The following is a 455,683-nucleotide window of genomic DNA, read 5'->3' as shown; positions in this document are numbered from 1 at the left end:
AGCAAGACTGCACTGTCTACACAGGCCCGCCCGGGTGGGGAAGCGGTATTTCGCCTCAGCGCTACCGTGCCACCGGTGGATGCGAGCGGGCGCTTGCACCAGTATGTGCTCATCGACGAACTTGAGCCCCGGCTAGAGTTTGCGGGCGTGCGCCGGGCAGTTGTGCGCACCGTGGACGGGGAGAAGGCCTTGGAGCCAGCTCACTACACCGCCACCGTACGCAACGGAAACACCGTGGAGTTCTCCCTGACCGCGGCGGGGTTGGACAAACTCGCTGGCCTGCGACAAGGTCACCCGGAGACCACCGTGTCCATAGAGTTGCTCACGCGCGTGCGTGCCGATTCCGCCACGGACACCCCCTTGCGCAACACCGCCCACTTTGCCCCGGATGGCTACTGTCTTTCCCCGGAACAGGCAGGCTGTAGCGCGCCCGAGGCCTCCGGTGCGGTGACGGTGACGTGGGAACAAGGTAACCTGGCGCGCACTGGCGCTGGGGTGCGCGAGATTGTGCTGCTAGCTGTAGTCCTGCTGGGGCTGGGGCTGGTGCTGCGCAGGTCTAAGGAGGACCGCTAATGTCAGTTCGCGTAAGGCTATATCGGCTGCTGGTGTGGCTGATGGCACTCCTGCTCGTTATGGTGGCAGTGCCGGTGGCGCAAGCCCGTGACACCCAGGACCTGGAGGGTTGTGCCTACCGGCAGTCCACGGGGGCATCGGCAAGCTTAGCTAAAGAGCTGTGCTGGCTGGACTTTAGTGGTGCAACCTTTACTGGGGAGAAATGGTCCAAAAAGCTGGGGCGCTATACGCTGAGTTTTAACCTGCACCAGGTCCGTGGCCGGGATGACCAGGTCACCGTAGGCAACCGCGCCTGGGACCAGGCGGCATTCGGCCATGTACGCGATGGGGTCAGCACCTTTATTCCCTACCCGGGGGATAACACCCAACCGTTGATTAAGACTGACCAACAAGACAAATTGGGCAACCGCGAGGTCGCCGTCTTGTTGAGCGACATCACGCTGACGCAAGAAGACGGCACCGCCGTGAAGGACTTTTCGCTCTATGTCGCTGATGCTGAGGCCACCACGCACGATGACATTTTGAATATCTATCGCGAGTACCTCTACGTCCACGACGCCGGTGAGACCTCTGCGCTAAGCGCACAGCGTATTACCCCGGCCGGCTATGAATCGGCGTGTACCAGTGGATTTGGGCCCGGGTCCATTCGCCAGGCACCTGCCTACGGCATAGCCGGCGGTACTTATGGTTTTGTGTGTAACTCTGGAAGGTTGGACCGTGGCCAGCGCGTGGGCTCTTTCCTGGTCAAGGTCGACAGACCTGAGCAGCTGACCATTGGCACTATTTCGCCTTTCCACCAGGCCTTTGCTGTGGCCATTGCCCTGGGGCGTGCGGGCGGTGAGGTTGCCCAACAGCCTGCCGATGCCGCCTTCGAGTCCGCCTTGGCAGGTACCCCGACCTCCTTTGATTTCCACCTTTACACGCGCTTCAACGGCCGCGAGACCGAAATACCTACTACCGTGGGCCAGTACAGCAGCTACCTGCGCCAGGGGGACCTGGTTTTTCGCTCGACTGGGGATACAGCAGACTCGTCTACGGTGCTGCGGCGCTACCGTCCGGAGTGGACGTGTACCACAGAGACCCAGACCTTGACCATTACAGAGGGCTCGGTTCCGAGCGGCTATACCCTGCGCAATGACCCCAGCCAGGGCAGATCTGATTTGATCACCGCCAACGCGAACAATGATCCGCTCTACTGCCAGGTGCGCTGGATACCGCGCTTCCAACCAGCTAAGGTGCAGCTGAGCAAAAACGTTAAGGGCAATGCCCAGGATTTCCAAGAAGTCGCGCTGCGCACCTTTACCTTCAGCTATATCTGCCAACCGCCGCGCGGTTTTGCCCGCGCCTATCCGGGCCAGCAGCTGCGGGGGAGCGTGGTGCTGGCCAAGGGCGCGCAGGAAGAAATCGCCGGCTTGCCCGCGGGCTCGCAGTGCATTTTTGAAGAGGTTGACCCCAACTCTCAGCCCGGTGGGCAGGACCTGGAGTTGGACTGGAGCGTGGGCCGCAAGGGGAGCGGCAAGCTGCCGGCTACCTCAGTGACGTTGGTGGCAGGCGATAACCCGGTGCAAGCTACCAATACCTACAACTACCGCACGGGTACGGTGGCGCTGAGCAAGCACCTCGACGGTGAGGCTGCCGGTGACCTGAGTTACCCGCGCACCTACACCTTTTCGCTGACCTGCGATGGCACCCGGATTAGCCGCCGCGACATTGAATTGACAATTACCGGACCCGGCCAGACTGGGCGCACCGAAATCAGTGGGGTGCCGGTGGAACGCGATTGCTACCTGCGCCCGTTGACGGGGCTCACCCGTGAGGAAAGCCAGCGCTACAAGTTCACCGGGCGTACCGTGACTGTTGATGGCGCTGGGGTGGAGACCACCCAGGAAGGCCCATATAGTGGCAGCTATAAGCTGCGCGTACCAGATGGGGCTAACCCCACTCGCACCGTGGTGGACATTAGTGCAGCCTATGCCTACCACGTGCGAGATCTGAAGCTGGTGAAGGAATTGGCAGGCCCGGCTGCAGCGGCCCCGGAGGTGCGCAACCATGCCTTTACGGTGGCCGGTAAGTGTAGCTGGGGTAGTGGCGCAAAGGAGTTTAGGCAAGAGATTTTCAGCGAGGCACGCACTCCGCAGCCCGTGGTGATACCCGATGTTCCGGTGGGTGCGCAGTGCCTGGTGTGGGAGGAGGACGCAGATGTAGCCGGTGTGCGGCTGCTTTCTACCACCGTGCGGGGCTCCGATGCCAACGATCAAGCCCGCACGTTGAGCAACCAGCAGGCGCGTACCCAGCCGGTGATCACCATTAGCCCGGCGGTGGACTCTACCCAAAACCGCGTGGTGCTGCGCAATACCTATGACTACCAGCTGGGTACGGTCTCTGTGCGCAAGCTGGTGGTTAACAATGTCACCGGGGTGGAGGTTCCAGACACCTTTACCTTCAACTATCATTGCGGCCAGCGCGCGGTGCTTAACCCCAACGGCAATGTCGAAGCCGTGGAGCTGCGCGGCACCGTGGAGGTGCCCGCGGGCCAAGCCCGCACGCTAGATGTCCAGGTGCCCTACGGCAATACCTGTACGTTTACGGAAAATGCCCCGAGCCTGCATGGCTCCGGCGTGGCCTGGAGCAGCGATGTGGCTAGTGCGGAAGTGACCGTGGGTGCACCCACCCAAGAAGTGCGGGTGACTAATACCTTTGACCCAGTGGGCCAGGGGCTGACGGTCATCCACCAGGTGCGCAGCCACCCGGAGCTGGCGCGCCCGGTGGAGTACTCCCTGGAGTGCACCACGGAGCAAGGCCGCCCCATCGATTTGGGCCAGCACGCCAGGTTTAGCTTGGACGCCACCACAGCTGTGCATAAGGTGCCGGCACAGCTGTTGCCTGCGGGCAGCCAGTGCTCCCTGGCAGAAGCTAGCCCCGAGCCGGGGCAGCGAAATGGTGATGGTGGGGAGTTTCCCATATCCCGTGCCTCACGGTTGCAGGTTGGCGAGGACGACCGCGAGTTTGCGGCTGCCAACCGGGTGGTAGTCGGTGAGGCCACCGTGGCTACCGTGTCCCACAGCTATGACTACGTCTATGCCGGGGTGTCAGGCACCAAGGAGGTCGCCTTTGACCCGGCCACCGCGCAATATATTCCCCAGGTGCGGCAGCAGGAAAAACGCGAGCGCGAGTTTAACGTCAGCCTGCGCTGTACCTTCCCGCTGGGCGGGGCGCCCACCCAGGTTGGGACCACTATTACTGATGGTGGAACCGTGGACTTTGGGCGTTTCCCCATTGGCTCGCAGTGCGAGGCCGCAGAGGCCACCAGTAGTACGGCCGCGGGCATTGAGCTAGACCGCCAAGTCCGGGTCAATGGCCGCAGTGAGCCGGTGCGCCAACAGTTGCGCCTGGGGGCGGATACTCGGGTGGAGTTCCTCAACACCTATTCGCGCCAGTTGGCCCCAGTGACGGTGAATAAGGTGGCGCGGATCCCGGGCGATATTACCGGCCATTATGCGCGCGCTGGCAAGCAGATTGGCTTCCACACCCATACCTTTACCTTGGAGTGCTGGGACCCCGTGCAAGATTTGCTTGCCGATGCCCCCTTATTACGCCGCACCGGTACCATCACCGGCCCAGGCACGCACACCTTCTCTGAGGTGCCCGTGGGTCTAGAGTGCCACCTGCGTGGGGATAATTTTGGAGATCTCTTCCTGGAACTGCCGGAAGAAAACCTCCAGGCCACTTTACGGCCCAGTTCCGTGGACTGGGTGGTGGATAAAAACGATGGCACCGCCCAGGAAGACACAGACCTGGATAATGATGTCACCGACTCGCAGTTCTTTGCCATTACCGCCGATGGTGAAGTCGTGGACCTCATTAATAACTATGAGTACGTCACCACGCGGCTGCGCATGAGCAAGGAAGTAGTGGCCGCCCCGGCTGACTTTGCGCTGTTGCGCCGGGAGCAGGAGTTTGCCTTCACCCAGCAGTGCAAGGGTGTGGGCTATGAGCACTCCACCATTGGCGTGGGCAATCGCACCCTGCCCGCAACACTGCGCCTGGCGGATTTCCGCAAGACCGGTAGCCGCGACGGCAAGGACGTCTACACCTATACCTCCCCGGAGGTCGAAGTCCCGTTGGGCGCCTGGTGTACCTTTAGTGAGTCCACCCCGGCTGGCTTGCCAGCACAACTGCAGTGGCAGGCCCCGCCAGCGGTGGAACAACGCGCGGATGGCACCGCCAGCTGGGACTTTAGCAATGTCTTTACCCGCCGCCTTGCCCCAGTACGTTTTGTACACACCCACACCGGCTACCTCACGGGCGCTGATGAGGCCGGCTATACCGGCACCGTGCGCTGTGGCGATGCCACCTGGACTATTCGCCGCAGTCTGCAAGAGGCCACCGCCGCTAACGCGGAGGTCCTTGAACTGCCAGTAGACGTGGAGTGCCAGTGGGATATTTCTGCTAGCCCAGCTCTGCGGCCTAACCCCAACCTGGAAGTCACCGCGGGCGCGCGCACGCCGCTGATATCCTTCGGCCAGCCCGCGCAGACCCTGCCGCGCCCGCAGGAGGTCACCGCGGCGATGAAGCAGACCACCTTCGACTTCCACGTTCCGGTCGCCGATTCCGCATTGACGCTGAGCGCCGAGGCCATTTTCTTGCGCGACCGCATGAACGTGGTCCTAGAAAAGCAAGAAGTAGGCGGCCAAGGCCAGGACTATGATTTCCACACCACCTGCGGCACTGTGGATGGCCGCCAGGACTTCCGCATGCGCGCCGGGCAGCGGGTCGTCATCGAAGATATTGTGGTCAACCAGGACTGCCAGCTCTATGAGCGCAGCGGCGCCATCTTACAATTAGGCGAGTTAGCCCCGGATACCCGCTTGGCTAATGCTCGTGCGGAGAAGGATTTCTTGGCCTACCGCGTCTTGCCGGTTGCCGATGCCGCCGATACCACCACTGGTTCCGATTCCGCCGCCGCTGCCCGGTGGACTCTGGTGGCGCGCAATGTCTTCCCCCGCTTGAGTCTGGACAAGAACATCGCGGGGCCCACGGTGGGTGGGGTGACCATCTTGCCCAATGGTGCCACCACCATGGAAGTGACCTATACCGTGACTAATACCGGTGGCACTGGGGTGCGCGACCTGGTGCTTAGTGACCCGCAGGTAGGCGAAGTTGGCAGGATTGAGCACCTCGAAGTCGGCCAAAGCCGCCAGTTCACAGTGACGGTGGATATTTCTGCCACCCCTCGGGGCAGGATTGAATCCACCGCGACGGTTAGCGGGGTGCCAGATCTCGGCGGGGAAGTCAACGCGAGTGCTACCGCCGCGGCACTGCGGCTGAGTAGCGTATTACCAGAAACCGGCCAACGCGCCCTGGTGCTGGTGCTTTTGCTGGGCCTAGCCGCAGCACTCTATGGCTTGTACCAGCGGAGAAACCGTGACTAAGCGCCGTTCCTGGGTGTGGATCCTGCTGGGGATAGTGCTGTTGGCCTATCCCATCGTGGCCACGCTGTGGAATGACGCGCAACTAGAAAAGAGTGCGCGCGCCTACCGCGAAGAGGTTGAGACCATTGAGCCACCGGCGGAACTTGAGCGGCTGTGGCGCCAGGCCCAGGACTATAACGCGAGCCTGGAACACCACGCGCTGCCACCGGAGGAGACCTCCCCGGGCTTTGCCGAATACCTCGATACGCTCAATGCCCCGGAGACCGGCGGCAAGATGGCCCGCATTAGCATCGAGGCCATCGGAGTGGATCTGCCGGTCTACCACACCACCCGCCCGCAGGTGCTCTACCACGGGGCCGGGCACATGTTTGGCTCAGACCTCCCCGTGGGCGGGGAGGGCACCAACACGGTGATTACCGCGCACACCGGAATGGTCAATGCCTCCATGTTTGACCATTTGCCGCTGCTCAAAGAAGGTGACTTGGTCACACTAGAGGTCCTCAACCACACTTTGTACTACGCCGTGACTGGCCGTACGGTGGTAGCCCCGGACCGCTGGGAGGCGGTGACCTATGAGAGGGGCATCGACAAGCTGACGCTGATTACCTGCACACCCTATGGCATCAACAGTGACCGGCTGCTGGTGGAGGCCCACCGGGTGCCGGGGCCACAGGAACAAACCCGCCGGGCATGGCGGCTGAGTTGGTGGATGGTGGCAGACCTGGTGGCCATCGCCGTGGTGCTGGTGCTGTGGATCTTCCTGGAGCGGCGCAAGCGCTAGACTAGTGGCTTGATTGTTTGGGAAGTGATGGAGAGGATTCATGGCACGTTTTATTGACCGCGTGGTGTTGCACCTGCAGGCCGGCGATGGCGGGCACGGCTGTGCATCCGTTCATCGCGAAAAATTCAAGCCGTTGGGCGGGCCTGATGGCGGCAATGGCGGCCATGGCGGCGACATCATCTTGGAGGTCTCTCCGCAGATCCATACGCTGATGGACTTCCACTACCGCCCCCACATCAAAGCTGGCCGCGGTGGCAACGGTGCCGGGGATTGGCGCAATGGCGCGCGCGGGGAGGACCTGATTTTGGAGATCCCCGCCGGTACGGTGGTCTACTCCGAAGCTGGGGAGATGCTCGCGGATCTCACGGTGCCGGGGACGCGTTTTATTGCTGCCGAGGGCGGCTTTGGTGGCTTGGGCAACGCGGCGCTGGCTTCAGCGCAGCGCAAGGCCCCCGGCTTTGCGCTCCAGGGCGAGCCTGGTCAGGCCCATGACCTGGTGCTCGAGCTAAAGTCTATGGCGGATGTGGGGTTGGTGGGCTTCCCTTCAGCCGGCAAGTCCTCGCTGATCTCCGTACTTTCTGCCGCTAAGCCCAAGATTGGGGATTACCCCTTCACCACCCTCCAGCCCAACTTGGGCGTGGTGGACATGGGCTATGAGTCCTTCACGGTGGCGGACGTGCCGGGGTTGATTCCGGGGGCATCGGAAGGCAAGGGGTTAGGCCTGGACTTCCTGCGCCACATTGAGCGCACTGCGGTGCTGGCACACGTGGTAGACGTGGCCACCCTGGAGCCGGGCCGGGACCCCCTGTCTGACATTGAGGCCCTGGAAAAGGAGCTGGCCAACTACCAGGAGCTGCTGGAACAAGACACGGGCCTGGGGGACTTGCGCCAGCGCCCGCGCATCATTGTGCTGAATAAGGCAGACATCCCGGAAGCTGAAGAGCTCGCGGAATTTGTCAAAGGCGACCTGGAAGAAAAGTACGGCTGGCCGGTCTTTATTATCTCCGCGGTGGCCCGTAAGGGCCTCGAGCCGCTGAAGTATAAGCTGTTGGAGCTGGTGCAGGCCCACCGCAAGGCGCAGCCGAAGGTGAAGGCGGATAAGGAGCACACGGTCATCCGCCCGCAGGGCAAGCACAAGGGCTCCTTCGCACAGTTCACCGTTACCCCGGACCCGCAGGTTCCTGGCGGCTTTGTGGTCGAGGGTGAGAAAATTGAGCGCTGGATTATCCAAACCGACTTCGAAAACGATGAGGCCATCGGCTACCTCGCGGACCGCCTGGCCAAGGCCGGGGTGGAAGATGAGCTGCGCAAACTCGGCGCGGTAGAAGGCTGCCCGGTAACCATCGGCGATATTACCTTTGAGTGGGAGCCGATGACCGGCGGGGAGGCCACCCACGCTGGCCGCGGCCAAGACGGCCGCCTGCTGGGTGGCAACCGGGTCTCTGCCGCGGAGCGCAAGCGTGCCTCCCAGGCCCGCCGTGGTCTAGTGGACGAGTACGACTTTGGCGATGAAGCCGAGCTGACCCGCGAGCAAGCCAACCGGGACCGCTGGCAGGGATAATGCGCGAACAGTTATCTGCGGCCCGGCGCATTGTGGTCAAAATTGGTTCTTCTTCCTTGACGGGTGCGGACTTGCGTACTGATAAAGCGAAGATCGACAGGATTGTGGATGCCGTCTGTGCCCGGGCGCAGCGCTCTGATGTGATTGTGGTCTCCTCCGGGGCCATTGCTGCTGCTCTGGGGCCGCTGGGGCTTAACCAACGGCCTGCTGATCTGGCTACCCGCCAGGCGGCTGCCGCGGTGGGGCAGGTGAGTCTGGCGTATGAGTGGGGCGTGTCCTTCGCCCGCCACCAGCGGGCGGTGGGGCAGGTGCTGCTCACGGCATCAGACGTGGGGCGCCGGGACCGGGCCCGCAACGCGCAGCGGACCCTGGAGCGCCTGCGACAGCTGGGCGTGGTGCCGATTGTTAATGAAAATGACACGGTGGCTACCTCTGAGGTGCACTTTGGGGACAATGATCGCCTCTCTGCTTTGGTTGCCAACCTGGTGGGTGCGGATGCGCTCTACCTGTTCTCGGATGTCGACGGGCTCTATGACAAAAACCCGGCGGCGGGCGATGCCCGCTTTATTCCGGAGGTGCGCTCCAGCGCGGATCTGGCGGGGGTGGTGGCCGGTGATGGCGGGCGCGTGGGCACCGGCGGCATGGCCACCAAGGTTTCTGCCGCGGGACTGGCTACCCGGGGCGGCATTCCCGTCCTGCTGGCCAGTGCCGCCGACATTGATGCCGCCTTGGCCGATGCCTCCGTGGGCACCGTCTTCCACCCCCAGCCAGGCAAGCCGTTGTCTGCCTGGAAGTTCTGGGCGCTCTACTGCGCCGATAGCGGTGGGGCGTTGCGCCTGGATGCTGGTGCAGTCGCAGCCGTGACCGCGGGCGGTGCTTCGCTGCTGGCGGTGGGAATCACGGAGGTCATCGGCGAGTTTCATGCCGGGGAAATCGTGGACATCCTAGGACCGGACGGCGAGATCGTTGGCCGCGGGGAAGTAGGCTACGACGCCCAGGAGCTGCGGCCCCTGCTAGGCCAGCGCTCGCAGCGCCCCGTCATCCACGCCGATTACCTGTCCAATTACGCCTCCCGCGCCTAGGCTGGGTCCATGAAGTTTTACATGGGGCCGCGCCAGTGGCCGGAAACAATCGCAGATATTCAGTCCGCAGGCCACGAATTAGTCCAGGACATCCACCAAGCCGAAGTCCTAGTCAACACCACTCCCAACCCGGCCAAGATATCGGTGCCGGACAACATCAAGTGGGTGCAGCACTGCTATACCGGGGTCAACCAGCTCATAGACGCCGGGGTCATCCACGACGTCCCGTGGTGTAATACCGCCGGGGCTTTTGCCACGCCGGTGGCTGAATCCGCCCTGGGCCTGCTGCTGTCGGTAGCACACCACCACAAGGCTTTCGCCCTGGCGGCAAGCTGGTCTGTGGCCCGCGAGCTGGACCAATCCCAGGCGTGGGTCTACCCCCAGGCGGCGCCGAAGCGCCTGGCGGTGTTTGGGGCAGGGGGCATCGGCAAGGAATTTATCCGCATGGTCGCACCCTTTGGCCTGCACATCACCGCCGTTAATCGCAGCGGCACGCAAGTCCCGGGGGCTGACGTCACCCTAGCCATGGCCGACGCCGCACACGTGTGGGGCGAGGCTGACTTCATCGTGTGCATCCTGCCCCTTACCCCTGACACCGCAGGGCTTGTCGATGCCGCCATCTTCCGCGCCATGAAGCCTAGCGCCCTGTTTATCAACGTCGGCCGCGGCGGCACGGTTGTCACAGAGGACCTGGTAGACGCGCTGCGCAGCGGGGAGATCGCCGGGGCGGGCCTGGAGGTGGTGGACCCGGAACCCCTGCCGGACGGCCACCCCCTCTATACCTTGCCTAATTGCACTATGACGCCGCACATGGCGGCATCGGCAGACGTGGCCAAGTACCACATCGGCGCAGTGTTTAATGCCAATGCCGCAGCGTGGGAGGCAGGCGAGGAGATGCCCACCCGCGTTGATGTCGAGCGCGGATACTAGGGTGGTGGGTTATGAGCAACACGGTTCTTTCCCTAGCCCGCGCGGCCAAGGCGGTGGCCCCAGCCACGGCCCGGCTATCTACCGCGCACAAAAATGCCATCTTGCAGGCCGCAGCAGATAACCTGGAAGCCCATGCTGAGCAGATTGTGCAGGCCAATCGCCGTGACCTAGCCGCGGGGCAGGCCCGCGGCATGAGCCAGGCCATGCTGGACCGCTTGGCGTTGGACGCCGGGCGCATCGGCGGCATCGCCCAAGGCTTGCGGAAAGTAGCAGATTTAGCAGACCCGGTGGGGCAGGTGCTGCGGGGGCACACACTGGACAATGGGATGACCATGCGGCAGGTGCGGGTGCCGTTGGGGGTAATGGGCATGGTCTATGAGGCGCGCCCGAATGTCACCGTGGATGCCTTTGGCCTGGCGTTAAAATCCGGCAATGTGGCGCTGCTGCGTGGTTCGCAGTCGGCGCAGCATTCCAATGCCGCCCTGGTGGAACTGTTGCAGCAGACGCTGGCTGACCATGGCCTGCCGCGCGAGGTGGTTCAGCTGCTGCCGTGTGATAGTCGCGATTCGGTGCGTGAGCTTATTACCGCCCGGGGCTTGGTGGATGTGGTGATTCCACGCGGGGGAGCGGGGCTGATTAATGCCGTGGTCACTGAGGCTACCGTGCCAACCATCGAGACTGGCACGGGCAATTGCCATTTTTATGTCGATGCCAGCGCCGATATTGATAAGGCCATTGCCATGGTGTGCAATGGCAAGACCCGTCGGCCTTCCGTGTGTAACGCCACGGAGACTGTGCTTGTCGATGCCGCCTTGGCCCCCGCCCAGCGCCTGCGCATTGTGGCAGCCCTGCAAGAACTCGGGGTTACTATCCACGGTGATGTAGCGCAGCTGGAGTCCTGGGGCGTGCGTGGTGCCGTTGAGGCCACGGATGAGGAATGGGCCAGCGAGTTTTTGTCCCTGGATATTTGTGTGGCCGTGGTAGACGGGGTGGGCGGGGCAATTGAGCACATTGCGCGCTTTAGCACCGGGCACACCGAGGGCATTGCTGCTCAGGATGCTGACGTGCTGGCGCGCTTTGCGCTAGAAGTCGATGCTGCGGCGGTGATGCTCAATGCTTCGACTGCGTTTACTGATGGCGAGGTCTATGGCATGGGCGCAGAAATTGGGATTTCTACCCAGAAGCTGCACGCGCGCGGGCCGATGGCGCTGCCGGAGTTAACCTCAACGAAGTGGATTGTGCAAGGAAGCGGTCATACCCGTCCTTAGGGGATATACTGCCAGCCATGAGCGCACGCACTGAGCCCGCCCGCATTGGCATCATGGGCGGGACCTTTGATCCCATCCACCACGGCCACCTGGTGGCGGCCAGCGAAGTGGCCCACCGCTTTGGTTTGGACCAGGTGGTTTTCGTGCCCACCGGGCAGCCGTGGCAGAAGGCCGATAAGAAGGTCACTGCCGCAGAGCACCGCTACATCATGACCACCATCGCCACTGCGTCCAACCCCCGGTTTCGAGTCTCCCGGGTGGATATTGACCGTGGCGGGCAGACCTATACTATTGACACGCTGCGCGATATTGCGCAGCTTTTCCCGGGGGCGCAGCTCTACTTCATTACCGGGGCGGATGCCCTGGCGAATATCCAAAGCTGGCGGGATTGGGACGTGATGCTGACCATGGCCACCTTTGTGGGAGTTACTCGCCCGGGCTATGAACTGACTAAGGACATGCTGCCGCCGCAGGCCCAAGAGCAGATCCATTTGGTGGAGATCCCAGCAATGGCTATTTCTTCAACGGACTGCCGGGCGCGCGCCCAGGAGGGGGCGCCGGTGTGGTACCTGGTGCCTGACGGGGTAGTGCAGTACATGGCGAAGAATAATCTGTACCAGCCGAATGAAAACCGAGTGCTGGATTTGAACTGAGTGAGTAGGTAATATGCCCCTGCTCGTGCGAAACTAGAGGGCACTGTTATACGAAGGTTTCTGTTACACGAAATTTGAAGGAATGTGCATTGTCTGTAACTGACGTTGCTCGCCGCATGGGTGAGCTGGCCGCCAAAGCAGCGGATGAGAAGTTGGCCTCCAATATCGCGGTCATCGATGTCTCTGACGTGCTGGCGATAACGGAGGTCTTTGTCATTGCCTCAGCAGAGACTGAACGCCAAGTGGCTGCCATCGTCGAAGAAGTCGAGGATGAGCTGACCAAGGAAGGTTTTGAGCCCAAGCGCCGCGAGGGCAACCGCGAAAACCGCTGGGTGCTGCTGGACTATGGCCACATTGTGGTCCACGTGCAGCGCGAAGGGGAGCGTGACTACTACGGCTTGGACCGTCTCTACCGCGATTGCCCGTTGCTGGAGGTTGATGGCATTGCGCTGCCGGAACGTCCGGGCGAATGGTCCAATGAGGTCAACCTGCGTGAGGTTGAAGATATCGCGGAGATCCCGCTGGCTGGCCCCGCCCCGGAAGAAGACGAGGAGTACTAGACCTCATGAGCCGCCGCCTGATTCTGATCCGCCACGGTCAGACCACCTATAACGCCACCGGTCGTATGCAAGGCCACCTGGACACTGAGCTGTCCCAGGTCGGCTTGGAGCAGGCGCGGGCGGCGGCGGCATTGCTGGGGGACCAGGGCATCGTCAAGATTGTGTCCTCTGACCTGGTGCGGGCGCACCGTACGGCGGAAATCATTGGTGCGCAGCTGGGGCTAGACGTTTCCGTGGACGCCCGTTTGCGGGAGACGCACCTGGGGCAATGGCAGGGCCGCACCTCTGCGGAGGTGGACAGAGAATATCCCGGCGTGCGCGCTTTGTGGCGCCATGACCCCACGTGGGCCCCGCCGGAGGGGGAGTCCCGCGTGGACGTGGCCCGGCGGGCGCGGCCTGTGGTGGATGAGCTCATGCGTACTTTTTCCCACTGGGATGGCGCGGCGGTGCTCCTGGTGGCCCACGGCGGGGCAATCTCTGCGCTGACCTGTGCCTTATTGGGGCTTGACGTCCAGCAATACGGGCTGCTGTCGGGGTTGAAGAATACCCACTGGTCCCAACTGACCGCCCGCCCGGTCTTTGATCCCAGCCAACCGGATAGTCCCGCAGACTTTGGTGGGGACGGCACCCAGGCCCAATGGTACTTTGATGGCTGGAACATGGGCGCCCGGGTTGTGGGCGGGGAGGGGGCAGACGTCTAATGCCGGTGCGCGTAGTCACCGACTCTTCTGCGGGTTTGCCTGCCGATGTCATTGCGCAGCTCGACATCACGGTGCTGGATCTGCACGTGATGGATGCCGAGGGCAAAGATGGTGCCGTGGAGCACTCCACCTCGGGGCTGTCGGCCCTGGAATTGGCGGCCGCGTTGGGGCGCCAAATGGAGCGCTCTGGGGATGATGGCGTGCTGGCTTTGCACTTGTCCCGGGAGTTTTCCTCTACGTGGTCAGCCGCGGTCACTGCCTCCGGGGTGTTCCCGGATACTGTGCGCGTGATTGATTCCGGGACTGCCGGCATGGTGCTGGGAGCGGCGGCGATGGCTGCCGCCAAGCTTGCCCAAGATGGGGCGGATTTGCAGGAGTGCTACGATGCCGCGCTGGACACCCTGTCGCGCGGGCGCACCTGGGTCTACGTGCACTCCATGGAGGAGCTGCGCAAGTCAGGGCGGATGTCCACGGCCACGGCCTTGCTGTCTACCGCGTTGCTTGCCACCAAGCCGATCATGGCTATCGAGGACGGCAAGCTGGAGCTGGTGGGCAAAACCCGCACCCAAACCAAGGCGTTTACCAAGGTGGTGGAGTTGGTGCAGGAGCGGGCCCAGTCTCAGCCGTGCTTTGTGGCCATCCAGCACTCTGGGCCTGCCGATGCCGCCGAGGAGCTGCGCTACCTCTTCGAGCAGGTCCTGGCGGAAGGCTCAACGTTTATGGTCCTGCCGCTAACGGAGGTGGTGGCCGTACACACCGGTGCTGGGGCCCTGGGGATTTCCGTGGTCTTTTCTACTCCGCCAAATGAGGCCGTAAAAAAGCGCAACAAGCTGGCCTTTTAGCCCTTTTCTGTGGATAAATTACGGGTTATCCACAACGGCAAGTTTTTCCCTAGCGCAGGCGGGTGGTGGAGGCTTAGCGTAAAGCGTATGGGCAACAAAGAACCACGCAGCAGGCTGGGGGAGCTTTTGGCCCCCACTGGAGAAGAACAACTCCTCAACGTCGCTTACCCGCGGCCGCGGCTGCGGGTGCCGGTGGCATCGGCGGCAGTATTGGCTACGGTGCTGGTGGCCGTCACGGTGGTGTGGCTGGGAGTGCAGCGCAGCCCTGCCGCTCCACCAGCGCCCAGCGAGGTCTCTATGGCGGTAGAAAGCGCCACCCCAATTGTGGTGGCTGTGGTTGGTGAGGTTGCCCACCCCGGCCTGGTCACCCTGGACCCGGGTGCGCGAATTGCCGATGCCCTGGAGCTCGCCCAGCCCCTGCCCGGCGTCGACCTGACGTCGCTCAACCTGGCGCAAAAGCTCCAGGATGGCCAACAAATTGTGGTGGGTGGCCCGCCTGCACCCACGGACTCGGGCGGGATCTCCCTCAATTCGGCCACAGCGGAGCAACTCCAGACCCTGAGCGGGGTGGGTGCGGTCACGGCCCAGGCGATCATCGCTTACCGGGAGGCACACGGTGGCTTTAGTGAGATTGCGCAATTGCAGGAAGTCCAGGGCATTGGCCCCGCCAAGTTTGCCCAAATCTCCGAACAGGTCACGCTGTGAGTGAGCTGCGCTTAACCCCGGCGGCGCTCTTAGTGTGGGTGGTGCTGTTGAGCGTGGCTGTCGAAGTCCCCTTGATAGGCGTGCTCTGCATCTGCTTTGCCGCTGCCTGTGCCCAGGGGCTGCGGCATCCCGGTCAGGCGTTGTTGCTGTTTGCTCTGGGCTCGTGCGCCTTGGTGTTGGGGAGCGTGCGCGCGGACCAAGACCCGGGTCTCAGCTATACGGGCACCGTTATTGCTGAACCCACCGCAACGAAATCCGGCGGCTGGTATGTGCAGGTCTCCGTGCCTGGGGTCAGTGCCCCGCAGGCCGTCTTTCCCCGGGAATTGGAGCAGGTGGTACGCGGCAGCACGGTGCGCGTGGACGGCAATACAGTCGAGTCCATGGCGCCACCGCGAGGGTTCTCCCACACCATCGCTGCACACTTTCGCCGCAACGTCGAAGCGCGTACGGGGCCAGAAAGTCACGGGCTGCTGCCGGCGATGGTGCTGGGGGACACCGCGGGACAAAGTGAAGAGGAGCGCCGCGTCTACATAGCCACGGGGCTAAGCCACCTGAGCGTAGTCAGCGGCGCCAACATCTCTCTGGTCACCAGCACCGCGTTTATGCTGTTGCGCTGGGCAGGATGTTCGCCGCGCTGGCAAGTAGCCGGGGCAGTGGCGGTCTTGCTGGGCTTTGTGGCCCTGGTGGGGCTGGGGCCATCGGTACTGCGCGCCGGGATGACCGGGCTGGTATCCCTGGCGGCGGTGGCAGGATCGACGCGCATGCAACCCGCCCACGCTCTCAGCCTGGGGGTCATTGCGTTGCTGCTGTGGCGCAGTGACTTGGCGGCGCAATTCGGTTTTGCGCTCTCCGTGGCGGCTACCGCCGGGATTGTGGGCTGCTATCCCTTCATCTACTCTGCGCTGGCGCGACTGGGGTGGCCAGATGTGCTCACTCGCGCCGTTGCGGTAGCCATTGCCGCAGACGTGATGACCATGCCGATTGTGGCGTTGATGACCGGGGAGGTCTCGCTAATCTCTGTGCTGGCCAACGTCTTGGTAGAACCGGCCACTGCCCCCATCCGCGTGCTGGGGGTGGCCGCGATTGCCATCCCACAACTGCTTTATGTGCTGGAGCCGTGCGCCTGGTGGATATACCACGTGGCCTATGGGGCGGCGGCGCTACCAGTGACCACCGTGCGCGCGAGCCCCCAGGCGGTACTGGTGGGCTATGGGTGGGTGATGGTGGCTTTGTACTACCTGCGGACTAGGGTGTAGCCCATGACTGCAGCACCGGTGCACCTGATTGTGGGCGATGATGAATTCCTGGCCGAGCGCGCCCGGCTGGCCATCCAACGCGCGCAAGGCACAGAAACGCTGACCTTGCGGGCCAGCGAAGTCACCCAGGGCGAACTCATAGAGGCCACCAGCCCTTCACTGTTTGGTGAGGACCGCGTCATTGTCATCACCGACGCAGAGAAGGTGGGTGCGGAGCTTGGCAAGGTCATCATCGCTGCGTGCGCCGACCCGGCTCCCGGAATGACCTTGGTGGTGATGTATTCGGTAACCGCGAAGACCATGAAGTCCAAAAAGAAGCCGCCGGAGCTGGTGGCAAAGTTGTCCTCCCTGGGGCAGGTCCACGAGGTCTACGCGCTGGGTCCCCGGGAGCTCAACCCGTGGCTTACCCACGAGTTCCAGCAGCTAGGGGTGCGGCCTACCCCGGATGTCATTCAGCTCATCATCGACAGCGTGGGCTCCGACTTGCGTGAGCTGGCTTCTGCGGCCTCCCAACTGGTAGCGGATACCGACGGCAATGTCACCCGCGACGCCGTGCGGGACTATTACTCCGGCATTGCGGAGGTGGCCAATTGGGACATTGCCGATGCCGCCGTGGCCGGCCGCACCGGCGCCGCCGTGGCAACGTGCCGCCGCGCCCTGCAGCTAGGGGCTTCCCCGGTGGCTATCGCTTTTGCCCTGGCCAATAAGGTCTCTACCATCGCGCGGCTTTATGATGCCCGCGGGGACCACTTCACCTTGGCCAAAAATCTGGGAATGAACCCTTATGCCGTCAAAGCCAGCCTGCCCGTTGCCCGCCGCTGGTCCGGGGACAACGTCACCGCGGCAACCATCCTGGTGGATAACCTTGGTGCTGCGGTGGTGGGCCAGGGCGGCGATGAAGCCTATGCAGTCGAAGAAGCCGTGCGTCAGATAGCCCAACTAGCGGGGTAAGCTAACGCCCGTGACTGAGAATCTAGACCCGGAGACTGTAGACCCTGAGGTTGCGGAGTTCGCCACCAAACTGTTTAATCTGGCTCGCAGCGGCGACATGCGCCTGCTGGACTACGTGGAGCAGGGCGTGAGCGTCGATTTGGCCAACCACGAAGGCCACTCCTTGCTCATGCTGGCCTCCTACAACGGCCACGTGGAGCTTAGCCGCGGACTCATAGCGGCAGGTGCCAACGTGAACCAGCTCAATGATCGCGGCCAGTCTCCACTTGCCGGCGTGGTTTTTAAGAAAGAAGACGCGCTGATCGAGCTTCTGCTGGCCGCTGGTGCTGACCCCCTGGCTGGCCAGCCGTCGGCCCTAGACACTGCCCGTATGTTTGGCCGGGAACTCCAGTGACCCTGAGCGCCTACCTGACCATCATCTTTGCCAACCTCATTGGCGCACTCTCACCTGGTCCGGACATCATTTTGCTCATGCGGCTAGCTACCCGCTCGCGCCGGCACGCGCTCACTGCCGCCCTGGGCATCCAAGTCGGCGTGCTGATGTGGTGCACGCTTACCGTCTGTGGCGCGGCGGCTTTGCTGACCGCCTTTCCGGCCATCCTCGACGGCGTCCAAGTTGTGGGCGGTGCCTGGCTAATGTGGATGGGCACCGGCATGGTGCGCGCTGGCATGCGTCCGGCACCTGCGAACCTTGCCGATGCCGCGGCACAGCTAGGCTCCCTGCGCTCCACCTTCTTGCTGGGGCTAAGCACCAACCTGTCCAACCCGAAGATTGTGCTCTTCCTGGCCGCCCTGGTAGCCCCCATGCTGCCCGCCAACCCGTCGGTATTTACTGCCGTGGCGCTTATCCTTGGCCTATCTTTGTCCAGCCTGCTGCTCTTCGCGGTGCTCAGCTTCGCTATTTCTACCCCGCGGATTCAACGGCACATGTTGAAGGCCGGGCCGTGGATTGACTTAGGCGCGGGCATCCTCTTCCTCATTATTGGGCTAGGCCTTATAGTTAGCGGAGCCACTGGGTTTGTTGGAGCACCCACTGCGCCCACTGGCTCACCGTAGAGGCCCGCCGCCGTAGGGTGGATTCACTCAAGCCCAAGTTCGCCGCAGCCATGAAGCCCGCCACCGGCGGCACCCGCCCGGTGCGCAAGGTGTGCACCAAGACCTCTCGAAACACCGGCCGGGCGCCCATTGCACGGACCAGAGCCAGGCTGCGCTCGGTTTGAGCGAAGATCCGCCCGCCTTCTGCGCTGAGTTCATAGCAGCCGTCCCGCAGATCGAATAAACCCAGGTAGCGCCCAGCCTCGGCGTAGTAGGCCGCCTGACGGGGGTCGAAATCGTAGCGTTGGGTAATTTCTGCCTTGCTCAACGGCTCCCGCAACAACAGCTCGCCCAAGTTAATCAACCGCTCAAAGCTATTGGCCTGCGGGAAAGGCAGGTCCGTGGGGTAAACCGGCCCGCTGAGCACTGCCAGGGCGGAGTCAACGTCGAGTGGGGCACGGCCGACGGTATAACAGGCGGCATCGGCAAGCTCTATGCTCTCCGGGCGCAACGGATCTGCAAAGCGGAACCGATAGACCCGGAATAAGCCATTGGAATAGACCATAAAGACCGGAATCACGGGCTTGGCCAGGGCTTGGCTAAAGCGCCGGTAGGGGAAATAGAGCTGGCGCACATTAAAATCAGAGGTCAGATGGTTCTTGGCCTCTACCAACACCACATGGCGGGCAGACTCGAACCCGGCATCGATCTCCATCTGGGCGCGGTCAATAGTCAGCGGCGCCACCCCACTAAAGTGCACCGTGAACGTGTGGGTAGACATCCGGCCCGCCACCGTGGGCACCAGGCCCGGCGAATCTAGAAAATCCTCAAAAATACCTGCGGCGGCAGCCACATTCAGCGCCTGCGCTTCAGAGCTAATGGCAGCAACGTTGATGGACTCCAGTCCCGCCGGAATGGACAGATGCCGGATGGGCCCAGCAATCTCCGGAAAGGGCTGGAAGAGCTGGAAGGGCCCCACCGCATAGTTGCTGCGGGATATGGGCAGAACATTCCAGCCGCGCTGGCGCAACCCTGCCGGTACCGCCGCGGAGAAATCATGCTTAGCCAGCAGACGAGGTTGACGCTGGCCCAGGTGCTCGAGCTCGCGGGCACTAATCTCAAAAGGCTGGCAATAATGCGCCAGCACCTTGTCCCACGCAACGTCATTAGCCCCCATAATTACGCACCAAAACCTCTTCCACCTTGCCGCGTTTAGAGGCCACGGAGTTCACCGCGCGGGTTGCCTCCACGATCTCCACGCGGTAGCCGCTGTAGAGCTGCTGAATAAAGTCCGTGGCGGAGTTGGACAGCAGAAACCGCACCCCGCGGGCGTCTAAGTCATCGCAGGCCTCTTTGAGGCGGATCTGGTCTGCTTTGCCAAAGCCCCCCGATTGATATCCGGTGAAATTGCTGGTGGGATTGACCGGATCATAGGGAGGATCCAGGTAGACGAAGTCGCCCGGACCCGCAGCCGCGAGCACCACCGCGTAATCGCCATTGTGGAACTGGACGTCCTGCTCGCGCAGGTATGCAGAAACCGCACGCAGGGTGGGCTCGTCACAAATAGCCGGGTTAGCATAGCGCCCAAAGGGGGCATTGAACTGCCCGGCATTATTCACGCGGTAGAGGCCATTAAAACAAGTCTTGTTGAGGTAGATGGTTCGGGCAGCGCGTTCCACGGCCGTCATGTGCGCAAAACTTGGCTCCCGGTCCAGCTGGCGCATGTCGTAGAAGAATTTTTCCTCATTGGGGTAGGTAGACAGCAGCCCGATTAGCTCATCCACATGGTCCCGTACTGTGAGGTAGACATTAATCAGCTCCGTGTTAAGGTCTCCAACCGTGGCGCGCGCGGGCAGCAGTGAAAACAACACCGCGCCGCCGCCAAGGAAAGGCTCCACGTAATGGCTAAAGCCCTCCGCGGGCAGGGCGGCGTGAATGTCCGGCAGGAGCTGGCGCTTTCCGCCCACCCACTTCAACAGCGGCTTGATATTGTCCCTAGCGATGTTCATAACGGCTCCACATCTTAGCGCGCGGGGTGGACATGAAAAAGGACCTCCGCAGAGGTCCTTTCGAGTTCTAGCCGGATTAGGCCATCTTGTTGAAGGCGGCAGCGATGCCGGACTTCTTGTTGGCGGCGGTGTTGCGGTGCAGCACACCCTTGGACACGGACTTGTCCAAAGCGCGGGAAGCAACGCGCAGCTGCTTCTCGGCACCAGCCTTGTCGCCAGCCTCTACCAAGGCGCGGAACTTGCGGATCTCGGTGCGCACGGCGGAACGCACAGCCTTGTTGCGCTGGCGAGCCTTCTCATTGGTAAGAATGCGCTTCTTCTTGGACTTGATGTTTGCCATGGTGTTGTACCTCTTGGAATCGACGATGGATCATTGTAAACCTCCACGTCACGGACCTGATCCTGGCGCAACAGCGCCGCGGCGAAAGCGTTCGAAGGGCGAACCCAAGGTCCTGTCCGTCCCGGCTTTCGCGCCACAGTGCGTGGTGGCAACCGGATAAGGATACCAAGGCCGCAGACTTCACCCAAATTTCCGCACTATCCCCAGTGGTAGGCTGCCCGCAGCCGATTGGCAATGCGCGCAAAACGCCGTTCCGGGAAGAGGGTGCCCTGGCGGCGCACTTGTTCTTCGGAGAGTTCAAGGACCCGGTCCATGCGGATCCAGCATTGGCGGCCGCGCTCATCCCATTCGCCGGAGCCGATGGGCAGCCAGCAGTCCTCATCTGCATGGTCGGGGTTGGGGGAGATAAGCAGCCCCAGCACCGTGGTGCGCGTGCGACCCACGACTAAGATGGCGCGCTCTTGGGGTGGGGAGCCCACCCATGCCCACACGACCTCCCCAGAGTCGGCTTGGCCGTCCATGTCTGGGGTAAAGAAAATGGAGCGCGGGCGGGCTTCGGTGTGTTCAACACCGATGACGGCTGCCCGGCGGGGCTCGCGGCTGGCACGGGAGCCGCGGAAGCCTAGGCGGTCATTTATTCGCGCCAAGCCGGTGTCGAGCGGTTGGGAGTCGTGGATTCCTAGCAGCCGCTTGAGTCGCGACCGGCCAGATGGTTTAGCGCTCGTCATGGTCGTCTATTGTAGACGCATGTCTGAAAATTTTGCGGCCACTACGTTTACGAATCCGGAGCAGATTCGTAACTTCTGCATTATCGCACACATCGACCACGGCAAGTCGACGCTGGCAGACCGCATTCTGCAATTCTCGCAGGTGGTAGACGCCCGCGATATGCGGGACCAGTACCTGGATAATATGGACATCGAGCGCGAGCGTGGCATTACTATTAAGGCGCAAAACGTGCGCCTGCCGTGGGTCCCGCGCACTGGTGAATATGCTGGCCAGCAGATTGTCTTTCAAATGATTGATACTCCCGGCCACGTTGACTTTACCTATGAGGTCTCCCGTGCCCTTGAGGCCTGCGAGGGTGCCATTTTGCTTGTCGATGCCGCCCAGGGCATCGAAGCCCAAACCCTGGCCAACCTGTACCTGGCCATGGAAAATGACCTGGAAATTATTCCGGTGCTCAATAAGATTGACCTGCCTGCGGCGGATCCGGAGAAATATTCCCTAGAGATTGCCAACATCATTGGCTGTGAGCCGGAAGAAGTTCTGCGGGTCTCTGGAAAAACTGGTGAGGGCGTGGAGGCGCTGCTGGACAAGGTTGCCGAATTGGTGCCGCCGCCTACCTCTGAGTTTGGGCCTGATGCTCCGGCGCGCGCCATGATTTTTGACTCCATCTATGACACCTACCGTGGTGTGGTGACGTATATCCGTATGGTCGATGGCACGTTGCGCCCCCGCCAGAAGGTCAGCATGATGTCTACGGGTGCCAACCATGAGCTGCTGGAGATCGGCATTGTTTCGCCCACCATGCACAAGTGTGAGGGCTTAGGCCCCGGCGAGGTCGGATACCTTATTACTGGCGTTAAGGACGTGCGTGAGACCAAGGTGGGAGACACCGTGACCTGGGCTTCTGGCGGGGCTGAGGTGGCCTTGAAGGGCTACCAGGAGCCTAAGCCCATGGTGTATTCCGGTTTGTTCCCTATTTCCCAGGCTGACTTCCCGGACTTGCGCGATGCTTTGGAGAAGTTGCAGCTTAACGATGCCTCCCTTACCTTCGAGCCCGAGACCTCCGTCGCCCTTGGCTTTGGGTTCCGGTGTGGCTTCCTGGGGCTGTTGCACATGGAGATCACGCGCGACAGGTTGGAGCGCGAGTTTGATTTGGACCTTATTTCTACTGCGCCCTCGGTGACGTACCGCGTGGTGGCTGAGGATGGCTCTGAGCAGATTATCCACAATCCTTCTGATTGGCCTGCTGGAAAGCTGCGCGAGGTCTATGAACCGGTGGTCAAGACCACCATTATCGTGCCGTCGGAATTTGTGGGCACCACCATGGAGCTGTGTCAATCCAAGCGTGGGCAGATGGGCGGAATGGACTACTTGTCTGAGGATCGCGTGGAGCTGCGCTATACCATGCCTTTGGGCGAGATTATCTTCGACTTCTTTGACTCTTTGAAGTCGCGCACCAAGGGCTATGCATCCCTGAATTACGAGGATGCCGGGGAACAGTTGGCTGACTTGGTCAAGGTGGATGTGCTGCTCAATGGTGACGCCGTGGATGCGTTTTCGGCTATTGTGCACCGCGATTCTGCCCAGTGGTATGGCAATAAGATGACTAAGAAGCTCAAGGAGCTAATCCCGCGCCAGCAGTTTGAGGTTCCGGTGCAGGCTGCTATCGGCACGAAGGTCATTGCGCGTGAGAACATTCGGGCGATGCGTAAAGACGTGTTGGCTAAGTGCTATGGCGGCGACATCTCGCGTAAGCGCAAGTTGCTGGAGAAGCAGAAAGAGGGCAAGAAGCGTATGAAGTCCTTGGGCTCGGTCTCCGTTCCCCAGGAGGCCTTCGTGGCCGCGCTGTCTACGGACGAAAACTGACCCAAACGCGGTTTCGAAAAACTTCCCCAAAATCCTTGACGGGTGTCTGGAGTGCGGAGTACTCTAGGGGTATCAATCGAACAAGGATACTCATTAGGAAATTTGGGGTGGTGATTCACTTGAAAGGGTGGTTTGCACCGTGTCACCCCGGCAATGATGTGGCCGGGGTGTACAGCACAATTAACCGGCTGCACTGGGAAGCCTGGCAGAAGGTACAGCCGGACCTTGGGGACTGGGCTGACTTGAGCTTTGCTTATATAGGGCGGATGTTCGGTATTTCTGGTCGCCGGGCGGAGGCTATTTACCGGGGATTTTTCGCACTGTCCTTCTTGCCGGGCCTGAGCTACCGGCAGCGTCAAGACTGGGTCTTGGACTTCGAGCGTATCGCTGTTATTGGGCGGGAATTGCTGGGCGTTGATGCCGAAGTCATGCCCTTTGTGGATACCGCTTTGGAGGAGCTGTTCACGCCGACACGTCCGCAGCAACAATTGCCCACCACGGCCCGCATTCGCCAGGTCATCCGCGATGTACTAAGTATGTTCTATCTTCCGGAGCCCGGGGAGGGAACCGAAGAGTGTTATGAGCGCGAAGGGGACACAGGTTTTCGGGTTCGGCTGGATGAGTCCACGGCGGAAGCCATCGACCGCGCAGTGCGGGCCAAGGCAGCTAAGGAGGGAGTCTCTTTTGCTCGGGCACTGGCCATGTTGGTGTTAGAAGACGGCGCGAAGGTCATCATTAACGCTTATCAGCCGGCGGGCTCTTCGGTGGCCTTTATACCGGGGCGCGGACTGGTCAATGTGGAAGACATTGAGCTGGAGACTTTCGTGCGCGATATTCAGCCGTCGTCCAGCTCCGGGTATGTCCCCGCAGCTGCTGTGCGCGCCTTTGTCGAAGGGCGTGATGGCACCTGCCGCTGGCCCGGCTGCACGGTTCCGGCATATCGCACGCAACTGGACCACCGGGTGGAATACGACCGGCAGGGCCCCACGGATACAGACAACCTGGTGTGTCTGTGCAGCCACCACCACAACATCAAAACTGCTAAGCGGGTGTTCTACGTGATGGACCCATGCACAGGCGATATCTTTTGGCTGTTCCCGGACGGCACGTGGGAGGTTACGGTTCCCAACGGTGTGGTGGTTCCGGAGACCGCGAACTTCATGCAGACGGTCGCGCAGCGGATGGAATGGGTGTGGCAGCGCTACAGCCGGGATACAATTGCAGACCATGAGACAACATGGACAACAGCTGCCGGTTCCTTCAGTGACGTGGAAGGGGATTCCAGCCGCTGAGGTCTTGAGGGTGCAGGCCCAGGAGCTCACACCCGAGTTGCAGGCATTACGCCGTGAGTTGCACCAGAACCCTGAAATTGGCAACCACCTCCCTGAGACCCAGCGGCGCGTGCTGGAAGCACTAGAAGGACTTCCGTTAGAGATCACCCGGGGCGTGGGGCTGACGTCGGTAGTCGCAGTGCTGCGCGGGAAGCCAGGGGCTTCCGTGTTGTTGCGGGCGGATATGGACGCGCTCGAAGTCACCGAGCGCACTGGCTCGCCGTTTGCTGCGCGAAATGGTTATATGCACGCCTGTGGACATGACCTGCACACCGCCGCTCTGGTGGGTGCAGCCAAGCTGCTCAGCGCGCACCAGGAGGAGCTGCCCGGGGACGTGATTTTCATGTTCCAACCGGGGGAGGAAGGGCCCGGAGGCGCAGCGCTGATGATCGAGGAAGGGGTTCTAGACGCTGCTGGGCGTCGGCCCGTGGCGGCCTATGGCATACACGTGGGCCCACAGGACTATGGCACATTCCACCATGCGCCGGGGGCGATTATGGCCTCGAGCTCGAATTTGCGCCTAACAGTCATGGGCAAGGGCGGACACGGGTCGCGTCCGCATGATGCCATTGACCCGGTCGCCGCGCTGGCAGAAATCCAAGTCTCGCTACAAACGGCAATCACGCGGCGTTTTGATGCGCTCAATCCGGTGGTCATCACGGTAACCAACCTGTGGGCGGGCGATGGCGCCATCAACGCCATCCCGGACCGAGCGGGCTGTGCGGCAACGGTGCGGGTTTTGGATGATTCCGCGATTGACCGGGTGCGCCAGGTAATTACGGAGGTGGCTAGCAATGTCGCGGCGGCGCATCGGTGCGCCGTGGACATTGAGTTTGAGCTGTTGTACCCGACCACTAAGACCAACCCTCGGGAGGACGCCTTTGCCGCCGGAGTGTGGGCGCGCCAATTTGGCGCACAGCGTGTGCTGCCGATGAGCCCGATGATGGCCAGCGAGGACTTCGGGGTGGTGCTCCAACAAGTCCCGGGTACTTTTGTGTGGCTGGGTACTGCAGATCCTGCAGTCCAGGACCGGGAGTGGAACCACTCGCCACACGTGCGCTTCGATGACACTATCTTGGGCGACCAAGCTGCAGCGCTGGCGGCACTGGCTGTGGAGCGCTTGGCAGCCAGCACTTAGTCCTTGTATCCGTCGGCCCATTCGCCGGTGTCAAAGTTGTAGTCGACCTTTTCACCGTCTTCGTCTGTGCGCTGGTACCAGTCGGTATAGCGCTGCGCAGCGGAGTCGAAGTCAGAGCCGGCACCGCGGCCTTCTTCGGCGCGCTCGACGGAAAGCTCAAAGTCGTCGCCATGTTCCTCGATACCGCGGACCACGGCGTTTTCCACGGCGGCGCGGGCGTAGGCGCGGCGGATGAACATCGGATCGGAGCGCAGGTCTTGGATGAAGGCGACCATCATCGCCAGCAGCACCGCGCTAAAGGGCAAGGCGGCGAGGATGGTGAGGTTTTGTAGGCCGGAGAGGACCTGTTCGCCGCCGGTAAGCAGCATGACTACGGCAATGCCCATCATGGCTAGACCCCAGAACACCACGATGGCTTTGTTCGGGGCGGGGTTGCCCTTGGAGGACATGGTGCCCATGATGACGGAGGCGCTATCGGCGGAGGTGACGAAGAAGACCGCCAGGACAATAATCAGCAGGTAGGCAGTGATTCCGCCCAGGGGCAGGTTCTGGAACATGGAGAACAGGACTTGTTCGCCGGAGGCGGAGCCGTCGAAGCCGGGGAGGGACTCGCGGCTAAAGGTGATGGCGGTGCCGCCGAAGATGGTAAATGCCAGGATGAGGATGGCGGTGGGGGCTAGCACGGAGACCGCGATGAATTCGCGCAGGGTCCGACCGCGCGAGATGCGGGCGATGAACATGCCCACGAATGGCGTCCAGGCAATCCACCAGGCCCAGTAGAAGGCGGTCCAGTAGGACTGGAACTCGATGGTTTCATCGCCAAATGACAGGCCTTTGGCCATCATGGGCAGTAGTTGGTCGATGTAGGTGACTATGCCGGAGGGGATGAGGTTGAGCAGCAATAGCGTGGGGCCGGTGAGGAACACGAAGGCGATAAGCCCCAGGGTTAGCGTGATGTTCACATTGGACAAGTAGCGCACCCCGCGGGAGACACCGGAGACCGCTGAGAGCACGAAACAGCAGCCTAGGATGCCGATGATAACCAGCAGCACCGTGTTGGTGACGGGACCGGCTCCCCGGACGATGGAAATGCCCTCGCTGATTTGGATGGCGGAGACACCCAGGGTGGCTGCGGTGCCAAAGAGGGTGGCAATGAGGGCCATGATGTCGATGAGTTTGCCCACGGGCCCGTCGGTATCGCGCGTACCAAAGAGCGGCTTGAAAATGGACGACACCAGTGGAACCCGCCCGCGGCGGTAGGAGGAATAGGCGATAGCCCCGCCAACCAAGGCGTAGGCCGCCCAGGGGGACAAGCCCCAGTGGTAGTGGGACTGCGCCATGGCCTGGTGGAGGGCTTCGACGGTACTACCCTCGTCGACGGTATGCGGCGGCGGGGAGAGGTAATAGGCTAGCGGCTCGGAGGGGCCGTAGAAGAAAATACCTACGCCGATGCCCGCCCCAAACATCATGGCCACCCAGCTAAAGCGGCTGAACTCTGGTTCCTCATCGTCGCGCCCGAGCTTGATGCGGCCCAGGCGTGAGCAGCCGATGTATGCCATGGTCACGATGGTCATCATCATGGTGAGGTTGAGCAACCAGCCGGTGTTCGTGATGGCCCACCCGAAGGCGGTCGACGCGGCTGTAGACACAGACTCCGGGCTGCTCACACCCCAGATGATGAAGGCCACCACTAGGACGGCGGTGCTAAAAAACAGCGGGGCGTCGAGGCCGAAGCGATTGCGTTGGTCGTCGACGGAAATTCCCGGGACTAGGCCCGGATGCATGTCGTGGGGGTATTTATCCACGCGTTTCCTTTCCGATGAGCTGACGAGTATAAGGGTGGCGGGGGTTGGCCCAGATTTCTTCGGTGTCGCCGTGTTCGACGATCTCGCCGTTGGAAATTACGGCCACGCGGTCACAGACCTGGCGCAGAACCTCCAAGTCGTGGGTGACAAAGACGAGGGTGAGCCCATGGTCATCGACTAGGCGGTTGAGTACCCGTAGCACCTGGGTGCGTACGCTGACGTCGAGGGCGGAGACGGCTTCATCGGCAAGCAGGATGTCCGGGTTGCTAATCACGGCGCGCGCCAGGGAGATGCGTTGGCGTTGCCCGCCGGAGAATTGGTGCGGGTAGCGGCCCCCGGCTTGCGGGTCGATGCCCACTTCCTGCAGCATGGCGTCCACGGCCGCGCGGTCCGGGTAGGCCTCTGCAACGGATTTCCAGATGGGCAGGCGCGGGTTGAGCGAGCCTTGTGGGTCTTGGAAGACCATGTGCACCCGGCCGTGGACGTCCACGGCCCCGCTGGTGGGGGAGTCGAGCCCGGCAATGAGCTTGAGCAGCGTGGACTTTCCGGACCCGGACCCTCCGACTATTCCCAGGCGTTCTCCCCGGGCGATGTGCAGGCTGACGTCGGTTAGCGCCGTGTGGGCGCGAAAGGATTTACTTACCCCGCGCAGCTCGATGGCGGTGCCTTCGGTAGGCCGCGGCGGGGCCGGCGGTCCGGGCTGGGAGGCCGCTACCAATTCTTCCAGGCTGGAGCCTAGGGAGAGCACGTCTGTGCACAGTCGTTGCACTACCCGCAGATCATGAGAAATAAACAGTAGTGCAGTGCCGTGGGTGTCCACCACGGATTCCAACAGGGCGAGGATTTCCGTTTGGGTAGCGGCGTCAAGGGCGGTGGTGGGCTCATCGCAGATGAGCAATTGCGGCTGCCCAGCCATCGCCATGGCGATGAGCACGCGCTGCCGTTGCCCGCCGGAAAGCTGATGTGGGTAGCGGGTGGCCAGGCAGGGGTCGAGGCCGACTTCGGCGAGGGCATCGGCAGACACGTGCTTGCCTATGCGCATGAGCGGATCCAGCGCACTCATGGGCTCCTGGAACACCATGGCCATGGTCTTTCCCCGCAGGTGGCGCAGGGGTTTTCCCACTAGTTCTTCCCCATTGAGCTGGATGGATCCGGTGACGGTGAGGTGCGGGTCGAGCAGCCCCATGATTGCCAGGGCAGTTAGCGACTTTCCGGAGCCGGACTCTCCAATTAGTCCCAGACGGCCGCCAGCCTCCAGGTCAAAGCTCAAGTTTTCTACCAGGGGTTTGTCGCCGCTAATGGTCAGATTGCGGACGCGAAGCAGGCTCATCGGGTGGCTCCTCGGGGGTCGAGTACATCGCGCAGCCCGTCGCCTAGAAGGTTGAACCCCAGCACGGTGCCGGCAATGGCCAGCCCGGGCCACAGCGCCAGGAGGGGTTGGGTGCCGAGCAGGGTCTGGGCATCGTGAAGCATACGCCCCCAGCTGGCGTGCGGCGGGGCAGTGCCCAGCCCCAGGTAGGACAGGCCGGCCTCCGCTAGAATGGCCAGCGCGAAATAGACGGAGGCCTGGACAATGACCATGCCGCCAATGTTGGGCAGCACGTGGCGCCACGCGATCACCAGCGGGTGCACCTTGCTAATCCGCGCGGCGGCAATGTAGTCCTGGCTCATGACTTGCAGGGTGCCGGCGCGGGCAACCCGGGCAAAGGAGGCAATCCCGCCGATGCCGATTGCCACCATCGCCGTCCAGGTCGATGCCCCCCACACCGCGCCGGCGATGATGGCCAGCAGCAGGCCGGGGAAGGCCAGGAGGAGGTCGGCGCCGCGCATGACGAGGGCATCGGCCCAGCCGCGCCGCATGCCTGCCAGGATGCCTAGGGGCACTCCGAACGATGCCGCCAGGGCCACAGCAATGATGCCCACACTCAAGGTGATCTGGGCTCCGGCCATCAGCCGGGAGGCGACGTCGCGCCCAAAGCGGTCGGTGCCCAGCAGGTGCTGCGCCGACGGACCGGCCAGGCGGTTGTGGGGGTAGGCACTGAGAGGATCATGGGGGGTCCAGACCAGAGCCAGCAGGGCGCACGCGACGGTCAGGCTCACTAGCACCAGGCCCACCCAACCGGTGGCGGGCAGCTTCTTTAGCGTGGTCATGCGGCCTCCCTCAGGCGCGGGTCGATGAGGCGGTAAGCAATGTCGGTGAGCAGATTGATAGCCAGGGTGAAGGCAACCAGCAACATGACTAGGGTTTGGACGGTGGTCAGGTCGCGGACTGCGACGGCATCGAGCAGCATGGTGCCTAGGCCGGGGATGACGAAGACGGACTCAATGACTACCGCGCCAATGATCAGGGTGGTCAGCTGCATGCCGGCGACGGTGAGCACCGGTAGGGCCGCGTTGCGCAGCCCGTGGCGGTAGATGGCTCCGGCGCGCGAGGCTCCTAGGGAGCGCGCGGTGCGAATGTAGTCCTGGCCGGCCTCGTTGAGCACGGCGGAGCGCACGTAGCGGGTAAGGATAGCGCCTTGGACCAGCGCCAGGGCCACCACAGGCATGATCAGGTGGCGGATAAAGCCGGGGCGCTCTGGCGGGACCCAACCGTTGGCGGGCAGCCAGCCCAGCTGCACGGAAAACAGCGCGACGAGGAGGATGCCTACCAGGAAGCTGGGGACGGCAATGCCCACCTGGGTTGCCGCGGTGACCACCGTTGCGGCCGGGGTGCCTTGGCGTTGTGCAAGCCACGTGCCGATGGGAATGGCGCCGACGAGGGCCAGCAACATGGCCAAGCTGACCAGGATGAGCGAGACCTGGGCACGGTCGATGACCAGCGGGGTGATGTCTTGGGAAGACAAGCTAGTGCCGAAGTTCCCGCGGAGCAGCCCGGACATCCATTCCCAGTATTGCACTGGCAGCGGGCGGTCGAGGCCAAGCTGGCTAGTGAGCTCCGCGACGGCCTCTTCCGTGGCGTTGACGCCCAGGGCCACGCGGGCGGGGTTGCCGGGCACCGCGCGCATGAGTGCAAAAATGATCACCGAGGCCGCGAACAGGGTGAGCGCAAAGCGGCCTAGTACTCCAGTCAGCATGCGGATCATTGGGCCTCCTTGAGGTCGCGGAGGATGAGGCCATCGCTGACCATGTCCGGGTGCACACCTTCCACCCCGGGGGCGGTGAGCACGATATTGGGCATATTGGCTATAGTCAGCGAGCCGGCGTTGTCCATGATGCGCTCCACGGCCTGCTGCATGAGCTGCGCGTTTTCTTCGCGGGTGGGGGCGCGGTCTGCGGCGGCAAAAAGCTCGCGAGTTTCCGGGTCATCGTAGCCCACGTAATAGTCGGGGTTGCCAAAGATGGTGGTGATGTCGCGCGGCTCTACGTGCGCGATCATGGACATTTGATAGTCCTTGGCGCCCATGACTTGCCCCAGCCACAGGGCGGGGAATTCTGCGGACTCCAGCTCGACTGCAAATCCCAGGTCGCGCAGCTGCGAATAGAGGGCCTCGGCCAGGGTTTGGGTATAGGGAAGAGTGGGCACGGTCAGACGCAAAGGCGTGCCCACGGCACCTGCTTCCTCCATGAGGGCGCGGGCGGCCTGCGGGTCATAGGGGGCGTAGTCTTTTTCGCTAAACCATGGGTCACTTGGGGCTATGGGTGCGCCACCGGTGTCAGTGGCCAGGCCATCGAAGAGCACCTGGTTGAGCCCCTCGCGGTCCACGCCCAGGGCTACGGCCCGGCGCACGCGGGGATCGTTAAAGGGAGCGGCGCGGTTATTCATGGAGACTAAAATTTCGCCGTGCGTGGAGCCCACTTCCACGCCGATGTCGTCGGGCAGGTTGCCTAGAAGTTCCGGGTTTTGTACGGCCCAGACCACGTCCACGGAGCCGGATTGGAGGGCATTGACGGAAGACAGCGTGTCTGGGAAGTAGCGGATGGTCACGTCCGATGCCGCCGGTGTGCCCCAGTAGTCCGGCCTGGCAGCTAGTTCCACGAACTCGCTGGGGGAGAACCTGGCTACCCGGAACGGCCCGGTGCCAATCGGCTGGTGTGCGAGATTGCCGATGCCCCCTGGGTGCATCATGGCCCCCACCGCCGTGGCCATGGACCACAGCCAACGCTGGGAGGGTTGGGCCAGGCGTACCTGCAGGGTGTGGGGTGCGATGGCGGTGGCGGATTCTACGGCGTCCATTTGGGAGGATATGCCGTTAGTCCAGTGGTTGCGCACGTAGTCGATGGAAAAAGCGGCGGTGTCTGCGTTGAAGGCGGCGCCATCACTAAAGGTAATTCCTTCCCGGAGGTGGAAGGTGTAGGTGCGGGCGTCGGGGGAGACCTCCCACCGGTGGGCCAGGCCGGGGACAATCTCCCCGGAGTCCACCTGCACCAGGGTTTCGAAGACATTTCCCATGAGCGCGCTGGTGATGGCGGCGCCGCCGGTGGAGGTGAAGTCTAGAGAGGTGGCCGCGCTGGTGGTGGCCAGCACCACCGCGGGGGAGTCGGTATCAGCCACGGTGGCTGTGTGCCCGGCGGAACAGGCCGTAAGACTGAGGCTGGCTAGCACGCCGGCCGCTAGTCCGCGAGGGGTGCGGGAAAACATAGGCAGTAATCTTAGCCTATAACCGTGCCAGGGTTATATATATTTCTGGTTATATATTGCTTTCTTGATTGACTTCTATGAACTGACTGTTTCAGCTAGCGAAATTTGCAATGGAGAGCGCGTGCCGCGAACACTCGACATCGAAATACTCATGCGATCTGCGCGGAATTTGAAGATGGAAAACTCCACCGGTTTGCTGCTGTGACTATGGATGCGCTGTTCCGAGTGCCAGAGCGGGAAGCCCTCTGTGACGTCGAGGGCCCTGGCGTCTTCGGGCTCTGCAAATTCGATGTTGACCAGCCGGTAAACGTTATCAAAGTGAACACCGCGGCTGGTGAGCATGCGGTGCAGTGACCCGGTGGTCTCATCGTATTCCAGGAGGCAACGCCCAATCTCATAGGGAAAGAAGTGGTGCTGGATTACACGGTTGATTCCATTGATTAGACGCTGGCGGTGCAGGTAGATAACGGGGGTGTCGATCTCGCAGTGCAATGCTGCGGCCACAGTGGCATCGGCAGGCTGACGGGAGACCTGGAGGATCTTTTGCTGGACCTCGATTCCGGCTTCCTGGAAGCGCGAGTACACGGAGTAGGTGGACTCGAAACGTTCCGCGCGGAAGTCTCCCAACACCACGGAGCGCCGGCCCCGGCCGGAAGAAATCCGCCCTTCGCCGCGCAGAGTAGCAATGGCTTGGCGCACCGGCCCGCGGGAGGTGGAGAAAAGCTCGCACAGCTCAGATTCACTGGGCAGAGGCTTGCCTACGGCCAAGCGGCCAGAAAGGATCTCTTCACGTAAGAAATCGGCAATCTTTAGATAGCGTTGAGGCTCTCGACGAGTGGTCACTTTGCACCTTCGCTCACAGGAAAAGGGGACGCCTACACTATACAGCCCAAGCGTTAGCTATACAGCCCAAGCCTCAGTAAGTAGTTGCAGGCTATCAAGTACACCCGCGTGGTGGGTGGCCTGCAGGGAAATCATCAGCTCGTCTGCGCCGGAGAGCTTTTCGATGCCGTCGAGGTATTCTGCTACCTGCGCGCCCGTACCCACGGCGGAGTATTGCAGCATATCTAGGATCTGCTGGCCTTGGTAGGACGCCATGATCTGGGTTACCTGGGAGTCGGTTAGGTAGCGGTCGCGGCCCACAAAGCCCTTGACCCAGTTGAAGCGAACGCGTTCCCACTCGGCGGCGGCACTCTCAGCGCTGTGGCTAGCGAGCACATTGACCCCCGCGATGATATAGGGGGCATCGAGGTACTCCGAGGGCTCGAAGTGCTCGCGGTAATACGCCGTGGCGGCCTCCAGGTGGGTGGGGGCAAAGTGCGAGGCGAAAGCGTAGGGCAGGCCGTACTTAGCAGCCAGGGAAGCGCCAAAGAGCGAAGAACCCAACACATACAGCGGGACATTGGTGCCCCGCCCCGGAATGGCCTGCACACCCGGGATCAGCGAGCGGCCGGAGAAATAACCCTGGAGCTCGCGGATGTCTTCGGGAAAACGCTCGGCGGCTTGGCCGTCACGGCGCAGCGCCCGGCCCAAGGTGTTCTGGTCAGTGCCCGGCGCACGGCCCAGGCCTAGGTCAATGCGGCCCGGGTGTAGTTCAGCCAGAGTGCCAAATTGCTCCGCAATCACATAAGGGGCGTGGTTGGGCAGCATGATGCCCCCGGCGCCTAAGCGAATGCTGGTGGTGTGTGCCGCGATGTGGGCGATGAGCACCGCCGGGGAAGAACTGGTGATATTCGGCATGTTGTGGTGCTCTGTGTACCACACCCGGTGGACCCCTTGGGCCTCTGCCTGCTGGGCTAGTTCTACGGAATTGGCCATGGACTCCCCGGGAGTTTGGCCTTCGTAGATGCGGCAGAAATCGAGGATGGACAGGCGGGCGCGCGGGGTCATGAGGGTCTCCTAGTTTTTAGTCTTTGTGCTTGTGGCATCTATCACCGCGCCGATAATGAAAGCCAGCGCCGTGGGGGCCACCCACCCCAGTCCAACGTCTTGGCCGGGGGAGTATTCCAGCCAGGCGCCTAGCTCCAGCACACTGGCCGCAGACCACGCCACGGACACCCACAGGCTCAGGCGGTAGGCCCAGTAGAAGCGGAGGAAGCGCGCCACCAACGGTTGGAGCAGCGTGGAGAAGATCAGCGTGATGGCCGGCGGGTAGAGGAAGAGGATGAAGGGCACGGCGATACTCAACACCGTCTCTAGGCCTTGGAAGGCAAAGGCGATGGATAACGCGGTAAAGAGGACGGCCCAGAAGTGGTAGCTGGTGCGCGGCACCAAGGACTCGAAGAATTCCGACGTCGCGGTGATAAGCCCCACGGCGGTAGTCATGCAGGCCAGTATGACGATGGTGGAAAAGACCACCTGCCCGGCGGTGCCCATGGTGGCAGAGGCGGTATCGGCAAGCAAGAGTGCCCCGGAGTCATAGGACTGCTGGTTGGGCACGGTTTGGGCGATGTAGCCCAACCCCAGGTAGATTCCCGCCAGCAGCACGCCGGCAATGCTGGCTGCGGTGATGGTGGCCTTGATCACCGGGGCGCCAGGGCCAAAACCTTTGGTGCGCAGGGAGGAGACAATGACGATGGAAAAAGCCAAGCCTGCAATGGCGTCCATGGTGTTATAGCCTTCAAAAAGGCCGGTGACCATAGGGTTGGAGGCGTATTCAGCAGAGGGGGCTCCCGGGTTGCGGGTGCCGCGCAGGCTGGCCAGCGCGATGAGCAGCACCAGCAGGCCCACTAGCGCCGGGGTAAGGAAGCGGCCGAGGGTATCAATAATGGAATTCGGTTTCCAGGACAACGCCAGGGCCACTAGGAAGAACCCCAGGTTAAACAGGCCGCCAGATTCCCACCCCAGCAGCGGGGTAATGGCGGTTTCCATGGCTACCGCGCCCGTGCGTGGCAGGGCGTAGAAGGCACCGATGGCCAGATAAGCCATCGCGGAGAAGACGATGCCAAAAAGCCACCCGCCGTGATTGCCAATATCGCGCACGGAGCGCCCGGAGATGGCTACCGCCACCACGGCGAGCACCGGTAGGGCCACGCCTGCGGTGAGGAAGCCCAGGATGGCCGGCCAGAAGTTGGTGCCGGAGAGCACGCCCACCATGGGTGGAAAGATGAGGTTGCCGGCCCCGAAGAACATCGAAAACAGCATCAGGGCGGCGATAATGACGGTGGAGGCCGAAGAGGCTCGCGCCATGGAAAGTCCTTTTCTGACGGAATTATTTACCTGTCAGAGGTTAGCAAAGCCGCCGCCATGTGATCGACGGCCTCCGTGAGGATCTCGGTGCTGGTGGCAAAATTCAGCCGTGCGTGCCCTGGTGCGGCAAAGGTGGTGCCCTCGTTGAGCGCGACCCGGGCGTGCTCCAACAGCCATGCCGCGGGTTTGTCCAGGCCAGTACCCCTAAAATCCAGCCACAGCAAGTAGGTGGCCTGGGGGTTGGTCACCTCGACCCCGGGCAGGCGCTCGCGCAGGAGGGGAACCAGCCAGTCGCGGGTCTGGCGCAAGTAGTCCACCTGAGCGTCAAGGAAGGGGCCGCCGTCGCGATAGGCGGCTTCTGCGGCCAGCACGCCCAGGGTGCCGGTGCCATCCTTGGCCACGCCGCTAAGCCCCTGGAAGGTGCGCCGGTCTGCGTCATTGCTGAAGATGATTTGGGCGCACTTGAGCCCGGCAACATTAAAGGCCTTGGAGGTGGCCGTCACCGTCAGCGCGACATCGGGGCCCAGGGAGGCAATGGGAATGTGGGTGCCCTCGAAGACGATGCCTGCGTGAATTTCATCCGAGAGGATGCGCGCATTGTAGCGCCGCGCCATATCCACTAGCGCTTGGAGGAAGTCGCGGTCAAAGACCCGGCCCAGCGGGTTAAAGGGGTTAGCCAGCAAGATGGAGCCAGCGCCTGCGGCAAAAGCGGCTTCGATCTCGTCTAGGTCCAAGCTGGTTTCAATCTTCTCCCGTCCGGCAGTGGCGGGGATTTCCAGCAGCGGCGGATAGGAAGGCACCGGGACAATGACCGCGCTATCCGGGCGGGTGAAGTACTGCACACCCAGGAGCATGCCGCGCACGACATCTCCAATCCAGAAGATGTTCTTTTCTTCCGGGCGCCAGCCAAAGCGTTGCGCATAGAACTGCGCTAGTGCGGCATTAAGGCCGCTGGCGTGCGGGGCGGGGGTATAGCCCAGGGTTTCTTGTGCTACGGCCTCGCGCACCGCTTGGAGCACGGGAGCGGGAGTGGGGAAGTCGGACTCTGCGATCCACAGGGGGAGAACGTCCGAGTCATAGGCGGTCCACTTGCGGGTACCGCGGGCACGCAACTGTTGGGGAGTGGGAAAATCAATCATGGCCCCCAAGCCTAGCGCCCCTAATGCCAAAGCGCTTGAGCAGCTCCCGGTCGGCTGCGGTGCCGGATTGGGTCAGCGCTAGCAGTTGCGAGTAAATACCGCCGGTGGTGGCCAGCTGGGCAGGCGAGCCCACCTCTGCTATCCGCCCTTGATCCAAGGTGATGATGGTATCTACCGAGGCAATGGTGGACAGCCGATGAGCGATAATCAGCGTGGTGCGGTTCTTCATCAATTCTTCCAACCCGGCCTGCACCACCCGCTCCGATTTGGTGTCGAGCGCCGAGGTGGCCTCATCCAAGACCAGGATGGGCGCGTCTTTGAGCATGGCGCGCGCGACCGCCACGCGTTGTTTCTGCCCGCCAGAAAGCCGCAGGCCGCGCTCGCCAATGATGGTGTCGTAGCCGTCGGGGAAGGCACAGATGAACTCATGCGCCCCGGCGCGCCGGGCAACGTTGTGGATCTGCGCGCGGGTGGCGGTGGGGTTGGCATAGGCGATGTTTTCGGCGATGGTCCCAGAAAACAGGTAGGGCTCCTGGAACACCACGCCCACGGAGGCGCGCACTTGCGCGGCGGTGAGCTTGCCGATGTCGTGGCCGAGGACCTCCAGCGTTCCTGCCGCTGGCCGGTAGAGCCCCAATAGCAGGTTAACCAGGGTGGACTTGCCGCCCCCGGACTCTCCGACCAAGGCAATGGTTTGACCTTCTGTGGCAGCAAACGTGATGTCTTCTACCACCGACTCGCCTTCTTCGTAGGCAAAGCTGACGTCCCGGAAGGCAAAGACCGGCCCGGAAGCGGGTACGGGCAGGGCGGGCAGGGCATCGGTACGCAAGGCGGGCTTGTCCGATGCCCCCGTTGCAGCCACCACCTCTGGGTTGGCGGTGGGTTCCGGGGCCTGGTCCATCACGCGGTAGTAGTCCCGGGAGCCGGCGATGGCGCGCTGGGCGGAGTCCACTATCCAGCTGAGCATGGACACTGGTTGCTTGGCCATGGCCACTAGTTGCATGAGCATGACCATTTCTCCAATGCTGAAGTGGCCTTCTAGCGTGCGCCAGAAGATGACGCAGTGGATGCCGAAGAAGGCCGCGGCCATGGCCAGCTGGCGCCACACATCCATGGTGTGCCACCAGCGGGATTGGGGCTTGGTCACGTCCACGACGTCCCGGTAGTGGGTGGCAAAGGAATCCAGCTCGCGGGCCTCGGCCACAAAGGACTTGGTCACCTTGACTTGGCCAATGACTTCTGCGAAGCGGCCATTGGCGATGTCGATGTGCTCATTCTTCGTCTTCTCAAAGGCCTGCCAGCGCCCGGAGGTGGCGGTGGTGAGCCAGAAGTACAGCGGAAAGAGCACCACTAGCAGCACCGTGAGTGGCCAGTAATAGTAGGTGGTAATCACCAGCACGGCGATGATCTGGAGAATCATCGAGAAGAAGTTATTGGCCAAAGACTGCAAGAAGTTGGAGATGTTCATGATGGAACGGTCCAACCGGGCGATGATGGTGCCGGTGACTTGCGAGTCGAAGTAGCGCTGCGGCAGCGCCAGCAGTTGTGCGTAGTAGCGGGTGGAGAGCACCTGGCGCAGGCGGGCGACCATGACATCGCCGTAGTAGCCGCCCACGTTTTGGAGCAGGCCCCGGAGGGCATCGGCAGCAAAAAGCGCGACGGCCAGCCATAGCACCGCCGGGAGGTGGTCGGAGCCATTGCCGCGGAGGGCATCGATAATTAGGTCGGTGGCCTCGCGCACCAAGAAGGGCGAGACCAAGGCCAACGCGGCCACGGCAGTGGCGCAGGCAAAAACGGCAAGGTAGTACGGCCACAGCGCACGCGCGCTGCGCATAATGGAAATCAGTGGTTTCATCTCACCCTGTTACTATGCCAGGCCGCCTGCGATGGGTTAGAGTTGGCATATTTCCAGCGATTTCTAAAGGCAAGCGATTTCTAAGGGTAAGACTGTGAGCAAAAAGATCTACGTTGCGGCTGCAGCGTGCAGCGCACTGGTGGCTACCGGCTGTTCAATTCTCCAACCGGAGGAGCAAGGGCTCAACCCCGGTGAGGAGATTGCGGTGACTACCTCGCAGACCCCGGAATACCAGCCGAAGGACACTCCGAATCAGGAGGTCACCTCCAACCTGCGCGCCCCGGTTAGCGATAAGGGCCTGGGCGTGGAGTGGCGCCTGCAGGGGGTTTATGCGGACAGCTACCAGGGCAGTGTGCTTACCATCTTGGTCAAAAACACCAACGAGCTGCCGCTGCCGGTGGACGCCATCGGGGATCCAGTAGTCGAGGTCGCCGACGGCAATGGTGGGTGGACCGCGGTGCCGCTGTTGGGCTACGACCCGGCGGTTAACACCGACGTCATGCCGCCAGGGTTGGACGAGCCTTTGGGCAGCGGGGCATCGACAAACTTGCAGTACCGCATTGGGGCGGCACCAGGCGGGCTGTGGAATGCCCGACTGAGCATAGGCAATGTCACCTGGATAGGGGATTTGAACCTGTGACGGAGCTGGTGGTCCTGGCTGGTCCCGACGGCCAGCCTGTGGGCACCGCGCCGAAGGCCCAGGTGCACACGCATGACACCCCACTGCATTTCGCTTTTTCCTGCTGGGTGCTGCGCGGAGAGCAGGTGCTGCTTACCCGCCGGGCGGTGAGCAAACAGACGTGGCCGGGCGTGTGGACGAATGCCTTTTGTGGCCACCCCGGCCCTGGTGAGGATCCGGTGGCGGCCTTGCTGCGCCGCGCGGACTTTGAGCTGGGCTTGGACGATGCCGCCCTGAGCTCACCCGAGCTGGTGGTTGCTGATTTTTCCTACCGCGCGGTGGATTCAAGCGGCATAGTAGAACACGAAATCTGCCCGGTCTATGTTGCCCAACTGCTCCCGGACGCGCAGCTGCGGCCGAACCCGGCAGAGGTGGACTCTTATGCGTGGGCCCCCATTTCGGCGCTCGTCCGCGCGGTAGAGGCCACCCCCTTTGCCTTTAGCCCGTGGCTGGTGGAGGAATTGGCCCTGCCGCAGTTGCGGGGGCGCCTGGGACTTTAGTCTTCGCTAAACGCCTGTTCCACGTAGTCCAAGGCGCCGTGGGTGAGGGTGGCGGTGGCGGTATCCAGGTCCCAGCGCAGCACCGCATGCTCAGGGCCAAACGGGGTAAATCCTGGCTGGCCGGTGCGGGCGAATTCTTGGAGCCAGTCATTGAGCGGACCCGGTGCAAATAGGGGGTCCAGTTCCTGGCAGTGCAGCGCGGGCTGACCCTGGCGGACAAACTCGAGCATCCAGGTGGGCCCGGGGGCGCCTACTGCGACCTGTTGGACCCAGCGGCGAATGCAGGAGTCGCTAATGAGCTGGCCCACCACCCCGGGTTGCGCGAAGTTGGCCCAGGTGCGCACCGCCTGGCGTCGCATGCCAAAACGCGGGGCCAGGAGGTAGGCCAGCGGGTAGCGGGCAGGGCTGGCGTCATAGCGTGCGCCGAGGTTGGCAAACTCCTGGCGGGTCGAGGTCACCACGATGGGAATGTTCGCGAAATCCTCCGGGTTTAGCGGGTAGGGGCCAAGGGCTATATCAAAACGGTATTTCTTGCGCAGTGCGGCATATCCGCGCGCTAGGCGCTGTGGGGGTAGCGCGCGCAGGCTCTCGCGGGTCAGTGGAATCCCCAGGGCTGCGCGCAGGGTGGCTGCGCGGGCCTCAAAAGGATCCCGGGGAAAACAGGGGGACAGCGCCAGTACCCGGCGAAAGGCGCCACGGTAGTGGTCCCGGCGGCACAACCATAGCGCGATGGTGGCACCGGCGGACTGGCCGATGACGGTGACATTGGTGGGGTCCCCACCAAAGGACTCGATGTTGCGCTGGACCCACTCGAGGCCTTGGGCAACATCATCAATGGCGCGGTAGCGGAAGTAGTTGTCCTCTGGGGCGCTGGAAGAAAAGCGCAGCAGACCGGGCAGTCCCACCCGGTACCCAATTTTAACCAGCACGTAGTCCCCGGCCAGCTGAGGTAGATCCGCGTGGGTGCCGGTTTCAAAACGCCCACCGTGAATGTAGACCATAACCGGCAGCTCCTGGCGCAGCGGATAGGGCGTGCGGATGCTCAAAGCGACATCATCGGGACGCGGGGTGGTGGCGTCTACCTCACCGGAATAATCCAGCGGGGCCGGCGCGGTGAAGGGATCCGGGATGTGGCTATAGCGCAGGGAATGAAAGGTCGCCGTGGCTTGGTTAACTGAGTCTTGGTTAACTGAGTCTTGGTTAACTGTGCCATGAAAAGTGCCGCCGGGGGCGGTTACGGTCACTGGCTGTGTGGGGCAATCCATGCCTTAAAAATATACGGCCAGTTAGAATGGCCGGCATGGAATGGTTGGTGCAAGCCCCCGCGGTGGTGCAAATGGCGGTCGTGCTGCTCACCCTGGTGCCGGTGCTCATCGCGCTGGCCTGGGTGTTGATGTGGGCCGTCGATAAGGTCGCTGCCCACCGGCGTAAGATGGACCACCATGCACAGTGATCCCCGTGAAGGGCTGTGGGACCCGCAGCGCCCCGCGCAGCCCCGCAAGCGCGCCCTGCCTAAATCCCGAGTATCGCTGACCCTGTGGGCGATGTTTGCACTGATCCTCATCGCCGCCCTGGTGGGGCTTATCGCCTAGAGGCCTGGGCCACCTTCTGCCACAGGCGCAACCCCGGCAGATCCTCGAGGAGCACCGGCTGGCCGGCGGCATCGGTCAGCGGCACGCACCAATTGGGGTAGAGCTCATGGGTAGTACCCGGCATATTCTGCGCGCGGCGATCCCCCACCAGGTCCACCAGATTGGTGCACGTGAGCGCACACGGCGTGCCGGCAATGAAGCGGTGGATCTCCACCAACTGCTCCTCCGGCTCCGTGGCGCCTGCGGCTGCCAGCGCGAGCACCCGGTCCATCCACTGGCGCTCGGCGGCAAGTTCTTCTTGCGCCGGGCGGGCCAGCAGGCCGAGCGCGGCACGCAGGGTAATGTGCTCCCCGGCCAGATAGGCTAGCGTGGGGGGCAGATCGTGTGTGCCCGCAGATCCCAGGGCGAGGGCACGGTAATCTTGCTGCGCTAGGGGCTGGGAGTGGTCAGCGGCGTGCTCAAACCACAACACCGCAGTGCCCAGCACCCCACGGGAGGCCAAAGCATCAAGTACCCACGGCTCCAGGGTGCCCAGGTCCTCACCCACCAGCACGGCGCCGGCGCGCTCAGCCTCCAGTGTGAGCACTCCTAGCAGCGCCTCCCAGTCATAGGAGACATATGCGCCCGCAGCGGGGGTACGGCCCCGTGGGATCCAAAACAGGCGGAACAGCCCCAAGATGTGGTCCACGCGCACCCCGCCCGCGTTGCGCAGCACGGTGGCGATGAGCTCCCGCCACGGCTGGTAGCCGGCTTCTGCCAGGCGGCGCGGGTGCCACGGTGGTTGCGACCAGTCTTGGCCTAGTTGGTTGTACTCATCCGGTGGGGCGCCTACCGATGCCGCCGGGGCCAGGTAATCAGCCAGGCTCACCGACTCTGCCCCGCCCGGGTGGATCCCTACCGCGAGGTCCGTCATGAGTCCAATGGACATGCCAGCCTCTTTCGCCTGCGACTGCGCGGCGGCCAATTGCTCGTCGCAGAGGAACTGCAACCACTGGTAGAAGCTGGTGAGGTAATCGAGGGCATCGGCAGACTGGGCCCCTGCGGCCTCGGCACACCACCGCGCAAAGTCATGCAAGGCCTGGCCCTCCCGGGCACAATACTGGCCAAAAGCCTGCGCCCGCTCCGGGCTAAAGTCCACCGCGAAGAGTAGATGCAGGGCCTGGAGCTTTGCTGCGTAAATCTCCGCCCGGTCAATGTGGTCCGCGCTGCGATTGCGCCGGCGCATGGAGGCCGCCAGGGAGGTGACGGTGGCCCGGTCTGTAGCGCTCAGCTGCGCGAGCTCCGGGATGTCCTCAATGCACAAGTAGATCGGGTTGATGTAGCGCCGCGAGGTAGGCAGGTAGGGCGAGTCTTCCACCGGCGGGACTGCCTGCGCAGCGTGGAGCGGGTTAATTAGCAGGAAGTCCGCGCCTGCCTGCGCGGTGGTGGCGGCAAGCTCGCCCAGATCGTGGAAGTCTCCCATGCCCCAAGACTGCCGCGAGCGCACTGAATACAGCTGCGCCATCACTCCGGAGCGCGGGTGCTCCAGCAGGCTGGCAGTAGTACTCAGGCGCTGAGGCGTGATAATCAGCGGGCAGGACTGCGTGCCGGTGCCAGGGGAATCTAGATGCAGGGTGTGGTAACCCAGCGGCAGGTCGGTAGGCAGGGCGAAGGTTGCCTCCCCCCACAGCGTGCCTGCGACATCGGCCGGAGGGGCATCGTTAGTCCCCTGCACTGGAAAGGCCTCCCCGCCGCCTTCGAGCGCAATACGCAGCCGGGCAGGATCCCCGTGGTGGACATGGACGGCGAACTCCTTGGCCACGCCTTCTTGGGCCACCACGCACGCAGGCAGTGGAGTAGAGGAGCGCTCTAGGTACTCCGCGTAGAGCAGCCCGGTCAGCTCCTCATCACTGGGCTGGGAACTGACCGGCACTCCCAGGGCGTTGAGGGTAAACAGGAGCGAGGACATGGGGGTGGTCATGTACTCGCCGCCGGCGGAAGTATAGCCGGTGGCCACGCCGTAACGGGAGGCGAGCTGGGAGATCAAATCAACATTGGTCACCCCTCGTATTGTGCCACGGTATTGTGCCACGGCAGCCAACTTGTCCGGTGAATTGCCGTTCGGGGGGCGCAGGCGTCCTTGCTAAGGTGTGTAGAAAAGCTATGCCTGAACAAGTCATACCTGAAGCTGTGAAAGGACGGTTCCCATGAGCTTGCAGGAATCCCATACCCCCGCGCCATTTGACATTGAGCCAGGAGAAACCTGCCTCACCGCCATGATGGATACCGCCAAAGCCCGCCCGCACGGGGTGATGTTTACCCGCCCGGCTAACTATGAATGGGTCAATGTCACCGCCAAAGAATTTGTGGCAGAAGTATTCGACGTGGCCAAGGGCATTATTTCCGCTGGCGTGGGCAAGGGCGACCGCGTGGCGCTGCTGGCTGCCACGCGCTATGAGTGGACGCTGTTCGACTACGCCATCTGGGCCGCCGGGGCGGTGTCGGTGCCCATTTATCCCTCTTCTTCGCTGTCGCAAATCCAGTGGATTATCGAAGATTCCGGCACGGTGCTGGCGATCACGGAAACCCGGGATCACTCTGAACTCATGCGCCACCTGGTGGTGGGCGAAGACGGCGAGCCCGGCATTAAAGGGTCGCCGTCGAAGTTGCGCCGGATCCTAGAGATTAATTCCTCCGCCGTGGACACCCTGAAGTTCGAGGGGCGCGAGGTTAGCGATGAGCAGGTGTGGGAGCGGATTGACTCCACCACCACCGAAGACCTGGCCTCCCTGGTCTATACCTCCGGTACCACCGGCCGACCCAAGGGCTGCATGATTACCCACCGCAACTGGCTGGCCCAGGTGCGTGGCCTGCTAACCAACCCCATTGGTGCCATTGCCGTTCCGGGGGCGCATGTGCTGACATTCCTGCCCCTGGCCCACGTCCTGGCGCGGGCGGTGTCCCTGGCGGTTACCGTGGGCGGGGCCTCCCAGAACCACTGGTCAGACTTTTCTACCATTTCCATCGAGTTCGCCCGCTCGCGGCCGAACCTGATTTTGGGCGTGCCGCGCGTGTTTGAAAAGGTCCGCAACTCTGCGGCCGCTAAGGCAGCCGATGGCGGGGCCATCAAGCGCGGCATGTTTGCTGCTGCCGAAGCCACTGCAATTGAGTACTCCAAGGCCCTGGATACCCCGGATGGCCCCTCGAAGACGCTTGTGGCCCGCCACAAGGTCTTTGACCGCCTGGTCTACTCCAAGATTCGCGCCGGGGTGGGCGGTTCGGTGAAGTATTGCATCACCGGCGGATCGGCCATGAGCAAGGACCTGCTGCACTGGTTCCGCGGCATCGGGGTGCCCATCTATGAAGGCTATGGGCTCACTGAGGTTGCGGCAGCAGCCTGTGTGGACTTCGTTGATCAGAGCATTGGCACTGTGGGCCCGCCGCTGGAGGGAGTGACCATCCGCATTAATGAAGACGGCGAGATTCTGATCAAAGGCGATATTGTCTTCGATGGCTACTGGAATAACCCAGAGGCCACTGCGGAGGCCATGGAAGATGGCTGGTATAACACCGGAGACTTAGGCGAGCTAGATGATGACGGCAAGCTGATTATTACCGGGCGCAAGAAGGACTTGATTGTCACCGCCGGTGGCAAGAATGTCTCTCCTGGCCCCATGGAGGACATTTTGCGCGGGCACCCCCTGATTTCTCAGGCCATGGTGGTCGGTGACGGCAAGCCATTTATCGGGCTGCTGGTGACTTTGGATGAGGAAGCGCTCAGGCGCTGGCGTTTGGACCACAACATTCCGGAGTCGCGTTCGCTCAAAGAGCTGGCCACGGATGCCGCCCTGCGGGCAGAAATCCAAGACGCCGTCAACCAGGTCAATGCCACCGTGTCGCAGGCGGAGGGCATTAAGAAGTTCTACATTCTAGAAACCGACTTGACGGAGGAGGAAAACGAGCTCACCCCCACCATGAAGGTCAAGCGCAACGTGGTGGCGCAACGCTACGCCAGCGCCATCAATCACCTCTACAAGCGGGGCTAGCTCCTGCTGCTGCGGTGGGGTGCGCAACATTCCTGTGAAAAGCTTCGGAGTGTCATCCGGGGCACGGGCTCAACGTGGCATAGAGTTGCATTCCGTTACACAAAGTCTCAACCTGAAGTTCAGGTTGGGGCTAGTTGCTGATCTCTTTCAGGAAGGAGCCCACGGGGTGCACAAACTAGCCGCCGAGCTACGCCACCGCGAGCTCACCCAAGAGATCTACAACATCGGCGATGAAGTAGTTGAATACATCGAGCACCTCATCGAAGCCATTGAGGACTGGGATGCCGAGCTAGCGATTGACTGCCTGGCGGAACTGGGGGAGATTGTCGATGACGCCCGCCGGGATTCCGGCCGCGTGGTGGGCGAGCTCATTGGCTTGCGCCAAGCCCTGGTGTCCGGGGTCCGCGCCGGCACCATTTCAGCCGCGGTGACAGGGGAGTTCGATATTGAGCCCCCGCGCGATGTCACCGCCCGCACCCTGGAGCTGAAGTTCCCCTTGGAAGGCCCGCAGGTGATTTCGGAGCTGGCCTACGCGCTGCGCGGGCGCACAGACACCGTGCTGACGTATCTGCGCGAAATGGTGGACTACGTGCTTGAGCAGACCGATGCCGTGGCCCGCAACCTGGACATGATCTCCTTGCCCCAGCTCTACCGCCGCTCCGGGCAGTCCGTGGTGGTTGCCGTGGAGGGGTGGCTGCACACTGTGGCACGCTCCAACCCGGCGTATGTGCGCACCATGCGCGGGCATAACCCGCCGCCGTTCCTGGAGGAGCGTGCCCGTATCAATGCCATCGTGGCCAAGGTGGCAGCCAAGCGTGCCGCCGCCCGCAAGAAGGGCCAGACGGCCTAGATTCTTCCTAGCTGCCCGCCTGATCGAGCTGCTGCGTAATTTGCGGCCACAACTGGCCCATGATGTCATCCCACGTCAAAATCCACACGGCATTATCCTTCTCTGCGCGGCCAACGACCACCAGTTGCTCGCCGCGAGCGCGCATGTGGTCGAGGGTATGGGCCACCGTGGTGGAGCCAGCCACCGACAGGGCTGGGCGGCTAAAATCCAGGGCGCGCGCATTTGGCGGCGCCAGCAGCGTATCGCGTACATGCACCGTGCGCGGAATGCGCGAACCCTTGGCAAAAATCAGCACTCGCATGATGTGCTTGCGGCGCACCAGGTCCTGGAGGTCGGCCACAGTGGCATCGGAAGGCAAGGGCACAATCTCAGAGCCATGCTCGCGGGCCAAGGCCCCGGCCGTGGAGTTCTCTAAATTAATCACGCCGGTGATCTGGTTGGCGGAATCATCATCCATAGCCCCGGTTAGGCGCGAGTGCTCCACCAGGGACCGCAGAGTATTGACGTCATAGCCGCCAGCCCCCGCCCGGTCTACCGGTTCCTCGCCCGCACGGCGCACCATGCGATTGGCCACGGTGTTGATCCACACCAGCAAGGGGCGGAAGAGCCAGATAAAGCCGCGAGCGGGCACCGCAATGACTTGCAGGGCGGTCTCTGGGTGGGCAATGGCCCAGGACTTAGGCGCCATCTCTCCGATAACCAGGTGCAAGAAGGTGACAATGAAGAGCGCCAGGATGAAGGAGGCCACATCGGCGATAGCCACCGGCAACCCAATGGCTTCTAGTGGGCCCATGAGTAAGTGGTGTACCCACGGCTTGGTTACCGCGCCCAACAGGAATGTAGCCGCGGTAATGCCCAACTGGGCACCGGCAAGCATGATGGTCAACTCGTTGAGGGAGCGCAGGCCGGCACGGGAAGCCCGGGAGGTTTCCGCGGTTTCTTCCAGCCGGTTGCGTTTTGCACCCATCAGGGAAAACTCGATGACCACAAAGAACGCGGAGGCAATAATGATGAGGATGGTAAGCAGCAGATTAGTCATGGTTGGCCTCCTCGTCGCGGTCTACTTCTACCAGCTCTAGTGCCAGGGAGGAGGGCACATGCCGGTCTATTTCTTCCACGCGCACGCGCAGCTTGCGCAAGGGGGCCTCATCGCCTTCCACCCAATCCTCCGGCTCCGCCTCCAGGTCGATGACGTGCTCCTCGCCTTCTTCCGGTAGGGAAGAGGAGTGGGCGATGAGTAGGCCCGCCACGGTCTCGTAGTCTCCCGCAGGCAGGTCGTGGCCAATGGCACGCTCTATCTCATCGATGGGCGTATCGCCATCGACTATCCAGTGCGACTCGTCTTGCTCGGTGATCTCCTCAGATTCTTCCAAGTCATGTTCGTCTGTGACATCGCCCAGGATCTCCTCGGCCAAGTCCTCCATGGTGACAATGCCCACGAAGCCGCCGTATTCATCAATCACGCACGCTAGCTTCGAGCCGGATTCGCGCAGCTGACGCACCGTATCTGGTAGGGACATCAGCTCGGGGACCACCACTGGTTCTTGCATCAGCTCAGTTACCGGACGGCTGGGTTCTAACTCAGTTTCGAGCACGTCATAGAGGTGCACCACACCAATGGGATTGTGCTCTCCATCAATAACGGGATAGCGAGTGTGGCTAGTGGCCATGAGCTGGCGTACCTGCTCAATGGTGGTCTCAGGGTCTACCACATCGACCCGGGAGCGCGGGATCATCGCGTGGCCGGTGTCATGGTCCGGAAAATCCAGTAGGCGGTCGAGCACCATGTAGGTTTCCTCATCCAAGTCACCCGTTTCATGGGAGGCGTCCACGATGGACTCCAAGTCATCTGTGGTCGCGGAAGAATCTACGTCCTCTACTGGTTCAATGCCCACCAGCCGCAGCAGCGCGTTGGAGGAGTACTCAAAGAAGTGGATCAGCGGACCAAAAATTTTCAGGTACCACTGTGTGGAGCCGGCGAGGAAGAGCGCTGACTTTGTGGGGGCGGCGATGGTGTAGTTCTTCGGAAAGAGTTCCGCAAAGATCATGGTGGCCACTGTGGAAAACGCCAGGGCCAATACGGTGCCCACGGTAACCGAAATGGTGGCGGGAACTCCCACCCCGCCCAGCAGGGTGCCCAGTCCCTGACCCACCAGTGGCTCGGCCACGTAGCCAATCAACAGGCCGGTGACCGTGATGCCCAGTTGTGCCCCGGAGAGCATGAAGGACGTTCGCTTGGTGATGCCCAGGGCGCGCTGGGCTTGCTTGTCCCCTTGGGCTGCCATGGTGCGCAAGGTGGCACGGTCCACGGACATGAAGGCAAATTCTTGGGCCACGAAGTAGGCGTTGGCCACGATGATGAGCGCGATCACGGCGACGCCCGCCGCAATCATGAGTACTGCAGACCACATAAGTTATTCCCCGTTTCGCGCCAAAAGCGGGTGCGTGTGGGCGGAGAAACGGGGACTTCGACTCGGAGGTTCCACCGGGGCAGTGCCTTTCATTCAGATAACGTATGGGGAAGTAGAAGGTGAGAAACGATAAAAGATGAGAAACACAGTACACGCACGCTAGGGTGTTTTGCTATGACCGCTGACTTTGGGCTGTATATCCACGTCCCTTTCTGCGCCACGCGCTGCGGATATTGCGACTTTAACACTTATACCCCGGGGGAACTCGGTGGCCAGGACTTAGTTTCTGGCTACCTCGACGCTCTGGATAGGGAACTCGAATTGGCAGCTGCGCAGGTGGACGGGCGCCAAGCCCAGACAGTGTTCATAGGCGGTGGCACTCCGTCACTGCTGGGTGCGCAAGGTCTGGCACGCATACTGTCCACCGCCCGCCGCACCATTGGCCTGGCCCCAGACGCGGAAGTCACCACCGAATCCAACCCGGAATCAACCTCCCCAGAGTTTTTTGCAGGCCTGCGGGAAGCCGGATTCACCCGCATCTCCCTGGGCATGCAGTCTGCCGCTAGCCATGTCCTTGCCGTGTTAGAGCGCGCCCATACCCCGGGGCGCGCCTTTGCGGCTGTGCGCCAGGCGCGGGAAGCGGGCTTTGACCACGTGAACTTGGACATGATCTACGGCACCCCAGGTGAAAGTGATGCCGATGTCCACCACACCCTAGACCTGGTCTTAGACTCCGGGGTAGACCACGTTTCTGCCTACTCGCTCATTGTCGAAGACGGCACCCGCATGGCCCGCAAAGTGCATAAGGGACTGCTACCCGCCCCGGATGAAGACGTGCTGGCCCGGCGTTATGAGCTCATAGCCCAGCGCCTGGAGGGCCACGGCTACCAGTGGTATGAGGTCTCCAATTGGGCCCTCGAGGGCGGGCGCTGTGAACACAACCGCATCTACTGGCAAGATGGCGACTGGTGGGGCGCTGGACCCGGCGCCCACTCCCACCTGGGCCAACGGCGTTTCTTTAACCTTAAGCACCCGCGTCGCTACATCGAGACCCTGGCCGCGGGGCAGCTGCCCATCGCGGAGGAAGAAACCCTCACCGCTACCGACCGCCATACGGAAAAAATCATGCTGGGCCTCCGCCTGCGCGAAGGGATTCCGCAGGGGTGGCTGGATGGGGCATCGGCAGACACGCAACGTCACTACATTGCCCGCGGCCTGCTGGAGCTGGAGCAAGGCCACCTGCGGCTGACCAAGCCGGGCAGGCTGCTGGCGGACGGCATCATCACAGACCTGCTCCTGGCGGAAGAATCTCCGCACGCAACGCCAACTGCGTAGAGTAGAGGCCATGTCTAGCACTACCGAAGCCCGCCGTAAGGAAGTCCTGCGCGCCATTGTCTCGGACTTTATCGCTAGCCAGGCCCCGGTGGGGTCCAAGGCGTTGCTGGAGCGCCACCAACTGGGTGTTTCCAGCGCGACCATTCGCAATGACATGGCGGTCTTGGAGGAAGCAGGCCTCATTGCCCAGCCGCACTCGTCTTCTGGCCGCGTCCCCACGCAGGCCGGCTACCGGCAGTTCGTGGATAATATCGAAGACGTCAAGCCGCTAAGCCGCGCCGAGCGCGCTGCCATTATCTCCTTTTTGGAAGAAGGCGTTGACCTCGAAGATATTCTGCGCCGCTCCGTGCGCTTGTTGGCACAGCTGACCAAGCAGGCCGCAGTGGTGGCCCTGCCCAATTTGGAGGTCTCCCGGGTGCGCCACTGCGAGGTGGTGGCGCTATCTCCCGTGCGCCTGCTGCTGGTGCTGATTACGGACAATGGCCGGGTAGACCAGCGCAACGTGGAACTAGACGCCCTCATTGATGTCGAGCAGGTCCACCACCTGCGCGAGGTGCTCAATAACGCCTTGGTGGGAAAGACCATGGTGCAGGCCTCCGTGGAGTTGACCTCCCTGATGGAACAAGCACCCCCGGACATCGCCCGCCACGTGCTCAAATGTGCCACTACCCTCATGCACACCTTGGTGGAGCAGCCCTCAGACAGGCTGATTATCGCCGGAGCTTCCAACCTGACCCGGGTAACCCAGGATTTCTTGCAGGGCCTGCCCGGCATCATCGAGGCCATGGAGGAGCAGGTAGTGGTGCTTAAGCTGCTGAGCAACTTGCCGGAGTTGGGTAATGTCTCCGTGGTTATCGGCGAGGAACACGAAGAGGACCGGCTGCGTAGTTCCTCCGTGGTGGCCACTGCGTATGGCAGCGCTAGGCCTTTGGGCGGCATGGCGGTGGTGGGGCCGACATTTATGGACTACCCGGGAACAATTTCTAAGGTCAGTGCTGTTGCACGGTACGTGGGCGATATTGTGGCCGGTGAATAATCTAGCCCCGCCGGCGAGTAGACTGCTTTAAGCTTTAATTCCTCACTAGTTCTCAACACTAGAATTCACCACTAGATTTTCGAGCAAAAGGACTGATTTTTCACAGTGGCACGTGATTACTATGGCATCCTGGGCGTAGAAAAGGACGCCACGGAGCAGCAGATTAAGAAGGCCTACCGCAAGCTGGCCCGCAAATACCACCCCGACGTCAACCCGGGAGATGAGGAGGCGGCAGAGAAGTTCCGGGAGATTTCCGTGGCGCAGGAGGTGCTGCTGGACCCGGATAAGCGCGCAATTGTGGACCAGGGTGGGGATCCGCTAGACCAGCAGGGCGCGGGCGGTTTCTCCGGCTTTGGTTCCGGGGGGTTGGGTGATATTTTTGCGGAGTTCTTCGGCGGTGGCGGGGCGGGCACTCGGGGTCCGCGGTCGCGGGTGCAGCCGGGCAGCGACGCGCTGTTGCGTACCGCGGTGACTCTGGAGGAGGCGTTTAGTGGTGTGAAGCGCTCTGTCACCGTGGACACGGCGGTGCTGTGCGATAACTGCCATGGGGCGGGCTCGGCTGATGGTTCCAAGCCGGTGACGTGTTCCGGTTGCGGGGGCGCCGGCCAGGTGCAGTCTGTGCAACGCTCCTTCCTGGGCAATGTGATGACCACCCATGATTGCCCGCAGTGCCAGGGTTTTGGGGAGACCATCCCTAATCCTTGCCCCCAGTGCGGTGGGGATGGCCGGGTGAAGAAGCGCCGTGATCTGACCATTAATATCCCGGCCGGTATCCGCGATGGCATGCGCATCCGCATGGCCTCCCAGGGTGAGGTTGGCCACGGCGGCGGGCCTGCCGGCGATCTGTATGTGGAGGTCCATACCCAGCGCCACCGCGTCTTTGAGCGCGATGGGGATGATCTGCATGTGACCATCCGTGTGCCCATGGTGGATGCCGCCCTGGGCACCAGCTTGACCCTGCAGCATTTGGACGGCGAGGAGCTGACCATCGAGATCGCTCCAGGCACCCAGCCAGGCCAGGCCATTGAGCTTGCCGATGCCGGCTTTACCCGCGTGCGTTCCCAAGGCCGGGGTACCCTTTATGCCCACGTTGATGTGCAGGTGCCCACGGAGCTTGACGCCACCACCCGCGAGTTGTTGGAGCAGGTGCGCAAGGTCTCCCAGCATGGTGCGGCGGTGCATACGGAAGACGAAGAAGAGTCCTTCTTCGACCGGATTCGCGCGAAGTTCCGCCGATGAGCCTGCCGGTGTTCCGCCACCCGGATTTACGTGGCGCGCAGCCTGGCCAGCCGGTGGGCATTGATGGGGCAGAGGGCCGCCACGCGGTAACCGTCAAGCGCATTGCTCCGGGCGAGCAGGTGCAGTTTGCCGATTCCGCCGGGCGCACCGCCACTGTTAGCGTCACCGAGGTCCGGGGCAAGGATGTGCTGGTGGGCACCGTGGAGGAGGTAGCCCACGAGGAGCTGCCACGGCCGCAGGTGGTGGTGGTCCAGGCAATACCGAAGTCAGAGCGTGCCGAGCTGGCCGTGGATCTGGCCACGCAGGCCGGGGCGGATGAGATTATTGCCTGGCAGGCGCAGCGTTGCGTGGCCAAGTGGGATGCCAAGAAGGCTCCGAAGGCCCTAGCCAAGTGGCAGGCTGCGGCCCAGGCTGCTGCTAAGCAGGCGCGACGGGCGCGGGTGCCGGAGGTATCCGGGCCGTTGACTACCGCGCAGTTGGCTCAGGAGTTGCAGTGCCGCTGTGATGAGGGCGCGGTGGTCTATGTGCTTCATGAGGAAGCCACTCAAGGCATCAAGGACGTGGACCTGGATGCGGACGTGGTGGTACTGGTGGTGGGCCCGGAAGGGGGCATCGGCAGTGATGAGCTTGCGGCCTTGCCGGGGCAGGCGGTGAAGTTGGGCCCGCAGGTGGTGCGCACCGCAGCGGCGGCCATGGTGGCCCTGGCGGCGATTGGGGTGCGGACAACCCGCTGGTAGATTGGTAGCCGTGCCAATTATTAGCAGAAATGTTGAGCTCAACCCCGCCCACGTGGCCACCGTGCTGGGCACGGCGGATGAGAACCTCCGAGTACTAAACAATGTGCTAGATGCCGATCTTTTTGCCCGCGGGACCACTGTGTCCATCACGGGCCCTGATTTTGAGGTCGCCCGGGCGGTGCGCGCGGTAGAAGAGCTGGAGTCCCTGGCCCGCCGCGGGCACGCGGTCTCTGCGCAGGCGGTTAAACACACGGTGGAGCTGGTCAGCGTGGAGGCTCCGGAATCTGTTTCCGCGCGCCTGGCGGCGGACATTGTGACCCGCCGCGGCAAGGCGGTGCGTCCGAAGACGCTGGGCCAGGCGCAGTATGTGCAGGCGATTGATGAGCACACGGTGGTTTTCGGGGTGGGCCCAGCCGGTACGGGCAAGACGTACCTGGCGGTAGCCAAGGCGGTGCAGGCTTTGCAGGCCAAGCAGGTCAGCCGCATTATTCTGACCCGTCCGGCGGTTGAGGCTGGGGAGAAGCTGGGCTTTTTGCCCGGTACTTTGGGCGATAAGATCGACCCCTATTTGCGCCCGCTGTATGATGCCCTGCGGGACATGCTGGATCCGGAGATGATCCCGAAGCTGATGGAATCCGGGATCATTGAGGTCGCCCCGCTGGCGTATATGCGCGGGCGCACGCTCAATGATGCCTTTGTGATCTTGGATGAGGCCCAAAACACCACCGCCGCGCAGATGAAGATGTTCCTCACCCGTCTGGGTTTTGGCACCACGATGGTGGTAACCGGGGATGTCTCTCAGGTGGATTTGCCGCGCGGTCAAGTCTCTGGGCTCAAAGCAGTGCGCCGGATTTTAGAGGGGATACCGGATATACATTTTGCGGACTTGGGCTCTGCGGACGTGGTGCGCCACGGATTGGTCAGCCGGATTGTCAGCGCGTATGACGCGGCCGAGCAGGCCCGGGCAGTTGAGGAAGCTGGGAAGGACTAGACGATGAGCATTGAGTTTCTTAACGAGTGCGGTTTTGGGGGCGTCAATGAGGAGATGCTGATTGATGTCGCCTCCTTTGCTTTTGGGCGCATGGACGTCCACCCGGATGCTGAGTGCACCATTACCGCGGTGGACGTGGAGACCATGGCGGATCTGCACGTGCGGTGGATGGACTTGGAAGGCCCCACGGACGTGATGAGTTTCCCCATGGATGAGCTCACCCCGGGCATGTCTGGGGCGGGGCGTCCCGATACCCCCGAGCCCGGCCCTGCCATGTTGGGCGATATTGTGCTGTGCCCCGAGTTTGCCCTGCGCCAGGCAGAGGCCGCCGGGCATTCCTTGGGCCATGAGCTGGCGCTGCTGACGGTGCATGGTTGTCTGCATCTTTTGGGCTATGACCATGTCACCCCGGCGGAGGAGAAGGAGATGTTCGGCCTGCAGAATGAGCTGCTGGCGGATTGGTATGATGACCTCGCGGCGCGGGGGGTAAGTTACCAGCCTAAGCCCAGCGGGCCAAAGGCTTTCCCTGATGCCGCCGAGCGTGCCGAGTTAGACAAGCAGGTCCCCGGCGGGGGGATCCCCGCGTTGGGGGAGAGCTTGCAGCAACCAGGGCAGGCGTAGGAAGATAAGCGCCATGAATATCCTTTCCATCCAGTCGCACGTGACTTTTGGCCACGTGGGCAACTCGGCCGCCGTCTTTCCGCTGCAACGAGCAGGCCATGAGGTGTGGCCCATCCACACCGTCAATTTTTCTAATCACACCGGTTACGGCGACTGGGGCGGGCCGCTGACCCCGGCCAGTGAGGTCACGGCGATTGTCGATGGCCTTGAGCGCCGCGGGGCGCTGGAGCAGGTGGACGCGGTGCTGTCTGGCTACCAGGGTGGTGCGGATATTGCTGGGGCGATTGTGGAGACCGTGCGTCGCGTCAAGGAGGCTAATCCGAATGCTCTCTATGCTTGCGATCCGGTGATGGGCAACGCCAAGTCTGGCTGTTTTGTTTCAGATGAAATCCCGCCGCTGCTGCGCGATAAGGTGGTGCCGGTTGCAGACATCATCACCCCCAACCAGTTTGAGCTGGGTTTCTTGACGGGCCAGGAGACCACCACCCTGGAGCAAACCTTAGAGGCCGTCCGCGCGGCCCAGGAGATTGGCCCGCGCACGGTGTTGGTGACCTCGGTGCTGCGCCCGCAGACCCCGGAGGATTCCATTGAGATGCTGGCGGTAGATGGCCAGCGTGCCTACCTGGTGGCCACCCCGCGCCTGCCGTTTAAGCGCAATGGCTCCGGGGATGTGACCGCTGCGTTGTTTACCGGCCACTACACCGCCACCCGCGACGCTCAGCTGGCGCTGGCGCGCACTGCCTCCTCCATCTTTGACCTGCTGCAGCTGACCTATGAGGCAGAGGCCACTGAGCTGGCTCTGATTGAGTCGCAAGAGTACTTTGCCTCCCCGCGCCTGCAGTTTGAGGTCCAAGAGCTGGGGTAAGCTAAGGCCTAATGAATTCGCATAGTTTCCTTGATACCCCGGAGGGCTTCCGCTCCGGTTTCGTTTCCTTTGTCGGACGCCCCAACACCGGCAAGTCCACTCTGACTAATGCGCTGGTGGGGCAAAAGATTGCCATTACAGCGGACCAGCCGGAGACCACCCGCCACACTATCCGTGGCCTGGTGCACCGGGATGACTGCCAGATCGTGGTGGTGGATACCCCGGGCCTGCACCGCCCGCGCACTTTGCTGGGCGAGCGCCTTAACGCCGTGGTCAAGGAAACCTACGCGGATGTTGACGTCATTGGGTTGACCATTCCCGCGGATGAAAAGATTGGGCCCGGTGACCGGTGGATTTTAGAAAACGTGCGCCAGGTCGCGCCCAAGACCAAAATTATTGGGATTGTGACCAAGTTGGATAAGGGCACCCGGGACCAGGTGGGTGCCCAGCTGCTGGAGCTGCACCAGCTGCTTAGCTCTCACGATGAAGACGCGGTGGTCATCCCGGTCTCCGCCGTGGAGCAGGTGCAGTTAGAAGAGCTGGTGGGCGTTATCCGCGACGCCCTGCCGGAGGGGCCTAAGTTCTACCCAGATGATCACGTCACGGATGAGGACGTAGAAAAGCGTATTGCAGAGCTTATCCGTGAAGCAGCTTTGGCGGGGTTGAAGGACGAGCTGCCGCACTCGGTGGCGGTGGATATTGATGAGATGCTCCCGGATGAGGACCGCCCGGGAGTGCTTAATATCCACGCGATCATGTACTTGGAGCGCCCCGGCCAGCAGCGCATTATTGAGGGCAAGGACGGCCGCCGTTTCCGGCGCATAGTGGGCAATGCTCGCAAGGAGATCATGGCCCTGCTGGGGCAAAACGTGTACTTGGACCTGCGCATCAAGGTGTTAAAGAACTGGCAGTCGGACCCGAAGTTCTTAGGCCGCCTGGGGTTCTAGAAGCCGGTGGCCAGGGATAGTTTCCGCGACCGGGCCGTGGTCATTCGCAGCTATGACTTTGGCGAGGCCGATCGCGTGATCGTCTTGCTCACCCGCGCCCACGGTGTGGTGCGTGCGGTGGCCAAGGGTGTGCGCCGGGCCAAGTCACGTTTTGGCTCCCGGCTGCAGTACTTTGTGGAGCTGGACGTCCAGTTCTACCAGGGCCGTAACTTGCACACGATTACCCAGGCGGACACGCTGGCCTACTTTGGGGCGGGCATTATTGAAGACTATGACCGCTACGCCTGCGCTTGCGCGGCCCTGGAGATTGCAGAAAAGCTCAGCGGGATGGAGGCTGATGAGGATCCCTATCTTTACGATGCCCTCGTGGCCGCCCTTGCTGCCTTCCAGCGCCAGGATCCCACCCAGGTCCTGGATCGCTTCCTTTTACAGTCCATGCGCCATGCCGGCTGGGCGCCGCAGCTCTTTGAGTGTGCGGCTTGCCAGGCCCCGGGTCCGCACCACGCCTTCCACCCGGCTGTCGGTGGGGCCGCGTGCGTGCAGTGTCGGCCCCCAGGGGCAGCGGAGGTGGACCCGGAGACTCTCCACCACCTGTGGCTGCTGTTGCAGGGCTACCACTCGCAGGCGACGCCAGAGCAGGTGACGCAGGGACACAGGCTAGCTAGGGCGCATCTGCAGTGGCACATTGAGTCTAAGGTGGCTGCGCTGAGTGTGTTGGAGCATGAAGGCAGTAAGATGGGCAGGCGTGACTACGCCTGATCCCAATCGTGTTCTTCATCCGCCGCAGATCCCGGTGGAGTTTTTGCCCCGCCACGTGGCCCTAGTGATGGACGGCAATGGCCGTTGGGCCCAGGAGCGCGGCATGGAGCGAACGGAGGGGCACAAGCGGGGAGAGGCCGTGCTGCTCGACGTGGTGGATGCTTGCCTGGCGCTGGGTATCCCGTACCTGTCGGCCTATGCCTTCTCCACGGAGAACTGGCGGCGTAGCCCCCAGGAGGTGCGCTTTTTGATGGGCTTTAACCGCGACGTGCTGCGCCGCCAACGTCAGTGGCTGCACGAGCGCGGGGTGCGCGTGGTGTGGGCGGGCCACCGGCCGCGCCTGTGGCGTTCCGTTATTAAGGAGCTAGAAGCCGCAGAGGAGCTGACCAAGGATAACACCGCCATGACCTTGGTCATGTGCGTCAACTACGGCGGGCGCGCGGAATTGGTGGACGGCGTGCGCGAAATTGCCGCCAAGGTGGCTGCCGGCCAGCTGTCGCCCGCAGCGATTGATGAGGAGCTGATTGGACAGCACCTCTATGACCCGGATATGCCGGACGTGGACCTGTTTCTCCGCCCGTCCGGGGAGAAGCGGACCTCGAATTTCTTGCTGTGGCAATCTGCGTACGCGGAGATGATTTACCAGGACAAGCTCTTCCCGGACTTCAGCCCGGAGGACCTCTTCGCTGCGGTGGAGGAGTACGCCCGCCGGGATCGCCGCTTCGGTAAGGCTTAGATTTAAGCCTTAACCCCGACAGTCGGGGCACACGCCGAAGACTTCGGCGTCATGGCCTGTGAGCTCGAAGCCGTGCTGGCTGGCTATCTGCTTGGCCCAGGACTCGATGGGCCCGCCATCAATTTCTTTGGTCTTGCCGCATTGGGTGCACACCAGGTGGTGGTGGTGCTTTTCGCTGTCGCAGTGGCGGTAGAGGGTTTCCCCGCCGGGCATGTGCAGGGCATCAACAGCATCAATTTCTGCCAGCGATTGCAGGGTGCGATAAACGGTGGTCAGGCCCACTTTCTCCTTGCGCTGCTGGAGTTCGCCGAAGATCTCCTTGACGGAGGCAAACTTGTCCATGTCCCGCAAGACCTCCACCACAGCGGTGCGCTGTTTGGTGTTGCGGGCCCCTAATTTGGGAATGGTGGAATTGAGGGTCATACCGGACATCTTACCCGACTTGGCTCATTTTAGTGCGGAAGTCAGGCTTGGGTGATGGCGTTGAGGAGTTGTTGGACGTCAGGGGGCAGTGGTGTGGCGGCGTGGATGGTGGTGCCGTTGAGTTTGAGTTCGAAGGTTCGGTATTTTTTCAGGGTTCGTACCAGGCGTTTGATGCTTTTGCCTGTGGCCGTTTCCATCATCTGACTGATTGCTAGAGCGGCCATGACGATGTTGAGGTGGGCGTTTATAGAGTCTTCGGTTCGCGCGTAGATCGGGCGGGCTTTGAGATCGGACTTTGACATTCGGAACGATTTTTCAATGTTGAGCAGATGTCTGTAGGCGCGGAGCACCTCGGGTGCGGGCATCGATGTGAGCGTCGTTTCGTAGCCTTTAATCCCAGCTAAGGCCCTATGTTTGGTGGCCAGTTCGTAGTTGACCTTTTTATTTGGGGCTTTGAGATCGATGTATCGATTACGTTTGATCGCTACTTTGCCTTCTACTGCTCGGGCAGCCTTGGCTAGCTGCTCGTCGATGCCGCGCACTGTTCGTCGAGCCCGATCGTAGGAGTAGTGAAAGTGAGTAACAGAATCCGGCTTGCCTGTTGTGGCATGGCGTCGATCTGTGTAGGAAGGCTGGGACCATATTTGCCCGTGAGTGTAGTCCTGGCCAGGATGTTCCTGTTTCCACTGGGTGATCACCTCAGGCAGGGAGGGGACTTTGGTAGAAAGGATGTAATCTAGCCCCGCCTCAACGATAGCTGTCTTGTTCTCGGCTGAAAACATGCCCGCATCAGCAACAATCGTGACGCGGTCGAGATTGTACGCAGACTGAAAAGCCCGGATCATCGGTAACAACGTGTGCGTTTCGGCTTTGTTGCCTTCATAGGCCCCGATATGTAGTGGGAAGCCCGTGGCATCGGTTAGCAGGCCTACCAGGATTTGAGGTTCGACTCGGCGTTCTTTCGAAAAGCCGGATTTACGCAGGTCATCTGGAGTATCAGTTTCGAAATACAGCGTGGTCACGTCGTATAAGACGAAGCTTCCTGCACCGATACCAGCATGGCGAGCTAAGGCTTGAGACAAAATCTCACGAAATGACTCTGTAGCGTAGCTGGCTAAATGCCGTTTGATTGTGGCATAAGTGGCACTTACCACGCCAACTTCGGCCAAAGTCTCAATCGAATCCAGCTTGGAACCTGGCTGAATAATCCGCGCGCGAACTAGATTGGCAAAAACCTGGTCGCCACCAGTGGCAACATCAAATCCAAGCCGCTGGTAGCACGAGTCAATGCACTCTAAAAGGACACCAGCCTTTTGGGAACTCACCGGTAACGGATTGTCTTTCGACCCACTACCTGCAGGCGCATTCCTATCGTCAAGCCCTAAATCGAGGCAGAGTTGATCCCCATCAATCACGCGTTGAGCTTCAGCTTTCAACAACGCTAGCTCATAGTCATCGTGGGCAGAGCCGATATGCTTCATCGCCTTTTTACCTGCACGTTCTTCTAACACCACCTGCACAGCAGTAGCACCTGAGGCGGTGGTAACGGTACGAATATACGGGCTCACAAAAATCACATTACAACCAACCCCGCCCCCTACCCCCTTAGTGCGGAAAAACCCGACCCCGCAAGACCAAAACTGCAGGCCTACGTGTCAAGGGTTAATTTAATCACACCCTGATGAGCCAAGTCAGGAATTTCTGCCAGCGATTGCAGGGTGCGATAAACGGTGGTCAGGCCCACTTTCTCCTTGCGCTGCTGGAGTTCGCCGAAGATCTCCTTGACGGAGGCAAACTTGTCCATGTCCCGCAAGACCTCCACCACAGCGGTGCGCTGTTTGGTGTTGCGGGCCCCTAATTTGGGAATGGTGGAATTGAGGGTCATACCGGACATCTTAGCAACCGCTTAAATATCTAGACTTTTGTTAAACCCCGAGGCTAATAAAGTGGTGTGTGTAGCTACGCGGGCGGGTGGGTGGCCTTATGTAACGCGGCGGCGGCGGTGATGAGTTTTAGGGCCTTAGGGGAGGCCATTGTGTAGATAACTTCGCGGCCAGAGCGCTCAGATTGTACTAGGCCGGCGTTTTTGAGTACCCGTAAGTGCTGGCTAATCAGCGGCTGGGATTTACCCAGCTTGTCTACTAGCTCGTGGACGTAATGCCCGCGCTCGGACAGGAGGACGGCGAGACGCAATCTTAAGGGGCTATCGAGCGCGGAAAAGACTTCCTCAGCGGCTTCTAGCTCAACAGCGGTAGGGTAAGAGGATGGCACGGGAAAGCTCCTGATAACTCCTAGTACGGCAATTTATCGAAGCAAGTATAGCAATAGACCATTTAATGCGTCATATCCCAGATGCAGGGGGCTTGGCCAAACCAATAGGCCGGGTGCCTCCGCTGGTGTGCCGTGCAGGCTAGACTGTAGCCTGTCCATTTTTCACAGACTGTCCCCTACCAGAGGAGTCCGAACTGCCCATGGCAAACAAAATTGATACCGTCGTTAGCTTGTGTAAGCGTCGTGGCCTGGTTTACCAGGCCGGGGAGATTTACGGAGGTTCACGCTCGGCCTGGGATTACGGTCCGCTGGGCGTGGAGCTGAAGGAAAACATCAAGCGCCAGTGGTGGCGTCACATGGTGCAATCCCGCGAGGATGTAGTGGGTGTGGATACGTCCGTGATCCAGCCGCGCCAGGTGTGGGTGTCCTCCGGGCACGTGGAAGTCTTTACGGATCCGCTGGTGGAGTCGCTCTACACTCACAAGCGCTACCGCGCAGACCACCTGCTGGAGGCCTACGAGGAAAAGCACGGCCACCCGCCGGCAAATGGCCTGGCGGACATCAATGACCCGGAAACCGGCCAGCCGGGTAACTGGACGGAGCCTAAGGCTTTCTCCGGTCTGCTGAAGACCTTCCTGGGCCCGGTGGATGATGAAGAAGGCCTGCACTACCTGCGCCCGGAGACCGCCCAGGGCATCTTTGTCAACTTCAAGAATGTGATGACCTCGGCGCGTATGAAGCCACCGTTTGGCATTGCCAACATTGGTAAGTCCTTCCGCAATGAGATCACCCCGGGTAATTTCATTTTCCGTACCCGCGAGTTCGAGCAGATGGAGATGGAGTTCTTCGTCGAGCCCGGCACGGACGAGCAGTGGCACCAGTACTGGATCGAAGACCGCTACAACTGGTATGTGGACCTTGGCATCAAGGAAGAAAACCTGCGCCTGTATGAGCACCCGCAAGAAAAGCTCTCGCACTACTCTAAGCGCACTGTGGACGTGGAGTACGCTTTCGGCTTTACTGGCTCCAAGTGGGGGGAGCTTGAGGGCGTGGCCAACCGTACGGATTACGATTTGCGAGTGCACGCGGAGGGCTCGGGCGAGGACCTGTCCTACTTCGACCAGACCACGGAGTCCCGCTGGATCCCGTACGTCATCGAGCCAGCCGCTGGGTTGGGCCGTTCTATGATGGCTTTCCTGGTGGACGCCTATGACGAAGAGGAGGTCCCTAACGCCAAGGGCGGGACGGATAAGCGCGTGGTGTTGCGCCTGGACCGCCGTCTGGCGCCGGTGAAGGTGGCGGTTTTGCCGCTGTCTAAGAAGGAGGAGCTGTCTACCCCGGCCCGTGAACTGGCAGCTAAGCTGCGCGCCCACTGGAACGTGGACTTCGACGTCTCTGGTGCGATTGGCCGCCGCTACCGCCGCCAGGATGAAATTGGTACCCCATTCTGCATCACCTATGACTTTGACTCCTTGGAAGACGACTCGGTGACTGTGCGTGAGCGTGACTCCATGCAGCAGGAGCGCGTCAAAATCGCTGAGCTGGAGTCCTACTTGGCTGCCCGGCTGATTGGCTGCTAATCATGCACTACACCAGCTGGGATCGCAGCAACCGGGAAGAGCCGGTGCTGCTGCATGAGGCCGGCCCCCAGGTCTTGGGGACTTTTGGCGCCGCACAGGCCGTGGTGGGCGAGCAGGCCTGGGACCTCGAGGTCAGTGCCCAGGGGGCGCAGGCACAGCTTGCCGATTCCCGCCGTTTCACCCTCACCGGCAACCCCGGCCGTTCCAAGCGGCTGCAGGCTTCGCTAGATGGGCGCGACTTTGCCTTTGTGCTAGAGGAGTCCGGCAACTGGATTGTGGAGGACGCCGCAGGCAAAAAGGTGGCGCAGTTTACCACTAAGAACCGGGGAGTGCGCCAGGCCATCGTGGAATTTGAGGGCCAGGCAACCGAAGTCGGTTTGAGCGTGGAAGAAGCCGCCGGCCTGAGCTGGTTTGCGCGGCTTATTATGGATGGGCGCACGCGCGCTGCGTCCTCGGCGTCCATCCTGACCCTGGTGCTAGCCAGCCTGGTGGCGCTGGTAGCAATCTTCGTGGGTTAGCCCATGTCCGCTGCGTGGATGTGGGAGGGCCAGTGGTTGTGCGATTCCGCCGGGCGCCAGGTGGCGCAGTATCACGAGCAGGTGCTGCACTTTGGCGGTGGCCACGTATTGGTGGAGCGGGATACGGATGAGGGCTCCTTGACCATCCGCGGTACCACCTCCCTAGGGGAGGTCTTTACCCTGCGCCAGGCGGGGTTTAGCGTGCATCACCTGCACGCGCAGTGCGGCCTGCGCGCCTACCGGCTGCCGCGCACCCGCCGTTTCGGGCGGGAGCGGGTGATTCTTGATGCCCACGGCACCGAGCTAGCCCGCACCCGTCCGCGCGGGGCGGGCCTAGAGCTTTCCGGCACAGGCCCGCTGACGCTGGACCTGGTGTTTTTGAGCTGGTGCGCCTGGCAGGTGGATAACCCGCAGCGCATCCAGCGCATGTAGCCCGAGTTGGGGCTAGAAGGCCCCGGAGCGTCCGGAGCCGCCAGCGCCGCCGCTGAAGCCCCCGCCAAAGCCGCCCCCGTAGCCGCCACGGTGACTGGAGCCCCCGCCCAGCATTTGGCCAATGACCATGCCGGTGAGGATGTCCCCGGCGCTGCTGCTTTGCTGGCGCCGCTGGTAGGAGTTGATATCTTTGTCCGCGCGGCGGCGGGCCTCGTCGGCTGCCGCCGCGGCCTGGCGGGCTAGTTCCAGGGCAGCACGTGTGTCGTGGTCGCGGGTGTTGAGGGCCTGGGCGTGGAGGCGTTTGGCATCGGCAAGCGCGGTGCGGGCGTCGGCCTTGATCACCCGGCCGCGGGCAGAAATCAAGTCCTCAGCGGCTTGGATGCCGGAGGCGGCGACATCAAGCTGCTGGGCCAGCAACTGTAGCTGCCGCGCGTGGGTGGCGGTGTTTTCGCGTACCTCGTCCAAAATGGTGTCGAGCTCCCCATCAATTCCCGTCAAGGCCGTGTAGTGGCGCAGCGGATCCGTCTGCGCCCCGGATTGTGCGGCGGCCACCGCCTGGCGGGCGCGAGCGCAGACGTCTTCTAAGGTCTGCCAGTTCGCCTTCGTGCCCTGGGCTTGTCCGCGCGCGGTCAGCTCGGCGGCCTCCGCCAATTCCCCTTCGACTTCTGTGATAAGCCCAGGCAGGTTCTCCTGGGCTGCGGCAATAGCGGTGCGGGCATTCTCGATGGCCGCCAACAGGCGGTCTGCAATATGGAGGGCGTGCTCGGAGTCGCGAATAGCGGCCACCACGCCGCCTTGTTGCCCGGCGGGCAACCCCGCCAACTCCCGGCCGCGGCTTAGAGTCTTGTCGGCTTCCTCCAGGGAGACCTGGGCCATGTCCACATTGTCGGTGATGGAAGAGAGCATGTCAGCGGCAAAGTCTGTCCGCAGCGCCTCTAGGGTGGCGCGCGCTTGGGGCACCCGCGCGCGGGCGTCCACCAGCTGCTGGGTCAGCTGGTCCAGCTTGGTTCCGGCATTGAGCAGCAGATCGCGCATCTGCGCAAATTCGGCGGCTTGGGCATCGAGGGCATCATCTGCTTGGCCGCACTTGGAGACAATATCTACCAGCAGGCCCCGGCGCTGTTGGGCGGCCATCGACTGGCCCGCAGAGTCAATCTGTTGCTTCTGGGCAAAGGCATGCTGCAGCGTCCGGGTGGAGTGGTTCATGGCGGCGGTAAATGGGCGGGCACGCTCCGGGCCAAACTCCGCGACCGCTAAGTCTAGTTCCTGCTTGCCGCGGCGGATGGACTCATCGGTAGACACCAGCTCTTCTTGCGCTAAGTCCTCGAGGATGTCCAGCGGCAGCGCCTGCAGGGAGCTGGTGTCCTTCGGATCAATGCCCCGGGCCTGCTCCAGCGTGGCGGCGGTGTCCTTCTTGCGGCGGCGTGTGGATGCCGCCCACAATCCGCCGCCGGCACCCACGGCGGCTAAGCCCGCAGCACCCAGCCAGAGTGCCCCGGCGTCGTCGCCGTCGCCCCCAGAAGCCCCAGCGGGACCCCCGGCGCCCAAATTCAGGGCGGTAGCGGCCACGGCGCTGGCGGCACCGGGGAAGTCATCACCAACCAACTGCCCGTAGGCGGCCTCATAGAGGGCATCGGTAGCCCCACTGGGCCACTCCCGCCCGGCCCAGACCCCCAGCTGCCGGTTGACGGGGTCGATGACCACCGCGGCGGTATTGCCGCCCCGGGATTCCACCACAGAATTGGCGTAGCTTTCCGTATTCGTGCCCACCTCGCCGTCGTAGATGATGTAGAGCAGCAGCTGGCGCTCGCGCTGCAGGGTGGCAATCTGTTCTTCGACTGCGGCCTTGGTGGACTCATCCAACGTGCCAGTGGTATCCGTGACCTTTGCCGTAATAGATGCTGGGGCGGGCTGGGCTAGAGCCGCCGGTGGGGCACCCAGCGGCGACCCCGCCAGGGCTGCGCCAAAAATGCACGCGCCCGCAATACCCGCCGCCACGCCCAGCCGGGAAGTAGTCTGCCGCAAAGAAGTCTGGGGAAAACTCATGCCCACCACCATACTCGCCGGGGTTGCCCGTATGCTGGTCCAGCATGTACCAGTATTCCCGCCACGACATGCAGCGCCTTGCAGAAGAGACCCCTAAAGGCTCACAGCTGAGCGAGTCTGCCGATGGCCGCGCGGTCTTCGCCCGGGACCGCGCCCGCGTGCTGCACTCCGCAGCCCTGCGCAGGCTGGCGGATAAGACACAGGTGGTGGGCCCGCGCGATGGTGATACCCCGCGCACCCGGCTGACTCATTCGCTGGAGGTGGGCCAGATTGCCCGTGGTATCGGCAGTGGGGTAGGCCTGGACCCGGACCTATGCGATATGGCGGGGCTGACCCATGACATCGGGCACCCGCCCTATGGGCACAATGGGGAAACCGCGCTCAATGAGGTCAGCCTGGGCGGCTTCGAGGGCAATGCGCAGACCCTGCGTATCCTCACCCGCCTTGAGCCGAAGGTGGTGCGCGAAGACGGTGGCCAGCTGCGCTCCTATGGGCTCAACCTCACCCGCGCCAGCCTCGATGCCGCTTGTAAGTACCCTGTGCTGCCCACCAACCCAGATGGCAGCACCAACCGTAAGTACGGCGCCTATGCGGAAGACGCCGCCGTGCTGCAGTGGCTGCGCCAGGGGCACACAGATAACCGCCCACCCCTAGAAGCCCAAGTGATGGACTGGGCGGACGATATCGCTTATTCGGTCCACGATGTTGAAGATGGCATCATCTCCCAGCGTATTTCCCTGGGCGTGCTCTGGGATTTGGTGGAGCTGGCCACCCTGGCTAACAAGGGAGCCAAGGCCTTCGGCGGGGATGCCAACGAGCTGCTAGAGGCCGCCGATAGCCTGCGCCGCCTAGACATTATCAACGCCATCGGCACCTTCGATTACTCCCTGCGCTCCTATACCACGCTCAAGCGCATGACCTCGGAGCTGGTGGGGCGCTACGTAGGCGCCACAGTCGCCGCAACGCGCGCCGCCAATGCGGGACTCTTTGCCACTGGCACCCTGGGCCGCGTACACGGCGAGCTGGCCGTGCCGGAGCTCGCCCGCGCGGAGGTCAAGCTACTGAAAACCATCGCCGTGCTCTACGTCATGGATGAGCCCGCCCACCTCGCCCGCCAGGACCGCCAGCGCGAGCGCATCTTCCGCGTCTACGACTACCTCAGCGCCGGCGCGCCGGGAACCCTGGACGCCATGTTCCACGGCTGGTGGCTCCAAGCAGACACCGACCTGGAACGCGACCGCGTCATCATAGACCAAATCGCGTCCATGACGGAGTCGCGCCTAGAGCGCCTGGCCCGCAAAACCGCCGGGCTCTCCGGCTTCCTGGACTAGCGCAGCAACGCCACCCCGACATCGTCGAGCACGCGCTTGAGCGTCGCATAGTCTGCCAGCTCCATGGCCAGGTCCGCAGCAATGATGGTGCGGATGCGGTGCTCCCGCAAGAAATCAGCCAAGCCATCCAAATTGCTCGGCGCCACACACTCCCCGCAACAGTGCACAGCGCCAAGTGCCCGGTACAGGTCCTGGCGGGTGCGCACGGGTTCTGTAATCAGTACTCGCGTCATAGTTATCGCTCCGTAACGTGGCTCGGAATCTGGCAAAAGCTGTGGTAGTGGTCTGCGGTGTAATACCACACTTGCGGAGCGGTGGGTGCCGGCCCGCCGGTGACTATCCGCCGCGCACCCCGGTGGCGCAGCCCCGGGGTGTCCACCGTGTATTCCCGGTAGTAGTTGCGTGCTTGTTCCGGCAGCACGCCCTCATAGTTTCCAAAGCGTGCATTGTCATTGTCCGGGTACGCAAACGGCCCTCCGGCCAGGATGTCGGCCACCGTGTCCTCTACCTCCGGCGGCAGCTCCTCGCAAGGTGGCACCGCCCCAGAGCTTGCCGATGCCCCCTCAAAGGAACCGCTGGCCGGGGTGGCGCTGGGGGCAGTGGAGGCAGTGGGGGCATCGGCAAACTCGCAACCACCTAAAGGCACAGCCAGCAGCAAGCCTGCAACGAGTGCTGAGCCGACGGCGGGTTTTAGGGTAGGGAAGTGGCGGGGCGCTTTGGGCATAGCCCACATCATGGCAAACGGGTACCCCCGTTGCGAAATCGTGCCGGGCGCGCCGGGTAGGGTAGCTGCTATGGCTCGAGGCAGAATCCCGGATAGCGACATCCAAGCGATCCGCGAACGCGCGCCCATTGAAGAAATTGTGGGCGAGTACGTCTCCCTGAAACCCGCAGGCTATGACTCTATGAAGGGCTTGAGTCCTTTCAAGGATGAGAAGACGCCCTCGTTCCACGTGCGCCCGCAACGTGGCTATTATCACTGCTTTTCTACCGGCAAGGGCGGCGATGTCTTCAACTTCCTCATGGAAATGGAACAGCTGTCCTTCCCGGAGGCAGTCGAGGCCGTGGCCCAAAAGATTGGCTACCAGATTAACTACCAGGGCTCCGGGGCGCGCGACGATAAGCCAGGCCTGCGCCAGCGCCTGATCCAGGCCAACAAAGCCGCCCATGAGTTCTACCGCGGCCAGCTAGAAACCCCGCAGGCCCAGCCCGCCCGGGACTTCTTGCTTGAGCGCGGCTTTAGCCAGGAGCTCATCTATGAGTTTGGCTGCGGCTATGCCCCGGAAGGCTGGGACACACTGACCAAGCACCTGCTGCGCATGGGCTTTGACTATGAAGAGCTAGAAGCCGCCGGGCTGGCCAAGATGGGCAAGCGTGGGCCCATAGACATGTTCCACCGTCGCCTGCTGTGGCCCATTAAGGACTTAAGCGGCAACGTCATTGGCTTTGGGGCACGCAAGCTTTTTGAGGATGACACCATGGGTAAGTACATGAACACCCGGGAGACCATGCTCTATAAGAAGCAAAAGGTGCTCTTCGGCCTGGACCTGGCAAAGAAGAACATTGCCCAACAGCACCAGGCCGTGGTGGTGGAGGGCTACACCGACGTGATGGCCATGTACGCCGCGGGGGTGCGCACTGCGGTGGCCTCCTGCGGCACCGCCTTCGGCGAGGAACACCTGCAGGTCATTCGCCGCCTGATGTTGGATGATTCCTACTTTAACGGCGAGCTGATCTATACCTTTGACGGCGACGAGGCCGGCCAGAAGGCCGCTATGCGCGCCTTTGCCGGGGAACAAAAGTTCAGCGGGCAATCCTTTGTGGCCGTAGCCCCAGACGGCATGGACCCGTGCGACTTGCGGCTCAAGCGGGGCGATGCCGCCGTGCGCGACCTGGTTGCCGACCGCATCCCGATGTTCGAGTTTGTTATCCAGACCATCATCGGCAGCTACCGCACCGATACCGCAGAAGGCCGCCTGCAGGCACTGCGCCGGGCAGTGCCCGTGGTGGCTGATATTCGCGACAAGCCCCTGCGGGACGAGTATGCCCGCCGCCTGGCGGACTGGGTGGGCTGGCCCGACCCCATGGAGGTTCTCCACCAAGTCGATAACGCCGCCCGGGCCCCCAAGAAACAGCAGCGAGGCTTGCGCCGCTTTGAAGACATGGCCCCCGTGCGCCAAGACGCCGCCTTCTTTCACATCCCGGACGCCAAGAACCCCGTCTTGTGGCCCCAGCGTGAGGCTCTCAAACTGGCGCTGCAATACCCCCAGGAGGCTGGGGCCTACTTCGATGGCATTACTGCCGATGCCTACACCAATCCGGCCTACCGCACCGTCCGGGAGGCCATCACCGCCGCCGGCGGCACGACCCGCGCCCAGGAGCTTAGCCCCGCCGAGTGGGTGGCCCAAGTCAGCGACCACCTTCCGGATCTAAACGCCCGCAGTTTCGTTGCAGAACTCACCGTGGAGGCCATCTTGCCGGTGGACATCTCCGTGGAGGCCTATGCAGACTCGGTGCTCTCCCGCCTCCAAGAAACCCGGGTGGGCGACCAGATTGCCCACCTCAAGGCCCAGCTGGGGCGTATGCGCCCTGCCGATGACCCTGCCATCTACAACGCTGTCTTCGCCGACCTAGTAGCCCTGGAGCAGGCGCGCCGGGAGCTCAATGATCGCGCCTTCCGCGGCGATGTTACCCGCTAGTCAGTATCCGGCTCGTAGAGGCGGTCTTCTACCTGCTTGCTGCGGGAGCGCTTCCCGCGAAGGTCCTTGACTTCGCGCATCCGCGGCTCCGGGTCCAGCCGGTTGGCCACCGCGCGGCGCGCAGAAGTCACCGCGGACTTGGTCACGGGGGAGTTGATCGCCTTTTCGTACGCGCCCTTCAACTGGTGGTAGCGCTTGCGCCCGGCCTTGGTGCCGAAGACGTAGCCTGCCGCCGCTCCGACGACGAACTGAATCATATCTCTCCCTAGTCACACTCGATTGCAAGGTTCTGGGTAACCAGACTACCTGGACTGCGGGGCGAAGTCGCCAGATAGCAAGAAACCGCCTGTTATCAGGCGGTTTCTGTCTGCTCCTCCAGCTGGGCTCGAACCAGCGACCCTTCGATTAACAGTCGAATGCTCTGCCAACTGAGCTATGGAGGAAGGCTCATTGCTGCTCCGCTTTGCTTGCGCTCTGCTCGCTGCAACGGTTAGTAACTATATAGCCGCCCCTGCGACTGTGCAAACTGCAAGCTAGCGGGTGGTTTTCTTGCATTTCGGGCACCGTTAGAGTTACGGCGGGGCGAATCTGTCGGGTATAGTTAGCCCTCGGGTAACAAGCTGCCTGGAGATTTTACGTGAGGAGGAGCGCTTGAGAATTCTCCTGTTCTCGCAATACTGGCACCCCGAAAATGGTGTTCCGCAGCGACGCTGGCAATGGCTAACTAAGGCCCTAGTAGACGCCGGACACGAAGTGGTGGTCATAGCGCCGCAGCCACACTACGCACGCGACACCCAACTAAAGACGTGGCTTAAGGAAGCGGGCAGAGTCCGTGGACATCACGAGCTTATAGAGCACGGACCGGTTGGCGAGAGAGTGATCCGTACCCGGTTTTTACCTTTCGGCAATTCGGTAGTGGGTAAAGCTTCGAATCAGTTTTTCGTCGCGGCTGCGTCGCTTTACTTCGCACTTCGACGTGGAGGACCTCTGCGCAATTGGCGTCCTGACCTAGTAATCGGTACCGTTCCTGGCTTGCCCACGGCAGTGGTAACGCAATTTGCGGCAAAAGCGTACGGCATTCCATATCTGATCGATCTCCGGGATGCCTGGCCGGAACTACTTTTCGAATCTCAGCGATGGGATGATGCCCTGGACAAAGGCCGATTCAACATCAGCACTCTCGCTACGAAGTCGGCGGTGAAGGCAGGATCGCGCATAGTTGCGCGATTTTTGGAGCGGTCATTGCGCAGCGCTAGCGCTATCACCACTACTTCGGAGTGGCTCTCTGACTCCTTGTGTGCGCAAGATTTAGCCAGTGGCTCGGTGGTGACCGTACGGAATCTATTCCCTCCCGCAATCTCTCCTGACGATTTATCGCCACATGCGAAAGTGGCGGGAGAGCTCAACGTCTTATACGCCGGTACCATTGGGCGAGCTCAAAACCTTCAAAATGCCGTCTATGCTGCCCAAATAGCTCAAGATAGCGGTGTTGCTATCAATATGAAGTTCGTTGGAGGGGGTGCGGCGTATGATGCCTTGTCCAGAGCTATTCATAGTAGTGGGCTGGCTCAGTGTGAGCTCATTGAAAGAGTCGATGCTGCGGAATTGGTCGAATACTATTCCTGGGCCGACACTGCACTGGTTCATCTGACGGACTGGAAAGCCTTGGAGCGTGCAGTCCCATCAAAGACCTACGAGCTCGCCTCCCTGGGCCTTTTTCTGACGGTGGTAGCTGAGGGAGAGGTCCGCAGCCTGGTTGAAGGGCAAGGTGTTGGCGTTGTTGTCCCGCCAGCCGATCCTGAGCAACTCGCTAAGGAGTGGATTGCGTTGGCACGTCAGAGCTCGCTTGACGTGAAGAAGGAGTTCGCTGCCGCATTGGAAGTAGAGCGGGTAAGGGCAGTAGATACGCTCCTTCGGACTGTCGCTCAGTTTGGCCAGAGTAATACCGGAGGTACCGATGCCAGGGTTGAGTAATGGCGAACCCGTGTGCGTGGTGTTGGAGCCTGGGGTGTCTGTTCAGTGCGTTCCCGCGCTGCCTTCTGGATCACTGTTCCTAGAGGGGGCGAACCGCGCGGGGGTCGAAGTGCGCGGAGATTTTGGGACGTTACTGTACTTTCCGCATGGTGTAACGGATTTTGACTCGCTCTTCAGCTCCAGCCCGTTTAGCAGGTTACTTATCGGGTTGGACTTGTCCGATGCCGCCTTACTTGACTCTTTCGTGGAGTGGCTCCACCATGGAGGGAAAGTCTGCAAGCAATGCACTAGCGCCTACGCTTGGGTCGTCGAACCTGGCGTGGGTGGGGAAGCCGGGCAGGCCGTTTCGTTGGCTTATGAGCTGGGCAGGGCCTCAGTATATATCGCGGCGGAAGGTAGGTCGCTGGCTGCAGCACGCTCAATGCAGTTACAGGGCGCGCGGCCTCCACAGGGGATAAAAGGCAGTGGTGTAGTTCGCCAGGTAGAGCCATTGCTGCGGAAGGCCTATGTGCGATTCGGAAACCTGCTCCCATCGTGGTTTCTCCGCTACTCACTTAAGGTTTGGAGAAAACTCACATGACAGCCGGTATTGACGTAATTGTTCCCACTCTTGGAGACCGCTCGAGGCTGCGGAGGCTACTGATTTCCCTAGAACGCCAGAGTCTGGCAAAGCAGCGCTTTACAGTCATTGTGGTCCTCAACGGGCAAGCGGTTAAGGAGCGAGAATCTATCGCGAATCTTTTAGAAGAGTTCCCGTCACTCTCACTGAGCTTCTTTGCTTCGCAGCGTCCTAGCGCTTCGCGGGCGCGCAACATTGGTATCGCCATGGGAAAACGCCAGTTTATTACCTTCGTCGACGATGACGATGAACTAGAGCCGAAATTCCTAGAGACCTTGTTGGACGTTGTAGAAGAAGATGTCATCGGCGTCGCACACATGATTGATATTGATCGTGGAAGGGAGACCAGAAGCACGTTGTCTACGCGACTGCTAGGCGTGCGTGGTCAGGATAGTCCCGCGACGGCCCTTCCTTGGCTGTTCGGCTTTAATGCTTGCAAGGCGGTTTCTCGAACGGTGCTCGGGGGCCACTTGTTTGACGAGTGCCTAAAGTCTGGAGAGGACGTTGCCTTCTGGGGAAGAATCCTAGCGAAACCAGGACTAAGCGTTCGGGTCGCAAACCAGGTGAAGGACTCGCGCTATCAGCGGCATCTCACGCCTGATTCCGTGTCCCGTAGAGCGGGTGGATACGAATTCAACGTTGTGGAACGGCTCGATTGCATTGCGAGCCTTGAGCATGTGCTCCATGACACCGGTGCAGAGCCCGCAGCTCAAGCGGTTGCTAGTTTGATTCGTGCGCAAGCTGGATTTGTTGCCCGTTATGTGGAAAACCACCAGGAAGAACGTCAATCGATCGCTGTTGAGGTGGCGCGCCGGAAGCTGGAGACATTCCCTTGGAGCGATGTGCCGTCCCCTCCTGTGCAAAGACTGACCGTATCCTATTGTTTTCCTCCGGCAGCAGACGCAGCTGCTGCTGTGCTGGCAAAGCGCATGTGGCGTAGCCAAACGGTGACAGACGTCATCTGCAATGATATGTCGGAGGTGCGCAGTAGCGATGCATCACTAAACTGGCTCGTTGAACCGTGGCTGGGCAACGTTGAAGTCTTGAAGGCGCCGAACTATTTTTCCGACTGGGCCGCTATCGCGCAGTTCGCCGCTGAAGCACTGAAGATTGCGGCGCGGGATCACCGGACTCGGCACTATCGGGAATTGCATACGCGGGCTTTGTGGTCGGCTTCGCATGTAGCGGGGTGTCTGATTAAGCGAAAACTGCCGCATGTCGAATGGACAGCGGAGTTTTCGGACCCGTTGTCCACGGATTCGCAAGGGGAACTGCGGACAGGTACGCGCGCTACGGGGCGAGTTTCGCGCGAGCTGAAGCGGGCTATCCGCGATTCCTTCCTCAATGACCACATCGGTGGCTTGGACGGGCTCACGCACTTTGAGCTCACCGAGCTAGCGACTTATGCATTAGCCGACCAGCTGGTTTTTACCAACAAGAATCAGATGGAGGTGATGCTGTCGCGGGTGCCCCAACAATGCCGGGAGCAGCTGAATCGCAAGTCGACCATTGCGCAGCAACCTGTACTCGAAAGGCAATGGTATGAACTAGCCGGTCCTGGAATTGAGCCCGGGCAACAACTCCCTCCAGGGCGTTCACGGCCAGTCAGGCTGGGGTATTTTGGGAGCTTCTACGCCAACCGCGGGATAGGTGACATTGTCGCTGCCATGAGTGAGGCTTTGGGGGAGGTGACAGCGAACTTCCAATTGCACGTCTACTCAGCTCAGCGGCTCCCCGACGATCTTCCGGACTTCGTGGTGCCCCATAGCCCATTAGCATTCTTGGACTATCTGCAGGAGCTTGACCAGTGTGATGTCTTGTTGGTGCTTGACACCAACTCTTCGGGTGCATACCCGCAAAATCCCTTCTTGCCATCGAAGTTCTCCGATTACCGGGGCTCGCGTGCACGGATTTGGGCAATAGTCGAGAAGGGATCCCCCTTAGATGCTGCCAACGTGCACTACAAGTCCGACATTTCCTCGCGGCAGTCAGTCTCTGCGGAGCTAAAGCGAGTGCTGAGTGACCTCGGCCGGTAAGATGCGCGGTATGCTCGATGGGCTAACGCCGTAGTTGATGAGGAGGACCGCGTGGAGCCAACGGACACCGAAAAGTCGGATCAGTTGTTGTTGGTGGTTGACGGCAGGAGGCTAAAGAAGCTCGACGTCAGGCCCACTTTTGCGCAGTACCTGTCAACACTATGGGCGCGCAGGCACTTCATTGCTACCGATGCCCGGTTTCGAGCATTTCGGACTACCAGAGATTATCGCTTGTGGAAATTCTGGGTTGTTGCTCAGCCGCTACTCGATGCCCTCATGTACGGGCTGTGCTTCGGGCTCTTGCTGCAAACCTCCCGGGGCATTGACAACTATATTGGGTTTTTGCTCATCGGAATCACTTTCTTCAACTTTATGTCAAAGATTGTGATGTCCGGTGCTGGCCTCATTCGAAGCTCACGCAATTTGCTGCGGGCCTTTGATTTCCCGCGAGCTGCCTTGGTGTGGTCAGTGTCAATCCGCTACCTATATGACGCCCTGCCTGCGTTGCTGGTGTCCGTCACAGCGAGTATCGTGATGCAATTAGATAACCTTCCCGGAATCTCTTTGCTGGCTGTACTTCCAATAACCGTACTGATGTTCTTCTTTGCCACAGGCTTGATGCTGTTTGTTGTACGGATCACGGCTTTCGTACCGGATGCGAAGGCGATTCTGGAGATACTCAACAAAGCCTGGTTCTTTGCTACGGGAATTTTTTATTCAATTGACCGTTTTGCAACACACCCCACAGTTCATGCAGTGATGAGCGCCAATCCGGGCCACATCTACATCGATGCATTGCGTACCGCCGTTCTTGATGGGCAGGCTCCTGATTTAAAGCAATGGGGCCTAATGCTCGCTTGGGCAATTGGCGCGCTACTGGCGGGTATGCTGTTCTTTTGGCGAGCAGAGGAGAAGTATGCACGAGTCGCGTAACAATTCCGGTATGGCAAAGGAATCCTCGGATCTTGATGAATTTCGGAACTATACGGGAGAGATTGAATACATCGAGCAGCCGGTCGTTGTAGCTCGGAACCTGCGAAAGAATTATAAGGTCCGCGACGTGAGCGAAGACGAAGAAGGGGGGCGTCGTCGGAAGAAAACGGTCACGGTTAAGGCACTCAGGGGTATCAACTTTGCCGTGAACAAAGGTGAGTCGGTGGGGCTGCTGGGGAGGAATGGGTCTGGCAAGTCCACATTGCTCCGCTTGATTTCCGGAGGTGAAGCGCCCTCCTCCGGCGAGGTGTTGGTAAAGTCGCAGCCCACCCTGCTAGGGGTAACTCCGGCACTCCAAACCTACTTGACGGGGAGGCAGAATATCTATTTAGGCTGCCTCGCGATTGGTATGAGTAAGGAGCGGGCTAGTGAGGCTTTGCCCGCAATCGCTGAGTGGACGGACATTGGTCCCGCACTGGAACGGCCTATGAACACTTATTCCTCCGGAATGAGCGCACGGCTAAGCTTTGCAATTTCAACTGCGATTCAACCGGAGATTCTGTTGGTCGATGAGGCGCTATCCACGGGCGACGCGGCCTTTGCGGAGAAAGCGAACCAGCGTATGCAGGAGCTCCTTAAAAATGCAGGTAACCTTTTTCTCGTTTCCCATGCGCCCGAAGTCATCGAGCGAAACTGCACTCGCGCCATCTGGCTACATGGCGGTGAAGTCATAGCAGACGGCGCCACCTCTGAGGTTGCGCCAGTCTACAAAGAGTGGACGTCTCTTGAGGGCAGCGGCAAGAGCACTGAGGCCGCGCGCTTTATTCAGCGCCAGCGCGCTAGCTATGTCGCGCCGCGGATTTTGCTCGACAGCCATACCTGAGTGCCCCAAAATGGGGTAGACATTTTCGCAATATGGAGCTTCGAAAGGTGCTAGAGTCTGTAGGTCATTACAGTGCTAATTGGCTTTAACGGAGGATTTGATGGAAAAGACAGACGTGTGTTTTGTGGGACTCGGATACATTGGGCTTCCTACTGCCGTGGTGATGGCTAACGCTGGGGTGAACGTGGTTGGCTTCGACATCAACGCCTCTGCGGTGGAACAGATTAATCGGGGGAAAGTCACGATCGTGGAACCCGGCCTGGAAGAAGCCCTTGGAACAGCCTTGCGCGGAGGGCGATTCAGGGCGTCCACAGAACCAGTTCCTGCCAAAACCTATGTCATTGCCGTCCCAACTCCATTCACGAATGGCTATGAGTGCGACATGCGCTTTATCTATTCAGCAGCTGAGACTATTGCTCCGTTTCTGACAGGTGATGAGCTAATTATCTTGGAGTCGACTTCCCCTCCGCTGACAACAGCGAAGCTCGCTGCCAGGATTGCCGAGCTGCGGGAGGACCTAGATACTACAGGTAAAGCGCAGGGCGATACGCACCAATCGAAGCGGGTACTATTTGCCCACTGCCCTGAACGTATCCTCCCAGGCCGGGCGCTGGAGGAACTGGTCACCAATGACCGCATTATCGGGGGAATGACTCCAGAGGCAACCCAGCGAGCCAAGGAGCTATACCAGACTTTCTGCCAGGGTCAGCTCTTGGAGACCAATGACCGCACAGCTGAATTGAGCAAACTTGCAGAGAATGCTTACCGCGACGTTAATATCGCCTTCGCCAATGAGCTATCGCTGATTGCGGATGGGTTGGACATTGATGTCTGGGAGCTTATCGGGCTGGCAAACCATCATCCGCGCGTCAATATCCTTCAGCCCGGCCCCGGCGTTGGAGGACACTGCATTGCAGTTGATCCCTGGTTTATCGTCTCTTCTGACCCGGAGAATTCACGTCTGATTCGTACAGCCCGCGAAGTAAACGATGGGAAACCCGAGTGGGTAATCAACGCTATTAAGGAACGTGTGAGTGTCCACAAGGCAACAGAAGTCGCATTACTGGGGCTGGCATTCAAGGCCGATATCGACGACCTTAGGGAATCACCCGCACTGGCTATCGCCCAGCGCCTGCTCAAGGAACTTCCGGAGGTCAACTTCACCGTCATAGAGCCCAACATCAGTGCACTTCCGGATGTGCTTCGGGGTCATCCGAACGTGAAGCTAGGAACGTTCCCCAGCGATTTGAGGGAAGATGCCATCACGGTCTTATTGGTCGATCACAAGGAATTCGGTACGCAGCGGCCAGCCCGTCTTTCTGCTCAGAAAGTCGTTGATACTCGTGGAATCTGGCGCCAGCGAGCCGAAGAAGTGTCGGAGTAATACGATGAGGTTCAATACGGTAGCGTACGCGAACGGTCCTTTGGACTGGCTCGATATAAGCTTCCTAGAGACTGATGTCCGTTTGATTTCGGACTTGACTTCACTCCGAGAGGGAGCTACGCAGCGCCTAGTGCTTCTCACCGAAGACCTAGATGTACTCCAAGAGGCGATTAGCATTGCCCGGGAATGCGAGATTGCCCAGGTGAGCTTCTTCTACAACATCTACGCCCGCGATGGTCGCTTGCCAGCCTCGCTTAGCGCGCTGGATGGAGCGAGCTACAGCCGTCTGGTTTATCACCCTGGCGGACTTGTGGAAATCCAGATTAATCCTCTACTCGAAGCTTCCTATGATTACGGAATGGAGCCCTGGAGGGACTCTGCTATTCATCTAGAACGGCTAGGTACTGGTAGCCTTCCGATGCCGCGCACAGCCGTCCACGATGTTGTCTCCTCTCTTGAGAGGCTGAGGCCATTTCTTGTCGACTTACGGGAAGAGGCCGAGACGCAACCGATAGCTGATGATAGTGGGGGAGGGGAGCCAACTGAGTCGCAGAACGCCGCCCCTGAGCCAGCCATGGATGCGCGATTTGCCGAGCTCATTGAAGAGAACCAGCGCCTCACCCACAAACTCGAAATCACCGAGAAGAATTACGACAGCCTTTCACATTCGACACTTGGCGCCTTGACGTTGAAGTACTGGAAGCTGAGGAGGAAAGATGCCTAATAAAGATAGGTCGGGCGTAGTGATTGAGATTGATTCAATACTTCAGCAGATCGACAGCGCCATCGACAATCTGTCCAAAGCCACGGCTAGGCCTGTGGCAACGCGGAAGACACGTAAGCCGGGTATTTCCGTAATCATTCCGTCATACCGCGCGGTAGATACGATCCGTGACACCGTTGCATCGCTTGTGCAGCAATCACTCGACCCGGAATTTTTCGAGGTTATCATTGTTCTTAACGGCCCAGATGATGGCACGCACCAGGTGATAGTCGATGAGGTCGGTAACGTAGAACGCCTCAACATCAGGGTGTTTGAGAGCGATGTTGCTAGCGCAGGTCATGCGAGGAATTTTGGATTACGGCTGGCACGCCACGAATACATTACGTTCGTTGACGCTGATGACTTTGTTGGTCCGCAGTTTCTCGCTGAAGCATTCGCTAACGCTTCCCCCTCGGTGGTCGCATTAAGCCCTATCTTCAATGTCGACAACGGTGAAATTGACCGCCATACAACGCTGGCGGAGAGGATTTCTGCGCTCGGCACGGATGCCGTACCAGTTGGGGAGCTGCCCTGGGCCTTGGGGTTCAATGCGTGCAAGCTAGTTCACCATTCGTTAATTGAGGGTCGATACTACGATGAAGACCTGCGCAGTGGTGAAGACTTGGTCTACTTCGCAGGGTTATTAGCCCACGCTCACGTAAAAGTCCAGGCCACGGAGATTTGCGATGAAACCGCCTATTTCCGGCGGCTGACAGAGGCGTCGGTGTCACGCCAACCAGAGTCATTCTCCTTTAATGTCCTTGAGCGCATGGCTTGCATGCAGGCGTTGGAGCACCTTTCTGTAGCACCGAATAATAAGACCGCCCAAGGACAGTTGATCTCAGCGCAATGCGGTTTCATTTCCCGCTATCTGGAGAATCACCCTGAGGCTACGGATCGGTTGGAAGAAGAAGTCGCCCGACGCCACTATTTCGATTTCCCCTGGAACCAAATAAATAGGAACAAGGCCACAGGTCTTGCAATTTCTTATTGTTTCGCACCTTTCGCAGACACCTCTGCGACGGTTGCGGGTAAGGCGATTGCAGAACGGCAGATTGTCGTAGACCTCATTTCCAACGACATTTCAAAGGTTCGCAGCATGGACCCCTCCTTGAAGGTCTTGTCATCGCGGTGGATCGACCGCCACAGGATGGTCACAGCACCTCCGTCTTTTTCCGGTTGGAAGCCAATTTGTGATTTCGCCCAGCAGGCTCTCCTCGAAGCTGAGCGCAACATGTCTGAAGGCCGTGACTACACGACGCTCTACACCCGGGCAGTGTGGATTGGCAGCCACGTGGCTGGTGTCCTCTACAAGGACCGTAACCGCAGCGTTACGTGGTCAGCAGAGTTTTCTGACCCGCTCCGCTTCGGCGTTGACGGCAAGCCGCGTCCGGGGGAGTTGGAAAGCAATGACATCGCGAACATTCTGCGGCGGATTGTTCGCACCTCCCCATTCGGCGAAATGAAGGTGACGACTCTATTCGACCTAACTGAGTATGCTACATTCGCTCTGGCCGACGAGCTGATTTTTACGAACGAGAATCAGCGTGAGTTTATGCTTCAGGACTATCCGGAGCATCTACGGGAAATCGTGACGGCGAAGAGCCGCGTACGCCCGCACCCTTCGCCAAGCGCTGCAGCGTATCAGGCAGTCGAGAGTAGATTCCAGCCTGTCGAGGGAAAGGTGAACCTGGCATACTTTGGCTCGTTCTACGAAAACCGCGGCTTGCAGGAAATCTTTGCCGCAGCCACCAATTTGGGGCACCGTTATCGATCGCGGCTCATCTTCCACGTCTTCTGCAATAAGGTTGACGATGCTCGTACTGAGGTCGCGCGCATGGGACTAAGTGATGTGGTCTCCGTCCGCCCCTACCTTCCCTATATGGAGTTCCTCAATGCATCGACGCTCCTGGATGTCCTGGTAGTTAATGACATCCAGCGCGCAGAGGACTTTGCGATAAACCCGTTCCTACCGTCCAAGCTGTCTGACTACCGTGGCTCGGGCGCTAAAATTTGGGGACTCGTCGATGAAGGCAGCCCCTTGTCTATGCAGGAGCTGGACTACCGAAGCCCGGTCGGAAATCAGGCAGCGGCACTAAAAATTCTGGAGCAAGCGGTAGTCGATCGCTTCGGGGACGCTCCCAGTGAGGCTGGAGGAGTTTCATTCTGATGGCGACATAGGGGGAGGTCGTTGGTTGAGAAAACTGACGACCCTTTATGCCCCGGTTAACGCCTCATGTCCAGGGAGAAGTGGTGTTGGGTGCCTTTGCAGTGGGGAATTGGGCGTTTATGAGAGAACGAGGCGCATAATCGAGGGTTGATGCAGCGCCACTGGAATTTCGAGACAAGTCGCAGCACTCAGTGTATTGAGTTCTGGGGAGATCCATCCCCGTATTGGGGAAGTCTCCTTCGCGGTTGTCGCGGTGACGGCCTCCAAGAGGGTACTGTCGGAGAGGAAAATCTGCAGCGTGACATCATCAATCGCAATGCTAACGAGACCATGGCTGATGGAAACACTGCAACCAGCGGGTAGAATGAGCCGACGTAAGAGATTTCCGTACGCATCAAGACTTCCCGTTGAACTATCCACAATGTCGACACGTTTGCCTGATTGCACTTTCACTTCTCGGCGCAGGCAAGCTACGCCATCAATTTCCACCACTCCCTCTACGTGGAATTCACTGGGGTGGAGCCGTTTCAACTGTGCTTTAATTCGCTCCTTCCCCGGCCAGTACAACTTTCCGGGGTGAAGATCATCCAGACCCGTCAGGAAAAGGCCTGAATGTGCGGACTGTGACTTGGTGAAGATTGTTCGTTCGTCGTTCCAGTCGTGTGAATAGTATCCCGAGTCGAGGATAATATTCTTACCGCCGTGGGAGAGGGTAATCGAGGTATCATCGCAGTGCTTGTGCGCATAATTTGTGGAACCCGCATTGAACGTGAAAACTGTTCCCTGGCCTCTGTAAACGGCAAAGCCCATTTCCTCTGAGATGAGGATCGCTTCATCTGGTCCAGGAGCGCTTAGTTTCCGCGGACGCGAGTCGCCAATGGGGATCAGGCGGCCTTCGAGGTCGGTGAACATTAACAGCGCCTGCTCAATGTTGTGTAGGAGATGCTCGATATCGAGGGCTTCGAAGAATCTCTGAAGCTCTTCGGCTAGTGCTGGGAAGCTTTCAAATAAACCCTGAAGAGGCCTGAGTAAGGTCAGCCAGTATCGTTGATATTCTGGACTATTCTCAGCGGCAATGCCATGGTGATCAAAGATCTCGTTGATGATCCGTTCTAAGTTTGCAGCGCCCACTGTTGGGACTGGAGGCTCAGTTAGTTTGCTGAGTTCGGCCATGCTCCGGGGGAATACCGCACAGCAGTGTATAAGTGCTATAGCAGCCATAGCACCATGATTATTGATGGGGAAGTAGCTATTCCCACCCTTCACCAAAGTGTGTACGTCATTAACCAGCAAGGAGTACAGACTTGTGGGTACTGGAAAGCTCTGTTGGCTGTATTGCATGAACAGAGTGCACAGGGCTCTTAGCCTTACTGCAAGACAATGATCAAGGGAGGTCATCCACTTGGCGCGTTCCTCCCATTCCGCCGTTTGCGTATAAGCCCACAAACTGTCAAGAACTGCGGTGACGAGATCGGGGGAAGAAGAAGCTTCCAGTAGGGTAGGGAGAAAGCCAACGGAGTATTTCCACAGGGCGTTGCCCTGAGCTTCGGATTCCTGCAGTTGCTCCCAATCAATGCTTAAAGAAGTGGGTTCCTTGGCAATTGCGAGTGAGATCGGAAGAATCGCGACGAGAGTCCATTCTTCGTCAGTCTCCTCAAATTTGCACAACCCTGTCTGCGAGCCGATGACGGGGTCGCGCTGGAATTGGAGATAGTGGGAGATTTGCTCGTCTGTCGGTACCGGATCGGACAGATAGAGTCCGTCGGCGCTTTCGCCAATCCGGATGTATTCAAGGTTCTTCGGCACCGCAGCTCCCTCATTTGACTACATTGAATGTGGGTTTGTGACGTGTATCGGATTATATCCCGCTCGCTAATTCGGGTGACGATTTCCCCTAGATTTTAGCCTGGAAGTCCTCCAGCCGGGATCCGCGGCCAAAGAGCTCTGCTATGGCAGCCACGCTGCGCTCAGCGGCGCGTCCGTCTCCGTAGGGATTGACGGCGTTGGCCATGGCTGAGTATGCGGCGGCATCATCAAGCAACAGCTTAGACTCTGCCACAATGCGGGCCCGGTCGGTGCCCACAAGCTTGACCGTGCCCGCAATGACAGCCTCCGGACGTTCGGTATTCTCCCGCATGACCAACACCGGCTTGCCCAGCGCCGGAGCCTCCTCCTGGACTCCGCCAGAATCAGTCAGCACAATGGTTGCGAGCTTGAGCAGCTGCGTGAACTGGTCATAAGGCTGCGGGTCCGTGATAATCACGTTAGGCAAGTGCTCAATCTCCGGCAACACGGCCTGGCGCACCAGCGGGTTCAAGTGCAGCGGCAGCACAAACACGATGCCTGGGTATTCAGTGGCCAAGTCATGGACCGCCCCGCCAATCTCGCGCATGGCGTGCAAGTTCTCCCGGCGATGAGTGGTAACCAGGACCACGGGGGCATCGGCAGACACAAGCTTCTGCAGGCGTGCATCGGCAAACGTGGTGTCCCAAGAGGCGGCCTCCAGCAGCGCATCAATGACCGTATTGCCCGTGACCACAATGTCCTTGGAACGGAAATCCTCCTTGCGCAGGTTCTCCATTGCGCCCTGCGTAGGGGCTAGATGCAGCTGTGCGACCTGGCCAATAATCTTGCGGTTGGCCTCCTCCGGGAAAGGCGAGTAGATATCGCCCGTGCGCAAGCCAGCCTCCAGGTGGATAATCTTCACCCCACGGTGAAAGCCAGCCAGAGCCGCTGCCATAGCCGTCGAGGTATCCCCCTGGGCAATAATCGCGTCCGGGGCTTCCTGCTCGATGACGGCATCCAGGCCCGCGAGCGCCCGCGAAACCAGCTCGTTGAGGCCCTGGCCCTGCTTCATCAGCTGCAAGTCATGGCGTGGCTTGATACCGAACATGGCGTTGACCTGGTCCAGCATTTCCTTATGTTGGCCCGTGGACACCGCCACGGACTCAAAGCGCTCATCAGCCTCCAAGGCCTTGATAACCGGCGCGACCTTAATGGCCTCCGGGCGCGTGCCGTAGACGGTCATGATCTTGGGCTTGTTGCCGTGCTGAGACAATTTGAGCTTCCTTTGAGAGACGGGAGATAGTTCCCATCTATTGAACCATGATTTCGGTAGCGGTGCAGGGTGGGGGTGTTGACTTGATGGAGGTTTAGAGACGGCGGGGTCGGGGGTAACCATTTTTTCGATTTTTTCGAATTGCACTATTGTGGGGCGCATGCAGGGACTGAAAGAGAGCAACAGCACTACATTGCCGCCAGAAGATCTGGACAAGATGCTGGATGTGGCGAAGTTTTTGAACGGTATGGATGGTCCTGCGGTGATCGTGGGACCGGAGGGGCAAAGCGTCGATTTGCCTGAAGAGGCATTCCGTGTGCTCAAGAGCGTTGTAGAAGCGATGCGGTTTGGTAAGGCGATTACGGTAGCCCCGGTAGACCAAAAGCTGACCACCCAGCAAGCGGCTGACTTCCTGGGGATTAGCCGGCCAACACTTGTGAAGAAGTTGGACGCGCAGGAAATTCCGTACGAGCTTCCTGCAGGCCGACGGCATCGCAGGATCCGGTTGGTGGATGTTCTTGAGTATCAAGAGCGCCAAAGAATTGAGCGGCGGAAGGCACTGGATGAATTAACTTTTAGTGCTGAGCAGGACGGACTCTACGACATGGATGCGAACGTCTACAAGGAAGCACTCCGTGAGGCCCGGCGGACTTTGCCGAAAGACTGACTGCTGTGAGTAGATTTACTGCATTGCTTGACGCCTGTACCTTGGTCCCAATCGCACAGGCCGATACATTACTAAGTCTGGCAGAGGCAGGCTTATATCGTCCGTTGTGGAGCCAGAGAATCCTGGATGAAGTGAGGCTGGCTATAGAGAGAGTTCATCCAAGACTTAAAGAATCTGGTGGAGCACTGGGTCGAGTGGAGACTATGAACCGGTTCTTTGATGATGCCTGCATTGAAGGTTGGGAGGGGCTTACAGAGGGGATCACGCTACCGGATCCTAATGATGTGCATGTCGTAGCCGCCGCGTTAAGAGGGCGCGCTGATGTTATTGTGACGTCGAATTTAAAGGATTTTCCACTTCAGACCTTAGATGGGTTGGGGCTGGACGTGCAGTCACCCGATGAGTTCTTGATTAATCAATTGGACCTTGATCCTGAAGAAGTCATGGGCTGCTTGGAGTGTCAACGCCTGGCTCTGAAGAACCCTCAAGTAACGATGAATGAATTGTTGTCTCGCCTTGAACGGTGCGGTGCCGTTGACTTTGTGGGCGCGGCGCGTAAACAAGTGTGGCGCATCCGCTAGAGGCCTGGGTTGGCGGTGCGAGAAGCAATTGCTTAATTCGGGAGTTGGTCAACCGCATGGAAGATTGCGGGGCTGAATCCTTCCTTTTTGAGCGTTGATTGTCGCTTGCGGAATGCCGCGGCGAGGGCTGGAACGTCCTTGTCCAAGAAATCGTGGACGGTGGCGGCTGAGGAGCATTCGCCCGTGGCATCACGGGTGATGCGACCAACCTGTTGGATGATGTTGCCGTGGAATGCCACGGGTGCGGCCAGGACGAGAGTATCCAGGCTGGGGAGATCTAAGCCTTCTCCTGCAATTTGGGACATCGCAAGCAAGATGAAGCTCGAGGACGCTGTGAGCTTATCTAGGGTCGCGGAGCGCTCTTTGGCTGACAGACCGCCGTGGAGCTTGAAAATAGGAACCTTCGGCTCAGACTTTTCAATGAACTTTTGTAGGTGGGCAAGGTGTTCGCGGCGTTTCACCAGGACGACGACGTTGTGGTCGGCACCTGCGACAGCGACGGTGACGGAGGCGATGAGCTGGTTGCGGGCGGCATCGGCAGCCAAAGCAGTATCCAAGTCCGGCCAGAAGAGATAGGGGGCATCGTAAGCAAAGGAAGTCTCATGGACGTGGTAATGCTTAGGGCCAGGACGGTTGAGTTCCATGGTGTGACGGATGGGCCCACAGATCATGGGGAGGAGCTTGTCCAGGCCGTCCGAGCGGAACGGAGTAGCAGTCAGCCCCAAGAAGAAGCGCACATTGAGGCCCGCCAGAGTGTGGGTCAGACCGGCGGCGCCGACGCGGTGGCACTCATCAACGATGATGTGACCATAGTCAGCAAGGAAGTCAGTGCGCGAATCCACCCGGCTGATCGATTGCGCAGTGATGAGATCAACTACGCCGCTAAGCTTCTTTTTCTTTCCCGAGTACTGGCCCACCGGGGTGCCGGGGAGGAATTCTTCAAAGCTGCGGCGCCATTGGTTTAGTAGCTCCGCATTTGGCACGATGATGGCCGTCGGTACGCACCGCTGAGCAATGATGTAACACGCCATGACAGTCTTGCCTGCGCCCGGTGGGGCGATAAGCATCCCGGTTTTGTGGGCGGTGACGTCCTTGATCGCCTTCTTTTGCTGTGGGTATAGTTCGCCGACGAACGCCATGTCCACCTTGCGTGGCTTCGGGGTGTGCCCACGGCGGGTGACGGTGTAGCCGGCGGTGGTGAGGATAGATAAGACGCTGTCAAGTGTGCCCCTATCAAGCGTGAGCTGGTTGTCCTTTTCTGTGAAGCGGACAATGAGCCGGGGCGTGCCGAACGTGGAAAACCGCTGGGCTTGCTTGATGTAGAACTGCGGGTTTGGGATAGCGCCGAGGTGGCGCAAGGCGGTGGCTGTGGTGGAGTCGATGCCGCTGAGATCGATGTGGACGTGGGAGTCGTGGGTGACCTTGACCGTCCCTGATTTTCTTAGCGCCTTGAGCTGCGCTGTTGTGGGAGCGACTGGAAGATCTGTTTCTGGGTCAGGCTGGAGTTGCGCGTAGACCTGCTTGAGCTGACTGGGGGTGGCCTTTGTAGCGTTGCTAAGAGCGGCAAACTGATCCGCAAAGGGCTCGAAGGCGTCGTTGACGAAGACCGTGGTGTTGTTTGCACGGTGGTGACCAGCGAGAGGCAAGGCAATGAGGTTGCCGAAGGACTTAGACTTTGTGGGCAAAGTGTCCTGGGAGGGGAAGAAGCGGTCAAAGCTGGTGAACACCGCGGTGGGACTGGCCTTCGTGAGAAGCGATAAGCCAACTGAACGTGCCAGGCGTGCGGGGACAGGCTCGGTGAAGAAGAGCCAAACGTGGGCACCGGAGCCCGAACGCGAGACCTCGATGAGAGGACTCAGACCATGCTCCCGGCAGGTCTTGGCGTAGCGTACGGCGGCGTGGGCGAAGTCGGCATCATCGAAATCGCAGGCCAATAGCCTGCAGGTATCATCCGGCAACATTGGATACAGCCCCACATGAGCGTTATTGTCCCGGCGCAGGTGCTGCTCGATGTCACGCTGAGTCAGCGGGATGAGCGTGCGGTCGTTATAGCTGACTGTGGCGGGATACCAGGACTTCTTGGTGGTCGATGCCCTAGCAAACACATCCGTACGGCCCACAAAATACTCCATGAACAGGGCGATTTTTTCCGTTGGGGACAGCTCTGATTGCTGGGGAAGGGATTCGGGGTCAGCCGGTGGCGGGGCGGACGAGAGGCTCTGCTGGTTGAGAGTCGCCAAAAGCTGCGCGACGTGCTCCTCGAGGGCGCTAATGCGCTGCTCGAGGTAGTGGATGCGGGCGTCGTCAGTCATTGGCACCAATTATAGGGCCAGTGGAGGGGTGATTTATGGCCCGAGCGTGATGAAGGCGGGATTATTTGGCCCGTGTGGTGCGATTACTCTCCGCGGCGCACCGGGCTACTGAGCCGAGTCAAGCCGAGACAGTGCCAGTGAAGCTTGCGAGTAATCCACGCGGGTTAGATTGTCTGCAGGGGAGTAGCCAAGGTTGCTTCCCGTACCACCGCGGGGGAGAGGTGGAGCAAATCCGCCAGTTGTCGGCGGGTGATTGGATTTGGTCGCTGCGAGTCAAAAACCTGCTCAAAAATCCGGGAGTGCTCGTACTGCTGGATTCCTTCCGGTTCTCCACTTCGGTAGCCGCGGGAGTTCAGCACGGCGCAGCGGCGTTTGTAAGAGGCATCGGTGAGCATCCCCGCCCGGTGCAGTGAGACAGTGACTGCCATAGCAGAGACATGGTAGACAGACTTGAACTCCAAAATGTGTTCTAGGCTCGGGAGCTTGGGCAAGTACTGTCGCATAGCGGAACGGGGGATTAAGAACGCGGAGGCAAATTGGTCGGCCTCCTTTTCTTGGACCGCTTTGGCGTCACAGCAGCCTCCATGGTGGAGGACCAGGTGCCCGAGTTCGTGGGCTATATCAAACCGTGAGCGCTCAGGAGTTTTGCGTCGGGAGATGAATATGAGCGGTAGGCTGTTGTGCCAAGCAGAGAAGGCGTCTACGTCTTCGGCAACAGTTGACAATCCATAGACACCAATTCCCTTTGATTCACAGAGCTGGACCATGTTCTGAGCTGGTTTGGTTCCCATGCCCCAGGCTTCCCGGAGAATCTCTGCCGCCAGTGTCGGGTCTTCACCTTGCAAATCGGGGAGATTGAGCTTAGGGATCCGAAAGTTCTCCTTGAGCCAGTCGTCCAAGCCCAGGAGTATGCGACCATTGGCGATCGCTGCTCGGCGATGAACCGCCTGGGCTTTACGTCCGGCCCGGAAATTTACGGTGGAGATGTCTAGGCCCGCGGGTTCCGGCGCTGTTAAAAACTCAATCGGCACTGCAAACGCGTGTGCTGCGTCCGCTGCACGAGTAGCGGGAAAACCCCGCAAGAGGTATCGGGAATACATGCGCGGTGTAACTTTTAGTAGCGCTGCGGCTTCCGCCTTGGTTTTCCCAGCTAATTCACGTGCCAATTCGAGGTTGTGGGAGTCAAATAATGGAGAAATTGAGGTCATCGTCGTTCAATGAATCAGGGAGCTCAGGATGGTCAACATTCGGGAAATCGGTTATGGGGGGCAAGAGAACACGAACCCACCAGCTGTCAACAAATCCATTGTTATCGATGCGTGCAGGAATAGATACCTCACAGTTGATTGTCCCCTCCCGGTATCGGTAAAGCACAATCCATGTACCCGCCGGGTGAGAGCTGGGGCCTGAAGACTCTTCTGCAGTAATAAGATTAGCCAGGCTGATGAGGGCGAATTGGTCTGGGTCGAGAAAGCGGTTAGCGGCGCTAATCGTAGCCGGGCCAGCTTTGCGTGCGAAGTTCGGCTCGGCATCAGGGTTGCCGGTAGCTGCGTCGCCGCGGGCGAAAGCGAGCTCATACCTCTTTCCTTCCCGCAACATGACGGGGCGGTTGTCAGGGTTATCAACTTCCCAGTGCTCACTCTTATCTAGCCGACTACGGACCCCGTGAACAAGTTGGGCCCAAAACTCGTAGCCCTGGGATGTGTTTGGCCAGTACTTGGAATCACGGTTGTTGGCCGCGTCGAAAGCATCAAGAAGAGAGTCTCTTAAGTCCTCTACTGAAATATCCAGAGCGGCAAGATAGCTGGCGGCGTCATTGTCTGTGATGATGTGGGAGGAACTTGGCGGTAGCGGTTCGCGTTGAGCTGACATGACTTGAAATCTAGCAGGTGTTGCAGGGGTGAGACAATCTCGCTAGAAATCAGACAAACCCGAGGATATGCGTTGATTTGAATCTGCCTCCAGTAGCTCCAACACGTATCCAAAGGCGATGCGTCCTGCTACGTGGTCAGGGCCTTGGCGAGTAGGGAGTCGGAGACATGCCGCAAGGTGACTCGTACCCGGGGTGCGGAAATGTGGACTTTGCCCCCAACCCCTGCGATAGTGCATGATAGTAAGGCGCGTTTGGCGCGTGGGGCTATAGCTCAGTCGGTTAGAGCCGCGGACTCATAATCCGCTGGTCCCGGGTTCGAGCCCCGGTGGCCCCACAAAACACCAGGTCAGGCCCCCTTTTTGGGGGTTTGGCCTGTGGTCGTTTTTCGTGTCTGCCCTGCTTAGGGCAATTTCGATACTACATGATTACCGGGGCGTGTACCCCGCCCGCGTATGCGCGCCGGGGGAGATGTTGCACGTTTATGGCACGAAATTCGTGGGGTTCAACCCGCCGCCTTCCTAGTGGAAGATGGCAAGCCGGATACCTTGCACCGGATAACCGGCGCTACACGGCACCAACCACGTTCAGAGACAAGCTAGACGCGCTAGCGTGGCTTGCAGGAGTGCGTAGAGAGATAGACCTAGGTACGTGGCAACCTCCGGCGGTTAGGACCGCTGAGGTTAAAGTTCCCACCGTAGGGCAAGCAGTAGAACATTGGCTAGCGATGACCAAACCTCAGGAGCGCTTTGCTACCGACAAGCAGCGCCTCCTGCTTGCCGCGGAGAGCCCTGAATGTGCGTGGTTGGATTGTCATGTGCCGTTTGATAAGTGCCAGATCCACCACATCACGTCGTGGGCTGATGGTGGGGAAACCAACATAAAGAATCTCACGGTGTTATGCCCGCACCATAATGGTGCCAATGAAGACCACCCGCCGGGAGGAATACCCATCCACCGCGGCCGGATGGTAAGGGTTGGTGGGCAGGTGGCGTGGCAGTCACCTGGTGGTGGTGTCCCGGTGCCTACTAGCCCCACCAACTAACCCCCGCGCCCGCAGCGGCGGCAGCACGGCAAGCGCGACACGGCAGGCTGCGCAACACCCCAGCCCCACGGCAGCCGAAAACAGGCCGCCGGAGGGGCTACAGGTGCGGGCTCAGTGCAATAGTCGGCGTAGCGCTCCAAGCTAGCGGCGCAACCCAACGTAACTCAGCGCAAGAATCCAGCCCCACGGCAGCCGAAAACCGGCAGCCGGAGGGGCTAGACGTGCGGGCTAAGCGGCCTACTGGATTGAGCCGCGAGAATTGCCAGGCAAACCCCAGCGCGCTGACACCGCAGCTGCCTATGCTGAAGGACTATGAATCTTCTGCGGCACTACCTCTTTGAGCTCTGGCAGTTAGTGGTGGACCACGGGCTGCCGCTGTTGGCGTTACTATTGCTGGCTATGCTGGTCCCGCGGGTGGGCCGGCTGGTGGTGCGCATTATTGAACAGCGCTTGCCGGAGGAAGAAGAAGCCACCAAGGCGCGGCTGGCGCTGGTAGGCGCATTGGTTTATGTGGTCCAGGTGGTGGCGTACTTCTTGCTGGCCATCGCCGCGCTGACTAACTTGGGTGTGCCCCCGCTAGGTGCGGCGATTCCCGCGACGGTCATCTCAGCCGCAGTGGGCTTTGGCGCACAGGCGATTATCGGCGATTTCTTGGCGGGTTTCTTCATCCTGTCGGAAAAGCAATTCGGTGTCGGTGATTACGTCAGCTTCGACGGCCCTAGCGGGGTGGAGGGCACGGTGGTGGCCCTGACGCTACGCACCACCAAGGTGCGCACCCCGAAGGGGGAGGTGGTGATCATCCCCAACGGTTCGGCTGGCGTGGTGACTAACTATTCGCAGGATTGGGCCCGTGCCGTCGTGGATTTGGAGGTGCCGGTGCAGGCGGGGGAGACCCTCAGCGACATCGCCCGCCGGGTCGAAAGTGTCTCCCGTAAAGCGATTGCGGATGAAGCCATTGCCTCCGATGTCGTCGGCGAACTCGACGTTCTTCCGGCCACCGGCTTGCAGGCCCCCACAGCCGCGGGCCAACCGTGGCAGGTGCGCTTCCGCATCCTGGTGGTGGTCAATCCGGCGCGCCAGTGGGCGGTCGAGCGCTGCATTCGCTCCGCATTGGTCGCGGCTTTTTGGGACCACTACAACCTGGGCCTGGAGGTCCCCGGCCACCCAGAGACCACCGCCGACGCTCAGGTGGAGGAAACCCCGGCAGATCCCACTCAGGTCATGCCAGCCACAGCCCCGGATGAAGCTGCGGTAGAGGTCAAGGATGATGGTCCGGGGGCATCGGCAGACTCTGCGCAGCCAGAACCTGAGGAGCCCGCGACGCGCTTCCAGCGCCTGTGGACCTGGGGCGGGCGCGTGCGCAGCTCGACAACCTCGCTGCTGGTGGCGCTGCTGGTGGTGGGGATGTTGCTGGTGGCATCGTCGGACCCGGAGGACGCCAATGCCGGCTGGCTGGCGCCCAGCTACTGGCGCGACAGGACCGAGTCTGCCGATACCCCCTCTGAACCCACCCCTGCCCCCTCCGCCACTGCCGACGCCCCAGTGCCTGCCGATGCCCCCGCCACCACCACCCCAGCCGATGCACCAGGCAGCGAGGCAGACACCGCCGTGACGGAGCAGCACACCACCGGCGAACAAGCCCCAGCGACCACCACCCGGCGCCAGAGCACCGAAGAAGACACTGTGGCGCCCACGCCCACCACGCCCACCACGCCTACCGCGGACGCAACACCCACGGAGAACGCTCCAGTGGAGGAAGCCTCGGAGACAGCGACGCCATAGCTGCCAGGCCCCGCCAGTACGCGAGTTGCTGACGGAGCCTGGCTTAGTATTGTCCGCATGACAGTTATGGACGTGGACCCACTCATTGAGACGCTGTACCGGTGGTCCGATGTCAGTGGTGTGCTGCTGATGGGGATTATCGGCGGGACGATTGCGCGCCAGCGCGGCTATGACATCATCGGGTTTTTCTTTATCGCGATGTTTTCCGCGCTAGGTGGGGGTATGATCCGCGACGTGCTGATCAACCGCGGCACGGTGGCGGCAATGTCGGAGCCGGAGTACCTGTATTTGGCGTTTACGGGGGCGCTGATTGCGCGCTTTGTGTACTTCAAGGGGCGCACGTGGGAGCTGTTCCATACTCATGGTGATGCAGTGGTCTCGGGCCTGTGGGCGGCTACCGGCGCGGTGAAAGCGCTGACGTATGGGCTGCCGCCGGTGCCGTGCATCATGATGGGAGTGTTTACCGCGACGGGTGGGTCAATGATCCGGGATGTGTCCATGGGGCGTGAGCCAGCCGTGTTTGGTGATAACCTGCCCACCGTCATCCCGGCGATTGCCTGCAGCGTGACGGTCCTGGTCTCGCAGCATTTTGGTGCCCTGGCCTGGGGCATGCTCATTGGCCCGGTGATTAGCATTGTGATAACCCTTACCGCTTACTGGACCGGCTGGCGTGTGCGTACCGATGCCGACTGGGCGCCCATCAACGACACCGCCGTGCAGATGGCCGTTATGGCTCGCCGCGCCGAGCAGCGGGGGCGTGCGGTAGGCCGCAGGCTGGAGCCGACGAAGGTGCGGTCCTGGCGGCATCGGCAGATGGAAAAGGCACTGCAGAGGCGCATTGAAAAGGAAGTGCGGGCCGGCAAGCGCCGTGCGCAGGCAGTGGCGGATGCCAGCCAGTTTATGGACTCGTTCCGCAGTGAGATGTCGCAGATGGACCAACATGTCACCGGCCAATTCCCGGCGGTGAAGCCGAACGGACAGCAGGCGCCGTCTGCCACGGATTCCGAATGGGGCTTTGGCGTGGACGTGCGCGGCGACTCCTACGAGGACTACGCGCCGCAGGAGGGCCACAGTGAAGGCCCCGACCACAATGACGTGCTGGATATGATCCTTTCCGACGAGTCCTTGGCCGACGAGTTCGTAGATGAGCTGAGCAAGAAGTTTGAACAACGCGATGACTAAGGGTGCGGGCTAGTAAGGGGGCGCGCCGGTAGGATGTGGGAGCATGAGCGCTTTTGACACTGCTGCTGACTATATTGCCCAGGTGCTGCCGGAGTTTCCTGCCGATGCCGTGGCCGGCGCCCTGATCAGCCACGACCAGGTGCGGGCCGTGGGGGATACAGCCGCGCAGTTTGCGGTGGCCTCCGTGACTAAACCCGTGGTGGCCTACGGGGTGATGATGGCCGTGGAGGAAGGCGCGGTGGAGCTGGACCAACCGGCCGGTCCAGAGGGGGCGAGCCTGCGGCATCTCCTGGCGCACGCCTCAGGTGTGGGGTTTGATAGCCGCGAGCCGGAACGGCCGGTGGAGCAGCGGCGGATTTATTCCTCAGCGGGCTATGAGTGGGCTGCGGAGGTGGTCGAAGAGGCCACGGGCATGTCGTTTGCGAGTTATCTGGCGGAGGGCGTGTTTGCGCCGTTGGGGATGGAGAACACGGCCCTGCGGGGGCCCGCAGGCCACGGCCTAGAAACCACCGTGGATGATCTGGTGCGCTTTTCCCAAGAGGTGATGCAACCGCGGCTGTTGGATCCCAGCACGCTGGCGGAGATGGTCCGAGTGCAGTTCGCGGGCCTGCGGGGGATTGTTCCCGGCTATGGGCCTTTTGGGGACAATACTTGGGGCTTGGGCTTCGAGGTCCATGGGTCCAAGGGCCGCGATGGCGGCCGGGAGCACTGGATGTCTAAGTTGCCTGCCGATGCCGTGGGCCACTTTGGCATGTCCGGGACCTATCTGTGGATGGTGCCCGAGGCCCAAGCCGCGATGGTTATGTTGTCTAACCGCGACTTTGGGGACTGGGCTAAGCCGCTGTGGGCGGAGGTCAACGCGCGGGTGGCGCGCGAGCTCGGCCTCGCTTAGCAGGCGGGCGCGCTAGCGGGTGCGCAAGAAGTTCCACACTTCCTGTGTGGCGGCGGGGTTGGAGGCGAACCAGGTGTGTGTGCCGCCGTTGACGCGGTAGAGGACCGTATCAGCCAGGCAGTTGGAGTAGGCGAAGGATTCGTAGCCGTTGCCTTGGCTCACGCGCAGGTTGTTGGTGGTGTTGCACAGGTTGCGTTCGCCGATGCGGCGCCATGCCTCGCGGGTGGAGTAGTAGGGCCCGCCTTGGCCGATGCCGTCGTTGGCGTAGCGCGCAATGTCGTCATTGGTGCCGTGGATAAGCAGCGTGGGTACTTGGCCGCGGCAGCCGTCGAAGATGGGGGTGTAAGAAGCGGTCGCTACTCCGGCGACGGCGGCAAAGGTCTCGGGCGCTTGGCAAGCGAGATTGAGTGCCATGCCGCCGCCGTTAGACAAGCCGGTGGCGTAGATGCGGGAGCGGTCAATGGCGTAGTCGCGGTTGAGCTGGTCCACGATGGCGCGGGCGAAGTCGACGTCTTCGCCGCGACGGGTGGGGGCGTAGGAGGGCCCTTCCCAGCCGAGCGTGCCGGAGGCGTTAGCGCGCGGCTGCGGGTAAACCACGATGGCCTCGTTGCCAGCAGCGCGCTCAAGGTTCATGTAGCCGGCGCCTTGCTCAGCGCTGTGGGTCCAGCCGGAGAAGCCGAAGAGCACTGGGGTGGGGGAGATGCCGTTGTGGCCTGCCGGTAGGCTCAGCAGGTAGGAGCGCTGGCCCTGGCCGGGCACGTTGATGGTGCGGGTGGTGCGATGGGTACTGCCTGCATTGCCGATGCCGCCTGCGAGACCGTTCAGCGCATCTGCGATGTCCTTGAAGGCCGCAGAGCTGCCAGCTGGATTGGAGCTGAGTTGGGGTACGGAAGACTGCGCATTTGCCGCGGGGGCGAGCGCAGTGATGGCCAAAGTGAGGCTGGCCGTGATGGCGGCGAGTTTCGTTGCGGTCATGAGGAGAAAGATTACGGGATGTTACGCCTGTTGCCAAGAGTTACTGGTGTGATTTTTGGGACTGTGGCCACTGTGCTGTGCTGAGGGTTCATTGCCTGCGAGTTTTGCTGCGCGGACGCTCGCTGGCCAGGCGCCTGCAGATCGGTCGGGGGCCGAGTTTCCTGGCGGCCTGTGTGTTGCGCGAGTCGCTGGTTCTTCGGCTGCGAGGTGGGGAGTGGGGCTGAACCTCAAGTGTAACTTGAGTAAACGGGGGTTGAAGCGGTGGTTGAGAGTTGCCGATGTGGCGAATGGGGAACAAAATAGGTGACGTTACGCACGTTAATTACATCCGATGTAATTCGTAGGAGAAGCCCGCTGGCCCGCGCGCCGGGAGGCTTTGTCGCACAGATTAGTTCGTTGGGGAAGACGAGGCTCGTCTTGTGTGAACACGAAAGGTATTCGGCCATGGATACATGCGTAAATGATACTGCGGTCGAATCTTCTGGTTCCGGCGCAGTTATCCACGGCGTGCTGGAAATTGACGGCATGCCCGCTGCCTTGCGGCCCACTGTGGAAGACCTCATGGTGGACTGCCTGCGCAGCGAATCCATCTGGGAAGTCCCCGGGGAGGACCCACTGTTCGCACAGTGGTGTACTCGCTGGTACAAGGACTGGCCCAGTACGGACCTCGCCGCCTTTGCGGCGGGGGACCTGCCGGTGCCCGCGGGCATTGGCTGCCACCAGGTGCTCACCGGCACCCCGGAGGAATTCCGGGACCTGGCGCACCGGTTGGCCAAGCTCAGTGAGGCCTACTGCTTTACCGCCCGGGTCTCAATATAGTCCGCCACGTCGCCCACGGTTACCCAACCGCGGGCGGCTTCGGCGTCTATGCGCACCCCGAAGGTCTGCTCACAACGCACCACCAGTTCGATGAGGTCGAGGGAGTCCACGGGGGCATCGGCAAGCTGGGTATCCCGCTCAACATCGGCGCCGCAGATTCGGGCAATCAGTAACGCCAGCTGACCGTAGACATCCTGGGGGACATCGGCAGTGGGGGTATCGGCAGGAGAGCCCAACGCAGCGCGCAGCTGCGCGGCCAGGTCGGAGGAGCGGGAATCATTAGCCATGGGGCCCATCCTAGGTAGGATGGTTGCGTTATGAAAAGACGACGTCGCGTGTCCTCCGTCCTGCGCAACTGGACCAGCCATGTGCAGATGGACCTGCTGCACGACCCGGAGCACCCGCCGGGGCTGACGCAGCTGAGCGCCACCGGGGACCATGAGCGGCTGCGGTGGTACGAAGTCGGCCCCACGGATGCCGCCCTCACCGTGGTCTTAATCCACGGCTACGGGCTGTCTGCGGAGAGCTTTTATGACCAGGTTGAGTACCTGCGCGAGCATTATCCACACGTGCGTAGTTTGCTGATGGACCTGCGCGGGCACGGCCAATCCCAGCAGGTGCCAGCCAGTGACTGCACTATTGATGACGCCGGTGATGATGTGCTGAGCATCATTGCTGAGCGCGCGCCCAGTGGCCAGCTAATCATCGTCGGGCACTCGCTAGGCGGCATGGTGGCGCAGAACGTCATTCGCCGCGCGCCGAGCCTGGTTTATCAGCGTATCGAGTCCGCTTTGCTGATTTCGACGTCCATGCGGCCGTTTGCGGAAACCGGCGCGGCTGCGCTGCTGCAGTCCTCGCTGGCAGAGGGGCTATACAACGCCGCGCAGCACTTGCCCGCCCGCGTGAACCGTGCCCGCCGTGGGTTCGCCCGCGTGGCCGCGCCCATTTTTGCCGCGCTGGTGACGGGTTTCCCGCAAATGGAGCGCCTACAATTTCACGTGGAGATGCTGCTGGACACCCCACTGGATTCCTTCGTGGGGTTCTTCGATGACCTCATTGACCACGCCGAATATGGTGCTGCCGCGCGGCTGGCGGATGTGCCAGGCATAGTCATGGTGGGTGGGCTAGACATTGTTACACCCAAGTCCCAGTCGGAGATGCTGTGTAAGCAGTGGCCCGGCGCCGAGCTCATTGTGGTTCCCGGCGCCGGGCACATGGTCATCCTCGAGGAGCCTGCCGATGTCGCTGCCGCCCTCTCGCAGCTTGTCGATGCCGCCCAGTAGCCCTCACGTGGCAGCCACCTGGCTAGTTAGATGGAAATCCAGCCCACTCGCGGCTGCTGGATACTCGTAGTGGAGAATCCAGCAGCCGAGGCGGGCTGAACGGTTTGTGAGGTGAGGACTAGTCTTCGTCCTCGGTGGAGCCGGTGGTCTTGGTTGGGTCATCCAAGTGCAGCTCGGCGGCGGCCTTCTCTACCACGGAGCGCTCAATCTTGCCATCGGTGGCCAGGGCGGAGAGCACGGCTACGGCGATGGACTCGGCATCGGAGTTGAAGAAGCGGCGGGCAGCGGCGCGGGTGTCGGAGAAGCCGAAGCCGTCGGTACCCAAGGCAATGTAGGTGCCCGGGACGTAGGGACGGATTTGCTCCTGCAGGTCCGTGGTGAAGTCGGACACGCCCACGAAGGGGCCCTCGAAGCCCTTGAGCTGTGAGGTGGCAAAGGCCTCTTCCGGCTCCTGACCTTTTTGCAGAGCCGCCTTGTTCTTGGCTGCACCGTCGCGAGCCAGCTCCACCCAGGAGGTCACGGAGAAGATGGAGGCCTTGACGTCGTACTTCTCCGCCAGCAGCTCTTGGGCGCGTAGGGCCTCATGGACGCCCACGCCGGAGGCGAGGATGTTGGCTGGGATGCTGCCGGACTCGGCGGTGTTGTAGTGGTAAATGCCGCGGTGCAGGCCTTCGACGTCCAGGTTTTCCGGCTCAGCGGGCTGGTGGACGGGCTCGTTGTAGACGGTCATGTAGTACATGATCGCCTCATCGTTGTCGCCGTACATGCGGTCAATACCGCGGTGGACCAGGTGGGCGATCTCATAGGAGAAGGCCGGGTCGTAGGAGACTACCGCCGGGTTGGTGGAGGCCAGGATCTGGGAGTGGCCGTCCATGTGCTGCAGGCCCTCGCCGGTTAGCGTGGTGCGCCCGGCGGTGGCGCCGATGATGAAGCCGCGCCCCATCTGGTCGGCCGCTGCCCAGAAGGCGTCGCCGGTGCGCTGGAAGCCGAACATGGAGTAGAAGATGTACAGCGGGATCATCGCCACGCCCTGGGTCGCATACGACGTCGATGCCGCCGTAAACGACGCTGTGGCGCCGGCTTCCGTGAGGCCCTCGGCCATGATTTGACCATCGGTCGCCTCACGGTAGGACAGCATCAGGTCGTGGTCCACCGGGACGTAGTTCTGACCGGAGGGGTTCCAGATCTTGAGGGTGGGGAACCAGGAGTCCAGGCCGAAGGTGCGGGCCTCGTCCGGGATCATGGGCACAATGCGCTTGCCAATTTCCTTGTCGCGCATGATCTCTTTAAAGGTACGCACCAAGGCCATGGTGGTGGCCACCTTCTGCTTGCCCGAGCCCTTGCGCACAGACCGGAGCTTGTCGATGTCTTGCACGTGCAGCCGTTCAAAGTCCGCACGGCGCTCCGGCAGGAAGCCGCCGAGTTCTTTGCGGCGCTCCAGCATGTACTTGATTTCCGGGGCGTTGTTGCCCGGGTGGTAGTAGGGCGGGTTGTACGGGTCCGCCTCAAGGACCTCGTCGGAGATGGGGATGCCCTGCTTGTCGCGGAAGAGCTTCAAGTCTTCTAGCGTGAGCTTCTTCATCTGGTGGGTAGCATTGCGGCCCTCGAAGTTGTGGCCCAGGCCGTAGCCCTTGATGGTGTGGGCCAGGATCAGGGTGGGCTTGCCCGTGCCACGGTTTTCTAGCGCCTTGGCGTAGGCGGCGTAGATCTTGCGGTAGTCGTGGCCGCCGCGGCGTAGCGCCCAGATTTCATCGTCGGAGAGGTCCTCGACCAGCTTGAGGGTGCGCTCATCGCGGCCGAAGAAGTGCTCGCGCACATAGGCGCCATCGTTGGCCTTAAAGGTCTGGTAGTCCCCGTCCGGGGTGGTGTTCATGATGTGGACTAGGGCGCCTTCCTTGTCTGCTTCGATCAGGCGGTCCCACTCGCGGCCCCAGATGATCTTGATCACGTCCCAGCCTGCGCCGAGGAAGAAGGACTCCAGCTCCTGGATGATCTGGGTGTTACCGCGTACCGGACCGTCCAGGCGCTGCAGGTTGCAGTTGACCACGAAAGTCAGATTGTCCAGGCCGTAGAGCGGCGCCATCTGAATGAGGCCGCGGGACTCGGGCTCATCCATTTCGCCGTCGCCCAAGAAGGCCCAGACATGCTGGCCGGAGGTGTCCTTGATGCCACGTTGCTCCAAGTACTTGTTAAAGCGGGCCTGGTAGATAGCGTTAATTGGTCCCAAGCCCATGGACACGGTGGGGAATTCCCAGAACCAGGGCAGGCCGCGCGGGTGCGGGTAGGACGGCAGGCCTTCGCCCTCACCGCGGGAGTGCTCCTGGCGGAACCCGTCTAGGTCCTCTTCGCTCAGGCGACCTTCCATAAAGGCGCGGGCATAGATGCCGGGGGAGGCGTGGCCTTGGAAGAAGACTTGGTCGCCGCCAGAGGGGTGGTCCTTGCCCTTGAAGAAGTGGTTGAAGCCCACCTCGTAGAGCGGAGCGGCGCCTGCGTAGGTGGAGATGTGGCCGCCCACGCCAATTCCGGGGCGCTGGGCGCGGTGGACCATGATGGCGGCGTTCCAGCGGATCCACCGGCGGTAGCGTTTCTCGAGTTCCTCATCACCCGGGAATTCTGGCTCCAAGTCGGTGGGGATGGTGTTGACAAAGTCTGTGGAGGTCAGCGCCGGCATGGGCACTCGCTTTGCCGATGCCCTCTCTAGCAGCCTCAGCATGAGGTACCGGGCCCGCTCCGGGGAAGTGTCCTCCAACAGACCGTCCAAGGAGTCCATCCACTCTTGGGTTTCCTCTGGGTCCGTGTCGTAGAGATAGGATGCGACGCCGTCGCGGATGAGCGGGAAGTTAGAGTCGCCAGCTAGCGATTCCAGGTCTGCCATGGGATGTTCCTCCAGAAATAGGCATCAGAATTGTTTCTGTACAGAATACGCCCTTATGGTTGTGAAGCGCTGCAAAGCCCTCTGTCCTGCATTAAGTGGCCGCTGTGCCCTGAGGGTTTCCTGGAAGCAGGGAATCTTGCAAAGGTGGAGTGCCGCGGCGGGGCGGGGGAAGAGGGGGCATCGGCAAGCTATAAGAAGAAAAATGAGCTTAGGGCAGGTAAAATCCGGGGCTATGACCACTCATTTGGAGGATTATGCACGTAAGCTGGGCATCCAACCGGGGCAGGTGGCTCTGGAGCTTGGCTGGGACGAGGATAGCGATCCGGAGATCTCCGAGGCCATTGAGGAAGTGCTGGGGGAGGACTTTCTGGATGAGGAAACTGATGATCTGTGTGATGCCGTAGTGCTGTGGTGGCGCGAGGAGGACGGGGACTTGGTTGATGGCCTGGTGGATGCCGTGCGCCCCCTGGGGGATAATGGCCGCGTGTGGCTGCTAACCCCCGGCACTGGCCAACCGGGGACCGTAGCCCCGGGCGAGATTTCAGAGTCCGCACAGTTGGCCGGGCTGGTGCAGACCAAGGCGGAGCGTCTGGGCCAGTGGCAGGGAAGCTGCTTGGTCCCGCGCGGAAACACCAAAAAGTAGCGCATACCTGGAAGTTTGGTAGGTTCGCTGGCGCTCGGCTATAGTTTTCTGAGTGCTTTAGAGCACCGCGCGGCTTTAGCTCAGCTGGGAGAGCAATTGGTTTACACCCAATAGGTCGGGGGTTCGAGCCCCTCAGGCCGCACGAAACAGAATCCTCCTTCGGATAACGGGGAGGATTCTTTGGCATATGCGGAGGAAGACCATGGGTTTTGGTGGTGCGCTGTATCGGACCGCCGCCCAGGGCAGTAGGGCTAGACTGCTAGACCCGTGTTGAGGGAGCGGAGCTGCCTGTTGTGGGGCGGTTGTGGAGGATCCAGGTGAAGCCCTCGATGATGCCGCGGCGCCAATTGAGGTAGTCATGCCCACCGCGAAAGACCCGGTGGTTCACTGTATAACCCACCCCGGAGTCAGCGGCGCGGGCTAGTTTATCTGCTAGGAGGGCCTAATGGTCAAAATGTGTTGTTTTTCGGCGTGTCGTCTTAATGGTCAGAATGTGTTGGTGGGGGTTAGTGGATGGTGCCTTTCCTGATTCCCATACTGTGGTTGTAGTCAGCGTCGATGGCGTTGTCGAGGAGTGCGGGCCGCCCGTCGTCGTGACCGTTGGCGGTTTGGCGCTCGTGGTGGGCAAGGATCGTGGCTTTGGCGGTTGCGTCCTTGCCCCAATTTTGTTCTCTGGCGATGTCTACGGGGTCGCGTGGGTGTTGTGTGTGGGTGTAGAGCCACCAGTCGCAGGCGATGCGTTGATGTTCATCTCTGAGGCCTCTGTGGGCGTGCAGGAGGCTTTTTATCGGGGAGTTGATGCCACCTTCTAGGCTGTTGGTGGTGCTTTTATAGGCGATGGTGCCCTGCTTTTCGGTCAGGTAGGTAAACAAGTGACCGGCCTTGGAAAGTCGCACCAGCTGCATGTAGGCGGCTCGGTGGGTGTAGTGGGTGTACCACCATCTTTTGTTGTGTCGCTTCGATTTCGGGATCTGCTCAAGCGGGGTGTCTTTGACGTAGCTTTTCTCATTGAGCTGCGTGTTGAAGGTTTGGCCGAACTTCTGCAGCTTTATCGTCCAGTCGGCGGGTCGAGATCGTCTATGTGCAGTAGCTCTAGGGATAGTCGGCGTAGTGCCTTGCCCATTGCTGATGTGGGATGAAGACCTGTAGCGGTTTGGATATTTCGTTTGACGTGGACGAGGCAGCGTTGGATTTTGGTCTCAGGCCAGGTGTTTCGGATGGCTTTTGCTGAGCCTTTATGGCCATCTGTCGTTGCAATCAGTGGCGGGGCAATAGTGTCGAGTAATCGGCCGTAGGCCCAGGAATCTTCGGTGTATCCCCAGAACCATGAGATGACATGGTCGCAGTCGGCTAGGACAAGCAGGCATTTTGTGTTGAAGTATGTCCCATCGATAAAGACCTGGTCATAGACCCGGTGGGGGTCTGCTGGCATTGGTGGTTGCACGTACCAGAAGGTGGCGAAGCGGCGTTGGAGTGTCGATACGCTCACGTTGTGTATCTTGGCCAGCGTGTTTAGTGAAATTCCGCTGGTGAGCCAGTCAACGAAGACTCTAAACCACATCGCTTGGCCGGCGTCGTCGTGGCAACGGGTAAAGGTGTGCCCGCACTCCTTGCAGCGCCAACGCTGGCGGCTACTCGTAGTCGTTCCATGCTTGATACTTCGCCCGGCGCACACCGGGCATGGGGGATGTTTAGTACTCATCCCCTCATCGTCTACGCCCCCATATCACACTTGGTCGGTGGCCTGTGGGATTTCAGTGCATTGACCGCTCATTTACCCCAGAACAGTAAATCATTCCTAATACCACCAGCACGGAGCACAGAAACAGACAAATTCACCAACACATTTTGACCATTAGCCCGCTAGGAGCTTGTTTTCCACGTAGAGGTGGATGTCGAACTCGCCGACCTCGTGGAAGATGGTTCGCGGGGAGTCGGTGGCCTGGGGCAGCGGCTGGTCGAGTAGGGCGTAAGGCTGGTTGGAGGGCCCGGGCCACCATAACGATACCGATTGGGTAATGGCGTTGCGGGCAATATCTGGGAAGTGCAGAACCATGGAGGTGGCGGCATATCCGCCCAGAGAGCCGCCGGCGATGGTTACCCGCTGCGCGTCGGTATCTAGATGGTGGCCCTGGGCGCGTGCAGTGTTCCGGGCCCAGGTTAAGGCGGCGCGGGCGGTGTGTGCCAGTAGTTCAGGATTTCCCAGCAAATCCATGCGTCGCTCTGGGACGGTGGGGGCGAGGAAGATGGTGGCGGAAGGGGCATCGGCAAGCTGTGTCAAAGCTGGTAGGAGGGGGACGTGGCGGACGTAGATGTCGCCATCGGTAACCAAGAGGATCTCGCGGGAAGTTGAACCGGCAGACAGGTGCAGCCACACCTGGCAGGGGACGCCGGCGTCGATGGTGGTGGAGTGCGCGGGAGTGATCCCGGCGGGGAACTCTGCCAGCGGGGCCATGTCCACCAAGGCGTTAAAGCGGCCTTGACCACTGCCGATGATCTCTCCTTTGGCCCAGGCGGGTTGGCCGGTATCGCGCAGGGCAATCCAGGCTTGGCGGTCGTCGGGGTGGAGGCAGAAGTCGGTGGCGGGATTGGCGCGGAGGATGCCCACGGCGGTGTTCAAGCCTTGGGGAAGCTCAAAGCTGCCTGCATGCCAGCGGTGAGCGGCCGGGCCTGCGGGGATATATGGCTGCAAGGCGAAGTGGGACAGGTGCTCGCGCTGGATGTGGGTATGGCTGTCGAGGTAGAGCACCGGAGTGTAGCCGGCGGGACAATCGGCTACGGCGACGCTTAGCGTGAGGTGATCCGGGGTAGCGGCGGGCTGTATGTGGGGAGTGCGGGTCAAAGCCAGGAGGTCCTGCTCAGTCAGGCCGGCGGGGAGTGGACTGTGCTGCGGCAGGGCCGGGATGGGCAGCATGGGGTAGCGCAGGTGTGCGGGCGGCACGAATGGTCTCCTTGGAGGCTCAGGATTGGGGCGAAAACCCTGATTTAGGTTAGGGTTTTCTGGCTAAGGCTAGCTTTACTATACTTTTGCGACTATGGGTAAGACCAAATCCACCACCACGGAGTACCCCGCAGCGGCGTCGCACGCCCACCTGCGGGCGTCTTCGCACGCCCGACAAAGGGTGTTCTTGCAGGCAGGCGCGCCTGCAGTGGTCTCGCGCGGCATGATCGTGCTGATCGCGCTTGTGGTGCTCGTGGCCACCTGCGTGGCCTCAATGGTCTGGGGCTCCTCCCACATCCCGCTGGCGGATGTGTGGCACTACCTGCGTTACCCGGATGACTCGGTGGATAGCTACAACATCAACGGGCTGCGCGGCACGCGCACCATCATTGGGCTGGCAGTGGGTGTAGCCCTGGCGGTAGCCGGAGCTATCATGCAAGCGATTACCCGCAACCCGCTGGCGGATCCGGGGCTGCTGGGAGTGAACTCTGGGGCATCGCTGGCCATCGTGCTAGCGACTGCCTACCTGGGACTGACTTCTGCGCGGGGGCAATTCTTTGCCGCCGTGGTGGGCGCACTGTTGGCTACGGTGTTTGTCTACGCCGTGGGCGCGGCCGGCGGTGGCGGGGCCTCGCCCGTGCGCCTGATCCTGGCTGGGGTGGCTTTCTCCGCAGCCGCGGGCGGGATTATTGGAGCCGTGCAGTTGGCTAAGCCGCAGGTTTTTGATTCTTTCCGCTTTTGGGAAGTCGGCGCGCTGACCCGCATGGATGTCCCCCTGGCTATGTTGTGGGGGCCAATTGCCGTCGGCGTAGTTCTGGCCGTGGCGCTGCTGCGTAGCTTATCCAACATTGCTTTGGGTGATGATGTGGCTGCGGCCTTGGGGACCAACGTGGTGCTCACCCGTGGCGTGGCGCTGGTGGCCATTACCGTATTGTGCGCGGCTGCCACTGCGGCCGCGGGACCGCTGAGCTATGTGGGTTTGGTGGTGCCGATTGTGGCGCAGTGGCTAATGGGACCACACCGCGGCTGGATCCTGGCCTTGTGTGTAGTCCTGGGGCCCTGCCTGGTGCTGGCCGCCGATATTGCAGGCCGGTTGTTGGCGCGGCCTTCGGAGATGGGGGTGGGTCTGCTCACCGCATTTGTGGGAGCGCCCATGCTGTTGCTGATGGTCCACCGCATGCGGGGTGATGGCCGATGAACCCACAGCCCTTAGCCCCCGCCCCGGCGGGCCAGTTGCTCCTGCGCGCCCGCGGATATTCGCTGTTGCTCAACCGGCGCAGCCTCGTGGTGACCCTAGCGTTGATGGCAGTGTGCCTGGTGCTGATGTTTGCAGCTATCGGTGTCGGCGGGTCCTCCTTGAGCTACGCGGATGCCTGGGCCGTGCTCACTGGCCACGGCACTGCTAGCCAACGGCTGGTCATCGTGGAGTGGCGCCTGCCGCGCATACTCCTGGCGGTGATCATCGGTGCCGCGCTGGCAGTGGCCGGAGCTATCTTCCAGACCATTACCCGAAACCCCTTGGGCAGCCCGGACATTATTGGCTTTACCATGGGCGCCCAGGCTGGCGTTTTGGTGGCCATTGTGCTGTTGGGCAGTTCATTGGCGGTGGTGTCCTTTGCAGCGTTGCTAGGAGGCATTGCCTGTGGTGCGGTGATTTTTGTGGTCTCTTTCAAGGGCGGCTTTGGCGGGCTGCGCCTGATTTTGGCCGGCATTGCCATCTCCGCCATGGTGGGCTCTTTTAACCGCTGGCTGATAGTCAAAGCGGATTCCGATACCGCTTATGCCGCGCTCAAAGCAGTCACTGGCACCCTGGCGGCTGCGGAATGGCAGGTGACCAGCTTCGCGCTGGTGGCCACGCTGGTGGTGTTGGGATTGATTACGGCCTGTGCCCGGGATCTGCGCAACCTGGAATTGGGCCAGGACCTCGCCGCCGGCCTGGGGACCCACACGCAGCGCGCCCAAGCAGCGTTAGTCCTTTTGGGCACCGCGTTGGTGGCGATTGCCACCACAGCCGCCGGGCCCATTGGGTTTATTGCCCTGGTGGCTCCGCACTTGGCGCGCATGATGTCCCAGTCCTCCCGCGCCCCACTGGTGGCCTCCGGCTTATCTGGGGCGGTGCTGCTCCTGGCCGCTGATATTGCCAGCCAGGCCCTGTTGGAGTCCATGCCCGTGGGTGTCGTCACCGCCGCGGTGGGCGGGGTCTACTTCATGGGATTACTAGTTGTGGAATCGAGAAAGAGCGTATGAGCAACAACCAACCGCGCATTGCTGTGCGCAACCTCACCACCAGCTATGACACTCGCGTGATCTCTTCCGATCTGAGTGTGGAGATCCCCGAGGGCGGGTTTAGTGTCATCATCGGCCCCAACGCCTGCGGTAAATCCACCCTGCTGCGGGCTATTGCCAAAATTCACAAGCAAGCCCAAGGTTCCATTGTGCTTGATGGTAAGGACACCAACTCCATCAAGCCCAAGGAGTTGGCACAGCAGTTGGGTCTTTTGCCGCAGTCTGCCATCGCCCCGGAGAAGATGCGGGTGCGCGATCTAGTTGCCCGCGGCCGCTCTCCGCACCAGGGATTGTTCCGCCAGTGGAGCACGCAGGACCACCAGGCAGTGGAGCAGGCCATGGAGCTGACCAACATTGCCCACATTGCGGACCGCAGCGTGGATGAGCTTTCCGGTGGCCAACGCCAGCGCGTGTGGCTGGCATTGGTGCTGGCCCAGGACACGCCGACGGTGCTATTAGACGAGCCCACTACCTACCTGGACTTGGCGCACCAAATTGACATCCTGGAGCTGTGCCAGCGCATGTACCAGAAGCAGCGCCGCACCGTGGTCGCGGTGCTCCACGACCTGAACTTGGCTACCCGCTACGCCACCCATCTGGTGGTGATGAAGGATGGCGCCATTGTCGCCCATGGCCACCCTAACGAGGTCATGACCGAATCCCTGATGGACCAGGTCTTCAACTTGCCATCCCTGGTGATTGAGGACCCAGTGACCAAGACCCCCTTGGTTATTCCCCGTCGGCCGGACAAGTAGCTTGCCTGGCCGACATCTCCCATCCATTCCATATATATAGAAAGGACTTCCATGTCTCACAAGACCGCCCGCACGACCGCTTTTGCTGCCCTGCTCACTGGCACCATGGCGGTGGGCCTGGTGGCCTGCTCCTCCGAGGATGCCTCCACCTCCGCAGCCTCTTCCGCAACGTCCGCAGCTATGTCTGCCGATGCCTCTGGCGCCATGTCCGCCGAGGCTTCTGCCGATGCCGAGGCCGGCCAGTGGCCGCGTACCATTTCCACCGACGATGGAGAGCTGACCCTTGAAGCGCAGCCCAAGCGCATTGTCTCCACCTCCACCACCCTGACCGGCGCGCTGCTGGCAGTTGGCGCTCCCGTGGTGGCCACCGGCACCTCCGCGCCCAACGTTCCGGGCCTGTCTGACGATCAAGGCTTCTTCAACCAATGGTCCGAGCAGGCCAAGGCCGCCGGTGTGGAGAAGCTGTGGCAAAACGGCTCCCCGGACATTGAGAAGGCCACGGAGTATGATGCCGATCTCATCATCGTGTCCAAGAACTCCGGCGACTCCGTCTTTGACCAGGTAGAAAAGCTGCGCAAGATTGCCCCGGTTTTGGTGGTGGACTACTCGGATTCCTCCTGGCAGGATGTGACCACCAAGATTGGCGAGGCCACCGGCTATGAGGCCAAGGCCAAGGAAATCATCGCCGAGTTCGACTCCCGGGTGGACGCGGCCAAGAAGAACCTCGCAATTCCGGAAGGCACCACCTCCCCGTTCATCATTTTCCCGGATGGCTCCGGCGCCGCAGCCCTGACCAAGGAGGCTCCGCAGTCGCAGATCCTGGCCCGGCTGGGCTTTAACCTGGCCGAGATCCCGGAAGAGGTGAAGGGCGATACCTCCATGGGTAAGGACCGTGGGGACATCGTCAAACTGTCCATGGAAAACATTCAGAAGGGCCTGCCCGGCGATAACTGGGTAGTCATCGCCTCCGACGATAAGTCCAAGGCCGCCATCGCTAACGAACCGGCCTTCAATACCTCCCCGGCAGTAAAGAATGGCAAGGTCTTCCACACCCCGGCTGATACCTTCCGCCTGGATTACTTCTCTGCCAACGTATTGCTGGATTCCCTAATCGAGCAGTTCAGTAAGTAGTCTGACCGGGCGGCCCCGGCGGTGCGGGGCCGCCCGGGGGCATAGACCCCCCTGCGGGGAACCCTTGCTCGGGGGGCGGGCAGGGCGGTCCGGGCGGGGGCATCGGCAGACTAGCTCGTGAACACCAGAGCAAAGGGGAAGGCTAGCACCAAGCTCAGCACCACGCGCAGGAACCAAATCACCACCATGTGCCAGATCTTTAGCGGAATCTCGGTGGCCAGAACGGCTGGGACCATGGAGGAGAAGAAGAACACCTGGGAGACAGAGACCACCGCGATGAGGAAGCGGAGCATCTCTGAGCCAGAATCGGCCACCAGGGTCGCGGGCAGGAACAACTCCGACAGGCCGATGGCGAGGGCTTCTTGCGCCAACTGCGGCTCCGGCAGACCCAGCAGGTGGGTGACAGGCCAAAAGACGAAGCCCAGGATCTTAAACAGCGGAGTGTAGTAGGCCAGGACTAGGCCTAAAAAGCCCACGGACATGATGCCGGGAAGGATCTGCATGGTCATCTGGAAGCCATCGCGCAGGTTCTCCCACAGCACACGCCACAGCGGCGGGCAGGAATTGAGGGTCTTGGTGGCTTCGCGCCACGCGGCTTGGATGCGGTTGCTGCTCACGACCTCTTCGGCTTGAAGTTCCACGCCGGGGTAAGGATCGTCAGGAATGCGTGAGAGCGGGGGAATGCGCACGATGATGGCTGAGACTAAGAAGCACACGATGAGCGTGGTAAAGAAGTACGGCCCCCAAATAGGCATCAAGTCCAGGGTGCGTGCGATGACCACCATGAACGTCGCGGAGGCCGTGGAGAAGCCCGCGGCAATAATGGCAGCTTCCCGCGCGGTGTAGCCGCCAGACTTGTAGGTGCGGTCAGTGACCAGCAGGCCCAGCGAGTAGCTGCCTACGAAGGAGGCGACGGCGTCAATGGCGGAACGGCCAGGGGTGTGGAAGACCGGGCGCATGAACTTTTGCACCAGCACGCCCACGAATTCCATGAGGCCGAAGCTAACCAAAAAGGCCAGGAAGATCGCGCCTACTGGCACCAGGAGGCCGACGGGGATCACCAGCTTGTTATACAGGAAGGGGCCAATGCGGTCCTCAAAGACCAGCGCCGGACCGAAGTTGAACATGAGCATGGTGGCCACCACCAGGCCCGCCACGCCCAGGAGTGCGAAGGCCAGGCGGGCCGGGGATTTGCGGAAGCGCCCGGTAACAAACGGATACACCGTGCCGGCTACCAGAATCGCGTAGACCACCCACGGGGTAGCACTGCCCAGCAGGGCGCTAATCCACTTGACCAGGTGATCCAGCAGAATGGAGTTGGTTTCCCCGACGGTAAACGGGACAAAGAAAGCAAAAATACCAATGGCGCTGTAGACAAAGAAGCGCCAGGAACCAGTGGCCGGTTGCGTGCCCGGCGCAGCCGCAGCGCTGTGGACTGCGGGGGAGTTGTTGGTAGTCATCGGAATCTGTCCTTTGATGAGCAGGAATGGAGGTTTTATTCTTTGGGCGGCTGTGCCAACAGCTTGCCGATGCCCCCGTTGTGCTGCCCCAGCTGTGGCGCCGGGGTGGGCGGGCGCATCCCATGGATCTTGAGCGGAGAGGCCAAGGTGACAAACCCGTCTGCCTCAGTAGCCAACACGCTGCGCTCCTGGCCTAGGGGGCCGTGGAGGGCCTCGTCCACGCTGGCCACGTGTGCGCAGGGGACTCCTGCTTGTTGCAGTTTGGCGGTCAGACTGGCGACGGTTTCGTTGGCTATGGCTTGCTCGATTAGCTGGCGGACTTCCTCACGCCGGGCCACGCGGGCCTCGTTGGTGGCGTAGCGGGAGTCTTCTAGCATGTATTCAATGCCAATGGCGGGTGCCAGGCGCTCGAAGAGCTTGGCGTTGGATACCGCGATGACCACGTCGCCGTCGGAGACGCGGTAGGTGCTAAAAGGCACTGTCATCGCGTGGTCATTGCCCACGGCCGTGATGTCTTCATCAGTATGCAGCGAGCGCATAGCTACCGACTCCAAGATGGAGACCAGGGAGTCGTACATGGCAATGTCGATGTGCTGGCCGCGGCCCGTGGCCTCGCGCTGGCGCAAGGCAGCCAGGGTGGCGATGGTGGCATACAGCCCCGGGACCAGATCGCCTAGGCTCACGCCAGTGCGAGTCGCGGGCCCACCCACCGGACCGGTAACTGACATCAGGCCACTGAGTGCCTGGGCCACCAGGTCGTAGGCAGGTAGTTCGCGGAAGCTGCCCTGTTGGCCAAAGCCGCTAATGCTGGTGATAATCAGCGAGGGGTTAGCTTTGAGCAATTCCTGCGGGCCGATACCTAGCCTGTCCATCACCCCGGGGCGGAAGTTTTCTACCACCACGTCGGCGCGCCGGGCTAGCTCGGTGAAGGTCTCCACGTCTGTGGGGTTCTTCAGATCGAGGGTGATTCCCTGCTTCGAGCGGTTAAACAGCCGGTAGTAGGCGGAGTCGCCGTTCCAGAAGGGGCCAAACTCGCGGGAGTCATCGCCCCAGGGCGTTTCAATCTTGATTACTTCCGCGCCCAGGTCTGCCAACATCATGGCGCAAAAAGGTCCGGCGAGGATTCTGGAGAGGTCCAGCACCCGCACGCCCTCTAGTGGGGCGGGGGTTGAGTGTTCTTCATGCATGGTGTCTCCTTGAGAACGTACATCTGCAGTCGAAGGGGCCTGCAGTCGAAGGGGGTATGCGGTTGAAAGATACGTGCGCCCTAGACAAACGCGGATTGGCCGGTCAGGGAGCGTCCGACCAGGAGTTGGTTGATGTCAAAGGTGCCTTCGTAGGTGTAGAGGGCCTCAGCGTCGCAGAAAATCTTGCCCATGTGCCGGTGGCTGAGCGTGCCGTTGCCGCCCATCATTTCGCGGCCCAGCGCCACGGTCTGGCGGGTGAGACGCGTGACGTGGGCTTTGGCCATGGCCGAGTGCTCCGTTTGGAGAGTACCGCGGTCTTGCAGCTGGGCAATACGCACCATAGTGGCCTGAGAGAGGGACAGGTTGCCCTGGATAGTGGCCAACTTGTCTTGGATGAGCTGGAAGCTCATCAGCGGCTGGCCGAATTGCTCCCGTTCGCTGACATAGGCCAACACCGTATCGAGGGTGGCCATTTGCAGGCCCACAGCCTGCCAACCCACGACTGCGCGCGCCGAGCGGAAGACCTGGTTTAAATCACGGAAGGCATTGGCTCCGGCTAGCTTGTTCTCATCTGGGACAAAGACGTTGTCCAAGGTAATTTCGGCGTTTTGTACCGCACGGATGGCGGTGCGCCCCGTCATCAGCTCTGCGCGGTAGCCCTCCGTCGAGGTATCCACGATGAAGCCCTTGCATTCACCGTCGGCGACATCGCGGGCGTAGACGGCAACATAGTCGGAGAACGTTGCGTTGCCAATCCAGATCTTGGAGCCGTTAATGCGCCAGCCACCATCGACTTTCTGCGCTGTGGTGCTCATCCCGCGGGCCACGTCTGAACCGGCAGTGGGCTCGGTGATAGCCAGCACGCCGGTCTTGTCCAGAGAATACAGGTCTGGCAAAAGGCGTTCTTTTTGCTCTGGGGAGCCGAGCAGCTCGATGCTTCCGGTAAACAGCCCGTCCTGACCGGAAAAGAAGGTGCCCACGGAGGCATCGGCACGGTGGATTTCTGCAGCGACCAACCCTGCCAGCAGGTGCGAGCGCTGCTGACCGCGGGCCAGGCTGATGATGCCCAGCTGTGCGATCTCTGGAATCAAATGGTGCGGAAACTCAGCGCGGTCCCAGAACTCTGCCGCACGCGGCTTGACGGAAGTTTGCGCCCAACGACGCACCTTGAGCAAGATGTCGAGTTCTTCCTGCGGAAGGTCGGCCTCGTAGCCGAGGAAATCGCCTTCGGGGTATTTGCCCTGAATCATAGTCGGATCCTTTCTGCGTGGCGTACTAGGAAACGTGGCAGTCGCTCTCGATGTAGCGCCCATCACGGTGTATGTCCTAGATAACTAGCTTTTGGTGCTGTGTGCTAGTGCACAAAAAGGCCAAGTGTCTGGTATGCCAGATTCTTGTTCCGGACCGTGGCACGAAGGTTGCGCAAGCTGGGGGTGTGGCGTGCCGGGGGAGTGGGCCAGACTGGGAAAAGCAAAAACTCCCAACCTTCATCTTGGCGCGGAGCCAAGGTAAAGGTTGGGAGTTTTCGCTGTCTGTTATACCGAGTGCCAGCGCTGGGCTGACGGCGTTCGCCTAGGCGAACTTGCGGCGGGTGAACACGCCGGCAGCACCCAGGACGCTCATAACCAAAAGAGCGAACATGGCGCGAGCCACGGTGTTGTCGCCGGTCTCTGCCGATACTCCACGCTCGGATTCGGCAGAAGTTTGCTGGATAGCCTGCTCGCGAACGGAGCCGGCATTGGAAGAGAGTAGGGCGCTAGAGGTGGCCTTCTCCTCGCGGGTCGGGGTCTCGTGGACGCGGTCCTGGCTGGACATGTACGTCTGGCCATCCTGGTTCAGGTACCAGGTCAGGCCGCCCAGGATCAGGATGCCCGGCAAGATGATTCCGGCAAGCTCCGGGCTCACGGAGGATCCGCCATTAAGGTTGCCGCCACCGTTGCCACCAGTATTGCCGCCGGTCGCAGAGGTGTTGCCGGTTAGGCTGGAGCCACCATTGCCGTTGCCGGTACCCGAGTTCGGGACGTTGGGGGTGTTTACGGAAGACAGGCCGTTGAGGGCAGTGGCGGCAGAAGCTGCCTGCGAGGCTGCGTCATTGACCATGGAGCTGGTTCCGGTGGCGTTTCCGCCAGTGTTTCCGGCGTTATTGCCGCCGGTATTTCCGTCGGTGTTGCCGTCAATGTTGATGTCGACCCCACCGTTTGCCCCTCCCGTAGTTTCGCGGGTGGCGTTGCCTTCCACGGACAAGCTGGCATTGCCGCCCGCGCTGGCATCGGTGGTAGCTCGCGCAGCAGTGTCAGCCCCGGTGATGTTTTGGGAAGAGCTACCTGCAGCGCCGCGGGCGCGCTGGTCATTCTCGATCATCTTGCGGATGCGGTCAGACTGCTCTAGCTCCGCATTGTTTAGCGGGGCCGGGTTGGTGGCGCGGGAGGAGGACTCTACCCAGCCGCCGGAGGTGTGCTGGTAGTAGATGTCTCCAGTGGAAAAGGCGTAGGAAGACTGAGCCTGTGCTACCGGGGCTACTGCGAAAGCAAGCGCGCCGGACACGGCGACTGCGGTCAGGGTCTTTCGAAGACGCATCATGTTTTTCTCCTCGGGGGATATCGGTTTGGTGGGGCCGACATCCTCGATGACGGCAACATGGATAACTTAAACCCCATTAGTCACAGAAATAACTTGCGACACGCGCGAAATGTGCGTTTGGCAGAAATTCTTCTGGAGCGCACTGTAGGACGCGGGGCAGGGTTCCGGGCGTGCGGGGTGCGGGCGGGTACGCCTCAAGAGGCCCCGCGTCCGCCGCCAGAGGTAGACATTTACCTGGTGGCGCGCTCGTGACGCGGGGCAAAAGATGAAGAAAAGCTTAAATATCGCTGTATGTGCGGGCGGCGCTGCTGGCGCCGAGTGGGCGGGGGTATTTAGCGGGGGTGGCCTGGCGTGTCGGGCCCCTGCGACCTGCGCGGACGCCGTTGTGGCGTGCGGACGGTAGTGCGCTGCGGCTCGCGGTCCGTGTTGTGCAGCCCCGCGCGGCTGGCGCGACTGCCGGACAAGGCCACGTAAAGACCCAGGATGTTGAGCAGCATGCCTGCATAGAGAGCAATAAACGCGCTGGAATACGCAGTGGAACTCACTGCGGAATAGCTGCCGAAAATAACCAGGCACATGCCCCAACCCACTGCGTGGACCGCACCCGCGCCCAGCGATACCAAACGCAGAGTGCGCGTGGCGGCTTGTTCCGGCGCAAAGATGCGCCGCAGCCCATCGAGCAGCATCAGCGCCACCACCGCCACAGCGATGGCGCCCGCCGCCCACACTGGCAGCAGCGAGCTAAACACGAACAACCCCGCCAGCAACAACAAGAGTGCGTGCGCAAGCACCGCGCGGCCAGCATAGGTTTGCGTCATGGGCGCGCCCCGCCTGAGCTTGCCGATGCCCCGCTAATGCCCACCAACTGCCACCCCACCACCGCGTTACGCACGGCAGAGGCCAGGGGATTCGACGGCTGGATACAGCTAATGGTCAACAAACGCCCCGGCGTGGCGTGCGTGCCCCACACCTCCGAGTTCTGGGCCAGGGAAGACTTTTCAGGAGCATGCAAGTCTGTGGCCATGTAGACCAACCAGGCATTACCGGTGGCTTCCGTGCGCACATAGAGCTTGTCACCAGCTGAGACTTGGTGTTCATCGCGCGCGCCATCATAGAGGGCATTGAATACCCCGGGTACGCCGGCGCCAGTGTGCCCGGCGATAACCACCACGTCTGTGGCGGAGGTTCCCGGCAAGGAATAGGGGCGGTCTGGCGCGGTATAAGTGCAGGCCTTATTCATGGTCACTGGGTCGATAGCCCCGCCGTTGGTGTGGCAGGGTTTGGACTCAAACTCCGCGCGGACATTGATGGAAGGGATATACATTTCGACCGCGGGCGAAGGTGGAAACGACAGCGCACCCTGCGGAGTTTCTCCTGTACCATCGTTGGGCAGCGCCGGGGCAGCCGTCGGGTTTGGCTCTGCCGGGTTTGGCTCTGTTGCGTTTGGCTCTGTCGGGTCTGGCTGGGTGTCCGGGACACCGGGAGCTGACGGCGCTGCGGAAGGGGCGAAGGAGTCGGGGGTGGGGGCATGGGCAGACTCAGAGTTAGGCTCAGAGTCAGCCTCGGGTGCCGCAGTGTCCTCGGCAGGAGCGGCGGCAACCAGCGGCTGGGGAGTTGCGGCGATGAAGTCCTCCTCCACGCCCGGAGGGGCCGCCACGGAGGTATCAATGGCCAGGCCCAGCGCCACGGTAGCGGCCACACCACAAGCCACCCGCAATCCACCACGGCGCATCCACGTGGCACGGAGACCAGAGCGCGGGGAGGGTGTGGGCATGGTGTGGACTCGCTTCCTTGACTGACTCAGGGACTCAGGCGGCCAGCACGCAGCCGCAAGTGAACCCAGCATAACCCCGCATTGGGTCCAAACCCGGGCTAAAAACGCTCGCGTCCCCTACTGGTGAACTTCTGATAATGGTCCGGCTTGGCGTCACCATAGCGCGAACGGCTGCGTCGAGCAGGGTTGGGCGCAGGCTGAGCGGGGGCAGACTCGGTGGGGGTGGGGGCATCGGCAAGCTCAGAGCCTTGGGTGGCCAGCTGGGCCTGCTCCTCGCGCAGACGGCGGCGCTCGCGGACCTCAGCAAAAACAAAGTATGCCAACCCCAACGGGGCCATGATGCCAAAAGCAATCCACTGGAAACCATAGGACAGGTGGGAGCCGCGTTCGAGCTGTGGCAACGGAATGGGAGCCAACACCCCAGGCTCGCCTTCATGAGAAATTTGGGCGTAGTCCGTGGCTAACTCTAGCCCAATGAGCGGGCCAATCTGGGACGGAGTGATGGTATAGACCTGCTGGTAGCCCTCCTGCTCAATGGGGGCAGTGTCGCGCTGGCCCTCCGCCCGACGCAACATAGCCACCACGGTGGAATGGCCGGAAGGCGCCGGGGAAAACTCCGGGACTGTATTGGCCTCCCCGGCCACCATCCAGCCGCGGTTGACCAAAATAGTCAGCCCGGTATCGGTGCGAAACGGCACCAAAGACTGGTACGTGGGGCCGGACTCCACCGGACGCAGACGCAACAGCACTTCTTTATCCGGAAGATAGTGGCCGTGCAGCTCCACGCGGGTCCACTCCTTGTCCGCGATGACACCATGGGCATCCACGGCATCCTGCAGCGGCACCGGATCCGCCTCAAAAGCGGCGTGGATGTGTTCATTACGCTCTACGATGTCGTGGTCCTTGCCCAACTGCCACGGCGCCAGAAGGGTAAAAGCAAAATATGAGAAGGCCACCACGAAAATGGTCAGCAGGACCCACTGAGGTTTCAAGAACGCTTTCCACACAAAAGCCCAGTGTAGGTGCAGTTAGGCGTTGGCGCGAATCCACTCCAGCACGCCCGGAACGGCAGCCTCAATAACTTCCCGGGTGTGGGTGAAACCAGACTCGTCACCGTAATAAGGATCTGCCACATCCTGGGAATCCGCTTGCGGATCAAAAGAGCGCAACAGACGCACGCGGTCTGGGGCAATGCCCAGTTCAAGGAGTTCCTCCTGGTGGCCGGAATCCATAGCGATAAATAAATCAGCATCCATGTGCTCCGGGCCCAACTGGGCTGCTCGATGAGCGGCACCGTCATGGCCTGCGCGGCGAAGCTCTGCGATAGCGCGCTCATCTGCGCCCTGGCCAACATGCCAGCCGCCCAGCCCGCATGACGACGTCCGCGCCACCAGGTCCAGCATCCCGTTTTCCATTGCATCGTGGACAATAACTTCCGCCATGGGAGAGCGGCAGATATTGCCCGTGCATACAAAGACGACGTGGAGGCGGGAGTCTGCCTCCGCGGATGGCTGTTGGTCCGCATGCTCCTCAGGGTTCAACATGGCGTCTAGGATAGTGTGAGCTAGTCCAAAAGTTGAAAGCGAGAGCATGGCTACCGTCAATGATGTCCGGGAAGTAATTGAACGCGCCTACCCGCCGCACCTGGCTGAAGACTGGGATGCGGTGGGACTCATCTGCGGGGACCCCGCCGTGAGCGTATCCAAAGTGGCGTTTGCCCTTGACTGCACCCAAGCCGTGGCGCAACGCGCCGTGGACATTGGGGCGCAGATGCTGGTGGTGCACCACCCACTGCTTATGCGCGGGGTGACCTCCGTGGCCGCGGATACCCCCAAGGGCAAGGTGATCCACACGCTCATCCGCGGTGGCGTGGCGCTCATGGCCGCACACACCAACGCAGATAAGGCCCGCCCGGGGGTCAATGATGTGCTCGCGGAGCTGGTGGGGATTGCCCCGGGCAGGCCCCTGGTGCCCGCAGATCCAGCCCTGGCACAGGATACGCCGGCTAAGGATGCCGCGGGGGACGCCTGTGCGCAGGACGCTCCAGCCCTGGCGAAGGCCCCCGGGTTGGGCAGGCTGGGGCAGCTGCCAGAGGCTATAACGCTGCGGGAGTTTACCCAGCGGGTGGCAAACGCGCTGCCGGAAACCGAATGGGGCGTGCGCGCAGCAGGCGACCCAGACCAGCTGGTGCGCACCGTGGCAGTGAGCTCCGGATCTGGGGATAGCTTCCTGGAGACCGCTGCAGCACTGGGCGCCGATGTGTACCTGACCAGCGACCTGCGCCACCACCCGGTGGATGAGCACCTGCGCGCCGGCGGGCCTGCGGTGATAGATACGGCACACTGGGCGTCGGAATTTCCGTGGACGCGCCAGGTGCGCGATATTGTGAGTGCACAAACCGGCCTGGAGACAGAGATTATAGAGCTGCGCACGGACCCCTGGACGGTGCACGCCAAGAAGGAGAACTAAAAGAGATGAAGCTGGACCCGCACCTACACCCGGTATTGCTGGAGTTGGCCACCCTGGAGCGTTCCCAGGGTGTAGAGGTAGCAGCCGAATTGCCGGAGACCATCGCGGCGCGCGAGGCCGAAGCCAAGGTGCTGCGTTTGCGCAACGCCGCTGGATCTGCCCAGATGGCTGTCGACGACATGGAAAACGAGATCTTGCGCATTCAGGCAGATGAGCGCAAGCTGCGCCAGCGGGAACGCGATGATAAAGCCCAACTGGGTGCCGAAGTGGACCCGGAGCGCCGCAAGGACCTCGAGCATGACTTGTACGCGGCCAAGTCCCGCATTGCAGACCTGATGAGCGAGCTGCAAGAGGCGCACAATGAAATCCATGCCCTGCGCAATAACGTTGAGGTCCACGGCGCGCAGTTGTCTGAGGCCCAGCGCCAGGCCGAGGTTGCTCGCCGCGCTGCCGATGCCGCCGAAGAAGCCCACGCCAACCGCCCGGAGACCACCGTGCGCGTGGCGCAGCTGCGTGAACTTTTGCCCACCGATGTGCTGGAAGAATACGACCGCATCCGCCTAGAAAACGGCGTGGGCGCGGCATCCTTTAACAATCGCGTCTGTGGAAGCTGCCATATTCAGCTGCCCCCGGCGGCAGTCAACGCCATTCGTGGGGCGGCGCCGGCGCAGCTGCCTGAGTGCACCGATTGCGGCGCGCTGCTGGTGCGCTAAACCTACGCGGACTGACACAAACAAGGGGAGCACAGGACAATGAAGGTCATCATCTTTGCCGACGGTGGATCCCGGGGTAACCCCGGCGTGGCCGGTTCCGGCACCGTGGTCTACGCCGCCGATGGCACCACGGTGTTGCGCGAGATTGTCTACGTGGTGGGTACCTCTGCGACTAATAATGTGGCGGAATATCACGGATTGCTGCGCGGCGTGGAGGCCGCCGCCCAGTTGGGGGCCACCGAGGTCGAAGTCCACATGGATTCTAAGCTGGTGGTCGAGCAGATGAGCGGACGCTGGAAAATCAAGCACCCGGACATGCAGAAGCTGGCTGTGCAGGCGCGCGGGGTCATTGCTAATTTTGAGACCTTTAGCATTTCTTGGGTTCCGCGAGCGCGAAACAAGGTTGCCGACGCCTTATCCAATGACGCCATGGATGCGTGCGCCAGTGGGCACCCCGTGGGCATTGTCGGTGCTGTCGAGGCAGCTCCGGCCGAGTCTGCCGATGCCGCACCGCCGGCCGAGTCTGCCGATGCCGGGGCATCGGCAAGCAAGGCAGCAGCCAACCCGGGCTGGCTGGGGGAGCGCGGTGCCGTCCTGCGGCTAATCCTGTTGCGCCACGGCCAAACCGAGCCGAATACCCGCCAGGCCTATTCCGGGCGCACGGATGTCGAGCTGACTGAGCTGGGCCACCGGCAAGCCCAGGCAGCGGGAAGGGAACTGGCGGCAGGGCGGTGGGGGAGCATCGACAAGATAGTGACCTCCCCACTGCAGCGCTGCCAGGACACTGCCCAGGCGGTGCGTGACGCTCTGGTGGCCGCGGGAAGTGCCCCAGACGTGGTGACCGAGCCTGACCTGATTGAGCTCGATTTTGGCGCCTGGGAAGGGTTGACCTTAGCCCAGGCCCAGCAGCGCGACCCGCAAGCGCACGCGCAGTGGATGGAGGATGCTGCCGCAGCCCCACCGGAGGGGGAGTCCCTGCAGCAGCTCCACCGGCGGGTGCGCGCCCTGCGCCGACGCCTAGAGGCCGACCATCCCGGCCAAACCCTGCTGTTGGTTAGCCACGTCAACCCCATCAAGTCCTTGGTACGCCAAGCGCTCGACGCCGGACCGGTGTGCACGCGGCGCATGCACCTGGATTCTGCCTCCATATCCGTGGTGGAGTTTTGGGATGGCGGAGCCCTAGTGCGCGGAGTTAACGATACGTCGCATCTGCGCTAGACTAAGTGGCGCGAATGAGCCAGCTGGGTAAACGCGAGGGCACCGAACTGCCCTGCTTAACGCAGGGAAAGCGGTCCTTCGAGGAAAGTCCGGACTCCATAGAGCACGGTGGTTGCTAACAGCAACCCGGGGCAACCCGCGGGAAAGTGCAACAGAAAGCAGACCGCCCAGCGCGCTGGGTAAGGGTGAAACGGTGCGTTAAGAGCGCACCAGCACCGTCAGTGATGGCGGTGGCTGGGTAAACCCCACCGGGAGCAAGGCAAAAGGGTCCGCCACGGCGCGGACCGGATCAGGCGCTAGTAGGCTGCTCGTCGAAGCCTGGAGGTAGCTGCTGGAACCCACCGGCGACGGTGGGTCTAGATGGATGTTTACCGGCCCGCGCACTGTGTGCGGGTGTCACAGAATCCGGCTTATAGGCTGACTCATTCGCCGCTTTTCGCCCTATGGCTTTAGTACAGCCGCAGTTCAGCGCCAGCCGTAGTTCAGCGGTCGCGTGCCATAGTGCAGTTGTAATTCAGCCGTGGTAGTGCCCGAGCCTGGCCTTAGTTTGAGGCCTCCGCGATGGTGCCGGGGCGCAGGGGGATGACATCGAGGCCATCGGCGGCGGTATCGGCGGCAAAAGACTCAGCCTGAGCAGCCGGTACGTAGGCGATGACTGCGTGCGCCGTACCCGCGGCCGCCGCCCGCACGCCGGCAACGCCACGCAAGCGGGCCAACTCTGCCAACTGGGCCGCCGCATCCATGCCATAGACCAATTCCACGTCCCGCTGCGACTCCTGAAGCGCCTGGAACAACGCGGCGCCGCGCCGCGACCGCAAAACCCGTGCCATGGTGGCCGCCCGCTGGGTCTCTTCTTCGTAAAAACGCAGCCAATCGGAGGCCTCGCCGATAGTGGGGCGGCCTTCCGGGCCGTGGACGTCATGCACCGCAGACAACCAGTCCAGAACGCGCTGGGACGCATCCGGCAACGCACGCAATGATTCCGTACCAAAAGCGTGACAGGCATCCTGAACAAAGCGCTGCCGCTGCACAATGCTGGCCACAGCCGAAGAGATATCGGCTTCCCCAGGCACCGCAAGGGCAAAGCCCACCATGTCGCGGCCAAATGGGTGCGGGGCCTGGGTGACAGAATTATCTGAATAGTCGATAATCGCCACGGCATCGTCGCTACCGCGCAAGGCCGCAGTGTGCCGTGCTCGCAGTGGGGGAACGAGCGAAAACACTGTCACGGCTTGACTGCAGACCTCGGCCAAACGCGCCCGCATGGGAGCGTCTTCAGCCTGGCCCACCAGCGCTAGCGCCACCGCAACGTCGATGGCACTGTGGGCGCCCAGGCCAGCATGGGCCGGAATGTCGGAGACCACCGCGATATTCATTCCCGCTGTTTCGCGTGAGAGCAGCTGGCGGTTGATCAACATCCACACCATGCCTGCCACACGGATGCGTATATCCCCATCCGGTGCCGGTGGGATCACCGGCTGGCCTTCCTCGTCCACCGTGGGTTGCTGGGCAGCTGCCCGCTGGGCGAGTTCGTCGAGCGAAACTTGGGCAATGGCGGTGCCGTGTGGCTCCACAATGTGAACCGCCACCACTCCATCCGTGCGGGGGGAGATAGCCGCTGCGGCTTCCAAGTCCGCTAGCCCTGCTATGACGATGCCGCCGAAGTGATCAATGTGTTCCCCAATTACCATCCAGGTAGCCGGTGCAGTGGCCACGCACTGGTCCGGGACCCCGAAGGCTTGTTGGTGGACCTCCTGCACGCGCTGCGTCAAAGGGGTGGTCGGTGACGTCCACAAGGCCATGAGTTCTCCCGATTCCTGATTGCAAGTGGCAGAGACCCCAGCGGCGTATCGGCGGCGCACAGCTACCGGCGCAGTGCGCCCGATGCAGTGCTTCCGGCCTCACACCACCGGTGGGGCCGCGGCCGTACTGTTAAAAGCCGACCGCAAAGAATAACGTGAAATAGTCTAGCGCGCCCCCGCCTCCCACTTCGCGGTAGCCTGGAATCCATTGGCTAGACCCGAGAGTAGAAAGGACGCTTAACCGTGGCTCAAGAGGACAAAGACTGGTATTTCAATCCCACTACCGGGGAGGTGACCCAGGGGCCAGAATCAAGCTGGGCGAACCGAATGGGTCCTTATGCCACCCGGGAAGAAGCCCAAAATGCCCTGGCCACTGCTGCAGAACGCAACGCGGCTGCTGATGAAGAAGATGAGGACGACTGGGGCCAGCCTGCTTCTTGGGACAAGTAGGCCGTCTCGGTTTGTGTGAAGACCCTAGCGGTGAGCCGATGGATGATCCGAACCCAGCGCGGTTACCAGCTTTGACGGGGAATCTGCCGGTGTGGCCCCTGCGGCGCGTAGTCGTGCGGCACATTCCTGCATGATCGCGTCGGTGTCTGCGTGTCGCTTCTCCACCCCGGCTGCCAGCTCAAGTTCCCACTCGCGCCACTGGCGCGTGTTGTTCTCGCTGAGCAGAGACCGCGCGCAGACATGGTCATCACACAGAAACACAGTGGGCGCCCCGGAGGAGTCCCCGTAGGTGATCTCGGTGCGCTCATTGTCTACTTGGGCAATGGGAATGAGCCGCTGAGAGCCAACTAGGTGCCTAACGTGCTGCAACAATTCAGTGGGCACCTCGGTAGCGCTGCCTGCCGTGCCGGGGGAAGGCACAGCGGGCTGGTTGTTGTGCTGGTTGTGGTCTTCTAAAGGCGCATGGATCTCCTGACGTCCGGTAGTGGCCGGTAATTTGATGTGCCAACCAGCGTCCCCGCCGCCGGTGCGTCGGCGCAGAGTGACCTTTGCTCGGGTAAGACGCAGATCCGGGGTGTCAAAGTAGAGGGCACGCAGACTATGGTGCTGCTCGCCCAACACCGCGGACAGCGCTGGGGTTACGCCGCATAGCGAGGGCACGTCTGCGGTGGAACCAACAGAGAACTTCATTTCGATTTCCAGAGAGCTGGTGGTCATGTCGAAAGCCTGTCATGGCTGGCGCGGTCGCGCAAGATGGCCTATGCGGTAGCTGTCCGGCATCCTCTGCGGACACTGCAATGCGGGAAGCGACGTCATCCTGTGCAGGAAGCGACGGCATCCTGCGCGGGAACTACTATGCAGTAAGCGCCCGCCGGCCGGTTTCCACGCCAGCGGAATCACCGCGCAGGTGGGAACGCTCAGCAGCCTTGGCGCCGTCGGCGTACCCGTGTGCGTCTGTGCTACTCATTTGCATATTGCGCCGACCCGGGAAAATCTGGTCCGTGACTAGCTCTGCCGCTTCCGCCCGGCGATTGAGTAGTTCCACGGCGGAAGACGGTGAGTTTATCGCGGCTCCGGTGGCAGGTTGTGCGGTGGAGACGGCAGCAGAATCGCTAGCAGCTGCAGTGCCGCCTACAGTGTCGTCCTCGGCGGCGGTGGTATTGGCTTCTTGGAGCAGCTGCGCAATCCGTTGTGCGAAGGATAACCGGAAACTGCGCCGATACGGCGCGGTGCGGCGCTGTTGCTTGGCCTGGCGCGCGCCAGGAGAGTATTCCAAGAAGTATTCGCACTGCCGCGAAAGGCTGGCAAATAGATCCGCCACATGCGCGGTGTCCTCCGGAGTGCCAATGAGCACCACGATGCCGCGGGGGTCCATCAGCAGAGCGCAGACACCATTGGCGTTAGCGATGGCGCTGAGAAGGACGCACTTGTGGTTAATGTATGGCCCGTGCACGTAAGCCCGTTGGGAGATAATGCGCTTGCCCAGCTCTTCCGCGCTCAGGTGAGCCTCGCTACCCGCCACGTGTAGGCGGTGGGCTTGTTGGAGGGCCTGCGCACGGGCAACCAAAGCCTGGGCTTCTTCCTCATATTCTGTGGACTCCGCCTTGCGCAGCAAGGCTTCGACCTTCCGGCGAATTTTATCCTGCGGGTCACTGTCGCGTCCGCTGCCCCGGTGTCCCGATGCCCCCGTTGCGGCGGAGACATCAGCAGGTGAGACTATCGGGGCATCGGCAAAGCGTCCGCAACGGCCCAACTGGTCCAACCAACTCGTCAGCTCCTCCCGCGGCAACGATGGATCGGCAGGCGGCGATACCTGTAACCATGCGGTGCGCACTGGCCCGGGTGGAAGGGAAGAGGGAATGAGCGAGGCGGCGCGGTGGAGCAGGGCCTCACAGCGCGGGCCCAAGATATGCCGAATGTCATCGGGCAGCCAGCCCGCGATAGCAGCAGCTCCTACCAGATGGGCTAAATGGTTCCAGGTGACAGTTGAAGTGTCGACAAAGTCAGACATGCGGCGGCGTGAGTGGGACATGGGATAAATCCTTCCTTAAGCATCCAGAGGGTTCGAAAATTTGTGTCCCCAGCATGGCACAGGCTTGGGGCAGCCGTTCAAGCCCTTGCCCCCGTCACTTACCCCCGCGATCCCGATCCATCCTGCGCAAACGCCCGCGGCTTGGCTGTCTACTGTAGTGCGCAAAATGAGGGCTTCTGATCTGTGTCCTTGACCTGGAGTACAGTATGGAGGCATGAATAGCCAACACGAATTCGTCCTGCGCACGGTTGAAGAGCGCGACATCCATTTCATCCGACTGTGGTTCACGGACATTTTAGGTGCTCTGAAATCGGTGGTTATCAGCCCTTCGGAGCTGGAATCCGCGTTCGAAGAGGGGGTGGGGTTTGACGGTTCCTCGGTTGAGGGGCTCACCCGTATCTCCGAGTCCGACACCATCGCTTTGCCGGACCCGTCTACTTTCCAGATTTTGCCCTTTGACAAGGATGATCCGCAGCTACAGTCTGCCCGCATGTTTTGCGACATCGTCCAGCCGGACGGGCAAGCCTCCCTGGTGGACCCCCGTCAGATTCTGCGCCGCCAGGTGGCAGAGGCTGCGGCGGATGGGTTTACGGTAAAGGCCTCACCTGAAATTGAGTTCTTCCTGGTCAAAGAAATTAAGGATTCTGGAAAGCTCAAGCCAACGGATAACGGCGGCTACTTCGACCAGGCCTCGCAAAACACCGCTCCGCGCTTCCGCTCCTACGCGATGTTGGCACTGGAGGAGATGGGCATTGCTACAGAGATGAGTCACCATGAAACAGCCCCGGGGCAACAGGAAATTGACCTGCGGCACGCGGACTTGTTAACCATGGCGGACCACATTATGACCTTCCGCTTTGTAATTAAGCGGGTAGCCACAGAGCAGGGCATCCGGGCCACGTTTATGCCGAAGCCCTTCCAGGAATACTCCGGGAATGGTATGCATACGCATCTGTCCCTGTTTGAGGGGGAGGTTAATGCTTTCCACGATCCGGATGATGAGTTCGCGCTTTCGGCTACCGCCAAGCAGTTTATCGCCGGAATTTTGGAGCACTCACATGAGATGTCTGCCGTGGTCAACCAGTGGACCAACTCTTATAAGCGCCTAATTTTTGGCAATGAGGCCCCGGGCTCGGCCACGTGGGGAGTTTCCAACCGTTCCGCTCTGGTCCGCGTGCCTACCTATCGGTTGAGCAAGCCAGAGTCGCGTCGGGTGGAGATTCGTTCTGTCGATGCGCTGATGAACCCGTACCTGGGGTATTCGGCGATTTTGGCCGCGGGTCTTAAAGGTATCCGCGAAGGCTATGAGTTAGGTGATCCAGCCGAGGATGATGTTCAGCAGTTGACTCGCCGGGAGCGCCGTGCGATGGGTTATCGAGATTTGCCGTCCTCATTAGACCAGGCGTTGCGGATTTTTGAGCGCTCCGAGTTCATGGCAGAGGTCCTGGGCGAGCATGTCTTCGAGTTTTTCTTGCGCTCAAAGTGGGATGAGTGGCACCAGTACCAAGAGCAGATTACGGCAGTAGAACTGCGCAATAACCTGGACTTTTAAAGGTGGTTCCCGTGCGTGTATCCGTTCCCTCCCCGGCGACATTGGGGCTTAGCCGTCCCACCGCAGCTGCTGATTTGGACGCGTTGGGGTGGAATACCCCGGAAGCCTCCGCGCAGCTGTGGACCTTGGCCGCTGTAGGCGATAGCGACGCGGCATTGAATACGTTGATGCGCATTCACGCTACTGCCCCAGAGCTGGTGGCGGCGATGGACCAGGATGAGGACCTGCGGGTGCGCACTCTGGCGCTGTTGGGTGGTTCCTCGGCGCTGGGAGATCACTTGGCAGCCAACCCTCAATTGTGGAAGGAGCTGGCTAAGCCGTTGCCGCAGCCGGAGGAGCTTTACCGGGAGTTGTTGACGGCGGTGGGCGCGGAGCCTGCGGAGTATGCCCAGGATCCAGAGAGGGCGGACACGGCATCGGTAAGTTTGGAAGGACCGGGCACCTATGTGGCGGTGCCGGAGGAGCGCCCGGGCCAGCACCAGGCGGCGTTGAAGAAGACGTACCGCACGTTGATGATGCGGCTGGCTGCCTATGACTTGGCGGGTACGTTCGTCTCCCGCAAGGGGCAGACTGCTCCGCAGCCGCACCTGGGTTTTCGCAGCGTGACCCGGCTGACTACCGCGCTTGCCGATGCCGCCCTCACCGCAGCCTTAGCCGCTGCCGCACGTGCCACCTTCGGGGGACGGCCGCTAGATGGCCAGTTGGCTGTCATAGCCATGGGCAAGTGCGGGGCGCAAGAGCTCAACTACATCAGTGATGTGGACGTAGTCTTCGTAGGCTCACACGCGCAGGCAAGTCTGACGCGCCTGGCGGCGGAGTTCAATCGCATGGGTTCAGCGTGCTTTTTTGAGGTGGATGCAAACTTGCGCCCGGAGGGGAAGTCAGGGGCGTTAGTGCGTACGCTGGACTCACACGTTAGCTATTACAGCCGTTGGGCAGAAACCTGGGAGTTCCAAGCTCAGCTTAAAGCCCGACCGTTGACGGGGTATATGCCGTTGGGGCAGGACTATGTGAATGCGATTAATCCGCTGGTGTGGGAGGCTTCGCAGCGAGAATCATTTGTGGATGATGTGCAGGCCATGCGGCGCCGGGTGTTGGATAATGTGGCGCCGGAGTTAAAGCATCGCGAGCTGAAGCTGGGCGTGGGGGGATTGCGTGACGTGGAGTTTGCGGTCCAGTTGTTGCAGATGGTGCATGGGCGTTCGGATGAGTCGCTGCGGGTGCTCAACACGGTGGAGGCCTTGGAGGCGTTGATTGGGGCAGGGTACGTAGGCCGCGAAGATGGCCAGCAGCTGATAGAGGCTTATGAGTTTTTGCGGCTTTTGGAGCACCGGCTGCAGCTGGAGCGTTTTCGGCGCACGCACGTGCTTCCGGCGCAGGATGATGAACGAGCCTGGAAGTGGTTGGCGCGCACGGCGGGGTTCTTCTCCGACGGGAAATACTCGGCGGCGCAAATGCTGGAGCGTCGGCTCAAAACCCAGCGGGTCATGGTCCAGGACCTGCATTCGCGCTTGTTCTACCGGCCTCTGCTGCACTCTGTGGTCAACCTGGATTCGGATACACTGAAGCTGTCTGCCGACGCCGCCAAGCTCCAGCTGGCAGCCCTTGGCTATCGTTTCCCGGACCGGGCCTATGAGCATCTGACCTCTTTGGCTAGCGGCTCCACGCGCAAGGCACGGATCCAATCCATTTTGTTGCCGACCTTGATGGGGTGGCTGGCTTCGACTGCGGACCCGGATGCCGGGCTGTTGAATTATCGCCGCCTGTCGGAGGCTGCGTTTTCTGCCACGTGGTTTCTGCGGATGTTGCGCGACGAAGGCGTGGTGGGCCAGCGGCTCATGCGGATTCTGGGTACTTCTCCCTATACGGCAGAGCTTATAATTTCGGCACCCGAAGTGGTCAAGTTGCTTTCCGACGGTGCCACCGGGCCGAAGCTGCTAGAAACCACCGCGGAGCAGGTCTCTAGTGCGCTGATTCGCTCCACGCAACGCCATGCGGATCCGGATAAGGCGGTGGCGGTGGCACGCTCTCTACGGCGGGTGGAGTTGGCTCGGATTGCCGCAGCGGATCTTCTGGGCCTGATGCCGGTGGAAGAAGTCTGTTTCCAGCTATCCACCGTGTGGAATACAGTGCTGGAGGCGGCTTTGCGAGCGGAGGTGCGCGGGTGGCAAACGCGACGCCGCGATGCTGAGCTTGCCGACGCCGCCGTGCGTGCCGGTGCTGAGCCCGCCAGTGGCGCCGGTCCCATCAACGGTTCTGCCGCGGAGTTCCCGCAACCACTGGCGCGCATCGCCGTGATCGGGATGGGCAGACTCGGAGGCATGGAACTGGGTTTTGGATCGGATGCCGATGTGATGGTAGTCGCCGAGCCAGCGTTGGGTATCGAAACGTCCGAGGCCATCAAGTGGGCTATCGAGATTACTGATGGAATGCGTCGGCGTTTGTCCAAGCCTTCCGGTGATCCGCCACTGGAAGTGGACTTGGGCTTACGGCCGGAGGGACGATCGGGGCCGGTGGTGCGCACCGTGGCATCATATGAACACTACTACCGGCAATGGGGCGAGTCCTGGGAAAAGCAAGCCCTGCTGCGAGCAGACTTTGTCGCAGGCGATGTCGAGGTGGGGCAAGAATTTCTCGATATGATCGAGGAATTTCGCTACCCGGCCGGTGGAGCCAGCCAGGCCACGCTTCGCGATATTCGACGGATGAAGGCGCGAGTTGATAACGAGCGTCTTCCCCGCGGAGCAGACCGCAATACCCACACCAAACTCGGTCGCGGAGCGCTCAGTGACATTGAGTGGACCGTGCAGCTGCTCACGATGATGCACGCCCATACCTGCGAGGACCTCCATGAATCCTCAACTCTGCGCACCCTGGAGGCTTTAGAGCAACACCAATTGCTGTCGGCTACAGATGTTGAGGCGCTGCGTCAGGCCTGGTGCTTCGCCACCGATGCCCGCAATGCGTTGGTATTGGTGCGCGGCAAGCGCGTAGACCAGCTACCCACGCCGGGCCCGCAATTGGCCCAAGTTGCTGGGGCGGCGGGTTGGGCGCCGGAGGACAATCAAGAGTTCCTGGAGGCCTACCTTAAAGTCACCCGGCATGCCCGCCGGGTGGTTGACGAGGTCTTCTGGGGAGAAGCTGAATCCTTCGAACACCCCTAGCCAGTAGCGTAGCCGTGGCCTGGAGCGTATGCCTGCGGCGAAGCGTCGAGCCGGAACGCGGTTATCTCCGCGCTGCTAGACTGGCGCCAGACCCAGGCACCCGCGTGCTACGACATCGACAACTGCCCTTGCTGCACAAGCGCCCTTGCTGCACAAGCGCCCTTGCTGCACAAGCGCCCTTGCTGCACAACGTTTTGCTGCACAATGTTTTACCGTATCCACCAGAGGAGACCCCATGACTTTGTCCCTACGCCTTGACCTGAACAACGCCACGGTGGCAGACCTGGAAGCGCTACTGGCGGCGGCGCGGGCAGGGGGTATCGGCAAGCACAGCGCGGTGACCCTGCACGATAACCACCTAGAAATTACCGCCACCAACCCCACCGCAACACCAACGCAAACGCAGCCGGAACAGCCCCCGGCCAGCCACAACCAACCGCAGCTGGGCCCGGTAGGGGAGAGCGCGCTGCGCACTGTCGTTGACCTGCTAGCAAAGGGAAACCACCGTGAATAAACTGCGGGCCAAGTTCATCTCAGTGATAGCCGGAGTGGCCGCGCTGGCGGTGTTATCCACGGTGGCCATGTGGCTGACGGCAGACCGGCATCAACCAGTCAACGCGCGCACCGTTGGTCAAGCTGTGGCGGAAATGGCCCACACCACTGAAGAAGACCCCCTGGAATACCTCCACGGCAACGCTAATGTGGGACGCATCTTGGAAGCCCTAGGGCTCAACGCAGACCACCTATCCCTGGAATACATCCCAAAGGGCACGCCAGAAAGTGACATCGAGCCGCCGGAAGTCACCGTCCTCAAAGAGGCCATCGCGCAAGGACTACTGACTCAAGAAGATGCTGCAGCCATTTATCGCGCCTACCAGCTGGGGCTCGTAGACATCAACGCGCAGCCAAACTTATTGCCGTAGACGAATCCGGGGCACTAAGGTGTGTGGGGTGGAATATATCTCAACGCGCACCCCAAACGCCACCCCCGCGACCTTTACGGACATTCTTCTAGGCGGGCTCGCCCCCGATGGCGGGCTCTACCTGCCGCAACACTACCCCCAGGTAGATGGGGCCACGTTGAGCCGCTGGCGCACCATCTTGGACCAAGACGGCTACGCTGCACTGGCGGGGGAAGTGCTGGCGCTTTTTGTTGATGACATCCCCGCCCAGGACCTGCGTGACATCGCTGCCCGCGCTTATAACACCCAGAACTTTGCCTCCCCAGAGATTGTGCCGGTAACCGAACTGGGCGATGGCCTCTACGTGGGGCACCTCTCTGAAGGTCCCACCGCCGCCTTTAAGGACATGGCTATGCAGCTGCTGGGTGAGCTGTTTGAATATGAACTCGCCCGCCGCGGCGAAACTCTCAACATTTTGGGCGCAACGTCCGGAGATACCGGCTCTTCTGCGGAATACGCCATGCGCGGGCGCGCTGGGGTGCGGGTGTTTATGCTCACCCCCGCGGGGCGGATGACCCCCTTCCAACAGGCGCAAATGTTTGGTCTAGACGATCCGAACATCTTCAACATCGCCCTGGATGGTGTGTTTGATGATTGCCAGGACGTGGTCAAGGCAGTGTCTGCCGATGCCGCCTTTAAGTCCCGCTACCGCATCGGCGCCGTTAATTCCATCAACTGGGCGCGCCTGATGGCCCAGGTGATCTATTACGTCAATTGCTGGCTCAAGGTGACCACGTCCAATGAACAGCAGGTTTCTTTCTCTGTGCCCACGGGCAACTTCGGCGACATCTGCGCTGGCCACATTGCCCGGCAGATGGGCGTGCCGATCGACCGACTCATCGTGGCAACCAATGAGAATGACGTCCTGGATGAGTTCTTCCGCACCGGCAACTACCGCCCGCGCCCCGCGGAGCAGACCCTGGCGACGTCCTCGCCGTCCATGGACATCTCGCGCGCTTCCAACTTCGAGCGCTTCATCTTCGACCTGGTAGGCCGCGACGCCGAGCGTACCGCGGATCTCTTTGGCGCGAAGGTCAAGGAAGGTGGTTTTGTGATTGAGGCAGCTGACCTGGCCCGCGCGCGTGAAGAATTTGGCTTCACCTCGGCGCGCTCCACGCACGCCGACCGCTTGGAGACCATTCGGGATGTCCAGCAACGCTACGGCTACCTGGTGGATCCGCACACCGCCGATGGTATCAAGGCCGCACGTGACGCCCAGGCTGCCGATGGTGTCCGCACCCCAATCGTGTGCCTGGAAACGGCCCTGCCAGTGAAGTTCGCAGACACCATCGCAGAAGCCCTAGGCGAAGCCCCGGCTATTCCAGAACGCTTTGCGGGAATCATGGACGCCCCGCGCCACGTTACCGACCTGCCCAATGACGTAGCGGCAGTCAAGGACTTCATCACTCGTTCCATCGACACCACGGAGGTCTAGCACATGGCTCAGGAGCAATTCGCCGGCCCAGAGTACTTCACCGAATTTGACCCGGAGAAGTTTTTCCAGGATTTGCAGCGCAAGCGGGACACGGACGCGGCGGCAGAGGTGGCATCGGAAGGTGCGGCATCGGAAGATTCTGGCCAACAGGACTAGCCATGGCCACCCCCGACTACATCCTGGCGCTGCGTGAGCACATTGGCCACGCGCAGCTGTTCCTGCCCGGCGCCACCGCCATTATTGTCCGCGACGTCCCCGCTGGCGCGTCTATTTTTGAGGTCCCCACGGTGCTGCTGGCCCGCCGCGCGGATACGGGTGCGTGGGCGCCAATTTGCGGGATTTGCGAGCCGGGGGAAGAGCCCAGCCACACCGCCGTTCGAGAGGTACGCGAGGAGGTGGGGCTGGAAGCCCGCGTGGAGGCGCTGCTGGGCGTCGGGCAGATGGGGCCGGTGGAGTACCCCAACGGGGACCAGTGCATTTTTATGGACACCGCGTTGCGGTGCTCGGTGCCTGCCGACGCCACCCCGACCCTGGGCGACTCTGAGAACACGGAAGTTGCGTGGTTCTCCGTGGCACAGCTGCCGCAGTCGGTGGGCGCGGCGCATCGGCTGATGATTGCAGATGCCGTCGCGCAGCTCAAACACCCCGCCGGATTTCAACCACGGGTGGGGTTTGCTAAGCGCAGGCGTTAGTATGTGCGTATGAAAATTGTGATTTTGGGCGCAGGCGCCGTGGGCGGTTACTACGGCGGGGCGCTGCAATCAGCGGGACATCAGGTCGGTTTCGTCGCCCGTGGCGCCACCCTGGAGGCCCTGCATACCAGGGGGCTACAGCTTGCCGATGCCACCGGCACCCGCACCGTTGCCGCCCTCGCCACCACCTCCTCTCCCGCGTTGGTGGACCTTTTAGGTGGGGTGGACGTGGCGATTGTGGCGACCAAAGCGCTTCCCGGACATCCACCCTTTGGCGATGTGGACTTGTTGCCCTCCACTACCCCGGTGGTCATCACACACAATTCAGTGGAGACACATTATGCGGCGGCCGAGCTTCTAGGCGCGCAGCGCGTGCTGGCTGGCGTGATTCGGGCCTACCTTACCCGACTGGGCCCGGCCGAGATTCGCCTTAATCCGGGGCCGTTGTCGTTTAACTTCGGCCCGTTGCCTGGGACTGAGCCTAGCCCTCACACGCTGGCGGCAGCTGAGCAGTTGGCGCAGGCCCTACGCGCTGGTGGCGTAGAGTGCGACAATTACGGCAGTGAGCGCGACATCATGGTTGATGTGTGGTCAAAGGCCATGTTCGTGGCTGTGGCTGGTGCCCTGGGGGCGCTGGCGAACCAGCCGATGGGCTATCTGCGCACGCAGCTGCGATTCGCGCTGCGCACGATGATGACAGAGGTAGAGGCTGCTGCTCACAGTCGCGGTGTGGCGCTGCCCGCAAACGTGGTCGACGCGACGCTGGAGTTTTGTGACACCCAATATGCCGAGGCCACCAGCTCCATGCACCGCGACATCGCCGCGGGCCTCCCCAACGAGCTTGATGCCCAGCTTGGGGCTATCCGCCGCATGTCTGCCGTGGGCACCCCCACTTTGGACCTGGTCCACGCGTTGCTGCGCGCCCGCGGCGCTTAGCACTCACACAGCCCTTGCGCACCCGCCACACCGTTCCGGGCTTCGCACAACTACGCCTTTTCTGCAGAGGCCGGGCCTTTCCGCGAGACTTAGCTCTGTCGCGCTCCACATGGCCACGCCGGATGAACCCCGGAAGCAACTAAGCCCGCATAGAGGCGAAAACCCGGGCCGGAGCCCGGGTTTCCGCATGGCGGACCAGAATAATTGGTGCTTTAGCAGTCGTAGTACATCTCGAACTCCTGCGGGGTGGGCCGCATGCGGTTCGGGGTGATTTCCTTGTCGTACTTGTACTGGATGTAGGTGTCGATGAGGTCCTCGGTGAACACGTCGCCTTCGGTGAGGAAGTCGGTGTCGCCACGCAGGGCTTCCAGGGAGGCCTCGAGGGTGGTGGGGGCCTGCGGGATAGACGCGGCTTCTGCCGGGGGCAGTTCGTAGAGGTCCTTGTCCACCGGGGCATGCGGCTCAATGCGGTTCTTGATGCCGTCTAGGCCGGCCATCATCATGGCTGCGAAGCCGAAGTAGGGGTTGCCGGAGGGGTCCGGGGCGCGGAACTCGATGCGCTTTGCCTTCGCGTTGGCACCTGTGATCGGGATGCGGATGGCCGCGGAGCGGTTGCGCTGGGAGTAAACCAGGTTGATGGGCGCTTCAAAGCCCGGGACTAGGCGGTGGTAGGAGTTCAGTGTGGGGTTGGTAAAGGCCAGTACAGCACCCGCGTGGTGCAAGATGCCGCCAATGTAGTAGCGGGCGATGTCGGACAGCCCGCCGTAGCCGGCTTCGTCGTAGAACAAGGGGGCGCCGTCTTTCCACAGGGACATGTGGGCGTGCATGCCGGAGCCGTTGTCGCCGGCTAGCGGCTTGGGCATGAAGGTGGCGGACTTCCCAAACTGCAGGGCGGTGTTCTTGATGATGTACTTGAAGGTCTGAATATCATCGGCCGCGTGCAGCATGGAGTTGAAGCGGTAGTTGATTTCGTTTTGTGCGCCGCCGACTTCGTGGTGGAAGCGCTCAACCTGGAAGCCGACCTTCTGCAGGTTGGCTACCATGGCGTCGCGGACTTCGCCGTGCTTGTCCACAGGTGCGGTGGGGAAGTAGCCGCCCTTGATGCGGGTTTTGAACCCGGTGTTGGGGGAGCCATCGAAGTTGCTATCTTGTCCGCGGTTCCACCAGCCTTCGTCGCTGTCTACTTCGTAAAAGGCGTGCTCCACGTCGGTGGAATAACGTACGGAGTCGAAGAGGTAGAACTCGGCTTCGGCGCCAAAGTTGCAAGTGTCTGCGATGCCGGTGGATGCCAGGTATTCTTCGGCTTTGCGGGCGATGTTGCGCGGGTCGCGGGTAAAGGGCTCGTGGGTAAACGGGTCGTGGACGAAGAACTTGATGTTGAGTGTCTTCGCGGACCGGAAGGGATCGATGTGCGCGGTGGCGGGGTCCGGCAGCAGCGTCATGTCAGACTCGTCGATGGTGGTAAAGCCACGGATGGAGGATCCGTCGAAGGCTAGACCTTCGGCGGCGGTCTCTTCTGTGAACTCGCTGGCCGGGATGCTGAAGTGGTGTTCAGCGCCGGGGACATCGGTAAACCGGATGTCGACGAATTTTACGTCTTCTTTCTCGATAAACGCCACGATGTCCGTGATGGATTGGAAGGCCATGTATGTCTCCTCACATTGTTCCGGGCTTGTGGGCCCGGCGCCTTAACTGCGCTCGGTTAGGCGGACTAGGGATTCCTAACGGGCTATAGTCTAGTGCAGCCTTCCAGTATGGGCGCAACGAGGGGTGTGAATCACCCGCGTATCTATTTCTCTTCGCTGCCTGTGCCACGTAGATTAGTGCCCATGGCTAATAAGAAGACCTGGCTGGATGGACCTACTATTCCGGGGGAAAATGACTTTGATGCTCCTGGCCGTTGGCCTGGGGAAAAGCTGGGGCTGCCGGAGCGGGGGCCGGGGGCTTTGGCGCCGGTGTCGCGCCGGGCGGGTGCTGTGGCTATTGACTGGCTGCTCGCTTATGCCATTGCAATCTTGATTACCCAGGTCACGCACGTCTTCGGTGGCCCTGCCTTGGTGATGTATGTGGTGTGGGCGCTTATTGGCATTATCGGCGGGTGGCTGTTTGCGCGGACTCCCGGCATGGCGCTGCGCGGTATTGGGGTGGCCCGTCTGGATGTCCCGGGTGAGCGTGTGGGGCTGTGGCGGGCTGTGGCGCGCACACTGCTGACGGCGTTTATCTTCCCGGCTGCGATGGTGGATATGGATGGCCGCGGTATGCATGATCGCGGCACCGGCACTGTGGTTATTTATTCTTAGCTTGCCGATGCCCCCTCTCCTCACCCTGAGCATTTACTCACCCACGGCCTTTGCACCCACGGACCGTTTCATCTACGGCCTTTTCCACCTGCGGCATCTTTTACCTAGGGCATTTCTCGCACTTCTGCGACCATAGTCCGCCAATGCCCCGCAGCCCCAATTGCCACCACGCGGTATAGCCCGCTGCCGCACGGCATCCGCCACCGCCCACAGCACCATTGCAACGCCCCGCAGCCCCAAATACCACCCCGCGATGGCACCGCGATAGCGCTGCTGCGCCGCCAACGCAGTGACAGTGAAGGACCGCAGTATCGGGGAAATAGCGTTGATGGGGACGTTATGTCACGAATTTTGCTCTATATTTATTGGGCTTGCTGCGCGAGAGTTATCCACAGGTCCGTGACGAAATGCCTACTCTAGTGTGCAACCAGGCTAAGTTATCCACAGGCAGGAAAAACTCTCCTTGCGGGCCTTGACACCACGCGTTTAGCGTAAGCGGCATGAACCTCGATACTTTCCTTGCCGCACACGGCACCGCGATAGACCACCTCGCGCTAGCCGCAGGGTGCAGCGCTGCGGACCTTGCTGCCCGCGGCGCCTCCCCGCAGGCAGCAAGCCACATCGAGCACCTCTACGGCGTCTACTACACCGGCACCAGTTTTACCGGACGACGCAGGCGCTCGATTACCGCAGCCCGCACCCAAGGCCACGGCCTGTTCGAGCTGATGCTGATCGAAGACTACGTTGCTAAAGTCGGCACCACCAAGCGCGAACAGCGCAGCTGGCTGCTACGCGAAGAACTCTGCGCAACCCCTTCGGCCAAGATTGACAAGGTAGCCAAGAAACGCTTAGCCACCTGGCGTAAACCACGCGCCCAACCGCAGCCTAAAGCCACCTTGACCCGGCACGCCAACGGCAACGCCACACTGACTATCACTGGTAGGGACGTGGAGTTTACAGAGGTTTTTAACAGTATCGACCAAAACAGCCCCGACCAGAGCTTCCTCGACCTAACCCGCGGCAAAGGCGGGCTGTCCCAGACCCACTACCACGCCCAGGTCGTAGTCCAACTCGATGACTTCGCCGCCTTGCACGGGCGCGCCCAGGCCGCAGCCTGCACCGCCGCCAACGAAGGCGCTGGCGCCACCAGCGAAAGCACCGGCGCTCTTGGCGCTGTTAGAAGCGTCCATGCAAACGCCACAGATGCGGCCGGTGTTGACGCCTTCCCCGGCGCTGATGTCGGCTCTGATACTGGCACGGGTGGTTATGTGGCGGAGGGTAATCCTTCGGATGCTGATGTTATCGTGCGCGCGACCAACGGGGTGCGCATGAGTGGCGCAGAGCTGCTTCAGCGGGTCTTTCTCGACCGTGGGATGATAGCCCTTGTCAGCCGCGAGCATGGTCCGTTGGACTTGTACCGCTTTGAGCGCTTTGCTTCTGATAAGCAGCGTGCCTTGTTAGCCGCTGAGGGTCCGGGGTGTAATTGGCTGCACTGTAATGTCGCGTTTGATAAGTGCCAGATTCACCACCTGACCCCGTGGGTTGCTGGTGGGCAGACGAACATCAGGAATTTGGCGGTGTTGTGCGAGTACCACAATGGAGTCAATGAGGACAGTCCTCCCGGTGGGATCCCGCAAAGTCGCGGGCGGATGGTGCGCGTTAAAGGCCGGGTGGCTTGGCAAGGCCCCGGTGGCGGGCCACCGGTACCCACCAGCCCCACCAACTAACCCGCCCCCGCACACAGCGAGCAGCCACACGCGCCGCTGCTCAACCGCGCCCAGGAAGCGCAACAGCCCCACGGCAACCAGAAATGGACCGCCGGAGGGGCTACAAGCGCGGCCGCGGCCGCTGACGCGCAAGAAGCACAAGAAAACCGCAGTCCCAAAAGTGGGGAACTGCGGGTGGGGTGGGAGCGGTGCCGCCACGGTAGCCTGAGCCCGCCAAGAGCCAGAAACCCACATAACCCCGGCGGTCTTAAGGAGCGAGCGGTTTCAAGGGGTGACCGCCTTAAACAGACTAGCGGCCCTTGCGTTCAGCGGCACGGCGCATGCGGCGGTTCATGCCGGCCATGTTTTGCGCCTGGTGCGGCACGGGACCTTTGGGCATGCCGGGCATGATGCCAGGCATGGAGTCCATGGCCTCAATCTTGCGGATGTTCGCGTAGGTCTCCTCTTTGTTGAAGTTGCGCGGCAGCTTCATCACGTGGGTGCGCAGCTTTGCCACGGGCACTTCGTCTTCGCCGTCGCCAACGTAGACCTCGTAGACGGGCACACCGGCGGCCAATTTATCGATGCGCTTCTTCAACTGCCCAATCGTCGGCGCCAAGCGCTTGCGGTTGCCTTCAGCCACGAGTACGACGCCGGCATTGCCAATTACGCGGTGGACCAGGTCCTGTTGGCGGGTGGCGGCGATGCCTGGCTTGACAGACCACACTATGCCCATTGTGTTGCGCAGCTGCTGTTCGAGCGCCCAGCCTGCCACGCCTGGTTGGTCTTCGACCTTTTTGTACATGTCTCGTTCGACGCGGCGGGTAAAGAGCCACATCGCCAGCACAAAGCCGAAGCCAAGGCCGACAATGAGCATGAACCACTGGCCGTTAAACAGCAAACCAAGAAGGAAGAAGGCAAGGCCAACGCCAAGGATGGCCAACAGCATGATTGGCACCAGTGCTTTGTCCTGCTTGCGCTGCATCTGGAAGACTTGCCACATCTGCGAGCGAGTCTGTTTGCGCTGTGCGCGCTTTGCCGCGCGTTCTTGCTTTTTCGCAGCTTTGAGGGCTGCTTTATCGTCAGCTTGTGCCATGGCTCCTACTTTAAAGGCAAAGGTGGGAAAACGAAAAAGGGGGTCTCGCGTGCGCGCGAGACCCCGGTTTAGCGAGCTCGGTCCGTGCTAGAGAGCCCGGGTGCTCGCTAGCGGATAGTGGAGCCCACCGCGGCGGGTGCTTTGACCATGCGCGTGGTGACGGGCGTTTCTTCGGACGGACCGTACTTTTGCAGCAGCGTGGAGGCTTCCTGGGCAGTGGCGCCCTCGGAGGTCTCTGCCAGGTGTTTGAGGTTTTCTGGCAGGTCGAAGCCGCGAGCTTCCATCGCCTGGACGTAGAGGCGGCCAGCACGGTATGAAGAGCGCACGAGCGGGCCAGACATAACTCCGCCGAAGCCGAGTTCCTTGGCTAGGTTGGAGTGTTCGACAAACTCTTCTGGGCGTACCCACCGCTCGATGGGGTGGAACCGCGGCCCAGGGCGCAGGTACTGGGTGATGGTGATGATGTCGCATCCGGCGGAGCGCAGGTCGCGCAGCGCCTCTTCGATTTCTTCCTTTGTCTCGCCCATGCCCAGGATTAGGTTGGACTTGGTAATCAGGCCGAAGTCGTGGGCCTGGCGAATGACGTCCAGGGAACGCTCGTAGCGAAACGCAGGGCGGATGCGCTTGAAAATGCGCGGTACCGTCTCCAGGTTGTGGGCAAAGACCTCCGGCCGGGCTTCGAAGACCTCTTGCAGCAAGTCGGGCTTGCCGGAGAAGTCTGGGGTGAGGTTTTCTACGCCGGTGGTGGGGTTGAGTTCGTGAATCTTGCGCACAACTTCGGCGTAGAGCCAAGCGCCTTCATCGGGAAGGTCATCGCGGGTGACACCAGTGATAGTGGAGTAGTTTAGCTCCATGCTGCGGACTTCTTCGGCCACGCGTTGTGGTTCCCCGCGGTCGAGGGCGCCGGGCTTGCCCGTTTTGATGTCGCAGAAGTCGCAGCGGCGGGTGCATTGGTCGCCGCCGATGAGGAAGGTGGCTTCGCGTGATTCCCAGCATTCGTGGATGTTGGGGCAGCCGGCTTCCTGGCACACGGTGTGCAGCGAGGCGCCTTGTACCTTCTTCTTGATGTCTTCGTAGCCGGGGCCGGTGCGCACCTGGTTGCGGATCCACCGGGGCTTTTGCTCGATGGGCACCTCGGAGTTTTTGGCCTCGATCCGAAGCAGCCTGCGTCCTTCATGCTTATCAGTCACGTCGTCTACCCTACGTTGTTGGTGGTGGTTGTTTAAACTCTGTTGCCTACAACCGTGGCTGTGCTTCGGCTATTCCCTTAGCTTGCCGATGCCGCCGCTCCTCGCCCTCACCCTTGCCCTTGTGCCCGTGCTTGTCGGCGTTTCTGATTGGTGAGCTTGGTGGGGTCGGGTGCGGAGCCGAAAGTATGGTCTGCAACGGTCATGCGCCCCGATAGGGTTTCCTCCAGGGCTGCCAGTAGTGGGGCGGTGGCCTCTTCGATGCTAATGGGCCGGCCGAGTTCGAGGCTTAACGTGGTGACGTCGGCATCATCAATTCCGCAGGCCACAATGTGGTCGTAATACTCTAGGGTGTTGGTGCAGTTCAGCGCCAGGCCGTGCATGGTGACCCCGCGGGTGATGCGGATTCCTAGTGCGGCGATCTTGCGGTCACGGGTGGGAGCGCTGGGGTCTGCTGCGGTGGTGGTGGAGGGCACCCACACCCCGGAGCGTCCGTCTATGCGCCCGGCAGTGCTTACGCCCAGTTGGCGCACGGTATGGATGGTTGCCTCTTCGAGGCGGCGGACGTAGTCGACGACATCAACGGGCTCTGCGAGGCGGATGATGGGGTAGACCACCAGTTGGCCTTCGCCGTGCCAGGTGATTCGCCCTCCGCGGTCCACTGTGATGACGGGAAGCCCATTGGTCGGCATGTCTTCTGGCTGGGTGCGTTTGCCGGCGGTGTAGATGTTGGGGTGCTCGACTACCAAGATGGTATCGCCAATGTCGCCTGCTGCACGGGCAGCGGCGAGTTCGGCCTGGAGGTCCCAAGCGGCTTGGTAGTCCATGCGGCCCAGGTTGCGTATGTCGAGGGTTGTGGTGGAGTCGGCACGGATGGAGCGGTCTGCGGGAAAGAAGGGGTCGCGGGGTGCGGTCATAGTTGTTAGTTCTACCCCACTCCGGCGCAAAGCCAAAGGCACGCAGCTCCCGTTGGGGGAGCCGCGTGCCAGGTGCGGCTCCGTTGGGGGTGCCGCGTGCCAGGTGCGGCTCCGTTGGGGGTGCCGCGTGCCAGGTGCGGCTCCGTTGGGGTGCCGCGTGCCTTGTGCAGGGCCTGTGAGCTTAGACGCCGTTGGCGGAAGCGTATTCCTCGGCGGTCATCAGCTCACCGGCTTCGGTGACCTCGACCTCGAAGAGCCAGCCTTCGCCGAAGGGGTCATTATTGACCACGGCGTAGTCATCATGGACCGCTTCGTTGACAGCGGTGACGGTGCCGGTGACCGGGGAGTACAGGTCGGAGACGGACTTGGTGGACTCGATCTCGCCGCAGGTTTCACCAGCGGTGACGGTGTCACCAACGGCGGGCAGCTCGGCGAAGACGACCTCGCCCAGGCGGTCAGCAGCCACGGAAGTGATGCCCACGCGAAGGGTCTGGCCAGCTACCTCTGCAGCCGGGGCAGCGATCCACTCGTGGTCCTCGGAGTAGGAGAAGTTGGAAGGCAGGGTGGTCATGGGGGTCCTTTCAGATTGAGAGTTCTGTGGGAAAGTCCTGCGGGTAAATCCCGCGGGACAATCTTGCGCGGAAAGTCCTGCGCAGAATTTTAGCGTGCCCGCTTGTAGAACGGGAGGGCAGCTACCTCAAAGGGGTAGCGCTTGCCGCGAATGTCCACCTCGACGGCGTCACCTGGCTGGAGGTTGGCTGAGGTGTCAATCAAGGCAATAGCCACCGGGTGGCCCAGGGTGGGGGAGGGCTGACCGGAGGTCACGGTGCCCACCTTGGTCTCGCCCACGTAGACCTCAGAACCGGCGCGGGCAGCGCGGCGCTGGGAAGAGGTCAGGCCGGTGATTTGGATTTGCGGGCCGGCAGCTGCGCGCTCACGCATGACCTCGGCGCCCACAAAGTCGGCTTCCTTCTTGGCGAAGGCGCGAGCCATGCCGGCCTCCACAGGGGTGATGTCCCGGGTGAGCTCGTTGCCGTAGAGCGGCATGCCAGCCTCCAGGCGCAAAGAGTCACGCGCAGCCAGGCCACAGGGCTTGATGCCGTACTCCTCGCCTGCCTTGAGCAGCTCGTTCCACAGCTCCGGGGCGTCGGAGTTGTAGACGATGAGCTCGAAGCCATCCTCCCCGGTGTAGCCGGTGCGGCAAATGAAGGCGTACTTGCGCGCCACTTTGCCCGTGGTTGCCGCGTAGTAGTCCAGGCCAAACACGGCTTCTTGCTTGCTGTCTTCTACCAGCGGCACCAGTACTTCGGCGGCCTTGGGGCCCTGGACGGCAATCATGGCTACATCGCGCGACTCGTTGTTGAGGTCAACGTCAAAGCCCTCTGCGCGCTTATTCAGCTCCTCCCACACCGTGTCTGCATTACCGGCGTTGGGTACCACCAGGAACTTGGTTTCCCCCAGGCGATAGGTGATCAGGTCATCGATAATGCCGCCATCTTCAGCGGTGATCATCGAGTACTTAGCCTTGCCAATGGCCACATTGGTGATGTCAGAGATGAAGCTGTAGGACAAAAACGCCGCAGCGTCAGCGCCATTGACCCAGATCTCACCCATGTGAGACAGGTCAAAAAGGCCCACGGATTCGCGCACTGCGCGGTGCTCTTCGAGTTCGTTGGCGTACTTCAGCGGCATGTTCCACGGCCCGAAGGCGGTGAAGCTAGCGCCGAGTTTCTCATGCTCCGCGTGCAGCGGGGAGTTGAGTAGTTCAGTCATGTGATTCTCCTCGTCAATGTTGGTGCTCCCGGAGGGCTGGGAGCCCCGGGGCTGTTGAGCCCTCGGGTGGCTTAGTTAGTGGTGTCGAATGCTTCCGGCGGCGGGCAGGAGCAGACCAAGTTACGGTCACCATAGGCCTCATCCAGACGGCGCACTGGCGGGAAGTACTTGGCCCGACGCAGGGAGTCCACAGGGTAGGCGGCCTGCTGACGGGTGAACTCATAGTCCCAATCGTCGCTGGTGACCGCAGCGGCGGTAAACGGTGCGTGGTGGATAACCGACTTGTCGTAGTCCACCTTGCCATCGATGATCTCCTGGATTTCTGCCCGGATGGAGAGCATGGCCTCCACAAAGCGATCCAGCTCTGCCAAGTCCTCGGACTCGGTGGGCTCCACCATCAAGGTGCCCGCAACGGGGAAAGCCAAGGTGGGGGCGTGGAAGCCATAGTCGATGAGGCGCTTGGCCACATCGGTGGCCGTGACGCCGGAGGCATCAGTAAGCTCACGCAAATCTAGGATGCACTCGTGCGCGACCAGGCCGGCATTGCCGGTGTAGAGGATGGAGAAGGCCTCGCCCAGGCGCGATGCCAGGTAGTTGGCGCCCAAGATGGCGTGTGCGGTGGCCGCAGCCAGACCATCGGCGCCCACCATGGCCAGGTAAGCCCAGGAAATTGGCAGAACGCCAGCAGAGCCGTACTCGGTGGCGGTAATCGGCACTCCGGTGCTGATGGCGGTGGCTACGGCCGGGTCCAGGTCTGGGTCATTGGCATTGGTGGGCAAGAACGGCACCAAGTGCTCGGCCACGGCTACCGGGCCAACGCCGGGTCCGCCGCCACCATGTGGAATGGTGAAGGTCTTGTGCAAGTTCAGGTGGCTGACATCGCCGCCGAACTCGCCGGGCTGAGCCCACCCGGACAAGGCGTTCATGTTGGCGCCGTCGATGTAGACCTGCCCGCCCGCAGCGTGCACCTTCTCGCAGACCTCGCGCACCTCCGGGTCAAACACGCCGTGAGTAGACGGGTAGGTGATCATGATGCCCGCCAGGTGTGCTGCGTGCTGCTCAATCTTGGCATCCAGGTCGCTCAAGTCGATGGAACCGTCCGTAGCGGTCTTGACTACCACTACCCGCAGGTTGGCTAGCGTGGCCGATGCCGCGTTGGTGCCATGCGCCGATGCCGGAATCAGCACCACATCGCGCCCATGATCACCGTTGGCCAGGTGGTAGCGGCGGATGGCCAGCAGGCCGGCCAGCTCGCCCTGGGAACCCGCGTTGGGCTGGATGGAGACCTTGGCGTAGCCGGTGATCTGGGCCAGCCACTCTTCCAGCTCCTCAATCAACTCCCGCCAACCCGCAGTGGTTTCCTGCGGGGCGTAGGGGTGGATTCCGGCAAACTCCGGCCAGGAGATAGGCTCCATGGCTGCAGTTGGGTTGAGCTTCATGGTGCACGAACCCAGGGGGATCATCGTGCGGTCTAGAGCCAGATCCTTGTCAGAGAGCTCGCGCAGGTAGCGCAGCATCTGAGTCTCAGAGTGGATGGAATTGAAGATGTGGTGGCTCAGCGCCGGGGTGGTGCGCAGCAGGGCCTGCGGCAGGCGGGTATCGGCAGACTGGCCATCGGCGGCATCGGCGGAGTCGGCGTCAGCGGACGGGACATCGGCAGGCTGGGCGCCAAAGGCGGCGGCAAGGACTGCTACATCCTGTGCCGTAGCGGACTCACCGAAGGACACCGAAATCTGATCGGTGCCAATGGCGCGCACCAGGTAGCCGCGGGATTGCAGTTCGGCCTTGATCGCGGCAGCGTCTACCCCGGAGACAGTGACGGTGTCAAAGAACTCTGCAGACACGACGGTGTTGCCAGCGGCCTGCACGGCCTCGGCGAAAGCCACCGCGTGGGCATGGATGCGCTGCGCAATACGCTTCAGGCCCGCCGGACCGTGGTAGACCGCGTACATGGAGGCAACATTTGCCAGCAGCGCCTGGGCGGTACAAATGTTAGACGTCGCGCGCTCGCGGCGAATATGCTGCTCGCGGGTCTGCAGGGCCAGGCGGTAGGCGGGGGCACCGGTGGCATCAACAGACACGCCCACCAAACGGCCAGGCATCTGGCGCTTGAGCTTATCCGCCACCGCCATGTAGGCCGCGTGCGGGCCACCGAAGAACAGCGGCACGCCAAAGCGCTGGGTGGAACCAACCACAATATCGGCCCCCAGGTGGCCCGGGCCCTCCAACAGGAGTAAGGACAGCGGGTCCGCCGCAACCGTTACCAAGGCGCCACGGGTGTGGACCTCCTCGATTAGGGTACGGGGATCCAGAATATCGCCAGTGGTACCGGTGTAGGCGGCAACCACGCCCACGATGTCCTCGCCTACGAGGCCATCGCGCAAATCTGCAATATCAACCTCCAGCTCGATGGCGCGGGCGCGCTCTGCAGCCACCGTCAGCACCTGCGGGTGCAGTCGGGAGTCCAGGACTACCCGGCGCCCCTTCTTCACCGCACGCGACATCAGACCCACGGCCTCAGCCACAGCAGAGGCCTCGTCCAACAGGGACGCGTTGGCAATAGGCAGGCCAGTGAGCTCTTCGATCAAGGTCTGGAAGTTCAGCAAAGCCTCCAGGCGACCCTGGGAAATCTCTGGCTGGTAGGGGGTGTAGGCGGTGTACCAGCCAGCGTCTTCTAGCAGTCCACGACGGATTACTGGCGGGGTAATGGTGTCCGAGTAGCCCTGACCGTAGAAGGACTTGAGCACAGTGTTTTTCGAGGCGAGTTCCCGCAGCCGCTCCTGCGCTTCCGTTTCGCTGCGCGCCGGCGGCAACTGCGGTGTTGTTGTGGCGCGGATTGAGGAAGGGATGGCGGCGTCTACCAGGGCTTCGACGCTGTCATAGCCAACCTGGGCAAGCATAGTGGCTTGCTCAGGAGCATCTGGCCCGAGGTGACGGGAGATGAATTCCATGAACGTAAACTCCTTTGGGGGATGTATGTGGCCTTAACCGCCTTTGATTATATGGCGATAGATCCAATTCTTAGGCCCCGTTACCCCTTTGAGAATATGCAGCGAAAAGCATTGTCAACAGCGCCGCTACGATACCCACGACAAAGGTGGTGGAATACCCAACAATCGGGCCGGCCGCACTGAGAATAAAAGGGGCAAAGAAGCCCAAATAAGTCAGCGTGTAGAACACCCCCGTTGCCGCCCCCAGCTCATGTGGCGGCGCTAATGCCTGAGTTTGCGCCAAGCCAATGACCATGTTGGTTCCGTAGCACACGCCAAGCACAATTGCGCTCAGCGGCAGCAGGTAGATAGACCACGCGTGTTCCCGGTTGAGGACAATGATCAGCCCTATGCCCATGCCTACCGCCCCGGCCACCATGCCGAACGCTGCAGACCAGTTCAGCGCCCAGCGCTGCACCACGGCGCCCGTGCCCATGGTGAGCAGTGCTATGCAGCCGGCTACCGCAATGGGGGCTGAGGTGTGTTGCCGCACCATACCCGGCAAAAAGGCGAAAGAGGTTGAGGCTGCGCCAAATACCCAGGGGGCGTAACAGGCCACGGGTAGAAAGCGGGCGGTGAGCAGGCTGCGCGGGAACCACGCACGTTGGCCACCCTGTGGCGGGCGTGCCGGAGCGTTCCATGTCAGGGGAATAATAACCAGCGCCAGTGCCAGGTGCGCCGCATACGGGGCGAGCGTGGGACCCGGTAAGAACTGCGCCATCAGGCCAGAAAACAGCGGCGCGGTGGCAAAGCCGAGGGTCAGTGCCAGCGAGGAGCGCCGCGCGCCGATGCCCACGGTGGGGCTAAGCTCCTTCATCCAGGCCGCGCCCGCAGACATCGCCAGCCCCACGGCCACGCCAATGGTCAGCCGCCCAATTAACAGCGCGGCGAGGTTACCCGCGTATCCGGCCAACAAGATGACAGAGCCTGCCGCCGTGCACAACAACGCTGGCCGGATGATGGCGCGTCTCCCGCGCGCGTCGGATGCCGGCCCGCCAATGAACAATGCGACGATGAGTCCCACCGCATAGACTCCGAAGAGGAACGTTGTGGACAGTTCACCCAACCCCGCATGAATCTGGTACGTCAGGACCATCGGGGCAAAGAGGTTCGCGCCAAAAGCCACCAAGTACATTCCCAACGCGACTTTGAACCATTCCTGTGTCAGCATGCACAACAGTCTAGTGTTGGCAGTCACAAATCGTGGCAAAATGGTGCTGCAAGTTTCACAATTCTTTGCAATCTTGCCGATGCCTCCTGCCGTGGCCGTGCAGCATCAGGTACAGCAAAGCGCCCCGTCCGGGTGGGGACGGGGCGCAATCTAGCGGCTCAGGCTAGTTCTGTGCAGCTAGGCGGACTTAGATGTCCAGGTCTGCGGCGAAGTCCGCAGTCTCCAGGCGGTCCTTGATGGTGGTGATGAAGCGGCCGGCGTCGGCGCCATCGACCACCTGGTGGTCGTAGGTAAACGGCAGGTAGCACATCTGGCGGATGGCAATGGCGTCCTGGCCGTCTTCGGTGACCACAACCGCGCGCTTGGTAATAGCAGCGGTGCCCAGAATGCCAGCCTGTGGCGGTACCAGAATCGGGGTATCCAGCAGCGCGCCCTCGGAGCCGATGTTGGTGACAGTGAAGGTGGCACCGGTGAGGTCATTCGGCTTGAGCTTGTTATTGCGGGCCTTGTCTGCGAGCTCCGCAATCTGTTGAGCAATTTCTGGCAGGCTCAGATCCTGGGCCTTGTGGATGACCGGGGTCAGCAGTCCGCGCGGGGTGTCCACCGCAATAGCGATGTTGACGTCCGCGTGGTAGGTCATCTCCTTCGTCTCTGGGTTGTAGGAGGCGTTAACGTTCGGGTGGGAGACCAGGGCCTCAGCCGTTGCCTTCACGATAAACGGCAGGAAGGACAGGTTGGCACCGTACTTGTCGATGAACGCCTGCTTGGACTGCTTGCGCAGATCCCAGATAGCGGTCATATCGACTTCCTGGACGTGGGTGAGTTGTGCAGAAATCTGCAGAGCCTCCACCATCTTGGTAGCCGTGATCTCGCGGATGCGGTTGACCTTCTGGGTGGTGCCGATGAGCTCCTGCTTTTCCGGGTCCACGGACTTGGTGGACCAGCGCGCACGCGGGTCTTCCTTGCTGGAAGCAGCTGCAGCGGGAGCCTCGCCCTCACCAGCGGCGGCGAGAACATCCTGCTTACGGATACGCCCACCAACACCGGTACCGGAGACGGCGTTGAGGTCCACGCCGTGCTTCTCTGCCAGCTTGCGCACCAGCGGGGTCACGTAGGGAACATTGTCGCCGTTGTTGACCTTAGTCGAGCCAGTGGAAGCGGGGGAGTCAGTGGCGGCAGAGGATTCCTGCGTCTTTGCCTTCTGCTCGGTCTTTTCTGCTGGCTTCTCCTCTTCCTTGGAGTCGTCCTTGCTCTCAGACGCTGCGGAATCCGCAGAATCTTCCTCGTTCTTCTCTTCCTTGGATGCGGAGGAGTCGTCGTTGTTGTTGGAGGAGGAGCTGGCGGCGGAAGCGTCGCCGATAATTGCGATGACTGCTCCGACGTCGATGGTCTCGTCTTCTTCGGCCTTGATTTCTAGGATGGTGCCTGCCACCGGGGAGGGGATTTCGGTATCAACCTTGTCGGTGGAGACTTCCAGCAGAGGTTCGTCGACCTCGACGGTGTCGCCTACGGACTTTAGCCACTGGGTGATGGTGCCTTCGGTGACGGACTCGCCGAGCTCCGGCATAGCGACTTCGGTGCCGGACCCGGAACCGGCGGAATCCGGTGCAGACTTCTCCTCTTCGTTCTTGGATGCAGAGGAGTCGTCCTTGCTGTGCTTGGCGTCTTCGGATTCCTTGGCTTCTGCGGAGTCCTTCTTCTCGTTCTTCTCTGCCTTGGATGCGGAGGAGTCGTCGATGTTGTTGGAGGAGGAGCTGGCGGCGGAAGCGTCGCCGATAATTGCGATGACTGCGCCGACGTCGATGGTCTCGTCTTCTTCGGCCTTGATTTCTAGGATGGTGCCTGCCACCGGGGAGGGGATTTCGGTATCAACCTTGTCGGTGGAGACTTCCAGCAGAGGTTCGTCGACCTCGACGGTGTCGCCTACGGACTTTAGCCACTGGGTGATGGTGCCTTCGGTGACGGACTCGCCGAGCTCCGGCATAGCGACTTCGGTGCCGGACCCGGAACCGGCGGAAGCCGGTGCAGATTTCTCCTCTTCCTCCTTGGATGCAGAGGAGTCGTCCTTGCTCCCCTCAGACTCTGCGGACTCCGCAGAGTCTTCCTCGTCCGTGGACTCAGACTTAGCCTCGGACTCGGAGCTGGAATCTGCTGACTCGTCAGCATCCCCAATGATGGCGATGACCGCGCCGACATCAATGGTGTCGTCCTCATCAGCCTTGATCTCTAGGATGGTGCCTGCCACCGGGGAGGGGATTTCCGTATCCACCTTATCCGTGGAGACCTCCAGCAAGGGTTCGTCGACCTCGACGGTATCTCCCACGGACTTCAGCCACTGGGTGATAGTGCCTTCGGTTACGGATTCGCCCAGTTCGGGCATCACAACGGATTGCGCCATGAGTTTTAGACTCCTCGAAAAATCGACGTTGGTAAATTCTTCGCCCAATCCTACCGCCTGAGCCCCCCGCGCGTGCACAATTGGGCCAAATTAGTACCCCAATTCGGGAGAACCGTGCCCAGACTGCGGCGTTCTCCCTGCCCTGCCGCAGTGAAGAAGCCCTATATATACTGTGTGCCTATGTTCAATATCTTCCGCCGCAACGCCTCCAAGTCGCAGCTGCGCCCACCCCGGGCGCCCGGGGATACCATTCGCCAGGCAGATGCTGCCGCCCTGCGCGACTGGGCACAGGGGCGTGAGTTTGTGGAGGCCTACATTGAACCCGAGACGGTAGTCAATGAAATGTCCGTGGTAGTGGTAGATGAGCAAGGCGACTATATACGTCGTCGTATCGGTGGACCCAAAGGCATCGATGCCGTAGCCAAACTCTTAGGCTGCCCAGTCTTTGACGCCGAAGAAACTGGATACCCGCAGCGCATGCGCGAGCGTATGGAACGCGAGCGGGTGCTGCGCCGCAGGGAAGAACAGCGCCAGCGCCGCGAGCGCTTTAGCCAGGGCCGCAACCCCGAAACCGGGGAAGCCGTCTAGCTAAGCGCTCTGGCAGGACAGACTTAGCTAGCGGCAATGTCCGCCAGGGTAGCGATAATGGTGCGAACCGGGGCACCAGTTGCGCGCTTGGGGGTGTAGCCGAAAGGGCCGCCGCCATTCCAGGACGGGCCAGCGACATCGATATGGGCCCACTCGACACCATCGGCAACGAACTTGCTCAGGTAGGTTCCGGCAAACTCCATACCGCCTTCACGCTTGCCATCGATATTGCGGATGTCTGCAACGGGAGACTTGATGGACTCCTCGTGCTCCTCCAAAAGGGGCATTGCCCAAGCGTTCTCACCTACGCTGCGACCCACGGCAGCCACGCGGTCACGGAACTCCTCCGAGCCCATCACACCCGCGGTCCGGGTACCCAAAGCCACTAGCTGGGCTCCGGTCAGGGTAGCTGTTTCAATCAGGTAATCTGGCTGGTCCTCGCAGGCGCGTGCGATGGCATCGGCAAGCACCAGACGGCCCTCGGCGTCGGTGTTGAGAACCTCGGAGGTAATGCCACCGTAGTGGGTAATCACATCGCCTGGGCGGGTAGCAGTGCCGCTGGGCATGTTCTCAGCTAGCGGGATGGTGGCGGTGACATTGACCTTGAGCTCCAACTTTGCGGCGGCAACGATGGAAGCCGCTACCGCAGCCGAGCCACCCATATCAGAGATCATGTCCCACATGCCAGCACCGGGCTTTAAGGAAATACCACCGGTATCAAAGGTGATGCCTTTGCCCACCAACGCCACCCGGTGGGTGGCTTCCGGGTGGGTGTAGCTCATGCGCACCAGGCGTGGCGGACGGGCCGAACCCTGGCCCACCGACAAGATGCCGCCAAATCCTTGCTCCGCTAGAGCTGCTTCATCCACAACCTCTACCTCCAGGCCGACCTCGGCACCAAGTGCACTCAAGTAGTCAGCGTAGGACTGCGGGAAGAGCAGGTTGGAGGGGGTATTGACCAGGTCGCGGGCAGTGACGGTGGCCTCTGCGGTGATGCGGGCATGGGCGAAGGCCTCCTGCGCAGCGGCGGCAGACTCTGCGTCATCGTTATAAACGAAGATGAAGCTGGCGGGGGCATCGGCAGACTCTGCTCGCAGGCCGCGGTGCGTATAGCCACCGAGGATGACGCCTTCAACAGCAGCCCCCAACTCCTGATCAGGAGAGGAAACCACCACGGTGCCCACCCCAGCCAGACTGCGCGCGGCTGCACCAAAGGAGCGGCGGATGGTCTCTGCAGTAACGTCTTCTGCAGCGCCCAGGCCTACAACCACAATGCTGGCTGCCGGACTAGCATCCGGGGCGGGCACCCGGGTTACCTCCCCAGCCTTGCCCGTAGCGCCGACAGCATCCAAAGATTTCGCGACGTCGTCTGCGATTTCGTGGGTAAGCAGTGAGCTATCCAAACTCGGCTTGCCCTCAGAGCATACGGCGGTGATAAGCATTGCATCCATGTCGCGCACCTTCGGTACCGGGAGCAATTCAACGGTCGGGGCAGTGCCAGCTAGGGGTCCTGGCTGTACGGTATTAGGATTCTGGGCGTTGTCAGCCACGAAATACCTCCTCAATTGGGGTGAAATTGGGCAACGTGCACGGTGCCAAGTGGTGTCTTGACCGCACGCCTGGCTACCCACTCTAGCCCCGCAGCTATCCAGGACGGTTGACTGGGCGGCAGACTGGGACAGGCCCACGTGACGGCGCGGCTGAGTTGGGGGTAGTTGCCTGCCAAGCGATAGTTAAGGAGTAAGGTGGCCGCATGGCTACTGAGACGCTCACTGTTCAGGAAAACCCGCAGCGCACCTCCCCGGAGGAGATTGAAAAGATCCTCGCTGAACCCGGGTTTGGCAAGTACTTTACCGACCACATGGTCACCATCGACTGGACCGCAGAAAAAGGCTGGCACAGCCCCCAAGTGGTGCCCTACGCACCGCTGAGTATGGACCCGGCCAGCACCGTATTCCACTATGGGCAGGCCATCTTTGAAGGAATAAAGGCCTACCGTCAGGCAGACGACTCCGTGGTGACTTTCCGGCCGGAAGCCAACGCCCAGCGCCTGCAGGCCTCCGCCCGCCGCCTGGCCATGCCGGAGCTACCGGAAGAGCTCTTTGTGGAGTCCCTGCGCCAGCTGGTGGCTGTGGACAAAGACTGGGTTCCAGCTGCCGGTGGAGAAGCGGCGCTGTACCTGCGCCCGTTTATGATCTCCACCGAAGTCTCTCTAGGAGTGCACCCCGCAGGTGCCTATCGCTACCTGGTCATCGCTTCTCCGGCGGGGGCGTATTTCAGTGGCGGCATCAAGCCGGTTTCCGTGTGGCTATCGACCGAGTATGTGCGCGCGGCACCGGGTGGCACGGGCGCAGCCAAGTTCGCCGGCAATTACGCGGCCTCGCTGATGGCACAAGCCCAAGCTGCGGAGAAGGGGTGCGATCAGGTGGTGTGGCTCGACGCCATCGAGCGCCGCTACATTGAGGAAATGGGCGGAATGAACCTGGCCTTTATCTACCAAGATGGCGACAAGAAGAAGCTGGTGACCCCGGCACTGTCAGGTTCACTGCTTCCGGGCATTACGCGTGATTCGTTGCTGCAGGTAGCCCAGGATATGGGCCTGGAAGTTGAGGAAGCGCGCATCACCTACCAGCAGTGGCGTGATGACGTTGCCAGTGGCGCGATGGTGGAAGCCTTTGCCTGCGGTACTGCCGCCGTGATTACCCCGGTTGGCCACGTGATGGGCGAAGGGGTGGACTTCTATGTCAACAACAACGAGGCCGGTGCCACCACACTCGAGCTTCGTGAGCGGCTTACCGGCATTCAGCGCGGTTCTGTGGAAGACACCCACGGCTGGCTGTACAAGCTGGTTTAACACTGCCTGGTTTAAGACTGTCGGGTTTTAAGACTGCGGTGCTGGTTGCAGTGCCGCGTATTCCTCCGCCACCAGGTCAATGCTGGTGAACACCAAGGGCAGGGTGCTTAGAGAACCAACGCCTTGGCCCATGGTGGTTACCGTGTCTACTAGCGGATTGAGCTCTAGTGCTGCCAATGCCAGGGAGTGCGCGGGCTCGCGCGTGGTAGTGGTAGCAAGCAGCCAGTGTTTGACACCGGGGGCCAAACGCTGCGCCACGAATGCCGCTACCGCTGTGAGCGGGGAATCTATGAGCACCGGCGTGCGCCGGGCAGCGGCGCGAGCAATGTAGCCGACCAATGCTGCCACATCTGCCCCGCCAGCCCGGCGAATGATCTCCAGAGGATCCTCAATGCCGCGCGTGCGGAACATGGCATCGCGGACCACCGCCACCTTGGTTTTCCACATCGCGGCAGTAATTCCTGACCCCGGGCCCACAATGGCCACCGGTTCCGTAAACGTCAATCGGCCCATCACGGCAGCGGCTACCGTGGTGTTCCCAGTGCCCACATCGCCGGCGATGAGCAGATCTGCCCCCGCGTCGATGTCGCGGTCAGCCTGCGCTGTGCCCAGCTCAAGGGCTTGTTCCAAGGCGGCGGAAGAGAGGGCATCGGCAAGCTCAATGCTCTCAGAGGGGGCACATTCCTGCACAGAAATGGTTACCTCACAACCAGTGGCAGCCAGCAGCCGGGCGGCAGTGTGCGCGGGGGAGGAATGTGTGCGCAGCTGCTCCGCCTGCTGGGCGGTGGCCTCCGGGGCAAAAGCTGACAAACCGGTGCCCTGAAGCTGAGCATGGGCCACACCATGCTGGCCCACAAACACGCACGCGCGGACGTGGCGCACCTGCTGCGCCGGTGCTTGGCCCTGGCAGGCCGCCAACCACAGCGCTGGCGCCGCGAGGCCCTGCAAGGCAACGCCGCGCGGATGGGAGGCCAACTGTTGCTCAACAGTGCTGCGCGCAGCGGTATCGGGAAGCGGAACCGGCAAGAACTCAACCATGACGCCCCGCAGACCCTAGCTAACCTTCGCGCCGCGGGATACCTGCGGCTTAGGAGTACGCCACTTACGAGGCTGGGAAGCGCGCGAATACGCATAAAACCCCAGGCCGAAACCGGCTTCAGTGGTGCCGGGGAACTTCAAACGGACCGCATTGTTGGCCTTGCGGCCCAACCACACGCCCTCGATAGCAAAAATGACAATGACAGCCATGGCGACGATGGAGGAGACCTGCGCAAATGAGGGTGAGTACATGCCCACAAACAGCGTGACCAGCATGACGATGGCTGCAGGCATGACCAACTCATTGACAAAGCGGCGGGAGTCCACCCAGTCGCGGACAAAGCGACGAACCTCACCCTTGTCGCGCGGAAGCAGATAGCGCTCGTCACCCGCAGACATCCGTGCCTGGATTTCCTGGTTGCGCTTACGGGACTCCGCGCGTTCCTCCCGCTTGTATTCCTTCCATTCCTGCTTGGACATGGACTTCTTCAGCTCCTTGCGGTGCTGATAGCGCTGGGCATCCGACATACCGCGGGGGTCGCGGCGCACACCACGGGCAATTTCTTGCTCAGCGCGGGTAGGGGTGGGCCGACCCTTCGGCGGGGTATAACCCTTGCGCGGAGCCTGTGCTTGCTTGTCTTCGCTCGATGTAGTCACGTGTACAGGGTACAAGGGCGCGCCGGTGGGGCGCAGCATGAGGGCGCCCGGAAGGAGGCGGGGAATAAGCAACGGGAGCGAGACGTTACGAGGTGCAGTGGACCTCCATGTGCCGCGCAACCCCCGCAGCGTCTTCGCGTATTGTGGGAATGGTTACGGGTACGCCCGCCGGGTTCTGACAGGTTTTGCCGCGTGCAACCTGGCTGTCCCACTTCCAGATGGAAAAGACTTCAAGGAGAACAAGATGACCGCTCCAGCATCCGCAACTGGCGTAATTTTGACCGAGGCCGCAGCCGCCAAGGCTAAGGCCCTGCTTGAGCAGGAAGGCCGCACCGACCTAAGCCTGCGTATTGCTGTCCAGCCTGGTGGCTGCGCCGGATTGCGCTACCAGCTGTACTTCGACGACCGCACCCTGGATGGGGACAAGGTGGACAACATTGATGGCGTTAACCTGGTGGTAGACAAGATGTCCATTCCTTATTTGACCGGCGCCAAAATTGACTTCGCAGACACCATTGAGTCCCAGGGCTTTACCATTGATAATCCGAATGCCGGAGGCTCGTGCGCTTGTGGGGATTCCTTCAACTAAGGCGCATAGCTAGAGGGTGTAACTAAAACGTGTGGCCATTCCCGGGGCACCGCAGTCCCGTGGGTGCCCCGTGGAGCCGGGTGGTGCGATAACCGCGGGGGCCGGGGGTGCGATAACAAAGCCACAAGCAACACCAAGAAACCGCAAGCCCGGTCCGTCTGCTTCCCAGTGATAGAGGAAGAGACAGACCGGGCTGTGGTGATTATGTGGTGATTAAAGGGTAGCGATCATCGGGGCAGTGGGCCGGGACAAAGATTGCCTGGGGCTGTTGGCCAAACAGGATGCGAGCCCGGAAGGCGAGCTCGGGGACGTAAGTCCGGAAGGCAAGCTCGGGGAGGCAACCTCAGGCCCGCAAACTGCTAAACGCCGCTAGAGTTTCACGGGGTAGTCCCGCTGCTCAATCTGGGGGTCGATGCGGCCTTCGACAAAGATCCCGTGCCAGACCATGAACGCCAGCACGGTCCATAGGCGCCGGGAGTGGTCGGAGATTCCGTCACGGTGTTCCTTGAGCATCTCTAGGACCTCGGGTTTGTTAAAAATATCTTCGGTCTGGGAGTCGTTGATAGTGTCTTGGGCCCAGCTGAAGAGCTCATCGCCTGCAAGCCAGTGGCGCATGGGCACGGGGAATCCCAACTTCTTGCGGTGCAAGACGTGTGGGGGAACGATTTGCTCCATCGCCTTACGCAGCGCGTACTTGGTGGTGCCGTGGGAGATTTTTAGATCATGCGGGATAGTCTCCGCTACCTTGAATACCTCCTTGTCCAGGAAAGGTACGCGAAGTTCCAGGGAGTTGGCCATGTTCATCTTGTCCGCCTTGACCAAGATGTCGCCGCGCATCCAGGTAAACAAGTCCAGGTGCTGCATGCGCGCTACTGGGTCAAAGTCCCGGGATTCGGCATAAATTGGGGCGGTGACTTCTCGGTGGTCCCAGTCGCGCGTGGCCCACGGCAGGACGCGCTGGAGCTGCTCAAAGTTGAAGGAGCGGGCGTTGCCGTAGTAGCGCTCTTCCATGGTCATGGAGCCGCGTTCGAGTAGGGACTTGCCTTTCATTCCGTCCGGAAGAACCTGGGAGAGTTTGCCCAGGCCGCGGCGCAGCGGGTCCGGCACCTTGTCAAAGGGAGCTAGCGACAGCGGTTCCTTATAGATCGTATAGCCGCCGAAGAGCTCGTCGGCTCCCTCGCCAGATAGCACCACCTTGACGTGCTTGCGGGCCTCCTGCGCCACAAAGTACAGCGGCACCAGTGATGGGTCTGCGACTGGGTTGTCCAGGTACCACATTATCCGCGGGATCGCCGCGGCGTATTCCTCCGGGGAGACGATTTTGACAATGTGCTCCACGCCGATTGCCGCAGCGGACTCAGCAGCAACATCAACTTCGGAGTAGCCTTCCCGTTCAAACCCGGTGGTAAATGTCAAGAGGTTAGGGTTGTGGCGCTTAGCCAAAGCGGCGATAGCTGTGGAATCAATGCCGCCGGAAAGGAAGGAGCCCACAGTAACGTCGGCGCGCATGTGCTTTTCTACCGAATCCTCCAGTGCGCGAGCGATGCGGTCGAACAATTGCTGTTCCTGGCCGGTCGGCACGTGTTGGACGGGGAAGCGCGGCGTGAAATAACGTTGCGAACTGACCTGCTCGCCTGGGCGCAACGTGACGGTGGATCCGGATTCCACACGCCGGATATTGGCGTGCAGGGACTCCGGTTCGGGTACGTACTGCAGGTCCACGTAATGCTCAATGGCGCGCTTATCAAGGCTCAGGTCTAGACCAATTGCGTCGGCCATCTCCAGGATGCACTTCATCTCCGATGCAAAGACGGTACCGGCGGCCGTGGTGGCGTAGTACAGCGGCTTAATACCGAATTGGTCGCGCGCGGCGAACATGGTGCGGGTTTCGCTGTCCCAGATGACAAATCCGAACATCCCGCGCAGGTGGTTGACTACGTCTTCGCCCCAGTGGTGGTAACCCACCACAATTGGCTCGCCGTCGCCTTCGGTATTAAAGGTATATCCGGCGGCTTGCAATTCTTCGCGCAGTTCTACGTAGTTATAGATTTCCCCGTTGAAGGTCAGGGCATAGCGTTGCGGGTTGTCTGCAGGGCCCCAGCGAAGCGGCTGGTCGGAATGTTCAATATCGATGATTGCCAGGCGATTGAAACCGAATGCGGCGTCATCATCATGCCAGGTTCCGGCCGCGTCGGGCCCGCGGTGGCGCATGCAGGGTAGGGCAGCTTCGAGGGCTGGCACGTAGTCCTCGGCGTTGCCGGAGGTGGTCAGCATGCTAAGAAGTCCGCACATCTAGTAAATCTCCTTGACTGTGGCGTTGCGGTGCTTTTGTCTGCCCTCCCACCTTACGGCGCTTGGCTGGCAATGTGTAACGTCGGCGCGGGGCAAGTTTGGGCTGAGCTTGCCGATGCCCTCCCCAGCAGGCCGTCTATCTCCTTGCGGGGTTCCTGGTGGCCGGGTGGGGCACAAGTGCCACTGTAGACCCCTAGCGGGGTTCAAACTTTCGGATGGTATTGACAGTTTTCCGTGTGAATTGAGACACGCGTACCAGCGGTGATGTTAATGGCTTGGAGGCCGCAAATGGGTAAATTCCAAGGTTGAACTGTAATATCCCCTACGGACTACAGCCCATCGTGCTAGTTGGCCCGATTCTGCCTCTGGGGGCGGGGTGGGGCCACTTGCTGGATGGACTATCCTGAATGGATAGGAATGCTCTGAGAGTATTCGAGAAGTTTGTGTGGACAGAAAGGCAGAACACACGTGGGACAGCGAAAGCAACGCAACTTTGCCCGCAAGGCGGGCCTAGCTGGCGTTATTGCTCTAGGTGCAACCGCCCTAGCCGCCTGTGATGTGCAGGCACCCGAGGCTGTGGAAAACATCCTCGGTTTCGGCTGGCCTAAGGGTATTACCCCTGAGGCGGAGTCGATGTATAACTTCTGGATTTGGACCTGGGTTGTTGCCTGGTTCATCGGTTTCGTGATGTGGGGCCTGTTCCTCACTGCTATCTTCCGCTGGAGCGCAAAGCGTGCCAAGAAGGAAGGTAAGGGTGAATTCCCCAAGCAGCTGCAGTACAACGTGCCGCTCGAAATTTGCCTGACCGTTGTTCCGGTCATCATCATCATGGGCTTGTTCTTCTTTACGGTGCAGGCGCAGCAGAAGGTAGTGGCCCTGGATAAGGACCCGAAGGTCACTGTCGATGTCACCGCTTACCAGTGGAACTGGAAGTTCGGCTACGCCAACGTAGCGGGCGAGCTGTCCCCGACTGGTGCTGACTACGATGGTCGCGACGAGGAGCGTCACGCTCTGGCTGAGAAGTCTGCCATTGACCCGGAGGATATGAAGTACCCGAACCCGATTCACGGTAAGTCCATGGGTGACCTTTCCTACTTGAACTACAACAAGATTGAGACCGTGGGCTCCACGGAGGAAATCCCTGTGATGGTGCTGCCTTCGCAGACCGCGATCGAGTTCCGTCTCGCTTCCGGCGACGTCTCCCACGCCTTCTGGGTGCCGGAGTTCCTGTTTAAGCGCGACGTCTACGCTCACCCGGAGAACAACCAGCAGGAGCGCCGCTTCCAGATCGAGAAGATTGAGCAGGAAGGTGCCTTTGTCGGCCGTTGTGCGGAAATGTGCGGTACCTACCACTCGATGATGAACTTCGAGATTCGTGTCGTCTCCCCGGAGAAGTTCACTGACTACATGCAGTTCCGTTTGGCTAACCCGGACGCCCCGAACTCTGAGGCGCTGGCTGCCATTGGTGAGGATCCGTACGCAGTCACCACTCAGCCGTTCAACTCCCTGCGCGATACTCGCGACGGCCAGAACTTCGTTGAAGAAGAAGCCGCATAAAGGGACCTCAAGGATTCAAGGAGAATAATTATGCGTGCTGGTGCAAACGTCTTTTACGGAATCGCCATCTATCTTCTGGTCTCCGAGCTGGTCTACATCTTCGGTGTAAACCTGGTTCGTGACGACGGCTACCTTTACGGCCCGGAATGGGTTGGCATTGTCGGTATGGGCTTGGCCATTCTGCTCTGTGTGATGCTGGGCGTCTACCTTCACTTCACCGACAGCCGGACTGACCTGGCTCCGGAGGATTGGGAAGAGGCTGAGACTGAGGACGGCGCAGGTATCCTGGGCTTCTTCTCCCCAGGCTCCATTTGGCCGTTCGCGATGACTATGTCTGTGGCCGTCCTTGGCCTGGGTGTCATCTTCCTGTACTACTGGTTGATCGTCCTCGGCGCTGCCATGCTGGTGTGGTCCACCACTAAGCTGTCCCTGCAGTACGGTGTGCCTAAGGAAAAGCACTAAACTTTCAGCCTTCGGGAAGAGAGCCTTTGGGCTCTCTGTCCGCCTGGCCCACACACCAAACCCCGGCACCTTGCGGTGGCCGGGGTTTGGTGTCTCTAAAGTAGGCAGCGAAGAGCTATGGTGCCCGTGTCGGATGGGTGACGCGAATAGTTCCCGCAGTTCCAAAAAATTTTTAGCGGCGGGGGAGGGCCGTGGCGGTGGGGGTCCTGGCGTAGAGCGCCTATAGCAGCCCGTACACAACTCGGGTTCCCCGAGGTGCAGGCAAAAGTCCAGGTAAAAGGGCTGGTGCACCAAATTGCCCGGGGGAGTAGCGGTGGCAAGAGCGGTTGATATACGGGGGTCATCCGAAAGTTTGAACCGGCCGAGAATGGGACGCGTAGGGTGGTGATATATCTCTCATATGATTTTCGCGCGGTATATTGCGGGAAGAGGTCGACCCGTGGTCTCTTGTTGGGGGTGGAGAGAGTGTAGGCATTGCTGACTGGCGAAAACAATCGCCCACCTGCGCATATAAGTAGTCGGATTTAACCGGGAAAAGTTCCCGTCAGGCGCTGAGGAATATTTGTGTGGCCGTCAGTGGTGTTTCGAACACATTGGTCTTGTAAAAACCTGGGCACCGCCTGCAAAAAGCGGGGGGACTGAGATGACTTAGGGCTGCTAACGGGCCATACTAATAGGCGTGACGAGCACAGTTTCAAATCAAGGTATGGCAGCACCACGTGTTGCCGCGCTGAACCGACCCAACATGGTCAGCGTCGGCACCATTGTGTTCCTGTCTCAGGAATTAATGTTCTTCGCCGGACTGTTCGCGATGTGGTTCACCTCGCGTGCTAATGGTCAAGAAGGTGACTGGGCGCACCAAACCGCGCACATCAACGTCCCCATGGGCTTCATCATCACCGCAGTCCTGGTGTCGTCTTCTGTGACCTCCCAGTTCGGCGTCTTCGCCGCTGAAAGGGGTGACGTATATAAGCTGCGTTTCTGGTATTCGATAACTCTGGTCCTGGGCCTGGTCTTCCTTGGCATCATGGCCTTCGAGTGGTTCGAGTTGGTGCACCACGGGGTAACCCCGCAGGCTAGCGTCTTTGGCTCGGTGTTCTACATTCTCACCGGCTTCCACGCGGCCCACGTTACTGCAGGCTTGCTGAGCTTCATGGTTATCTTGCTGCGTATCTCCAAGTCCAAGTTCACGCCGGCACAAGCTACCGCTGCGATGGCAGTGTCCTATTACTGGCACTTCGTGGATGTTGTCTGGATCGGCGTCTTCGTCGTCATCTACCTCGTCCAATAGGCCGTAGGACCTCCGAGAGCTTCTCGGTCCACAGCCATGTATTTCCGAATAACAGTAACTTCAAAGGAAAATGATGGATACCAATCCGAACAACGCTGTAAACCCCGTGGAGTCCATCTCCACGGCTGAGGCAGCCAAGAAGACCCGTCGCCGCCGCAAGGCGAAGCGCACGTTGGCGGGCGCTTTTGCCTTGAGCATTGGCTTGACCGGTGCTGGCGTGTTGGCGTCCGCCCTGAGCCCGGACGCTCAGGTGGCAACGGCCCAGAAGGATGACCAAGCTCTGATCCAAGAGGGCAAGGACATCTATGATGTCGCCTGCATCACCTGCCACGGCGCTAACCTGCAGGGAATCGAGGACCGCGGTCCTTCCTTGGTGGGTATTGGTGCCGGTTCCGTGTACTTCCAGGTGCACTCCGGCCGTATGCCGATGATGTCCAACGACGCTCAGGCTGAGCGCAAGACCCCGCGCTACACCGAGCAGCAGACCCTGGCTTTGGCAGCTTACGTAGCTGCCAATGGCGGTGGCCCAGACATCGTGTATAACGAGGACGGCACTATCGCGCAGGAGTCCTTGCGTGGTGCCAACTACAACGGTCAGATCCAGGCTGCTGACGTGGCCAAGGGTTCTGAGCTCTTCCGCATGAACTGCGCTTCCTGCCACAACTTCACCGGCAAGGGTGGTGCATTGTCCTCCGGTAAGTACGCCCCGCCGCTGGCTCCGGCCAACGAGCAGGAGATTTACCAGGCAATGCTCACCGGCCCGCAGAACATGCCTAAGTTCTCTGACCGTCAGCTAACCGCTGATGAGAAGAAGGACATTATTGCTTTCATCAAGTCTGCAGGCGAGACTCCTTCTCCGGCAGGCTGGGACCTCGGCGGTCTCGGCCCCGTCGCTGAAGGCCTCGCAATGTGGATCATCGGCATCACTGCTTTGTGTGCTGCCGCTATGTGGATTGGATCGCGTCAGTAATGAGCAACGTACATAAGAATTACACTGAAGCTGAGCTCAACAAGATGACCGATGCTGAGCTCACCGCCCTGGGCGCAGAGCTTGACGATGTCACTGTTGCCTTCCGCAAGGAGCGTTTCCCCGTAGCAGGGGACCCGGCGGAGAAGCGAGCCGCCACCAACGTTGGCGTGTGGGCAACAATTGCCATTGTTTCCGGCATCGCATTCTTGGGCGTCTACCTGTTCTGGCCGTGGGAGTTCAAGACGCACGGCGATGAGGGCCTGGCATGGCACCTCTTCTACACCCCGCTGCTGGGCCTGTTCTCTGGTTTGTCGATCCTTTCCTTCGGCATCGCCATTGTGCAGTACGTCAAGCGAATCCTGCCGGAAGAGATTTCTGTACAGCGCCGTCATGACGGTGGTTCCAACGAATTGGATCGCCGCACGCTGACTGCCCTTCTGAACGACTCTTGGCGCACGTCCACCCTGGGCCGTCGCAAGGCGCTGCAGGGCTTGCTTGGTGGTGCGGCAGTCGTCTTCGGTCTTACTGTGGTTGCCCCGTTGGGTGGCGCCATTAAGAATCCGTGGAAGGTTCGCCACGAGCTCAACTACATGGGTGATGGCACCCTGTGGACCTCCGGGTGGACTCTGGTGGAAAAGGGCGTCAAGCTCTATCTTGCCCGTGACACCGGTACTATCGCTGAGAAGCACGCCGGTGAGTCCGGTACGCACTACACCACCCAGGGTGTCACCCGTTTGGTGCGCGTGCGTCCTGAGGATCTGGCTGCCGGCGGTATGGAGACCGTATTCCCGTTGGCCGAGTCTGACGTCAACGATGGTGATCTCTACGATCCGCAGAAGGACGTGTATGAGAATCACATGCACTCCATCCACGGCAACCGTAACGCTGTCATGCTGATCCGCCTGCGTAACTCTGATGCCAAGAAGGTTATCGAGCGCGAGGGTCAGGAAGACTTCCACTACGGCGACTACTACGCGTACTCCAAGATTTGTACGCACATTGGTTGCCCGACCTCCCTCTATGAGGCACAGACCAACCGTATTCTGTGCCCGTGCCACCAGTCGCAGTTCGATGCTCTGCAGTACGGTAAGCCTGTATTCGGCCCGGCTGCCCGCGCGCTTCCGCAGCTGCCGGTCACGGTGGATGAAGAGGGCTACCTCATCGCCAAGGGCAACTTCATTGAGCCTGTTGGTCCTGCATTCTGGGAGCGTGAATCCTAATGAGCACTAAACTCGCAAAGATCGGCAATAATGTCGACAGCCGTTTCAGCGCCGCTGGTGCTCTGCGCCCGCAGCTGAACAAGGTATTTCCGACTCACTGGTCCTTCATGCTGGGTGAGATGGCGCTGTACAGCTTCATCATCCTGCTGCTGACCGGTATCTACCTGGCACTCTTCTTCGACCCGTCTATCACTAAGGTGATCTACGACGGTGCCTACACCCCGCTCAACGGCGTGGAGATGTCCTCCGCCTACGCATCGGCATTGGACTTGTCCTTCGAGGTTCGCGGTGGTCTGTTCGTTCGCCAGATGCACCACTGGGCTGCCCTGCTGTTCATGATGTCCATGGTGGCGCACATGCTGCGCATCTTCTTCACCGGCGCTTTCCGTCGTCCGCGTGAGGCAAACTGGATCATCGGCTGCACCCTCATCCTGCTGGGTATGATTGAAGGCTTCCTGGGTTACTCCCTGCCGGACGACCTGCTCTCCGGCGTGGGTCTGCGCATTATGTCCGCCATCATCCTCGGTCTGCCGCTGATCGGTACCTGGTTGCACTGGGCCATTTTCGACGGCGACTTCCCGTCTGACCTGATGCTGGACCGTTTCTACATCCTGCACGTGTTGGTTATCCCGGGCATCATCCTGGCCCTGATTGCTGCTCACGTTCTCATCGTGTGGTTCCAGAAGCACACTCAGTTCCCCGGCCCCGGTCGTGCAGAGAACAACGTTGTAGGCGTTCGCATTATGCCGGTGTTCGCCACCAAGGCCATTGGTATGGGCTTGATGACGGCCGGTGTTCTGGCTCTGATGTCTGGTCTGCTGACTATCAACGCCATCTGGCTGCTTGGTCCCTACAACCCGTCCCAGGTCTCCGCTGGTTCTCAACCGGATATCTACATGCTGTGGACGGACGGCCTGGCACGTGTCATGCCCGCATGGGAGCTCTACATCTTCGGCTACACCATCCCGGGTGCTTTCTGGGTGATGTTGGTTGCAGGCGCCATGGTGGTCCTGTTGATGGCCTACCCCTTCATCGAGAAGAAGGTCACCGGCGACGACGCCCACCACAACTTGCTGCAGCGTCCGCGCGATGTTCCGGTTCGCTCCGGTATCGGCGCAATGGCCATCTCGTTCTTCGTGCTGGTTACCATTTCCGGTGGTAACGACCACGTGGCCCACTTCTTCCAGATCTCGCTGAACGCCATGACCTGGGTTGGCCGTATCGGTCTGATTGTTGTGCCGCCGATCGCTTACTTCCTGACCTACAAGATCTGCGTTGGCCTGCAGCGCTCCGACCGCGAGGTGCTGGAGCACGGTATCGAGACCGGTGTGATTAAGCAGCTGCCGAATGGTGCCTTCATTGAAATCCACCAGCCGCTGGGTCCTGTGGACGAGCACGGTCACCCTGTGCCGCTGCCTTACGCCGGTGCTGTGGTTCCGAAGCAGCTCAACCATCTTGGTCTGGCTGACTCTGAGACTCAGGGCATCTTCTCCCCGGACGATGAAGCTCTGATGCATAAGGTGCACGAGATTCACGCTGAGAACCAGGCCGAAGAGGCCGAGATGTTCCGCCGTCTCAATGAGGCTAACTGGCGTGACGACCAGGACAACGGACGCGTCTAAGTAGTCCACCCTTTACTGAAACTGTCACCGCACCGCCGCCGCCCCACAGTGGGGCGGCGGCGGTGTCGTCTTTTGCCGCGCGCCTCAGATTGACTTGTGATCACCGTGCCGCCAACGTCAACGAGGAAGGGGCATAGTGCTGTTATCACCAGTTTGGTATGGGGTTATCGGTCTGCTCGAAGGTGTGTCAAGGGGGGGCGATAAGACAACGTCTTCTTAATGCTCAGTAGGCGGGAGCGGGTGACTCAGTGCCGGGAAGGCGAGGGCGACAGTACGTGGGGAAGCACTCACAATGCGCGCCGCCCTGCGCCATCGGAATATGCTCTACTTGTATATATCGCCCGATTGTTTCATATACAGGTGGCCCGCAGGCGCTTGCGTTTCCCTGGTCGCACAGAGCGCTCGTGGCTACTTGTATATATCGAGGGACAGTTTTATATACAGGTATTGCGCGGGAGATTGGGGACTGACTCCCAGGACGGCTCAGCTGCTCGTTTAGTTTGCTACGCATGCTAGAACCAGCATCTGCACTATGTTGGTCCAACTTGGAACCAACGGGTTCCATCAGCTGCCGGGGCTATTGGTAGTAGGCCAGGTGCCGGACTAAAAGGCGCCAACTCGGGCTGACAATGTTGAAGGCGCCAACTCGGGCTGACAATGTTGAAGGCGCCCGCCAGTCGTCCGAAGGTTCCCGCCTGCTGGTCGGCTGAAGGTTCTTGCCCGGCGGTTGGCCGCAGGTTCCCGCCCGCCGGGCAACCGAAGGCAGGAGGTCCGGCCTGGGGGCTGCAACGTGCCCCATACGAGAGGCTGCGAGGTGGTTCCTGGGGCTGGTGTGATTATCCCGGCGGAGACGTTACAGTAATGTGTTGAAGCTCACAAGCTGAGAACTTCAGGCGACATTAAGGTCCGGCGGTGGCCTGGTTGGCCCGCTCGGGTATTCCATATTGGCAGCTTAGTCGCGGTTTTCCGGGTGTCGCGTAAAGAAGCTTCAGACTGACATCCTGAGAATCTCTGAATTATCACGGGATGATAACGGCCAGATAACGAACTGGATCAGGTCGCTGAGTGGACAGGCTTCGTGATGATTTCGTAACCTGTTTGAGACATTGCAGCGCTGACCATGAGCGCTCAATCGAAAAATGAACATTAGCGCCTAACTGCAATCCTCGCCCGCGTGGGTGAGCTTCGGTGGAGACGGCCCTTCAGAAAGGGCGGTCGAAGAACACTGGAAGTTGTTGGATTGTGGTTCCGGCCCCCGCAAGGCACTCGTCCACGGACGGGCCATCAGTGGGAGCCGCCAACTCGTTGCGAACCTCGTTTCGTGTCGTTTCTTGTCTGGTCTGCAAGACGGAATCGAGGAAAGTTGTGAGACAGGGCGCGAAGGAAGATTTGGAGATTTATTCGTGGCTAAGCACCGTCGTCAGGCAACCAGCAATACCCGCCGTGTTGCCACCACCGCAGCACTGGCTGCAACCGCAGCAGTAACCGTCCCGGCAACTGCCCAAGGCGCTGAGGTGGTCATCCCCAACACCAATTTCTCTATGCACATTCAGGGTGTAGAGAACGTCCCGGGTATCCGTAATCTGCCGGGCATCGAGGCTTATGTTCCTTCCCTGGCTGGCCAGGGTGCTGCCCAGACCAACTACACCGCGAACGTTACTGTTCCGGCTCCGGCACCTGCTGTGGGCTCCTCCGCGGGTGAGCGCGTGGTCGCCGCCGCTCGTTCCGCTATCGGTGCGCCTTACGGCTGGGGTGCAGCTGGCCCTAGCTCTTTTGACTGCTCTGGCCTGACCTCCTGGGCTTATGCCCAGGTGGGTAAGTCCATCCCGCGTACGTCTCAGGCGCAGGCCGCTGCTGGCCAGCGCGTGCCTCTGGATCAGATTCAGCCTGGTGACATCGTGGCCTATTACGGTGGTGCCTCCCACGTTGGCATCTACGCCGGCAATGGCGTTATCATCGACGCCCTCAATAGCGGTTCTACCGTGGGTGAGCGTCCGCTGCACTACATGCCCATCCACTCCGTAGTTCGCTTCTAGTTCGCCCCGCGAACTAGCGCCCGGTTCTTCTCCTGCTGAAGGCCGGGCTTTTGGCGTTTTTGCCACCCTAGGCACCGGCAAACGGGAGACTCAGTAGAGTGGTGGATATGCCGCGCGTATTGCTAGTGACTAATGACTTCCCGCCCACCATTGGCGGCATCCAGTCTTATTTGCGGGACTTCGTGGACACCTTGGACCCGTCGCAGGTGGTGGTGCTGTGCTCAACGCAAGACGCGCAAGCTGCACAGCTTTACGATGCCTCCGTGCCCTATACCGTCATCCGCCTTCCGCAGCGGGTGTTGTTGCCCACTCCAGGTACCCGGCGGGCAATGTGCGAGGCAATTACGCGCCATAACATCGATGTGGTGTGGTTCGGGGCTGCGGCGCCTTTGGCCTTATTAGCCCCCGCCGCACGTAAGGCAGGGGCGCGCAAGATTGTCGCGTCTACGCATGGACATGAGGTCGGGTGGGCCATGCTGCCGGGTGCGCGGCAGGTGCTAAGGGGTATCGGCAAGCATGTGGATGTCCTGACCTATATCTCGTACTACACCCTGGGCCGTCTACGCGGCGCCTTTGGGTCTGGACCGCGCTGGGCGCACCTGCCTAGCGGGGTGAGCCTAGAGCAGTTTCGGCCGGGCGGGGATGTGGCCGCGGCACGGGAGTATTTTGGGCTGGACCCCGCGCGTCCGGTGGTGGTGTGCATTTCCCGTTTTGTCCCTCGCAAGGGCCAAGACCAGCTGTTGCGTGTCATGCCGGAGCTTACTCAGCGCCACCCTGGAGTACAGCTGCTACTAGTGGGCCGCGGGAGGTACCGGACCACCCTGGAGCAATTGGCGCAAAGGTATTTCCCGGGCACCGTGTTCTACGAGGCGGCTGGCTCTGCCGAACTCCACAGGGCTCTGACCGCAGCGGACGTCTTCGCCATGCCCGCGCGCACCCGCGGCGGGGGTTTGGATGTGGAAGGCTTGGGCATCGTCTACCTAGAAGCGCAGGCGGCCGGCGTTGCGGTGGTGGCAGGCGATTCAGGAGGTGCGCCGGAGACGGTGACCCCGGAGACCGGAGTGGTAGTTAGCGGAACCGACGAGCGTCAGCTCTTGGCAGCACTGGATATGCTCCTGCGTGACCCGCAGCTACGCCAACGCATGGGTGCGGCCGGGCGCGCGCATGTGGAGCAGCAGTGGACGTGGGGGATTATGGGGCAGCGTCTGCGTGATATTTTGGCGTAAACACGGCAGGCCCACCGCAGCGCACGAGCGTTGATGGCGCAAGATGTGCGAGTGAAATCTACGGCGTATATCCTTATACCTCATGCACAGTTTCTCCGCCCGCCCGGTGCGTTCAGTTGGCTTTGACATTGGGGGCACCAATCTGCGGGCTGGGGTAGTCACGCAGGAGGGGGAGATTATAGACTCGCTGGCGGTGCCCACCCCGGCTACCGCTGCGGAGTTGGAAGATGCCATTGTGGGAATGGTCCAGCAGCTGCGGCAACGTCATGAGATTTCCGCTGTGGGCCTAGCGGTAGCGGGATTTTTGGACCCGGAGTGCACCACTGTGCGCTTTGCGCCGCACTTGCCTTGGCGTGATGCTCCTGTGCAGGCCATCTTGTCTGAGCGCCTGGGCCTGGACGTGACGTTGGAACACGACGCGAATGCGGCGGCGTGGGGTGAGTGGCGTTTCGGGGCCGGCCGTGGCACCCAGGACTGGGTGTTTTTTGCGGTGGGCACCGGTATTGGCGCCACCATTTTTGCCCATGGGGAGATCTACCGGGGTGCGTTTGGTACAGCTCCGGAGTTTGGCCACCTGGTGGTGGTCCCGCAGGGGCGGGCCTGTTCGTGCGGAAAGCGCGGCTGCCTGGAGCGTTACGCTTCTGGCACGGCGTTGGAAGACACCTGCCGTCAGCTACGCGGCCAATATCCGAGTGCTTTGCCTGCCGATGCCGCCGGCGAGGCCATCACCCAGGCTGCGCGCAGCGGTGACCCTTTGGCCCTGGCCGTCATGGCGGACTTCGCGCAGTGGCTGGGCCAGGGTCTCTCCATGGTGGCGGATATTATTGACCCGGAGCTGATTGTGCTGGGTGGCGGCGTGGCTGCGGATGCCGACTTATTCCTCGATGGCGCCCGCGAGGTCTTAGAAAGCAACGTGGTGGGCGCCGGACACCGCCCGGTGGCGCGTGTGGCTTGCGCGGAGCTGGGCTCTGCGGCGGGTATGATCGGCGTGGCGCACCTGGCGCTACATTAAGCAGCCTGCCGCACCTGGCGGGGAGTTCACCGTGAGGAGATGGCAACGTCATGCGAAACAAATGGTACTGGGCTTTTAAGTACATCTTCTTCGGTCCACTACTGCGGGTGTGGAACCGCCCATGGTCAGAGGGGATGGACAACATCCCGGAGCAGGGCGCGGCTATCGTGGCCTCTAATCACCAGGCAGTGATGGATTCTTTCTTCCTGCCACTGCTGTGCCCGCGCCAAATCACCTTCTTGGCTAAGGAGGAGTATTTTGTCACTCCCGGCCCGGTGGGCCGCGCCCAGGCGTGGTTTTTTACTGCGGTAGGCCAAAAGCCGGTGGCGCGCACGTCTGAGTCCGCAGCGGCCGATATGTTGGCCACCGCCCAGCGTATTTTGGATGAGGGCAATCTTTTTGGCATCTACCCCGAGGGCACGCGTTCGCCCGACGGTCGCGTGTATAAGGGCCGGGTGGGTATGGCGCGGGTGGCTATGGCTACGGGCCACCCGGTGATTCCGGTGGCGATGGTGGGTACCCGGGAGGCCAACCCGATTGGTTCCTGGATTCTGCGCCCACGGCGGGTGGGGATGCGCATTGCTAAGCCCATTGACCCGCATGAGTGGGCTCGCCAGCGCGGCTTGGACCCACAGGACCACGCTACGGCCCGCGAGTTTACTGATGCCCTCATGCGCACCCTGGCCACCCTGGCTCGCCGTGACTACGTTGATGTCTACGCCTCTGATGTCAAGGCATCCTTGGCGGCAGGACAGGGCTACCCGCAGGGTGCACAACCCCGGGCTTAGGCATGGGTGAGTAGGAAGGGGCATCGGCAAGCTAAGTAAGCTAGGAAACCGTGCGCTACTTTTATGACACCGAATTTATTGAAGATGGGGAGACCATAGAGTTAGTCTCCATCGGCGTCGTGGCGGAAGACGGCCGTGAGTTTTATGCGGTGTCCACGGACTTTGATAGCTCCCGGGCTGGTGCGTGGGTGCGGGAGAATGTCTTAAACCAACTTCCCAGCCCGGGGGACCCGGCCTGGCGCTCGCGCGAAAGCATCCGCAAGGAGTTGTGGGAGTTCCTCCGGCAGGATTCTGGTCCCATTGAGTTGTGGGCGTGGGTAGGGGCCTACGACCACGTGGTGGTAGCGCAGCTGTGGGGAGACATGCCCCAATTGCCGCGGGAGATGCCGCGCTATACCCGGGAGCTGAAACAGTATTGGGAGTTCGCTGGCCGACCCGTCTTGCCCCCAGTGCCACCGGGAAACCACGACGCCCTGGTGGATGCACGCCACAACCTGGCCAAGTTTCGTGCCTGTGAGCAGGCATTACCCCTGGGAAGCCGCAATGAAATACTTATCTAGTTCCCAATAGGTATAGGGCGCATTTGGGTATGTCATAATGGCAGGGTGAGTTGGACAGTAGATATTCCTAAGGACGCCCTGCCGGACCTGCCGCCCTTGCCAGAGGGAATCGAAGAGCACTTCCAGGACGTCATCGCGCGTGATGCGAAGCAACAGCCCAGCTGGGACCAGGACGTGGCGGATAACGTCCGCAAGATTTTGGAGTCCGTACCGCCAATTGTCGTGGCCCCGGAAGTAGAAAAGCTTAAAAAGCAACTAGCTGATGTCGCTTTGGGTAAGGCCTTCTTGCTGCAGGGCGGCGATTGTGCGGAGTCTTTTGAATCCAACACGGAACCGCACATTCGGGGCAACATCAAAACGCTGCTGCAAATGGCAGTCGTGCTGACCTATGGGGCATCGACCCCCGTGGTTAAGCTGGGCCGTATTGCGGGCCAGTATGCGAAGCCGCGTTCCTCGGATTACGACGGACAAGGCCTGCTGAGCTACCGCGGGGACATTGTCAACGGCGTCGAGCCTAATGAGGAAGCCCGCAAGCATGACCCGGCCCGCATGATTCGCGCCTATGCAAACTCCTCTGCGGCCATGAACCTGATCCGTGCACTGACCTCTTCCGGCACGGCGGACTTGTACCGCCTACACGAGTGGAACCGTGAGTTCGTGGCAAACTCGTCTGCGGGTGCCCGCTATGAGCAGCTGGCAGAGGAAATTGAGTCCGGCCTGCACTTTATGAACGCCTGCGGCGTTGATGATCACACGCTGCGCTCTGCGGAAATTTACTGCTCCCATGAGGCCTTGCTGCGTGACTACGAGCGCTCCATGCTGCGCTTGGGTAAGGATGCCAATGGGGCAACCAAGCTCTATGACCTTTCGGCTCACCAGCTGTGGATCGGGGAGCGCACCCGTGGCCTGGAAGACTTCCATGTCAACTTTGCTGCGCTGATTGGCAACCCGGTAGGCATCAAGCTGGGCCCGGGTGTCACCCCGGAGCAGGCCGTGGAGTATGCAGAAAAGCTCGACCCAGATCGGGAGCCGGGCCGGTTGACCATGATCGTGCGCATGGGCCACGACAAGATCCGCACGGTACTGCCGCCGGTTGTCAAGGCAGTCGAAGACTCCGGACACAAGGTGGTCTGGCAGTCTGACCCGATGCACGGCAATACTTTTACTGCCTCTAATGGCTACAAGACCCGCCACTTTGACAAGATCATTGATGAGGTCCAGGGCTTCTTCGAGGTGCACCGTGAATTGGGTACCCACCCTGGTGGCATTCACCTGGAGTTCACTGGTGAGGACGTTACTGAGTGCCTGGGTGGCGCTGAGGACATCTCCGAGCTGGACCTGCCTGGCCGCTACGAGTCCGCAGTGGATCCGCGCCTGAACACGCAGCAGTCCCTGGAGTTGGCCTTCCTGGTTGCAGAGATGCTGCGCAACCAGAAGCGCTAGGCGGATGCTGCGCAACGAGAAGCGCTAGGCGCTAACGCCACAGCTGCGGCAACATCTCATAATTGCCGGAGCCAAACCACCAGCCGCCGACCGCCAATGCCGTGCACAGCGCTGTGACCGCGAGGATCCACGCGATGAGCAGTAGTGGCGAGCGGTTGCTTAGCACCTTCGGCAGCGGCTCTTCCTGCGCGGAATGTGCCGCTACCGGATTTGATGCCGGGCGGAGTTCGGGGATGTGCTCTGGACTGTGCGGTGGGTTGAGCGACGGACTGGGCCCCGCTGCTGGGCTATAGCCCGCCTGCGCTGGGGAGTACTCACGGGGGGACTGTGCGGGCGCTATAGGCGTCTCTACGGCAGGCTCATAGGGCGGCAATAGCGCAGTCTCTGGTCTTGGCTCAGGTGGGCGTGGCTCAGTCGGGCGCGTTTCAGCCGGGGGAGAAACCAGCGTTTGTGCCGACGAGTCGGTGCTGAGCACCGACGTCGCAGCGAAGTCATCAGCCCGGAGGCCGCTGAAGTCCGTGGGCTGCGCTGCGGTGCGCCCAGCGGCAGAATCGCGGGGGACGGGCACCAGGAACTCGGGCAAGTCCAGCTCAGCGGCGACGTCGGCAACGGCGGCGTGGAACTCGGCGGCATCGGCAAACCGAGCCTGCGGGTCCCGGGCACAAGCATTGGCCACGAGCTCATCGAACAGCGGCGGCACACCGGCAATACGCGACGACGGCGCCGGAACATCCTCGCTGAGCCGCGCCAGAGCATGATTGAGCGGGGTATCGCCCCGGAAGGGGACCGTTCCGGTGAGCAGCTCAAAGGCGACCACGCCGAGGGAGTAGACATCCGTTGCCGGGGTGAGCTCCTCCCCGGTGACTTGCTCCGGAGCCAGGTAGGACACGGTGCCCACGATGGTATTGCTGGTGGTGGTGTCTCCGCTGGCGGTAGCGCGCACCAGACCAAAATCGCCGAGCTTGATGGAGTGGTCCCCATCGATAAGGATATTGTCCGGCTTGATGTCGCGGTGGATAAGCCCGCGGGCGTGGACGGCCTCCAATCCAGTGAGGACCTGCCGCAAAACTGCGGCGGTGGCGTGCGGGGGCATGGGGCCGCGTTCTGCCAGCAACTCGCGCAAGGTGCCGCCGGTGATGAGGTCCATGATGAGGAACATTGGCTGCGCATCCGCGCTAAAATCCTGGATGCCCACCAGGTGGGGGTGGCTTAGCTGGGCCATCGCGCGGGCCTCGCGGCGGAAGCGTTGCACAAAGACCGGGTCAGCGCTTAAGTGATCATGGAGGACCTTGGCGGCCACGGCGCGCCCCAGGCGCAAGTCCACGCAGCGGTACACCGTTGACATGCCGCCGCGCGCCACTGGTCTATCAATGCGGTAGCGGTTATCGATAATATCGCCCACGGCCAAAGAAGTCATGGCATCTAGTATGGCTGATGCACCCGCAGCTAGCCACACCGTCTATGGTGGTGTCTGTGACGAACCAAGCTCCATACACTCCTGATGTGAATGAACTCCTGGCCAACGAGGAGATGCTGACCCTGCCGGACGTGGCAGCCAAGCTGGGCATTGCTGTAACCCGCGTGCATGACTTGTTGCATGCCCGTAAGATTCTGGCCTGGCGTAATGCTGCGGGCATCCGCCAGGTGCCGGCGGCGTTTTTTAACGACAAGGACGCCGTGTCCAAGTACGTCTCCGGGTGCATCACGGTGCTTTCCGACGGCGGCTACAGCGACGCCGAGATCTTCGCCTACCTGTTTAGCGAAGACGACTCCCTGCCTGGCCGCCCCATCGACGCCCTCCACGGCCACCTCGCCCGTGAAGTTATTCGCCGCGCCCAGGCGGCGGCTTTCTAAATTCTGATTTGGGTAGCCTCCGTGGACTCGGTACCCGACTTGGCTCATTTTAGTGCGGAAGTCAGGCTTGGGTGATGGCGTTGAGGAGTTGTTGGACGTCAGGGGGCAGTGGTGTGGCGGCGTGGATGGTGGTGCCGTTGAGTTTGAGTTCGAAGGTTCGGTATTTTTTCAGGGTTCGTACCAGGCGTTTGATGCTTTTGCCTGTGGCCGTTTCCATCATCTGACTGATTGCTAGAGCGGCCATGACGATGTTGAGGTGGGCGTTTATAGAGTCTTCGGTTCGCGCGTAGATCGGGCGGGCTTTGAGATCGGACTTTGACATTCGGAACGATTTTTCAATGTTGAGCAGATGTCTGTAGGCGCGGAGCACCTCGGGTGCGGGCATCGATGTGAGCGTCGTTTCGTAGCCTTTAATCCCAGCTAAGGCCCTATGTTTGGTGGCCAGTTCGTAGTTGACCTTTTTATTTGGGGCTTTGAGATCTATGTATCGATTACGTTTGATCGCTACTTTGCCTTCTACTGCTCGGGCAGCCTTGGCTAGCTGCTCGTCGATGCCGCGCACTGTTCGTCGAGCCCGATCGTAGGAGTAGTGAAAGTGAGTAACAGAATCCGGCTTGCCTGTTGTGGCATGGCGTCGATCTGTGTAGGAAGGCTGGGACCATATTTGCCCGTGAGTGTAGTCCTGGCCAGGATGTTCCTGTTTCCACTGGGTGATCACCTCAGGCAGGGAGGGGACTTTGGTAGAAAGGATGTAATCTAGCCCCGCCTCAACGATAGCTGTCTTGTTCTCGGCTGAAAACATGCCCGCATCAGCAACAATCGTGACGCGGTCGAGATTGTACGCAGACTGAAAAGCCCGGATCATCGGTAACAACGTGTGCGTTTCGGCTTTGTTGCCTTCATAGGCCCCGATATGTAGTGGGAAGCCCGTGGCATCGGTTAGCAGGCCTACCAGGATTTGAGGTTCGACTCGGCGTTCTTTCGAAAAGCCGGATTTACGCAGGTCATCTGGAGTATCAGTTTCGAAATACAGCGTGGTCACGTCGTATAAGACGAAGCTTCCTGCACCGATACCAGCATGGCGAGCTAAGGCTTGAGACAAAATCTCACGAAATGACTCTGTAGCGTAGCTGGCTAAATGCCGTTTGATTGTGGCATAAGTGGCACTTACCACGCCAACTTCGGCCAAAGTCTCAATCGAATCCAGCTTGGAACCTGGCTGAATAATCCGCGCGCGAACTAGATTGGCAAAAACCTGGTCGCCACCAGTGGCAACATCAAATCCAAGCCGCTGGTAGCACGAGTCAATGCACTCTAAAAGGACACCAGCCTTTTGGGAACTCACCGGTAACGGATTGTCTTTCGACCCACTACCTGCAGGCGCATTCCTATCGTCAAGCCCTAAATCGAGGCAGAGTTGATCCCCATCAATCACGCGTTGAGCTTCAGCTTTCAACAACGCTAGCTCATAGTCATCGTGGGCAGAGCCGATATGCTTCATCGCCTTTTTACCTGCACGTTCTTCTAACACCACCTGCACAGCAGTAGCACCTGAGGCGGTGGTAACGGTACGAATATACGGGCTCACAAAAATCACATTACAACCAACCCCGCCCCCTACCCCCTTAGTGCGGAAAAACCCGACCCCGCAAGACCAAAACTGCAGGCCTACGTGTCAAGGGTTAATTTAATCACACCCTGATGAGCCAAGTCAGGTTTAACGACAAGGACGCCGTGTCCAAGTACGTCTCCGGGTGCATCACGGTGCTTTCCGACGGCGGCTACAGCGACGCCGAGATCTTCGCCTACCTGTTTAGCGAAGACGACTCCCTGCCTGGCCGCCCCATCGACGCCCTCCACGGCCACCTCGCCCGTGAAGTTATTCGCCGCGCCCAGGCGGCGGCTTTCTAAATTCTGATTTGGGTAGCCTCCGTGGACTCGGTAGCCTCAGCATAAGTCCACTGGGTAGCCCACCAGGCCACGGCCACGGCGGTGAGTATCCACCACCAGGTGTAGAACTGATGGTTGCCGTCGCCGGAAAAGCCTGTTGCAACCACGATGGACGCTCCGGTGGCAATCTTGAGCACCCACAGCGGTGGCTGGGCCGCGCCTACCAGGGAAAGCACGGAGGCGTAGTACCACGGCAAGGTCACCGAGTTAAACACAAATGCCACCTGGTAGGCCCCCGCAGCCCCGTAGAGCGCGGTCCGGATGGAGCGGAAGGATACGCACCACACCGCTACCAGTCCCAGCAGCATGATGGCCATGGACACGGTGCGGGTAACGGAGAGCACCGCGTTATAGGTGATGTCGGTGCTAAAGAGCTGCAGCAGGGGAGTGAGTACGTCGCTGAGCAGCGTGGGCCCGGCCAGGGGGTTGATGACCTTGGAGTTGCCGGTAATCTCAGATAGCCAGCCCCAAGACGACCCGGAGGCCCAGGTCACCGCCGCGATAACGGCAATGGTTTCCGCGAGGATTAGCAGCCCACCACCTAGGAAAACACCACTGCGTCGCACCCAGGAAGATTGCGGGCGCGGACTGTAGTGATGGCAGATAATCCACAACACAAACGGCATGGCCAAAAACGCTGTGACCTTTAGCGATGTCGCCAGAGCAATCAGGCCGATGCCCAGCACCGCCTGTCGTCGCAGCACCAAAGCTAGGCCCAGAGACACCAGCCCCACCATGACGGACTCGTTATGCATTCCGCCCACCATGTGGATGATCATGACCGGGTTAGCCACGCCCAGCCATAGGGCGAAGGTCGGTGAGGTTCCCAACGAGCGCGCAATGAGCACCACGCCGTAGGCAATCGCGGCAAAGCCTAGGACTGAGACCATCTTGTATGCGAGAATTCCCAGCGCCACATTATCGCCGACCAGTCTGGTAATCAGCTCCCCAGTCCACAGATGCAGTGGACCATAAGGGGTGGTGGTGTTGCGCCAATCATGGGAAACTTCTAGCAAAAACGGCCCGGGATTCGCGGCTGCGCCCTGGGTGTAGGGGTCGAAGCCATCGCGCAGCATGGCGCCTTGCATCAGGTAGGAGTAGACGTCCCGGGAGGCCAGGGGAGCTGCCCCCAGCAGCGGGACAAGCCACCACACCAAGGCCCTTCGCATCTGCGCAAAGGCGTGTGCAGAGCTTGCCGATGCCCCCGTTTGCTCACTGTTTGCCGTGCGGGCCTTTGCGCGCCATGCAGGTAGGGCAAGCGTGCGTCCCGCCAGTACCCAGGCCCACACCAGGCCAAAGATTCCCACCCAATACAGCCACATGGACACATTGCGGCCGTGGCCAAAGGAAATAAAGGACAATCCCAAGGCTTCCAGCGTGCCGCCGCGGTTGCGGGTGGCCCCGCCACCAAAAGACGCGCAGAAAAGCACCACGGAGGCAAGCGTGCCAACGATCAGGGGGTTAAAGAACCAGGAAGGCAGCTTGGATGCTGCGCTGTGGGCTGTGGAGCGGGCTGTGGAGCGGGTGGAAGTGATACTCATGGCCAAACGGGGTTAAGCCTTGCGGGCGGTAGAGGTCAGGGCTAGCGACTCGAGCATGTCAAGGACTTCTGCGGAAACCTGCGCTGAGCGCAAGTGCTGTAGCCCGGAATTACGGAGGGCCTCGATGCGCGCTTCGAGGTCTTCACGGGCACCCGAGTCGGCGATGATGGTAGCCATGCGGGCGATGTCCGCCGGGTCATCGGTGGCTCCCACTAGTCGGCGAAGGGTGGCGGCGGCGGCGGGGTCTTGGGCATCGGCACGCTGGAGCGCTAGCGACAACAGCACGGTGCGCTTGCCCTCACGCAGATCATCGCCGGCGGGCTTCCCAGTAACGGACGGGTCACCAAAAACTCCCAGCTCGTCATCGCGCAGCTGGTAGGCAATGCCGATGTCGCGGCCGTAGCCGCGGAAAGCCGCAATGAGCTTATTGGTCGCACCGGCAATAGCGGCGCCAATATGCAGCGGGCGCTCAATGGTATAGGCAGCAGTCTTGAAACGATTGACACTATCAGCCAACTCGACCGACTCGCAGGCAGTAGCCTCCAGATTGATGTCGAGCAATTGGCCACCAATGACCTCTGTGCGCATCCCGCGCCACGGTGCACGCGCCCGGGCATGGGCAGCGGCACTCAAACCTGAATCCTGGAACATGTCCTCTGCCCACACCAACGCCAAGTCGCCAACCAGAACCGCAGCGGACTGGCCATAATGCGCGGCATCCCCAGACCACTGCTGCTCCCGATGCTGTGACTCCAGCGCCCGGTGCACCGTGGGAAAACCCCGGCGGGTATCCGAGGCATCCGCAATATCGTCATGGATGAGCGCACACGCCTGGATAAACTCCAGCGAACTGGCCGCACGCAACATCGCGGCGGGGTCTTCCTCACCCCGCTCGAGGCCCCCGCCGCCTAGAAACCCAGCCCAGGCATACAGCGGGCGAATCCGCTTGCCTCCTCCCAGCACGAATGACTCCAGGTAGCCGACCGCGTCGCTAACCGGGGCGCCAATCGCAGCGATGTCCGCGCGCCGGGCCTGCATGAATAGCTCTAACTGGGAACGCACGGCGCTGGGAAGTTGGGCGAAGGTGGGGAGGGCATCGGCAAGCTCGGGTGCCTTCTGGGCTGCAGCGGCAGACGGCGCGGAGGGCGTGGTGGGGAAAGAGGCCTCAGAGTTCTTCACAAGGATTAAGAATACAGCCCTGCCTGGACATAATCGCCTAGGCCTCTGTGGGGAGCAGTCGGACAGACGGTCAGGCGGGAGGGCGCAAAGGCAGCTGCGCGGCCAGGACCGCAAACCGGCGCTCATCGCCGGGGTAGGCGAAGTTACGCAGCACGTCAGAGAAACCATGCGCGCGGTAGAGCCGGAAAGCGCCATTATCTTCGTCTGGGACCTCCGGGGTGGAGAGCAGGGCAAAGCGTGCCGGCGCCAGATGGACCAGCTCCCGCAGCAAAAGCGTGCCGATACCCCGGCCTTGGCACCGTGGGTGCACATGGATTTCGGCGATTTCAAAATAGTTGCGTACCAGCTCTAGATCCTCAGGTTTTAGCTCCCCAACCGCCTGGCCGGGCTGTCGATTGCGTTGGCGAATGCCCCGACGAAGCTGTTGGTCCCACCACGTGTGCGAGCCGCCGAGAAAACCATAAGCAATACCGTGGACGCCGTACTCATCTTCTGCTGCGACGGCGTGAAAGCCGACCTCCGTGCTGTCGCGGCGCCAGGTGCGTACCCGTTGCGGGCTCACTGTCGGGTCGTAGCCCATGGCGTCTATGTAGATCTCGACCAATGTGGGGGCCCAAGTGCTGAACTCGGCGGGATGCAGGTGGCGCAGGTGCATGGGCCTGAGTTTAGCGGACGGCCCCGCGGTATTCATCGCGGGTTTATGTGGGGTGGACTGTGTGCGGTGCTGGGGCGTGTGTTCTGCGGGAACCATTGCGAAAATAGAACACATAGACTAAACTGGACTTTAGTGTCCATGGTGGGCAGTAGAGTTCACATCACTAGTAAAGAACAACGTTATTTCTGGAGCATCCAGGGCAGAAAGGAGCCAGATTATGGCACAGGTAATTTCCGCAAATGCACAGTTTATGGGTCGTGGTCAGGTTGTTAAGCGGCAGCGCTTCCTCTCGCAAGCCCATGGTTTGTTGTTTCAGGCGCGGCGGGAGGCTGCGGCAGGCGATTGGCCGCAGGCTCTAGAGTTTGCCTACCAGGCAGGGCTGCGAACCGCGGGTGCCTGGGTGGCTGATAGCCCCGTGGCTAAACGCAAGCGTCTGCCTAGCTCTGCGTGGGACCGTCTGGCGTTAGTGGGTGCCGAAGCGAAGGGCTGGGCGCAACGTTTCCGGGCTTATGGCACTACGCGCTCCCGAGTGATGAGTGGCTTGGATGACTGCGTAGAAGCCCAGCTTGTACTGGAGCTTATCGCTTTGGCCGGAGATTTCCTGGCACGCGTTGATGGTACAGATACTCTTGAATTTGCCGGGGCGGCCTAAATGCTCGTCCGCTGCGGGGGTGTTGTGTCCAACAGTGTTGCCTTAATATAGGCTCAGTCGGGAACTAAAAGACTACAGTGGGCGTTATTAGAATTAGAACAATGTCTACAGTTCCCCTGATTGTCTCGGTGGGGAGCATTAACCGCTGGAGGTTGCCCCGTGTCACTGTCAGAGCAAGAAATGCGCGCTCTTCGAGAGATTGAGCAGTCCCTGCTGGCTGAGGATCCGCAATTTGGCTCGGCCGTGGCTCAGGGGCATGGCTCCGGCACCGGCCCGGGTGCCGCGCAAGTGAACTTGCGCGGCGTGGCCTTGGTGGTGGTCGGTATTCTTCTTCTCCTTGGCGGTGTGGCCTTGGCACAGCAGTCGCTGTGGTTTGTCACGCTATCGATTGCGGGCTTCTTGCTGATGTTCGGTGCCGGGGTATGGATGCTGCGTGGTGGTGGGGCAGTGTCCGCCACCGGCTCGGCACCGAAGCGCCAGCGGGCGCCGCGGTCAGAGTCCAAGGCGAATTCCAACTTGGAAGATAGTTTCCGGCGTCGCTTTGAGGGTAACTAAGTCTCAATTGTCGTTAAGGGGCTTTGGCCTTACCAGGGTGGGTCGGCTCAGGCAGCGACGGTTGGTGCCCAGTAAAGGTTGTTTAGTTAATGGTCATCCGCAGTGCGGGTGGCCATTACTTGTTTTCGGGTCCGGGCGGCGGAATGGCCCTGGGGTGTTGAGGTGGCGACCCGGGTAGTTCTGGGGTGGCGGGGTGCGGGAGACGGGTCCCACTTTGCCCCACCCGGGACCCGATTCCCCACTTTGCCCCACTGTGGGGCCAAAAGGGTGTCGCAGTGGAGGTGATTGGGGCGCGGTGGCGTGGTGCGGGCTGTATGGGACGTGCTGGTGGGTCTTAGAGGGATTGAAGGGGTTGGTGTTAACGGTGTCATGGTGGGGGTAAATGGAGTGTGAATGGGAGGGTCTCCCACGAAAAAATATGACCATGACCTTGGGTTTCTGGGTCTGGTGAGAAAAATTTCGGGCGCGTGACTGTATTTAGTGGGTGGAAGTGGGGTAGAGTGGGGCGCAGTGGAGAGATAGGGGAGTATGTGCCCCTCTGTTTCTCGGCTGACAAGAGACCGGCGAACTCAAGCTGTCAGGAAGGTGGGCCCGGGATGTTTCTGGGAACCTACACTCCCAAGCTTGATGACAAAGGACGTTTGACTCTTCCAGCCAAGTTCCGTGAGGAACTAGCTGGCGGGTTGATGGTGACTAAGGGCCAGGACCACTCTTTGGCGGTATATCCGCGGGAGGAGTTCGCGGCGCGAGCCCGCAAGGCTGCGGCAGTATCACGCACCAACCCGGAGGCACGTGCGTTTATCCGTAACCTCGCAGCGAGTGCGGACGAGCAGCGGCCCGATAGTCATGGGCGCATCACCTTGTCTGCAGGGCACCGCGAATATGCGGGTCTGAGCAAGGAGTGTGTTGTCATCGGTTCGGTGGACTTCTTGGAAATCTGGGACGCAGCCCGGTGGGCTGAGTACCAGGCTGAGACTGAAGACGCGTACTCGGCTGGCAATGCTGATGATGTATTGGCTGGCCTGCTGTAAGTGGCTTTAAAACTCTATAGCGCGAGTGCGTGTATGGACTCTGCCCGAGGTGGATGCTCTGGTGTACTTCCCCGATATCAGAAACCTGCCTCGGACAGGGCCCTATACGCACTTTATTTGTCCCAGACTTGGGCTTAGCTGAGCTAAGGGCTGGTATGGGAGGTCAGAATCCGCAGAGCTCTACCCAAAAGGGGGTGCACATGACACACGAGGACACCGCGTTTGATGTAGCGGCGAATCACGGTCACGTGCCGGTTATGCGTGAGCGCATGGCCCAGCTGCTAGCCCCTGCTGTGGAGGCTGCGGGAGAGAATGCTGTCATTGTCGATGGCACCCTGGGTGCGGGTGGGCACACGGAGTACTTCCTGCGCACCTTCCCAAAGGCCAAGGTTATTGGTGTGGACCGGGACTCGCGCTCCTTGGAGCAGGCGAGCCAGCGGTTGACCCCTTGGGCGCCGCGCTTTGTGGCCGTGGGGCGCCGCTTTGACGAGGTTGGCGCGGCTATCGCGACCGGCGAGGGCGACATCTTCGAGCTTGCGCGCACGCACGGCGTGGCCGGGGCTCTGTTTGACCTGGGTGTGTCTTCTATGCAGTTGGACCAGCTTGAGCGCGGCTTTGCCTACCGGACAGATGCTCCCCTGGACATGCGAATGGATCCCAGTCAGACGCTGACGGCAGCAGACATCCTTAACACCTACTCGCATGGGGAACTGGCGCGCATCCTGAAGCAATACGGAGATGAGCGTTTTGCTGGCAAGATTGCCTCGGCAATTCTCAAAGCCAGGGAAGTGGAACCGTTTGAGTCCTCTGCCCGTTTGGTGGAGCTGCTCTATGCCACGATCCCAGCAGCAACACGTCGCAGCGGGGGACACCCTGCTAAGCGGACGTTCCAGGCATTGCGCGTGGAGGTCAACCGGGAGCTAGAGGCTATAGAGCAGGTGCTACCGGTGATAACGGACGCCCTAGCACCCGGGGGTCGGGCGGTGTTTATGAGCTATCAGTCCCTTGAGGACCGCATAGTCAAGGCTGCTTTCAAGCAGCTGTCGACATCGACCACTCCGGCTGGTTTGCCCATGGACCTCCCCGGCACGGCGGCCGCATTTAAGGTGATCACCCGCGGGGCAGAGAAGGCTAGCGCGGAGGAGGTAGCAGACAATCCCCGGGCGGCATCGGTAAGGGTGCGTGCGGTGGAGCGCTTGCACGGGCAAGTAGAGTTTCACGCCCCACGGGAGGCAGCGCGATGAGCTCCCCTGGTGGTGGGCGCGGTGGCGCCCGGTGGCAACAGGCAGGACGAACAGGACGAAAGGAACAGAGCATGGGTGCAAGCAGGGACTACACCTCTGGCAACGAGTTTGGCGACGGCCACTCGCTGACCACCGCCCTAGCTGAGCGGCCGCGCGCTGTGTCCTTTGCGGGTGCGCGCCCAGCGGAGCATATGCGCTCGGCGACACCGCGACCCGCGACCATCTCCCGTACCGGGAGCTATGCCGCAAGCAAGGTCGACGTCTTGCGGGAGCGCGGCTACGAAGAGCCCTCGGCGCCGGGCCGAGGACTGCCGCCACGGCGAACTTCCCACACGGGCACTCCGCAGCGCGGCCAGCGGGCACAACGCCTGGGTTCGCGCCAGGTAGTCAGCGAGCGCGGCCGTCGCGTCAGCAGTGCGCGGCAGGTATCGCAGCGCTTTAGGCTGGCCTCCTATGGCGTGGGCCTGCTCATAGCTGGAGTGTGTGGTTCCATGTGGTTCTCCGGCCAGGCTACCCAACAGGCTTTTCACATCCAGGAGCTGTCGGTGCAGGAAACAATGCTGACTAATCAGTTAGAGACCCTTCACCGCGACTTGGAAAACGTCCGCTCTTCTGCCGATGTCGCACGCCGCGCCGCCGAGGCCTCCATGGGGGTGCCGGTGCAGGCGGGCATTGTAGAAGTTCAAGAAAATGGCGACATTGCCGAGCGCCGCCCGGCAACCGCAGAAACTGAATCTATTATCGATGTCAATGGTGCCCCGGTTCGTCCTGGCCAAGCCTCTAGCGATCCGAAGGAGGTCGCGGATGTTTCCGGCAACCTCAACGCGGTGCCACAGGGTGAACAAGGCATTGCCCGGCCCGATCCCGCAAGACGCGGTCAGATGCCCTACGCTGCGCGCACCGACCGGTAACCAACTAGGTGTGAACCAGCAGAGGTGCCAACCAACTGGGCATCAACCAGCTGGGCATCGGCTCGCGGCACCGAGCTGGAGCCATGTGTAGCCTCAGGGCCAAGAGATACAAGGACAGGTGACTTAGGCAGGTGACTCCGCACAACTCCGCCGGCGGCACTGGCGCGCACGGGCGTCGGGGACGCAGCGCGCACACTCCTGCGCAGTCGCGGGCACAGCGGCAGCCCCGTGGTCGGCAGCATGCCCAACCCCGTCGCCGGGAACAAGCCCAGCCGCGCCCCCACGAACACGCCCAGCCGCACCTGCAGCACCAGGGCCGCCAACCTGCTGCGCGTCCGCCCGTAGGTGGGGACGCGAAATTCTCCCCGGAGTTCTCTTCGGATTTCTCCCAGCGCCGCCGTCAGGGCTCTCCGGTGCAGCAGCAGGCCGCGCTGATGCAAGATCGTCTGTTTAAGCTGCTGGCCGTGGTGTTAGCGGTAGTTATGGTGATGTGCGCGCGTTTGGCGTGGGTGCAGATTGTGTGGGGCCCGGATTTGGCCCAGCAGGCTAGCGCGCAGCGCACCCGGGTGTACGTGGATCCTGCACGTCGTGGGGCTATCGTGGACCGCGAAGGTCAGATTCTGGCGTATACCATGCATGCCCGGTCCCTCACCGTGTCCCCGCTGCGTCTGCGCGATGAGCTCCGCGAGCAAGAAAAGCGCAAGCTCGACGCCGAGGACACGCCATCTGATTGGGGCGAGGCCGACTTTAACCGGGAGCTGGACGCCCGGGTAGAAGGCCGCTTGAAGGAAATGGCCCGCGGGATTCCGGAGAAGATTAAGGCTGCCGGGCGCGAGACCAACGGCGTGGACTCCAAGGAAATTTTGGCCAAGCTGCAGGCAGATACGCAGTATGAGATTCTGGTGCGCAACGTGGACCCCGATGTCGCGGAAGAAATCGCGGACACTTACCATGGTGTGGCTCCGGACCGCCAGTCCATCCGGCAGTATCCCAACGGCGCTATTGCGGAGAATGTGGTGGGTAAGGTCTCCATGGACGGCACAGGTCAGTTTGGATTGGAAGCGGCTGCCGATGCCCTCTTGTCCGGCCTCGATGGCCGCTCCACCGGCGATGTCTCCGTCAACGGCCAGCACATCCCGGGCACTCTGCGAGATGAGCGCGATGCCATCGACGGCCACCGCATTGAGTTGACCCTGGACTTGGACCTGCAAACCTTTGTACAGCAGAAGCTGGAGAAGGCCGTGGCTAATTCGCGGGCCAAGTCTGGCGAGGCCGTGGTGCTTGACGCCGCCACTGGGGAGGTGCTGGCCATGGCAAATAGTGGGACAATCGACCCCAATGGAGACATTGACAAGCAGCTCAAGCAAGGTAAGGATTTCGAAAACCGTTCCATTTCCCACCCCTTCGAGCCGGGGTCTGTGGCCAAGATTGTTACCGCAGCTGCCACGCTGGAAGAGGGCATCACGCACCCGGAGGAAGTCCACCAGGTCCCCGGCAGTATCGACATGGCGGGCGTGACCGTCTCTGATGCCTGGTCCCACGGCGTGGAGCCCTACACCACTACCGGTGTTTTTGGTAAGTCCTCCAACGTGGGAACCCTCATGTTGGCAGAAAAGCTGGGCCAGGATAAGTACGCCGAGTACCTCAACGCCTTTGGTCTAGGCCGGGTGACGGGAGTGGAGCTGCCCAATGAATCCGCAGGCATTGTTCCCGATAAGTCCCAGTGGTCTGGCGGCACCTTCGCTAACCTGCCTATCGGCCAGGGTATGTCCTGGACTGCGCTGCAGATGGCCAGTGTTTACCAGACCTTGGCCAATGGCGGTGAGCGTATTGAACCGCGCATCATCACCTCGGTCACCGACGCTGCGGGCCAAAAGCTGGATATTGATCCTCCGGCACGCACCCGGGTGGTCTCCCCGGAGACTGCCGCCCAGGTGGTTAATATGTTCCGGGCCGTCTTCCAGGCGGATCCTGCGGGCATCAATAACGGTACGGCTGGCGGCAATAGCATTGAGGGCTATCAGCTTTCGGGCAAGACTGGTACCGCGCAGCAGGTGGATAAAAACACCGGCGCGTACTCCAATTCCAACTATTGGATTACCTTTGCAGGTATTGCCCCGGCTGATGACCCGCGCTTTGTCGTGGCGATTATGCTGGACAACCCGCAGTCAGGGGTCAATGATGACGGCAGCGGCGGCCAGTCCGCGGCGCCTGTGTTCCGCGACATTGCCCAGTGGCTCATCGATCGCGATAATATCCCCACCTCGCCACCTGCAGACCATTTGGTGCTGCGGGCAGAATAGGAAGTGAGCTCCACTATGACGTCGTCTTCGTTTGTGTCCCTGGGCCGGTTGGCGCAACTGGCGGGAGCGCAGCTCTCCGGCGCTGTTGATTCCTCCTCCATTCAGATAAGCTCCATCTCCCTGGATTCTGCTGCGGTGGCCCCGGGTGGGTTGTTCGCTGCGCTGCCAGGCACGCGGGTGCATGGCGCCCAGTTTGCCGCCCAGACTCCTGCCGCTGCCATACTTTCCGATGCCGCCGGGGCCCAGCTGCTCAGCTCCGCAGGGGAGACCCGCCCCGTGCTCATCGTCGATGATGTGCGCGCTGTGTTGGGGCATCTAGCCGCAGAGATCTATGGGCACCCCACCGCGGATATGACCGTGATTGGCATTACGGGAACATCCGGGAAGACCACCACGAGTTACTTGGTGGAGGAGGGCTTGCTGCACGCGGGCTATTCCGTGGGCCTGATCGGTACCACGGGCACCCGGATTAACCGGGAACCGGTAGCTACCAAGCTGACTACCCCGGAAGCCCCGCGGCTGCAAGAGCTCTTTGCCACCATGCGCGCCCAAGGGGTTACCCATGTGGTCATGGAGGTCTCCTCCCACGCGCTGGCCCTAGGCCGGGTACAAGGCGTGCGTTTTGCCGCCGGGGCCTTTACCAACCTGAGCCAGGACCATCTGGATTTCCATTCCTCCATGGAGGAGTATTTTGACGCCAAGGCCACGCTGTTTAGCGGTCCCGATTCCGCGCAGCACGCCGTTGTGTGCGTCGACGAATCCTGGGGGCAACGCATGGCTGAGCGAGTGGATGGGGCGTTGACCACGGTGGCATCGGCAAGCACAGATGCAGACCTGTGCGCTACCCAGCTGGACGTGGAGGCCACCGGCGCCCAACGGGTGGTGCTGCGCGGGGTAACTTCGGGCACAGATCTGGAGTTCCGCTTGCCCCTGCCCGGGCGCTTCAACATTGCTAATGCCGCCGTCGCCGTCGGCCTAGCCAGCGCGGTGGGAGTGGACCTCGACGCCTTCGTGCACGGGATAGAGCAGGTACGTGTGCCAGGACGCATGGAGCGCATTGAGCTGGGGCAGGACTTTTTGGCAGTGGTGGACTACGCGCACAAGCCGGCAGCGGTGAGTGCGGTGCTAGAGACCCTGCGCGGCCAGGTAGGAAAGCAGGCCCGCATTGCCGTGGTGGTGGGCGCCGGCGGAGATCGGGACGCGGCCAAGCGCCCGCTCATGGGCGCCGGTGCTGCCCGTGGGGCGGACTTGGTGATAGTCACCGATGATAACCCCCGCAGCGAGGACCCCGCCGCCATCCGTGCTGCAGTGGTTGCCGGTGCGGTAGACGCGGGCACAGCCGCCGAGATCCGGGAGATTGGCTCGCGCGCCCAGGCCATTGACACGGCGGTGGCGTGGGCGCAGCCCGGCGATGCCGTCATCGTGGTGGGTAAAGGCCACGAGGTAGGCCAAATTGTGGGAGAGCAAACCATTCATTTTGATGACCGCGAGGAACTGGCTCGCGCCGTACGCGCCCGGACTGGTGCGGCGAAACAATAGGGAAGAGTTGCGATGATTGAGTTGAGCGTGAAAGACATAGCCCAGATTACCGGTGGGTATCTGGACTGCGTGGCCGACCCTTCAGCCACCGTGACAGCTAGCGTGGAGTTTGATTCGCGCGAGGTGCGCCCCGGCGGGCTGTTTGTAGCCTTCCCCGGTGCCCGCGTGGACGGCCACGATTTTGCTGCCCAGGCAGTAGCTGCCGGGGCCGTGGCGGTGTTGGCGGCGCGCCCAGTGGGGATACCAGCCATTGTGGTGGAGCCAACGGGCCGGCCCACCGGCGCGGAGGCCAACGCGGACATCTATGCCCACGACGTCGATGGTTCGGCTGCGGCGGTGGTGCGGGCACTGTCCGCCCTGGCGCAGGCAGTGGTGGAGCGCTTGCCGCAGCTCAATGTGGTGGGCGTGACTGGTTCTGCAGGCAAGACCTCTACCAAGGACTTGATTGCCACGGCGCTGCGGGCCGATGGCCCCACGGTGGCTCCGCCGGGGTCTTTTAACAATGAGATTGGTCATCCCTACACCGCGCTGCGCTGCACCCAGGACACGCGCCACTTGGTGGCGGAACTGTCTGCGCGCGGCGTCGGCCACATTGCACACCTGGCCCGGATTGCCCCGCCGCGGGTGGGTGTGGTGCTCAACGTGGGTTCTGCCCATCTGGGGGAGTTTGGTTCCCGGGCCAATATCGCCCAGGCGAAGGGCGAGCTGGTGGAGGCTCTGCCCGCCAATGGCACCGCAGTGCTCAATGCCGACGATGCCCTAGTAGCCGCCATGGCCGCCCGGACCCCCGCCCAGGTGGTCACCTTTGGCGTTGACAATCAAGAGGCAGACTACCGGGCCACGGACATTGAGCTTGATGATGTCGCCCGGCCCACCTTCGTTCTCCATGCCCCAGGTTTAGCGCCCACACGGGTGCGGCTGCGGGTCTTTGGCCGCCACCAGGTCTCCAATGCGCTAGCCGCAGTGGCGGCTGCTCGGGCATCCGGCATGGAGCTGGCAGACATTGTTGCCGCGTTGGAGGGGCATACTAACGCCTCTGCGCACCGGATGGACGTACGCACCCGCGCTGACGGGGTGACGATTATCGACGACGCCTATAACGCCAACCCCGACTCCATGGCCGCGGCGATTGCGGCTTTGGGCTACACCACCGCCTCGCGCCCCGACGCGCGATCCATTGCCGTGCTGGGAGAGATGGGTGAGCTGGGCGAAGACGCCCCCGCCGCCCACGCAGCATTGGCCCATGAGCTGTCCAAGTTCGATGTGGACCATCTGGTGGTGGTGGGAGAGAGCCCCAATTGTGTGGCGCTGGCTAACGCGGCACGCACCCAGGGCGTGGCTACAATAGTTGCCGGTGATTCGGCGGCAGCCACCGAGCATGTGCGGGAGTTGTTGCGCCAGGCGCCCGCAGGCGTTGCCGACTGGGCCAGCCGCGAAGCCAAGGATGTGGTCTTGACTAAGGCCTCCAACGTCCAACAATTGTGGCGAGTAGCCGAGGCCTTAGTCGCGGACGGCCCTGCCAGGGGTTAGCCGCCGCCCACCTATCCGCTTAGATGCCAAAAGGATTTGAGACAGACGTGACCCAGATAATTATCGCGGGAGCAGTCAGCTTCCTCGTCGCCATCTTCTTGACGCCGGTGTTGATTCGCTACTTCGCCAACGCCGGTAAGGGACAAGAGATTCGCGAGGACGGCCCGCAGTCGCATTTGCGCAAGCGCGGCACTCCCACCATGGGCGGCATAGCGATATTGGCCGGGATCACTCTGGGCTATGTGGTGGCGGGCGCGTATGGCCTGACCACGGGCCATGATGGCTTTACCGCCTCCGGTCTCCTGGTGCTGTTTTTGACCCTGGGCCTGGGCGCGGTCGGGTTTGCGGATGACTTTATTAAACTGTTCAAGTCGCGCAACTTGGGGTTGAATAAGACCGCGAAGCTGGTAAGCCAACTAGCAGTAGCCATCATCTTTGGTCTATTGGTGTTGCAATTTCCAGACGACAACGGCTTAACGCCGGGTTCGACCCACCTGTCTTTCGTGCGCGACATCGACACCATCGACTTCCAGGTGGGCCCCGCTGTGGTGGGCACCGTGCTGTTTTTGGTGTTCATGTTCATCCTGATTGCAGCGTGGTCTAACGCGGTCAATCTCACCGATGGCCTCGACGGCCTGGCCGCGGGCACAACCGCATTTGTCATGGGCGGCTACGCAATCATTACCTTCTGGCAATTCCGCAACTCCTGCACTGGCACCTATTCCGCCGGGTGCTACGAAGTTCGTGACCCGCTGGACTTGGCCATTTTGGCCGCCGCCGGCGTGGGCGGCTGCTTGGGCTTTTTATGGTGGAACGCTGCTCCCGCGAAGATCTTCATGGGCGATACCGGCTCCCTGGCCCTGGGCGGCCTCGTGGCCGGGCTTTCGGTGACCACGCGTACGGAGCTGCTGATGATCATCGTCGGCGCGCTGTTCGTTATTGAGGTCGCCTCCGTAGCAATCCAAATCGTGGTCTTCCGCACCACCGGCAAGCGTTTCTTCCGCATGGCCCCCATCCACCACCACTTCGAAAACGGCGGCTGGCCGGAAACCTCCGTGGTGGTGCGCTTCTGGCTGTTGGCCGGTATGGCCGCCATTGCAGGCGTGGCACTATTTTACGGTGAATGGCTGCTGGCCAGCGGGATGGGCAGGTAAAACATGCTTCCCACAGAGTTTTCTGGACACATCCTCATCGCCGGCGCCGGGGTGTCCGGACGTGGTTGCGCCGCAGTGCTCCAGCGCCTAGGTGCGCGGCTAACAGTAACGGATGGCAACCCGGCGGCGGCAGAGGGCATCGGCACGCAAGTTGTGCCAGTAGAAACCGCCCTGGCCAACCTGGCGGACTACAACCTGGTAGTCACCTCCCCGGGCTGGCCTCCGCACTCGGAGCTGCTGACTGCGGCGGCGGACGCTGGCATTGAGGTGCTAGGGGACTGCGAGTTGGCGTACCGGCTTGACCGGGCAGGTGTTTTTGGCCCGCCGCGGCGCTGGTTGGTAGTCACCGGCACCAATGGCAAGACCACTACCACCGGCATGTTGGCCGCGATAATGGACCAGGATGCCGCGCGCACCGGACTGCGCGCCGTGGCAGTGGGCAACATCGGAGCCTCCGTGTTTGATGCGCTGGGGGCCCAGGTCCGCGCAGACATCCTGGTGGTGGAGATGTCTTCTTTCCAACTGCACTGGACCTCGCAGCTGCGCCCCGATGTGGGCGTGGTACTCAATATCGCTGAAGACCACCTGGACTGGCACGGATCTTTTGCCCATTACGCCGCGGCGAAGGCGAAAGCTTTGGATGGGACCCATGCGGTTATTGGGTGTGATGATCCCCAGCTAGCCGCGTATGCGCCAGCTAAATGCTACGGCTTCACCAGCAGCGCGCCGGCTGGGGGCCAAGTGGGAGTCGCCGAAGGCCACCTAGTCTCCAACCTGGAGGGCACGCCGGTGCGGCTGTGCGCCGTGGAGGGTATTGAACCCGCCGGTCCGGCCGGCATTGCCGATGCCGCCGCAGCCGCCGCCGTTGCCCTCCTCGCCGGTGCGCACCCGGACTCAGTGGCTGCGGGCTTGGCAGGCTATCGCGTCTCCGGGCACCGCGGTGCAGTGGTGCACCGCGCGGACGGGGTGACGTACGTGGATAACTCTAAGGCCACCAACCCGCACGCGGCTGACGCCTCCTTGCGCGGGCTAGAGCGCGTGGTGTGGATCGCTGGCGGCCAACTCAAGGGGGCCGATGTGGAGCCCCTGGTCCGCGAGCACGCCCACCGCATCAAGGCCGCAGTTCTGCTGGGGGTCGACCGGCAGTTGCTTGCCAAAGCGCTCGCCCTTCACGCCCCGCACACCCCGGTGCACCAGGTCGAATCCACCGATGGCGCCGCGGCCATGCGCGAAGCGGTAGCTTGGGCACAGCAACACGCCGAGGCCGGGGATACCGTGCTTTTGGCACCGGCTGCGGCATCGTTGGACATGTACACCGGCATGGGGCAGCGCGGCGACTTCTTCGCTGCTGCCTGTGCTAGCTAATGCAAGGCAAAGGAGCGCCCCAGTGAAGTACAGATTCCGCCGATGGATGCTCTCGAACGACTCCCCGCCAGGGCTGGACTACGTGGTGCTGCGTATTGTTATTTTCAGTCTGATTGGCATTGGCGTGCTGATGGCTTTTTCGGCCTCCATGGCGACGTCTCAAGCAGAAAGTGGCACGTTTTGGGGTGAGGCCATCCGCCAGGTCGTCATGGTGGCTTTCGGTTTGGTGATGTTCTGGCTAGCCTTGCGGACCCCGCCGCGCGTGATCCGCAAGTACTCCGGCGCGTTTTTGCTGCTGTCAATCGTGTTGCTGATCGTGGTGCTTACTCCGTTGGGTACGGGACGTGACTCCGTGGGCTCGCAGTCCTGGATTGACCTTGGTCCGGTGAGCATTCAGCCTTCAGAGATTGCCCGCATTGCCATTGCGCTGTATGGGGCGGCGGTGCTGGCCGGCCAAAGGTTTGGCATGCACGGCTTCCAGACATTCCAGCGTTGTTGGCGGGATGCGTTTGTGCGCTACAGCGCGGTGGCGACACTGATGTTGGTCCTCATCGTGGCCCAAGGGGACATGGGTATGGCCGCGTCCTTTGCGATTGTCGCGGGCTTTACTCTGTTTTTTGCTGGCATCAACTCGAAAGTGTTTCTGATCCTGGTGCCGTTTGTGCTGGCTGGCGTGATTTGGGTTTTTAGCAGTGGTGGCTTCCGCTCCGCGCGTTTCCACACCTTCTTTGATGCCCTGACCGGGCATATTGCCGATACCCAAGAAGACGGCTACCAGACCTACCAAGGTTTCCTCTCGCTTGCCGATGGTGGCGTGGCCGGCGTTGGCCTTGGCCAGTCCCGCGCTAAGTGGTCCTACCTGCCCGAGGCGCGCAATGACTTCGTCTTTGCCATCGTGGGCGAGGAGCTGGGTCTGTGGGGCGGGCTCTTGGTCATCGTGCTTTTTGCCGCGTTACTGCTGTTTGGCATTCGCACAGCCATGCGCGCCCAAACCCAGTTCCAGGCGTTGGCCGCTGCCACGCTGACAACTGCGGTGGTCTCGCAGGCTTTCTTTAACATCAGCTACGTGATTGGCTTGCTGCCGGTCACCGGCATCCAGCTGCCGATGATTTCTGCCGGTGGCTCAGCTGCCGTGGTAACCATCGGTGCGATGGGTATCTTGTGCAACATTGCCCGCCATGAGCCGGAGCAGGTCTCTGCTATGCAGAATTATGGCCGCCCGCTGTTCGACCGCTTGCTGTGGATTCCGGAGCCTGAGCCCATCGAGGACGCCCCGCGTCCCAAGGGCGGGCGCCGCCGCGCCGATGGCACCGGCCGCCCGCGCTCCAGCCGACCCCAACCGGAATTTGGCCCTGCCGTGACGCAACGCCGCAGCGGCCACCCACACTCGGTTCCCACCCCGCGCCGCTAGCCCCTCTATCAGCCATTTCCAGCCACCGTGGGTGCTGGGGTGCTGCGCTAGTTTGCGTGGGGTTGCACTGCGAGTTGCCAGGCGGTTCGTGCTGCTCGCCCCCAATTGGACTCTGTGGCCGCGCTTCTAGCCCCTCCGGCTGCTTGTTTTTGGCTGCCGTGGGGCTGGGGGTGTTGCGCGGCGCCGGACTTGAGCACTGCGCTGCTTGCCGCGCTACTCGTTGCGCAACCTGTCTTGCCGCGCTTGCCGTGCTGCCGGCGCTGCGGGCGCGGGGGTTAGTTGGTGGGGCTAGTCGGCACCGGGACACCACCACCGGGTGACTGCCAGGCAACCTGCCCACCAATCCTTACCATTCGGCCGCGGTGGATGGGTATTCCTCCCGGCGGGTGGTCTTCATTGGCACCATTATGGTGCGGGCATAGCACCGTGAGGTTCTTTATGTTGGTTTCCCCACCATCAGCCCACGACCTGATGTGGTGGACTTGGCACTTATCAAACGGCACGTGACAATCCAACCACGCACACTCAGGGCTCTCCGCGGCCAACAGCAAACGCTGCTTGTCGGTGGCAAAGCGCTCCATACGGTAGACATCCACCGGACCATGCACCCGACTTAGGATCGCGACAAACCCATGCTTGAACAAAATGCGCTCAGCTAGTTCTTTCCCAGTCATCCGCGCCCCATTATTCGCCCGAACAATAATGTCGCCCGCAGACCCCACACCGCCTGCGTTAGCACCGCTAGTGTTGGCATTGCCTTCGTTGGCGCTGCTTGCGCTGGCACTGGTGCGGGTGTTGCCCGTGGGGTCGGCGCCGCCTGCGGTGGTACCGGTGTGGTTGCAGTCGGAGACGGCGAGCAGTTTGGCGAAGGTATCCAGCTGCAGGGTGATCATGGGGATGTAGTTCAACCGCCCGGCTCCACCTTCACCACGCACCAGGTTAAAGAAGCTTTCTGCCGGGGCGGATTGGTCGATGGCATCGTAGACATCGGTAAGGTCGACATCGCGTGCAGTAATGGACATAGTGGCTGTGCCGTTGGCGTAGCGGCGTATAGAGACTTTTTCTACTGGGGTGTCATCCTTTGGGTTCCATTCCCGGCGTAGTTTACGCGCCACAGTCGTGAACTGGCCTGCGGGTGTGGCGCATTCGCCATTGTTGGGTGGTTTTGGTTTTGGTGACTTCGCGTTCTATTTCTTGCATGGCGATAAGCCCGTGTCCGTGGCGGCGGGCGCCTTTAACAGCACTCCTTTGCCTACGGCTAGGCTGGCCGGGCCCGCAGTACAGGCGGTAGAGGCGCACCAGGAACTCTGCGGTATCTGGTGCAACGCCTAGGCCCTCCAGGTCTGTGGTGGTGGCGTGCTCTAGCTGTGGCAGTGCGTCGATGACGCTGCCTAGCAGGGCGGCTATGTTGATCTCGTTCATGGTTTTGACGCTAAGGCGATTGTGCAACCGTGTGCAAGGGGAATTTTGGAAAAACTCGAAATCTGTGGATAACTTGTCCACACTGGTGGCGGGAATGGGGAGTTATCCACAGGCTGGCTGTATCTGTGGTTGCCGCCGCGTGAGATGCCAGAGTATTATGGCGCGCGCACGCGGGAGGGGCGCGAACTGCGTTGCGTGGAAAGCACGGGCGGACTGCGGCGCGCGCGAGAAACATGGGAGCAACGGGCTCCGTCTGGACCGGCGGTAGGCAGTAGCGGGTGCGGGAAAGGGGGCATCGGCAGGTTAGGGCATCGGCAAGCTAAGAGGGGAGAAGACGGTGGACCCAGCTAGATTTAGCGACTTGGGTGGTGGGGCTAGGCCGTGCTTCAGGGGTCTACTGCTAGCCTAGAGGGCATGGATTCGCAGCCAATTTCCGTAGTTATCGCTGGTGGAGGAACCGCTGGGCACATTGAGCCAGCGTTGGCAGTCGGGGAGGTGTTGGCTCGCGATTATGGTGCGCGCATCACCGCACTGGGGACGCTTAAGGGCCTGGAGTCTGACATTATTCCTGCGCGCGGCGTGGACCTGGAGCTTATTCAGCCGGTACCCATTCCCCGCAAGCCCAGCGTAGAACTGCTGAAGCTGCCGTTCCGCTTGGTCACTGCGGTGAAACAAACACGCGCTGTGCTGAAGAAAGTGGGCGCGGACGCGGTCTTTGGTACCGGTGGCTACGTGGCGGCACCTGCCTATCTGGCGGCGAAGACGCTGGGGATTCCCTTCTTCGTGCTGGAGACCAATGCGCTGGCAGGCCTGGCAAATAAGCTAGGGGTGCGTCTAGGGGGAATCGGCATGAATGCTCATTCAGATTCCGGCATGCCGGGTGAGGTAGTGGGCATACCCGTGCGCGAGCTCAAGGTAGCAGACGAGGCAGCGGCGCGGCAGCGCTGGGGACTTGAGCCTGACCGGCCAGTCATTTTGGTGACCGGCGGCTCGCAGGGGGCTGCGAGTATTAATGCTGCGGTCGAGGAGGCTATCGAGGAGCTGACCACGCGCTACCAGGTGCTGCACGCTTATGGCAAGAAGAATCAGGCCCCCAAGGCCCGGCCAGGATACGTGCCGGTGCCGTATATTGAGGACATGGCCGGGGCGCTGGCAATAGCGGATTTGGCTGTGTGCCGTTCCGGGGCGATGACCGTAGCCGAAGTCTCAGCCGCTGGATTGCCAGCGATCTATGTGCCACTGCCACATGGCAACGGCGAACAGGCTTTGAACTCATCCCAGCTGGTGGCCGATGGCGCAGCGGTGCAGGTGCGTGACGAGGACTTCTGCGGGCCGGTGCTGGTCCAACAGGTGGAAGCAACCCTGGGAACGCCGATTAACTATGACGCCATGCGAACCGCGCTCGCCGCTAGCGCACAGGGAAGTGCCGCAGAAAACATTGCGCGGCGCATTGTCACCCGCGCCCGCCCAGGCAAGTAGAGGCTTCGTCCGCATGCCTGCATTCAACGTCAACAGAAAGTAACTACAGTGCACACTCATTCCGCTAGCTCGCACACTCCGGGCTCCTATGACTTAAGCCGCGTTCACATGGTGGGCATTGGCGGGGCAGGCATGTCTGGCCTGGCGCGCATCCTCCTGGCGCGAGGACATGCAGTTTCTGGCTCCGATGTGAAAGATTCCACCCCGGTGGAGGTTCTGCGGGCCATGGGCGCGGCTATTGCTGTTGGCCACCATGCGGACAATCTGCAGCAGCTGGGGCAGGAACCAACCGTGGTGGTGACCTCCTTTGCTGCCATTCCGCAGGATAATCCGGAGCTGGTGGCTGCCCGTAAAGCGGGTATTCCGCTGATTCGCCGGTCGGATTTGCTGGCAGAGCTGATGGAAGGCCAGCAGCAGGTGCTCTTGGCCGGCACACACGGCAAGACGTCGACGACCTCGATGACGGTCGCCGCGATGCAGACCGCGGGCATGGATCCCTCCTTTGCTATTGGTGGGCAGCTCAACCGCGCAGGCACCAACGCGCACCACGGCACCGGCAGTGCTTTTGTGGCAGAGGCTGACGAGTCCGATGCCTCGCTGCTGCGCTACAGCCCCACGGTGGCGGTGGTGACCAACATTGAGCCGGATCATCTGGACTACTTTGGCAGCGCTGCTGCTTACTACCAGGTCTTTGATGATTTTGCGGACCGCGTGGGCCCGGGTGGGCACTTGGTGGTGTGTCTCGATGATGACCAGGCTGCGCGTACAGGGGTGCGGGCGGTACAGCGCGGCATCGGCGTGCTAGGTTACGGCACCGCAGAGGCTGCAGCCCGCTACCCAGAGATTGCCCATGCTGCGCGGGTAGATACGACGCAATTGCAGGGGGAATACACCGTGGTCCATGCGACCTTGGCGTTGCCTGAGCACGCTGCGGTAAAGGTGCGCTATATTTTGCAGATTCCGGGGCAACACATGGTGCTCAACTCCCTGGCAGCACTGCTTTCCGGCGCGCTGCTGGGCGGTGAGGTGGACAAGCTAGCGGAAGGGCTGAGCGAATTTACCGGTGTGCGTCGACGCTTCGAATACCGGGGCGAGGTGGATGGCATCCGCGTCTACGATGATTACGCCCACCATCCCACCGAAGTGCGCGCCGTTTTGCGTGCTGCCCGGGAAAAGATTGCGGCGGAGGGAAGCGGCGCGCGGATTATCGCCTGTTTCCAGCCTCACTTATACTCGCGCACCATTGAGTTCCAGGAGGAGTTTGCCCAGGCTTTGGCGTTGGCAGATGTGGCCGTGGTGTTGGATATCTACGGTGCGCGTGAACAGCCGGTTGAAGGGGTGACCTCCCGGATTATCACGGAGAAGATGCCGCAAGGCAAGGCTGTCTACGAGCCGGACTTTTCCGCAGCCCCCCGCACGGTTCGTGATTGTGCGCGCGCGGGCGACCTGGTGTTGACCATGGGCGCAGGGTCTGTGACCATGCTGGCCGCCGAGATTTTGGCAACGGATGCTGACTCGGCGGAGCCTGCCGATGCCGCGAGCTCTGCCGGTCCTGCCTGTGCTGGCTGTGCTGGCGCTGAGGACAGCACGCGATGAGCCGGGGAGCCATTGCTGCGACCATTGCCTGTGTGCTGGCGGTGTGCGCTGTGGCCGTGGGGGCAGTCTACGCATTTCCGCTGCTCAAGGTCGAGGAGTTCACGTACGAGGGCTTAGACCACGTGACTGAGGAGGAGGCGCAGCAAGCGGCCGGCATAGTTGTAGGGGACAACCTCATGCGGATTGATGCCCAGCAGGCTGCTGCCCAGGTGGCGCAACTGCCGTGGGTGCACAGCGCGACAGTAGCCCGCGTGCTTCCCCGTGAGGTTCATATTCGGGTCGAAGAGCGCCAGGCGGTTGCCTATGTGGAATCCGCGGAGGGTCCGCGTCTGGTAGATGACCGCGGCTATGAGTTCATCATCGACGTGCCACCGGCAGAGGCGGTGGAGCTTGTCGGCGGGGATGATTTCGCCGATGCCGTGGAGGTGCTTGCAGCTCTGCCAGAGGAGTTACGGGCGCAAGCGAGGAGTGTGGACGTGGCGGACCGCTTCAACCTAGTTTTCTACTTAGATGACGACCGCGTGGTGGAGTGGGGCGCTAACGAAGACAACGCTGATAAGGCGCGCGCTTTTGCCACCGTGTTGAAGATGGAAGGCCAACGGTGGAATATCTCTAATCCGGAGTTGGTGGTGTCCCGTTAAACCCGCTGGCCAGGGCGGTTGCTATCCTTAAACCTGAGGTTGAGGGTATCGACACGCCAAGAAATGAACACGAAAAAGCACGCCCCCTCCATGAAAATGGGGGCTACATCGCTGCGGTATTGAGTGCACCCGCACCCCGTTGCAGTGAGCTTCCTCGTTTAGACATTATCCAGAACATGACGTGCGTCTGGTGCCCAGCCGGGTGCTAGACACACAGGTGAAAGGCGAAATCCCCTCTCATGACCACCCCGAGCAATAACAACCTCGCAGACATCAAGGTCGTCGGTGTCGGCGGCGGCGGCGTCAACGCCGTCAACCGCATGATCGAAGAAGGCCTCAAGGGCGTCGAATTTGTCGCGATCAACACCGACGCGCAGGCGCTGCTGCTGTGTGATGCCGATTCCAAGCTAGATATCGGCCGGGAGGCTACCCGCGGCCTGGGCGCCGGTGCCAACCCAGAGGTGGGCCGCCAGGCGGCCGAGGACTCCAAGTCCGAGCTGGAAGAGTACCTGCGTGGCGCCGACATGGTCTTCGTTACCGCCGGTGAGGGCGGTGGCACCGGTACGGGTGCCGCCCCGGTGGTGGCTTCCATTGCGAAGAAGCAGGGTTCGCTCACCGTTGGTGTGGTGACCAAGCCCTTCAAGTTCGAGGGCCAGCGCCGCACCCGCCAGGCTGAAGAGGGTATCGCCGCCTTGGCTGAGGTCTGTGACACCCTGATCGTGATTCCGAACGAGCGCCTGCTGCAGCTTTCTTCTGAGGAGCTGCCGATTGTCGAGGCTTTCCGCCTGGCCGACGAGGTGCTGCACAACGGTGTGCAGGGCATCACGGATCTGATTACCACCCCGGGCATGATCAACGTTGACTTTGCGGACGTGCGCTCCGTGATGGCTGATGCCGGCTCGGCCCTGATGGGCATTGGTAACGCCCGTGGTGAAAACCGCGCCCTGGTCGCTACTGAGCAGGCTATTAATTCTCCGCTGCTGGAGTCCACTATGCACGGCGCCAAGGGCGTGCTGCTGTCTGTGGCTGGCGGCTCCGACCTGGGTCTTCACGAGATTAACCAGGCCGCTACCTTGGTCAATGAGCACGCTGACCCGGACGCCAACATTATCTTCGGCAACATCATTGATGATTCGCTGGGTGACGAGATCCGCGTGACCATCATCGCCACGGGTTTCGACGCGGAGAAGAACCGCCACGATGACGGCCGCTCCGGGATTATCTCCCATGAAAACCCCTCCCCGGTGCACCACCAGGAGCCCGCAGCTCCGGCCGCCACTCCGGCCCCACAGGCCGAGCGTGGCTCCCTCTTCGAAGACCGCTCCTTCGAGGATCGCTCCGCCGCAGCAGGGGAGCGCCAGAGCTACCAACCGCGCCACGAGTACCGCGTGGGCGAGCCGGACCGCGGCGCAACCCATGACGCCGGCCGCGACCGTGGTCCCCGCAACGAGGAAGCCGGGCTGTTTACCTCCCGGCAGCGAGCAGACGAGCGCCCGGCCAGCGATAGCGACGACGATCTCGACGTGCCGGACTTTCTGCGCTAGGACTCTCCGCTGAAGCGCTAATCTGGAGTGCATGCCAATAAACGAGGAAGCACAATCCGGCGCACCTGATGTGCGCCACCGCCCCGTCCGCATGGTGTTTACCACCCGTGCCGGCGGGGCTTCGGCGTCCCCCTACGACTCCTTCAACCTGGGGGATCACGTGGGCGATGACCCAGCTGCGGTTGCGGCCAATCGCCAGCGCCTGCAGCGGATACTCGGTGTGGAGACGGTGGTGTATATGGAGCAGCTCCACACCAATACCGTCACCGTCGTTGACGGCTCAAGCACCCGCATTGAGGCTACCGATGCCCTGGTAACCACGCGCCCTGGCGTCGCCCTGGCCGTCCTGGTGGCTGATTGCGTCCCGGTATTGCTGGCGGACCATCGCGCAGGAGTGGCCGCGGCCGTACACGCGGGCCGTCTGGGGGCGCGTAACGGCATCGTGGCGGCAACGGTGGCCCAGATGGAGCGCCTGGGGGCACGCCCCGGTGCCATAACGGCGGTGTTGGGCCCGGCGGCATCGGGAAGAAACTATGAGGTGCCGGCTGAGATGGCGGCCGATGTGGAAGCCAAGTTACCGGGCAGTCGCACCACCACGGCGAAGGGGACAGTGGGCCTGGACTTGCGGGCGGGGATCGTCAGACAGCTGCTGAGCCTGGGGGTGACCGCTATTGAGGCGGACCCGCGCTGCACTATCGAAGACAAGGACTTCTTTTCCTATCGCCGCGAGGGCACCACGGGCCGCCAGGCCGGGGTGGTGTGGCTCAATCCCGCAGCAAACAGCCCTGCAACCCTCAAGGAGCAACAGTCATGAGTCGTAAGGATGAACTAGCCCACCGCCTGCAGACAACGCGCGAGCAGGTGGCCCAGTTGGCCGCGGCTGCTGGCAGGCCTGCGCCGGAGATTTTGCCGGTGACTAAGTTTCACCCGGCGGCGGACGTGGCCTTGCTCGCGGAGTTGGGAGTGACGGATGTCGCCGAAAACCGGGAACAGGAGGCTCGCGCCAAGGCCGAGGAGCTGCCGCAACTGCGCTTTCACATGATTGGCCAGGTGCAGACTAAGAAGGCTAACCATGTGGCGCGGTGGGCGGCCAGCGTGCATTCGGTGGATTCGCTCAAGCTGGCCCGCGCCCTCGACCGTGGTGTTGCCTTGGCCGTCGAGCGCGGGGAGCGGCGGGAGTCTGGCGATGCCCCCGCTATCCTGCCCGTCTTTATCCAACTGTCTGCAGATGGTGATGCCGCCCGCGGCGGGGTGCCCATGGCTCAGCCGCAGGCCGTGGCCGAGCTGGTGGAAGCGGTTGAAGATTCCGTACATTTGCGCCTGGCGGGCTTCATGGTGGTACCGCCGATCGATGCCGACCCGGCGGCGGTTTTTGGCGCAGCGCGTGCCCTGACCGACGAGTGGGCGGGGCGGTTGGGACGGGAGTTGAAACTCTCCGCAGGCATGAGCGCGGATCTGCGCGCTGCGATTGAATCTGGCACGGATATTGTGCGTGTCGGAACCGGCATCATGGGACCGCGGCCGATACTTTAGGAACAACGCAAATGCGCACCTCAACGCATAGATCTGAAGTCTCAATGAAGACTTTAGGCTTGAGTTGCGGGTGCAAGATATCACCGAGAAAACACATCCCATTGTGGGGAACAGAGGGAGACGACGCATGTCCTTTATCGACCGCACCAAGGAGTTCTTCGGCCTGGCGCCGATGGACATGGATTCTGAGGACGCCTACTACGCACAAGAGTCCCGCTACGACTCTGGCCACGACGCCGACCGTGACGCGAAGTACGCAACCCGCTACGAGTCCAAGGGCTCTGCCGCCTATGCGCCGCGTACCGCCCCCGCGCCGAGCTACGAGTCTGCCCGCCCAGCGTATGAGCCCACCATTGTGCCGCTGTCCCTGCGTGATTACCGTGAGGCTCCGAAAATCGGCGACTCTTTCCGTGATGGCGATGTGGTGATCCTCGAGGTTACGGATGCAGAGCCCGGACACGCCAAGCGACTTGTGGACTTCACCGCTGGCTTGGCCTACGCGGTGGACGGGTCCAAGATGCGTAATTTGACGCGCGAGATGGACACCTCCCGCAAGGTTTTTGCGCTGCTGCCCGCCGGTGTGGATATTGATGACCCTGAGCTGCAGCGCATGGCCCACCTGCGCTAGAGCCCTTCTTGCTGTGAGCTTGCCGATGCCCCTTCCGGCCACCCGTCTGCCCCGCCTGCAGGGGAGCAACGGGGCGGGGAGGGGGCATCGGCAAGCAGTGCTTGGGGCCTGGCGCAAACACAGGCTTGGGCGGGAAAGGGAATTTTAGGATAGGCTCGATGGGCGTGAATGACATTGGCATAGCGCTTTATGTATTAATCCAGTTGTACACGTTGTTGGTCATTATCCGCGTTGTTGTGGAGATGATTGCTTCATTTTCGCGCAGTTTCAGCCCGCCGCGGTGGTTCAGCATGATTGCGGAGCCCATCTTCAAAGTGACTGACCCACCCATTCACCTTCTGCGACGCGCGATTCCGCCGCTGCAGCTAGGAGGGGTGGCGCTGGACGTGTCCGTGCTGGTGCTCTTTGTGCTGCTCAACCTGTTGGCCGCGCTGGTAGGGGTCATTTTTATCTGACCGTTGTGGGGGCGTTGCGCTGGTGCGACGCGACCTCCTGTGGAGCCAATGCGCGGGCAATGAACCTCAAGTAAATGTTCATTATCCGAGAATTTTGGCTACAATGAGACCAGCCGTACTAATTACTCAACCTGCACGGTGGTAATTTAATAGTTAGACCTTAGACCCGGAACCGCGCGGAAGGGACCTTCTGCGCAGGCCACTAACGTAATGTCCTGGGCTGTGACCTGGGTGCACCGACTCGAAGGGGAAGACAAGTCAATGCCGCTGACACCCGCTGATGTACATAACGTCGCTTTCAGCAAGCCGCCGATTGGTAAGCGCGGCTACAACGAGGATGAGGTAGATACTTTCCTTGACCTGGTTGAAGACGCTCTTGCCCAGCTGCAGGACGAAAACGATGACCTCAACGCCCAGGTAGAACAGCTGCGTGCGGAGGCCAAGTCTGGCTCTGGTTCCTCGGTTAGCCCGGCTGGCAAAGCCACCGACTCTGTAGATGAGGCGGCGCTGCGCAAGGACATTGAGTCCAAGTTGCGTGCGGAGTACGACTCCAAGCTCAACGCCGCGAACCAGGAGGCCGCTGGCGCTAAGGCGGAGGCCGCTAAGGCCAAGGACGCTGCCGCACAGGCTCAGGAGGCCGCCAAGCAGGCCCAGGCCCGTGCTGCCGAGGCCGCCAAGGCACCTGCCGCCGCACCCGCCGCGGGTGCTGAGCTCAAGGCCGCGCAGGAGGATGCTTCCCGTGCCAAGGCTGAGCTGGAGGCTGTAAAGAAGGAGCTCGACGCCGCCAAGAAGGACAACGAGGCCCTGAAGAAGGCCGCAGCTGCTGCGCCCAAGACCGCTGCCGCTGCCCCGGTGGGGGACGCGCAAGGAATGGCCACCGCAGATACGCACATGCAGGCCGCTAAGGTGCTGGGCCTGGCTCAGGAGATGGCAGACCGCTTGACCAGCGAGGCCAAGGACGAGTCCGCCTCCATGCTGGCGGAGGCCCGTACGGCAGCTGAGAAGCAGCTCGCGGATGCCGACTCGCGGTCTAAGACTCAGTTGGCACAGGCCCAGAAGGAGGCCGACGCACAGCTGGCTGAGGCCCAGTCGCGCTCCCAGAAGCTGGTGGCCGACGCGGAGTCGAAGGCACAGCAGACTGAGTCTGATGCCAAGTCTCGTGCGGAGGCACAGGTTCGCCAGGCAGAGGAGAAGGCTGCCGCGCTGCAGGCCGATGCGGAAAAGAAGCACACCGAGGTGATGAACACCGTGAAGCAGCAGCAGGCCGCGCTGGAGACCCGGATTGCAGAACTGCGCACCTTCGAGCGCGAGTACCGCACCCGCTTGAAGACCCTGCTGGAGTCTCAGCTGGAGGAGCTGGAGTCCCGTGGCTCCGCTGCCCCAAATAGCGACGCGACTAAGGCAAATAGCTAGCCTGCACCGTAACTAACTGGGAAGAAGTTTCCACCGTGGCGCCCCGCGTGAACACCGCACGCGGGGCGCTGTGCTGTGTTACTCCTCTGTGTTACTCCGCTGTGTTACTCCACAATCGTGAGAATGTGAAAGGAAGCCCGATGTTGATTGCTGCGCTATTGTGCGCCCTGGTTGCCTTCGTGGCGTTGGTGGCTTTCGTGGCCACTGGCGCGACATGGGCCAGCTGGCTGGTCTTCGTGGCGGCGGGGGTGGGTCTGGTGCTCTTTGGCGCTGATTGGTTGGCGAAACACCGGCGCGATAAACCGCGACGGTAGCTGACGCGTTAGGCCGGGGGCAGCGGCAAGGCACGGCACGGCATGGCACGGCGCAGGAGCTGGTGGTCTAGCGGGGGCTTTCCTTTGGGGAGGCGGGCGTATTATACTGGCCGGGTATGCAGTGATCCGGCCATCACCGGGGAGCATTTTGGAAGAACGCTGCGGTAGCGGTCAGTAGAACCAAACGGGTGGGACCGATATCTCCTTCACTCAATGAAGCGGGGCCGCAGTGGCCCAAGCAGGGTGGTACCGCGAGCCAGGTAGGCGCGTCCCTGCAACAGATGAACGCTTAGTGAAGGAAGAAGGCACGCGCATGAGCGAAACCCCACAGGTGGGAAGCGTCTATCCCAAGGTAGATATGACGGGAGGCTCCAGTCGGTTCCCGGATATGGAGCAGGTGGTCCAGCAGTACTGGAAGGATGATGACACTTTCCAGGCGTCTTTGGAACAGACTCGGCAGTGCCCGGAGTACATTTTTTATGATGGCCCGCCTTTTGCTAATGGTCTGCCGCACTATGGCCACTTGTTGACGGGCTATGTCAAGGACATTGTTCCGCGCTATCGCACGATGGCGGGCAACTATGTGCCGCGCGTATTCGGTTGGGACACCCACGGCTTGCCAGCGGAGCTGGAGGCAGAAAAGCAGCTGGGAATCACGGACAAGGGCCAGATCGAGGAGATGGGCCTAGAGAAGTTCAATGATTATTGCGCAAAGTCGGTGATGGAGTACGCCCACGAGTGGGAGGCCTACGTTAACCGCCAGGCCCGCTGGGTGGACTTTGACAACGGCTACAAGACGATGGACATCAACTTCATGGAGTCTGTCATGTGGGCCTTCAAGGAACTCTATGACAAGGGTCTTATCTACCAAGGTTTCCGGGTGTTGCCTTACTCCTGGGCGGAGCACACGTCGCTGTCCAATCAGGAAACCCGCCTGGATGACTCGTATAAGATGCGCCAGGATCCGACCCTGACAGTGACCTTCCCGGTCACTGGCGCCCTGCCAGGCACCAACGCAGAATCCACGCTGGCCCAGCACCCGGAGCTGGCCCAGGCGGCTTTCCTGGCCTGGACCACCACGCCCTGGACCCTGCCGTCTAACTCTGCGCTAGCCGTGCACCCAGAGGTGGACTATGCGCTCATCCGCGCCACCGCGGGCGACTTTGAGGGGCGCACGTTCATCATGGCCCAGGCCCTGGTGGGCACGTTAGCCAAGGAGTTAGGGGAGGTCGAAGTACTCCAAACCTTCACCGGCTCCCAGCTAGCCGGCTTTAGCTACCAGCCAATCTTTGACTTCTTCCCGCAGCTGCGCAATGGCTTCCAGGTCATTGAGGCGGACTATGTCACCACGGAAGACGGTACCGGTGTGGTCCACCAGGCCCCGGCCTTTGGTGAAGACGATATGAACTCCTGCAATGCCTATGACATTGAGCTGGTTATCCCGGTCGATGAAAACGGCGAGTTCACCGCGCAGGTTCCGCCATACCAGGGGCAGCTGGTCTTTGATGCCAACAAGAACATCATCAAAGACCTCAAGGAGGCCGGCCGCGTGGTGCGCCACGTGACCATCGAGCACTCTTACCCGCACTCCTGGCGCTCCGGCGAGCCGCTGATCTACATGGCGCTGCCGGCGTGGTTTGTCAAGGTCTCTGCTTTCCGCGACCGGATGGTCCAGCTTAACCGTGAGGAGATCGAGTGGTTGCCGGCGCATATCCGCGATGGCCAATTTGGCAAGTGGCTTGAAGGCGCGCGCGACTGGAACATCTCCCGCACCCGCTATTGGGGTGCGCCCATCCCGGCTTGGGTGTCCGATAACCCGGAGTACCCCCGTGTGGACGTCTACGGGTCCCTGGATGAACTCGAGCGCGACTTCGGCGTGCGGCCCACCAGCTTGCACCGCCCGTACATCGACGAGCTCACCCGCCCGAACCCCGATGATCCGACGGGCAAGTCGAAGATGGTGCGCGTGCCAGACGTGTTGGACTGCTGGTTCGAGTCCGGCTCTATGCCTTTTGCACAGAAGCACTACCCCTTTGAGAACAAGGAGTGGTTTGAGACCCACTCGCCGTCGGACTTCATTGTGGAGTATTCCGGCCAGACCCGCGGCTGGTTCTACGTCATGCACGTGCTCTCTACGGCGCTTTTTGACCGCCCGGCGTACAAGAAGGTGGTCGCCCACGGCATCGTGCTGGGCAATGATGGCCAGAAGATGTCGAAGTCCAAGGGCAATTACCCCAACGTCAATGAGGTCTTTGATCGCGATGGCTCTGATGCCATGCGCTGGTTCTTGATGTCTTCGCCGATCCTGCGCGGTGGCAACCTCATTGTCACCGAGCAGGGGATCCGCGAGGGCGTGCGTCAGGCCATCTTGCCTATCTGGAATGCCTACACCTTCTTGCAGCTCTACGCTGGGCGCGAGGCCTCCTTTGATGTCAGCTCTACTAATGTGCTGGATCGCTATATCTTGGCTAAGACCCATGACTTGGTGGCGGCGGTGGATGCCGCGCTGGCAGATACGGATATTGCCACGGCCACGGAGGAGGTGCGCCTGTTCGCAGACGCCCTGACTAACTGGTATGTGCGCCGTTCTCGCGAGCGTTTCTGGGCGGGCGAGGATGCGCACCCGGAGGCCTTCAACACGCTCTACACGGTGCTGGAGACCGTTGCCCGCGTGGTGGCTCCGCTGCTGCCGCACGTGGCGGAGGTTATCTACCGGGGCCTGACCGGTAAGCGTTCCGTTCACCTGGCTCGCTTCCCGCAGGCGGCAGACTATCCTGCCGATGCCGCCCTGGTGGAGGCCATGGATGCCACCCGCGCGGTGGCCTCGGCGGCATCGTCAGTACGCAAGGCCAATAAGCTGCGTAACCGCCTGCCGCTGCCCAAGCTGACTGTGGCCTTGGCTGACTCGCAGCGCCTGGCGGAGTTTGCAGATATCATCCGCGATGAGGTCAACGTCAAGGAGGTGCTGTTGACCGATGATGTGGATTCGGTGGGTACCTTCGAGGTGGTGTGCAACGCTAAGGTGGCCGGGCCGCGTCTGGGCAAGGATGTGCAGCGCGCGATTAAGAACCTCAAGGCAGGCAATTACCAGCGACGCGGCGATCAGGTGGTAGTCGATGGCGACATCACGCTTAGCCCTGAGGAGTACACGGAGCGTCTGCAGGCGGCCAATCCTGCCTCGACTGCCCGGGTGGACTTGGGCAATACGGTGGCGGGCCTGGTGGTGTTGGATACCCAGGTCACCGAGGAGCTGGAGGCCGAAGGCTGGGCTGCGGATGTGATCCGCGGTCTGCAAGATGCCCGTAAGGCATCTGGTTTCGAGGTTTCCGATCGCATCCGTGTCGAGCTGTCCGTGCCGCAAGCGCGCCAGGAGTGGGCGCAGCGCCACGCCAGCCACATCGCTGCGGAGGTCCTGGCCACAGACTTCCGCGTCACTGCCGATGCCCTCTCTGGCCCCACGCATGCAGTGCTCAAGGATGTCACTGCCACCGTGGAGAAGGTCGGGGAGAAGGCCTAGCGCTGGGCTGAAAGCTGGGCCTGCGAATCTGCCAGGTGTTGGTGGATTTCGCGGGCGTAGGCGGCGGTATCGCCGGCCCGTAGCGTGAGGACTATACGACGGTGCCCCTCTACAAAATGGTAGGCCGTATCCAGATTTCGGCCGATGGCCGTGGAGGTGCACCGTTGTTGTTTCTCCCTTAAGGACTGCCCCACAGCGGCCAGTACACTGTTGCCTCCGTGGTCCATGATGACCTGGTGGAACGCCGCATCCAAGCGGGTGTATTCTTGCAGGTCGCCGTCACGCAGGCAGGCTAGTTGCGCGCCGATGAGTTCTTCGAGCTCCCCGCAGACCTGCCCGCGAAAGTCCTGGTCCTGGGCGCAGATGTGCCGGGCGCTGTGGGATTCGATGAGCTCGCGGGCCTCATAGACTTCCCGTATGCCCTCCGGGGGAATGGGCACCACCAGGGCTCCGCGTTTGGGGTAGAGTTTGAGGAATCCCTCGACCTCTAAGCGGAGAAAGGCTTCGCGCACCGGGGTGCGGCTGAGCCCCAGCTCTGTGGCCACGTCGCCTTCGGAGAGCAACGTGGTATCGGCATAAACGCCGTGGAGGATCCGCAGTTTGACCAAGTCATAAGCGCGGGTGGCGGCGGGGGTTTTCGCGGGCATGCAATAGATTGTGGCGGCCGTGGCGCATGGTCGCAAACCGGCCGTGGGCTAAGGTTTCTTTTATGCCAGCTTCCTTGTCCCACCTTGCTACCCAATGGCGCGCCCCCGGCGTCATGGTCTTTTCTGGGCTGTCGCTCTATGCGGGCGCGGCGGTGGCGGTGGGCTTGTTTGAGCAGTTTCCGCCGCTGGTGGTGGCCTGGTTCCGGGTGTCCGCAGCCGGGGTGTTGTTGGCGCTAATCGCCCGGCCGCGCCTCCGGCATTTCCGCGGGCGGGCGGGGGCTCAGGCTGCTGTGTATGGGCTGGCCACGATGGGCATGAATATGGCCTTCTACCAGGCGATCAACAGCGTGGCTTTGGGCACTGCCGTCGCGGTAGAGTTCTTGGGCCCGGTGCTGGTGGCGGCGTGGGGTTCGCGTTATCTGCGTGACTGGTTGGCCTTGGCGTTGGCGGCCGCGGGCGTGGTGGTAATTTCCGGGGCCACCTGGCACGATAGCAGCGATGGCATTGGCTGGGCTCTGCTTGCCGGTGGCTTGTGGGCGGTCTACATTATGGCAGGTTCCCGGGTAGCTATTGCACAAGATGGCGCCAGCCCGCGCACCACCATGGCTGTGGGATTTATCTACGCGGGCCTTGCCGGGCTGCCATGTGTGGCCTTCGCCTGGCCGCAGGAGGTGGGAATGGGCCCGGGCCACCTCATTGCCCTCGCTGTGGCCTTGGGGCTGTTGTCTGCGGCCATTCCCTATTCGCTGGACCAGGTGGTGCTGCGTATGGCCGGACCTAGCTATTTCGCGGTGGTCCAGGCTGTTTTGCCCTTGGTGGCGGCCTTAGTGGGAGCGGTGGCGCTGCGCCAGTGGCTTAGCGGGGGTGAAGTCGTGGGCATCGTGTTGGTTATCGCGGCGCTAGCACTGCGCAAGCCCTAGACGCTGCACGCGCTGCTGCGCAAGAGTGAGGGCGGCGGAGGATTTAGGATGGTAGGCATGCAACGCTGGGTCCTACACATAGACATGGATGCTTTCTTTGCTTCTGTGGAGCAGCTGACACGGCCTACCCTGCGCGGGCGCCCGGTCTTGGTGGGTGGAATGAGCGGGCGCGGGGTGGTGGCGGGCGCTTCCTATGAAGCCCGGGAGCGCGGTGCGCGTTCTGCTATGCCCATGTTTCGCGCCCAGCAGTTGGTGGGGATGCGCGGGGTGGTGGTGCGCCCGCGCTCTACGGTGTACGTCGCTGCCTCCCAGCGCGTGTTCGGAATCCTGGAGCAGGCTGTGGATGTCGTCGAAAAGGTTAGCATCGATGAGGCCTTCCTTGAACCGCCAGAGCTCTATGGGGCGCAGCCCGCGGCAGTGGAGCAGTGGTGCGCCCAGCTGCGCGCAGACATCCGCCAGCACACGGGCTTGGCGGCGTCCATTGGTGCGGGTTCGGGCAAGCAATTTGCCAAAATCGGTTCCGGGCTGGCGAAGCCGGATGGCATGTGCATCATTCCTGCCGCCACCCAGCTGGAGATCCTGCACCCCTTGCCGGTGGATAAGCTTTGGGGTGTGGGCCCAGTGACGGCGGCAAAGCTGCGCGCGGTGGGCATAGACAGCATTGGGGATCTGGCAGCTATGTCCCGCAAGGAAGTCGAGATCACTTTGGGCTCGACGGTGGGGGTGGCGCTGTGGCACATGGCCCAGGGGATTGATGAACGCCCGGTGGCCCCGCGCGCGGTGGCCAAGCAGATCTCCCAGGAGCACACCTATGCTCAGGATCTGCACACGCGGGAGTCTGTCGATGCCGCCATTGACCGCGCCGCCCGGGGCGCCCACCGCCGCCTGTTGCGCGATGGCCGCGGGGCGCGCACCGTGACCCTGAAGCTGCGCATGGCAGATTTCCACATAGAGTCCCGCTCGCAGACCTTGGCCTATGCTACCGATTCCCTCGATACCCTCCTGGCCACTGCCCTTAACCTCGCCCGCTACCCGGATGAACTCGGGCCCATCCGCCTGGTGGGGGTGAGCTACTCCGGGCTGGAGACGGCGCAGCAGGACGTGCTGTTTCCGGAACTCGACGCCGTGGTGCGCACCCCGGACCGTACGGCAGATTCCTGGGAGTACGAGCCCGGCGTGGCCGCCGTGCCAGGAACCCGATCTGGCGCTGGAGCAGCCAACACCGGGCAGGGCGTTGAACCGGTAAGTGGGCAGCGAGTGTGGGAACCCACCCAAGACATTGTGCATAGCGAGTTTGGCCACGGCTGGGTGCAGGGCACCGGGCACGGGGTAGTCAGCGTGCGTTTTGAGACCCGTAGCACTGGCCCTGGGCCCACGCGCTCCTTTGCAGTCGATGACCCCGACCTGCGCCACGGGGATCCCCTCGATAGTTTGGACTGGCCAGATTGGATAGCTAGCGAATTTATCCCGCCACAGCGCTAGCCCACCAGTCCCAGCGCTAGCCCAATAACGCCGCCGGATCAGTGCCCGTGGCCAGCGCTGCTGCCAGGAGCACCCGGCACTGGCCAGCGCGCAGGGTGCCGGAGCCCAGGGCCCCGGCATCGGCAAGCGTGGCGCCACCGCCTTGGCCACCATAGACCAAGGAGACCTCCCCCTCGGGCACGCGGGTGGTAATAATCACGCGTACCCCCTGCTCCAAGGCGGCCGCAACCCCGGCTCCCATGTCGGGGCCCATGTTTCCAGAGCCCAAGGCCTCGATGACCAGGCCCTGGTAGCCGGCGGCGCAGGCGGCATCGACAAGCTCTCGCGTTGCGCCCGGGTAGGCGGAAATGACCGCAACCTTAGTGGAGGCTAAGGCAGCCACCGGCAGGGGCACCACGGCGGTGGGTGCGGGGGTATCGGCAGCGGCAAAAGCATCCAAGGCGCTGGTGTGCAGCTTGCGCGCACCCCAGGCAGGCACCGTGCGCCCACCAAAGCGAATCCACACCCCCGGGGTGGTGATGTCCAGGCAATCAGCGAGGTTGCCAGGGCCATCGGGGGCGGCGGCATCCGCGCTGCGCTGTGCGCCGGTGAGAATGACCGGGACCTCACCGGTGTGGAAGAGTGCCAAGGCCAAGGCAGTCTCCTCTAGCGAATCCGTGCCGTGGGTGATGATGATGCGCGCCGGGCCAGCAGCTGCCTCCTGCGCCACCAGGGCGATAAGCCCATCGATATCCGCAAAGGTGATGGCGCTGGAGTCCAGGCGGCGATAATCGATGGCGCGAATATCGGCCTGCGGGAGGTAGGCCGCCAGATCAGCTGCAGTGAGCGTGGGCACCAACGCCCCAGAGGCGTCCTGGGTACACGCGATGGTCCCGCCGGTGCTAATGAGGACCGTGGGTGCAGGAGCGGAAGTAGTCATGGTGTCCTAGGGTAGCGCCAGTGTCTGGACTGGGGGAAGTGTGTGAATTGCCTGACAACCCTGTTTCAAACTTGAGGTTGGAATTTTGTCCCCGGTAGGCTCGGGAAGGTATGCGCGGGGGCTGAAGCTAAACAGTATATTGACCACCGTCACACCTGACTATAAGGAGAATTAGTGAACTTCCCGAAGATGGCACTGGCCGCGATGGCTCTGACCGCTGCCACGACCCTGACCGCGTGTTCTGGCGGGGACGGTAAGACTGAGTCCGCGACCTCCAGCGCGCCTACTTCTGCCCAGGCAGGCGGGGACACCACCGCCCCGGAGTCCTTGCCCACGGCGGCTGAGCTCAACGCGATCCTGGCTAAGGCCACTGACCCTGAGGCGTCGCTGGAAGAAAAGACGCAGACCGTCCAGGGTGGGGAGATTGCCCCGGAGCTCTTTGACACCATGGCTGCGTCCAAGGCGGAATCTGGCGCTACTTTCGAGGTCGTGGACCCGGTGGTGCCGGGCTTTACCCCGGACTCTTTGCTAACGACGGTGCAGTTTAGCCTGCCGGAGCGCCCCGAGCCGCAGATCGCAGAGAATGTGGAGTTTGTCTACGAAGACGGCCAGTGGAAGCTGTCGCAATCCTGGGCGTGCACCCTGATCTCCAACACCGTGAGCCCGGAGGAGATCCCGGCCATGTGTAACGCGCAGCCCACTGCCGCCCAGGCTCCCGGCGGGGACTCGGCAGAAGATGCACCTGCCGATGCCCCCGCTAACTAGCGTCCGCAAAATCTAAGGCCAGCTGCGTGGTCTGCAACACCCTGGCTTGAGTGTCCTCCTGGCCGTAGACCACCCGGGTGGTTGTCTCCACCTGGCCGGTAGGCAGGGGAGAGGTGAAGCTCACCCGTAGGCTGCCGGTGCTACGGGTGGTGGACTCGAGGACATTCAGGGTGCCAGAGGGGGCGTCGGCAGACTGGGCAGAACCTGCAGAGCCAGAGCCTTCGGCGCCAGACGCGTCAGGACCGACGCCCACAGGACCCAGGCCTTCTAGGGACAACGCGCCCAGGGAGGGCCTTTCTTCAATGCGCACCGCCAGGTCCACCCCGGAGTCATCCAGAGAGGTGATGGTGTAGGTAGTGGTGCGCAGCATGGTGCTTTGCCCCGCCACGCGGGACTCGACGGTCCACTGGGCACCGGCACCGACCTCCTCGGCGGGAAAGACCACCGGGGCAGCCAGCACAGCCATGATTGCCTGCTCGGTCAGGGCACGTGCTTTATCACCGGCGGCCTGCGGGGCCGCCAGGCGCACGGAGCTTACCTGTCCGCTATCGGCTGCGCGCCAGCCAAATTGAAACCCAGCGGCAGAGCTGAGGTCCTCCGGGCCGCTAAAACCGGGCTCGCCCACAGTCAAGAAGACGTTTCTAGTGGCCGGGGCCTGGCCTTCGGCTGGCTCCGAGGCCTCATCCACACTGAATTCCAGGGGTAGCGTGGTGTTAAACGTTTCCGGGGAGGCTGTAAAGCCTGCCACTTTCTCCTGGGCCACAATGTCCTGGGCAAAGCCCTCGCTGACCTCCACGGTGGCAGAATGCTCAGTGCCAATGTCCTGATAATTCAACACTCGCTTGGCGCCGGTGCCGGGGTTAAGGAGGGTGACCCTGGGGGCATCGACCCCGATGGCCACAGCCTGCTCCACCGGCGGACCGGGAGGGGAGTAAGAACACGCAGCCAAGGAGCCTGCGCCCAAAAGAGCGACGGCGGCCAGGGGAGCTAGGGCGGCGCGGGGAGAAGCAACACGTTTCACGCATACCAAAATACCGGAGGGCACTCTCTACAATGGAACGAGTGAGTCACAAGCCTAAGTCGAAACCCGCGTCCGGCAGTCCTGCCGGGGCAACCTCCCGGCGCAATCTGGGGGCCCTGGCGGCGGTAGGGGGCGCGGTGGCCGTGATAGACCAGGCCACAAAGGCGCTGATGTTGTCCATCCTGGAGCCCGGGGTGCCCCTGCCAGTCCTGGGGGATTGGTTCCGCTTCTATTTGCTTTTTAACCCTGGCGCGGCGTTTTCGATGGGTGGGGAGTCCTCCACGTGGTTGTTTACCACCATCCAGTTGCTCTTTGTGCTGGGCGCTGCGGTGGCGGTGCCGCACCTGCGTGATCGCGGGCAGGTGGTGGGCCTGGCGCTCATTGCCGGTGGGGCCCTGGGCAATCTGATTGATAGGTTGTTCCGGGAGCCGGGCTTTTGGTTCGGTCACGTGGTGGATTTCATTTCCGTGGGCAGCTTTGCCGTGTTTAACGTGGCGGATGCCGCCATTACCTGCGGAGTGGTGGTCTTTATCGTCTTCATGTTCCTGGAAGAAAGGAGGGGGCGTGGTCAGGGAGAGTCGTAGGCTGCCGGTTCCAGAGGGTTTGGAAGGCATGCGGGCCGATGCCGCCTTGGCCAAGCTACTGGGCATCTCCCGCGCCAAGGCCGCCAGGGCCTGCGACGACGGCGATGTGGAGGTCGACGGTGTTGCGGTGGGAAAGGCGGAGCGGCTTAGCGCAGGTGGGTGGATCGATGTGGTCATGCCTGCGCCGGAAGAGCCCCTGGTTCCCAAGGAAGAATTGGTAGAGGGCATGGATGTCCTGCACGCTGATGAGGACATCATCTGCGTGCACAAGCCCGTGGGCGTGGCGGCCCACCCCACCTTAGGGTGGGAGGGGGCCACCGTTATTGGGGGTCTGCGCGCGGCGGGCTATCAGCTTGCCGATGCCGGGCCTACCGAACGCAAAGGCATTGTGCACCGTTTGGACGTGGGCACCTCCGGGGTCATGGTGGTTGCTGCCAGCGAGCGCGCCTACTCCCAGCTCAAGCACGCTTTTAAAGAGCGGCGCGTGTCCAAGACCTATCACGCGGTGGTCCAGGGGTTACCGGATCCGATTGTGGGCACCATTGATGCCCCTATTGGGCGCCACCCTTCTTCTGGGTGGAAGTTCGCCGTGGTTGATGGCGGTAAGCACGCCGTTACCCATTACACCTTGCTGGAGGCGTTCCGCGAGGCCAGTTTGCTTGAAGTCCACCTAGAAACCGGGCGTACACACCAGATTCGGGTGCATATGTCGGCCACGGGGCACCCGTGCGTGGGGGATCCGATGTATGGGTGTGACCCTAAACTGGCCAAGCGGCTGGGGCTTAACCGTCAGTGGCTCCACGCGGTGAACCTGGGGTTTATCCACCCCGGGACGGGAAAGCCATTTGAGATAACGGCGCCTTATCCGCAGGATTTGGAGCATGCGTTGGGCGTGTTGCGCGGATGAGTTTCCCGCGGCCGGAGTTGAAATACCGCGTCCGGCGGGGGGTGGCGCTGGTGGGAGCGGGCGTGGTGGTGTTGGCCATTGCGGGTTGGCTGGGCCCGGTGCCTACGGTGCCCGTCCAGGGCGATGTGCTGGGCCCGGATGGGCGCACCCGGGCAGAGTATGTGGACTTTGCTGCCGGGCAGTTGGAGCAGTTGCGCCAAGACAGCACGGGACCCCGTGACAGCACAGAGCAGCGTGATCCGCAGTCGCGATTTGCCTTGGTTACTTTTGCCCATCCGCTAGACGCGCAGCAGGCTAGTGCAGCGCTGCGCCCGCTGCAGCGGGTCAATGCTGTGGTGGTGGGCGGCGCAGGCCCAGTGCCCGTGCCGGAGCCGGTAGCCGGGCGCGAGCGCGCGGAGGTCTTTGACACCGCACTGGGGAGGCTGACTGCGGCGATGGGCGGTGCTGGAACGCCGGGGATTAGCTCCGTGGTGGTCTATGCCCCGCCCGCCCAGTTGGAGCAGGTGGCTAAGCATGCCTTGGTGGCAGCGGTGGAGCCTGGGCTTGCCGATGCCGTCTGGGGCAACTTCGCCGTGCGCCCCCAGGTCGGCTGATCCCGTGGGGCCTGCTCGGCCGACTCCACCGCTGGGTCAGCGCGATCTGTATTCTGGGCCGCATGAGTTCTGCAGCTAAGGCTTTGAAAGTTCCGTGGTCCCAGTGGGCGCCGAACTACAAGTTCGGCTACATTGCTTCCTGGATCGCCCTGGTGTTGTGCGCGGTGGGACTGGTGGTGCGCCTGATCGAGGCACGCATGGGAATGGACGTGGTGTTTTTTGCCGTGGTGGTGGCTAATGCGTCGCTGGTGTTGTTTATGGCCCCGCGCTGGGCGCTGGACCATGAAAAGGAGCAGCAGGCGCGCGAGCGGGCGCGGCAGGCCCGGGCACAGCTGCGCTCGCGCCCACACTAAAGCCCTGCGCAAAAAGCCCTGAGTAAAAAAGCCTGAGCGCGGGTGTCGTGGGTGGTAGAGCCGTTACGGGCCTGCGTGGTGCTGGGCGCGGCGTCGGCGAGCTCCGGCGCGCGCTAAGTCAGCCAGGTAGATGGTCACAGCAACAAAGATGATGCCAAAGCCTATCCAGCGGTGAGTAGAGAAGTGCTCGTGGGTAATGAAGACGGACCACAGCAACAACATGCATGGCGTGATGTATTGCAACATGCCCACCGTGGCCAGCGGTAGCTCGCGCGCACCCCGGGCAAAGAGCAACAAGGGGGTGGCGGTGACAATGCCAGAGGCAATCAGCAGCAGGGAGTGGCTAGCACCCAGGTGGTAGAACGTTGATTCTCCGCGCAGTTCTAGCCAGGTGAGATAGATCAAGGCGAAGGGGAGCATCACCAGAGTTTCTGCCGCCACAGAGCCAGCCGCAGAAATGGAGATTTTCTTCTTCAGCAGCCCGTAGATGCCAAAGCTCATCGCAATTGCTAGCGACAAGTAGGGCGCCTGGCCGGTAAAGAAGGTCAGGTAGGCAACGGCCGCAGTGGCAATAAGCACGGCGGCTAGCTGCCAGGGGCGCAGGCGCTCTTTGAGGAAGATCATTCCCAGGGCTACGGAGAGCAAGGGGTTGATGTAGTAGCCCAAAGAGGCATCGGCAACATGGCCTGAGTTAACGGTGAGCACATAGGTGCCCCAATTGATGGTCACAAAGAACCCTGCTGCTGCCAGCCAACCCCAGGAGCGTCGATCCAGGGCGGCCAGCTCGCGCCAGCTACCAGAAAAGACCAGGTAGCCGGTGACAAACACGGCGGTCCACAGCACGCGGTGGGCCACGATTTCTAGGGGGCTGGCGGCATCGAGCAGCGGAAAGAAAGCCGGGAACAGGCCCCACAGCACATAAGCAGCAACGGTAAAGAACATAATGTATTTAATGTACTCCTCAAGCGGGAAGGCCTGGGCCCGTTTGACGGAATGGATAAGATAGCCGCATGGCGAAAAACTCTTCCTTTGTTCACCTGCATAATCACACCGAGTTTTCCATGCTAGACGGCATGGCCAAGGTGGACCTTTTGGCGGAAGAAGTCACGCGCCAGGGCATGCCGGCGGTGGGAATGACGGACCACGGCAACATGTTTGGCTCCAACGCGTTTTATAACCGCATGGTCAAGGCCGGGGTCAAGCCAATTATCGGCATTGAGACCTACATGGCGCCGGAGTCGCGCTTTAACAAAAAGCGCATCCACTGGGGCAACCCGGACCAAAAGCGGGACGACGTCGCCGGCGGTGGCTCCTACCTGCACCAAACCATGCTGGCAGAAAACGCCACCGGCCTAAAGAACCTGTTTAAGCTGTCCTCCCTGGCCTCCTATGAGGGCCAGTTGGGTAAGTACCCGCGCATGGATGCGGAGCTGATTGCAGAGCACGCCGATGGCATTATTGCCACCACCGGCTGCCCGTCCGGGGACGTCCAAACTCGCTTGCGCCTGGGGCAATTCGACGAGGCCCTAGAGGCTGCCGCCATGTGGCAGGACATCTACGGCAAGGACAATTACTTCCTGGAGCTGATGGACCATGGGCTAGATATTGAGACCCGGGTGCGCAGCGAACTATTAGAGATTGGCCGGAAGCTGGACTTGCCGCCGCTGGTAACTAATGACTGTCACTACGTGTTGGAGTCCCAGGCGCAGGCGCATGAGGCCATGCTGTGCGTGCAGACCGGCAAGACGCTGATGGACCAGGACCGTTTCAAGTTCGATGGCACCGGCTACTACATCAAGTCCGCGCAGCAGATGCGCGAGCTGTGGGATGACATGGTCCCAGATGGCTGCGATAACACCTTATGGATTGCCGAGCGTGTCCAAGACTACGGGGAGATATGGGAAGAACATACCCATGACCGCATGCCCATTGCGGATGTGCCGGAGGGGCACACGCCCACCACGTGGCTGACCCATCAGGTGATGGAGGGGCTGCAGGACCGCTTCCAGGGCAAGGAGGTGCCGCAGGAGTATATCGACCGCGCCAAGTATGAAATTGACGTTATTGATATGAAGGGCTACCCCTCCTACTTCCTGATTGTGGCGGAGCTGATTAAGCACGCCCGCTCGATTGGGATTTGGGTGGGCCCGGGTCGTGGCTCGGCAGCTGGTGCCCTGGTGGCCTATGCGCTGACCATCACCAACATTGATCCCATTGAGCATGGCCTGCTGTTTGAGCGCTTCCTTAATCCGGAGCGTCCCTCCGCGCCCGATATTGATATCGACTTCGATGATCGCCGCCGCGGGGAGATGATTACCTATGCCGCCCAGCGCTGGGGCGAAGACAAAGTAGCGCAGGTGATCACCTTCGGTACGGTCAAGACCAAGCAGGCCATTAAGGACTCCGCGAAGGTGAACTATGGCCAGCCGGGTTTCCAGATGGCAGACCGTATTAATGGCGCCTTGCCGCCGGCGATTATGGCTAAGGACATTCCCCTGTCCGGGATCACCGACCCGGAGCATCCGCGATACTCGGAGGCCACGGAGGTGCGCCAACTGATTGAGACGGACCCGGATGTTAAGCGGATTTATGAGACCGCCCGTGGTTTGGAGGGCGTGGTGCGCCAGGCTGGCGTGCATGCGTGCGCGGTGATTATGGCCTCTGTGCCGTTGATGGAGCACATCCCCATGTGGAAGAGGCCTGCCGATGGCGCCTACATCACCGGCTGGGACTACCCGGCCTGCGAGGCCATTGGCTTGCTGAAGATGGACTTTTTGGGCCTGCGCAACCTGACGGTGATCGGCGACGCCCTGGCCAATATCAAGCGCAACCGGGGCGAGGACCTCAACCTAGAGGAATTGCACGCCGATGACCCGCAGGTGTCCAAGGTCTATGAGTTGCTCTCGCGCGGGGATACCCTGGGCGTGTTCCAGCTGGACTCCGGTGGTATGCAGGAGCTGCTCAAGCGCATGAAGCCCACGGGCTTTAAGGACATCGTGGCCTCCCTGGCGCTCTACCGCCCCGGGCCGATGGGTGTGAATGCCCACTGGGACTATGCGGACCGCAAGAATGGCCGCAAGCCCATTGTGCCTATCCACCCTGAGCTTGAGGAGCCGCTCAAAGAGATCCTGGAGGAGACGTATGGTCTGATTGTCTACCAGGAGCAGATCATGGAGATCTCGCGCAAGGTGGCCAACTACACCGCCGGTGAGGCCGATGGCTTCCGCAAAGCCATGGGTAAGAAGAAGCCGGAAGTGCTGGCGCAGCAGTATGAGAAATTCTGGTCCGGTATGCAGGCCAATGGCTATTCCAAGGCGGCCATGGACGCGTTGTGGGGAACCATTGAGCCCTTTGCGTCCTACGCATTTAACAAGTCCCACGCTGCCGGCTACGGCCTGGTGTCTTTCTGGACTGCCTTCCTCAAGGCCTACTATGCGCCGGAATACATGGCCGCCTTGCTGACCTCTGTGGGCGATAAGAAGGACAAGTCTGCGATCTATCTGGCGGACTGCCGCCACCTGGGCATCCGGGTGCTGCCGCCGTCTGTCAATGAGTCCCAGCTGGACTTCCAGGCCGTTGGTGAGGACATTCGCTTCGGCTTGGGCGCCATCCGCAACGTGGGTTCGGAAGTGGTGGAATCCATTGTCAAGACCCGCCAGGACAAGGGAGAGTTCGCGTCCTTTTCTGATTACCTGGACAAGATTGACCTGGTGGCTTGCAGCAAGCGCGTGACGGAGTCGTTGATCAAGGCCGGGGCTTTTGATGATTTGGGTCACCCGCGCAAGGGCTTGATGCTCATTCACGAAGATGCCGTAGATTCCGTACAGTCCACCAAGAAGGCTGCGGATAAGGGCCAGTTCGACCTCTTTGCTGGCTTAGGTGCTGAGGAGGGTGGCGCGGCGAGTGCCTTTGCCATCGAAGTCCCGGACCAGGCGTGGGAGCGCAAGCATGAGTTGGCCCTGGAGCGTGAAATGCTGGGGTTGTATGTCTCCGGCCACCCCTTGGACGGCTTCGAGGAGGCCTTGGAGTCCCAGACCAACACCCCGCTGCCAAAGATTTTGGCCAACGAGGTCCACAACGGCCAGGAGCTAGAAATTGGTGGGATTATCTCCGGCGTGGACCGGCGCTATTCCAAGAAAGACGGCTCGCCTTGGGCCATTGTCACTATGGAAGACCACAATGGTGCCCAGGTGGACCTCCTGGTTTTTAACCAGGTCTATTCCCTGGTGGCGCCGCAGATTGTGGAAGATAACATCATCATTGCCAAGGTAACGGTGAAGGTCCGCGATGAGCGCATGTCGCTGTTTTGCTCCGATATTCGCGTCCCTGATTTAGGCCCTGGCGGCGGTGCCGGGCTGCCGCTGCGTCTGTTCATGCGTACGGAGCAGTGCACGCCAGAAAGCATTGCCAAGCTCAAGGGAGTTTTGGCCCGCAATCACGGCGAGTCAGACGTCTACCTCACCCTGCAGGCAGGGCAGGAGTCGACGCTGATGGTCCTGGGCGAGCATCTGCGGGTGGAGCGTTCCGGCAACCTTATGGGGGATCTGAAGGCCACCATGGGCCCAGGAATCCTGGGCTAGGTCTGGTTGCGCCCCCGGGCCCGGCCTGGTTCGCTGGGCCCGAGCCCAGAGCTTGCCGATGCCCCCGCCTCTGACCCGCCGCCGTGAGCAGGCAGGTCAGAGGGTGCAGGCGCCGCTGTTAGGAGCTGCGGCGCTGGGAGTAGATGGAGTAGCCACGGCCCACGAGCAGGGCTATGCCACCGGCGAGGATGAGGGCGAGGATGCCCTTGCCGCCGGTTAGCGGCAGTTTGCCACCGGCGTTGCGCTCGACGTCGGTGAAGACCACTTCGGTTAGTCCAATGGTTTCTTCCTGGTTGCCTTTGAGCACCTGGAAGCGCACGGGCTGGGCGTTGAGCTCATAGTTGTCCGGGGCCTTGGTCTCTACCAGGCAGTAGAAGGAGTTCGAGGCATCCTTGGGTGCATTGTTTTCCCAGTCGTTGACGCGCAGTTGCTGGATCTCCACGCCGTCTTCGGTGGGGATAATTTCGGACCACAGGTACTTCTCGGGGTTGTAGTTGCCTTTGGCGTCGCAATCGAAGAGGGCAAATTCTGCACCGTCGAGGGGGGTGCCGCTGGTGTTTACTTTGCGGATGTTGACCTGGCCGAACCAGGATACCGGCCATTGTGGATCGACATCGGCAGGCGGCTCTACGGGATCACCGGCAGGTTCCACGGGGGTGGGGAAAGTGGGTTGCCGGGGCATAAACCTTGGGGGCTCCGGCAGGGTTTCGGGCTGGTCCGGCGGGGTGGGGTTGGCCGGCGGGGTGTCTTCAAAAACTTCCTTGTAGTTGTACCGGTTGATCACGGGCCCGGTGAGGTCCACTCCCTTTACTGCCAAGTTGACATTGATGGTCAGCTTGGCATCTGGCTGGCGGGATTCGATGTCTAGTTTGCGCAGGCCAACTTCGGTAAAGACGATCTTCAGGCTGCCCTTGCCATCGTCGACAACGTTGTAGTGGTAGTTGCGCATATAGCCCAGCACGTGCACGTCGCTGGCACCATTGCGCTGATTGAAGTACTTACCCTGCTCGACGCGATCGGCGGGGTAGAGATCTTCGATGTGGTAGTACTTACGAGCCGGGGCAGTGCGGGCGCGCTGTTCTAGCGGCTGGACGATGGTGTAACGCAAGAGGTTGTGAGTGACGCGGGTTCCTGAGTCATTGATCGTCTTAGTGCCAAACTCAGACTGCTTCTGGTTCTTGGGGTAGACGTGGACCTCGCGCAACCAGCCAGAACCATCCGTGTTGGTCATGGGCAGTGCAACGTAGAACGGTGCGGTGGTGGCCCGGTGGCCCTCGGGTGCCTTGGTCTCGGTGACCTTGTACAAGCCCACCTTCTTGCCGGTGAATTGCGCAATGCCTTTGTCGTTGGTGGTGACTTGTTCAGCCTCCACCAGGGTTGGGGTAATGGCGCCTTCTTTGCCCTTGGCCAGCTTTTCGGCCTCAATCCAGCCGGCTTGGGTGCGCAGGTTGATGTTGTCCACGCGCTCGATGGTGAAAGTGGCGCCTGGTAGCGGCTTGCCCAGGTCAGCTACCGAGTCCAGCTCGGTGCCATCGCCGGCAGGACCAGGGGTGCCGTTGTTGGAGAATTTGTGGACGGTCAGGGAGACGTCGCCGTCTTGCGGCAAGTCAGCTAGGGAACCAATGGAGGTGGCTGCCGCTACCGGCGGGGTGCCCGCGTTGGCTGTGGCGGCCGGGTTTTCCGTATTAGCTGGGTTAGCTGGGGGGGTGTTGGTGTCCTGAGCATAGGCCGGGCTAAAAGCACCTGCGCCGACCACTACCACGCTGCTGGCAAGGGCAGCGGTCAGGCTCTTGGTGAAGATGTTCACGAGTACCTCACTGGGTGAACGAATGGACTGTACTGACATACTCCGCTGGGCCATTTCCCTTAGGAGTTCTAACCAGACTCTCAGGCGCATGCCAGATTTCCAGTTATCGAGCTCAGCCTAGCAAGAAATTCTTATAAAATACTCCTCAGATTTTCAGAAAACGGGCTAATCGAGACCCATATCACGTAAAGTTGGTGTTATGTAAGTGGTGGGGTGGGGGTCAAGGCCGGGTGGACCAGGTAGACCAGGCAGGTAGACCAGGTGGACCAGGCGGGTAGGTCACTTGTGTAGTCAATTTCTCCGTCTAGACCGCATGGTCTAGACTGTGCAGTCTAGAAAGTGTAGTCCAGGCGGGATAGCCTGCGGCTCGAGTTTGAGACAGAAAGGGTCCCATGGCTAATAAGATTCGTACCACCCACGTTGGCTCCCTGCCACGCACCAAGGAGCTGCTGGAGGCTAACCAGCAGCGTCTGGCTGGCGAGATTGACACTGAGCGCTTCCACGAGGTCCTGCAAGACTCCGTGAACAAGGTGGTCCAACGCCAGGTGGACCTGGGCATTGACATCGTCAATGAAGGCGAGTACGGCCACGCGATGCTGGACTCCATCGACTTCGGCTCCTGGTGGACCTACTCCTTTAGTCGCCTGGGTGGGCTGCGCCCCACCGACCCTCAAGAGCCGGACGCAGCCGGCAAAATTGTCCGCTACACCCCGGGTAACGTGGAGCTGACTGCCTTCTTTGACCGCCGTGACCAGCACGCGTTTGCAGAGGCCTACGCGGACCCCACCTCTGGTGTGTGGGTAGGAAAAAAGCCGCTGCTGTTGCCCACCATTGAATCCGAGCTGTCCTACATCGGTGAAGCAGCCCTGGCAGCAGACCTGCAGCACCTGCGCACTGGTCTCAACGCCGCTGGCACACAGGCTGAGGGCTTCGTCGCTGCGGTATCGCCGGGTTCTGCGGCGCGCATCCGCAACTTGTATTATCCCAACTACGATGAGCTGCTGGCTGCCACCGCCCAGGTGATGTCCCATGAGTACAAGGCCATTGCCGATGCCGGCTTTACCGTGCAGCTTGACGCCCCGGACCTGGCAGAAGCATTCGACCAGATCAACCCGGAGCCGTCCTACGAGGACTTCCGCAGCTATGTGCGCAAGAATGTGGAAGCCATCAACGCCTCCATCGAGGGGATCGATCCTTCTCAGGTGCGCCTACATATCTGCTGGGGCTCCTGGCATGGCCCGCACTCCACCGATGTCCCCTTCGAGGAGATTGTCGATGAAATTTTGCAGGCCAAGGTCGGCGGCTTTACCTTCGAGGCCGCCAACGTTCGCCACGCTGCGGAGTGGCGCGTGTGGAAGGACCGCAAGCTGCCGGAGGGGACTGTGATCATCCCTGGTGTGGTCTCACACTCTACCAACCTCATCGAGGACCCGCGTCTGGTCGCAGACCGAATTATCCAGTTCGCTGAGCTGGTGGGCCCGGACAACGTGATTGCCTCCACGGACTGCGGTCTGGGCGGGCGCATCCATGAGCAGCTGGCCTGGGCCAAGCTGGAGTCCCTGGTCAAGGGTGCAGAGATCGCTTCTGCAGAGCTGTACTAAGCGCTCACCTGCGGCCTCGGGCCTCGCTCCCTGCCAGGCTCTTAACAGCAGCACAAAGCCCCGGCGTGTATATGCACGCCGGGGCTTTCTGGTTTCCACTGGCAGTGTTTAGCCGAGCTCTTAGCGGACCAGGTACGCGCTCTTAGCGGGCCAGGCCCTTGAGCTGGTGGCGGATCATATTGGCAACGTCCGGGTTGAACTTAGCGATGACGGTCACCAGCTGAATCATGCCCGCGATGCCAGACATGATGGCGCCGATCCAGGTGAAAGCCTCAATAACCGAATCAGGAACGTTCAAAATCTGGAACTCGGGCTTCTTGTAAGGATCATCATCCTTCTTGTCACCAGGCTTCTGGGCGCACTCCGGCAGCTTTGGCATGCCGGAGGAGCCATAGCCATTGATCACGCCCTGGGCGAACTCACCCGGGCCTACGAAGGAAGATCCGCCCTTTTCACGGTGGGCCTTCTTAGCGGCCTCCACCTGCGCCTTGCACTCTTCGGCGCTGATGGCGTTGGCATCTGCAGGGGTTTCGCCAGCGGAGGGTTCGGTGGAGGGTGCGGTAGCGGGGGTATCGGCAGGCTGGGTGCCCGGGGTGGCAGAAGCGGAGGCAGCAGGCTGGGAGGAGCCAGGCTTGCTGGACTCCGCCTGGGCGACGGCGGGGCTCAGCAAGGCAAGGCTGGTGCTAACGGCAGCGACGAGGGCCACGGACACACGGTGTTGGCGCATAGAGTTCTCCTCAGAAGGGGTTGGGATGTTGATCTGACGGTAGCGCGTGCGCTGGGTAGTCGAACAAAAATGTAGCACTTTCTTCCCGTTGTGGCTAGCCGCTTGGGGGCACCGGTCGATCACTAGGTAATGCTAGGCGGGAAGCTGGCGGCGGCTAAACTAGGTCGCCATGACTACATCTGCGGTATTCGAGCCCATTCACGCTTTTGACATCCAGCAAGCTCAGGCACGAATTTCCTCCGAGATTGCTCCCACACCCTTGCAGTATTGTCCCCGCTTGTCCCAAGACACCGGCTGGGAGGTCTACCTCAAGCGCGAGGACCTGCAAGACGTCCGCTCCTACAAGATTCGCGGCGCCCTGTTTGGGATTTCCAACTTAAGCGATGCCGAGCGAGCCAAGGGGATTGTCACCGCCTCCGCAGGCAACCACGCCCAGGGCGTGGCTTATGCGTGCCGCACCATGGGTATCCGGGGCAAGATTTATGTACCGGAGCCGACGCCGAAGCAAAAGCGCGACCGCATCCTGGTCCACGGTGGCGAGCAGGTGGAGCTGGTGGTCACGGGTGCAAACTTTGACGAGGCCGCTGCCGCCGCCCATGCCGAAGCCGAGGCAACGGGCGCCAACTTCATTGAACCTTTCGATGCCCGCGATACCATCACCGGCCAAGGAACCGTGGCAGCTGAGGTGGTCTCCCAGCTTTCCGCCCTGGGCAAGTCACTAGATACCATTGTGGTCCCTGTGGGGGGTGGTGGGCTGATTTCCGGCATCACCTCCTACCTGGCAGATATGGCCCCGCGCACGGCGATTGTGGGCATTGAACCTGCAGGTGCAGCGTCGCTCACCGCTGCTTTTGCCGCAGGTGAGCCCGTGACCCTGCCCGCCGTGGACCCCTTCGTGGATGGCGCTGCGGTCAAACGCATTGGCTCCCTGCCTTTCCAAATCCTGGAAGCCAACCAAGGCCGGCTGCACTGGGATACAGTCTCCGAGGGCGCTGTGTGCACCGAGCAGCTGGGCCTGTACCAAAACGAGGGCATCATCGCTGAGCCCGCCGGTGCGCTATCCGTGGCGGGCCTGCGCGAGCTCAAGCTGCAGGAAGGCTCCGTGGTGGTGTGCGTAATTTCTGGCGGCAATAATGACGTGCTGCGCTACAACGAGATTATGGAGCGTTCCCTGGTCCACCGCGGCCTGAAGCATTACTTCCTGGTTAACTTTCCCCAAGAGCCGGGCCAGCTGCGCCACTTCCTCACGGAGATTCTGGGGCCAAATGACGACATCACGCTCTTTGAATACCTCAAGCGCAACAACCGCGAAACCGGTGCGGCCTTGGTGGGTTTGGAGCTTAGCCGTGCTGCGGACTTTAGTGGCCTGCTAGAGCGCATGGCTAACTCCAAGATTTCCTGCCAGCACCTGGAGCCAGGCACGCCGGAATATGACTACCTGGTGGCCTCCCAATAGGCGCGGGAGCTTATGAGCATGGATTCTTATATCCGCCCCACCACGGACGTGGTAGAAGATGAGGTGGAAATTAAACGCTCCCGGTTTATCACGCTGATTACCCGGGTGTGTGATGAGGCGCAGGCGCGCGGGTTTATTGATGCCGCCAAGGCGCGTTTCCCCGATGCGCGCCACCACTGCAGTGCCTATATCTACCACGTCGATGGCGCCAATCCCGTGGAGCGTTCCTCCGATGACGGCGAGCCTTCCGGCACCGCAGGAAAACCCATGCTGGATGTGCTCAAGGGCTCCGGAATGTTGGACGTGTGTGCTGTGGTGGTGCGCTATTTTGGGGGAATCAAACTGGGGGCCGGAGGGCTCGTCCACGCCTATGGCGGTGCGGTAAGCGCTGCCATGGACCAGGTCACCCGGGTATGCCGAGCCAGCCGGGAGCTCTATGCCGTGAGCTTTTCTCATGCAGAGGCCGGGCGCATGGAAGCAGAGTTGCGTGGGCGCGGATACTCGGTGGTGGACACCGACTACGGGGCTCAGGTCACCTATACGCTTGCTATCGCGCCAGGCGGGCGTGATGAGTTGAATGCAGAATTAGCGGCCCTGACACAGGGGCAGGTGGTTGCCAAAGCAGCCGGAGCCAAGTGGGTAGAATTGCCGCTATGACTCTACAACCGCGCCCCAATAATCCCATTGAACAGCGTAAGCAAGCCGTGCGGAAGCACTCGCGCAATGTGGTGGTCTCCGTGGCCGTCGGTGCCGGCGTGGGCTTGGTGGGGGCGTGGATGTTTGCCAATGAGGCGGCGTGGCTTATCCTCGGGCTGATCATCGCGGTGGTGGGCGGCGTCTACAACTGGGCCAAGATCAACAAGATCATTAACCACAAGGATCAGTACTAGGTGACTTCCCCAGATGGCCTCCCGGTGCGCATTGATGCCTGGGTGTGGGCGGTGCGCATGTTTAAGACGCGCAGCGAGGCTGCCGATGCCGTCAAAGCCGGCCACGTCAAGCTCAACGGCAAGGCAACCAAGCCCGCCCAGCAGGTGGTGCCGGGTGACAGGGTGCGTGTGTGGCGCAACCACCACGAGCATGACTTAGAAGTGCTGGCCACAGTACGCAAAAGGGTAGGTGCCTCGCTAGCGCGTAGCTGTTACATCGACCATGCCCCACCGCCGCCACCAGCGGCGTTTATTCCTGCGGTGCCCGTGCGAGACCGGGGTGCGGGCCGGCCGACCAAGCGGGAGCGCCGCGAGATGGAGAAATTCCGCGGCATGGACCGCCGCGGCCGCGCCTAGCTGCGTTTGGAGGGGTATCTAGTTTGAGAGGCAGCCCTGCCGGGTTTAGGGGCGCAGCTGTTTGAGGCGGCGCTGCAGCCGTTCGGTGCGGCCTTTGTGATCGCCCAGCTCTCCGGTGGCCGTGATGTGGGCTGTCCCAAAGCGGTAGAGCAGCAGATCATCGACCAGGCGCACCTGCCCGGGCCGGAAGCTGTAGCGCATGGCGCTGCGCACCGCTGCAATGTTGGATTCATTGAGTAAATCCTTCAGCTTGGCCAAGGTGTCAATGCCGTGGGCCTCTAGCACTACCGCCAGGAAGCGGATGTGCTCTAAACGGGAGGGGGAGTACTTATCCCCGAGGAGTATGGCCAGCACTCCGGGCAGGTTCTCCGGGGTTATTTCTACGGAATCCTGCGGGGCGGGGCCTACCTCCATGAGCGCGGCAATATCATCAAACTGTTGGTCCGCCAGCTCTATCAGACCTGCGGCAAGGGTAAACAGCCGGTCCACTTGCGGGGAGGGTGGCTTTGAGCCTTGCTTATAGCGCAAGTCGTGTTCAAACTCTGCCCAGGCGTGCTGCAAGACGGTGCGAATTTGCACCTCGAAGATCAAGCCGACGTAAGCCTGTAGGTCTTCATTGTGCTCCGGCACGCGCAGTACCAAGTGGTGCGAGCCGTACCCAAAGCCACCAGAAATCCGGGTCTGTTGGGCTTTGTCCACGCTACGCACTACCTCGAAGGCTTTGCCCAGGATGTCAATGGCCTGGGGGATGACGGTGGAGTGAAACACTGTCACCCGCACGCCCACCGTGTCATGAATGTCTTCCCACGGAACGGGGTAGACCGGGCTGCCATCTGCCCGGCGTTTCTTGGCCTTGGCTTTGAGTGAGGGCCAGCCTTTGACCCGGGTGATGACGCGGTCGTAGACCACCCCGGCATCATCAAGCAGCTGCTCAATGTCCGCAGAGAACTCCTGCGCTGCCTCCGGGTGTTGGCGCACCCACTCGTGATAGCGGTTGCCCAGCTGGGATATCACGTTCTCTGGCACGTCAGGGGACCTCTCTTCAACGTTGATTGCAATGGGCAAGGGCGCGGCTTTCCGGAGCACTGCCTTCTCCACCTGGGCCTACACCTGCAGGGCACGGGGGAATCCGTTGGCCCATGCTAGTGGCGCGGTCGCGGTTGTGGGGGTAGACACCCCGGCCATGCGGTCAGTGAAGGCCTGCAGGCTGCGTAGCTGCGAAGGCGAGGCGTGGGCAAACACACAGAGCACCTGTGCGGTGGGCGCACAGTAGACCAGCTGCGTACTCCCTAACAGACCGGAAAGGTGCTGGTGGAGCACGCTAAATGTCATGGGGTGCGCCAACCAGGCCGTCACTGGCAGGGTATCAGTGTAGACCTGCACTCCTGGGGGAAGCTGCCGGGTGGAGCGCCGTCCGCTATTGGGCTGGCAGGGCCGGGTAAGAAAACGGTAGCCGCGCTCCGTGGCCGCGGCCGCCAAGACGTTGCGAGCCGCCAATTGCCACGCGTGGTGCACGCTAAGCCCCAAAGTGGCCAAGCCGCGATGGCTGACATCCACGCTGGCGTGGCTGCCCGGGGTTAGACACTTCAGGCGCATGTCATGGCCCTGGCACAGGTTTACGCTGACTATGGAATCAAAAAAGCCATCATCGCTAAGCCGCACCGGCTTAGCCAGGGTGTGCGGGCACATCGCCGGATAAAGATTGGTGGGCAACAGCGGGGAAGCAACCGGACGGGTAGCCGCTGGGCTAAGCGTTAACGTCATGAGGAAACCTTTCTATGTGCAGTGCATATACCTCATTGGACTGCCTCCACACTTGAAAGGTTCCCGCCGGCGCGAATTTTATTCTCTAAAACGGCGGCTGAATATCTAGGCCCAGCGCCTCAAGCAGTTGCTCCTGCGGCCACAGTGCAATGTCTTGGCCTTTAGCAATAAGCTCATGGGCGCGCTTTTCCTTTGAGGTCTGCGTGGCCCAGCTTCCCAGCACCAATACGGTGGTCTTCTTGGTCACCGACTTGCCTACCTGCGCCCCGGCTGCCGCCAGGCGTTCCCACAGCATGCCCTTGTCATAAGGGGAAAACTCGCCAGTTAGGGTCACGTGCTGGCCAAAGAGCGGATTATCCGGGTCAGCGGAAGAATCTGGTTCCGGAACGGCATCCGGCGTGGATACCGCAGCCCACGGGGCAGGCGAGCGCCGACCACTGCGCCCGTTCTCACCCCGCCCAGCATTGCGGGTGCTATCCCGGAAATCCGTGCCCGCGCCCAGATCCTCCGGGGCAGTTGGCGCGGTGGCGGCGCGCAGCACGGGCATCACCTCGCCGGTGCGCAGCGTGCCCAAGGTGAACTCCCGGGCAGCGCACAATTGGGCTATCTTGCCGATGCCCCCTTCGCCCGCAGCCTTCCCAGCATCCTGCTTCTCCGCCCAGAGCTGTGCCACCGCAGAATCTTGTTGGCGTGCCCAGACCTGTGCCAGGCCGGTGATAATGAACCCAGCGGCGCGGGCATCCGCCGTGGCGTCATGGTGGGTAAATTCTGGCCCACCCAGCGCGGCGTGCACCGTTGGCAGGCGATGGTTGTCCACGCTCAATACTCCCGCCCGGGAGGCATCGCGCGCCAGTGCTAGCGAGCAGGCCAGGGAAATCTCTGGCAGCTCCACCTCGCACGCCTGCGCCGCGCGCTGCAGTGCGGTGGCATCAAATTGGACGTTGTGGGCCACCAGTACATCCTCGCCCAGGAACCCCAGCAACTCCTGCAGGGCTTGGGCGCAGGAGGGGGCATCGGCAAGCTGCTGCGACGTGATGCCATGAATGGACACATTGACTGCTGCAAACTCCTCCATGCCTGGCGGGGGAGTGCATAACCAGCTGCGGGAGGCAACCTCCTGGCCATCGCGGTAGCGCACAGCGCCGATGGCGCAGATGGAGCCCCAATCATCATTAGCGGTCTCCACATCCACGGCGGTGAAATCCAAGCCGGCTAAGGCCTCTGCCGTGGTAGCGGCCTCATCTCCGTTTGCCGGTTTTGCGATCTCCCCAGCCATTCCTGCCTCCAGCAGGCGTTGGGCCGTTTGCGCCGCAGTGCCTGGCGCAAAACGCAAGCGACGGCGGCCACTGGCGGTGTGGAGATGGACTACATCGAAGCACGCGGCCGGCGTGGACTCGAGTTCTACCTGGTCAATTTCCGACCAGGGCACGGTTTCCTCGCGCGGCTGGCCCAGGCTTTGCGCCAGGAAAGAATGCTGGATCAGCAAAGCTTCGGCGCAAAAGCCCAGCTGGGCTCCGTGGGCGCTGACAGTGGTGGGTGGGACGGGCACAGGGGGAGTCCTTCCTGGTGAGAGTGCGGCGGCGGAATGGTCAGCGACTAGGAATCCTCGAACTGCGGCGGCTCCACCTGCCTGAGCACCATAGTCGTGCGATCCTTACAGGTGATTGTGCCGCCAGCAGAGATAAAGGTCTCTTGTTCCGGGTAGCCGCCGGAGTCTGCGGTATCGACGATGAGTTTCCACTTCGCGCCCAACTCGCGGCCCGGCAAAGTGAACTCCAGCTCGCCATGGTGGGCGTTAAAAATCAAGATGAAGGAGTCGTCTTTGATCGGGCGGCCGTAGGCGTCGGATTCCGTAATCGCGGAGCCATTGAGGTAGACCATCAGGGCCCGGCCAAAGTCGTGGTCCCAGTCGTCCTGCGTCATGAGCTTGCCCGAAGGCACCATCCACGCCACGTCACGGTCGCGCACATCAGATCCTAACGGCCCGCCAGCCAGGAAGCGTTGGCGGCGGAACACCGGGTGGTTGTGGCGAATGCGCAGCACGCGTTTAACAAAGCCGAAGAATGCCGCGTTCTTGGGCAAATCCAGCATGGACCAATCCATCCACGCCAGCTCATTGTCCTGACAGTAAACATTGTTATTGCCGTTTTGGGTCCGGCCAAACTCATCGCCATGGGCCAACATGGGGGTGCCCTGGCTCAGCAACAAGGTGGTGATGAAGTTGCGCTGTTGCCGGCGGCGGAGCTTGCGGATGTCCTCGTCTTCAGTAGGGCCTTCCACGCCGCAATTCCAGGAGCGATTGTGGGACTCCCCGTCGCGGTTGTCCTCCCCGTTGGCGGCATTGTGCTTCTCATTGAAGCTGACCAAATCCCGCAGGGTAAAGCCATCATGGGCGGTGATGAAGTTAATCGACGCCGTGGGGCGGCGGCCATTGTTGGCGTACAAGTCCGAAGAGCCAGTAATACGGGAGGCAAACTCGCCCAGCGTGGCTGGCTCCCCGCGCCAAAAATCACGCACCGTGTCGCGGTACTTGCCGTTCCATTCGCTCCAAATGGGCGGAAAATTACCCACCTGGTAGCCGTTATGGCCCACATCCCAGGGCTCGGCGATGAGCTTGACCTGGCTGACCACGGGATCTTGTTGGATGAGGTCGAAGAAGGTGGCCTTCTTATCCACATCATCTAACTCACGCGCCAGGGTGGAGGCCAGGTCAAAGCGGAAGCCATCCACATGCATATCCGTCACCCAGTAGCGCAGGGAGTCCATGATGAGCTGCAGGGAATGTGGGTGGCTGACATTTAAGGAATTACCGGTGCCGGTGTAGTCCATATAGTGCGCGGCGTCGCCTTCTACCACCCGGTAATAGGCTCGATTGTCGATGCCCCTAAAGGCAATGGTGGGCCCCAGATGATTGCCCTCCGCAGTGTGGTTATAGACCACGTCCAAGATGACCTCGATGCCCACCGAGTGGAAGGCGCGCACCATGGATTTAAACTCCGCTACCACCTCATCCGGGCGCTGGGACTGGGCATAGTCAGCGTGCGGGGCAAAAAAGCCGAACGTGTTATAGCCCCAATAATTGCGTAGGCCCAGCTCCCGCAGACGATCATCTTGCAAGAACTGGTGGACCGGCATGAGCTCGACCGCAGTGACACCCAGCTCCTGGAAATAGTTCAACATCACCGGGTGTGCCATCCCGGCATAGGTGCCGCGCAGGTGCTCCGGAATATCCGGGTGCGTCATGGTCATTCCCTTGACGTGGGCCTCGTAAATCACCGTTTCTTCCACCGGAGTATTCGGGCGCTTATCACCTTGCCAATCGAAGAAAGGATTAATCACCACCGAGGTCATCGTGTGACCCAGTGAGTCCTCTTCATTGCGGCCCGTGCCCGGATCCTGTGCGTAAATGTCATAGGAATAGAGGCTGGCGTGGCCATCAAAGTCGCCATCAAACACGCGGGCATAGGGGTCTACCAACAATTTCGAGGGATCGCAGCGCAGGCCAGAGTCCGGGTCATAAGCGCCGTGCACGCGGTAACCATAGCGCTGGCCCGGGCCCACCTCTGGCAGATAACCGTGCCAGACGTGGGCGTGAACCTCCGTTAATTCCACCCGTTCTTCCTGGCCATCTTCATCAATAAGACACAGCTCCACTTTCTGTGCCGCCGAGGAAAACAGGGCAAAGTTGGTGCCTGAACCATCAAAAGTTGAACCGAGGGGATACGGCTTACCGGGCCAGATCTCACTATTTTCGCGCATAATCTTCCACAGTAGTGGACTGAAGTCCACGGATGATAAAGGCCACCGCCCGCTCCAGTTCGGACGTGGCAGGCTCAGCGGCATCGGCAAGCGCGGCATCGGCAGGCTCAGCGGGCTCTGCAGGCGGGGCGGCTGCGGCGAAGGCAGCCAACTGGCCGCGGGACTGCTCGAAGGTGGTGGCACCCACCGTCAGATGAATCAGGGCGGTCGCAGCCGCACGCAGGCTCTCCGGGACGGCCGCGCACTCAACGCTGGCGGCCAAGGACTGCTCGACGTGCTCGACCAACCGCCACCACGTGGGGTTATCCACCTGGGACAGGCCTGCGCTGACCACCTCAGCTCCATCGCGGAAGGCTAGCAGGCGTTGGCGCAGCCGGCGGCTTAGCTCCGTAGCGTCCGTGGCAGGCGCGTCGAGCACCGGCCCCACGATGTAATCCGCGATGGCTGCGATGAGGGCTTGCTTGTTGTTGATGTGCCAATACAGCGCGCCGGGGGCAACCGACAACGTGGTGGCCACGCGGCGCATGGTGGTATCTGCCAGGCCGTATTCATTGAGCAAAGCCACTGCGGTGGAGACAATTAAGTCGCGATGAAGGTGCACAAGGAGCCAGTCTATCCTGGTGGTAGCGCCCGTGCGGGCGCGGTGGTGTGTTAGCTTTCACAGGTTCTTTTAAGGGATTGTCAACTTGGCATTTACGTTGTCCCTGTTAGACTTGGGTCCCACATTGCAGCGCATGACCCGCGCTTTTCTTGGAGGTGGACTTCGCCGCCAAGAAAGTAATCAATTTATGTTTGGAGTTATTTTGTCCCTGCGCACCCCTGCACGTCCTGTCATCGCCGCACTGGCGCTCGCCCTACCTTTAGGTCTGGCGGCCTGCGGCAGCGGCGATGAAGAGAATTCTGCAGCGTCTTCGACTGTGAAGACTACTTCCGCAAAGGCCTCCACCTCGGCGGCGCCCACGTCTTCGGAGAAGCCTTCTGAGGACAAGCCGGAGGAACAAGAGGAGAAGAAGGAAGAAGACAAGAAGGAAGAAACAAAGGAGCCGGAGCAGCCGCAACAGGCTCCGCAAACCTTGGTCAACCCCTTCGAAGGCCAGCCGCAGGCGCCGGCAGAAGGCTTTGCCCCCATCGAGGGCGGCCAAGACGACCCGGCCGTCAAGGAGGCAATCACCGGCCTGGTCAACGGCCTCTACGCACAGCAGACCATTGGTGACTTCGGCCGCTACATGCTGGACTCCACGTGCCAACGCGTGCTGGCCCAGCAGCCTCCGGTACCGATGACTGAGCTGGACCAGTTTAACAACGTTCCGATTACCCAGATGACCCCGGAATGGGGCAAGTTTGGCTTGGAGAGTGTGAGCGATGTCAGCGCTAATGGCGACGAGGCCTCCGCAACCGTGACCACCCGCAACCCCAATGGTATCGAGTCGGCCACCATGATCTTCGCCAATGAAGGTGGTCGGTGGAAGATGTGCTCGCCGGTGCAGCCTTAAACGGTTAAGTAGTGCCACGCGTGTCCGTATACGCCGCTGCGTGGCGTGCGCCTGTGGCAGGGCCTCGAGATGTTGATCTTGGGGCCCTACTTTTGTGTGCAGATGTGGCGAAGAAGAAGCAGTAGAGAAGAAGCGGTGAAGAAGTCTCTGGGAAAGGGGCAAGCATGTGGGCAATGAAGTCTGACACGCGGCGCAGCCTGGGTGCCGGGGCTGGAGTGTTGGCCTGCGCGCTCATAGCCTATAGTGCGGCCGGGGCGCTGTGGGGGTTGTGGCGCCCCGCCGTCAGCGGCCAGGCGGTGGGCGACGGCCACGTCAGCGTAGACACCGTGGCGGATGTCCAGTTTGCCTCCCTGGGAAGCTTTGCGCTGATAACGACTTTATTGGGCCTGGTGCTGGGAAGCCTGGCGTATGTGCGCGCGGGGGACCAGCGGGGCATCGGCATGCTGTTGTGGGTGGGCGTTGTAGCGCTGGCGGGGGCGGCGGCATTCTTTGTCTGTGGCGGTGCTACGGCCACTAGTGTTGCGCCAGATTCCGTCCAGCCTGGCCAAACTGTTAGTTGGGTGCCCGCGATGTCCCCGGGAGTGGCGTGGGTGTGCAGTTCTTTTGGCGCGATGTTGGCGTATTGGTCCGCCGCCTTTGTTAGTGCTGATAGCGACTGGGAAGCCCAGGGGCAAGGCCCCAGTACGCGGCAGGAAACCCTATCCGTATAGTATGAATGTGATTGTAAAGAATTAGCCGCGTGGGGTGGGCCCGCGCAGTTGAAGGAGTATTGCCGTGTCCGCACAGAATCCCTCTGCCGATACCGCCGCAACCCCGGACAGCCCTGCTGCTGCCGCGGGGCTGATGTCGCTGATCGACCTGCGCGGCCAGCATCTGACACCGGCCGCCATTCGCCGTGCCGTGCCGCGCGGGGGCACAGATGTCGCTGCGGTGCTGGCTACGGTGGCGCCGCTAGTGGACAAGGTCAAAGCCGGTGGGGCGCAGGCCGCCGTGGAGCTAGGGGAGCAGTTTGATGGGGTGCGTCCGGCCACGTTGCGGGTCCCAGCCCAGGAGCTTGCCCGGGCGGCCCAGGAGCTGGACCCGCAGGTGCGTGCAGCCATGGACGCCGCGATTGCCCGGGTGCGGGCGGTGCACACGGAGCAAAAGCCGTCCTCCCACACCACCACCTTGGCCCCGGGGGCCAGCGTCACGGAGGTCTTCTTGCCGGTAGAGCGCGTGGGACTCTACGTGCCGGGAGGCAAGGCGGTGTATCCGTCCTCGGTGATTATGAACGCGGTTCCCGCGCAGGCTGCCGGAGCGCGCTCCCTGGTGGTGGCCAGCCCGCCGCAGCGGGAGTTCGGCGGCCTGCCGCACCCGACCATCTTGGCGGCGTGCCACATCCTGGGCATCGAGGAGGTGTGGGCCGTGGGCGGTGCGCAAGCGATTGCCCTGCTGGCCTATGGCGATGACGCCGCCACGGAGCTGACTGGCGGCCAGCCGGTGGAGCCGGTGGATATGATCACGGGCCCGGGCAATATCTTTGTCACCGCCGCTAAGCGCCTGGTGCGCGGGGTGGTGGGAACGGACGCAGAGGCCGGCCCCACGGAGATTGCTATTGTGGCCGATGACTCCGCCAACCCAGAGTTTGTGGCTTATGATCTGATTTCCCAGGCCGAGCATGACCCCATGGCGGCCTCCGTACTCATTACGGATTCCGCAGAGCTTGCCGATGCCACCCGGGCCCAGGTCAGCCGTTTGTATCCGGTGACTGCCAATGCCGAGCGCGCCGCCGAGGCCCTGGGTGGACGTCAGTCGGGCATCATTGTGGTCGATGACTTGGATGCCGCTATCCGCGTGGCGGATGCCTATGCTGCTGAGCACTTAGAGATTCACACCCGCAATGCCCGAGAGATCGCCCAGCGCATTCGCCATGCGGGCGCCATTTTTGTGGGGGAGTACTCCCCGGTGCCGCTGGGCGATTATGCGGCCGGTTCCAACCATGTGCTTCCCACGTCTGGCACCGCGCGCTTTAGCGCCGGCCTGTCTACGCACACCTTTCTGCGCCCGGTCAACCTGATTGAGTATGACCGGCAGGCTCTAGCAGACATTGCCCCACATATCATCGCTTTTGCTAATGCCGAGTCGCTGCCCGCGCATGGCGAAGCCATTCGGGCACGTTGCCAGAACCCCAACGTTACTGACTCCCAATCTCACTAGTTAAGGAGTGCTACATGGCTGAACTTGAAAGCTTGCCCCTGCGCCCGGAGTTGCGCGGCAAAAGTGCCTATGGCGCACCCCAACTGCAGGTGGCGAATCAGCTGAATACGAATGAGAACCCCTACCCGCCGTCGCCGGAGCTGATAGCGGACTTGGTGCGCGAGGTTGAGCGGGTGGCCAGCTCACTTAACCGCTACCCGGAGCGCGATGCCATGGAGCTGCGCCAGGAGCTGGCGCGCTATGTCAGCCGCCAGACCGGCGTGGAGGTTGGCGTGGAGAACCTGTGGGCTGCCAACGGTTCCAATGAGGTACTGCAGCAGTTGTTGCAAGCCTTCGGCGGGCCGGGGCGCAGCGCGCTGGGCTTTAGCCCGTCGTATTCCATGCACCCAATTCTGGCGGCTGGAACGCAGACGCAGTTCATCGATTGCCCCCGTGGTGCGGATTTTCGCATTGACATGAACGCCGCACTAGACGCGATTGCCCGCCACCGCCCGGACGTGGTCTTTATTACCACGCCCAATAATCCCACTGGGGACGTCACCAGTCTGGAAGACATCGAGGCCCTGGTAGAGGCCAGCCCCGGGATAGTGATAGTGGATGAAGCTTACGGAGAGTTTTCCCCGTCTGCCTCCGCGGTAAGCCTGGTGGCCAAGTACCCCACCAAGGTCGTGGTCTCGCGCACTATGTCTAAGGCCTTCGACTTCGCCGGCGGGCGGTTGGGCTATTTTGTGGCCGACCCCGCCTTCGTGGAGGCTGTCATGTTGGTGCGCCTGCCGTATCACCTGTCCGCGTTATCCCAGGCAGCGGCGTTGGTGGCGCTACGCCATAGCGAGGAGACCCTCCGGACCGTAGCGGCGCTGGCCACAGAGCGCGACCGTGTGGTAGCGAGCCTGCAGCAGCTGGGCTTCGAGGTAGTACCCAGCGAGTCCAACTTCGTTTTCTTCGGTCGCTTCGCTGACCAGCACGCGGTATGGCAGCGCTTCTTGGACCAAGAGGTGCTCATCCGGGACGTTTCCGTTCCCGGATACCTGCGCGTAACCATCGGCTTAGTGGCAGAGAACGATGCCTTCTTGGCAGCCGCGAGCCGGTGCACCGATAGCATCATGGGCCAGGACCAGTAAACCCAGGACCAGGGTATCCGGGCCCGGCGAGACCAGGCCCGGCGATACCAGGAACAGTAGAGGAGAACGCGGTTGAGCACACAACAACACCCAGGCGAGCGGGAGGCGACGGGGGCATCGGCAAGAATAGGCTCCCACCAGCGCCGAACCTCGGAGTCGAACATTGAAGTAGAGATCAATCTGGACGGCACCGGGAAATCTGACATTCGTACCCTTTTGCCTTTCTTTGACCACATGCTCACCGCCTTTGCCACCCACGGCTGCTTTGACCTGCGGGTGCGTGCCGATGGCGACATCGACGTCGACGCCCACCACACCGTCGAAGACACCGCGATCGTCCTGGGCAAGGCCTTCGCCCAAGCACTGGGCACCAAGGCGGGAATCACCCGCTTTGGCTCCCAACTGCTTCCCATGGATGAGGCGCTGGTGGAAGCCGTCGTAGACATCTCCGGCCGACCTTACTTCGTGATGAATGGCGAGCCGGAAAACCTGGAGTGGCAAATCATCGGCGGGCACTACGCCACCGTGATTAACCGCCACTTCTTCGAGACTTTCGCCGCCCATAGCGGGGTTACTCTCCACGTCAATGTGCGCTATGGTCGCGACCCCCACCACATTACGGAGGCCGAATACAAGGCCGTGGCGCGCGCCCTGCGCCATGCCGTTGCGCCCGACGGCCGGGTAGTTGGCATTCCTTCGACAAAGGGTGCACTCTAGTAGCTGTGCATTTTATGGTTATGATTCTGTTCCTGCTCGCCGGCCTGCTTGTCGGCGGGGCGTGGGCAGCGTATCAAAATGGCGCGAAGTACTGGACCTTAATCGCGGGCATCCTGGCCACGGTCACCCTCGGGGCGGCAGTGGCGTGGATGGTCAGCGCATCCGGTTTGGTCTAGAACCAGCGCCTAGAACCTGGCTCCCAGGCCTGGAGCTGCGGCTAGGGATTGACCTTTAAGACTGGTCGTGGCCCCTATGCTGGGCTTGGAAGCAGCGACGTTAGGCCGGTGTTGAGCAAGAATACGGAGGAAAGTGGTGGCGCAAGAGTTTCGGCTGTGGTCAATTAACGGTTACACGGAAACAATGGTGGCCATGACCGCTGCCTTTGGCGCCTGGTCGTTGCTCCTGCCGTTGCTGCCGCTGGCCGTTCTTGACCATGGGGGCTCTGCCGGGCTAGCCGGCGCCACCACCGGAATTTTTATGGCCGCTACGGTGGTCACTCAGATTCTGACCCCCTGGCTGCTGCGACGCTGGGGTTACCGGCCGGTCATGGCGGTCTCTGCCGCCATGCTTGGCGTGCCGGCTCTGGGACACCTGCTGGGCATGGAACCTGGCCTGGTGCTGCTGTTCTGCGCGCTGCGGGGGGTGGGTTTCGGCGCTCTTACTGTGGCGCAATCCGCCATGATCGCAGAACTTGTCCCGCTGCGCTACTTGGGTAAAGCCACTGGCACTATGGGCGTGTTCGTGGGGTTGTCGCAGATGCTCTTCCTCCCAGCCGGGCTGTGGATCCAGGGCCAGTGGAGCTACGACGCCGCCTACATTACGGCTGCGTGCATGGGCGCGCTAGGAATGGTGATGTGCGTGCGCTTGCCCTCCATCAAGCCCGCCCCGGCGCAGGGGCGGAGCAAGACCGCGGCGGTAGAAGACCGCGCCACCCCGGCGGAGGATCCCGCGCCACCCCGGCGGGCGGCGACGTGGAAGCTGGTGCTGGTGCCAGCACTGTCGGTGACCACGCTGTCGATGAGTTACGGGCTCATCGCCTCCTTCTTGCCGGCCTCGGTGCGCGAGATTGATCCGGTGACTGGCGCTGTGCTGGGTGGCATCATGTTGTCTGTCGTTGGCGGGGCGGCGATGGTCTTTCGCTATTTTGCCGGTATGGTTGCGGACCGCACCGGCAAACCTGGGTTGTTGTCCATCCCCTCGCAGCTGGTGGCGTTTTCCGGTCTGGCGCTGATGGCGGGCACCATGGCCTACCACTGGCACGTAGGCTGGCTGGTTGTGGCCGCGGTCCTTTTTGGTGGCGCGTTCGGCATCATTCAAAATGAGGCCCTGCTATCAATGTTTTCGCGCCTGCCGCGGGAGAATGTCTCCGAGGCCTCCGCTGTGTGGAACATTTTCTACGACGCCGGGACAGGGCTGGGCTCTGTCCTCCTGGCGGGGTTGGTCACTGCGGCTGGCTACGCCACGGCCTACGGTGCAGGCGCGCTTATCATCCTGGCTGGCGTGGTGATGACGGGCCTGGACTTCTACCTGGGGGCGCACCGCATTGCGGAGCATGACAATATCAAGACACGTCTACAGCGAATGCGTAAGGTATAAACCATGATTTCACACGTTGCCCTTTTGGATTATGGGGCAGGCAACCTCCGTTCGGCTCAGCGCGCGCTGGAACGGGTAGGGGCGCAGGTTACCATTACTGCGGATCCTCTCATTGCTGCGGAGGCCGATGGCTTGCTGGTTCCCGGGGTGGGCGCTTTCGCGGCGTGCATGCAGGGATTGGAATCTGTGGGCGGCCCGGACATAATCGCGCAGCGGGTGGCAACACAGCGCCCGGTGCTGGGCATTTGCGTGGGTATGCAGGTGCTTTTTGAATCCGGCACTGAGCACGGCACGCAGGCGGCCGGTTGCGGCCAGTGGCCGGGTGTGGTTGAGCGCCTTCAGGCCCCTGTGCTGCCGCACATGGGGTGGAACACGGTAGACATCGCTCCAGGCAGCCTTATGTTTGCTGGCCTGCCTGCAGATGAGCGCTTCTACTTTGTGCATTCCTACGGGGTGCGCCAGTTCCAGCTTGAGTCTGCCGATACCCCCGTCCCCGCCGTCTCCTGGACCAGTTACGGTGGGGACCGCTGTGTTGCAGCTGTGGAGCACGCGGCGCTGTGGGCTACCCAGTTCCATCCAGAAAAATCTGGCGATGCCGGTGCAGCCTTGCTGCGCAACTGGTTGCAGGCCTTCTAACTGCGGGCAGCGCGCCGCCCGCCCCTTTTGGACCGAATAAGGATTTAAGCCAATGACTTTTGAACTCATTCCCGCCGTTGACGTGGTAGACGGCCATGCCGTGCGTCTGGACCAAGGCCTAGCCGGGACAGAAAAATCTTATGGGGACCCCTTGGCTGCTGCGCTGAAGTGGCAAGAGCAAGGGGCAACCTGGCTGCACTTTGTGGATTTGGATGCGGCCTTTAATCGCGGTTCCAACCACGAGCTGATGGCAGACATCGCCCGGCAGGTGGACTTGCATGTGGAGCTAACCGGGGGTATTCGTGATGATGCCTCGCTGCGTCGTGCCCTGGATACCGGCGCCCGCCGGGTCAACATCGGCACCGCTGCATTGGAGAATCCCGAATGGATCGCGCAGGTGCTGGCGCAGTACCCGGAGGCAGTGGCCGTGGACTTGGCCGTGCGCCTCGAAGACGGGCACTGGCGCACCAAGGGCAATGGCTGGGTCTCCGATGGTGGGGACCTCTGGGAGGTCCTAGAACGCCTAGACGCTGCAGGCTGTCAGCGTTTTGTGGTCACCGACGTGACCAAAGACGGTACGCTCACGGGCCCGAATGTGGACCTGCTGCGCGAGGTCGCAGCGGCCACCGAGGCTAAAATCACCGCCTCCGGCGGCATTTCCTCCATCGCGGATCTATGCGAGCTAGCCCGTTATGCCAACGAAGGCATCGACTCCGCGATCATTGGCAAAGCCCTCTATGAACAACGTTTTACCTTGCCGGACGCTCTGGCCGCCGTGGCAGCAGTTGAGCCCCTGCCGGTCGAAGAGGCGTTGTAGATGCACACGCCAGGTGCGCTCCTCGCTGTCGCCGAGGCGGCAGTAGACGAGGTTGAGCCCCTCTTTATCCAGGGGCTAGGGGCCCCACCGGCCCAGCAAAAAAGTGGCGGTGGGTTTGTCACCCAGGTGGATTGGGCCATCGAGCAGCGTCTGCGCACCGCGCTGACCCAATTCACCGGAATTGCCGTCTACGGTGAGGAATTCGGCGGCAACCTGTGCCAGGACACCGTGTGGGTAGTTGACCCGATCGACGGCACTGCCAACTATTCCGCCGGAAACCCCCTCTGCGGGATTCTGGTTTCACTGCTCCACCGCGGGCAGCCGGTGGTGGCGGTGGCCAGTTTTCCGCTGCTTGGCCGCCGCGTCGCTGCAGCCGAAGGAGGGGTGTTGCGCAGCCACGGCGCAGTTGCTCCCGCCAGCGCCACCACCCAGGGCGGTGTTGCTCCCGCGGGCGCCACCACCCAGGGCGGTGTTGCCGCCGCCAGCGCCATCAGGCACGTCGGCTGCTCTACCCACCTGAGCCCACAAAATTATGCCAACTTGCTGTCTACCGGCCTGCGCCCCCGCATGACCGGATCCGTGGGGGTAGACACCGCCTTCGTTGCCCAAGGTGTGTTTGCCGGGGCGGTCAACTATTCTGCCCACCCTTGGGACAATGCCGCCGGTGCCCTGCTGGTGCGTGCGGCCGGGGGCACGGCGACGGACCCGGAGGGAAGGCAGTGGACGGCGGCATCGGCAGGCTTAGTAGTGGGCACCCCTGAGGTACATGCCACCTTGCTGGCGGCCTTGCAGGAACAATCGGAAGAAGAGGACTAACCATGGCACTAGCAGTGCGCGTAATCCCTTGCCTGGACGTAGACCACGGCCGGGTGGTCAAGGGAGTCAATTTTGAGAACTTGCGCGATGCCGGCGACCCGGTGGAACTGGCGCAGCGCTACGACCAGCTTGGCGCAGACGAGCTGACCTTCCTGGATGTTAGCGCCTCCAAGGACAACAGGGGGACCATGCTCGACGTGGTGCGCCGGACTGCTGACCAGGTGTTTATTCCCCTGACCGTAGGCGGCGGGGTGCGCAGCGCGGAGGATGTCCGCGCACTGCTGCGCGCCGGGGCAGACAAGGTCTCGGTCAACTCGGCGGCCATAGCGCGCCCGGAACTGCTGCGCGAGCTTGCAGATGTCTTCGGCTCCCAATGCATCGTGCTCTCAGTTGACGCGCGCCGCAACACGGAGCAACCCTCCGGGTTTGAGGTGACCACCCATGGTGGCACCCGCTCGGCGGGCATGGATGCCATCGAGTGGGCGCGGCGCGGCCAGGAGCTGGGCGTGGGCGAAATCCTGCTCAATTCCATGGATGGCGATGGCACCAAGCAAGGCTTTGACCTGGAACTCATCGCCGCAGTGCGCGCGGCAGTGGACGTACCGGTCATCGCCTCCGGCGGGGCAGGTGCTCCCGAGCATTTCCCGCCGGCTATCGCAGCTGGCGCGGATGCCGTGCTGGCGGCGTCCATTTTCCACTTCGGCGAAGTAGAGCTGGCCGATGTCAAAGACGCCCTCGCCGCCGCCGGTCACGAGGTGCGCCAATGAGTCCCTCCATACCCGGACAGCCGGACACCTTCGAGCTAGACGCCGCTATAGCCGGCCGCCTCAAACTCAACGACGCCGGACTGCTGCCCGCGGTGGTGCAGTCCACCGAGGGCGAAGTCCTGATGCTGGCGTGGATGGACACTCACGCTCTGGCGCACACGCTGGCCACGCGTCAGGCCACGTATTTCTCGCGCTCCCGCAACGAATACTGGATCAAGGGCGCAACCTCCGGCCACACCCAACGGGTAGAGTCTGTAGCCCTGGACTGCGATGGCGACACTATCTTGCTGGTAGTCACCCAGACCGGCGGGGCGTGCCACACCGGGGACCGCACCTGTTTTGACGCCGATATTCTGCTAGCCGCCGAGACACCGCAGGGGAGCAACCACCATGGGTAGAAAGTACGGGCCCGCGTGCATGACCTTGGCGGCCCTGGGGTTGTGGGCGGCCTCGCGCATGACTTGGGTGCACGCCACCGTTGACGATGACAAATCCGGCACCGCTACCTATGACCTCACCGGGAGCACCTGGGCGCTGGAGTCCACCGCAGTTGCACTGCTGTTGCTTGCCGGCGCATTGGCGGGGTTAGCGTTGCGCCGCGGGGCCCGGCGGGGCATTGGCGTCGCCGTGGCCCTGGCGGCAGCCGGCGTGGCCTGGCGCCCCGTGGCCCTGCTGACCTACGGCGCTGACCTTGACCGCACGCAGCAGCTGCTGCATTCCGCCGGGGATAACACCACCGCGGTGGGCGCAGAGTCCATTTCTAGCTGGGCGCAAGTCACTGCCGCCGATGCCACCGTGACAGGACCGGCACTGGCCATCGCAGCAGCTGCCGTGGCGTTATTCGGTGCCATGTTGCTGGCGATGCGCCCCGGCCAAGACTCTGCGCGTTCAACGCGCTATGAGACCAAAGCTGTGCGCGCCGATAAACTACAGCAGGAGCTGCGTGAAAGCCCCAACTCCGGCCGCGTGCTCTGGGACGCCCTCGACGAGGACATCGACCCCACCGACCCCCGCGCCTAGCCTGCCGATACCCCGTCCCTCACCGTCTGCCGCCCGCTCACTCTTGCTTCGTGTAGCCCGAGTTACGACATTGGGGTGTGATTAAGTTAACCCTTGACACGTTGGCCTGGGGGTTTGCTTTTTGTGGGCCGGAATTTTCCGCACTAAGGGGGTAGGTGGCGGGGTTGGCTGTAGTGTGATCTTTTATGAGTCCCTACATCCGTACTGTCACCACTGCTTCTGGGGCCGTGGCTGTCCAGGTGGTCTTGAGTGAACGTGGGGGCAAAAAGTCGATGAAGCATATCGGCTCTGCTCACGATGACAATGAACTGGCACTGCTTAAAGCGCAAGCTCAGCGCGTTATTGATGGCGATCAGCTCGCCTTGGATTTAGGCCTTGATCAACGTGCTAGGCCTTCGGCAACCGGCTCAAAGGACAACCCGTTGCCGGTGAGCTCCCAGAAAGCTGGGGTTCTCCTTGACTGCATTGATGCCTGCTATCAGCAGCTGGGCTTAGATGTTGCTACCGGTGACAATCGTGTCTTTTTGGATTTGGTACGCGCTCGTATCATTTCACCGGGCTCGAAGCTGGACTCGATAGAAACCCTGGCTGACGTCGGTGTTCAAAGCGTTAACTATCGCACTATCCAGCGACATCTTCCGCACTTTGCTACTGAATCCTTCCGCGAAATCCTCACTCAGGCGCTAGCGTCTCAAGCCAGCATCGGTACAGGTAGCTTCATCTTGTACGACGTGACCACACTCTACTTTGAAACTGATACACCAGATGACCTGCGTAAATCAGGATTTTCTAAAGAACGCCGGGTTGAACCGCAGATCTTAGTAGGCCTGCTTACCGATGCTGCAGGCTTTCCTTTACACATTGGGGCTTACGAAGGCAACCAAGCCGAAACACAGACAATGCTGCCAATGATCCGGGCCTTTCAGGCCGCCTATAATATCGACCAGGTAACTGTCGTTGCTGACGCGGGCATGTTTTCTGCCGACAATAAGACCGCCCTTGTCGAAGCCGGGCTTGACTACATCCTGTCAACAAAAGTCCCCCGTATTCCCGAAGTCATTGCACAGTGGAGAATCGATCACCCCGACGAAGACTATGCACACGGGCAAATATGGTCCCAGCCTTCCTACACGCATGGGCGTAGCTCGAAGTTGAAAAAGCCAGACTCCGTGACGCATTTCCATTACTCGCACGACCGGGCCCGGCGTAGCCTACGAGGAATCGACGAGCAGTTAGCCAAGGCTGCCCGGGCCGTAGAAGGCAAAGTCGCCATCAAACGTAATCGCTACGTTGATCTGAAAGCTCCGAACAAGAAGGTCAACTACGAATTAGCAGCCAAACATAGGTCCCTAGCTGGGATTAAAGGCTACGAGACGACCCTGACATCACTGTGAGGCGTCCTGGGGGTGTGAGAGTGCACGAGCTAAATAGGAGATAATGGGGCCCATGGGCACTATGAGGTTTGATCAAGAGACCAAGGACCGTGCGCTGCGCTTGTACTACGAGGCGGTTGCCGAGGAGGGCGCGACGAAGATTGGGGCGCGCCGCAAGATCGGTGGGATGCTGGATATCAACCCGGCGACACTGAATAACTGGATCCTGAAAGCCGAGAAGGAAGCAGCGGCTTCCTCGCTTGCTGCCGAGCAGGACAAGGACGCCGAGATTGCCCGGTTGCGCAAGGAAGTCAAGCAGCTGACAGAGGCCAACGAGATCTTGAGGTTGGCCTCGGCTTTTTTCGCCCAGGCGGAGCTCGACCGCAAACAAAAATAGTCGTGGAGTTTCTCCATGCTCACCGGCACCTTTATTCCATCGAGCGGATGTGCCAGGTCCTCAACGAGCATCAGTACCAGATTTCTCCTGCTACCTATTACCGGTATCAGGCACGAAATTTCGGTCCTACCGATGCCGAGCTTGACGAAGCATACGAGGCAAACCGGCTCTACGACCTGTGGGTTGCTAATCGGCGGGTCTACGGGCGTCGCAAGCTGTGGAAGGCAGCCAAGCGGGCTGGATGGGACATTGGTCGGGAGAAAGTCAATCGCTTGATGACCCTGTTGGGCATTAGTGGTGTGCTGCGGCGTAAATCCACGCGCACGACAGTGGCCAACCCGAACAATCCCCGGTTTGCCGATCACTGCAAACGAGCCTGGGAAAGCGTAGAACGCCCGGATCAGTGGTGGGTGGCAGATTTTACCTATGTCTACACCAAGCAGGGCTTTTGCTACGTTGCGTTTGTCACCGACGTGTATTCGCGCAGGATACTGGGCTATAGCGTTGCCGAGTCAAAGACCACTGAGTTTATCCTCAGCGCGCTGCGCCAAGCTATTAGCCTTCGCAGCCGCGAAGACCCAAACTTTAGCCCGGTAGGAGTCATCCATCATTCGGATGCAGGCTCGCAGTACACCAGTGCCGAGCTGCGCGGGCTCATAGCCCGGGAAGGAATGACTGGTTCTATCGGAACTGTCGGCGATGCCTACGACAACGGGCTTATGGAGTCCACCATTGGCCTGTATAAGAGTGAGGAGATTGATTTCGAAGGCCGTAAGTGGAGCAACTGGCAGGAAGTCGAAGCAGCCACCGCGAGCTGGGTGAGTTGGTACAACACCGACCGACTACACGGATCCATTGACTACATTCCACCAAAGGAACACGAAATGTGGTACCGTCTCACCAATCCCAACAGGGAGCAATCAGAAGCCCAAGCGGCTTAAACACCCACTCTCACAATCCCGGGGCGAGTCACTGCCACCACAACAGGTGCTGGCGACATACAGACACCTGCTCAACATTGAAAAATCATTCCGTATGTCGAAATCTGACCTCAAAGCCCGCCCAGTCTATGCGAGAACACAAGACTCGATCAACGCCCACCTCAATATCGTCATGGCTGCACTAGCGATAAGCAAAATGATCGAAACAGCAACCGGCAAAAGCATCAAGCGTGTCGTGAGAACCCTCAAAAAGCACCGAACAATCGAATTGACCCTCAACGGCACCACCATTCACGCCGCCACACCACTGCCACCGGAAACCCAACAACTCGTCGACGCAATCATTGAACCCCGAATTCCGCACTAAAATGTCGTAACTCGGGTGCCGCCGATGCCACCGTGACAGGACCGGCACTGGCCATCGCAGCAGCTGCCGTGGCGTTATTCGGTGCCATTTTGCTGGCGATGCGCCCCGGCCAAGACTCTGCGCGTTCAACGCGCTATGAGACCAAAGCTGTGCGCGCCGATAAACTTCAGCAGGAGCTGCGTGAAAGCCCCAACTCCGGCCGCGTGCTCTGGGACGCCCTCGACGAGGACATCGACCCCACCGACCCCCGCGCCTAGCCTGCCGATACCCCGTCCCTCACCGTCTGCCGCCCGCTCACTCTTGCTTCGTGTAGGTGTGCTCGCACCTGTAGCCCCTTCCGCGCGTTTTTGGTCGTCGCGGTTGGGGCTGTGTGCTTTCCGATGCCGCCAGCTTCCTGCCGCCCGCCGGTGCCTGCCATCTGGCAAGAGGACGCATACCTTCCGGCTGGTCCGCTTGCTGGCCTCTAGCTGGTCTGCTGGCGGCTAGCTTTCCGGTGGCGGTGTTGCCTGGTGGTGGGCTTCCGGTGGCGGTGTTGCCTGGTGATGGGCTTCCGGTGGCGGTGGTGCCTGGTGTTGGGCTTGCGGTGGTGGTGTTGCTTGGTGATGGGCTTGCGGTGGGGAGTCGGTGGGTGTGGCTGATGGCGGTGCCGCTATGGGTCGGGTTTGTGTTGGTGGGGCGCCACCGGGTGCTTGCCATCCGACCCCGGTACCCATTCGTACTATCCGGCCTCGGGTTATCGGGATGCCATCTGGTGGGTGGTCCTCATTAGCACCGTTATGATGCGGACACAACGGGGTCAGATTCGACATATTGGTTTGACCACCTTGGTTCCAGGGGTGGATGTGGTGGATCTGGCACTTATCAAACGGCAAGTGACAGCCCACCCAGGAGCATTCTGCACCCTCGGCGAGTAGCAAGAGGCGTTGCTTAGAGTTAGCGGTACGCGAGTAGCGGTACAAGTCCAATGGGCCGTGTTCGCGGGAGAGGGCTGCGATAAACCCATAGTCCAGACACAGGCGTTCCAGGAGGTCTTTGCCGGTGAGGATGGCGCCGTTGGAGGCGCGGACGCGGATATCGGCATCGGTGGGATAGCGGCCGGGGTTGTGCATCCGGTCGACGAACTCACAAATCTGATCAATGTAGATGGGAATGATCGGGATGTAGCGTTGTTTGCCAGCCCCTGTGCCCCTAAAGGCTGCCAGGAAGCTTTCTACTTGGTCTTGCGGGTCTACCACAGCGTGGACATCCATAATGTCGACAGATTTGCCTGTGGCTTTGAGCGTGGCTAGCCCATTGGCGTGGTGGGTGAGTTTTACGCCTTCTTTAACCTCGCGCGGCTTGGCTAGTTTCTTTAGCTGTTCCCGGGCAACGGCCTCGATTTGTGCGGCAGGCGTCTTGCAGAGTTTGACGCGTAGTTTCCATTTGGCGAGCTTGTCGGCAACTCGCCTGGTTTTGGACTCGATGAAGTCTAAGGCTTCAGCAGAATGCCCTTGGGTGCGGGCAGCGGTTAGGGCTTTGTATTGCAAGCCGGTAAATGAGGTCTGTCCGTAGTAGGTGTTATACAGCGTGACGTACTTGCGTGCGACAAACGGGCACAGCCCGTTTGCCGTGAGGTCTTCGACGCTGTGGCCGGCGAAACCAGCTAGTGCGTCGATGACGGGGCCTTGGCCCGCAAGTAGTGTCTCGAAGTTCATGCCACCGAGAATAAACACTCTCGCGAGACGTTCGCAAGGGTTATCGGAAAATTGTCCACTCGAGTGTGCAATGAGGGTAAACTTTGGGACGATTTACCGATGGTAATGGGGGCACCCACACGGGGGTAGCGCAACCCAGACGGGGTAGCGCGGTTGCGGCGCACAATCCGGATTTCGGTCGGGATGTCGGCGCCGGGTCGTGGAGTCAGGTCACGCGTAGGCGCCAGCCGGTAGCGATGGCAGTCGGGGTGTTGGCGGCAGGTCTCGGAGACAGGTCACGTGTAGGGCCGGGGGTGGGATATGCCGGTTCGGTTGCAGGCGGCGGGAGGTGCGCCGGGTGCGGGCGCTGGGTGAGGGGAGGGGGCATCGGCAAGCTTGGGCAGCGTGGATGGGGGAGAATAGGGGGAAGAATTTCGCGGGCAATGGCGTGGACCACTACGCTGTGGGAAACAGTGGCGCGGACAGTTGGCGCAGGGAGACAGTGATGAACACGCAGCCTCGGGCACCCCGGTCAATCCTGGTAGACAGGATTGTTGCTGGCGTGCGTGAGGACGTCGCGGCGCGGGAGGCACTGGTCAGCTTCGCGGACATCAAGGCGCGTTCGCGCTCCTCCCCGCCACCCCGTGACGCGCTGGCGGCCTTGCTGGCCCCGGGGTGCTCGGTTATTGCGGAGCTCAAGCGGGCAGTGCCGTACCGTGGGGAAATTACCGGTTGGGGCTCCCCGCAGGAGTGGGGGAGGTTTGCCCAGCAGCTAGAAGATGTGGGTGTGGGGTTGTTGGCAGTGCAGACTCAGCCGCGGCGGTTTCGGGGCTCAATGGTGGACATGGCGGTGGCACGGGCGGCGACGAATCTGCCCATGATGTGCCGGGACATCATTGTGGACCCCTATCAGATTCACGAGGCCCGCTGCTACGGCGCCGATATCGTCCCCCTGCAAGTCGAGCTATTGGACCATGCGCGGCTGGTTTCGCTGCTGGATAGGATTGAGTCGCTGGGAATGACTGCGCTGTTGGAGGTGCGTACCCCGAAGGAGGCGGACCGGGCGCTAGGAGCGGGGGCGTCGGTGATTGGGATTAACGCGTGGTCTTTGGCTTCGGATGAGTTGTATCGGCATGTGTTTGGTCGTATTGTGCCGGGGTTGCCGGAGACGTGCGTGCGCATAGCTGCCGGTGGGGTGGAGAGTTCCCGCAATGTTTTTGATTATGCCTCGCAGGGGGCGGATGCTGTGCTGGTGGGCGAGTCTATTTTGACCGCCACGGATCCTTTGGGTTCGGCGCGTCGGTTGGTCGCCACGGGGAGGCATCCGTCGTGCCCGTCACGTAAGCAGGGGTAAATCCTGCGCGCGAGGCGCGTCTTTGGCAGACTCAAGGGGTGCAGATTTATCACCTGGCTAATATCCCTTCCCCGCCGCAGGGCGTGTGGCATCTTGGTCCCGTGCCTATTCGGGCGTATGCGCTGTGCATTGTTGTGGGCATTATCTTTGCGCTGTGGCTGACGTTGCGGCGTTATCGCGCGATGGGCGGCAACCCGGACACGGTGTGGGATGCTGCGATTGTGATTATCCCTGCGGGGATTATTGGCGGGCGGGCCTACCATGTGCTCACAGACTATGACAAGTACTTTTGCGCCGAGTGTCATCCGGTGGATGTGTTCAAGGTGAGTAATGGTGGGCTGGGCATTTGGGGCGCGGTTGCGCTGGGATTGTTGGCCATGTGGGTGTTGTTCAGGATTAAGGGCGTGCCGCTGGGCCCGTTTGCCGATGCCGTCGCGCCCGGCCTGGTGGCCGCGCAGGCGATTGGCCGCCTGGGCAACTGGTTTAACCAGGAGCTTTATGGCCGCGAGACCACGGTGCCGTGGGCCTTGGACATCTATTATCGTGTGGATGAGGCCGGCCGATTTGCTCCCATGACGGGGCGGTCCACGGGGGAGGTTGTTGCCAGCGTGCACCCCACGTTCTTGTATGAGCTGCTGTGGAACCTGGCGGTGTGTGGGTTCCTCTTGTGGGCGCATAAGCGGTGGTCGTTGGGTCATGGCCGGGTTTTTGCCCTGTACGTGGTGGCGTATACGGCGGGGCGTTTTGTGGTGGAGAATCTGCGTGCCGATGAGGCCACGATGGTCTTCGACATGCGCATTAACGTCCTGGTAGCGGTGGTGTTGTGTGCGGTGGCGTTGGTGGTGTTCTTCCGGTTGCCGCGCGGCCAGGAGTCTCCGGCTGAGGTTGACCCGAAGTTTGCCGCCCGGGCGGGTGCTTAGCTTGCCGATGCCCCGTTAACCTTTCCGGTTTCCTGTGCTTCGGGGGACCGGTTCTTTTTGTTTGTGCCCGATGTAGCTGGCGGGGCGTTGGGCGGTGTGGGCCACAGTTTGAGCCGCAATGGTGGCCGGAGGGGTAAAAGACGAGTAGTTTGGAATCCGGTAAGTCCTCGAAGAAAGTAGAAGGTCGGATAGACGATGCTGGACAGAAGAACGAAGATTGTGTGCACCCTGGGCCCGGCGGTGGCTAGCCAGGAGGGCATCTTGCGCTTGGTGCAAGACGGCATGGATGTGGCGCGTTTGAATATGTCGCACGGCGACCACGTGGACCACGAGCGCAACTATGCCTGGGTGCGCGAGGCAACTGATGCAACTGGCCGCGCCGTGGGCGTTTTGGCTGACTTGCAGGGGCCGAAGATTCGTTTGGGGCGCTTTATTAATACGCAGGAGTTCTGGGCGGAAGGCGAGATTGTGCGCATTACCGTCGAGGACGTCGAGGGCACCCATGACCGGGTTTCTACTACCTATAAGAACCTCGCCCAGGATGCTAAGCCGGGAGATCGCCTTCTCATCGACGATGGCAAGGTGGCCGTGGTGTGCAAGGAAGTAGACGGCCCTGATGTGGTCTGTGAGGTCGTTGAAGGCGGCCCGGTGTCCAATAACAAGGGCGTTTCTTTGCCGGGGATGGATATTTCGGTCCCGGCGCTATCGGATAAGGACATCGCGGATTTGCGCTTTGCGCTCAAGCTGGGCGTGGACATGGTGGCGCTGTCCTTCGTGCGTTCCCCCGCGGATGTGGATTTGGTGCACGCCATTATGGATGAGGAAGGCCGCCGCGTTCCGGTTATTGCGAAGCTGGAAAAGCCTGAGGCTGTAGACGCGCTGGAGTCGATTGTGTTGGCTTTCGATGCCATTATGATCGCCCGCGGCGACTTGGGTGTTGAGGTGCCGCTGGAGCAGGTGCCGCTGTTCCAGAAGCGCGCTATTCAGATTGCGCGTGAAAACGCCAAGCCGGTGATTGTGGCCACCCAGATGTTGGACTCCATGATCACTAACTTGCGTCCGACTCGTGCGGAGGCATCCGATGTGGCCAATGCCGTGGTTGACGGCGCGGACGCAGTCATGCTGTCTGGGGAGACTTCCGTGGGCATTGACCCGCACAACGTGGTACGAACCATGGCCCGTATTGTGCGCAGCGCTGAATCCGGCGGACAGGTCCCGCCCTTGTCGCACGTGCCGCGCACCAAGCGCGGTGTGGTGTCGTATTCCGCGCGCGATATTGCCGAGCGCCTCAATGCCAAGGCCATCGTGGCGTTTACGTCTTCTGGCGATACCGCCAAGCGCGTCGCACGCCTGCACTCGCGCCTGCCGCTGCTGGCGTTTACGCCTTTCCCTGCAGTGCGTTCTCAGTTGGCGCTGACCTGGGGCGCGCAGACCTTCTTGAGCCCGGATGTTGATTCCACGGATGATATGATCCGGGCCGTGGACGAGGCCCTGCTGAGCATGGAGGAATACGACGAGGGCGACTTGATTGTCCTCATCGCCGGTACTCCGCCGGGAATCTCCGGCAACACGAACATGGTGCAGGTTCATACCCTGGGCCAGACGCAGCGCCCTAGCGCCTAGCGGCCCGCCAGGTGGGCGGACGCAGGCCCGCCCGGCGGGCGAGCGGATCCGCCTATTTGGCAGCGCCAGCGGGGAGAGGCGCCAGTTAACCGGGCGCCGTTCGGGCGCCGCAGCACCTCCTGGCTAGCCGCCGGTGGGCGCTAGCGGGTGGAGCTTGCGCCCGCGATGGGGGCGGGTTCTATCTTCCAGACGTCGCGGGCGTAGTCAGCGATGGTGCGATCGGAAGAAAAGCGCCCGGAGTAGCAGATATTGAGCCACGCCTTGCGCGCCCAGCCGCGGGGGTCGTCCACGTAGTCCTGCGCCATGCGGTCGCGCGCTTCGCGGTAGGCGGCGAAATCACCCAGGACGTAGTACTGGTCTTGGGCGTGTTCGCCCTGGCCGTCTAGCAAGCTGGAGCGCACATCCCCGAAGATGCCAGTGTTTTCGTGCCCCAGCAACCCGCTGGTGAGGGCATCGAGGACGCGCGCTAAACCAGGCACGGTGTCATAGAGGTGGCCGGGGTTGTAGTCGGCGCGCAACTGGGGCAGCTGCTCTACGCGGGCGCCGAAGATATAGGCGTTGTCCTCGCCAACGGCATCGACAATCTCTACGTTGGCGCCATCCATGGTTCCCAGGGTCAGCGCGCCGTTCATCATGAATTTCATGTTGGACGTGCCGGAGGCCTCCTTGCCCGCGACAGAGATCTGCTCGGAGACGTCAGCGGCGGGAATAATGCGCTCCGCAGGGGAGACATTGTAGTTTTCCACAAAGACCACCCGGATGATGTCCTTGGTGGCGGGGTCATTGTTCACCAGTTCGGCGATGGTGTTGATGAGCTTGATTATCTCCTTAGCGCGCACATAACCCGGCGCCGCCTTCGCGCCAAAGATGAAGGTGCGGGCCGGCACCTCCTCGCCATCTTCTTTAATGCGGAAGTACAGATCCAGGATGTAGAGGGCATTGAGCAATTGCCGCTTGTACTCGTGCAGGCGCTTGATTTGCACGTCGAAGATGGAATCAGGATTGACCTCAGCGCCCTGGTAGTCCTTAATCCAGGCGGCAAAGTCCTGCTTGTTGCGGTGCTTGAGCGCCATCAGGTCATCGAGCACCTGCTCATCGTCTGCCAAGTGCGCCAGCTCGCTTAAAGAGGTCAGGTCGGTGACCCACTCATCGGAGCCGGAAAGCTGTGTCAGCAGCTGCGCCAGGCGGGGGTTGCACATCTTCAACCAGCGCCGCGGCGTGACACCGTTGGTCTTGTTGTTGAACTTCTCCGGCCAGAGTTCATGCCACTGGGAGAGGGTTTCCGCCTTGATAATCTCCGTGTGCAGCGCCGCCACGCCATTGATGGAGTATGCCGCATAGCAGGCAATCCACGCCATGTGTACCTGCCCGCCGGAGACCGGTGCCATGTAGTCAATCCGGCCCTGGTCCAGTCCACGTTCGGCCATCTCCAGGCGGAAACGCCGGTCGATTTCTTCCACAATCTCCCAAATACGCCAGAAGAGCTTCTGGAAAATGGAAACCTCCCAGCTTTCCAGGGCCTCGGCAAGCACGGTGTGGTTGGTGTAGGCAAAGGTCTCCCGCACCACTGCCCAGGAGTCCTCCCAGCCCAGTCCGTGGACGTCCATGAGCAAGCGCATGAGCTCCGGGATGGCCAGCACCGGGTGGGTGTCATTGAGCTGAATGGAGTTATAGGCGGCAAAGCCGCGCAGATCCTTGCCGTGGTGGGCCAGATAGTTGTCGATCATCTGCTGCAGGGAGGCGGACACGAAGAAGTATTGCTGGCGCACGCGCAACACTTTGCCCTCATAGGTGGTGTCGTTCGGGTAGAGCACGCGGCAGATGTCCATGACTCGCTCGCGCTCGACGATGGCGTCGGTGAAGCGTTGCGAGTTGAAGGCATCATAATCAAACTCCTCGATGGGCTCCGACTTCCACAGGCGCAGCGTGCCCACGTTATCGGTGCCATAGCCAGTAATTGGCATATCGTAGGGGATAGCCCGGACATCCAGGTCATCGAAGTGTACCCGGCGCTGGTCCGTGGCGCGGCGGATGACAAAGTCATAGCCGTTTTCCATCCAGGAGTCCGGTTCTTCCTTTTGGTGGCCGTTGTCGAAGGACTGGCGGAAGAGTCCATAGCGGTAGAGCAGGCCGTAGCCGGTGACAGGGTAGTCCTGGGTCACGGCCGAATCCAGGAAGCACGCCGCTAGGCGGCCCAGGCCGCCATTGCCCAGTGCGGCGTCGTGTTCGGCTTCGAGGACATCGGCCAGCTCGCGGCCACCGGCGCGGGCACCCGCAACGGCATCATCAACCAGGTCCAAGTTGGTTAGGTTATTGAGCAGCGCGCGGCCTTGGAGGAACTCGGCGGAAAAATAGTGCTGCTGCCGGGTGGCGGCGTAGGTGCGGCGAGTAGCCTCCCAGCGCTCGGCGATGGTGTCCACCACGGTGGCAGCCAGGCCGGACCAGAACTTGCGATTGCTGGCTGCCTGAGGGCCAACGCCACTAGCGGCGCGGACGTGGCCGGGGATGGCGGCGCTAAACGCCGAATGCGATGTAGGCGTTGTTGTAGGCGTTGTTCCAGCAGAGGCTGGGCGGGAAGAAGCTGCAGATGACATTGAATCCTCACGGTCGGTGTAACACAGTCACTCCACAGCTTAATGTGCACCCGCGCTGCTTAGGGGGTGCGGGGCTGGGTTGCGTGCAAAAAGCTCAGCGTCGCTGCGGCCGCGGCCCGCGTGCTGGCGGCCACCGTGGGTGCGTAGTCCGGTAGGAAGTCAGCCTGGTGGTTAACCGGTGGATTATCCAGGCGGTGTTCCGGGGTAGAGCCCACCAACCAAAAGTAATAGGGCACGCCCCACGCCTGAGGCAGGTAGCAAAAGTCCTCGGATGCGGTAGCGGGTACGGCAGGAACGCAGTCTGTCCCAAAGACTTCTACAAAGACGGGGGCCAGCCTGGCGTGGGCTTGCGGGTCATTGTCGGTGACCTCGCCGTGGGCAAAGTACTCAAAGGTGGGCTCGCCAGGGCTTGCCGATGCCGCGCATTCCGCCCGCACCATCCGTTCCAGGCTGGCATACACCCTCTGGGCCAAGGCCGGGTCATAGTAGCGGGTATTGAGCACCAGCTCTGCGGAATCGGGGATGATGTTGTTTTTGTCCCCCGCGTGTAGTTCGCCTACGGAGATGACAAAGAAGTCGCTCGGGGCTACCTCCCGGCCCACGATCGCCTGCAGGCGCACCACTACCATGGCGGCAATGAAGGTCGGGTCGATCGAATTATGCGGCATGGACGCGTGCGCGGAGCGCCCCGGGATTCGGATGCGCAGCGAATCGCAACCAGCCAGGATCGGGCCCGGGGCAATCTGGACCTGCCCAGCAGGTCCAGGCATGACGTGTTGGCCCAAGCAGACGTCGGGGCGGGGAACGCGGTCAACGAGGGAATCGGCAAGCATGGTTTTGGCACCATCGGAGGTCTCTTCCGCAGGCTGGAATAGCGCCAGGAAGGTGCCGGACCAGTGCTCGCGGGCGGCATCGAGAAGTGCACATGCTCCCAGCAAAGCGGTGGTGTGCATGTCATGGCCGCAGGCGTGCATGCACCCATTTGTGGCCGCAAAGTCTACGCCGGTGTCCTCGCGCACGGGCAACGCGTCGAAGTCGGCGCGGGTGAGCACCGTGGGGCCGGGGCCGTTGCGGAAGATTGCCACCAGTCCCGTGCCACCGATGGGGGAGACCACTTCGCAATCCATGCCTTCTAGCTGTTCGCGGATGCGCCTGGCAGTGCGCTGCTCCTGGTGGGAGAGCTCTGGGTGCTGGTGGAGGTCCTGGTAGAAGGCTTCCTGCCAGGATAAATCCGCCGTGGTGGAGTCCAGAATCTGGGCGATGTTTGCCGCAGAAAGTGGAGCAGAAAGGGGCGAGACGTGTGACATGTCTATCAACTCTAGACCCTCCGCGAGGACCATTAGGTAAGGTAAGCCTCATGCCAATTATTCAGTTTTGTGTTCTGGCGCCAGATGAGCAGGCCAGCCGCGTACAAGAGGTCTTTAGTACTGCCGTTAATAAGCTGGTGGACTCCGGCCAGTTGGGCAGTGCCCGCGTGGAGCTGGAGGCCAATCCCGCTTTGCCGGACGGTGTGGACGAGCAGCTGCGCCAGGTCTATCGCGATGAACACGAAGACCGCGACTTGGAGTTCGCCTCTGTCTACCGTTATGACATCTCTGTCGCTGGTGTCCAGGGCTCGGTCAACCAGCTCGCCATGGTGCTCTCGCGATTGTTGACCCCACACGCGGCGCTACCCAAGGATCACGTTTTGTTAGAGGATGAACGCGCCCACGAACGGCCCGCTATTTACCCGTGGACGCTTGATATTGTGCGATAACCGCTGCCGCTGCCGCGCGTAGTTGCTCCGGTAGGGGGCCGTGGCCGGACAGCTCCACGGCGGCTACGGCGTTGAGTTCCTCCGGGGCAGTGATCTCTCCGGCGATAAGTGCCAGGGGAACCTGGTGCTCGGCGGCTAGCTGAGCAAGCGTGCCCACCACCTTGCCGGTGAGCGATTGCTGGTCAAAGCGGCCCTCGCCGGTAATGAGCAGGTCTGCCTCGGCCAGGCGAGCGGGCAGCCCCAATGCCTGGGCGACGACCTGCGCGCCGGGTAGCACTCGTAGGTGGTCCTCATTGCCCCACAGTAAGCGCGAGAGCCAGGCCAGTCCCACCGGGATGCACCCGGCGGCGCCAAAGGAGGGGGTATCGGCAGAAATTCCCGTGCGTTGGCACAGATGTAGCATGGCGCCTGTGAGTAGCGCCAAGTCTTCGCGCGTGCAGCCCTTTTGTGGCCCGTACATCACGGCGGCTTCGGCAGGGGTGGCGCGAGTATCTGCTAGCAGCGTGTAATCCAGCGCAGCGGCCTTCATGTTGAGTTGCGCGGTGTCAAAGGTCTCGAGGCGCACCAGTGCGGCCCCGCCTTGGGGTAGGGCTAAGCCAGTTGCGTCATGCCCCGGCGCGCCCAGGGCGGTCAGGATGCCGGAGCCGCCGTCGATGGTGGCAGATCCGCCCAGGCCCAGGATGATGTGGGTTGCGCCTTTGGCTTCGGCATCGGCAATAAGTACACCTGTGCCGTAGCTATCTGCCTGCCGGGGGTTGAGCCGGTCTGCCACCGCGGGCAGGCCGGTGGCTGCGGCAACGTCAATGTAGGCGGTGTTGGCGGTGGTGTTGAGGTAGTAGGTGGCTTCGCTGAGCCTGCCGATGGCGTCGGTGACCGGCAGGGTAACGGCGAGGACCTCGGCGCCTGCCGCGGCGGCGGCATCGGCAAGCATTTGCGCTGTGCCTTCCCCGCCGTCGGCCATGGGGAGGGTGACCACGGTGGCATCGGGAAGACTGGCGCGCACTCCGGAGGCGATGCTGGCGGCGGCTTGCTGGGCGGTGGCGGTGCCTTTGAAGGAATCGGGGGCGACAAGAACGAGCATGGCTGACAGTATATGGACACCTTGGTTTCAAACGCCCTGCGGCATGCTCTTCTGGCTTCCCTGTTTTGCGGTGCGCGGGGTGCCGAAAAACCATGATTACCGATAGGGGTATAGAAATTCTGATAGAAATTTTTAGCCGTAATTTGCGCAGGTAGGAGCGCATTTTTTGGCGCTGGGTCGCCGGGGCTGGCTTGCAATTTTCGACATTTGCGGGGAAACTATCGGACGTTAGGAAATTGAACGGGCTCGCTGCGGGCCACCCCGGCGCGCGAACTAGCCCCTGAGGCAAGGAGACACACATGTCTGATTCGGTAGACACCCAAATTTCCAACTATTACGACAAGCTGCTCAAGCGCAACGCGGGCGAGCCAGAGTTCCACCAGGCGGTCTCTGAGGTACTGGAATCGCTCAAGATTGTGCTGGAGAAGGACAGCCACTATGCCGACGATGGTTTGATTGAGCGCCTGTGTGAGCCAGAGCGCCAGCTGATCTTCCGCGTGCCGTGGATCGATGACCAGGGTCAGGTGCAGGTAAACCGCGGCTTCCGCGTGCAGTTCAACTCCGCGCTGGGCCCCTACAAGGGCGGGCTGCGCTTCCACCCTTCGGTCAACCTGGGCATCATCAAGTTCCTGGGCTTTGAGCAAATCTTTAAGAACTCCTTGACCGGTTTGCCCATTGGCGGCGGCAAGGGTGGGTCTGACTTTGACCCCAAGGGCAAGTCCGACCGCGAAATCATGCGCTTTTGCCAGTCTTTTATGACGGAGCTGCACCGCCACATCGGCGAATACCGCGACGTCCCCGCCGGTGACATTGGCGTAGGCGGCCGCGAGATCGGCTTCCTCTTTGGCCAGTACCGCCGCCTGTCCAACCAGCATGAGTCCGGTGTATTGACCGGCAAGGGCTTGGCGTGGGGTGGCTCCCTGGTGCGCACCGAGGCTACCGGCTACGGCTTGGTGTACCTGACCCAGGAAATGATGCAGACTCACGGTGAGTCTTTCGACGGCGCCAAGGTCATTGTCTCCGGCTCCGGCAACGTGGCCATTTACGCGGCGCAAAAAGTTCAACAACTCGGCGGAACCGTGGTGGCCATGTCGGACTCTTCCGGCTACATCACCTGCCCGAATGGTGTAGACATTGACCTGATCAAGGATGTCAAGGAAGTGCGCCGTGAGCGGATTTCTGCCTACGCTGCCGAGGCTGGCAGCGGAGTGGAATACCACGCGGGTGGAAACATCTGGGAGGTTGCCGCTGACGTGGCCCTGCCGTGTGCCACCCAAAATGAGCTCGACGGCGATGATGCCAAGCTCCTGGCGGACAATGGCGTGCGCTACGTCGCCGAAGGTGCCAACATGCCGTGCACCCCGGAAGCGGTGCACTACTTCCAGTCTGCCGATGTCAACTTCGCGCCGGGTAAGGCTGCCAACGCCGGTGGTGTGGCCACCTCAGCGCTGGAAATGCAGCAAAACGCCACCCGCGATAGCTGGTCCTTCGAGTACACCGACGAGCGTTTGCGCCAGATCATGACCAACATCTTCAAGAATGTCGATAAGACTGCCAAGCAGTACGACCGCGAGGGTGACTACGTCATTGGTGCGAACATCGCGGGCTTTAAGAAGGTTGCGGACGCAATGCTGGCCCAGGGGATTATCTAGGGTGCGCTAAATCTGGTCCGCTTCGTAGCGTGGGAGACCGCGCGCGGGGCGGGTGCGCAGTACGCTTGCAGTCTATGTACCGAGTGTTCGAGACCCTTGATGAGCTAGTGCAAATCCTGGAGCAAGCCTACGGCGTGCCCATGACGTCCAACTGCGTAGTGCCCCGCAATGACATGCTGGGGCTGCTCGATGAGCTGCGCAATGCGCTACCCGTCGAATTGGATGATGCCCAAGATGTCCTCGACAAGCAAGACTCCATCCTGCATGGCGCCCAGGACCGCGCCGACCAAATGGTGGCGGAGGCCGATGAACAGGCCCGCACCACCATCGCGCGCGCGGAGGAGGACTCCCACGCCATGGTCAATGATGCCCAACACCGTGCGACCACCATGGTGGCCCAGGCGGAAGACAAGGCAGCGCGCACCGTGGACCAAGCCCAAGCGGAGTATGAGCGCCTGGTGGACTCCGGTAACCAGGCTTACGATCGCTCGGTAGAAGAGGGCCGCCAGGAGCAAGCCCGCCTGGTTTCCGAGTCTGAGGTGGTGCGCCGCGCCGAAGACGAGGCCCACCGCGTGGTGGAGGCCGCCCACACCGAATCCGCTCGCCTGCGCCGTGAATGCGACGAGTTTGTCGACGCCAAGCTGGGGCAGTTCGAAGAATCACTCACGGGTATTTTACGCACCATCGGCAATGACCGGCAGGCATTGCGGCACGGGGCGGGGGCATCGGGAAGAAATGCCTACGAGTCGCGCTACGACGGCGGCTATGAGCAAGGCGGATACTCCCGCTCCTAGCGGCAGGAGGTGGCGCCGTGGTGCCTGCGCGGGGTAACTTCTTAACCATGACATCACCATTTGTATTCAACGTTGCGCAACTGTTGCGCAGCCACGGTGAAGACGCCCTGCCGCAACAGGTGACCCAAACCGGGCCGGCCCCGCAGCGCATAGGCGTAGAAATGATTGCTATTCCTGAAGGCGGCGAGGTGGAAGTCGACGCCACCCTAACCCCACTGGGCGGGGCCATTTTGGTCGACGCCGATATCCGCGCCACCCTTCACGGCGAGTGCGTGCGCTGCTTAGCCCCCCTCCACCCACCGCTAGATTTACACGTATCCCAGGTCTTTGCCGCAGACGCGGACTTTATTAGCGGTGACCCGCTGGAGGATGAAGACACCGGCTCAGGCGATGAGGTCCCGCAGATTGACCACGATGAGCTGGACTTGCTGCAGACCGTTATTGATGAGGCTGGACTGAACCTGCCGTTTAACCCCACGTGCGAGGGCGGCTGCGACTACATTGCCGCAGAGGGCGTGACCACCGGGGTCTCCGGGGAAGAGCCGGCCTCAACCGATCTGCGCTGGGCAGGACTGGAGAAGTTCCTATGAGTAAAAAGGCCACTGTAAGCGGTGAAGAATACATGGAGTCCGTCCTGGCCACGCTGGACTTAAACAAGCTCCAACAAGCCCTGGGCACGCGGATTCCCTACGAGCTGCTGCGCTTAGCGCTCACGCACCGCTCCTTTGCTAATGAGAATGGGTTTTTGCCCAACAATGAGCGCCTGGAGTTCTTAGGCGACGCCGTTCTGGGGTTGTCGGTCGCCTCCCAGCTCTATGATCAGTACCCCTCGCGCCCGGAGTCGGACATTTCGAAGATGCGCGCCTCCATGGTCTCGCGCTATGGGCTGGCAGACGTGGCCCGCGAAATTGGCCTGGGCCCGTTTATCCTGCTGGGCAGGGGGGAGGTCCTCAACGGCGGTAGTGACAAAGACTCGATTCTGGCGGATACCACGGAGGCTCTCTTCGGTGCCATCTACATCGCCCATGGTTTTGAGACTGCCCGGGAGGTGATTTTGCGTCTGTTTAAAGAAAAGATTGATAATGCCACCTCCGCCGGCCGCCACCTGGACTGGAAGACAACCCTGCAGGAGTTGTGTGCCCAGCACAAATTGCGCTTGCCGGTCTATGAGTTCACCTCCACCGGCCCGGAGCACGAGCAGGTGTTTACCGTCCACGCCTATGTCAATGGCACGCTCCTGGGCACCGGCGTGGGTACGAAGAAGAAGCTCGCGGAGGCAGAGGCCGCCCAGCAGGCGTGTGAGGCCTTGCGCCAAAACCCGCGCCTGGGGTCCCAGTTGGCTCAGGGCGGTGCGCCCGAAGGTAGCGCATAAGCTCGTGCCGGAGCTACCCGAAGTCGAATCAGTGCGCAGGGGTTTGCAGACCTACCTGCCAGGGCGCACTTTTGACCGTGTTGAGGTGCTGCACCCGCGGGCTGTTCGGGGCCAGGACGCGCCCATGGCAGGCCTGTTGGAAGGGCGCACGGTAGAAGGCATCGGGCGTCGCGGCAAATTCCTGTGGTGTGAGTTTGCTGGCGAGGACTCAGTGGATCCCCACCGCGACGTCTTGCACATTCACCTGGGCATGTCTGGGCAGCTGCGGGTCGGCACGCAGGATTCCCGGCACGTGCGCATCCGGGCAATATTGGACGATGGCACCCAACTGAGCTTCGTTGACCAGCGCACGTTCGGGTACTGGCGCCTGGGGCCGTGGGCAGACATTTCCCACATTGCCCCAGACCCGCTAGAGGAGCAGTTTTCTGCCGATGCCGCCGCCACCGCCCTGCGCTCTACCCGCAGGGTGGTCAAGGCTGTGTTGTTGGACCAGGCGGTGTTAAGCGGTGTGGGGAACATTTATGCCGATGAGTCGCTGTGGCTGGCGCAGATTCACCCGCAGACGCGTGCCTGCGAGCTGAGCCAGGTCCAAGCGCTGAGGCTGGTGGCTGCGGTACAAGATGTGATGCGCCGCGCGCTGGACGCCGGCGGGACCAGCTTTGATGCCCTCTACGTCAACGTCAACGGCGAATCGGGATATTTTGCGCGTTCCCTGCAGGCCTACGGCCGAACTGGCCAGCCGTGCGAGCGCTGTGGAAGTGAGATAATCCGCGCGGTAGTCGCCGGGCGCGGCACGCATTGGTGCCCGTCCTGCCAAACGCTGCCAGGCGCCCCGTAGCGGGGGCAATAGTATCCGCATTAAATAGGTAGATCCTAAACCTGACGGTTATGGTATTGCGCATGCAAGATCTTTTCAGTTCCGTCATTGGGACGATCAACTCGTCACTCTGGACGTATATTCTACCCTGGCTGCTTATCGCCGCCGGGGTGTATTTTGGTGCCCGCACCGCCGTGGTGCAACTGCGGATGATCCCGGACATGTTCCGTTCAGTGGTTGAGCGCCCCAAGGGGGTAGGCGCGGACCAAGACGCCGACTACGGGGGAATCTCTGCCTTCAAGGCCTTCACCATCTCTGCGGCCTCCCGTGTGGGTACCGGCAATGTCGCGGGTGTGGCCGTGGCCATTTCTGTCGGCGGTCCGGGCGCGGTGTTTTGGATGTGGATCATCGCGCTGCTAGGCGGGGCAACCTCCTTTGTAGAGTCCACCCTGGCGCAGCTGTGGAAAGTCCGTGATGGAGATGCCTACCGCGGTGGCCCGGCCTACTACATGAACCGCGGCCTGGGCTGGAAGAAGATGGCCGTCGTCTTCTCCATCGCCATTGCGATCACCTTCGGCTGGTTCTACAACGCCTTCCAAACCAACGCCATCATTGACTCTTTGGCCACGTCCTTCGATAATGACTCCTTTGGATTTAAGGCCACGGTGGGAGCGATCATCGCGGCCATTACGGCAATCATCATCATTGGGGGTGTGCAGCGTATTGCTAACATCACCCAGGTCGTGGTGCCGTTTATGGCGTCTGCCTACTTGATTGTGGGCCTGATCGTGGTGGTACTCAACTTCGGCGAAGTCCCGGGCATGATCCGCGACATCGTCGGCGCAGCTTTCGGCCTGCGGGAGTTCGCCGGGGCCACCATCGGTGCGGCCATGATGAAAGGCATCCAACGCGGCCTGTTTTCCAACGAGGCCGGCGAAGGCTCCGCGCCCAACGCCGCGGCAACTGCCACCGTGTCGCACCCGGTCAAGCAGGGCCTAGTGCAGACGCTGGGCGTATATTTCGACACGCTGGTTGTGTGCAGCATCACAGCTTTCATCATTTTGCTGGGCACTGACTTCGAAAGCTTCGGCTCCGATGAGATTGCTGGCGTCACCCTTACCCAAGACGCCCTGGCGTCCACCGTGGGCGCCTGGGGTATCCACTTCGTGACCTTCATCCTGTTCTTCCTGGCGTTTTCTTCTATCCTGGGCAACTACTACTTGGCTGAAGCCAATGTGGGCTACCTCAGCGACAATAAGGCCACCTTGTGGATCTTCCGCATCGCCGTTCTCGGCTTCGTCTTCTACGGCGCGGTAGCCCCGCTGGGCACCGTCTTCGACCTGGCAGACACCGGGGCAGCGATCATGGTTCTGCTCAACGTCGCGGCCATCGTGCCGCTATGCGGCGTGGCCATCAAACTGCTGAAGAACTACAACGAGCAGCGTCGTCGCGGCGTGGACCCCGTCTTCCACCGCGACATGCTGCCCGAGCTGCCCAACGTCGAAGCCTGGGACGGCACCGACCCGGTAACCCGCCGCAGCAAGGAAGACCAGGCGACCTTGCGCGGCATCGGCAAGCACTAGCGCCATGGAACGCTTGACAGCATTTGTCCACGGCGAGGTCCAGGGCGTGGGCTTTCGCTGGTGGACCCGCGCCCGGGCGCTCGAACTCGGCCTGACCGGGCACGCCACCAACCTGCGCGACGGCCGCGTGCAAGTCGTCGCCGAAGGGCCCCGGGCCGACTGCGAGACCCTGCTGCGCTACCTGGAGGAACAACCTTCGACCCAGGGTCGGCCAGGAATCGTGCGCACCGTGGTAGCGCAGTGGGCCGCACCCCGCGGGGAGAGCGGTTTCCGCGAACGTTAGGCCGCCCAAACTCCCAGCCGACGGGTGCTAAACTCACACGAATGCACCTCAAATCGCTCACGCTCAAAGGCTTCAAATCCTTCGCGTCAGCGACGGCACTCAAATTCGAACCGGGCATCTGCGCCGTGGTGGGGCCCAACGGCTCCGGGAAATCCAACGTGGTAGACGCCCTGGCGTGGGTTATGGGGGAGGGCAGCGCCAAGACCCTGCGCGGCGGCAAAATGCAAGACGTCATCTTTGCCGGCGCCGGGGAACGCAAAGCCCTAGGCCGAGCGGAAGTTACCCTCACCATTGATAACTCCGACGGCGCCCTGCCCATCGACTACACCGAAGTCTCTGTAACCCGCCGCATGTACCGCGACGGCGCCAGTGAATACGAAATCAACGGCGCCAAAGCGCGCCTGATGGACATTCAAGAACTGCTCAGCGATAGCGGCATCGGACGCGAGATGCACATTATCGTCGGCCAGGGAAAGCTGGCAGAAATCCTTGAATCCCGCCCGGAAGACCGGCGTTCCTATATCGAGGAAGCCGCCGGCGTGCTCAAACACCGCCGCCGCAAAGAAAAAGCCCAGCGCAAACTGGTGGGCATGCAGGCAAACCTGGACCGGCTCCAGGACCTGACGGATGAATTGGGCAAGCAACTCAAGCCCCTGGCCCGGCAAGCGGAGGCTGCGCAGCGCGCCGCTACCGTGCAGGCTGCACTGCGGGAGTCTCGTTCCTGGCTGGCTGGGCATCAAGTGATGGAGTTACGCGCCAAGCTAGACTCCGCGGCCTTTCAGGCGGCAGCACTGGCTGAACAACAGGCGCAAGTATCCGCCCAGGTGGAAACCGCTGCGGCAGAGCATGCTGACGTGGAGGCCCAATTAGCCCAGGCCCAGCCCGCTGCTGAAGCCGCGCAAAAGCTGTGGTTTGACCTATCTTCCTTAGCTGAGCGCATTTTGGCCACCCAACGCATCGCGGCGGAGCGCGCCGCCAACGTGGGCAGCCAGGTAGCCTACGCCGGCCAGGATCCGGAGGAGCTAGAAGCCCGCGCGCTCCACGCCGAGGACGACTACGCACTCTTGCTTGAGGCCGCCGAAGAGGCCGCCGCCCGCCTGGAAATGGTGCGGGAGGAAGTTGCCAACGCCCAAGATGCCTTTACGGCTGCCGACCGAGAACACATGGCAGCGTTGCGCGTTGTCGCGGACCGACGCGAGGGCGTGGTGCGCCTGATTGCAGAAGAAGAATCCCTCGCTCAGCAGCTGAGTGTCCTGGAGGCGGACATTGCGACTCAGGATGAGTTTCTGCGCGGCACCCGGCAGCGCGCGCAGGCCACCCAGCGCGAGGCCGAGGAAGCCGCCGTAGCGCTCGCGGAGCTGCAGGCCAACCGCCAGCCGCTGGAAGAGAACAACCTGCGGGCGGCAGCAGAGTCCGCGGCCGCGGACAAACGCCTGGAGCAGCTGCGCGATAGCCAACGCGAACACGAACGCGCGGTGTACACATTGCGTTCGCGTATTGAGACGCTGGCTTCAACGGCGCCGCAAGCTCCGGAGTTGGAAGGCGACTTCGCGCCCATCGCGCAGCACATCTCTACGAAGTATGGCACGGCGTTATCCGCCGCGTTGGGCGCGTTTAGCGAGGCCCTGACCGGCACGTTCGACGCCCAGACCGTCGAGGCACTTCAGGAAGCCAGCAAGACTGTGCTGGTGGATGCCCACGCCGCCGCTACTGCCCCGTGGCGCATTGACGCCGTCCTGCCCTCAGGCGCGCAATGGCTGCTGGACCTGGTCAGCCTCGAGCCCCCGGTGGCGTCGGCGCTCAACCGCTTGCTTGCCGATGTCGTCTTAGCCCCCACCTATGCCCAGGCCCGTGCGATTGTAGAAGAGGATCCTCGCCTGCGGGCCGTAACCGAAGCCGGGGTACTGTGCGGCCAAGGATGGGTGCAAGCCGGGCGCGGAGGATCTTCCACCGTGGAAGTTGCTGGGCGGATCCGTGCCGCGGAGGAGGAACTCGACATCGCCCAGCAACAGCTAGAAGAACTGTCCGGAACGTTTGAAGGCGCCCAGGTGGCCGCCGAAGACGCCCGAGTGGCTGCAGCCAGCGCAAAGGCTGAGCTGCGCGAGCATGACGCCCAGATCACCGCTTGGACGCGCGACCACGAACGCTTGCTCAAACAACACGACGCGAGCAAAGCGGAACACACCAAGGCGGCAGACCGTGCCACCGACATGGAGGTGCGACTGGCTGCGTTGCGTGCGGCGCGCGACGACGTCCGTGACCGTTTAGCCCGCGTGGAGCTCGACGAGCAGCCAGAAGAACCCTCCTCCCAAGCGCGCGATGCCGCCCAGGCAGCCCTCGAACAGGTCAAAGGCATGGAGTTAGAGGCACAGTTGGCGGCCCGCTCAGCCCAAGACGCCGCAGCCCAGGCCTCTGGGAAAGCCGATGCCCTCCGCCGGCAGGCCGCGCACGAGCGCCAAGCGAAAGCCCGCCACGAGCAAGCCATGGCCCGCCGGGCCGCCCAGGCGAAGTTGGCACGCGCTGTAGAAGACCATGCGCGGGACCTGGCCCAGCGCACAGCCGCAGCCTTGGAGCGCGCGACTGTCAGTCGGGACGAGGCCGTGGCTACGCGCACCCAACTGAGTGCTCGACTTCAGGAGTCCGCCGCGCAGCTCAACTCGTTGCGAGGGCAGCTAGAGCGCCTGACCACCAACGCCCACAGTATGGAGGTCGCGCGTTCTGAGGCACAGGTGCGCGTGGACGAGGCCGAGGCACGCATCTCCCAGCAACTAGGAGTCGCGATCGCGGACTTACTGCGCGACTACACTCCTGGGCCCGACTTTGACGTCGCCGCTGAGCGCGCCCGCTTGAAGCAAGCAGAAAAAGACCTTAATGCGCTGGGTAAAGTCAATCCGCTGGCGCTGGAGGAATACAAGGCGCTAGAGGAGCGTTACTCGTTCCTGTCGACGCAGTTAGAAGACGTCTTGCAGGCCCGCAAGGATTTAAGCGAGGTCATTGAGGACGTGGACGCGCAGATTCTACAGCTGTTTACCGATGCCTGGCGCGATGTAGAAGCCGAGTTCCCCAAAGTTTTTCAGACGCTGTTTCCCGGCGGTGAGGGCCGACTGATTCTCACCGATCCAGACGACATGCTGGCCACTGGCATTGAGGTGGAGGCCCGCCCACCGGGCAAGAAGGTCAAGCGTCTGTCCTTGCTTTCCGGTGGCGAAAAGTCGTTGACCGCCCTGGCAATGCTGGTGGCCATCTTCCGTGCCCGCCCAAGCCCTTTTTATGTCATGGACGAGGTTGAGGCTGCCTTGGATGACGTCAATCTTCGCCGCCTCATCGCCTTGTTTGAGGAGCTGCGCAAGGACTCCCAGCTTATTGTGATCACTCACCAGAAGCCCACTATGGACGTGGCCAATGTGCTCTACGGTGTGACCATGCGCGGCGACGGCGTCACGCGCGTCATTTCGCAGCGCATGAACCCCGCCGGCGCAGCCCCCGGCACGAATAGTGCCGCCCAGGATGCCACCCGCCTAGGCGTCGACCGCGCCTAGCCTGCCGATACCCCGTCCCTCACCGTCTGCCGCCCGCCCCTCTTGCTTCGTGTAGGTGTGCTCGCACGTCTGGCCCCTTCCGCGCGTTTTTGGTCGTCGCGGTTGGGGCTGTGTGCTTTCCGATGCCGCCAGCTCCCTACCGTCAGCATTCCTGTCATCTGGCAAGAGGCCGTATACCTTCCGGCCGGTCGGCCGGCTGGCAGTGAGGCCTCTAGCTGGTTTGCTGGCGGCTAGCTTTCCGGTGGCGGTGTTGCCTGGTGGTGGGCTTCCGGTGGTGGTGTTGCTTGGTGGTGGGCGGGCGGTGGGGTGTCGGTGGGTGGGAAGTTGGTGGGTGTGGCTGATGGCGGTGTGGGCGCGGGGCGGGTTTGTATTGGTGGGGCGCCACCGGGTGCTTGCCACCCAACCCCGGTACCCATGCGTACCATCCGGCCTCGGGTTATCGGGATACCGTCTGGCGGGTGGTCCTCATTAGCACCGTTATGGTGCGGACACAACGGGGTCAAATTCGACATGTTGGTCTGGCCACCGTGGTTCCAGGGTTGGATGTGGTGGATCTGGCACTTATCAAACGGCAAGTGGCAGTCTATCCAGGAGCATTCTGCTCCTTCGGCGAGTAGCAATAAGCGTTGCTTAGAGTTAGCGGTACGCGAATAACGGTACAAATCCAGAGGACCATGCTCGCGCGATAGCGCTGCGATAAACCCATAGTCCAGACACAGGCGTTCCAGGAGGTCTTTGCCGGTGAGGATGGCGCCGTTGGAGGCGCGAACGCGAATATCGGCATCGGTGGGATACCGGCCGGGGTTGTGCATCCGGTCGACGAACTCACAAATCTGATCCAGGTAGATGGGGATGATTGGGATGTAGCGTTGTTTGCCAGCACCCCCGCCCCTGAAGGCTGCAAGGAAGCTTTCTACTTGGTCTTGAGGGTCAACCACAGCGTGGACGTCCATAATGTCGACAGACTTGCCCGTAGCTTTCAGCGTGGCCAGCCCATTAGCGTGATGGGTGAGGCTCACGCCTTCTTTAACTTCACGCGGCTTGGCTAGTTTCTTCAACTGCTCACGCGCAACGGCCTCAATTTGTGCGGCAGGCGTCTTGCACAGTTTGACGCGTAGTTTCCATTTGGCGAGTTTGTCACTAACTCGCTTGGTTTTGGACTCGATGAAGTCTAAGGCTTCAGCAGAATGTCCTTGGTTGCGGGCGGCGGTTAGGGCTTTGTATTGCAGGCCGGTGTAGGTGGTGGGTCCGTAGTAGGTGTTGTATAGCGTGACGTACTTGCGTGCGACAAGTGGGCACAGCCCGTTTGCCGTGAGGTCTTCGACGCTGTGGCCGGCGAATCCGGCTAGGGCGTCGATGACGGGGCCTTGGCCCGCAAGTAGTGTCTCGAAGTTCATGCCACCGAGAATAAACACTCTCGCGAGACGTTCGCAAGGGTTATCGGAAAATTGTCCACTCGAGTGTGCAATGAGGGTAAACTTTGGGACGATTTACCGATGGTAATGGGGGCACCCACACGGGGGTAGCGCAACCCAGATGGGGTAGCGCGGTTGCGGCGCACAAGCGGGATTGTGGTCGAGGTGTCAGCGCCGGGTCGTAGAGACGGGCCACGCGTAGGTGGCAGGCCGTGGGGAGGGGGAACCAGGATGTTGGCGTCAAGTGGGCAGGAATCCAGGGCCGGGTGTGAGCGCCACGCTGGCGGGGTGGCGGCCAGAATGTGGGCACTAAGCAGTTGGCGGTGAAGGAACATGGCGGGGATTTGAATGCGAGCTCCAGGCGGAGGGCACCAGCCTGAGACGGAATACGAGCCTGAGACGGGATAGATGCTCCAGGCGGTGGGCACGAGCCTGAGATTGGGCGGAGGTTTCGGGCGCAGGGGCATCGGCAGGCTAAGGGGCGGCGGATAATGGTGCCTTTGACTGCGGGATTTGGCACTATAGAGGAATGAATACTTCGCAACTCGTTATTATCGGCATCGTTTTGGTGCTGCTGATCGTTGTCCTCCTTGTGGTGCTGGGCAAAAAGCGCGGGGAGGCCAAGAAGGTCTCCTTTGATAAGACTCAGCAGCAAAAGGAACTGACCCGTGAGCAGAAATCTGGAAATTACCAGGCGCAGGGCGGGTTTAATTTCGCTCCAGCAGGTAGTGCGCAGCCTGAACCGATGCGGGCAGCACCCGCGCAGCCGGAGCCAGCGCCCGCAGAATCTGCGGGGGTACAGCCACAGGAGGTGTCCGTGGCGCAGGCCAACGAGGCTCCCGCGGCGCAGCCGCCAGAGATGCCTGTGGTGGAACCCGCAGAGGACGTGCCAGCTGGCGATGAGGGGGTATCAGCAGGCACGGCTGCTGAGCAGCCTTCCGCAACAGAGATTGCTAACGCGCAGCTGGCAGAGGTGCGCGCGAACCAGGAGGAGACGCCGATCTTCGAAGAAGTAGCTGAGGATCATGGTGATCAGGCCACGGCTGACGCGGTGGAGGATATTAGCGAGCAGGGGCATCGTGAGGCTGTCGAGTCCGCGGTTGCGGCAAGTGCTCAGGCGGATGCCATCGAGCAGGCGCTTGAGGAGGCCGAGCCGGCAGCAACAGAGTCTGAACCACAAGGCGCAGAGGCTGAGTCGTCAGCTGCACAGCCAGAGCCGGCAATCACGGAGGCCGCGCCAGCAGCTGCTGAGCCGGGGCAGGCAGTTGCCGAGCCCAACCAAGAAGCTGCAGAGCCTGCGGCGGTAGAAGCGCAGACGCGCGAGGTTGAGCAGATTGCTCCGGCAGGGGGGCGTATCGGCAGGCTACGCGGGCGGCTGTCGCGCTCACAGAATGCTATTGGGCAGGGGTTGATGGGGATTTTGTCTGCAGGCGACCTGGATGAGGACGCCTGGGAGGAAATCGAAGACACCCTGATTATGGCGGACCTGGGTTCCAAGGCGACCGCGAAGGTAACGCAGGCCCTGCGGGAGAAAATTGCCCACAACGGTGTGGCCAGTGAGGAAGAAGCGCGCGCGATGCTGCGCGAGGTGCTCATCGAGGCAGGTCACCCGGAGATGGACCGCGCGATTAAGGCCATTCCACATGAGGGCAAGCCGGCGGTCATCATGGTGGTGGGCGTCAACGGTACGGGCAAGACCACCACGACCGGCAAGCTGGCGCGCGTACTGGTGTCGATGGGGCACAGGGTGCTGCTGGGAGCGGCGGATACCTTCCGTGCGGCAGCGGCGGATCAGCTGGAGACCTGGGGCCGGCGCGTGGGAGCGGAGACGGTGCGCGGCAAGGAAGGCGCAGACCCAGCGTCGGTGGCCTTCGACGCCGTGGCCGCCGGCGTGGAGCAGGGCGTAGACGTGGTGTTGGTAGACACCGCGGGGCGTTTGCACACCTCGGTAGACCTGATGGACCAGCTGGGCAAAGTCAAGCGCGTAGTGCAGAAAAAGTCCCAGGTCGATGAGGTGCTGCTGGTTATCGACGCGACGGTGGGCCAGAACGGGCTCATGCAGGCGCGCGTGTTCCGAGAGGTCGTCGACATCACCGGCGTGGTGCTGACCAAGCTGGATGGTACGGCCAAGGGCGGCATTGTCTTCCAAGTGCAAGAAGAACTCGGCGTGCCGGTCAAGCTGGTGGGCTTGGGTGAGGGTGCTGATGATTTGGCGCCGTTTGAGATTGAGGGCTTTGTCGACGCATTGCTAGGGGAGAAGCGCTAGGGCAAGGCCGCCACCGGCATGTGTTCGCGGTTTCTGTCAAGGCTGGTAGTCTGGACGTCGCTGTAAATGCTGTGATTTACCTGATCATGTTGGCATTTGTGAGATGTAACCGACCAATGTTTGTGAGGCGAGTTCGTTCGTGACTCTTGTGTATGTAGTCCTCCTCGCAGCACTGGCAGTTGTGCTCGCTCCTGTGACCGTGAAAGTCTGCGATCGTGCTGCGGGCTGGCCACTGGCCGCCCTGTTTGTTGCGGCAGCGGCGGTTCTCGGTTCGCGTCTACCGCAGGTCCTTGACGGAGAGCCGTTGACGGTGACTGTCACGTGGGTTCGCGATTTCCTCGCCCCTGGTGTGGACGTGAGTTTCTCCCTGCGCGGAGACGCCCTGAGCGTGTTCTTTGCCTTGCTCGCGCTTGTCATTGGCAGCGTGGTATTTATTTACTCCGCTGCCTACCTGCCCAAGGGGCACGGCAACACCAGTTTTTACACGTTGATGACGGCCTTTACGCTGTCCATTCTGCTACTGGTGTTGGCCAATGATGTCGTTGTGTTGTTCCTGGCTTGGGAATTGGTGTCCCTGGCTTCATTCATGTTGATTGCGCGTTCGGGGTCTTCGGGGGAGGCGGGGTCCCAGCGCACGCTGGTGCTGACCTTCATCGGCGGTTTGACGCTGTTGACTGCTTTGGCGGTGGCGGCTACTGCGACAGGAACCACCAGTATTGAGGGCATTCTGGCGTCCGGGGTGTGGGAGCAGCGCCCGGGTGTGACCGCTGCAGTGGCGGTGCTGGTGGCGGTTTCTGCCTTTACGAAGTCCGCCCAGTTCCCCTTCCATTTCTGGTTGCCGGAGGCAATGGCAGCGGCGACGCCGGTGTCGGCTTTCCTGCACGCGGCCGCTGTGGTCAAGGCGGGTGTGTATCTGCTCATTCGCTTCTCTACTATTTTCCATGATGTCGCGGTGTGGAATGTGCTGCTGATTGTGGTGGGCATGGGCACTGCGGTGATGTCCGCGGTCTTTGCGGTGCAGAAGACGGATTTGAAGAAGCTCACGGCGTACTCCACGGTGTCGCATTTGGGCTGGATTGTGGCCACCATTGGCGTGGGCACGCCTTTTGCTATTGGTGCCGCGGTGGTGCACACGCTGGCGCACGCGCTGTTTAAGTCCTCGCTGTTTATGCTAATTGGTGTCATTGACCATGAGGCTGGCTCGCGTGATATCCGCCGGCTGGGCAAGCTGTGGAATAAGATGCCGTGGACCTTTGGCGCCGTGCTGATTGGTGCGGCGTCCATGGCTGCAGTTCCGCCGCTGTTTGGTTTTGTATCCAAGGAGGGCATGCTTACCGCGCTTGCCGATGCCCCCTTTGGCACCGCTGGCACCATCGTCTTGCTGGCAGCTGCCGCGGTGGGTGCCTTCTTTACCTTTACGTATTCCGCCAAGATTGTCTTTGGCGCTTTTGTTGATGGCCCGCGCGATATGTCCGGAGTCCATGAGGCTCCGGTGCGCCTGTGGCTGCCTGCGGCGCTGCCAGGTTTTATGTCTTTGCCGGTGGTCTTCTTCATGGGGGCACTGGATGGGCCAGTGGATGCGGTTGTGGCGGCTGTGGGCATGGAGACCCATACGCACTTGAGCCTGTGGCATGGCATTAATACGCCGCTGTTGATTTCTGTTGCGGTGCTTGCAGTCGGCGCTGTCGGGATGGTCTACCGCAAGTCACTGTGGGCGGCCTTTGAGGGTAAGCGTTTGGTGCCCGCTACGGGCAATGAGCTCCTGGAGGGCGTGCACAAGGCGGCAACGTCTGTGGGGGTCTTTGTGGGCAAGATGTCGGATACCCATAATCCTTCGCGGCTTATTCTGCCCATCATTGTGCTGATTCTGGCGCTGACGGGTGCAACGGTGCTTAGCGATGGCGTCGATGGTGTCCCGCTGGCACCGCGCGTGGAGGGCCTGGATAATGCTTGGGACCTGTTGCCCCTGGCTATCGTGGCACTGTCCATGTGGGGTTTGGTGCGCACGCGCAATCGACTCACCGGTGCTGTCATGATCGGTACCGCAGGCACGGGCGTGACCTTGCAGATGTTCTTGCTGGGCGCGCCGGACGTGGCGCTGACGCAGTTTACGGTGGAGGCGCTGTCTGTCATCGTGATGATGATGGTGTTGCGCTACCTGCCGGAGAAGTTTCACCCGGTGCCGGACACCGAGCGCAAAGTGGGGTCGATTGTCATTGCGGTATTAGCCGGTGTGGCAGCGTTCCTGGGCGTGTGGGGCCTGATGGGCCGCAACGGGCGCTCCGATCTGGCATTGTGGTACCTCTCGGAAGCCCCGGGGATTACCGGTGGCGACAATGTGGTGGCCACCATCATCGTGGAGTTCCGTGCCCTCGATACGTTGGGCGAGCTCTCCGTGCTGGGTATGGCCGCGGTGGTTATCGCCGCGATTACCTCTACGCTGCCGCGTTTCCCGTTTACTTCCGGTACCCGCCCGGCGCCGTTTGGCCAGTCTCAGCTGAACTCGGTGCCGCTACGTAAGGGCTTGAGCATTGTGGTGCCCATTCTGGTGGTGCTGTCGGTGCTGGTGTTCTTCCGCGGACACAATGAGTCTGGTGGCGGTTTCCCGGCCGCGCTGATTATGGGCGCGGCTATCGGCTTGACCTACCTCTCGCGTGGTTCTGATGAGATCGTCTTTGGCCGGATGACGCCTATTCACCTCACCGGTGTGGGCATTATTATCGCGCTGGCCGCCGGGTTTATTGGCTACTGGCACGGTGGCCTGGGCAATGGCGGCTTCCTCACCGCTATCCACGGCCACGCCTTTGGCCAGCACTGGACTACCTCGCTGATCTTTGACCTGGGTATTTACCTAGCGGTGCTGGGCATGCTGACAATGGCCATCAATGCATTGGGTGGCTACTTGCGCCCGGGTACCGAACGCGACTATCTGCCGTGGATTCACGACGATAATTCCTCGCTGCCTAATACCCCGCAGATCGCGGTAGAGGATGCAGATGATCCTTACCCGGCCCCAATTAATCCGTCCTCGCGACCTTTGGGGTTGCTTGACCGCGGGGAGCGCCCGCAGGGAGGTGTGAAGTAATGATTCTGGCATTAACCATTGCCCTGCTTATCGGCTCTGCCGTCTACCTCATTCAGCAGCGCGGCCTGGTGCGCATTGTGCTAGGCATGATGGCTTTTGGTCACGGCGCAAACCTGACACTGCTGGCCACGGGCGTCTACTCTTACCGCGGCGAGTCCTTCCCGTCGGTGACTTCCATGGACCAGATGGCGGATCCTCTTCCGCAGGCTTTCGTACTGACCGCGGTGGTGATTTCTATGGCCACGTCCACTATCTTGCTGACCATGGCCGCCATGGGCGCTAATGATGACACGGACGTGGTGGAGCCGGTGGATGACAACACCATCGACCACGCCTTTAGCACCCTGGGTCGTGATGCCCAGAACCGGGAAATCCTGGCCCGCTCTGCCAACGCTGTGGAGCGCATTAAGAACGCGGAAGGAGGGGAGGTATAAATGCACACTGTCGAACAACTCCTGCCGCTGTTTCCCGCGGTGCCGCTGGTGGCTGCCGCGTTTGCATTGCTGGCCCCGTGGCGGGCGGTGCGCGACGGCATCATGCTGGTAATCCCCGGCATTGGTATTTTTGCTGGCCTGGGTTTGCTGGTGTTCACCATGAACAACGGGGTAGTGGCGCACAGCGTGGGCCTGTATCCGGGCAACGTTGGTATCGCCCTGGCGGCGGATTCTTTCTCGGCGCTGATGCTCATTACCACCATGATTGTCGCCTTCGGCGCGAATTGGTTTGCCATCGTGGGTGGTGAGACTAAGTCGCGCTACTACCCGTCGCTGACGCTGATCCTCATCACCGGTGTGTGCGGCGCCCTGCTGACCGCGGACCTGTTTAATTTCTTCGTGTTCATCGAGGTCATGCTGCTGCCCTCTTACGGGCTTATCACCATGTCCGGAACGTGGTCGCGCCTGGCGGCAGGCCGGGCCTTTGTGCTGGTCAATCTGTTTGCCTCGACCTTGCTGGTGGTGGGCGTGGGCTACGTCTACGCCACCTCCGGCAGCGTCAACCTGGCGGCTCTGGAAGGCGCGGCCGCCGGTGGCGGCCCGGTTACGGTGGCTTCCGGGCTCATCGTCATCGCCATTGCCGCGAAAGCGGGCGTGTTCCCGGTGCAATCCTGGCTGCCGCGCACCTACCCGGGGACGTCAGCGGCTGTCATGGGTCTGTTCTCCGGCCTGCATACCAAGGTTGCGGTGTACATGCTCTACCGCCTCTACGTGCACCTGTTTGACATGGACCCGCGCTGGGGCACCCTTATTGTCGTCGCCATGCTCATTTCCATGGTCATCGGCGCCTTCGGTGGTCTGGGGGAGAACTCCATCCGCCGGGTGCTGGGCTACCAGATGCTCAACGGCATGCCCATGATTCTGGTCATGCTCGCGTTCCTTTCGGCAGACGCCCAGCGTGCCCTTGCTGCGGGCATCCTCTATACCATTCACCATATGCTCACCGTGGGCTCGCTCATTTTGGCTTCCGGTGCCATAGAGGAGACCTACGGCACCGGCCGCCTGTCCAAGCTGTCGGGACTGGCACGCCGTGACCCGATTCTGGCCTGGATCTTCGCCGCTGGTGCCTTCTCCGTGGTGGGCTTTCCCCCATTTTCTGGCATGTGGGGCAAGGTCATGCTCGTCGTAGAGATCGCCCGGGTGGGCAACGCCTGGGCTTGGGTGGTCATCGGCGCAATCGTGGTCGCTTCCTTCGCCGCATTCTTGTCCATGCTGCGCGTGTGGCGGGAAGTCTTCTGGGGCAAGGACCTTCCGGTAGAAAAGGTTCCGCACGAGTTGGTCATCCGGAAAAAGCTCATGGCCCCGTCCGCAGCACTTATTATGGGCTCGCTGTGCATGTTCATCCTCTCGGGGCCCGTCATCGACGTCACCCTGGCAGCAGCCGAGGATCTGTTGGATACCGCCAGCTACACGCAAGCAGTGCTGGGCACCGACGCGGTAGCGCTGCCGGACCTGGCCGCAAGGGAGGGCCGTTAAATGAAAACCGTATTGACCTACGTTCCGTGGCTCATCAAGGAAATTTTTGTCGCAGGCTTTAGTTTGTCCCTGGACTCGCTCAAGGCGGACAACGGCTACCATCCCGTGGTGGTGCGCTATCCGCTCCGGATAACAAACGCGTGGGAGATTTTCTGGTTCACCTCGTCTATCACCGCCACCCCGGGCACGCTGTCGCTGGGACTGCGCGAGCCTCCCCGGGAGGGGCTGCCGCGTATCGTCATCGTCCAAGCCGTCCAGGGCAATGACCCGAAGGCCATCGTCGAATCCTTGGCGGACATGGAACAACGCCTCGCCCCGCACGTAAAGGGGATAGACTATGGCGTGCCCGGCCAAGGCCCGCACGCGGAGCTTGATGCAGCCTTCTATGAGTACCCCCTGGATACCTTGGGCCGTCATATGCGCTCCCCAGACCTTGCCAACGCCGAGGACACTCCCTTGGCTGCCGATGCCACTGCCAAGCACCCTGTCTGGCCGGGCAAGCAGGGCAAGGTGACGGTGCACCGGGGGCATCGGCAGGCTAAGGGCCATAAGCACGTGGAAGGAGAGAAATAATGTCTGCTTTTGGCTGGGTAGTGACCATCTGCGGGTTCATCATCGGCGCGGCTGTGTGTGCCAGCCTGTTGCTGGCACTGCGCACCCGCGACGAGCTCACCAGGGCGGTCGTTGCTGACAAGGTCTTCTACGGCATGGTGGCCATTTACCTACTGTGGTCCATGGTCAACCGCGCGCCGCTAGCTTATGACATCGTGCTGTTGGCTGCAGTGGTGGCCGGTGTGCTGCCTACGCTGTCCATGGCGCGCATCATCTCGAAGGGACGCCGATAAGCATGAGTGTGTACGAAGTTATCGCCTCGATCCTCATTGTGGCTGCGACTTTCCTGTCCGTCGCTACGGCCATAGCGCTGTGGCGCGCGCCCGATGCCCTCAGTCGCGTCAACCTGCTGGGGCCCACCATCGGCCTGGCCATCCCACTGGTGTTGGTAGCCAAACTGATCGTCGATAGTGCCGAGCACGGTTTTTCCCTGGTTAACCTGCTCAAGGTGCTGCTGACGTTGTTTGGCGTGTGGATCATCGGCTCCGTGGGCTCGTATTACATGGGGCGCTCCATCTACGGGGTGACCGTGACCGATGTCAAGCACGCGTTGCGTAAGGAGTAACACCATGAAGTTAATTACGGCGGTAGTCAAGCCCTTTACCCTCCCAGAGATCCGTGCGGCCCTGGAGCAGCTAGACATCCATGGGCTAACCGTGACAGAGGCCCAGGGCTTTGGCCAGCAGCGTGGGCACAGCGAAGTCTACCGGGGCGCCGAATACGCCACTGACTTCGTGCCCAAGGTCAAACTGGAAATCCTGGTGGAAGCCGGACGGGTAGAAGAGGTGGCCACCGCAGTAGTGGAGGCAGCTTTTACCGGCAAGATTGGTGACGGCAAAGTGTGGATCACCAACGTCGAAGACGTCATCCGCGTGCGTACGGGTGAGCGTGGCGAGGACGCCATCTAGCCGTGGATTCCTCCCCGGCGCAGGTGCGCGCGCGAGCGCACGCCGCCGCAGCCGCGGTGGTGGGGCAGCTGCACCTTCCCCCGGGCAGCGCTCTGGCTGCCACGGGGTCTTTTGCGCGCCAAGAGATGACCCCCCATTCGGACATCGACCTCATATTGCTGGTCCCGGATGCTGGCCCAGACCTAGCCGACAGCGTCGATGGACTGTGGCGCCCGGTGTGGGACGCGAAGTATCACCTGGATTTCGCGGTGCGGACTCCACAGGAGTGCGCGGCGATTGCCTTGGAGGATTCCTCGGCGGGCTTTGCCCAGTTGGACCTGCGCTTCATCGCGGGGGACCGTCCGCTATGTGAACAAGCCCGTGCGGCACTGCTGGGCGCGTGGCGCCGCCAGATTCAGCGGGGATTTGATGGGTTTATTGATACCGCGATAGCCCGCTGGCATCGCTCCGGGCGGGTAGCCGCCATGACCAACCCGGACCTGAAGAACGGCCGCGGGGGACTGCGAGACGTGCAGCTGCTCAAAGCCCTCGCCCTGGGCAATCTGTGCGATATGCCAGATGTGCGCGCCCACCACCAACTGCTGCTGGACGTGCGCACTTTGTTGCACGTGCACGCGCGGCGCCACCGGGACACCTTGGACCCGGAGTTTGCTGCGGAGATTGCCCACGATTTGGGTTTTAACGACCGCTATCAGCTCACCGCCGCGGTGGTGAGCGCTGCGACGGCCATCGAGCGCGCGGTGGAGTCGGGCTTGGCCACCGCGCGCGCCGTGGTGCATCGGCGTGGCGGGCGTCAAGCCCCGCGGCGGCCTTTGGATATTGACGTCATCGACGCCGGCGGGTCCATCATGCTTTCCCGGCGCCCGGACTTGAGTGATCCGTGGCTGCTGACGCGGGTGGCGGCGGCATCGGCACGCACGGGCTTGCCCATTGCGCAGGCAACCTGGGAGCAACTGTGCGCCCTGCCGGCCCCGACTCAGCTGTGGCCGCGCGCGGCGGTGGACGATTTTTTCTCCATCCTGTCCTCCCCGGAGCATACTGGCCGGGTTATTGGGGAACTCGACGCGCATGGCCTGTGGGAGCGCCTGGTACCGGACTGGGGGCCCATTCGGGGACTGCTGCCGCGCGAACGCACACACACTCACTCGGTGGACCACCACTGCATTAATACGGTCATTCGCTGCGCGCAGCGCCGCACCGAGGTCGCCCGGCCGGACCTGCTGCTTCTGGCGGCGCTGTTTCACGATATGGGCAAGGGCTACGGCCGCCCGCACGCCCAGGTGGGGGCGGAGCTGGTGACACGTCAGGCTGCGCGCATGCGCCTGAACCTGGCGGATCGTTCCCGGGTGCAGACCATCGTGGCAGAACACACCACGCTGGCCCGGCTAGCGGCACGGCTGGACCCGGCTTCGGACGCTGCCCGCGACGCCGTGCTGGACGCCGCGCAGTATGATCCGCTAACCATTACGCTGCTGCGCGTGTTGGCGAAAGCGGATGCCCAGGCTACCGGCCCGGGAGTGTGGACACGGGGGATGGAAGCGGCGATGGAGCAGATGTGCCAGCGCGCCTTGGAGTTTCTCCGTCCCGTCATTCCGGTGCGCCCGCACGTGGTGGCCCCGGAGGATATTGGGCTGCGCATGGACTGGGAGCACCAGCAGCTGACGGTGTATTGGCGCGGCAGTTATCAGCGGGAGTTGGTCCGGCCGCTGGCGCTGATTGCGGCCATGGGGTGGACTGTGGTGGGCTCGCGGCTGGTGGCGGGCCCACACGGCACCTTCCGCGGGGAGTTCGACATTCGCACCGTTCAGCAGAGCTTGGCCGATGCCGCCGATGCCGCCCGCCTTGCCCAATCCTATGCCTCCGGGACGTATTCAGTCCTGCCGCCGATTGCGCCGGAGCCTACCACGGCTGTGTTTGACCGGGGTGGGATTTTGGTGGTGCGCACCGTGGAGCGCGTGGCCGCGTTGGGGCATTTGCTGGGTGCACTGCCGGACGTGGAGTGGGTGCGCCACGAGGTTTTGGGCGCCACGATGATTGTGCACGTGCAGTTTCGCGGGGAATATGAGCGGGTGGCGATTGTGCAGGCGGTCATGCGGGCGCTGGCGGGAGGGAGTGGCGCGGGTTCGCCTGTGGGCCCCGGTTCGCTAAGGTAGGGGAGTTAGTTAAAATTTTCCGGTACGCCCAACCCCGTACTTTTTCGTCTTTTAAGGGAGCGTCGTGTTCGAGTCACTTTCCGACCGCCTACAAACCTCACTGGCTGGCCTGCGCGGCAAGGGCAAGCTCAGTGAGGCTGATATTAATACCACCGCGCGGGAGATTCGCCTAGCGCTGTTGGAAGCCGACGTCTCGCTGCCTGTGGTCCGCGACTTTATCAAGCGGATCAAGGAGCGCGCGAGTGGCCACGAGGTCTCTGAGGCGCTCAACCCCGCGCAGCAGGTGGTCAAGATTGTCAATGAGGAGCTCATTGAGATTCTGGGTGGACAAACCCGGCGCTTGCAGTTGGCAAAGAACCCGCCAACGGTGATTATGCTGGCCGGCCTGCAGGGTGCGGGTAAGACCACCCTGGCCGGAAAGCTGGCCAAGCACTTGGCCAAGAACGGACACACCCCCATGCTGGTGGCTTGCGACCTGCAGCGCCCAGGCGCAGTGCAGCAATTGCAGATTGTTGGCGAGCGCGCCGGCGTAAAGACCTTCGCGCCGGACCCGGGTACTTCCGTGGACTCCCATGACCATGAAATGGGTACCTCCCATGGGGACCCGGTTGCCGTCGCGCAGGCAGGTATTGATGAGGCCCGACGCAGCCAACATGATGTGGTGATTATCGATACCGCCGGCCGCTTGGGTATTGATGAGACCCTGATGACCCAGGCCCGCAATATCCGTGATGCCGTCAACCCGGATGAGGTGCTTTTTGTCATCGACTCCATGATCGGCCAGGACGCGGTGCAGACCGCGCAAGCTTTCCGTGATGGCGTGGACTTTACTGGCGTGGTGCTGACCAAGCTAGATGGTGATGCCCGCGGCGGCGCGGCGCTGTCTATCCGTGAGGTTACCGGCAAGCCGATCCTGTTTGCCTCTACGGGCGAGAAGCTGGAAGACTTTGACGTTTTCCACCCGGAGCGCATGGCCAGCCGCATCCTGGGTATGGGCGATTTGCTCTCGCTAATTGAGCAGGCGGAAGCCACCCTGGACCACCAGAAGGCCGAGGAGGCTGCAGCCAAGATTGGCTCTGGGGAGTTGACTTTGAATGACTTCCTGGATCAGATGTTGATGATCCGAAAGATGGGCCCCATTGCTAACTTGCTTAAGATGATGCCCGGCGGCAAGCAGATGTCGCAGATGGCGGACATGGTTGACGAAAAGCAGCTGGACCGCATCCAGGCGATTATTCGCGGCATGACCCCGCAGGAGCGCGAGGACCCGAAGATCCTCAACGCCTCGCGCCGCAAGCGCATTGCTCAGGGTTCTGGTGTCTCAGTCTCTGAGGTCAACCAGCTCATCGAGCGCTTCAATGAGGCCAAGAAGATGATGTCTAAGATGGCCAGCCAGTTCGGCATGCCTGGCATGGGCGGAGGGCGTTCGGCGACGAAGAAGAAGCCGAAGGGCCGCAAGGGCAAAAACGGCAAGCGGAAGCCGCCTAAGGGCCGCGGCGGTATGCCGGGCGGGATGCCGTCTATGCAGGAGCTGCAGAAGCTCCAGCAGCAGATGGGCTCCGGCGGCGGTATGCCGGGTATGCCTGGTTTGGGCGGGCTGCCCAAGGGTCTGGAAAATTTTGACCTCAATAACCTGGATTTCGGCCAAGGCGGTAAGGGCAAATAATGAGCGCACCCCCGGGAAGTTTCTTCCCGGGGGTGTAGTTTTTGGTCGGGTGTGCCCCTAATCGGGCGGGCCTTTAAACCGGCTTGGCGGAGTAGTCAACGGGCAGCGGGGTGGGCTCTTGGCTGGTGGGGGTAGAGCTTGCCGGTGCCCCCTTGCGCTCCACCGTCGCCTGTGCGCTGGCCGGGGCAGTGGGTTGGGCGGCAGCGGGCACGCGCTGCTTTTGTGGCTCCCGGGCCAGGAAGGGCTTGAGGTACTCGCGCAGCAAGGGCATGGCGGAGTCTGCGAAGGCATTCGAGATGTGGTGCATGTCCCGGTAGACGGCGGTGTTGCCGATGACAACGGGGCAGATGTCTTCTTCACAGAACCAGTCCGCGGTGTCCACGGCAATCATGTTGTCGAACTCGGCTAGGGCAATAGCGCCGGGGTCGACGGGGGCGTAGACCTGTTCGCGGCGCATGCCGCATTCCACGGGGTCTTCGAGGGCGACGTAGCATTCATCAAATTCGCGGGCTATGCCTTCATCGTCGAAGCCCCAGGGATTATCACGCAGACCCAGGAAGGGGATGTTGTGCTTATCTAGCTCTTTCCAGAATTCGAGGTAGCCTGCTGGTACCACGTCGGGCCCGTGGCCAAAGAAGCTCTGCGGACGGGTGGTGGTGGAGATGACGAGGTCCGCCTGGGCGTCGATGATTTGCTCGACCACGCCCGCGCCCCAGGTGGCGCACTCAGGGGTGACGGTGAGGTCATCACCAAGTTCGATGGGGCAGCCTTGGCGCATGATGGGCACAATGCGGAAGTTCATCTCCCGGCCTAGCTTGTCCAGGCCGGACATCCATTGTTCTGCGTGCGAGCCGCCTACGACAAAGACGTTGAAGTCGGCGTTGGGGTTGCCGAAGATGCACGGGGTGCCGTCCACGCGAGTGGTGTTGTAGTGGGTGGGTTCGGCATCTTGTCCCACGAAGCAGTGCGAGGTGGAGGTGGGCGGGAAGATTCCGCCTACCAGGATGGGGTCCGGTTGCACGGGCAGACCTGTGGGCACTTCCTGGTTAAAGTGCGCCATGACTCCGGGGTAGGAGGTGGGGTCGAGGACGGTCTGTTCGCCGGCGCGTACGTTGGCCATCCAGGCGGGGTGGACGCTGAGCAGCGCTACGGTAGCGGCGGCGACAAGGACCCCGCCGCCTGCGCGTGCCGCCCCGGTGCAGGTGCGCAGATCCGCCCGGGCGCGATTGACGGGCATGTCGGTGCGGAGGGGGCGCTTGCGGTGTTGGCGCAGGGGGCGCTCCACAAAGCGGTGGGTAAGGTCTGCCAGGATCACGGAGGAAAGAATGATCGCTAGGCCCAGCCAGCGCGAGGGGGTGTTTTGGTTCAGGTGCGAGGTGGCGATGATAAGTAGCGGCCAGTGCCACAGATAGAGCGGGTAGGCAATATCGCCCAGCCAGCGTACCGGCCTAGAGGCCAGCGCAGCGGAGAGCTTTCCGCCGCCACCAACGATGATGAGGGCGGCACCACCTAGCGGCAAAAGTGACAGTGGGCCGGGGTAGGCGGTGGTGTCGGCAATCAGCACGCCGGTCAGCGCCAGGGCCAGGAGGCCGAAACCGGTAAAGAAGTCCGCCAGGCGCTGCGGGATGGACCACTGGTGGCTATAGACCGCGAGCACGCCGCCTAGGGTCAGCTCCCAGGTGCGCGAGAACGTGTCGTAGTAGTTAGCGGGAGGGGCGAAGAGCCCGTAGCGGCTGGCGTAGGCAAAGGAGACTAGCGTGATGAGGATTAGCAGCGGCCCGGCCACGCGATGGACGTTGAGGTGTTTGGCGCGCGCTACCCGGTGGATGAGCCAGCCCAGCAGCAGTGAACCCAGGATAGCGGCGAGGTAGAACTGCCCTTGCACCGACATGGACCACAGGTGTTGGAGGGGAGACGTTGCTGCCGATGCCGCCGCATAGTCAGCGTTTTGCCGCGCCAGCTCCCAGTTTTGGTAGTACAGCAGGCTGGCGGTGATTTGTTGGGTAAACTCCGTGCGCATCAGCTGTGGGGTGAGGAACTGGATCAGCAGATAAGTCGCGCCCACGGTCAGCGCCAGGGCAGGAACCAGGCGGCGTAGGGTGCGCCAGATGGGCCACCAGGGATTGAAGGTGGCATCGGGCTTGTCCGCGTAGCGCAGCTGCGAGCCCAAGAAGAAGTAACCGGAAAGTAGCAGGAATACGTCAACGCCGCCGGAGACGCGTCCGACAAAAACGTGGTAGAAAACCACCAGGGCGATGGCTATGCCGCGAAGTCCATCCAGGTCGTAGCGGTACCGAAAACTACGTGCATTCTCAGTCATGGGGTCCCAACATTGTTTACGTTCCTCATGCCGATTGCCAGGCGCAGATCTGGACTATAGGTGGCGTGAAGATTTTTGTGTTGCGTCAAGACAGGTTACCCCGCTACCTCGCTTGTAGACATAACCACCGCCGTAATTTCCTTCCGGGGCCTCGCGAGAGTACCATTGTCGAGGTTGCCTAACTCCGCGTGCGTATCTGCGCGCGTGGCTGGGTCCAACACTACAAGTTCAATGCAACAAGCTTTCCTGCGTAACGCCGTTAGCGCCTACGGACGCCCGGCATGTCACCCGCAGGTTAAATCCAAGGGCTGAACCGGCACGCCGTTTCAACGGCGTGCGCCATAAGTACTGCCCAGTGACTAGAAAGTTAAGGAGCCATCATGGCTGTAAAGATTAAGCTGCAGCGTATCGGCAAGATCCGCAATGCTGAGTACCGCGTCGTTATCGCTGACGCCCGCACCCGCCGCTCCGGCCGTGCTATCGAGAACATTGGTATCTACCAGCCGAAGCAGGAGCCGTCCCTGATCAAGATCGACTCTGAGCGCGCTCAGTACTGGTTGGGCGTTGGTGCTCAGCCGACCGAGCCGGTGCTGGCTCTGCTGAAGATCACCGGTGACTGGCAGAAGTTCAAGGGCCTGCCGGGCGCCGAGGGCACCCTGAAGGTTGCTGAGGAAAAGCCTTCCAAGCTGGATCTGTTCAACGCCGCACTGGCTGAGGCCAACAATGGCCCGAGCATCGAGGCCATCACCGAGAAGAAGCGCAAGGCCAAGGAAGCCGCTGAGGCTAAGGCTGCCGCTGAGGCCGAGGCTGCAGCGGCTGCCGCCGCCGCTGAGGCTGAAGCCGAGTCCGCTGACTCTGAGTCCACCGAGTCCGCAGAGGCTACCGAGGAAGCCTAAGGCCTCTCTCACCGTCACACCCCGGGTGCTTATACGCCCGGGGTGTTGCCGTTTTCACCCCGATTCCAGACCAGGACAGGGCGGATCTGCATACCTAGCTACGCGCAAGGGCGACGGGCCCGCACATTTATCCACGCGCGAGGGGGCGACGGGCCCGCACACTCATCTACGTCAAAGGGCGAGAGTCCACGCGCAAGGGCGAGCCGATTCGGCGTCTTTTAGTCCCCCGTGTGCATGATCAGCAGCATGACTGCGTCTTGCTGCGCCTGGACGGAGTGGACTACGTACGCGGGCAGATAGACCGCCGTCCCAGGCCGCAGCACGTGCGTGGTGCCCTGGCAGCTGAATTCCACCTCACCGCGCAAGGCCTGCACGGTGATGGGGTGGGCGGCTTTGTGCTCCGGCAGTGTTTGCCCGGGGCTAAAGGTGAAGACAATGTGATTGGCTCGCGCGCCGGAGTGCAGGCGCTGGACGGCGGGGCGGGCACGGGTGGTATCGGCAGAGGGGGCATCGGCAAGCAAGTCGAGGAATTCCAATCCGGTGGTCTGTGGGGTGCCGAAGGTGGAGGCATCATGAAGCGGAAGGCTATCCATGTCCGTCATCATAGGCCACAACACCGGTTAGAGTAGTGGCCATGGAATTGATGATTGGTCGCGTGATGAAGTCCCATGGAATCAAGGGAGAAGTCTCCGTGGAGGCCACCACGGATGCCCCAGAGGTACGGTTTGCGGTCGGCCAGGTGCTCCACGGCCGGCAGGGCGCGAAGGAGCATCAGCTGACTATTGCTGCGGTGCGCCCGCATAAGGGGCGGCTGCTCATTGTTTTTGAGGAGGTCAATGACCGCACCGCCGCTGATAGCCTGCGCGGCACCCAGTTCTTCGCCCCGCCGCTTGAAGATGACGAGGATGACGGCTTCTACGATCATGAGCTCGAAGGGCTCAAGGTGATCCACGCCGGCGTACCCATTGGCACCATCGCCGGGGTTGCGCACGGCCCGGCGCAGTCATTGCTGGAAGTCACCCTCGACGGCGGCCGCGAGGTACTGATTCCCTTCGTGGAGCAGATAGTCCCGGACGTGGACCTTGAGGCCGGGACTGTGACCATCACCCCGCCTGCGGGCCTGCTGGAGCTATAGAGGGGACGGCTATGAAAATAGATGTGGTGACCATTTTCCCGGAGTATCTTGACCCTTTGCGCCACGCCTTGCTGGGTAAGGCGATAGAGAAGGATTTGCTAGCCGTCGACGTCCACGACCTACGCCACTGGGCCACGGATGTACACAAGTCGGTCGATGACTCGCCCTTTGGCGGCGGGCCTGGCATGGTGATGAAGCCGGAGGTGTGGGGGCCGGCACTCGATTCCGTGGCCGCAGGCACTGCGGCCGGAACTCGCCTGGACTCCTCGCTGCCGCACTTAGACCGGCCGCGCCACGACGAGCTTGCGGGCGAAGCTGCCGCTAGCGTGGCCCCCCAAGGCGCCCAGCAACCCGTGCTTATTGTGCCCACCCCTGCGGGCAAGCCTTTTACGCAGCGCGACGCCCAGGAGCTCTCCCGCGAGCAGCACTTGGTCTTTGCGTGCGGGCGCTACGAGGGCATTGACCAGCGCGTGATTGATGATGCCGCCCGCCGCTACCACGTTCGCGAGGTCTCCATTGGGGACTATGTACTCATTGGTGGGGAGGTGGCCGTGCTGGTCATCGCGGAGGCCGTGGTGCGCCTTATCCCCGGGGTGCTGGGCAACCGGCGCTCCCATGAGGAGGATTCTTTTTCTGATGGCCTGCTTGAGGGCCCGAGCTACACCAAGCCGCGTGTGTGGCGTGAGTTGGAGGTGCCGGAGGTGTTGACCTCTGGAAACCATGGCCTGGTGGATCGCTGGCGCCGCGAGCAGTCCCTGGCCCGCACCTGGGCCCGGCGCCCGGAGCTGTTGGAGACCGCCCCCTTGGACCAGGCTGACCGCGCCTTCCTGGAACAGCTGCGTGCGGCTGAGTCTGCCGATGCCCCCTCCACACCGCAGCCCTAAACCCTCAGGTAGTGCCGGACCGCCGCCGCAGTACGCGCCGCTTCGGGGCCAACTCCTTGGATAGTCGCCGCCGGGGAGTGGCCCACGGTAAAGAACCCGGGGTGGGAGCGCACCGCCTGAAAAGGGGCGCAGCGCGGGCCGAAAACCGGTGCAGCAGATGAGGTGATCGCCGTCGACTCCATCAGGCAACCACCGTGCGCGCCTGCTAGGTGCGGGTGGGGGTGCGGACGGTGGGGGTGGAGGGGCATCGGCAAGCTGGAGGCTAACCTGGGAAACCTGCTGGCCGCGCCAGGATAGCAGGGGGGCGTGCGGCATGGCCAGCCCCAACAATTAGGCAGTCGTAGATGCTCATGGCCACCACACTACGCCAGGCCGGGGTGGGCTAAAATGGCCCGAATGACTACAGCACAGACAATGGCGCCCGCGGCGCTCATCGCCGCCGAACTGGGCGTGGCCGTGAGCAACGTAGAGGCCGCCCTGGCACTGCTGGCGGAGGGGAACACCGTGCCCTTCATCGCCCGCTACCGCAAGGAAGCCACCGGCGGGTTGGACGATACTCAGCTGCGCACCATCGAAGAACGCGCGACCTACCTGCGCGAACTAGAAGAGCGCAAACAGACCATCCTGGCGGCCATTGAGGAGCAGGGCAAGCTCACGGAGCAACTGCGCGCCCAGATTCTGGCCTGCGAGACCAAAGCCCGCCTGGAAGACATCTATCTGCCGTATAAGAAGCGCCGCAAGACCAAGGCAGACATCGCGCGTGAGGCCGGCCTGGAAGAGGTCACGGACGCGTTGATTGCCCACCCAGAGGCTGATCCCGCGAAGCTGGCCACCGGGCATGTGAGCGAGGGATTCCCGGATGTCAAAGCGGTGCTGGAAGGTGCGCGCGCCATCCTCATCGACCGCTTCGCCCTTGACGCCGACCTGGTGGGGCAGGTGCGCGAAGAGATGTTTTCCACCGGCACCATGCGCGCTAGCGTGGTGGCCGGCCAAGAACAGGCGGGGGCAAAATTCAAGGACTATTTTGAATTCGCGGAGGACTTTGCGTCGCTGCCTTCGCACCGGATTCTGGCCCTGCTGCGCGGAGAGTCCGAGGGCGTGCTCTCGCTGCAGCTTGACGCCGGGGAGGACGAAGACTACGAGGCAATGATTGCGCACCGCTTCGACCTGGACCGTCGCTCGCAATGGCTTGCCGATGCCGTCCGCTGGGGCTGGCGTACCAAACTCTATGTCTCCTCCAGCTTGGATGTGCGCATGCGTTTGAAGGAAATCGCCGAAGCCGGAGCGTTAGAAGTCTTTGCCACCAATCTGCGCGATGTGCTGTTGGCAGCCCCGGCTGGCCAGCGCGCCACGTTGGGGTTGGACCCTGGGTACCGCAACGGCGTGAAGTGCGCGGTAGTCGATGGCACCGGCAAGGTTGTCGACACCGCTATCGTCTACCCCCACCAGCCGCAGAACCGCTGGAAGGACGCGGTCCAGTCCCTGGCTCGGCTATGCGCCACCCACGGGGTAGACCTGTTGGCCGTGGGCAACGGCACCGCCTCCCGGGAAACGGACAAACTCGCAGCTGAGGTTGCCGACCTGGTGGCCCAGGCTGGGGGCAAGCGCCCCACACCGGTGGTGGTCTCCGAGTCGGGGGCGTCGGTATACTCGGCCTCCCAGCTGGCGGCCGAGGAGTTTCCGAACATGGACGTCTCACTGCGCGGGGCGGTCTCCATTGCCCGGCGTTTGCAGGACCCGCTGGCGGAACTGGTCAAGATTGACCCGAAGGCCATCGGGGTAGGGCAGTACCAGCACGACATCAACCAAACGGCGCTGGCGCGCACACTCGACGGTGTGGTTGAAGACGCCGTCAACGGCGTGGGCGTGGACGTCAATACCGCCTCCGTGCCCCTGCTGGAGCGCGTGGCCGGAGTAACTCCCACGGTGGCGGCCAATATCGTGGCGTATCGCGACGAACACGGCTCGTTTGCCACCCGCAAGGAGCTGACCAAAGTACCGCGGCTGGGGCCGAAGGCCTTTGAACAGGCGGCTGGATTCTTACGTATTACTGGCGCGGCGGACCCCCTGGACGGCTCCGCAGTGCACCCGGAGGCATACCCGGTCGTCGCGCGAATTGCGCAGAGCACCGGACTGGGCGTGGCAGAGCTAATAGGTAATACGCGGGTGCTTTCGGCGTTGCGGCCTGCCGATTTCGCAGATGAGACCTTTGGCGTTCCCACAGTCACGGACATCATCGCGGAGCTGGACAAACCAGGCCGCGACCCCCGTCCCGAGTTCAAAACGGCCACGTTCAAAGAAGGCGTGCACAAGGTCTCTGACTTGGTCCCCGGCATGATTTTGGAGGGCACCGTGACCAACGTCGCAGCCTTCGGCGCTTTTGTGGACGTGGGAGTCCACCAGGACGGGCTGGTCCACGTCTCAGCCATGAGCGAGAAATTCGTGGAAGACCCGCACCAGGTAGTTCGTTCTGGACAAGTGGTCAAGGTCAAGGTCATGGATGTTGACGTGGAGCGCCAGCGCATTGGGCTGTCCCTGCGCCTGAACGATGAACCAGGCCAATCTGGCGATGCTCCCCGCAACCGCAACTCCCACTCCGCCGATGCGCGCCGGGGTTCCAGCTCGCACGATTCCCGCGGTGCTGGCGACCGTGCCGACACCCGCGGCGGTGGTCGCCGAGTAGAAAACCGTGGCGCTGGCTCCCACAGCGATAATCGCGGCGGTGGTCGCAACAACCGAGGCGGTCGCAACACTGGTCGGCGCGAGCAAGATCGCCCCCAAGGCGGCGGATCGCTTGCCGAAGCCCTCCGCAACGCCGGCTTTGGACGTTAGGCCCTGTCCTGCTTTAAGCACAGGTGTGGTTTGGACTGAGTGGGGCCGGTGTGCCAAAATGGACAACTGTTCTGTGTAACAGGCACGAACCGGTTCAGGCCAGCGACTGGCCGCCAGGGTCCTCTGTCTTAAACTGAAAAGGATACTTCGAATGTCTAACATTATCGACAAGATTGATGCCGCGCAGCTGCGTGACGATGTCCCGTCCTTCCGTCCGGGCGACACCCTGGACGTCAACGTCAAGGTGATCGAGGGCAGCAACCAGCGTGTGCAGCTGTTCAAGGGTGTGTGCATCCGCCGCCAGGGCTCCGGCATCCGCGAGACCTTCACCGTCCGCAAGGTCTCCTTCGGCATCGGTGTTGAGCGTACCTTCCCGGTTCACTCCCCGAACATCGAGTCCATCGAGGTCGTGCGCCGTGGCCGCGTGCGCCGCGCGAAGCTGTACTACCTGCGTGATCTGCGCGGTAAGAAGGCTCGTATCAAGGAGCGCCGCTAATCTCAGCTGCCTGAAACTCCGCGGAGAGCAATCTCCCGCGGAGTTTTTGCTTTTTCAAGCAGTCCCGCCGTATCTCATTTCTCAACCTTTGCCGCGCCCGCGCTTCTAGCCCCTCCGGCGGCCTGTTTTCGGCTGCCGTGGGGCTGGGGTGTTGCGCTGGTTTTGTGTGGGGTTGCGCCACTAGCTTGGAGCGCTACGCCGACTATTGCGCTGAGCCCGCACGTCTAGCCCCTCCGGCTGCCTGTTTTCGACTGCCGTGGGGCTGGGGTGCTGCGCTGCTTGCCGCGTTGCGCTGCGCCCGACTTGCGCACTGCGCTGCTTGCCAGGCTACCGGCTGCGCAGCCTGTCGTGTTGCGCTTGCCGTGCTGCCGGCGCTGCGGGCACGGGGGTTAGTTGGTGGGGCTAGTCGGCACCGGGACACCACCACCAGGTGACTGCCACGCCACCTGCCCACCAACCCTTACCATTCGGCCGCGGTGGATGGGCACTCCTCCCGGCGGGTGGTCTTCATTGGCACCATTATGGTGCGGGCATAACACCGTGAGGTTCTTGATGTTGGTTTCCCCACCATCAGCCCACGACGTGATGTGGTGGACTTGGCATTTATCAAACGGCACATGACAATCCAACCACGCACACTCAGGGCTCTCCGCTGCCAACAGCAAACGCTGCTTGTCGGTGGCAAAGCGCTCCATACGGTAGACATCCACCGGACCATGCACCCGACTTAGGATCGCGACAAACCCATGCTTGAACAAAATGCGCTCAGCTAGTTCTTTACCAGTCATCCGCGCCCCATTATTCGCCCGAACAATAATGTCCGAATCCGCGCCTGCAGAGTCTGCACCGGCGGGGTTGGCTGCGCTGGCACCGGCAGCTTGATCACCGGTACCGGTGTGGTTGCAGTCGGAGACGGCGAGCAGCTTGGCGAAGGTATCCAACTGCAGGGTAATCATCGGGATGTAGTTCAACCGCCCAGCACCACCTTCACCACGCACCAGGTTAAAGAAGCTTTCTGCCGGGGCATCCTGATCGATGGCATCGTAGACATCGGTAAGGTCCACATCGCGAGCAGTAATCGACATGGTGGCTGTGCCGTTGGCGTAGCGGCGCATGGTGACTTTTTCTACCGGGGTGTCATCCTTTGGGTTCCATTCCCGGCGTAGTTTACGCGCCACAGCCGTGAACTGGCCTGCGGGTGTGGCGCATAGGTGTTGGCGCATTCGCCATTGTTGGGTGGTTTTGGTTTTGGTGACTTCGCGTTCTATTTCTTGCATGGCTATCAGCCCGTGGCCGTGGCGCTGTGCGCCTTTAACAGCACTCCTTTGCCTGCGGCTAGGCTGGCCGGGCCCGCAGTACAGCCGGTGGAGGCGTACCAGGAACTCTGCGGTATCTGGTGCAACGCCTAAGCCCTCCAGGTCTGTGGTGGTGGCATGCTCTAGCTGTGGCAGTGCGTCGATGACGCTGCCTAGCAGGGCGGCGATGTTGATCTCTTTCATGGTTTTGACGCTAAGGCGATAGCGCAACCCTGCGCAAGGGGTATTTTGGGAAAACCCGAAATCTGTGGATAACTTGTCCCCACCCGTGGCAGAAATGGGGAGTTATCCACAGGCCGACTGCACATGCGGTTGCCGCCGCGTGAGATGCCAGAGTATTATGTCGCGCGCACGCGGGGAAGGGCTGCGTGTCGAGCCATGAAAGACAAGCGTGGTGCGGGGCTCACGGGTGGACTGCGGCGCGCACTCGGGAAGAGTCCGCAAAATAGCTTGTGCGGCCAGGAGTGGACTGCGGCTCACAGACCGAAAAAGGGAGCGCCCGATTGGGGGGCGACGGCATACACGGCAGAATGCTGCGGGGGTGCGGGAGAAGCGTCAGCGGACTGTTGGGCGACACGGAAGAGCACGCACGGGCCACGGCGAAACAGTGACCAGTGCGTGCGGGAAGCCCGCCGGGGGCAGGGGCGGGTGGGGGAAAGAGGCATCGGCAGGCTAGGGCATCGGCAGGTTGGTGCTGTAGTGTCTACGGGGTGACTAATAACGCAGCATCGACGCCGCAGCCGAAGAAGTCCCTGCCGTGGATTGTGGAGACACTGCTGATTTTTGTGGTGGTCCTTATGGTGGTGGGGCTCATGCAGACTTTTGTAGGCCGCCAGTATGTGATTCCGTCTGCGTCCATGGAGCCTACGCTGCACGGTTGTGAAGGCTGCACCGGTGACCGGATTTTTGTGGAAAAGCTCAGCTACCGCGGGGATAAATCGCCGCAACCTGGTGATGTGATTGTCTTTGAAGGCACGGAGTCGTGGAACGCTTCTTATGTCTCGCCGCGCTCTTCCAACCCGGTCGTTGCGAAAATCCAGGACGGCTTGTCGTTCGTTTCTCTGGCCCCGCCAGATGAGAACACCCTGGTCAAGCGCGTTATTGCAACCGGCGGGCAGACGGTGAGCTGTCAGGAGGGGGACCCGGCCATTATGGTCGATGGAAAGCCGATTAATCAGGACTACGTCCTTGACCCGCCCACGTATCCGGTGAATGATTTGGTGGGTTCGCAGGCGTGTGGTGGGCCTTATTTTGGCCCGGTGACCATCCCGGCAGGCAATGTGTTTGTGATGGGCGATAATCGCACCAATTCCCTGGACTCGCGCTATCACATGGACGATGAATTCCTGGGCAGTATTCCGGAGGAAAACGTTCGCGGCAAGGTGGCGTTTATTTTCTTCCCGTTTAGCCGAATTGGCGGTGTCGATGACCCGGATATCCAGGCATCTTAAGCCCGGGCAGCAAGCCCCTGGAAACAGGGAGGGGGAAGCGGATGCGGGCTCCGGGGGCTTCGGCACGACGGTAGCTGCGCGCGCACAGCGTATCGCGGAGGGATACTCGTTGTTGCGTTCCGTGTTGGTGGCGTTTGTGATGCTGGTGGCCCTGAGCGTGTTTGTAGGCAGGCTTTATGTGATTCCGTCTGGGTCCATGGAGCCTACTTTGCACGGGTGTGAGGGCTGTACCAATGACCGTATAGCGGTGCAAAAGCTCAGCTATACTTTCGGCCAACCGCACGCAGGCGACGTGGTGGTCTTTGCGGCGCCGCCCAGCTGGAATGGGCAGTGGTCCGCCCAGCGCTCCCACAATGTGGTTATCCGCGGCGCACAGAATGTGCTTGCCGGGGCCGGGCTGATAGCCTCGACGGAAAACATCCTGGTCAAGCGCGTCATTGCGACTGCGGGCAGCGTGGTCAAGTGTGAAGAAGGCGACCCAGGTGTGATGGTCGATGGCCACGCCATCGCTAGCCATTTTGTGTTGGACCCGCCTGCCTACCCGGTGGATCCCGCGCGCGGTTCAGCCGCTTGCGGCGGGGAGTATTTTGGCCCGGTGCAAGTCCCGGCGGACCACGTGTGGGTGATGGGGGATAACCGCACCAATTCTGCTGATTCCCGCGCGCACCTGGGTGACGAACACCAGGGCGCCGTCCCGGTGGATAACATCCGGGGCAAGGTGGCCGCAGTGGTGTTCCCGCCCACCCGTCTAGGAACTGTGGAGCATGCGGACCTATAAGTACGCGCGCACCTATGAGGTGGTGTTGGATAAGGCCGGTTTGGGTCCGGTAGTGGGGGTCGATGAGGCTGGCCGCGGCGCTTGCTGCGGGCCGATAACCATTGCCGCGTGCGTGTTGCCCCAGCGCCCTATACCGCAGTTGCGGGAGCTCACGGATTCCAAGAAGCTCACGCCTGCGCAGCGCGAGCGATTGTTTCCGCTGATTCAGTCCATGGCCGTGGCGTATTCGATTATCCATATTGAGGCACAGGCCATTGACTCTCGCGGCATCCAGCACGCGAATGTTTCTGGAATGCGCCGCGCCGTCGCCGCCTTGGGGGTGCGCCCCGGGTATGTGCTCACCGACGCTTTAAGGGTGCCCGGCATCCCGGCGCCGCAGTTGCCGATTATTGGTGGTGATGCCGCCGCCCGGTGTATTGCCGCCGCCAGCGTGCTGGCCAAAGTCAGCCGCGACCGCCGCATGCTGGCCTTGGATGCCCAGTATCCCGGCTATGGCCTGGCTCAGCACAAGGGGTATGGCACGCGGGTGCACGCGGAGGCTATTGCGCGTTTGGGGGCTAGTCCGCAGCATCGGATGAGCTATGCCAACGTGGCCAAGGCCCACGCCGAGTATCTTGCGCGCGCCTGAACGCACCGCTACTACCGGCGCGCTAAAGTATCCCAGGTAAACCCAGTTCAACCGCGGATGTTTAAAGGAGCCTGCTGTGAGCGCTGAGGAATTAGACAACTATGAGGCCGAAGTAGAACTGTCCCTCTACCGCGAGTACCGCGACGTGGTCAGCCAGTTTTCTTATGTGGTAGAGACCGAGCGCCGTTTTTACCTGGCAAACGCGGTGGAACTTATTCCTCATACCTCTGGTAGCGATGTTTATTACGAGGTCCGCATGTCAGACGCCTGGGTGTGGGATATGTACCGCTCTGCGCGCTTTGTGCGTTATGTGCGCGTGATTACCTACAAGGACGTTAACATCGAGGAGTTGGATAAGCCGGAGTTTTTGTTGCCGGAATAGTTGAGGTGTCTCCGCGCCCCGTCCCTGCTGCTGTGGGGCGGGGCTTTTTGTGTGTTCATCGCAGCAGAACTTGCCGATGCCCCTTTACCACTTCTGCTTCCCTGTTGTCAAGGTCCGCGTGGCCGGGCCTGTGGATAACTGCCCCTGATCGCCAGTTTTTGGCCAAGAATTCCACAGATTTGGCCGATGTGAAAAATTCCCCTTGCGCTGGAGCTAGTTGGCGCGCTGTTGTGGATCCTGTGGGCGTTATCCGCCCCATGTCGGTTCCAACATGAAGGAGACAAGAGTGATTACGCATAAACTGTCGCGTACTGAGCTAGGGCGCAAGGGCGAGGCCTTTGCTGCGAGGCTGTATACCGCCCGGGGTGCTACGTTATTGGCTACCAATGTGCGCTACCCGGTGGGTGAGATTGATTTGGTGTGCCGGGAGGCCGACGGCACCTTGGTATTCGTTGAGGTCAAAACGCGCTCGACTGCCGCTTTCGGGGTTGCGGAGGCGGTCACGCCTCGCAAATTGGCCCGTATGCGCAAGGCGGCTACCCGGTGGTTGGAGGGCCGCGCCAAGCTGGCGAATGTCCGCTTCGATGTGGTGGCCCTGACAGTCAATGGCGCGGGCTTTGATGTCGAGTATTTTGCGGGGGTGGAGCATGGCGCTGGCTAAGACGCATACTATTGCAATTGATGGCGTGGTGGCCCACCCGGTGGAGGTCGAAGCCCACATTGGCACCGGGCTGCCAGGGATAACCATTGTGGGTATGGCGGATACCAGCATCTCAGAGGCACGCTCGCGCATTCGCACTGCGGTGACGCAAAGTGAGTTGGACTGGCCTAAGACGCGCATTGTGGTCTCGATGGCTCCAGCTAGCTTGCCCAAGTCCGGAACGCACTTTGATTTGCCCATTGCCTTGGCCATTCTGGCTGCCCGCGCCGGCCTAGGAGGCATTGCTGCACAGTCTGCCGATGCCGTGCTTGCTGCTTCCCCCAGCGCCGCAGTACTGGGCGGGACGCTGTTTCTGGGCGAGGTGGGCTTGGATGGCTCCATCCGCCCGGTATCAGGGGTGCTCCCGGCAGCGGTGGCCGCCCAAGAATACGGCTTCGACTGTTTGGTGATTCCGGTGGGAAATGCCCCGGAGGCCTGTTTGGTTGAGGGGGTAGAGATCCTGGTGGTGCACACGCTGAAGCAGGCCGTGGCTTTTGTGCGGGGATTAACCCGGTTAGAGTCCGCGCGTGACGTTGTGAGCCAACGAACCCAGCTAGGCGCGCGGCAGGACGTGGTGAAATGTTTTAGCGATATTGCAGGCCAAGCAGAAGCCAAGCGTGCGGCGGAAATTGCGGCGGCGGGCGGGCACCATTTGTTGATGATTGGCCCACCCGGCTCTGGAAAATCCATGTTGGCAGCGCGCTTACCGTCGATATTGCCGCAGTTGAGCACCCGCCAGTCCTTGGAGGCTACGGCTATTCATTCCTTGGCAGGCAAGGTGGGGCAGGCGGTGTTGCAGGCCCCGTTTGTGGCCCCGCACCCGTCGGTAACGCGGGCGGGCCTGGTAGGTGGTGGTTCAGGGCGGGCACGCCCCGGGGCGGCGAGTTTGGCCCACCACGGGGTGCTGTTTTTGGATGAGGCCTCAGAAGTTGCCGCAGAGGCCCTGGACAGCCTGCGCGCACCGCTGGAAGAAGGCCACGTCCGCCTGGTGCGTGCCCGGCGCGAAGTAATCTTCCCCGCACGCTTTCAGTTGGTCTTGGCCGCGAACCCCTGCCGGTGTGCCGCAGAAGAGCCCGCGGCGTGCGTGTGCAAGCCCGCACAGCGGGCGAGCTACTTGCACAATCTATCCGGGCCGTTGCGGGACCGGCTGGATATGGTGATCACACTGTCTGGCCGCAGTGCGCGACTGGATGCGGCGGGGGAGGAGACATCGGCAAGCATTGCCCAGCGCGTGGCGGCAGCCAGGGAACGTGGCGCACACCGGTGGGCGCGCGCGGAGCTGGATGCGGAAACTAACGCTGCGGTAGGTGCGGCGTGGCTGCGGCGCAACTTCCCGGCCACAGACGAAGCAATGGAGTTGTTGCGCGCCTACCTGGCCGCCGGTGAGGTGAGCCAACGCGGAGTGGATAGGAGTCTGAAGTTGGCGTGGACGCTGGCGGATCTCCATGGGATTTCGCGGCCGGGGATGGAAGAAGTCTCCCAGGCCATTGATTTACGAGGTACAGATACGTACGGAAAGTGGGGGCAGTAGCCGTGACAAAGTTGTTGATTGATACGCCGTATCAGGCGTGGGTTTACCTCAACCGGGTGGTAGAGGGCCCTTCGCATGTGTTGGCAGCATTGCTGGAGGAATTCGAGCCGGAGCGGATTGCGCACGGCATTTATCACCGCGCGGACTGGTTGGGTGCGCTGCGGGACCAGACGGCATCGCGCTGGGACTGGCTGCGCCAGGAAGAGGACATGGCCGCGGCCGAGGCGGTAGGTGCGCGCCTGATTACTCCGGGGGATCCGCAGTGGCCTGAGGAGGCCTTTGCGCGCTCCTTCGGGTTCTACCGCAGCGGTCTTGGCGATGCCCCCGCAAACTTCGACGCCGATGCCGTAGCCCCGCATTCTCTCTGGGTCCGCGGCGGGGACTTGGCTGGCGCCGTCCACCAAGCGGTGGCAGTGGTGGGTACGCGGGCCATATCGCGCTATGGCTTTGAGGTGACCAAACTGCTGTGCAGTGGGCTGGTGCGCCACCAGTGGAGCATTGTCTCCGGTGGTGCGCTTGGGGTTGATACCGTGGCCCACGAACACACGCTGGCGGAGCATGGCACCACTGTGGCAGTAGCTGCGTGTGGGATTGATTATCCTTACCCGGCGCGCAATGCGCGTCTTTTTGACCAGATTGCGGCAAGTGGTGTGTTGGTTAGCGAGTTCCCGCCTGGCACCACGCCGCAGCGGCATCGTTTTTTGACCCGCAACCGTCTCGTCGCGGCACTCACGGACGGTGCGGTGGTGGTCGAGGCGGCGTTTCGCTCCGGGGCGCTGAATACCTTGAATTGGGCAGAAGCCCTGGGCAAGGTGGCCATGGCGGTGCCGGGGCCGATTACTGGCACAGGCTCCATTGGCTGCCACAGGCGGATCCAAGAAGGCCGCGCGCAGCTAGTGACCTCTGCCGATGGGATTCGGGAGCTGCTGGAACGCGTCGGCAGTGTGGATGAGGAGGCACAGCTGGAGCTAGAGTTCGCCCCTTCGGCTACGCAACGGCTCTCGCGTAACGAATTGCGTGCCTATGACGCCACGCCTCCCGATACCCTCGCTTCCGCCGCCGACATTGCCCGTGACGCCGGCCTGCCCCTGGCATTGACCATCCACCTGTTGGTGGCAGTGGAGAAGCAGGGCCTGGTTGTCCGGCAGGGCGGAGGGTGGTGCCGCGTACCCCAGGACTAGCACAGCCACCAGCCGGGCAGGGCCGTGGGTTCCACAGCGTAGGGCGACTTGTTGGCGGTGGGACCTGCAGCGCAGTGGGGTAAGGTAGGCGGGTATGTCAGCCTCCCAGAAACCGCCTTCTGCCACTGGTCAACTTGTGGAAGCCGTGGAGGACTACGCGTTCTTCCTACGTGACGTCCAGGGCAAGGCGGAGGCTACCGTGCGCGGCTACCGCAGCGACCTGCTGGACTTTGCCGCTGCGGTGCCGGACTTTGCGCACTTTGATTTGCTGGCGCTGCGCGAGTGGCTCAGCGCGGCAGTGGCGCAGGGACTCTCGCGGGCCACCCTGGCCCGGCGCACCGCCGCCGCGCGGGGGTTTTCTACCTGGGCACACAGGCAGGGCTACCTCGAAGCGGACGTGGCCGCGCGGTTAATGACGCCTAAGACCCACCGCAACTTGCCGCGCGTACTCACACACGATCAAGCTGAGGAGCTGGTGGACAGCATTGCTGAAGGCCGTGATTCATCCATCAGCAGCGGCGTCGCTGCTCGCGACCGCGCCATGGTGGAGCTGCTCTATGCCACCGGTGTGCGCGTGGGCGAGCTCGTGGGCCTGGACCTGCGCGACCTGGACCTTGAGCGACGTACCGCACGTGTTACCGGCAAAGGCAACAAACAGCGCGTAGTGCCCTTTGGTCAGGCCTGCGCTGAGGCTCTACAGGCGTGGTTGCAGCAACGCGCGGACTACGATCGCGGCCACAGCCCGGCGGTTTTCCTGGGGGTCCGCGGCGGGCGCATAGACCCCCGCCAGGTTCGCCGCATAGTGGAGAAGGCGGCCGCACAGGCGGGCGCGCCGGGTCTTACTCCCCATGGGGTGCGCCATTCGGCGGCGACGCACTTGTTGGAAGGCGGGGCGGATTTGCGTATGGTCCAAGAGCTGCTGGGGCATTCTTCGCTGCAGACCACCCAGATTTATACCCATGTGAGCACCCAACGCCTGCAGCAGGTATACCAGCAAGCGCATCCACGTGCATAGACCCCGGCAGTGCCACTACACCGGCGGTGCCGCTACACCGGCGGTGCCGCTACACCGGCGGTGCCGCTACACCGGCTTGAGCCTTATGCGCGGGGGTTGCAGGAGTGAAAGCGGGTCAATGTAGTCATCCGGGCCTTGGAGGGCTCCCCAGTGTAAGCCGGGGTAACCGTCATAGGAGCGGTCTAAAATCCCCAATGGCGTACCAGCGGCTACTGTCTCGCCTGCTTGAACGTGGGCGATGACCGGAGTGTAGGTAGTGCGCAGACCATCGGGGTGGGTCACGGAAACCGATGGGCGCCCGGCAACGGAACCAGCAAAGGAGACTGTGCCTTCGCCTGCCGAGTAGACAGTGGCCCCGATGGGTGCGGCCAAATCTACGCCGCGGTGCCCGCGAGACCACTTGTGCTCTGGTTTATCAAACGCGCGCAGGACCCTACCATCCACTGGGCGCTGATAATAGCCGTGTGCAGCGGCTATGGCTGGGTTACGCGGGGGAGGAGAACCTGAGGCTGCAGGGGTCGCGGACGCTACTAGGGTTAGGGTGAGCCAACCAGCCAGGAGGGTGCGCAGGAGGCGGGTGGAGGGGGCATCGGCAAACTGCTTAATGTGGAGAGCATTCATGGCTCTACTGTGGCAGGAAACCTGGCCGTGCGCTAGGGATTTTCCCAGAATGTGGCGCGTGGGAAAACTGAGGTCACAGGCGGTGTACGGTTTGGAATGGGTGAGGGTGCTGGTATAAGCTATCTGACTAGCAGTGTGCCCGGCGCCGGAAACGAACCCAGCGTTTGGTGCATTGACTACGCGCGGCGGAGTGCATCCCTGCGGGGACATGGTCCCGGGCGGAAATCCCGGGTGTTGCCGGAGGACTTCGCAGCCAGGGCGCGGGATAAAAGCCCGCGCAACACTCAAAACACTGGAAAACCTAAAGCTTAGAAAGCGAGCTAAACCATGGCAGTTGTAACCATGCGCGAGCTCCTCGACGCTGGTGTGCACTTTGGCCACCAGACTCGTCGTTGGAACCCGAAGATGCGTCGATTCATCTTCACCGACCGTAACGGCATCTACATCATCGACCTACAGCAGACGCTGACCTACATCGATGAGGCCTTCGAGTTCGTCAAGGAAACCGTTGCACACGGTGGCACCATCCTGTTTGTGGGCACCAAGAAGCAGGCCCAGGAAGCAGTGGCAGAGGAAGCGCAGCGCGTTGGTATGCCGTACGTGAACCACCGCTGGCTGGGTGGCATGCTCACCAACTTCCAGACTGTATCCAAGCGCCTCAAGCGCATGAAGGAACTGCAGGCTATGGATGCAGCTGAGGACGGCTACAAGGGTCGCACCAAGAAGGAAACCCTGATGCTGACCCGCGAGCGCACCAAGCTGGAGCGCGTGCTAGGCGGCATCTCTGAGATGTCCAAGGCTCCGTCCGCACTGTGGATCGTTGACACCAACAAGGAGCACATCGCAGTCAAGGAAGCTCACAAGCTCAACATCCCGGTTGTGGCTATCCTGGACACCAACTGCGACCCGGATGAAGTTGACTTCCCGATCCCGGGCAACGATGACGCCATCCGCGCCACCAAGTTGCTGACCGGCATCATCGCTACCGCCGTGGAAGAGGGCAAGAAGGCTCGTGAAGAGCGCCAGCTGGCCGCAGCTAAGGAAGCTGCCGGCGACTCCGCTGAGAAGGAAGCCCGCGACGCTGCTGAGGCCGCCGCAGCATCCGACCCGGCATCCGCTGAGTCCGCAGAGTAAATCTTTGCACTGCACCCCCGTTGCGCGCTGCCCGCTGTATGTGAAGCGGGCTAGATAATTCCACGCAACGGGGGTTTCTTTCTCTCCTCGAGTCCACAGCTCTTCAGAAGGGCACATAGCCGCCACCAGGCGGATTGTGCCAAGCTCCAGGGCTGGGCTACTGGAAGAAAAACTCCCACACTTACCCGCATACTTTTCAAGGAGGATCGCCCCAACTATGGCGAACTACACTGCTGCAGACGTCAAGGCACTGCGCGAGGCTACTGGCTCCGGCATGCTGGACTGCAAGAAGGCTCTGGAAGAGGCCAACGGCGACTACGACAAGGCCGTCGAGCTGCTGCGCATCAAGGGCGCAAAGTCCGTCTCCAAGCGCGCTGACCGCGAGGCCACCGAGGGTCTGATCGCAGTTTCCGGCAACACCATGGTGGAGATCAACTGCGAGACCGACTTCGTGGCTAAGAATGAGGCCTTCCGCGCCTTCGCCGCCAAGATCGCTGAGGCCGCTGGCGCCGCTAAGGTGAACTCCGCCGAGGAGCTCAACGCCGTGGAAATCGACGGCAAGCCGGTTTCTGAGATCGTCACCGAAGAGTCCGCAAAGACTGGCGAGAAGCTGCAGGCTTCCCGCGCAGTGACCATCGAAGGCGACAACGTTGCCGTCTACCTGCACCAGCGCTCCGCTGACCTGCCGCCGGCAGTGGGCGTTTTGGTCTCCTACGAGGGCAACGCTGAGGCCGCTCACGCTGCCGCTCTGCAGATCGCAGCCATGAAGGCTGAGTACCTGACCCGCGAAGAGGTCCCGGCTGAGGTCGTGGAGAAGGAGCGCGAGATCGCGGAGGCCACCACCCGCGAGGAGGGCAAGCCAGAGGCAGCCCTGCCGAAGATCGTGGAAGGCCGCCTCAACGGCTTCTACAAGGGCGTAGTCCTGCTGGAGCAGCCGGCACTGTCCGACTCCAAGAAGACCGTGGCACAGCTGCTGGATGAGGCTGGCACCAAGGTCTTGGGCTTCAAGCGCTTCGAGCTGGGCGCCTAGTTTCCGGGATCTCACACCCGTTCAAGACCGCCCGACTTCCGTCCTGGGAGCCGGGCGGTTTGGCATTTCTTCGGCAGGCCCTGATGCTGCGGTGGGGTAGGGGAAGTAGTGAGGTAAAGGGGCATCGGCAAGCTCAGCAGCAAGGCTGACGGGTTAGGCTGCGGGGGTGGGCAACGGGTAGGATTAGCGCCAGCACACAAGTCCCCCACAAGGAGAGGAACACCTTCAGTGACTACCCCTGATTCCAAGCGAACCGGCTACAAGCGCGTCATGCTCAAACTGGGCGGTGAGATGTTCGGTGGCGGCACCGTGGGCATTGACCCGGACGTGGTTGAAAACGTTGCCCGGCAGATTGCAGAGGTAGCCAAGCAGGGGACCGAAGTAGCAGTGGTCATTGGTGGCGGCAACTTCTTCCGCGGCGCGGAGCTATCCCAGCGCGGCCTGGACCGCGCCCGCTCGGACTACATGGGCATGCTGGGCACCGTGATGAACTGCCTGGCCCTGCAGGACTTCCTGCAGCAGCTAGGCATTGACAGCCGTGTGCAGACCGCTATCAACATGGCCCAAATCGCAGAGCCTTACCTGCCGCTGCGCGCGGCCCGCCACCTGGAGAAGGGCCGCGTAGTTATCTTCGGCGCGGGCATGGGTATGCCATACTTCTCTACCGATACCACCGCCGCGCAGCGCGCCCTGGAAATCGGCGCTGAGGTACTCTTCCTGGCCAAGGGTGTGGACGGCGTTTATGATGATGACCCCCGCACCAACCCGGACGCCCAGCTGTACACGGAAATCACTCCGCGCGAGGTCATTGAAAAGAACCTCAAGGTTGCTGACGCCACCGCATTTAGCCTGTGCATGGACAACGATATGCCCATTTTGGTGTTCAATCTGCTCACGGAAGGCAACATCGCACGTGCGGTGGCCGGCGAGCGAATTGGCACCCTGGTGCAGTCCTAACTGCAGGCGTTGGGCTTAAGCAGTGGGCTCTAGCACGGCTAGGGCAAAACCTGCTAGGTTATAGCGAAGAACTATAGACAATTATTTCCTCCGCATGTTAAGGAAGCACCACTCATGATTGATGAGATTCAGCTCGACGCCGAAGAGCACATGACTGCCTCGGTGGAGCATACCCGCGAGCAGCTGCTGACCATTCGCACCGGCCGCGCCAACCCCTCCATGTTTAATGGCCTGGTGGCTGAATACTACGGCGCGCCAACCCCTATCACGCAGATGGCAACCATCTCCGTCCCGGAGCCGCGCATGCTGTTGATTAAGCCCTATGAGCAGGCGATGATCCATGAGATTGAAAACGCCATCCGCAACTCTGACCTGGGGGTCAACCCCACCAATGATGGCCAGGTGCTGCGAGTGACCGTGCCGCAGCTCACGGAGGAGCGCCGCCGGGACATGGTCAAGCTGGCTAAGTCCAAGGGGGAGGACGGCAAGGTGGCCGTGCGTAACCTGCGCCGTAAGGCTATGGAAGCGCTGAAGAAGCTGCAAAAGGACGGCGACGCCGGCGAGGACGAAGTCATTGCTGCTGAAAAGGAGATGGAGAAGATCACTGCCTCCTACATCGAGCAGATTGACAAGCTGGTCGCCCACAAAGAAAGTGAACTGATGGAGGTCTAGCCTCCAGGCTGCGTTTAGATGAATCAAGCCGCCGTGGACCATCGCGGCGGCTGATTTTTATGTCCGGAGACGTGCGGCCACGCGCGGCCGTGCACCCTATGACAGGCGCGTACCGTTTGGCAGAAAGGAAAACCCCTATGAGCGAGGCACGTCCACGCAGGCTGCCCAAACCCAAGAATGGCGCCGGGCGCAACCTGCCTGCCGCAATTGCGGTGGGCGTGGGCCTGGGGGCGGTGGTGGTGTTCGCGGTCTGGGCCGGACCGCTGGCCTGGTACCTGGTGGTGGCCGCCGCCGTTGGCGTTGGGATGTGGGAGGTGCTCACGCGGCTGCGGGAGCACAGCTACTACGTGCCGCGCACGCTGCTGATCCTTCTGGGTCAGGCGATGGTGTGGATCTCTTGGCCCATGGGGGCCCAGGGCATGGTGGCGGTCTATGTCATCGCTGTGTTGTTGTTGATGTTCGGCCGACTCTTCCACAATGGGCGCCATCAGCCGCCGATCAATTATTTGCGGGACATGTCGGTGGGCATTTTTGTGCTCACGTGGATTCCGCTGTTTGGGTCCTTCGCTGCGATGCTTTCCACAACCCAAACCCCATTTGCTAGCGGGGCGTCCTCCATTGTGGTCTTTATGCTTTGCGTGGTGGCTTCGGATACCGGCGGCTACATTGCCGGGGTTATGTTTGGCTCGCACCCCATGGCACCGGCGGTGTCCCCGAAAAAGTCCTGGGAGGGCTTTGCCGGTTCAGTAATCTTTGGCGTGGTCACAGGCGCGCTATCAGTATGGTTGCTGCTGCACCATGACGCTTGGGTGGGCGCCTTGATGGGTCTTGTCCTGGTCTTCTGTGCCACGCTGGGGGACTTGGTGGAATCCCAATTCAAGCGCGAACTGGGGATCAAGGACATGTCTGCTATTTTGCCGGGCCATGGGGGCTTGATGGACCGCCTGGATGGCATGCTGCCTGCCGCCATGATTACCTGGGTGGCAATGAATTTTCTCTCCCATGGTTTCTGGCTGCCGGGGCTGCACTAGTCGGGTGGCGCAAGACTACTAGGACAGTACAGCCGCGCCTCGCTAGAACTCCCAACCAGGTTAGAACACCCAACCGGGCTGGAACACCCAACCAGGCTGCGGCGCCTAGCGCTGGGCCTGGGCGTGCTTCTTTACTTGCCGACGCAGCTCCAGCATGCGCCAGCCACCCACCAGGGCCATAATCAGCGCGCCAGCGATGGCAAAGATAAGGAAGGCGATACCTGCTGGGAACTCCACGGTCCAGGAGAAGAAGTTCATTACTGCCTTTTGCTGGTTCTGCAGGATGAAAATGATTAACAGAATCAGCAGCAGGAAGCCCACAATCAACGCCGCCCAAGTGCTAGCAGCAAAGGAGCCCTTAACTTTGCGCTGTTCCTTGTGATAATCTGCCAGCGCCTTGCGCTCGCGATCGGACAGGCCAGGAGCGGTAGCGGGGTTAGCTTCCGGGGCGGGGTTGGGCACAGCGAGCGTTTCCGGCGTCTGCGATACGTGCGGTGGCACAGACGAAGATGCGTCAGGGGTTGTCATGCCTAATAATCTAATACGAATCGGGCGTAGGGATCATGTCGTGGTCACATAAGTGGCGCCAAGGCCAGATGACGTGCCAAAATAGCAGACACCATGGCTGAACCTTTGAAACTGAATTTTTCCGCTCCGCGTCGTGGCCTGCCACCCAAGCATTTTGCTGATCTCAGCGTTGCAGAGCGCGTGGACGTCCTGGCGGAGCTGGGCTTGCCCAAGTTCCGTGCGAAGCAGTTGGCTAAGCACTATTACGAGCATCTGACTGCTGATGTCGCCGCGATGACCGACATCCCCGCCGGCAAGCGCGCGGAAGTCCAGGCTGCCTTGTTCCCAGTGTTGATGGAGCCGGTGCGCCAAACCTCCACAGATGATGGCGAAACCACGAAGTCTTTGTGGCGCCTGCACGACGGCACGTTGTTGGAATCAGTGCTCATGCGCTACCCGGGCCGCGCCACACTGTGTATTTCCTCTCAGGCTGGCTGCGGCATGGCGTGTCCTTTCTGCGCCACGGGCCAAGGGGGCTTGGACCGTAATCTCTCCACTGCGGAGATTGTGGAGCAGTTCCGCACCGCTGCCGCGCAGATGCAGGCCGAAGGCTCCCGCCTGACCAATGTGGTGTTCATGGGCATGGGGGAGCCCCTGGCTAACTACAAGCGCGTGGTGCAGGCCGTGCGTCAGATTACTGGCCAGGATGGCGCAGGCTTTGGCCTGTCGCAGCGCAACGTTACCGTCTCTACCGTGGGCTTGGCCCCGGCTATACGGAAGCTTGCCGATGAAGACCTCGCCTGCACCCTGGCAGTCTCCCTCCACACCCCAGATGATGAACTGCGCGATACCCTGGTCCCGGTCAACAACCGCTGGCCGGTGGCGGAGGTCCTCGATGCCGCTAAATACTATGCAGACAAGTCCGGGCGCCGCGTTTCCATTGAGTACGCGTTGATCCGCGATAAAAACGATCAAGACTTCCGTGCGGACATGTTAGGGCAGAAGCTCCACGCTGCTTTGGGTTCTAAGGTGCACGTCAATGTTATTCCGCTCAATCCCACCCCGGGCTCTGAGTGGGACGCCGCCCCGCGCGCTCGCCAGGACGAGTTTGTCCGTCGGGTTCTCGCTCAAGGCGTGCCGTGTACCGTCCGTGACACCAAGGGCGACGAAATCGCCGCCGCCTGCGGCCAACTTGCCGCCGATGAGCGCGAAGCCCCCGCAGCCTCCTAACTCTACTGCCGCACCGGAGGCTACTGCACTGTAGACTGCAGGCGAAAACGACTAAACCGGTACTTCCCGTCATGGGGAAGCACCGGTTTTCGTGTTGTGGAAGGCTTGTGCGTGGCAGTCGCCGGGGCCTTCCGAAGGAGGGGGAGATTAGTGCAGCGCGTGCTTTGCGGTGGAGCTGGCCACTGCGCCGTCCTGGTTGCGCAGGTGTGCAACGCGGGCGGGGTCGATGTTGAGGGCACGCAGCTCGGCATCGCTAAGCTCTGCGTAGACGTTGCCCAGGGTCTTTTGCTCGTAGGCCCACTCGGGTTCCTGGTGGCCGGCCGGCTTGTTGCGGGCGGTGAGGGTGCGCACCTGCGGCATCTTGGGCTGGAAGAGGTGGATGAGCAGGCCCAGGGTGATGACGACGGTGAAGACAGCCAGGAATACGGTCTCAACGTGGCCCCGGTGGTTACCGAAGTTGTACATCAACAGGACGAAGACGGAAATCCAGCCGGCTATCTGGACGCCCTTGCGTGAGGTGCGAGACCAGCCGAATGCTGCGGATGGTACGTCTTCGGTGGAAACGCCGTCGTAGACCTCGGGGGTCAGCTTGTGGGAAGACACTTGCTCTCCTTCGCGTGTGCGTGCCTAATTTTTCTCCCCATTAGGATAGTCCATCCCGGGCCGCGAAGCGATTAGATACCCCCACCCGTGCGGCGAGCCGGTGCGCTAGGGTAGAGCCGTGAGTGTGAAGAGCATCCTTATTCTCGGTTCCACCGGGTCCATTGGCACCCAAGCCCTGGAGCTTATTGCTGATAACCCGGATAAATTCCGCGTGGTGGGCATTGCGGCCGGCGGGGCCAACCCGGCGTTGATCATTGACCAAGCCCGGGCTTTCAATCTTTCGTATGACCACGTGGCCGTGGCTAACGTCGAGGCTGCAGAGGAGGTCTCCGCAGCATTGGGCGGCCCGGTGCGCAGCGGGGCGGACGCAGCGGTGGCCCTCACTCAGGATGTTGCGGCGGACACTGTGCTCAACGGCCTGGTGGGCTCGCGCGGATTGGCGGCGACCATGGCCGCTTTGGAGTCTGGCGCTTATTTGGCATTGGCCAATAAAGAGTCTCTGGTGGCGGGAGGGGCGCTGGTGCTGGCTGCCGCGCGCGAAGGTCAGCTTATCCCTGTGGACTCGGAGCATTCGGCGATGGCACAGGCGCTGATGGCGGGGCATCGGCAAGAACTGTCTAGGCTGGTGCTCACAGCCTCTGGAGGGCCCTTTAGGGGCTGGACCCGGGAACAAATGTGGGAGGTCACCCCGCAGCAGGCTGCCCAGCACCCCACGTGGTCCATGGGGCAGATGAATACGCTGAATTCCGCCACATTGGTCAATAAGGGCCTGGAGCTTATCGAGGCCACCTTGCTCTTCGACGTGGACCCGCAGGACATTGACGTGGTGGTTCACCCGCAGTCGATTGTCCATTCCATGGCCACCTTCGTTGATGGGTGCACCATGGCGCAGGCCTCCCCGCCGTCGATGAAGCTGCCCATTTCCTTGGCCTTGGATTGGCCGCACCGGGTGCCCGCCGCGCAACCGGCTCTAGACTTTAGCCAGGCGCACACCTGGACTTTTGAGGCGGTCGATGACGCCAATTTCCCCGCTGTGGAGCTCGCCCGGGTTGCGGCCGCAGCAGGCACCGGGGTGATTTATAACGCCGCGAATGAGCAGGCGGCGGAGGCCTTCCTTGCTGGGCGTATTGCTTTCCCGCAGATTGTGGATACGGTTGCCCACGTGATGGAGCGGCTGGACGCCATTGGTGGCCCGCGGGCTCAGTTCGCGGACTTGGATGCGGTGTTGGAGGTGGAGCAGCAGGCGCGTGAGCTGGCCGATGCCCACCTGCGCACCCTCGCCACGTAAGCTTTAGCGGTCTGCGCCCCCAGCTACGCACTCCGCTATCCATCACGGTCGCCTCAAGGCTCCGGCACTACATGGCAGTATCAGAATTGGTAGGTAATTGATGGCACACGTTGCCGGTATCGTCTTGTTCGCCTTAGGCATTGGGCTGACTATCGCTTTGCATGAGGCAGGGCATATGTACACCGCGCGCGCATTTGGCATGCGGGTGCGCCGCTTCTCTATTGGTTTTGGCCCCAAAGTTGCGGCGTTTAAGCGCGGTGACACGGAGTATTCCCTGGCGGCGCTGCCAGTGGGTGGGTTTTGCGATATTGCGGGCATGACGGCGCAAGATGAGCTCAGCGCTGAGGAGGCGCCGCACGCCATGTATGCCAAGCCCGCTTGGCAGCGCATTGTGGTGCTCTCCGGCGGGGTGGCCGTCAATGTCATGTTGGGTTTTGCCATCCTCGTTGGCGTTGGATTGAATGCTGGCCTGCCGGATCCGCATGCTGATGTCCGCGCGCGAGTAGGCGAAACCATGTGTACCGCGGATGTGCTGGCTGATGGCTCCTTGGCGCCGTGTCAGGGCGCAGGCCCGGCGGCTGTGGCCGGGGTGCGCCCTGGGGACATTATCACGGCGGTTAATGGGGAGCCCGTCGCTGATTTTGTGGAGCTGCGCGAGCGCATCCTGACTATGCCTGGCCAGACGGTCACCCTGGGCATCGAGCGCCAAGGTAGCCAGTTGGAGCTGCCGGTGCTTGTCGATGCCGTCGAGCGCCCCTCCTCGCCAGGGGGCCCGGCCGTAGACGTCGGTTCTATCGGCGTGGCTTCAGCCCCAGTAGATGTGATGGTTCAGCATGATTGGTCCACGGTGGTCCCGGCTACGGCAGCGTTTTCTTGGGATATGGCCAAGTCCACGGTAGAGGCGATAATCAAACTACCGGCGAAGGTGCCGGGAGTGGTCGCCGCTGTTTTTGGCTCCGAGCGGGCGGATGATTCCCCGATGTCGGTGGTCGGTGCGTCCCGCGTGGGCGGGGAGCTGGTGGAGCGCAGCCTGTGGCCCGCGTTCTTTATGATGTTGGCGTCGCTGAACTACTTCTTGGCGTTGTTCAATCTCATTCCGCTGCCGCCTTTCGACGGCGGTCACATTGCGGTGGTGATTTATGAGAAGATTCGTGATGCCATCCGTCGCCTGCGCGGTAGGCCTGCGCTGGGCCCGGCCGATTATCGGGGCCTGATGCCGGTCACCTACGTGATGGCGGCGTTGCTTATGGGCTTTGGTGCGCTGGTGATCCTGGCGGACGTGGTCAACCCCATTAGGTTGTTTGGCTAGCGTAGAGTGTGAGTGATGCTGCGACTGTTGTGTCTGCGGCTTGAGTGCCCTTGATTTCTAGGAGTGTGAATGTCTACCGCCATCGGCCTAGGTATGCCCGAAGGTCCCGCCCCCACGCTGGCTCCGCGCAGGAAGACGCGGCAACTTTTTGTGGGCCCGGTGGGAGTGGGTTCGGAGCACCCCATTTCCGTGCAGTCCATGACTACCACCAAAACCCATGATGTCAACGCGACGCTGCAGCAGATTGCTCAGCTCACCGCCACGGGCTGCGATATTGTGCGCGTGGCGTGCCCCAAGACTGTAGACGCAGAAGCCCTCCCGGCTATTGCGAAGAAGTCGCCCATTCCGGTGATTGCGGATATTCACTTCCAGCCTAAGTACATTTTCCAGGCCATTGACGCGGGTTGCGCGGCCATCCGCGTGAATCCGGGCAACATTAAGGAATTCGATGGCCGCGTTAAAGAGGTGGCAAGGGCGGCCGGGGACGCTGGCATTCCCATCCGCATTGGCGTCAACGGTGGCTCCTTGGATAAGCGCCTGCTAGAGAAGTACGGCAAGGCCACGCCGGAAGCGCTGGTGGAGTCCGCCATGTGGGAGGCCAGCCTGTTTGAAGAGCACGGATACGGCGACATCGCCATTTCGGTGAAGCACTCTGACCCGGTATTGATGGTGGAGGCCTACCGCCAGCTAGCTGCCCAGACTGATTACCCGCTGCACTTGGGGGTGACGGAGGCGGGCCCGAAGTTCATGGGCACTATCAAGTCCTCGGTGGCTTTTGGCGCGCTGCTTTCGGAGGGCATTGGGGATACCATCCGTGTGTCCTTGTCCGCGGACCCGGTCGAAGAAATCAAGGTCGGTGACCAGATTCTGCAGGCGTTAAACCTGCGCCCCCGCAAGCTGGAGATTGTTTCTTGCCCCTCGTGTGGCCGCGCTCAGGTGGACGTGTACAAGCTGGCGGAAGAAGTTACCGCCGGTTTGGAGGGCATGGAGTTCCCGCTGCGGGTGGCCGTCATGGGCTGCGTGGTCAATGGCCCGGGCGAGGCCCGCGATGCCGACTTGGGCGTGGCATCAGGCAATGGTAAGGGACAGATCTTTGTCAAGGGCGAAGTGGTCAAGACTGTGCCGGAGTCGCAGATTGTTCAAACCCTGATTGAAGAGGCCATGCGCATTGCTGAGGAAGAGGGCCTGGAGGCGGTCGAAGGTGCCAAGGCCGAGGTCCGCGTCACTAAATAGGCCCGTGACCCGCCGTGGCGCCCGCTAACCTGGCAACGCCCTGGCAAGACTGCGGCTATACTGCGCGCCTCCCGGGGTTTCGCTCATGCGCGATTAGGGTGTTGAGGCATGAAAAAGATGGCGGCTTTGGTGTGCGCGACGGCGCTGGCTACGACGGCGCTTGTCGCGTGTACGCCTAAGCCGCCTTCTGCGCAGCCGGTGGCGCAGCAATTTGCCCAGGCGCTGGAGCAGCGGGACATGGAGGCCCTGGGCCAGGTGGTCTCACAGCCTGCCCAGGCCACCGAGGTTGTCGAGGCCACCTTTAGCGGCCTGCAAGCTGAGAGCGTGGACATCGAGCTCGACCGCGTAGAGCAGCAGGAATCCCTGGCTACGGCGCATTACACGGTGCGTTGGATGCTGCCGCGGCAGCGGACGCTGGACTATGAGGCATCGGCAGTGTTGACCAAGCAGGGGCAGGAATGGACGGTGGACTGGCAGCCTTCGGTGCTGCACCCGCGCTTAGGCGCGCACCAGCACTTGGAGTTGCGCCCGGTCGCTGCTGAGCGGGCCTCAGTGGTTAGTTCCGATGGGGTGGAGCTGCTCACCCCCGGCCTGCAGTACCGCTTGCTGGTGGATACTAAGTCTGCTGATACCGCCCGGGTCGCCGCCGCCTTAGCCCCCCTGGTGGCCCAGGATCCCGCCGAGCTTGCCGATGCCCTGGCAAAGGCCTCAGGTGTCTACTCCGTTGGGCTCTATGACGATGCCGTTGAGCGCGAGGTCATGGCCCTGGGGCTTGCGGGCGTGCGATTTAACGAGGAACCGGCGCTGACGGTGCGGGAGGAAGGCTTTGCCACTGATATTTTGTCCCGCGTGCGCACTCTCGTTGCGGACCGTTTGGATGGGACAAACGGCTGGCGTGTGGCGGTGGTTAATGAAAACGGTGCGTCGTTGACCGATATCGAGTATCACGCAGCCCAGCCTTCCCCGGCCATTCGGGTGGGCCTGGACTACAACGTGCAGCGCGCAGCTGAGGCCGCGGTAAACCTGCGGGCAGATTCCGAGGCAATGATTGTGGCCATGCGCCCGTCAACCGGGGAAATTCTGGCGGTGGCACAGACGGCTGCGGCCGATAAGCGTGGCGACCTGGCGCTAAGTGGGCAGTTCCCGCCGGGTTCGGTGTTTAAGATTCTTACGGCAGGAGCGGGTATAGACAAGCAAGGCCTTGACTCTGGTTCCATCGTGCCCTGCCCGGGAACCATGAACCTCTACGGGCGCGTGGTGACAAACTACAATGGCTTCGGATTGGGCTCGGTGCCGCTAGAGCAGGCCTTTGCGCGTTCCTGCAACACCACGTTTGCAGATATTTCTACCCGGCTGGAGCAAGGTGAGCTCAAACAGGAGGCCAAGCGTTTTGGTTTAGGGATTGACTATGACATCCCGGGTTTGACCACCGTGACTGGCTCAGTGCCGGAAGGCGAGACGCCGCTTGAGCGCACGGAGGCCGGTTATGGTCAGGGCCTGGACTTGGTCAGCCCCTTTGGGATGGCGCTGGTGTCTTCCACGGTGGCTGCAGGTGTGCGTCCGGTGCCGCGGCTGATTGCGGGGGAGAAGACCACCCCCTCAGAGGAGATTGACGGCCCCGCCCCGCACGTGATTGAAAATCTGCGCACCATGATGCGCTCTACTGTAACCAGCGGTACTGCTGCGGGCATGCGAGCCGGCGGGGAGATTTACGGCAAGACCGGTGAGGCCGAAATTACCGGTGGTTCCCACGCGTGGTTTACCGGTTTCCGTGATGATGACATTGCTTTTGCCACCCTGGTGGTCCTGGGGGGCGGATCGGAGACCTCCGTGGCGTTGACGGATCACTTCTTCCGCACCCTGGATGACTTGCGCTCCCGCCCTAACCCCGGGCTTTAAATCCCGGCAGGGCGGGACCTTGAGTCGCAATCCCGGGTGAGCCTTACCCCGCCGGGAGAAGTGGCGTGCGGGACGGTTACCATGGTGGCTATGACTAATCGCGGAATGCTGACCCCCGGAACGCCTACTCCTGTACGCACGGTGCCCAAGCACATCGAGCGCCCAGAGTACGTGTGGAAGGACAGCGCACAAGAAAACATCGGGGAGCCCTTTGTCCAGACACCGGAGGTTATCGAGGCGATGCGGGAGACCTCGCGCATTGCTGCCAATGCCTTGAAGGTGGCTGGCGCTGCGGTGGCCCCAGGGGTGACCACCGATGAGATCGACCGGGTAGCCCACGAGTACATGTGCGACCATGGCGCCTACCCCTCCGACCTGGGGTACTTGCATTTCCCCAAGTCCGTGTGCATTTCTCTCAATGAGATTGTGTGCCATGGCATCCCGGATAGCACAGTTATCCAGGATGGGGACATTGTTAATATCGACGTCACGGCCTTCAAACACGGTGTGCACGGCGACTGCAATGCCACCTTCCTGGCTGGCAATGTGGCTGAGGAACACCGCCTTTTGGTGGAGCGCACCAAGGAGGCAACCTTGCGCGCTATTAAGGCTGCGAAGCCAGGGCGCGAGATCAACGTGATTGGTCGGGTGATTGAGTCCTACGCCAACCGATTTGGTTACAACGTGGTGCGGGACTTCACCGGCCACGGAATTGGCCCCACGTTCCACAATGGCTTAGTGGTGTTGCACTATGAGAACACCACGTATCGCAACATCCTGGAGCCGGGCATGACGCTGACCATCGAGCCGATGATCAACTTGGGCGATCTGGACTACGAGATTTGGGACAACGGCTGGACTGTGCAAAACACTGACGGGAAGTTTAGCGCGCAGTTCGAGCACACCCTGGTCATCACAGAGGATGGTGCAGAGATTCTCACGCTGCCTGACGAGGACTAGATTCCTGACGCTGCGTAGTCGCCTGGCGCGGGCTAGCTGCCGACGGCGGCTAGAATCCTGACGCGTGCTAGCTGCTGATGCCGCTAGCTCCAGCTCGCAGAGATAAAAAAGAAGCGCACCCCGTGTGGGGTGCGCTTTATTCTATGCCGCAAGGTTGTGCGCTACTAGGTCCGTGGACTTAGCAACGCTTCCTGGGATTGCGGGTCTTCTGGCTTAGAAGGTCTGCCGGTTTAGCGGAAGATCGAATCCAGGATGTGGTTCGGCAGAAGGCCGGTGTAGACGGCGTAGTTGTAGAGGGCGATCAATGCGCCAGCGATGGCGGTGCCCACCAGTGCGTAGGTGCCACCAGACCAGATGTTGACCCACTTGCCGTTGTCCGGGTTGTTGGAGGACAGGTCGGTGCCGGTGACGTAGCCCTTGTCGTTCTTGTTGTCGAGCTTGTGGGCATCGGTCTCAGCGCCGATCTTGGAGGAGAGGGTGGTGCCGCCGTTGCCGGTGGAGGACTGAGCGTTTGGCTTGGAGGACTGCTCGCCCTCGGTCTTAGCGGAGCCGGTTGCCTGGTTGTCGTTGGAGGACTGCTTGTTCTCAGTGGAGGACTGGTTGGTCTTCGCGTCGGAAGAGCCGGCGTCAGCAGCAGAAGCGATGGCAGTACCGGAGAAAGCTACAGCGACAGCGGTGGCTGCAGCGACGGCTGCGGTGCGGAAGTTACGCATAATAGGAGTTTGACCTTTCGGAGAGGTGGGGATGGGTTGTCGTCGCTGCGATTAGCGGAAGGACGGGCCGTGGACGAAGAAGTTGTGGATCGGGCCAACAACCAGGCCCAGAACGGTAGCGATCAGGCTAGCGATGCCCAGGCCGTAGAAAGCCTTAGCCCAGTTCGGCTGCTCCTTGAAGTCCTCTTCAGCAGCAGCGGCACCCTTGGAGGAACCGAAGATGCCAACACCCTGTGCCGGCTGGTCCTTTTGCAGCCAAGCATCGATCTTGGAGGAGGTCTCCGACTTCTTGTCAGCATCGGTCTTGGCGGAGCCAGTCGGGGCGGTGCCCTTGTCGGAAGAGCCCTTGTTCTCCTGCTTTGCGGAACCCTTGTCGTTGTTTGCGGAGCTCTGCTCGTTGTTTGTGGAGCTCTGGCTCTCCTTGGAGGAGCTCTTGTCGTTTTGGTCGGAGCTCTGCTGAGCGGTGTTGGAGCCGCCGGGGGTTTCCTGAGCAACAGCTACGGTGGTGCCGCCAAAGGCGACTGTAAGTGCGGTTGCGCCAGCGATGGCTGCATTGCGAATACGCATATCAAATAGTCCTTAAATGTCGTACGGGCAAGGCTTCCAGGCTGGAAACCTCGTGTTACTGGCAGCCGGGGCTACCGGTTCACACTCGGTCGCCGGTCGAACGGCTGGGGCCGGTGTCGCAAGTAACCTTAGCCGCAGCCGTTAGAAAGTGCACGTCATTCTGTGAAACGCTGGCTAGATTGCTGGAAAATCCCCCCGTCTTTACCGTAGTGAAATGGTCTAGGCGGAGGGTAAAGTCCGATGTTAAATCGCAGTTGTTACGGATGTGGTTATTGTGACGGGGGTAGTGGTGATTTCTATCACGTAACGCGATTTAGTCGAAATCAAGGCCTAGAACAGCGTTTTCTGTCACTTCAGGCAGGGCAGGGTGAATCCAGTATTGACGGCGGGCAAAGTCGCGCAGATCAATGTCGTAGGCCATTACGGTAATCATCTGCTGGATAAGCGTCGATGCCTGTGGACCGTAGTAATGTGCGCCCAGCAGGCGGCCGGTGGCGCGGTCTGCGACCAGCTTGCATACCCCGGTGCTGTCTTCCATCGCCCAGCCATAGGCCACATCACCGTAGTTTTGCACCTTCACCGTAACGTCAAAGCCTTGGCCGCGGGCCTCTTGCTCGGTCATGCCGACAGTGGCAATCTGCGGGTGAGTAAAGACAGCGGAGGGCACCAGGTCGTGCGGCATCGGCTGCAGGGACTCTGGGTGCAAAAGATTGTGCGCTACCGCGCGAGTCTCCGCATTGGCCACGTGCTTGAGCATGTACGGCGAGCTAACATCCCCCAACGCCCACACGCCCTGCGCCTCCGTGCGCCCAAATTCGTCTACCTTAATCCGCCCATCTTCATGCATGCCGATGCCCCCTGCCGCAAGGTTCATCTGATCCCCGTTCGGCTGGCGGCCGGTGGCGACCAAGATGGCCTCGGCCTCGATAACCTCTCCGGTATCCAGGGTCAGCCGCACCCCGTCAGGGGTCTCTTCCAGTTGGGTGCCCGAGCCGATGCGTACATCGAAACGCTGCCGGACATCGTGGTTGAAGCGCTCCGCTAAGTCCTGGTCCAGAAAACGCAGGAGCTTCTCGGAACGGTTGACAATGGTCACCTGCGTGCCCAGGCCGTCAAAGACGTGGGCGAACTCCATGGCAATGAACCCGCCGCCCACCACAATGAGGCTGCGCGGCTGAGTTGGGGTGCGCATAATGTCCTCATTGGTGTAGAACTTCACCCCGGAGTTGGCGTAGACCTCCGGAATAATCGGCCGGGAGCCGGTAGCAATGACAATCTGCCCCCCGGCAATGGTCTGCCCGCCGACCTCAATGGTCTTAGGTCCAATAAAGCGCGCATGTTGGTCATAGACTGTGATGTTGGGGGTTTCCTCCCCGCGGCGGTAGGCCTCGCCGCCTGCAGCAATCTTGTCGATGCGCTGCGTGAAAACCCGATCCACAATCGCTTCCCAGCGCACGGAGTTGACCTGGGCATCGACCCCCAGGGCGGAGGCCTCGCGGGCGGCTAAGGCGACATCGGCAGCATAGACGTACATCTTGGTAGGAATGCAGCCAACATTCATGCACGTCCCGCCAAACTTGCCCTTTTCAATAATGGCAATCGACAGGCCATCAAACTCGGGGCTTGGGATGGAATTACCGGATCCGGCACCAATAATAATCAGGTCATAGTGAGCTGTAGCTTGGGACATCAAGGATTCCTTTTGACTGTGTGAAAATACTTCGGGGTGGACAGTGGTTTGGGCAGTGGTTTGGGCAGTGGTTTGGGCGATGGTTCAGCTAGTGGTTTAGACAGTGGATTAGACAGTGGCGGGGACGTGGGTGTCCAGCCAGCTATCGACGATACCGAATACTTCTTGGCGCACGGAGGCCTTCGAGGCAAAGGCCTCATGCCGGGCTCCATGCACCGGCCGTAACGTACAGTCGCGCCCCAAGGTGGGAGCCCACGTCATGGTTTGTCGGACGTCTACTACGCAATCAACGTAGTTAATCTCCTCTGAATAGGGCTCACCCAGAATCGAGCGCGTGGAACAAACCGTCAGATAGGGCACGCCCACATCCACACCCGAGTGGAGTTTTTTAAAGCTGGCCAAGACCGCGCGCAGCCAGCCGAGGTACTTGCGGTGGCCACCCAAGGGCTTGAACTCTAAGTCAAAGTTCCACTCCCCGTGGTGGCTGGCGTGCATCGATTCGCCAAAGGCGGTGAGGTTGCCGCCAGGAAAGGCAATCTTGGGCCAGCGCTTGCCCACCGCATCAATCACGGGGGCGCCAGCCTTGAGTAGTGGCTTGGGTACATTCATCATGTCTAGCCACGGGCCATTGAGAATCAGCCCTTGCACGCCCGCAGGCCTCTGGGAGTCGAGCCACAAGGAACAAATTAGCCCGCCTGTAGAGTGCCCCATCGGCACCACTCCCGGGTGGCCTAGCCGAGTGAGAATCTCCACCGTCTGGCCAAGCTCCCGGTAATACACTGACAGGTCCGTGGCGTAGTGCCAGGTTTGCCCTGGTCGGCGGGAGCGGCCGCACTTGCGCAAGTCCAGGGCATAAAACGCGTAGCCAGCATCGAAGTAGTGCCGGGCCACGTGGGCGGAAAAGAAGTAGTCGGACATGCCGTGGACCCACAGGAGGGCGGGGCGGGAGGGGGAATCGGCAAGCACAGCCTGCTCCAGGCCTAAGGGATCGGTGCCGGGACGGTAGGTGACCACAGTGGCTACTGCGGTGCCCTCACCATCCGGGTCCGGGCCCAAGTCGAGGGTGGCACGGTAGAAATCAGCGCCCAGGATGTCGGGCTCCCACTGCAATGAATCAGTCTGCATTGAATCAGTCATGCGCTCTACATTAGGTGCCCGGGTGTGGTAACGGCGGCAAGGCGCCACCGTGGTCAAAACGGGCGCGGGCACGCTGGAAGATACCCGAACATGAGGGGAGCCTATGATCCATATGGGCGCGCAGGGGCGTAGAGTGTTTGCTTAATGCGAGCGCGCAAGGGATTTTTCAACCTTGGGTGGTGTCACATCCCGACGGAGGGCCGCTGGCCACTCGCCGCAGTGTGAAGCGCGGGTTACACCCGCACGAGGTGCCGCCTGGGCAGGGGATCTCTTGCAGCGCCGCGATGAATAATCCGAAGTGCTCAAGACTGCTAAAACCAAAAGAGGTAATAGAACGTGTCCTCCGCAAAGAAGACCGCACAGGTCACTGAAGAAGTAGATGTAGCGCTCATCGGCGCCGGAATCATGAGCGCCACCCTGGGCGCCATGCTGCGGGAGCTGGAGCCCAGCTGGACGCAAATGGTGTTCGAGCGCCTGGACGGCCCCGCTCTGGAGTCCTCCTCCCCGTGGAACAACGCTGGCACCGGCCACTCCGCACTCTGCGAGCTCAACTACACCCCGGAAAAGAACGGCAAGATCGACGTCTCCAAGGCGCTGGGCGTCAATGAAAAGTTCCAGGTCTCCCGCCAGTTCTGGGCACACCAGCTCAACAATGGCATCCTGACCGACCCCAAGGCCTTCATCAACCCGGTCCCGCACGTGTCCTTCGCGCAGGGCGAAATCCAGGTGGACTACCTCAAGCGCCGCTATGATCTGCTCTCCGGCAACCACATGTTCCCCAACATGAAGTTCACCGCAGACGAGGCCGAATTCGCTGACATGCTACCGCTCATGGCCAAGGGCCGTGACTTCAGCTCCCAGAAGGTGGCAATTTCTTGGACCGAGGCGGGCACCGACGTCAACTTTGGCGCCCTGACCAAGCAGTTCTTGACCGCCGCGAAGGCCGCCGGCACGGAAATCCGTTATGGCAATGAGGTAGTAGACATCAAGCGCGACGGTTCCAACTGGAAGGTGTACGCCAAGAACGTCCACACCGGGGACTACTCCGTGGTGCGCGCGAAGTTCGTCTTCGTCGGCGCGGGCGGCTACGCCCTGGACCTGCTGCGCAAGGCGGGTGTGCGTGAGGTCTCTGGCTTTGCCGGTTTCCCGGTGTCTGGCCTGTGGCTGCGCGCCAAGAACCCGGAGCTGGTGGAGCAGCACTCCGCCAAGGTCTACGGCAAGGCAGCCGTGGGCGCTCCACCGATGTCGGTGCCCCACCTGGACACCCGCGTCATCGACGGGGAGAAAGGCCTGTTGTTTGGTCCCTATGGTGGCTGGTCGCCGAAGTTCCTCAAGAAGGGTTCCTACCTGGACCTGTTCAAGTCCATCCGTCCGGATAACATCCCGTCCTACTTGGGTGTGGCCGTGCAGGAGTTCGGCCTGACCAAGTACCTGGTCTCCGAGGTGGCTAAGAGCTTTGAAAAGCGCGTCGAAGCGCTCAAGGAGTACGTGCCTTCTGCAGATCCTAACGACTGGGAAACCGTGATCGCCGGCCAGCGCGTGCAGGTGATCAAGCCTGCAGGGGCCCCGCACTTCGGCACGTTGGAATTTGGCACCACGCTGGTCAACAGCCCGGAAGGTTCCATCGCTGGCCTGCTGGGTGCTTCCCCGGGTGCGTCGATTACCCCGGCAGTGATGGTGGAGCTGCTGGAGCGTTGCTTCGGTGAGCACATGATCCACTGGGCCGATAAGATCCAGGAAATGATTCCGTCCTACGGCGAGAAGCTGGCCAAGAACAAGAAGCTCTACGAAGAGATGTGGGAGTTCACCCAGAAGACTCTGCAGCTCGACGAGTCCTAGTACGCGGCAGCGCGGGCGAAGGCAGGCCGGGAGTGCTCGGCTCCTAGACCTGCCCGGAATCTAGCGTGCCGCGTACACGCACCGTGGCGGTGCCGCCGACCCAAATGTCGGTGCCGTCATCGTCGATGTAGACGCGGCCATTGCGGCCTACGCTCCCACCCTGGGCCACCGTGTAGCTCGCCGGAACCAGCTGGCGGGCGCGCAAAAACTGGGCGGCGCCGCCATTAAAGGAGCCGGTGACCGGGTCCTCGAAGGTGGGGGTAAATGCCCGCACCTCATACAGCGGCGCCGTGGGGTCGGCGGCGCCGGTCATTCCCACCACGCCGACCTTGAGGTCCCCGGTGAAGGAGGGGCACAGGGCGCGCACGGAGGGGGCATCGGCAAGCTGAAGCAAACACCAACCAGGGCCGTTGTCCACCCAGCCATGCGCAGTGACCTCCTGCGGAGCAATGCCCACAAACTCGCAAGCCTGTGCTAACTCCTGTGGGCTGAGCTCCCCCTCGCGCTGCAGGGGCGGGGTGGCAAAGGCAAAACGCTCACCCTGGCGGCGTACCACTACCTTGCCGATGCCGCACTCCTGCACCAGGTCGCCTGTAGTTCCGCTGAGATGGGCATAAGCCGCTGCTGCGCCGAGCGTCGGATGCCCGGCAAAGGGGAATTCCTCAACCGGGGTAAAGATCCGCACACGATAATCCGCACCAGGGGTGGTGGGTGCGCACAGGAACGTGGTTTCGGAGAAATTGATCCAGGCGGCGATGCGCTGCATCTGGGCGGTAGACAGGGCGTCGGCATCGGCAATAACTGCCACCGGATTGCCACTGAAGGCGCCTTGGGAGAACACATCGACTTCCATGTAGGGGTGTTGCATGGGCGTTAATCATAGGCGCTGGGCCGGGGAATAAGCTACAGGTATGGCTGTTAGCTTTCCTCCCGTAGACCCCATTCGTCGCATGGCCGATGGCACCTTGAAGCAGGTTAATCCCTTCTCCGGCACACAGGTGTGGACGGTGCCAGGGCGGGCTAACCGGCCCCTGCATTCCGATGCCCCGCCGCGGGAGTCCTTTGCCACCGCGCCGCTGGGGCAACACTGCGCCTTTTGCGCTGGGCGCAGGGTGGAAACACCGCCGGAGAAATCCCGCATGCTGGCCTCGGGGGAGATTGTGCAGGGGCTAAGTGCCGCGGAAACAGTGACCGCCCCGGCGCTATTTCGCCGGGTGCCCAACCTGTTTGAGATTGTCTCTTTTGAGTATTGGCAGGCCAATCATGGCTATGAGCTGGACCCGGCGGCTGCGGCGCGGATGGACGCCTACCTGGCCGACCCAACCGGGCGCGAGCACGTGCTGGCGGTGTTGCAGGCAAAACGGCACGCTGCCGGCCTGGAAGGGGAACTGAGTGAGCCTGAGTTGCGCCAGCAAGCCCGTGCTTTCTTCGGCGGGGGTCACGACATCATCATTGGCCCGCATCACTGGGATCTCTCCCGGCTTGGAGGTGCACACGTAGGCGGCAAAGAAACCGGCGGAGAAGACGCCCGGGCAAAGGCGGAATTAGCCGCGGCGGGCACGTTGAACCCGCAGGAGCATGCGCTATTTGTCCGCTTTACAGCCGAGTCCATGGCCGAGCTTTACGCGACTCACCCCCAAGCGGCGTACGTGGTGGCGTTTCAGAACTGGCTTGCACCCGCCGGGGCCTCTTTTGACCATCTGCATAAGCAGCTGGTGGCCATAGATGAGCTCTCCCATGCCGCGCAACAAGAACTCGCGCTCCTGGAGCAGCATCCGACGATGTACCAGGATTGGGCGCTGGACTACGCCGCTGCGCAAGGACTGATTATCGCAGCGAGTGACTCTGCGGTGCTCTTTGCCGGTTTTGGTCACCGCTATCCAACGCTAGAGGTCTATTCCACCGTGCCCGGAACGCCGTGGGAGCAGACCCCGCAACAGCAGCGGGCGGTCTCAGACCTGCTCCACGCCGCTCACGCTGCAGTGGGGCCTGCGGTAGCTAGCAATGAGGAATGGCACCACCAACCCCCGGGTGTGGCGCTGCCGCAGCCCTGGCGCGTGCTGCTCAAACTGCGCGTATCCACACTGGCAGGGTTTGAGGGTGGTACCAAAATCTATGTCAATACCATCTCCCCGTGGGCACTGCGGGAGAAAGTACTTGCTAACCTGCACCGACTGCGTGAGGCCGGCCGCCTGGCACCTGGGGTACGGCTGGAGGCGGAGGGAAACGGGGGCATCGGCAAGCTCTAGACCACCAGCACCAGCTCCTGGCCGCGCACCTCCACACGCATCTGGGCAGCCTCGGCGCAGGTAGCAACGTCTGCAATGCTAGCCGCCGGCTGCGGCGTCAGGGCCAGCACGCGGGCCAGCTGCCCCTTGTAGCTCTTATTAAAATGCGAGACCACCTTGCGGCTGCCATCCGGGAGCACGCATTCCACGCGCACAGTAATTGCGCCCGGGCCGCCCACTTTGCCCAGGTTTTGGTATGCGCCGGAGCGCATGTCGATGATCAGCTCACCGGACTCGCGCAGCTGGGTTAGCACGTTACGCAAAGCAGTGCCCCAGTGCGACTTCATCGTCGCACCCGCCAGCCTGGAAGTCCCGGACAGCCGATAGTGAGGGATCAAGTCCGTTGCACTCACCACGCCAAAGAGTGCGGAGCTAATGGCCAGGCGTTCGCGGGCGGAATCTGGCAGGGTGGGGGCGGCGAGGGCATCGTAAAGCACACCCGTGTAGCGCTCCACCGCAGGCAGAGTGGGGGAGCTAAACAGGAGCGTATTTGCCTCCACCTCCGCGCGATGCTTCTGCGACAGCTTCAGCACCCCCAAAGCCTCCTCCGGGTCCAGTGCCGCCAAGAGCTTGCCGATGCCCTCCCGCGTGGGGTTGAGCTCCGGAAACATCAGACTGCCTAGGTCAAGGGGTCCCTGGGTGCCGCCATGGGCTTTAGTCTCAGAAGGAGGGAGGATGATGAGCATATGCCTAGGGTAGCCGGGTATATTGAGAAACCATGATTACACGCCTATCTCAACTATTCCTGCGTACTCTGCGCGAAGACCCGGCTGACGCCGAAGTCACCAGCCATAAGCTTTTGGTACGCGCGGGATATGTCCGCCGTGCCGCCCCAGGTGTCTACACCTGGCTGCCATTGGGACTGCGCACCCTGCGCAAGATTGAAGACGTAGTGCGTGAGGAAATGAACGCCATTGGCGGGCAGGAAATGCTGTTTCCGGCCCTGCTGCCGCGCGAGCCTTACGAGCAGACGCAGCGCTGGACCGAATACGGCGATAACCTCTTCCGCCTGCAGGACCGCAAGGGCGCGGACATGCTGCTGGGGCCTACCCACGAAGAGATGTTTACCGGGGCGGTCAAGGACCTCTATTCGTCGTATAAGGACTTCCCGGTAACCCTGTACCAAATTCAGACGAAGTACCGTGACGAGGAGCGCCCGCGGGCGGGTATCTTGCGCGGCCGGGAGTTCGTGATGAAGGACTCGTATTCCTTCGACATGACAGACGCCGGGCTGGATGAGTCTTATGCGAAGCACCGCCGGGCGTACCAGAATATTTTTGACCGGCTCAAGATTGACTACGCCATCTGCAAGGCCACCTCTGGGGCCATGGGTGGTTCTGCCTCGGAAGAATTCCTGGCGGTCTCCCCTGCAGGTGAGGACACGTTCGTGCGCGCCACCGAGGGCGAATATGCAGCAAACGTGGAGGCAGTAGTGACTCCGGTGCCGCCGGAGGTGCCGCTGGAGGGCCAGCCTGCGCTGCAGGAGTACACGACCCCGAACGCGGAAACCATTGACACGCTGGTGGAGTGGGCGCGGGCCGAAGGTCTGCGCGTTGACGGACGTGAGGTCACCGGTGCGGACACTTTGAAGTGCATGATGGTAAAGACCGCGGCGCCGGTTGGTCCGGGCGAGGCCAAGGAGTGGGAGCTGGCAGGTGTGTTGATTCCGGGCGACCGGGCGTTGGATGAAAAGCGCCTGGAAGCCTCTTTGGAGCCGCTGGAGTTCGAGCTGGCGTCTGAGGCGGACTTTGCGCAGAATACATTTTTGGTCAAGGGCTATGTGGGGCCGCGGGCGCTTAATGCCCATGGGGTCAAGGTGTATGCCGACCCGCGGGTGGTCAAGGGCTCTGCCTGGATCACGGGCGGCGATGCCGCGAACGTGCACATTGCCCAGTGCGTGGCTGGGCGTGACTTTGAGGTGGACGAGTTCATCGAGGCCGCAGAAATCAAGGAGGGTGACCCGGCACCGGAGGGCCAGGGCACGCTGACGCTGGAGCGCGGTATAGAGCTGGGACACATTTTCCAGCTGGGACGGAAGTACACCGAAGCCTTTGATGTGCAGATTCTTGATGAAAACGGCAAGCGTGCGGTGCCAACCATGGGCTCGTATGGCATTGGCATTTCGCGCATGATGGCTGTGCTGGCTGAACAGCGTGCTGACGATAAGGGCTTGAACTGGCCGGTAGAGGTCGCGCCGTATCAGGTGCACGTTGCGGTGGCGAACAAGGACGCTGCTGCGTTGGAGGCCGGCGATAAGCTGGTGGCCGACTTGGATGCGGCGGGTATCGAGGTGCTTTTCGATGATCGTCCGAAGGTCTCCCCGGGTGTGAAGTTCAAGGACGCAGAGCTACTGGGTATGCCGTTTATTGCGGTGCTGGGGCGCTCTTTTGCAGACGGCATTATTGAACTGCGGATCCGTGGCGGGGAGACTCTGGAGGTTCCCGCTGCGGAGATCGTGGACAAGCTGGTGGAGCTGGTACGCGGTTAGGTGACAGTGTGCGCCTCGTGGGGCCACCAGAAGGTACCAGCCCAGGCGGACCGCTAGGGCTGTAAAGACGGCGGCCAGGCGCACACCTGCGGAGGTAATCACCCCGCCGGTGCTGTGGACAAACACACACCAGCCGCCATGATGATAGGTGCCAGCACTACCGCTGCGTGTGTGTCCGTCTGTCCCTTTTCTAGGTCGCTGGCCGCGCTAATCTTCTACCCGCGTGGGATCCATTCCGGCGGGCAGAGTCGATGTTACTGGCTCGGGCTGTACCAGAGCTCCGATGGCCATGACGCTGAAGCCAACGATAAGAAGAATGAGGCTGAGCCACCGCGATCATCGCGCGTGCACGGTAGACATAGACTCCGAGACTCTTGAAAAGAGGTCCACACCCCTGACCGCACGCACTTCTGGCCCCTTCCGTGCGCCTTCTTTGTTGAAGTCGCGCGGTTGGGGCTGTGTGCTTTCCGATGCCGCCAGCTTCCCACCGCCCGCCGGTGGCTGCTATCTGGCAAGAGGCCGTATACCTTCCGGCCGGTCCGCCTGCTGGCCGTGAGGCCGTTAGCTGGTCTGTTGGCGGCTAGCTTTCCGGTGGTGGTGTTGCCTGGCGGTGGGCTTGCGGTGGGGAGTCGGTGGGTTGGTAGTTGGTGGGTGTGGCTGATGGCGGTGTGGGCGCGGGCCGGGTTTGTATTGGTGGGGCGCCACCGGGTGCTTGCCACCCAACCCCGGTACCCATGCGTACCATCCGGCCCCGGGTTATTGGGATGCCATCTGGTGGGTGGTCCTCATTAGCACCGTTATGGTGCGGACACAGTGGGGTGAGGTTTGACATGTTGGTCTGGCCACCGTGGTTCCAGGGGTGGATGTGGTGGATCTGGCACTTATCAAACGGCAAGTGACAGCCTACCCAGGAGCATTCTGCTCCTTCGGCGAGTAGCAATAAGCGTTGCTTAGAGTTAGCGCTACGCGAATAACGGTACAAATCCAGAGGACCATGCTCACGCGATAGCGCTGCGATAAACCCATAGTCCAGGCACAACCGTTCCAGGAGGTCCTTGCCGGTGAGGATGGCGCCGTTGGAGGCGCGGACGCGGATATCGGCATCGGTGGGATAGCGGCCGGGGTTGTGCATCCGGTCGACGAACTCACAGATCTGATCCAGGTAGATGGGGATGATTGGGATGTAGCGTTGTTTGCCAGCGCCCCCGCCCCTGAAGGCTGCCAGGAAGCTTTCTACTTGGTCTTGAGGGTCAACCACAGCGTGGACGTCCATAATGTCCACGGACTTGCCTGTGGCTTTGAGCGTGGCTAGCCCATTAGCGTGGTGGGTGAGGCTTACGCCTTCTTTAACCTCACGCGGCTTGAGCAGTTTCTTTAGCTGCTCCCGGGCTACTGCTTCAATTTGTGCTGCAGGCGTTTTGCAGAGTTTGACGCGTAGTTTCCATTTGGCGAGTTTGTCGGCAACTCGCTTGGTTTTGGTCTCGATGAAGTCTAAGGCTTCAGCAGAATGTCCTTGGGTGCGGGCAGCGGTTAAGGCTTTGTATTGCAGGCCGGTAAACGAGGTCTGCCCGTAGTAGGTGTTATACAGCGTGACGTACTTGCGTGCGACAAGTGGGCATAGCCCGCTTGTCGTGAGGTCTTCGACGCTGTGGCCGGCGAATCCGGCTAGGGCGTCGATGACGGGGCCTTGGCCCGCAAGTAGTGTCTCGAAGTTCATGCCACCGAGAATAAACACTCTCGTGGGACGTTCGCAAGGGTTATCGGAAAATTGTCCACTCGAGTGTGCAATGAGGGTAAACTTTGGGACGATCTACCATGGCGGCGGGGGCACCCACACGGGGGTGACGCAACCCAGATTGGGGGTAGGCCGATCGCGGCGCACAAGCGGGATTGTGGTCGCGGTGTCAGTGCCGGGTCGTAGAGACGGGCCACGCGTAGGTGGCATGCGGTAGCGAGGGCAGTCGGGGTGCCGGCGGCAGGCGGTGGGGAGTGGCGGGACAGCTCCGGGCATCAAGCGGTGTGGAGTGGCGGGACAGCTCCGGGCACCAAGCGTTGGGGTGGGGCCTGCCGGGTGCTGGGGGCGGGTCCCGGGTGGCAGGTGTGGCAGGTAGGGGAGACGCTCGCAGCTTAAAGCGGTGTTGGGGCGCCGAGCAGCGCGGCCTGGCTGGACAGCCACAGGGTCCAGTCGGCGGGGGCATCGGCAGAGGAAGCAAAGTCGACTGCGGCGCGTTGCCATGCCAGTGTGGAGCTGGAACGTATCTGTTCGGCGGTGGCGGCGGTATCGGCAGGCTGGGTGCCGCGGGGAAGGGACAAGGAGGAGTCGGTATAGGCGGCGGCAGAGGGGGCATCGTTGGGAGGGAGGGCGGCCTGGAGTACTGCCAAGGCGGACTCGTGCTGCTGGAGTTGGGCGTCGATGTCAGCCTCCTGGGAGGGATCGGCAAAAGCACGGGTGACGTCCAAGGCCCAAATCGCCTGGTGTTCCCACTGGGCGAGGGTGCGGATGATTCCGGCGTGCTCTTCGCCAAGGGGCTGGTTGGGCTGCTGCGGGGGCTGCTGAGTGGTGCGCAAGGAGTCGATGGCCAGCGCAGTGAGCAGCGCGCGGGACTCCTGCGGGGTGGGGGCGGTGAGCAAGGCGTGGGGAATTTCCGCGGGGGTGAGCTGGCCGTGGTCCTGGGCAAGAGCGCGATTGATGGCCTCGCCGTCGCAACTGGCGGGAGGATGGCCAGTGTCATGGGTGCCGCACAGCCGGGAAATCTCTTCTACCAGCTTGGCCGATGCCTCCGGGGCAACCTCGGCAGTCTGCGCAGCCAATTCCACTAGGGTCGCGTCCGGGCGTGGGCCAACTAGCTGATCGAGAAGGTCGCTGGCCTGAGCGCAGCCAGTGAGTCCGGTGGCCGTCGCGCAACCGAGTGCCAGCACGCCAACCCTAAGGTGCGGGTGACGTTGGCGGGGCGAAGGACTGGAGTGGCGATTCACCCGATACACCCTACCTGGGGCGTGCGGCTGTAGGGTGGAGGCATGGCTTTTCCCACCACAGAAGCATTACTACCTCACGTTGAGCCTGTCGCGGCGGCGCATGGTTTAGACGTTGAACACATTAAGGCCACCCCGGCTGGTAAGAAATCCCAGGTAATTATCCGCGTTGACGGGGATGCGCGGCCGACCTCGGACCAGTTGGAGCAACTGTCTGGTCAGCTGTCCGAACTCTTTGACCAGCTGGAGTCCACGGGTGTGCTGAGCTTTGGCGCAGGTTATACGCTGGAGGTTTCTACCCCTGGGGTGGATCTGCCCTTAACACAGCCGCGCCATTTCCGTCGTAATCAGGGGCGGCTGGTGCGGTTGGGCGAGCGCCGCGTGCGTCTGGGGGCGCTTTCACCTGCAGAAGATGAGGTGATTCTCATTGCCACGAACGGCAAACGCCTGGAGTTGAGCGTGGAGCGAGTGGAAAACTGCGCGGGTGCAGTGGTAGAAATTGAGTTCTCAACCCCGTCGCAGTCGGAATTGGACGCGGTTGGTTATACGTTTGCACAAGGCGCCGAGGTGGCGCAGGCGAGAGGATAGGAATAAGTGAATATCGACATTTCGGCACTGCGGAGCATTCAGAACCAGCACGGTATCTCCGTAGACGATCTGCTCAGTACCATCGCGACCGCTTTGCTGCGTGCGTACCGTGAGTACCGGGCGATGGACGCAAAGCCCACCACCGCGAAATCTGCTGCCGCTAGGGCCGGAGTCGCAAAGCCCGGAGCCGGGCAGTCTGGTGCAGCTCAGTCTGGCTCCGGAGAGTCGCCGGTGGCCACCCCGGCGCAATTGGCAGCAGCCCGTGCGGCAGGCCAAGATGATGGTGCGGCTGATGCTCAGGGCGAGGGAGTACAGCCTGCGGGTGGGTTCCCGGCATCCAAGGCGCGAGTGGACATTGATGTGGAAACCGGCGCCGTGGCTGTCATTGTGAGCGAGTTGGACCCGGAGACCGGGGAAGTGACCAACGAATATGACGATACCCCGGCTAACTTCTCCCGTATTGGCGCGCTTGCGGTACGTGATTCCATCGTGCGCCGGCTGCGCGAAGCTGAGGCAGACCGCACTTATGATTCTTACAGCGAGTACACCGGCCAGATTGTCCACGGCGTAGTACAGCAGGATGTGCATGCAAATGCCCGCGGCATTGTGGTGGTCCAATTGGGCACTGAGCTGGAGTCTCAGGACGGTATCTTGTTACCGGCTGAGCAGATTCCGGGCGAGCGCCTGCAACACGGGGACCGCATTCGAGCCTACGTGGTGGGCGTGAATAAGAACGGTGCTATTGTGCAGGTGAACCTGTCACGTACTCACCCTGAGCTGGTACGCGGACTGTTTGAGCTGGAAATCCCGGAGGTTGCGGACGGTTCGGTGGAGATTGTGTCCATTGCCCGCGAGGCTGGGCATCGCTCCAAGGTTGCGGTGCGGGGCAATGCCAAGGGACTTAACGCTAAGGGCGCGTGTATTGGACCGAAGGGCGCGCGTGTGAACAACATTATGCGCGCGCTCAATGGGGAAAAGCTCGACATTATTGACTATCACGAGGATCCCGCGACCTTCGTGGGTAACGCCCTGGCTCCTTCCAAGGTGGTCCGGGTGGAGATTGTGGATTCCGAGGCCCAGGTAGCCCGTGTGGTGGTGCCGGATTATCAACTCTCACTGGCCATCGGTAAAGAGGGGCAAAATGCTCGCTTGGCTGCCCGTTTGACTGGCTGGAAGATTGACATCCATTCCGATGCCGAGGTGGTGGATTAGTCCTGCCACGGCGGGGTGCTCGCGTCTGCCCCTGTGGTGCCTGTTCGCCTGCCTCCCAGGGGCGCAATAGTCAGGACAGCTATGCCTCTAGCTTTTGCCTGTGGCTAAAAGTGCGGTCTAAAACGCCTGGTTTAAAAAACGCACCGGACTGGCGTACCATGGATAACGGCCCAAGAGCATTCGGTGCTTTCGGGAGCCTTGGCACGTGTAGTGAATGCGGATTTTAAGGAGCTGGCTGGATTGACCACCCCTCGCCTTCGCACGTGTATCGCTACCCGCAAGCGCCAACCTGATGTGCAACTATTGCGCGTGGTCATTGACCCTAATGACCCCCAGCGTCGGCGCATTTTGGCGGATCCGCACCGCAAACTGCCCGGAAGGGGAGCATGGTTGAGCCCGGATGTGGATGCTTTGGAGCTAGCGCAGCGCAACCGTGCCTTTGGGCGTGCGCTGCGAACGTCTGCCCATGTAGACACGGAGCACGTGCGTGCGTACCTGGACGCGAAGGCGTCGGGCAGCCCGCAGGTGCCTGGACATTCAGGTCCTCGCCCGTCTGAATGGCTTCCCAAGCCACAGGCGGAGTGCAAGGACACAGAAGTTTATAAGAGGAAGACCTAACACTGATGAGCGCACAACGATGAAGCATCAGCGATGAAAGTCGGAAGTTCAACTCTTGACGGCGGTTGTTAAAAGCCTTACGTAGTCTTTTCGCCGCCCTCAAGGACAACCAAGAGGAGACAAGTGGCCGGAAAGCTACGCGTTCACGAGCTCGCAAAACAGCTCGGAGTTACAAGTAAAGAACTGCTCGCTACCCTAAAGGAGCAGGGCGAGTTTGTTAAGACGGCATCTTCGACCATCGAACCGCCGGTGGTTAAGAAGATGCGGGCCCATTATGAGGCCAAGAATCCTGCAGGTCAGTCTGCCGATGCCCCCGGTGCTACCGCCGCTAAGCCTGGCAACGTGGCACCTAAGCCGGGTGCCGCGCCGAAGCCGGGTGCGGCAAAGCCTGGTGCACCCAAGCCGGGGGCGAGCGCCCCGAAGCCAGGTGCTTCTGCGGCACAGGGCAGTGCGGCTACGGCTAAGCCTGGCGCGCCGAAGCCGGGTGCGGCAAACGCTGCTGCACCGAAGCCGGGGGCGAGCGCCTCGAAGCCGGGCGGGGCTGGCGCGTCTAACGCACCGACCCCGCGGTCGATGCCCAAGCCAGGTGGTACCCGCCGTGTAGCCAATAACCCGTTCTCCACGGGTACGTCTGAGCGTCCGGGCCCCCGCCCGGGTGGGACCAAGGGGCCCCGTCCGGGGGCTAAGCCGGGTGCCAAGCCTGGTGAGGGCCGGGGCGGACGTCCCGGTGAGGGCCGCCAGGGCGGTCAGCCGCGCCCAGGTGGGCAGCCGCGTCCGGGTGGTACCGGTGGGCGTCGGCCTAGCCCGGCTATGATGCCTTCGCACCCGAACCCGGCAGCCATGCCGGCTAAGTCGGCTAGCGCCAGCGGTGCCGGTGGACGCGGGCGTCCGGGTGGACGTCCCGGTCAGGGCGGACCAGGCGGTGGCGGCCAGGGTGGCGGCTTCCGTGGCGGTCCTGGTGGCGGCCGCGGTGGACGCCGTGGTGGCACGGCTGGTGCTTTCGGGCGCCCGGGTGGCGCGCCGCGCAGGGGCAAGAAGTCCAAGCGTCAGAAGCGCCATGAGTACGAAGAGCAGCAAAAGCATGAGGTAGGCGGCGTACGTCTGCCTGATGGTGGTGGCAAGACCGTGCGCTTGCGCCGCGGTGCGTCTTTGGCTGACTTCGCAGAGAAGATCGGTGCGGATCCCGCAGCTTTGGTTCAGGCCCTGTTTAATTTGGGTGAGATGGTTACGGCTACTGCCTCGGTGTCTGAGGAGACCTTGCAGTTGCTGGGCGCGGAGATCCACTACGACGTTCAGGTTGTCTCGCCAGAAGATGAGGACCGCGAGCTGCTGGAGTCCTTTGACTTGCAGTTCGGCGAGGACGAAGGCGGCGAGGAAGCTCTGCAGAAGCGCCCGCCGGTGGTTACTGTTATGGGACACGTTGACCACGGTAAGACTCGCTTGCTGGATACCATCCGCAAGACTAACGAGCGCGAGGGCGAGGCCGGCGGCATCACCCAGGGCATTGGTGCTTACCAGACCACCGTGGAGCTCGAGGACGGCGAGCGCACCATCACCTTCCTGGATACCCCGGGCCACGAGGCGTTTACCGCCATGCGTGCCCGCGGTGCGAAGTCCACGGACTTGGCCATCTTGGTGGTTGCCGCGGACGACGGCGTGATGCCGCAGACGGTGGAGGCCATCAACCACGCTAAGGCTGCGGATATCCCGGTCGTGGTGGCGGTGAACAAGATTGATAAGCCGGAGGCACAGCCGGATAAGATTCGCGGCCAGCTCACCGAGTACGGTTTGGTTCCGGAGGAGTACGGCGGCGACACCATGTTCGTCAACATCTCTGCGAAGGCGGGCCAGAATATCGACGAGCTGCTTGAGGCGGTTATCTTGACTGCCGATGCCGCTCTGGAGCTCACCGCTAACCCGGACATGGACGCCCAGGGTGTGGCTATTGAGGCTCACCTGGACCGCGGTCGCGGTCCGGTGGCCACGGTCATCGTGCAGCGCGGTACGTTGCGCGTGGGTGATTCCATCGTGGTCGGTGGCTCCCATGGCCGCGTGCGCCGCATGCTCGATGAGTTTGGTAACGACGTCGAAGAGGCCGGCCCCTCCCGTCCGGTGCAAGTCCAAGGCCTCAACGGTGTTCCGGGCGCTGGCGATAACCTGCTGGTGGTTGAAGACGACCGGGTGGCCCGCCAGATTGCTGCGCAGCGTGACGCCCGCAAGCGCTCTGCACTGCAGGCCAAGGCACGCAAGCGTGTCTCCCTGGAGGATCTGGACGCTGTACTGAAGGAAACCTCGACGCTCAACCTCATCCTCAAGGGCGACAACGCCGGTTCTGTCGAGGCACTGGAAGATGCCCTGTTGGAGATAGAGATCGACGACGAGGTGCAGCTCAACATCATCGACCGTGGTGTTGGTGCGGTGACACAGACCAACGTGTCCTTGGCGGCGGCATCGGACGCCATCATCATTGCTTTCAACGTGCGTGCGGAAGGCAAGGCGACCGAGGAAGCAAACGCCGAGGGCGTGGATATCCGCTACTACACGGTTATCTACCGCGCTTTGGAAGAGGTCGAGGCTGCTCTCAAGGGCATGCTCAAGCCCATCTTCGAGGAGCGCGAGACTGGCGCGGCAGAAATTCGCGCGCTGTTCAAGTCCTCTGCAGTGGGCACCATCGCCGGCTGTATGGTCACCGACGGCAAGGTCAAGCGCAACGGCAAGGTCCGCATTGTTCGCGACGGCAACGTGGTGGTCTCCGACGCCAAGATCGAGTCGCTGCGTCATGAGAAGGATGACGTGACTGAGATGAGTGCCGGTTATGAGTGCGGTATGGTGTTGTCTTACCCGGATATCCAGGTAGGCGACATCGTCCAGGCTTACGAGGAAGTTGAGGTTCCGCGCTCCTAAGCGGCATACCCCGTCCTTGTGCCACCCAGCCCCCCGTTCCTAGATGGAATGCGGGGGCTGCCGGACGTTTTGGCTGTGCCCAGGCAATGGTCCCGGGCTGCGGAGTGGAAGGGTGTCGCAAATCAGCCGGAGGTCTACTAGAATTTGTCAAAGTTCTAGCGCACGAGCACAAACACAAAGACACACGAGCATAAAGACGCACAAGCATAAAGAGGAGAGCACATGGTTGATCACGCTCGCGCGGCCCGGATGGCCAAGCGAATTCAAGAAATCGTGGCCCGTGCCATTGAGCGCGAGGTCAAGGATAGGCGCCTGGAGTTGGTGACAATCACTGATACCCGTGTCACCGGCGATCTGCATGATGCCACTGTGTACTACACCGTGCGTGGCCGCGACATCAATTCCGCACCTGACTTGGCGCAGGCGCAGGAGGCTTTGCTGCGCGCCCGTGGCCAGCTGCGCAAGATTGTCGGGGATCAGCTCTCCGTACGCTTTACGCCCACGTTGAGCTTTGAGTATGACTCCGTCCCGGAGGCTTCGGCACACATGGAGCAATTGTTGGAGCGTGCTCGGCAGCGTGATGCGGAGCTGGCGAAGTTGAAGGAGAATGCTCGGCCAGCAGGTGACGCCAACCCCTATAAGGATGGCGGCGAGGACTAGATGGCCGGAACTCAACAAGAATTTGAGCGTGTCGTGTCCCTGCTGCGGGAGGCACAGAGCGTGTGCATTATTACCCATCTGCGCCCGGATGCGGATGCGGTAGGCTCTGCGACCGCGCTGGGGCTGGGGTTACGGCAGCTGGGCAAGGACGTCTCCATGGTCATTGGGCAGCGCCGTGAGGTTCCCGCGAATTTGCTCACCATTCCGGGCGCGCGCGACATCCAGACGGCTAGTTCTTTGCCCACCGACTTCGATGTCTATGTGACCGTGGACTGTGGTTCCTTGGACCGCACGGGTTGCTTCGCGGAGGAGCTGGCGGCGTTGGATAATTTGGTCTGCATTGACCACCACGCGTCGAACCCGGGGTTTGGGCAGACGAATTTGGTGCGCCCGGAGTGCGAATCCACTACCGTGCTCCTGACCAAAGTGTTGGATATGGCAGCGGTGCAAATTGATCGCGACATTGCGCACTGCCTGTATGCGGGACTTGTTACGGATACAGGTAGTTTCCGTTGGGGCCGACCGGTTATGCATGATTATGCTCACCGTTACATGCAGTACGGGATTGATACCAAGCAGATCGCGGTGGATTTGATCGACTCCACGAATGCGGATGACATTCAGATGATTGGCCGCGTGCTCGCTGGGTTGCAGATTGTTCCGGCGGGCCAGTACCAGGTGGGTATCTTGGTCGCTGCGCTGGAGGACACCGCAGGTCACTCCGAGTCTTCTGTGGAATCCCTGGTGGATTTTGTGCGGGCCTTGGAAGGCACGGACCTGGGCGTGGTGTTTAAGGAGCAGGAGACTGGCGTTTGGGCGGTGTCCTTGCGCTCGAGTCAGATTGATTGCGCGGAGCTGGCTGGGCGTTTGGGCGGCGGCGGACATGTGCCTGCGGCTGGTTACACCACCCAAGGCAGCGCTGAAGACATTATTGCCCAATTGGTAGCGGCGCTGCGTGGGTAGCCACAACGGTTCTCAGCGCGCGGGCGGGGCAGCAGGGCCAACCGCCCGGGACATCTTCGCCTTAGCGCTGCCCGCGCTGGGTGTTCTTGCGGCCATGCCGCTGTATCTTTTGCTGGATACAGCCGTGGTGGGTCGCCTGGGGGCTGAATCCCTGGCTGCGTTGGGTGCTGCTGCGGTAGTTCAATCTGTGGTTACCACGCAGCTGACTTTTTTGTCTTATGGCACCACCGCCCGCGCGGCACACCATTTTGGCGCGGGGCGCCGGCAGCGCGCCATTGCGGAGGGCGTACAGGCTACCTGGGTGGCCTTGGGCGTGGGTGTGTTCTTGATGCTGGCTATGTTGCTGGCGGCGGATCCCATTGCCCGCGCGATGACGTCAAGTGCTAACGTAGCTGCCCAAACCTCCGCGTGGCTGCGAGTGGCCTCCCCGTCTATTGTCTTCTCACTGCTGGTGATGGCCGGTAATGGCTGGATGCGTGGGCTACAAGACACCCGCACCCCGCTGCGCTTTACGCTGCGTGGTTTGGCGCCGGGGGCGGTGTGCGTGCCTGTTTTTGTGCACTTTTTTGGCGTGGTGGGCTCAGCGGCTGCCAACGTGGTGGGGATGGGGCTCATTGCCGCGCAATTTGTGTGGGAGCTGCGTCGGCAGCATACCGGAAGTTGGGCCCCGGAAGGGGCGGTCATTTGGAAGCAGCTGGTGCTGGGCCGTGATCTGATTATTCGTTCTTTGGCGTTTCAGGTGGCGTTGCTTTCGGCCGCGACGGTGGCTGGGCGCAGCGGAACGGCGGTGCTGGCGGGACACCAGGTGCTCACGCAGCTGTGGAATTTCTTGACGTTGACGCTGGACTCTCTGGCCATTGCCGCGCAGGCGATTATTGGCGCTGGGTTGGGGGCGGGCTCGGTGGACTATGCTCGCCGGGCAGGCCAGAAAATTATGGGTTATTCGGCTGCATTTGCTTTGGGTCTGGCTGCAGTTTTTGCCGCTGGCGCGGGGCTTATCCCGCGGCTGTTTACTGCCGATGCCGCCGTGCTGGCACAGATGGCCGGTCCCTGGTGGGTGATGGTGGGTATGGTCATTGCCGGTGGCGTGCTCTTTGCTTTGGACGGCGTGCTGCTTGGTGCTGGCGATGCCGCCTTCTTGCGCACCCTTACCGTTGGTGCCGTAGCGGCCGGTTATCTCCCCGGCGTGTGGATGGCGCACAGCAATGGTTGGGGTTTGTTGGGCGTGTGGGCAGGCTTAGCGGCCTTTATTGGGATCCGCACTGTGGGCGTGGTGTGGCGTTTTTACTCCATGCGCTGGGCCACGGTGGAGTTGGGCTAAGCCCGGGCACTATACTTTCACAGGACACCCCTTAGACAACCGTAGGGCAACAAGGAGGCGCGACCATGGCAACTCTGTGGGCGGTCTCTGACTTACACGCGGCGGTCAAGGCTAATCGGCCGTGGATTGATGGCCTGCAGCCGGAGTCCCCGCAGGATTGGCTTATTGTTGCTGGTGATGTCGCAGAGCGTACCGAGCTCATTCTCAAAGTATTGGCACAGTTAAAGAACCGCTACGCACAGGTGATTTGGGCCCCGGGTAACCATGAGCTGTTCTCCCGCAGCCAAGACGCCCACCGCGGGCGCGATAAGTATGAGGCGTTGGTCTCCGGTTGCCGTGAAATTGGGGTGCTGACTCCGGAAGACCCTTATCCGGTATTCGGTGGGGTGACTATCGTACCGCTGTTTACGCTCTATGACTACAGTTTTCGCCGCCCGGGGATGTCGGTGGAGCAGGCTCTGGCAGAAGCGGAGGCTGCCAGTATCGTGATGACGGACGAGGTAGCCATTGCTCCTTTTGTGGATGTGCGCGCGTGGTGCTGGGATCGCTTGGCTTATTCGATTAAGCGGCTGAGCCGTATTGAGGGGCCCACCATCTTGGTCAATCACTGGCCGCTGGTCCAAGAGCCCACGCAGCGTATGCATTATGCTCAGGTCGCGCTGTGGTGCGGTACGCGCCATACGCGCAACTGGCCGAAGCGCTACAACGCCCAAGCAGTGATCTATGGCCACCTGCACATGCCGGGCACTGAGGTCATCGACGGCGTGCGTCACTGCGAGGTGTCTTTGGGATACCCACGGGAGTGGCAGCGTCTTGGGGAGTTGGGCATTACTCAACCGTGGCCGTTGAAGGTGATGGATGACTCCACAGCGCAGCCTGGCTCAACGTATGTGGGCGGTGTGGCCCAATGATCCAGCCTGATCTTTTCCCGCCAGCGGCGCGGTTTTGTTATGTTCGCACCCAGCCCACGGAGTCGGGGGATGTGGACCTGATTAACTATCGGGACTTGCACCCACTGGAGAAGTCTGTGGTCAGCCAGTCGGTTGATATTCGCAAGTCTGAGTTTGGCGATGCCCGCTGGTGTGCCCACCAAGCCCTCAAGGAGCTCGGCGTGGCCGAACCAGGGCCGATTTTGCGCGGTGAGCGCGGCATGCCCCTGTGGCCAGAAGGCTTTGTGGGGTCAATTACGCACACCAGCGGGTTCCGGGCGGCTGTAGCTGCTCCGCAGGCAGAGATTGCTTCCATGGGCCTGGATGCCGAGCCTGCCGAGCCCCTGCCGGATGGCGTCTTTGCGGCTATCGCGCGCAGCAGCGAGTCCCGGCAAATGGCAGAACTTCGCGCCATGGGAATGTATTGCCCGGACCGGCTGCTCTTTTGCGCCAAGGAAGCTACGTATAAGGCTTGGTTCCCGCTAACGCAACGGTGGCTGGGATTTGATCAGGCAGAAATCGACCTGCGCCCCGATGGCACTCTGGTGTCCTATATCCTGGCCCGGCCCACCCCGGTGCCGTTTATCACCGGCCGGTGGATGCTCTGGGACGGCTACATCGTCGTATCTACCGTCGTGCCAGATCTCTATGCCTAGGACAACGTGGATGGGCGCGCCACAAAGACGGTAGCCAGCCGCTTGCCTTGCTCCTTGACCAAGGCCACAGCTTGGCCATCGGGGGCAAGGGCTGCGTGCACGCCTACCAAGCCGCGGGGCTCGAGCCACTTTCCCATGGCTAGCGCGGCAGCTTCTTCCTGCGTAACCTGCAGGTGCGGATAGCACCGGGCCAGTGCGGCATCGAGGGTCAAAGAAAGCTGCGGCAGATCTGCCAGGGTGTCCAATGTGGCGGCATCGGCAAGCTGAAAAGGACCAACCTCGGTGCGGCGCAGGGCAGTGAGATGCCCGCCCACGCCCAGCGCCTGGCCCAAATCCCGCGCGAGCGCGCGAATATAGGTGCCAGAAGAGCACTCCACCACTACGTCGAGGTCCAAGAAATCGCCAGTGAGCCGGTGTTCGAGCACCTCAAAGCGGTTCACCGTCACCGGGCGGGCGGGAATGTCAACCTCCTCACCGTCGCGTACCCGCTGGTGGGCGCGCTTGCCAGCGATCTTGATGGCGGAAACCTGGGCCGGCCGCTGTAAAATGTCACCCGTCAGCGCCTGAATCTGTTCCTGTACCTGCTCCATGGTCAGCGCGGCCACCTGCGCCGTGGTAGCTGTAGCAGTGACTTCCCCCTCGGCGTCATCGGTGCTGGTGGCTTGGCCCAGGCGGATGGTTGCGGTGTAGGCCTTGGTGCTGGTGACCATGTGCGCCAAAAACTTGGTGCCGCGCTCAATACCCGCCACCAGCACTCCGGTGGCCATGGGGTCCAACGTGCCAGCATGGCCCACCTTGCGGGTGCCAAAAATTCTCCGCAATCGACCTACCACATCATGGGAAGTCATGCCTGCAGGCTTGTCCACGATGACAAGCCCCGAGCGGTCCAGCTGGGAGGTGGGGGTCTGTGTGCTCATGGCATTTCAGCTTACCCCTGCGCAGGCCAAGCCCCGGCCGTCATGCGCCGACGGTCGCGTCCTAGGCCATGTTCTAACATGTAGCACGTGGATATTTGGTACGGACTTGAACAACTCCCGCCGCAGGTAGGCCCGGCTGTGGTGAGCATCGGCGTCTTTGACGGGGTGCACAGGGGCCACCAGACGCTGCTGACTGAAGCCGTTGCCAGGGCCCGCGCCACTGCTAAACGCGCGATTATGGTGACTTTTGATCCGCATCCGGTCTCTATTTTCTTGCCCTCTCGCGCGCCCCTGGCGGTGACTACTGTGGATCGTCGCCTAGAGCTGGCGGAGCAGTTGGGAATTGACGGCGTGTTGGTCATCGACTTTACGCGCGAGCTAGCGGGCCTAAGCCCCCGCGACTATGTGGAAACGCTGCTGGTCGGCGCATTGCAGGCCACGGACGTGGTGGTGGGACGCAACTTTAGCTTTGGCGCCCAGGCGGCCGGCACGGCGCAGACTCTGGCTCAGTTGGGCAAGGAGTATGGCTTTGATGTGTGCATCAAGGATTTGCTGGAAGACGCAGGCGTTAAAATCTGTTCAACGTATATCCGCAGCCAGCTGGCTAGCGGGGATATTCGCCAGGCCAATTGGGCCTTGGGGCGCGACTTTAGTGTGTGTGGTCCGGTGGTGCGCGGAGCTGGCCGGGGTGGTAAGGAATTGGGATTTCCTACGGCTAACCAGTACTTTCCGGACTCCATAGCTATCCCTACCGACGGCGTCTACGCCGGCTGGTTCCGCGTGGATGATACGGCTGCTGGTGTGGACGGCAACATCACGCCCGGCAGGGCTTATGCCGCGGCGATTTCGGTGGGTACCAACCCCACGTTTGGAGATGAGGAACGCTCTATTGAGTCCTTTGTCCTCGACCGGGACGCTGACCTCTATGGTCACGATGCCACCGTGTTTTTTGTGGACCACTTGCGTCCGATGGTGAAGTTCAATTCCGTGGATGAGCTTTTGGAGGCCATGCGCCGCGATGTCGCCACTGCCCGGAAGGTGTTGGCCCAAGACGCCCGCGCCAAGGGCTGGGGCCCAGAGCAGTATTTTTTGCTTGCCGGGGAAGGCTAGCCCGTGCGCCGCTTAATTCTGGACCTGGACACTGGGATTGATGATGCCCTTGCGCTGGCCTATGCGATCGCCAGCCACGAGCGCGGCGAGTGCGAGCTGCTAGCGGTCACGGCCACCTACGGCAACGTCACGGTAGAGCGCAGTTTGGCTAATACCCGCACCCTCTTAGCGGTGCTGGGGCACCCGGAGATTCCGGTTTACGCTGGTCCTACCCGTCCTGGCTTTGCGGTACTGGATGTTTCTGCCTTTATTCACGGCCGCAATGGGGTGGGGGAGGTCTGCCTGCCCGCCGCCCCGGCTGCGTCCCCGGTAACGCTGGGCGCGGTGGAGTTCCTGGCGCAGGCCTACCGTCGTTATGGTGCCGATCTGCTCATTGTTCCTACCGGGCCTTCTACTACAATTGCCCAGGCCCTGCGGGATTTTCCTGAGCTTGCCGATGCCCCCATTGTCTTCATGGGCGGTGCCCTCACTGTTCCTGGTAATGTGACCGCCTTCGCCGAGGCCAACGTGTATCAAGATTCCGCGGCCACGGACTACCTGCTGCAACACGGCCGGGACGTGTCTATGGTGGGCCTGGATGTAACACTGCGGACGCTGTTGACCTGCAAGGAGACCACACAGTGGCGGGTGTCGGGCACCCGGACGGGGCAGATTTTTGCGGACATGGTGGACTACTACATTGACGCATATCGCACCACGAGCCCGCACCTGGGCGGGTGCGGGCTACATGATCCGCTGGCAGTTGCCGCGGCTTTGGACCCCAGCTTGGTCGAGTGGTTGCCGATTAATCTGCGCTGTGAAACCGGCTCGGGAGATAAGAGCGAGCCAGATAACGGTGGAGCACGCGGCCGCACTATCGGGGACCCGCGGCGGTTGAGCACGCCTTGTACAACGCGAGTTGCGGTGGGTGTGGACGTGCAGCGTTTCTTGGACGAGTTCATGGATCGCATGGAGCAGTGCTGCAGGCGGGACTAGGGTCTGCGCGGCGGCTCTGTTGTGCTTGTGTTGCGGGCTGGTTGTCTTGTAGTATCGCTTCTTGGTCTGTTTACTGCGGTCCGCAGCAGTTGCAGGCGCGCGCTTTCACTGCCTGGCGGTGAGTGCGCGCAGAATTTCGTGCGGACTGAAATATAAGAGGAGTTATTACTCATGGCTTTGACCACTGAGCAGAAGGCTGAAATCCTGAAGGAGTACGGCCTGCACGAGACCGACACCGGTTCTCCGGAGGCACAGGTTGCACTGCTGACCTCCCGCATCAACACTCTGACTGAGCACCTGAAGACCCACAAGCATGACCACCACTCTCGCCGTGGCCTGCTGCTGATGGTTGGTCGTCGTCGTGGCCTGCTGAAGTACCTGGCAGCCAATGACATCAACCGCTACCGCGACCTGATTTCCCGTCTGGGTCTGCGCCGCTAAGGTCTCATAACTCAACTCCGAAAATCCCGGCTGCCGTTCCTTTTGTGGGAATGGCGTCCGGGATTTTTTGATCTTATCGCTTCTGCGATGGTGGCACCGTAAACTCAGCGAGCTGGAATTGTAATGTAATGTCCGCTAGCGAAAAGTGTACTTAGAATACCAATTAGCGGCACTACTGGGAGATATTCAGTGGTGGAGCTGCTAGAATGGTTTAGCGTTGCTAGAAGACAACCCGAACTGACGGCACCGATGATCGTCAGACTATAAGGAGAATTTCTATACATGGGCGCTAAGAACGCTGCAAAAAATGCCGTGAACAACTCGGTTGAATACATTGTTGATGAGGAGTTCGGCATCACTGAAGCCATTGCCACCTTGGATAATGGTGACTTTGGTACTCGCACCATCCGCTTTGAGACTGGCCAGCTGGCGCGCCAGGCGGGCGGTTCGGTGACCACCTATTTGGACGAGGACACCATGCTGTTGTCCACCACCACCGCGTCCAACCAGCCCCGCGAGGGCTTTGATTTCTTCCCGCTGACTGTGGATGTGGAAGAGCGCATGTATGCCGCGGGCAAAATCCCGGGCTCTTTCTTCCGCCGTGAGGGCCGGCCATCTACCGAAGCAATTTTGGCTTGCCGTCTGATTGACCGTCCGCTGCGCCCGACCTTTGTCAAGGGTCTACGCAACGAGGTCCAGGTAGTAGTAACCGTGCTGTCCATGGATCCGGAGGAGTACTACGACGTCGTGGCCATCAATGGCGCTTCGGCCTCTACTCAGCTCTCTGGTCTGCCGGTGTCCGGCCCTGTTGGCGGGGTGCGTATGGCACTGATTGCGGACAAGCAGCACCCGAAGGGCCAGTGGGTTGCATTCCCCAACCAGGAGCAGCACGAAAGTGCACTGTTTGACATGGTGGTTGCGGGGCGCATCGTCAAGAAGGGCCGCAAGGAAGACGTGGCCATCATGATGGTGGAAGCTGGCGCGGGCGAATCCGTAGCCGAGCGCATCAAGGAAGGCGCTCCTGCACCGCAGGAATCCACCGTGGCGCAGGGCCTGGAGGCAGCTAAGCCGTTCATCAAGACTCTATGCGAGGCCCAGGCTGGTCTGGCCCAGCGTGCAGCCAAGGAACCGCAGGAGTTCCCGCTGTTTCCTGCCTATGGCGAGGACGTTTTTGCTGCCGTGGAAAAGAAGGCGGCAAAGAAGCTGGCAGAGCTGCTGACCATCGCAGGCAAGCAGGAGCGCGACGACGCCACGAATGCCTACATGGAGCAGGTAGAGCAGCAGTTGTTGGGCAAGTTCAAGGACTTGGAGGAGGCGGATGCCTCCAAGCAGATCCGCGCAGCCTATAACGCGGTCATGAAGGACATTGTCCGCACCAAGATCCTCACCGAGGGCTTCCGTATTGATGGCCGTAGCGTGACCGATATTCGGGACCTGAGCGTGGAGGTGGAGATCATTCCGCGCGCGCACGGTTCTTCCCTGTTTGAGCGTGGTGAGACCCAGATTATGGGTGTGACCACCTTGGACATGCTCAAGATGGAGCAGCAAGTGGATTCGCTGACTCCGGTCTCTGGCAAGCGCTACATGCATCACTACAATTTCCCGCCGTACTCCACTGGTGAGACCGGCCGTGTGGGCTCCCCGAAGCGTCGCGAGATTGGCCACGGTGCGCTGGCTGAGCGCGCGCTGCTGCCGGTGATCCCCTCCCGTGAGGACTTCCCGTACGCCATCCGGCAGGTCTCGGAGGCTTTGGGCTCGAATGGTTCGACGTCAATGGGCTCTGTGTGCGCCTCCACGCTGTCGCTCTACAATGCAGGTGTGCCGCTCAAGGCTCCGGTGGCGGGCATTGCCATGGGCTTGGTTTCCGGTGAGGTCAACGGCAAGGAAAAGTTCGTGGCCTTGACGGACATTCTGGGGGCCGAGGATGCCTTTGGTGATATGGACTTTAAGGTCGCTGGTACCTCGGAGTTCATCACCGCTTTGCAGCTGGACACCAAGCTTGATGGCATTCCTTCGCGTGTGCTTGCCGATGCCCTGGAGCAGGCCCGCGATGCCCGCATCACCATCCTGGATACCATGGCTGAGGTCATTGAAAGCCCGGATGAAATGTCCGCGCTGGCCCCGAAGATCACTTCGGTGAAGATTCCGGTGGCCAAGATTGGTGAGCTCATTGGCCCGAAGGGCAAGACCATCAACGGTATTACCGAGGCCACCGGCGCAGATGTCTCCATTGAGGAAGACGGCACTGTGTACGTTTCTGCCGCCACTGGCGAGGCTGCCGATGCCGCCATCGAGCAGATCAATGCCATTGCTAATCCGCAGCTTCCGAAGGTGGGCGAGCGCTTCCTGGGTACCGTGGTCAAGACCGTGGCCTTCGGCGCGTTTGTCTCTCTAGCACCGGGGCGCGATGGCCTGGTGCACATCTCCAACCTGGGTGGCGATGAGCGCATCGAAAAGGTTGAGGATGTAGTCAAGGTGGGCGACAAGATCCAGGTCGAAATCGCCGACATCGACTCCCGCGGCAAGATCTCCCTGGTCCCCATTGAGGACTAGGCGTTAGCGCTTTGCGCGCTAACGCAGCCGGGTCCTTCGGTGTTAGCCAGTGCTGAGAGAATGCGCAGGGCGACAACCCGAGACTGGGTGACGCTAATGAAATGGCGGATTCCGGTTTGGTGTCCCGTTGGGGTTCGCGCTGCCGGTTAGCGCCTAAGCTGCACGGGGCTGCCGGGCCGGGCTGCGTGCCAGGTCTTGACTTCCTCAGCGTCCCAGAGGGGGCTGCGTTTGTCGAGCATGGCCACAGGTTGGGGCGTGCGCCCGTTGGCGTAGTAGTTGCCCCAGGTTGGTGTGGTGATGTTGCAGTGTTCAGCACATTCTTTGGAGCGCCACAATTCGCGGCCGGTGTCTGCGTCGGTGATGATGGGGCGCATTAGTGGGTGTCCTTTCGGTTGTGGTCGATGGCGAGGCCTAGGGCGATGAATGCCGGGAAGAAGAAGGGGGAGGCCCCGGCAATGAGCATGATGGTGGCTACGGCGAGCCCGGTGAGGGTGAATTGCATGGTGGTGTTCCTTGTTTGCGGGGTAGGGTGGGGTTGCCCCCGGTTCTGAATGCTTCGGACATATAGAACCGGGGTAAGCTTAGTTCCTGGTGTCGAGCCAATCAGCCAGGAGGGGGTCACCCCTTCGACCCTACCCACGAATGGACCATCATGATTAAACACATCGCAGGCTACGGTCTACTTGCCGTGCTCATCATCACACTTAGCGTGCCGAACTGGCTACTCGTCGTCCCAGCGGCGACCACGCTGAGCACAATCATTCGCCGTGTCGTCTACGGCAAGCAAGCATGAAACCTGTAATCATCGACACCGATACCGCGCCCCTGCCCCGGTGGCGCATTTGGATGCGTGCTTTCCATTGTGGGACGCGGCAGAGGTCATGGCCTGGTACGGTATATCGTCACTCCAGGTGGTGGGCTGAATTTTGGCACTGCCTATCCAGGGGAGGTCGAGAAAGGAGCCGGAAAAGTTGTTGACCGATGAAGAGGTCTACTGTCGCTTAGATGCTATGTTGCCGCCAGAGGTTGAACGCTGGGGAGCCAAGGCGAATCTTAAAGCCGGGGAACCCCGAGCATGCCATTACATCGTTTCTGGACGATGGTTTTACTGTGGTAGGTTTACCGACCGAAGTTGTCCGCTTGATTCGGGCCAATTACGATGCAGGGCCTGTCATCGAAATGCTTGAGGCGTGAAAGGGGGGTGGTTGGGTGAGTGCGCGGGATGAGTACGCGTTGGCGTTGGAGTTGTTGCGGATGCGGGCTCAGCAGGATTTTGCTACCTGGTGGGCGGCGAAGGAACAGGGCCGGGTTACGCTAGAGCAGTTGCGGGCGGTGTTTGCAGACATCACGCGGGATTATGGTGAGGTTGCTGCGTCGGCGGCTGTGGACTATTTGATTCTTGAGCGCTCGTTGGATGAGTCGTTGGCGGGGTTGGGGTTTCCTGACCGTGCGGACCCGGTGGGCTTTGAGCAGGCGGTGGCGTCGTTTGATTGGGCGGTGAATACTTCGCGTGAGGGTGGGGTGTTGAATTCGGCTGTGGCGCGTCGCAAGCTTGATGGTGTGCTGGTGCGTCTTGTGGGTGCCCCGGCGCATGAAACGGTGGTGGTGAATGCGCGGCGTGATGGGCGGGCGTTTGCTCGTGTGCCGGAGCCTGGGGCGTGTGCGTTTTGTTTGATGTTGGCGTCTCGTGGGGCGGTGTATGCGTCAAGGCACACCGCCGGGGCTGCTGATGCAGGGGAGCGGTTTCATGACCATTGCCGGTGCTTGGTCATCGAGTGCAAGCGTGATGGGTCTGACCTGCCGCGCATAAATCGGGATTTGGAGGCGGCGTGGGCTGAGTCAGGGGCTAGGAACCGGGCGGAGTTTGAAAAGTATATTAAGCTGCGTGGTGAGGTTGGTGGGTCGCCCTGGCCGCCGCTTGAGCGGGTAAACGTGCCTGAGTACGCCGGTGATGGAACATCTAAGGTGTTTCCTGGCGAGCCACTGCCCAAGGATTTGAACAGGGCCGTAGCGCACGTGCTGTATGGGTGGCGAGATACCCCTTTGAAAGGCGGGATGTGGGTTAAGCATTCCGAGGATTCCCGCATGGGGCATACCTGGGACTCACAGCGAGCTAAAGCGTCGAAGTTTCCCAAGTCGTGGTCAAATCAGAAGATTGCGGACGCTGTGGTGGAGGCGTTGGAAAACCCGACAAACGCACTGGCTTATGGTCAACGGCGGGAAGTGTGGCTGGCGAAGGAAGAAGTGATCATTCAAGTGCGGTATGTGATAATTAGAGGGCAAGCAAAAATGCTAGATGCGTATCCGGTTGATTCTATTCCTAAAAGAGCCCGAAAGTAGGACATCGTGAGTTACCAAGACCTGGTGGCGATTACACCGGCCACCGTGGATTTATCTGTGGCTTCAGAATCCATGGCCTACGGTGATGAGGAAGGTGCAGTCATCGATCTTTTAATCGAAGCTCAAAAATCTGGTGAGCTTTCAAGCGGAATGATTGAGGCGGCACTTCGCTGTGAACTTGATAGGCCCTATATTGAGCTTGTCGAGGAACTTGCGCGCGAAATCCCATCTTAGAGGAATAGGCTTAATTGTGTTAGCGCTGCCATTTTTGGTTGGTGGCTGGGTTCGAGTCCCGGCGGCACACTAGAACCCCATTGGGTCCTTTGTTGGGTCTGGTGGGGTTTTGTCATGCTCGGAATTGGGCTGAAATTTTTTGCCCTGGAAAAGGAGAACCCCTAGAATGTTTGTTTCACACCCAAGGTTGCGTTTTGTTGAAGGTGTCGATGGTGGTGCCGCAACGGCACCGGAGTCTACCGATGCCCCTGCCGATTCTGCTGGTGATACCTCAGTAGAGGGTGCCGGAGGCTTAAACAAGGAAGTCAATCACCAGGCGGCTGGGTTCTTCTAGGTAGGTCACCGCGTAGGGCACGCGCCGGTTGAGCCCGATGATGAATTGTGACTGCGCTTCAAAGGTATTGGTGTATTCCACTCCGGCCACGACGCCGGTGTCGGCGTTGGCGCCGGGGAAGAATGCGGGGTCGAGGAAGCGGCCGGCCGCCTCCGGCGTAGACGGCCAGGGGGTGCCCTCTACACCAATAACGAGGGCGATCTCACCGGGGTAGTCAATGGCGAAACCGGAGCCTTGGGCGGTAGGGGTGGTGGTGTATTGGGTGTACCAGCCGGGTTTGCCGCTGCCGCTGAACTCGATAACCACCCGCTCGTAGCCCTCGTGCGCTCCGGTTCGCACCGAAACGGGAATCAGCTCGCCGGCCTCGCTATACGTCAACGGTTGGTCTTCGGCAGAGGGGGTGCCCAAGAACCCGGCTGGAAGTTCATTCTCACTGTTGGCCGCATGGGTGCGCGGGGTGGCCGCGGTGGCGCGCGTGGAGGGGGAAGTCGACGTTGATTCCGCAGCAGCGTGCGCTGAAGTTGATGTAGTGGGACTGTCAGCCGCGCTGCTCGCTGCGGTAGGGGGAGTGGGGGAGGATGAGGGGGCATCGGCAGACTCGGTGCCACACGCAGTCAGAGGTAAAGCCAAGGTTGCCACAGTGGCCACCAGCAAGGGGCGGACGGAAAATGAACGGGTGTTGCTATGCATGCCCCAAGTCTAGACGGGCCGGGTAGGCGCGTGGTGGGAGCAGAAACTACAGTAGGAGGCGACCATAATGGCACAAGCAGCACACTGAAGGGAAGCCAATGAGCATCAAAGTTGGGGTACTGGGAGCGCGTGGGCGCGTGGGGCAGGCAATCGTGGTAGGTGTCAACGCCGCCCAGGACTTGGAACTAGTAGCTGAAATTGACCGGGATACCCCGCTAGAGACCCTGGTAGAGGCCGGGGCGGAAGTGATTGTGGACTTCACCCAGCCCGGCGTGGTCATGGAGAATTTGGAGTATTGCATTGCCAAAGGTATTCACTGCGTGGTGGGAACTACCGGTTTTGATGCGCAGCGTCTGGAACAGGTAGAGAAGTGGTGTGCGCAGGATGGTGCCGGCCACGTGCTTATCGCCCCGAATTTTGCCATTTCAGCGGTGCTGACCATGGTGCTGGCCAAGCAGGCGGCGAAGTACTTTGAGACGGCAGAGGTAGTGGAATACCACCACCCCACCAAGCTGGACGCGCCGTCGGGGACCGCCATTCACACGGCGCAGGGGATTGCGCAAGCCCGCAGCGAGGCAGGCCTGGGCGCTATGCCGGACGCCACCGAGCAGGCTCTTGACGGCGCTCGCGGGGCCCGGGTGGATGGGGTTCCGGTCCACGCGGTGCGCACCCGGGGCATGGTGGCGCACGAGGAGGTTATTTTCGGCGCGCAGGGCCAGTCGCTGACCATCCGCCAAGATTCCTATGACCGCTCCTCCTTTACCCCCGGCGTCTTGGTGGGCGTGCGCGAGATTGCCCGCCACCCCGGCCTGGTGGTGGGCCTTGAGCACTACCTGGGCCTGTAGGGGAGCCGCGATATGGCGCAAGCCAGTCAACTAGACGTCCAGCTGATTGCGGCGACCTCCTTTCAGGCGCCGCATTCGGTGGATTGGGCCCAAGATCCGCAGGCCACGGACGCGGAGGCGCTGGTGGAGTTTGCGGGGCGCGCTTGCTACGAGTCCTTCCATAAACCCAACCCGCGCACGGCCAGCAACGAGGCCTACCTGCATCACATCATGGAGGTAGGCCACGAGGCCTTGTTGGAGCACGCCACAGCCACCCTCTACATTCGGGGAATTTCGCGTTCTGCCACGCATGAGCTGGTGCGGCACCGGCACTTTTCCTTCTCGCAGTTGAGCCAGCGCTTTGTGCATGATGACTCCGCCCAGGTGGTGGTGCCGCAGCCCATAGCTCAGGACCCGGAGCTCACCCGCATGCTGTTGCAGGCGGTAGACGAGTCGCGGTTTATCTATGAGGAGCTGCTTGATGCCTTGGCAGAAAAGCTTGCCGATGAGCCCAATGCACTGCTGCGCATGAAGCAAGCGCGGCAGGCGGCGCGGGCGATTTTGCCCAACGCCACGGAGTCGCGCATAGTGGTCACCGGAAACTATCGGGCGTGGCGGCAGTTCATTGCTGCGCGCGCAGTGGAGCATGCGGATGCAGAAATTAGAACCGTGGCAGTGGCGGCGTTGCGGGTGTTGCGCGAGCAGGCCCCGGTACTGTTTGATGATTTCCACATCACTGAGCTTGCCGATGGCACTGAAATGGCAGCCAGCCCTTGGGCTTGAGGTAGGCGCCGGCGGAAAATTTGCCTACATCCTGCGCCCGATGCCGATGATTCTCCGTGCAGCGGGTAGTCTTGACTGCCATGAGCACAGGTATGACAGCACACAACGGAGTCGAGATCTTCGGCCGCGTCGGCGTTGCCATGGTTACCCCGTTTGATGGGGATGGCAACCTGGACATCGCAACCGCCCGTCACCTTGCCGCGCACCTCGTGGATAACGGAATTGACCACCTGGTGGTCTCTGGTACCACGGGAGAGTCGCCAACTACTACGGCGGCGGAGAAAGTAGAACTGCTCACCGCCGTGAAGGCAGAGGTGGGCGAGCGCGCTCGCATCTGTGCCGGAGTGGGGACGAACAACACCGCTGCGTCGGTAGAGATGGCGCGTGCGGCAGCCGCCGCAGGGGCAGACAGCCTCCTGGTGGTCACGCCCTATTACTCGAAGCCGTCCCAAGCAGGCGTGTATGCGCACTTTGCTGCCATCGCGCAGGCTACGGACACTCCGATTTGTGTGTATGATATCCCTGGTCGCTCGGGTATTGCGATTGAGCCAGACACTATTCGTCGGCTGGCCGAACTACCCACAGTCCGTGCGGTCAAAGACGCCAAGGGAGACCTGGGTGCGTCCGCTCCGCTGATTCAAGAGACCGGCCTGGCATGGTACTCCGGTGATGACCCGTTGAATCTTCCCTGGCTCAGCCTGGGGGCATCTGGGTTTATTTCCGTGGTCGGCCATGCTGCGCCGCGGGCTCTGGCGGAACTGTACTCTTCTTTTGAAGAGGGCAATCTGGCGCGTGCGCGCGAGATTAATGCCACCGTACTGACCCCGCTCATCCGTGCTCAAGCACGCCTGGGTGGAGCAACCCTTGCAAAGGCTGCCCTGCGACTGCAGGGCATTGACTGCGGAGAACCGCGCCTGCCCGTCGTTGCTGCAAATGATGATGAGCTGGTGCAACTTCGCCATGATATGGAAAAGGCTGGAGTCCTTTAAGAATGACTGAATCTCGTACCCGTTCCCGGAAGGTAACCCGCAAGGCGGGTCCGCCGGCAGAAAACCAAGAAGCGGCCTCCACTGAGGCGGCTTCGCCGGTTTTCCAGGCCCCCACGGACCTGCCCGCTGGCAATGACCAGGCCGCAGCGCACAAGGATGGCGCTGCTGGCGAAGGCGCTTCAGGGGAGGGCAATCGCCGTACCCGCACTCGCGGCCGCGGCCGCTCCCGGGGTGGAAGCTCTGCGGCAGCAGACGACAACGGTGCTTCTGGCAATGGCAATGGCAATGGAAGCGGCAACAACAATGGCCGCCGCGGCAATAGCCGTGGTGGCGGGCGCCGCAACGTTCCCAAGTCCATGCAGGGCGCGGACCTGACTAAGCGCCTGCCGGAGCCGCCGAAGCAGCCGAAGGACGCGCTGCGTATCTATGCTCTAGGCGGTATCTCTGAAATTGGCCGCAATATGACGGTCTTTGAGTACCAAGATGAGCTGCTGATTATTGACTGCGGCGTGCTCTTCCCGTCCTCTGATGAGCCTGGCGTGGACTTGATCCTGCCGGATTTCGGGCCGATTGAAAAGAAGATCAAGAAGGTCAAGGCCCTGGTGGTCACCCATGCCCACGAGGACCACATTGGTGCGATCCCGTGGCTGCTGAAGCTGCGCCCGGACCTGCCGATTGTGGCTTCGCGCTTTACCATTGCGCTTATTGCTGCGAAGTGCAAGGAGCACCGTCAGCGTCCGAAGTTCATTGAGGTCAATGAAAAGTCGGACGTGACTTATGGTGTCTTCCGCTGCCGTTTCTGGGCTGTAAACCACTCTGTGCCGGACGCCTTGGGCGTGATGCTGGGGACCCCGGCTGGCAACATCATCCACACCGGTGATATCAAGCTGGACCAGACCCCGCTGGACGGGCGTCCGACGGACCTGCCCGCACTTTCGCGTTACGGCGATGAGGGTGTGGATCTGATGTTGTGTGATTCCACCAACGCCAATATCCCGGGTGTGTCCTCTTCCGAAGGCGACATCCCGGCAACGTTTAAGCGACTGGTGGCCGGCGCTAAGCAGCGCGTGATCATCGCTTCCTTCGCCTCGAACGTCTACCGCGTGCAGGCGGCTATTGATGCCGCCGTGGCCGCAGGACGCAAGGTGGCCTTCAACGGCCGGTCCATGATGCGCAACATGGAAATCGCAGAGAAGATGGGCTTTTTGAAGGTCCCGCGCGGGACCATCATTCCCATCGACGAGGCCTCGAAGATGGCCCCGCACAAGACGGTGCTGATCACCACTGGTACCCAGGGCGAACCAATGGCTGCGCTGTCGCGCATGGCCCGCCGTGAACACCGCCAGATCACTGTCCGCGACGGCGACCTGATCATCTTCTCCTCTTCCCTGATTCCGGGTAACGAGGAAGCGGTCTTCGGTGTGATCAATATGCTCTCCCAAATCGGCGCGGAGGTTATTACCAACAAGGAAGCCAAGGTGCACGCCTCCGGCCACGGCTATGGTGGCGAGCTGCTCTTCCTCTACAATGCTGCCCGCCCGCGCAACGCCATGCCGGTTCACGGTGAATGGCGCCACTTGCGCGCCAACAAAGAGCTGGCGGTTTCCACCGGCGTTCCTGCGGACCGCGTGGTGTTGGCCCAAAACGGTGTGGTGGTTGACCTGCACAAGGGCCGTGCCCAGGTGGTGGGCCAGCTGCAGGTGGGTAACCTCTATGTCGATGGTGCGTCCATGGGCGATGTGGATGCCGACACTCTGGCAGACCGCACCAACCTGGGCGCCGGCGGCGTTGTGTCGATTACCTGCGTGATCGATAACCGCACCGCGCGCCTAATGGAGTACCCGACTGTTGCGACCACCGGCTTTGCTGAGGATGACCGCAACGTCGTCCCCGAGGTTGCCAAGCTGGTAGCCAATACCATGGAGGACCTGGCTGCGGAGGGTGAGAATGACACCTACCGCATGGTGCAGAAGCTTCGCCGCAAGGTCTCTAAGCTGATGGATTCCAAGTACAAGCGGGAGCCGGTCATTTTGCCCACCATTGTACCGGTTGCAGGGGGCAATATCGTGGCTGATGATGAAGACGTCCAGGCCGCGCGCATGTCACTCTAGTTCGCTAGAACACGATCGCGCACCCACTGCGCACATCCACTTCTCTGCGCCGGGCCGCGGGATTTGGGTGGGCGAGTGTGCTGTTGCTTAGGCTCCAGTATTATGCTGGGGCCTATGTCTTTTTCTTCCTCTGAGCGCGCTCGTATGGTATCTCTATTTGAACAACTTGGTCCGGAGGCTCCCACGCTATGTGAAGGCTGGACCACCAGGGATCTGCTGGCTCACCTGTGGGTTCGGGAAAACAAGGTGCTCGCAGCCACCGGCATGTTTGTCCCAGCCCTGGCGGGGCGTTTGGATAAAGAAATGGATGCCGCGCGTGCCCGGGATTACCAGGAACTGTGTGCGGCGTGGGGTAGGGGAGCGGGCCGCACCAGCCCGGTGCGCTACCTTGACAACATTGTCAATACTGCTGAGCACTTTGTGCACCATGAGGATATTCGCCGTGCCAACCCCGATCACGTCGATGCCCAGCCGCGGGAGTTTTCCCGCGTGGTCGAAGATAAACTTCACCGGGCTTTGCGAACTCTTGCTCCGCGCCTGTTGGGAAAGTCTAGGCAACCGGTTGTGCTCTACCCGGAAGGTTGGGAGCGTATTGTCCTCGCAGATAAGCACGGCGTTGCGGATACCGGCAACGCCGTGGTCAGCGTTCATGGCCCAGTAGGGGAGTTGTTGCTGTTCGTCTTTGGCCGCGACGCTGCCCAGGTGCGCATTGAGGGTGATGCGGCCGCCATCGTCCGCTCAAGCGTCTAGGCTTGCGCCCTTAATTAACCCCTAATTGCGCAGCGTACGCGCGCCCAGGGGTGCCTTGAGTTCAACGACGAGCGAAGAGGTGGCGCCAATTAGCGTACAGTCCTGGGGAGCGCCCGGCAGTGAGCCTTCGGTGACTTTAATAGCCACGGAGGTTGCGGACTCGCTGACCTGGGTGCGGTACCCGTAGCACTTTGGCTCGCCGCTAGGGAAGAAGACGCGGATCTTCTTGCCATCTTCTAGCCGTTGGTAGCCAGTCCATTTGATTGGGTGCTCATTGTTGAGCTCCGGTGCTTCCTGGATGTCTGCGGCCTTTTGTGACGTCTCGTGCACTAGCCCCGCAGTGCTGCTGAGCTGGTCACCGACAGAGGTAGCAGAAATAATGCCGAGCACGATGCCGATCAGTGAGATGATCGTGGCGATTGCCCCTGCAGCGGGACCGACAAGGGTCGAGAGGTCCTTCGGGATGTCAAACCGGGGTAGTGAGAGGTTCATTATGACTCCTTGAGCTAGAAAACGGCCTTTGCCGTCTTGATTCTCGCTGTCTTGATTGAGGTAAAGGCGGGATGCTGCCCTAACGGGTAGGTTAGTCTCGCTGCGCTCAGAAATCATCAATTTTGGGCTTTGGGCTTATCCCCCCTATTAGGGGGTGTCCAAGCGTTGACGCTTCGTGTGTTAAGTCGATTCGTTGGTTTGCATACTAGGTCGACGGACGGTCTGGAGCCCCATCGGGCCATGTTGCCGCTGCCTTGTAGGCGCAATACGCGCAGACGGCCATCACCGGGAGGTTTCCAAGGATTATCCACCAAGGGACATCCTCGAAGGCGAATATCTCCAGCAGGAGGCTGACAAAGCACAGCATCACCACGTTTGTCCCCAGTGCAATAATTAATGCGCGTCGGCCGGGTTTCATTGTGTCCTCATTTCTTTACTCCGTGGAATCTCTCTGCGCCTTGGAATCTCTCTACGCCTCGGAAATTCTCGACGTCCGAGGATTTCTGTACGACCCAGAGGAGATTCACCGCCGTGAAGTCGGATTCCCCAAGGCAACCTTCGGCGGACTCCAGTGACCATAGCAGAACATGGCACCCAGTCGGTGTGGCACGTGTGAATGTTGGGGCTCAAGGCGCTAGAGTGGCGGCTATGTCTGTCAAAAATTCCTCCTCGCGTGGATCTGCACGCGGTAGCGGTAACCGTTCCACGCACGGTGGACGTTCCAGGGAAGCATCAGCATCGCGTTCGCGCCCGGCAGGCCGCAGTTCAAAAACTGCAGGCAAGAGCGGTAATGCGCGCCCTTCCGTGCCGGAGACGTTGCAGGTAACCTCGTCTCACCGCGCAGCCGTAACCGGGCAGGAGCGCACCGGTAGCGCATTCCGGGCAGTGGGTAGCGGACTGTCGGCGGCTTTCGGGGCCACTGCACGTGGATTGGGAACGCTGACCCGCGGGGTGCGCAACACTGTAACGGGTGCATCGCTGGCGGAGGATTCGCCCAATCGCCGCGTAGCCGACGAGCACCCTGGCATGGCTGAATACGGCGAGGAGCCCGCAGGGCTGGACAGCTTGTTTGACACTGACCCTGACGATGCCGACCGTGATACCGCAGAGGAGCGAAGGAAGATTTCGACGCGCAAGAAGAAGACTGTAGCCACAGCGGACAACGGTGAAGAAGACCAGGCCGAGCAGCGTTCTCGCGGCCCGCGTGTGCCTGCCGGGATTAAGGTGCACAACCCCGACGCTTGGGGCCTGGTGCTGCTGGGGCTTGCCGCTATCTTGGGTGCCTCGGTGTGGTGGGATGTTGCTGGGCCTATTGGCGCGGTGATTGCCCAGGCCGTGCACCTGGTTATTGGCGCTGGCGCCCTGGTGCTTCCGGTTGCTTTGGTGGCGTTGGCGCTAGCCCTGATGCTTAATTTGCACGGCCCGGAGGGCTCTTTGAGTGCTCGCGTGATCGGCGGCACGGCGCTGATCATTGTCTCCATGCTGGGGCTCATTCATGTGTTTGCGGGCAATCCTGACGCGTGGTCGCAGCGCGTTGAGGCCGGCGGTGCTATCGGTGCATGGACTGGCGGGTTGCTGGCGGCAGGTTTTTCTAGTTTTGTGGCTGTGCCGCTGCTCTTCCTCATCATTATTTACGGTGCGCTTAACGTAACCGGAATTACCACCCGCCAGGCGTGGGACTACCTGGTGATGCTGGTCAAGGATCTGTTGCCCGATGGCACCGAGGATGCCGAGGACGACGGGGATGACGACGTCTACGGCTACGCTGATTCCGATATTGAGGACATCGCTGCAGGCCGTGAGCGCTCGCCACGGCGTGCCGCGCCACCTACCCCGAGCGCTCCGGTGGCGCCTGCCCGTCCGCCTCGGCCGAGCACTCCGCGCCCGGCGCTGCGCCGCACCCCGCAGCCGCGGCGTGATGCTGATACTGATGCCTTTCCCGTGGTGGAGCCGTCCACTCCCAGCTCCGAGGCTACCCAGACCCTGCCGCGCCCGCAGCAGTCCCAGTCTGCCGATGCCCCCACTCCCGCACCCGCTGCCCCTGCCGCAACCGCCGGGGACGGCCCCGCTGATGCTGTGAGCAGCTCCCGCGAGGCATTGCGCGCTGCCATCATCGCGCGTTCGGGCATGGACCCGGCCACCGGTCGGGCTGTAGCAGACGATGCCCCGGATCCGGCACCGGTGCCCGTCCCGTCCGCAGCCCCGAAGCCTGCAGCGACACCGCAGCTGGCAGAGACGCCGATGTCGGTGGCAGCACCGGAGGAGACGGTGAGCCTTCCGGGGGCATCGGCAAGTACGGTGCAGGCAAGCACGTCCCAGCCAAGCACAACGCAGCCAGGCCCTGCACAGCCAAGCACGGCGCAGGCAAGCAGCGCACCGGCAGTGGTGGAGCTGACCCACGATGATGCCTATGACTTGCCCACTACGGACCTGCTGACCGCGGGCAAGCCAATGGCAGCGCGCACGGAGGTCAATGACCGCATTATCGAGGCCATCACGGAGGTCTTTGCGGAGTTCAAGGTGGACGCGCAGGTCACCGGCTTTAGCCGCGGGCCGACGGTGACGCGATATGAAATTGAGCTTGGGCCAGGCGTGAAGGTCTCGAAGATCACCAACCTGCAGTCCAACCTGGCCTATGCCGTGGCTACGGAAAACGTGCGTCTGCTCACGCCAATTCCGGGCAAGTCCGCGGTGGGCATCGAGGTGCCGAATCCGGACCGGGAGATGGTACGCCTGCGCGAGGTGCTTGATGCCCCAGATATGGTTGCCTCGCCGGATCCCATGCTCATCGGTCTGGGTAAGGACATTGAAGGCGAATTCATCTCTTCATCTATTCAAAAGATGCCGCACCTGCTGGTTGCCGGTGCGACGGGCTCCGGTAAGTCGGCGTTTGTCAACTCTTTGCTGGTCTCCCTGCTAACGCGCGCGACGCCGGATGAGGTGCGCCTGATTCTGGTGGATCCGAAGATGGTGGAATTGACACCATATGAGGGTATTCCGCACCTGATCACGCCGATTATCACGCAGCCCAAGAAGGCGGCCGCGGCCCTGCAGTGGCTGGTGGAGGAGATGGAGCAACGCTACATGGATATGAAGTCCGCGCGCGTGCGTCACGTGATGGACTACAACGAGAAGGTGCGTTCGGGCCAACTGCAGGCGCCCCCGGGCTCTCAGCGGGAGATGCGCCCCTATCCGTTTATTGTCTGCGTGGTAGACGAGCTGGCGGATTTGATGATGACGGCGCCGAAGGAAATTGAGGAATCCATCGTGCGCATCACGCAAAAGGCGCGTGCTGCGGGCATTCACTTGGTGCTGGCCACGCAGCGCCCGTCGGTGGATGTAGTGACCGGTCTGATTAAGACCAATGTGCCCTCGCGCCTGGCGTTTGCGACGTCCTCGTTGACGGACTCGCGAGTCATTTTGGACCAGGGTGGTGCCGAGAAGCTCATCGGTATGGGCGATGGCCTGTTCATCCCCCAGGGTGGGCGTCCGGTGCGTATGCAGGGTGCGTTCGTCTCTGACGATGAAGTCCAGGCGGTTGTCGATGCCGCGAAGTCCCAAGGCCAGCCCAACTACACCGAGGGCGTGACGGAGGACAAGCAGGCAGATGCCAAGAAGGACATCGACGAGGACATCGGAAAGGATTTGGATGATCTGCTAGAGGCCGTGGAGCTGGTGGTGACCTCCCAGCTGGGCTCGACCTCGATGTTGCAGCGCAAGTTGCGCATTGGTTTTGCCAAGGCAGGCCGCCTGATGGACCTGATGGAGTCCCGCGGCATTGTGGGCCCCTCTGAGGGCTCCAAGGCCCGCGAGGTGCTGACCAAGCCCGAGGAGCTGGAGACCATGTTGTGGTACCTCAAGGGTGCCGATCCTGCCGATGCCCCCAAGGCCCTCGACGCCGCAGAGTCCGCCGATGCTGCTGATGCTGCTGCTGGCATTGCCGGTTCTCCCGGGTCTGCCGATGCCGCCGCTTCCGATGCCGCCGGAGCCGGGCCCGGGGTTGCCGACAACACCCGCACCGTGCAGGCCACCTACAACCCTTCGGCGGGTGCCTTCTAGCCGCGGCCTGTCCGGATTCCGCCCGGATTTTAGCCCGATTGTGTCTGGGTGTTTCCGGTTTGCGTCCGTAAAGAGGCCGGAAAATCCCATCCGCCGTGTGAAGATGTGTATACTGTTTCTTCGTATTGGAGGGGAGTACCCCGGCCCACGGCGCTGATCGTCAACACGGTTCACACCCGGTCACGCTGGCTCGCCTGCACGGTGTCTGTGCAAGCGGGTGGGGGAGACCTCCGGTCAATTGTTGTCACTACGACCGGAGGATACAGCTTCTTATGTCTGTGCCTATATGGATGTGGATCATCACTATCGCGGTGATCCTGGGCTTTTTCATTTTTGATTTCTACTCCCACGTGCGCACCCCGCACGAGCCCACCCTGAAGGAAGCCGGGCTGTGGTCCGCTTTCTACGTGGGGATCGCGCTGCTATTCGGCCTTGGCGTCTGGCTCATCTGGGACCACGAGCACGGTATGCAATACCTGACGGGTTATGTTACGGAGAAGGCATTGTCCGTCGATAACCTCTTTGTATTCGCGCTGATCATGGGCGCGTTTAAGATTCCGCGCAAGTACCAGCAGAAGGTGTTGCTCTTCGGCATTGTCATTGCGCTCATTGCCCGTTTGGTGTTTATCCTCCTGGGTGCGGCTCTGATTGCGGCGTGGTCGGATATCTTCTATCTGTTTGCAATTTTCCTGCTCTACACGGCGATCAAGCTCATCATCGATGAGGTCCGGGATGCCGAAGAAACCGATCCCAATGACATGTTGGTGATCAAGTGGCTGCGCAAGGTGGTGCACGTCACCCCGCGCTATCACGGCGATAAACTGGTGCACCGTGATGAGACCGGGCGCCGTGGCTTCACGCCGCTGTTTATCGCACTAGTTTCTATTGGCCTGGTGGACGTGATGTTTGCCTTCGACTCCATCCCGGCCATCTATGGCATCACTGCAGAGCCCTTCCTGGTGTTTACCACGAATGCCTTTTCCCTGATGGGCCTGCGCCAGATGTACTTCCTGCTTGACGGGCTGCTGGACCGATTGGTCTACCTGCCTTATGGCCTGGGCATCATCTTGGGCTTCATTGGTATCAAGCTGCTCTTCCACGCGCTACATGAAAACAATCTGCCGTTTATCAATGGTGGCGAGGACATTCACGGCGTACCGGAGGTCTCTACCTCTGGTTCGCTGCTGGTCATCGTGGGCGTGCTGGTGGTTACTGTCCTGGCATCGGTGTGGAAGAACAAGCGCGAGGAGGCCCAGGGCGGTGTGCGCGTCTCCCACAACCACTATGACTGGGATGAGGAAGGCAACAAGATTGTGCGCAACCGCCGCGGCGAGCTGGTGGGCTTGGCCTCCCAGCTGCCGAAGGAGCAGCTGCCCTAGGTAGGCCTAGAAGGCCAGTCGGCCAGGGCCGACCAAGGTTGGCCAAGGTCGGCCAAGGCCGGCTAGATAGGGGTGCGCAGGGGATTTACGCGAAGCTGTTGATAACGGGGTTCCACTCGCGTACTGTCCGCGAGTCCAGCAGGCCTTGCGCGTAGAACGGGTCACCGTCCATGATGGCGGTGGCCTTCTCGACGCTTGCGTCGTCTTCTTCCAGCGACAAAATGATGAGGGCACCACCCGTCGTGTCCGGGTGCGGGCCGGATCCCACAATGTGTCCCTCGGCATGGAGCGTTCCGATGAATTCCCGGTGGGCCGGGCGCACCTGCGCGATACGCGGGTCGGTGGGGTCATAGGCATATGCAACTGCAAAGTACTTCATGAGGCCAGCATAGTGGTCTATAGGTATGATGGGGGCGTGACTGACGCGAATTCCACCTCTTCTGCAGCACACGACAAGCCCTCTAACTGGAATCTTCCCAATGTGCTGACTTGCGCACGCATTGTATTCATTCCAGTTTTTGCCTGGCTGGCGCTGCGCGGCTACGTGTGGTGGAGCTTTTCGCTCTTCGTGCTGTTGATGATTACCGATAAGATCGACGGCGACATCGCCCGGGCCCGTAATCTGATTACGGACTTTGGCAAGATCATGGACCCGATTGCTGATAAAGCCCTGATGGCCACCGCTTTGGTGTGTCTGAACCTGGCTTATGGTCTGCCGTGGTGGATTACCGCGGTCATTTTGTTCCGTGAGTTCGGCATCACCCTGTGGCGCATGTTCATGCTGCGCCAGGGCAAGGTGGTTCCCGCTTCCAAGGGCGGCAAACTCAAGACTGTGCTGCAGTCTTTCGCGGTGGCCCTGTACCTGTGCCCGCTGCCCGGTTGGATGGATCCGGTGGCGTTGATGGTCATGTTGCTGGCTGTGGTGGTTACCGTGGTCACCGGCGTACAGTATTTGGTCGACGGCTACCGGGAGAACTCCCGTGCCTAGCTTGCCGATACCCCCTCAGCCTCCCTCTCCACCCGTGCCCGAGGTTTGCGCCGCTGCGCTCCAAGCCCGCGCCGAGCTGGCGGCCCGCGAGGTGGTAACGGAGCTGACCGGCAGGGGGCGGACGCTGGCTAGTTGCGAGTCGCTGACCGCGGGATTGTTCGCGGCAACGTGCGCGGCGGTTCCGGGGGCATCGGCAGTCTTGCGCGGCGGATTGGTCACCTATGCCACTGAGGTTAAGGCACATTTCTTGGCAGAACCCTTAGCGCAATTGGAGCGTCAAGGCGTAGTCTCTGCGGAAACGGCGTTGGCAATGGCACGCGCGGCGCGCAGGCATTGCGGCGCTGATTGGGCCGTGTCCTTAACCGGAGTGGCCGGTCCAGACCTGCAGGAGGGACACCCGCCGGGAACGGTCTTTATCGGTATCACTGGTCCCGCGGGCCTGGAGAGTGCTCGCCAGGCCCAGGGGCTTGCCGGTGGACGCCAAAGCATTCGTTATGGCGCAGTGGAACGTGCTTGCCAGGTGCTGCTGGAGGCGGTGCGCGCGCAGGGATAGCTGGCCCGCGGGAACAAAGGACAGCTTTGGTACGTTAGGAGTAGTGATGAACACAACCACAGCACTCTTGGATCAACCCTCCGCACACCGGCCTGGCATGCACGTGACCGCAGGACACCGGCCCGGCGCACATCGTGGCGCCACCGACAGCTCTGCTGCCCATGGCATGAGTGCGGTCCAGGGCGCAGCCAAGCGGGCCCCAGAACCGCTGCTGCGGGAAGCCTTGGGTCTAACTCTGCGGGCGTTTCGGGCGGATAAGGGGATCACGCTGCGGGAGCTGGCTGGGATTGCGCATGTCTCGCCGGGGTACTTGTCTGAGCTGGAGCGCGGGCGCAAAGAAGTGTCCTCAGAGATGTTGGCGGCGGTGTGCGCCGGTCTGGGCACCACAGTGGCAGATGTCTTGCTAGAAGCCGCGGGCAACATGGTCATGCCTAGCGTCGACGCTGAATTGGCTTCCACTGTTCCTGCAGCCCGCGAGGCTTAAGGCGCCGGACGTGCGTTAGCACTACTATTAACGGGCAGACTGAGTTTTACTGATAGAGAAAGGTCTTAAGAAGTCATGGCTAATCCTTTTGTGAAGGCGTGGAAGTACCTCATGGCGCTGTTTGACTCCAAGATTGAGGAAAACGCGGATCCCAAGGTCCAGATTGAGCAGGCTATTGAGGAAGCCCAGCGCCAGCACCAGGAGCTCTCGCAGCAGGCTGCAGGGGTCATCGGTAATCAGCGCCAGTTAGAGATGCAGCTCAATCGCCGCCTTGGTGACATTGAAAAGCTTCAGGCTAATACCCGCCAGGCGCTGGAGTTGGCGGATAAAGAGCGCGCCAACGGCAACGAGTCGAAGGCTGTTGAGTATGAAAACGCCGCAGAGGCTTTTGCCGCGCAGCTGGTAACTGCAGAGCAGGCAGTCGAAGACACCAAGAAGTTGCACGATCAGGCACTGCAGCAGGCCACCCAGGCCCGCCAGGCGGTAGAGCGCAACGCCGCAGCACTGCGGGAGAAGGTAAACGAGCGCTCCAAGCTGCTCTCCCAGCTAGAGCAGGCGAAGATGCAGGAAAAGGTCTCCGAATCCCTGGGCTCTATGAGTGAGCTAACCAACACCAACACGCCGTCGCTGGATTCGGTGCGCGATAAGATTGAGCGCCGCTACGCCAAGGCCCTGGGTCAGGCTGAGCTGGCCGGAAACTCGGTGGAAGCGCGCATGCATGAAGTCCAGCAGTCCGGTATCCAGATGGCCGGCCATTCGCGCTTGGAGCAGATTCGCGCAGAGATGAACGCTGGTAAGGAGCCCAAGGCGGTAGAGTCCTCTTCCGCGGAGGCGATCGAGGCCCCAAAGGCCTCTGGTTCTGCGGCGGATCAGGCCGCGCAGCCTAATACCGCTGGGGTGGATGATGCCGCAGTCCAGGCCCGCCTGCGCGAACTGCGCGGGGAGTAGATGCGACTAGTTCCCGGAGTGGCGCGTGCGCGGGTCAGCTTGTGCACGGTAAATAAGCCAATTCGGGTTAGTCGCCCACGCCGCGGGCCTGGAGAGCCTCACCGATGGCGCGAGCGCGGCGGATTGAACGAATAAGCACCGGGGTGCCAAAGGCAGTGGGGGAAAAACCTGCGCCCCGGGCCTTACGGGCATCGAGGACCTCATAGACCGTCTCAAACATCAGGGGGATTAGCCGGATGGTCAGCGCCATCGCCAGGCTAATGGTATCTACCGGGACGCCGAAGCGAGCCAGGGGGCGCAGGCTGTCTTCCAATGACTCCATGATGGCATCGACGGTAGAAGTCAGCGTGAGTAGGAAGGCGGCCATCATTGCTGCGAAGATGGTCAAAAACATCGTTGCTGCATAAGTGAAGTCTTTAGCCCACCATTGGAAGGCCGCCAGGGGTACCAAAATAAGCAAAGGGGGCCACAGCTGACTCAGCGCAACGCGATATGGAATACGGGCCACCACGTAGAGCACCGCAATTATCGCCACCGCAACGAGCCCCAACGCTATGGTGCGAAAAGCCACGCTAGTGACCAAGACAAAGACCATGAGCAACCCAATTTTGTGGCTGGGCTTCATCTTGTGGATAACACTGTCACCAGCTACATAGACAGATAGCGGCAGGGTAGTGCGACGTTGGGGCATGGCAACCTCTTAAAACAGCAAGTGCGGGTCAAAGGCGGGTGAGGGGAAGGTGAGTGAGGGGAAGGGGGCATCGGCAAGTTCAAACCCGGCAAGTTCAAGCCCAGCAAGCTAAAGCTGAAGCAATTACAGGGGGCGTTGGGCCATGAGGTCGCGGTAGAAGGCGATGACCTCGGCTGGCTGTCCATCGGCGGCGATGCGGTGGTTGTCAATACAGATCACGCGGTCGAAGTCGCTGAGGATACCCAGATCGTGAGTGACCACAATGAGCTGCTGGTCCAAGGCGGCGAACTCTCGCTGAATGCGGTCACGGTTGCGCAGATCGAGCAAGGTGGTGGGCTCATCGGCGATAATGAGCACGGGGTCAATGACCAGGACTGCGGCCAGGGCTAATAGCTGCTTCTGCCCGCCAGAGAGGGTGTGCGGCGACTGCTGGGCCAAGTCTGTCAGCCCAAAGCGGGCCAAGGCGGCATCCACCCGGGCTTCGCGCTCGGGCTTGGGCAGTTTGAAGCGGCGCAGCGAAAAGGCCACGTCGTCGCGGACGTTGGGCATGACGATTTGGTTCTCGGCGTCTGAGAACACAAAGCCAACCTGTTGGCGTATCTCCTTGCCATGCGTTGCAACATCGCGTCCATCCACGGTAACAGTGCCGGAGGTGGGCTCTTCTAGACCATTGATGAGCCTGGTGAGGGTGGATTTGCCGCCACCATTGGAGCCAATAATGCCAATGCGGTGTTCGCTAAGGCAGAGATTGATGTTGTCCAGAATGAGGGACTCATCATAGCGGACCTGAACCTGGGAGAACGTGACCTTAGGCAAGGGCAGAAGCCTCTGGCTGTGCGGACATTGGGGCCTGGGAGGCCCGGGGGCGCCGACCCATAAGATCCGGGAAAGCGGAATGGACACCGAGTGCGATAATGACGGCGACGACTAGCTTGGCGGTATCCGGCAGCAGGAAGGCAACGTTGGCGCCGATTGCTGCTCCCAAGTCGAGCCCGGAGCGCACCATCAAACCGACGACACCACAGGAGTACTGGATGAATAGGCCGACGATGGCCGCGAGGGTCAGGGTGATGGCCATTCCGGCCTTGTTGCGCGGGGCCCGGTAGGCTATAAGCCCGGTGACGGCGGGGGAGATGATGTAGCCGATGATGTAGCCGGCGGTGGGGCCAGCCAGGGCGCGCAACGTGGTTCCGCCGCCAGCCAATACCGGCAAGGCCAGGCCGAGGAACAAGAAAAGCAGGCCCACGAATAGGCCACGGCGTCCGCCGAGCACCAGGCCCGCGAGGATGAGCGCGGCGTTTTGGAGGACGATGGGCACACCTGCGGTGCCAACGGGGATGGAGACAAATGCGAGAACGATAACCAGTGCGGTGAAGACGGCTACATAGGCGATGTCGGTAGCGATAGAGTTCTTTTTCATGGACCATGACCATAGCAGTGATGGCTAAACATTGCAGCCTATGGCACGTTTTGAACAGTGTTCATGCTGGTCGGTTGTACTAGCGGGAGGGGGTAAAGGGGGTAAAGACGGCGGCGAGTCTAGACTAGGTGCCATGCGTTTGACGGAGTTTCACCAGCTGATGGTTGATGAATTTGGGGAGCACGAAGGCAAGTGGATTGCACACTCGCACGTGCTGGCTGAAATGGGTGGTACGGCTGATGAGCTCATTGAGCGCGGTGTGGACCCGCGGGCGGTCTGGGAGGCGCTCTGTGACGACTTTGAGGTTCCTGCTGAGCGGCGCCTGGGCGTTGATGATGCCGCGCGGCGTTAGGCTGTCTTGCTCCGGGCAGGGCTTGGGTGCTTGACGATGCCGCCCGGCGTTAGGTTGTCTTGCTCCGGGCAGGTTGCACTGCAGGAGGCTGTGCCCTTGTTCGACTGGGTTGGTGCTTTGGCTTTCAACACGCGCGCCTGCGCTTGGAAATCGAACAGGTGACCGTCTAGTATGGGTGGGGTGTCCATGCCTGGCTGTAGTGTAGAGCCCGTACTGGTACCCGTAGCGGGAAATCCCTAAAAAGTCTGCGGTGCGTGGATCCTTTGAGGTCTAACTGCAGTCTAAGAAGGTATGGGGCCTGCCTGGGCTCGCTGTCCATAATTACATCCACATAAACAAAACCACACAATCAAGAAAACGACGTTAAGGAACTGGAAAAATGGCTGCAAAAAGCAAGAAGGCCGTAACGGTTGCAACGGGAGCTGACCGCAAAAAGGCCCTGAGTGCCGCGATGGAAAAGATCGAGAAGGATTTTGGTAAGGGCGCTATCATGCGCTTGGGCGATGATAAACGCCCTCCTATTAGTGCCATTTCCTCCGGTAACACCGCCATTGATATTGCCCTGGGTATCGGCGGGTTCCCGCGTGGGCGAATTGTAGAAATCTACGGTCCGGAGTCTTCCGGTAAGACCACGGTGGCTCTGCATGCCATTGCCTCGGCGCAAAAAGGCGGCGGAATTGCCGCGTTCATTGACGCTGAGCACGCGCTGGACCCGGAGTACGCCCGGGCTTTGGGTGTGGATACCGATAACCTCCTAGTTTCCCAGCCGGATACCGGTGAGCAAGCACTGGAGATTGCCGATATGCTGGTGCGCTCTGGCGCGATTGACATTATTGTCATCGACTCCGTCGCTGCGCTCACGCCCAAGGCGGAAATCGAAGGTGACATGGGTGATAGCCACGTTGGTCTGCAAGCGCGACTGATGTCCCAGGCCCTGCGCAAGATGACCGGTGCGCTGTACAACTCCGGGACGACCGCCATTTTTATTAATCAGCTACGCGAGAAGATCGGTGTGATGTTCGGCTCCCCGGAGACCACCACCGGTGGTAAGGCGCTGAAGTTCTATGCCTCCGTTCGCTGCGATATTCGCAGGGTGCTGACTCTGAAGGATGGTCAGGACGCCATCGGTGCCCGCACCAAACTCAAGGTGGTAAAGAACAAGGTATCGCCGCCGTTCAAGACCGTGGAGTTCGACATTTACTACGGCGAGGGCATCTCCCGGGAATCCACCCTGGTGGATCTGGGCGTGGATTTTGGGGTGGTCAAAAAGGCTGGCTCTTGGTTTACCTATGAAGGTGAGCAGCTGGGACAGGGCAAGGATAAGGTGCGCAGGTTCCTCAAGGAAAACACGGAGCTGGCAGACGAGATCGAAAAGAAGATCCTGGCCAAGGCCGGTGTGGGGCCTGATGCCGCTGTAGAAGAGGATGCGGAGGGCGCTGATGGGCAGGCCTCCACGGATGGCAAGGGCGATGATCCCTTGAGCGATGAGTCCGTGGAGTTTGTCCCCACGGTCGACTTTGATGATGACTAATCCGATGGCCAAGGTAGCAGCTCAGACTGCGCTTGAGATGGCGCCCGAGGCGTTGGCTCAGGTGGTGCTGGCCTAGGCGCTCCACTCGGAGTCCAGGAAGTGTTCTGGGCTTTGATGGGGATAGTGGCTTGGGAAGAGAAGGGAAGTGCTGTGGCGGAACCGGCCCCAGATAAGATTGCCCAATTACGTCGTGCGCTGGAGGAGTTTGAGGCCGGTGAGGGCCGCGGCGCACTGTTTGATCCCACCGCCGAAGAAGCCAAGGCGCCGGTGCGGGCACGAGCGCTGCGCTTACTCGACCAGCGGGCACGGTCGCGCCATGAGCTTCGCCAGAGACTCATAGACGCGGAGTGTGACCCTGAATTGGTGGATGAGGTCCTAGAAGACCTCGCCCGAGTGGGGCTGATGGACGACGCCTTCTTCGCACACGAGTGGGTGCGCCAGCGCCATCACATGCGCGGAAAGTCCGCCGCCGCACTTGACCGTGAGTTGCAAGAAAAGGGCGTCTCAGCTGCGGATCGCGCCGCCGCACTGGAGCAGGTGACTGAGGACTCTGAAGAATCAATCATGTGGTCACTGGCGCGTAAGAAGGCCCGCAGTATTAAAGAGCCGCCTGCGGACAGGGCCGAACGGGATAAGGCCCTGCGCAGGATAGTCGGGGTGCTCCAGCGCCGGGGTTTCCCGCTTGGCGCTTCGCTGCGCATTTCCAAGGAGGCCTTGGACGAGCGCCTAGCGGAGTTAGGCGAGGACTACTCGGCGGGGTTGCGGATTTCCTTGTAGCCGGGGGCGTGCCAGTCCGCATTGACCTGGTCCTTAGTCTCAAGGCCCTGGTCCGGGTGGTGGGGAACTGCTGCGACGATATTACGGCGCGCACGGCCGGCCCGAAGTTGGCGTTCGATACGCTGCGCCAAGGTGGTAAGCGCCCAGTTGATGAGGATCATAATGATGGCCACCACAACTAAGGAAGCCAGGTAGTTCTTGTTATAAGACGCCGACTGGATACCGGAGCGAACCACTTCCACGTAGCCAATCTGGTAGCCCAGAGCGGAGTCCTTCAAAGCGATGACCATCTGCGAAATCAACGCTGGCAACATTGCGGCAACTGCCTGCGGTAGAAGCACTGTAAACATGGTCTGCCGGTGCGACAGTCCCAATGCGCGCGCTGCCTCCGTCTGACCTTTGGGCAGTGACTTGATACCAGAGCGGAGAATTTCCGCAATTACGGAACCGTTGTAGAGCGTCAGTGCAAAAACAACGGCGCTAAACGCTAGTTTCTTCGACGGCACCAGGTTGTAGACGGCAAAAAACTGGTAAGCAAAGATCATCAGCAAGAGCACAGGGATGGCGCGGAAGAACTCCACCACCACTCCACAGAAGCCGCGGATGATCCGGGACTCACTGAGACGTCCCAGACCAAAAATGACACCAAAGACCAGGGCCAACAGGATTGATGCGAAGGCGGATAGCAGCGTGCCTTTGAGACCCGGGAGCAGGTACGTGGTCCACGTCTGGGAGTTAAGGAATGGAGTCCACAGATCTGCCGCCAGCTGGCCGCGGGAGTTGAGTTTAGCTAGCACCCATGCGGCGGCAGCCAACGCTAGCACCAGGGTGAGTGCGGTAAAGATGCGGTTATTGCGCCGAGCTTTCGGGCCGGGGGCATCGTAAAGAACTGTTGCGCGGGTAGACATTACTTCTTCACCGCCATGTTCTCAGCAAGTTTGCCCAGGCCGAGGCCCATCGGCAAGGTCAGTACGATGAAGCCGACAGCGAAGATGAAGAAGATGACGAACAGCTGTGAGGCGTGCATTTCAATCGTCGACTTCATCAGCAAGGAGGCTTCGGCCACGCCAATGGCGGAGGCGATTGTGGTGTTCTTGGTTAGCGCGATCAGTGTGTTGCCCAGCGGGACTATGGCCGCGCGTACCGCCTGCGGGAAGATGATCGTGCTAAACGTCTGGCTGAAGCTCAACCCGAGGGAGCGGGCGGCTTCTGCTTGGCCGAAGTCCACTGTGTTGATGCCCGAGCGCAGCGACTCGGCTACAAAAGCGCTGGTGTAGATGACAAAGCCCACAATGGCCAGGCGGAAGTTGTTGTCCACCAAGAAGGTGGAGGACTCGCGGCTGGCCAACGTGAGGCCCAGGTTCTGGTAGAGACCAAAGGAACAGAACAAAATGATCAGCGTCAGTGGCGTGTTGCGCACGATGGTGATGTAGATGGTGGACAGCGTGCGCAAAATTCCAACGGGGGACACACGCATGGCTGTAAGGATGGTGCCGAGGATCATTGCACCAAGCGCGGACCAAAAAGTCAGCTGGATGGTGATCCAGAATGCTGGCCACAGCTGGGGGCCTAATTGAGTCCACATGGAGCTCATGGATTCTCCTTGGAGTATGGGGATGGTGCGCACGCTGAAGGGAGGCGCCCGCCGTAATGACGGTGGCGGTGCGCCTCCCTAGACCGGCGTTGCGAAGTACTCAGGCTATCCGGGCCAGCCTGGCTGTCCGGATGGTGCCGGACTTTCCCGGAAGTGCCCGGATCTAGGAGTTCAGGAAGGACAGATCACCCGGGGTGCCCGGGTCGATTGCCTCGCCGGCGCCAAGGTTGGCAGAGACCAGCTTGTCGAACTCACCCGAAGAGTGCAGCTCCTTCAGGGCAGCATTGATGGCGTCGGTAGCTGCGGCGTCGTCCTTCTTTACGCCTACGCCGTAGTACTCATCAGTAAACGGCTTGCCGTCCTTCTCCAGCTCAACGACCTTGAACTTGCCCTTGTTTTGTGCGGCGTAGCCGTTGAGGATGGTGGCATCGGTAGTCAGGGCATCGACATTGCCCTGGCTCAAGGCCTCAACGCAGGACGAATAGGTGTCGTATTCCTGCAGCTGCACGGTGGGAAGGGCCTCCTTGACCTTCTGCGCTGGGGTAGAACCGGTGACCGAGCACAGAATCTTACCGTCCAGGCCTTCCAAACCCCTGATGTCGTTGTTGGCGTTTTGCACCAGCAGGGCCTGGTGGGTGAGCAGGTAGGGGCCGCCGAAGTTGACGGACTCCGCGCGGGAAGCATTGATGGAGTAGGTGGCGGCGATGAGGTCTACTTCACCGTTTTCGATGAGGGTTTCGCGCTGCGCGGACGGAGTCTCGCGCCATTCAATTTCCGGCTTCTCCCAGCCGTTGGCATCAGCGATGTGGTTGACCACGTAGGTGGCGATGTCCACATCCAGGCCGCTCATGGAGCCGTCGCCCTCGCGCAGACCGAGACCGGGCTGGTCAAACTTGGTGCCCAAGGTGACCTGGCCTGCCTCGATGTGGGCCAGCAGTCCATCGCCGGCAGCAGAATCAGAGGAGTCACCGCAGGCGGTGAGCAGGGTAGCCGACAGGGCAACAGCGGCGGGAAGAGCAAAGCGGGTAAAGGTAGACATGGGGTTTCTCCTTGAAGAAAAAGTACGAGTGGGGGGATAGATTGACCGGGTCCGGCCTCGGTTGAGTGGTCTTGGCGGAATCGTCCACGTGGACTACTGATAGTGGATTACTGACAGTGGACTATTCCTAGTGGACCAGGATTTTAGCCAGGAAGTCCTTGGCCCGTTCGGACTGCGGATTGTCAAAGAAGGACTCCGGGTCGGTGTCTTCGACCACCTGGCCATCGGCCATGAACAAGATGCGGTCTGCGGCTTTGCGGGCAAAGCCCATCTCATGGGTGACCACCACCATGGTCATGCCCTCTTGGGCAAGGTCGGTCATGACGTCGAGGACTTCATTGACCATCTCGGGGTCCAACGCGGAGGTGGGTTCGTCGAAGAGCATCACCTTGGGCTTCATGGCGAGGGCTCGCGCAATAGCCACGCGCTGTTGCTGGCCGCCCGAGAGCTGCGCCGGGTACTTGTCGGCTTGGTTGGCTATGCCAACGCGCTCCAGCAACTGCAGCGCCAAGGCGTCGGCTTCGGCGCTGGGCATCTTGCGCACCTTCTTGGGTCCGAGGGTGACGTTGTCTTTGATCGTTAGATGCGGGAACAGGTTGAACTGTTGGAACACCATGCCCACGTCGGAGCGCAGTGCTGCCAATTCTTTGCCTTCTTCGGGCAGGGGAGTGCCGTTGATGGCGATGGTGCCTTCCTCGATGGTTTCTAATCTGTTGATGGTGCGGCACAGCGTGGATTTACCGGATCCAGAAGGGCCGAGGACTACCACGACCTCGCCGCGCGCGATGTCAAGGTTGATATCGCGCAGGGCGTGGTAGCCGTCAAAGTACTTCTGTACCCCGGCAATGTGAATCATGGGGGTATCGGTCACCTCACCACATCCTTCCATATGTGTCTTGGGGCATAGGGGAATCTTAGAGTGCTGTCAGTCAAAATGCCTTATCCTATAGATAACGGATTGATAACGGTTCTATTTGTCGTGGTAGACGGCGTTGCGGGTACCCCTGTGGAGGGGGCTGTGACGTGGAAGCGTTCGGTTAGGTCCTGCCCCGGGAGGGGAATACAATGTTCGCCTGTGAGCGCGCAGAATCTTGTCAATAGCCCTTCGTCCGCCCAGGAATCCCTGGACTCCCAGTCCGCCCAGTCGTCCCAGTCCGCTCAAGCTACCCGGCCCACCCAATCAGCCCAGGTTTCCCAACCTGCCGATGCCGCCTCCCCCCAGGCTTTCCAGTCTGCCGGTGCCACCCATACCCGCACTTATGAGGTGCGCACCTTTGGCTGTCAGATGAATGTCCACGACTCTGAGCGGATTTCTGGCTTGCTTGAAGACGCCGGATATGTAGCCGCCAGGGAGGATCAAGAGCCGGATCTGGTGGTGTTCAACACTTGTGCAGTGCGCGAAAATGCTGACAAACGCCTCTATGGCACGTTGGGTTCGCTGAAGAAGATCAAGGAGAATCACCCGGGCATGCAAATTGCCGTGGGTGGTTGTCTGGCCCAAAAGGACAAGGACACGGTGCTGGACAACGCGCCGTGGGTAGACGCTGTCTTTGGTACCCACAACATGGCGGCGCTGCCCACGCTGCTGGAGCGTGCTCGTCACAATGACGAAGCCCAGATTGAAATTGTGGATTCCCTGGAGGCCTTCCCTTCGGTATTGCCTGCGAAGCGAGAGTCCGCTTATGCGGGTTGGGTGTCTATCTCCGTGGGGTGCAATAACACCTGCACGTTTTGTATTGTCCCTTCTTTGCGTGGAAAGGAAGAGGATCGCCGCCCGGGCGATATTCTGGCGGAGGTCCAGGCACTTGTGGATCAGGGTGTTACGGAGGTGACTCTGCTGGGGCAAAATGTTAACGCTTATGGCGTAAACTTCGCGGATCCTGACTTGCCGCGCGATAAGTTTGCGTTTTCCAAGCTGCTGCGCGAAGTCGGCGCAATCGAGGGCTTGGAGCGCTTGCGCTTTACTTCCCCACACCCGGCGGAGTTTACCTCTGATGTGATCGACGCCATGGCGCAGACTCCTGCGGTGTGCCCCCAGCTGCATATGCCGCTGCAGTCCGGTTCGGACCGGATTCTCAAAGAAATGCGCCGTTCTTATCGTTCGAAGAAGTTCCTCGCTATTGTCGATGAGGTTCGCGAAAAGCTTCCGCATGCCGCGATTACCACGGATATTATTGTGGGCTTTCCTGGTGAAACCGAAGAGGACTTTCAGGCCACTTTGGATGTGGTCGAGCGGGCGCGGTTTAGTGCTGCTTATACCTTCCAGTACTCTCCTCGCCCGGGTACTCCGGCAGCGGAGATGGAACTGCAGGTGCCCAAGCATGTGGTCCAGGAGCGCTTCGAGCGCCTGGTGGCTTTGCAGGACCGCATTGCTGCGGAAGAAAACGCCAAGCTGGTGGGTACGCAGGTGGAGCTGTTGGTCCAGGCTGGTGGTGGGCGCAAAAATGGGGAGACTCACCGCTTGACCGGCCGGGCCCGCGATGGCCGTTTGGTGCATTTTAAGCCTGCCGATGCCGCCGGTGATGACCTGTCTACCGCCATCCGCCCTGGCGATGTGGTCACCGCTACCGTCACTGATGCTGGCTCTTTCTTCCTGGTTGCCGACAGCGGCTTGAGCTCGCACCGCAAGACCAAAGCGGGGGACATGTCTGCCCTGGGACAAACTCCCACCACCGCTCCTATTGGTGTGGGTCTGGGACTTCCGTCCATGGGTAAACCCGCCCCGTCGCCGGCGGCCGCCAACAATGCTTGTGGGTGCTAGGTCATGACTACCCACGATTCCACCGCCGATAGCCTTGCCCAGGCCCGCATTGCTGAAAAGAAGGCTGCCCGCAGCGTTACCCTGGGCGCCCAGGGCTTGCCCCTGATTCTCTCCGTTGTTGGTTTCGCTCTGAGTCTGCCGCTGGTGGTCAGCGCCGGTGTGCGCGGATGGGCCATGCTGGGTTCTTTCTCGCAGATGACGCTCATGGAGTACGTCTTCTACCTTTTTTCTGCCATTGGTGCGGTGGCGACAGTGAGTGTGCTGCTTACTCGCCGTACTGTCCTGGCCCAAATCGCATGGATGTGCGTGACGTTGGGCTTCTTCTTGGCGCTGTGGGCCTTTTGGGCTTCCTCCCGCACGGGCGGCGCTGGCCTCGGCTTCTTGGTCACTGTGTTGGCAAATGCCTGCGCCATGGTGGCCTACGCCCTCCTTATTATGCGCAAGTCCCCGGAACAGCAGGCCGCCGAGCGCCGCGTGCGTGAGCTGGCCCGCGAGCTGGACCTGGTTGGTCAAGTCCAGGAGGCTGCCCGCCATGCTGAGGCCGCCCCGCAGCTTGCCGATGACCGCCGTGCCCAAGCCGCCCATCGCCACCAGCGTGCCCGCAACGCTGACTCCTAGCCTTCCGAGTCCCTCCGCCTCGCTGCCCCGACCCGCCTCGTCCCACCGCTTGGCGCTCGTAGCAGGCGCGTCCCACCTCCTGCCGCCGACACCCCGACTGCCCTCGCTACCGGCTGCCGCCTACGCGTGACCCGCATCCGCGACCCGGGCGCCGACACCCCGACCACCAACCCGCATGTGCGCCGCGATCGGCCTACCCCAATCTGGGTTGCGTCACCCCCCGTGTGGGTGCCCCATTACCATCGGTAAATCCTCCCAAAGTTTACCCTCATTGCACACTCGAGCGGACAATTTTCCGATAACCCTTGCGAACATCCCGCGAGAGTGTTTATTCTCGGTGGCATGAACTTCGAGACACTACTTGCGGGCCAAGGCCCCGTCATCGACGCACTAGCTGGTTTCGCCGGCCACAGCGTCGAAGACCTCACGGCAAACGGGCTGTGCCCGTTTGTCGCACGCAAGTACGTCACGCTGTACAACACCTACTACGGACCCACCACCTACACTGGCCTGCAATACAAAGCCCTAACCGCTGCCCGCAGCCAAGGACATTCTGCTGAAGCCTTAGACTTCATCGAGTCCAAAACCAAGCGAGTTGCCGACAAACTCGCCAAATGGAAACTACGCGTCAAACTCTGCAAGACGCCTGCCGCACAAATCGAGGCCGTTGCCCGCGAGCAGCTAAAGAAACTAGCCAAGCCGCGTGAAGTTAAAGAAGGCGTAAGCCTCACCCATCACGCTAATGGGCTAGCCACGCTCAAAGCCACGGGCACAAATCTGTCGACATTATGGATGTCCACGCTGTGGTTGACCCTCAAGACCAAGTAGAAAGCTTCTTGCAGCCTTTAGGGGCGGGGGTGCTGGCAAACAACGCTACATCCCAATCATCCCCATCTACCTGGATCAGATTTGTGAGTTCGTCGACCGGATGCACAACCCCGGCCGGTATCCCACCGATGCCGATATTCGCGTCCGTGCCTCCAACGGCGCCATCCTCACCGGTAAAGACCTCCTGGAACGGTTGTGTCTGGACTATGGGTTTATCGCAGCGCTATCGCGTGAGCATGGCCCTCTGGATTTGTACCGTTATTCGCGTAGCGCTAACTCTAAGCAACGCCTATTGCTACTCGCCGAAGGAGCAGAATGCTCCTGGATAGGCTGTCACTTGCCGTTTGATAAGTGCCAAATCCACCACATCCACCCCTGGAACCAGGGTGGCCAGACCAACATGTCAAACCTCACCCCACTGTGTCCGCACCATAACGGTGCCAACGAAGACCACCCACCAGACGGCATCCCAATAACCCGAGGCCGGATGGTACGCATGGGTACCGGGGTTGGGTGGCAAGCACCCGGTGGCGGCCCACCGATACAAACCCGGCCGGTGCCCGCACCACCATCAGCCACACCCACCAACTCCCCACCGCAAGCCCACCACCACCGGAAGCCCACCGCCAGGCAACACCACCACCGGAAAGCTAACCGCTAGCCAGCTGACCAACCGGAAGATAAGCGACCTCTTGCCAGATGACAGGAATGCTGAAGGTGGGAAGCTGGCGGCATCGGAAAGCACACAGCCCCAACGGCGCGACCTCAACAAACAAGGCGCGCAGGAGGGGCTAGAGGTGCTGGGTAAGCTCGGTGTCTTCGGGGGCTGGTGGCAAAGTTGTCTCCCACGCGGTTGCGGTGCATAGGGTGTGGGCACCCAGACGCTGGGCTAGGGTCGTCATGGCGGTATCGGCGGGGGAGAGCGTGGTGTAGATTCGGCGCAGTCGCGCCTGAAAATCGGCGGCCTGGTTGAGCGCTGCCAGCTGGGCGGCCCACGCCAGACCCCTGCGGCGATAGTCACGAGCTGTGACGGTCAAGGTCCACTCCGCGACTTCCGGATCACCATCGGCCTGGAAGGACAGCTCGGCCAGGGAGGCAACGCGCTCGCTGCCACCTGGGGTACTTTTAGGGTGGTGGTCAATGATGGCGGCCAGAATAGTATGCGCGCGGCGGTCGGCAAGTTGCCGGCGGGCGCGGTCCAAGCGTTCGCGAGTCCACCGGGGAATCTCCACGGTCAGCTGACCATTATCCGCATCCGCGCTGGCGACTTCGAGCAGGCAGAGGACCTGATCAAGCAATGGGGAATCCGAATCTCGCCCCACCAAACCGGCATAGTCCCGCCAGACCTCCACGCGATAGCGCGGACTGAGCAGCGCAGCTGGCGGCGGAGTAGGCATGGGCATAACCATGTGCTCTTCGCGGTGCTTAAGCTGAAAGCCGCGACTACGGTAAAGCTGCGCAAAGGGATCGGCATTTAGCTCGACGCCCGGTGCATGCAGCAGCCCCACCTGCACCCTCTGACGGCCGAGCTTGCGCGCCAAGTCAAGGGCGGTATCAACCATCCACTCCGCCACCGCCTGCTCGTCGGGCGTAAAGGATTGTCCCGGCAATGGTTGGTAGCCCAAGCCTAAGACGCATTCGACCTCGATGGCATCACGCTCTTCCAGTAGCGGCACAGTCAGATGAATAAACCCGCAATAATCAGGGGGCGCTACGGCGCCGGAATCCTCGGCAGTAAGGTAGTAGGAGGGCAGGAGGGGGTAGCCGGCGGCATCGGCAAGCTGAGGTCCAAAGGACGCTGCAGAAACCGCAAAGAGCAACGCCCGTGACTCAGGGGAGCCCTTGAGCCGGGTGAGCACGTGGGCAGCAGAAACCGAAGAGGCCGGATCCCCCGTGGCGTCCTGGGCCGCCACGTTAGCGCACAGCGTAAAAGCCAGCACGGCATCACCGGGCATAACCTCAGCGGTACGCAACCCTGCAGGAGGAGTGGCCACCCGCGCCAGGTAGAACGGGGCAGAACTCACAGGCACTTAAGCGTTATCAACCGCACCCTGCGCGGCGTCTGCCCACTCCTGCCACTGGGCGGCCTGCTGGCGCAACAGCTCCGCCTTCGCATCCTTGCCAGCAGCAGCGGCCTCTTCAGCCTGGGCGTGGAATCCATCTGCCTTCGCCTGGAACTGGGCTACGCGGGCTTGCGCCTCCGGGTCACTGCGGCGCCACTGGGCTTCCTCAGCATCGCTCACACGGCGCTCCAAGGCAGCAATCTTGTCTTCGTACTCGCGGACTTGGTTGCGGGGGACAAACCCAATTTCTTCCCACTTTTCCTGTAGCTCCAGCAACTTGGCTTTGGCGCGCGGCAGGGAAGACTCTGGGTCAATCTGCGGGCCATATTCGTCTAGTAGCGCGTCTTTGGCGGCAGCGTTGGCGGCAAATTCCTTATCGCGCTCAACGTTGACAGCGTTGCGGTTGTTGAAGAAGTAGTCTTGCGCGCCCCGGAAGGCGGCCCATAGCTTATCGTCTATCTCCCGCGGGGCGCGACCGGCGGCTTTCCACTCGCCCATCAAGTCACGGAAGGCGCGGGCCGTCTCATTCCAGTCCGTGGAATCCTTGAGGGCCTCTGCACGCTCCACTAGCTCTTCCTTCTTCTTGCGAGCCGCCGCCCGGGCGCGGTCCAGGTCCGCAAAGTGGGAGCCGCGGCGGCGGTTGAAGCTGTCGCGGGCCCGGGAGTAGCGCTTCCACAGGCCATCGTCGGTCTTGCGGTCGATGCCGCGGATCAGCTTCCACTCCTCCAGGATGTCCCGGATGCGGTCCCCGGCTTCCTTCCACTCAGTGGAGTTCGACGCCAGTTCCTCGGCCTCAGCAGCAAGGGCCTCCTTGCGTGCGATGGCCTCCGCGCGGCGGCGCTGCTTGTCCTGGGCAGCCTTCTCACCAGCTGCGGCCGAGTTATCAATCACGGTACTTAGGCGGGAATCGAGCGCCGCTACATCGCCAATAACTGCCGCCTCCGGCAGGGACTCCCGGAGGGTGTGGGCGGAGGCGTTGATAGCTTCTGCGTCTTCAGGGTGGGACTGCAGGCGCGTTTCCAGCAGTTCAACCTCGGTGGCTAAGTCTGCGAACCGCTGTGCGTAGTGCGCCAAGCCCTCCTCTGGGGTGCCAGCCTGCCATTGGCCGATAATCAGCTCACCGTTTGGGGTGAAGCGGTAGACGGTGCCGTCCGCGCCCACACGGCCGAACTTCTCCGGGTGCTGTGCCGCCTGAGAAACAGCCTGTGAAGTGCTGGGCTTCGCCGCCGTACCAGGCCGAGGACCCGGACGAGGGCCAGGCTTGGGCATCTGTGCGGGTGAGGTTGCGGTCATCGGGTGGGCCTCCATCCTTAGTACATCTCTTGCGTGCCCGCTCCCGCGCGCCCGGGTTATCCGGCGTAGCGTGATGGGCTGCCAAAATTCGACGGCTCTAACCTTACCGCCCGGCGGGCCATTTTGTCAGGGTTTGGTTCACGGTAGCTGGAAGTTTTTGCCTAGGATGAAGGGACCATGCCAAACCTCATCATCATTCCCGGAAGCTTGGCGCTGGTGCGCGAACTGGCTCCGGCCGATAGCGCGGCCCGCACTCTGCGCCACGCGTGCGCTTCTATTGCCCCTGCGGATGCCGAACCCATAGACGTTGTCTGCAGCCTGGACAGCCGCTGGCACACCGGCCATACTGGCTCCTTCCGGGCGTGGGGCGCACCATCGGTTACTGTTGGGGCCGGTAACCATGCTGGTGAGCTGGTGGCACGCTATGTGCTTGCCGATTCCTCCGTGGACCACCTTCGCAATGTCCGCCAGGTTCGTGGGAGCTTAGGTTCCATTGTGCGTACCACTGTGGTGGTGATTGACGGTAGTGCGGGGTTGACGCAACGGGCGCCCCTAGCGCTGCGTGAACATGGGCAGTGGGCCCACAACTGGTGTCAGGACTTGTTGAGCCAAGGCCCTGCCGCTGTTGCGGCCTGTGATCCGGCGCGTCTGCACGCCGCTGGAGTGGAAGAGCCTCACTTGTGGGAGGACTTGGCGCGGCTGCACCCGGTGAGCACGCAGTTGCTGGCTGCGGATAGCTCGCTGGGGGTGGGCCGCTACGTTGCGAGCTGGCAGCTGCCTGCTCTGAAAGAAGGTGCGGATGTCTGCAACTAATGGCGTCGCTGGAGCGGAACTAGTGATCCCGGAACCCCTGCGGCCGATTGCCATTGTGGGACCGACGGCATCGGGAAAGTCTGCCTTGAGCCTGGCGCTTGCGCATGCCTGGGATGGGGAGGTGGTCAATGTGGATTCTATGCAGCTGTACCGGGGCATGGACATTGGCACGGCCAAGCTGCCCCTGGAGCAGCGGGAGGGTATTGCACACCACCAGCTGGATGTGTGGGAAGTGACGCAGACCGCTTCGGTGGCGCGCTATCAGCGTGACGCCGTGGCGGATGTGGAAGAAATCCTTGCCCGCGGCAAGCGCCCGATTTTGGTGGGCGGGTCCATGTTGTATGTGCAGGCGCTAGTGGACGATTGGCAGTTTCCGCCCACCGACCCGCAGGTGCGTGCGCGCTGGGAGCAGCGGCGACTAGACATTGGCATAGATGCCCTGCATGCGGAATTGGCGGCCGTTGATCCGGCGGCGGCGGCCATTATTGAGGATAAGGATCCGCGTCGCACGGTGCGCGCCCTGGAGGTCATTGAGCTGACTGGGCGCCCCTTCCAGGCCAGTCAGCCTCCAAAAAATGCTCGTCCACGCTGGAATGCCCATATTCTGGGCTTGCGCACCACACCAGAGTGGTTGAATCCGCGCATTGAGCAGCGCACCCATGCCATGTTTGAGCAGGGTTTGGTCGAAGAGGTCCAGCAGTTGCGCCAGCAGGGCTTGGTGGAGGATTCGACCGCAGGGCGCGCGATTGGATATGCGCAGGTCTTTCAAGCCGAGCGCGGCGCGTTGAGTTGGGCGCAGGTCCAAGAGCGCACGGTGTTTGCTACACGGCGTTATGTGCGCCGCCAGCGGTCGTGGTTCAACCGGGATCCACGCATTGACTGGCTAGATGCCAGCGCAGATACCTTCGCCCAAGCGCAGGCGGTGCTCAAACAGGCAGCGCAGTAGACTGTGCGGCATGACTTTGCCTCAGTGTGAATTTGCTAAAGGTCACGGCACGGAGAATGACTTTGTGATCGTGCAAGACTTTGATGCCGCCCGGCCGTGGACCCCGCAGGAGGTAGCTGCCGTGTGCGACCGCCGGGCTGGCATTGGCGGGGACGGCTTGTTACGGGTGGTGCGCGCAGGTGCCCTGGTGGAGGCCGGCGAGTTGGCTGAGCTGGCGGAGGGCATTGACCCGGGCGATTGGTTTATGGATTACCGCAACGCTGATGGCTCCGTGGCGGAGATGTGCGGTAATGGTACCCGTGTCTTTGCCCACTGGGTCTATTCCCGCGGCCTGGTGGACGCCCCGGAGTTTGTGGTGGGTACCCGTGCTGGGGCCAAACGCGTAGTGGTTAGCGAAGCTGATGAGCGTCAAGCCCAGGTCACGGTGGAGATGGGCCCGGCTGAGGTGCTGGGGGTCTCGAGTGCCACCATGGGCCAGCGCACCTTTGCCGGCCTGGGGGTGGATGTGGGTAATCCACATTTGGCAGCGGTGATTCCGGGGCTCGACGCGCAGGCGCTGCAGGAATGGCAGCTGTGTGCCCCGGAGTGGGATAAGCAGTTCTTTCCCCAGGGAGTCAACGTGGAGGTGGTCACGCCGTTGGTTGATGGCCAGGTCCACATGCGGGTTTATGAGCGTGGGGTGGGCGAGACTCGCTCGTGCGGTACCGGGACTGTCGCGGCCGCTACTGCCGCGCTTGCCGATGCCGCCGCGTCCCACCCCGAGCTTGCCGCTTCCCCCATGGGCACCGTGACCGTGCATGTTCCTGGTGGCACGGTGGAGGTTGATGTCTATGAGGGAGGCACGCGGTTGAGTGGGCCGTCGCGCATAATTGCCACTGGTGTGCTGCTCTAGGGCCTGTCGCTTCGGGGCCCTATCGCCTTCGGGCCCTGTCTCTCCGGAGCTTGTTTGCTCCGGAGCCTATTCGTTGCGATAGCCCGGGCCCAGGCGGAAAGCCGCCCGACGCGCGGCGAGCCAGGATTCCTGGAGCTCAGCGGCACGCTGGTCGGTCACGGCAAGCAGTTGTTCCAGTTGGTGAGTATTAAGCACGGGGTTGCTCATGCGGGTGGGGAGCCTGCGTAGAAAGCGGTGGGCGGAGGCGTATTGAAAGTGGAAGGCCTCGATGTCTGGGTCGGTAGTCTCTAGATCTAGCAGGGCGGGGCGGTGGAGGGTGCGATCCGCGATGGCGTCGATGTCCGTCGAGGTCTCAAAGTCCTGGAACTGTGCCATGATGTCGCGGAGGTCTTCGGCTGAAAGCTCGATGGAGGTGCGCAGAGCCGCGTGCTCCCGTGATTGGGGTTGGGCGGAGACCATGAGCCAGGCGGCGATGGCGATCACCATAGAGATGATAAGGCCTGGGAGCTTGAGCAAGACGATCAAGCTCACGCAGGCAACTAGGGTAAGGGCAAAGGCAAGGACGGTGCGGCGAGAGGACCCGTCATAAAATGGGCTCAACGTGGGGTCCTCCTTCCGCAAAAATTACTAAAGGTTACCTTACCCCGTGGCGCTAACGGTATCCACTTTGCAAAATCTGGCTATGTGGGCCAGGGGGAGTTTAGTGGTTACCGCAGCCCCCGGAGCCACATCCGCAGCCGCCGGAGCCGCTGCCGCACCCGCCGGCGGGTGCGGCGATGGAGGCTACGAGTAGCGCCTGCCCGGCGAGGATGGTGTCCTTGGCGGGGAGTTGACCACCGGAAAAGTCGGCCGCGAGACATAGGTCAAAGGGGAACAGGCCGTCCATGATGAGGTGCATGAACTTCTGTCCCGTGAGTTGGTTGTGGCGCCACTCGGATTCCATCACTCGAGCCGCAAAGGTAGCACCCGCTGTGGGGGTTTGAGCGGAGTTGGACTTGATGATGTCCGCCCCGGCGGATTCAAATGCAGCAGGGTAGATGCCAGTCGCGGCCTCGTAGTCCTCAGCATTGGGGTAGGACTCCACGTTAAGACCCATGGCGGCGAGCTCAATTTGCTGCCATTGTTGGGTGCCTTCTTCAGCAAGCAGAGGCCCTTGGGCTAGATTGGCGGTGATCTGCGCCTGGGAGTTACCAAAGGGGTCGATGACGTCGATGTAAGCCAAGACATCGTTGAGCATGTCCACGTGGCCAAAGTTTTGGGTCACGGCCTCAAAGCCGATGAAGGTGGCAAAGGGCTCTACTGCGAGGATGTTGAGCTGTGCCCCGCTCGGATCACTGAATTGCACCAGCTGGCCACCGCGGACTTCTCCGGTAACGGACAGGGATTGGGTGGAGATAGCGGCTTCAACTGCGTCCTGCCACTTGTCAAAGCCTAAGCCCACCGCGCGCATTTCGGGGTGTGCGCTTGCCTCTGGGGTGGGGGTCGGGCTGGTTTGTGTTGCGCTCATGGGGCCATCCTATCGCTGTGCGGGTCTATTCCACTAACCCTCAACACTGCCCGTGGGCTGGTTCATTCCCACACATCACCGCCCCGTCGTGCTGTGTTTTGTACCATAGTGAGTAATTGTCGGGCCGGTGAAGCGCGCGGCCGCCCCCTTGGGGTGGCGGTGGCCTGGGAAGATAGCGCAGTAATGATCTGGCGCGCGGCGCCATAACGTGGAAAGATGGGCGAACATATGCAAGACAACACAAACGGCATCGCCAGCGACAGCACTGACTATGAAACCCAGGCTCTCCGAAGCGGTCCTGCAGTAGGGTCGGCTCACAACACTGAGTCGGCTCACAATACTGAGTCGGCCCATGACGCAGGAACAGCGGCCGGGCTTACCACCGGCGAGCTGGACCTGGCGGAGCGCAATTCATTCCGCCGGGTTAGCCGCGCAACTACTATTCGCGCAGAAGACACCACTGACGGCTACGAAGTCGAATACCGCAAGCTGCGGCTGGAGCAGGTGATTCTGGTTGGCGTGTGGACCGAAGGCACCGCAGCCGAGGTAGAGGCCGCTATGGATGAACTCGCGGCGCTGACGGAGACCGCCGGGGCGGAAGTGGTAGAGGCGCTGTATCAAAAGCGCGACAAGCCTGACCCGGGCACTTATATTGGCTCCGGCAAAGTTCAGGAGCTGCGGGAGATTGTTGAGGCCACTGGAGCCGATACCGTGGTGTGCGACGGTGAGCTTAATCCTGGTCAGCTCTCAGCCCTGGAGCGCGCCCTGAACACCAAGGTTATCGACCGTACGATGTTGATCCTGGATATCTTCGCCCAACACGCGAAGTCCAAAGAGGGCAAGGCTCAGGTGTCCTTGGCGCAGCTGGAATACCTCTATACCCACACCCGTGGGTGGGGTGGAAATCTCTCACGTCAGGCCGGTGGCCGGGCAGGGTCGAATGGCGGTGTTGGACTTCGTGGTCCGGGTGAGACGAAGATTGAGACGGACCGTCGGCGTATCCGCACGGAGATGGCGCGTCTGCGTAAAGAGCTCAAGGGAATGAAGACCGCGCGCGAGGTTAAACGCGCCAAGCGTGGTGCCTCCGCTATCCCGCAGATCGCAATTGCTGGCTATACCAATGCCGGTAAGTCGTCGTTGATTAACGCGATGACTGGCGCGGGAGTGCTCGTGGAGGACGCATTGTTTGCCACCCTGGATCCCACCACTCGCCGCGCCGAGCTTGCCGATGGCCGCCATGTCGTCTTCACTGATACCGTGGGCTTTGTGCGCCATTTGCCCACCCAGCTGGTGGAAGCTTTTAAGTCCACGTTGGAAGAGGTCCTTGGTGCTGACTTGATGCTCCATGTTGTCGATGGCTCGGATCCGTTCCCACTGAAGCAAATTGAGGCGGTCAACCAGGTTATCTACGACATAGTGCAAGAAAGCGGCCAGCAGGCGCCGCCGGAGATCGTCGTGATCAACAAGATCGATCAGGCGGACCCGCTGGTATTGGCGCAGGTTCGCCACGTGTTGGATCGAGACAACGTGGTGTTCGTCTCCGCGCACACGGGCGAGGGCATCGATGAGCTTACAGCTCGGGTGGAGCTCTTCCTCAACTCTCGCGATGAACACGTACAACTGCTAGTTCCGTTTACCCGCGGCGATGTGGTTGCTCGTGTGCACGCCCAAGCAACCGTGCGCTCCGAGGAATACACGGTAGAAGGTACAGCTTTAGACGTTAGGCTTCCTGCCGCCTTGGCGCGCGAGCTAGAGCAGTTCATTGTCGAACCTGCAGCAATGGAGCATAATAATGCCCTGTGAATAATGTGATTGGCTGGACCGTCCACGGTGACGGCAAGAAGATTGCCCCAGGTGCCGTGGTAGCTCCTGAGGAAAGACTGAGTTGGGGCCGCACCATCGGCATCGGTATGCAGCACGTGGTGGCCATGTTCGGCGCCACGTTGTTGGTCCCCACACTCACCGGCTTCCCGGTAAACACCACGTTGCTTTTTTCTGGCGTGGGCACCATCTTGTTCCTGCTGATTACCCGCAATCGCCTGCCGTCCTACCTGGGTTCGTCCTTTGCCTTTATTGCGCCGTTGAGCGCCTCCCAGCAGTATGGTATTGGTGCGCAGGCAGGTTCTATCCTGGTCACCGGTCTGGTGCTAGTCGCAATCGGTTTTGTGGTTAAGGCCGCTGGCCGCAGTGTCCTCGACGCGGTTATGCCGCCTGCGGTCACCGGAGCCATTGTGGCCCTAATCGGGTTGAATTTGGCGCCTACCGCGGCGCAGAATTTTCAGTCTCAGCCGTTAGTCGCCACGGTGACTCTGGTCGTCATCATCGTCGCTACGGTGGGCGGGCGCGGTATGGTGGCTCGCCTCGGAATCCTTATCGGCGTCATCATCGGATGGGTCTTTGCTGCGGTAACCGGAAATCTGGGAGAGGGCGCAGCAGAGTCCATCGCTGCGGCTAAGTGGATTGGCCTGCCGCAATTCCATTCGCCGGAGTTCCATATCTCTGCCATCGCGGTGGCTTTACCGGTGCTGGTGGTGCTCATCGCCGAAAACGTGGGTCACGTCAAAGCAGTCTCGGAGATGACGAAGCGCGACCTTGATGATTTAGCGGGTGATGCCCTCATTGCCGATGGCCTGGCCACCTCCCTTGCCGGCGGGTTCGGCGGTTCGGGTACCACAACGTACGCCGAAAACATCGGTGTGATGGCCGCAACAAGGGTCTACTCGACGGCCGCCTATTGGGTGGCGGCGCTTACTGCCATTGCTCTGGCCTTCATCCCCAAGTTTGGTGCTTTGATCTTTACTATTCCCAGCGGGGTGCTGGGCGGGGCCACGATGGTCCTCTACGGGCTCATTGGCATGCTGGGCGTGCGCATTTGGATCGATAACCGAGTGAACTTCAACAACCCGGTAAACCTGACTTGCGCTGCCGTTGCCCTTGTCGCGGGTATTGGCAACCTTACCCTGTCCATCGGCAGTGTTGCCCTGGAGGGAATTGCCTGGGGGTCTGTCGGCGTAATCGTTGTCTATCCGTTGGCCAAGTGGCTCTACGACACCATCGGGGAGGGTCGCGGCGCGCAATACTAGCGCCACCCCCGAGATCCTTCGCCGACCCAGAGTCCCTTATCGGCCCCGGGATGTCCGCCGGAATTGCAGCCTGTGAATTCTCCGCGCCGAAACCGCAGCCAGGGCCTCCGTGCAGGAAGCGCGACTTAAGCCACAGCACATTATCTAGGTAGCACAACAGCCGCCTGCCCACACAGTTCGCGTGGGCAGGCGGCTGTTTTGTATAGTGGCAGATCTGCGCTGCCAGCGGGGGTGTTAAGCGTCGAGGTCCTGCTCGATCAGAGCGGCGATCTTCTCAACTGCTTCGGCGTTTTCGGAGGTGACGGTGACCTCGTCGCCCTGCTCGGCGCCGAGCGCCATGATCATCAGGGAGGAGGCAGCGTCGGTCTCATCGTCATCATCGCCACCCACCAGGGTCAGGATGATGTCCTCGTCAAACTCGCCGGCGGCATCAGCAATGATGGATGCGGGGCGGGCGTGCAAGCCAACGGAGGAACCGACCTTAACAGTCTTGGATGCCATGGTGATAGTCCTTTCAAAGACTCGAAGATTTTCCAAGTTTCAAGTGTACCTGTCCGCGGCACACCGCGTCGGGGCTGCTACACAGCGCTTCGAGCGGCGCGCGCATCCTGTGCAGGAGCCTCAGCGGCAGCGGCCTTAGCCGCGGACGCTTCCGCAACCTGGTTGGGCCAGAACTGCTTCAGGGCAATCACTGCCAGTGCGGAAACGGCCACGCCAGCGAGGATGGAAACTACAAAGCCCCATGCCGGATTGATGGCAAAGAAGACGAAGATACCGCCGTGCGGGGCATGCGAGCCTACACCTAGGGCCATGGACACTGCGCCGGTGACGGCGCCGCCGGCCATCATGGAGGGGATGACGCGCAGCGGGTCAGCTGCCGCAAAAGGCATGGCGCCTTCAGAGACGAAGGACAGGCCCAGCAGCCAGGCAGACTTGCCGTTTTCCTGCTCCGCGGGGGTAAACAAGCTTTTGCGCAACAGCGTGGCCAGGGACAGTGCGATGGGCGGCACCATGCCGGCGGCCATCACGGCAGCCATGATCTTCATCGAAGCCTCATCGCCTGTGGACAACCCTGCGGTGGCAAAGAGGTACGCGGCCTTATTGACGGGGCCTCCCAGGTCGAAGCACATCATCAGCCCAAGGATGATTCCCAACAGCACCGCAGAGGAACCAGACAGCGAGGACAGCCAATTCTGCAGGCCTTCCATAATCGCCGCTAGCGGTGCGCCCAGTAGCAGGTAGGTAGACAAGCCCACTACTAGCGAGGTGAGCAGAGGAATAACCACCACTGGCATCAGGGACGCCAGCCAGCGAGGTACCTTCCAGCTACCAATCCACATGGCCACAAAACCGGCCAACAGACCCGTGACCAAGCCGCCGATGAATCCAGCTCCGACAGCCACGGCGATGGCCCCTCCGATAAAGCCCGGAGCAATGCCCGGCCGGCCAGCTAGCGCAAACGCGATGTAGCCGGAGAGCACCGCCACGATGAAGTTCATGCCGGCTTGGCCGATGGCGAAAAACACCGCGCCCAGGTAGAGCATGAGCCCGGAGCGCTCAAACTCCATGATGGTCCCATCAACCTCAATGGTGTTGCCAGGGAGGTTGCTTAGCGAATAATTCGTGGACAGCGCCTGCCAGCCGTTGGCCATGTCGGCGCCGCCGAAGAGGAAGCCGAGTGCGAGCAGCAGACCGCCTGCGGCAACGAAGGGCACCATGTAGGACACGCCAGTCATGATGGCCTGCTGGATCCGCTTGCCCCAGCCCAGGCCGGAACCGTCGGTAGCGGGGGAGGTGGCGCCCGCGGGGGCATCGGCAGACTCGGCCCCACCGGCAACCTTGTGGGCGTGGGGATTGCTGGCGGCGCTGATCGCCTCATCGAGCATGCGCGCGGGTTCGTTGATGGCGCGCTTGACCCCGGATTCGATAACGGGCTTGCCTGCGAAGCGCTCGCGGTCGCGCACTCCGACATCGGTGGCGAAGATGACGGCATCAGCAGCATCGATGGTGGCTTGCGCCACCGGCTCGTTGTTGGCCGAACCCTGGGTTTCTACCACTAGCTCCACGTCGGTGCGGGCTTGGGCGGTCTGGGTCAGCGCGTCGGCGGCCATGTAGGTGTGCGCGATGCCGGTGGGGCAGGCCGTCACGGCGACAATGCGGGTTGCCTTGCTTGCCGATACCCCCTCCGCTGGGGCTTGCTTCTCCCGTGCCGCAGCTGCCGGTTGCGGGGTGGCCTTCTTCGGCTTTTCAGCATTAACCACCTCGAGAACCAGGGCTACCAGCTCCTCTTCGCTACGCGCGCTGCGTAAGGCCTCCAGGAAATCCTGCTTGACTAGGGCGCGGGCGAGCTTGGAGAGGATCTTCAGGTGCGCTTTGCCCCCACCTGCAGGGGCGGCGATGAGGAAGACCAGCTGGGCGTCGCCATCCGGGCCGGAAAAATCCACGCCGCGCGACAGACGTGCGAAAGCGAGCGTGGGCTCACTCACGGCCTCGGAGCGGCAGTGTGGAATGGCGACGCCGCCGGGGACACCGGTTCCCGCCTGGGTTTCGCGCTCGATGGCGGGGCCGGCCAGGCCGGCAACGTCAGTGGCTCGCCCCGCAGCGTGGACCAGGGTGGCTAGTTGCGTGATGACCTCATCGACGCTGGAGCCAAAGTCCACGTCGAGGGCGACCAACTCACGGGTTATGAGTTCGGATGCCATGTCAAGCTTCCTTTCTAAGGTCAGTGCGAAGGATTTCGCATCGTGCAGAGGTTTAGACGGTGACCGGGGTGACCGTCGTGTGTTCGGTATCTAGTTGTGAGGGGCGCGGAATGGTGGTGCCCGCCAGGCCGGCGGCTGCACTGCCATAGGCGACGCTGTGTTGTAGTGATTGGGCGAAATCGAGTCCGGCGCTACGGGCCAGCAGGTACCCGGCCAATGAGGAGTCTCCGGCGCCGACGGTAGAGACCACTTGGACTGGTGGCGGGGTGGCGATCCAGGCGGCATCGGCAGTGCACAGTAGCGCCCCGGCACCGCCTAGGGTGACCAAAACTTCGGCGACACCGCGGGCGTTGATGTGACGGGCGGCGTTGAGGACCCCGCTGAAGTCGCCTTCCTCAGCGCGGCGCTCCAGGTCCAGGCCGTCGACTCCGGCTAGCTGTCCCAGCTCCAGGCCATTGGGCTTGATTAGGTCAGGGGCAGCGACGTCGAGGTGTTGGCCCAGGGCTGTCAAGGGGGCATCGGACGTGTCAACGGCAATGCGCACCTGGGGAGCTGCCTCGCGAAGAGCAGGAATGAGCTGGGCATACCAGTCTGGCGCCACACCTTGCGGCAGCGAGCCCGCTAGTACCACCCACCTGGCGCTACTAGCGTGTTCTGCGACAGCTGCGCGCAGCTGCTCGATGGTACCGGCTGCCAACGTGGGGCCGGGGCCGTTGAGTTTGGTGGTGCGCCCATCGGGCTCGGTGACCGTAGTGTTGGTGCGCACCCAATCAGACATGCCGACGGTAACCGGGGCGTGGGGCAAGTCTGCTGTGCGGACTAAGTCGAGGAAGGGGTCATCTACGCGGCTGGGGAAAATGGCGGTGCTGGGCCGGTTGGCCAAGGTGATGGCATGCGTGACGTTGAGCCCTTTGCCGCCGACAACGCGGTGGTAGTTGTGGGCGCGATGGACAGCTCCTGGCTCCAGCGGGCTGGGCAGTTCGAGCGTCGCGTCGATGCTGGGGTTCGGGGTAAGTGTGACAATCATCTAATCAGCAACCTTAAGCGGGAAGTTCCGTATATTGGTCGACAGGAGGCGCGGCCCGTGGTGCGGGTTTCCCACACCGGGGCTGTGCTTTGCCATGAATGGCATCATGAGCAAGTGACCACTGTTTATCTTTGCCCGATTGTGTCTGAATGTCAATGGTTATCTGTGGTTTTTATTGCTTTTGTTTGCTTTTTGTGATGATCTGGACATAACAACCCACTCGACGTGAAGGTAAGGGAGCTTCCAACCATGGGAAATGCATCTTCGCACAGCATCAAAGGAACCGGCGTAGTCGCAGGCGTGGCCTACGCTCCGGCAGTATGGGTCAGGCCGCGTCCGGACCTACCCACCGTAGGTACGCCCGTCGGCGAGGACCAGCGTGAGGCCGAGTTCGAGCGCTTTACGGAGGCAGCATTGACCGTGGCAGGCCGCCTTGAGACCCGGGCTGCAGGCGCCGAGGGTAACGCGGCGGAAGTTCTCACCGCCACTGCCGGAATGGTCAAAGACCGCGGCTGGCACAAGGCAGTGCGCAAGAACATCAACTCCGGTAACAACGCCGAATACGCCGTAGTTGGCGCCACCGATAAATTTGTGGCCATGTTTGAGGCCGCCGGGGGGATCATGGCGGAGCGCACTACGGACCTCAAAGATGTGCGGGACCGCGTCATTGCCCAGCTGCGCGGGGAGCCGGAGCCCGGGCTGCCGACGGTGACGGGGGAGGCCGTGCTTCTTGCAGACGACCTTGCACCCGCGGATACCGCAACGCTGGATACCGCCCACATCAAGGCTTTGGTCACCGAGCTGGGAGGGCCCACCTCCCACACCGCGATCATTGCCCGCCAGCTGGACATCCCCTGCATCGTGGCAGTTGGTGCGGAGCTGCGCAGCATCGAGGCAGGCACCCAGGTATTCCTGGACGGCTCCCTGGGAACGGTGACGCTCAATGCTGATGAGTCCGAAGCCCGACAAGCAGTTGCGGAATACCGGGAATTTGCCGCCAAGGTTGCCCAGTGGACCGGTCCTGCCCAAACCAAAGACGGACACCGATTCCAACTGCTGGCCAACGTCGCCGATGGCAATGCCGCGCGCGTAGCTGCGGACACGGAGGCAGAGGGCATCGGCCTGTATCGCACGGAGATGTCCTTCCTCTCCGCCACGGAAGAACCCACCGTCGATGAGCAGGCCCGCATCTATGGCAAAGTATTTGCGGCCTTCCCCGAGTCGAAAGTCGTGGTGCGCACCCTTGATGCAGGCTCCGATAAGCCGATTTCCTACGCCACCATGGAATCAGAGGAAAACCCTGCGCTGGGCGTGCGTGGCCTGCGCATTGCCCGCGACAATGAGTCGCTGCTTACCCGGCAGTTGGATGCCATCGCCCAAGCTGCCGCGGAACGCAGCGACGATGCCGCTACGTGGGTCATGGCACCAATGGTGGCTACCCCCTCTGAGGCCAAGTGGTTTGCCCGGCTGTGCCGGGAACGCAACCTGACTGCGGGGGCGATGATTGAGGTCCCCGCTGCCGCGCTCATGGCGGACACCATCATGCCCCACCTGGATTTTGTCTCCATCGGTACCAATGACCTGACCCAGTACACTATGGCGGCTGACCGCTTGTCGCCGCAGCTGGCCTATCTGACCGACCCCTGGCAGCCAGCAGTGCTGCGTCTTATTCAGCACACCTGCGTTGTGGGCCGTGACCACAACGTGCCGGTTGGCGTGTGTGGTGAAGCCGCTGCGGATCCCATGCTCGCCGGGGTACTCGTTGGTCTGGGAGTGAACTCCTTGTCGTGTGCTGCTACCGCAATTGCCGGTGTTGGTGCACAGTTGGCCGAATTAACCAGGGAAGACTGTGAAAAGATCGCCGATCTGGCTGTCAGTGCCGAAAGCGCCGCCGAAGCCCGTGAGGCAGTGCGTGACTACATCAGTGCACTGGCCTAGGGCACTGGCCTGGTGTTGGCAGTTGCCTGGCCCTGGAAGGTGGCGCTGACTCCGCCTAGGGCGTGGGTTGGTCGCCGACGACAACTACTTCTACATCGCGGTCGCGCAGTTGATCGATAAAGCTGCGCGGCGCGGCGGAGTCGGTGATCACCACGTCGATATCGGAAATGGCGGCGAAAGAAACCAGGTAGTCAGTTCCCAACTTGCTGGAGTCACACAACACTACGACTTTGTGCGCGTGGGTAACAAACGCTGATTTGATAGCCGCCTCTTGGGAATCTGCGGTAGACAGCCCATGGTCGATGGTGAGGGCGTTGGTGCCGATAAAGGCCACATCGGCGCGCATGAGCGCCATCGTGCGCAGGGCGGTATCGCCCACTACCGCCTGGGTGATTGCGCGTACCGTCCCGCCCAGCAACTGAATATCAGGGTGACCATTGCCTGCTAGCGAGAGCGCGATGGGCAAGCTATTAGACACTATGGACAAGTTCGTGGCCTGGGGTAGGGTGCCAATTAAATCCGCGAGTGCGTTGATAGTGGTTCCGGCATCGAGGAATATCGAACCATGTCGTTTGGGGAGGTACTCTAGTGCAGCCCGTGCAATGTCAGATTTCGCCTTGGATGCAGAACGCGAGCGAGCATCGAGGGAAAACTCTGCAGTTTGAAAAGCGCGGGACGCTACAGCGCCGCCGTGCACGCGGTGAACTATTCCGTCGCGGTCCAGTCCGGCTAAGTCACGGCGAATGGTCTCCGCGGTAACGTCGAAGCGTTCGGCAAGTTCGGTCACATTAACGCGTCCCTCCACCGCGGTTAGGGACGCGATCTGGCGGCGGCGTTCTTCGGCATACATGTCTTGTGCACTTCCTTACTTCAACTGGAAATGGAACGTGAAGCCGCTCCGGTAAGTGGCGCAATTTCTGCGCGGGCCGGATCTGCGGCAGCTACTGTTACATTCTTCCAAAAGCTTCCCAAAATCGGGCGTGATCGGAGGCAATCACAGATTTTCGCGTGAGGTTTAGGGGCTTTCCGTACGTGAGAGAGCAGCTATAACCGCAGCTAAAGAGCCACAACCATCCCAATCAAGGATTTTGAGTCTGCTTGCGGCCTTACCCCTTATATGGGGGCGATTAATACAATGGAGCGCCCCGGCTCAGCCACAGGACACAATGGGCCCGCTTGTGGGAATCAGGGCCGCTTCTGGCCCCCGAGAGTGCTCCTGAGGACCTAGGGTCACTCCTGGGGGCAGGACCGTTTCCTCAGAACCATGGCCGTTACTGCGGACCGGCCACTAGCGTTGGACAGTGCCAGGGGTGGTGTCAGCGTGCGAATCCGGCGCGGAATCAGACAGGCCCCACGTGCAGCGCCTTCGCTAGGCGCCCGCATGGGGCCGCAGTCAGTAATCGGGCTTATGTGCTCCTGGAGGGTTCTGGAGAGTTCAACCCTGCGGCACTAGAGCTTCCGGAAGACCGAGACGACCTTGCCCATGATTTCTGCATGGGTGCCGTCAATCGGCTCGAAGTCTTCGTTGTGGGGAAGTAGCCACACCCCGGTGGAGTCCCGGTGGAATTCCTTCACTGTGGCTTCTTCGCCTTCGAGCAAAGCGGCGACGAAGTCGCCTTCTTCAGCGGTCGGTTGGCTACGAATAATCACCCAGTCGCCATCGAGGATGCCCGCGTCCTTCATGGATTCGCCGACAACCTGCAACATGTATAAGTCGCCTTGTCCCACAACCTCGTCCGGCATGGGGAAGTAGGTGTCGATATTCTTCTCAGCGGTGATAGGCAGGCCAGCTGCAATGCGGCCAACAACTGGAACATAAGACACCCCAGAGGCTTCAGACGGTACATCGTCATTGCTAGCGCTACGCTGCCTGTTCATCTTCGCAGCCCTATTGTCCGAGGTGTGCAGGTGGCGCACATCTACCGCACGCGGCTTATTGGGATCGCGGCGCAAGAAGCCCTTCTCTTCCAGTTGCTTGAGCTGGTACGCAACAGAAGATGTTGATTGCAAGCCGGCAGCGTCTCCAATCTCGCGAATGCTGGGCGGGTAGCCACGCAACAAGACTGCGTCGCTAATAACTTCCAAAATGCGGCGCTGGCGTGCGCTGAGCTGTGAGACATCAAGCTTATTGGGGTTCTTACGTGCCATGGCGGTTCTCCTACTTCCATATGGTGGCGTTTGTTCTTTGGCGGCGACGTTAATCGCTACACCGTCTCCCTATCTATTCATAGCATGCAAAGTACGAATGTTCGAGTTTTGACCCCAATCGTGGACAAACTTTCTCGGCGGTGCTATATTTCGAACATATCGACTGCTTCGAACATGTAGGCGCTCCTGGAGGGGTCGTGTCCATCCTGGGCATTACAGTGTTTGAACATTAGGAAATGTAAGGAGTTTTTGGCATGGCTATCGCTTTGAATTACCATCAGCTATCTGCGGATATTCCGTCCTCGCGGCGCCGCAAAGCTTATGTAGTTCCCCCGGCTGCTGTCTGGGATGGCACGCCGGTTCGCACAGCTGCCCAGGATTCTAGGCGGGATTATCCCGGCTCTGTCCCGCGGCATTTGAGTTGTGACTTCGAACAGTATGGCGCGGGTCTTGGGCCACGCGAGCGGCAGGTAGTAGGGTCGAGCGCTCCTGCAGGCATAGTTGAAGATCGCTCAGACTTTGGCAGTTACGTGCTAGGGGCAGTTCTTGGTGTGGTGGTGTTTTTGTGCTTCGTCGTAGGTGCTGCATTCAATCAAGACCCGCAGGTTGCCGCGCGCGGATATGCACAGGGGACGGCGCACGCTATTGCTGATGGCACTGCACTGGGTGCTGTGGGCGAAGCTAGGGATGGCGCCTTCGCGTAGGGCGTTGTAGCTGAGCACGGTGTTGGCGTCGTGCAGGGCGTTGCCGTTGTGCAGGACGTTCCCGTCGTGCAGGGCGTTGCCGCGATACCTGTGGTGGTGCAAATTTAACGAGTGGACAACCACGCACTAGATTGAGCTGTAGCGGTTGAGACCTTGCGCCGCTCCCGAAGTTGAGCCTACGGCCTATGGAGGACCTTAGCGTGTATTGCCCTTTCTGCCACCACGAACAGTCTCGTGTCATTGACTCGCGTGTTATAGATTCTGGTACTGCCATTCGTCGCCGTCGTGAATGCAGCTCGTGCGAAGGGCGATTCACCACCGTGGAGAAGGCCGTGCTGCTGGTGGTTAAGCGCAATGGGATTACGGAGCCCTTTAGCCGCGAAAAGCTTATCCGCGGCGTGCGTCGTGCGTGCCAGGGCCGGGACGTTTCTGACGACGCCCTCAAGCGTCTGGCGCAAGAGGTGGAGGAAACAATTCGTGGGCACGGCAGTTCGCAGGTCAATGCCAACGACGTTGGTCTTGCCATCCTCGAGCCACTGCGCCATCTTGATGAGGTCGCGTATTTGCGCTTTGCTTCTGTCTATAAGTCCTTCGATAGCGCAGCAGACTTTGAGTCTGAAATCCGCCTCATGCGCAGGCGGGACCGCGTCTAGGCACAGGCGGGATCGAGTCTGTGCGCAGGCGGGTCCGAGTCTGGGCGCTGGCGGGACTACGCCTAGCAGAGGGTGTCTAGCAGAGGCCAACATGGAGCCGGTGTGCGTCGACTAACGCAGTTTGTCGATGGCTTTTTGTACCCGCCGCAAGGAAATGGGGCGGGCGGTGCCTAGTTTTTGCGCAAATAGGGACACCCGCAGCTCTTCTATCATCCAGTAGATCTCCTTGACCTCCTTGGTCTTCTCCCTGCCCGCGGGCAGGGAGCGCAGGCGGTTGCGTAGGTAAGCGCGCGCCTCATCAACTTCGGCTTGCCGGTCGGCATCACGGTGGGGATCAAGCCCCATGTCTTCCAGGCGCAGACGCATGGCCTGGATGTACCGGGGCAGGTGTTGGAGGTGGATGAGCCCATGAATGGTTACCGCGTGCGGCGGCAAGAGGAATTCCAATTGGGTGCGCATATCATCGATCGCGGGCCCTTCCCACTTGCGTAATTCTGTGGCAACGTTGGCGTATTCGACAATGCCCGGTGCCAGGGCCACCACCGTACGGCGCACAGCGCCAGCGACCTGAGGCTTTACCTGTGACACTAAGGTGGCAAATTCTTCCGGCGAGCGCACCGGGCCGCCTGCAGCAATCAGCAGGTCGCGCAGCGCCGCCACGCGAGCGTCATCAACCAAACCCTGCGCGCCGCCATGGGGGTAGGCATCGATGGCGACGCGTTGTTGCAAGGGCAAGCCCTTGACCATGGGGCCGGCAGCAACGTGGATTTCGCGCAGCAGGAGGGTCAACGTGGTGGTGAGCATGGCGGCATCGGCAGCGGCCCTAGTGGGATGAACCTTGACCTCAACCCCATCGGGGGTTGCCACCAGCGCGGGGTAGGCCACGACCTCATGCCCGTCGACCACGGTATCGACCTCTTCGGCCACGGTACCCAGGTTCTCTGCTGTCCATTCTTTGACAGCGGCCGACTCTGCTTTGCGACCTACTCGGGAGACCGATGCAGTAATGGAGCCAGCCTGGCGGGAAACAAGGGCCGCTAAGTCGCGATCTGAGTCAATGATCGTGCCGCGCTTATCTATAGCGGCGTAGTTCATTCGCAAGTGCGGCGGTAGCTTGTCCGGGTTAAAGTCGCTCGCACTTATTCCCTGGGCGCCGAATTCCTGCAAGACCTGCGCCAATTGTTCTACCAGCGGCGTCGAGTAGGGCACGAGGCGGGGCAGGGCGCGCTCCGCAAAGTCAGGCGCGGGCACCACTGTGCGCCGCAGGGCTTTAGGCAGCGTACGGATGAGTTCAGTTACGAGCTCTAGCCGCAAGCCGGGGACCAGCCAGTCGAACCCGTCGGTGTCCATCCCTGCTAGCAGCGGTACGGGCACCAGAATTGACACGCCGTCGAGGGGATCCCCGGGCTCAAATTTATAGGACAAGTCATAGTCAATGCTGCCCTTGAGCCAGCGATCGGGGAACGACACTTCGGTGACATCGTGGTCATCCACCAGGGCATTTGGGTCGAAGTCAAGCAAGTCCGGTGTGGCCTGGCGCTGTTTCTTCCACCAGGAATCGAAATGCCGCCCGCTGGTAACCTTGCTAGGGATTTTGGCGTCATAGAAGTCAAAGAGAGTGTCTTCATCGACCACCAAGCCGCGGCGGCGAGCCTTTTCCTCATATTCCGCCGCGTCTTCGAGCAATTGGGCATTGCTGGCAAAGAACTGGTGGTGTGTAGTCCATTCACCTTCAATGAGCGCGTGACGGATAAACATATCGCGCGCTGCATGGGCGTCAACGCGGTGGTAGGGCACTACACGGTCGACGATAATGGGCACGCCGTACAGCGTTGAGCGCTGGTGTACCATGGCCGCAGAGCGTTTGCGGGACCAAAACGGCTCCGAGTAGGTGTGTTTGAGCAGGTGGCCACCTACTTTTTCAACCCATTCCGGCTCAATGGCCGCGACGTCGCGTGCCCACAACCGTGAGGTCTCCACCAATTGCCCGGCCATGAGGAATTGTGGGGGCTTCTTGGCCAGCGCGGAGCCCGGGAACACCAGGAACTTGGTATTCCGTGCGCCCTGGAACTGCTGGGAATTGCCCTCGCGAGCGCCAATGTTGGACAGTAATCCGGCCAGTAGGCTCATGTGGATGCGATCTGCTTGGCGTGCCGATGCCTCCGTACCCTTAGCGTCCTTCCACCCCAGCTGGGCGGCCACGTCCTGCAGTTGGCGTACAAGGTCAAACCACTCTCGGATGCGCATGTAGTGGAGGAACTCTGACTTCATGCGCTTGCGGAAGGCGTTGCCGCTGAGTTCTGAGCGGGAGTCTTGAATGTAGTCCCACAAGGCTAGTATGGACATGAAGTCCGAGGAGGTGTCTTTAAAGCGGGCATGTGCTTGGTCAGCTTGAGCGCTGTATTCCATAGGGCGCTCGCGCACATCTTGAATAGTCAAGGCAGCGACGATGACCATGACGTCTTGGAGGCATCCGTTAGTGTGGGCTTCGACCAGCATCCGGGCCATACGGGGGTCAACGGGAATGCGCGCCAAGTCCTTGCCCGTAGTGGTAGGTACTGGCAGACCGTCTTTTTCTTGTTGCTCAAGGGCGCCAAGCTCGTGGAGAAGCAGCAATCCATCGCGAACCGCTTTGGCCTCCGGTGGCTGGACAAAAGGGAACTCTGCAATATCGCCTAGTCGCAGGGAAATCATGTGCAAAATGACGCTGGCCAGGTTGGTGCGGAGGATTTCCGGGTCGGTGAACTGGGGGCGGGTAGCGAAATCTTCCTCTGAGTACAAGCGGATGGCTATGCCATCGGCCACGCGTCCGCAGCGGCCGGAACGCTGGTTAGCGCTAGCTTGAGAAATCGGCTCAATGGGTAAGCGCTGGACTTTGCTGCGCGTAGAATACCGCGAGATACGGGCGGTACCAGTGTCCACCACGTAGCGGATGCCCGGAACCGTTAGAGAAGTTTCGGCGATGTTGGTGGCCAGGACAATTCGCCGCCCAGAATGTGGGCTAAACACCCGGTGCTGTTCCTCATTGGACAAACGCCCAAACAAGGGAGTGACCTCCACGCCACGCCAGCGGCGGGCGTCAATAGCCTCCATGGCATCCCGGATATCGCGCTCACCGGCAAAGAAGCATAAAATATCGCCGTCGCCTTCGCTCATGAGCTCTTCTATGGCCTCACACAGACCATCCAGAGGATCCTGGTCCACTAGCTTTCCACCAGCCTCAAATTCCAGAGGCCGGTAGCGAATTTCAACGGGGTAGGTGCGGCCGGAGACCTCGATGATGGGGGCGGGGGTACCAGAGGCATCGGCAAAGTGCTGCGCAAACCTCTCTGGATCGATGGTCGCAGAGGTAATAATGACCTTCAAATCTGGGCGCTTGGGCAGGAGGCGCTTGAGGTAGCCAAGCAGGAAATCGATGTTGAGGGAACGCTCGTGGGCCTCGTCGATAATGATGGTGTCGTAGGCGTTGAGGAAGCGGTCTCGCTGCATTTCCGCCAACAAGATGCCGTCGGTCATTAGCTTGACAGCGGTGGTCTCGGAGACTCGATCATCAAAGCGAATGGCGTAGCCGACGGATTGGCCGATGGGCTGGCCGAGTTCATCGGCAATGCGCTCGGCGACGGTGCGCGCAGCCAGGCGGCGGGGCTGGGTGTGGCCAATGAGTCCACGGCGGCCACGGCCTAGGTCCAGGCAAATTTTGGGGATTTGGGTGGTCTTTCCGGAGCCGGTTTCACCGGCAATAATGACCACCTGGTGGTGTTCGATGGCGTGGGCAATGTCGTCTTTGCGGGACGTTACCGGCAGACTAGTGGGGAAGTCGATGGCGCCGATGCTGCTAACACGTTCGGCAAGGCGTTGCTGGGCCTGCTTGATGTCCGCAGCGATGGCAGCGAGTGCGCGCGGGCTGCGAGCTTTGGCTAAACGCCTGCGGAAGTGGCGCTCCTGGGTGATGGTGACCTGGGAGAGGGAACGAAGCAGTTCTTCGCGCGACGGAGTCTGCGCGGGCTCGGTGAAGTCAGACATAATTGACACAACAGTCTACCCTGCGGGAAGGATCCAAATAACAATTCGGTCACAGTACGTAACTGGTGGGCCTCGGGCCGGATTTATTTCAGGTTAGGCTGTACTATTAAAAGGGCACTTCGCGGCTATTGCTTCAAGATACTCGCGTGAATTGTTCAACGAGACTTCATTCAAGGAGGAACGATGACAACCCCAAATGACCCGCAGCGTGACGGAGGGGACCAGCGTCCGGAGCCTGGGCGCTATGAACCTACAAATCACCCAGAAGACCGCCCTGACTTCGGGGTCCCGAGTTATCCGACGCATTCAGATTCGAGCGCTGGCACCGGGGCCGAGTTTAACGGTTACTCCGGCTACGAGGGTGCCGGGGAATACGGTGTCAATGGTGCAACCATTCCGGCACCCCCGGGAGTTCACCCCTGGGAGGCAATCAAATTTGGCTTTAAGCGCACCTTCCAGAATCCCGGGCTGTGGGTTCTGGGCAGCTTGCTGTTCATCGGTGTGGCAGTCGTGGTTGGTCTCATCGCTGGCTTCGCAGCGGGCTGGACAGGAGATGCGAATGCGGAGGTGCACATAGGAGCTTCCCCGTGGGGCCCAGGGGATATTGCACTTAACAGCCTGGCAGCTATCATCGGGTTGCTGCTTACCCCAGTCATTTACTCCTTGGTGCTGCGCGATATTGATGCCCCCAAGGCAGGTTTTAAGGATATTCCGCGCACCCAGAACTTCTGGAAGGTTATTGGGGCCAGCATCCTGGTTGGCATCATCTCTGCTGCGTTGGCTTTGGCGCTTGCGTTTATTACCCTCTTCGGTGCTCTTCAACGGTTGGAGCAGAGTATAGAGCAGTTGGATGACCCAGCGGTAGCTCTTGCTGCGCTTGGAACGGTGTTGCTGGCAGTTCTGGGTTTGACTGTGCTTATGGCATTCGTCACACCATTCTTTACGTTGATTGTGTGGCTGGTTGCAGATGGGCGCGCCGGGGTATTGGAATCTATCCCAATGGGCGTGAAGCTGGGCGCGAAGAATTATCTGCCGCTGGTGGGTTTCCAGCTGTTGCTGATGTTCATCATGCTCGTCTTGGGTCTTGTGACGCTGGGGTTCGGGCTGCTGGTACTGCTGCCCGCGCAGTATCTAGCCCTGGGGCACGTCTACCGGCAGGCAATTGGTGGTCAGATTCCCGCCCCGGCTGCGTAGGCCCTAGGAGCTAGGCGAAAGCGCCATCGAACTGTGCGGAGCAGGTGTCCTAACGGGGCACCTGCTCTTCCATTACCTGTGCAAAGGCGCGCGAGACCAACTGGCCAAACGCGTGAAACTCGTCTGAGCGTGCTGCCGAGGAGCGAAAGACCAGGCCCACCTGGCGCTGGGCCGTGACGTCAGGGGCGAAATTGCCTACGGCAATATCAGGGTGGCGGCACTCAGCCGCCAGGGCGGAGGCGGGGATCAAGGTGGCGCCCATACCGCCAATGACCAGTTGCATGATGGTGGTCAGGGAGGAAGCTCGGGTGACGGCATTAGTGGCATCGGCGGGATTGACGCGTGCTGCCCGGCACAGATCCAGGATCTGCTCGCGCAGACAGTGGCCATCATCAAGCAGAAGTAAATCCAGCTCATCCAATTTTTTAAGGCTAAGGTCCTGCCTGCCGGCCAACGGGTGAGTGCGGTGAGTAACCACCCGGAACTGTTCCTGGTAAAGCGGAACTTCAACCATCCCATGAGCCTCGGCAGGCAGGGCCATGATGGTTAGATCCACCTGACCGTCGCGCAGGCGCTCCAGCAAAGTGTGGGTCTGCTCCTCGACGAAGATGGGTTCAAGCTCCGGAAACTCCTCCCGGATGGAGCGCAGGAGGTGTGGCAGGATGTATGGAGCGACGGTGGGGATAATGCCAATGGTCAGCGGACCAGATAGGGTGCCCTGTGCGCCGCGGGCATGAGCCATGAATGCCTCAGCGGATTCTAGGGTTGCTTTAGCGTGCGGTAACAGCGTCTGGCCTGCGGAGGTGACGATGACGCGACGGGTAGAGCGCTCGATGAGCTGAATGCCCAAGCCCTGTTCTAGGGCGACGAGCGCCTGGGATAATGATGGCTGGGAAATCTGCAGTTTGGTAGCGGCGGTGCCAAAGTGCTTATTCTCCGCAATGGTCACAAATGTGCGCAGCTGGGCGAGTGTCGGCCGGTACTCTTTATTGTTCATGCCTATAACTCTAGCACCATTGAGAAGTTGGAACTATTGACAGGGGCGCGGAAAGGGTGCATAATGAATGTCATTGGTCGCCAACGGCGGCTAAAGAGACAATTCAGACAACCCCGTCCGAAAGAGGAGTTTGGCCACATGCCTATCTTGACCGTTGGAGAGAAATTCCCCGAGTTTGAGCTGACCGCACTAAAGGGTGGTGATCTGCACGACGTTAATGCTTCCCAGCCGGAGGATTACTTCGAGCAGGTGTCCCTGGACAAGTACGAGGGCAAGTGGAAGGTTGTCTTCTTCTACCCGAAGGACTTCACCTTCGTGTGCCCGACCGAAATTGCTGCCTTTGGCAAGCTGGATGAGGAATTCCAGGACCGAGACACCCAGATCCTGGGCGGTTCCACCGATAATGAGTTTGCGCACTTCAACTGGCGTGCAACCCACCCGGAGCTCAAGGAAGTTCCGTTCCCGATGTTCGCCGATGTTCGCCATGACCTGATCCGTGCCCTGGGCGTGGAGAACGCTGCTGGCGTTGCTGACCGCGCTACCTTCATCATTGACCCGGACGGCGTTATCCAGTTCGTCTCCGTAACTCCGGATGCCGTGGGTCGTAACGTTGATGAGGTTTTGCGCGTGCTGGATGCCCTGCAGTCCGAAGAGGTTTGCGCTTGCAACTGGCAGGCAAATGACCCGACCAAGAACATCGACAAGCTCGAGGTTGTGCAGTCCTCCCTCTAAGGCGGATGCCCTAGGACTTACGTCCCCGGACGTTAGCCTGAGAACCATCGTCAGTACCAGCCCCGCTGAATATGAGTCATATCCCGGCGGGGCCTGCTTTTAAGCAGGCGTGAAAATCGCCTATGAAAACGCGTAAGGAGAAAAGTAATGTCTATTGATAACCTGAAGTCCTCCCTGCCGGAGTACGCCAAGGACCAGAAGCTGAACTTGGGATCCCTGGCCCGCTCCACCGAGCTCAACGAAGAGCAGCTGTGGGGCTCCCTGCTGGCAGCAGCTGCTGCGACCCGCAACGACACCGTCTTGTCTGAAATCATGGAAGAGGCTAAGGAGCACCTGTCTGCCGAGGCTATCGATGCTGCCCTGGGCGCCGCTACCGTGATGGCCATGAACAACGTGGCCTACCGCGCCAAGGGCTGGCTGGGCGATGACTACGCTCAGGTAAAGTTCGGCCTGCGCATGAACATTATCTCCAAGCCGGGTGTAGACAAGGCCAACTTCGAGCTGTGGAACACCGTCGTGTCCGCCATCAATGGTTGCGAGCACTGCCTGTCCGCCCACGCTAAGACTCTCCAGGAGGAGGGCCTGACCAAGGAGCAGATCTGGGAAGGCGTCAAGATTGGTGCCGTCATCCAGGCTGTGGTCCAGACCGTGCAGATTGAAGCCGCACGCTAAGGGGTCCACACCAGGCCGCGTGTCTGCGGGCTTCATATGCTGGGCCCGTGCATAAAGGCCCAGCGTGACAGGCCCAGCGAGAAACGTTCAGCGCCAAAATTTGGGGCCTGTGCTAGTTCGTTGAGTACCAGTGCAGGTCCCTTTTCGTGCCCGGGACTTCAGCGGACAATCTGGCCCGTGCTTTACAGCAAGCTGCTAGCACGGGATGTGCTGGGTTGCGAGCTGTTAGGCCTCGATGTGTAGCGAGGAGAGGCGGACTTCGCCGGCAGCATCAGAAGCATCGAGGTCCACGGTGCCTACGAATTGATAGGCATTGTCTCCGGCGGGGTCTTTAAGGATTTGGCGCACTGTCCAGCTGCGCGAGCCCTCGCCCTCGACATGGAAGTACTCCGGGCCGCGGGCGGCTGGTCCCCAATCGATATCGTCGTAGTCAGCAAAGTAAGCATCCATCGCGCCGCCGAAGTCCGGGACATCATCGAGGTAGTCCACCAGCTGCTCCAAACGTTCTTCCTTTTCCAGTGCAAAGAGGTTGACCAGGCGGAAGAAGTAGTTGCGGACCATGATGCCAAAGGCACGCCGGTTGGAGGTTAGGGCAGTGGGATCTTCGACGCCAAATGCCAACTCGCGTTCCATAGTGGCGGCGTCAACGGGCTGATCCTCGCCGGTCATTTGTGCCCACTCGTCCACCAGCGAGGAATCCACCTGGCGGATAAGCTCGCCGAGCCATTCGACGACATCGGCAAGCTCTTCGGTATAGAACTCATCTGGCACGGACTGGCGCAGGGTACGCCAGGCATCGGTAAGGTAGCGCAGCACCACGCCTTCGGAGCGCGCCAAACCATAGGTGGCAACGAGATCGGAGAACGTCATTGCGTTTTCCAGCATGTCGCGCACCACCGACTTCGGGGACAATGTGAACTCCTTGACCCATGCGTTAGTCTCTGCGAATGTGTCATATGCTTGGTGGAGGAGCTCATCAAGGGGCATGGGCCAAGTGATCTCCTCGACAATGACCATCCGTTCGGTGTAGTCCACGCCCTCCGCCTTGAGGGCAGCGATTTCCTCGCCCCGTGCAGCCTGCTGCTGGGCGCGCAGCACCGGCCGGGGATCATCCAAAATGGACTCGAAGACGGAGATAATGTCATAGGCAAACGTCGGGGACTCGGGGTCCAACACACTCAGCGCGGCCAGGGCAAACGGGGCTAGCGGCTGGTTTAGTGCGAAGTCGCGGGGGAGCTCGCGCACCACATGGTAGGGGCGACCATAAATGTCTAGCCCCTTAGTAGAGCGCTGCACCACGCCGGTGCGCAGCAGGCCGCGGAAGAGATCCAGCGCGGTGAGGATGTCCTGGTTTTGCTTTGCCCTGGTGTCGTGGTTGGTGCGCAGCAAGTGGCGCATGTGTTCAAAACCGTCGCCATGGCGGGCCAAGACATTGAGCAACATCGAATTGCTCACGCGGAATTGACTGCTCAACTGCTCAGGTTCAGCGTCTATGAGCCGGAGGTAGGTCTTTTCTGACCACGTGACCTCGCCATCGCGAGCGGACTTCTTCTTAAGCTTTTTCAAGCGGGCTGGGTCATCGCCCGCGCGGCGGCGAGCTTTGGCGTTTTCAATCTCGTGCTCGGGGGCCTGGACCACCACAGTGCCTTCGGTGTCATAACCCGCCCGGCCCGCGCGCCCAGCGATTTGGTGAAATTCGCGGGATTTGAGGATGCGCTGGCGCGAGCCGTCGAATTTGGCCAGGCCTGTCATCAATACCGTGCGTATGGGGACGTTGATACCCACGCCCAGTGTGTCCGTGCCGCAGATAACCTTGAGCAGCCCCTTTTGGGCCAGCCTTTCTACCAACCGGCGGTACTTGGGCAGCATCCCCGCATGGTGAATGCCAATGCCCTTGCGGAGCAGTTTAGAGAGATCGCGGCCGAAAGCTGTACTAAAGCGGAAGGCGCCGATTTCTGCGGTGATGGCGTCCTTTTCTGCCGCGCTGAGCATTGTGGGCAAAGAGGTCAATGCTTGGGCGCGCTCAGCAGCCTCCCGCTGGGAGAAATGCACAACATAGATAGGGGCCTTGCCCCGGGAGAGTAGCTCCTCAATGGTCTCATGTACAGCAGAGAACGTGTAGCTAAAGTCCAGCGGCACCGGCCGGGTGCTGCCGGTGACCAAGCTGGTTTTGCGCCCTGTGCGGGCGGTCAAGTCATCTTCGAGCCATTTGGTATCTCCCAGAGTCGCAGACATGAGAATGAATTGGGTGTGGGGAAGTTCCAACAGCGGGACCTGCCATGCCCAGCCGCGCCCGGGCTCTGAATAGTAGTGGAACTCATCCATAACCACCTGGGCGATGTCGGCGTTAGCTCCGTCGCGCAAAGCGATATTAGCGACGATTTCTGCCGTGGCTGCAATGATGGGGGCCTTGTGGTTTACGGTGGCATCCCCAGTCATCATCCCAACGTTTTCCGCTCCGAAGATCTCGCACAGCGCGAAGAACTTCTCGCTGACTAGCGCCTTAATGGGAGCGGTGTAGAACGTGCGCTGCCCCTTGGCCAGCGCAAAAAAGTGCGCGGCGTTTGCCACCATGGACTTTCCCGATCCCGTGGGGGTGGCCAAGATGACATTATCTCCAGCCAGCGCGGCGAGGCTGGCTTCCTCCTGAGCAGGGTAGAGGCTAATGCCGCGCTCCGATGTCCAGGTCTGGAACGCGTCCCAAATGACATCATCGAGCACGGACTCGGGTACGTCTTGGAAGTCGCTGAGGTGCTGGGAAAGGTTCACAGCAGCCCAGTGTATGCCATTATGGGTACCGGGTGTGGCAGGGCCGTGAGCCTGCCCGTGCAATGACTGCCAGTAATTGGCAAGGGCCTAAGACACGGGCCTAAGACACGGGCTTAAGGTACGGGCCTAAGACACAGACCTAGGAACCAGCGCCGGGAGAACCCTCAGCGTCATCGGCGGTGGGGTCTTCGGCGGCATCGGCAGCGTCTGCGGGGTCTACACTATCGGTGGTATCGGCAACATTGTTGTCACTAGCGGCTGGGCCGGGGGCCCCAATTGCATCCTCGCGGTCATTGATGTCCTCAGAGAGGATTTGTGCTCGCCAGGATTCCTCGTGTCCCACGGCGTCGAGGAACTTTTCAAACTCCGCCGAAAGCTCGTCGGCAGTAGGCAGGGCTGCCTCGCCCGGCATGATGGCCTGGGGGTGCTCCTGGCGGTAACGCTCCATGTAGCGGTCGTATTGCTCCTCGAGTTGCTGAATTACCTCTATGATCTCCTCGGAGTCCATAACTTGAGTCTCTAGCTGCTGGTTAAAGCGTTCCACGTCGCGTTCCAAGGACTTCAGGGGAATCTTGAGCCCCAACGTATGGCTGATGCTCTCTAGCAAGCCCAAAGTCGCCTGCGGGTAACCCGAAGCGCCCAAGTAATGGGGCACGTGTGCCGTATAGCCAGCCACATTACTACCGGCCTTGGCCAGGGCGCGCTCAATAAACAGGGAGGCTGCCCCCGGCACCATCATGGTGGAGTCCATGCGCAGCATGTGGCCAACTAGTTTCTGGGAGTTACCGTGGGCGGTGACCACCATGGGGCGGGTATGCGGGGTAGGCATGGGGGCCGCGTACAGACAGATGGTGTTGTCTACTTTGAACTTTTGGGCCAAGTCGGTCACGGCCTCAGTAAAGCCGCGCCAACGCAAGTCAGGCTCCGGGCCGGAGAGCAACAGGAAAGCTTTACCGGAAGGGTCTCTAAGGACACTCATCTCGATGTCAAAGTTCTCAATCTGCAGGTCCTCGTCCTCCGCTATGGTTACCGCAGGGCGGCGAGAGCGATAATCAATGAGCTCGTCTGTTTCGAAGGAGGCAATCAGGCGGTGCTCTAAGGCGGCCTTGAGGTGGTTGGCGCTGGTTTCTACCGCCTGGCCGGCATCAGCATAGCCGTGCAGCGCCACGATGAGCGTAGCTCCCTTATCGCCTTCAGCCGAGCTATTGGGCGAGCTGTTGACAGCGGGGACGGGGTACTCTAATTCATAAAAACGTTGTTGAGAATTATCCATGGTATTCCTCCTTGTTCGGCCATCGCTGGCCACTGTTGGGCACAACACCAGTGGGGCGGCAGCTATTCCCGCCTGCGCACGGCTGGGCTGCTTCTGGCCGGGGTCTACATGGCGCGAGTATTCACACGGTCAGAGCGTAAAAGGTTTGGGCTAGCCTGCCATTATATCGACTAGTTGCTGCACCGCGTTGCCTCCCGCGCCGACCGACGGTCACAGTAGTTAAAACCGCGACATAATCTTAATCTGTGGAATTCTTCCTGTGGATAACTGCAAGATTTGCCCACTAAAGTGCGCAAAATGACGAGTTATCCACAGATTGGAAAAATTCCCCTTGCCGGGGGTTGACTCGGGGTGCGAAGGTGGGCACATGAACACACACGACACATATTCACCAGGTTTCCTCTTGTCCAATGTCCCCGGTGCGCTGGGGTTCTATCCCACCGAGTCCGTGCTCCTCATGGCGTTTCATGAGCATGCGGACAACCTTCGACTAGGCCCCATTGCGCGTTGTGACATCGCAGACGCTCACGACTACCTCCCGGAGGCGTTCGACGCCGTCTCTGCCGGGACAGATGTGGTCTTCGCCTTTATTGTTTCCCACCGTCCGCAGCAGTCACTGCAGTGGCTCGTCGATTTCCTCTATGACTTCCGCAGCGATGACGACGGACGCGAAATTGACGCCTGCTGGCATAGTCCAGAAATTGCCGTGGGCCAACCCTACGAAGTCTGCTTCGGTCCCCAGCAGTTTGCTGGCGGTGCCCAGGATCCATGGTGCGAGGGCACCATACCGTCCATCATCAATTCCCCCAGCATGCAGCGGTGGGTAGAACAGGGCCAGCTGCCGGAAGTCAGCCGCGCTGCGGCGCAGTCCTTCTACCAGGAGCGCAATCGTTTCCTGTGTCCCAGCCACCGCGCGGAGTTGGAAAGCATTGTGGGGCGGGAAGCCAGTTTGCTCTCTTTAGGCCGGTGCCTGCCGCCTAGCTATCCCCCACACGACCTGTGCCGTGAGCTCGAGGTAGAAGACATTCCTGCGTTCATTGAATTGGTGGTCACCCGTGCGACAGAGGCGGACTGGACACTGGATGAGCTGCTCCGGCAGCCTGGGCTCTTGGGCCGCGTGGGGGCGATCATGGGCTGTACTCTCACCCGCGACCTCGCCATGGGGGCTTTGCTGGAGGCTCCCGATGCCGCCGCAACCATTCTGCTGGCAGTAGCGCAAAGCGTCGAAGGCCTCTCCCGCTGGAATGCACTGACCATCTTTGCTGCCACGCAGATTGCGCAGGGCTTGCCGATGATCGCTGGCACCGTACTGTCCGTTGTGCTCAAGGAGGAACCCCAGCATACTCTGGCGCGTTTAATGGACAAGGGCTACCGGGCGGGCCTCCATGACAGTCTGGTCGATTCGCTGCGCGACGGCTCACGGCTCGCGGTCGTGAACCTTGCCGAGGAACCAGAGTCCCCGCTCGGCAACTGCGGTTAAGCGCGCCGGTCAGCGGAGTGCGCCTGGTCTCCCAGCTGGGTGTGAAAAGCCCAGGCATCAGAGACGATGGTGTGCAGGTCAGTGCGTTGTGGGGCCCACCCCAACTCCTGCTTGATCTTCTCCGAAGAAGCAATAAGTGTGGCGGGGTCCCCGGCGCGCCGGGGAGCATGCTGGGCGGGGATGGGGTGGCCGGTGACTTCCCGGCAGGTGTCGATGACCTGTTGGACGGAGTAGCCATCGCCAGAGCCCAGGTTGTAAATGCGGTGCTGCCCTGGAGTATTGCTCTCCAGAGCTAGCAGGTGGGCCTGGGCGAGGTCAAGGATGTGGATGTAGTCGCGCACCGCGGTGCCATCGGCGGTGTCGTAGTCGTCGCCGAAGATGGAGATCTGCTCCCGGTGCCCTAAGGCTACCTGCAGTACCAACGGGATAAGGTGGGTTTCGACCTCGCGGTTTTCCCCGATCGTGCCATAGGCTCCCGCGACGTTGAAGTAGCGCAGCGACGTTGCTCCCAGACCATAGGCGTGGGCATAAGAGGAGATGGCGTGGTCAATAGCCAACTTGGACGCCCCGTAGGGGTTGGTGGGCGAGGTGGGCATATCCTCGGTAATCGGAACCTGTGCAGGCTCCCCATAGGTCGCGGCGGTGGAGGAAAAGACCAGGTTGCGCACGTCATTGTCGCGCATGGCATCCAGCAATGCCAGGGTAGTTACCACGTTGTGCTGCCAATACTCGGCAGGGGACTCTACGGACTCGCCCACAAGGGAGCGTGCAGCAAAGTGCAGTACGCCGTCAAAGCCGCCCTCGGCGAGAACGCCCCCGGCTACCTCCCGGACGTCCCCTTCAACTAGGCGTGCGCCTTCCGGTACGGCACTGCGGTTTCCGGTAGTGAAGTTATCTATCACGGTTACGTCGTGGCCGACTTCCAGCAGGACCGCGGCACAGACGCTGCCCACGTAGCCGGCACCGCCGGTAACTAAGAGTTTGCGGGGAGTGGTGGTGGCGGTTGGGGCCATAGCTATGCTGCTCGCTTCCATTGCTGGGTGACATTTTCGTCCCATGCTAGCAGCTAGCGCCTGGTCGCCGCCTAGCCAGAAATACGAATGGCGTGGGCGAGGTCGTCGAGGAGTTCAACGGTTGCGCCGGACTCGGTTTTAATGAAGATCACTCCATTGTGGTTGGTGATGGTCACCGGAGCGCCGGTCACAATGCCAGCATCATGCAACTGACGGAACTGCGCGGCGTCGACCTGGAGAATCTCATTAATCTGCACGATGGTGGTCTCTGTGGGCACGGCGACGGGCAGGTCGATGGCGCGAATACCCTCGGTCATCTCCGGTGCCTCGACGCCGAGTTCCTCAAGGGCTGGAATGGGGTTGCCAAAGGGGGAGCGGTAGGGGCTGTCAATAACGGCGACGACGCGCTTTTCTACCTCTTCGCTCATCACGTGTTCCCACCGGCAGGCCTCATCGTGGACCTGGTGGATATCTAGGCCTAGGACGTCAGTAAGGAGGCGCTCTGCTAGGCGGTGCTTGCGCATCACTGCCGTGGCCAAGGAACGCCCCGCCGGGGTGAGATCCAGGCTGCGATCATTGCGCACATGCAGCAATCCGTCACGCTCCATGCGGGCTACGGTCTGGGAGACAGTTGGCCCGGATTGCTCGAGGCGCTCTGCAATGCGCGCTCGCAAAGGGACAATGCCCTCTTCTTCAAGCTCATAAATGGTGCGCAAGTACATCTCAGTAGTGTCGACGAGATCATTCATGGATGCTGGCCTTTCTGTCTCTGGAGCGTTACCGGGACTAGCTGGCGGCTAGAGCGGCAAGGCGCTACGGTTTGCCGCGGGTGGAGACTCCATGCGAAGCCGGCGCCCGTCGATATCAAGCACCCTACACCTTAGCGCACTTCTTGCCCTGGTGTAATGTTGCTAAACCTGTCAGTGTCGAAGTATTAGACGCTTTTACCTATCAATAACGCGATTGTCCCCATTCCCGATCGCGTGTTAGGCCGCACCGTAGCGCGTGGACCCGCTGTGCTGCGCCAGGCTTCGCTGCGCCTGGCGGGCCCACTGTAGCGCGAAAATGCAGCGGGAAGCGGGCTGTCTACAAAGCGTATTCGCGCAGGCGGTCGGCGCGAGCACCGTCGCGCAGCTTGGCCATTACTTCGCGCTCGATCTGGCGGACCCGTTCCCGGGACAGCCCATAACGTCGACCAATTTGGTCCAGGGTGCGCGGGACGCCATCATCCAGCCCGTATCGCATACGGATAACGTCTTGTTCCCGGCCCTCCAGGGTGCCAATGACGTCCTGGATGTCCGAGTGGCGCATGGCGGCGACCACGGCGGTCTCCGCGTCCGTAGCTTCTGCGTCTTCGATGAAGTCACCTAGTGGAGCTTCCTCATCGGTACCAACCGGCATGTCTAGCGAGACCGGATCGCGCGATTGACGCAGCAGCATCTCAATCTTGGCTTCCTCGATTCCAGATTCCTCTGCCAATTCCTCATTCGTGGCCTCTCGGCCCAAGGACTGGTACATCTCGCGCTTAATGCGTGAGAGCTTGTTCACCTGCTCCACCAGGTGCACTGGCAGGCGGATGGTGCGCGACTGGTCTGCCATTCCGCGGGTAATCGCTTGGCGGATCCACCAGGTGGCATATGTGGAGAACTTAAAGCCCTTGGCGTAATCGAACTTCTCCATAGCGCGAATCAGGCCCAAGTTGCCTTCTTGGATAAGGTCTAGCAAGGGCATACCGCGGCCGGTGTAGCGTTTAGCCAAGGAGACCACCAGGCGCAGATTAGCTTCCAGGAGGTGGGAGCGGGCCTTCTTGCCATCACGGACCAAAATTTTTAGATCGCGCTTTTCTGCGCGAGTGAGCTTCTCTGCGTTTTCCAGCTTGTATTCGGCATAAAGTCCGACTTCGATGCGCTGCGCCAGTTCTACTTCGTCTTCAGCGCTGAGCAGGGCAGTTTTGCCAATGCCGTTGAGGTAAACACGGACAAGATCTGCTGAGGGGTTGTCATTGGTCTGATTACGACGTGAGCCGCGATCGACTTCCTGGCTTTCCTCCTCGTTGGTGGTGTTGTGTTCGCGAGCTGTAGCTGGGCTGGTCACAGTGGCCTCCTCCGGGGTATCCCATTTATCACTGTGTTAAACGAGGCTCCGGCCCATTTAGTTCCCGGCACTCAGGAAACTTTCAGGTCTACCTCATTTTGGGGGTAGAGTGCTAAGTCTCCACTAGTACCGTAAAAGGGCCCTCGTTGACCGATGCCACCTGCATCATGGCACCGAAACGCCCGTGTTCTACATGAATGCCAGCGGCCTGGAGCTGGTGCGACAACTCGTCAATGACTGGTTCTGCCACGTCTGCCGGAGCAGCATCCGACCAAGAAGGTCGCCGTCCCTTCGCGGTGCGCCCATAAAGCGTAAATTGGCTAACTAAGAGAACCGGCGCGCCCACCTCGACTACGCTGCGTTCACCGTCCAAAATCCGCAAGCCCGAAATCTTGTCCGCCATTTTCTTTACGGCCGCCTGCTGAGTTGGGGAGTCCACCACGTCCTCGCGGCTTATGCCCACCAATGCCAAAAGGCCGGTGGTCTCCGGGCATTCAATTGCACCGACGACTTCCCCGCCTACTGTGACACTGGCGGAAGATACGCGGGTAAGTACTGCGCGCATGCTTAAACTGGCCTTCCTTCGTCATTCATCCATCGGTCAACGTTCATTTATCGCCGCAGGCTACGCGGGCATAATCATTCCATGCCGGAACAAGTCCACCATGATGGGCACGGCGGCATCGAGCAGCTCTTGCTCATCGTAGCCATGAATGGCGGCATAAACGCCCACGGTATCGCGCAGGTTGAGGCCCTGCGGGTGCAGCCCGGCTACGATAGCCGCCACGTGCTCGTCTACCTCATGCTGCCAGCGGGGACCGTCGGTGCGGCTTAGGCGCAGTACCGCGCGGCTAAAGCCCTGCCCGGACTCGGTATCTGGCAGTGCCACGTCTTCACGCGCCAGCCCCGGGCGGACCTGGAAGTGCTGCGCGGCAAAGTCCGCGTGATCTCGCTCCCGCAGCCAGGCGGTGCGGGTGAAGTATTCCTCAACCTCCGCGCCGAGAGGATCCTCGAAGTGCTGCGTCAAGGACTCAGCCAGGATATCGGAAGGTTCATTGTCTCCAATACGCTGGATGGCCACGAAGCCGAAACCGATACCCGTGACTCCATGGCGGGCGAAATGCTCGAGCCACAATCGGGTACGCTCCTGGCCGGCAGGCGAGCGCACGTCCACAGACTCATCCTTGAGCCATGTTGAGACATACTGGGCGGGATCCGCGACATCGCGCTGGATGATCCAGGCTGCCACACCGGTATCTGGCAGCCAACCTGCAACCCGCTGTTGCCACGTCTGGGTGTCTTGGTGGACCCAAGCCGCCAAGAGGTGGGCCGTTCCGCCGGGGTGCAGATGCTCTACTGATTGGGATACCACCAACTCAGAAGCCGCATCCAAGTTAAGACCAGAGTCTTTGTAGACGTGGCCCACCTCCGGCAATCCCACTACGAAGGGAGGGTTGGCCACAATGCGGTCGAAGCGCCTTCCCGCCACCGGCTCAAACCACGGGCCCTGGAGGAGTTCAACGCAGTCTTCGACCCCGGCGGCGTGTACCGTCGCGGCGGCCAGGGCCAACGCCCGAGGATGGATGTCCGTGGCCGTCACGCGGGGCAGCTCCCCCTTGGTTGCAGATTCAGGGGAGTAGCTAGCCAGGTGGCCCAGAATTTGCACACCCGAGCCGGTACCTAAGTCCAGCACGGTAGGTGCCGGGGTCGCGGGGGTTGATTGGAGCAGCGATAGGGAAGCCGAGCCAACGCCCAACACGTGGTCTGGGCCGGGCACATGGTCTACCAGGGCAGCATCGACGTCCGAAAAGACCCAAAAGGTGCGCCCGCGGATAATGTGGGGCCGGATGTCCAAGGCCACTCGAATGGCCCCGCCCGGCTCAGCATCAGCAACCAGCGCCCCGGTCTGCCGGAGCCGGTCAGCGATATCCTCACCTACAAGCTGCCCCAACTGGTTAAGGGTGCACGGATCATGGAGCAAGAACACCCGAATGAGCTGGTCTAGTTGCGTATCACCTGCTGCCCCCAGACGCACAGCAGCGGGCTCACCACGATAGAGCGCCTCGCAGAGTTCTGGCCCCAGGTGTCCTGCAATCCCAGCGGCATCAAAACCAGCCTGGGCAAAGACCGCACACAGATCGCCAGCGACCTCAGCAAGCGGATGGTCAGGGTCTAGCGGGGTAAAGAAGTCAGTCATGAGGCGATTCTAAAGCCTGCCATTGCCTGGCCGAAGCAGACCCGGGGCCAAACATGGCATCGGCAGCAGAGGCGGGGCGCGCGGGGGCATCGGCAGACTTGGCTGTGCCCGGTAACAGTCCTGGCTGAGGGCGAGGTACCGCCAACGCCTGCTGCTCATAGTAGGCACGCTGGGCACGCGCCAGACCAGGCTTATAGGTATTGCGCTGCCGGGAATCCTTGCGCGGGCCCTGGCTATTGCCAATGACCACTGCCACCCACGGCAGTGGGAAAGTCACCGCAACGGTCAGTGCCGCCAGCGTCCAATGGTGATAAAGCACCAGCCCGCCCGCACCCAGCAGAGAGGGCACGCGCAGAAACTGCAAGATGCCATACCAAATTTCCCGATGCCGCCGGTGCTGCCCCGGAGACATCTGCGCGTCCGTAATCAACAAGGAGCGCCGACGGCGCAGATGGCTGAGGAGCCGCCGCCACGCGACCCACCGCCCGGGGGTCTGCTCTTCCTCCAGCGGGTACTGGAAATCGTCGTGGTCAACCACGTCATGATCAAAGCGGTCCTGAGAAGAACCAGTGCTGGAGTCCATAGCTTCCCAGGGTAGCCCTTAAAGTCGCCAAGAATCACCTTTGTGGGGCATGATGGTTCAGGTGAGTAGCACGACGACAAAGACGATTGAACGCCCTGATGAACTCGTAAAAGAGTCCACCGGCAATGACACCCCGAAATTTTTCCACTATGTCAAGAAGGATCAGATCCTTAACTCCGCGCTGAGTGGTGACCGCGTCGTAGCACTGTGCGGAGAGACTTTCCCTGTGACCAAGCAAGCAAAGCCAGGATCGCCAGTGTGCCCGGAGTGTGAGAACATCTACAAGGGCCTACGCCGTAAGTGAGGTAACCAGTGAGCCGCAACAAGGGCCCCTTGCGTGCCTGGCAGCAGGCCGCACTGGATAAATTCTTAAACACCAAACCCAAAGACTTCCTGGCCGTGGCTACCCCCGGAGCGGGCAAAACCACCTTTGCTTTGCGGATCGCCACCGAGTTAGTCGATGACCGCACGGTAGACCGGGTCATCGTTGTGGTGCCCACCGAGCACCTCAAAGTGCAGTGGTCGCAGGCAGCTGCCCGGGTGGGGCTAGGCCTGGACCCGAAGTTCACCAACTCCTCAGCAGTCAACCCCGCACTCGACGGCATAGTGGTGACCTATGCCCAGGTGGGCATGCACCCCTATAAGCACAGGGCAGTGGCTTCTGCCCGGCGCACCCTGGTCATCCTTGATGAGATTCACCACGCTGGCGACTCCAAGAGCTGGGGCGATGGCGTGCGCGAGGCCTACGCTGATGCCGAGCATCGCCTGGCGTTGACCGGTACGCCCTTCCGCTCCGATGAGTCCCAAATTCCCTTCGTGCGCTACGAAGAAGACGGCGAAGGCCACCTGGTTTCCCGCTCCGACCACACCTATGGCTACGGCGACGCGCTTGCCGATGGCGTGGTGCGCCCCGTGGTCTTTTTGTCTTACTCCGGCGAGTCCCGCTGGCGCGACAGCGCCGGGGAGGAACACACCGCCCGGTTAGGAGATGTGCTCAACCCGGAACAAACCGCACGGGCTTGGCGCACCGCTCTAGACCCCAAAGGCGAGTGGATCCCTACGGTCTTAGAAGCCGCACACACCCGGTTGCTGCAAATGCGCCGCAACATGCCCGACGCCGGCGGCCTGGTGCTAGCCACCGATACCGCCACCGCGCGAGCTTATGCCAAAATCCTGCGCCAACTGTCCTCCACGCCGGTAGCTGTGATTCTGTCCGATGATCCGGGATCTTCTGATCGCATCCAGGAGTTCTCCGAATCCACCGACGAATGGATGGTGGCCGTGCGCATGGTGTCCGAAGGCGTGGACGTTCCCCGCCTGGCCGTAGGGGTCTATGCAACCTCTGCCGCCACGCCACTGTTTTTTGCCCAAGCCATCGGCCGCTTTGTGCGCTCCCGGATGCCGGGGGAGACTGCCTCAGTCTTCCTGCCTTCCGTTCCCGTCCTGCTGGGCCTAGCAGAGAGCATGGAAAAATCCCGCGACCACGTCCTGGGAGGGAAGAAAAAATCCGACGAAGACGGTTGGGATGACGACCTTCTTGACGAAGCTAACAAACAGCAAAACGAACCCGACATGCTGGAACCCTCCTATGAGTCCCTCGGCGCTGAAGCGGAGTTCTCCGGGCTGCTGTTTAATGGCTCCCAGTTCACCACAGGGGATATTTCCCAGGAGGAAGAAGACTTTTTGGGTATCCCCGGGCTGCTAGACGCCGACCAAGTCAAGGATCTTCTGCGCAAGAAGCAATCCGATGAGCTCGACCGCCGGGAGCAGGAAGAAAAGGCGCGCCGGGCTGCCGAGGCCGCGGAGGCGCACCGTCGGGAGATCTTTGGGTTGCCCTCAGCGCCGAAGTCCCATCAACAGCCAGACAGCGCTGAGTCTAGCGGCGTGGTGGATGAGCTTGCACAGCTGCGCAAGGAACTCAATACCCTGGTTTCCATTCAAGCCCAGCGCACGGGCCGCCCCCATGGGGCTATTCATACTGAGGTGCGCAAGGCCTGCGGCGGTCCGCCGACTGCGCTGTGCAAGGCTGAGCAGCTGCGCGAGCGAATAAACCACCTGCGTGCGTGGTGAGTTTTGCCGGTTGCCCGAGCAATCCGGCGGGGGTAGGGCGGGGGTAGGTATCATGGGCTAGTCGCTATCGTGGGCACTCCAGCCCCGCGTGACTACCGTGGTCCAACCGCTCTTGCGCAGCGGGGCGAGCACTAAGTCCGGTGATTATTTCTCTACGAAGAAAGTGAGTTGTTTGTGACCAACCCGCAGAACCCCCAAGGACCCCAGGAACCCCAGGGCCCACAGGAACCCCAGCGCCCACAGGGATCCCAGCGCCCGCAGGAGCCTCAGTCTGCCGATGCCCCCGCATACGGCGTGCCCAGCTACGGTGCCCCTGCTTATGGTGCCGCGGACCCGGTTCCGGCTGGGTACTCCGGCGCAGGAGAGTGGGCCGTTAACCAGTCGAAGAACGCGATCGCTCCCTGGGCCCTGGGCCTCGGTATTGTGGCGCTGCTGTCCTCCGTAATCATCATGCCTGCGTATCCACTGGGTCTCATCGGAATTGTGCTGGGCATTATCGCTTTGGTCAAGGGGCGCAAGCTCATGCCGGAGAACCGCCGCACCTGGATGTCCGTGGTGGGCATAGTTACCTCGGTTTTGGGCATGATCGTCGCCACAATCATCGTGTATGTCGGCTTCAACTTTCTCGTTGAAACTGGAATCACTGACTGCTTCGAGCTGAAGGACGAAGCCGCTATTGACCAGTGCCTGAATGAGCGGATCGAAGACAGTGGTGCGACCACAAAATAGTACCCCATCTCAACGCTAGCCCCAGCCAGTGAAGAGCCCGCCGGCCGTTGAAGAGCCCAGCGGCTCTGTTGCTTGGGGCTCTGGCTATGAATGAGCCCCCGGAGCTCTACACGGAGCACACCGGGGGCTAAGCTGTTCGCGGACGTTCGCAGCTGATCGCAGTTGGTCGCGGATTAATCGAGGTAGTCGCGGAGCACCTGCGAGCGCGAGGGGTGGCGCAGCTTCGACATCGTCTTCGACTCGATCTGGCGGATACGCTCCCGGGTAACACCATAGACTTGACCGATTTCGTCTAAAGTTCGCGGCATCCCGTCGGTCAAGCCAAAGCGCAGACGCACCACGCCGGCCTCGCGCTCAGACAGGGTGTGCAGCACGTCCTGTAGCTGGTCCTGGAGGAGGGTAAAGGAGACAGCGTCGACGGCGACCACGGCCTCGGAGTCTTCGATGAAGTCACCCAGCTGGCTGTCACCTTCATCACCAATGTTCTGGTCCAAGGAGATGGGCTCACGCGCGTACTGCTGGATTTCCAGCACCTTTTCTTCGGTTATGTCCATTTCTTTCGCCAGCTCCTGCGGCGTAGGCTCCCGGCCCAGATCCTGGAGGAGCTCGCGCTGGATGCGGCCGAGCTTGTTGATGACCTCCACCATGTGCACCGGAATGCGGATGGTGCGGGCCTGGTCAGCCATGGCGCGGGTAATGGCCTGGCGGATCCACCACGTGGCATAGGTAGAGAACTTATAGCCCTTGGTGTAGTCAAACTTCTCCACAGCGCGGATAAGGCCCAGGTTGCCCTCCTGAATAAGGTCCAGGAAAGCCATACCGCGTCCGGTGTAGCGCTTGGCCAAGGAGACCACCAGGCGCAGGTTAGCCTCCAGCAGGTGATTCTTCGCCTTACGGCCATCACGGGCAATGGCGCGCAAGTCACGCTTCTCGGCCGGGCGTAAGGATTTCTCCTTATCGGCGGCATCGGCAGTAAGCGCCTCATCTAACTTAAACTGCGCATACAAGCCGGCTTCAATGCGCTCGGCCAGGGAGACTTCCTGCTCAGCATTAAGCAGCGCGACCTTACCAATCTGCTTGAGGTAAGCGCGCACCGAGTCCGCAGAAGCGGTTAGCGCGGCGTCCTTACGTGCTTGGCGCAGCTGGGCGGAGTCCTCCTCGTCCCACACCGAAGAGGTCTCTTCCTCTTCGTCATCCTGGTCTTCGTCCTCGTCATCGGAGTCGAGTTCGTCTTCGTCGAGTCCGTCGTCCAAGTCTTCTTCGAGGTCGTCTCCCAGACCTTCTGCAAGGTCATCGTCTTCATCATCATGCTCGAAGCCCTCAGCTGCCGGATCAAACTCCACGTCGGCTACGACATCGGTCGCACCGGCCGCGGTGTCCGTGGCCTCCGTGACTACGGTGTCGTCTTCTTCTGCAGCGGGGCTCTGCTTCTCCGGGGCAGTAGCCTTGGAGGCTGCCGACTTGCGAACAGTCTGCTTCGTGGCCTTCTTAACCGCCTTCTTCACGGACTTTTTGGCAGACTTCTTCGCCGTCTTTTTAGCCGTCTTCTTCGCGGTTTTCTTGGCCGTCTTCTTGGCGGTTTTCTTCGCCGTCTTTTTGGCGGTCTTCTTGGCTGGCTTTACGTCGGTTGCTTCCGCACCGCCGTCAAGTGCCTGTTCTGAAGATTCAGTGGCTGCCACGTACGCCCTTTCGCCTTGTGTTGTGCTGGCCAGCCCCACGCGTCGTAGCGATTGTGTACCACAACAGCCAGGGGTGCTGCTGCGAACTCACACAACCGGGGTACGCGACGGCACGGCCAGAGTTACGATCGACGGCCCAGTATAACGCACAAGACTACTAGGTGTCGGAACCGGGTCCTGCGGTGTCAATGGGCCGGGGATTTCCTTGCATTGTAGAGAAAAATTCTTATGGATGTAGGTCCTGGCTAACTGCCAAAGCAGCACCCACAATCCCCGCACGATTACGCAGTTGCGCAGGTACTACTGGAACCGGGGAGTCCAGATAGCCGCACCATTTGTCGAATTTGCGCGAAATTCCACCGCCGATTATGAAGGCCTCTGGGTTAAATAGAGCTGTGTACTCTGCAAGCACCTTATCCAGCTGCTTGGCCCACTTCTTATAACTCAAGCCCTCTCGCTCCCGGACCGCAGAAGAAGCGATGTGTTCCGCCTCGTGTTTGCCCACCCGCAAGTGCCCTAGCTCCGTGTTGGGGAAAAGTTGGCCGTTGAGGAGGAAGGCTGAGCCGATCCCAGTGCCCAAGGTTAAGAAAATGACTGGGCCGCGCGCGGCTGTGGGGTCGCCACAGGCGACCTCGGCAAGCCCGGCGGCATCGGCATCGTTAAGTACACTAAAACGCACGCCCTGCAGCACACTGCCAAAAAGCTGCTGCGAGTCCACGCCAATCCAACTGGCATCAATGTTGGCGGCGGACCGGACAATCCGGTGGCGCACCACGGCGGGAACCGTGATCCCTACCGGGCCCGTCCAGCCGAAATGTGCCACAATCTCAGCTACAGTTTCCGCCACTGCCTGCGGGGTGGCCGGCTGGGGCGTGGCAATCCTGTGCCGCTCGCCCACAAACTCGCCCGTGGTCACGTCCACAATGGCGCCTTTAATTCCGGAACCGCCAATGTCTATCCCCAGCGCTTGGGCAACCGTGGGCTCTTCCGTGCGTGCGTGCTTAGTCATGGGCACTAGTCTATAGCCCGCTCGGTAGGAACACGGTCCAACCAGACCCTGCCCAGCTTGGTCCAATCCTTCCCGCGCACCTACCATGAGCAAGTTGGGCCAGTACAGGCATGATGGAAGCCATGAGTACTTTCTACACTGCGACCACCCCTGCACCCGTGGACTGCCCTGCGGTGCTCATAACGCAACTGCGGGAGCTAGCGTTAGCAGCTGCGCGCTCCGCGGGGGAATTGGTCTCCCGGCGCCGCCGCGAGCTCTTGCGCACCTCTACCGACGGTGGCCTGCAAGCACACCACACCAAAACCAGTGCCGTTGACCCGGTTACGGTGGTAGATACGGAGTCCGAGAACCACATTGTCGCCTTCTTGCGCCAACATCGCCCCGATGATGGTTTTCTGGGCGAAGAAGGCCAGAACACGCCGGGGAGAACCGGCGTGACGTGGGTTATCGATCCCATTGACGGCACGGTGAACTTCCTTTACGGCATTGGGGAGTATGCGGTCTCCGTCGGCGCGGTTGTGGACGGGGAGCCCGTTGCAGGCGCCGTGGTTAACGTTGAAAGTGGCGCGGCATACCACGCAGGCTGGGCTCAGGGCGCAGCGGTGGAGCGCGGTGGAGCGTCTCATGCCTTGACCCCGCGTTCGCAGTCAGATTTGGCCCTGGCGTTGGTAGCAACTGGCTTTGGGTACCAGGCAACGCGGCGAGAAGCTCAGGCGCGTCTACTGGCCCACATTTTGCCTGTTGTACGCGATATTCGCCGGATGGGTGCGGCGGCCTTAGATTTGTGCCGCGTAGCAGAAGGCACGGTGGATGCCTACTACGAACATGGGGTCAAGGCTTGGGACTGCGCGGCGGGCACGATTATTGCCAGAGAAGCTGGGGTGGTGGTCGCCCACCCGGGGATGGAGGCTACCGGTGGTGAGGCGCGGATGTTATTTGCCGCACAACCAGGGGTTGCGCCACAGCTGTGGTCCCTGCTTGAGAGTCTGAAAGTAGCAGGTCAGCTACCTGAATAGGTGAACGGGGGTAGTGGCGGGCCTACCCCGTATGCTAAGGCGGAATGACAAGACGGGCTGAGTGGTTTATTATCCGCGATCGATAAAAACTAGATTCCATAGCTAGTTGGTGCCCATACTCGAAATCGCTACACCGAAGGACTCATACATGGCTACCGATTATGACGCCCCGCGCCGCCGGGTAGAAGACGAAGCCGAAACTGACTCTCTTGAGGGCCTTAAGGCCGCTGAGAATGACAACAATGGGATGGATGATGACGGCGACATCGTAGATTCCTTTGAGCCGCCAATGGATGATCTCACCGGCGAGGAGCTCAACGTTGAGGTCATCCCGCGCCAGGACAATGAGTTCACGTGCTCTTCGTGTTTCCTAGTGCAGTCCAATAAGCGCCTGTCCCACATGGAAGGCAACGACGCCATTTGCATGGACTGCGCGTAGGCTCGCGCAGCCGTCGCGTGTGGGGCTTAGGCTGGACTGGACCCGGAGGGGCCTCGGGGGCCCGTTGCCGCCAGCTGAGTTTGCCGATGCCCCCTTTAGCGCAACGTCGCAGTCGCCTTGGCGGCTTGCTCTGGCACGAAGGCCTCCAGGACTGCGCGGGGATCTTTGGTGGCGATGATCCAATAGGGGGTGTCATCTTCTGGATCATCGAGCACCAACATGACGTGTTCCTTCATCCAACCTTTGGTGACCAAGAAGGCAGCCGGGTCAAGCTGGGGGCCTAGTGCGTTGCGGCGGGCGGATTCGGGGACTGCCAGGGAGCGGGAGACGACATCGGCAGGCAACTGCGCGCCTTTGGTCAGCAGCCAGCGGGTGCCATCGGGGTCTTGCTCTACGCGCACGGTGGTGCTAGACCACGTCAGCAGCACCCACACCCCAATGACACTAAGTACTGTGGCGATGCCAATGGACCAGCCGATGGGGCGGTTGAGCCCAAAGGTGGCGGTACTAATAACGATGACAAAGAAGCCGTTCATCCAAAAGTACCAAGGGACCCAGTGGCGTTCGGAGTACAGCTGTTGCGGATGGTTATTCCCTTGCTCAGACACAATCACTGAGTCTACGCGGTGCACTGCGGCACGGCTAAGGGGACCCAGGTAGACTATGCCGGGTGACTTCAAATGCTTCCGAAACCGCCAGTTCCTCTTCTGCTGGTGCTGCCCGCAGTGACCTGGGTCCGGTGCGCATTAAGCGCCTGGATAAGGCAATCCCGGTACCGCAACGCGCCCACCGGGGTGACGCCGGGGCAGATTTGTGCGCCGCAGAGAATGTGACGCTGCAGCCAGGCGAGCGCGCGCTGGTAGGCACGGGCATTGCCATTGCACTGCCCTTAGGGACGGTGGGGTTGATCCACCCGCGTTCCGGGCTGGCGGCGAAGCATGGCCTGTCCATTGTCAACACCCCTGGGACGGTGGACGCCGACTATCGCGGAGAGTTGAAGGTTTGTCTCATTAACACTGACCCGCGGGAACCTATCGAAATCAAGCGAGGCATGCGCATTGCCCAGCTGGTTATCCAGCGCGTGGAGTTGGTGGACTTTGAAGAAGTAGAGCAGCTGGACACCACCGTGCGCGGCGCAGACGGCTATGGATCCACAGGCGTGTAGGCTGCCCCGCAATAAATCCCTGAACACCTCAGATACCCCACTGACTAGAACTTTTTAAGGACACCCCATGGCTGTTTGGCCCTTTTCCAAGCGCAAAGACGACGCTGCAGATGCTCAGTCTGCCGATGCCCCCGCTACCTCCAGCACCCACAGCCTGCCGGGGGAGCTAGGGCAAGACCCGGATCTGCACACGGGCCTTAACCAGGGTCCTGCCCAAGAGACTACCGAGGGCGTGGCAGTTTTTAGCACGCCTCATGACCCGGTGGATGGAGAAATCGGTCCCTTTGATGGGGACGTGGTCAACATCGAGACCTTCGATTTCAGTGATTTTTCGCTGGGCCTGCTCGACCTGGGTTCGATGAAGATTCCGCTGCCGAAGGAGTCCCAGGTTCAGGTGGAGATGGGCCCGGAGGGTCCCAAGATGCTCCACATTGTTACACGGGTTGGGCGGGTAACCCCCGTGGCTTTTGCGGCCCCGCGTAACGGTGGCCAGTGGGTAGGAGCTGCCCAGGACTTGATCAAGGGCATGGAAGGCGACGGCCTGCGCACGCGCGTAGAGGAAGGTCCGTGGGGCACCGAAATCGTGGGTGCCAATGACAATGGTGTCATTCGTATTATCGGTATCGAAGGCCCGCGGTGGATGCTGCGCATGACCTTAGCCGCGCCCGCAGGCATGGAAGATGACTTGGCTGCGCTGGGCCGCGAGATTGCCTCCCGCACGTTCGTCTACCGCGGCGAGGCCCCCATCTTGGCTGGTAATTCTTTGCCGGTGGTCATGCCTGCTGCGTTGGTAGAGCAGGTTACCCAAGCCATGGAAGAGCGCAAGGCCCAGGAGCAGGCCCAGCGTGAGGCGGCACAACTTTCTGATACCACCCGCGCCGCAGCTGCAGAGACCATGGACGCCGTGCATGAGCAACCCGACAGCGAGCAGAGGAACTAATGGAGCCTGCCACAAATCTCACAGCAAACAACTCCGCAGAGGACCCTGCGGACAACGCAGCAGGTAGCGTCACAGTTAATTCTGAGCCGGAAACCCAACCCACCCTGTTGGAACAAATGGGCGGGCTGGGCGGATTGGTCGCGGCCACGGTGCCCGTGGTGGTGCTCATTCCCGTCAATAATGCGTGGGGCCTGGGCCCGGCGCTAGCTGCAGCTTTGGGTGTAGCCGCGTTGATCACCCTGTGGCGGGTGCTGCGCAAGGAAACTCTCCAACCAGCCGTGTCCAGCTTCCTCGGCGTGGGCGTGTGCGCGGGCATTGCTTGGTTGACCGGGGATGCCAAGGGCTATTTCCTGTACGGCATTTGGGTTTCTTTGCTCTTAGCGGTACTTGCTGTCGTCTCCATCCTGGTGCGTTGGCCTGCAGTCGCAGTGGTATGGAAGGGCTTAAATGGTGAGTCTATGCAGTGGCGGGAAGTCCCCACCGCGGTGCGCTATTACTCAGTGGCTACGGCTGGGTGGGCCCTGGTGTTTTTGTCCCGTTTCGTGGTGCAAAACCAGCTGTATAACACCACGGACACTACGACGTTGGGCATCGCTCGCATCCTCATGGGCTGGCCCTTAACGGCGTTGGTGGTGCTCTTTACCGTGGTGCTGGTGCGCCGTGCGAACGCTGCCGTAGAGGCCGCGAGCGCCATGAGCCAGGAGCTGAGCCAGCCAGAAAGGCCGCAACAGTGACGCAGAGTTCTTTGCCCAATCAGCCTGAGGGCGTGTCCAAGTCGGTTCCGGCCAAGGGCGATGTCCTCGAGCTTGCCGTAGAGTCCATGGCTCATGGCGGCGAGGCCATAGCCCATGCCGCAGATGGACGCGTGGTGTTCGTGCGCGGCGCGCTACCGGATGATCGGGTGCTGGCGCAGATCACGCGGGTAAAAAAGGCATTTCTGCGCGCGCAAGTAATCGAGTTGGTGCAGGCATCACCACTGCGCGTGGAGTCTGCGTGTCCCGCAGCCGCCGCAGGCGCTGGGTGTTGTGACTTTGCCGTACTGGATCCAGGGGCAGAGCTTGACATCAAGGCCGACATTCTCACAGACCAACTGCGCAGGTTGGGCGGCATGAAGAAGTTGCCGCAGCCAGAACTGATTGAGCTTGCCCCACACCGCGGGTGGCGCACTCGGGTGCGCCTAGGTGTGGATGCGCAGGGCCGAGCCGGATTGCGTCGGCAGGGCTCCCACGAACTTGTCACTGACGTCGAATGTACGCAGCTCTACCCCGGATTAGTCTCCGGCCTGATGGGCCCGGACGCGCGGCGCTTTACGCCCGGTGCTGAGGTGATTGCGGTGATGGACGCGACACGTACCCGCCATGTGGTGGAGTCCCGCCGTGCGCCGCGAGGCCGACGCGTGGAGTACATCACTGAGGTTATTGAGGGCAGTGGCACGGTAGTTGAGCACTGTGGTGAGCAGTCCTTTGAATTCCCCGCCACCGGCTTTTGGCAGGCCCACGTCAAAGCCCCGGAGGTGTACTCCCAGCTCATCGAGACCTGGTTGGCCACCGTCCTGTGCGAGTCTGCCTATGCCGCTCGCGGCACCGCCTGGGACCTCTACGGCGGAGTAGGCGTCTTTGCTCCTGCGCTGGCACGTGCATTCCAAACGGCGAGCGCCGGGCGCGTGAGTCAAGGCACTGACGTTGAGCACACCATTTGCTCGGTGGATTACTCGCCATCCGCGAATACGTCCACACTGCTGGTAGGTGATCTCAACGTGGAGTTTTATAACGCCACGGTAGAGGCGGCCTTGCCACAGCTGCCGGCCCCTGATGTCGTGGTTTTGGACCCACCGCGCGCTGGGGCAGGGCAGGAGGTAGTAGAGGGCATTGCCCAAGCAAAGCCCCACGCGGTAGTGCACGTGGGCTGCGATCCGGCAACCTTCGCCCGCGACCTGGCCTCCTGGTCGGGCTGCGGCTATGAAATCCACAAGTGGGCCGTGGTCAATGCCTTCCCCGGCACGCACCACATGGAGGCGCTGGCCTTGTTAGTTCCGTGCAATAGCGGCACGGGAGAGTAATCTAGACGTCATTATTCGCGCGTACATTTTTAAGAGGTAAAAGGGCACCCATGGCATTGTTGGATTCGGTGAAGTCACCCCGGGATCTGAAGAAGCTCAGCTCCGGTCAGCTGCAGCAGCTGGCAGATGAGGTCCGGGCGCTGCTGATCGAGAAGGTCTCTGCCACCGGTGGGCATCTGGGCCCCAATCTTGGAGTGGTGGAATTGACCATAGCCCTGCACCGGTGCTTCAACTCCCCGCATGATGCCATTGTCTTTGATACCTCGCACCAGTCTTATGTCCATAAGATGCTCACCGGTCGCGCGGATCAATTCGATACCCTGCGTCAAAAGGGAGGGCTGTCTGGGTACACGGACCGCGGCGAGTCAGAGCATGACTGGACCGAGTCCTCGCACGCCTCTGCTGCTATTTCGGTGATTGATGGCTTGTCCAAGGGGTTTAGCCTTCAGGGACAGCCTCACCGCAATGCTGTAGCCGTGGTGGGTGACGGCGCGCTGACAGGCGGAATGTGCTGGGAAGCACTCAATAACTTGGCTACGGATAAGTCCCGCAACGCGGTTGTGGTGGTTAACGATAATGGCCGGAGCTATTCACCGACCATCGGCGGGCTCAGTGCCAACCTCGGGCGCATTCGTGCCCAGCATGGCTACGACGAAATCATGGAACAGGGCAAAAAGCGCCTGAAGTCTATGGGGTGGGTAGGAGAGCGCGCCTTCGAGGCTTTGCACGCTGTCAAGGAGGGCGTAAAGTCCACAGTGGTGCCCACGGAGATGTTCCCGGACTTGGGCATCAAGTACATTGGTCCGATAAGCGGACACGACCTAGAGGCGTTGACGCGGGCATTTAGCTATGCGCGCGACTACGAAGGCCCGATTATCGTCCACTGTGTAACCGAAAAGGGACACGGTTTTGATCCAGCCGTTAATGAGCCCAATGATCAAATGCACTCCACCGGGGTTATTGACCCAGTAACGGGCAAGCCCAAGGGCAAGTCCCAACCGGGGTGGACCGCAGCTTTTTCTGAAGAGCTGCTTGAGGCAGGGCGCCGCCGTGAGGACATCGTGGCCATTACTGCGGCCATGGCCGGTCCCACCGGTTTGACGCCTTTTGCAGAGGAATTCCCGCAGCGTTTCTTTGACGTCGGAATTGCAGAACAGCATGCGCTGACCTCCGCATCTGGTCTGGCATTGACAGGCCTGCACCCTGTTGTGGCGCTATATTCGACGTTCCTCAACCGCGCCTTTGACCAATTGGTCATGGACATTGGTTTGCTTAAGTTGCCGGTAACGCTGGTGCTGGATCGCGCGGGGGTTACGGGGTCAGACGGTGCTAGCCACAACGGCGTGTGGGACATGTCGATTACCACTATTGTGCCTGGCATTCGCGTGGCCGCACCCCGTGATGGTCAGCGACTGCGCGAGCTCTTCCGCGAAGCCATTGAGGTTAGCGACGGGCCCACCGTGGTGCGCTTCCCCAAGGGCAACTTGTTGGAGGACCAGGAAGCCCTGGACACCCTGGTTGATGGGGTGGATATTTTGCACTACGGCGATAACCAGGATCAGTCCAGTCCAGACGTCCTTATCATCGCGGTAGGCGCCATGTCCGCGCGTTCTCTGGCAGCGGCGCGCTTGCTCGAAGAGCAGGGACTGAACGTCACCGTGGTGGACCCACGCTGGGTGGCCCCGGTGCCACGCTCGCTCATCGGCCTTGCTGGGGATCATGACCTGGTGGTCACGGTGGAAGATGGCACCATGCGCGGGGGTATCGGCAGCCTGTTGTCCGAGGCCCTGTCTGCCGCCGAGGTAGACACCCCACTGCGGCGTCTGGCGTTTCCCAACTATTACCCTAAGCACGCCACCCGCGGCGAGCTCTTAGAAGAAGTAGGCTTGGACCCAGAAAGCATTGCGGAGTCCGTGCTGGGTTGGGTGGGCACCCTTACCGCGCAAGACTAGACGCCGCCCCTACCGCCACTCGGCGCGGTCTTAGCACTGCTCGGCGCCGGGCACACCACGGCTGGGCAGCAGGGGTGCGAGCAGCGGCAGGAGAATGTCTATTTGCCAGTCCCGGCAGTCGTGGCGACGCAAAAGGGCCTCGGCATCTGCCAGGGTGCGCACGCTCCCCGCGATGTTGTTGTGGACTCCGGGGGCAGCGGCAAGCCCGGCCACCGCCCAGACAAAGGCACGCATCACGCTGGTGGAGACCAAGACCTCGGGGCGCAGGTGCAGGGAGTCTGCGCGCTCCTCGCAGCGGCTGCGCAGCTCCTGGTATATCTCCCATTGCTGCGGGTAGTCGCGGGACCACTGACTTTTGGGGGGAACCTGTTGCGGGCGTGTGAGGTGTGGCCAAGCCTGTGCCGGAGACATATACGCTGTCTCCACAGCCTCCCACCATAGCTTGCGCTCGCTAGCGCGACGAGGCAGACAGGAGATTCGCTTCAACTGGGTGATGCTCTCCGGCTGCGCATACGCAATCTCTACCAAGCATCTATTACTCAAAATCCGGGCGGGGCTGGTGTCTTGTGCGCGCGCTTGAGAGTCACGCACCTGCCATAGCGTGCGCGCCACCTGTAATTGCCGCCGATCCTTAAGCCCGCGAACTCCCTTGACCTCCCGCCACTGTTCGGGGTGGGGAGCTAAGTGGAGGGCAGAGACTTCGCTACTACACGGCTGTGCGTTCGTGGCAAGAATATGGCTGAACTCCGCTTGGGCCCACTCCCACTTATTCTGTGCGCGCAGCATGGTCTCCAGTAACTGCGCAAGCTCAGCCAAAAATTCCACGTCCAGGGCAGCATAATCCAACCACTCCTGCGGCAAATCCGGTTGAGACCAATCGGCAGCCCCATGCTGCTTGGCTAGCTCGAAACCCAGCAGCTCACTGACCAAAAACGCCAGATTGGAGCGCTCACAACCACACAGGCGCGCTGCTAATTCCGTGTCAAAGATCGCTCCCGGGCTCAACCCCAACCACCCCAAGCACGGCAGATCGCTAGGAGCTGCATGAATGATCCACTGCTGGCCATTGAGCACCGGCTCCAAAGCTGCCCCCAGCTCCGCGCGGTGCCCCTCAGGGGCAAAGAGAAACGTACCTGCACCGTGACGCCGGACTTGTACCACAAACGCACGGTCATCGTAACGGTAGGCGGAAGCCCGCTCCGTATCGATGGCAAAGGGACCCCTGCCTGCGCTGAGCGCGTGGGCGGCATCGGCAAACTGCTCCGGAGTGCGCAGCAACGCCGGGGTACCCTCGCGCGGAACGCGCAGTTCAATGTCCATCAGACCAAGTCCGGGGGTGCGCTAATCCTGCTTGAGCTGGGCGACGCCCTCCGGGGGCAAGCCAGCGACATTGGCCAACACCGCGGCAAAGGCCTGGGTGTGAGTCGAAAGGTCCAGCCCCTCTGCCGTCCACGAGGCACGCATCTCCAGCTGGTGGGCGCGTGGCGGACCGCCAATTTCCCCGAAGCGAACTGAAGCGGTGGAGGTGACCGTGCCACCCAAATTGGTGTAGCCCGCGCCATAGTCGCGCAAAGACTCCGTCAACCATTCCCATGCGACATCTGCCAGCAGCGGATCGCTAGCGACCTCGGAGTCCATGTCAGCTTGAATATAGGCGACCAAACGCATGGGGCCTTCCCAGGCCTCCTCCGCGGCGGGGTCGTGCAGCAAGATGAGTCGGCCAAAGGCATCGCCGTCAGAATTGATAGGGATGACTTCGCGCTCTGGCTTAGATACCTCCAGGCCGATGGCGAAGCTATGTGCGGCTAGCTTCTGGGGCGGGCGAATCTGTCGGATAGAGATTTCCGGGCGTACCGTTGCCGTGTACAGCGCTTCGGTGGCTGTGGCAAATTTCTGCGCACTCGCCGGGCGCCCATCTTCGCTGCCGTCTTTGGGGGGTTCGGTGTTACCTGTCGGAGATTCCTCATGAGGGCCCGCGCTGGAGGCAGTGGCTGTAGTTTCCGGAGCTGAGTGTGCCTTGGCGGCAGCGGCCTTGGCAGCGGCATGCGCGCGAAGATCAGTCGGTGCCTCAGGAAGAGAGTGTCCGGGCTCTGACTGTGGGGGGTTAGCGTCAATGGGACTCACGAGCCATAAACCTAGCGGTATAGCAGCCGCGGGGGTGGGAGGCGCGCCGCGAAGCAGGGGAAGGTGCGCGACTGGGCTATCCAACTTATGATGGATACAGTGTGCACGCCAACTGGCTGCACCATGACCACAACGATATGCCGCTGGGTGCGGCGCGGGAGAAGCCACGGCGCACCCTTTCACCTGGAGGTGTCGCCCACATGGCAAAGCTCAACTTTGACGAGCTCAATAGTAAACAGCAGTACTCCCAGCACGCCGTATTCCGTGCGATCCCGGGGGCCCTGGGCACTGAGCGCGCAGATATCATCAACCAAGCCCAGGCATTCTTCCGCGGGATTGAAGAAGCTGGCGTGGTGACCGTGCGCGGGATCTATGACCTTTCCGGCATGCGTGAGAGCGCGGACTTTATGATTTGGTGGCACGCGGAGAACTTTGAAGACCTGCAGAAGGTCTTTGCAGATTTCCGGCGCGAGACCACCCTAGGCCAGCTCAGCGAAGTAACCTGGGTGGGCAATGCCTTGCACCGGCCCGCTGAGTTCAACAAGTCGCACCTACCGTCCTTCATCATGGGTGAAGAACCCGGAGACTGGATTGCAGTCTATCCCTTCGTGCGCTCCTACGACTGGTACACCATGGACGAGGGCAAGCGGCGCAAGATTTTGGCAGAGCACGGCATGCAGGCCCGCGACTACCCGGATGTGCGGGCTAACACCGTGCCGGCCTTTGCTCTATCCGACTACGAGTGGATCCTGGCTTTCGAAGCCTCGGAGCTACACCGCATTGTGGACCTGATGTACCTCATGCGCTACACCGAGGCCCGCCACTACGTGCGGGAGGAAATCCCCTTCCACACCGGCCGTCGCGTCAAGGATGTGGCCGAATTGATTGTGGTGCTGCCCTAAACACCAAGCTTGAAGAATCGCTTGCTCCTAAAGAGCGCCTACTCCCCGTCGAGTGGGCGCTCTTCTAGTGTCAAACTAATGGAGTTGATGCAGTAGCGCAGGTCAGTGGGAGTGTCATAGCCTTCCCCAGCGAAAACGTGGCCCAAGTGGGATTCGCACGTGGCGCACAGGACTTCCGTGCGCACCATGCCCAGGGAGCGATCCTCGCGCTCAATAATCTTGTCGCCGGCAAGTGGTGAGAAGAAGGACGGCCACCCGCAGTGGGACTCAAACTTTTCTGTGGAACGAAACAGCTCCGTGCCGCAGGCGCGGCAGGAATACACGCCATCAGAAGTGGTATTGGTGTACTCGCCCACGTGAGGGGGTTCCGTGCCGGCCTCGCGCAGGACGTGATACTCCGCAGCGCTTAGCCGCTCACGCCACTGGGAGTCAGTGATTAGCTTGAAATCAGTCATGCGGGCAACTGTAGTACTCTAAGCGCTCACGCCGCCACCACGCGGCAGTGGAGGCGGCAGCTACTACCAGGAGGAGGAGCCAGCCGGCAGTAGCACCAAAGACGTCCATCCACCTGCCGACACTCGGCCACAGGGGGTTGGCCCACGACACAGGAGCCAGGCAGAGGAAAGCCGCCAACCACGCACCCCACGTGTGAAAGACACTGCGGGCGAAGAAGGCGGTAAAAATCCAGGGAAACAGCCACATCGAGTAGTACTGCTGGCCCAGGGAAGACAGGAAAAAGATTCCGGTGAAAATTACGCCGGTACTGGTTAGCGCCCACCACGTTGAATCAGTGGCGCTCCACCGTAGTAACACCAACAGTGTTGCTGCCACCAATGCTGCTGTAGCCGCCCACACTGCCCAATAGAGCCAGGAAGGGGCGTGGAAGTACTCCACCATTCCCGCCCATGAAGAATTGGCATAATCACGGGTGTGCGCCAGATAGGGAAGCAGCTTCTCCCGGTAACCGGCGGTAGCCTCTATCCGCCACAGAGCGTAGACGTTAAGTGCCACCGGGGTAGCCACCGCCCCCGCGAGGGCCCGCCAGTCCTTGCGCACGATAACCAGGGCCAGAAGCGGGGCGAATTGGGGCTTAATCACAATGGCCGCACCCAGGACGAGTCCACCTAGCCAGCCCCGGGCACGGGTGCGCGGGGTGGGTGAAGGGGGTATCGGCAGACTAGCAGTGGTGATGCCCGCAGTATGGGCAGGCAGGAATGCCCACAGAAACAGACACAGAGCCAATAGCAACAGGCCATTGATGTTGGTAAAGGCAAGCGTGTTGGTCACCGATTCTGTGGCGAATGCCGCGGCAATGCTCAGCGGCCACACCGCACCGCGCAGGGGTCGGCCCACCATGCGGGTCAGGATTGCGAGTGCGGCGATGACGGCCAGTGCATTAGCCAGGATGAACAGTCTGCGGGCGGTATCGAAATCCGTAATCAGGCCCAGGGGGCTCAACAACACTGTGGCACCTGGGTTATAGAGGTAGAGCGGATCGACATGATGGTAGGCCTGCTCGTAGACTGGCTGGCCCGCGAGCATTCGACGTACTGCGTTGTAGACCGTGGTGAAATCGTCGGTGGGGGTGCCGGTAAAGGCGACGATGAACACGCGGTGGATAAACAACGCTAGGGCAAGTGGCCAACCGCAGGCCCTGCCGATGCGATCCCACGCCGGGCGCGCGGTGGTAGCTGAGGTGGGGGAGGAGTACACGGACCTACTTTAAGGGCTTAGCGCGCGCCGATAGCGCAGAAACACCGTGCCATCGGCCACCGGTGCTACGTGCTCCAACTCGAACCGGGACCACGTCGGCGTTGCGTGAGAAGTCAAAGGGGTCTCAGCAGCCGCACCCAAGTGTGGGTCTAGGGTGAGGTAGAACTGGTCGATAAGCCCCGCCGCAACCATCGGTCCGAGAACATTGGGGCCACCCTCGCAAGAAATCTTCTCAAAGCCTTGTGCGGCAAGAGCCTGCAGGATCGCGGTGGGCGAGCCATCGCCGCAGTCAATAAAACGCGCCCCTGCTTCGCGCAGGCGCTGCCGGCGGTGTGCGAGATCCTCATTCATCAACGTCTCGTGCGGACAAGCGATGAATGGTTGGGCATGGGTGTTGCTGAATAACCGTGCCTGCGGGCTGAGCTTGAGAGACTTGCTGAGCACGGCAATCGGCGCCGGCTGTGGGCGCTGCGGTGTAGCGGGAGTGCCACCATAATCTTCCGCAACCACCGTGCTTGCGCCCACCAGGACTATATCAGCCCACCCCCGTACACCCAGCAAAAGTGCGGAGTCGGTGGCGTTACCCAATTTTCCCGATGTCCCGTCTAGGGCCGCGGAGCCGTTGAGCGTCATCGCCATGATTGCCCGCACCGTCAATTGTGCAGTGGCGCGCCGATCGGGCGGATACTCCGGGCCTAGAAGCTCGCTGACATCACGAGTCGCAGGGAAGGCTTGCGCAGAAGTCATGGCCCCAAGCCTACCTGGCGGGGTGGGGTGCCCCCTATGGCTTAGGGCTTAAAACTGCTAAGAACGACGGAAAGGCGAAAAGTCAAAACCCCGCTTCCAGCGGAAAGGCTGGTAGCCGGGGTGTTATCAACGTGGTCCTAGCTGGGATTGAACCAGCCACTAACAACCCCACTACCAGGCAAAACACCCCAAAAACTAGGCAATCCCACGACAATCCCACGACATTAAACAGCGCGCGAAATCAGCACATCCATGCTCCGGCCCACCTCGTCCAGGTCCCCATCGAACAAATCAGCATAAATATCCAGGGTCATAGCCGCGCTCGCATGCCCAAGCTGACGCTGAACAACCTTCACATTCGCACCACTAGACACCATCAACCCAGCCGCAACATGCCGCAAACCATGCGGAGTCACACGCGGAAAATCAGGATCCGCCTCCTGAACCCTCCCCAACGCCCGGTAATACCAATCCCCACTAGACGGCAACCGCAACGGCGACCCATCCGCACGCGCCCACAGCAACGCATCCGGCCCCTTACCCTCAAGCAGAGGCCTCAACCGCCCCATCACCACAGCCGGAACAGCCACCTCGCGCCGCTCATGCGTCTTAGGCGTACCAATCGCAATCTCAGACCCAATCGTCACCGCATTCCGCTCCACCGAAATACGCTGACGAACAACATTGACATCACGCACACGCAACGCCGCAGCCTCACCCCAACGCAACCCCACCGTACCCAGCAGCCACACCAATTCAGAATGCTTTGAACACTCACCCGCAAGCCGCGCCAGCTGCCCCGCCGTGAGATACACCTTCGCCCCCCGGGGCTTCGAGGGCAGGCGGACCCCACGCGCCGGGTTCGCCTTAATGCGTCCGTCCCGCACTGCCATGTCAAGAATTTGGGCAAGCAGCGCGTGGGCTTGCCGTACCAGTGACGCGCCGCGGCCTATGTTTGCCACCCATGATTGCACTTCAGACGGCAGGATGTCACCGATTGGGCGTGTTCCCCATGCGGGGTGTACGTGGTTGCGCCATATCTGGCGGGTGTTGTGCATGGTTTTGGGTTTGAGGTGGGTTTGCATGCTTAGCCATTGCTCGCCTAGTTCGCCTACGGTGATTGTGCCTGCGTTGGGGTCGACCCACCCGCCGGTGTGTATGGTGGCGGCGTTGGTTTCTGCCCAGGCTTGGGCTTGGGCTTTGGTGCGGAAGCCTTGTTTGGTGCGGCTGCGTCCGTCGGGTGAGCGGTATTGGACGCGCCAGGCGTGGCCTGTGGCGGTGGCGTATTTTTTGATGCATGCCATGTGGTATGCTCCTTTGGTGTTAGCCAGTGCTGAAAGATTGCGCAGGGCGACAATTTCCGGGACTGGTAGACGCTAATGAAACGGCGGATGCCTGGTTTCGTGTCCCGTTGGGGTTGGCCCCCGGGCGGGTGGTGTTTTACGCCTGAAATGGATGGTGTTCATGGCGTGGGTTGGTAGGCCCGGCACCACTTGCCCGGGGGTTTGTTCTGCTGGTTAGCGTCTGAGTTGTGTGGGGCTGCCGGGCCGGGCCGCGTGCCAGGCCTTGACTTCTGCGGCGTCCCAGACGGGTGTGCGTTGGTCAAAGTGGGCGATGGGGGCAGGTGTGCGGCCTTGGGCGGTGTAGGTGGTCCAGGTGGAGGGTTTGATGCCGCAATGAGCGGCGCATTCTTTGACGCGCCAGAGTTCGCGGCCGGTGTCTGCGTCGGTGATGATGGGGCGCATTAATGGGTGTCCTTTCGGTTGTGGTCGATGGCAAGCCCTAGGGCGATGAATGCCGGGAAAAAGAAGGGGGAGGCCCCGGCGATGAGCATGATGGTGGCTACGGCGAGCCCTGTGAGAGTGAATTGCATGGCGGTTTTCCTTGTTTGTGGGGTAGGGTGGGGGGTTGCCCCCCGGTTCTGAATGATAAGGACATTTAGAACCGGGGTGGTCTTAGTTCCTGGTGTCGAGCCAGATGATGATCATCATGATTAGTGAGAGTGTGGCGATGATGTTGGCGTACATGGTGTCACCTCCTTTCGTTGGGTACACACCCATAATAGCGCACTAGGCCGCTACTTGTCAAATGGAATAAAGGCCCGGAAAGTAATCGGTGGGATTACAGCCGGTTACCCGGTTATCCAATTGCTCGCTGCGTATTGGGTAGACTCAAGAACGCCAAACACAAGGAGGTGACACATGAACCACCAGGACACAGGCGATACCAGATCGCTCAATCTTGTACTCAACGGAACACTGCAAAGCATGGACGCACAAACTGTCCTCAAAGGGCTTGAATTACTAACAAGTCTAGTGGCAGGGTTCACCGACAAGCCCGTAAAAATGGGCGCCCTTGAAGAGGGAAGCTCCATAACTGGAGTCATCGTGTCACCCAAGGTAGAGGCCGAAATTTTGGCTGGGATTGCCCAACTTCGCGATGGAGAAGCTATTCCAGAGAACTGGACACTCAAGCAAGTCCAAAATGTACGCGACCTGACCAGGCTTGAGTCCAAGGCAGGCGTGACAGGAGTCAAACTGCACCCATCATATGGTTCAGAAAGCGTAAGCCTTGACGCACCATTGCGGGATGCCATCGACGGCATAGTGAAGAAAATCCCCCTTTCCCTTGGCTCTGTCACGGGCGAGTTGTATCACTACTCGGCCAACAATGGGAGATTTCGGGCGAGGCTGCACCCCTCCTCTGGCGGCCCAAAGGTGAATATCAGCTTCACTGAGGAACTTGATGAGGAACTTCGCAACGGATTGCGCCAGAAAGTCAGCATTTACGGCATACTCAAACGGCACCCTGAAACCCACGTTATTGAAGAGATCGATGCACGCCGGATAGAGATTCGCGAGCCCTCTGGCCCTGCTCGCCCAGGTCGCGGGATTTGGAAAGACCTCAAGGACCAAGGCGTCACGGTAGATGGCCTGATGGGCGCAATTCGAGGCGAAGACAGGGGCGGCAGAGAACATGGCTAAGCCTCTGGAGGTCATCAAGGTTGCTGTCGACACGAGCCTGCTACTGAATATGTTTCTCGATGAAACGCCCTCGTACGCTGAGCGGACAGAGCGGGTATTTACTGATCCGAAGTACCAGGTCTACCTGCCTACGTTGGTTGGTGTCGAGACAATAGCGACGCCAATCATGCGAGACGGCCAACAAAGCGCCCCTATCTCTAGTGCTTACATCGATGAGGCGGAGCAGTTCCTTAGAGCGGCTGACGTTATCTGGGTTGAGCTTGATGAATTTGCGATGCGGCGAGCGCAGAAGCTCGGCCCGGAGAGAATGATTAAGCCTCAAGACGTTGCTATTCTCTCCTGCGCTATCGAAGCTGAGTGTGAGTATCTTTTCACCAAAGATGAGAAGCTTATTCGTGCGGCTTCAGGGTTGGAATGTATCGAGGTGTGTTTTCCTCCTGAGTTGGGTCCGTCTCAGACGTCTTTGGAGTTGCCATAGGCCGCTTTGTGGGTTGCGGGGGTCTCCAACCGCAGCACCAAAAACAGCCCGCAACCACCCACCCCCACTAGCACACGACAAAACCGCCACTACTCACGACGCGGTAACTGCGTAACAGACGCCAAACCCGGCCCATCCCTGCGCCCAGCATGCGCAATCCACAACTCAGGCGGCTGATGAATCATACTCTCAAGCTGTACTTCCACAGGTTCCCGTGTCCGCCACCCCCGCCCACTCAACTGGATAAACAAAGACCGATACCGATCATCATCGATAACGCCCAAATCGCGAGCACGGCGAACGAGCGCCTGGATAGAAGTACCCCATTTCGACTTAACAGCGGCATAACCATTCAGCGTCAAATCTGCAGTTAGCAAGTCACGCATAGGTCCAGCAGGCATAAGGAAAGCCGCCGCAAAATCATCAGCCTCAGCCTCTTTATCCTCGAGAGACTTCACCTCGTCGTTTGTGTGCAGCAGAACATGCCCCAACTCGTGGGCTGCGGAAAACCGAAAACGATCCCCCGGGGTGCTGTAGTTAAGGGTTGTCACTAACGCGTGTCCGGTCTGCGCGGGTGTGGAAATTCCATCAATCTTGTCTGCGGGAAGTAGGGGGTTAGCCAGTGCTGTGACGATGATCCCCAACCGGTCCATGCAGCGTGTGACATTGCGGATAGGCGTATCAGGCTTAATTCCGAGTTGGGCGCGGGTATCGGCGGCAATGGCTTCGATGTCTTTGGTGCTTCGTCGGGTCGGTGTTGGGGTGCAGGGGAACTCCTGAAGGGGGTTGGGTTGGTCTGCGTAGTGTTGTTCGATGAGGCCGAAGGTGTGGGCGGCCATGGTGGCTTGGTTTTTGGTGAGTTTTTTGCGGCGGAAGTTGAGTTGGTTCGGTTGGTAGGTGATTTCCGGTTTGTCGAAGTAGTCGGCAGGCAGTCGGAAGTACATTCGGGCGGTTACGATGTGGTTGGTGGTTAGTTCGCGGTCTCCTCGTTCGATCATGGATAGGAGTGGTTGCTTGATGCCGAGGATGTTTGCGAAGTCGCCTTGGTTCATGCCGTTGATGAGGCGGAGGGTTTTGAGGCGGTGGTTTGCTGTGGGCATGGTGCCTCCTTGTGGTGGTTAGGAGTGTTGTGCGTGGTCGTCGGTTTCGATGTCCCAGTCGAGTTCGTTGGGGTCGAGTTCGGCGATTGTGGGGTAGGTTTCGCTGTGTTCGATGAGTGGGAAGCTTGCAGTCCAGTGGTTTTCGTCGAGTTTGTAGCCTGGTTGGGCTATTTTGATTCCGAGGGGGAAGGGTTCTAGTGGTTCGTGGTTGTCGTCGAGTGGGGGTAGGTCCCAGATGAATGCGATTTGTGTGGGTAGGTCTGCGCGGAATTGTTGTGCTGGTTTGGTGAACAGTGCTAGTTGTTGGTTTCGTTGTTTTTGGTGTTGTTTGGCGTATTGGCCGATGCTGCTGCGTCGGCGCCAGATGAGGTCGGCGTTGTGTGTGGTGGAGTGGTAGACGAGTCGGTTTTTGGTGTAGGAGTTGTTGATTCTTGTGAAGCTTCCGAGTTGTTTGGGGAGGTGGTGTGCGAATGCGTTGAGTATGTGGGTGCGTTGGAGGTGTCGGTGGTTGAAGGTGCCTGTGAGTGGTGATTTCTTCATGTGTTGGAGTCCGGTTGTGCATGCTGTTTGGAAGTCGTTGTAGTGCGGGGTTAGTTCGTTGTGGAGGTGTTGTTTCATTTTGGGCCTTCCGGTGTTTCGGGTTGGGGTGAATTATCACTTAGTATAACAAGCGGTGTTATAAAATCACTAAGAGTGATAATATCACACGGAATGATACATTCGCCCGCCACAGGAACGACCTAACCCCCACCCCCACTAGCACACCACACGTGTGATACTGGGGCACAGTAAGGGGGCACGCAACCAAAACCCAGGGGGCTAGCACGGGATGGGGTATCACCGGGACGGCAAACCATCATCGTCCGAAGAATCAAGCGGGAGAGCAGAGTGCTATGGGTTGTCTTCCTCCATTCGAGTGACCCGGTCACGGCCATCGTTACCAAGGTCGATGAGCTTAGAAGCTGGTAGGGAATCGATGGCCAGTTGAAAAATTAGTTCCTCCGTGCTGGCCGAGGTGAGCAAACGGCCGTCACCGTCTACAAAATCAAGGGCTTCTTCAACCGTAATTTTTCCTAGCTCTACAAGTGCGTGGATAGGGGACATTTCTAGTTCGCGACTGATAACGATGAGCTCATCGGCAGAAAGTCCATCATTCACTCTATTGGTGGCAGTGCGGCGTGACACGCCCAGGATTTCGGCGATCTCAGTGACGGTTACCCGTCGCTTTGCCATTGAGGTAAACCAGTCCGTTTCTTTGCTCATAGCCTAAACCATAGTGGGTTATTTTCTACCCGTCAAGGCGTGAAGTACCTGGAGCAATGGGAAATTTAATGCCAACACGCCGGGTAAAGACTTGCGCAACATGGTGGACGTGGGTTAAATTTTGCTCATACCGACAGAGTAAAGGAGTTTATGAGAATGTTTCTTCTCAGTCTTGACGAAATTGACCGAGTGAAGCGTGCTCACAAGATTTCTACTTTCGTTGAACTTGAGGCCGTCACTGGCGTGACCCGCAAGACCTGGCGTGAGGCACTTGCGACTCGTGACCCGAAACCTGCGGTACTCCAAGCACTTGCAAGACTCGGAGCACGGCCCAACCGAATTCTCGTCAACGACTGCACTGAAATCCCGGCAGCTTAACCCACCCCAAAGGAGACATCACAATGAGTATTGAACCGTTTAATTTCCAAGGCAACCAAGTTCGTGTCCTCATAGCTGAGGATGGAGAACCACGCTGGATCGCCAGCGATGTTGCCAAAGTGCTCGGCTACCGCATGGCCCCGGACATGACCCGCTCGCTTGATGAAGATGAAAAGGGTACGCACATTATGCGTACCCCTGGCGGTGACCAGCAAGTCACTGTCATCACTGAGTCTGGTCTCTACTCCGCTATCCTCCGCAGTCGTAAGCCTGAAGCTCGTGAGTTTAAGCGTTGGGTGACTCATGAGGTGTTGCCGTCGATTCGTAGGCGGGGTGGGTATCTCACTCCGGAGGCGGCGGAGCAGGCCTTGACGGATCCGGATTTTATTATCCGGTTGGCGACTGAGTTGAAGCAGGAGCGGCAGGCCCGCGCGGTGTTGGAGCAGCAGGCTAAGGCGGATAAGCCGAAAGTGTTGTTCGCGGACGCGGTATCCACCTCCACAACAACGATCCTGGTTGGTGACCTTGCGAAGCTTCTCAAGGGTAATGGTTTTGAGGTTGGGCAAAAACGCCTGTTTGCCTGGCTGCGTGAGAATGGCTACCTCATTAAGCGTAAGGGTGCGGATTGGAATATGCCCACCCAGCGCGCCATGGAACTCGGCTTGTTCAAGGTTAAGGAAACCGCTGTCACGCACTCTGATGGGCACGTCACAGTGTCAAAAACACCGAAGGTAACCGGCAAAGGCCAGGAGTACTTTGTATCCCGATTCATGGACGGACGATTCACCCTCACCACAGAGCAGGCAGCCTAGATGCCGTCGAGTATTTGCCTCAACACCCATGAGGCGTGCGGATTGTTGGGAGGTGATGTGTGATGTCTTCGATTCTCATTGTCGTTAACGTTTTGTGCGCGGTTGTCGCTGTTGCGGCTGCGATCTATATCAAGCATTTGGATTAGCAGCTTCGGTCTTTTTGACCTGGTTGTTTCCATCACTGTCTATCCAGTGGATTTCGTACATGCCACTGTATGGGAGGAGTACTTCATGTTCGTCACCGTGGCCCATGGTCTGCACCGTCTCGGCGCTCATTCGGACGGCTTGTTCAGGCATGGTTGGTTGCAGTTCTACATTGGTGATGGTTTCACCGGTGTGGTTGGTGATTACGTAGAGCCTGCCTGTGGTGCGTCTGAGGAAGATGTTTCTGCGGTTTGCCGCGTCGTGTTTCTTGGCGAGGGCGGTCATGGTTTCTTGTGCTTCGGCAAGTTTTCGTTGTGCTTCAGCGGCGATTTCGGCGCTGCGGGCGGCACGCGCGGAGCTTTCGGAGGCTTCTTGTTGGGACTTGGCGGCAGCTTTGCGGGATTTCGTAGCTTCCACGGCTTGCCAAGCCGCGAAGATTGCGGCGGCGAGGGATATTGCGGTTGTGATGATGGTTGTGATGTCCATGTATTGATTATCGCCTGTTGCGAGCGGATCCTTGTAATGGTCACGGTGACCAATTGGCGGGTTGTTCAGTATCGGGTTAATTCACTCCCAATCACCCGGTACACCGATTTATTAGATAGGAAGGAAACCATATGAGTTGCAAGGTTGAGAAACTCAACGTTGAGGGCACACCAAGTGGGGTGAACATTGACGTTGATGATGCCCCGGAAGGCATCCATATCGAATACAGGATTCTGCCGGATGTGCTGGCAGCAATCTGCGCTGAAACCCTAGGCCGGGCAACGGCTGGGAATGTGGGCCCAACAGCCCAGATGATAAGCCCAATCGAGGGCGTGAGGATGTACCGCTACACCACCGACGATGATAGTGAGCGGGTAGCGATTCATCTTCCACCTGGCGTGAGTGTGATTGATCTGTCCCTTGCAGAGACCATGCACACGGTTGATGAGTTAACGCAACTCGTCGGCAAGCTTTCGGGCTAGTCGTTCGATCTTCTTGGCTAGCGCTTGCGGGTTGTCGGCATTGTCTTGGATACGCCGGGCAAGTCGCGCAATGGTTTCACAATCATCACTTTTGGTGCGGGATGTGTAGGCACCATTTCGGAACTCCATTACTCATTCACCTCTCTTTCTGGGGAAGTATCCCCAGGTCAGACTAATCGAAAGGACTGCGGATCGTGTTTATGCAGCATAGGAATTTTGATGTCAACGCCAAGGACGGCTACGCCACGATTACGGATTGCGCCGGTGGGCGTGTAGTACTCGGTGCGGATGATATCCGCATGCTGGCCCACTGCCTGGACATGGCGTTGTACAGCCTGGCATTCGACCGGGAGAACACCGATGTTTAGGTTCGTGCCGTTGACCAGTGGGCCTGATTCGCAGAACGCCCTTTCCTTCCCTGCTGTGCATAATTCGGGTCTAGGGCTGCGGGGTAGTGAAACTGTCTACGGTGGCATGGATGACTTGTTCAGCGTTGGCCATGCGCTCCATCAGAGGGAAGATACTGTAACTGTGCGGGGCGTTGTCCGCCCAGTCGGGTATGTCGAGTTCGATTGTGCGCCGGATTGTTATGTGATCATTCGTGCCGGGCATGGTGATGGGGTAGATGGGGATTGTGATGGGTTGACTGTCCTGGTTGTGCCGGATGTAGATGCTTCGGCGGTTGTTGTTTCCCACACGGTTGAGGTCGATCCGGTTGGTACTGCTCTCAAACTTGATGTGCTTTACTCGCCAGACCAGCAGGTGAGTGTGCCGGTGTCGGTCGAGGCGGGCCAGGTGGTGTACCCACCACAGGGCGCTACCGGTGTGGCCTCCGGTCGAGTGGTAGGGCTGCGTGTGTTCGATGGCTATTTGGTGCCGGTTGGCCAGCCGCTTTATGTCCCGGTTGGTGTCGAATTGGCCCCTGCTGGTGGTGATGGGGTAGGTGAGCCTGGTTGCGTTCGGTGGCGGGTTAAGGCCGGTGTCCTCCATCATGAGCTGGTAGTACAGGCCGTCGAGGGCGGCGCGAAGATTGTAGAGCCACTCTCCGAACAGGATGGAGGCGGCGTGTGGGAACGGTGCGGTTGCGTGAAATCTGATGATTACGTGGTCGTGGTGTTCTTCGATGCTTGTCGCAATCGGATGTTGGTTCAGGTATTCGGTTTGGATGGTGGCGAGTTCGTCTCGGTGCGTGCTGGCTCGTTGGATTCGAGTGTGGATGATGTCGAATTTGTTGCTGGTCATGGGGATTGATTGTAGGCGGGTGTTGTGAGTGTGGTTGAGCGTCTTTGTGTGAGTTGATTTTTGGCCTGATGGTGTAGTTGGGGTTCGATTCCCCAGCCGGGCACGGGGCGCTGTTGTGCCTGATTGTTTCGACACCGTGACTATAGGTGTTGGGGCGTGGTTGTTTGAGAACTCGATAGTGGAAAGTCTGGCAGCTATTTCTGCCAGCGTCATGGAAGATACGGCCTTGCGAGCATGGTGCTTAGATTGCGACGACCAAGGCAAGCCCAAATGGGCAGGAACCCCGCCCCGTCATAGGTGGGAGGGAACAGGCATGACGTTAAACCCTGCTTGTGTAGCTCAGTTGGTTAGAGCACCCCGCTCATAACGGGGAGGCCCCCGGTTCGAGGCCGGGCACAAGCACCAAGGGGCGCCAGGATTGCGCGCCCCGAAAAACAGAATCTGTCCCCCCGCTTGTGCGAGGGGTGAAACTTAAGAGAGAGGATGATGATTGCGATGGAGTGGAACGCGAAGACGATTATCGTTCTGGGCGTGGCCCTGTTGTGGGGTCTGTTGTTGGTGTGGTGGGTAAATAGGGCCATCCGGGCCAGTCACCAGGCCGGGATAGAGTCTGTGTGTACTTCTTCCACCGGCCCAGAGGCACACGTGTTTGGTGAGATGCTAGCCACTTCGAGACCTCCGAACTCGTGGCTGAACCCAACCGGCGTAGTCTTAACCTCCACTCAACCGCCGGATAGTACTTCCAGTGCTCCATCACCGGAGCAGAAGAATCACAGTAATGGATCCGGTGCCCCTGCGAGCGAATGCCAGACCGGGACGGATAAGCAACGCTCCATAGGAGAAGAATCTGATGAGGATGCGCTCGAAGAGGGCCACAGTGTGCCGTTGCTCCAGGTTCAAATACTGGGATTGTCTGCAAGTGTTCATGTTCGCTTTCATCGGCGTAAAGGGCAAACACGTGTAGTTGGTAGTAAGGCGCAATCCCGGTGTTTGTGAGTTCAATTTTTGGTGGGGTGCTGTTGTGTTTGTTGATGATGATGGCCCTCGCGTCTGCCCTGGTCCTGTCAAGGATGTATTGCTTGCGAGCGAGGGAGATGGTCAGCGGGGCAAACCCAAGGCTGATGATGGCGATTAGTAAATTCCAGTCCATGGAGTATGAAGCCTAGACCAGCGGCAGGCGGGTGCGAGCCCCGCGCTAGGCACGAGGGGTGCACAGCACGCTTTACCCCGTGTCCCCATTGTGTGGGGGCTGCGTGCTGGGGTGTAGGGGTGTGTGTCGCTTTTCCCGGCGACGTCAGTGAAGGGGAATGCGGGTAAGGATGAACGGACACGAGTCGCCCGCCCCCTGCACACCCATATCAGCATGTAGCAAGCCCCCTGAACGGTGGATGAGGGGTGGTGCTGTGTGCCCCGATTGTATGAGTTTTCCCCCCAAGAGATTAAGGAAACAACCGATGGAATCACGTGATTCTTGGCTGCGTGTGAAGGAGGCAGCCTCTTACATGAACATTCACCCCCAAACCTTGTACACCCTGTTGCAGCGTGGTGAGGTGCGTAGCGCACGCCGGGGCCGGACCTACCTCATCCGGCGTGAATGGTGCGACAACTACCTAGAAGCGACGGCGGCATGAGCCACGGCCTACATCCAAGACAACACCTAACCGACGAAAGGATAATCATGAATAGTATTGATGACCTCACTCCTGAGCAGCAGGAACGTTATCACGAGCTTGCGGACCATTGGGAGTACATCACAGGGCAGCTCGACATCCCCTACCAGCCGATCAGCATTGAGCCTGCCTGGTTTGATGGTGATCCCGTCACAATCAGCGCCGTATCCAGAAACTGGGGCCCGCGCATCACTTTCCGATCCTTCATTCCTGCCGCGACCCCCAACGCTTGCAGTGAATTCCTTTTGATAGAGGACGGTGACTTCCGCTACACGCTAGAAATCCGCCTGAACACAATCGGTGTGGAGCGCGGCATCTACCTGGCGAAGAAGGCCCTGGCGTTGTTTCGTGCGGAGCAGGTGGGGCGCTAATGGACTTGCAGTATGTTCGCACCCGGCCTGACGCTGTGGACCCTGTATGCGCGTCGAGTGGGGCGGCGGGGGTTGACCTCGCAGTCCCGGAGGCGGTAACCGTACCCGCCCGGGGCACTGCCGTCGTTGATCTGGGGTTGGCTGTGGAGGTCCCCGATGGGCATGTGGGCTTGCTGTTGCCGCGCTCATCCCTGGGGTTCCTCTATGGCATCACCCTAGCCAATACGGTGGGGGTCATTGATTCCGATTATCGGGGGCCCTTGCTGGTGAAGCTGCAAAACAACACCATGAGCCCGGTGGAGTTTGGGACTGGGTATCGGATTGTGCAGCTGATGATTGTGCCCATCGTGGCGGCCGACACATGGCAGCAGGTAGACGAGTTACCCCCAACCATGCGGGGGGCCGGTGGTATCGGCTCCACCGGAACACACTAAAAGAAAGGCGGTTTGTTGTGAAATCGTATGTTCCCCATGGGCTTACGTTGGCTGAATTGGGGATGTTGACGGTGGTGTTATCGACGATTAAGGCCGATATTTTGCGTGGTGTGCCCAGTGGGCGGGCCATTGACCAGGCCTTAGCGGAGATTCCACGGCTAGCTTTAGCGGCCAATCATCAGCATCGACTGCATAGCCAACAGGTTGCCAGTCATTCCGGCTAGGGACCCGACGGTAAACGGGTTGAGCCAGTCCTGGCGGATTGTGGTCCATGTGGAGGGGGTGTGTTGGTCGGATTGTTCTAGCAGGGCAATGGTGGCGGCGAGGTGAGTCCAGGCTTTTTCTAGCTCAAATTCGCCTACCTGGTCAAAGTTGTTTAGGCACCATTCCACGTGGTTGGTGATGTTGTTGAGGTAGCGGGCCAGGTGCGGATCCGTTGTTGCGCTGCTCGCGGTGGTGCGGATGCGGCCCAGGAACTCGCGCATAGCGGGCTGGATGCCGTCTTCAAGGACGGGGATCTGGTTTTGCATGAGGTCTGCCAGGCTTTGTAACAGTCGCAGGTCTGATGGGGCCAGGGATTCGTTTTGAGCATGTTCCCAGCCGTGTGGGTAGAGGAACAGTCCTAGTGTCCACCGGTCGAGGGCGTCCCACCACATGGCGGACGCTTGCCCACCGGCGGCATCGTAGCTGGTGAGGTATTCGCGGATAGCTTCCAGGTGCATGGTGGCTATGCGCAGTTCGTGCGCTAGCTGTGCTTGGGAGTCTTCACCGTCGCTAAGGCGGGAGAGTTTGGCTGCGCCATTGTTATCCCAGGCGGCTAGTTGTGCGTGAAGTAGTTGAGCGGGGTTTGCCATGGGGTTTATTTTATCCCCCTTCGTGTTGGGCCCCGGATAGTAAGAAGAAAGGTTATCGGCTTATGGCGCGTGTTGTGCCTGTGACGGAGATGTTGGCCCGTTTGGGGCGGATGGAGGGGGAATTGCTGGCTTTAAGCGAGCTAGGTCCTTATGTGCCCGATGGGGTGCGTAGTGAATTGCGGCTGGCCGCCGCACAAGTTCATGCAATCAGCGCCGGTATTCGGCGCTTTCAAGAAAGGAAATCGTGATGATTACGAGTAATGACTACCGGGGCGTGAATCCGCGCCGTATGGCGTGGCTGGAGAACCAGAACCGGGCCCTGTTGAAGCAAAACGCGGGCCTGAAGCGGTTTGCTGTGCTGACGTTCATCTTCGGGTGTTTGGTGACGTTCATCTTCATGTCCGTGGTCACCATGGAACCAGTATGGATTGATCAGGTGGCGACGGCATGTGTGGGGTAGGTGGTTGGGAGCAACTCAACATAGATGACCGGTGGCAGGTTGCCCGCCGGTTTGATGATGCTGTGGCTGAGTTTGCGGATGACTGGTTTGATGTGGTGCCCCAATCGGTCCAGGACCACATCATGGGCCTGTATGACGTGATGGATGCGGAGTGCGCCAAGTTATGACCATGCGGATAGAAGACCTCGACGGTGGGTTGGTGCTGGTCCATTGCGGGCCATTGACCCAGGTTGCTGTGGGTAGGGAAAATGCCCGGGACATGTTGCGAGTCGTGGAGCAGGCCCGGGCCAGGTCCCTGTGGGGCCAGGATTGCCATTTTGAGGATTGCCCACGCCAAGCGGTGTTTGAGCCTTTGGAGGGGTTGAAGTTTTGTGTGGAGCACGCCCAGAACTTTGCGGTGACCATGCGAACCAAGAACACAAACAACAGGAGGAGGAGTGCGTGAAGACGTACACGCCGGAAACGCAAGATGATTGGTTGGCGTTTCGTAGGGCCAGGCTCACAGCCACAGAAGTCGCAGGATTGCACCTAAATCGTACGGTGCGCCATTGGCAGAACCTGCGCGACGAGAAAGACACCGGGATAAAGGCCATGACGGGCAATCAGTACACCGCATGGGGTCATGCGCGTGAACCGGAGATCGCCGCCATAGCCCAGGGTTTGGATTCACGCCTGCTGTATAACGATAACCCCCAGGTCATTGTGATTAACCCGGATGATGACCGCCTGTGTGGCACCCCGGACCTGTTCAGTGATGAGGATGGGGTCATTAAGGTCATTGGGGAGTGCAAGACGTCCAAGCATGAGTTTATTGGCGGGAAGTTTCACCCGTGGTGCCCGGACCAATACTATCTGCAATGCCAGGCGAATCTGTGGCACACGGGGGCCGAAGCATGCATCTTGGTGGTGGAGTACTACCAGGAAGATGATGGCCGGTTTGTGCCGTATCGGTGTGAACGGCGGGTGATTATCCCCAACCAGGAGGTCATCGATGCCCTGGCGGCGACGGCACGGGAGTGGTTCGCGTGGGTGGAGCAAGACACCCGGCCCGGGTGGATGGGTGAGGACTTGGGCCTGGATGGTCTTGATGAGCTCACCGGCCTGGTGGAATCATTGGCGCGGGCTGATGAGCACGCCAAGCACTACAAGGCCATTGCTGATAAGGCCAAGGCTGACATCATCGCTTTGACTGGTGGGGCGCATGCTTCCACAGTGGCCGGATACAAATTGTCGGTGAGTCAGGTTGCGGAATCAACCACGTTTGACACCACCAGGTTTAAAAAGGACCACCCGGATTTGGTGGCCCAGTACCAGAAGAAAAAGGCCGCATACACCACTGTGCGACTGACGAAAGGAAAGGACTAAGTGCGATGGAACAACCCATTGGGGCCATGGGGGTTGATCATGAAACCGAGTGATATGCCGCCCCGGCGCAGCGTGTACGAAAACCCCATGGATGAGACCCGCGAGCTGCGCATGCTGGCTAACCAGGCTGTCATGGTCATGAACCAGCTCGTTTCTGCTGGCCTGTCGGAGGATACGGCCTTGGAATTGACGATTCACACATTGAACCGATTCGACGGAGAGGAAGAATACTAATGTCGAACACTGAACTAGCCACCACCAACAACAACACGCTGACGGATATGGTGGGGGTGCCGGAGTTGACCAATGATAGTGTGGCGGACATCGTGCGCCAGGCAGAAGGCATGGAAGCAGCCCACCGGTTGGCCAAGGTGCTGTGCAACACGGAGATGGTGCCCGCCGGGTTTCGCGGCAAGCCGGATGATGGGGCGGCCGCAATCCTGTACGGGGCTGAAATTGGCCTGAAACCACAGCAGGCCCTCCAGCAGGTGTTTGTTGTCCATGGCAAGCCCGCTATCTATGCCCGCACCATGGTGGCACTGTTGAAGGCTAAGGGGTACCGGTTTTCTACGGTGGAGTCCACCGATGAGGTTGTCACCGTGGAGGGGGTAAGCCCGCGGGGCGAGCAGGAACGCTCATCGTGGACGATTGAGCGCGCAAAGAAGGCCGGGTACACCACGAACAAGAAGTACCTGACGGACCCGCAGGCGATGCTGTACGCCAAAGCGGCGTCTGAGGTGTGCCGTAAGTTGGCCCCGGATGTGCTGCTGGGTATCGCCTACACCCGGGAGGAATTGGAGTTGGAGCCGGTGAAGATGACGGCGGTTCGTACCGACCAGCCCACGGCGTCGGCTGCTGCGGCCCCGGTGGAAACACAGGGGCGGGACTGGTTGGGTGAGCTCGCTGCGGTGGAGGATATTGCCGGATTGGAGGAGCTGATGGGGCAGGTGCGTGATGCTGGCCTGCCGGATGGTGAGTATAAGGAATTGGCGGCGTTTGCTAATTCCCGCTGGACGGCCCTGTCCACGCCAGAAGATAAGGGGCAGGCTGATGGCTAATCATGTGGTGATTAGTGGCAATCTGACTGAGGATCCGGTGTTGCGGTATACCAGTGATGGCACTCCGCTGGTGTCGTTTACGGTGGCGCATAATCAGTCGCAGTGGGATGCGTCGACGAATTCGTGGGTGCAGGACCAGGATGGTGCGGTGTTTGTGCCGGTGACGTTGTGGCGTAAGAAGGCTCAGAATTTTGTTGAGGCTATGCGTGGTGGGCGTCGGCCGGTGATGGTGTCTGGCAAGTTGGTGTTGGACCGGTGGCAGGATAAGGCTACGGGGGCGAAGCGGTCGCGGTTGCGGATTGAGGCGGTGGATGTGGCGGTGCTTCCTGCTGCTGCCTCTGGTGGCTCGCAGTCTGTGGGCTCGCAGTCTGATGGTGGCGGCGGGTCGGATTCTGGTGGGTGGGGTGAGCCTGCCCCTGTTGGTGGCCAGTCTGGTGTTGGTGGGTTTGGGCAGGGGTCTGAACAACCACCCTTTTAGCCACCATTTTCGATAATTTAGGTGGGGTAGGGGACCCCAATAACCCCTACCCACAACCTAGACCAATTAGTCTAAGGCCGAATAAATGGAACTTTTTAACGACCACTTCCAAAACTTCAAACGCTACAACCTCCCCAAGGCTCAGCTCATCATTGCGGATATCCCCTACAACCTGGGCAAAAACGCCTACGGGTCCAACCCCAAGTGGTATGTAGATGGCGACCGCAAAAATGGGAAATCCAAGCTAGCGGACACACAATTTTTTGACACTGACCTCAATTTCAACGTGCCGGAGTTCATGCATTTCGCTTCCCGCATGCTCAAGCCGGAACCGAAGGCTAAGGGGCAGGCGCCTGCCATGTTGGTGTTTTGTGCCTTTGAGCAGCAAATGCTGTTGATTGATGCCGCCCGCAAGGCCGGGTTTGGTGGCTACATTAATTTGGTGTTGCGCAAGCGCACCAGCCCGCAGGTGCTTAAGGCCAATATGCGGATTGTGGGCAACGCGGAATACGCTTTGTTGTTCTACCGGGACAAGCTGCCGATGTTTAACAATCATGGGCGCATGGTCATGAACATTATTGATTGGCCACGGGATTACCGGGATGTTCCCAAGGTGCACCCTACGCAAAAGCCGGTGCCTTTGTTGGAGAAGTTCGTTGATTTGTTCACTAACCCTGGTGATGTGGTCATCGACCCGTGTGCTGGTAGTGGTAGCAGCTTGCTTGCGGCGGAGAATATGCAGCGCAAGGGGTATGGGTTTGAGATTAAGAAAGAGTTCTGCCAGGCCTTTGAGGAAAAGATGAGGCCGATTGGTGGGGCGACGTTGCCGTTGTGGGGTGTGTGATGAGCAAGATTCCGCAGGTGCTTGTGCCTTATGTGTTGGGTGTGATGGAGCAGGCCGCGAAGGTTGATGTGTATTTGCCGCCTGTGACGGTGTTGGCGGTGGCCAGGATTGTTTACAGGCTTGATACTGGTGAAGGGGGCGAATGATGTGGCTTGGTTCAAGGTTGATGATGGGTTTTATGACCACCCCAAAATAGAGCAGGTTGGTATGGCGGCGCGGGGGTTGTGGCTGACGGCGGGTTCGTGGTGTGCGAAGCATTTGACTGATGGGGTGATTTCGGCGAAGCGGGTTCGTGCGATTGGTGGGACGCGGGCGCAGGTTCAGGCTCTGGTTGATGCGGGGTTGTGGGTCAAATTGAAGGACGATTCTGGTGCTGTTTGCTATGCATTTCATGATTGGTTTGACATGCAACCGTCGCGTGATCAGGTGAACGAAAAGCGTCAAATAGAACGCGAACGGCAACGCAATTGGCGCGCAAATCGAACACGCAAAAACGCGCCTGCCAGTGATGATGCTGATTTGTCACGCCGTGACACCCCGCGTGACACCCCGCGTGACACCCCGCGTGACACCCCGCGTGAGTCACAGGGGTTGTCACGCTTCCCCGTCCCGACCCGTCCCGACCCGTCCCCTGGTGGTTTCTCTGGCCAGCCATGTGACGGTGATCAGGGCGCGGGCGCCAGTGGCGGCGGGATTTCTCTCGACGGGCTTGCGGCGGCTACGCGCCGCGCCCGCCAGGCGGGTGTGCCGGAGGCGGCAATCAGTGCCGGGTTGGCCGAGTTCGGCCGCCGCGATGAGCCCAAGGGGCCCGGCTTGCTGCGGGTGCTCATCGACGAGGCCGCCCAAGCCCACCAAGCCGAAACAGCGGCTGAGCAGGCCAAAAGAGCCCGCCGGGCCACCATCGACGCGTGCGACCGGTGCGACGCCACCGGCTGGGTGGTGGGCACAAACCCAGCAGTCAAATGTGACCATAAACCCCAGGCAGGAGGCCCATTTTGAGCGATGACATTCCGTGCGTGTGGAACCCACCACAGGACCAACCCCCACCCTGCACTGTGTGCGAAGTCACCCCATGCCAGTGCGACGCCATCTTTGACACCTGGCGAGAAAACCGGTGGGACACCAACACCTAACACCCTCAAAAACATGCCCAGGAGGCCCGCAGGCGCACAAACAGCCCCCCGCTGGCACCGGTATGCCGAGAGCACATTTCAACCCCGCAAACGGGCACACAGCGCGCCACAATCACAGAAGGGAACCCCACCACCACATAGACCAAAAACACAACCCCCAAAAACCAAACACACAACCGAAAGGACAACAACCAATGACCACACCAGACCCCCACATCCTCTGCGAAGAATACACACACTTCGCCACCCTCCTCGACCCCCACACAGCCATCAAAGAACTCTCCAAAAAACTCAACATCACACCCCAAACACTCATCTACCAACTCGTCATAAACGGAACCCAACTACCTCAAACCCTCATGACCGGCGCCGGAAACAAAGCCCTCAAACGCCGCCAACAAACCACCTAACCCCCAAGAAAGGAACCCCCAATGAGCAATCACTTCACCCTCACCGATGACACCATCACCACCCTAAGCGGCGTCACCCTTTACCGCATCCAAGCCACCAAAGACCTCCCACACCACGGCGTCAAAGCAGGCGACCTAGGCGGCTACATCCAAAGTGCCGACAACCTCCAAGATCGCGCCTGGGTAGCCGATGAGGCCCGCGTGTCCGGTGATGCCTGCGTGTTCAGTGATGCTCGTGTGGCTGGTGGCGCCCTCGTGTCTGGTAATGCCCTCGTGTACGGTGACGCCCGCGTATACGGTTATGCCCAGGTGTTCAGTAATGCCCACGTGTACGGTGACGCCCACGTGGCTGGTGACGCCCGAGTGTACGGCTTCGCCCAGGTATCCGGTAACGCCCGCGTGACCGGTAACGCCCAGGTATCCAACAGTGCCTGCATACGCGGTAAAGCCCAAGTGTCCACCATGCGCCACCTACTCACCATAGGAACCATCGGCAGCGAAAACCACACCCTCACCGCCACCCCCACCCACACCGGCGGCACACAAATCACCATAGGCTGTTGGACCGGAACCCTCGAGGCCATGATGGACGAAGTCCACTACCGCGCCAAACACTGGCACAAAGACCCCGAAACCACCACCCAATGGATAGCCGAATACCAGGCAGCCCACACCCTCATCACCACCCGCGCACAACAATGGGCCAAAGAGGCCAACGAAACCAACTGATGAAAGGCGATAAACAATGAACCACAATGAACCATGGATGAGGCCCCCACTCACCCCCGCACAACAGGAACAACTCGACTACTACGCGACCCGCGCACTCGCCATCTTTGAAGCTGTAGGCGTCATACCTGAATATCTGGCCCAAATGCTTGAGCATCGAAGCTATGACCAGATAGAGCTCGCTATGGCGATTCAAATGGAAGTCTTTTGGGACTACATGTTCGATTATTCCAGTCCTCACATCACTCGCGACGGTACCCCCTGCATAGCGGAGTCAATCCAAATCAACAGCCTGGAAGACGACGCGAAAATCATAATCAACATTGACAACCAACCAATCAGCAAGGTAGTCAAGCGCATACAGGACATGCCCCGAATCATGGAGGAAATCGAAAATGGAAACCAATAAATGCACCCCCAAGCAACAGGAAACCCTCGGCCGCTACGCCCAGCGCATCACCGCAATCATGGCCGAGCTCAAAAAACAAGAACCCACCAAGAAATACGACGAGCTCAACACAGCACAGTTTGTACACAGCCACGCCGCTTACAGCATCACCCACGGCGGCATTGATGACGTGCTCATCAGGCATGAAACCTCCCTAATCAAGGAAGACGGCCGCCCCCTCATCGACGAGGAACGCATCACCCTAACCCTGAAAAACGACACCACAGTCACGCTCGATATGGACCTGATCCCCATCCCGGAGGTAGTGGCACGCATACGCTACATGCTCAAACTCCTAGAGGACTGGCAAACCTGGTGTGAGACCACCACAAGGAACGGACTATGAACACACCGCCCAGGGTGTCTAGTCTGCGTTCCTGTCTTGTGAGGGGCGGGCTGCATGCCATGCGGTAACTTCACTGGCACTCCACAGTGTTGTGCCATGAAAGCGCGCAACCGAGGCGGGGGCTTGGCCACGGGCGACGTATGTGGTCCATGTTGAGCGCACAATCCCGCAATGTGCTGCGCACTGTTCGGCGGGCCACAGTTCCCGGTTGGTGTCCCAGTCGATGAATCCCGGGCGCATTATTTGCCTGCCTTGCGGTGACGCAGGTAGGCCGATATGGCCAATATGGTGGCGACGCCAATGGCGAGTATGGGGCCTGCGGATAGGCAGATTAGGGCTATCCCTAGGGCTGCTAGTAGTAGGTCTTCTTTGTTTGACATGGGTTCCTCCGTGTTAGATTTGAGGGGCAGCGCCCCCGGTTCTGGATGGTTGGTACTTCCAGAACCAGGGGTGCTACTTGTTTTCTGGCTTCTCCTTGTTGGTGCGGTGCTTGGCTTTGTACCAGGCGCGGCGGTCTGCGCTGAGTGCGAGATATACACCAATGAGGGTGAGGAGCAGTTCCTTTATCGTTTCCATTGTTCACCTCCTTTCATACCTCCCATTATACAGCATATTAGACGTACGTCAAGTTAGGCGCTAAGAATGAATGAGACCAACACACCCCCCATCCACCTCCACATCCAAGGCCACCCCGCCCCCCAAGGCAGCAAACGCCACATCGGCAACGGCCGCATGATAGAACAATCCAAAAAACTCCCCACCTGGCGCAACACCCTCATACTCCACATGCGCAACCAATACAAAGGACCCCCACTCAACCAACCCCTACACATCACAGCCACCTTCTACATGCCAAAACCCCAAAAACCAAAATTCCCCCACCCCGCAGTCACCCCAGACCTCGACAAACTAGCCCGCGCCCTAGGCGACGCCCTCACCCAAGCCAGAATCATCAAAGACGACGCCCGCATCACCGACTGGACAATCAGCAAACGCTACCACCCCACCGGATGGACCGGCGTCAAATGCACCATCACCCCCACCACCTAAAATAGGAGACAACCACATGGAACACATCGTTTACTTCATCATCGGCACCATAATCTCCATGACCCTTATCTACCTCGCTGAGAAAACCGCCATCATCCGCACCCACCGCAAAATCTGCCAACAGGAATACCGCATGCTTGCTGCCTTCACCGAGTATTTTGAACGTGAAAACCGGGAAGATACCTAACCCCCGCCCCTCCCAAAACAAACAAAGGGGGGCCCTCCAAAAAAGAGGGGGCCACCCACTGCGAGAAAGGACCCCCACCATGCCCACCTGCGACGACCACACCCTACGCCACACCGCCCGCAACCTCGCAGCAGCATACACAACCCTCAACACCCTCAAACACACACCCGCAACACAGCCAGAAATCCGCACCATGAAACCCACCCCCGGCCCCCAAACACCCGGCAACTGGCTGTATGTGTGCACCTACCTCGAACAAGAAACCCGCCTCCGCGAAGTCACATTCGAAGCACTCGCCACCATTGGCGTGAAGCTGGCCGATGATGATGTGGCCGCGCCAAGACTCTGCCAACTCATCGCCTTCCACTCACAAGCCATCTCAGAACTCAACTGGGCAAGCGATTTGCTTGAAGAGCTACGCGGCCAGTCCCGCATCATCGCCTTACGGTGCGCCCCGCGCGAGAAAGTCCCCGCACGCTACCTCGCCCGCGCCCAAGCATCAAAGCAACTCTTCACCGCCGCACACGCAGCCAAAATAGTCACCGCCATCACCGGCACACCAGTAGACCGCAAGCAAATCACCTACTGGGGCCGCGCCGGATACATCACCACCCACACAGACAGCCACGGCAAAGCCTGCTACAACCTCAACGAAATCATCACCCACTCCCAAACCTCCGAGTAAAATCAACCCCCGCCCCTCTCCCAAAAAAAGGGGGGTACCCCCTACAGAAGAAAGGCGCCCCCCCATGTCGTACAGCCCCACCCGAGCACGCAAAGCCATCATCCGCCAACTACTCGGACCCAACCCAACCCCCGAACAACTCGACCACCTCAAACACGTCATGGCCGCCCGCAACGCCATGCGCAAAGACAAATGCGGCCACTTCGTCTACTACATCCGAAACCACGACCTCATCAAAATCGGAACAACCGGAAACCTCAACAGTCGGCTGCGTTCACTCCCATGGCAAACACTCGAACTCCTCGAAGTAGGCGACGAATACGAAGAACGCGAACGACACAACCAATTCCACCACCTGAGAGTGCAAGGAGAATGGTTCCACGCTGAACCCGAACTACTCAACTACATCACACGGCAAAGGACTCAACTCGCAGCGCAGCAGCACCAATGGTTCCCGGAACAGCCACCATTGCCATGGCATAAAGGCGACCAACTACCCACCAGCAAAGCCCTGCAAGCCCGCTACGTCAAAAACTATCTGACCAGCACATTAGAAAAATTATCCACCCCAACGTTATAATCGAGTTACTACGCGTGTCCCCTCTGGTTGAAGACCACAAGCAGAGGGGACAAACCTATATGAAAAAGGGGGACCCATGGCATGGGCAAACAACAACCCCACACACGTCCCAACAAAACTAAGGCGCTACATACTCGACCGGGATAATCACACATGCCAACACTGCGGTGCTCAAAACACCCCGCTCGAAGTGGACCACAGGAAGGGCCTAAAGAGTGGTGGTGACCACAGCTTAGAAAACCTGCAAGCCCTATGTGTTCCATGCCACAAGGTAAAAACTCAGCAAGAGGCAACAATATGGCGAAGCAAAGTAAAACGCGCCCCGCGGACCCCCATCGGCCTAAAGTGACCTGCACCACAGGGGAGGGGGTGATCCCCCTCACACGGACCCCAGAAGCGCGGAGGGCAAAGGGCCTCAGAATGTTTACGGGTTCAGAACTTTTAGCCGGTGGGGTATTTTTGGGTGCTGCGTGGGGCCGTGGGTTGCGTTTGGCGGCCGGGTAATGGTTTTTGGTGCCTTGATGGTCTTTGGGGGCTGTGTGCGGCTTAGCTTCTGCGGTGTTTCCATAGTGCCTGGTTGGGCGGTTAATTTGTAACGCGCTGTGTTAGAATAGGGCCATGACCTGCAAAGAATGCGGAACCCCAGTCGGTATCGGTGGCGCGCGAGGACGCACCCCCTCCTACTGCTCGAACGCATGCCGCCAACGCGCCTACCGTAAACGCCACCACATCCCCCAAGCACTCACAGCCCGCCGCCGGTGGGTGCGTGCCGCCGCAAAACGGCCCATACAGCCCGATGGGCGCCCGGCGTCTTCAACTAACCCGTCCACCTGGACGGGATACGCTGCAGTGCGCGGCGCTCGTGTAGGTGATGGGTTCGGTTTCATGTGTGGGGGCGGCATTGGTTGCATCGACCTCGATGACGCGCTGGCCGGTGGGGAACTATCCGCCACGGCGCGCGCGGTGTTGGATGCCACGCCTGGCGCGTGGGTGGAATTGTCCCAGTCTGGTGTGGGCCTGCACGTGTTTGTGGCTGGTTTGGACGGGCCGGGCCGTAGGCTTACCGCCGCTGATGGTACTGGTGTGGAGGTCTACGCCCGCGACCGGTTTATTCGCATGACTGGGCGCGTATTTCGCCCCGGCGGGGTGCCGGTGGTGGATGTGAACAAGATTATGGAGGCCGTGAACGTGGCCTGAGAAAGTACTGTTGGAGGTGACAATGTATGCCTGGACCACCACCGAATCCGAATGCAAGGCGGAAGAATGCCCGCCCTGATTGGGTGGCGTTGCCGCCGCAGGGGCGGACAGGTAAGACGCCGGCGTGGCCGTTGCCGGGGCGCGCCCCGCGTGGGTGGGTGGCCTTGTGGAGGTTGCCTCAGGCGGTGATGTGGGAGCAACTGAAGTTTGAAACGCAGGTGGGTATGTACTTGTTGGCTCGTAACACGGCGCAGGATTTGCTGCTGGCGGGTGAGCCTAATGGTGCGTTGTTGTCTGAGGTTCGACAAATGGAGGATCGTTTGGGGCTTTCGCCTATGGCGCTTAAGCGGTTGCAGTGGGAAATTGGGGGTGCCTCCCCGGTGTCGGATGATCAGGATGGGGTAGTGATTGAAGCTAATGAACGGTTCGCAAGGCTCTAATTTGTTGTTGCCGCCGGGGTATCAGCGTGGCGAGTTGGGGCAGTGGATGACGTTGCCGTGGCCGCAGGACCAGGGGCAGAAGCTGGCTTTGTTGGAGAATTCGCTTGGCCCGTTGTTGATTGATTGGGCGGAGTGGCGTACTGATGAGCCGGGTTTGCTTAACGATGATGGGCAGCCGTGGCAGTTTACTGATGGGCAGGCCCGATTTCTGATTCTGTGGTATGCGTTTAATGAGGATGGTCGGTTTATTTACCGCCGTGGAATACGTAGGGGGTCAAAAGGAACCGGGAAGGACCCCCTAGCTGCGGCGATGTGCAATATCGAGCTTTTGGGCCCGTCTCAGTTGTGGTGGGATGGTGAACGTTGGACGGGTAAGCGGCATCAGTTGCCGTTGGTGCAGATTGCCTCTAACTCGGAGGCCCAGTCTAAGGCGTTGCTGCGAGTGGCTAATTCGCAGTTGGGGTCCGAGGCTGTGGACTACTACCAGTTGGATAAGGGCCAGACCGCGACCTACGTCAAGGGCGGGGCGGCCCGCATGGAGGTGCTGACGGCCTCGGAGCGCTCGGCGGAGGGTAACCCGGCAACGTTTGTTGTGCTCAACGAGACTCACCATATGACCGAGGCGTCCGGTGGTAAGCGTCTGGCTGAGGTTGGGCGCCGTAATGTGGGCAAGTCGAAGCGTGCATTGCAGGCCCGGATTGTGGAGTTTACGAACGCGCATGCCCAGGGTGGTGAGTCCGTGGGTGAAAAGTCGTTCATTGCGTGGCAACAGCAGGTGTCAGGCAAGTATGCGCACCTGAAGCAGGATATTCTCTACGATTCGATTGAGTACGATCCGCGCCTTGATTTTTATGATGAGCAGCAGCGTGAATTGGCTTTGCGTCAGGCGTATTCGGATGCGCCGTGGGCGGATATTGAGCGTTTGTCTGCGGAGATTGTAGACCCTGAGTTATCGGCTGCGCAGGCTATCCGGTTCTATTTGAATGGCATTGCTGAGCAGGAGGATGCTTATGTGGCTGCCCAGGCGTTTGCTGCTTTGGCGGACCCGGCGAGGGTGTTCCAGGAGGGAGACCAAATTGCCCTATTCCTTGACTGCTCGAAGTCGGAGGATGCCACTGCCCTGATGGGGTGCCGGATTAGTGACGGCTTCAACCAGACGTTGGGGGTGTGGCAGCGCCCCCGCGGCAAGCGTGGCGAGGGTTTCCTAGTGGACCGTGCCGAGGTGGATGCGCGGGTGCGTGAGGTCATGGACACTTATCGTGTTGTGTGGTTTGGTGTGGACCCGTCCCCGGCGAAGGATGATTCGACGGAGGCATCGTATTGGCGTCCGATGATTGATTCTTGGCATCGGGATTTCAGGAAGTCGCTGCGTGTATGGGCAACGCCGGGCCGTAATGGTAACGCGGTGTTGTGGGATATGCGGTTGTCTACCCCGGGCGGTGCTGACCGCAACCGCAAGTTTTCGCAGGAGGTGGAGATTGTGCGAGCTTTGATTGATGATGAGGGCCTGGATGGGCCATTTCGTCATGATGGTGACCCGGCCTTGGTGGCTCATGTTAATAACATGCGTACTCGCTGGAATAAGTTCGGTTTGACGGTGGGTAAGAAGACGCGTGATTCTACGCAGCTCGTCGATTTGGGTGTGGCGATGATTGCGGCCAATGTTGGGCGGCGCGAAGCGTTGAACTCGGGCAAGGTGCGCGTAGGGGGTAAGGCTCGTAAGCGCAGGAAGGTGATTATGGCATGACGGTTGATGCTAAGGATTTGGCTGGCCAGTTGGGTGTGCAGTTGGCGCGGTACCGGGCGAAGAATGATTTGCGTTGGCGCTACTACAACGGCAAGGCCGGGGTGAAGAATATGGGCATTGCGGTGCCGGAGTCCCTGGTGAATGTGGAATCGGTGGTGGGGTGGCCGGAAATCGTGGTGGACGCCTTGGCTGAGCGAATCGAGTGGGGTGGGTGGCGCTCTGGTGGGGATATTGATGCCCTGCACGTGGTGTTTGCCCAGAATCAACTTGACGTTGAGGTCTCTAAGGCAATCTTGGATGCCCTGGTTACTGGTGTGGGGTTCTTGGCGGTCTCGCAGGGTGATGTGGCTGCTGGTGAGCAGCAGATCATTGTCGACGCAGTGCCGGCAACTCAGGCGACGTACGTGTGGGATGAGCGGCGCAATCGGATGGCTGCCGGTCTGGTGGTTAGCGCTGATGAGTCTGGTAAGCAGTACCGAACATTGTATTTGCCGGATGAGACGATCACCTTGGATGGTGAGGCGGTGGTGTCTCGGGTGGTGCATAATCGTGGCCGGTGTGGGCTGGTTGCGTTGCCGAATCGGGCACGTAGTGGGTCTGCGCGAGGCCGGTCGGAGATTACCCCGGCGATTCGCTATTACACGGATCATGGGGTGCGCACCATTTTGGGCATGGAATACAACCGCGAGTTCTACACCACACCACAGCGCTATCTGACGAATGTCACCCCGGAGCAGTTGGGTGCTAGTGAGAACCCCGATGCGCAGGAGATTCTGGAGCTTGGGTGGAAGGTGGCGATGAATAAGGCGCTTATCATTCCACCAGGTGATCCGGATGATGGGGAGGCTAATCCTGCGGCTGGCCAGTTTAGTGCTGCCTCGCCTGCGCCTTATATTGATGAGTTGCGGATGTTGGCGCAGTTGGTGTCTGCCCAGTCTGGTGTTCCGGCCGCGTATTTGGGGTTTACGTCGGATAATCCGGCGTCTGCGGATGCTATTCGTGCTGCGGAGTCGCGGCTGGTTAAGCGTGCGGAGATGCGGCAGGTGTCTTTTGGTAAGGCGTTGGTTAATGATTTGGCGTATGTGTGCTTGTCGATTTTGGACGGTGCCCCGCCGTCGCCTGAGGTGATGGCTGGGGTGTCGAGTGTGTGGCGTGAGGCGTCTACGCCTACGTTGGCGGCGACGATGGATGCCATGGTTAAGGCTGTGGCGGCCAAGATTATGCCTGAGCACAGTGAAGTGGTGTGGGACATGCTGAATTTTACGGAGGCGCAGAAGGTGATTATGCGGCGTGAGTTGGCCCATCAGCAGGCTCGGGAGCGGGTGGCGGCCCTTGCTGCAGGCCAGCAGCAGCCCGTAACGGCGATGGATTCAGCTGATGATGAGTTTGTTCCCGGGGGTGATTCCTCCGGGGTGTAGGCCTGTGTGAAGGGTGGTGGTTGGGTGAGTGCGCGGGATGAGTACGCGTTGGCGTTGGAGTTGTTGCGGCTGCGGGCTCAGCAGGATTTTGCTACTTGGTGGGCGGCTAAGGAACAGGGTCGGGTTACGCTAGAGCAGTTGCGGGCGGTGTTTGCTGACATCACGCGGGACTATGGTGAGGTTGCTGCGTCGGCGGCTGTGGACTATTTGATTCTTGAGCGCTCGTTGGATGAGTCGTTGGCTGGGTTGGGGTTTCCTGACCGTGCGGACCCGGTGGGCTTTGAACAGGCGGTGTCGTCATTTGATTGGGCGGTGAATACTTCGCGTGAGGGTGGGGTGTTTGATGCTGCGGTGGCGCGTCGCAAGCTTGATGGTGTGCTGGTGCGTCTTGTGGGTGCCCCGGCGCATGAAACGGTGGTGGTGAATGCGCGGCGTGATGGGCGGGCGTTTGCCCGTGTGCCGGAGCCAGGGGCGTGCGCTTTTTGTTTGATGTTGGCGTCTCGTGGGGCGGTGTATGCGTCAAGGCACACCGCCGGGGCTGCTGATGCCGGGACGTCGTTTCATGACCATTGCCGGTGCTTGGTCATCGAGTGCAAGCGTGATGGGTCTGACCTGCCGCGTATAAATCGGGATTTGGAGGCAGCGTGGGCAAAGTCAGGGGCGAGGAACCGGGCGGAGTTTAAAAAGTATATTAAGCTGCGTGGTGAGGTTGGTGGGCCGCCCTGGCCGCCGCTTGAGCGGGTAAACGTGCCTGAGTACGCCGGTGATGGCACATCTAAGGTGTTTCCTGGCGAGCCACTGCCCAAGGATTTGAACAGGGCCGTAGCGCACGTGCTGTATGGGTGGCGAGATACCCCATTGAAAGGCGGGATGTGGGTTAAGCATTCCGAGGATTCCCGCATGGGGCATACCTGGGACTCACAGCGAGCTAAAGCGTCGAAGTTTCCCAAGTCATGGTCCAATCAGAAGATTGCGGACGCTGTGGTGGAGACCCTGGAAAACCCAGAGTACTTTAA

General features: G+C 61.1%; 429 protein-coding genes, 4 tRNA genes, 1 other RNA gene and 7 pseudogenes (2 of these 441 only partly in view). 289 read left to right on the top strand and 152 right to left on the bottom strand.

Annotation, left to right across the window (positions count from 1 at the left end):
- The 16 genes from G7Y31_RS08875 to G7Y31_RS08800 form a co-directional block, all read left to right on the top strand.
- On the top strand, positions 1-573 hold the 3' portion of the coding sequence (locus G7Y31_RS08875; RefSeq protein WP_165009481.1) for a class C sortase. Its footprint begins 1,218 nt before the window's first position; 573 of the gene's 1,791 nt are visible here — the last part of the coding sequence; the start codon falls outside the window, past its left edge; the stop codon is at positions 571-573.
- Positions 573-6,005, top strand: coding sequence for a DUF5979 domain-containing protein (locus G7Y31_RS08870; RefSeq protein ID WP_165009479.1), 5,433 nt, complete (start codon positions 573-575; stop codon positions 6,003-6,005). The genes G7Y31_RS08875 and G7Y31_RS08870 overlap by 1 nt, the downstream gene beginning before the upstream one ends.
- Complete coding sequence (locus G7Y31_RS08865) at positions 5,998-6,786, top strand: class C sortase (protein ID WP_165241659.1); 789 nt, start codon at positions 5,998-6,000, stop codon at positions 6,784-6,786. The genes G7Y31_RS08870 and G7Y31_RS08865 overlap by 8 nt, the downstream gene beginning before the upstream one ends.
- 40 nt (positions 6,787-6,826) lie before the next feature.
- Complete coding sequence (gene obgE, locus G7Y31_RS08860) at positions 6,827-8,347, top strand: GTPase ObgE (protein WP_165009475.1); 1,521 nt, start codon at positions 6,827-6,829, stop codon at positions 8,345-8,347.
- The gene (proB, locus tag G7Y31_RS08855) at positions 8,347-9,429 is read left to right on the top strand and encodes a glutamate 5-kinase (protein ID WP_165009473.1); all 1,083 of its coding nucleotides are present in this window, start codon (positions 8,347-8,349) and stop codon (positions 9,427-9,429) included. Before obgE ends, proB begins: the two co-directional genes overlap by 1 nt.
- A 9-nt stretch (positions 9,430-9,438) precedes the next feature.
- Positions 9,439-10,359 carry a D-isomer specific 2-hydroxyacid dehydrogenase family protein gene (locus G7Y31_RS08850; RefSeq protein WP_165009471.1) on the top strand — a complete coding sequence of 307 codons (921 nt, stop codon included), beginning with the start codon at positions 9,439-9,441 and terminating at the stop codon, positions 10,357-10,359.
- An 11-nt stretch (positions 10,360-10,370) separates the two neighbouring features.
- Positions 10,371-11,627 carry a glutamate-5-semialdehyde dehydrogenase gene (locus G7Y31_RS08845; RefSeq protein ID WP_165009469.1) on the top strand — a complete coding sequence of 419 codons (1,257 nt, stop codon included), beginning with the start codon at positions 10,371-10,373 and terminating at the stop codon, positions 11,625-11,627.
- Between the two features lie 17 nt (positions 11,628-11,644).
- Positions 11,645-12,280, top strand: a complete 636-nt coding sequence (gene nadD, locus G7Y31_RS08840; RefSeq protein WP_165009467.1) for a nicotinate-nucleotide adenylyltransferase — start codon at positions 11,645-11,647, stop codon at positions 12,278-12,280.
- 89 nt (positions 12,281-12,369) lie between these two features.
- Positions 12,370-12,840, top strand: a complete 471-nt coding sequence (gene rsfS, locus G7Y31_RS08835; protein WP_165009465.1) for a ribosome silencing factor — start codon at positions 12,370-12,372, stop codon at positions 12,838-12,840.
- A gap of 5 nt (positions 12,841-12,845) precedes the next feature.
- Positions 12,846-13,541 (top strand): histidine phosphatase family protein, encoded by a 696-nt coding sequence (locus tag G7Y31_RS08830; RefSeq protein WP_165009463.1) that lies wholly within the window; start codon positions 12,846-12,848, stop codon positions 13,539-13,541.
- Positions 13,541-14,383, top strand: coding sequence for a DegV family protein (locus G7Y31_RS08825; RefSeq protein WP_165009461.1), 843 nt, complete (start codon positions 13,541-13,543; stop codon positions 14,381-14,383). Before G7Y31_RS08830 ends, G7Y31_RS08825 begins: the two co-directional genes overlap by 1 nt.
- 87 nt (positions 14,384-14,470) lie before the next feature.
- Positions 14,471-15,088, top strand: a complete 618-nt coding sequence (locus G7Y31_RS08820; protein WP_165009459.1) for a ComEA family DNA-binding protein — start codon at positions 14,471-14,473, stop codon at positions 15,086-15,088.
- On the top strand, positions 15,085-16,344 hold the full coding sequence (locus G7Y31_RS08815) for a ComEC/Rec2 family competence protein (RefSeq protein ID WP_165009457.1): 1,260 nt from the start codon (positions 15,085-15,087) through the stop codon (positions 16,342-16,344). The genes G7Y31_RS08820 and G7Y31_RS08815 overlap by 4 nt, the downstream gene beginning before the upstream one ends.
- A 3-nt stretch (positions 16,345-16,347) precedes the next feature.
- Entirely contained in the window at positions 16,348-17,295 is a 948-nt protein-coding gene (holA, locus tag G7Y31_RS08810; RefSeq protein ID WP_165009455.1) for a DNA polymerase III subunit delta, read from the top strand.
- 97 nt (positions 17,296-17,392) lie between these two features.
- On the top strand, positions 17,393-17,689 hold the full coding sequence (locus tag G7Y31_RS08805; RefSeq protein ID WP_165009546.1) for an ankyrin repeat domain-containing protein: 297 nt from the start codon (positions 17,393-17,395) through the stop codon (positions 17,687-17,689).
- A complete protein-coding gene (locus G7Y31_RS08800; protein WP_165009453.1) occupies positions 17,686-18,351 on the top strand; it encodes a LysE family translocator in 666 nt (221 codons plus the stop codon). The genes G7Y31_RS08805 and G7Y31_RS08800 overlap by 4 nt, the downstream gene beginning before the upstream one ends.
- Here the strand turns inward: G7Y31_RS08800 and G7Y31_RS08795 are convergent.
- The 4 genes from G7Y31_RS08795 to G7Y31_RS08780 form a co-directional block, all read right to left on the bottom strand.
- Positions 18,296-19,507: a type II restriction enzyme gene (locus tag G7Y31_RS08795; RefSeq protein ID WP_244977367.1), complete on the bottom strand. Its 1,212-nt coding sequence runs from the start codon at positions 19,505-19,507 to the stop codon at positions 18,296-18,298. The two genes, G7Y31_RS08800 and G7Y31_RS08795, sit on opposite strands and share 56 nt — an antisense overlap.
- A complete protein-coding gene (locus G7Y31_RS08790; RefSeq protein ID WP_196823556.1) occupies positions 19,497-20,339 on the bottom strand; it encodes a DNA adenine methylase in 843 nt (280 codons plus the stop codon). The genes G7Y31_RS08795 and G7Y31_RS08790 overlap by 11 nt, the downstream gene beginning before the upstream one ends.
- Positions 20,340-20,415: 76 nt before the next feature.
- Positions 20,416-20,679: a 30S ribosomal protein S20 gene (rpsT, locus tag G7Y31_RS08785; RefSeq protein WP_165009451.1), complete on the bottom strand. Its 264-nt coding sequence runs from the start codon at positions 20,677-20,679 to the stop codon at positions 20,416-20,418.
- Between the two features lie 197 nt (positions 20,680-20,876).
- A complete protein-coding gene (locus G7Y31_RS08780; protein ID WP_165009449.1) occupies positions 20,877-21,407 on the bottom strand; it encodes a type II toxin-antitoxin system PemK/MazF family toxin in 531 nt (176 codons plus the stop codon).
- 19 nt (positions 21,408-21,426) lie between these two features.
- Between G7Y31_RS08780 and lepA the strand changes: the two genes are divergently transcribed.
- The 3 genes from lepA to G7Y31_RS08765 all read left to right on the top strand — a co-directional run bounded on the left by lepA (position 21,427) and on the right by G7Y31_RS08765 (position 25,743).
- A complete protein-coding gene (gene lepA / locus G7Y31_RS08775) occupies positions 21,427-23,274 on the top strand; it encodes a translation elongation factor 4 (RefSeq protein WP_165009447.1) in 1,848 nt (615 codons plus the stop codon).
- Between the two features lie 110 nt (positions 23,275-23,384).
- Entirely contained in the window at positions 23,385-24,566 is a 1,182-nt protein-coding gene (locus G7Y31_RS08770) for an HNH endonuclease signature motif containing protein (RefSeq protein WP_165009445.1), read from the top strand.
- Positions 24,502-25,743 carry a M20 metallopeptidase family protein gene (locus G7Y31_RS08765; RefSeq protein ID WP_165009443.1) on the top strand — a complete coding sequence of 414 codons (1,242 nt, stop codon included), beginning with the start codon at positions 24,502-24,504 and terminating at the stop codon, positions 25,741-25,743. Before G7Y31_RS08770 ends, G7Y31_RS08765 begins: the two co-directional genes overlap by 65 nt.
- Here G7Y31_RS08765 and G7Y31_RS08760 read toward each other — a convergent pair.
- The 10 genes from G7Y31_RS08760 to G7Y31_RS08715 form a co-directional block, all read right to left on the bottom strand.
- Entirely contained in the window at positions 25,740-27,527 is a 1,788-nt protein-coding gene (locus tag G7Y31_RS08760; RefSeq protein ID WP_165009540.1) for a BCCT family transporter, read from the bottom strand. The two genes, G7Y31_RS08765 and G7Y31_RS08760, sit on opposite strands and share 4 nt — an antisense overlap.
- 13 nt (positions 27,528-27,540) lie before the next feature.
- On the bottom strand, positions 27,541-28,878 hold the full coding sequence (locus G7Y31_RS08755; protein ID WP_165009441.1) for an ATP-binding cassette domain-containing protein: 1,338 nt from the start codon (positions 28,876-28,878) through the stop codon (positions 27,541-27,543).
- Complete coding sequence (locus tag G7Y31_RS08750; protein WP_165009439.1) at positions 28,875-29,699, bottom strand: ABC transporter permease; 825 nt, start codon at positions 29,697-29,699, stop codon at positions 28,875-28,877. The genes G7Y31_RS08755 and G7Y31_RS08750 overlap by 4 nt, the downstream gene beginning before the upstream one ends.
- Positions 29,696-30,625, bottom strand: coding sequence for an ABC transporter permease (locus G7Y31_RS08745; RefSeq protein WP_165009538.1), 930 nt, complete (start codon positions 30,623-30,625; stop codon positions 29,696-29,698). Before G7Y31_RS08745 ends, G7Y31_RS08750 begins: the two co-directional genes overlap by 4 nt.
- A 5-nt stretch (positions 30,626-30,630) precedes the next feature.
- Complete coding sequence (locus G7Y31_RS08740) at positions 30,631-32,130, bottom strand: ABC transporter substrate-binding protein (RefSeq protein WP_165009437.1); 1,500 nt, start codon at positions 32,128-32,130, stop codon at positions 30,631-30,633.
- 75 nt (positions 32,131-32,205) lie between these two features.
- Complete coding sequence (locus tag G7Y31_RS08735; protein WP_165009435.1) at positions 32,206-32,973, bottom strand: GntR family transcriptional regulator; 768 nt, start codon at positions 32,971-32,973, stop codon at positions 32,206-32,208.
- Between the two features lie 57 nt (positions 32,974-33,030).
- Entirely contained in the window at positions 33,031-34,020 is a 990-nt protein-coding gene (locus G7Y31_RS08730; RefSeq protein ID WP_165009433.1) for an LLM class flavin-dependent oxidoreductase, read from the bottom strand.
- A gap of 9 nt (positions 34,021-34,029) precedes the next feature.
- Positions 34,030-35,319 (bottom strand): branched-chain amino acid transport system II carrier protein, encoded by a 1,290-nt coding sequence (gene brnQ / locus G7Y31_RS08725; RefSeq protein ID WP_165009431.1) that lies wholly within the window; start codon positions 35,317-35,319, stop codon positions 34,030-34,032.
- A gap of 26 nt (positions 35,320-35,345) precedes the next feature.
- Positions 35,346-36,455 carry a MalY/PatB family protein gene (locus G7Y31_RS08720; protein WP_165009536.1) on the bottom strand — a complete coding sequence of 370 codons (1,110 nt, stop codon included), beginning with the start codon at positions 36,453-36,455 and terminating at the stop codon, positions 35,346-35,348.
- On the bottom strand, positions 36,451-38,313 hold the full coding sequence (locus G7Y31_RS08715; protein WP_165009429.1) for an ABC transporter ATP-binding protein: 1,863 nt from the start codon (positions 38,311-38,313) through the stop codon (positions 36,451-36,453). Before G7Y31_RS08715 ends, G7Y31_RS08720 begins: the two co-directional genes overlap by 5 nt.
- Positions 38,314-38,407: 94 nt before the next feature.
- Between G7Y31_RS08715 and G7Y31_RS08710 the strand changes: the two genes are divergently transcribed.
- Together G7Y31_RS08710 and idi are read left to right on the top strand one after the other, a co-directional pair.
- Positions 38,408-38,953 (top strand): hypothetical protein, encoded by a 546-nt coding sequence (locus tag G7Y31_RS08710; protein ID WP_165009427.1) that lies wholly within the window; start codon positions 38,408-38,410, stop codon positions 38,951-38,953.
- Positions 38,950-39,492 carry an isopentenyl-diphosphate Delta-isomerase gene (idi, locus tag G7Y31_RS08705; RefSeq protein WP_165009425.1) on the top strand — a complete coding sequence of 181 codons (543 nt, stop codon included), beginning with the start codon at positions 38,950-38,952 and terminating at the stop codon, positions 39,490-39,492. Before G7Y31_RS08710 ends, idi begins: the two co-directional genes overlap by 4 nt.
- Here the strand turns inward: idi and G7Y31_RS08700 are convergent.
- The gene (locus tag G7Y31_RS08700; RefSeq protein WP_165009423.1) at positions 39,489-40,757 is read right to left on the bottom strand and encodes a carboxylesterase family protein; all 1,269 of its coding nucleotides are present in this window, start codon (positions 40,755-40,757) and stop codon (positions 39,489-39,491) included. The two genes, idi and G7Y31_RS08700, sit on opposite strands and share 4 nt — an antisense overlap.
- A gap of 35 nt (positions 40,758-40,792) precedes the next feature.
- On the opposite strand from G7Y31_RS08700, the gene G7Y31_RS08695 reads away from it, so the two are divergent.
- Positions 40,793-40,945: a hypothetical protein gene (locus G7Y31_RS08695; protein WP_165009389.1), complete on the top strand. Its 153-nt coding sequence runs from the start codon at positions 40,793-40,795 to the stop codon at positions 40,943-40,945.
- Complete coding sequence (locus G7Y31_RS08690; protein WP_165009421.1) at positions 40,935-41,084, top strand: hypothetical protein; 150 nt, start codon at positions 40,935-40,937, stop codon at positions 41,082-41,084. Before G7Y31_RS08695 ends, G7Y31_RS08690 begins: the two co-directional genes overlap by 11 nt.
- On the opposite strand, the gene G7Y31_RS08685 is transcribed toward G7Y31_RS08690, so the two are convergent.
- Positions 41,074-43,125: a 4-alpha-glucanotransferase gene (locus tag G7Y31_RS08685; RefSeq protein WP_196823555.1), complete on the bottom strand. Its 2,052-nt coding sequence runs from the start codon at positions 43,123-43,125 to the stop codon at positions 41,074-41,076. The genes G7Y31_RS08690 and G7Y31_RS08685 overlap by 11 nt on opposite strands.
- A 145-nt stretch (positions 43,126-43,270) precedes the next feature.
- On the opposite strand from G7Y31_RS08685, the gene G7Y31_RS08680 reads away from it, so the two are divergent.
- Both G7Y31_RS08680 and G7Y31_RS08675 read left to right on the top strand, forming a co-directional pair.
- Positions 43,271-45,109 carry an AMP-dependent synthetase/ligase gene (locus G7Y31_RS08680; RefSeq protein WP_165009419.1) on the top strand — a complete coding sequence of 613 codons (1,839 nt, stop codon included), beginning with the start codon at positions 43,271-43,273 and terminating at the stop codon, positions 45,107-45,109.
- A 166-nt stretch (positions 45,110-45,275) separates the two neighbouring features.
- Entirely contained in the window at positions 45,276-45,959 is a 684-nt protein-coding gene (locus G7Y31_RS08675; RefSeq protein WP_165009417.1) for a hypothetical protein, read from the top strand.
- Between the two features lie 7 nt (positions 45,960-45,966).
- Here G7Y31_RS08675 and G7Y31_RS08670 read toward each other — a convergent pair whose 3' ends face one another.
- Entirely contained in the window at positions 45,967-46,998 is a 1,032-nt protein-coding gene (locus tag G7Y31_RS08670; protein WP_165009415.1) for a CNNM domain-containing protein, read from the bottom strand.
- Positions 46,991-48,370, bottom strand: coding sequence for a hemolysin family protein (locus tag G7Y31_RS08665; protein ID WP_165009413.1), 1,380 nt, complete (start codon positions 48,368-48,370; stop codon positions 46,991-46,993). Before G7Y31_RS08665 ends, G7Y31_RS08670 begins: the two co-directional genes overlap by 8 nt.
- Before the next feature lie 174 nt (positions 48,371-48,544).
- Between G7Y31_RS08665 and hemW the strand changes: the two genes are divergently transcribed.
- The 10 genes from hemW (at position 48,545) to G7Y31_RS08615 (ending at position 57,636) form a co-directional block, all read left to right on the top strand.
- Positions 48,545-49,705, top strand: a complete 1,161-nt coding sequence (gene hemW, locus G7Y31_RS08660) for a radical SAM family heme chaperone HemW (protein ID WP_165009411.1) — start codon at positions 48,545-48,547, stop codon at positions 49,703-49,705.
- Between the two features lie 10 nt (positions 49,706-49,715).
- Complete coding sequence (gene hrcA, locus G7Y31_RS08655; protein ID WP_165009409.1) at positions 49,716-50,741, top strand: heat-inducible transcriptional repressor HrcA; 1,026 nt, start codon at positions 49,716-49,718, stop codon at positions 50,739-50,741.
- A 105-nt stretch (positions 50,742-50,846) separates the two neighbouring features.
- Positions 50,847-51,980: a molecular chaperone DnaJ gene (gene dnaJ / locus G7Y31_RS08650; RefSeq protein WP_165009407.1), complete on the top strand. Its 1,134-nt coding sequence runs from the start codon at positions 50,847-50,849 to the stop codon at positions 51,978-51,980.
- A complete protein-coding gene (locus tag G7Y31_RS08645) occupies positions 51,977-52,717 on the top strand; it encodes a 16S rRNA (uracil(1498)-N(3))-methyltransferase (RefSeq protein ID WP_165009405.1) in 741 nt (246 codons plus the stop codon). Before dnaJ ends, G7Y31_RS08645 begins: the two co-directional genes overlap by 4 nt.
- A gap of 10 nt (positions 52,718-52,727) precedes the next feature.
- Complete coding sequence (locus G7Y31_RS08640; RefSeq protein ID WP_165009403.1) at positions 52,728-53,708, top strand: PhoH family protein; 981 nt, start codon at positions 52,728-52,730, stop codon at positions 53,706-53,708.
- A gap of 3 nt (positions 53,709-53,711) precedes the next feature.
- Positions 53,712-54,329 (top strand): rRNA maturation RNase YbeY, encoded by a 618-nt coding sequence (gene ybeY, locus G7Y31_RS08635; RefSeq protein ID WP_165009401.1) that lies wholly within the window; start codon positions 53,712-53,714, stop codon positions 54,327-54,329.
- 13 nt (positions 54,330-54,342) lie between these two features.
- The gene (pdxY, locus tag G7Y31_RS08630; protein WP_165009399.1) at positions 54,343-55,194 is read left to right on the top strand and encodes a pyridoxal kinase PdxY; all 852 of its coding nucleotides are present in this window, start codon (positions 54,343-54,345) and stop codon (positions 55,192-55,194) included.
- 11 nt (positions 55,195-55,205) lie between these two features.
- Positions 55,206-56,141: a GTPase Era gene (gene era / locus G7Y31_RS08625; RefSeq protein ID WP_165009397.1), complete on the top strand. Its 936-nt coding sequence runs from the start codon at positions 55,206-55,208 to the stop codon at positions 56,139-56,141.
- Between the two features lie 6 nt (positions 56,142-56,147).
- The gene (gene recO / locus G7Y31_RS08620; RefSeq protein WP_165009395.1) at positions 56,148-56,900 is read left to right on the top strand and encodes a DNA repair protein RecO; all 753 of its coding nucleotides are present in this window, start codon (positions 56,148-56,150) and stop codon (positions 56,898-56,900) included.
- Positions 56,887-57,636, top strand: coding sequence for an isoprenyl transferase (locus G7Y31_RS08615; protein WP_235922981.1), 750 nt, complete (start codon positions 56,887-56,889; stop codon positions 57,634-57,636). The genes recO and G7Y31_RS08615 overlap by 14 nt, the downstream gene beginning before the upstream one ends.
- 9 nt (positions 57,637-57,645) lie before the next feature.
- Here the strand turns inward: G7Y31_RS08615 and G7Y31_RS08610 are convergent, their stop codons facing one another.
- The 4 genes and pseudogenes from G7Y31_RS08610 to G7Y31_RS08595 form a co-directional block, all read right to left on the bottom strand.
- Positions 57,646-58,059, bottom strand: coding sequence for a Fur family transcriptional regulator (locus G7Y31_RS08610; RefSeq protein WP_196823554.1), 414 nt, complete (start codon positions 58,057-58,059; stop codon positions 57,646-57,648).
- A gap of 41 nt (positions 58,060-58,100) precedes the next feature.
- Positions 58,101-59,627 (bottom strand): IS1634 family transposase, encoded by a 1,527-nt coding sequence (locus G7Y31_RS08605; protein WP_425321658.1) that lies wholly within the window; start codon positions 59,625-59,627, stop codon positions 58,101-58,103.
- A gap of 128 nt (positions 59,628-59,755) precedes the next feature.
- A pseudogene (locus G7Y31_RS08600) lies at positions 59,756-59,944 on the bottom strand (Fur family transcriptional regulator); the annotation flags it as partial.
- 74 nt (positions 59,945-60,018) lie between these two features.
- Positions 60,019-60,330, bottom strand: coding sequence for an ArsR/SmtB family transcription factor (locus tag G7Y31_RS08595; RefSeq protein ID WP_165010805.1), 312 nt, complete (start codon positions 60,328-60,330; stop codon positions 60,019-60,021).
- A 200-nt stretch (positions 60,331-60,530) separates the two neighbouring features.
- Here G7Y31_RS08595 and G7Y31_RS08590 point away from each other — a divergent pair, with 200 nt between their 5' ends.
- From G7Y31_RS08590 to G7Y31_RS08580, 3 genes are read left to right on the top strand one after another with little or no spacing between them, the layout of a single operon-like run.
- The gene (locus tag G7Y31_RS08590; protein ID WP_165010803.1) at positions 60,531-61,910 is read left to right on the top strand and encodes a glycine--tRNA ligase; all 1,380 of its coding nucleotides are present in this window, start codon (positions 60,531-60,533) and stop codon (positions 61,908-61,910) included.
- 2 nt (positions 61,911-61,912) lie between these two features.
- Positions 61,913-62,428, top strand: a complete 516-nt coding sequence (locus G7Y31_RS08585; RefSeq protein WP_165010801.1) for a hypothetical protein — start codon at positions 61,913-61,915, stop codon at positions 62,426-62,428.
- Between the two features lie 3 nt (positions 62,429-62,431).
- Positions 62,432-62,860, top strand: coding sequence for a hypothetical protein (locus G7Y31_RS08580; protein WP_165010799.1), 429 nt, complete (start codon positions 62,432-62,434; stop codon positions 62,858-62,860).
- Between the two features lie 12 nt (positions 62,861-62,872).
- Here G7Y31_RS08580 and G7Y31_RS08575 read toward each other — a convergent pair whose 3' ends face one another.
- Positions 62,873-64,906, bottom strand: coding sequence for a TPM domain-containing protein (locus tag G7Y31_RS08575; protein ID WP_165010797.1), 2,034 nt, complete (start codon positions 64,904-64,906; stop codon positions 62,873-62,875).
- A 44-nt stretch (positions 64,907-64,950) separates the two neighbouring features.
- Between G7Y31_RS08575 and G7Y31_RS08570 the strand changes: the two genes are divergently transcribed.
- Entirely contained in the window at positions 64,951-66,237 is a 1,287-nt protein-coding gene (locus G7Y31_RS08570) for a deoxyguanosinetriphosphate triphosphohydrolase (protein ID WP_165010795.1), read from the top strand.
- Here G7Y31_RS08570 and G7Y31_RS08565 read toward each other — a convergent pair.
- Together G7Y31_RS08565 and G7Y31_RS08560 are read right to left on the bottom strand one after the other, a co-directional pair.
- Complete coding sequence (locus G7Y31_RS08565; RefSeq protein ID WP_165010793.1) at positions 66,234-66,470, bottom strand: hypothetical protein; 237 nt, start codon at positions 66,468-66,470, stop codon at positions 66,234-66,236. The genes G7Y31_RS08570 and G7Y31_RS08565 overlap by 4 nt on opposite strands.
- A 2-nt stretch (positions 66,471-66,472) precedes the next feature.
- Complete coding sequence (locus G7Y31_RS08560) at positions 66,473-66,970, bottom strand: guanyl-specific ribonuclease (protein WP_425321663.1); 498 nt, start codon at positions 66,968-66,970, stop codon at positions 66,473-66,475.
- Between the two features lie 61 nt (positions 66,971-67,031).
- Here G7Y31_RS08560 and dnaG point away from each other — a divergent pair, with 61 nt between their 5' ends.
- Positions 67,032-68,936, top strand: a complete 1,905-nt coding sequence (dnaG, locus tag G7Y31_RS08555; protein ID WP_165010789.1) for a DNA primase — start codon at positions 67,032-67,034, stop codon at positions 68,934-68,936.
- Here the strand turns inward: dnaG and G7Y31_RS08550 are convergent.
- On the bottom strand, positions 68,933-69,193 hold the full coding sequence (locus G7Y31_RS08550; protein ID WP_165010788.1) for a hypothetical protein: 261 nt from the start codon (positions 69,191-69,193) through the stop codon (positions 68,933-68,935). The two genes, dnaG and G7Y31_RS08550, sit on opposite strands and share 4 nt — an antisense overlap.
- A 113-nt stretch (positions 69,194-69,306) precedes the next feature.
- Positions 69,307-69,379, bottom strand: a tRNA-Asn gene (locus tag G7Y31_RS08545).
- A 208-nt stretch (positions 69,380-69,587) separates the two neighbouring features.
- Here G7Y31_RS08545 and G7Y31_RS08540 point away from each other — a divergent pair.
- From G7Y31_RS08540 to G7Y31_RS08510, 7 genes are all read left to right on the top strand, one after another.
- Complete coding sequence (locus G7Y31_RS08540; protein WP_165010786.1) at positions 69,588-70,910, top strand: glycosyltransferase family 4 protein; 1,323 nt, start codon at positions 69,588-69,590, stop codon at positions 70,908-70,910.
- A 576-nt stretch (positions 70,911-71,486) separates the two neighbouring features.
- On the top strand, positions 71,487-73,565 hold the full coding sequence (locus tag G7Y31_RS08535) for a glycosyltransferase family A protein (protein WP_165010784.1): 2,079 nt from the start codon (positions 71,487-71,489) through the stop codon (positions 73,563-73,565).
- 51 nt (positions 73,566-73,616) lie between these two features.
- Complete coding sequence (locus G7Y31_RS08530; RefSeq protein WP_165010782.1) at positions 73,617-74,498, top strand: ABC transporter permease; 882 nt, start codon at positions 73,617-73,619, stop codon at positions 74,496-74,498.
- A gap of 10 nt (positions 74,499-74,508) precedes the next feature.
- A complete protein-coding gene (locus tag G7Y31_RS08525) occupies positions 74,509-75,381 on the top strand; it encodes an ABC transporter ATP-binding protein (protein ID WP_165010780.1) in 873 nt (290 codons plus the stop codon).
- Between the two features lie 100 nt (positions 75,382-75,481).
- The gene (gene wecC / locus G7Y31_RS08520; protein ID WP_165010778.1) at positions 75,482-76,765 is read left to right on the top strand and encodes a UDP-N-acetyl-D-mannosamine dehydrogenase; all 1,284 of its coding nucleotides are present in this window, start codon (positions 75,482-75,484) and stop codon (positions 76,763-76,765) included.
- Positions 76,766-76,895: 130 nt separating this feature from the next.
- The gene (locus G7Y31_RS08515) at positions 76,896-77,489 is read left to right on the top strand and encodes a hypothetical protein (RefSeq protein WP_196823552.1); all 594 of its coding nucleotides are present in this window, start codon (positions 76,896-76,898) and stop codon (positions 77,487-77,489) included.
- 19 nt (positions 77,490-77,508) lie between these two features.
- Positions 77,509-79,698 (top strand): glycosyltransferase, encoded by a 2,190-nt coding sequence (locus G7Y31_RS08510; RefSeq protein ID WP_165010774.1) that lies wholly within the window; start codon positions 77,509-77,511, stop codon positions 79,696-79,698.
- Between the two features lie 117 nt (positions 79,699-79,815).
- Here G7Y31_RS08510 and G7Y31_RS08505 read toward each other — a convergent pair whose 3' ends face one another.
- Together G7Y31_RS08505 and wecB are read right to left on the bottom strand one after the other, a co-directional pair.
- The gene (locus tag G7Y31_RS08505; RefSeq protein WP_165010772.1) at positions 79,816-81,504 is read right to left on the bottom strand and encodes a heparinase II/III domain-containing protein; all 1,689 of its coding nucleotides are present in this window, start codon (positions 81,502-81,504) and stop codon (positions 79,816-79,818) included.
- An 88-nt stretch (positions 81,505-81,592) separates the two neighbouring features.
- Positions 81,593-82,726 carry a non-hydrolyzing UDP-N-acetylglucosamine 2-epimerase gene (wecB, locus tag G7Y31_RS08500; RefSeq protein ID WP_165010809.1) on the bottom strand — a complete coding sequence of 378 codons (1,134 nt, stop codon included), beginning with the start codon at positions 82,724-82,726 and terminating at the stop codon, positions 81,593-81,595.
- Positions 82,727-82,916: 190 nt separating this feature from the next.
- Here wecB and G7Y31_RS08495 point away from each other — a divergent pair, with 190 nt between their 5' ends.
- Together G7Y31_RS08495 and G7Y31_RS08490 are read left to right on the top strand one after the other, a co-directional pair.
- Positions 82,917-83,423, top strand: coding sequence for a helix-turn-helix domain-containing protein (locus G7Y31_RS08495; protein ID WP_196823551.1), 507 nt, complete (start codon positions 82,917-82,919; stop codon positions 83,421-83,423).
- Between the two features lie 5 nt (positions 83,424-83,428).
- On the top strand, positions 83,429-84,004 hold the full coding sequence (locus G7Y31_RS08490; protein WP_165010770.1) for a PIN domain-containing protein: 576 nt from the start codon (positions 83,429-83,431) through the stop codon (positions 84,002-84,004).
- A gap of 32 nt (positions 84,005-84,036) precedes the next feature.
- Here the strand turns inward: G7Y31_RS08490 and G7Y31_RS08485 are convergent, their stop codons facing one another.
- The 3 genes from G7Y31_RS08485 to G7Y31_RS08475 all read right to left on the bottom strand — a co-directional run bounded on the left by G7Y31_RS08485 (position 84,037) and on the right by G7Y31_RS08475 (position 88,188).
- Entirely contained in the window at positions 84,037-86,316 is a 2,280-nt protein-coding gene (locus G7Y31_RS08485) for a DEAD/DEAH box helicase (protein ID WP_165010768.1), read from the bottom strand.
- A 164-nt stretch (positions 86,317-86,480) separates the two neighbouring features.
- Positions 86,481-87,416, bottom strand: a complete 936-nt coding sequence (locus G7Y31_RS08480) for an ImmA/IrrE family metallo-endopeptidase (protein ID WP_165010766.1) — start codon at positions 87,414-87,416, stop codon at positions 86,481-86,483.
- An 82-nt stretch (positions 87,417-87,498) separates the two neighbouring features.
- A complete protein-coding gene (locus G7Y31_RS08475; RefSeq protein ID WP_165010764.1) occupies positions 87,499-88,188 on the bottom strand; it encodes a hypothetical protein in 690 nt (229 codons plus the stop codon).
- 261 nt (positions 88,189-88,449) lie between these two features.
- Between G7Y31_RS08475 and G7Y31_RS08470 the strand changes: the two genes are divergently transcribed.
- From G7Y31_RS08470 to G7Y31_RS08450, 6 genes and pseudogenes are all read left to right on the top strand, one after another.
- Positions 88,450-88,523: transfer RNA gene (locus tag G7Y31_RS08470), tRNA-Ile, on the top strand.
- A gap of 87 nt (positions 88,524-88,610) precedes the next feature.
- Positions 88,611-88,817: pseudogene (locus tag G7Y31_RS12130) on the top strand (hypothetical protein); the annotation flags it as partial.
- A gap of 96 nt (positions 88,818-88,913) precedes the next feature.
- Positions 88,914-89,231: an HNH endonuclease signature motif containing protein gene (locus tag G7Y31_RS08465; RefSeq protein ID WP_165010762.1), complete on the top strand. Its 318-nt coding sequence runs from the start codon at positions 88,914-88,916 to the stop codon at positions 89,229-89,231.
- Between the two features lie 312 nt (positions 89,232-89,543).
- A complete protein-coding gene (locus G7Y31_RS08460; protein WP_165010760.1) occupies positions 89,544-91,013 on the top strand; it encodes a mechanosensitive ion channel family protein in 1,470 nt (489 codons plus the stop codon).
- Between the two features lie 57 nt (positions 91,014-91,070).
- Positions 91,071-92,195: a trimeric intracellular cation channel family protein gene (locus G7Y31_RS08455; protein WP_165010758.1), complete on the top strand. Its 1,125-nt coding sequence runs from the start codon at positions 91,071-91,073 to the stop codon at positions 92,193-92,195.
- A gap of 43 nt (positions 92,196-92,238) precedes the next feature.
- Complete coding sequence (locus tag G7Y31_RS08450) at positions 92,239-93,087, top strand: serine hydrolase domain-containing protein (RefSeq protein ID WP_165010756.1); 849 nt, start codon at positions 92,239-92,241, stop codon at positions 93,085-93,087.
- A 12-nt stretch (positions 93,088-93,099) separates the two neighbouring features.
- Here G7Y31_RS08450 and G7Y31_RS08445 read toward each other — a convergent pair whose 3' ends face one another.
- Positions 93,100-94,062: a CE1 family esterase gene (locus G7Y31_RS08445; protein ID WP_165010754.1), complete on the bottom strand. Its 963-nt coding sequence runs from the start codon at positions 94,060-94,062 to the stop codon at positions 93,100-93,102.
- A gap of 444 nt (positions 94,063-94,506) precedes the next feature.
- On the opposite strand from G7Y31_RS08445, the gene G7Y31_RS08440 reads away from it, so the two are divergent.
- A complete protein-coding gene (locus tag G7Y31_RS08440) occupies positions 94,507-94,881 on the top strand; it encodes a hypothetical protein (RefSeq protein WP_165010752.1) in 375 nt (124 codons plus the stop codon).
- Here the strand turns inward: G7Y31_RS08440 and G7Y31_RS08435 are convergent.
- Positions 94,851-95,168: an acyl carrier protein gene (locus G7Y31_RS08435; RefSeq protein ID WP_165010750.1), complete on the bottom strand. Its 318-nt coding sequence runs from the start codon at positions 95,166-95,168 to the stop codon at positions 94,851-94,853. The two genes, G7Y31_RS08440 and G7Y31_RS08435, sit on opposite strands and share 31 nt — an antisense overlap.
- Positions 95,169-95,198: 30 nt before the next feature.
- Between G7Y31_RS08435 and G7Y31_RS08430 the strand changes: the two genes are divergently transcribed.
- Positions 95,199-96,164 carry an alpha/beta fold hydrolase gene (locus G7Y31_RS08430; protein WP_165010748.1) on the top strand — a complete coding sequence of 322 codons (966 nt, stop codon included), beginning with the start codon at positions 95,199-95,201 and terminating at the stop codon, positions 96,162-96,164.
- A 118-nt stretch (positions 96,165-96,282) separates the two neighbouring features.
- Here G7Y31_RS08430 and aceE read toward each other — a convergent pair whose 3' ends face one another.
- Complete coding sequence (gene aceE, locus G7Y31_RS08425) at positions 96,283-99,039, bottom strand: pyruvate dehydrogenase (acetyl-transferring), homodimeric type (protein WP_165010746.1); 2,757 nt, start codon at positions 99,037-99,039, stop codon at positions 96,283-96,285.
- 232 nt (positions 99,040-99,271) lie between these two features.
- Here aceE and G7Y31_RS08420 point away from each other — a divergent pair, with 232 nt between their 5' ends.
- Positions 99,272-99,682, top strand: coding sequence for a DUF3052 domain-containing protein (locus tag G7Y31_RS08420; RefSeq protein ID WP_165010745.1), 411 nt, complete (start codon positions 99,272-99,274; stop codon positions 99,680-99,682).
- Between the two features lie 69 nt (positions 99,683-99,751).
- Positions 99,752-99,824, top strand: a tRNA-Val gene (locus tag G7Y31_RS08415).
- A gap of 364 nt (positions 99,825-100,188) precedes the next feature.
- Here G7Y31_RS08415 and G7Y31_RS11940 read toward each other — a convergent pair.
- From G7Y31_RS11940 to G7Y31_RS08405, 4 genes and pseudogenes are all read right to left on the bottom strand, one after another.
- A complete protein-coding gene (locus G7Y31_RS11940) occupies positions 100,189-100,587 on the bottom strand; it encodes a hypothetical protein (protein ID WP_244977365.1) in 399 nt (132 codons plus the stop codon).
- Positions 100,588-100,730: 143 nt separating this feature from the next.
- Positions 100,731-101,171, bottom strand: coding sequence for a transposase (locus G7Y31_RS11935; protein ID WP_244977364.1), 441 nt, complete (start codon positions 101,169-101,171; stop codon positions 100,731-100,733).
- A 141-nt stretch (positions 101,172-101,312) separates the two neighbouring features.
- Positions 101,313-101,384: pseudogene (locus G7Y31_RS12095) on the bottom strand (hypothetical protein); the annotation flags it as partial.
- Positions 101,385-101,537: 153 nt separating this feature from the next.
- Positions 101,538-102,623, bottom strand: coding sequence for an alpha/beta hydrolase (locus G7Y31_RS08405; RefSeq protein ID WP_165010354.1), 1,086 nt, complete (start codon positions 102,621-102,623; stop codon positions 101,538-101,540).
- Positions 102,624-102,717: 94 nt separating this feature from the next.
- Here G7Y31_RS08405 and G7Y31_RS08400 point away from each other — a divergent pair, with 94 nt between their 5' ends.
- From G7Y31_RS08400 to fepB, 4 genes are read left to right on the top strand one after another with little or no spacing between them, the layout of a single operon-like run.
- Entirely contained in the window at positions 102,718-103,821 is a 1,104-nt protein-coding gene (locus G7Y31_RS08400; protein WP_196823550.1) for a FecCD family ABC transporter permease, read from the top strand.
- Positions 103,818-104,870, top strand: a complete 1,053-nt coding sequence (locus G7Y31_RS08395) for a FecCD family ABC transporter permease (RefSeq protein ID WP_165010352.1) — start codon at positions 103,818-103,820, stop codon at positions 104,868-104,870. Before G7Y31_RS08400 ends, G7Y31_RS08395 begins: the two co-directional genes overlap by 4 nt.
- Positions 104,867-105,664: an ABC transporter ATP-binding protein gene (locus G7Y31_RS08390; RefSeq protein ID WP_165010350.1), complete on the top strand. Its 798-nt coding sequence runs from the start codon at positions 104,867-104,869 to the stop codon at positions 105,662-105,664. Before G7Y31_RS08395 ends, G7Y31_RS08390 begins: the two co-directional genes overlap by 4 nt.
- Positions 105,665-105,715: 51 nt before the next feature.
- The gene (gene fepB, locus G7Y31_RS08385) at positions 105,716-106,795 is read left to right on the top strand and encodes a Fe2+-enterobactin ABC transporter substrate-binding protein (RefSeq protein WP_165010348.1); all 1,080 of its coding nucleotides are present in this window, start codon (positions 105,716-105,718) and stop codon (positions 106,793-106,795) included.
- 110 nt (positions 106,796-106,905) lie between these two features.
- Here fepB and G7Y31_RS08380 read toward each other — a convergent pair whose 3' ends face one another.
- The 8 genes from G7Y31_RS08380 to G7Y31_RS08345 all read right to left on the bottom strand — a co-directional run bounded on the left by G7Y31_RS08380 (position 106,906) and on the right by G7Y31_RS08345 (position 115,340).
- A complete protein-coding gene (locus G7Y31_RS08380; RefSeq protein WP_165010346.1) occupies positions 106,906-108,255 on the bottom strand; it encodes a YjiH family protein in 1,350 nt (449 codons plus the stop codon).
- A gap of 35 nt (positions 108,256-108,290) precedes the next feature.
- The gene (locus G7Y31_RS08375) at positions 108,291-109,442 is read right to left on the bottom strand and encodes a CaiB/BaiF CoA transferase family protein (protein ID WP_165010344.1); all 1,152 of its coding nucleotides are present in this window, start codon (positions 109,440-109,442) and stop codon (positions 108,291-108,293) included.
- 80 nt (positions 109,443-109,522) lie between these two features.
- Positions 109,523-110,692 (bottom strand): acyl-CoA dehydrogenase family protein, encoded by a 1,170-nt coding sequence (locus tag G7Y31_RS08370; protein WP_165010342.1) that lies wholly within the window; start codon positions 110,690-110,692, stop codon positions 109,523-109,525.
- 322 nt (positions 110,693-111,014) lie between these two features.
- On the bottom strand, positions 111,015-112,022 hold the full coding sequence (locus tag G7Y31_RS08365) for a hypothetical protein (RefSeq protein ID WP_165010339.1): 1,008 nt from the start codon (positions 112,020-112,022) through the stop codon (positions 111,015-111,017).
- A 332-nt stretch (positions 112,023-112,354) separates the two neighbouring features.
- The gene (locus G7Y31_RS08360) at positions 112,355-112,840 is read right to left on the bottom strand and encodes a hypothetical protein (RefSeq protein WP_165010337.1); all 486 of its coding nucleotides are present in this window, start codon (positions 112,838-112,840) and stop codon (positions 112,355-112,357) included.
- Positions 112,837-113,796 carry a hypothetical protein gene (locus G7Y31_RS08355; protein WP_196823549.1) on the bottom strand — a complete coding sequence of 320 codons (960 nt, stop codon included), beginning with the start codon at positions 113,794-113,796 and terminating at the stop codon, positions 112,837-112,839. Before G7Y31_RS08355 ends, G7Y31_RS08360 begins: the two co-directional genes overlap by 4 nt.
- Before the next feature lie 98 nt (positions 113,797-113,894).
- Positions 113,895-114,803, bottom strand: coding sequence for an SURF1 family cytochrome oxidase biogenesis protein (locus G7Y31_RS08350; RefSeq protein ID WP_165010335.1), 909 nt, complete (start codon positions 114,801-114,803; stop codon positions 113,895-113,897).
- Between the two features lie 21 nt (positions 114,804-114,824).
- Positions 114,825-115,340 (bottom strand): low molecular weight protein-tyrosine-phosphatase, encoded by a 516-nt coding sequence (locus G7Y31_RS08345; protein WP_165010333.1) that lies wholly within the window; start codon positions 115,338-115,340, stop codon positions 114,825-114,827.
- A gap of 46 nt (positions 115,341-115,386) precedes the next feature.
- Here G7Y31_RS08345 and G7Y31_RS08340 point away from each other — a divergent pair, with 46 nt between their 5' ends.
- From G7Y31_RS08340 to rnpB, 4 genes are all read left to right on the top strand, one after another.
- Positions 115,387-116,265, top strand: coding sequence for a Nif3-like dinuclear metal center hexameric protein (locus G7Y31_RS08340; protein WP_165010331.1), 879 nt, complete (start codon positions 115,387-115,389; stop codon positions 116,263-116,265).
- A 5-nt stretch (positions 116,266-116,270) separates the two neighbouring features.
- The gene (locus tag G7Y31_RS08335) at positions 116,271-116,978 is read left to right on the top strand and encodes a zinc ribbon domain-containing protein (protein WP_165010328.1); all 708 of its coding nucleotides are present in this window, start codon (positions 116,271-116,273) and stop codon (positions 116,976-116,978) included.
- A gap of 39 nt (positions 116,979-117,017) precedes the next feature.
- On the top strand, positions 117,018-118,196 hold the full coding sequence (locus tag G7Y31_RS08330; protein WP_165010326.1) for a bifunctional RNase H/acid phosphatase: 1,179 nt from the start codon (positions 117,018-117,020) through the stop codon (positions 118,194-118,196).
- A 15-nt stretch (positions 118,197-118,211) separates the two neighbouring features.
- An RNA gene (gene rnpB / locus G7Y31_RS08325) (RNase P RNA component class A) lies at positions 118,212-118,625 on the top strand.
- A gap of 113 nt (positions 118,626-118,738) precedes the next feature.
- On the opposite strand, the gene G7Y31_RS08320 is transcribed toward rnpB, so the two are convergent.
- Positions 118,739-119,998, bottom strand: a complete 1,260-nt coding sequence (locus tag G7Y31_RS08320) for a galactokinase family protein (RefSeq protein ID WP_165010324.1) — start codon at positions 119,996-119,998, stop codon at positions 118,739-118,741.
- Between the two features lie 243 nt (positions 119,999-120,241).
- Here G7Y31_RS08320 and G7Y31_RS08315 point away from each other — a divergent pair, with 243 nt between their 5' ends.
- Entirely contained in the window at positions 120,242-120,448 is a 207-nt protein-coding gene (locus G7Y31_RS08315) for a hypothetical protein (protein WP_165010323.1), read from the top strand.
- Positions 120,449-120,472: 24 nt separating this feature from the next.
- On the opposite strand, the gene G7Y31_RS08310 is transcribed toward G7Y31_RS08315, so the two are convergent.
- Together G7Y31_RS08310 and G7Y31_RS08305 are read right to left on the bottom strand one after the other, a co-directional pair.
- Complete coding sequence (locus tag G7Y31_RS08310) at positions 120,473-121,165, bottom strand: CYTH domain-containing protein (RefSeq protein WP_165010320.1); 693 nt, start codon at positions 121,163-121,165, stop codon at positions 120,473-120,475.
- A gap of 136 nt (positions 121,166-121,301) precedes the next feature.
- Positions 121,302-122,480, bottom strand: a complete 1,179-nt coding sequence (locus tag G7Y31_RS08305; RefSeq protein WP_165010318.1) for a DUF2786 domain-containing protein — start codon at positions 122,478-122,480, stop codon at positions 121,302-121,304.
- Positions 122,481-122,694: 214 nt separating this feature from the next.
- On the opposite strand from G7Y31_RS08305, the gene G7Y31_RS08300 reads away from it, so the two are divergent.
- From G7Y31_RS08300 to G7Y31_RS08265, 8 genes are all read left to right on the top strand, one after another.
- Entirely contained in the window at positions 122,695-124,032 is a 1,338-nt protein-coding gene (locus tag G7Y31_RS08300; RefSeq protein WP_165010317.1) for a glutamine synthetase family protein, read from the top strand.
- Positions 124,033-124,043: 11 nt separating this feature from the next.
- On the top strand, positions 124,044-127,196 hold the full coding sequence (locus G7Y31_RS08295; RefSeq protein WP_165010315.1) for a bifunctional [glutamine synthetase] adenylyltransferase/[glutamine synthetase]-adenylyl-L-tyrosine phosphorylase: 3,153 nt from the start codon (positions 124,044-124,046) through the stop codon (positions 127,194-127,196).
- Between the two features lie 235 nt (positions 127,197-127,431).
- A complete protein-coding gene (locus G7Y31_RS08290; RefSeq protein WP_165010313.1) occupies positions 127,432-127,710 on the top strand; it encodes a hypothetical protein in 279 nt (92 codons plus the stop codon).
- Complete coding sequence (locus G7Y31_RS08285; protein WP_165010311.1) at positions 127,703-128,119, top strand: hypothetical protein; 417 nt, start codon at positions 127,703-127,705, stop codon at positions 128,117-128,119. Before G7Y31_RS08290 ends, G7Y31_RS08285 begins: the two co-directional genes overlap by 8 nt.
- 28 nt (positions 128,120-128,147) lie before the next feature.
- Complete coding sequence (gene thrC / locus G7Y31_RS08280) at positions 128,148-129,593, top strand: threonine synthase (RefSeq protein ID WP_165010309.1); 1,446 nt, start codon at positions 128,148-128,150, stop codon at positions 129,591-129,593.
- 3 nt (positions 129,594-129,596) lie between these two features.
- Positions 129,597-129,749 carry a hypothetical protein gene (locus G7Y31_RS08275; protein ID WP_165010307.1) on the top strand — a complete coding sequence of 51 codons (153 nt, stop codon included), beginning with the start codon at positions 129,597-129,599 and terminating at the stop codon, positions 129,747-129,749.
- 2 nt (positions 129,750-129,751) lie between these two features.
- A complete protein-coding gene (locus G7Y31_RS08270) occupies positions 129,752-130,285 on the top strand; it encodes an NUDIX hydrolase (protein WP_165010305.1) in 534 nt (177 codons plus the stop codon).
- A gap of 9 nt (positions 130,286-130,294) precedes the next feature.
- The gene (locus G7Y31_RS08265) at positions 130,295-131,221 is read left to right on the top strand and encodes a 2-dehydropantoate 2-reductase (protein ID WP_165010303.1); all 927 of its coding nucleotides are present in this window, start codon (positions 130,295-130,297) and stop codon (positions 131,219-131,221) included.
- A gap of 212 nt (positions 131,222-131,433) precedes the next feature.
- Here the strand turns inward: G7Y31_RS08265 and glnA are convergent, their stop codons facing one another.
- The gene (glnA, locus tag G7Y31_RS08260) at positions 131,434-132,867 is read right to left on the bottom strand and encodes a type I glutamate--ammonia ligase (protein ID WP_165010301.1); all 1,434 of its coding nucleotides are present in this window, start codon (positions 132,865-132,867) and stop codon (positions 131,434-131,436) included.
- A 183-nt stretch (positions 132,868-133,050) separates the two neighbouring features.
- Between glnA and G7Y31_RS08255 the strand changes: the two genes are divergently transcribed.
- Complete coding sequence (locus tag G7Y31_RS08255) at positions 133,051-133,521, top strand: RDD family protein (RefSeq protein WP_165010299.1); 471 nt, start codon at positions 133,051-133,053, stop codon at positions 133,519-133,521.
- Positions 133,522-134,021: 500 nt separating this feature from the next.
- Positions 134,022-135,248 carry an HNH endonuclease signature motif containing protein gene (locus tag G7Y31_RS08250; RefSeq protein WP_165010297.1) on the top strand — a complete coding sequence of 409 codons (1,227 nt, stop codon included), beginning with the start codon at positions 134,022-134,024 and terminating at the stop codon, positions 135,246-135,248.
- Between the two features lie 289 nt (positions 135,249-135,537).
- Here the strand turns inward: G7Y31_RS08250 and G7Y31_RS08245 are convergent, their stop codons facing one another.
- From G7Y31_RS08245 to sucB, 8 genes are all read right to left on the bottom strand, one after another.
- Positions 135,538-136,323 carry a DUF4191 domain-containing protein gene (locus tag G7Y31_RS08245; protein WP_165010295.1) on the bottom strand — a complete coding sequence of 262 codons (786 nt, stop codon included), beginning with the start codon at positions 136,321-136,323 and terminating at the stop codon, positions 135,538-135,540.
- A 107-nt stretch (positions 136,324-136,430) separates the two neighbouring features.
- Positions 136,431-137,513: a lipoyl synthase gene (gene lipA, locus G7Y31_RS08240; protein ID WP_196823548.1), complete on the bottom strand. Its 1,083-nt coding sequence runs from the start codon at positions 137,511-137,513 to the stop codon at positions 136,431-136,433.
- Positions 137,514-137,620: 107 nt separating this feature from the next.
- Positions 137,621-138,427 carry a lipoyl(octanoyl) transferase LipB gene (gene lipB, locus G7Y31_RS08235; RefSeq protein ID WP_165010293.1) on the bottom strand — a complete coding sequence of 269 codons (807 nt, stop codon included), beginning with the start codon at positions 138,425-138,427 and terminating at the stop codon, positions 137,621-137,623.
- 181 nt (positions 138,428-138,608) lie between these two features.
- A complete protein-coding gene (gene gcvH, locus G7Y31_RS08230; protein WP_165010291.1) occupies positions 138,609-138,998 on the bottom strand; it encodes a glycine cleavage system protein GcvH in 390 nt (129 codons plus the stop codon).
- 89 nt (positions 138,999-139,087) lie between these two features.
- Positions 139,088-140,200 (bottom strand): glycine cleavage system aminomethyltransferase GcvT, encoded by a 1,113-nt coding sequence (gene gcvT / locus G7Y31_RS08225; RefSeq protein ID WP_165010289.1) that lies wholly within the window; start codon positions 140,198-140,200, stop codon positions 139,088-139,090.
- Between the two features lie 71 nt (positions 140,201-140,271).
- Entirely contained in the window at positions 140,272-143,151 is a 2,880-nt protein-coding gene (gene gcvP, locus G7Y31_RS08220) for an aminomethyl-transferring glycine dehydrogenase (RefSeq protein WP_165010287.1), read from the bottom strand.
- A 70-nt stretch (positions 143,152-143,221) separates the two neighbouring features.
- Positions 143,222-144,361: an MFS transporter gene (locus G7Y31_RS08215; protein WP_165010286.1), complete on the bottom strand. Its 1,140-nt coding sequence runs from the start codon at positions 144,359-144,361 to the stop codon at positions 143,222-143,224.
- A 187-nt stretch (positions 144,362-144,548) separates the two neighbouring features.
- Complete coding sequence (gene sucB / locus G7Y31_RS08210; protein WP_165010284.1) at positions 144,549-146,759, bottom strand: 2-oxoglutarate dehydrogenase, E2 component, dihydrolipoamide succinyltransferase; 2,211 nt, start codon at positions 146,757-146,759, stop codon at positions 144,549-144,551.
- A gap of 180 nt (positions 146,760-146,939) precedes the next feature.
- Between sucB and G7Y31_RS08205 the strand changes: the two genes are divergently transcribed.
- Positions 146,940-147,347: an oxidoreductase gene (locus G7Y31_RS08205; protein WP_165010281.1), complete on the top strand. Its 408-nt coding sequence runs from the start codon at positions 146,940-146,942 to the stop codon at positions 147,345-147,347.
- A gap of 23 nt (positions 147,348-147,370) precedes the next feature.
- Here G7Y31_RS08205 and G7Y31_RS08200 read toward each other — a convergent pair whose 3' ends face one another.
- Complete coding sequence (locus G7Y31_RS08200; RefSeq protein WP_165010279.1) at positions 147,371-148,798, bottom strand: leucyl aminopeptidase; 1,428 nt, start codon at positions 148,796-148,798, stop codon at positions 147,371-147,373.
- Between the two features lie 302 nt (positions 148,799-149,100).
- Here G7Y31_RS08200 and G7Y31_RS08195 point away from each other — a divergent pair, with 302 nt between their 5' ends.
- Entirely contained in the window at positions 149,101-150,201 is a 1,101-nt protein-coding gene (locus G7Y31_RS08195; RefSeq protein ID WP_165010277.1) for a branched-chain amino acid aminotransferase, read from the top strand.
- Positions 150,202-150,228: 27 nt separating this feature from the next.
- Here the strand turns inward: G7Y31_RS08195 and G7Y31_RS08190 are convergent, their stop codons facing one another.
- Positions 150,229-151,239 carry a nicotinate-nucleotide--dimethylbenzimidazole phosphoribosyltransferase gene (locus G7Y31_RS08190; protein WP_165010275.1) on the bottom strand — a complete coding sequence of 337 codons (1,011 nt, stop codon included), beginning with the start codon at positions 151,237-151,239 and terminating at the stop codon, positions 150,229-150,231.
- A 15-nt stretch (positions 151,240-151,254) separates the two neighbouring features.
- Positions 151,255-151,896 (bottom strand): DUF3043 domain-containing protein, encoded by a 642-nt coding sequence (locus G7Y31_RS08185; RefSeq protein WP_235923177.1) that lies wholly within the window; start codon positions 151,894-151,896, stop codon positions 151,255-151,257.
- A gap of 244 nt (positions 151,897-152,140) precedes the next feature.
- Here G7Y31_RS08185 and G7Y31_RS08180 point away from each other — a divergent pair, with 244 nt between their 5' ends.
- The gene (locus tag G7Y31_RS08180) at positions 152,141-152,485 is read left to right on the top strand and encodes a HesB/IscA family protein (RefSeq protein ID WP_165010271.1); all 345 of its coding nucleotides are present in this window, start codon (positions 152,141-152,143) and stop codon (positions 152,483-152,485) included.
- A 369-nt stretch (positions 152,486-152,854) separates the two neighbouring features.
- Here the strand turns inward: G7Y31_RS08180 and asnB are convergent, their stop codons facing one another.
- Positions 152,855-154,777 (bottom strand): asparagine synthase (glutamine-hydrolyzing), encoded by a 1,923-nt coding sequence (gene asnB, locus G7Y31_RS08175; protein ID WP_165010269.1) that lies wholly within the window; start codon positions 154,775-154,777, stop codon positions 152,855-152,857.
- Positions 154,778-155,245: 468 nt separating this feature from the next.
- On the opposite strand from asnB, the gene ctaC reads away from it, so the two are divergent.
- The 12 genes from ctaC to G7Y31_RS08115 all read left to right on the top strand — a co-directional run bounded on the left by ctaC (position 155,246) and on the right by G7Y31_RS08115 (position 168,964).
- The gene (ctaC, locus tag G7Y31_RS08170; protein ID WP_165010267.1) at positions 155,246-156,334 is read left to right on the top strand and encodes an aa3-type cytochrome oxidase subunit II; all 1,089 of its coding nucleotides are present in this window, start codon (positions 155,246-155,248) and stop codon (positions 156,332-156,334) included.
- 30 nt (positions 156,335-156,364) lie between these two features.
- On the top strand, positions 156,365-156,796 hold the full coding sequence (gene ctaF, locus G7Y31_RS08165) for an aa3-type cytochrome oxidase subunit IV (protein WP_165010265.1): 432 nt from the start codon (positions 156,365-156,367) through the stop codon (positions 156,794-156,796).
- A 679-nt stretch (positions 156,797-157,475) separates the two neighbouring features.
- The gene (gene ctaE, locus G7Y31_RS08160) at positions 157,476-158,087 is read left to right on the top strand and encodes an aa3-type cytochrome oxidase subunit III (RefSeq protein WP_459562332.1); all 612 of its coding nucleotides are present in this window, start codon (positions 157,476-157,478) and stop codon (positions 158,085-158,087) included.
- Positions 158,088-158,160: 73 nt separating this feature from the next.
- Positions 158,161-159,057, top strand: a complete 897-nt coding sequence (gene qcrC, locus G7Y31_RS08155; protein ID WP_165010358.1) for a cytochrome bc1 complex diheme cytochrome c subunit — start codon at positions 158,161-158,163, stop codon at positions 159,055-159,057.
- Positions 159,057-160,277, top strand: a complete 1,221-nt coding sequence (gene qcrA / locus G7Y31_RS08150) for a cytochrome bc1 complex Rieske iron-sulfur subunit (RefSeq protein WP_165010263.1) — start codon at positions 159,057-159,059, stop codon at positions 160,275-160,277. Before qcrC ends, qcrA begins: the two co-directional genes overlap by 1 nt.
- Positions 160,277-161,899, top strand: a complete 1,623-nt coding sequence (gene qcrB, locus G7Y31_RS08145) for a cytochrome bc1 complex cytochrome b subunit (protein ID WP_165010261.1) — start codon at positions 160,277-160,279, stop codon at positions 161,897-161,899. Before qcrA ends, qcrB begins: the two co-directional genes overlap by 1 nt.
- Positions 161,900-163,302: 1,403 nt before the next feature.
- Complete coding sequence (locus tag G7Y31_RS08140) at positions 163,303-163,935, top strand: C40 family peptidase (RefSeq protein ID WP_165010259.1); 633 nt, start codon at positions 163,303-163,305, stop codon at positions 163,933-163,935.
- A 107-nt stretch (positions 163,936-164,042) separates the two neighbouring features.
- Positions 164,043-165,161, top strand: a complete 1,119-nt coding sequence (locus G7Y31_RS08135) for a glycosyltransferase family 4 protein (protein ID WP_165010257.1) — start codon at positions 164,043-164,045, stop codon at positions 165,159-165,161.
- Between the two features lie 82 nt (positions 165,162-165,243).
- Positions 165,244-166,173, top strand: a complete 930-nt coding sequence (locus G7Y31_RS08130) for an ROK family protein (RefSeq protein ID WP_165010255.1) — start codon at positions 165,244-165,246, stop codon at positions 166,171-166,173.
- Positions 166,174-166,223: 50 nt separating this feature from the next.
- The gene (locus G7Y31_RS08125; RefSeq protein ID WP_165010253.1) at positions 166,224-166,961 is read left to right on the top strand and encodes a lysophospholipid acyltransferase family protein; all 738 of its coding nucleotides are present in this window, start codon (positions 166,224-166,226) and stop codon (positions 166,959-166,961) included.
- 50 nt (positions 166,962-167,011) lie between these two features.
- Positions 167,012-167,521 carry a polyadenylate-specific 3'-exoribonuclease AS gene (locus G7Y31_RS08120; RefSeq protein WP_165010251.1) on the top strand — a complete coding sequence of 170 codons (510 nt, stop codon included), beginning with the start codon at positions 167,012-167,014 and terminating at the stop codon, positions 167,519-167,521.
- Positions 167,522-167,566: 45 nt separating this feature from the next.
- Positions 167,567-168,964 (top strand): class II 3-deoxy-7-phosphoheptulonate synthase, encoded by a 1,398-nt coding sequence (locus G7Y31_RS08115; protein WP_165010249.1) that lies wholly within the window; start codon positions 167,567-167,569, stop codon positions 168,962-168,964.
- Positions 168,965-168,995: 31 nt separating this feature from the next.
- Here the strand turns inward: G7Y31_RS08115 and G7Y31_RS08110 are convergent, their stop codons facing one another.
- The gene (locus G7Y31_RS08110) at positions 168,996-170,381 is read right to left on the bottom strand and encodes a protein kinase domain-containing protein (protein WP_165010247.1); all 1,386 of its coding nucleotides are present in this window, start codon (positions 170,379-170,381) and stop codon (positions 168,996-168,998) included.
- A 44-nt stretch (positions 170,382-170,425) separates the two neighbouring features.
- Between G7Y31_RS08110 and G7Y31_RS08105 the strand changes: the two genes are divergently transcribed.
- Positions 170,426-170,818, top strand: coding sequence for an Rv2175c family DNA-binding protein (locus tag G7Y31_RS08105; protein WP_165010356.1), 393 nt, complete (start codon positions 170,426-170,428; stop codon positions 170,816-170,818).
- A 61-nt stretch (positions 170,819-170,879) separates the two neighbouring features.
- Here G7Y31_RS08105 and G7Y31_RS08100 read toward each other — a convergent pair whose 3' ends face one another.
- Complete coding sequence (locus tag G7Y31_RS08100; protein ID WP_425321658.1) at positions 170,880-172,406, bottom strand: IS1634 family transposase; 1,527 nt, start codon at positions 172,404-172,406, stop codon at positions 170,880-170,882.
- A 128-nt stretch (positions 172,407-172,534) separates the two neighbouring features.
- On the opposite strand from G7Y31_RS08100, the pseudogene G7Y31_RS08095 reads away from it, so the two are divergent.
- Positions 172,535-172,729: pseudogene (locus tag G7Y31_RS08095) on the top strand (Rv2175c family DNA-binding protein); the annotation flags it as partial.
- On the opposite strand, the gene G7Y31_RS08090 reads toward G7Y31_RS08095, so the two are convergent.
- The 3 genes from G7Y31_RS08090 to G7Y31_RS08080 all read right to left on the bottom strand — a co-directional run bounded on the left by G7Y31_RS08090 (position 172,726) and on the right by G7Y31_RS08080 (position 176,143).
- The gene (locus tag G7Y31_RS08090; protein ID WP_165010224.1) at positions 172,726-174,309 is read right to left on the bottom strand and encodes an alpha-(1->6)-mannopyranosyltransferase A; all 1,584 of its coding nucleotides are present in this window, start codon (positions 174,307-174,309) and stop codon (positions 172,726-172,728) included. The pseudogene G7Y31_RS08095 and the gene G7Y31_RS08090 sit on opposite strands and share 4 nt — an antisense overlap.
- 12 nt (positions 174,310-174,321) lie before the next feature.
- Positions 174,322-175,488, bottom strand: a complete 1,167-nt coding sequence (locus tag G7Y31_RS08085; protein WP_425321638.1) for a polyprenyl synthetase family protein — start codon at positions 175,486-175,488, stop codon at positions 174,322-174,324.
- Between the two features lie 70 nt (positions 175,489-175,558).
- Positions 175,559-176,143, bottom strand: coding sequence for a GNAT family N-acetyltransferase (locus G7Y31_RS08080; protein WP_165010221.1), 585 nt, complete (start codon positions 176,141-176,143; stop codon positions 175,559-175,561).
- Positions 176,144-176,360: 217 nt separating this feature from the next.
- Between G7Y31_RS08080 and G7Y31_RS08075 the strand changes: the two genes are divergently transcribed.
- From G7Y31_RS08075 to G7Y31_RS08025, 11 genes are all read left to right on the top strand, one after another.
- Positions 176,361-176,795, top strand: coding sequence for an SAV_6107 family HEPN domain-containing protein (locus tag G7Y31_RS08075; protein ID WP_165010219.1), 435 nt, complete (start codon positions 176,361-176,363; stop codon positions 176,793-176,795).
- 159 nt (positions 176,796-176,954) lie between these two features.
- Positions 176,955-177,350 carry a DUF3040 domain-containing protein gene (locus tag G7Y31_RS08070; protein WP_165010217.1) on the top strand — a complete coding sequence of 132 codons (396 nt, stop codon included), beginning with the start codon at positions 176,955-176,957 and terminating at the stop codon, positions 177,348-177,350.
- 596 nt (positions 177,351-177,946) lie between these two features.
- Positions 177,947-178,381, top strand: a complete 435-nt coding sequence (gene mraZ, locus G7Y31_RS08065) for a division/cell wall cluster transcriptional repressor MraZ (RefSeq protein ID WP_165010215.1) — start codon at positions 177,947-177,949, stop codon at positions 178,379-178,381.
- 200 nt (positions 178,382-178,581) lie between these two features.
- Positions 178,582-179,625 (top strand): 16S rRNA (cytosine(1402)-N(4))-methyltransferase RsmH, encoded by a 1,044-nt coding sequence (gene rsmH / locus G7Y31_RS08060; protein ID WP_165010213.1) that lies wholly within the window; start codon positions 178,582-178,584, stop codon positions 179,623-179,625.
- A 71-nt stretch (positions 179,626-179,696) separates the two neighbouring features.
- Entirely contained in the window at positions 179,697-180,536 is an 840-nt protein-coding gene (ftsL, locus tag G7Y31_RS08055; RefSeq protein ID WP_165010211.1) for a cell division protein FtsL, read from the top strand.
- 434 nt (positions 180,537-180,970) lie between these two features.
- Complete coding sequence (locus G7Y31_RS08050) at positions 180,971-182,839, top strand: peptidoglycan D,D-transpeptidase FtsI family protein (protein WP_165010244.1); 1,869 nt, start codon at positions 180,971-180,973, stop codon at positions 182,837-182,839.
- Positions 182,840-182,854: 15 nt separating this feature from the next.
- Positions 182,855-184,378, top strand: coding sequence for a UDP-N-acetylmuramoyl-L-alanyl-D-glutamate--2,6-diaminopimelate ligase (locus G7Y31_RS08045; protein ID WP_165010209.1), 1,524 nt, complete (start codon positions 182,855-182,857; stop codon positions 184,376-184,378).
- Between the two features lie 12 nt (positions 184,379-184,390).
- Positions 184,391-185,908 (top strand): UDP-N-acetylmuramoyl-tripeptide--D-alanyl-D-alanine ligase, encoded by a 1,518-nt coding sequence (locus G7Y31_RS08040; RefSeq protein ID WP_165010207.1) that lies wholly within the window; start codon positions 184,391-184,393, stop codon positions 185,906-185,908.
- Positions 185,909-185,955: 47 nt separating this feature from the next.
- Positions 185,956-187,062 (top strand): phospho-N-acetylmuramoyl-pentapeptide-transferase, encoded by a 1,107-nt coding sequence (mraY, locus tag G7Y31_RS08035; protein ID WP_165010205.1) that lies wholly within the window; start codon positions 185,956-185,958, stop codon positions 187,060-187,062.
- Between the two features lie 3 nt (positions 187,063-187,065).
- On the top strand, positions 187,066-188,427 hold the full coding sequence (gene murD / locus G7Y31_RS08030) for a UDP-N-acetylmuramoyl-L-alanine--D-glutamate ligase (protein WP_165010203.1): 1,362 nt from the start codon (positions 187,066-187,068) through the stop codon (positions 188,425-188,427).
- A 46-nt stretch (positions 188,428-188,473) separates the two neighbouring features.
- A complete protein-coding gene (locus tag G7Y31_RS08025; protein WP_165010242.1) occupies positions 188,474-189,838 on the top strand; it encodes an FtsW/RodA/SpoVE family cell cycle protein in 1,365 nt (454 codons plus the stop codon).
- Between the two features lie 275 nt (positions 189,839-190,113).
- Here G7Y31_RS08025 and G7Y31_RS08020 read toward each other — a convergent pair whose 3' ends face one another.
- Both G7Y31_RS08020 and G7Y31_RS08015 read right to left on the bottom strand, forming a co-directional pair.
- Positions 190,114-190,953: an HNH endonuclease signature motif containing protein gene (locus G7Y31_RS08020; RefSeq protein WP_244977363.1), complete on the bottom strand. Its 840-nt coding sequence runs from the start codon at positions 190,951-190,953 to the stop codon at positions 190,114-190,116.
- The gene (locus G7Y31_RS08015) at positions 190,943-191,260 is read right to left on the bottom strand and encodes a hypothetical protein (RefSeq protein WP_165010201.1); all 318 of its coding nucleotides are present in this window, start codon (positions 191,258-191,260) and stop codon (positions 190,943-190,945) included. Before G7Y31_RS08015 ends, G7Y31_RS08020 begins: the two co-directional genes overlap by 11 nt.
- Positions 191,261-191,674: 414 nt before the next feature.
- Here G7Y31_RS08015 and murG point away from each other — a divergent pair, with 414 nt between their 5' ends.
- The 11 genes from murG (at position 191,675) to ileS (ending at position 204,380) form a co-directional block, all read left to right on the top strand.
- Complete coding sequence (gene murG / locus G7Y31_RS08010) at positions 191,675-192,739, top strand: undecaprenyldiphospho-muramoylpentapeptide beta-N-acetylglucosaminyltransferase (RefSeq protein ID WP_165010199.1); 1,065 nt, start codon at positions 191,675-191,677, stop codon at positions 192,737-192,739.
- Positions 192,740-192,847: 108 nt separating this feature from the next.
- On the top strand, positions 192,848-194,335 hold the full coding sequence (gene murC, locus G7Y31_RS08005; protein ID WP_165010238.1) for a UDP-N-acetylmuramate--L-alanine ligase: 1,488 nt from the start codon (positions 192,848-192,850) through the stop codon (positions 194,333-194,335).
- Positions 194,332-194,976, top strand: a complete 645-nt coding sequence (locus G7Y31_RS08000) for a cell division protein FtsQ/DivIB (protein WP_165010197.1) — start codon at positions 194,332-194,334, stop codon at positions 194,974-194,976. The genes murC and G7Y31_RS08000 overlap by 4 nt, the downstream gene beginning before the upstream one ends.
- Before the next feature lie 239 nt (positions 194,977-195,215).
- Complete coding sequence (ftsZ, locus tag G7Y31_RS07995; RefSeq protein ID WP_165010195.1) at positions 195,216-196,520, top strand: cell division protein FtsZ; 1,305 nt, start codon at positions 195,216-195,218, stop codon at positions 196,518-196,520.
- A gap of 31 nt (positions 196,521-196,551) precedes the next feature.
- Positions 196,552-197,334: a peptidoglycan editing factor PgeF gene (pgeF, locus tag G7Y31_RS07990; protein ID WP_165010193.1), complete on the top strand. Its 783-nt coding sequence runs from the start codon at positions 196,552-196,554 to the stop codon at positions 197,332-197,334.
- Positions 197,331-198,053 (top strand): YggS family pyridoxal phosphate-dependent enzyme, encoded by a 723-nt coding sequence (locus G7Y31_RS07985; RefSeq protein ID WP_165010191.1) that lies wholly within the window; start codon positions 197,331-197,333, stop codon positions 198,051-198,053. Before pgeF ends, G7Y31_RS07985 begins: the two co-directional genes overlap by 4 nt.
- A 127-nt stretch (positions 198,054-198,180) precedes the next feature.
- Positions 198,181-198,681, top strand: a complete 501-nt coding sequence (locus tag G7Y31_RS07980) for a cell division protein SepF (protein ID WP_165010189.1) — start codon at positions 198,181-198,183, stop codon at positions 198,679-198,681.
- Positions 198,682-198,845: 164 nt separating this feature from the next.
- Positions 198,846-199,136, top strand: coding sequence for a YggT family protein (locus tag G7Y31_RS07975; RefSeq protein ID WP_165010236.1), 291 nt, complete (start codon positions 198,846-198,848; stop codon positions 199,134-199,136).
- 261 nt (positions 199,137-199,397) lie between these two features.
- Positions 199,398-200,549 carry a DivIVA domain-containing protein gene (locus G7Y31_RS07970; RefSeq protein ID WP_165010187.1) on the top strand — a complete coding sequence of 384 codons (1,152 nt, stop codon included), beginning with the start codon at positions 199,398-199,400 and terminating at the stop codon, positions 200,547-200,549.
- A gap of 140 nt (positions 200,550-200,689) precedes the next feature.
- Positions 200,690-200,863, top strand: a complete 174-nt coding sequence (locus G7Y31_RS07965; RefSeq protein WP_165010185.1) for a hypothetical protein — start codon at positions 200,690-200,692, stop codon at positions 200,861-200,863.
- Between the two features lie 313 nt (positions 200,864-201,176).
- Positions 201,177-204,380, top strand: a complete 3,204-nt coding sequence (gene ileS, locus G7Y31_RS07960) for an isoleucine--tRNA ligase (RefSeq protein ID WP_165010183.1) — start codon at positions 201,177-201,179, stop codon at positions 204,378-204,380.
- On the opposite strand, the gene G7Y31_RS07955 is transcribed toward ileS, so the two are convergent.
- Positions 204,377-205,027, bottom strand: coding sequence for a GntR family transcriptional regulator (locus G7Y31_RS07955; protein WP_165010181.1), 651 nt, complete (start codon positions 205,025-205,027; stop codon positions 204,377-204,379). The genes ileS and G7Y31_RS07955 overlap by 4 nt on opposite strands.
- 62 nt (positions 205,028-205,089) lie before the next feature.
- Here G7Y31_RS07955 and G7Y31_RS07950 point away from each other — a divergent pair, with 62 nt between their 5' ends.
- A complete protein-coding gene (locus G7Y31_RS07950; RefSeq protein ID WP_165010179.1) occupies positions 205,090-205,947 on the top strand; it encodes an EamA family transporter in 858 nt (285 codons plus the stop codon).
- Positions 205,948-206,004: 57 nt separating this feature from the next.
- Entirely contained in the window at positions 206,005-207,429 is a 1,425-nt protein-coding gene (locus tag G7Y31_RS07945) for a DNA polymerase IV (RefSeq protein ID WP_165010177.1), read from the top strand.
- Between the two features lie 16 nt (positions 207,430-207,445).
- Here G7Y31_RS07945 and G7Y31_RS07940 read toward each other — a convergent pair whose 3' ends face one another.
- Positions 207,446-208,348, bottom strand: coding sequence for an asparaginase (locus G7Y31_RS07940; RefSeq protein WP_165010175.1), 903 nt, complete (start codon positions 208,346-208,348; stop codon positions 207,446-207,448).
- Positions 208,349-208,522: 174 nt separating this feature from the next.
- Here G7Y31_RS07940 and G7Y31_RS07935 point away from each other — a divergent pair, with 174 nt between their 5' ends.
- Positions 208,523-209,113, top strand: a complete 591-nt coding sequence (locus G7Y31_RS07935) for a WKL family lipoprotein (protein WP_165010173.1) — start codon at positions 208,523-208,525, stop codon at positions 209,111-209,113.
- On the opposite strand, the gene G7Y31_RS07930 is transcribed toward G7Y31_RS07935, so the two are convergent.
- The gene (locus tag G7Y31_RS07930; RefSeq protein ID WP_235923112.1) at positions 209,106-210,134 is read right to left on the bottom strand and encodes a hypothetical protein; all 1,029 of its coding nucleotides are present in this window, start codon (positions 210,132-210,134) and stop codon (positions 209,106-209,108) included. The two genes, G7Y31_RS07935 and G7Y31_RS07930, sit on opposite strands and share 8 nt — an antisense overlap.
- Positions 210,135-210,304: 170 nt before the next feature.
- Between G7Y31_RS07930 and lspA the strand changes: the two genes are divergently transcribed.
- The 4 genes from lspA to G7Y31_RS07910 all read left to right on the top strand — a co-directional run bounded on the left by lspA (position 210,305) and on the right by G7Y31_RS07910 (position 212,571).
- A complete protein-coding gene (lspA, locus tag G7Y31_RS07925; RefSeq protein ID WP_425321662.1) occupies positions 210,305-210,718 on the top strand; it encodes a signal peptidase II in 414 nt (137 codons plus the stop codon).
- Between the two features lie 28 nt (positions 210,719-210,746).
- Positions 210,747-211,625 (top strand): RluA family pseudouridine synthase, encoded by an 879-nt coding sequence (locus G7Y31_RS07920; protein ID WP_196823653.1) that lies wholly within the window; start codon positions 210,747-210,749, stop codon positions 211,623-211,625.
- Positions 211,622-212,218 (top strand): hypothetical protein, encoded by a 597-nt coding sequence (locus tag G7Y31_RS07915; protein WP_165010167.1) that lies wholly within the window; start codon positions 211,622-211,624, stop codon positions 212,216-212,218. The genes G7Y31_RS07920 and G7Y31_RS07915 overlap by 4 nt, the downstream gene beginning before the upstream one ends.
- A gap of 62 nt (positions 212,219-212,280) precedes the next feature.
- Entirely contained in the window at positions 212,281-212,571 is a 291-nt protein-coding gene (locus G7Y31_RS07910; protein ID WP_165010166.1) for a permease, read from the top strand.
- Positions 212,572-212,634: 63 nt separating this feature from the next.
- Here G7Y31_RS07910 and rarD read toward each other — a convergent pair whose 3' ends face one another.
- Complete coding sequence (gene rarD / locus G7Y31_RS07905; protein WP_165010164.1) at positions 212,635-213,513, bottom strand: EamA family transporter RarD; 879 nt, start codon at positions 213,511-213,513, stop codon at positions 212,635-212,637.
- Between the two features lie 68 nt (positions 213,514-213,581).
- On the opposite strand from rarD, the gene dnaE reads away from it, so the two are divergent.
- Positions 213,582-217,151, top strand: a complete 3,570-nt coding sequence (gene dnaE, locus G7Y31_RS07900) for a DNA polymerase III subunit alpha (RefSeq protein WP_165010162.1) — start codon at positions 213,582-213,584, stop codon at positions 217,149-217,151.
- Between the two features lie 118 nt (positions 217,152-217,269).
- Here dnaE and G7Y31_RS07895 read toward each other — a convergent pair whose 3' ends face one another.
- On the bottom strand, positions 217,270-218,958 hold the full coding sequence (locus tag G7Y31_RS07895; RefSeq protein ID WP_165010160.1) for a SpaH/EbpB family LPXTG-anchored major pilin: 1,689 nt from the start codon (positions 218,956-218,958) through the stop codon (positions 217,270-217,272).
- A gap of 392 nt (positions 218,959-219,350) precedes the next feature.
- On the opposite strand from G7Y31_RS07895, the gene G7Y31_RS07890 reads away from it, so the two are divergent.
- Positions 219,351-220,559 (top strand): cobalamin-independent methionine synthase II family protein, encoded by a 1,209-nt coding sequence (locus G7Y31_RS07890; protein ID WP_165010159.1) that lies wholly within the window; start codon positions 219,351-219,353, stop codon positions 220,557-220,559.
- Between the two features lie 142 nt (positions 220,560-220,701).
- Here the strand turns inward: G7Y31_RS07890 and G7Y31_RS07885 are convergent, their stop codons facing one another.
- Positions 220,702-221,286: a hypothetical protein gene (locus tag G7Y31_RS07885; RefSeq protein ID WP_165010157.1), complete on the bottom strand. Its 585-nt coding sequence runs from the start codon at positions 221,284-221,286 to the stop codon at positions 220,702-220,704.
- 169 nt (positions 221,287-221,455) lie between these two features.
- Between G7Y31_RS07885 and ilvA the strand changes: the two genes are divergently transcribed.
- Genes ilvA through G7Y31_RS07865 form a run of 4 tightly spaced genes read left to right on the top strand, consistent with a single transcriptional unit; the run spans position 221,456 to position 224,028 of the window.
- Entirely contained in the window at positions 221,456-222,742 is a 1,287-nt protein-coding gene (gene ilvA / locus G7Y31_RS07880) for a threonine ammonia-lyase IlvA (protein WP_165010155.1), read from the top strand.
- 12 nt (positions 222,743-222,754) lie between these two features.
- Positions 222,755-223,399 carry a YigZ family protein gene (locus tag G7Y31_RS07875; RefSeq protein ID WP_165010153.1) on the top strand — a complete coding sequence of 215 codons (645 nt, stop codon included), beginning with the start codon at positions 222,755-222,757 and terminating at the stop codon, positions 223,397-223,399.
- Positions 223,396-223,632 carry a hypothetical protein gene (locus G7Y31_RS07870; protein ID WP_165010151.1) on the top strand — a complete coding sequence of 79 codons (237 nt, stop codon included), beginning with the start codon at positions 223,396-223,398 and terminating at the stop codon, positions 223,630-223,632. The genes G7Y31_RS07875 and G7Y31_RS07870 overlap by 4 nt, the downstream gene beginning before the upstream one ends.
- On the top strand, positions 223,633-224,028 hold the full coding sequence (locus G7Y31_RS07865) for an RNA-binding S4 domain-containing protein (protein WP_165010149.1): 396 nt from the start codon (positions 223,633-223,635) through the stop codon (positions 224,026-224,028).
- A 45-nt stretch (positions 224,029-224,073) separates the two neighbouring features.
- On the opposite strand, the gene G7Y31_RS07860 is transcribed toward G7Y31_RS07865, so the two are convergent.
- From G7Y31_RS07860 to G7Y31_RS07840, 5 genes are all read right to left on the bottom strand, one after another.
- Complete coding sequence (locus G7Y31_RS07860; RefSeq protein ID WP_165010148.1) at positions 224,074-225,054, bottom strand: GTP pyrophosphokinase; 981 nt, start codon at positions 225,052-225,054, stop codon at positions 224,074-224,076.
- Positions 225,055-225,132: 78 nt separating this feature from the next.
- Positions 225,133-225,792 (bottom strand): hypothetical protein, encoded by a 660-nt coding sequence (locus G7Y31_RS07855; protein WP_165010146.1) that lies wholly within the window; start codon positions 225,790-225,792, stop codon positions 225,133-225,135.
- An 85-nt stretch (positions 225,793-225,877) separates the two neighbouring features.
- On the bottom strand, positions 225,878-227,341 hold the full coding sequence (locus G7Y31_RS07850; RefSeq protein ID WP_165010144.1) for an exonuclease domain-containing protein: 1,464 nt from the start codon (positions 227,339-227,341) through the stop codon (positions 225,878-225,880).
- Between the two features lie 47 nt (positions 227,342-227,388).
- Positions 227,389-229,551 carry a glycogen debranching protein GlgX gene (glgX, locus tag G7Y31_RS07845; RefSeq protein ID WP_165010142.1) on the bottom strand — a complete coding sequence of 721 codons (2,163 nt, stop codon included), beginning with the start codon at positions 229,549-229,551 and terminating at the stop codon, positions 227,389-227,391.
- Complete coding sequence (locus G7Y31_RS07840; RefSeq protein ID WP_165010140.1) at positions 229,538-230,152, bottom strand: TetR family transcriptional regulator; 615 nt, start codon at positions 230,150-230,152, stop codon at positions 229,538-229,540. Before G7Y31_RS07840 ends, glgX begins: the two co-directional genes overlap by 14 nt.
- A gap of 187 nt (positions 230,153-230,339) precedes the next feature.
- On the opposite strand from G7Y31_RS07840, the gene G7Y31_RS07835 reads away from it, so the two are divergent.
- The 17 genes and pseudogenes from G7Y31_RS07835 to G7Y31_RS07755 form a co-directional block, all read left to right on the top strand.
- The gene (locus G7Y31_RS07835) at positions 230,340-231,044 is read left to right on the top strand and encodes a hypothetical protein (protein ID WP_165010138.1); all 705 of its coding nucleotides are present in this window, start codon (positions 230,340-230,342) and stop codon (positions 231,042-231,044) included.
- A 173-nt stretch (positions 231,045-231,217) separates the two neighbouring features.
- Complete coding sequence (locus G7Y31_RS07830; RefSeq protein WP_244977362.1) at positions 231,218-231,754, top strand: hypothetical protein; 537 nt, start codon at positions 231,218-231,220, stop codon at positions 231,752-231,754.
- A 130-nt stretch (positions 231,755-231,884) separates the two neighbouring features.
- Complete coding sequence (hisD, locus tag G7Y31_RS07825) at positions 231,885-233,240, top strand: histidinol dehydrogenase (protein WP_165010230.1); 1,356 nt, start codon at positions 231,885-231,887, stop codon at positions 233,238-233,240.
- A 14-nt stretch (positions 233,241-233,254) separates the two neighbouring features.
- Positions 233,255-234,361 carry a histidinol-phosphate transaminase gene (locus G7Y31_RS07820; protein WP_165010136.1) on the top strand — a complete coding sequence of 369 codons (1,107 nt, stop codon included), beginning with the start codon at positions 233,255-233,257 and terminating at the stop codon, positions 234,359-234,361.
- A 72-nt stretch (positions 234,362-234,433) separates the two neighbouring features.
- Positions 234,434-235,078, top strand: coding sequence for an imidazoleglycerol-phosphate dehydratase HisB (gene hisB / locus G7Y31_RS07815; RefSeq protein ID WP_165010134.1), 645 nt, complete (start codon positions 234,434-234,436; stop codon positions 235,076-235,078).
- A 5-nt stretch (positions 235,079-235,083) separates the two neighbouring features.
- Positions 235,084-235,254 (top strand): hypothetical protein, encoded by a 171-nt coding sequence (locus G7Y31_RS07810; RefSeq protein ID WP_196823670.1) that lies wholly within the window; start codon positions 235,084-235,086, stop codon positions 235,252-235,254.
- Positions 235,255-235,438: 184 nt separating this feature from the next.
- Positions 235,439-236,674, top strand: coding sequence for an MFS transporter (locus tag G7Y31_RS07805; RefSeq protein ID WP_165010228.1), 1,236 nt, complete (start codon positions 235,439-235,441; stop codon positions 236,672-236,674).
- A gap of 3 nt (positions 236,675-236,677) precedes the next feature.
- Positions 236,678-237,310: an imidazole glycerol phosphate synthase subunit HisH gene (hisH, locus tag G7Y31_RS07800; RefSeq protein WP_165010132.1), complete on the top strand. Its 633-nt coding sequence runs from the start codon at positions 236,678-236,680 to the stop codon at positions 237,308-237,310.
- A 52-nt stretch (positions 237,311-237,362) separates the two neighbouring features.
- The gene (gene priA / locus G7Y31_RS07795) at positions 237,363-238,127 is read left to right on the top strand and encodes a bifunctional 1-(5-phosphoribosyl)-5-((5-phosphoribosylamino)methylideneamino)imidazole-4-carboxamide isomerase/phosphoribosylanthranilate isomerase PriA (protein WP_165010130.1); all 765 of its coding nucleotides are present in this window, start codon (positions 237,363-237,365) and stop codon (positions 238,125-238,127) included.
- Complete coding sequence (locus G7Y31_RS07790) at positions 238,128-238,943, top strand: inositol monophosphatase family protein (RefSeq protein WP_165010128.1); 816 nt, start codon at positions 238,128-238,130, stop codon at positions 238,941-238,943. It abuts the gene before it with no gap.
- Between the two features lie 2 nt (positions 238,944-238,945).
- Positions 238,946-239,710 carry an imidazole glycerol phosphate synthase subunit HisF gene (gene hisF / locus G7Y31_RS07785; RefSeq protein WP_165010126.1) on the top strand — a complete coding sequence of 255 codons (765 nt, stop codon included), beginning with the start codon at positions 238,946-238,948 and terminating at the stop codon, positions 239,708-239,710.
- Positions 239,707-240,108, top strand: a complete 402-nt coding sequence (gene hisI / locus G7Y31_RS07780; RefSeq protein ID WP_165010124.1) for a phosphoribosyl-AMP cyclohydrolase — start codon at positions 239,707-239,709, stop codon at positions 240,106-240,108. The genes hisF and hisI overlap by 4 nt, the downstream gene beginning before the upstream one ends.
- Positions 240,101-240,730 carry a TIGR02234 family membrane protein gene (locus G7Y31_RS07775; RefSeq protein ID WP_165010122.1) on the top strand — a complete coding sequence of 210 codons (630 nt, stop codon included), beginning with the start codon at positions 240,101-240,103 and terminating at the stop codon, positions 240,728-240,730. The genes hisI and G7Y31_RS07775 overlap by 8 nt, the downstream gene beginning before the upstream one ends.
- A gap of 185 nt (positions 240,731-240,915) precedes the next feature.
- A pseudogene (locus G7Y31_RS07770) lies at positions 240,916-242,121 on the top strand (IS1634 family transposase); the annotation flags it as partial.
- Positions 242,122-242,176: 55 nt separating this feature from the next.
- A protein-coding gene (locus G7Y31_RS07765) for an IS3 family transposase (RefSeq protein WP_165011249.1) occupies positions 242,177-243,441 on the top strand; the annotation gives its coding sequence in 2 pieces (ribosomal slippage) (positions 242,177-242,459 and positions 242,459-243,441; 1,266 coding nt in all).
- A 46-nt stretch (positions 243,442-243,487) separates the two neighbouring features.
- Positions 243,488-243,808: pseudogene (locus G7Y31_RS07760) on the top strand (IS1634 family transposase); the annotation flags it as partial.
- A 29-nt stretch (positions 243,809-243,837) separates the two neighbouring features.
- A pseudogene (locus G7Y31_RS07755) lies at positions 243,838-244,065 on the top strand (Trp biosynthesis-associated membrane protein); the annotation flags it as partial.
- A gap of 225 nt (positions 244,066-244,290) precedes the next feature.
- On the opposite strand, the gene G7Y31_RS07750 reads toward G7Y31_RS07755, so the two are convergent.
- A complete protein-coding gene (locus G7Y31_RS07750; protein WP_165006917.1) occupies positions 244,291-245,502 on the bottom strand; it encodes an HNH endonuclease signature motif containing protein in 1,212 nt (403 codons plus the stop codon).
- Between the two features lie 484 nt (positions 245,503-245,986).
- Between G7Y31_RS07750 and G7Y31_RS07745 the strand changes: the two genes are divergently transcribed.
- The 3 genes from G7Y31_RS07745 (at position 245,987) to pyk (ending at position 249,378) form a co-directional block, all read left to right on the top strand.
- Positions 245,987-246,835 carry an indole-3-glycerol phosphate synthase TrpC gene (locus G7Y31_RS07745; protein ID WP_165006914.1) on the top strand — a complete coding sequence of 283 codons (849 nt, stop codon included), beginning with the start codon at positions 245,987-245,989 and terminating at the stop codon, positions 246,833-246,835.
- Between the two features lie 38 nt (positions 246,836-246,873).
- Entirely contained in the window at positions 246,874-247,755 is an 882-nt protein-coding gene (gene lgt, locus G7Y31_RS07740) for a prolipoprotein diacylglyceryl transferase (RefSeq protein ID WP_165006912.1), read from the top strand.
- A gap of 198 nt (positions 247,756-247,953) precedes the next feature.
- Entirely contained in the window at positions 247,954-249,378 is a 1,425-nt protein-coding gene (gene pyk, locus G7Y31_RS07735; protein ID WP_165007036.1) for a pyruvate kinase, read from the top strand.
- Between the two features lie 140 nt (positions 249,379-249,518).
- Here the strand turns inward: pyk and G7Y31_RS07730 are convergent, their stop codons facing one another.
- Positions 249,519-251,972 (bottom strand): glycogen/starch/alpha-glucan phosphorylase, encoded by a 2,454-nt coding sequence (locus G7Y31_RS07730; RefSeq protein WP_165006909.1) that lies wholly within the window; start codon positions 251,970-251,972, stop codon positions 249,519-249,521.
- Positions 251,973-252,031: 59 nt separating this feature from the next.
- Positions 252,032-253,279, bottom strand: a complete 1,248-nt coding sequence (locus G7Y31_RS07725; RefSeq protein WP_165006906.1) for an amidohydrolase — start codon at positions 253,277-253,279, stop codon at positions 252,032-252,034.
- 50 nt (positions 253,280-253,329) lie between these two features.
- On the opposite strand from G7Y31_RS07725, the gene G7Y31_RS07720 reads away from it, so the two are divergent.
- Positions 253,330-253,728: a hypothetical protein gene (locus G7Y31_RS07720; protein ID WP_165006902.1), complete on the top strand. Its 399-nt coding sequence runs from the start codon at positions 253,330-253,332 to the stop codon at positions 253,726-253,728.
- Here the strand turns inward: G7Y31_RS07720 and G7Y31_RS07715 are convergent.
- Positions 253,694-254,809 carry a glycerate kinase gene (locus tag G7Y31_RS07715; protein WP_165006899.1) on the bottom strand — a complete coding sequence of 372 codons (1,116 nt, stop codon included), beginning with the start codon at positions 254,807-254,809 and terminating at the stop codon, positions 253,694-253,696. The two genes, G7Y31_RS07720 and G7Y31_RS07715, sit on opposite strands and share 35 nt — an antisense overlap.
- 299 nt (positions 254,810-255,108) lie before the next feature.
- On the opposite strand from G7Y31_RS07715, the gene gdhA reads away from it, so the two are divergent.
- The 8 genes from gdhA (at position 255,109) to smc (ending at position 264,849) form a co-directional block, all read left to right on the top strand.
- Positions 255,109-256,461: an NADP-specific glutamate dehydrogenase gene (gene gdhA / locus G7Y31_RS07710; RefSeq protein WP_165006896.1), complete on the top strand. Its 1,353-nt coding sequence runs from the start codon at positions 255,109-255,111 to the stop codon at positions 256,459-256,461.
- Between the two features lie 74 nt (positions 256,462-256,535).
- Positions 256,536-257,255 carry a FliH/SctL family protein gene (locus G7Y31_RS07705; protein WP_165006893.1) on the top strand — a complete coding sequence of 240 codons (720 nt, stop codon included), beginning with the start codon at positions 256,536-256,538 and terminating at the stop codon, positions 257,253-257,255.
- A gap of 47 nt (positions 257,256-257,302) precedes the next feature.
- The gene (locus G7Y31_RS07700) at positions 257,303-257,845 is read left to right on the top strand and encodes a YceD family protein (protein ID WP_165006890.1); all 543 of its coding nucleotides are present in this window, start codon (positions 257,303-257,305) and stop codon (positions 257,843-257,845) included.
- Positions 257,842-258,627: a ribonuclease III gene (rnc, locus tag G7Y31_RS07695; RefSeq protein WP_165006887.1), complete on the top strand. Its 786-nt coding sequence runs from the start codon at positions 257,842-257,844 to the stop codon at positions 258,625-258,627. Before G7Y31_RS07700 ends, rnc begins: the two co-directional genes overlap by 4 nt.
- A 4-nt stretch (positions 258,628-258,631) precedes the next feature.
- A complete protein-coding gene (gene mutM, locus G7Y31_RS07690) occupies positions 258,632-259,465 on the top strand; it encodes a bifunctional DNA-formamidopyrimidine glycosylase/DNA-(apurinic or apyrimidinic site) lyase (protein WP_165006885.1) in 834 nt (277 codons plus the stop codon).
- 62 nt (positions 259,466-259,527) lie between these two features.
- A complete protein-coding gene (locus G7Y31_RS07685; RefSeq protein WP_165006882.1) occupies positions 259,528-261,027 on the top strand; it encodes an alanine/glycine:cation symporter family protein in 1,500 nt (499 codons plus the stop codon).
- 4 nt (positions 261,028-261,031) lie between these two features.
- A complete protein-coding gene (locus G7Y31_RS07680) occupies positions 261,032-261,310 on the top strand; it encodes an acylphosphatase (protein ID WP_165006879.1) in 279 nt (92 codons plus the stop codon).
- A 41-nt stretch (positions 261,311-261,351) separates the two neighbouring features.
- Positions 261,352-264,849, top strand: a complete 3,498-nt coding sequence (smc, locus tag G7Y31_RS07675; RefSeq protein WP_165006876.1) for a chromosome segregation protein SMC — start codon at positions 261,352-261,354, stop codon at positions 264,847-264,849.
- A gap of 230 nt (positions 264,850-265,079) precedes the next feature.
- Here smc and G7Y31_RS07670 read toward each other — a convergent pair whose 3' ends face one another.
- A complete protein-coding gene (locus tag G7Y31_RS07670; RefSeq protein ID WP_165006872.1) occupies positions 265,080-266,246 on the bottom strand; it encodes an HNH endonuclease signature motif containing protein in 1,167 nt (388 codons plus the stop codon).
- A 547-nt stretch (positions 266,247-266,793) separates the two neighbouring features.
- On the opposite strand from G7Y31_RS07670, the gene ftsY reads away from it, so the two are divergent.
- The 10 genes from ftsY to ffh all read left to right on the top strand — a co-directional run bounded on the left by ftsY (position 266,794) and on the right by ffh (position 278,924).
- Positions 266,794-268,530, top strand: coding sequence for a signal recognition particle-docking protein FtsY (ftsY, locus tag G7Y31_RS07665; RefSeq protein ID WP_165006869.1), 1,737 nt, complete (start codon positions 266,794-266,796; stop codon positions 268,528-268,530).
- 139 nt (positions 268,531-268,669) lie between these two features.
- Positions 268,670-271,615, top strand: a complete 2,946-nt coding sequence (locus G7Y31_RS07660; RefSeq protein ID WP_165006866.1) for a DUF4040 family protein — start codon at positions 268,670-268,672, stop codon at positions 271,613-271,615.
- Positions 271,615-272,049, top strand: coding sequence for a cation:proton antiporter subunit C (locus G7Y31_RS07655; RefSeq protein WP_165006863.1), 435 nt, complete (start codon positions 271,615-271,617; stop codon positions 272,047-272,049). The genes G7Y31_RS07660 and G7Y31_RS07655 overlap by 1 nt, the downstream gene beginning before the upstream one ends.
- Positions 272,050-273,585 carry a monovalent cation/H+ antiporter subunit D family protein gene (locus G7Y31_RS07650; protein WP_165006860.1) on the top strand — a complete coding sequence of 512 codons (1,536 nt, stop codon included), beginning with the start codon at positions 272,050-272,052 and terminating at the stop codon, positions 273,583-273,585. It abuts the gene before it with no gap.
- Positions 273,586-274,158, top strand: a complete 573-nt coding sequence (locus tag G7Y31_RS07645) for a monovalent cation/H+ antiporter subunit E (RefSeq protein ID WP_165006857.1) — start codon at positions 273,586-273,588, stop codon at positions 274,156-274,158. It begins immediately after the preceding gene.
- Positions 274,158-274,430, top strand: coding sequence for a cation:proton antiporter (locus tag G7Y31_RS07640; RefSeq protein ID WP_165006854.1), 273 nt, complete (start codon positions 274,158-274,160; stop codon positions 274,428-274,430). Before G7Y31_RS07645 ends, G7Y31_RS07640 begins: the two co-directional genes overlap by 1 nt.
- Positions 274,431-274,432: 2 nt before the next feature.
- On the top strand, positions 274,433-274,762 hold the full coding sequence (locus G7Y31_RS07635) for a Na+/H+ antiporter subunit G (RefSeq protein ID WP_165006851.1): 330 nt from the start codon (positions 274,433-274,435) through the stop codon (positions 274,760-274,762).
- Positions 274,763-274,766: 4 nt separating this feature from the next.
- Positions 274,767-275,105, top strand: coding sequence for a P-II family nitrogen regulator (locus G7Y31_RS07630; RefSeq protein WP_165006848.1), 339 nt, complete (start codon positions 274,767-274,769; stop codon positions 275,103-275,105).
- A gap of 2 nt (positions 275,106-275,107) precedes the next feature.
- Positions 275,108-277,258 carry a [protein-PII] uridylyltransferase gene (locus tag G7Y31_RS07625; RefSeq protein ID WP_165006845.1) on the top strand — a complete coding sequence of 717 codons (2,151 nt, stop codon included), beginning with the start codon at positions 275,108-275,110 and terminating at the stop codon, positions 277,256-277,258.
- 64 nt (positions 277,259-277,322) lie between these two features.
- A complete protein-coding gene (ffh, locus tag G7Y31_RS07620) occupies positions 277,323-278,924 on the top strand; it encodes a signal recognition particle protein (RefSeq protein ID WP_165006842.1) in 1,602 nt (533 codons plus the stop codon).
- Positions 278,925-278,997: 73 nt separating this feature from the next.
- On the opposite strand, the gene G7Y31_RS07615 is transcribed toward ffh, so the two are convergent.
- Positions 278,998-281,244, bottom strand: coding sequence for an acyltransferase family protein (locus G7Y31_RS07615; RefSeq protein WP_165006839.1), 2,247 nt, complete (start codon positions 281,242-281,244; stop codon positions 278,998-279,000).
- Between the two features lie 380 nt (positions 281,245-281,624).
- Here G7Y31_RS07615 and rpsP point away from each other — a divergent pair, with 380 nt between their 5' ends.
- Positions 281,625-282,140, top strand: coding sequence for a 30S ribosomal protein S16 (rpsP, locus tag G7Y31_RS07610; RefSeq protein WP_165006836.1), 516 nt, complete (start codon positions 281,625-281,627; stop codon positions 282,138-282,140).
- Between the two features lie 218 nt (positions 282,141-282,358).
- Here the strand turns inward: rpsP and G7Y31_RS07605 are convergent, their stop codons facing one another.
- A complete protein-coding gene (locus tag G7Y31_RS07605) occupies positions 282,359-282,733 on the bottom strand; it encodes a cupin domain-containing protein (RefSeq protein WP_165006833.1) in 375 nt (124 codons plus the stop codon).
- 35 nt (positions 282,734-282,768) lie between these two features.
- Between G7Y31_RS07605 and rimM the strand changes: the two genes are divergently transcribed.
- From rimM to rplS, 4 genes are all read left to right on the top strand, one after another.
- Positions 282,769-283,275 carry a ribosome maturation factor RimM gene (gene rimM / locus G7Y31_RS07600; protein WP_196823546.1) on the top strand — a complete coding sequence of 169 codons (507 nt, stop codon included), beginning with the start codon at positions 282,769-282,771 and terminating at the stop codon, positions 283,273-283,275.
- A gap of 11 nt (positions 283,276-283,286) precedes the next feature.
- Complete coding sequence (gene trmD, locus G7Y31_RS07595; RefSeq protein WP_165006827.1) at positions 283,287-284,159, top strand: tRNA (guanosine(37)-N1)-methyltransferase TrmD; 873 nt, start codon at positions 283,287-283,289, stop codon at positions 284,157-284,159.
- A 414-nt stretch (positions 284,160-284,573) separates the two neighbouring features.
- A complete protein-coding gene (locus G7Y31_RS07590) occupies positions 284,574-286,991 on the top strand; it encodes a Tex family protein (RefSeq protein WP_165007033.1) in 2,418 nt (805 codons plus the stop codon).
- Between the two features lie 151 nt (positions 286,992-287,142).
- Positions 287,143-287,487, top strand: coding sequence for a 50S ribosomal protein L19 (gene rplS / locus G7Y31_RS07585; protein ID WP_165006823.1), 345 nt, complete (start codon positions 287,143-287,145; stop codon positions 287,485-287,487).
- Between the two features lie 389 nt (positions 287,488-287,876).
- On the opposite strand, the gene G7Y31_RS07580 is transcribed toward rplS, so the two are convergent.
- Positions 287,877-288,986, bottom strand: a complete 1,110-nt coding sequence (locus G7Y31_RS07580; RefSeq protein ID WP_165006820.1) for an HNH endonuclease signature motif containing protein — start codon at positions 288,984-288,986, stop codon at positions 287,877-287,879.
- Positions 288,987-289,513: 527 nt separating this feature from the next.
- Here G7Y31_RS07580 and lepB (G7Y31_RS07575) point away from each other — a divergent pair.
- The 8 genes from lepB (G7Y31_RS07575) (at position 289,514) to G7Y31_RS07540 (ending at position 296,469) form a co-directional block, all read left to right on the top strand.
- Complete coding sequence (lepB, locus tag G7Y31_RS07575; RefSeq protein WP_235923106.1) at positions 289,514-290,254, top strand: signal peptidase I; 741 nt, start codon at positions 289,514-289,516, stop codon at positions 290,252-290,254.
- 109 nt (positions 290,255-290,363) lie between these two features.
- Positions 290,364-291,032 (top strand): signal peptidase I, encoded by a 669-nt coding sequence (lepB, locus tag G7Y31_RS07570; protein ID WP_244977359.1) that lies wholly within the window; start codon positions 290,364-290,366, stop codon positions 291,030-291,032.
- Positions 291,019-291,660 carry a ribonuclease HII gene (locus tag G7Y31_RS07565; RefSeq protein ID WP_165006814.1) on the top strand — a complete coding sequence of 214 codons (642 nt, stop codon included), beginning with the start codon at positions 291,019-291,021 and terminating at the stop codon, positions 291,658-291,660. The genes lepB (G7Y31_RS07570) and G7Y31_RS07565 overlap by 14 nt, the downstream gene beginning before the upstream one ends.
- Positions 291,661-291,736: 76 nt before the next feature.
- A complete protein-coding gene (locus G7Y31_RS07560) occupies positions 291,737-292,042 on the top strand; it encodes a DUF2469 domain-containing protein (RefSeq protein WP_165006810.1) in 306 nt (101 codons plus the stop codon).
- 286 nt (positions 292,043-292,328) lie between these two features.
- Positions 292,329-292,703 carry a YraN family protein gene (locus G7Y31_RS07555; protein ID WP_413227976.1) on the top strand — a complete coding sequence of 125 codons (375 nt, stop codon included), beginning with the start codon at positions 292,329-292,331 and terminating at the stop codon, positions 292,701-292,703.
- Positions 292,690-294,273 carry a YifB family Mg chelatase-like AAA ATPase gene (locus G7Y31_RS07550; RefSeq protein WP_165006804.1) on the top strand — a complete coding sequence of 528 codons (1,584 nt, stop codon included), beginning with the start codon at positions 292,690-292,692 and terminating at the stop codon, positions 294,271-294,273. Before G7Y31_RS07555 ends, G7Y31_RS07550 begins: the two co-directional genes overlap by 14 nt.
- A gap of 2 nt (positions 294,274-294,275) precedes the next feature.
- Entirely contained in the window at positions 294,276-295,454 is a 1,179-nt protein-coding gene (gene dprA / locus G7Y31_RS07545; RefSeq protein ID WP_165006801.1) for a DNA-processing protein DprA, read from the top strand.
- 94 nt (positions 295,455-295,548) lie between these two features.
- Positions 295,549-296,469 carry a tyrosine recombinase XerC gene (locus tag G7Y31_RS07540; protein ID WP_165006798.1) on the top strand — a complete coding sequence of 307 codons (921 nt, stop codon included), beginning with the start codon at positions 295,549-295,551 and terminating at the stop codon, positions 296,467-296,469.
- 66 nt (positions 296,470-296,535) lie between these two features.
- Here G7Y31_RS07540 and G7Y31_RS07535 read toward each other — a convergent pair whose 3' ends face one another.
- Positions 296,536-297,090, bottom strand: a complete 555-nt coding sequence (locus G7Y31_RS07535; RefSeq protein WP_165006796.1) for a M23 family metallopeptidase — start codon at positions 297,088-297,090, stop codon at positions 296,536-296,538.
- A gap of 327 nt (positions 297,091-297,417) precedes the next feature.
- Between G7Y31_RS07535 and rpsB the strand changes: the two genes are divergently transcribed.
- The 5 genes from rpsB (at position 297,418) to G7Y31_RS07510 (ending at position 301,914) form a co-directional block, all read left to right on the top strand.
- The gene (rpsB, locus tag G7Y31_RS07530) at positions 297,418-298,224 is read left to right on the top strand and encodes a 30S ribosomal protein S2 (RefSeq protein ID WP_165006792.1); all 807 of its coding nucleotides are present in this window, start codon (positions 297,418-297,420) and stop codon (positions 298,222-298,224) included.
- A 217-nt stretch (positions 298,225-298,441) separates the two neighbouring features.
- A complete protein-coding gene (gene tsf / locus G7Y31_RS07525; protein ID WP_165006790.1) occupies positions 298,442-299,254 on the top strand; it encodes a translation elongation factor Ts in 813 nt (270 codons plus the stop codon).
- A gap of 228 nt (positions 299,255-299,482) precedes the next feature.
- On the top strand, positions 299,483-300,211 hold the full coding sequence (pyrH, locus tag G7Y31_RS07520) for a UMP kinase (protein WP_165006787.1): 729 nt from the start codon (positions 299,483-299,485) through the stop codon (positions 300,209-300,211).
- 114 nt (positions 300,212-300,325) lie between these two features.
- Complete coding sequence (frr, locus tag G7Y31_RS07515; RefSeq protein ID WP_165006784.1) at positions 300,326-300,883, top strand: ribosome recycling factor; 558 nt, start codon at positions 300,326-300,328, stop codon at positions 300,881-300,883.
- Between the two features lie 137 nt (positions 300,884-301,020).
- Positions 301,021-301,914, top strand: coding sequence for a phosphatidate cytidylyltransferase (locus G7Y31_RS07510; protein ID WP_196823545.1), 894 nt, complete (start codon positions 301,021-301,023; stop codon positions 301,912-301,914).
- A 105-nt stretch (positions 301,915-302,019) separates the two neighbouring features.
- Here the strand turns inward: G7Y31_RS07510 and G7Y31_RS07505 are convergent, their stop codons facing one another.
- Positions 302,020-302,442 carry a LapA family protein gene (locus G7Y31_RS07505; RefSeq protein ID WP_165006781.1) on the bottom strand — a complete coding sequence of 141 codons (423 nt, stop codon included), beginning with the start codon at positions 302,440-302,442 and terminating at the stop codon, positions 302,020-302,022.
- Positions 302,443-302,535: 93 nt separating this feature from the next.
- Here G7Y31_RS07505 and rlmN point away from each other — a divergent pair, with 93 nt between their 5' ends.
- Positions 302,536-303,651, top strand: coding sequence for a dual-specificity RNA methyltransferase RlmN (gene rlmN / locus G7Y31_RS07500; RefSeq protein WP_165006778.1), 1,116 nt, complete (start codon positions 302,536-302,538; stop codon positions 303,649-303,651).
- Positions 303,652-303,798: 147 nt separating this feature from the next.
- Here rlmN and G7Y31_RS07495 read toward each other — a convergent pair whose 3' ends face one another.
- On the bottom strand, positions 303,799-304,254 hold the full coding sequence (locus G7Y31_RS07495) for a DUF2631 domain-containing protein (protein WP_165006775.1): 456 nt from the start codon (positions 304,252-304,254) through the stop codon (positions 303,799-303,801).
- Positions 304,255-304,372: 118 nt separating this feature from the next.
- On the opposite strand from G7Y31_RS07495, the gene dxr reads away from it, so the two are divergent.
- From dxr to map, 5 genes are all read left to right on the top strand, one after another.
- Complete coding sequence (gene dxr, locus G7Y31_RS07490) at positions 304,373-305,542, top strand: 1-deoxy-D-xylulose-5-phosphate reductoisomerase (protein WP_165006772.1); 1,170 nt, start codon at positions 304,373-304,375, stop codon at positions 305,540-305,542.
- Positions 305,543-305,642: 100 nt separating this feature from the next.
- The gene (locus tag G7Y31_RS07485; RefSeq protein WP_165006769.1) at positions 305,643-306,851 is read left to right on the top strand and encodes a M50 family metallopeptidase; all 1,209 of its coding nucleotides are present in this window, start codon (positions 305,643-305,645) and stop codon (positions 306,849-306,851) included.
- 69 nt (positions 306,852-306,920) lie between these two features.
- Complete coding sequence (gene ispG, locus G7Y31_RS07480) at positions 306,921-308,084, top strand: flavodoxin-dependent (E)-4-hydroxy-3-methylbut-2-enyl-diphosphate synthase (protein WP_165006766.1); 1,164 nt, start codon at positions 306,921-306,923, stop codon at positions 308,082-308,084.
- Between the two features lie 108 nt (positions 308,085-308,192).
- Positions 308,193-309,983, top strand: coding sequence for a penicillin-binding transpeptidase domain-containing protein (locus G7Y31_RS07475; RefSeq protein WP_165006763.1), 1,791 nt, complete (start codon positions 308,193-308,195; stop codon positions 309,981-309,983).
- Between the two features lie 90 nt (positions 309,984-310,073).
- Entirely contained in the window at positions 310,074-310,943 is an 870-nt protein-coding gene (gene map / locus G7Y31_RS07470) for a type I methionyl aminopeptidase (RefSeq protein ID WP_196823544.1), read from the top strand.
- A gap of 230 nt (positions 310,944-311,173) precedes the next feature.
- On the opposite strand, the gene G7Y31_RS07465 is transcribed toward map, so the two are convergent.
- The 4 genes from G7Y31_RS07465 to G7Y31_RS07450 all read right to left on the bottom strand — a co-directional run bounded on the left by G7Y31_RS07465 (position 311,174) and on the right by G7Y31_RS07450 (position 315,050).
- Entirely contained in the window at positions 311,174-311,656 is a 483-nt protein-coding gene (locus tag G7Y31_RS07465) for a hypothetical protein (RefSeq protein WP_165006760.1), read from the bottom strand.
- Between the two features lie 51 nt (positions 311,657-311,707).
- Positions 311,708-312,223, bottom strand: a complete 516-nt coding sequence (locus G7Y31_RS07460; protein WP_165006757.1) for a hypothetical protein — start codon at positions 312,221-312,223, stop codon at positions 311,708-311,710.
- A gap of 313 nt (positions 312,224-312,536) precedes the next feature.
- On the bottom strand, positions 312,537-313,913 hold the full coding sequence (gene mtr, locus G7Y31_RS07455; RefSeq protein ID WP_196823543.1) for a mycothione reductase: 1,377 nt from the start codon (positions 313,911-313,913) through the stop codon (positions 312,537-312,539).
- 108 nt (positions 313,914-314,021) lie between these two features.
- A complete protein-coding gene (locus G7Y31_RS07450) occupies positions 314,022-315,050 on the bottom strand; it encodes an alpha/beta hydrolase (protein ID WP_165006751.1) in 1,029 nt (342 codons plus the stop codon).
- Positions 315,051-315,386: 336 nt separating this feature from the next.
- Between G7Y31_RS07450 and mqo the strand changes: the two genes are divergently transcribed.
- Positions 315,387-316,889 carry a malate dehydrogenase (quinone) gene (mqo, locus tag G7Y31_RS07445; protein WP_165006748.1) on the top strand — a complete coding sequence of 501 codons (1,503 nt, stop codon included), beginning with the start codon at positions 315,387-315,389 and terminating at the stop codon, positions 316,887-316,889.
- Between the two features lie 43 nt (positions 316,890-316,932).
- Here the strand turns inward: mqo and G7Y31_RS07440 are convergent, their stop codons facing one another.
- The gene (locus tag G7Y31_RS07440; protein ID WP_165006744.1) at positions 316,933-317,757 is read right to left on the bottom strand and encodes a PhzF family phenazine biosynthesis protein; all 825 of its coding nucleotides are present in this window, start codon (positions 317,755-317,757) and stop codon (positions 316,933-316,935) included.
- 43 nt (positions 317,758-317,800) lie between these two features.
- On the opposite strand from G7Y31_RS07440, the gene G7Y31_RS07435 reads away from it, so the two are divergent.
- Complete coding sequence (locus G7Y31_RS07435) at positions 317,801-319,138, top strand: DUF4921 family protein (RefSeq protein ID WP_165006741.1); 1,338 nt, start codon at positions 317,801-317,803, stop codon at positions 319,136-319,138.
- On the opposite strand, the gene yaaA is transcribed toward G7Y31_RS07435, so the two are convergent.
- The gene (gene yaaA / locus G7Y31_RS07430; RefSeq protein ID WP_165006738.1) at positions 319,135-319,863 is read right to left on the bottom strand and encodes a peroxide stress protein YaaA; all 729 of its coding nucleotides are present in this window, start codon (positions 319,861-319,863) and stop codon (positions 319,135-319,137) included. The genes G7Y31_RS07435 and yaaA overlap by 4 nt on opposite strands.
- 32 nt (positions 319,864-319,895) lie before the next feature.
- Between yaaA and G7Y31_RS07425 the strand changes: the two genes are divergently transcribed.
- The gene (locus tag G7Y31_RS07425) at positions 319,896-321,665 is read left to right on the top strand and encodes a proline--tRNA ligase (protein ID WP_165006735.1); all 1,770 of its coding nucleotides are present in this window, start codon (positions 319,896-319,898) and stop codon (positions 321,663-321,665) included.
- A gap of 580 nt (positions 321,666-322,245) precedes the next feature.
- On the opposite strand, the gene G7Y31_RS07420 is transcribed toward G7Y31_RS07425, so the two are convergent.
- A complete protein-coding gene (locus G7Y31_RS07420; protein WP_165006732.1) occupies positions 322,246-323,382 on the bottom strand; it encodes an HNH endonuclease signature motif containing protein in 1,137 nt (378 codons plus the stop codon).
- A 410-nt stretch (positions 323,383-323,792) separates the two neighbouring features.
- Positions 323,793-324,584, bottom strand: a complete 792-nt coding sequence (locus G7Y31_RS07415; protein WP_196823542.1) for a hypothetical protein — start codon at positions 324,582-324,584, stop codon at positions 323,793-323,795.
- Between the two features lie 99 nt (positions 324,585-324,683).
- On the opposite strand from G7Y31_RS07415, the gene rimP reads away from it, so the two are divergent.
- The 9 genes from rimP (at position 324,684) to G7Y31_RS07370 (ending at position 334,489) form a co-directional block, all read left to right on the top strand.
- Positions 324,684-325,226, top strand: a complete 543-nt coding sequence (gene rimP, locus G7Y31_RS07410) for a ribosome maturation factor RimP (protein ID WP_165006728.1) — start codon at positions 324,684-324,686, stop codon at positions 325,224-325,226.
- A 6-nt stretch (positions 325,227-325,232) separates the two neighbouring features.
- Positions 325,233-326,438: a transcription termination factor NusA gene (nusA, locus tag G7Y31_RS07405; RefSeq protein WP_244977358.1), complete on the top strand. Its 1,206-nt coding sequence runs from the start codon at positions 325,233-325,235 to the stop codon at positions 326,436-326,438.
- A gap of 198 nt (positions 326,439-326,636) precedes the next feature.
- Positions 326,637-327,056: a YlxR family protein gene (locus G7Y31_RS07400; protein WP_165006725.1), complete on the top strand. Its 420-nt coding sequence runs from the start codon at positions 326,637-326,639 to the stop codon at positions 327,054-327,056.
- Between the two features lie 123 nt (positions 327,057-327,179).
- Complete coding sequence (infB, locus tag G7Y31_RS07395) at positions 327,180-329,960, top strand: translation initiation factor IF-2 (RefSeq protein WP_165006722.1); 2,781 nt, start codon at positions 327,180-327,182, stop codon at positions 329,958-329,960.
- A 222-nt stretch (positions 329,961-330,182) separates the two neighbouring features.
- Complete coding sequence (gene rbfA, locus G7Y31_RS07390) at positions 330,183-330,620, top strand: 30S ribosome-binding factor RbfA (protein ID WP_165006719.1); 438 nt, start codon at positions 330,183-330,185, stop codon at positions 330,618-330,620.
- Positions 330,621-331,583, top strand: a complete 963-nt coding sequence (locus G7Y31_RS07385) for a DHH family phosphoesterase (RefSeq protein ID WP_165006716.1) — start codon at positions 330,621-330,623, stop codon at positions 331,581-331,583.
- A complete protein-coding gene (locus G7Y31_RS07380) occupies positions 331,576-332,904 on the top strand; it encodes an MATE family efflux transporter (protein ID WP_280527292.1) in 1,329 nt (442 codons plus the stop codon). The genes G7Y31_RS07385 and G7Y31_RS07380 overlap by 8 nt, the downstream gene beginning before the upstream one ends.
- A 65-nt stretch (positions 332,905-332,969) precedes the next feature.
- A complete protein-coding gene (locus tag G7Y31_RS07375) occupies positions 332,970-333,815 on the top strand; it encodes a metallophosphoesterase family protein (RefSeq protein ID WP_165006713.1) in 846 nt (281 codons plus the stop codon).
- Positions 333,812-334,489, top strand: coding sequence for a 4'-phosphopantetheinyl transferase family protein (locus G7Y31_RS07370; protein WP_165006710.1), 678 nt, complete (start codon positions 333,812-333,814; stop codon positions 334,487-334,489). Before G7Y31_RS07375 ends, G7Y31_RS07370 begins: the two co-directional genes overlap by 4 nt.
- Here G7Y31_RS07370 and truB read toward each other — a convergent pair.
- On the bottom strand, positions 334,486-335,406 hold the full coding sequence (gene truB / locus G7Y31_RS07365) for a tRNA pseudouridine(55) synthase TruB (RefSeq protein ID WP_165006707.1): 921 nt from the start codon (positions 335,404-335,406) through the stop codon (positions 334,486-334,488). The two genes, G7Y31_RS07370 and truB, sit on opposite strands and share 4 nt — an antisense overlap.
- An 87-nt stretch (positions 335,407-335,493) precedes the next feature.
- Here truB and G7Y31_RS07360 point away from each other — a divergent pair, with 87 nt between their 5' ends.
- The 4 genes from G7Y31_RS07360 (at position 335,494) to G7Y31_RS07345 (ending at position 340,485) form a co-directional block, all read left to right on the top strand.
- The gene (locus G7Y31_RS07360; protein ID WP_165006704.1) at positions 335,494-336,516 is read left to right on the top strand and encodes a bifunctional riboflavin kinase/FAD synthetase; all 1,023 of its coding nucleotides are present in this window, start codon (positions 335,494-335,496) and stop codon (positions 336,514-336,516) included.
- A gap of 3 nt (positions 336,517-336,519) precedes the next feature.
- Positions 336,520-337,491 (top strand): nucleoside hydrolase, encoded by a 972-nt coding sequence (locus G7Y31_RS07355; protein WP_165006700.1) that lies wholly within the window; start codon positions 336,520-336,522, stop codon positions 337,489-337,491.
- 171 nt (positions 337,492-337,662) lie between these two features.
- Positions 337,663-337,932, top strand: coding sequence for a 30S ribosomal protein S15 (gene rpsO, locus G7Y31_RS07350; RefSeq protein ID WP_165006696.1), 270 nt, complete (start codon positions 337,663-337,665; stop codon positions 337,930-337,932).
- Positions 337,933-338,214: 282 nt separating this feature from the next.
- Positions 338,215-340,485, top strand: coding sequence for a polyribonucleotide nucleotidyltransferase (locus G7Y31_RS07345; protein WP_165006693.1), 2,271 nt, complete (start codon positions 338,215-338,217; stop codon positions 340,483-340,485).
- A 146-nt stretch (positions 340,486-340,631) separates the two neighbouring features.
- Here the strand turns inward: G7Y31_RS07345 and G7Y31_RS07340 are convergent, their stop codons facing one another.
- Both G7Y31_RS07340 and G7Y31_RS12000 read right to left on the bottom strand, forming a co-directional pair.
- A complete protein-coding gene (locus G7Y31_RS07340; protein WP_165006690.1) occupies positions 340,632-340,859 on the bottom strand; it encodes a hypothetical protein in 228 nt (75 codons plus the stop codon).
- Positions 340,859-340,987 carry a hypothetical protein gene (locus G7Y31_RS12000; RefSeq protein ID WP_268896617.1) on the bottom strand — a complete coding sequence of 43 codons (129 nt, stop codon included), beginning with the start codon at positions 340,985-340,987 and terminating at the stop codon, positions 340,859-340,861. Before G7Y31_RS12000 ends, G7Y31_RS07340 begins: the two co-directional genes overlap by 1 nt.
- A 150-nt stretch (positions 340,988-341,137) precedes the next feature.
- Between G7Y31_RS12000 and G7Y31_RS07335 the strand changes: the two genes are divergently transcribed.
- The 4 genes from G7Y31_RS07335 to G7Y31_RS07320 all read left to right on the top strand — a co-directional run bounded on the left by G7Y31_RS07335 (position 341,138) and on the right by G7Y31_RS07320 (position 343,393).
- Entirely contained in the window at positions 341,138-341,278 is a 141-nt protein-coding gene (locus G7Y31_RS07335) for a hypothetical protein (RefSeq protein WP_165006687.1), read from the top strand.
- 416 nt (positions 341,279-341,694) lie between these two features.
- On the top strand, positions 341,695-342,825 hold the full coding sequence (locus tag G7Y31_RS11930) for an EndoU domain-containing protein (protein ID WP_235923101.1): 1,131 nt from the start codon (positions 341,695-341,697) through the stop codon (positions 342,823-342,825).
- Positions 342,826-342,831: 6 nt separating this feature from the next.
- On the top strand, positions 342,832-343,059 hold the full coding sequence (locus tag G7Y31_RS07325) for a hypothetical protein (RefSeq protein ID WP_165006684.1): 228 nt from the start codon (positions 342,832-342,834) through the stop codon (positions 343,057-343,059).
- A gap of 166 nt (positions 343,060-343,225) precedes the next feature.
- A complete protein-coding gene (locus G7Y31_RS07320) occupies positions 343,226-343,393 on the top strand; it encodes a hypothetical protein (RefSeq protein ID WP_165006681.1) in 168 nt (55 codons plus the stop codon).
- On the opposite strand, the gene G7Y31_RS07315 is transcribed toward G7Y31_RS07320, so the two are convergent.
- Entirely contained in the window at positions 343,352-344,083 is a 732-nt protein-coding gene (locus G7Y31_RS07315; RefSeq protein ID WP_165006678.1) for an AMIN-like domain-containing (lipo)protein, read from the bottom strand. The two genes, G7Y31_RS07320 and G7Y31_RS07315, sit on opposite strands and share 42 nt — an antisense overlap.
- A 98-nt stretch (positions 344,084-344,181) precedes the next feature.
- Here G7Y31_RS07315 and dapB point away from each other — a divergent pair, with 98 nt between their 5' ends.
- The 5 genes from dapB (at position 344,182) to G7Y31_RS07290 (ending at position 349,540) form a co-directional block, all read left to right on the top strand.
- On the top strand, positions 344,182-344,928 hold the full coding sequence (dapB, locus tag G7Y31_RS07310; RefSeq protein WP_165006675.1) for a 4-hydroxy-tetrahydrodipicolinate reductase: 747 nt from the start codon (positions 344,182-344,184) through the stop codon (positions 344,926-344,928).
- A gap of 12 nt (positions 344,929-344,940) precedes the next feature.
- Positions 344,941-345,690: an FAD-dependent thymidylate synthase gene (gene thyX / locus G7Y31_RS07305; RefSeq protein WP_165006672.1), complete on the top strand. Its 750-nt coding sequence runs from the start codon at positions 344,941-344,943 to the stop codon at positions 345,688-345,690.
- 80 nt (positions 345,691-345,770) lie between these two features.
- Positions 345,771-346,679 carry a 4-hydroxy-tetrahydrodipicolinate synthase gene (dapA, locus tag G7Y31_RS07300; RefSeq protein ID WP_165006669.1) on the top strand — a complete coding sequence of 303 codons (909 nt, stop codon included), beginning with the start codon at positions 345,771-345,773 and terminating at the stop codon, positions 346,677-346,679.
- A 2-nt stretch (positions 346,680-346,681) separates the two neighbouring features.
- On the top strand, positions 346,682-348,790 hold the full coding sequence (locus G7Y31_RS07295) for a ribonuclease J (protein WP_165006666.1): 2,109 nt from the start codon (positions 346,682-346,684) through the stop codon (positions 348,788-348,790).
- A gap of 114 nt (positions 348,791-348,904) precedes the next feature.
- A complete protein-coding gene (locus tag G7Y31_RS07290) occupies positions 348,905-349,540 on the top strand; it encodes a TIGR03085 family metal-binding protein (RefSeq protein ID WP_328700023.1) in 636 nt (211 codons plus the stop codon).
- Positions 349,541-349,561: 21 nt separating this feature from the next.
- Here G7Y31_RS07290 and G7Y31_RS07285 read toward each other — a convergent pair whose 3' ends face one another.
- Positions 349,562-350,032, bottom strand: coding sequence for a hypothetical protein (locus G7Y31_RS07285; RefSeq protein WP_165006660.1), 471 nt, complete (start codon positions 350,030-350,032; stop codon positions 349,562-349,564).
- Between the two features lie 419 nt (positions 350,033-350,451).
- Between G7Y31_RS07285 and G7Y31_RS07280 the strand changes: the two genes are divergently transcribed.
- The 3 genes from G7Y31_RS07280 to G7Y31_RS07270 all read left to right on the top strand — a co-directional run bounded on the left by G7Y31_RS07280 (position 350,452) and on the right by G7Y31_RS07270 (position 355,470).
- Positions 350,452-350,607: a hypothetical protein gene (locus G7Y31_RS07280; RefSeq protein WP_165006657.1), complete on the top strand. Its 156-nt coding sequence runs from the start codon at positions 350,452-350,454 to the stop codon at positions 350,605-350,607.
- A 73-nt stretch (positions 350,608-350,680) separates the two neighbouring features.
- Positions 350,681-354,091, top strand: a complete 3,411-nt coding sequence (locus G7Y31_RS07275) for a DNA translocase FtsK (protein WP_165006653.1) — start codon at positions 350,681-350,683, stop codon at positions 354,089-354,091.
- A gap of 272 nt (positions 354,092-354,363) precedes the next feature.
- Complete coding sequence (locus G7Y31_RS07270; RefSeq protein WP_165006650.1) at positions 354,364-355,470, top strand: TerC family protein; 1,107 nt, start codon at positions 354,364-354,366, stop codon at positions 355,468-355,470.
- An 85-nt stretch (positions 355,471-355,555) separates the two neighbouring features.
- Here the strand turns inward: G7Y31_RS07270 and G7Y31_RS07265 are convergent, their stop codons facing one another.
- The gene (locus G7Y31_RS07265) at positions 355,556-355,849 is read right to left on the bottom strand and encodes a YciI family protein (RefSeq protein ID WP_165006647.1); all 294 of its coding nucleotides are present in this window, start codon (positions 355,847-355,849) and stop codon (positions 355,556-355,558) included.
- 36 nt (positions 355,850-355,885) lie between these two features.
- On the opposite strand from G7Y31_RS07265, the gene pgsA reads away from it, so the two are divergent.
- From pgsA to G7Y31_RS07245, 4 genes are all read left to right on the top strand, one after another.
- Positions 355,886-356,458, top strand: a complete 573-nt coding sequence (pgsA, locus tag G7Y31_RS07260; protein ID WP_235923100.1) for a CDP-diacylglycerol--glycerol-3-phosphate 3-phosphatidyltransferase — start codon at positions 355,886-355,888, stop codon at positions 356,456-356,458.
- Positions 356,459-356,492: 34 nt separating this feature from the next.
- Entirely contained in the window at positions 356,493-357,011 is a 519-nt protein-coding gene (locus G7Y31_RS07255; protein ID WP_235923098.1) for a nicotinamide-nucleotide amidohydrolase family protein, read from the top strand.
- A 166-nt stretch (positions 357,012-357,177) separates the two neighbouring features.
- Positions 357,178-357,495 (top strand): helix-turn-helix domain-containing protein, encoded by a 318-nt coding sequence (locus G7Y31_RS07250; RefSeq protein ID WP_235923118.1) that lies wholly within the window; start codon positions 357,178-357,180, stop codon positions 357,493-357,495.
- Positions 357,496-357,570: 75 nt separating this feature from the next.
- Positions 357,571-358,443, top strand: coding sequence for a PspA/IM30 family protein (locus G7Y31_RS07245; protein ID WP_165006641.1), 873 nt, complete (start codon positions 357,571-357,573; stop codon positions 358,441-358,443).
- A 67-nt stretch (positions 358,444-358,510) separates the two neighbouring features.
- On the opposite strand, the gene G7Y31_RS07240 is transcribed toward G7Y31_RS07245, so the two are convergent.
- The 3 genes from G7Y31_RS07240 to G7Y31_RS07230 all read right to left on the bottom strand — a co-directional run bounded on the left by G7Y31_RS07240 (position 358,511) and on the right by G7Y31_RS07230 (position 360,554).
- Positions 358,511-359,134: an energy-coupling factor transporter transmembrane component T family protein gene (locus G7Y31_RS07240; RefSeq protein WP_165006638.1), complete on the bottom strand. Its 624-nt coding sequence runs from the start codon at positions 359,132-359,134 to the stop codon at positions 358,511-358,513.
- A 123-nt stretch (positions 359,135-359,257) separates the two neighbouring features.
- On the bottom strand, positions 359,258-359,950 hold the full coding sequence (locus G7Y31_RS07235; RefSeq protein WP_165006635.1) for an energy-coupling factor ABC transporter ATP-binding protein: 693 nt from the start codon (positions 359,948-359,950) through the stop codon (positions 359,258-359,260).
- Positions 359,943-360,554 carry a biotin transporter BioY gene (locus G7Y31_RS07230; protein WP_165006630.1) on the bottom strand — a complete coding sequence of 204 codons (612 nt, stop codon included), beginning with the start codon at positions 360,552-360,554 and terminating at the stop codon, positions 359,943-359,945. Before G7Y31_RS07230 ends, G7Y31_RS07235 begins: the two co-directional genes overlap by 8 nt.
- Positions 360,555-360,687: 133 nt before the next feature.
- Here G7Y31_RS07230 and G7Y31_RS07225 point away from each other — a divergent pair, with 133 nt between their 5' ends.
- The 3 genes from G7Y31_RS07225 to recX all read left to right on the top strand — a co-directional run bounded on the left by G7Y31_RS07225 (position 360,688) and on the right by recX (position 363,214).
- On the top strand, positions 360,688-360,906 hold the full coding sequence (locus G7Y31_RS07225; protein WP_165006627.1) for a DUF3046 domain-containing protein: 219 nt from the start codon (positions 360,688-360,690) through the stop codon (positions 360,904-360,906).
- A gap of 379 nt (positions 360,907-361,285) precedes the next feature.
- Complete coding sequence (gene recA / locus G7Y31_RS07220) at positions 361,286-362,437, top strand: recombinase RecA (protein ID WP_165006624.1); 1,152 nt, start codon at positions 361,286-361,288, stop codon at positions 362,435-362,437.
- 123 nt (positions 362,438-362,560) lie between these two features.
- Positions 362,561-363,214, top strand: coding sequence for a recombination regulator RecX (gene recX, locus G7Y31_RS07215; protein ID WP_425321637.1), 654 nt, complete (start codon positions 362,561-362,563; stop codon positions 363,212-363,214).
- Here recX and G7Y31_RS07210 read toward each other — a convergent pair.
- The 4 genes from G7Y31_RS07210 to gluA all read right to left on the bottom strand — a co-directional run bounded on the left by G7Y31_RS07210 (position 363,184) and on the right by gluA (position 366,703).
- Positions 363,184-364,122, bottom strand: coding sequence for an amino acid ABC transporter permease (locus tag G7Y31_RS07210; protein WP_165006618.1), 939 nt, complete (start codon positions 364,120-364,122; stop codon positions 363,184-363,186). The two genes, recX and G7Y31_RS07210, sit on opposite strands and share 31 nt — an antisense overlap.
- Positions 364,122-364,808, bottom strand: coding sequence for a glutamate ABC transporter permease GluC (gene gluC, locus G7Y31_RS07205; protein ID WP_165006615.1), 687 nt, complete (start codon positions 364,806-364,808; stop codon positions 364,122-364,124). The genes G7Y31_RS07210 and gluC overlap by 1 nt, the downstream gene beginning before the upstream one ends.
- A 163-nt stretch (positions 364,809-364,971) precedes the next feature.
- Positions 364,972-365,847, bottom strand: coding sequence for a glutamate ABC transporter substrate-binding protein (locus tag G7Y31_RS07200; RefSeq protein ID WP_165006612.1), 876 nt, complete (start codon positions 365,845-365,847; stop codon positions 364,972-364,974).
- A 127-nt stretch (positions 365,848-365,974) separates the two neighbouring features.
- Positions 365,975-366,703, bottom strand: coding sequence for a glutamate ABC transporter ATP-binding protein GluA (gene gluA / locus G7Y31_RS07195; RefSeq protein WP_165007004.1), 729 nt, complete (start codon positions 366,701-366,703; stop codon positions 365,975-365,977).
- Positions 366,704-367,111: 408 nt separating this feature from the next.
- Between gluA and miaB the strand changes: the two genes are divergently transcribed.
- The 4 genes from miaB to G7Y31_RS07175 all read left to right on the top strand — a co-directional run bounded on the left by miaB (position 367,112) and on the right by G7Y31_RS07175 (position 370,715).
- A complete protein-coding gene (gene miaB, locus G7Y31_RS07190) occupies positions 367,112-368,608 on the top strand; it encodes a tRNA (N6-isopentenyl adenosine(37)-C2)-methylthiotransferase MiaB (protein ID WP_235923117.1) in 1,497 nt (498 codons plus the stop codon).
- A gap of 3 nt (positions 368,609-368,611) precedes the next feature.
- A complete protein-coding gene (locus G7Y31_RS07185; RefSeq protein ID WP_165006609.1) occupies positions 368,612-369,226 on the top strand; it encodes an Rv2732c family membrane protein in 615 nt (204 codons plus the stop codon).
- Positions 369,227-369,568: 342 nt separating this feature from the next.
- Entirely contained in the window at positions 369,569-370,054 is a 486-nt protein-coding gene (locus G7Y31_RS07180) for a hypothetical protein (RefSeq protein ID WP_196823541.1), read from the top strand.
- Positions 370,055-370,154: 100 nt separating this feature from the next.
- Positions 370,155-370,715: an HNH endonuclease signature motif containing protein gene (locus G7Y31_RS07175; RefSeq protein WP_196823540.1), complete on the top strand. Its 561-nt coding sequence runs from the start codon at positions 370,155-370,157 to the stop codon at positions 370,713-370,715.
- A 130-nt stretch (positions 370,716-370,845) separates the two neighbouring features.
- Here the strand turns inward: G7Y31_RS07175 and G7Y31_RS07170 are convergent, their stop codons facing one another.
- On the bottom strand, positions 370,846-372,078 hold the full coding sequence (locus G7Y31_RS07170; RefSeq protein WP_165006603.1) for a GNAT family acetyltransferase: 1,233 nt from the start codon (positions 372,076-372,078) through the stop codon (positions 370,846-370,848).
- Positions 372,079-372,084: 6 nt separating this feature from the next.
- On the bottom strand, positions 372,085-373,410 hold the full coding sequence (locus tag G7Y31_RS07165) for a DUF349 domain-containing protein (protein ID WP_165006600.1): 1,326 nt from the start codon (positions 373,408-373,410) through the stop codon (positions 372,085-372,087).
- 177 nt (positions 373,411-373,587) lie between these two features.
- Between G7Y31_RS07165 and G7Y31_RS07160 the strand changes: the two genes are divergently transcribed.
- From G7Y31_RS07160 to dapF, 3 genes are read left to right on the top strand one after another with little or no spacing between them, the layout of a single operon-like run.
- Positions 373,588-374,223, top strand: coding sequence for a hypothetical protein (locus tag G7Y31_RS07160; RefSeq protein WP_165006597.1), 636 nt, complete (start codon positions 373,588-373,590; stop codon positions 374,221-374,223).
- Positions 374,210-375,169 carry a tRNA (adenosine(37)-N6)-dimethylallyltransferase MiaA gene (gene miaA, locus G7Y31_RS07155; RefSeq protein ID WP_196823539.1) on the top strand — a complete coding sequence of 320 codons (960 nt, stop codon included), beginning with the start codon at positions 374,210-374,212 and terminating at the stop codon, positions 375,167-375,169. The genes G7Y31_RS07160 and miaA overlap by 14 nt, the downstream gene beginning before the upstream one ends.
- A gap of 10 nt (positions 375,170-375,179) precedes the next feature.
- Positions 375,180-376,061: a diaminopimelate epimerase gene (gene dapF, locus G7Y31_RS07150; RefSeq protein WP_165006594.1), complete on the top strand. Its 882-nt coding sequence runs from the start codon at positions 375,180-375,182 to the stop codon at positions 376,059-376,061.
- Between the two features lie 66 nt (positions 376,062-376,127).
- Here dapF and G7Y31_RS07145 read toward each other — a convergent pair whose 3' ends face one another.
- Both G7Y31_RS07145 and G7Y31_RS07140 read right to left on the bottom strand, forming a co-directional pair.
- Complete coding sequence (locus tag G7Y31_RS07145; protein ID WP_165006591.1) at positions 376,128-376,661, bottom strand: hypothetical protein; 534 nt, start codon at positions 376,659-376,661, stop codon at positions 376,128-376,130.
- Positions 376,662-376,761: 100 nt separating this feature from the next.
- On the bottom strand, positions 376,762-377,568 hold the full coding sequence (locus G7Y31_RS07140; RefSeq protein ID WP_165006588.1) for a hypothetical protein: 807 nt from the start codon (positions 377,566-377,568) through the stop codon (positions 376,762-376,764).
- A 228-nt stretch (positions 377,569-377,796) separates the two neighbouring features.
- Here G7Y31_RS07140 and hflX point away from each other — a divergent pair, with 228 nt between their 5' ends.
- Positions 377,797-379,371: a GTPase HflX gene (hflX, locus tag G7Y31_RS07135; RefSeq protein WP_165006585.1), complete on the top strand. Its 1,575-nt coding sequence runs from the start codon at positions 377,797-377,799 to the stop codon at positions 379,369-379,371.
- Positions 379,368-380,651, top strand: a complete 1,284-nt coding sequence (locus G7Y31_RS07130; RefSeq protein WP_165006582.1) for a uracil-xanthine permease family protein — start codon at positions 379,368-379,370, stop codon at positions 380,649-380,651. The genes hflX and G7Y31_RS07130 overlap by 4 nt, the downstream gene beginning before the upstream one ends.
- 234 nt (positions 380,652-380,885) lie before the next feature.
- Here G7Y31_RS07130 and G7Y31_RS07125 read toward each other — a convergent pair whose 3' ends face one another.
- The 3 genes from G7Y31_RS07125 to G7Y31_RS07115 all read right to left on the bottom strand — a co-directional run bounded on the left by G7Y31_RS07125 (position 380,886) and on the right by G7Y31_RS07115 (position 384,380).
- A complete protein-coding gene (locus tag G7Y31_RS07125) occupies positions 380,886-381,152 on the bottom strand; it encodes an HPr family phosphocarrier protein (RefSeq protein WP_165006579.1) in 267 nt (88 codons plus the stop codon).
- 77 nt (positions 381,153-381,229) lie between these two features.
- Positions 381,230-383,353, bottom strand: a complete 2,124-nt coding sequence (locus tag G7Y31_RS07120) for a PTS fructose transporter subunit IIABC (RefSeq protein ID WP_165006576.1) — start codon at positions 383,351-383,353, stop codon at positions 381,230-381,232.
- A gap of 52 nt (positions 383,354-383,405) precedes the next feature.
- Positions 383,406-384,380, bottom strand: coding sequence for a 1-phosphofructokinase family hexose kinase (locus G7Y31_RS07115; RefSeq protein ID WP_165006573.1), 975 nt, complete (start codon positions 384,378-384,380; stop codon positions 383,406-383,408).
- A gap of 249 nt (positions 384,381-384,629) precedes the next feature.
- On the opposite strand from G7Y31_RS07115, the gene ptsP reads away from it, so the two are divergent.
- Positions 384,630-386,318 (top strand): phosphoenolpyruvate--protein phosphotransferase, encoded by a 1,689-nt coding sequence (ptsP, locus tag G7Y31_RS07110; protein WP_165006570.1) that lies wholly within the window; start codon positions 384,630-384,632, stop codon positions 386,316-386,318.
- A 55-nt stretch (positions 386,319-386,373) separates the two neighbouring features.
- On the opposite strand, the gene G7Y31_RS07105 is transcribed toward ptsP, so the two are convergent.
- The 3 genes from G7Y31_RS07105 to G7Y31_RS07095 form a co-directional block, all read right to left on the bottom strand.
- Complete coding sequence (locus G7Y31_RS07105) at positions 386,374-387,168, bottom strand: DeoR/GlpR family DNA-binding transcription regulator (protein ID WP_165006567.1); 795 nt, start codon at positions 387,166-387,168, stop codon at positions 386,374-386,376.
- 599 nt (positions 387,169-387,767) lie between these two features.
- Positions 387,768-388,466, bottom strand: a complete 699-nt coding sequence (lexA, locus tag G7Y31_RS07100; RefSeq protein WP_165006564.1) for a transcriptional repressor LexA — start codon at positions 388,464-388,466, stop codon at positions 387,768-387,770.
- A gap of 533 nt (positions 388,467-388,999) precedes the next feature.
- Positions 389,000-389,272: a hypothetical protein gene (locus G7Y31_RS07095; RefSeq protein ID WP_165006561.1), complete on the bottom strand. Its 273-nt coding sequence runs from the start codon at positions 389,270-389,272 to the stop codon at positions 389,000-389,002.
- Between the two features lie 98 nt (positions 389,273-389,370).
- Between G7Y31_RS07095 and nrdR the strand changes: the two genes are divergently transcribed.
- Positions 389,371-389,823, top strand: coding sequence for a transcriptional regulator NrdR (gene nrdR, locus G7Y31_RS07090; protein ID WP_165006995.1), 453 nt, complete (start codon positions 389,371-389,373; stop codon positions 389,821-389,823).
- A gap of 111 nt (positions 389,824-389,934) precedes the next feature.
- On the opposite strand, the gene hrpA is transcribed toward nrdR, so the two are convergent.
- Positions 389,935-393,846 (bottom strand): ATP-dependent RNA helicase HrpA, encoded by a 3,912-nt coding sequence (gene hrpA, locus G7Y31_RS07085; RefSeq protein WP_165006559.1) that lies wholly within the window; start codon positions 393,844-393,846, stop codon positions 389,935-389,937.
- Between the two features lie 183 nt (positions 393,847-394,029).
- On the opposite strand from hrpA, the gene G7Y31_RS07080 reads away from it, so the two are divergent.
- A complete protein-coding gene (locus tag G7Y31_RS07080) occupies positions 394,030-395,040 on the top strand; it encodes a DUF2189 domain-containing protein (protein WP_165006556.1) in 1,011 nt (336 codons plus the stop codon).
- Positions 395,041-395,089: 49 nt separating this feature from the next.
- On the opposite strand, the gene G7Y31_RS07075 is transcribed toward G7Y31_RS07080, so the two are convergent.
- Positions 395,090-396,037, bottom strand: a complete 948-nt coding sequence (locus G7Y31_RS07075) for a hydrogen peroxide-inducible genes activator (RefSeq protein ID WP_165006554.1) — start codon at positions 396,035-396,037, stop codon at positions 395,090-395,092.
- Positions 396,038-396,175: 138 nt separating this feature from the next.
- Between G7Y31_RS07075 and G7Y31_RS07070 the strand changes: the two genes are divergently transcribed.
- Both G7Y31_RS07070 and ahpD read left to right on the top strand, forming a co-directional pair.
- Positions 396,176-396,769, top strand: coding sequence for a peroxiredoxin (locus tag G7Y31_RS07070; RefSeq protein ID WP_165006551.1), 594 nt, complete (start codon positions 396,176-396,178; stop codon positions 396,767-396,769).
- 147 nt (positions 396,770-396,916) lie between these two features.
- Positions 396,917-397,441, top strand: coding sequence for an alkylhydroperoxidase, AhpD family (gene ahpD, locus G7Y31_RS07065; RefSeq protein WP_165006548.1), 525 nt, complete (start codon positions 396,917-396,919; stop codon positions 397,439-397,441).
- Between the two features lie 225 nt (positions 397,442-397,666).
- Here ahpD and G7Y31_RS07060 read toward each other — a convergent pair whose 3' ends face one another.
- Together G7Y31_RS07060 and G7Y31_RS07055 are read right to left on the bottom strand one after the other, a co-directional pair.
- On the bottom strand, positions 397,667-400,210 hold the full coding sequence (locus G7Y31_RS07060) for a DEAD/DEAH box helicase (RefSeq protein WP_165006545.1): 2,544 nt from the start codon (positions 400,208-400,210) through the stop codon (positions 397,667-397,669).
- Positions 400,211-400,349: 139 nt separating this feature from the next.
- Positions 400,350-401,483: a PAC2 family protein gene (locus G7Y31_RS07055; RefSeq protein ID WP_165006541.1), complete on the bottom strand. Its 1,134-nt coding sequence runs from the start codon at positions 401,481-401,483 to the stop codon at positions 400,350-400,352.
- Positions 401,484-401,850: 367 nt separating this feature from the next.
- Here G7Y31_RS07055 and G7Y31_RS07050 point away from each other — a divergent pair, with 367 nt between their 5' ends.
- Positions 401,851-402,963: a DUF4192 domain-containing protein gene (locus G7Y31_RS07050; protein ID WP_165006538.1), complete on the top strand. Its 1,113-nt coding sequence runs from the start codon at positions 401,851-401,853 to the stop codon at positions 402,961-402,963.
- On the opposite strand, the gene galE is transcribed toward G7Y31_RS07050, so the two are convergent.
- The 6 genes from galE to G7Y31_RS07020 form a co-directional block, all read right to left on the bottom strand.
- On the bottom strand, positions 402,960-403,976 hold the full coding sequence (galE, locus tag G7Y31_RS07045) for a UDP-glucose 4-epimerase GalE (protein ID WP_165006992.1): 1,017 nt from the start codon (positions 403,974-403,976) through the stop codon (positions 402,960-402,962). The genes G7Y31_RS07050 and galE overlap by 4 nt on opposite strands.
- 71 nt (positions 403,977-404,047) lie before the next feature.
- Complete coding sequence (locus G7Y31_RS07040) at positions 404,048-404,725, bottom strand: metal-dependent transcriptional regulator (protein ID WP_165006535.1); 678 nt, start codon at positions 404,723-404,725, stop codon at positions 404,048-404,050.
- A gap of 337 nt (positions 404,726-405,062) precedes the next feature.
- The gene (locus G7Y31_RS07035) at positions 405,063-406,070 is read right to left on the bottom strand and encodes a sigma-70 family RNA polymerase sigma factor (protein ID WP_165006532.1); all 1,008 of its coding nucleotides are present in this window, start codon (positions 406,068-406,070) and stop codon (positions 405,063-405,065) included.
- A gap of 112 nt (positions 406,071-406,182) precedes the next feature.
- Complete coding sequence (gene dtd / locus G7Y31_RS07030; RefSeq protein WP_165006529.1) at positions 406,183-406,635, bottom strand: D-aminoacyl-tRNA deacylase; 453 nt, start codon at positions 406,633-406,635, stop codon at positions 406,183-406,185.
- Between the two features lie 60 nt (positions 406,636-406,695).
- Positions 406,696-408,267 (bottom strand): DUF7782 domain-containing protein, encoded by a 1,572-nt coding sequence (locus G7Y31_RS07025; RefSeq protein WP_165006526.1) that lies wholly within the window; start codon positions 408,265-408,267, stop codon positions 406,696-406,698.
- Positions 408,260-408,850, bottom strand: coding sequence for a DUF3099 domain-containing protein (locus G7Y31_RS07020; protein ID WP_165006523.1), 591 nt, complete (start codon positions 408,848-408,850; stop codon positions 408,260-408,262). The genes G7Y31_RS07025 and G7Y31_RS07020 overlap by 8 nt, the downstream gene beginning before the upstream one ends.
- Before the next feature lie 52 nt (positions 408,851-408,902).
- Here G7Y31_RS07020 and G7Y31_RS07015 point away from each other — a divergent pair, with 52 nt between their 5' ends.
- The 3 genes from G7Y31_RS07015 to G7Y31_RS07005 all read left to right on the top strand — a co-directional run bounded on the left by G7Y31_RS07015 (position 408,903) and on the right by G7Y31_RS07005 (position 411,649).
- Positions 408,903-409,154, top strand: coding sequence for a DUF3039 domain-containing protein (locus G7Y31_RS07015; RefSeq protein WP_235923088.1), 252 nt, complete (start codon positions 408,903-408,905; stop codon positions 409,152-409,154).
- Between the two features lie 8 nt (positions 409,155-409,162).
- On the top strand, positions 409,163-410,920 hold the full coding sequence (locus tag G7Y31_RS07010; RefSeq protein ID WP_165006517.1) for a DEAD/DEAH box helicase: 1,758 nt from the start codon (positions 409,163-409,165) through the stop codon (positions 410,918-410,920).
- Between the two features lie 174 nt (positions 410,921-411,094).
- A complete protein-coding gene (locus G7Y31_RS07005; protein ID WP_165006514.1) occupies positions 411,095-411,649 on the top strand; it encodes a DUF4190 domain-containing protein in 555 nt (184 codons plus the stop codon).
- A 173-nt stretch (positions 411,650-411,822) separates the two neighbouring features.
- Here G7Y31_RS07005 and G7Y31_RS07000 read toward each other — a convergent pair whose 3' ends face one another.
- Positions 411,823-413,367: an RNA polymerase sigma factor gene (locus G7Y31_RS07000; protein ID WP_268896616.1), complete on the bottom strand. Its 1,545-nt coding sequence runs from the start codon at positions 413,365-413,367 to the stop codon at positions 411,823-411,825.
- A 187-nt stretch (positions 413,368-413,554) separates the two neighbouring features.
- Positions 413,555-414,337, bottom strand: a complete 783-nt coding sequence (gene ppgK, locus G7Y31_RS06995; RefSeq protein ID WP_165006510.1) for a polyphosphate--glucose phosphotransferase — start codon at positions 414,335-414,337, stop codon at positions 413,555-413,557.
- A gap of 122 nt (positions 414,338-414,459) precedes the next feature.
- Between ppgK and G7Y31_RS06990 the strand changes: the two genes are divergently transcribed.
- Both G7Y31_RS06990 and G7Y31_RS06985 read left to right on the top strand, forming a co-directional pair.
- Positions 414,460-415,353: an inositol monophosphatase family protein gene (locus G7Y31_RS06990; RefSeq protein ID WP_165006507.1), complete on the top strand. Its 894-nt coding sequence runs from the start codon at positions 414,460-414,462 to the stop codon at positions 415,351-415,353.
- Between the two features lie 148 nt (positions 415,354-415,501).
- On the top strand, positions 415,502-415,792 hold the full coding sequence (locus G7Y31_RS06985; RefSeq protein WP_165006505.1) for a DUF4193 domain-containing protein: 291 nt from the start codon (positions 415,502-415,504) through the stop codon (positions 415,790-415,792).
- Between the two features lie 95 nt (positions 415,793-415,887).
- Here the strand turns inward: G7Y31_RS06985 and G7Y31_RS06980 are convergent, their stop codons facing one another.
- Positions 415,888-416,400, bottom strand: coding sequence for a DUF3093 domain-containing protein (locus tag G7Y31_RS06980; RefSeq protein ID WP_268896615.1), 513 nt, complete (start codon positions 416,398-416,400; stop codon positions 415,888-415,890).
- A gap of 122 nt (positions 416,401-416,522) precedes the next feature.
- Between G7Y31_RS06980 and dut (G7Y31_RS06975) the strand changes: the two genes are divergently transcribed.
- The 5 genes from dut (G7Y31_RS06975) to dxs all read left to right on the top strand — a co-directional run bounded on the left by dut (G7Y31_RS06975) (position 416,523) and on the right by dxs (position 421,908).
- On the top strand, positions 416,523-416,957 hold the full coding sequence (gene dut / locus G7Y31_RS06975; RefSeq protein ID WP_235923116.1) for a dUTP diphosphatase: 435 nt from the start codon (positions 416,523-416,525) through the stop codon (positions 416,955-416,957).
- Positions 416,958-417,024: 67 nt separating this feature from the next.
- Positions 417,025-417,897, top strand: coding sequence for a DUF3710 domain-containing protein (locus G7Y31_RS06970; RefSeq protein WP_165006499.1), 873 nt, complete (start codon positions 417,025-417,027; stop codon positions 417,895-417,897).
- A 116-nt stretch (positions 417,898-418,013) separates the two neighbouring features.
- Positions 418,014-418,631, top strand: coding sequence for a DUF3159 domain-containing protein (locus G7Y31_RS06965; RefSeq protein WP_235923114.1), 618 nt, complete (start codon positions 418,014-418,016; stop codon positions 418,629-418,631).
- A 32-nt stretch (positions 418,632-418,663) separates the two neighbouring features.
- Positions 418,664-419,956 carry a class I SAM-dependent RNA methyltransferase gene (locus G7Y31_RS06960; RefSeq protein ID WP_165006983.1) on the top strand — a complete coding sequence of 431 codons (1,293 nt, stop codon included), beginning with the start codon at positions 418,664-418,666 and terminating at the stop codon, positions 419,954-419,956.
- Positions 419,957-420,006: 50 nt separating this feature from the next.
- Positions 420,007-421,908: a 1-deoxy-D-xylulose-5-phosphate synthase gene (gene dxs, locus G7Y31_RS06955; RefSeq protein WP_165006493.1), complete on the top strand. Its 1,902-nt coding sequence runs from the start codon at positions 420,007-420,009 to the stop codon at positions 421,906-421,908.
- Positions 421,909-421,938: 30 nt separating this feature from the next.
- Here the strand turns inward: dxs and G7Y31_RS06950 are convergent, their stop codons facing one another.
- Together G7Y31_RS06950 and G7Y31_RS06945 are read right to left on the bottom strand one after the other, a co-directional pair.
- A complete protein-coding gene (locus G7Y31_RS06950) occupies positions 421,939-423,228 on the bottom strand; it encodes an HRDC domain-containing protein (protein WP_235923085.1) in 1,290 nt (429 codons plus the stop codon).
- A gap of 21 nt (positions 423,229-423,249) precedes the next feature.
- Positions 423,250-424,032 (bottom strand): DUF3000 domain-containing protein, encoded by a 783-nt coding sequence (locus tag G7Y31_RS06945; protein ID WP_235923084.1) that lies wholly within the window; start codon positions 424,030-424,032, stop codon positions 423,250-423,252.
- 200 nt (positions 424,033-424,232) lie between these two features.
- Here G7Y31_RS06945 and hemQ point away from each other — a divergent pair, with 200 nt between their 5' ends.
- Positions 424,233-424,934 (top strand): hydrogen peroxide-dependent heme synthase, encoded by a 702-nt coding sequence (gene hemQ / locus G7Y31_RS06940; protein WP_165006490.1) that lies wholly within the window; start codon positions 424,233-424,235, stop codon positions 424,932-424,934.
- A gap of 38 nt (positions 424,935-424,972) precedes the next feature.
- Here the strand turns inward: hemQ and msrB are convergent, their stop codons facing one another.
- The 6 genes from msrB to G7Y31_RS11995 all read right to left on the bottom strand — a co-directional run bounded on the left by msrB (position 424,973) and on the right by G7Y31_RS11995 (position 429,267).
- On the bottom strand, positions 424,973-425,389 hold the full coding sequence (gene msrB / locus G7Y31_RS06935; protein ID WP_165006487.1) for a peptide-methionine (R)-S-oxide reductase MsrB: 417 nt from the start codon (positions 425,387-425,389) through the stop codon (positions 424,973-424,975).
- On the bottom strand, positions 425,382-426,647 hold the full coding sequence (locus G7Y31_RS06930; RefSeq protein ID WP_235923082.1) for a glycosyltransferase family 87 protein: 1,266 nt from the start codon (positions 426,645-426,647) through the stop codon (positions 425,382-425,384). The genes msrB and G7Y31_RS06930 overlap by 8 nt, the downstream gene beginning before the upstream one ends.
- A 9-nt stretch (positions 426,648-426,656) precedes the next feature.
- Positions 426,657-427,394, bottom strand: coding sequence for a pyrimidine reductase family protein (locus tag G7Y31_RS06925; protein ID WP_165006484.1), 738 nt, complete (start codon positions 427,392-427,394; stop codon positions 426,657-426,659).
- A 224-nt stretch (positions 427,395-427,618) separates the two neighbouring features.
- Positions 427,619-428,698 (bottom strand): tyrosine-type recombinase/integrase, encoded by a 1,080-nt coding sequence (locus tag G7Y31_RS06920; protein WP_165006481.1) that lies wholly within the window; start codon positions 428,696-428,698, stop codon positions 427,619-427,621.
- 213 nt (positions 428,699-428,911) lie between these two features.
- Positions 428,912-429,139, bottom strand: coding sequence for a helix-turn-helix transcriptional regulator (locus G7Y31_RS06915; protein ID WP_165006478.1), 228 nt, complete (start codon positions 429,137-429,139; stop codon positions 428,912-428,914).
- Entirely contained in the window at positions 429,139-429,267 is a 129-nt protein-coding gene (locus G7Y31_RS11995; protein ID WP_268896617.1) for a hypothetical protein, read from the bottom strand. The genes G7Y31_RS06915 and G7Y31_RS11995 overlap by 1 nt, the downstream gene beginning before the upstream one ends.
- Before the next feature lie 328 nt (positions 429,268-429,595).
- On the opposite strand from G7Y31_RS11995, the gene G7Y31_RS06910 reads away from it, so the two are divergent.
- Both G7Y31_RS06910 and G7Y31_RS06905 read left to right on the top strand, forming a co-directional pair.
- Positions 429,596-430,378: a hypothetical protein gene (locus G7Y31_RS06910; RefSeq protein ID WP_165006475.1), complete on the top strand. Its 783-nt coding sequence runs from the start codon at positions 429,596-429,598 to the stop codon at positions 430,376-430,378.
- Positions 430,371-430,856 carry a type II toxin-antitoxin system VapC family toxin gene (locus G7Y31_RS06905; protein ID WP_165006472.1) on the top strand — a complete coding sequence of 162 codons (486 nt, stop codon included), beginning with the start codon at positions 430,371-430,373 and terminating at the stop codon, positions 430,854-430,856. Before G7Y31_RS06910 ends, G7Y31_RS06905 begins: the two co-directional genes overlap by 8 nt.
- An 89-nt stretch (positions 430,857-430,945) precedes the next feature.
- On the opposite strand, the gene G7Y31_RS06900 is transcribed toward G7Y31_RS06905, so the two are convergent.
- The 3 genes from G7Y31_RS06900 to G7Y31_RS06890 all read right to left on the bottom strand — a co-directional run bounded on the left by G7Y31_RS06900 (position 430,946) and on the right by G7Y31_RS06890 (position 433,219).
- Entirely contained in the window at positions 430,946-431,956 is a 1,011-nt protein-coding gene (locus tag G7Y31_RS06900) for a helix-turn-helix domain-containing protein (RefSeq protein WP_165006470.1), read from the bottom strand.
- 18 nt (positions 431,957-431,974) lie between these two features.
- On the bottom strand, positions 431,975-432,496 hold the full coding sequence (locus G7Y31_RS06895) for a hypothetical protein (protein ID WP_165006467.1): 522 nt from the start codon (positions 432,494-432,496) through the stop codon (positions 431,975-431,977).
- A 351-nt stretch (positions 432,497-432,847) separates the two neighbouring features.
- Positions 432,848-433,219, bottom strand: a complete 372-nt coding sequence (locus tag G7Y31_RS06890) for an HTH domain-containing protein (protein WP_165006464.1) — start codon at positions 433,217-433,219, stop codon at positions 432,848-432,850.
- A 156-nt stretch (positions 433,220-433,375) separates the two neighbouring features.
- Here G7Y31_RS06890 and G7Y31_RS06885 point away from each other — a divergent pair, with 156 nt between their 5' ends.
- Both G7Y31_RS06885 and G7Y31_RS06880 read left to right on the top strand, forming a co-directional pair.
- Complete coding sequence (locus G7Y31_RS06885) at positions 433,376-433,597, top strand: XRE family transcriptional regulator (protein ID WP_165006461.1); 222 nt, start codon at positions 433,376-433,378, stop codon at positions 433,595-433,597.
- Positions 433,598-433,620: 23 nt separating this feature from the next.
- Positions 433,621-434,409, top strand: coding sequence for a phage antirepressor (locus G7Y31_RS06880; protein WP_165006458.1), 789 nt, complete (start codon positions 433,621-433,623; stop codon positions 434,407-434,409).
- 129 nt (positions 434,410-434,538) lie between these two features.
- Here the strand turns inward: G7Y31_RS06880 and G7Y31_RS06875 are convergent, their stop codons facing one another.
- Positions 434,539-435,039, bottom strand: a complete 501-nt coding sequence (locus tag G7Y31_RS06875) for a hypothetical protein (RefSeq protein WP_165006455.1) — start codon at positions 435,037-435,039, stop codon at positions 434,539-434,541.
- A 131-nt stretch (positions 435,040-435,170) separates the two neighbouring features.
- Here G7Y31_RS06875 and G7Y31_RS06870 point away from each other — a divergent pair, with 131 nt between their 5' ends.
- Positions 435,171-435,521: a hypothetical protein gene (locus G7Y31_RS06870; RefSeq protein ID WP_165006452.1), complete on the top strand. Its 351-nt coding sequence runs from the start codon at positions 435,171-435,173 to the stop codon at positions 435,519-435,521.
- Between the two features lie 194 nt (positions 435,522-435,715).
- Positions 435,716-435,889 (top strand): hypothetical protein, encoded by a 174-nt coding sequence (locus G7Y31_RS06865; protein WP_165006450.1) that lies wholly within the window; start codon positions 435,716-435,718, stop codon positions 435,887-435,889.
- 70 nt (positions 435,890-435,959) lie between these two features.
- Here the strand turns inward: G7Y31_RS06865 and G7Y31_RS06860 are convergent, their stop codons facing one another.
- Positions 435,960-436,763, bottom strand: coding sequence for a hypothetical protein (locus G7Y31_RS06860; RefSeq protein ID WP_165006448.1), 804 nt, complete (start codon positions 436,761-436,763; stop codon positions 435,960-435,962).
- Between the two features lie 328 nt (positions 436,764-437,091).
- Here G7Y31_RS06860 and G7Y31_RS06855 point away from each other — a divergent pair.
- The 5 genes from G7Y31_RS06855 to dut (G7Y31_RS06835) all read left to right on the top strand — a co-directional run bounded on the left by G7Y31_RS06855 (position 437,092) and on the right by dut (G7Y31_RS06835) (position 439,238).
- Positions 437,092-437,168, top strand: a tRNA-Met gene (locus G7Y31_RS06855).
- Between the two features lie 587 nt (positions 437,169-437,755).
- Positions 437,756-437,929 (top strand): hypothetical protein, encoded by a 174-nt coding sequence (locus tag G7Y31_RS06850; RefSeq protein ID WP_165006446.1) that lies wholly within the window; start codon positions 437,756-437,758, stop codon positions 437,927-437,929.
- A gap of 288 nt (positions 437,930-438,217) precedes the next feature.
- Positions 438,218-438,394, top strand: a complete 177-nt coding sequence (locus G7Y31_RS06845; protein WP_165006443.1) for an excisionase family DNA-binding protein — start codon at positions 438,218-438,220, stop codon at positions 438,392-438,394.
- 47 nt (positions 438,395-438,441) lie between these two features.
- Positions 438,442-438,804 carry a hypothetical protein gene (locus G7Y31_RS06840; RefSeq protein ID WP_165006440.1) on the top strand — a complete coding sequence of 121 codons (363 nt, stop codon included), beginning with the start codon at positions 438,442-438,444 and terminating at the stop codon, positions 438,802-438,804.
- Positions 438,804-439,238, top strand: coding sequence for a dUTP diphosphatase (dut, locus tag G7Y31_RS06835; protein WP_165006437.1), 435 nt, complete (start codon positions 438,804-438,806; stop codon positions 439,236-439,238). Before G7Y31_RS06840 ends, dut (G7Y31_RS06835) begins: the two co-directional genes overlap by 1 nt.
- Before the next feature lie 164 nt (positions 439,239-439,402).
- On the opposite strand, the gene G7Y31_RS06830 is transcribed toward dut (G7Y31_RS06835), so the two are convergent.
- A complete protein-coding gene (locus tag G7Y31_RS06830) occupies positions 439,403-440,092 on the bottom strand; it encodes a hypothetical protein (RefSeq protein ID WP_165006434.1) in 690 nt (229 codons plus the stop codon).
- A gap of 247 nt (positions 440,093-440,339) precedes the next feature.
- Here G7Y31_RS06830 and G7Y31_RS06825 point away from each other — a divergent pair, with 247 nt between their 5' ends.
- From G7Y31_RS06825 to G7Y31_RS06760, 14 genes are all read left to right on the top strand, one after another.
- Positions 440,340-440,552, top strand: a complete 213-nt coding sequence (locus G7Y31_RS06825; RefSeq protein WP_165006431.1) for a hypothetical protein — start codon at positions 440,340-440,342, stop codon at positions 440,550-440,552.
- The gene (locus G7Y31_RS06820) at positions 440,540-440,719 is read left to right on the top strand and encodes a hypothetical protein (protein WP_165006428.1); all 180 of its coding nucleotides are present in this window, start codon (positions 440,540-440,542) and stop codon (positions 440,717-440,719) included. The genes G7Y31_RS06825 and G7Y31_RS06820 overlap by 13 nt, the downstream gene beginning before the upstream one ends.
- Positions 440,704-440,997: a hypothetical protein gene (locus G7Y31_RS06815; protein WP_165006425.1), complete on the top strand. Its 294-nt coding sequence runs from the start codon at positions 440,704-440,706 to the stop codon at positions 440,995-440,997. The genes G7Y31_RS06820 and G7Y31_RS06815 overlap by 16 nt, the downstream gene beginning before the upstream one ends.
- Entirely contained in the window at positions 440,994-441,917 is a 924-nt protein-coding gene (locus G7Y31_RS06810; RefSeq protein ID WP_165006422.1) for a YqaJ viral recombinase family protein, read from the top strand. The genes G7Y31_RS06815 and G7Y31_RS06810 overlap by 4 nt, the downstream gene beginning before the upstream one ends.
- A gap of 39 nt (positions 441,918-441,956) precedes the next feature.
- The gene (locus tag G7Y31_RS06805; RefSeq protein ID WP_165006420.1) at positions 441,957-442,151 is read left to right on the top strand and encodes a hypothetical protein; all 195 of its coding nucleotides are present in this window, start codon (positions 441,957-441,959) and stop codon (positions 442,149-442,151) included.
- Complete coding sequence (locus tag G7Y31_RS06800; protein WP_165006418.1) at positions 442,151-442,975, top strand: hypothetical protein; 825 nt, start codon at positions 442,151-442,153, stop codon at positions 442,973-442,975. Before G7Y31_RS06805 ends, G7Y31_RS06800 begins: the two co-directional genes overlap by 1 nt.
- Positions 442,968-443,453 (top strand): single-stranded DNA-binding protein, encoded by a 486-nt coding sequence (locus G7Y31_RS06795; protein WP_165006416.1) that lies wholly within the window; start codon positions 442,968-442,970, stop codon positions 443,451-443,453. The genes G7Y31_RS06800 and G7Y31_RS06795 overlap by 8 nt, the downstream gene beginning before the upstream one ends.
- An 85-nt stretch (positions 443,454-443,538) precedes the next feature.
- Entirely contained in the window at positions 443,539-444,297 is a 759-nt protein-coding gene (locus G7Y31_RS06790; protein WP_165006413.1) for a DNA-methyltransferase, read from the top strand.
- Positions 444,297-444,443, top strand: a complete 147-nt coding sequence (locus G7Y31_RS06785; RefSeq protein ID WP_165006411.1) for a hypothetical protein — start codon at positions 444,297-444,299, stop codon at positions 444,441-444,443. Before G7Y31_RS06790 ends, G7Y31_RS06785 begins: the two co-directional genes overlap by 1 nt.
- Before the next feature lies 1 nt (position 444,444).
- A complete protein-coding gene (locus G7Y31_RS06780; protein WP_165006408.1) occupies positions 444,445-445,296 on the top strand; it encodes a hypothetical protein in 852 nt (283 codons plus the stop codon).
- A 328-nt stretch (positions 445,297-445,624) separates the two neighbouring features.
- Positions 445,625-445,840 (top strand): hypothetical protein, encoded by a 216-nt coding sequence (locus tag G7Y31_RS06775; RefSeq protein WP_165006406.1) that lies wholly within the window; start codon positions 445,625-445,627, stop codon positions 445,838-445,840.
- Positions 445,841-445,861: 21 nt separating this feature from the next.
- Positions 445,862-446,569 (top strand): LbetaH domain-containing protein, encoded by a 708-nt coding sequence (locus tag G7Y31_RS06770; protein WP_165006403.1) that lies wholly within the window; start codon positions 445,862-445,864, stop codon positions 446,567-446,569.
- A gap of 16 nt (positions 446,570-446,585) precedes the next feature.
- Positions 446,586-446,978: a hypothetical protein gene (locus tag G7Y31_RS06765; RefSeq protein ID WP_165006401.1), complete on the top strand. Its 393-nt coding sequence runs from the start codon at positions 446,586-446,588 to the stop codon at positions 446,976-446,978.
- Complete coding sequence (locus G7Y31_RS06760) at positions 446,965-447,363, top strand: hypothetical protein (RefSeq protein WP_165006398.1); 399 nt, start codon at positions 446,965-446,967, stop codon at positions 447,361-447,363. Before G7Y31_RS06765 ends, G7Y31_RS06760 begins: the two co-directional genes overlap by 14 nt.
- A 239-nt stretch (positions 447,364-447,602) precedes the next feature.
- Here the strand turns inward: G7Y31_RS06760 and G7Y31_RS06755 are convergent, their stop codons facing one another.
- Together G7Y31_RS06755 and G7Y31_RS11990 are read right to left on the bottom strand one after the other, a co-directional pair.
- Complete coding sequence (locus tag G7Y31_RS06755; protein WP_165006395.1) at positions 447,603-447,743, bottom strand: hypothetical protein; 141 nt, start codon at positions 447,741-447,743, stop codon at positions 447,603-447,605.
- A 73-nt stretch (positions 447,744-447,816) separates the two neighbouring features.
- On the bottom strand, positions 447,817-447,939 hold the full coding sequence (locus G7Y31_RS11990; RefSeq protein WP_268896611.1) for a hypothetical protein: 123 nt from the start codon (positions 447,937-447,939) through the stop codon (positions 447,817-447,819).
- 66 nt (positions 447,940-448,005) lie between these two features.
- Between G7Y31_RS11990 and G7Y31_RS06750 the strand changes: the two genes are divergently transcribed.
- The 10 genes from G7Y31_RS06750 to G7Y31_RS11925 form a co-directional block, all read left to right on the top strand.
- Complete coding sequence (locus G7Y31_RS06750) at positions 448,006-448,413, top strand: RusA family crossover junction endodeoxyribonuclease (RefSeq protein ID WP_165006392.1); 408 nt, start codon at positions 448,006-448,008, stop codon at positions 448,411-448,413.
- 16 nt (positions 448,414-448,429) lie between these two features.
- Positions 448,430-448,600 carry a hypothetical protein gene (locus G7Y31_RS06745; protein WP_165006390.1) on the top strand — a complete coding sequence of 57 codons (171 nt, stop codon included), beginning with the start codon at positions 448,430-448,432 and terminating at the stop codon, positions 448,598-448,600.
- 79 nt (positions 448,601-448,679) lie between these two features.
- Positions 448,680-449,285 carry a hypothetical protein gene (locus tag G7Y31_RS06740; RefSeq protein ID WP_165006387.1) on the top strand — a complete coding sequence of 202 codons (606 nt, stop codon included), beginning with the start codon at positions 448,680-448,682 and terminating at the stop codon, positions 449,283-449,285.
- Between the two features lie 64 nt (positions 449,286-449,349).
- Complete coding sequence (locus G7Y31_RS06735) at positions 449,350-449,865, top strand: GIY-YIG nuclease family protein (protein WP_165006385.1); 516 nt, start codon at positions 449,350-449,352, stop codon at positions 449,863-449,865.
- A 76-nt stretch (positions 449,866-449,941) separates the two neighbouring features.
- Positions 449,942-450,214 (top strand): HNH endonuclease, encoded by a 273-nt coding sequence (locus G7Y31_RS12090; protein WP_165006383.1) that lies wholly within the window; start codon positions 449,942-449,944, stop codon positions 450,212-450,214.
- 536 nt (positions 450,215-450,750) lie between these two features.
- Positions 450,751-451,062, top strand: coding sequence for a hypothetical protein (locus tag G7Y31_RS06725; protein ID WP_165006380.1), 312 nt, complete (start codon positions 450,751-450,753; stop codon positions 451,060-451,062).
- 26 nt (positions 451,063-451,088) lie between these two features.
- Positions 451,089-451,502, top strand: a complete 414-nt coding sequence (locus G7Y31_RS06720) for a phage terminase small subunit (protein WP_165006379.1) — start codon at positions 451,089-451,091, stop codon at positions 451,500-451,502.
- Positions 451,480-453,249 carry a terminase gene (locus G7Y31_RS06715; protein ID WP_165006377.1) on the top strand — a complete coding sequence of 590 codons (1,770 nt, stop codon included), beginning with the start codon at positions 451,480-451,482 and terminating at the stop codon, positions 453,247-453,249. Before G7Y31_RS06720 ends, G7Y31_RS06715 begins: the two co-directional genes overlap by 23 nt.
- Positions 453,246-454,667 (top strand): phage portal protein, encoded by a 1,422-nt coding sequence (locus G7Y31_RS06710; protein ID WP_165006374.1) that lies wholly within the window; start codon positions 453,246-453,248, stop codon positions 454,665-454,667. The genes G7Y31_RS06715 and G7Y31_RS06710 overlap by 4 nt, the downstream gene beginning before the upstream one ends.
- A 24-nt stretch (positions 454,668-454,691) precedes the next feature.
- Positions 454,692-455,683, top strand: the 5' portion of a protein-coding gene (locus G7Y31_RS11925) for a VG15 protein (protein ID WP_244977357.1). 148 nt of this gene lie beyond the right edge of the window; the window shows 992 of its 1,140 coding nt (coding positions 1-992); its start codon is at positions 454,692-454,694; the stop codon falls past the right edge of the window.

Source organism: Corynebacterium lizhenjunii, from assembly GCF_011038655.2.
GTDB lineage: Bacteria > Actinomycetota > Actinomycetes > Mycobacteriales > Mycobacteriaceae > Corynebacterium > Corynebacterium lizhenjunii.
This window is presented reverse-complemented; position numbering and strand designations above follow the sequence as displayed.

Bases quoted from the DNA above. Each gene is read 5' to 3' on its own strand.
- G7Y31_RS08090 (WP_165010224.1), bottom strand. From the start codon at position 174,309: ATGAGTATCACTTCCACCCGCTCCACAGCCCGCTCCACAGCCCACAGC.
- ahpD (WP_165006548.1), top strand. From the start codon at position 396,917: ATGTCTATTGATAACCTGAAGTCCTCCCTGCCGGAGTACGCCAAGGAC.
- G7Y31_RS07645 (WP_165006857.1), top strand. From the start codon at position 273,586: ATGAAAACCGTATTGACCTACGTTCCGTGGCTCATCAAGGAAATTTTT.
- G7Y31_RS08820 (WP_165009459.1), top strand. From the start codon at position 14,471: ATGGGCAACAAAGAACCACGCAGCAGGCTGGGGGAGCTTTTGGCCCCC.
- G7Y31_RS07715 (WP_165006899.1), bottom strand. From the start codon at position 254,809: ATGCTCGTTCTTGTCGCCCCCGATTCCTTCAAAGGCACCGCCACCGCC.
- G7Y31_RS08780 (WP_165009449.1), bottom strand. From the start codon at position 21,407: ATGACGAGCGCTAAACCATCTGGCCGGTCGCGACTCAAGCGGCTGCTA.
- G7Y31_RS07945 (WP_165010177.1), top strand. From the start codon at position 206,005: ATGCAACGCTGGGTCCTACACATAGACATGGATGCTTTCTTTGCTTCT.
- G7Y31_RS08360 (WP_165010337.1), bottom strand. From the start codon at position 112,840: ATGACGCAAACCTATGCTGGCCGCGCGGTGCTTGCGCACGCACTCTTG.
- G7Y31_RS06905 (WP_165006472.1), top strand. From the start codon at position 430,371: ATGGCTAAGCCTCTGGAGGTCATCAAGGTTGCTGTCGACACGAGCCTG.
- G7Y31_RS08320 (WP_165010324.1), bottom strand. From the start codon at position 119,998: ATGGCCTTGTGGACGTCACCGACCACCCCTTTGACGCAGCGCGTGCAG.
- G7Y31_RS07025 (WP_165006526.1), bottom strand. From the start codon at position 408,267: ATGACTGACTTCTTTACCCCGCTAGACCCTGACCATCCGCTTGCTGAG.
- G7Y31_RS08765 (WP_165009443.1), top strand. From the start codon at position 24,502: ATGAGACAACATGGACAACAGCTGCCGGTTCCTTCAGTGACGTGGAAG.
- G7Y31_RS07980 (WP_165010189.1), top strand. From the start codon at position 198,181: ATGTCCTTTATCGACCGCACCAAGGAGTTCTTCGGCCTGGCGCCGATG.
- G7Y31_RS08760 (WP_165009540.1), bottom strand. From the start codon at position 27,527: ATGCATCCGGGCCTAGTCCCGGGAATTTCCGTCGACGACCAACGCAAT.
- G7Y31_RS08535 (WP_165010784.1), top strand. From the start codon at position 71,487: ATGACAGCCGGTATTGACGTAATTGTTCCCACTCTTGGAGACCGCTCG.
- G7Y31_RS07070 (WP_165006551.1), top strand. From the start codon at position 396,176: ATGCCTATCTTGACCGTTGGAGAGAAATTCCCCGAGTTTGAGCTGACC.
- miaA (WP_196823539.1), top strand. From the start codon at position 374,210: ATGTCTGCAACTAATGGCGTCGCTGGAGCGGAACTAGTGATCCCGGAA.
- era (WP_165009397.1), top strand. From the start codon at position 55,206: ATGAATTCGCATAGTTTCCTTGATACCCCGGAGGGCTTCCGCTCCGGT.
- G7Y31_RS08040 (WP_165010207.1), top strand. From the start codon at position 184,391: ATGATTGAGTTGAGCGTGAAAGACATAGCCCAGATTACCGGTGGGTAT.
- msrB (WP_165006487.1), bottom strand. From the start codon at position 425,389: ATGACTGATTTCAAGCTAATCACTGACTCCCAGTGGCGTGAGCGGCTA.
- G7Y31_RS06915 (WP_165006478.1), bottom strand. From the start codon at position 429,139: ATGCGCCCCATCATCACCGACGCAGACACCGGCCGCGAACTCTGGCGC.
- G7Y31_RS07290 (WP_328700023.1), top strand. From the start codon at position 348,905: ATGTCTTTTTCTTCCTCTGAGCGCGCTCGTATGGTATCTCTATTTGAA.
- G7Y31_RS06920 (WP_165006481.1), bottom strand. From the start codon at position 428,698: ATGGCATGCATCAAAAAATACGCCACCGCCACAGGCCACGCCTGGCGC.
- G7Y31_RS07125 (WP_165006579.1), bottom strand. From the start codon at position 381,152: ATGGCATCCAAGACTGTTAAGGTCGGTTCCTCCGTTGGCTTGCACGCC.
- G7Y31_RS06845 (WP_165006443.1), top strand. From the start codon at position 438,218: ATGGAATCACGTGATTCTTGGCTGCGTGTGAAGGAGGCAGCCTCTTAC.
- G7Y31_RS07435 (WP_165006741.1), top strand. From the start codon at position 317,801: ATGGCTGTTAGCTTTCCTCCCGTAGACCCCATTCGTCGCATGGCCGAT.
- G7Y31_RS06990 (WP_165006507.1), top strand. From the start codon at position 414,460: ATGAGTACTTTCTACACTGCGACCACCCCTGCACCCGTGGACTGCCCT.
- wecB (WP_165010809.1), bottom strand. From the start codon at position 82,726: ATGACCGTCTACGGCACGCGCCCGGAGGCCATTAAGGTCGCGCCGGTT.
- dtd (WP_165006529.1), bottom strand. From the start codon at position 406,635: ATGCGCGCAGTACTTACCCGCGTATCTTCCGCCAGTGTCACAGTAGGC.
- G7Y31_RS07075 (WP_165006554.1), bottom strand. From the start codon at position 396,037: ATGAACAATAAAGAGTACCGGCCGACACTCGCCCAGCTGCGCACATTT.
- hrpA (WP_165006559.1), bottom strand. From the start codon at position 393,846: ATGTCTGACTTCACCGAGCCCGCGCAGACTCCGTCGCGCGAAGAACTG.
- G7Y31_RS08375 (WP_165010344.1), bottom strand. From the start codon at position 109,442: ATGCATGAAGAACACTCAACCCCCGCCCCACTAGAGGGCGTGCGGGTG.
- G7Y31_RS07375 (WP_165006713.1), top strand. From the start codon at position 332,970: ATGGCAACTCTGTGGGCGGTCTCTGACTTACACGCGGCGGTCAAGGCT.
- G7Y31_RS07185 (WP_165006609.1), top strand. From the start codon at position 368,612: ATGACTACCCACGATTCCACCGCCGATAGCCTTGCCCAGGCCCGCATT.
- G7Y31_RS07160 (WP_165006597.1), top strand. From the start codon at position 373,588: ATGCCAAACCTCATCATCATTCCCGGAAGCTTGGCGCTGGTGCGCGAA.
- G7Y31_RS07805 (WP_165010228.1), top strand. From the start codon at position 235,439: ATGGTGGCCATGACCGCTGCCTTTGGCGCCTGGTCGTTGCTCCTGCCG.
- ftsZ (WP_165010195.1), top strand. From the start codon at position 195,216: ATGACCACCCCGAGCAATAACAACCTCGCAGACATCAAGGTCGTCGGT.
- galE (WP_165006992.1), bottom strand. From the start codon at position 403,976: ATGGCCCCAACCGCCACCACCACTCCCCGCAAACTCTTAGTTACCGGC.
- murG (WP_165010199.1), top strand. From the start codon at position 191,675: ATGGATTCGCAGCCAATTTCCGTAGTTATCGCTGGTGGAGGAACCGCT.
- dapA (WP_165006669.1), top strand. From the start codon at position 345,771: ATGAGCACAGGTATGACAGCACACAACGGAGTCGAGATCTTCGGCCGC.
- hemW (WP_165009411.1), top strand. From the start codon at position 48,545: ATGACCGCTGACTTTGGGCTGTATATCCACGTCCCTTTCTGCGCCACG.
- G7Y31_RS08255 (WP_165010299.1), top strand. From the start codon at position 133,051: ATGGCTAATAAGAAGACCTGGCTGGATGGACCTACTATTCCGGGGGAA.
- hisH (WP_165010132.1), top strand. From the start codon at position 236,678: ATGATTTCACACGTTGCCCTTTTGGATTATGGGGCAGGCAACCTCCGT.
- G7Y31_RS06970 (WP_165006499.1), top strand. From the start codon at position 417,025: ATGGCTGTTTGGCCCTTTTCCAAGCGCAAAGACGACGCTGCAGATGCT.
- G7Y31_RS08330 (WP_165010326.1), top strand. From the start codon at position 117,018: ATGAAGGTCATCATCTTTGCCGACGGTGGATCCCGGGGTAACCCCGGC.
- G7Y31_RS07985 (WP_165010191.1), top strand. From the start codon at position 197,331: ATGAGTCGTAAGGATGAACTAGCCCACCGCCTGCAGACAACGCGCGAG.
- G7Y31_RS06795 (WP_165006416.1), top strand. From the start codon at position 442,968: ATGGCTAATCATGTGGTGATTAGTGGCAATCTGACTGAGGATCCGGTG.
- G7Y31_RS07605 (WP_165006833.1), bottom strand. From the start codon at position 282,733: ATGGATAGCCTTCCGCTTCATGATGCCTCCACCTTCGGCACCCCACAG.
- G7Y31_RS06840 (WP_165006440.1), top strand. From the start codon at position 438,442: ATGAATAGTATTGATGACCTCACTCCTGAGCAGCAGGAACGTTATCAC.
- G7Y31_RS08370 (WP_165010342.1), bottom strand. From the start codon at position 110,692: ATGATTCAGGGCAAATACCCCGAAGGCGATTTCCTCGGCTACGAGGCC.
- G7Y31_RS08400 (WP_196823550.1), top strand. From the start codon at position 102,718: ATGGGTAAGACCAAATCCACCACCACGGAGTACCCCGCAGCGGCGTCG.
- gcvP (WP_165010287.1), bottom strand. From the start codon at position 143,151: ATGGAATTCATCTCCCGTCACCTCGGGCCAGATGCTCCTGAGCAAGCC.
- G7Y31_RS08290 (WP_165010313.1), top strand. From the start codon at position 127,432: ATGACTTTGTCCCTACGCCTTGACCTGAACAACGCCACGGTGGCAGAC.
- rpsO (WP_165006696.1), top strand. From the start codon at position 337,663: ATGGCTTTGACCACTGAGCAGAAGGCTGAAATCCTGAAGGAGTACGGC.
- G7Y31_RS07720 (WP_165006902.1), top strand. From the start codon at position 253,330: ATGCCAATTATTCAGTTTTGTGTTCTGGCGCCAGATGAGCAGGCCAGC.
- rplS (WP_165006823.1), top strand. From the start codon at position 287,143: ATGTCTAACATTATCGACAAGATTGATGCCGCGCAGCTGCGTGACGAT.
- G7Y31_RS08700 (WP_165009423.1), bottom strand. From the start codon at position 40,757: ATGGATTGCCCCACACAGCCAGTGACCGTAACCGCCCCCGGCGGCACT.
- G7Y31_RS11940 (WP_244977365.1), bottom strand. From the start codon at position 100,587: ATGCAGCTGGTGCGACTTTCCAAGGCCGGTCACTTGTTTACCTACCTG.
- hrcA (WP_165009409.1), top strand. From the start codon at position 49,716: ATGTCTAGCACTACCGAAGCCCGCCGTAAGGAAGTCCTGCGCGCCATT.
- G7Y31_RS07730 (WP_165006909.1), bottom strand. From the start codon at position 251,972: ATGTCATCTGCAGCTTCTTCCCGCCCAGCCTCTGCTGGAACAACGCCT.
- dapF (WP_165006594.1), top strand. From the start codon at position 375,180: ATGACTTTGCCTCAGTGTGAATTTGCTAAAGGTCACGGCACGGAGAAT.
- G7Y31_RS07830 (WP_244977362.1), top strand. From the start codon at position 231,218: ATGAAGTCTGACACGCGGCGCAGCCTGGGTGCCGGGGCTGGAGTGTTG.
- G7Y31_RS07725 (WP_165006906.1), bottom strand. From the start codon at position 253,279: ATGTCACACGTCTCGCCCCTTTCTGCTCCACTTTCTGCGGCAAACATC.
- G7Y31_RS06745 (WP_165006390.1), top strand. From the start codon at position 448,430: ATGGAACACATCGTTTACTTCATCATCGGCACCATAATCTCCATGACC.
- G7Y31_RS07565 (WP_165006814.1), top strand. From the start codon at position 291,019: ATGCGGACCTATAAGTACGCGCGCACCTATGAGGTGGTGTTGGATAAG.
- G7Y31_RS07385 (WP_165006716.1), top strand. From the start codon at position 330,621: ATGGCCGGAACTCAACAAGAATTTGAGCGTGTCGTGTCCCTGCTGCGG.
- G7Y31_RS08580 (WP_165010799.1), top strand. From the start codon at position 62,432: ATGTCCGCTGCGTGGATGTGGGAGGGCCAGTGGTTGTGCGATTCCGCC.
- fepB (WP_165010348.1), top strand. From the start codon at position 105,716: ATGTCTCACAAGACCGCCCGCACGACCGCTTTTGCTGCCCTGCTCACT.
- G7Y31_RS08445 (WP_165010754.1), bottom strand. From the start codon at position 94,062: ATGACCGCAACGAAACTCGCCGCCATCACGGCCAGCCTCACTTTGGCC.
- ispG (WP_165006766.1), top strand. From the start codon at position 306,921: ATGTCTACCGCCATCGGCCTAGGTATGCCCGAAGGTCCCGCCCCCACG.
- holA (WP_165009455.1), top strand. From the start codon at position 16,348: ATGACTGCAGCACCGGTGCACCTGATTGTGGGCGATGATGAATTCCTG.
- pdxY (WP_165009399.1), top strand. From the start codon at position 54,343: ATGAATATCCTTTCCATCCAGTCGCACGTGACTTTTGGCCACGTGGGC.
- G7Y31_RS08750 (WP_165009439.1), bottom strand. From the start codon at position 29,699: ATGACCACGCTAAAGAAGCTGCCCGCCACCGGTTGGGTGGGCCTGGTG.
- G7Y31_RS07915 (WP_165010167.1), top strand. From the start codon at position 211,622: ATGAGTTTCCCGCGGCCGGAGTTGAAATACCGCGTCCGGCGGGGGGTG.
- G7Y31_RS07240 (WP_165006638.1), bottom strand. From the start codon at position 359,134: ATGCCCCAACGTCGCACTACCCTGCCGCTATCTGTCTATGTAGCTGGT.
- G7Y31_RS08585 (WP_165010801.1), top strand. From the start codon at position 61,913: ATGCACTACACCAGCTGGGATCGCAGCAACCGGGAAGAGCCGGTGCTG.
- G7Y31_RS07875 (WP_165010153.1), top strand. From the start codon at position 222,755: ATGAGCATGGATTCTTATATCCGCCCCACCACGGACGTGGTAGAAGAT.
- G7Y31_RS07335 (WP_165006687.1), top strand. From the start codon at position 341,138: ATGATTAAACACATCGCAGGCTACGGTCTACTTGCCGTGCTCATCATC.
- G7Y31_RS07225 (WP_165006627.1), top strand. From the start codon at position 360,688: ATGCGTTTGACGGAGTTTCACCAGCTGATGGTTGATGAATTTGGGGAG.
- G7Y31_RS07640 (WP_165006854.1), top strand. From the start codon at position 274,158: ATGTCTGCTTTTGGCTGGGTAGTGACCATCTGCGGGTTCATCATCGGC.
- G7Y31_RS06740 (WP_165006387.1), top strand. From the start codon at position 448,680: ATGCCCACCTGCGACGACCACACCCTACGCCACACCGCCCGCAACCTC.
- G7Y31_RS07680 (WP_165006879.1), top strand. From the start codon at position 261,032: ATGGAACGCTTGACAGCATTTGTCCACGGCGAGGTCCAGGGCGTGGGC.
- G7Y31_RS08345 (WP_165010333.1), bottom strand. From the start codon at position 115,340: ATGTTGAACCCTGAGGAGCATGCGGACCAACAGCCATCCGCGGAGGCA.
- G7Y31_RS06805 (WP_165006420.1), top strand. From the start codon at position 441,957: ATGAAACCGAGTGATATGCCGCCCCGGCGCAGCGTGTACGAAAACCCC.
- G7Y31_RS08590 (WP_165010803.1), top strand. From the start codon at position 60,531: ATGGCAAACAAAATTGATACCGTCGTTAGCTTGTGTAAGCGTCGTGGC.
- rarD (WP_165010164.1), bottom strand. From the start codon at position 213,513: ATGTTCTTTACCGTTGCTGCTTATGTGCTGTGGGGCCTGTTCCCGGCT.
- G7Y31_RS07275 (WP_165006653.1), top strand. From the start codon at position 350,681: ATGTCTGTCAAAAATTCCTCCTCGCGTGGATCTGCACGCGGTAGCGGT.
- ybeY (WP_165009401.1), top strand. From the start codon at position 53,712: ATGAGCATTGAGTTTCTTAACGAGTGCGGTTTTGGGGGCGTCAATGAG.
- tsf (WP_165006790.1), top strand. From the start codon at position 298,442: ATGGCGAACTACACTGCTGCAGACGTCAAGGCACTGCGCGAGGCTACT.
- G7Y31_RS06775 (WP_165006406.1), top strand. From the start codon at position 445,625: ATGACCACACCAGACCCCCACATCCTCTGCGAAGAATACACACACTTC.
- G7Y31_RS08485 (WP_165010768.1), bottom strand. From the start codon at position 86,316: ATGACTGACGACGCCCGCATCCACTACCTCGAGCAGCGCATTAGCGCC.
- G7Y31_RS08205 (WP_165010281.1), top strand. From the start codon at position 146,940: ATGTTCAATATCTTCCGCCGCAACGCCTCCAAGTCGCAGCTGCGCCCA.
- G7Y31_RS11995 (WP_268896617.1), bottom strand. From the start codon at position 429,267: ATGCAATTCACTCTCACAGGGCTCGCCGTAGCCACCATCATGCTCATC.
- G7Y31_RS07315 (WP_165006678.1), bottom strand. From the start codon at position 344,083: ATGCATAGCAACACCCGTTCATTTTCCGTCCGCCCCTTGCTGGTGGCC.
- G7Y31_RS07120 (WP_165006576.1), bottom strand. From the start codon at position 383,353: ATGGCATCCGAACTCATAACCCGTGAGTTGGTCGCCCTCGACGTGGAC.
- G7Y31_RS07950 (WP_165010179.1), top strand. From the start codon at position 205,090: ATGCCAGCTTCCTTGTCCCACCTTGCTACCCAATGGCGCGCCCCCGGC.
- G7Y31_RS07250 (WP_235923118.1), top strand. From the start codon at position 357,178: ATGAGTGCGGTCCAGGGCGCAGCCAAGCGGGCCCCAGAACCGCTGCTG.
- G7Y31_RS07340 (WP_165006690.1), bottom strand. From the start codon at position 340,859: ATGCGCCCCATCATCACCGACGCAGACACCGGCCGCGAATTGTGGCGC.
- G7Y31_RS07440 (WP_165006744.1), bottom strand. From the start codon at position 317,757: ATGCAACACCCCTACATGGAAGTCGATGTGTTCTCCCAAGGCGCCTTC.
- rpsB (WP_165006792.1), top strand. From the start codon at position 297,418: ATGGCAGTTGTAACCATGCGCGAGCTCCTCGACGCTGGTGTGCACTTT.
- G7Y31_RS08665 (WP_165009413.1), bottom strand. From the start codon at position 48,370: ATGTGGTCTGCAGTACTCATGATTGCGGCGGGCGTCGCCGTGATCGCG.
- qcrB (WP_165010261.1), top strand. From the start codon at position 160,277: ATGAGCACTAAACTCGCAAAGATCGGCAATAATGTCGACAGCCGTTTC.
- gluA (WP_165007004.1), bottom strand. From the start codon at position 366,703: ATGATTCACATTGCCGGGGTACAGAAGTACTTTGACGGCTACCACGCC.
- ftsL (WP_165010211.1), top strand. From the start codon at position 179,697: ATGGGTGCAAGCAGGGACTACACCTCTGGCAACGAGTTTGGCGACGGC.
- G7Y31_RS07870 (WP_165010151.1), top strand. From the start codon at position 223,396: ATGACTCTACAACCGCGCCCCAATAATCCCATTGAACAGCGTAAGCAA.
- G7Y31_RS08015 (WP_165010201.1), bottom strand. From the start codon at position 191,260: ATGAACGAGATCAACATAGCCGCCCTGCTAGGCAGCGTCATCGACGCA.
- trmD (WP_165006827.1), top strand. From the start codon at position 283,287: ATGAAAATAGATGTGGTGACCATTTTCCCGGAGTATCTTGACCCTTTG.
- G7Y31_RS07955 (WP_165010181.1), bottom strand. From the start codon at position 205,027: ATGCCCGCGAAAACCCCCGCCGCCACCCGCGCTTATGACTTGGTCAAA.
- G7Y31_RS07175 (WP_196823540.1), top strand. From the start codon at position 370,155: ATGCACAACCCCGGCCGGTATCCCACCGATGCCGATATTCGCGTCCGT.
- G7Y31_RS07485 (WP_165006769.1), top strand. From the start codon at position 305,643: ATGGCACACGTTGCCGGTATCGTCTTGTTCGCCTTAGGCATTGGGCTG.
- G7Y31_RS06860 (WP_165006448.1), bottom strand. From the start codon at position 436,763: ATGACCAGCAACAAATTCGACATCATCCACACTCGAATCCAACGAGCC.
- truB (WP_165006707.1), bottom strand. From the start codon at position 335,406: ATGAGCACACAGACCCCCACCTCCCAGCTGGACCGCTCGGGGCTTGTC.
- G7Y31_RS07920 (WP_196823653.1), top strand. From the start codon at position 210,747: ATGCGGGCCGATGCCGCCTTGGCCAAGCTACTGGGCATCTCCCGCGCC.
- G7Y31_RS08265 (WP_165010303.1), top strand. From the start codon at position 130,295: ATGAAAATTGTGATTTTGGGCGCAGGCGCCGTGGGCGGTTACTACGGC.
- G7Y31_RS07230 (WP_165006630.1), bottom strand. From the start codon at position 360,554: ATGAAAAAGAACTCTATCGCTACCGACATCGCCTATGTAGCCGTCTTC.
- G7Y31_RS08790 (WP_196823556.1), bottom strand. From the start codon at position 20,339: ATGAACATCGCTAGGGACAATATCAAGCCGCTGTTGAAGTGGGTGGGC.
- G7Y31_RS06950 (WP_235923085.1), bottom strand. From the start codon at position 423,228: ATGGACATTGAACTGCGCGTTCCGCGCGAGGGTACCCCGGCGTTGCTG.
- mraZ (WP_165010215.1), top strand. From the start codon at position 177,947: ATGTTTCTGGGAACCTACACTCCCAAGCTTGATGACAAAGGACGTTTG.
- G7Y31_RS07965 (WP_165010185.1), top strand. From the start codon at position 200,690: ATGTTGATTGCTGCGCTATTGTGCGCCCTGGTTGCCTTCGTGGCGTTG.
- G7Y31_RS07080 (WP_165006556.1), top strand. From the start codon at position 394,030: ATGACAACCCCAAATGACCCGCAGCGTGACGGAGGGGACCAGCGTCCG.
- G7Y31_RS08380 (WP_165010346.1), bottom strand. From the start codon at position 108,255: ATGACTACCAACAACTCCCCCGCAGTCCACAGCGCTGCGGCTGCGCCG.
- G7Y31_RS08730 (WP_165009433.1), bottom strand. From the start codon at position 34,020: ATGACCCCGCGCGCCCGCCTGTCCATCCTCGATTTCTGCCGCATCTAC.
- gcvT (WP_165010289.1), bottom strand. From the start codon at position 140,200: ATGACTGAACTACTCAACTCCCCGCTGCACGCGGAGCATGAGAAACTC.
- pgeF (WP_165010193.1), top strand. From the start codon at position 196,552: ATGCCAATAAACGAGGAAGCACAATCCGGCGCACCTGATGTGCGCCAC.
- G7Y31_RS07450 (WP_165006751.1), bottom strand. From the start codon at position 315,050: ATGACTGATTCAATGCAGACTGATTCATTGCAGTGGGAGCCCGACATC.
- G7Y31_RS08565 (WP_165010793.1), bottom strand. From the start codon at position 66,470: ATGACGCGAGTACTGATTACAGAACCCGTGCGCACCCGCCAGGACCTG.
- dxs (WP_165006493.1), top strand. From the start codon at position 420,007: ATGGCATTGTTGGATTCGGTGAAGTCACCCCGGGATCTGAAGAAGCTC.
- gdhA (WP_165006896.1), top strand. From the start codon at position 255,109: ATGTCTGATTCGGTAGACACCCAAATTTCCAACTATTACGACAAGCTG.
- G7Y31_RS07180 (WP_196823541.1), top strand. From the start codon at position 369,569: ATGAACTTCGAGACACTACTTGCGGGCCAAGGCCCCGTCATCGACGCA.
- G7Y31_RS08080 (WP_165010221.1), bottom strand. From the start codon at position 176,143: ATGCACCTGCGCCACCTGCATCCCGCCGAGTTCAGCACTTGGGCCCCC.
- hflX (WP_165006585.1), top strand. From the start codon at position 377,797: ATGCAAGACAACACAAACGGCATCGCCAGCGACAGCACTGACTATGAA.
- G7Y31_RS08430 (WP_165010748.1), top strand. From the start codon at position 95,199: ATGAAAAGACGACGTCGCGTGTCCTCCGTCCTGCGCAACTGGACCAGC.
- G7Y31_RS08610 (WP_196823554.1), bottom strand. From the start codon at position 58,059: ATGACCCTCAATTCCACCATTCCCAAATTAGGGGCCCGCAACACCAAA.
- G7Y31_RS07655 (WP_165006863.1), top strand. From the start codon at position 271,615: ATGATTCTGGCATTAACCATTGCCCTGCTTATCGGCTCTGCCGTCTAC.
- G7Y31_RS07245 (WP_165006641.1), top strand. From the start codon at position 357,571: ATGGCTAATCCTTTTGTGAAGGCGTGGAAGTACCTCATGGCGCTGTTT.
- G7Y31_RS07890 (WP_165010159.1), top strand. From the start codon at position 219,351: ATGGCTAATAAGATTCGTACCACCCACGTTGGCTCCCTGCCACGCACC.
- G7Y31_RS08825 (WP_165009461.1), top strand. From the start codon at position 13,541: ATGCCGGTGCGCGTAGTCACCGACTCTTCTGCGGGTTTGCCTGCCGAT.
- G7Y31_RS06985 (WP_165006505.1), top strand. From the start codon at position 415,502: ATGGCTACCGATTATGACGCCCCGCGCCGCCGGGTAGAAGACGAAGCC.
- qcrC (WP_165010358.1), top strand. From the start codon at position 158,161: ATGGATACCAATCCGAACAACGCTGTAAACCCCGTGGAGTCCATCTCC.
- hisI (WP_165010124.1), top strand. From the start codon at position 239,707: ATGAGTCCCTCCATACCCGGACAGCCGGACACCTTCGAGCTAGACGCC.
- G7Y31_RS07285 (WP_165006660.1), bottom strand. From the start codon at position 350,032: ATGAACCTCTCACTACCCCGGTTTGACATCCCGAAGGACCTCTCGACC.
- G7Y31_RS07050 (WP_165006538.1), top strand. From the start codon at position 401,851: ATGAACACACACGACACATATTCACCAGGTTTCCTCTTGTCCAATGTC.
- G7Y31_RS07320 (WP_165006681.1), top strand. From the start codon at position 343,226: ATGTTTGTTTCACACCCAAGGTTGCGTTTTGTTGAAGGTGTCGATGGT.
- G7Y31_RS08740 (WP_165009437.1), bottom strand. From the start codon at position 32,130: ATGTTTTCCCGCACCCCTCGCGGACTAGCGGCCGGCGTGCTAGCCAGC.
- G7Y31_RS07200 (WP_165006612.1), bottom strand. From the start codon at position 365,847: ATGTCTACCTTTACCCGCTTTGCTCTTCCCGCCGCTGTTGCCCTGTCG.
- G7Y31_RS07635 (WP_165006851.1), top strand. From the start codon at position 274,433: ATGAGTGTGTACGAAGTTATCGCCTCGATCCTCATTGTGGCTGCGACT.
- G7Y31_RS06895 (WP_165006467.1), bottom strand. From the start codon at position 432,496: ATGAAGAAATCACCACTCACAGGCACCTTCAACCACCGACACCTCCAA.
- G7Y31_RS08340 (WP_165010331.1), top strand. From the start codon at position 115,387: ATGGCTACCGTCAATGATGTCCGGGAAGTAATTGAACGCGCCTACCCG.
- G7Y31_RS07700 (WP_165006890.1), top strand. From the start codon at position 257,303: ATGACATCACCATTTGTATTCAACGTTGCGCAACTGTTGCGCAGCCAC.
- G7Y31_RS06720 (WP_165006379.1), top strand. From the start codon at position 451,089: ATGCCTGGACCACCACCGAATCCGAATGCAAGGCGGAAGAATGCCCGC.
- ptsP (WP_165006570.1), top strand. From the start codon at position 384,630: ATGGGAAATGCATCTTCGCACAGCATCAAAGGAACCGGCGTAGTCGCA.
- G7Y31_RS08805 (WP_165009546.1), top strand. From the start codon at position 17,393: ATGCGCCTGCTGGACTACGTGGAGCAGGGCGTGAGCGTCGATTTGGCC.
- G7Y31_RS08075 (WP_165010219.1), top strand. From the start codon at position 176,361: ATGGCACAGGTAATTTCCGCAAATGCACAGTTTATGGGTCGTGGTCAG.
- asnB (WP_165010269.1), bottom strand. From the start codon at position 154,777: ATGTGCGGACTTCTTAGCATGCTGACCACCTCCGGCAACGCCGAGGAC.
- G7Y31_RS07270 (WP_165006650.1), top strand. From the start codon at position 354,364: ATGTCTGTGCCTATATGGATGTGGATCATCACTATCGCGGTGATCCTG.
- G7Y31_RS08850 (WP_165009471.1), top strand. From the start codon at position 9,439: ATGAAGTTTTACATGGGGCCGCGCCAGTGGCCGGAAACAATCGCAGAT.
- G7Y31_RS08670 (WP_165009415.1), bottom strand. From the start codon at position 46,998: ATGACTAATCTGCTGCTTACCATCCTCATCATTATTGCCTCCGCGTTC.
- dapB (WP_165006675.1), top strand. From the start codon at position 344,182: ATGAGCATCAAAGTTGGGGTACTGGGAGCGCGTGGGCGCGTGGGGCAG.
- G7Y31_RS08130 (WP_165010255.1), top strand. From the start codon at position 165,244: ATGCACAGTTTCTCCGCCCGCCCGGTGCGTTCAGTTGGCTTTGACATT.
- G7Y31_RS08830 (WP_165009463.1), top strand. From the start codon at position 12,846: ATGAGCCGCCGCCTGATTCTGATCCGCCACGGTCAGACCACCTATAAC.
- G7Y31_RS08190 (WP_165010275.1), bottom strand. From the start codon at position 151,239: ATGGTTGAGTTCTTGCCGGTTCCGCTTCCCGATACCGCTGCGCGCAGC.
- G7Y31_RS06800 (WP_165006418.1), top strand. From the start codon at position 442,151: ATGTCGAACACTGAACTAGCCACCACCAACAACAACACGCTGACGGAT.
- G7Y31_RS06820 (WP_165006428.1), top strand. From the start codon at position 440,540: ATGTGTGGGGTAGGTGGTTGGGAGCAACTCAACATAGATGACCGGTGG.
- ppgK (WP_165006510.1), bottom strand. From the start codon at position 414,337: ATGACTAAGCACGCACGCACGGAAGAGCCCACGGTTGCCCAAGCGCTG.
- G7Y31_RS08870 (WP_165009479.1), top strand. From the start codon at position 573: ATGTCAGTTCGCGTAAGGCTATATCGGCTGCTGGTGTGGCTGATGGCA.
- G7Y31_RS07685 (WP_165006882.1), top strand. From the start codon at position 259,528: ATGCAAGATCTTTTCAGTTCCGTCATTGGGACGATCAACTCGTCACTC.
- G7Y31_RS07370 (WP_165006710.1), top strand. From the start codon at position 333,812: ATGATCCAGCCTGATCTTTTCCCGCCAGCGGCGCGGTTTTGTTATGTT.
- G7Y31_RS07055 (WP_165006541.1), bottom strand. From the start codon at position 401,483: ATGGATAATTCTCAACAACGTTTTTATGAATTAGAGTACCCCGTCCCC.
- G7Y31_RS08195 (WP_165010277.1), top strand. From the start codon at position 149,101: ATGGCTACTGAGACGCTCACTGTTCAGGAAAACCCGCAGCGCACCTCC.
- G7Y31_RS06900 (WP_165006470.1), bottom strand. From the start codon at position 431,956: ATGCCCACAGCAAACCACCGCCTCAAAACCCTCCGCCTCATCAACGGC.
- G7Y31_RS07105 (WP_165006567.1), bottom strand. From the start codon at position 387,168: ATGTATGCCGAAGAACGCCGCCGCCAGATCGCGTCCCTAACCGCGGTG.
- G7Y31_RS07015 (WP_235923088.1), top strand. From the start codon at position 408,903: ATGGTTCAGGTGAGTAGCACGACGACAAAGACGATTGAACGCCCTGAT.
- obgE (WP_165009475.1), top strand. From the start codon at position 6,827: ATGGCACGTTTTATTGACCGCGTGGTGTTGCACCTGCAGGCCGGCGAT.
- G7Y31_RS08275 (WP_165010307.1), top strand. From the start codon at position 129,597: ATGGCTCAGGAGCAATTCGCCGGCCCAGAGTACTTCACCGAATTTGAC.
- murD (WP_165010203.1), top strand. From the start codon at position 187,066: ATGCTTCCCACAGAGTTTTCTGGACACATCCTCATCGCCGGCGCCGGG.
- sucB (WP_165010284.1), bottom strand. From the start codon at position 146,759: ATGGCGCAATCCGTTGTGATGCCCGAACTGGGCGAATCCGTAACCGAA.
- ftsY (WP_165006869.1), top strand. From the start codon at position 266,794: ATGAATACTTCGCAACTCGTTATTATCGGCATCGTTTTGGTGCTGCTG.
- G7Y31_RS07475 (WP_165006763.1), top strand. From the start codon at position 308,193: ATGAAAAAGATGGCGGCTTTGGTGTGCGCGACGGCGCTGGCTACGACG.
- G7Y31_RS06830 (WP_165006434.1), bottom strand. From the start codon at position 440,092: ATGGCAAACCCCGCTCAACTACTTCACGCACAACTAGCCGCCTGGGAT.
- G7Y31_RS08250 (WP_165010297.1), top strand. From the start codon at position 134,022: ATGAACCTCGATACTTTCCTTGCCGCACACGGCACCGCGATAGACCAC.
- recA (WP_165006624.1), top strand. From the start codon at position 361,286: ATGGCTGCAAAAAGCAAGAAGGCCGTAACGGTTGCAACGGGAGCTGAC.
- G7Y31_RS06885 (WP_165006461.1), top strand. From the start codon at position 433,376: ATGTTTCTTCTCAGTCTTGACGAAATTGACCGAGTGAAGCGTGCTCAC.
- G7Y31_RS08450 (WP_165010756.1), top strand. From the start codon at position 92,239: ATGAGCGCTTTTGACACTGCTGCTGACTATATTGCCCAGGTGCTGCCG.
- rbfA (WP_165006719.1), top strand. From the start codon at position 330,183: ATGGTTGATCACGCTCGCGCGGCCCGGATGGCCAAGCGAATTCAAGAA.
- G7Y31_RS08680 (WP_165009419.1), top strand. From the start codon at position 43,271: ATGAGCTTGCAGGAATCCCATACCCCCGCGCCATTTGACATTGAGCCA.
- dut (WP_165006437.1), top strand. From the start codon at position 438,804: ATGGACTTGCAGTATGTTCGCACCCGGCCTGACGCTGTGGACCCTGTA.
- qcrA (WP_165010263.1), top strand. From the start codon at position 159,057: ATGAGCAACGTACATAAGAATTACACTGAAGCTGAGCTCAACAAGATG.
- G7Y31_RS06790 (WP_165006413.1), top strand. From the start codon at position 443,539: ATGGAACTTTTTAACGACCACTTCCAAAACTTCAAACGCTACAACCTC.
- G7Y31_RS08305 (WP_165010318.1), bottom strand. From the start codon at position 122,480: ATGTCCCACTCACGCCGCCGCATGTCTGACTTTGTCGACACTTCAACT.
- G7Y31_RS08105 (WP_165010356.1), top strand. From the start codon at position 170,426: ATGGTGGTGTCTGTGACGAACCAAGCTCCATACACTCCTGATGTGAAT.
- G7Y31_RS08645 (WP_165009405.1), top strand. From the start codon at position 51,977: ATGAGCCTGCCGGTGTTCCGCCACCCGGATTTACGTGGCGCGCAGCCT.
- G7Y31_RS07590 (WP_165007033.1), top strand. From the start codon at position 284,574: ATGGCGCCCGCGGCGCTCATCGCCGCCGAACTGGGCGTGGCCGTGAGC.
- priA (WP_165010130.1), top strand. From the start codon at position 237,363: ATGACTTTTGAACTCATTCCCGCCGTTGACGTGGTAGACGGCCATGCC.
- map (WP_196823544.1), top strand. From the start codon at position 310,074: ATGACTAATCGCGGAATGCTGACCCCCGGAACGCCTACTCCTGTACGC.
- G7Y31_RS08475 (WP_165010764.1), bottom strand. From the start codon at position 88,188: ATGTCAGCTCAACGCGAACCGCTACCGCCAAGTTCCTCCCACATCATC.
- G7Y31_RS08560 (WP_425321663.1), bottom strand. From the start codon at position 66,970: ATGTGGGCTATGCCCAAAGCGCCCCGCCACTTCCCTACCCTAAAACCC.
- G7Y31_RS06715 (WP_165006377.1), top strand. From the start codon at position 451,480: ATGAACGGTTCGCAAGGCTCTAATTTGTTGTTGCCGCCGGGGTATCAG.
- G7Y31_RS07940 (WP_165010175.1), bottom strand. From the start codon at position 208,348: ATGACTACTTCCGCTCCTGCACCCACGGTCCTCATTAGCACCGGCGGG.
- G7Y31_RS07020 (WP_165006523.1), bottom strand. From the start codon at position 408,850: ATGGACTCCAGCACTGGTTCTTCTCAGGACCGCTTTGATCATGACGTG.
- murC (WP_165010238.1), top strand. From the start codon at position 192,848: ATGGTGGGCATTGGCGGGGCAGGCATGTCTGGCCTGGCGCGCATCCTC.
- G7Y31_RS12000 (WP_268896617.1), bottom strand. From the start codon at position 340,987: ATGCAATTCACCCTCACCGGGCTCGCCGTAGCCACCATCATGCTCATT.
- smc (WP_165006876.1), top strand. From the start codon at position 261,352: ATGCACCTCAAATCGCTCACGCTCAAAGGCTTCAAATCCTTCGCGTCA.
- G7Y31_RS08365 (WP_165010339.1), bottom strand. From the start codon at position 112,022: ATGATGCGTCTTCGAAAGACCCTGACCGCAGTCGCCGTGTCCGGCGCG.
- rlmN (WP_165006778.1), top strand. From the start codon at position 302,536: ATGGCTGAACCTTTGAAACTGAATTTTTCCGCTCCGCGTCGTGGCCTG.
- G7Y31_RS08050 (WP_165010244.1), top strand. From the start codon at position 180,971: ATGCAAGATCGTCTGTTTAAGCTGCTGGCCGTGGTGTTAGCGGTAGTT.
- hemQ (WP_165006490.1), top strand. From the start codon at position 424,233: ATGGCAAAGCTCAACTTTGACGAGCTCAATAGTAAACAGCAGTACTCC.
- ctaF (WP_165010265.1), top strand. From the start codon at position 156,365: ATGCGTGCTGGTGCAAACGTCTTTTACGGAATCGCCATCTATCTTCTG.
- G7Y31_RS08745 (WP_165009538.1), bottom strand. From the start codon at position 30,625: ATGCTGACTGGAGTACTAGGCCGCTTTGCGCTCACCCTGTTCGCGGCC.
- rnc (WP_165006887.1), top strand. From the start codon at position 257,842: ATGAGTAAAAAGGCCACTGTAAGCGGTGAAGAATACATGGAGTCCGTC.
- G7Y31_RS07910 (WP_165010166.1), top strand. From the start codon at position 212,281: ATGAGTTCTGCAGCTAAGGCTTTGAAAGTTCCGTGGTCCCAGTGGGCG.
- G7Y31_RS08570 (WP_165010795.1), top strand. From the start codon at position 64,951: ATGTACCAGTATTCCCGCCACGACATGCAGCGCCTTGCAGAAGAGACC.
- G7Y31_RS07210 (WP_165006618.1), bottom strand. From the start codon at position 364,122: ATGTCTACCCGCGCAACAGTTCTTTACGATGCCCCCGGCCCGAAAGCT.
- G7Y31_RS08025 (WP_165010242.1), top strand. From the start codon at position 188,474: ATGCTCTCGAACGACTCCCCGCCAGGGCTGGACTACGTGGTGCTGCGT.
- G7Y31_RS06875 (WP_165006455.1), bottom strand. From the start codon at position 435,039: ATGGACATCACAACCATCATCACAACCGCAATATCCCTCGCCGCCGCA.
- G7Y31_RS07505 (WP_165006781.1), bottom strand. From the start codon at position 302,442: ATGACAACCCCTGACGCATCTTCGTCTGTGCCACCGCACGTATCGCAG.
- G7Y31_RS07540 (WP_165006798.1), top strand. From the start codon at position 295,549: ATGTCAGCCTCCCAGAAACCGCCTTCTGCCACTGGTCAACTTGTGGAA.
- rpsT (WP_165009451.1), bottom strand. From the start codon at position 20,679: ATGGCAAACATCAAGTCCAAGAAGAAGCGCATTCTTACCAATGAGAAG.
- G7Y31_RS06735 (WP_165006385.1), top strand. From the start codon at position 449,350: ATGTCGTACAGCCCCACCCGAGCACGCAAAGCCATCATCCGCCAACTA.
- G7Y31_RS08795 (WP_244977367.1), bottom strand. From the start codon at position 19,507: ATGGGGGCTAATGACGTTGCGTGGGACAAGGTGCTGGCGCATTATTGC.
- G7Y31_RS07705 (WP_165006893.1), top strand. From the start codon at position 256,536: ATGTACCGAGTGTTCGAGACCCTTGATGAGCTAGTGCAAATCCTGGAG.
- G7Y31_RS08215 (WP_165010286.1), bottom strand. From the start codon at position 144,361: ATGCTGACACAGGAATGGTTCAAAGTCGCGTTGGGAATGTACTTGGTG.
- G7Y31_RS07650 (WP_165006860.1), top strand. From the start codon at position 272,050: ATGCACACTGTCGAACAACTCCTGCCGCTGTTTCCCGCGGTGCCGCTG.
- G7Y31_RS08525 (WP_165010780.1), top strand. From the start codon at position 74,509: ATGGCAAAGGAATCCTCGGATCTTGATGAATTTCGGAACTATACGGGA.
- mtr (WP_196823543.1), bottom strand. From the start codon at position 313,913: ATGTCCCAAGCTACAGCTCACTATGACCTGATTATTATTGGTGCCGGA.
- rimP (WP_165006728.1), top strand. From the start codon at position 324,684: ATGGCTTTTCCCACCACAGAAGCATTACTACCTCACGTTGAGCCTGTC.
- lipB (WP_165010293.1), bottom strand. From the start codon at position 138,427: ATGACCGCACCCCGCGACCCCTTCTTTCCCGCAGACCGCTCCATCCGT.
- G7Y31_RS08335 (WP_165010328.1), top strand. From the start codon at position 116,271: ATGAAGCTGGACCCGCACCTACACCCGGTATTGCTGGAGTTGGCCACC.
- G7Y31_RS07750 (WP_165006917.1), bottom strand. From the start codon at position 245,502: ATGAACTTCGAGACACTACTTGCGGGCCAAGGCCCCGTCATCGACGCA.
- G7Y31_RS08310 (WP_165010320.1), bottom strand. From the start codon at position 121,165: ATGACCACCAGCTCTCTGGAAATCGAAATGAAGTTCTCTGTTGGTTCC.
- G7Y31_RS07885 (WP_165010157.1), bottom strand. From the start codon at position 221,286: ATGCGCCAACACCGTGTGTCCGTGGCCCTCGTCGCTGCCGTTAGCACC.
- G7Y31_RS07425 (WP_165006735.1), top strand. From the start codon at position 319,896: ATGATTACACGCCTATCTCAACTATTCCTGCGTACTCTGCGCGAAGAC.
- G7Y31_RS08180 (WP_165010271.1), top strand. From the start codon at position 152,141: ATGACCGCTCCAGCATCCGCAACTGGCGTAATTTTGACCGAGGCCGCA.
- lepA (WP_165009447.1), top strand. From the start codon at position 21,427: ATGTCTGAAAATTTTGCGGCCACTACGTTTACGAATCCGGAGCAGATT.
- G7Y31_RS06725 (WP_165006380.1), top strand. From the start codon at position 450,751: ATGTGTGGGGGCGGCATTGGTTGCATCGACCTCGATGACGCGCTGGCC.
- gcvH (WP_165010291.1), bottom strand. From the start codon at position 138,998: ATGACCACCCTGCCTTCCAACTTCTCCTACTCCGAGGACCACGAGTGG.
- G7Y31_RS08440 (WP_165010752.1), top strand. From the start codon at position 94,507: ATGGATACATGCGTAAATGATACTGCGGTCGAATCTTCTGGTTCCGGC.
- G7Y31_RS08715 (WP_165009429.1), bottom strand. From the start codon at position 38,313: ATGAAACCACTGATTTCCATTATGCGCAGCGCGCGTGCGCTGTGGCCG.
- G7Y31_RS06750 (WP_165006392.1), top strand. From the start codon at position 448,006: ATGAATGAGACCAACACACCCCCCATCCACCTCCACATCCAAGGCCAC.
- dnaE (WP_165010162.1), top strand. From the start codon at position 213,582: ATGGCGAAAAACTCTTCCTTTGTTCACCTGCATAATCACACCGAGTTT.
- frr (WP_165006784.1), top strand. From the start codon at position 300,326: ATGATTGATGAGATTCAGCTCGACGCCGAAGAGCACATGACTGCCTCG.
- G7Y31_RS08460 (WP_165010760.1), top strand. From the start codon at position 89,544: ATGAATCTTCTGCGGCACTACCTCTTTGAGCTCTGGCAGTTAGTGGTG.
- G7Y31_RS08480 (WP_165010766.1), bottom strand. From the start codon at position 87,416: ATGTATTCCCGATACCTCTTGCGGGGTTTTCCCGCTACTCGTGCAGCG.
- G7Y31_RS06825 (WP_165006431.1), top strand. From the start codon at position 440,340: ATGATTACGAGTAATGACTACCGGGGCGTGAATCCGCGCCGTATGGCG.
- G7Y31_RS07465 (WP_165006760.1), bottom strand. From the start codon at position 311,656: ATGCGTAACTTCCGCACCGCAGCCGTCGCTGCAGCCACCGCTGTCGCT.
- G7Y31_RS07835 (WP_165010138.1), top strand. From the start codon at position 230,340: ATGTTTGGAGTTATTTTGTCCCTGCGCACCCCTGCACGTCCTGTCATC.
- G7Y31_RS08755 (WP_165009441.1), bottom strand. From the start codon at position 28,878: ATGAGCCTGCTTCGCGTCCGCAATCTGACCATTAGCGGCGACAAACCC.
- G7Y31_RS08045 (WP_165010209.1), top strand. From the start codon at position 182,855: ATGACGTCGTCTTCGTTTGTGTCCCTGGGCCGGTTGGCGCAACTGGCG.
- G7Y31_RS08420 (WP_165010745.1), top strand. From the start codon at position 99,272: ATGACCACTCATTTGGAGGATTATGCACGTAAGCTGGGCATCCAACCG.
- hisF (WP_165010126.1), top strand. From the start codon at position 238,946: ATGGCACTAGCAGTGCGCGTAATCCCTTGCCTGGACGTAGACCACGGC.
- G7Y31_RS11990 (WP_268896611.1), bottom strand. From the start codon at position 447,939: ATGGAAACGATAAAGGAACTGCTCCTCACCCTCATTGGTGTATATCTC.
- G7Y31_RS06925 (WP_165006484.1), bottom strand. From the start codon at position 427,394: ATGACTTCTGCGCAAGCCTTCCCTGCGACTCGTGATGTCAGCGAGCTT.
- G7Y31_RS07970 (WP_165010187.1), top strand. From the start codon at position 199,398: ATGCCGCTGACACCCGCTGATGTACATAACGTCGCTTTCAGCAAGCCG.
- G7Y31_RS08355 (WP_196823549.1), bottom strand. From the start codon at position 113,796: ATGCCCACACCCTCCCCGCGCTCTGGTCTCCGTGCCACGTGGATGCGC.
- G7Y31_RS06760 (WP_165006398.1), top strand. From the start codon at position 446,965: ATGGAAACCAATAAATGCACCCCCAAGCAACAGGAAACCCTCGGCCGC.
- G7Y31_RS07790 (WP_165010128.1), top strand. From the start codon at position 238,128: ATGCACACGCCAGGTGCGCTCCTCGCTGTCGCCGAGGCGGCAGTAGAC.
- rpsP (WP_165006836.1), top strand. From the start codon at position 281,625: ATGGCTGTAAAGATTAAGCTGCAGCGTATCGGCAAGATCCGCAATGCT.
- glgX (WP_165010142.1), bottom strand. From the start codon at position 229,551: ATGCGCGAAAATAGTGAGATCTGGCCCGGTAAGCCGTATCCCCTCGGT.
- G7Y31_RS07775 (WP_165010122.1), top strand. From the start codon at position 240,101: ATGGGTAGAAAGTACGGGCCCGCGTGCATGACCTTGGCGGCCCTGGGG.
- G7Y31_RS08000 (WP_165010197.1), top strand. From the start codon at position 194,332: ATGAGCCGGGGAGCCATTGCTGCGACCATTGCCTGTGTGCTGGCGGTG.
- gluC (WP_165006615.1), bottom strand. From the start codon at position 364,808: ATGAGCTCCATGTGGACTCAATTAGGCCCCCAGCTGTGGCCAGCATTC.
- G7Y31_RS07580 (WP_165006820.1), bottom strand. From the start codon at position 288,986: ATGAAAGAGATCAACATCGCCGCCCTGCTAGGCAGCGTCATCGACGCA.
- G7Y31_RS06880 (WP_165006458.1), top strand. From the start codon at position 433,621: ATGAGTATTGAACCGTTTAATTTCCAAGGCAACCAAGTTCGTGTCCTC.
- thyX (WP_165006672.1), top strand. From the start codon at position 344,941: ATGGCGCAAGCCAGTCAACTAGACGTCCAGCTGATTGCGGCGACCTCC.
- G7Y31_RS08270 (WP_165010305.1), top strand. From the start codon at position 129,752: ATGGCCACCCCCGACTACATCCTGGCGCTGCGTGAGCACATTGGCCAC.
- rsmH (WP_165010213.1), top strand. From the start codon at position 178,582: ATGACACACGAGGACACCGCGTTTGATGTAGCGGCGAATCACGGTCAC.
- G7Y31_RS08300 (WP_165010317.1), top strand. From the start codon at position 122,695: ATGAATAGCCAACACGAATTCGTCCTGCGCACGGTTGAAGAGCGCGAC.
- G7Y31_RS08575 (WP_165010797.1), bottom strand. From the start codon at position 64,906: ATGAGTTTTCCCCAGACTTCTTTGCGGCAGACTACTTCCCGGCTGGGC.
- G7Y31_RS07040 (WP_165006535.1), bottom strand. From the start codon at position 404,725: ATGAATGATCTCGTCGACACTACTGAGATGTACTTGCGCACCATTTAT.
- G7Y31_RS08245 (WP_165010295.1), bottom strand. From the start codon at position 136,323: ATGGCACAAGCTGACGATAAAGCAGCCCTCAAAGCTGCGAAAAAGCAA.
- G7Y31_RS12090 (WP_165006383.1), top strand. From the start codon at position 449,942: ATGGCATGGGCAAACAACAACCCCACACACGTCCCAACAAAACTAAGG.
- G7Y31_RS08135 (WP_165010257.1), top strand. From the start codon at position 164,043: ATGCCGCGCGTATTGCTAGTGACTAATGACTTCCCGCCCACCATTGGC.
- G7Y31_RS08125 (WP_165010253.1), top strand. From the start codon at position 166,224: ATGCGAAACAAATGGTACTGGGCTTTTAAGTACATCTTCTTCGGTCCA.
- G7Y31_RS06785 (WP_165006411.1), top strand. From the start codon at position 444,297: ATGAGCAAGATTCCGCAGGTGCTTGTGCCTTATGTGTTGGGTGTGATG.
- G7Y31_RS07550 (WP_165006804.1), top strand. From the start codon at position 292,690: ATGGCGCTGGCTAAGACGCATACTATTGCAATTGATGGCGTGGTGGCC.
- nadD (WP_165009467.1), top strand. From the start codon at position 11,645: ATGAGCGCACGCACTGAGCCCGCCCGCATTGGCATCATGGGCGGGACC.
- G7Y31_RS07630 (WP_165006848.1), top strand. From the start codon at position 274,767: ATGAAGTTAATTACGGCGGTAGTCAAGCCCTTTACCCTCCCAGAGATC.
- G7Y31_RS07670 (WP_165006872.1), bottom strand. From the start codon at position 266,246: ATGAACTTCGAGACACTACTTGCGGGCCAAGGCCCCGTCATCGACGCC.
- brnQ (WP_165009431.1), bottom strand. From the start codon at position 35,319: ATGGCGCGAGCCTCTTCGGCCTCCACCGTCATTATCGCCGCCCTGATG.
- dnaG (WP_165010789.1), top strand. From the start codon at position 67,032: ATGGCTCGAGGCAGAATCCCGGATAGCGACATCCAAGCGATCCGCGAA.
- G7Y31_RS06765 (WP_165006401.1), top strand. From the start codon at position 446,586: ATGAACCACAATGAACCATGGATGAGGCCCCCACTCACCCCCGCACAA.
- G7Y31_RS07295 (WP_165006666.1), top strand. From the start codon at position 346,682: ATGACTGAATCTCGTACCCGTTCCCGGAAGGTAACCCGCAAGGCGGGT.
- G7Y31_RS07820 (WP_165010136.1), top strand. From the start codon at position 233,255: ATGGCTGAACTTGAAAGCTTGCCCCTGCGCCCGGAGTTGCGCGGCAAA.
- glnA (WP_165010301.1), bottom strand. From the start codon at position 132,867: ATGGCCTTCCAATCCATCACGGACATCGTGGCGTTTATCGAGAAAGAA.
- G7Y31_RS08455 (WP_165010758.1), top strand. From the start codon at position 91,071: ATGACAGTTATGGACGTGGACCCACTCATTGAGACGCTGTACCGGTGG.
- lspA (WP_425321662.1), top strand. From the start codon at position 210,305: ATGTTGTCCATCCTGGAGCCCGGGGTGCCCCTGCCAGTCCTGGGGGAT.
- G7Y31_RS08690 (WP_165009421.1), top strand. From the start codon at position 40,935: ATGCACAGTGATCCCCGTGAAGGGCTGTGGGACCCGCAGCGCCCCGCG.
- aceE (WP_165010746.1), bottom strand. From the start codon at position 99,039: ATGGCAGACCTGGAATCGCTAGCTGGCGACTCTAACTTCCCGCTCATC.
- G7Y31_RS07140 (WP_165006588.1), bottom strand. From the start codon at position 377,568: ATGAGCGCAACACAAACCAGCCCGACCCCCACCCCAGAGGCAAGCGCA.
- yaaA (WP_165006738.1), bottom strand. From the start codon at position 319,863: ATGCTCATCATCCTCCCTCCTTCTGAGACTAAAGCCCATGGCGGCACC.
- G7Y31_RS07460 (WP_165006757.1), bottom strand. From the start codon at position 312,223: ATGCGTATTCGCAATGCAGCCATCGCTGGCGCAACCGCACTTACAGTC.
- G7Y31_RS08845 (WP_165009469.1), top strand. From the start codon at position 10,371: ATGAGCAACACGGTTCTTTCCCTAGCCCGCGCGGCCAAGGCGGTGGCC.
- G7Y31_RS08200 (WP_165010279.1), bottom strand. From the start codon at position 148,798: ATGGATGCAATGCTTATCACCGCCGTATGCTCTGAGGGCAAGCCGAGT.
- G7Y31_RS07115 (WP_165006573.1), bottom strand. From the start codon at position 384,380: ATGATTGTCACACTTACCCCGAACCCCAGCATCGACGCGACGCTCGAA.
- G7Y31_RS08110 (WP_165010247.1), bottom strand. From the start codon at position 170,381: ATGACTTCTTTGGCCGTGGGCGATATTATCGATAACCGCTACCGCATT.
- G7Y31_RS06755 (WP_165006395.1), bottom strand. From the start codon at position 447,743: ATGTCAAACAAAGAAGACCTACTACTAGCAGCCCTAGGGATAGCCCTA.
- G7Y31_RS06770 (WP_165006403.1), top strand. From the start codon at position 445,862: ATGAGCAATCACTTCACCCTCACCGATGACACCATCACCACCCTAAGC.
- G7Y31_RS07165 (WP_165006600.1), bottom strand. From the start codon at position 373,410: ATGACCGCAACCTCACCCGCACAGATGCCCAAGCCTGGCCCTCGTCCG.
- G7Y31_RS06910 (WP_165006475.1), top strand. From the start codon at position 429,596: ATGAACCACCAGGACACAGGCGATACCAGATCGCTCAATCTTGTACTC.
- G7Y31_RS06870 (WP_165006452.1), top strand. From the start codon at position 435,171: ATGAGTTGCAAGGTTGAGAAACTCAACGTTGAGGGCACACCAAGTGGG.
- G7Y31_RS08695 (WP_165009389.1), top strand. From the start codon at position 40,793: ATGGAATGGTTGGTGCAAGCCCCCGCGGTGGTGCAAATGGCGGTCGTG.
- G7Y31_RS07745 (WP_165006914.1), top strand. From the start codon at position 245,987: ATGAACACGCAGCCTCGGGCACCCCGGTCAATCCTGGTAGACAGGATT.
- G7Y31_RS07420 (WP_165006732.1), bottom strand. From the start codon at position 323,382: ATGAACTTCGAGACACTACTTGCGGGCCAAGGCCCCGTCATCGACGCC.
- G7Y31_RS06710 (WP_165006374.1), top strand. From the start codon at position 453,246: ATGACGGTTGATGCTAAGGATTTGGCTGGCCAGTTGGGTGTGCAGTTG.
- wecC (WP_165010778.1), top strand. From the start codon at position 75,482: ATGGAAAAGACAGACGTGTGTTTTGTGGGACTCGGATACATTGGGCTT.
- G7Y31_RS08435 (WP_165010750.1), bottom strand. From the start codon at position 95,168: ATGGCTAATGATTCCCGCTCCTCCGACCTGGCCGCGCAGCTGCGCGCT.
- G7Y31_RS07855 (WP_165010146.1), bottom strand. From the start codon at position 225,792: ATGACGTTAACGCTTAGCCCAGCGGCTACCCGTCCGGTTGCTTCCCCG.
- G7Y31_RS07345 (WP_165006693.1), top strand. From the start codon at position 338,215: ATGGGCGCTAAGAACGCTGCAAAAAATGCCGTGAACAACTCGGTTGAA.
- G7Y31_RS08465 (WP_165010762.1), top strand. From the start codon at position 88,914: ATGACCAAACCTCAGGAGCGCTTTGCTACCGACAAGCAGCGCCTCCTG.
- G7Y31_RS07265 (WP_165006647.1), bottom strand. From the start codon at position 355,849: ATGAAGTACTTTGCAGTTGCATATGCCTATGACCCCACCGACCCGCGT.
- G7Y31_RS08550 (WP_165010788.1), bottom strand. From the start codon at position 69,193: ATGATTCAGTTCGTCGTCGGAGCGGCGGCAGGCTACGTCTTCGGCACC.
- G7Y31_RS07615 (WP_165006839.1), bottom strand. From the start codon at position 281,244: ATGACTGAGAATGCACGTAGTTTTCGGTACCGCTACGACCTGGATGGA.
- G7Y31_RS07510 (WP_196823545.1), top strand. From the start codon at position 301,021: ATGAGCGAGGCACGTCCACGCAGGCTGCCCAAACCCAAGAATGGCGCC.
- G7Y31_RS08495 (WP_196823551.1), top strand. From the start codon at position 82,917: ATGCAGGGACTGAAAGAGAGCAACAGCACTACATTGCCGCCAGAAGAT.
- G7Y31_RS07535 (WP_165006796.1), bottom strand. From the start codon at position 297,090: ATGAATGCTCTCCACATTAAGCAGTTTGCCGATGCCCCCTCCACCCGC.
- lexA (WP_165006564.1), bottom strand. From the start codon at position 388,466: ATGGCACGTAAGAACCCCAATAAGCTTGATGTCTCACAGCTCAGCGCA.
- G7Y31_RS08395 (WP_165010352.1), top strand. From the start codon at position 103,818: ATGAACCCACAGCCCTTAGCCCCCGCCCCGGCGGGCCAGTTGCTCCTG.
- ilvA (WP_165010155.1), top strand. From the start codon at position 221,456: ATGACTACATCTGCGGTATTCGAGCCCATTCACGCTTTTGACATCCAG.
- proB (WP_165009473.1), top strand. From the start codon at position 8,347: ATGCGCGAACAGTTATCTGCGGCCCGGCGCATTGTGGTCAAAATTGGT.
- G7Y31_RS08390 (WP_165010350.1), top strand. From the start codon at position 104,867: ATGAGCAACAACCAACCGCGCATTGCTGTGCGCAACCTCACCACCAGC.
- G7Y31_RS06890 (WP_165006464.1), bottom strand. From the start codon at position 433,219: ATGAGCAAAGAAACGGACTGGTTTACCTCAATGGCAAAGCGACGGGTA.
- G7Y31_RS06965 (WP_235923114.1), top strand. From the start codon at position 418,014: ATGGGCGGGCTGGGCGGATTGGTCGCGGCCACGGTGCCCGTGGTGGTG.
- ileS (WP_165010183.1), top strand. From the start codon at position 201,177: ATGAGCGAAACCCCACAGGTGGGAAGCGTCTATCCCAAGGTAGATATG.